The 461,373-nt window shown below is 49.2% G+C and carries 412 protein-coding genes, 17 tRNA genes, 12 rRNA genes, 15 pseudogenes and 2 riboswitches (2 of these 458 running past the window's edge); of the genes and pseudogenes, 201 read left to right on the forward strand and 255 right to left on the reverse strand.

Annotation, left to right across the window (positions count from 1 at the left end; all coding sequences use genetic code 11):
• Nucleotides 1-411: the 5' end (the start) of a uroporphyrinogen decarboxylase gene (gene hemE / locus DSM2777_RS01695; protein WP_046460064.1), read on the reverse strand. 654 nt of this gene lie to the left of the window's left edge; the window shows 411 of its 1,065 coding nt (coding positions 1-411); it begins with the start codon at nucleotides 409-411; its stop codon lies off the left edge, out of view.
• A 41-nt stretch (nucleotides 412-452) separates the two neighbouring features.
• Nucleotides 453-1,232: an NAD(+) diphosphatase gene (gene nudC, locus DSM2777_RS01700; protein ID WP_025802805.1), complete on the reverse strand. Its 780-nt coding sequence runs from the start codon at nucleotides 1,230-1,232 to the stop codon at nucleotides 453-455.
• 78 nt (nucleotides 1,233-1,310) lie between these two features.
• Between nudC and rsd the strand changes: the two are divergent.
• The 7 genes and pseudogenes from rsd to thiH all read left to right on the forward strand — a co-directional run bounded on the left by rsd (nucleotide 1,311) and on the right by thiH (nucleotide 7,593).
• Nucleotides 1,311-1,825: pseudogene (rsd, locus tag DSM2777_RS01705) on the forward strand (sigma D regulator).
• Between the two features lie 71 nt (nucleotides 1,826-1,896).
• A riboswitch (TPP riboswitch) is annotated at nucleotides 1,897-2,018 on the forward strand.
• Between the two features lie 202 nt (nucleotides 2,019-2,220).
• Nucleotides 2,221-4,092, forward strand: coding sequence for a phosphomethylpyrimidine synthase ThiC (thiC, locus tag DSM2777_RS01710; RefSeq protein WP_061553017.1), 1,872 nt, complete (start codon nucleotides 2,221-2,223; stop codon nucleotides 4,090-4,092).
• Nucleotides 4,092-4,736, forward strand: a complete 645-nt coding sequence (gene thiE / locus DSM2777_RS01715) for a thiamine phosphate synthase (protein WP_061553018.1) — start codon at nucleotides 4,092-4,094, stop codon at nucleotides 4,734-4,736. The genes thiC and thiE overlap by 1 nt, the downstream gene beginning before the upstream one ends.
• Nucleotides 4,729-5,481, forward strand: coding sequence for a HesA/MoeB/ThiF family protein (locus DSM2777_RS01720; RefSeq protein ID WP_061553019.1), 753 nt, complete (start codon nucleotides 4,729-4,731; stop codon nucleotides 5,479-5,481). Before thiE ends, DSM2777_RS01720 begins: the two co-directional genes overlap by 8 nt.
• Nucleotides 5,478-5,678 carry a sulfur carrier protein ThiS gene (gene thiS, locus DSM2777_RS01725; RefSeq protein WP_061553020.1) on the forward strand — a complete coding sequence of 67 codons (201 nt, stop codon included), beginning with the start codon at nucleotides 5,478-5,480 and terminating at the stop codon, nucleotides 5,676-5,678. Before DSM2777_RS01720 ends, thiS begins: the two co-directional genes overlap by 4 nt.
• Before the next feature lies 1 nt (nucleotide 5,679).
• Nucleotides 5,680-6,459, forward strand: coding sequence for a thiazole synthase (locus DSM2777_RS01730; protein WP_061553021.1), 780 nt, complete (start codon nucleotides 5,680-5,682; stop codon nucleotides 6,457-6,459).
• Between the two features lie 3 nt (nucleotides 6,460-6,462).
• On the forward strand, nucleotides 6,463-7,593 hold the full coding sequence (thiH, locus tag DSM2777_RS01735) for a 2-iminoacetate synthase ThiH (RefSeq protein WP_061553022.1): 1,131 nt from the start codon (nucleotides 6,463-6,465) through the stop codon (nucleotides 7,591-7,593).
• A 273-nt stretch (nucleotides 7,594-7,866) separates the two neighbouring features.
• Here thiH and rpoC read toward each other — a convergent pair whose 3' ends face one another.
• The 13 genes from rpoC to DSM2777_RS01800 all read right to left on the reverse strand — a co-directional run bounded on the left by rpoC (nucleotide 7,867) and on the right by DSM2777_RS01800 (nucleotide 22,126).
• Complete coding sequence (gene rpoC, locus DSM2777_RS01740) at nucleotides 7,867-12,087, reverse strand: DNA-directed RNA polymerase subunit beta' (RefSeq protein WP_061553023.1); 4,221 nt, start codon at nucleotides 12,085-12,087, stop codon at nucleotides 7,867-7,869.
• A gap of 142 nt (nucleotides 12,088-12,229) precedes the next feature.
• Nucleotides 12,230-16,258, reverse strand: coding sequence for a DNA-directed RNA polymerase subunit beta (gene rpoB, locus DSM2777_RS01745; protein ID WP_061553024.1), 4,029 nt, complete (start codon nucleotides 16,256-16,258; stop codon nucleotides 12,230-12,232).
• Nucleotides 16,259-16,586: 328 nt separating this feature from the next.
• Nucleotides 16,587-16,952 carry a 50S ribosomal protein L7/L12 gene (rplL, locus tag DSM2777_RS01750; protein WP_046360936.1) on the reverse strand — a complete coding sequence of 122 codons (366 nt, stop codon included), beginning with the start codon at nucleotides 16,950-16,952 and terminating at the stop codon, nucleotides 16,587-16,589.
• Nucleotides 16,953-17,018: 66 nt separating this feature from the next.
• A complete protein-coding gene (rplJ, locus tag DSM2777_RS01755; RefSeq protein WP_025802783.1) occupies nucleotides 17,019-17,516 on the reverse strand; it encodes a 50S ribosomal protein L10 in 498 nt (165 codons plus the stop codon).
• A gap of 316 nt (nucleotides 17,517-17,832) precedes the next feature.
• Nucleotides 17,833-18,537, reverse strand: a complete 705-nt coding sequence (gene rplA / locus DSM2777_RS01760; protein ID WP_025802781.1) for a 50S ribosomal protein L1 — start codon at nucleotides 18,535-18,537, stop codon at nucleotides 17,833-17,835.
• A gap of 3 nt (nucleotides 18,538-18,540) precedes the next feature.
• A complete protein-coding gene (gene rplK / locus DSM2777_RS01765; RefSeq protein ID WP_004089458.1) occupies nucleotides 18,541-18,969 on the reverse strand; it encodes a 50S ribosomal protein L11 in 429 nt (142 codons plus the stop codon).
• A 173-nt stretch (nucleotides 18,970-19,142) separates the two neighbouring features.
• A complete protein-coding gene (nusG, locus tag DSM2777_RS01770) occupies nucleotides 19,143-19,688 on the reverse strand; it encodes a transcription termination/antitermination protein NusG (protein WP_025802777.1) in 546 nt (181 codons plus the stop codon).
• A gap of 1 nt (nucleotide 19,689) precedes the next feature.
• Complete coding sequence (gene secE, locus DSM2777_RS01775; protein WP_025802775.1) at nucleotides 19,690-20,073, reverse strand: preprotein translocase subunit SecE; 384 nt, start codon at nucleotides 20,071-20,073, stop codon at nucleotides 19,690-19,692.
• 287 nt (nucleotides 20,074-20,360) lie between these two features.
• A complete protein-coding gene (gene tuf / locus DSM2777_RS01780; RefSeq protein ID WP_038501901.1) occupies nucleotides 20,361-21,545 on the reverse strand; it encodes an elongation factor Tu in 1,185 nt (394 codons plus the stop codon).
• A 116-nt stretch (nucleotides 21,546-21,661) separates the two neighbouring features.
• Nucleotides 21,662-21,737 (reverse strand) — tRNA-Thr (locus tag DSM2777_RS01785).
• Between the two features lie 6 nt (nucleotides 21,738-21,743).
• Nucleotides 21,744-21,818: transfer RNA gene (locus tag DSM2777_RS01790), tRNA-Gly, on the reverse strand.
• A gap of 124 nt (nucleotides 21,819-21,942) precedes the next feature.
• Nucleotides 21,943-22,027: transfer RNA gene (locus DSM2777_RS01795), tRNA-Tyr, on the reverse strand.
• Nucleotides 22,028-22,050: 23 nt separating this feature from the next.
• A tRNA-Thr gene (locus tag DSM2777_RS01800) sits at nucleotides 22,051-22,126 on the reverse strand.
• A 374-nt stretch (nucleotides 22,127-22,500) separates the two neighbouring features.
• Here DSM2777_RS01800 and DSM2777_RS01805 point away from each other — a divergent pair.
• Together DSM2777_RS01805 and coaA are read left to right on the forward strand one after the other, a co-directional pair.
• A complete protein-coding gene (locus tag DSM2777_RS01805) occupies nucleotides 22,501-23,043 on the forward strand; it encodes a GNAT family N-acetyltransferase (RefSeq protein WP_061553025.1) in 543 nt (180 codons plus the stop codon).
• A gap of 223 nt (nucleotides 23,044-23,266) precedes the next feature.
• Entirely contained in the window at nucleotides 23,267-24,214 is a 948-nt protein-coding gene (gene coaA, locus DSM2777_RS01810) for a type I pantothenate kinase (RefSeq protein ID WP_061553026.1), read from the forward strand.
• 48 nt (nucleotides 24,215-24,262) lie between these two features.
• Here coaA and birA read toward each other — a convergent pair whose 3' ends face one another.
• The 11 genes from birA to pepQ all read right to left on the reverse strand — a co-directional run bounded on the left by birA (nucleotide 24,263) and on the right by pepQ (nucleotide 37,321).
• Nucleotides 24,263-25,222, reverse strand: a complete 960-nt coding sequence (gene birA, locus DSM2777_RS01815; RefSeq protein WP_040047218.1) for a bifunctional biotin--[acetyl-CoA-carboxylase] ligase/biotin operon repressor BirA — start codon at nucleotides 25,220-25,222, stop codon at nucleotides 24,263-24,265.
• Nucleotides 25,219-26,256: a UDP-N-acetylmuramate dehydrogenase gene (gene murB / locus DSM2777_RS01820; protein WP_061553027.1), complete on the reverse strand. Its 1,038-nt coding sequence runs from the start codon at nucleotides 26,254-26,256 to the stop codon at nucleotides 25,219-25,221. The genes birA and murB overlap by 4 nt, the downstream gene beginning before the upstream one ends.
• Before the next feature lie 139 nt (nucleotides 26,257-26,395).
• Nucleotides 26,396-27,346, reverse strand: a complete 951-nt coding sequence (locus DSM2777_RS01825) for a siderophore ABC transporter substrate-binding protein (protein ID WP_061553028.1) — start codon at nucleotides 27,344-27,346, stop codon at nucleotides 26,396-26,398.
• Between the two features lie 334 nt (nucleotides 27,347-27,680).
• Nucleotides 27,681-27,796, reverse strand: a 5S ribosomal RNA gene (gene rrf, locus DSM2777_RS01830).
• 120 nt (nucleotides 27,797-27,916) lie between these two features.
• Nucleotides 27,917-30,825, reverse strand: a 23S ribosomal RNA gene (locus DSM2777_RS01835).
• Nucleotides 30,826-31,087: 262 nt separating this feature from the next.
• Nucleotides 31,088-31,163 (reverse strand) — tRNA-Glu (locus DSM2777_RS01840).
• 138 nt (nucleotides 31,164-31,301) lie between these two features.
• Nucleotides 31,302-32,844 (reverse strand): 16S ribosomal RNA (locus DSM2777_RS01845).
• Between the two features lie 428 nt (nucleotides 32,845-33,272).
• A complete protein-coding gene (gene hemG, locus DSM2777_RS01850) occupies nucleotides 33,273-33,815 on the reverse strand; it encodes a menaquinone-dependent protoporphyrinogen IX dehydrogenase (RefSeq protein ID WP_061553029.1) in 543 nt (180 codons plus the stop codon).
• A 43-nt stretch (nucleotides 33,816-33,858) separates the two neighbouring features.
• Complete coding sequence (gene trkH, locus DSM2777_RS01855; protein WP_025802255.1) at nucleotides 33,859-35,310, reverse strand: Trk system potassium transporter TrkH; 1,452 nt, start codon at nucleotides 35,308-35,310, stop codon at nucleotides 33,859-33,861.
• A 65-nt stretch (nucleotides 35,311-35,375) separates the two neighbouring features.
• Entirely contained in the window at nucleotides 35,376-35,990 is a 615-nt protein-coding gene (locus DSM2777_RS01860; RefSeq protein WP_046459659.1) for an IMPACT family protein, read from the reverse strand.
• A complete protein-coding gene (pepQ, locus tag DSM2777_RS01865; protein WP_061553030.1) occupies nucleotides 35,990-37,321 on the reverse strand; it encodes a Xaa-Pro dipeptidase in 1,332 nt (443 codons plus the stop codon). Before pepQ ends, DSM2777_RS01860 begins: the two co-directional genes overlap by 1 nt.
• A gap of 202 nt (nucleotides 37,322-37,523) precedes the next feature.
• Between pepQ and fadB the strand changes: the two genes are divergently transcribed.
• Together fadB and fadA are read left to right on the forward strand one after the other, a co-directional pair.
• Nucleotides 37,524-39,728, forward strand: a complete 2,205-nt coding sequence (gene fadB / locus DSM2777_RS01870) for a fatty acid oxidation complex subunit alpha FadB (RefSeq protein WP_061553031.1) — start codon at nucleotides 37,524-37,526, stop codon at nucleotides 39,726-39,728.
• 25 nt (nucleotides 39,729-39,753) lie between these two features.
• On the forward strand, nucleotides 39,754-40,917 hold the full coding sequence (gene fadA, locus DSM2777_RS01875; protein WP_043490348.1) for an acetyl-CoA C-acyltransferase FadA: 1,164 nt from the start codon (nucleotides 39,754-39,756) through the stop codon (nucleotides 40,915-40,917).
• A 143-nt stretch (nucleotides 40,918-41,060) separates the two neighbouring features.
• Here fadA and fre read toward each other — a convergent pair whose 3' ends face one another.
• From fre to pepE, 3 genes are all read right to left on the reverse strand, one after another.
• Nucleotides 41,061-41,762: an NAD(P)H-flavin reductase gene (fre, locus tag DSM2777_RS01880; RefSeq protein WP_046459662.1), complete on the reverse strand. Its 702-nt coding sequence runs from the start codon at nucleotides 41,760-41,762 to the stop codon at nucleotides 41,061-41,063.
• 48 nt (nucleotides 41,763-41,810) lie between these two features.
• Nucleotides 41,811-43,319 carry a 4-hydroxy-3-polyprenylbenzoate decarboxylase gene (gene ubiD, locus DSM2777_RS01885; protein WP_043490327.1) on the reverse strand — a complete coding sequence of 503 codons (1,509 nt, stop codon included), beginning with the start codon at nucleotides 43,317-43,319 and terminating at the stop codon, nucleotides 41,811-41,813.
• A gap of 152 nt (nucleotides 43,320-43,471) precedes the next feature.
• The gene (pepE, locus tag DSM2777_RS01890; protein ID WP_061553032.1) at nucleotides 43,472-44,197 is read right to left on the reverse strand and encodes a dipeptidase PepE; all 726 of its coding nucleotides are present in this window, start codon (nucleotides 44,195-44,197) and stop codon (nucleotides 43,472-43,474) included.
• Between the two features lie 253 nt (nucleotides 44,198-44,450).
• Here pepE and rfaH point away from each other — a divergent pair, with 253 nt between their 5' ends.
• Nucleotides 44,451-44,939, forward strand: a complete 489-nt coding sequence (gene rfaH, locus DSM2777_RS01895; protein WP_046459664.1) for a transcription/translation regulatory transformer protein RfaH — start codon at nucleotides 44,451-44,453, stop codon at nucleotides 44,937-44,939.
• Between the two features lie 55 nt (nucleotides 44,940-44,994).
• Here the strand turns inward: rfaH and hemB are convergent, their stop codons facing one another.
• The 13 genes from hemB to DSM2777_RS01960 form a co-directional block, all read right to left on the reverse strand.
• Nucleotides 44,995-46,017: a porphobilinogen synthase gene (hemB, locus tag DSM2777_RS01900; protein ID WP_061553033.1), complete on the reverse strand. Its 1,023-nt coding sequence runs from the start codon at nucleotides 46,015-46,017 to the stop codon at nucleotides 44,995-44,997.
• Between the two features lie 14 nt (nucleotides 46,018-46,031).
• Nucleotides 46,032-46,814 carry a 3'-5' ssDNA/RNA exonuclease TatD gene (gene tatD / locus DSM2777_RS01905; RefSeq protein ID WP_061553034.1) on the reverse strand — a complete coding sequence of 261 codons (783 nt, stop codon included), beginning with the start codon at nucleotides 46,812-46,814 and terminating at the stop codon, nucleotides 46,032-46,034.
• A gap of 62 nt (nucleotides 46,815-46,876) precedes the next feature.
• Nucleotides 46,877-47,662 (reverse strand): Sec-independent protein translocase subunit TatC, encoded by a 786-nt coding sequence (tatC, locus tag DSM2777_RS01910; protein ID WP_025802235.1) that lies wholly within the window; start codon nucleotides 47,660-47,662, stop codon nucleotides 46,877-46,879.
• Nucleotides 47,663-47,665: 3 nt separating this feature from the next.
• Nucleotides 47,666-48,220 carry a Sec-independent protein translocase protein TatB gene (tatB, locus tag DSM2777_RS01915; RefSeq protein WP_046459666.1) on the reverse strand — a complete coding sequence of 185 codons (555 nt, stop codon included), beginning with the start codon at nucleotides 48,218-48,220 and terminating at the stop codon, nucleotides 47,666-47,668.
• Nucleotides 48,221-48,223: 3 nt separating this feature from the next.
• Nucleotides 48,224-48,493, reverse strand: coding sequence for a Sec-independent protein translocase subunit TatA (tatA, locus tag DSM2777_RS01920; RefSeq protein WP_025802230.1), 270 nt, complete (start codon nucleotides 48,491-48,493; stop codon nucleotides 48,224-48,226).
• 134 nt (nucleotides 48,494-48,627) lie between these two features.
• Nucleotides 48,628-50,262 carry a ubiquinone biosynthesis regulatory protein kinase UbiB gene (gene ubiB, locus DSM2777_RS01925; RefSeq protein ID WP_061553035.1) on the reverse strand — a complete coding sequence of 545 codons (1,635 nt, stop codon included), beginning with the start codon at nucleotides 50,260-50,262 and terminating at the stop codon, nucleotides 48,628-48,630.
• Nucleotides 50,259-50,876 carry a ubiquinone biosynthesis protein UbiJ gene (gene ubiJ / locus DSM2777_RS01930; RefSeq protein WP_046459668.1) on the reverse strand — a complete coding sequence of 206 codons (618 nt, stop codon included), beginning with the start codon at nucleotides 50,874-50,876 and terminating at the stop codon, nucleotides 50,259-50,261. The genes ubiB and ubiJ overlap by 4 nt, the downstream gene beginning before the upstream one ends.
• Nucleotides 50,877-50,889: 13 nt before the next feature.
• Nucleotides 50,890-51,645: a bifunctional demethylmenaquinone methyltransferase/2-methoxy-6-polyprenyl-1,4-benzoquinol methylase UbiE gene (gene ubiE / locus DSM2777_RS01935; RefSeq protein WP_040047270.1), complete on the reverse strand. Its 756-nt coding sequence runs from the start codon at nucleotides 51,643-51,645 to the stop codon at nucleotides 50,890-50,892.
• A 103-nt stretch (nucleotides 51,646-51,748) separates the two neighbouring features.
• The gene (gene rmuC, locus DSM2777_RS01940; RefSeq protein WP_046459669.1) at nucleotides 51,749-53,281 is read right to left on the reverse strand and encodes a DNA recombination protein RmuC; all 1,533 of its coding nucleotides are present in this window, start codon (nucleotides 53,279-53,281) and stop codon (nucleotides 51,749-51,751) included.
• 121 nt (nucleotides 53,282-53,402) lie between these two features.
• Nucleotides 53,403-53,933 (reverse strand): DedA family protein, encoded by a 531-nt coding sequence (locus DSM2777_RS01945; protein WP_043490314.1) that lies wholly within the window; start codon nucleotides 53,931-53,933, stop codon nucleotides 53,403-53,405.
• Nucleotides 53,934-54,053: 120 nt separating this feature from the next.
• Complete coding sequence (locus tag DSM2777_RS01950) at nucleotides 54,054-55,862, reverse strand: carbon starvation CstA family protein (protein ID WP_061553036.1); 1,809 nt, start codon at nucleotides 55,860-55,862, stop codon at nucleotides 54,054-54,056.
• A gap of 157 nt (nucleotides 55,863-56,019) precedes the next feature.
• Complete coding sequence (locus tag DSM2777_RS01955; RefSeq protein WP_040047274.1) at nucleotides 56,020-56,805, reverse strand: tyrosine-protein phosphatase; 786 nt, start codon at nucleotides 56,803-56,805, stop codon at nucleotides 56,020-56,022.
• A 96-nt stretch (nucleotides 56,806-56,901) separates the two neighbouring features.
• Nucleotides 56,902-57,741, reverse strand: coding sequence for a dienelactone hydrolase family protein (locus DSM2777_RS01960; RefSeq protein WP_061553037.1), 840 nt, complete (start codon nucleotides 57,739-57,741; stop codon nucleotides 56,902-56,904).
• A 418-nt stretch (nucleotides 57,742-58,159) separates the two neighbouring features.
• Here DSM2777_RS01960 and udp point away from each other — a divergent pair, with 418 nt between their 5' ends.
• From udp to nadS, 3 genes are all read left to right on the forward strand, one after another.
• Nucleotides 58,160-58,921, forward strand: coding sequence for a uridine phosphorylase (gene udp, locus DSM2777_RS01965; protein WP_025802213.1), 762 nt, complete (start codon nucleotides 58,160-58,162; stop codon nucleotides 58,919-58,921).
• Between the two features lie 308 nt (nucleotides 58,922-59,229).
• Nucleotides 59,230-59,562 (forward strand): type II toxin-antitoxin system RelE/ParE family toxin, encoded by a 333-nt coding sequence (locus DSM2777_RS01970; protein ID WP_061553038.1) that lies wholly within the window; start codon nucleotides 59,230-59,232, stop codon nucleotides 59,560-59,562.
• Nucleotide 59,563: 1 nt separating this feature from the next.
• Nucleotides 59,564-59,848: a NadS family protein gene (nadS, locus tag DSM2777_RS01975; RefSeq protein WP_061553039.1), complete on the forward strand. Its 285-nt coding sequence runs from the start codon at nucleotides 59,564-59,566 to the stop codon at nucleotides 59,846-59,848.
• A gap of 96 nt (nucleotides 59,849-59,944) precedes the next feature.
• Here the strand turns inward: nadS and fsa are convergent, their stop codons facing one another.
• Together fsa and ptsP are read right to left on the reverse strand one after the other, a co-directional pair.
• The gene (fsa, locus tag DSM2777_RS01980) at nucleotides 59,945-60,607 is read right to left on the reverse strand and encodes a fructose-6-phosphate aldolase (protein WP_061553040.1); all 663 of its coding nucleotides are present in this window, start codon (nucleotides 60,605-60,607) and stop codon (nucleotides 59,945-59,947) included.
• A 16-nt stretch (nucleotides 60,608-60,623) separates the two neighbouring features.
• Nucleotides 60,624-63,125, reverse strand: a complete 2,502-nt coding sequence (gene ptsP / locus DSM2777_RS01985) for a phosphoenolpyruvate--protein phosphotransferase (RefSeq protein WP_061553041.1) — start codon at nucleotides 63,123-63,125, stop codon at nucleotides 60,624-60,626.
• 337 nt (nucleotides 63,126-63,462) lie between these two features.
• Between ptsP and DSM2777_RS01995 the strand changes: the two genes are divergently transcribed.
• The 5 genes from DSM2777_RS01995 (at nucleotide 63,463) to DSM2777_RS02015 (ending at nucleotide 68,478) form a co-directional block, all read left to right on the forward strand.
• Nucleotides 63,463-64,545, forward strand: a complete 1,083-nt coding sequence (locus DSM2777_RS01995) for a PTS fructose transporter subunit EIIC (RefSeq protein ID WP_061553043.1) — start codon at nucleotides 63,463-63,465, stop codon at nucleotides 64,543-64,545.
• Between the two features lie 21 nt (nucleotides 64,546-64,566).
• On the forward strand, nucleotides 64,567-64,887 hold the full coding sequence (locus tag DSM2777_RS02000) for a PTS fructose-like transporter subunit IIB (RefSeq protein WP_025802206.1): 321 nt from the start codon (nucleotides 64,567-64,569) through the stop codon (nucleotides 64,885-64,887).
• A gap of 71 nt (nucleotides 64,888-64,958) precedes the next feature.
• Nucleotides 64,959-67,256 (forward strand): formate C-acetyltransferase, encoded by a 2,298-nt coding sequence (locus DSM2777_RS02005; protein WP_061553044.1) that lies wholly within the window; start codon nucleotides 64,959-64,961, stop codon nucleotides 67,254-67,256.
• Complete coding sequence (locus tag DSM2777_RS02010) at nucleotides 67,222-68,109, forward strand: [formate-C-acetyltransferase]-activating enzyme (protein ID WP_071889852.1); 888 nt, start codon at nucleotides 67,222-67,224, stop codon at nucleotides 68,107-68,109. Before DSM2777_RS02005 ends, DSM2777_RS02010 begins: the two co-directional genes overlap by 35 nt.
• Nucleotides 68,110-68,133: 24 nt before the next feature.
• On the forward strand, nucleotides 68,134-68,478 hold the full coding sequence (locus tag DSM2777_RS02015; protein ID WP_061553045.1) for a PTS fructose-like transporter subunit IIB: 345 nt from the start codon (nucleotides 68,134-68,136) through the stop codon (nucleotides 68,476-68,478).
• A 25-nt stretch (nucleotides 68,479-68,503) separates the two neighbouring features.
• On the opposite strand, the gene DSM2777_RS02020 is transcribed toward DSM2777_RS02015, so the two are convergent.
• Nucleotides 68,504-69,364, reverse strand: coding sequence for a helix-turn-helix transcriptional regulator (locus DSM2777_RS02020; protein WP_418009371.1), 861 nt, complete (start codon nucleotides 69,362-69,364; stop codon nucleotides 68,504-68,506).
• A gap of 309 nt (nucleotides 69,365-69,673) precedes the next feature.
• Here DSM2777_RS02020 and DSM2777_RS02025 point away from each other — a divergent pair, with 309 nt between their 5' ends.
• Entirely contained in the window at nucleotides 69,674-70,162 is a 489-nt protein-coding gene (locus DSM2777_RS02025; RefSeq protein WP_061553046.1) for a hypothetical protein, read from the forward strand.
• 194 nt (nucleotides 70,163-70,356) lie between these two features.
• Here DSM2777_RS02025 and metE read toward each other — a convergent pair whose 3' ends face one another.
• The gene (metE, locus tag DSM2777_RS02030) at nucleotides 70,357-72,633 is read right to left on the reverse strand and encodes a 5-methyltetrahydropteroyltriglutamate--homocysteine S-methyltransferase (protein WP_061553047.1); all 2,277 of its coding nucleotides are present in this window, start codon (nucleotides 72,631-72,633) and stop codon (nucleotides 70,357-70,359) included.
• 279 nt (nucleotides 72,634-72,912) lie between these two features.
• Between metE and metR the strand changes: the two genes are divergently transcribed.
• Complete coding sequence (metR, locus tag DSM2777_RS02035; RefSeq protein ID WP_025802192.1) at nucleotides 72,913-73,920, forward strand: HTH-type transcriptional regulator MetR; 1,008 nt, start codon at nucleotides 72,913-72,915, stop codon at nucleotides 73,918-73,920.
• Here metR and DSM2777_RS02040 read toward each other — a convergent pair.
• The gene (locus DSM2777_RS02040) at nucleotides 73,829-74,698 is read right to left on the reverse strand and encodes a carboxylate/amino acid/amine transporter (RefSeq protein ID WP_061553048.1); all 870 of its coding nucleotides are present in this window, start codon (nucleotides 74,696-74,698) and stop codon (nucleotides 73,829-73,831) included. The two genes, metR and DSM2777_RS02040, sit on opposite strands and share 92 nt — an antisense overlap.
• A gap of 103 nt (nucleotides 74,699-74,801) precedes the next feature.
• Nucleotides 74,802-75,686, reverse strand: a complete 885-nt coding sequence (locus tag DSM2777_RS02045) for a LysR family transcriptional regulator (RefSeq protein ID WP_046458525.1) — start codon at nucleotides 75,684-75,686, stop codon at nucleotides 74,802-74,804.
• Between the two features lie 101 nt (nucleotides 75,687-75,787).
• Here DSM2777_RS02045 and DSM2777_RS02050 point away from each other — a divergent pair, with 101 nt between their 5' ends.
• Nucleotides 75,788-76,384 (forward strand): NAD(P)H oxidoreductase, encoded by a 597-nt coding sequence (locus DSM2777_RS02050; protein WP_061553049.1) that lies wholly within the window; start codon nucleotides 75,788-75,790, stop codon nucleotides 76,382-76,384.
• 59 nt (nucleotides 76,385-76,443) lie between these two features.
• Here the strand turns inward: DSM2777_RS02050 and DSM2777_RS02055 are convergent, their stop codons facing one another.
• The 3 genes and pseudogenes from DSM2777_RS02055 to DSM2777_RS02065 form a co-directional block, all read right to left on the reverse strand.
• A complete protein-coding gene (locus tag DSM2777_RS02055) occupies nucleotides 76,444-77,577 on the reverse strand; it encodes a DUF4056 domain-containing protein (RefSeq protein WP_061555306.1) in 1,134 nt (377 codons plus the stop codon).
• 2 nt (nucleotides 77,578-77,579) lie between these two features.
• Nucleotides 77,580-78,721, reverse strand: a pseudogene (locus DSM2777_RS02060) (BamA/TamA family outer membrane protein).
• A pseudogene (locus DSM2777_RS02065) lies at nucleotides 78,721-79,578 on the reverse strand (hypothetical protein); the annotation flags it as partial. The pseudogenes DSM2777_RS02065 and DSM2777_RS02060, both read right to left, overlap by 1 nt.
• On the opposite strand from DSM2777_RS02065, the pseudogene DSM2777_RS02070 reads away from it, so the two are divergent.
• The 4 genes and pseudogenes from DSM2777_RS02070 to gntU all read left to right on the forward strand — a co-directional run.
• A pseudogene (locus DSM2777_RS02070) lies at nucleotides 79,571-80,353 on the forward strand (glycoside hydrolase family 1 protein); the annotation flags it as partial. The pseudogenes DSM2777_RS02065 and DSM2777_RS02070 sit on opposite strands and share 8 nt — an antisense overlap.
• Nucleotides 80,354-80,497: 144 nt before the next feature.
• Nucleotides 80,498-81,493 (forward strand): gluconate operon transcriptional repressor GntR, encoded by a 996-nt coding sequence (gene gntR, locus DSM2777_RS02075; RefSeq protein ID WP_061553050.1) that lies wholly within the window; start codon nucleotides 80,498-80,500, stop codon nucleotides 81,491-81,493.
• Between the two features lie 187 nt (nucleotides 81,494-81,680).
• Nucleotides 81,681-82,220: a gluconokinase gene (gntK, locus tag DSM2777_RS02080; RefSeq protein ID WP_061553051.1), complete on the forward strand. Its 540-nt coding sequence runs from the start codon at nucleotides 81,681-81,683 to the stop codon at nucleotides 82,218-82,220.
• Nucleotides 82,220-83,557 carry a gluconate transporter gene (gene gntU / locus DSM2777_RS02085; protein WP_046458532.1) on the forward strand — a complete coding sequence of 446 codons (1,338 nt, stop codon included), beginning with the start codon at nucleotides 82,220-82,222 and terminating at the stop codon, nucleotides 83,555-83,557. Before gntK ends, gntU begins: the two co-directional genes overlap by 1 nt.
• Before the next feature lie 69 nt (nucleotides 83,558-83,626).
• Here gntU and rhtC read toward each other — a convergent pair whose 3' ends face one another.
• From rhtC to DSM2777_RS02100, 3 genes and pseudogenes are all read right to left on the reverse strand, one after another.
• The gene (gene rhtC / locus DSM2777_RS02090) at nucleotides 83,627-84,250 is read right to left on the reverse strand and encodes a threonine export protein RhtC (RefSeq protein WP_040046673.1); all 624 of its coding nucleotides are present in this window, start codon (nucleotides 84,248-84,250) and stop codon (nucleotides 83,627-83,629) included.
• Between the two features lie 70 nt (nucleotides 84,251-84,320).
• Entirely contained in the window at nucleotides 84,321-85,790 is a 1,470-nt protein-coding gene (locus DSM2777_RS02095; protein ID WP_061553052.1) for a sensor histidine kinase, read from the reverse strand.
• Nucleotides 85,791-86,506, reverse strand: a pseudogene (locus tag DSM2777_RS02100) (response regulator transcription factor).
• Nucleotides 86,507-86,654: 148 nt separating this feature from the next.
• Between DSM2777_RS02100 and DSM2777_RS02105 the strand changes: the two are divergent.
• Nucleotides 86,655-86,933: a hypothetical protein gene (locus DSM2777_RS02105; protein ID WP_061553053.1), complete on the forward strand. Its 279-nt coding sequence runs from the start codon at nucleotides 86,655-86,657 to the stop codon at nucleotides 86,931-86,933.
• Nucleotides 86,934-87,057: 124 nt separating this feature from the next.
• Nucleotides 87,058-87,321, forward strand: coding sequence for a hypothetical protein (locus DSM2777_RS02110; RefSeq protein WP_061553054.1), 264 nt, complete (start codon nucleotides 87,058-87,060; stop codon nucleotides 87,319-87,321).
• Between the two features lie 72 nt (nucleotides 87,322-87,393).
• On the opposite strand, the gene rsmJ is transcribed toward DSM2777_RS02110, so the two are convergent.
• The 3 genes from rsmJ to DSM2777_RS02125 all read right to left on the reverse strand — a co-directional run bounded on the left by rsmJ (nucleotide 87,394) and on the right by DSM2777_RS02125 (nucleotide 90,771).
• Entirely contained in the window at nucleotides 87,394-88,143 is a 750-nt protein-coding gene (gene rsmJ, locus DSM2777_RS02115; RefSeq protein WP_025802162.1) for a 16S rRNA (guanine(1516)-N(2))-methyltransferase RsmJ, read from the reverse strand.
• 4 nt (nucleotides 88,144-88,147) lie between these two features.
• The gene (gene prlC / locus DSM2777_RS02120; protein ID WP_061553055.1) at nucleotides 88,148-90,190 is read right to left on the reverse strand and encodes an oligopeptidase A; all 2,043 of its coding nucleotides are present in this window, start codon (nucleotides 90,188-90,190) and stop codon (nucleotides 88,148-88,150) included.
• A 215-nt stretch (nucleotides 90,191-90,405) separates the two neighbouring features.
• Nucleotides 90,406-90,771, reverse strand: coding sequence for a hypothetical protein (locus DSM2777_RS02125; RefSeq protein WP_061553056.1), 366 nt, complete (start codon nucleotides 90,769-90,771; stop codon nucleotides 90,406-90,408).
• A 266-nt stretch (nucleotides 90,772-91,037) separates the two neighbouring features.
• Here DSM2777_RS02125 and DSM2777_RS02130 point away from each other — a divergent pair, with 266 nt between their 5' ends.
• Nucleotides 91,038-91,880 (forward strand): 23S rRNA (adenine(2030)-N(6))-methyltransferase RlmJ, encoded by an 843-nt coding sequence (locus tag DSM2777_RS02130; RefSeq protein ID WP_046458538.1) that lies wholly within the window; start codon nucleotides 91,038-91,040, stop codon nucleotides 91,878-91,880.
• 63 nt (nucleotides 91,881-91,943) lie between these two features.
• Here DSM2777_RS02130 and recQ read toward each other — a convergent pair whose 3' ends face one another.
• Both recQ and pldA read right to left on the reverse strand, forming a co-directional pair.
• The gene (gene recQ, locus DSM2777_RS02135; RefSeq protein WP_061553057.1) at nucleotides 91,944-93,782 is read right to left on the reverse strand and encodes an ATP-dependent DNA helicase RecQ; all 1,839 of its coding nucleotides are present in this window, start codon (nucleotides 93,780-93,782) and stop codon (nucleotides 91,944-91,946) included.
• Between the two features lie 95 nt (nucleotides 93,783-93,877).
• Complete coding sequence (gene pldA, locus DSM2777_RS02140) at nucleotides 93,878-94,756, reverse strand: phospholipase A (RefSeq protein WP_061553058.1); 879 nt, start codon at nucleotides 94,754-94,756, stop codon at nucleotides 93,878-93,880.
• Nucleotides 94,757-94,936: 180 nt separating this feature from the next.
• Here pldA and DSM2777_RS02145 point away from each other — a divergent pair, with 180 nt between their 5' ends.
• Together DSM2777_RS02145 and rarD are read left to right on the forward strand one after the other, a co-directional pair.
• Nucleotides 94,937-95,407: a thioesterase family protein gene (locus DSM2777_RS02145; protein ID WP_025802154.1), complete on the forward strand. Its 471-nt coding sequence runs from the start codon at nucleotides 94,937-94,939 to the stop codon at nucleotides 95,405-95,407.
• Nucleotides 95,408-95,541: 134 nt separating this feature from the next.
• Nucleotides 95,542-96,432, forward strand: coding sequence for an EamA family transporter RarD (gene rarD, locus DSM2777_RS02150; RefSeq protein ID WP_040046682.1), 891 nt, complete (start codon nucleotides 95,542-95,544; stop codon nucleotides 96,430-96,432).
• 45 nt (nucleotides 96,433-96,477) lie between these two features.
• Here rarD and corA read toward each other — a convergent pair whose 3' ends face one another.
• Nucleotides 96,478-97,428 carry a magnesium/cobalt transporter CorA gene (corA, locus tag DSM2777_RS02155; protein WP_025802150.1) on the reverse strand — a complete coding sequence of 317 codons (951 nt, stop codon included), beginning with the start codon at nucleotides 97,426-97,428 and terminating at the stop codon, nucleotides 96,478-96,480.
• Between the two features lie 478 nt (nucleotides 97,429-97,906).
• Between corA and DSM2777_RS02160 the strand changes: the two genes are divergently transcribed.
• Nucleotides 97,907-98,386, forward strand: coding sequence for a WbuC family cupin fold metalloprotein (locus DSM2777_RS02160; protein WP_061553059.1), 480 nt, complete (start codon nucleotides 97,907-97,909; stop codon nucleotides 98,384-98,386).
• Nucleotides 98,387-98,441: 55 nt separating this feature from the next.
• Here DSM2777_RS02160 and uvrD read toward each other — a convergent pair whose 3' ends face one another.
• From uvrD to lptM, 6 genes and pseudogenes are all read right to left on the reverse strand, one after another.
• Nucleotides 98,442-100,604 carry a DNA helicase II gene (gene uvrD / locus DSM2777_RS02165; protein ID WP_061553060.1) on the reverse strand — a complete coding sequence of 721 codons (2,163 nt, stop codon included), beginning with the start codon at nucleotides 100,602-100,604 and terminating at the stop codon, nucleotides 98,442-98,444.
• An 85-nt stretch (nucleotides 100,605-100,689) separates the two neighbouring features.
• Nucleotides 100,690-101,417: pseudogene (yigB, locus tag DSM2777_RS02170) on the reverse strand (5-amino-6-(5-phospho-D-ribitylamino)uracil phosphatase YigB).
• Nucleotides 101,417-102,328, reverse strand: a complete 912-nt coding sequence (gene xerC / locus DSM2777_RS02175; RefSeq protein ID WP_061553061.1) for a tyrosine recombinase XerC — start codon at nucleotides 102,326-102,328, stop codon at nucleotides 101,417-101,419. The pseudogene yigB and the gene xerC overlap by 1 nt, the downstream one beginning before the upstream one ends.
• The gene (locus DSM2777_RS02180) at nucleotides 102,325-103,029 is read right to left on the reverse strand and encodes a DUF484 domain-containing protein (protein ID WP_040046686.1); all 705 of its coding nucleotides are present in this window, start codon (nucleotides 103,027-103,029) and stop codon (nucleotides 102,325-102,327) included. The genes xerC and DSM2777_RS02180 overlap by 4 nt, the downstream gene beginning before the upstream one ends.
• A gap of 32 nt (nucleotides 103,030-103,061) precedes the next feature.
• Nucleotides 103,062-103,886 (reverse strand): diaminopimelate epimerase, encoded by an 825-nt coding sequence (gene dapF, locus DSM2777_RS02185; protein ID WP_046458544.1) that lies wholly within the window; start codon nucleotides 103,884-103,886, stop codon nucleotides 103,062-103,064.
• A gap of 73 nt (nucleotides 103,887-103,959) precedes the next feature.
• Entirely contained in the window at nucleotides 103,960-104,163 is a 204-nt protein-coding gene (lptM, locus tag DSM2777_RS02190) for an LPS translocon maturation chaperone LptM (RefSeq protein WP_038502611.1), read from the reverse strand.
• A 93-nt stretch (nucleotides 104,164-104,256) separates the two neighbouring features.
• Between lptM and cyaY the strand changes: the two genes are divergently transcribed.
• On the forward strand, nucleotides 104,257-104,583 hold the full coding sequence (gene cyaY, locus DSM2777_RS02195) for an iron donor protein CyaY (RefSeq protein WP_061553062.1): 327 nt from the start codon (nucleotides 104,257-104,259) through the stop codon (nucleotides 104,581-104,583).
• 79 nt (nucleotides 104,584-104,662) lie between these two features.
• On the opposite strand, the gene DSM2777_RS02200 is transcribed toward cyaY, so the two are convergent.
• Nucleotides 104,663-107,212, reverse strand: a complete 2,550-nt coding sequence (locus tag DSM2777_RS02200) for a class I adenylate cyclase (protein WP_046458546.1) — start codon at nucleotides 107,210-107,212, stop codon at nucleotides 104,663-104,665.
• 333 nt (nucleotides 107,213-107,545) lie between these two features.
• Here DSM2777_RS02200 and hemC point away from each other — a divergent pair, with 333 nt between their 5' ends.
• The 4 genes from hemC to hemY are packed head-to-tail and all read left to right on the forward strand — an operon-like array spanning nucleotide 107,546 to nucleotide 111,620.
• Nucleotides 107,546-108,475, forward strand: coding sequence for a hydroxymethylbilane synthase (gene hemC / locus DSM2777_RS02205; protein WP_061553063.1), 930 nt, complete (start codon nucleotides 107,546-107,548; stop codon nucleotides 108,473-108,475).
• The gene (gene hemD / locus DSM2777_RS02210; protein WP_061553064.1) at nucleotides 108,472-109,212 is read left to right on the forward strand and encodes a uroporphyrinogen-III synthase; all 741 of its coding nucleotides are present in this window, start codon (nucleotides 108,472-108,474) and stop codon (nucleotides 109,210-109,212) included. Before hemC ends, hemD begins: the two co-directional genes overlap by 4 nt.
• A 21-nt stretch (nucleotides 109,213-109,233) precedes the next feature.
• Nucleotides 109,234-110,412: a uroporphyrinogen-III C-methyltransferase gene (hemX, locus tag DSM2777_RS02215; protein ID WP_046458548.1), complete on the forward strand. Its 1,179-nt coding sequence runs from the start codon at nucleotides 109,234-109,236 to the stop codon at nucleotides 110,410-110,412.
• Between the two features lie 2 nt (nucleotides 110,413-110,414).
• Complete coding sequence (gene hemY / locus DSM2777_RS02220; RefSeq protein WP_061553065.1) at nucleotides 110,415-111,620, forward strand: protoheme IX biogenesis protein HemY; 1,206 nt, start codon at nucleotides 110,415-110,417, stop codon at nucleotides 111,618-111,620.
• 690 nt (nucleotides 111,621-112,310) lie between these two features.
• On the opposite strand, the gene DSM2777_RS02225 is transcribed toward hemY, so the two are convergent.
• From DSM2777_RS02225 to trxA, 19 genes are all read right to left on the reverse strand, one after another.
• A tRNA-Pro gene (locus DSM2777_RS02225) sits at nucleotides 112,311-112,387 on the reverse strand.
• 92 nt (nucleotides 112,388-112,479) lie between these two features.
• Nucleotides 112,480-112,556: transfer RNA gene (locus DSM2777_RS02230), tRNA-Pro, on the reverse strand.
• 87 nt (nucleotides 112,557-112,643) lie between these two features.
• Nucleotides 112,644-112,730 (reverse strand) — tRNA-Leu (locus DSM2777_RS02235).
• A gap of 15 nt (nucleotides 112,731-112,745) precedes the next feature.
• Nucleotides 112,746-112,821: transfer RNA gene (locus tag DSM2777_RS02240), tRNA-His, on the reverse strand.
• Nucleotides 112,822-112,920: 99 nt separating this feature from the next.
• Nucleotides 112,921-112,997 (reverse strand) — tRNA-Arg (locus tag DSM2777_RS02245).
• Nucleotides 112,998-113,253: 256 nt separating this feature from the next.
• The gene (gene wecG, locus DSM2777_RS02250; RefSeq protein WP_418008946.1) at nucleotides 113,254-113,994 is read right to left on the reverse strand and encodes a lipopolysaccharide N-acetylmannosaminouronosyltransferase; all 741 of its coding nucleotides are present in this window, start codon (nucleotides 113,992-113,994) and stop codon (nucleotides 113,254-113,256) included.
• Nucleotides 113,995-113,999: 5 nt separating this feature from the next.
• Nucleotides 114,000-115,376: an ECA oligosaccharide polymerase gene (gene wzyE, locus DSM2777_RS02255; protein ID WP_061553066.1), complete on the reverse strand. Its 1,377-nt coding sequence runs from the start codon at nucleotides 115,374-115,376 to the stop codon at nucleotides 114,000-114,002.
• Entirely contained in the window at nucleotides 115,373-116,458 is a 1,086-nt protein-coding gene (locus DSM2777_RS02260) for a TDP-N-acetylfucosamine:lipid II N-acetylfucosaminyltransferase (protein WP_061553067.1), read from the reverse strand. The genes wzyE and DSM2777_RS02260 overlap by 4 nt, the downstream gene beginning before the upstream one ends.
• Nucleotides 116,455-117,705 carry a lipid III flippase WzxE gene (gene wzxE / locus DSM2777_RS02265; protein ID WP_061553068.1) on the reverse strand — a complete coding sequence of 417 codons (1,251 nt, stop codon included), beginning with the start codon at nucleotides 117,703-117,705 and terminating at the stop codon, nucleotides 116,455-116,457. The genes DSM2777_RS02260 and wzxE overlap by 4 nt, the downstream gene beginning before the upstream one ends.
• Nucleotides 117,705-118,835, reverse strand: coding sequence for a dTDP-4-amino-4,6-dideoxygalactose transaminase (rffA, locus tag DSM2777_RS02270; protein ID WP_061553069.1), 1,131 nt, complete (start codon nucleotides 118,833-118,835; stop codon nucleotides 117,705-117,707). Before rffA ends, wzxE begins: the two co-directional genes overlap by 1 nt.
• A gap of 4 nt (nucleotides 118,836-118,839) precedes the next feature.
• A complete protein-coding gene (gene rffC / locus DSM2777_RS02275; RefSeq protein ID WP_061553070.1) occupies nucleotides 118,840-119,565 on the reverse strand; it encodes a dTDP-4-amino-4,6-dideoxy-D-galactose acyltransferase in 726 nt (241 codons plus the stop codon).
• Nucleotides 119,543-120,424 (reverse strand): glucose-1-phosphate thymidylyltransferase RfbA, encoded by an 882-nt coding sequence (rfbA, locus tag DSM2777_RS02280; protein WP_061553071.1) that lies wholly within the window; start codon nucleotides 120,422-120,424, stop codon nucleotides 119,543-119,545. The genes rffC and rfbA overlap by 23 nt, the downstream gene beginning before the upstream one ends.
• Before the next feature lie 77 nt (nucleotides 120,425-120,501).
• Nucleotides 120,502-121,572 (reverse strand): dTDP-glucose 4,6-dehydratase, encoded by a 1,071-nt coding sequence (rffG, locus tag DSM2777_RS02285; protein ID WP_174521844.1) that lies wholly within the window; start codon nucleotides 121,570-121,572, stop codon nucleotides 120,502-120,504.
• Nucleotides 121,563-122,825, reverse strand: coding sequence for a UDP-N-acetyl-D-mannosamine dehydrogenase (gene wecC, locus DSM2777_RS02290; protein ID WP_061553072.1), 1,263 nt, complete (start codon nucleotides 122,823-122,825; stop codon nucleotides 121,563-121,565). The genes rffG and wecC overlap by 10 nt, the downstream gene beginning before the upstream one ends.
• Nucleotides 122,822-123,952, reverse strand: coding sequence for a non-hydrolyzing UDP-N-acetylglucosamine 2-epimerase (wecB, locus tag DSM2777_RS02295; protein ID WP_061553073.1), 1,131 nt, complete (start codon nucleotides 123,950-123,952; stop codon nucleotides 122,822-122,824). Before wecB ends, wecC begins: the two co-directional genes overlap by 4 nt.
• A gap of 85 nt (nucleotides 123,953-124,037) precedes the next feature.
• On the reverse strand, nucleotides 124,038-125,087 hold the full coding sequence (wzzE, locus tag DSM2777_RS02300) for an ECA polysaccharide chain length modulation protein (protein ID WP_046459002.1): 1,050 nt from the start codon (nucleotides 125,085-125,087) through the stop codon (nucleotides 124,038-124,040).
• Between the two features lie 12 nt (nucleotides 125,088-125,099).
• Nucleotides 125,100-126,194: a UDP-N-acetylglucosamine--undecaprenyl-phosphate N-acetylglucosaminephosphotransferase gene (wecA, locus tag DSM2777_RS02305; protein WP_046459001.1), complete on the reverse strand. Its 1,095-nt coding sequence runs from the start codon at nucleotides 126,192-126,194 to the stop codon at nucleotides 125,100-125,102.
• 278 nt (nucleotides 126,195-126,472) lie between these two features.
• The gene (gene rho / locus DSM2777_RS02310; protein ID WP_008815829.1) at nucleotides 126,473-127,732 is read right to left on the reverse strand and encodes a transcription termination factor Rho; all 1,260 of its coding nucleotides are present in this window, start codon (nucleotides 127,730-127,732) and stop codon (nucleotides 126,473-126,475) included.
• Between the two features lie 446 nt (nucleotides 127,733-128,178).
• Nucleotides 128,179-128,505, reverse strand: coding sequence for a thioredoxin TrxA (gene trxA, locus DSM2777_RS02315; protein ID WP_004089255.1), 327 nt, complete (start codon nucleotides 128,503-128,505; stop codon nucleotides 128,179-128,181).
• A gap of 168 nt (nucleotides 128,506-128,673) precedes the next feature.
• On the opposite strand from trxA, the gene rhlB reads away from it, so the two are divergent.
• Both rhlB and ppx read left to right on the forward strand, forming a co-directional pair.
• Entirely contained in the window at nucleotides 128,674-129,963 is a 1,290-nt protein-coding gene (gene rhlB, locus DSM2777_RS02320; protein ID WP_046459000.1) for an ATP-dependent RNA helicase RhlB, read from the forward strand.
• A 6-nt stretch (nucleotides 129,964-129,969) separates the two neighbouring features.
• The gene (ppx, locus tag DSM2777_RS02325) at nucleotides 129,970-131,463 is read left to right on the forward strand and encodes an exopolyphosphatase (RefSeq protein WP_061553074.1); all 1,494 of its coding nucleotides are present in this window, start codon (nucleotides 129,970-129,972) and stop codon (nucleotides 131,461-131,463) included.
• 91 nt (nucleotides 131,464-131,554) lie between these two features.
• On the opposite strand, the gene DSM2777_RS02330 is transcribed toward ppx, so the two are convergent.
• The 5 genes and pseudogenes from DSM2777_RS02330 to DSM2777_RS02350 form a co-directional block, all read right to left on the reverse strand.
• Nucleotides 131,555-131,986 carry a MarR family winged helix-turn-helix transcriptional regulator gene (locus tag DSM2777_RS02330; protein WP_046458998.1) on the reverse strand — a complete coding sequence of 144 codons (432 nt, stop codon included), beginning with the start codon at nucleotides 131,984-131,986 and terminating at the stop codon, nucleotides 131,555-131,557.
• Between the two features lie 8 nt (nucleotides 131,987-131,994).
• A complete protein-coding gene (locus DSM2777_RS02335; RefSeq protein ID WP_061553075.1) occupies nucleotides 131,995-132,579 on the reverse strand; it encodes a MarC family protein in 585 nt (194 codons plus the stop codon).
• 148 nt (nucleotides 132,580-132,727) lie between these two features.
• Nucleotides 132,728-133,966, reverse strand: a complete 1,239-nt coding sequence (locus DSM2777_RS02340; protein ID WP_064645423.1) for a metal-dependent hydrolase family protein — start codon at nucleotides 133,964-133,966, stop codon at nucleotides 132,728-132,730.
• 174 nt (nucleotides 133,967-134,140) lie between these two features.
• A pseudogene (gene rep / locus DSM2777_RS02345) lies at nucleotides 134,141-136,164 on the reverse strand (DNA helicase Rep).
• 80 nt (nucleotides 136,165-136,244) lie between these two features.
• Entirely contained in the window at nucleotides 136,245-136,922 is a 678-nt protein-coding gene (locus DSM2777_RS02350; protein ID WP_046360330.1) for a helix-turn-helix transcriptional regulator, read from the reverse strand.
• Between the two features lie 80 nt (nucleotides 136,923-137,002).
• Here DSM2777_RS02350 and DSM2777_RS02355 point away from each other — a divergent pair, with 80 nt between their 5' ends.
• Genes DSM2777_RS02355 through ppiC form a run of 3 tightly spaced genes read left to right on the forward strand, consistent with a single transcriptional unit; the run spans nucleotide 137,003 to nucleotide 138,695 of the window.
• Nucleotides 137,003-137,989, forward strand: a complete 987-nt coding sequence (locus tag DSM2777_RS02355) for a threo-3-hydroxy-L-aspartate ammonia-lyase (protein WP_061553076.1) — start codon at nucleotides 137,003-137,005, stop codon at nucleotides 137,987-137,989.
• Complete coding sequence (locus tag DSM2777_RS02360) at nucleotides 137,986-138,366, forward strand: RidA family protein (protein ID WP_061553077.1); 381 nt, start codon at nucleotides 137,986-137,988, stop codon at nucleotides 138,364-138,366. The genes DSM2777_RS02355 and DSM2777_RS02360 overlap by 4 nt, the downstream gene beginning before the upstream one ends.
• A 47-nt stretch (nucleotides 138,367-138,413) precedes the next feature.
• On the forward strand, nucleotides 138,414-138,695 hold the full coding sequence (gene ppiC, locus DSM2777_RS02365) for a peptidylprolyl isomerase PpiC (protein WP_046458991.1): 282 nt from the start codon (nucleotides 138,414-138,416) through the stop codon (nucleotides 138,693-138,695).
• A 68-nt stretch (nucleotides 138,696-138,763) separates the two neighbouring features.
• Here ppiC and ilvC read toward each other — a convergent pair whose 3' ends face one another.
• Nucleotides 138,764-140,245, reverse strand: coding sequence for a ketol-acid reductoisomerase (gene ilvC, locus DSM2777_RS02370; protein ID WP_025802079.1), 1,482 nt, complete (start codon nucleotides 140,243-140,245; stop codon nucleotides 138,764-138,766).
• Nucleotides 140,246-140,455: 210 nt separating this feature from the next.
• Between ilvC and ilvY the strand changes: the two genes are divergently transcribed.
• Nucleotides 140,456-141,337, forward strand: coding sequence for an HTH-type transcriptional activator IlvY (ilvY, locus tag DSM2777_RS02375; protein WP_061553078.1), 882 nt, complete (start codon nucleotides 140,456-140,458; stop codon nucleotides 141,335-141,337).
• Between the two features lie 21 nt (nucleotides 141,338-141,358).
• Here the strand turns inward: ilvY and ilvA are convergent, their stop codons facing one another.
• The 7 genes from ilvA to DSM2777_RS02405 all read right to left on the reverse strand — a co-directional run bounded on the left by ilvA (nucleotide 141,359) and on the right by DSM2777_RS02405 (nucleotide 149,468).
• Nucleotides 141,359-142,900, reverse strand: coding sequence for a threonine ammonia-lyase, biosynthetic (ilvA, locus tag DSM2777_RS02380; RefSeq protein WP_122974936.1), 1,542 nt, complete (start codon nucleotides 142,898-142,900; stop codon nucleotides 141,359-141,361).
• Between the two features lie 20 nt (nucleotides 142,901-142,920).
• Nucleotides 142,921-144,771: a dihydroxy-acid dehydratase gene (gene ilvD, locus DSM2777_RS02385; protein WP_046458988.1), complete on the reverse strand. Its 1,851-nt coding sequence runs from the start codon at nucleotides 144,769-144,771 to the stop codon at nucleotides 142,921-142,923.
• 171 nt (nucleotides 144,772-144,942) lie between these two features.
• Complete coding sequence (locus DSM2777_RS02390) at nucleotides 144,943-145,875, reverse strand: branched-chain amino acid transaminase (protein WP_025802071.1); 933 nt, start codon at nucleotides 145,873-145,875, stop codon at nucleotides 144,943-144,945.
• Nucleotides 145,876-145,908: 33 nt separating this feature from the next.
• Entirely contained in the window at nucleotides 145,909-146,223 is a 315-nt protein-coding gene (gene ilvM, locus DSM2777_RS02395; RefSeq protein WP_082790847.1) for an acetolactate synthase 2 small subunit, read from the reverse strand.
• Nucleotides 146,220-147,866, reverse strand: coding sequence for an acetolactate synthase 2 catalytic subunit (ilvG, locus tag DSM2777_RS02400; protein ID WP_061553079.1), 1,647 nt, complete (start codon nucleotides 147,864-147,866; stop codon nucleotides 146,220-146,222). The genes ilvM and ilvG overlap by 4 nt, the downstream gene beginning before the upstream one ends.
• Before the next feature lie 140 nt (nucleotides 147,867-148,006).
• Complete coding sequence (gene ilvL, locus DSM2777_RS23585; protein ID WP_071778685.1) at nucleotides 148,007-148,105, reverse strand: ilv operon leader peptide; 99 nt, start codon at nucleotides 148,103-148,105, stop codon at nucleotides 148,007-148,009.
• 133 nt (nucleotides 148,106-148,238) lie between these two features.
• A complete protein-coding gene (locus DSM2777_RS02405; RefSeq protein ID WP_046458986.1) occupies nucleotides 148,239-149,468 on the reverse strand; it encodes an MFS transporter in 1,230 nt (409 codons plus the stop codon).
• 338 nt (nucleotides 149,469-149,806) lie between these two features.
• Between DSM2777_RS02405 and DSM2777_RS02415 the strand changes: the two genes are divergently transcribed.
• A complete protein-coding gene (locus tag DSM2777_RS02415) occupies nucleotides 149,807-151,333 on the forward strand; it encodes a YifB family Mg chelatase-like AAA ATPase (protein WP_061553080.1) in 1,527 nt (508 codons plus the stop codon).
• 27 nt (nucleotides 151,334-151,360) lie between these two features.
• Here the strand turns inward: DSM2777_RS02415 and DSM2777_RS02420 are convergent, their stop codons facing one another.
• A complete protein-coding gene (locus DSM2777_RS02420) occupies nucleotides 151,361-151,699 on the reverse strand; it encodes a MaoP family protein (RefSeq protein ID WP_025802063.1) in 339 nt (112 codons plus the stop codon).
• Between the two features lie 122 nt (nucleotides 151,700-151,821).
• On the opposite strand from DSM2777_RS02420, the gene hdfR reads away from it, so the two are divergent.
• Nucleotides 151,822-152,655 (forward strand): HTH-type transcriptional regulator HdfR, encoded by an 834-nt coding sequence (gene hdfR, locus DSM2777_RS02425; protein ID WP_061555310.1) that lies wholly within the window; start codon nucleotides 151,822-151,824, stop codon nucleotides 152,653-152,655.
• 171 nt (nucleotides 152,656-152,826) lie between these two features.
• Here hdfR and DSM2777_RS02430 read toward each other — a convergent pair.
• The 6 genes from DSM2777_RS02430 to DSM2777_RS02455 form a co-directional block, all read right to left on the reverse strand.
• Nucleotides 152,827-152,902, reverse strand: a tRNA-Trp gene (locus tag DSM2777_RS02430).
• A gap of 51 nt (nucleotides 152,903-152,953) precedes the next feature.
• Nucleotides 152,954-153,030: transfer RNA gene (locus DSM2777_RS02435), tRNA-Asp, on the reverse strand.
• Nucleotides 153,031-153,116: 86 nt separating this feature from the next.
• Nucleotides 153,117-153,232: ribosomal RNA gene (rrf, locus tag DSM2777_RS02440) — 5S ribosomal RNA — on the reverse strand.
• 120 nt (nucleotides 153,233-153,352) lie between these two features.
• A 23S ribosomal RNA gene (locus DSM2777_RS02445) occupies nucleotides 153,353-156,261 on the reverse strand.
• Between the two features lie 262 nt (nucleotides 156,262-156,523).
• Nucleotides 156,524-156,599 (reverse strand) — tRNA-Glu (locus DSM2777_RS02450).
• Nucleotides 156,600-156,737: 138 nt separating this feature from the next.
• Nucleotides 156,738-158,280 (reverse strand): 16S ribosomal RNA (locus DSM2777_RS02455).
• A 526-nt stretch (nucleotides 158,281-158,806) separates the two neighbouring features.
• Here DSM2777_RS02455 and DSM2777_RS02460 point away from each other — a divergent pair.
• Nucleotides 158,807-159,499, forward strand: a complete 693-nt coding sequence (locus DSM2777_RS02460; protein ID WP_046459639.1) for a FadR/GntR family transcriptional regulator — start codon at nucleotides 158,807-158,809, stop codon at nucleotides 159,497-159,499.
• Between the two features lie 11 nt (nucleotides 159,500-159,510).
• On the forward strand, nucleotides 159,511-160,950 hold the full coding sequence (gene mdtD / locus DSM2777_RS02465) for a multidrug transporter subunit MdtD (RefSeq protein WP_046459640.1): 1,440 nt from the start codon (nucleotides 159,511-159,513) through the stop codon (nucleotides 160,948-160,950).
• On the opposite strand, the gene rbsR is transcribed toward mdtD, so the two are convergent.
• The 7 genes from rbsR to kup all read right to left on the reverse strand — a co-directional run bounded on the left by rbsR (nucleotide 160,925) and on the right by kup (nucleotide 169,055).
• Complete coding sequence (gene rbsR / locus DSM2777_RS02470) at nucleotides 160,925-161,926, reverse strand: ribose operon transcriptional repressor RbsR (RefSeq protein WP_061553081.1); 1,002 nt, start codon at nucleotides 161,924-161,926, stop codon at nucleotides 160,925-160,927. The genes mdtD and rbsR overlap by 26 nt on opposite strands.
• A 27-nt stretch (nucleotides 161,927-161,953) precedes the next feature.
• The gene (gene rbsK / locus DSM2777_RS02475) at nucleotides 161,954-162,877 is read right to left on the reverse strand and encodes a ribokinase (protein ID WP_046459641.1); all 924 of its coding nucleotides are present in this window, start codon (nucleotides 162,875-162,877) and stop codon (nucleotides 161,954-161,956) included.
• Nucleotides 162,878-162,950: 73 nt separating this feature from the next.
• On the reverse strand, nucleotides 162,951-163,838 hold the full coding sequence (rbsB, locus tag DSM2777_RS02480) for a ribose ABC transporter substrate-binding protein RbsB (RefSeq protein WP_025797424.1): 888 nt from the start codon (nucleotides 163,836-163,838) through the stop codon (nucleotides 162,951-162,953).
• Nucleotides 163,839-163,862: 24 nt separating this feature from the next.
• Entirely contained in the window at nucleotides 163,863-164,843 is a 981-nt protein-coding gene (gene rbsC, locus DSM2777_RS02485) for a ribose ABC transporter permease (RefSeq protein WP_025797422.1), read from the reverse strand.
• 6 nt (nucleotides 164,844-164,849) lie between these two features.
• Nucleotides 164,850-166,355: a ribose ABC transporter ATP-binding protein RbsA gene (rbsA, locus tag DSM2777_RS02490; protein WP_061553082.1), complete on the reverse strand. Its 1,506-nt coding sequence runs from the start codon at nucleotides 166,353-166,355 to the stop codon at nucleotides 164,850-164,852.
• Between the two features lie 7 nt (nucleotides 166,356-166,362).
• A complete protein-coding gene (gene rbsD, locus DSM2777_RS02495) occupies nucleotides 166,363-166,782 on the reverse strand; it encodes a D-ribose pyranase (protein WP_040045296.1) in 420 nt (139 codons plus the stop codon).
• A 404-nt stretch (nucleotides 166,783-167,186) separates the two neighbouring features.
• A complete protein-coding gene (gene kup, locus DSM2777_RS02500; protein WP_061553083.1) occupies nucleotides 167,187-169,055 on the reverse strand; it encodes a low affinity potassium transporter Kup in 1,869 nt (622 codons plus the stop codon).
• Between the two features lie 261 nt (nucleotides 169,056-169,316).
• Between kup and ravA the strand changes: the two genes are divergently transcribed.
• Together ravA and viaA are read left to right on the forward strand one after the other, a co-directional pair.
• Complete coding sequence (gene ravA, locus DSM2777_RS02505; protein WP_061553084.1) at nucleotides 169,317-170,825, forward strand: ATPase RavA; 1,509 nt, start codon at nucleotides 169,317-169,319, stop codon at nucleotides 170,823-170,825.
• Between the two features lies 1 nt (nucleotide 170,826).
• Entirely contained in the window at nucleotides 170,827-172,281 is a 1,455-nt protein-coding gene (viaA, locus tag DSM2777_RS02510) for an ATPase RavA stimulator ViaA (RefSeq protein ID WP_046459645.1), read from the forward strand.
• Between the two features lie 3 nt (nucleotides 172,282-172,284).
• Here viaA and asnA read toward each other — a convergent pair whose 3' ends face one another.
• A complete protein-coding gene (gene asnA / locus DSM2777_RS02515; protein WP_061553085.1) occupies nucleotides 172,285-173,277 on the reverse strand; it encodes an aspartate--ammonia ligase in 993 nt (330 codons plus the stop codon).
• A gap of 154 nt (nucleotides 173,278-173,431) precedes the next feature.
• Between asnA and asnC the strand changes: the two genes are divergently transcribed.
• The 23 genes from asnC (at nucleotide 173,432) to DSM2777_RS02630 (ending at nucleotide 196,768) form a co-directional block, all read left to right on the forward strand.
• A complete protein-coding gene (asnC, locus tag DSM2777_RS02520; RefSeq protein ID WP_004093884.1) occupies nucleotides 173,432-173,893 on the forward strand; it encodes a transcriptional regulator AsnC in 462 nt (153 codons plus the stop codon).
• A gap of 90 nt (nucleotides 173,894-173,983) precedes the next feature.
• Entirely contained in the window at nucleotides 173,984-174,427 is a 444-nt protein-coding gene (gene mioC, locus DSM2777_RS02525) for an FMN-binding protein MioC (RefSeq protein ID WP_046459646.1), read from the forward strand.
• Nucleotides 174,428-174,813: 386 nt separating this feature from the next.
• A complete protein-coding gene (mnmG, locus tag DSM2777_RS02530) occupies nucleotides 174,814-176,703 on the forward strand; it encodes a tRNA uridine-5-carboxymethylaminomethyl(34) synthesis enzyme MnmG (RefSeq protein WP_043489948.1) in 1,890 nt (629 codons plus the stop codon).
• 128 nt (nucleotides 176,704-176,831) lie between these two features.
• A complete protein-coding gene (gene rsmG, locus DSM2777_RS02535; protein WP_061553086.1) occupies nucleotides 176,832-177,452 on the forward strand; it encodes a 16S rRNA (guanine(527)-N(7))-methyltransferase RsmG in 621 nt (206 codons plus the stop codon).
• A gap of 640 nt (nucleotides 177,453-178,092) precedes the next feature.
• On the forward strand, nucleotides 178,093-178,473 hold the full coding sequence (gene atpI / locus DSM2777_RS02540) for a F0F1 ATP synthase subunit I (RefSeq protein WP_025797404.1): 381 nt from the start codon (nucleotides 178,093-178,095) through the stop codon (nucleotides 178,471-178,473).
• Between the two features lie 67 nt (nucleotides 178,474-178,540).
• A complete protein-coding gene (gene atpB, locus DSM2777_RS02545) occupies nucleotides 178,541-179,320 on the forward strand; it encodes a F0F1 ATP synthase subunit A (RefSeq protein WP_046459649.1) in 780 nt (259 codons plus the stop codon).
• Between the two features lie 50 nt (nucleotides 179,321-179,370).
• Nucleotides 179,371-179,610 (forward strand): F0F1 ATP synthase subunit C, encoded by a 240-nt coding sequence (gene atpE, locus DSM2777_RS02550; protein WP_004093904.1) that lies wholly within the window; start codon nucleotides 179,371-179,373, stop codon nucleotides 179,608-179,610.
• A 65-nt stretch (nucleotides 179,611-179,675) separates the two neighbouring features.
• The gene (atpF, locus tag DSM2777_RS02555) at nucleotides 179,676-180,146 is read left to right on the forward strand and encodes a F0F1 ATP synthase subunit B (RefSeq protein ID WP_004093905.1); all 471 of its coding nucleotides are present in this window, start codon (nucleotides 179,676-179,678) and stop codon (nucleotides 180,144-180,146) included.
• A 14-nt stretch (nucleotides 180,147-180,160) separates the two neighbouring features.
• Nucleotides 180,161-180,694: a F0F1 ATP synthase subunit delta gene (atpH, locus tag DSM2777_RS02560; protein ID WP_025797389.1), complete on the forward strand. Its 534-nt coding sequence runs from the start codon at nucleotides 180,161-180,163 to the stop codon at nucleotides 180,692-180,694.
• Between the two features lie 12 nt (nucleotides 180,695-180,706).
• Complete coding sequence (gene atpA / locus DSM2777_RS02565; RefSeq protein ID WP_025797387.1) at nucleotides 180,707-182,248, forward strand: F0F1 ATP synthase subunit alpha; 1,542 nt, start codon at nucleotides 180,707-180,709, stop codon at nucleotides 182,246-182,248.
• 69 nt (nucleotides 182,249-182,317) lie between these two features.
• A complete protein-coding gene (gene atpG / locus DSM2777_RS02570) occupies nucleotides 182,318-183,181 on the forward strand; it encodes a F0F1 ATP synthase subunit gamma (RefSeq protein WP_025797385.1) in 864 nt (287 codons plus the stop codon).
• 33 nt (nucleotides 183,182-183,214) lie between these two features.
• Complete coding sequence (gene atpD / locus DSM2777_RS02575; RefSeq protein WP_025797384.1) at nucleotides 183,215-184,597, forward strand: F0F1 ATP synthase subunit beta; 1,383 nt, start codon at nucleotides 183,215-183,217, stop codon at nucleotides 184,595-184,597.
• 20 nt (nucleotides 184,598-184,617) lie between these two features.
• Complete coding sequence (locus tag DSM2777_RS02580) at nucleotides 184,618-185,037, forward strand: F0F1 ATP synthase subunit epsilon (RefSeq protein ID WP_004093913.1); 420 nt, start codon at nucleotides 184,618-184,620, stop codon at nucleotides 185,035-185,037.
• Between the two features lie 271 nt (nucleotides 185,038-185,308).
• Complete coding sequence (gene glmU, locus DSM2777_RS02585) at nucleotides 185,309-186,676, forward strand: bifunctional UDP-N-acetylglucosamine diphosphorylase/glucosamine-1-phosphate N-acetyltransferase GlmU (protein WP_061553087.1); 1,368 nt, start codon at nucleotides 185,309-185,311, stop codon at nucleotides 186,674-186,676.
• Nucleotides 186,677-186,906: 230 nt separating this feature from the next.
• Nucleotides 186,907-188,739, forward strand: coding sequence for a glutamine--fructose-6-phosphate transaminase (isomerizing) (gene glmS, locus DSM2777_RS02590; protein ID WP_046459651.1), 1,833 nt, complete (start codon nucleotides 186,907-186,909; stop codon nucleotides 188,737-188,739).
• Nucleotides 188,740-188,963: 224 nt separating this feature from the next.
• Nucleotides 188,964-190,001 (forward strand): phosphate ABC transporter substrate-binding protein PstS, encoded by a 1,038-nt coding sequence (gene pstS / locus DSM2777_RS02595; protein WP_174521867.1) that lies wholly within the window; start codon nucleotides 188,964-188,966, stop codon nucleotides 189,999-190,001.
• A 63-nt stretch (nucleotides 190,002-190,064) separates the two neighbouring features.
• Nucleotides 190,065-191,051 (forward strand): phosphate ABC transporter permease PstC, encoded by a 987-nt coding sequence (pstC, locus tag DSM2777_RS02600; RefSeq protein WP_038501797.1) that lies wholly within the window; start codon nucleotides 190,065-190,067, stop codon nucleotides 191,049-191,051.
• A gap of 1 nt (nucleotide 191,052) precedes the next feature.
• Nucleotides 191,053-191,940, forward strand: a complete 888-nt coding sequence (gene pstA / locus DSM2777_RS02605) for a phosphate ABC transporter permease PstA (RefSeq protein WP_061553088.1) — start codon at nucleotides 191,053-191,055, stop codon at nucleotides 191,938-191,940.
• A 72-nt stretch (nucleotides 191,941-192,012) separates the two neighbouring features.
• A complete protein-coding gene (gene pstB / locus DSM2777_RS02610; RefSeq protein WP_025797376.1) occupies nucleotides 192,013-192,789 on the forward strand; it encodes a phosphate ABC transporter ATP-binding protein PstB in 777 nt (258 codons plus the stop codon).
• A 14-nt stretch (nucleotides 192,790-192,803) separates the two neighbouring features.
• Nucleotides 192,804-193,532 (forward strand): phosphate signaling complex protein PhoU, encoded by a 729-nt coding sequence (gene phoU, locus DSM2777_RS02615; protein WP_025797374.1) that lies wholly within the window; start codon nucleotides 192,804-192,806, stop codon nucleotides 193,530-193,532.
• Nucleotides 193,533-194,331: 799 nt separating this feature from the next.
• Nucleotides 194,332-195,165 (forward strand): ABC transporter substrate-binding protein, encoded by an 834-nt coding sequence (locus DSM2777_RS02620; protein WP_025797372.1) that lies wholly within the window; start codon nucleotides 194,332-194,334, stop codon nucleotides 195,163-195,165.
• Between the two features lie 126 nt (nucleotides 195,166-195,291).
• On the forward strand, nucleotides 195,292-196,032 hold the full coding sequence (locus DSM2777_RS02625) for an amino acid ABC transporter permease (protein WP_061555311.1): 741 nt from the start codon (nucleotides 195,292-195,294) through the stop codon (nucleotides 196,030-196,032).
• Between the two features lies 1 nt (nucleotide 196,033).
• Nucleotides 196,034-196,768, forward strand: a complete 735-nt coding sequence (locus DSM2777_RS02630; RefSeq protein ID WP_061553089.1) for an amino acid ABC transporter permease — start codon at nucleotides 196,034-196,036, stop codon at nucleotides 196,766-196,768.
• A gap of 2 nt (nucleotides 196,769-196,770) precedes the next feature.
• On the opposite strand, the gene yieH is transcribed toward DSM2777_RS02630, so the two are convergent.
• Together yieH and adeD are read right to left on the reverse strand one after the other, a co-directional pair.
• Nucleotides 196,771-197,436: a 6-phosphogluconate phosphatase gene (gene yieH, locus DSM2777_RS02635; protein WP_043489964.1), complete on the reverse strand. Its 666-nt coding sequence runs from the start codon at nucleotides 197,434-197,436 to the stop codon at nucleotides 196,771-196,773.
• Nucleotides 197,437-197,507: 71 nt separating this feature from the next.
• Nucleotides 197,508-199,283, reverse strand: coding sequence for an adenine deaminase (adeD, locus tag DSM2777_RS02640; protein ID WP_061553090.1), 1,776 nt, complete (start codon nucleotides 199,281-199,283; stop codon nucleotides 197,508-197,510).
• 219 nt (nucleotides 199,284-199,502) lie between these two features.
• Between adeD and DSM2777_RS02645 the strand changes: the two genes are divergently transcribed.
• Entirely contained in the window at nucleotides 199,503-200,840 is a 1,338-nt protein-coding gene (locus DSM2777_RS02645) for an NCS2 family permease (RefSeq protein ID WP_061553091.1), read from the forward strand.
• Nucleotides 200,841-200,977: 137 nt separating this feature from the next.
• Here the strand turns inward: DSM2777_RS02645 and DSM2777_RS02650 are convergent, their stop codons facing one another.
• A complete protein-coding gene (locus DSM2777_RS02650) occupies nucleotides 200,978-201,544 on the reverse strand; it encodes an NADPH-dependent FMN reductase (protein WP_040045280.1) in 567 nt (188 codons plus the stop codon).
• A 99-nt stretch (nucleotides 201,545-201,643) separates the two neighbouring features.
• A complete protein-coding gene (locus DSM2777_RS02655; protein ID WP_061553092.1) occupies nucleotides 201,644-202,378 on the reverse strand; it encodes a 4'-phosphopantetheinyl transferase family protein in 735 nt (244 codons plus the stop codon).
• Between the two features lie 390 nt (nucleotides 202,379-202,768).
• Between DSM2777_RS02655 and DSM2777_RS02660 the strand changes: the two genes are divergently transcribed.
• Nucleotides 202,769-203,350: a TVP38/TMEM64 family protein gene (locus tag DSM2777_RS02660; RefSeq protein WP_082790915.1), complete on the forward strand. Its 582-nt coding sequence runs from the start codon at nucleotides 202,769-202,771 to the stop codon at nucleotides 203,348-203,350.
• 34 nt (nucleotides 203,351-203,384) lie between these two features.
• Here the strand turns inward: DSM2777_RS02660 and mnmE are convergent, their stop codons facing one another.
• From mnmE to rpmH, 5 genes are all read right to left on the reverse strand, one after another.
• A complete protein-coding gene (gene mnmE / locus DSM2777_RS02665) occupies nucleotides 203,385-204,749 on the reverse strand; it encodes a tRNA uridine-5-carboxymethylaminomethyl(34) synthesis GTPase MnmE (RefSeq protein ID WP_025797354.1) in 1,365 nt (454 codons plus the stop codon).
• Between the two features lie 146 nt (nucleotides 204,750-204,895).
• Nucleotides 204,896-206,530, reverse strand: a complete 1,635-nt coding sequence (yidC, locus tag DSM2777_RS02670) for a membrane protein insertase YidC (RefSeq protein ID WP_046457328.1) — start codon at nucleotides 206,528-206,530, stop codon at nucleotides 204,896-204,898.
• Between the two features lies 1 nt (nucleotide 206,531).
• Complete coding sequence (gene yidD, locus DSM2777_RS23590; RefSeq protein WP_008815724.1) at nucleotides 206,532-206,789, reverse strand: membrane protein insertion efficiency factor YidD; 258 nt, start codon at nucleotides 206,787-206,789, stop codon at nucleotides 206,532-206,534.
• Entirely contained in the window at nucleotides 206,753-207,112 is a 360-nt protein-coding gene (gene rnpA, locus DSM2777_RS02675) for a ribonuclease P protein component (protein WP_004093963.1), read from the reverse strand. The genes yidD and rnpA overlap by 37 nt, the downstream gene beginning before the upstream one ends.
• Nucleotides 207,113-207,127: 15 nt before the next feature.
• Nucleotides 207,128-207,268, reverse strand: coding sequence for a 50S ribosomal protein L34 (gene rpmH, locus DSM2777_RS02680; protein ID WP_025797346.1), 141 nt, complete (start codon nucleotides 207,266-207,268; stop codon nucleotides 207,128-207,130).
• A gap of 774 nt (nucleotides 207,269-208,042) precedes the next feature.
• Here rpmH and dnaA point away from each other — a divergent pair.
• From dnaA to yidA, 5 genes are all read left to right on the forward strand, one after another.
• Nucleotides 208,043-209,440 carry a chromosomal replication initiator protein DnaA gene (gene dnaA / locus DSM2777_RS02685; RefSeq protein ID WP_071842595.1) on the forward strand — a complete coding sequence of 466 codons (1,398 nt, stop codon included), beginning with the start codon at nucleotides 208,043-208,045 and terminating at the stop codon, nucleotides 209,438-209,440.
• 24 nt (nucleotides 209,441-209,464) lie between these two features.
• Complete coding sequence (gene dnaN, locus DSM2777_RS02690) at nucleotides 209,465-210,565, forward strand: DNA polymerase III subunit beta (RefSeq protein ID WP_025797343.1); 1,101 nt, start codon at nucleotides 209,465-209,467, stop codon at nucleotides 210,563-210,565.
• Nucleotides 210,566-210,724: 159 nt separating this feature from the next.
• A complete protein-coding gene (gene recF, locus DSM2777_RS02695; protein WP_061553093.1) occupies nucleotides 210,725-211,801 on the forward strand; it encodes a DNA replication/repair protein RecF in 1,077 nt (358 codons plus the stop codon).
• Between the two features lie 30 nt (nucleotides 211,802-211,831).
• Nucleotides 211,832-214,246 (forward strand): DNA topoisomerase (ATP-hydrolyzing) subunit B, encoded by a 2,415-nt coding sequence (gyrB, locus tag DSM2777_RS02700; protein ID WP_046457327.1) that lies wholly within the window; start codon nucleotides 211,832-211,834, stop codon nucleotides 214,244-214,246.
• A 141-nt stretch (nucleotides 214,247-214,387) separates the two neighbouring features.
• Nucleotides 214,388-215,203 carry a sugar-phosphatase gene (gene yidA, locus DSM2777_RS02705; protein WP_061553094.1) on the forward strand — a complete coding sequence of 272 codons (816 nt, stop codon included), beginning with the start codon at nucleotides 214,388-214,390 and terminating at the stop codon, nucleotides 215,201-215,203.
• 323 nt (nucleotides 215,204-215,526) lie between these two features.
• Here yidA and DSM2777_RS24845 read toward each other — a convergent pair.
• Nucleotides 215,527-215,733 (reverse strand): annotated as a pseudogene (locus tag DSM2777_RS24845) (pyridoxal-phosphate dependent enzyme); the annotation flags it as partial.
• 213 nt (nucleotides 215,734-215,946) lie between these two features.
• On the opposite strand from DSM2777_RS24845, the gene DSM2777_RS02710 reads away from it, so the two are divergent.
• The 7 genes from DSM2777_RS02710 (at nucleotide 215,947) to DSM2777_RS02740 (ending at nucleotide 223,069) form a co-directional block, all read left to right on the forward strand.
• Nucleotides 215,947-216,645 (forward strand): FadR/GntR family transcriptional regulator, encoded by a 699-nt coding sequence (locus tag DSM2777_RS02710; protein ID WP_038501805.1) that lies wholly within the window; start codon nucleotides 215,947-215,949, stop codon nucleotides 216,643-216,645.
• Nucleotides 216,642-217,544 carry a 2-dehydro-3-deoxygalactonokinase gene (locus DSM2777_RS02715; RefSeq protein WP_061553095.1) on the forward strand — a complete coding sequence of 301 codons (903 nt, stop codon included), beginning with the start codon at nucleotides 216,642-216,644 and terminating at the stop codon, nucleotides 217,542-217,544. Before DSM2777_RS02710 ends, DSM2777_RS02715 begins: the two co-directional genes overlap by 4 nt.
• Nucleotides 217,528-218,145: a 2-dehydro-3-deoxy-6-phosphogalactonate aldolase gene (locus DSM2777_RS02720; protein ID WP_046457323.1), complete on the forward strand. Its 618-nt coding sequence runs from the start codon at nucleotides 217,528-217,530 to the stop codon at nucleotides 218,143-218,145. Before DSM2777_RS02715 ends, DSM2777_RS02720 begins: the two co-directional genes overlap by 17 nt.
• Nucleotides 218,142-219,290 (forward strand): galactonate dehydratase, encoded by a 1,149-nt coding sequence (gene dgoD / locus DSM2777_RS02725; RefSeq protein ID WP_061553096.1) that lies wholly within the window; start codon nucleotides 218,142-218,144, stop codon nucleotides 219,288-219,290. Before DSM2777_RS02720 ends, dgoD begins: the two co-directional genes overlap by 4 nt.
• A gap of 264 nt (nucleotides 219,291-219,554) precedes the next feature.
• Complete coding sequence (locus DSM2777_RS02730) at nucleotides 219,555-220,847, forward strand: MFS transporter (RefSeq protein ID WP_061553097.1); 1,293 nt, start codon at nucleotides 219,555-219,557, stop codon at nucleotides 220,845-220,847.
• 109 nt (nucleotides 220,848-220,956) lie between these two features.
• Nucleotides 220,957-221,718: an EAL domain-containing protein gene (locus DSM2777_RS02735; protein ID WP_046457320.1), complete on the forward strand. Its 762-nt coding sequence runs from the start codon at nucleotides 220,957-220,959 to the stop codon at nucleotides 221,716-221,718.
• Between the two features lie 61 nt (nucleotides 221,719-221,779).
• Complete coding sequence (locus DSM2777_RS02740) at nucleotides 221,780-223,069, forward strand: YidR family protein (protein WP_061553098.1); 1,290 nt, start codon at nucleotides 221,780-221,782, stop codon at nucleotides 223,067-223,069.
• 37 nt (nucleotides 223,070-223,106) lie between these two features.
• Here DSM2777_RS02740 and DSM2777_RS02745 read toward each other — a convergent pair whose 3' ends face one another.
• Nucleotides 223,107-223,445: a YceK/YidQ family lipoprotein gene (locus DSM2777_RS02745; protein ID WP_071889853.1), complete on the reverse strand. Its 339-nt coding sequence runs from the start codon at nucleotides 223,443-223,445 to the stop codon at nucleotides 223,107-223,109.
• Nucleotides 223,446-223,793: 348 nt separating this feature from the next.
• On the opposite strand from DSM2777_RS02745, the gene ibpA reads away from it, so the two are divergent.
• The 3 genes from ibpA to DSM2777_RS02760 all read left to right on the forward strand — a co-directional run bounded on the left by ibpA (nucleotide 223,794) and on the right by DSM2777_RS02760 (nucleotide 226,282).
• Nucleotides 223,794-224,207 (forward strand): small heat shock chaperone IbpA, encoded by a 414-nt coding sequence (gene ibpA, locus DSM2777_RS02750; RefSeq protein WP_025797316.1) that lies wholly within the window; start codon nucleotides 223,794-223,796, stop codon nucleotides 224,205-224,207.
• 128 nt (nucleotides 224,208-224,335) lie between these two features.
• Entirely contained in the window at nucleotides 224,336-224,809 is a 474-nt protein-coding gene (ibpB, locus tag DSM2777_RS02755; protein ID WP_046457318.1) for a small heat shock chaperone IbpB, read from the forward strand.
• Between the two features lie 189 nt (nucleotides 224,810-224,998).
• Nucleotides 224,999-226,282: a valine--pyruvate transaminase gene (locus tag DSM2777_RS02760; RefSeq protein WP_046457317.1), complete on the forward strand. Its 1,284-nt coding sequence runs from the start codon at nucleotides 224,999-225,001 to the stop codon at nucleotides 226,280-226,282.
• A gap of 63 nt (nucleotides 226,283-226,345) precedes the next feature.
• On the opposite strand, the gene DSM2777_RS02765 is transcribed toward DSM2777_RS02760, so the two are convergent.
• From DSM2777_RS02765 to DSM2777_RS02805, 9 genes are all read right to left on the reverse strand, one after another.
• Nucleotides 226,346-226,714 carry a YibL family ribosome-associated protein gene (locus tag DSM2777_RS02765; protein ID WP_040045267.1) on the reverse strand — a complete coding sequence of 123 codons (369 nt, stop codon included), beginning with the start codon at nucleotides 226,712-226,714 and terminating at the stop codon, nucleotides 226,346-226,348.
• 115 nt (nucleotides 226,715-226,829) lie between these two features.
• Complete coding sequence (locus DSM2777_RS02770; protein ID WP_227658341.1) at nucleotides 226,830-227,384, reverse strand: MltR family transcriptional regulator; 555 nt, start codon at nucleotides 227,382-227,384, stop codon at nucleotides 226,830-226,832.
• A 165-nt stretch (nucleotides 227,385-227,549) separates the two neighbouring features.
• Nucleotides 227,550-228,707 (reverse strand): mannitol-1-phosphate 5-dehydrogenase, encoded by a 1,158-nt coding sequence (locus DSM2777_RS02775; RefSeq protein ID WP_061553100.1) that lies wholly within the window; start codon nucleotides 228,705-228,707, stop codon nucleotides 227,550-227,552.
• Between the two features lie 120 nt (nucleotides 228,708-228,827).
• The gene (locus DSM2777_RS02780; RefSeq protein ID WP_061553101.1) at nucleotides 228,828-230,810 is read right to left on the reverse strand and encodes a PTS mannitol transporter subunit IICBA; all 1,983 of its coding nucleotides are present in this window, start codon (nucleotides 230,808-230,810) and stop codon (nucleotides 228,828-228,830) included.
• A 500-nt stretch (nucleotides 230,811-231,310) separates the two neighbouring features.
• Nucleotides 231,311-232,135 carry a DNA damage-inducible protein D gene (dinD, locus tag DSM2777_RS02785; protein ID WP_061553102.1) on the reverse strand — a complete coding sequence of 275 codons (825 nt, stop codon included), beginning with the start codon at nucleotides 232,133-232,135 and terminating at the stop codon, nucleotides 231,311-231,313.
• Between the two features lie 212 nt (nucleotides 232,136-232,347).
• A complete protein-coding gene (locus DSM2777_RS02790; protein ID WP_061553103.1) occupies nucleotides 232,348-233,067 on the reverse strand; it encodes a DUF3053 domain-containing protein in 720 nt (239 codons plus the stop codon).
• 150 nt (nucleotides 233,068-233,217) lie between these two features.
• Nucleotides 233,218-235,287, reverse strand: a complete 2,070-nt coding sequence (gene glyS, locus DSM2777_RS02795; RefSeq protein WP_061553104.1) for a glycine--tRNA ligase subunit beta — start codon at nucleotides 235,285-235,287, stop codon at nucleotides 233,218-233,220.
• A gap of 7 nt (nucleotides 235,288-235,294) precedes the next feature.
• Nucleotides 235,295-236,227 (reverse strand): glycine--tRNA ligase subunit alpha, encoded by a 933-nt coding sequence (gene glyQ / locus DSM2777_RS02800; protein ID WP_061553105.1) that lies wholly within the window; start codon nucleotides 236,225-236,227, stop codon nucleotides 235,295-235,297.
• Nucleotides 236,228-236,390: 163 nt separating this feature from the next.
• Entirely contained in the window at nucleotides 236,391-236,912 is a 522-nt protein-coding gene (locus tag DSM2777_RS02805) for an autotransporter domain-containing protein (RefSeq protein ID WP_061553106.1), read from the reverse strand.
• A gap of 220 nt (nucleotides 236,913-237,132) precedes the next feature.
• Between DSM2777_RS02805 and DSM2777_RS02810 the strand changes: the two genes are divergently transcribed.
• From DSM2777_RS02810 to DSM2777_RS02825, 4 genes are all read left to right on the forward strand, one after another.
• Nucleotides 237,133-237,711 carry a DNA-3-methyladenine glycosylase I gene (locus DSM2777_RS02810; RefSeq protein ID WP_061553107.1) on the forward strand — a complete coding sequence of 193 codons (579 nt, stop codon included), beginning with the start codon at nucleotides 237,133-237,135 and terminating at the stop codon, nucleotides 237,709-237,711.
• Between the two features lie 3 nt (nucleotides 237,712-237,714).
• Nucleotides 237,715-238,167, forward strand: a complete 453-nt coding sequence (locus DSM2777_RS02815) for an N-acetyltransferase (protein WP_025797293.1) — start codon at nucleotides 237,715-237,717, stop codon at nucleotides 238,165-238,167.
• Between the two features lie 207 nt (nucleotides 238,168-238,374).
• Entirely contained in the window at nucleotides 238,375-239,034 is a 660-nt protein-coding gene (locus DSM2777_RS02820; RefSeq protein ID WP_025797291.1) for an OmpA family lipoprotein, read from the forward strand.
• 120 nt (nucleotides 239,035-239,154) lie between these two features.
• On the forward strand, nucleotides 239,155-240,174 hold the full coding sequence (locus DSM2777_RS02825; RefSeq protein ID WP_061553108.1) for a LacI family DNA-binding transcriptional regulator: 1,020 nt from the start codon (nucleotides 239,155-239,157) through the stop codon (nucleotides 240,172-240,174).
• Here the strand turns inward: DSM2777_RS02825 and tusA are convergent, their stop codons facing one another.
• Entirely contained in the window at nucleotides 240,175-240,426 is a 252-nt protein-coding gene (tusA, locus tag DSM2777_RS02830) for a sulfurtransferase TusA (RefSeq protein WP_040045256.1), read from the reverse strand.
• A 231-nt stretch (nucleotides 240,427-240,657) separates the two neighbouring features.
• Here tusA and DSM2777_RS02835 point away from each other — a divergent pair, with 231 nt between their 5' ends.
• The 3 genes from DSM2777_RS02835 (at nucleotide 240,658) to DSM2777_RS02845 (ending at nucleotide 242,528) form a co-directional block, all read left to right on the forward strand.
• Nucleotides 240,658-241,323, forward strand: coding sequence for a 7-cyano-7-deazaguanine/7-aminomethyl-7-deazaguanine transporter (locus tag DSM2777_RS02835; RefSeq protein WP_025797284.1), 666 nt, complete (start codon nucleotides 240,658-240,660; stop codon nucleotides 241,321-241,323).
• A 76-nt stretch (nucleotides 241,324-241,399) separates the two neighbouring features.
• The gene (locus tag DSM2777_RS02840) at nucleotides 241,400-241,858 is read left to right on the forward strand and encodes a GNAT family N-acetyltransferase (protein WP_061553109.1); all 459 of its coding nucleotides are present in this window, start codon (nucleotides 241,400-241,402) and stop codon (nucleotides 241,856-241,858) included.
• Between the two features lie 94 nt (nucleotides 241,859-241,952).
• Nucleotides 241,953-242,528: a DcrB family lipoprotein gene (locus tag DSM2777_RS02845; protein ID WP_046457308.1), complete on the forward strand. Its 576-nt coding sequence runs from the start codon at nucleotides 241,953-241,955 to the stop codon at nucleotides 242,526-242,528.
• A gap of 42 nt (nucleotides 242,529-242,570) precedes the next feature.
• On the opposite strand, the gene DSM2777_RS02850 is transcribed toward DSM2777_RS02845, so the two are convergent.
• A complete protein-coding gene (locus DSM2777_RS02850; protein ID WP_061553110.1) occupies nucleotides 242,571-244,247 on the reverse strand; it encodes an AsmA family protein in 1,677 nt (558 codons plus the stop codon).
• Nucleotides 244,248-244,382: 135 nt separating this feature from the next.
• Nucleotides 244,383-245,792, reverse strand: coding sequence for a nucleobase:cation symporter-2 family protein (locus DSM2777_RS02855; RefSeq protein WP_061553111.1), 1,410 nt, complete (start codon nucleotides 245,790-245,792; stop codon nucleotides 244,383-244,385).
• Between the two features lie 233 nt (nucleotides 245,793-246,025).
• Here DSM2777_RS02855 and gltS point away from each other — a divergent pair, with 233 nt between their 5' ends.
• Nucleotides 246,026-247,240, forward strand: coding sequence for a sodium/glutamate symporter (gene gltS / locus DSM2777_RS02860; RefSeq protein ID WP_040045251.1), 1,215 nt, complete (start codon nucleotides 246,026-246,028; stop codon nucleotides 247,238-247,240).
• Between the two features lie 111 nt (nucleotides 247,241-247,351).
• On the opposite strand, the gene recG is transcribed toward gltS, so the two are convergent.
• From recG to gmk, 5 genes are read right to left on the reverse strand one after another with little or no spacing between them, the layout of a single operon-like run.
• Nucleotides 247,352-249,433, reverse strand: coding sequence for an ATP-dependent DNA helicase RecG (recG, locus tag DSM2777_RS02865; RefSeq protein ID WP_061553112.1), 2,082 nt, complete (start codon nucleotides 249,431-249,433; stop codon nucleotides 247,352-247,354).
• 2 nt (nucleotides 249,434-249,435) lie between these two features.
• Entirely contained in the window at nucleotides 249,436-250,128 is a 693-nt protein-coding gene (gene trmH / locus DSM2777_RS02870) for a tRNA (guanosine(18)-2'-O)-methyltransferase TrmH (protein WP_071889855.1), read from the reverse strand.
• Between the two features lie 4 nt (nucleotides 250,129-250,132).
• On the reverse strand, nucleotides 250,133-252,232 hold the full coding sequence (spoT, locus tag DSM2777_RS02875) for a bifunctional GTP diphosphokinase/guanosine-3',5'-bis pyrophosphate 3'-pyrophosphohydrolase (protein WP_061553113.1): 2,100 nt from the start codon (nucleotides 252,230-252,232) through the stop codon (nucleotides 250,133-250,135).
• A 19-nt stretch (nucleotides 252,233-252,251) separates the two neighbouring features.
• Nucleotides 252,252-252,527, reverse strand: a complete 276-nt coding sequence (gene rpoZ, locus DSM2777_RS02880; protein WP_004094076.1) for a DNA-directed RNA polymerase subunit omega — start codon at nucleotides 252,525-252,527, stop codon at nucleotides 252,252-252,254.
• Nucleotides 252,528-252,581: 54 nt separating this feature from the next.
• On the reverse strand, nucleotides 252,582-253,205 hold the full coding sequence (gmk, locus tag DSM2777_RS02885; protein ID WP_025797264.1) for a guanylate kinase: 624 nt from the start codon (nucleotides 253,203-253,205) through the stop codon (nucleotides 252,582-252,584).
• A 273-nt stretch (nucleotides 253,206-253,478) separates the two neighbouring features.
• Here gmk and ligB point away from each other — a divergent pair, with 273 nt between their 5' ends.
• Nucleotides 253,479-255,209, forward strand: coding sequence for an NAD-dependent DNA ligase LigB (gene ligB / locus DSM2777_RS02890; protein WP_061553114.1), 1,731 nt, complete (start codon nucleotides 253,479-253,481; stop codon nucleotides 255,207-255,209).
• Here the strand turns inward: ligB and DSM2777_RS02895 are convergent.
• The 3 genes from DSM2777_RS02895 to DSM2777_RS02905 all read right to left on the reverse strand — a co-directional run bounded on the left by DSM2777_RS02895 (nucleotide 255,136) and on the right by DSM2777_RS02905 (nucleotide 257,898).
• Nucleotides 255,136-255,753 (reverse strand): trimeric intracellular cation channel family protein, encoded by a 618-nt coding sequence (locus tag DSM2777_RS02895; protein ID WP_025797260.1) that lies wholly within the window; start codon nucleotides 255,751-255,753, stop codon nucleotides 255,136-255,138. The genes ligB and DSM2777_RS02895 overlap by 74 nt on opposite strands.
• Before the next feature lie 200 nt (nucleotides 255,754-255,953).
• Complete coding sequence (locus tag DSM2777_RS02900) at nucleotides 255,954-256,886, reverse strand: LysR family transcriptional regulator (protein ID WP_061553115.1); 933 nt, start codon at nucleotides 256,884-256,886, stop codon at nucleotides 255,954-255,956.
• Nucleotides 256,887-257,022: 136 nt separating this feature from the next.
• Nucleotides 257,023-257,898 carry an NAD(P)-dependent oxidoreductase gene (locus tag DSM2777_RS02905; protein ID WP_061553116.1) on the reverse strand — a complete coding sequence of 292 codons (876 nt, stop codon included), beginning with the start codon at nucleotides 257,896-257,898 and terminating at the stop codon, nucleotides 257,023-257,025.
• 271 nt (nucleotides 257,899-258,169) lie between these two features.
• On the opposite strand from DSM2777_RS02905, the gene DSM2777_RS02910 reads away from it, so the two are divergent.
• The gene (locus DSM2777_RS02910) at nucleotides 258,170-258,610 is read left to right on the forward strand and encodes a DMT family transporter (protein WP_156088323.1); all 441 of its coding nucleotides are present in this window, start codon (nucleotides 258,170-258,172) and stop codon (nucleotides 258,608-258,610) included.
• Nucleotides 258,611-258,612: 2 nt separating this feature from the next.
• On the forward strand, nucleotides 258,613-259,080 hold the full coding sequence (locus DSM2777_RS02915) for a DMT family transporter (protein ID WP_061553118.1): 468 nt from the start codon (nucleotides 258,613-258,615) through the stop codon (nucleotides 259,078-259,080).
• Between the two features lie 73 nt (nucleotides 259,081-259,153).
• Here the strand turns inward: DSM2777_RS02915 and DSM2777_RS02920 are convergent, their stop codons facing one another.
• A complete protein-coding gene (locus tag DSM2777_RS02920; RefSeq protein ID WP_046457299.1) occupies nucleotides 259,154-260,017 on the reverse strand; it encodes a YicC/YloC family endoribonuclease in 864 nt (287 codons plus the stop codon).
• A gap of 226 nt (nucleotides 260,018-260,243) precedes the next feature.
• On the opposite strand from DSM2777_RS02920, the gene rph reads away from it, so the two are divergent.
• The gene (gene rph / locus DSM2777_RS02925) at nucleotides 260,244-260,960 is read left to right on the forward strand and encodes a ribonuclease PH (RefSeq protein WP_043490059.1); all 717 of its coding nucleotides are present in this window, start codon (nucleotides 260,244-260,246) and stop codon (nucleotides 260,958-260,960) included.
• A gap of 129 nt (nucleotides 260,961-261,089) precedes the next feature.
• On the opposite strand, the gene DSM2777_RS23600 is transcribed toward rph, so the two are convergent.
• The 25 genes and pseudogenes from DSM2777_RS23600 to DSM2777_RS03030 all read right to left on the reverse strand — a co-directional run bounded on the left by DSM2777_RS23600 (nucleotide 261,090) and on the right by DSM2777_RS03030 (nucleotide 278,559).
• Nucleotides 261,090-261,308 carry a DNA-binding transcriptional regulator gene (locus DSM2777_RS23600; RefSeq protein WP_071842597.1) on the reverse strand — a complete coding sequence of 73 codons (219 nt, stop codon included), beginning with the start codon at nucleotides 261,306-261,308 and terminating at the stop codon, nucleotides 261,090-261,092.
• Between the two features lie 77 nt (nucleotides 261,309-261,385).
• A complete protein-coding gene (locus DSM2777_RS02930; RefSeq protein WP_061553119.1) occupies nucleotides 261,386-262,558 on the reverse strand; it encodes a phage late control D family protein in 1,173 nt (390 codons plus the stop codon).
• Entirely contained in the window at nucleotides 262,555-263,040 is a 486-nt protein-coding gene (locus DSM2777_RS02935; protein ID WP_061553120.1) for a phage tail protein, read from the reverse strand. Before DSM2777_RS02935 ends, DSM2777_RS02930 begins: the two co-directional genes overlap by 4 nt.
• Before the next feature lie 12 nt (nucleotides 263,041-263,052).
• Nucleotides 263,053-265,497 (reverse strand): phage tail tape measure protein, encoded by a 2,445-nt coding sequence (locus tag DSM2777_RS02940; RefSeq protein ID WP_061553121.1) that lies wholly within the window; start codon nucleotides 265,495-265,497, stop codon nucleotides 263,053-263,055.
• A complete protein-coding gene (locus DSM2777_RS23605) occupies nucleotides 265,487-265,609 on the reverse strand; it encodes a GpE family phage tail protein (protein WP_071842598.1) in 123 nt (40 codons plus the stop codon). Before DSM2777_RS23605 ends, DSM2777_RS02940 begins: the two co-directional genes overlap by 11 nt.
• Nucleotides 265,610-265,641: 32 nt before the next feature.
• On the reverse strand, nucleotides 265,642-265,935 hold the full coding sequence (locus DSM2777_RS02945; RefSeq protein WP_061553122.1) for a phage tail assembly protein: 294 nt from the start codon (nucleotides 265,933-265,935) through the stop codon (nucleotides 265,642-265,644).
• Nucleotides 265,936-265,994: 59 nt separating this feature from the next.
• Nucleotides 265,995-266,513, reverse strand: coding sequence for a phage major tail tube protein (locus DSM2777_RS02950; protein WP_061553123.1), 519 nt, complete (start codon nucleotides 266,511-266,513; stop codon nucleotides 265,995-265,997).
• 12 nt (nucleotides 266,514-266,525) lie between these two features.
• Nucleotides 266,526-267,713, reverse strand: a complete 1,188-nt coding sequence (locus DSM2777_RS02955; RefSeq protein ID WP_061553124.1) for a phage tail sheath protein — start codon at nucleotides 267,711-267,713, stop codon at nucleotides 266,526-266,528.
• A 137-nt stretch (nucleotides 267,714-267,850) separates the two neighbouring features.
• Entirely contained in the window at nucleotides 267,851-268,282 is a 432-nt protein-coding gene (locus DSM2777_RS02960) for a tail fiber assembly protein (RefSeq protein ID WP_061553125.1), read from the reverse strand.
• Complete coding sequence (locus DSM2777_RS02965; protein WP_061553126.1) at nucleotides 268,282-270,231, reverse strand: phage tail-collar fiber domain-containing protein; 1,950 nt, start codon at nucleotides 270,229-270,231, stop codon at nucleotides 268,282-268,284. The genes DSM2777_RS02960 and DSM2777_RS02965 overlap by 1 nt, the downstream gene beginning before the upstream one ends.
• Nucleotides 270,232-270,235: 4 nt before the next feature.
• The gene (locus DSM2777_RS02970) at nucleotides 270,236-270,775 is read right to left on the reverse strand and encodes a phage tail protein I (RefSeq protein WP_061553127.1); all 540 of its coding nucleotides are present in this window, start codon (nucleotides 270,773-270,775) and stop codon (nucleotides 270,236-270,238) included.
• Entirely contained in the window at nucleotides 270,768-271,676 is a 909-nt protein-coding gene (locus tag DSM2777_RS02975) for a baseplate assembly protein (RefSeq protein ID WP_025801634.1), read from the reverse strand. The genes DSM2777_RS02970 and DSM2777_RS02975 overlap by 8 nt, the downstream gene beginning before the upstream one ends.
• A gap of 3 nt (nucleotides 271,677-271,679) precedes the next feature.
• Nucleotides 271,680-272,027 (reverse strand): GPW/gp25 family protein, encoded by a 348-nt coding sequence (locus DSM2777_RS02980; RefSeq protein ID WP_061553128.1) that lies wholly within the window; start codon nucleotides 272,025-272,027, stop codon nucleotides 271,680-271,682.
• A complete protein-coding gene (locus DSM2777_RS02985) occupies nucleotides 272,024-272,662 on the reverse strand; it encodes a phage baseplate assembly protein V (protein WP_061553129.1) in 639 nt (212 codons plus the stop codon). The genes DSM2777_RS02980 and DSM2777_RS02985 overlap by 4 nt, the downstream gene beginning before the upstream one ends.
• A gap of 69 nt (nucleotides 272,663-272,731) precedes the next feature.
• Nucleotides 272,732-273,181: a phage virion morphogenesis protein gene (locus tag DSM2777_RS02990; protein ID WP_061553130.1), complete on the reverse strand. Its 450-nt coding sequence runs from the start codon at nucleotides 273,179-273,181 to the stop codon at nucleotides 272,732-272,734.
• Nucleotides 273,174-273,641: a phage tail protein gene (locus DSM2777_RS02995; RefSeq protein ID WP_061553131.1), complete on the reverse strand. Its 468-nt coding sequence runs from the start codon at nucleotides 273,639-273,641 to the stop codon at nucleotides 273,174-273,176. Before DSM2777_RS02995 ends, DSM2777_RS02990 begins: the two co-directional genes overlap by 8 nt.
• Complete coding sequence (lysC, locus tag DSM2777_RS24780) at nucleotides 273,628-273,894, reverse strand: Rz1-like lysis system protein LysC (RefSeq protein ID WP_218917631.1); 267 nt, start codon at nucleotides 273,892-273,894, stop codon at nucleotides 273,628-273,630. The genes DSM2777_RS02995 and lysC overlap by 14 nt, the downstream gene beginning before the upstream one ends.
• Nucleotides 273,815-274,162: pseudogene (gene lysB / locus DSM2777_RS24850) on the reverse strand (Rz-like lysis system protein LysB); the annotation flags it as partial. The gene lysC and the pseudogene lysB, both read right to left, overlap by 80 nt.
• A complete protein-coding gene (locus DSM2777_RS03005; protein ID WP_061553133.1) occupies nucleotides 274,159-274,659 on the reverse strand; it encodes a glycoside hydrolase family 24 protein in 501 nt (166 codons plus the stop codon). The gene DSM2777_RS03005 and the pseudogene lysB, both read right to left, overlap by 4 nt.
• Nucleotides 274,659-274,955, reverse strand: coding sequence for a phage holin family protein (locus DSM2777_RS03010; protein ID WP_061553134.1), 297 nt, complete (start codon nucleotides 274,953-274,955; stop codon nucleotides 274,659-274,661). The genes DSM2777_RS03005 and DSM2777_RS03010 overlap by 1 nt, the downstream gene beginning before the upstream one ends.
• A gap of 3 nt (nucleotides 274,956-274,958) precedes the next feature.
• Nucleotides 274,959-275,123: a tail protein X gene (locus DSM2777_RS23615; RefSeq protein ID WP_071889856.1), complete on the reverse strand. Its 165-nt coding sequence runs from the start codon at nucleotides 275,121-275,123 to the stop codon at nucleotides 274,959-274,961.
• A gap of 37 nt (nucleotides 275,124-275,160) precedes the next feature.
• Complete coding sequence (locus DSM2777_RS03015; protein WP_061553135.1) at nucleotides 275,161-275,667, reverse strand: head completion/stabilization protein; 507 nt, start codon at nucleotides 275,665-275,667, stop codon at nucleotides 275,161-275,163.
• Nucleotides 275,668-275,760: 93 nt separating this feature from the next.
• A complete protein-coding gene (gene gpM, locus DSM2777_RS03020; protein ID WP_061553136.1) occupies nucleotides 275,761-276,540 on the reverse strand; it encodes a phage terminase small subunit in 780 nt (259 codons plus the stop codon).
• Nucleotides 276,541-276,542: 2 nt separating this feature from the next.
• Nucleotides 276,543-277,649, reverse strand: a complete 1,107-nt coding sequence (locus DSM2777_RS03025; RefSeq protein ID WP_061553137.1) for a phage major capsid protein, P2 family — start codon at nucleotides 277,647-277,649, stop codon at nucleotides 276,543-276,545.
• Between the two features lie 64 nt (nucleotides 277,650-277,713).
• Nucleotides 277,714-278,559 carry a GPO family capsid scaffolding protein gene (locus tag DSM2777_RS03030; RefSeq protein ID WP_061553138.1) on the reverse strand — a complete coding sequence of 282 codons (846 nt, stop codon included), beginning with the start codon at nucleotides 278,557-278,559 and terminating at the stop codon, nucleotides 277,714-277,716.
• Nucleotides 278,560-278,726: 167 nt separating this feature from the next.
• Here DSM2777_RS03030 and DSM2777_RS03035 point away from each other — a divergent pair, with 167 nt between their 5' ends.
• Together DSM2777_RS03035 and DSM2777_RS03040 are read left to right on the forward strand one after the other, a co-directional pair.
• Nucleotides 278,727-280,499, forward strand: coding sequence for a terminase ATPase subunit family protein (locus DSM2777_RS03035; RefSeq protein ID WP_061553139.1), 1,773 nt, complete (start codon nucleotides 278,727-278,729; stop codon nucleotides 280,497-280,499).
• Nucleotides 280,499-281,521 carry a phage portal protein gene (locus tag DSM2777_RS03040; protein ID WP_061553140.1) on the forward strand — a complete coding sequence of 341 codons (1,023 nt, stop codon included), beginning with the start codon at nucleotides 280,499-280,501 and terminating at the stop codon, nucleotides 281,519-281,521. Before DSM2777_RS03035 ends, DSM2777_RS03040 begins: the two co-directional genes overlap by 1 nt.
• 322 nt (nucleotides 281,522-281,843) lie before the next feature.
• On the opposite strand, the gene DSM2777_RS03045 is transcribed toward DSM2777_RS03040, so the two are convergent.
• From DSM2777_RS03045 to DSM2777_RS24645, 13 genes are all read right to left on the reverse strand, one after another.
• A complete protein-coding gene (locus DSM2777_RS03045) occupies nucleotides 281,844-282,086 on the reverse strand; it encodes a hypothetical protein (protein ID WP_061553141.1) in 243 nt (80 codons plus the stop codon).
• A gap of 162 nt (nucleotides 282,087-282,248) precedes the next feature.
• Complete coding sequence (locus tag DSM2777_RS03050) at nucleotides 282,249-282,458, reverse strand: hypothetical protein (RefSeq protein WP_061553142.1); 210 nt, start codon at nucleotides 282,456-282,458, stop codon at nucleotides 282,249-282,251.
• Nucleotides 282,445-282,783 (reverse strand): ASCH domain-containing protein, encoded by a 339-nt coding sequence (locus tag DSM2777_RS03055; protein WP_156088320.1) that lies wholly within the window; start codon nucleotides 282,781-282,783, stop codon nucleotides 282,445-282,447. The genes DSM2777_RS03050 and DSM2777_RS03055 overlap by 14 nt, the downstream gene beginning before the upstream one ends.
• Nucleotides 282,770-283,120 (reverse strand): hypothetical protein, encoded by a 351-nt coding sequence (locus DSM2777_RS24380; RefSeq protein ID WP_156088321.1) that lies wholly within the window; start codon nucleotides 283,118-283,120, stop codon nucleotides 282,770-282,772. Before DSM2777_RS24380 ends, DSM2777_RS03055 begins: the two co-directional genes overlap by 14 nt.
• On the reverse strand, nucleotides 283,117-283,488 hold the full coding sequence (locus DSM2777_RS03060) for a DUF7415 domain-containing protein (RefSeq protein WP_061553144.1): 372 nt from the start codon (nucleotides 283,486-283,488) through the stop codon (nucleotides 283,117-283,119). Before DSM2777_RS03060 ends, DSM2777_RS24380 begins: the two co-directional genes overlap by 4 nt.
• Before the next feature lie 11 nt (nucleotides 283,489-283,499).
• A complete protein-coding gene (locus DSM2777_RS03065) occupies nucleotides 283,500-285,797 on the reverse strand; it encodes a replication endonuclease (protein WP_061553145.1) in 2,298 nt (765 codons plus the stop codon).
• Nucleotides 285,794-285,997 carry a hypothetical protein gene (locus tag DSM2777_RS03070; protein WP_061553146.1) on the reverse strand — a complete coding sequence of 68 codons (204 nt, stop codon included), beginning with the start codon at nucleotides 285,995-285,997 and terminating at the stop codon, nucleotides 285,794-285,796. Before DSM2777_RS03070 ends, DSM2777_RS03065 begins: the two co-directional genes overlap by 4 nt.
• Nucleotides 285,994-286,278 carry a DUF5405 family protein gene (locus tag DSM2777_RS03075; RefSeq protein WP_061553147.1) on the reverse strand — a complete coding sequence of 95 codons (285 nt, stop codon included), beginning with the start codon at nucleotides 286,276-286,278 and terminating at the stop codon, nucleotides 285,994-285,996. The genes DSM2777_RS03070 and DSM2777_RS03075 overlap by 4 nt, the downstream gene beginning before the upstream one ends.
• Nucleotides 286,275-286,862 (reverse strand): 3'-5' exonuclease, encoded by a 588-nt coding sequence (locus tag DSM2777_RS03080; RefSeq protein WP_335340655.1) that lies wholly within the window; start codon nucleotides 286,860-286,862, stop codon nucleotides 286,275-286,277. Before DSM2777_RS03080 ends, DSM2777_RS03075 begins: the two co-directional genes overlap by 4 nt.
• 10 nt (nucleotides 286,863-286,872) lie before the next feature.
• A complete protein-coding gene (locus tag DSM2777_RS03085; RefSeq protein WP_061553149.1) occupies nucleotides 286,873-287,166 on the reverse strand; it encodes a DUF5405 family protein in 294 nt (97 codons plus the stop codon).
• Nucleotides 287,166-287,414 carry a DUF2732 family protein gene (locus DSM2777_RS03090; RefSeq protein ID WP_061553150.1) on the reverse strand — a complete coding sequence of 83 codons (249 nt, stop codon included), beginning with the start codon at nucleotides 287,412-287,414 and terminating at the stop codon, nucleotides 287,166-287,168. Before DSM2777_RS03090 ends, DSM2777_RS03085 begins: the two co-directional genes overlap by 1 nt.
• 64 nt (nucleotides 287,415-287,478) lie before the next feature.
• Nucleotides 287,479-287,979 carry a hypothetical protein gene (locus tag DSM2777_RS03095; protein ID WP_061553151.1) on the reverse strand — a complete coding sequence of 167 codons (501 nt, stop codon included), beginning with the start codon at nucleotides 287,977-287,979 and terminating at the stop codon, nucleotides 287,479-287,481.
• Complete coding sequence (locus DSM2777_RS24645) at nucleotides 287,976-288,143, reverse strand: hypothetical protein (protein WP_167669501.1); 168 nt, start codon at nucleotides 288,141-288,143, stop codon at nucleotides 287,976-287,978. Before DSM2777_RS24645 ends, DSM2777_RS03095 begins: the two co-directional genes overlap by 4 nt.
• Before the next feature lie 148 nt (nucleotides 288,144-288,291).
• On the opposite strand from DSM2777_RS24645, the gene DSM2777_RS03100 reads away from it, so the two are divergent.
• Nucleotides 288,292-288,483, forward strand: a complete 192-nt coding sequence (locus DSM2777_RS03100; protein WP_061553152.1) for a hypothetical protein — start codon at nucleotides 288,292-288,294, stop codon at nucleotides 288,481-288,483.
• 28 nt (nucleotides 288,484-288,511) lie between these two features.
• On the opposite strand, the gene DSM2777_RS03105 is transcribed toward DSM2777_RS03100, so the two are convergent.
• Both DSM2777_RS03105 and DSM2777_RS03110 read right to left on the reverse strand, forming a co-directional pair.
• A complete protein-coding gene (locus DSM2777_RS03105) occupies nucleotides 288,512-289,486 on the reverse strand; it encodes a hypothetical protein (protein ID WP_061553153.1) in 975 nt (324 codons plus the stop codon).
• 14 nt (nucleotides 289,487-289,500) lie between these two features.
• The gene (locus tag DSM2777_RS03110) at nucleotides 289,501-289,914 is read right to left on the reverse strand and encodes a Cox family DNA-binding protein (protein WP_061553154.1); all 414 of its coding nucleotides are present in this window, start codon (nucleotides 289,912-289,914) and stop codon (nucleotides 289,501-289,503) included.
• Nucleotides 289,915-290,020: 106 nt separating this feature from the next.
• On the opposite strand from DSM2777_RS03110, the gene DSM2777_RS03115 reads away from it, so the two are divergent.
• From DSM2777_RS03115 to pyrE, 3 genes are all read left to right on the forward strand, one after another.
• Nucleotides 290,021-290,320 carry a helix-turn-helix transcriptional regulator gene (locus tag DSM2777_RS03115; RefSeq protein ID WP_061553155.1) on the forward strand — a complete coding sequence of 100 codons (300 nt, stop codon included), beginning with the start codon at nucleotides 290,021-290,023 and terminating at the stop codon, nucleotides 290,318-290,320.
• 66 nt (nucleotides 290,321-290,386) lie between these two features.
• The gene (locus DSM2777_RS03120; protein WP_061555313.1) at nucleotides 290,387-291,397 is read left to right on the forward strand and encodes a phage integrase; all 1,011 of its coding nucleotides are present in this window, start codon (nucleotides 290,387-290,389) and stop codon (nucleotides 291,395-291,397) included.
• 178 nt (nucleotides 291,398-291,575) lie between these two features.
• Nucleotides 291,576-292,217, forward strand: a complete 642-nt coding sequence (gene pyrE / locus DSM2777_RS03125; RefSeq protein WP_040045244.1) for an orotate phosphoribosyltransferase — start codon at nucleotides 291,576-291,578, stop codon at nucleotides 292,215-292,217.
• A 60-nt stretch (nucleotides 292,218-292,277) separates the two neighbouring features.
• On the opposite strand, the gene slmA is transcribed toward pyrE, so the two are convergent.
• The 3 genes from slmA to coaBC all read right to left on the reverse strand — a co-directional run bounded on the left by slmA (nucleotide 292,278) and on the right by coaBC (nucleotide 294,622).
• Nucleotides 292,278-292,874, reverse strand: a complete 597-nt coding sequence (slmA, locus tag DSM2777_RS03130; protein ID WP_043490061.1) for a nucleoid occlusion factor SlmA — start codon at nucleotides 292,872-292,874, stop codon at nucleotides 292,278-292,280.
• Between the two features lie 97 nt (nucleotides 292,875-292,971).
• On the reverse strand, nucleotides 292,972-293,430 hold the full coding sequence (dut, locus tag DSM2777_RS03135; protein WP_025801517.1) for a dUTP diphosphatase: 459 nt from the start codon (nucleotides 293,428-293,430) through the stop codon (nucleotides 292,972-292,974).
• Complete coding sequence (gene coaBC, locus DSM2777_RS03140; protein ID WP_061553156.1) at nucleotides 293,408-294,622, reverse strand: bifunctional phosphopantothenoylcysteine decarboxylase/phosphopantothenate--cysteine ligase CoaBC; 1,215 nt, start codon at nucleotides 294,620-294,622, stop codon at nucleotides 293,408-293,410. Before coaBC ends, dut begins: the two co-directional genes overlap by 23 nt.
• Before the next feature lie 178 nt (nucleotides 294,623-294,800).
• Here coaBC and radC point away from each other — a divergent pair, with 178 nt between their 5' ends.
• The 4 genes from radC (at nucleotide 294,801) to mutM (ending at nucleotide 297,065) form a co-directional block, all read left to right on the forward strand.
• On the forward strand, nucleotides 294,801-295,487 hold the full coding sequence (gene radC, locus DSM2777_RS03145; RefSeq protein ID WP_046457296.1) for a RadC family protein: 687 nt from the start codon (nucleotides 294,801-294,803) through the stop codon (nucleotides 295,485-295,487).
• A 236-nt stretch (nucleotides 295,488-295,723) separates the two neighbouring features.
• Nucleotides 295,724-295,960 carry a 50S ribosomal protein L28 gene (gene rpmB, locus DSM2777_RS03150; protein WP_008815765.1) on the forward strand — a complete coding sequence of 79 codons (237 nt, stop codon included), beginning with the start codon at nucleotides 295,724-295,726 and terminating at the stop codon, nucleotides 295,958-295,960.
• Between the two features lie 11 nt (nucleotides 295,961-295,971).
• Complete coding sequence (gene rpmG, locus DSM2777_RS03155) at nucleotides 295,972-296,139, forward strand: 50S ribosomal protein L33 (RefSeq protein ID WP_001051798.1); 168 nt, start codon at nucleotides 295,972-295,974, stop codon at nucleotides 296,137-296,139.
• Between the two features lie 116 nt (nucleotides 296,140-296,255).
• On the forward strand, nucleotides 296,256-297,065 hold the full coding sequence (gene mutM, locus DSM2777_RS03160; RefSeq protein WP_061553157.1) for a bifunctional DNA-formamidopyrimidine glycosylase/DNA-(apurinic or apyrimidinic site) lyase: 810 nt from the start codon (nucleotides 296,256-296,258) through the stop codon (nucleotides 297,063-297,065).
• A 3-nt stretch (nucleotides 297,066-297,068) separates the two neighbouring features.
• Here mutM and coaD read toward each other — a convergent pair whose 3' ends face one another.
• Together coaD and waaA are read right to left on the reverse strand one after the other, a co-directional pair.
• A complete protein-coding gene (coaD, locus tag DSM2777_RS03165; RefSeq protein WP_025801513.1) occupies nucleotides 297,069-297,548 on the reverse strand; it encodes a pantetheine-phosphate adenylyltransferase in 480 nt (159 codons plus the stop codon).
• 11 nt (nucleotides 297,549-297,559) lie between these two features.
• Nucleotides 297,560-298,837 (reverse strand): lipid IV(A) 3-deoxy-D-manno-octulosonic acid transferase, encoded by a 1,278-nt coding sequence (waaA, locus tag DSM2777_RS03170; protein ID WP_046457293.1) that lies wholly within the window; start codon nucleotides 298,835-298,837, stop codon nucleotides 297,560-297,562.
• A gap of 438 nt (nucleotides 298,838-299,275) precedes the next feature.
• On the opposite strand from waaA, the gene rfaQ reads away from it, so the two are divergent.
• The 9 genes and pseudogenes from rfaQ to DSM2777_RS03215 all read left to right on the forward strand — a co-directional run bounded on the left by rfaQ (nucleotide 299,276) and on the right by DSM2777_RS03215 (nucleotide 308,267).
• Nucleotides 299,276-300,349, forward strand: a complete 1,074-nt coding sequence (gene rfaQ, locus DSM2777_RS03175; protein WP_071889858.1) for a lipopolysaccharide core heptosyltransferase RfaQ — start codon at nucleotides 299,276-299,278, stop codon at nucleotides 300,347-300,349.
• Nucleotides 300,349-301,473 (forward strand): glycosyltransferase family 4 protein, encoded by a 1,125-nt coding sequence (locus DSM2777_RS03180; RefSeq protein WP_061555314.1) that lies wholly within the window; start codon nucleotides 300,349-300,351, stop codon nucleotides 301,471-301,473. Before rfaQ ends, DSM2777_RS03180 begins: the two co-directional genes overlap by 1 nt.
• Complete coding sequence (rfaP, locus tag DSM2777_RS03185) at nucleotides 301,466-302,263, forward strand: lipopolysaccharide core heptose(I) kinase RfaP (RefSeq protein ID WP_061553159.1); 798 nt, start codon at nucleotides 301,466-301,468, stop codon at nucleotides 302,261-302,263. Before DSM2777_RS03180 ends, rfaP begins: the two co-directional genes overlap by 8 nt.
• Nucleotides 302,264-302,301: 38 nt before the next feature.
• Nucleotides 302,302-303,309 carry a lipopolysaccharide 3-alpha-galactosyltransferase gene (gene waaO, locus DSM2777_RS03190; protein ID WP_061553160.1) on the forward strand — a complete coding sequence of 336 codons (1,008 nt, stop codon included), beginning with the start codon at nucleotides 302,302-302,304 and terminating at the stop codon, nucleotides 303,307-303,309.
• Nucleotides 303,310-303,315: 6 nt separating this feature from the next.
• Nucleotides 303,316-304,322, forward strand: a pseudogene (locus DSM2777_RS03195) (glycosyltransferase).
• A 4-nt stretch (nucleotides 304,323-304,326) separates the two neighbouring features.
• Nucleotides 304,327-305,025 (forward strand): lipopolysaccharide core heptose(II) kinase RfaY, encoded by a 699-nt coding sequence (rfaY, locus tag DSM2777_RS03200; RefSeq protein WP_061553161.1) that lies wholly within the window; start codon nucleotides 304,327-304,329, stop codon nucleotides 305,023-305,025.
• A gap of 37 nt (nucleotides 305,026-305,062) precedes the next feature.
• A complete protein-coding gene (locus DSM2777_RS03205; RefSeq protein ID WP_061553162.1) occupies nucleotides 305,063-306,097 on the forward strand; it encodes a glycosyltransferase family 8 protein in 1,035 nt (344 codons plus the stop codon).
• Nucleotides 306,098-306,149: 52 nt separating this feature from the next.
• The gene (locus DSM2777_RS03210; RefSeq protein ID WP_061553163.1) at nucleotides 306,150-306,923 is read left to right on the forward strand and encodes a glycosyltransferase family 25 protein; all 774 of its coding nucleotides are present in this window, start codon (nucleotides 306,150-306,152) and stop codon (nucleotides 306,921-306,923) included.
• Nucleotides 306,924-306,986: 63 nt separating this feature from the next.
• Nucleotides 306,987-308,267 (forward strand): O-antigen ligase family protein, encoded by a 1,281-nt coding sequence (locus tag DSM2777_RS03215; protein WP_082790848.1) that lies wholly within the window; start codon nucleotides 306,987-306,989, stop codon nucleotides 308,265-308,267.
• 32 nt (nucleotides 308,268-308,299) lie between these two features.
• On the opposite strand, the gene waaC is transcribed toward DSM2777_RS03215, so the two are convergent.
• Genes waaC through rfaD form a run of 4 tightly spaced genes read right to left on the reverse strand, consistent with a single transcriptional unit; the run spans nucleotide 308,300 to nucleotide 311,281 of the window.
• A complete protein-coding gene (gene waaC / locus DSM2777_RS25145; RefSeq protein WP_418009005.1) occupies nucleotides 308,300-308,857 on the reverse strand; it encodes a lipopolysaccharide heptosyltransferase I in 558 nt (185 codons plus the stop codon).
• The gene (locus tag DSM2777_RS25150) at nucleotides 308,818-309,267 is read right to left on the reverse strand and encodes a glycosyltransferase family 9 protein (RefSeq protein WP_418009007.1); all 450 of its coding nucleotides are present in this window, start codon (nucleotides 309,265-309,267) and stop codon (nucleotides 308,818-308,820) included. The genes waaC and DSM2777_RS25150 overlap by 40 nt, the downstream gene beginning before the upstream one ends.
• Nucleotides 309,267-310,316, reverse strand: coding sequence for an ADP-heptose--LPS heptosyltransferase RfaF (gene rfaF, locus DSM2777_RS03225; protein WP_025801502.1), 1,050 nt, complete (start codon nucleotides 310,314-310,316; stop codon nucleotides 309,267-309,269). Before rfaF ends, DSM2777_RS25150 begins: the two co-directional genes overlap by 1 nt.
• Nucleotides 310,317-310,351: 35 nt before the next feature.
• Nucleotides 310,352-311,281 carry an ADP-glyceromanno-heptose 6-epimerase gene (rfaD, locus tag DSM2777_RS03230; RefSeq protein WP_046457284.1) on the reverse strand — a complete coding sequence of 310 codons (930 nt, stop codon included), beginning with the start codon at nucleotides 311,279-311,281 and terminating at the stop codon, nucleotides 310,352-310,354.
• A 309-nt stretch (nucleotides 311,282-311,590) separates the two neighbouring features.
• Here rfaD and kbl point away from each other — a divergent pair, with 309 nt between their 5' ends.
• Both kbl and tdh read left to right on the forward strand, forming a co-directional pair.
• Complete coding sequence (gene kbl, locus DSM2777_RS03235) at nucleotides 311,591-312,787, forward strand: glycine C-acetyltransferase (protein ID WP_061553164.1); 1,197 nt, start codon at nucleotides 311,591-311,593, stop codon at nucleotides 312,785-312,787.
• 13 nt (nucleotides 312,788-312,800) lie between these two features.
• Complete coding sequence (gene tdh / locus DSM2777_RS03240; protein WP_061553165.1) at nucleotides 312,801-313,826, forward strand: L-threonine 3-dehydrogenase; 1,026 nt, start codon at nucleotides 312,801-312,803, stop codon at nucleotides 313,824-313,826.
• Between the two features lie 59 nt (nucleotides 313,827-313,885).
• Here the strand turns inward: tdh and DSM2777_RS03245 are convergent, their stop codons facing one another.
• The 3 genes from DSM2777_RS03245 to gpmM are packed head-to-tail and all read right to left on the reverse strand — an operon-like array spanning nucleotide 313,886 to nucleotide 317,777.
• Nucleotides 313,886-314,803 carry a divergent polysaccharide deacetylase family protein gene (locus DSM2777_RS03245; protein ID WP_156088322.1) on the reverse strand — a complete coding sequence of 306 codons (918 nt, stop codon included), beginning with the start codon at nucleotides 314,801-314,803 and terminating at the stop codon, nucleotides 313,886-313,888.
• 58 nt (nucleotides 314,804-314,861) lie between these two features.
• Entirely contained in the window at nucleotides 314,862-316,223 is a 1,362-nt protein-coding gene (gene envC / locus DSM2777_RS03250; protein ID WP_046457281.1) for a murein hydrolase activator EnvC, read from the reverse strand.
• Nucleotides 316,224-316,232: 9 nt separating this feature from the next.
• Nucleotides 316,233-317,777 carry a 2,3-bisphosphoglycerate-independent phosphoglycerate mutase gene (gpmM, locus tag DSM2777_RS03255; protein WP_061553166.1) on the reverse strand — a complete coding sequence of 515 codons (1,545 nt, stop codon included), beginning with the start codon at nucleotides 317,775-317,777 and terminating at the stop codon, nucleotides 316,233-316,235.
• Between the two features lie 386 nt (nucleotides 317,778-318,163).
• On the opposite strand from gpmM, the gene DSM2777_RS03260 reads away from it, so the two are divergent.
• From DSM2777_RS03260 to cysE, 5 genes are all read left to right on the forward strand, one after another.
• On the forward strand, nucleotides 318,164-318,595 hold the full coding sequence (locus DSM2777_RS03260; protein WP_040045304.1) for a rhodanese-like domain-containing protein: 432 nt from the start codon (nucleotides 318,164-318,166) through the stop codon (nucleotides 318,593-318,595).
• Nucleotides 318,596-318,612: 17 nt separating this feature from the next.
• Nucleotides 318,613-318,861, forward strand: a complete 249-nt coding sequence (grxC, locus tag DSM2777_RS03265; RefSeq protein WP_025801494.1) for a glutaredoxin 3 — start codon at nucleotides 318,613-318,615, stop codon at nucleotides 318,859-318,861.
• A gap of 62 nt (nucleotides 318,862-318,923) precedes the next feature.
• Nucleotides 318,924-319,397, forward strand: coding sequence for a protein-export chaperone SecB (gene secB / locus DSM2777_RS03270; RefSeq protein ID WP_025801493.1), 474 nt, complete (start codon nucleotides 318,924-318,926; stop codon nucleotides 319,395-319,397).
• Nucleotides 319,397-320,416, forward strand: a complete 1,020-nt coding sequence (gpsA, locus tag DSM2777_RS03275) for an NAD(P)H-dependent glycerol-3-phosphate dehydrogenase (protein ID WP_061553167.1) — start codon at nucleotides 319,397-319,399, stop codon at nucleotides 320,414-320,416. Before secB ends, gpsA begins: the two co-directional genes overlap by 1 nt.
• 122 nt (nucleotides 320,417-320,538) lie before the next feature.
• Nucleotides 320,539-321,360: a serine O-acetyltransferase gene (gene cysE / locus DSM2777_RS03280; RefSeq protein WP_061553168.1), complete on the forward strand. Its 822-nt coding sequence runs from the start codon at nucleotides 320,539-320,541 to the stop codon at nucleotides 321,358-321,360.
• 61 nt (nucleotides 321,361-321,421) lie between these two features.
• Here cysE and trmL read toward each other — a convergent pair whose 3' ends face one another.
• The 3 genes from trmL to cpxR are packed head-to-tail and all read right to left on the reverse strand — an operon-like array spanning nucleotide 321,422 to nucleotide 324,003.
• A complete protein-coding gene (trmL, locus tag DSM2777_RS03285) occupies nucleotides 321,422-321,895 on the reverse strand; it encodes a tRNA (uridine(34)/cytosine(34)/5-carboxymethylaminomethyluridine(34)-2'-O)-methyltransferase TrmL (protein WP_061555317.1) in 474 nt (157 codons plus the stop codon).
• A 42-nt stretch (nucleotides 321,896-321,937) separates the two neighbouring features.
• Nucleotides 321,938-323,308, reverse strand: a complete 1,371-nt coding sequence (gene cpxA / locus DSM2777_RS03290) for an envelope stress sensor histidine kinase CpxA (protein WP_025801489.1) — start codon at nucleotides 323,306-323,308, stop codon at nucleotides 321,938-321,940.
• Complete coding sequence (gene cpxR / locus DSM2777_RS03295) at nucleotides 323,305-324,003, reverse strand: envelope stress response regulator transcription factor CpxR (protein ID WP_025801488.1); 699 nt, start codon at nucleotides 324,001-324,003, stop codon at nucleotides 323,305-323,307. Before cpxR ends, cpxA begins: the two co-directional genes overlap by 4 nt.
• A 151-nt stretch (nucleotides 324,004-324,154) precedes the next feature.
• Between cpxR and cpxP the strand changes: the two genes are divergently transcribed.
• The 4 genes from cpxP (at nucleotide 324,155) to DSM2777_RS03315 (ending at nucleotide 328,107) form a co-directional block, all read left to right on the forward strand.
• Nucleotides 324,155-324,628, forward strand: a complete 474-nt coding sequence (cpxP, locus tag DSM2777_RS03300; protein WP_025801487.1) for a cell-envelope stress modulator CpxP — start codon at nucleotides 324,155-324,157, stop codon at nucleotides 324,626-324,628.
• A 164-nt stretch (nucleotides 324,629-324,792) separates the two neighbouring features.
• Nucleotides 324,793-325,695 carry a CDF family cation-efflux transporter FieF gene (gene fieF, locus DSM2777_RS03305; RefSeq protein ID WP_061553169.1) on the forward strand — a complete coding sequence of 301 codons (903 nt, stop codon included), beginning with the start codon at nucleotides 324,793-324,795 and terminating at the stop codon, nucleotides 325,693-325,695.
• A 255-nt stretch (nucleotides 325,696-325,950) separates the two neighbouring features.
• Complete coding sequence (gene pfkA, locus DSM2777_RS03310) at nucleotides 325,951-326,913, forward strand: 6-phosphofructokinase (RefSeq protein WP_061553170.1); 963 nt, start codon at nucleotides 325,951-325,953, stop codon at nucleotides 326,911-326,913.
• A 204-nt stretch (nucleotides 326,914-327,117) separates the two neighbouring features.
• Nucleotides 327,118-328,107: a sulfate ABC transporter substrate-binding protein gene (locus DSM2777_RS03315; protein ID WP_061553171.1), complete on the forward strand. Its 990-nt coding sequence runs from the start codon at nucleotides 327,118-327,120 to the stop codon at nucleotides 328,105-328,107.
• Between the two features lie 63 nt (nucleotides 328,108-328,170).
• Here DSM2777_RS03315 and tpiA read toward each other — a convergent pair whose 3' ends face one another.
• Both tpiA and DSM2777_RS03325 read right to left on the reverse strand, forming a co-directional pair.
• Entirely contained in the window at nucleotides 328,171-328,938 is a 768-nt protein-coding gene (gene tpiA, locus DSM2777_RS03320; RefSeq protein WP_025801482.1) for a triose-phosphate isomerase, read from the reverse strand.
• A 126-nt stretch (nucleotides 328,939-329,064) separates the two neighbouring features.
• Nucleotides 329,065-329,757: a DUF1454 family protein gene (locus DSM2777_RS03325; RefSeq protein ID WP_061553172.1), complete on the reverse strand. Its 693-nt coding sequence runs from the start codon at nucleotides 329,755-329,757 to the stop codon at nucleotides 329,065-329,067.
• 177 nt (nucleotides 329,758-329,934) lie between these two features.
• Here DSM2777_RS03325 and DSM2777_RS03330 point away from each other — a divergent pair, with 177 nt between their 5' ends.
• Nucleotides 329,935-330,366 carry a DUF805 domain-containing protein gene (locus DSM2777_RS03330; RefSeq protein ID WP_046457278.1) on the forward strand — a complete coding sequence of 144 codons (432 nt, stop codon included), beginning with the start codon at nucleotides 329,935-329,937 and terminating at the stop codon, nucleotides 330,364-330,366.
• 48 nt (nucleotides 330,367-330,414) lie between these two features.
• Here DSM2777_RS03330 and fpr read toward each other — a convergent pair whose 3' ends face one another.
• Entirely contained in the window at nucleotides 330,415-331,161 is a 747-nt protein-coding gene (gene fpr, locus DSM2777_RS03335) for a ferredoxin--NADP(+) reductase (RefSeq protein WP_061553173.1), read from the reverse strand.
• Nucleotides 331,162-331,163: 2 nt separating this feature from the next.
• A complete protein-coding gene (locus DSM2777_RS03340; RefSeq protein WP_025801478.1) occupies nucleotides 331,164-331,787 on the reverse strand; it encodes a helix-turn-helix transcriptional regulator in 624 nt (207 codons plus the stop codon).
• Nucleotides 331,788-332,079: 292 nt separating this feature from the next.
• Here DSM2777_RS03340 and emrD point away from each other — a divergent pair, with 292 nt between their 5' ends.
• On the forward strand, nucleotides 332,080-333,264 hold the full coding sequence (gene emrD / locus DSM2777_RS03345) for a multidrug efflux MFS transporter EmrD (protein WP_061553174.1): 1,185 nt from the start codon (nucleotides 332,080-332,082) through the stop codon (nucleotides 333,262-333,264).
• Nucleotides 333,265-333,319: 55 nt separating this feature from the next.
• On the opposite strand, the gene glpX is transcribed toward emrD, so the two are convergent.
• The 3 genes from glpX to DSM2777_RS03360 form a co-directional block, all read right to left on the reverse strand.
• Nucleotides 333,320-334,330 (reverse strand): class II fructose-bisphosphatase, encoded by a 1,011-nt coding sequence (gene glpX / locus DSM2777_RS03350; RefSeq protein ID WP_046457276.1) that lies wholly within the window; start codon nucleotides 334,328-334,330, stop codon nucleotides 333,320-333,322.
• Between the two features lie 623 nt (nucleotides 334,331-334,953).
• Nucleotides 334,954-336,462 (reverse strand): glycerol kinase GlpK, encoded by a 1,509-nt coding sequence (gene glpK, locus DSM2777_RS03355; protein WP_046458886.1) that lies wholly within the window; start codon nucleotides 336,460-336,462, stop codon nucleotides 334,954-334,956.
• Between the two features lie 89 nt (nucleotides 336,463-336,551).
• A complete protein-coding gene (locus tag DSM2777_RS03360) occupies nucleotides 336,552-337,397 on the reverse strand; it encodes an MIP/aquaporin family protein (protein ID WP_046458887.1) in 846 nt (281 codons plus the stop codon).
• A gap of 520 nt (nucleotides 337,398-337,917) precedes the next feature.
• On the opposite strand from DSM2777_RS03360, the gene zapB reads away from it, so the two are divergent.
• Nucleotides 337,918-338,160 (forward strand): cell division protein ZapB, encoded by a 243-nt coding sequence (zapB, locus tag DSM2777_RS03365; protein WP_025801471.1) that lies wholly within the window; start codon nucleotides 337,918-337,920, stop codon nucleotides 338,158-338,160.
• 73 nt (nucleotides 338,161-338,233) lie between these two features.
• Here zapB and rraA read toward each other — a convergent pair.
• The 7 genes and pseudogenes from rraA to priA form a co-directional block, all read right to left on the reverse strand.
• Nucleotides 338,234-338,720: pseudogene (gene rraA / locus DSM2777_RS03370) on the reverse strand (ribonuclease E activity regulator RraA).
• A 133-nt stretch (nucleotides 338,721-338,853) separates the two neighbouring features.
• A complete protein-coding gene (locus DSM2777_RS03375; RefSeq protein WP_046458888.1) occupies nucleotides 338,854-339,771 on the reverse strand; it encodes a 1,4-dihydroxy-2-naphthoate polyprenyltransferase in 918 nt (305 codons plus the stop codon).
• Nucleotides 339,772-340,003: 232 nt separating this feature from the next.
• Entirely contained in the window at nucleotides 340,004-341,335 is a 1,332-nt protein-coding gene (hslU, locus tag DSM2777_RS03380; protein ID WP_061553175.1) for an HslU--HslV peptidase ATPase subunit, read from the reverse strand.
• Between the two features lie 11 nt (nucleotides 341,336-341,346).
• Complete coding sequence (gene hslV, locus DSM2777_RS03385) at nucleotides 341,347-341,877, reverse strand: ATP-dependent protease subunit HslV (RefSeq protein WP_025801467.1); 531 nt, start codon at nucleotides 341,875-341,877, stop codon at nucleotides 341,347-341,349.
• Nucleotides 341,878-341,963: 86 nt separating this feature from the next.
• Entirely contained in the window at nucleotides 341,964-342,932 is a 969-nt protein-coding gene (gene ftsN / locus DSM2777_RS03390; protein WP_071889860.1) for a cell division protein FtsN, read from the reverse strand.
• Between the two features lie 65 nt (nucleotides 342,933-342,997).
• The gene (cytR, locus tag DSM2777_RS03395) at nucleotides 342,998-344,008 is read right to left on the reverse strand and encodes a DNA-binding transcriptional regulator CytR (protein ID WP_418009377.1); all 1,011 of its coding nucleotides are present in this window, start codon (nucleotides 344,006-344,008) and stop codon (nucleotides 342,998-343,000) included.
• 296 nt (nucleotides 344,009-344,304) lie between these two features.
• Nucleotides 344,305-346,500 (reverse strand): primosomal protein N', encoded by a 2,196-nt coding sequence (gene priA / locus DSM2777_RS03400; RefSeq protein WP_061553177.1) that lies wholly within the window; start codon nucleotides 346,498-346,500, stop codon nucleotides 344,305-344,307.
• 258 nt (nucleotides 346,501-346,758) lie between these two features.
• Between priA and rpmE the strand changes: the two genes are divergently transcribed.
• Complete coding sequence (gene rpmE, locus DSM2777_RS03405; RefSeq protein WP_025801463.1) at nucleotides 346,759-346,974, forward strand: 50S ribosomal protein L31; 216 nt, start codon at nucleotides 346,759-346,761, stop codon at nucleotides 346,972-346,974.
• A 123-nt stretch (nucleotides 346,975-347,097) separates the two neighbouring features.
• Here rpmE and DSM2777_RS03410 read toward each other — a convergent pair whose 3' ends face one another.
• The 3 genes from DSM2777_RS03410 to argE form a co-directional block, all read right to left on the reverse strand.
• Complete coding sequence (locus DSM2777_RS03410) at nucleotides 347,098-348,825, reverse strand: phosphoethanolamine transferase CptA (RefSeq protein ID WP_061553178.1); 1,728 nt, start codon at nucleotides 348,823-348,825, stop codon at nucleotides 347,098-347,100.
• Between the two features lie 343 nt (nucleotides 348,826-349,168).
• Entirely contained in the window at nucleotides 349,169-351,805 is a 2,637-nt protein-coding gene (gene ppc / locus DSM2777_RS03415) for a phosphoenolpyruvate carboxylase (protein ID WP_046458892.1), read from the reverse strand.
• Nucleotides 351,806-352,074: 269 nt separating this feature from the next.
• On the reverse strand, nucleotides 352,075-353,223 hold the full coding sequence (gene argE, locus DSM2777_RS03420) for an acetylornithine deacetylase (protein WP_156088324.1): 1,149 nt from the start codon (nucleotides 353,221-353,223) through the stop codon (nucleotides 352,075-352,077).
• A 167-nt stretch (nucleotides 353,224-353,390) separates the two neighbouring features.
• On the opposite strand from argE, the gene argC reads away from it, so the two are divergent.
• The 4 genes from argC to argH all read left to right on the forward strand — a co-directional run bounded on the left by argC (nucleotide 353,391) and on the right by argH (nucleotide 358,022).
• A complete protein-coding gene (argC, locus tag DSM2777_RS03425) occupies nucleotides 353,391-354,401 on the forward strand; it encodes an N-acetyl-gamma-glutamyl-phosphate reductase (RefSeq protein ID WP_061553180.1) in 1,011 nt (336 codons plus the stop codon).
• Between the two features lie 32 nt (nucleotides 354,402-354,433).
• Nucleotides 354,434-355,213 (forward strand): acetylglutamate kinase, encoded by a 780-nt coding sequence (gene argB, locus DSM2777_RS03430; RefSeq protein ID WP_025801458.1) that lies wholly within the window; start codon nucleotides 354,434-354,436, stop codon nucleotides 355,211-355,213.
• A 75-nt stretch (nucleotides 355,214-355,288) separates the two neighbouring features.
• Nucleotides 355,289-356,503 carry an argininosuccinate synthase gene (locus DSM2777_RS03435; protein WP_043490141.1) on the forward strand — a complete coding sequence of 405 codons (1,215 nt, stop codon included), beginning with the start codon at nucleotides 355,289-355,291 and terminating at the stop codon, nucleotides 356,501-356,503.
• A gap of 145 nt (nucleotides 356,504-356,648) precedes the next feature.
• Complete coding sequence (argH, locus tag DSM2777_RS03440) at nucleotides 356,649-358,022, forward strand: argininosuccinate lyase (RefSeq protein ID WP_061553181.1); 1,374 nt, start codon at nucleotides 356,649-356,651, stop codon at nucleotides 358,020-358,022.
• 44 nt (nucleotides 358,023-358,066) lie between these two features.
• Here the strand turns inward: argH and DSM2777_RS03445 are convergent, their stop codons facing one another.
• The 4 genes from DSM2777_RS03445 to DSM2777_RS03460 form a co-directional block, all read right to left on the reverse strand.
• A complete protein-coding gene (locus DSM2777_RS03445) occupies nucleotides 358,067-358,405 on the reverse strand; it encodes a type II toxin-antitoxin system HicB family antitoxin (protein WP_061553182.1) in 339 nt (112 codons plus the stop codon).
• The gene (locus DSM2777_RS03450) at nucleotides 358,392-358,655 is read right to left on the reverse strand and encodes a toxin HicA (protein ID WP_040045205.1); all 264 of its coding nucleotides are present in this window, start codon (nucleotides 358,653-358,655) and stop codon (nucleotides 358,392-358,394) included. The genes DSM2777_RS03445 and DSM2777_RS03450 overlap by 14 nt, the downstream gene beginning before the upstream one ends.
• Before the next feature lie 177 nt (nucleotides 358,656-358,832).
• A complete protein-coding gene (locus DSM2777_RS03455; RefSeq protein WP_061553183.1) occupies nucleotides 358,833-360,281 on the reverse strand; it encodes a dihydrolipoyl dehydrogenase in 1,449 nt (482 codons plus the stop codon).
• A gap of 90 nt (nucleotides 360,282-360,371) precedes the next feature.
• Nucleotides 360,372-361,106, reverse strand: coding sequence for a glutathione peroxidase (locus DSM2777_RS03460; protein ID WP_025801454.1), 735 nt, complete (start codon nucleotides 361,104-361,106; stop codon nucleotides 360,372-360,374).
• A gap of 151 nt (nucleotides 361,107-361,257) precedes the next feature.
• On the opposite strand from DSM2777_RS03460, the gene oxyR reads away from it, so the two are divergent.
• Nucleotides 361,258-362,184 carry a DNA-binding transcriptional regulator OxyR gene (gene oxyR / locus DSM2777_RS03465; protein WP_061553184.1) on the forward strand — a complete coding sequence of 309 codons (927 nt, stop codon included), beginning with the start codon at nucleotides 361,258-361,260 and terminating at the stop codon, nucleotides 362,182-362,184.
• Here oxyR and sthA read toward each other — a convergent pair.
• Nucleotides 362,167-363,567, reverse strand: coding sequence for a Si-specific NAD(P)(+) transhydrogenase (sthA, locus tag DSM2777_RS03470; protein WP_061553185.1), 1,401 nt, complete (start codon nucleotides 363,565-363,567; stop codon nucleotides 362,167-362,169). The two genes, oxyR and sthA, sit on opposite strands and share 18 nt — an antisense overlap.
• Before the next feature lie 243 nt (nucleotides 363,568-363,810).
• Here sthA and fabR point away from each other — a divergent pair, with 243 nt between their 5' ends.
• Entirely contained in the window at nucleotides 363,811-364,473 is a 663-nt protein-coding gene (fabR, locus tag DSM2777_RS03475) for an HTH-type transcriptional repressor FabR (protein ID WP_025801451.1), read from the forward strand.
• A gap of 21 nt (nucleotides 364,474-364,494) precedes the next feature.
• A complete protein-coding gene (locus DSM2777_RS03480; RefSeq protein ID WP_046458899.1) occupies nucleotides 364,495-364,884 on the forward strand; it encodes a YijD family membrane protein in 390 nt (129 codons plus the stop codon).
• A 77-nt stretch (nucleotides 364,885-364,961) separates the two neighbouring features.
• On the opposite strand, the gene trmA is transcribed toward DSM2777_RS03480, so the two are convergent.
• Complete coding sequence (trmA, locus tag DSM2777_RS03485; protein ID WP_061553186.1) at nucleotides 364,962-366,065, reverse strand: tRNA (uridine(54)-C5)-methyltransferase TrmA; 1,104 nt, start codon at nucleotides 366,063-366,065, stop codon at nucleotides 364,962-364,964.
• A 118-nt stretch (nucleotides 366,066-366,183) separates the two neighbouring features.
• A riboswitch (cobalamin riboswitch) is annotated at nucleotides 366,184-366,390 on the forward strand.
• 54 nt (nucleotides 366,391-366,444) lie between these two features.
• Here trmA and btuB point away from each other — a divergent pair.
• The 12 genes from btuB (at nucleotide 366,445) to rrf (DSM2777_RS03545) (ending at nucleotide 380,917) form a co-directional block, all read left to right on the forward strand.
• Nucleotides 366,445-368,358, forward strand: coding sequence for a TonB-dependent vitamin B12 receptor BtuB (gene btuB, locus DSM2777_RS03490; protein WP_061553187.1), 1,914 nt, complete (start codon nucleotides 366,445-366,447; stop codon nucleotides 368,356-368,358).
• Nucleotides 368,303-369,163: a glutamate racemase gene (murI, locus tag DSM2777_RS03495; RefSeq protein ID WP_061553188.1), complete on the forward strand. Its 861-nt coding sequence runs from the start codon at nucleotides 368,303-368,305 to the stop codon at nucleotides 369,161-369,163. The genes btuB and murI overlap by 56 nt, the downstream gene beginning before the upstream one ends.
• Nucleotides 369,164-369,590: 427 nt before the next feature.
• Nucleotides 369,591-371,133 (forward strand): 16S ribosomal RNA (locus tag DSM2777_RS03500).
• Between the two features lie 73 nt (nucleotides 371,134-371,206).
• Nucleotides 371,207-371,283: transfer RNA gene (locus DSM2777_RS03505), tRNA-Ile, on the forward strand.
• A 54-nt stretch (nucleotides 371,284-371,337) separates the two neighbouring features.
• Nucleotides 371,338-371,413 (forward strand) — tRNA-Ala (locus tag DSM2777_RS03510).
• Nucleotides 371,414-371,679: 266 nt separating this feature from the next.
• Nucleotides 371,680-374,588 (forward strand): 23S ribosomal RNA (locus tag DSM2777_RS03515).
• Between the two features lie 120 nt (nucleotides 374,589-374,708).
• Nucleotides 374,709-374,824, forward strand: a 5S ribosomal RNA gene (gene rrf, locus DSM2777_RS03520).
• A gap of 860 nt (nucleotides 374,825-375,684) precedes the next feature.
• A 16S ribosomal RNA gene (locus tag DSM2777_RS03525) occupies nucleotides 375,685-377,227 on the forward strand.
• A gap of 73 nt (nucleotides 377,228-377,300) precedes the next feature.
• Nucleotides 377,301-377,377, forward strand: a tRNA-Ile gene (locus DSM2777_RS03530).
• 54 nt (nucleotides 377,378-377,431) lie between these two features.
• Nucleotides 377,432-377,507 (forward strand) — tRNA-Ala (locus tag DSM2777_RS03535).
• Nucleotides 377,508-377,773: 266 nt separating this feature from the next.
• Nucleotides 377,774-380,682, forward strand: a 23S ribosomal RNA gene (locus tag DSM2777_RS03540).
• Nucleotides 380,683-380,801: 119 nt separating this feature from the next.
• Nucleotides 380,802-380,917 (forward strand): 5S ribosomal RNA (gene rrf / locus DSM2777_RS03545).
• A gap of 120 nt (nucleotides 380,918-381,037) precedes the next feature.
• Here the strand turns inward: rrf (DSM2777_RS03545) and mobB are convergent.
• Both mobB and mobA read right to left on the reverse strand, forming a co-directional pair.
• Nucleotides 381,038-381,550 carry a molybdopterin-guanine dinucleotide biosynthesis protein MobB gene (gene mobB, locus DSM2777_RS03550; RefSeq protein ID WP_061553189.1) on the reverse strand — a complete coding sequence of 171 codons (513 nt, stop codon included), beginning with the start codon at nucleotides 381,548-381,550 and terminating at the stop codon, nucleotides 381,038-381,040.
• On the reverse strand, nucleotides 381,547-382,131 hold the full coding sequence (gene mobA / locus DSM2777_RS03555; RefSeq protein WP_061553190.1) for a molybdenum cofactor guanylyltransferase MobA: 585 nt from the start codon (nucleotides 382,129-382,131) through the stop codon (nucleotides 381,547-381,549). Before mobA ends, mobB begins: the two co-directional genes overlap by 4 nt.
• Nucleotides 382,132-382,297: 166 nt before the next feature.
• Here mobA and DSM2777_RS03560 point away from each other — a divergent pair, with 166 nt between their 5' ends.
• The 3 genes and pseudogenes from DSM2777_RS03560 to dsbA all read left to right on the forward strand — a co-directional run bounded on the left by DSM2777_RS03560 (nucleotide 382,298) and on the right by dsbA (nucleotide 384,296).
• Entirely contained in the window at nucleotides 382,298-382,567 is a 270-nt protein-coding gene (locus tag DSM2777_RS03560) for a YihD family protein (RefSeq protein WP_061553191.1), read from the forward strand.
• Nucleotides 382,568-382,654: 87 nt separating this feature from the next.
• A pseudogene (locus DSM2777_RS03565) lies at nucleotides 382,655-383,640 on the forward strand (serine/threonine protein kinase).
• Nucleotides 383,641-383,672: 32 nt separating this feature from the next.
• Nucleotides 383,673-384,296: a thiol:disulfide interchange protein DsbA gene (dsbA, locus tag DSM2777_RS03570; protein WP_046360837.1), complete on the forward strand. Its 624-nt coding sequence runs from the start codon at nucleotides 383,673-383,675 to the stop codon at nucleotides 384,294-384,296.
• Between the two features lie 47 nt (nucleotides 384,297-384,343).
• On the opposite strand, the gene DSM2777_RS03575 is transcribed toward dsbA, so the two are convergent.
• Nucleotides 384,344-385,264 (reverse strand): acyltransferase, encoded by a 921-nt coding sequence (locus tag DSM2777_RS03575; RefSeq protein WP_061553192.1) that lies wholly within the window; start codon nucleotides 385,262-385,264, stop codon nucleotides 384,344-384,346.
• Between the two features lie 458 nt (nucleotides 385,265-385,722).
• On the opposite strand from DSM2777_RS03575, the gene polA reads away from it, so the two are divergent.
• Nucleotides 385,723-388,527: a DNA polymerase I gene (gene polA, locus DSM2777_RS03580; protein ID WP_061553193.1), complete on the forward strand. Its 2,805-nt coding sequence runs from the start codon at nucleotides 385,723-385,725 to the stop codon at nucleotides 388,525-388,527.
• Between the two features lie 163 nt (nucleotides 388,528-388,690).
• On the forward strand, nucleotides 388,691-388,738 hold the full coding sequence (spfP, locus tag DSM2777_RS25220) for a small protein SpfP (protein WP_071892919.1): 48 nt from the start codon (nucleotides 388,691-388,693) through the stop codon (nucleotides 388,736-388,738).
• Nucleotides 388,739-388,848: 110 nt separating this feature from the next.
• Here spfP and yihA read toward each other — a convergent pair whose 3' ends face one another.
• Entirely contained in the window at nucleotides 388,849-389,502 is a 654-nt protein-coding gene (gene yihA / locus DSM2777_RS03585; protein ID WP_025799755.1) for a ribosome biogenesis GTP-binding protein YihA/YsxC, read from the reverse strand.
• Between the two features lie 749 nt (nucleotides 389,503-390,251).
• Here yihA and yihI point away from each other — a divergent pair.
• Nucleotides 390,252-390,791 carry a Der GTPase-activating protein YihI gene (yihI, locus tag DSM2777_RS03590; RefSeq protein WP_046459998.1) on the forward strand — a complete coding sequence of 180 codons (540 nt, stop codon included), beginning with the start codon at nucleotides 390,252-390,254 and terminating at the stop codon, nucleotides 390,789-390,791.
• 182 nt (nucleotides 390,792-390,973) lie between these two features.
• Complete coding sequence (gene hemN, locus DSM2777_RS03595; protein WP_061553194.1) at nucleotides 390,974-392,347, forward strand: oxygen-independent coproporphyrinogen III oxidase; 1,374 nt, start codon at nucleotides 390,974-390,976, stop codon at nucleotides 392,345-392,347.
• A gap of 71 nt (nucleotides 392,348-392,418) precedes the next feature.
• Here hemN and ghrB (DSM2777_RS03600) read toward each other — a convergent pair whose 3' ends face one another.
• From ghrB (DSM2777_RS03600) to DSM2777_RS03620, 5 genes are all read right to left on the reverse strand, one after another.
• Complete coding sequence (gene ghrB / locus DSM2777_RS03600; RefSeq protein ID WP_061553195.1) at nucleotides 392,419-393,393, reverse strand: glyoxylate/hydroxypyruvate reductase GhrB; 975 nt, start codon at nucleotides 393,391-393,393, stop codon at nucleotides 392,419-392,421.
• 4 nt (nucleotides 393,394-393,397) lie between these two features.
• The gene (locus tag DSM2777_RS03605; RefSeq protein ID WP_025799748.1) at nucleotides 393,398-394,693 is read right to left on the reverse strand and encodes an MFS transporter; all 1,296 of its coding nucleotides are present in this window, start codon (nucleotides 394,691-394,693) and stop codon (nucleotides 393,398-393,400) included.
• Nucleotides 394,694-394,763: 70 nt separating this feature from the next.
• Nucleotides 394,764-395,705, reverse strand: a complete 942-nt coding sequence (locus tag DSM2777_RS03610) for a sugar kinase (RefSeq protein WP_061553196.1) — start codon at nucleotides 395,703-395,705, stop codon at nucleotides 394,764-394,766.
• 1 nt (nucleotide 395,706) lies between these two features.
• A complete protein-coding gene (locus DSM2777_RS03615; protein WP_061553197.1) occupies nucleotides 395,707-396,459 on the reverse strand; it encodes a sugar phosphate isomerase/epimerase family protein in 753 nt (250 codons plus the stop codon).
• 789 nt (nucleotides 396,460-397,248) lie between these two features.
• Nucleotides 397,249-398,907 carry a putative transporter gene (locus DSM2777_RS03620; protein ID WP_043489901.1) on the reverse strand — a complete coding sequence of 553 codons (1,659 nt, stop codon included), beginning with the start codon at nucleotides 398,905-398,907 and terminating at the stop codon, nucleotides 397,249-397,251.
• A gap of 396 nt (nucleotides 398,908-399,303) precedes the next feature.
• On the opposite strand from DSM2777_RS03620, the gene inaA reads away from it, so the two are divergent.
• Entirely contained in the window at nucleotides 399,304-399,954 is a 651-nt protein-coding gene (gene inaA / locus DSM2777_RS03625) for a lipopolysaccharide kinase InaA (protein WP_061553198.1), read from the forward strand.
• A 74-nt stretch (nucleotides 399,955-400,028) separates the two neighbouring features.
• On the opposite strand, the gene ghrB (DSM2777_RS03630) is transcribed toward inaA, so the two are convergent.
• The 5 genes from ghrB (DSM2777_RS03630) to glnA form a co-directional block, all read right to left on the reverse strand.
• Nucleotides 400,029-401,009, reverse strand: coding sequence for a glyoxylate/hydroxypyruvate reductase GhrB (gene ghrB, locus DSM2777_RS03630; RefSeq protein ID WP_061553199.1), 981 nt, complete (start codon nucleotides 401,007-401,009; stop codon nucleotides 400,029-400,031).
• 188 nt (nucleotides 401,010-401,197) lie between these two features.
• Entirely contained in the window at nucleotides 401,198-401,323 is a 126-nt protein-coding gene (locus tag DSM2777_RS24385; RefSeq protein ID WP_418009023.1) for a YshB family small membrane protein, read from the reverse strand.
• 141 nt (nucleotides 401,324-401,464) lie between these two features.
• Nucleotides 401,465-402,886: a nitrogen regulation protein NR(I) gene (glnG, locus tag DSM2777_RS03635; RefSeq protein WP_061553200.1), complete on the reverse strand. Its 1,422-nt coding sequence runs from the start codon at nucleotides 402,884-402,886 to the stop codon at nucleotides 401,465-401,467.
• Between the two features lie 43 nt (nucleotides 402,887-402,929).
• On the reverse strand, nucleotides 402,930-403,991 hold the full coding sequence (glnL, locus tag DSM2777_RS03640; RefSeq protein ID WP_025799737.1) for a nitrogen regulation protein NR(II): 1,062 nt from the start codon (nucleotides 403,989-403,991) through the stop codon (nucleotides 402,930-402,932).
• Nucleotides 403,992-404,265: 274 nt separating this feature from the next.
• On the reverse strand, nucleotides 404,266-405,675 hold the full coding sequence (glnA, locus tag DSM2777_RS03645; RefSeq protein ID WP_025799736.1) for a glutamate--ammonia ligase: 1,410 nt from the start codon (nucleotides 405,673-405,675) through the stop codon (nucleotides 404,266-404,268).
• 366 nt (nucleotides 405,676-406,041) lie between these two features.
• Here glnA and typA point away from each other — a divergent pair, with 366 nt between their 5' ends.
• Nucleotides 406,042-407,865 (forward strand): ribosome-dependent GTPase TypA, encoded by a 1,824-nt coding sequence (gene typA / locus DSM2777_RS03650; RefSeq protein WP_025799735.1) that lies wholly within the window; start codon nucleotides 406,042-406,044, stop codon nucleotides 407,863-407,865.
• A gap of 68 nt (nucleotides 407,866-407,933) precedes the next feature.
• Here the strand turns inward: typA and DSM2777_RS03655 are convergent, their stop codons facing one another.
• Entirely contained in the window at nucleotides 407,934-409,571 is a 1,638-nt protein-coding gene (locus DSM2777_RS03655) for a methyl-accepting chemotaxis protein (RefSeq protein ID WP_061553201.1), read from the reverse strand.
• Nucleotides 409,572-409,883: 312 nt separating this feature from the next.
• Here DSM2777_RS03655 and yihX point away from each other — a divergent pair, with 312 nt between their 5' ends.
• The 4 genes from yihX (at nucleotide 409,884) to fabY (ending at nucleotide 413,070) form a co-directional block, all read left to right on the forward strand.
• Complete coding sequence (gene yihX, locus DSM2777_RS03660) at nucleotides 409,884-410,471, forward strand: glucose-1-phosphatase (protein ID WP_061553202.1); 588 nt, start codon at nucleotides 409,884-409,886, stop codon at nucleotides 410,469-410,471.
• Nucleotides 410,472-410,629: 158 nt separating this feature from the next.
• A complete protein-coding gene (locus tag DSM2777_RS03665; RefSeq protein ID WP_061553203.1) occupies nucleotides 410,630-411,535 on the forward strand; it encodes a virulence factor BrkB family protein in 906 nt (301 codons plus the stop codon).
• A complete protein-coding gene (gene dtd, locus DSM2777_RS03670; RefSeq protein ID WP_046458851.1) occupies nucleotides 411,536-411,973 on the forward strand; it encodes a D-aminoacyl-tRNA deacylase in 438 nt (145 codons plus the stop codon).
• Nucleotides 411,974-412,140: 167 nt separating this feature from the next.
• Entirely contained in the window at nucleotides 412,141-413,070 is a 930-nt protein-coding gene (gene fabY, locus DSM2777_RS03675; RefSeq protein ID WP_040044547.1) for a fatty acid biosynthesis protein FabY, read from the forward strand.
• Between the two features lie 111 nt (nucleotides 413,071-413,181).
• On the opposite strand, the gene DSM2777_RS03680 is transcribed toward fabY, so the two are convergent.
• Nucleotides 413,182-414,414, reverse strand: coding sequence for an MFS transporter (locus DSM2777_RS03680; protein WP_061553204.1), 1,233 nt, complete (start codon nucleotides 414,412-414,414; stop codon nucleotides 413,182-413,184).
• 273 nt (nucleotides 414,415-414,687) lie between these two features.
• Between DSM2777_RS03680 and DSM2777_RS03685 the strand changes: the two genes are divergently transcribed.
• The gene (locus DSM2777_RS03685; RefSeq protein ID WP_061553205.1) at nucleotides 414,688-415,683 is read left to right on the forward strand and encodes an acyltransferase; all 996 of its coding nucleotides are present in this window, start codon (nucleotides 414,688-414,690) and stop codon (nucleotides 415,681-415,683) included.
• Between the two features lie 48 nt (nucleotides 415,684-415,731).
• Here DSM2777_RS03685 and DSM2777_RS03690 read toward each other — a convergent pair whose 3' ends face one another.
• The 3 genes and pseudogenes from DSM2777_RS03690 to xylE all read right to left on the reverse strand — a co-directional run bounded on the left by DSM2777_RS03690 (nucleotide 415,732) and on the right by xylE (nucleotide 420,059).
• Entirely contained in the window at nucleotides 415,732-416,733 is a 1,002-nt protein-coding gene (locus DSM2777_RS03690; protein WP_046458854.1) for a lysozyme inhibitor LprI family protein, read from the reverse strand.
• A 548-nt stretch (nucleotides 416,734-417,281) separates the two neighbouring features.
• Nucleotides 417,282-418,462, reverse strand: a pseudogene (gene xylR, locus DSM2777_RS03695) (D-xylose utilization transcriptional activator XylR).
• Between the two features lie 121 nt (nucleotides 418,463-418,583).
• Nucleotides 418,584-420,059 carry a D-xylose transporter XylE gene (gene xylE / locus DSM2777_RS03700; RefSeq protein ID WP_061553206.1) on the reverse strand — a complete coding sequence of 492 codons (1,476 nt, stop codon included), beginning with the start codon at nucleotides 420,057-420,059 and terminating at the stop codon, nucleotides 418,584-418,586.
• A gap of 383 nt (nucleotides 420,060-420,442) precedes the next feature.
• Between xylE and xylA the strand changes: the two genes are divergently transcribed.
• Nucleotides 420,443-421,762: a xylose isomerase gene (gene xylA, locus DSM2777_RS03705; RefSeq protein WP_025799713.1), complete on the forward strand. Its 1,320-nt coding sequence runs from the start codon at nucleotides 420,443-420,445 to the stop codon at nucleotides 421,760-421,762.
• Nucleotides 421,763-421,825: 63 nt separating this feature from the next.
• Nucleotides 421,826-423,289 (forward strand): xylulokinase, encoded by a 1,464-nt coding sequence (gene xylB / locus DSM2777_RS03710; protein WP_061553207.1) that lies wholly within the window; start codon nucleotides 421,826-421,828, stop codon nucleotides 423,287-423,289.
• A 470-nt stretch (nucleotides 423,290-423,759) separates the two neighbouring features.
• On the opposite strand, the gene flhA is transcribed toward xylB, so the two are convergent.
• From flhA to DSM2777_RS03745, 7 genes are read right to left on the reverse strand one after another with little or no spacing between them, the layout of a single operon-like run.
• Nucleotides 423,760-425,856: a flagellar biosynthesis protein FlhA gene (gene flhA, locus DSM2777_RS03715; protein ID WP_046458859.1), complete on the reverse strand. Its 2,097-nt coding sequence runs from the start codon at nucleotides 425,854-425,856 to the stop codon at nucleotides 423,760-423,762.
• Nucleotides 425,843-426,979 carry a flagellar biosynthesis protein FlhB gene (flhB, locus tag DSM2777_RS03720; protein ID WP_061553208.1) on the reverse strand — a complete coding sequence of 379 codons (1,137 nt, stop codon included), beginning with the start codon at nucleotides 426,977-426,979 and terminating at the stop codon, nucleotides 425,843-425,845. Before flhB ends, flhA begins: the two co-directional genes overlap by 14 nt.
• The gene (gene fliR, locus DSM2777_RS03725; protein WP_040044539.1) at nucleotides 426,979-427,752 is read right to left on the reverse strand and encodes a flagellar biosynthetic protein FliR; all 774 of its coding nucleotides are present in this window, start codon (nucleotides 427,750-427,752) and stop codon (nucleotides 426,979-426,981) included. Before fliR ends, flhB begins: the two co-directional genes overlap by 1 nt.
• A 6-nt stretch (nucleotides 427,753-427,758) precedes the next feature.
• Entirely contained in the window at nucleotides 427,759-428,031 is a 273-nt protein-coding gene (fliQ, locus tag DSM2777_RS03730) for a flagellar biosynthesis protein FliQ (protein ID WP_061553209.1), read from the reverse strand.
• A gap of 2 nt (nucleotides 428,032-428,033) precedes the next feature.
• Nucleotides 428,034-428,789 carry a flagellar type III secretion system pore protein FliP gene (gene fliP / locus DSM2777_RS03735; protein ID WP_025799701.1) on the reverse strand — a complete coding sequence of 252 codons (756 nt, stop codon included), beginning with the start codon at nucleotides 428,787-428,789 and terminating at the stop codon, nucleotides 428,034-428,036.
• Nucleotides 428,786-429,202 carry a flagellar motor switch protein FliN gene (fliN, locus tag DSM2777_RS03740; RefSeq protein WP_046458862.1) on the reverse strand — a complete coding sequence of 139 codons (417 nt, stop codon included), beginning with the start codon at nucleotides 429,200-429,202 and terminating at the stop codon, nucleotides 428,786-428,788. Before fliN ends, fliP begins: the two co-directional genes overlap by 4 nt.
• The gene (locus DSM2777_RS03745) at nucleotides 429,195-430,070 is read right to left on the reverse strand and encodes a FliM/FliN family flagellar motor switch protein (protein WP_046458863.1); all 876 of its coding nucleotides are present in this window, start codon (nucleotides 430,068-430,070) and stop codon (nucleotides 429,195-429,197) included. Before DSM2777_RS03745 ends, fliN begins: the two co-directional genes overlap by 8 nt.
• A gap of 674 nt (nucleotides 430,071-430,744) precedes the next feature.
• Here DSM2777_RS03745 and DSM2777_RS03750 point away from each other — a divergent pair.
• The 13 genes and pseudogenes from DSM2777_RS03750 to DSM2777_RS03810 all read left to right on the forward strand — a co-directional run bounded on the left by DSM2777_RS03750 (nucleotide 430,745) and on the right by DSM2777_RS03810 (nucleotide 443,144).
• Nucleotides 430,745-431,788: a sigma-54 interaction domain-containing protein gene (locus DSM2777_RS03750; RefSeq protein ID WP_061553210.1), complete on the forward strand. Its 1,044-nt coding sequence runs from the start codon at nucleotides 430,745-430,747 to the stop codon at nucleotides 431,786-431,788.
• A gap of 176 nt (nucleotides 431,789-431,964) precedes the next feature.
• Nucleotides 431,965-432,336, forward strand: coding sequence for a flagellar hook-basal body complex protein FliE (fliE, locus tag DSM2777_RS03755; protein WP_061553211.1), 372 nt, complete (start codon nucleotides 431,965-431,967; stop codon nucleotides 432,334-432,336).
• A 10-nt stretch (nucleotides 432,337-432,346) separates the two neighbouring features.
• Nucleotides 432,347-434,002, forward strand: coding sequence for a flagellar basal-body MS-ring/collar protein FliF (gene fliF, locus DSM2777_RS03760; RefSeq protein ID WP_046458866.1), 1,656 nt, complete (start codon nucleotides 432,347-432,349; stop codon nucleotides 434,000-434,002).
• A pseudogene (locus DSM2777_RS03765) lies at nucleotides 433,977-435,018 on the forward strand (flagellar motor switch protein FliG). Before fliF ends, DSM2777_RS03765 begins: the two are co-directional and overlap by 26 nt.
• A 5-nt stretch (nucleotides 435,019-435,023) precedes the next feature.
• Nucleotides 435,024-435,803 carry a flagellar assembly protein FliH gene (gene fliH / locus DSM2777_RS03770; protein ID WP_082790849.1) on the forward strand — a complete coding sequence of 260 codons (780 nt, stop codon included), beginning with the start codon at nucleotides 435,024-435,026 and terminating at the stop codon, nucleotides 435,801-435,803.
• On the forward strand, nucleotides 435,800-437,116 hold the full coding sequence (gene fliI / locus DSM2777_RS03775; protein WP_046458869.1) for a flagellar protein export ATPase FliI: 1,317 nt from the start codon (nucleotides 435,800-435,802) through the stop codon (nucleotides 437,114-437,116). Before fliH ends, fliI begins: the two co-directional genes overlap by 4 nt.
• Nucleotides 437,117-437,132: 16 nt before the next feature.
• Nucleotides 437,133-437,570, forward strand: a complete 438-nt coding sequence (gene fliJ, locus DSM2777_RS03780) for a flagellar export protein FliJ (protein WP_061553212.1) — start codon at nucleotides 437,133-437,135, stop codon at nucleotides 437,568-437,570.
• Between the two features lie 19 nt (nucleotides 437,571-437,589).
• A complete protein-coding gene (locus DSM2777_RS03785; RefSeq protein ID WP_237087814.1) occupies nucleotides 437,590-439,044 on the forward strand; it encodes a glycosyltransferase family 2 protein in 1,455 nt (484 codons plus the stop codon).
• Between the two features lie 39 nt (nucleotides 439,045-439,083).
• The gene (gene fliB, locus DSM2777_RS03790; protein ID WP_061553214.1) at nucleotides 439,084-440,031 is read left to right on the forward strand and encodes a flagellin lysine-N-methylase; all 948 of its coding nucleotides are present in this window, start codon (nucleotides 439,084-439,086) and stop codon (nucleotides 440,029-440,031) included.
• 15 nt (nucleotides 440,032-440,046) lie between these two features.
• Nucleotides 440,047-441,168 carry a CDP-glycerol glycerophosphotransferase family protein gene (locus DSM2777_RS03795; RefSeq protein ID WP_061553215.1) on the forward strand — a complete coding sequence of 374 codons (1,122 nt, stop codon included), beginning with the start codon at nucleotides 440,047-440,049 and terminating at the stop codon, nucleotides 441,166-441,168.
• On the forward strand, nucleotides 441,135-441,587 hold the full coding sequence (locus DSM2777_RS03800; protein WP_061553216.1) for a class I SAM-dependent methyltransferase: 453 nt from the start codon (nucleotides 441,135-441,137) through the stop codon (nucleotides 441,585-441,587). The genes DSM2777_RS03795 and DSM2777_RS03800 overlap by 34 nt, the downstream gene beginning before the upstream one ends.
• Nucleotides 441,588-441,897: 310 nt before the next feature.
• On the forward strand, nucleotides 441,898-442,503 hold the full coding sequence (locus tag DSM2777_RS03805) for an HAD-IB family phosphatase (protein ID WP_061553217.1): 606 nt from the start codon (nucleotides 441,898-441,900) through the stop codon (nucleotides 442,501-442,503).
• Entirely contained in the window at nucleotides 442,479-443,144 is a 666-nt protein-coding gene (locus tag DSM2777_RS03810; RefSeq protein WP_061553218.1) for an NTP transferase domain-containing protein, read from the forward strand. Before DSM2777_RS03805 ends, DSM2777_RS03810 begins: the two co-directional genes overlap by 25 nt.
• 73 nt (nucleotides 443,145-443,217) lie before the next feature.
• On the opposite strand, the gene DSM2777_RS03815 is transcribed toward DSM2777_RS03810, so the two are convergent.
• The 3 genes from DSM2777_RS03815 to flgA form a co-directional block, all read right to left on the reverse strand.
• Nucleotides 443,218-443,655 (reverse strand): flagellar protein FlgN, encoded by a 438-nt coding sequence (locus DSM2777_RS03815; RefSeq protein WP_061553219.1) that lies wholly within the window; start codon nucleotides 443,653-443,655, stop codon nucleotides 443,218-443,220.
• Between the two features lie 9 nt (nucleotides 443,656-443,664).
• On the reverse strand, nucleotides 443,665-443,937 hold the full coding sequence (locus tag DSM2777_RS03820) for a flagellar biosynthesis anti-sigma factor FlgM (RefSeq protein WP_061553220.1): 273 nt from the start codon (nucleotides 443,935-443,937) through the stop codon (nucleotides 443,665-443,667).
• 165 nt (nucleotides 443,938-444,102) lie between these two features.
• Complete coding sequence (gene flgA / locus DSM2777_RS03825) at nucleotides 444,103-444,924, reverse strand: flagellar basal body P-ring formation chaperone FlgA (protein WP_082790851.1); 822 nt, start codon at nucleotides 444,922-444,924, stop codon at nucleotides 444,103-444,105.
• A 100-nt stretch (nucleotides 444,925-445,024) separates the two neighbouring features.
• Between flgA and DSM2777_RS03830 the strand changes: the two genes are divergently transcribed.
• The 12 genes and pseudogenes from DSM2777_RS03830 (at nucleotide 445,025) to DSM2777_RS03885 (ending at nucleotide 454,889) form a co-directional block, all read left to right on the forward strand.
• Nucleotides 445,025-445,375 (forward strand): flagellar basal body protein, encoded by a 351-nt coding sequence (locus tag DSM2777_RS03830; protein WP_025799662.1) that lies wholly within the window; start codon nucleotides 445,025-445,027, stop codon nucleotides 445,373-445,375.
• A gap of 22 nt (nucleotides 445,376-445,397) precedes the next feature.
• Nucleotides 445,398-445,823, forward strand: a complete 426-nt coding sequence (flgC, locus tag DSM2777_RS03835) for a flagellar basal body rod protein FlgC (RefSeq protein ID WP_046458875.1) — start codon at nucleotides 445,398-445,400, stop codon at nucleotides 445,821-445,823.
• A 2-nt stretch (nucleotides 445,824-445,825) separates the two neighbouring features.
• Nucleotides 445,826-446,521 (forward strand): flagellar hook assembly protein FlgD, encoded by a 696-nt coding sequence (gene flgD / locus DSM2777_RS03840; RefSeq protein ID WP_061553221.1) that lies wholly within the window; start codon nucleotides 445,826-445,828, stop codon nucleotides 446,519-446,521.
• Nucleotides 446,522-446,576: 55 nt separating this feature from the next.
• Nucleotides 446,577-447,788, forward strand: coding sequence for a flagellar hook protein FlgE (gene flgE, locus DSM2777_RS03845; RefSeq protein ID WP_061553222.1), 1,212 nt, complete (start codon nucleotides 446,577-446,579; stop codon nucleotides 447,786-447,788).
• A complete protein-coding gene (gene flgF / locus DSM2777_RS03850; RefSeq protein WP_046458878.1) occupies nucleotides 447,788-448,519 on the forward strand; it encodes a flagellar basal-body rod protein FlgF in 732 nt (243 codons plus the stop codon). Before flgE ends, flgF begins: the two co-directional genes overlap by 1 nt.
• A gap of 15 nt (nucleotides 448,520-448,534) precedes the next feature.
• Complete coding sequence (flgG, locus tag DSM2777_RS03855; protein ID WP_043489825.1) at nucleotides 448,535-449,320, forward strand: flagellar basal-body rod protein FlgG; 786 nt, start codon at nucleotides 448,535-448,537, stop codon at nucleotides 449,318-449,320.
• Nucleotides 449,321-449,355: 35 nt separating this feature from the next.
• Nucleotides 449,356-450,021 (forward strand): flagellar basal body L-ring protein FlgH, encoded by a 666-nt coding sequence (gene flgH / locus DSM2777_RS03860; RefSeq protein WP_043489823.1) that lies wholly within the window; start codon nucleotides 449,356-449,358, stop codon nucleotides 450,019-450,021.
• A gap of 17 nt (nucleotides 450,022-450,038) precedes the next feature.
• Nucleotides 450,039-451,133: a flagellar basal body P-ring protein FlgI gene (locus DSM2777_RS03865; RefSeq protein WP_046458879.1), complete on the forward strand. Its 1,095-nt coding sequence runs from the start codon at nucleotides 450,039-450,041 to the stop codon at nucleotides 451,131-451,133.
• An 11-nt stretch (nucleotides 451,134-451,144) separates the two neighbouring features.
• Nucleotides 451,145-451,411 (forward strand): annotated as a pseudogene (locus DSM2777_RS03870) (rod-binding protein); the annotation flags it as partial.
• Between the two features lie 137 nt (nucleotides 451,412-451,548).
• Nucleotides 451,549-452,919, forward strand: coding sequence for a flagellar hook-associated protein FlgK (gene flgK / locus DSM2777_RS03875; protein WP_046458881.1), 1,371 nt, complete (start codon nucleotides 451,549-451,551; stop codon nucleotides 452,917-452,919).
• An 18-nt stretch (nucleotides 452,920-452,937) separates the two neighbouring features.
• Nucleotides 452,938-453,855, forward strand: a complete 918-nt coding sequence (flgL, locus tag DSM2777_RS03880; RefSeq protein WP_071889862.1) for a flagellar hook-associated protein FlgL — start codon at nucleotides 452,938-452,940, stop codon at nucleotides 453,853-453,855.
• A gap of 5 nt (nucleotides 453,856-453,860) precedes the next feature.
• Nucleotides 453,861-454,889: a hypothetical protein gene (locus DSM2777_RS03885; RefSeq protein WP_052958404.1), complete on the forward strand. Its 1,029-nt coding sequence runs from the start codon at nucleotides 453,861-453,863 to the stop codon at nucleotides 454,887-454,889.
• Between the two features lie 214 nt (nucleotides 454,890-455,103).
• Here the strand turns inward: DSM2777_RS03885 and DSM2777_RS03890 are convergent, their stop codons facing one another.
• Both DSM2777_RS03890 and DSM2777_RS03895 read right to left on the reverse strand, forming a co-directional pair.
• Complete coding sequence (locus tag DSM2777_RS03890; RefSeq protein WP_061553224.1) at nucleotides 455,104-455,571, reverse strand: hypothetical protein; 468 nt, start codon at nucleotides 455,569-455,571, stop codon at nucleotides 455,104-455,106.
• A complete protein-coding gene (locus DSM2777_RS03895; protein ID WP_061553225.1) occupies nucleotides 455,543-456,508 on the reverse strand; it encodes a winged helix-turn-helix domain-containing protein in 966 nt (321 codons plus the stop codon). The genes DSM2777_RS03890 and DSM2777_RS03895 overlap by 29 nt, the downstream gene beginning before the upstream one ends.
• An 806-nt stretch (nucleotides 456,509-457,314) precedes the next feature.
• Here DSM2777_RS03895 and DSM2777_RS03900 point away from each other — a divergent pair.
• From DSM2777_RS03900 to DSM2777_RS03920, 5 genes are all read left to right on the forward strand, one after another.
• On the forward strand, nucleotides 457,315-458,169 hold the full coding sequence (locus DSM2777_RS03900) for a flagellin N-terminal helical domain-containing protein (RefSeq protein ID WP_061553226.1): 855 nt from the start codon (nucleotides 457,315-457,317) through the stop codon (nucleotides 458,167-458,169).
• 195 nt (nucleotides 458,170-458,364) lie between these two features.
• Nucleotides 458,365-459,234 (forward strand): flagellin N-terminal helical domain-containing protein, encoded by an 870-nt coding sequence (locus DSM2777_RS03905; RefSeq protein WP_061553227.1) that lies wholly within the window; start codon nucleotides 458,365-458,367, stop codon nucleotides 459,232-459,234.
• A 230-nt stretch (nucleotides 459,235-459,464) separates the two neighbouring features.
• Complete coding sequence (gene fliD, locus DSM2777_RS03910; protein WP_061553228.1) at nucleotides 459,465-460,787, forward strand: flagellar filament capping protein FliD; 1,323 nt, start codon at nucleotides 459,465-459,467, stop codon at nucleotides 460,785-460,787.
• Between the two features lie 15 nt (nucleotides 460,788-460,802).
• Nucleotides 460,803-461,198, forward strand: a complete 396-nt coding sequence (gene fliS, locus DSM2777_RS03915; protein ID WP_046459839.1) for a flagellar export chaperone FliS — start codon at nucleotides 460,803-460,805, stop codon at nucleotides 461,196-461,198.
• A protein-coding gene (locus tag DSM2777_RS03920; RefSeq protein ID WP_061553229.1) for a hypothetical protein crosses the window boundary here: on the forward strand, nucleotides 461,191-461,373 show its 5' portion. Its footprint extends 123 nt past the window's final position; 183 of the gene's 306 nt are visible here — the first part of the coding sequence; its start codon is at nucleotides 461,191-461,193; its stop codon lies off the right edge, out of view. The genes fliS and DSM2777_RS03920 overlap by 8 nt, the downstream gene beginning before the upstream one ends.

Genomic DNA, 461,373 nt, shown 5'->3' on the forward strand with positions numbered 1-461,373 from the left:
TCCATCCAGATTTTTACGGATGGTGCGTACCGCATTCATCACATACCCCAGTTCATCTTCAGGGTCGGGAACGGGCAGCTTTTCCACATCGGCTTTACAGGTAATTGGTGATGAGAAACGAGGGCCTTCACCCGTTTCAAAATAGAGCCCAAGCCCCATCGCATCAGGAATAGTCAAAATGTCTGAAAACAGAATTGCCGCATCTAGCGCATAACGGCGCAGCGGTTGAAGTGTGACTTCACAGGCTAACTCAGCATTTTTGCACAAAGACATAAAATCACCGGCCTGAGCACGGGTGGCTTTATATTCTGGCAAATAACGTCCGGCCTGACGCATCATCCATACCGGTGTTATGTCTACAGGCTGGCGCAATAGTGCGCGCAGGTAGCGGTCGTTCTTCAGTTCAGTCATCCTTTGGCTCCCTAAATAATCTCATCGCATTGTAGCATGCGTTATTCGCCTTCTGTGTCTTCTCGACAAAGTGCCACGGTATCTTCGATTAAACGCCGCGCTACAGTGCCTGCTGGCGGCAGCTGAGGTAGATTGTCATAGCGATACCAGCCCGCATTCAATAACTCTTTTGGATCGTGCTGAAGTTCGCCGCCTGCATAATCAGCCATGAAGGCTACCATCAGTGAGTGCGGGAACGGCCATGGCTGGGAGGCAACGTAGCGCAGGTTTTTAATTTGAACGCGGCTCTCTTCCATAATTTCACGCGCAGCGGCCTGCTCAAGCGTTTCGCCCACCTCAACGAATCCTGCCAATACGGTATGTATACCGTTCCGATGACGTTTATGCTGCGCCAAAAGGATTTCATCGCCACGACGGATAGCCACGATAATGCACGGCGCAATTTGCGGATAATAACGCTGGCGGCAGTTCGGGCACATACTTGCCCACTCTGAACGGCTGGAGTACATCTCATGTCCGCAATAACCGCAAAACGTATGCGAACGGAAAAACTCGGCCAGTTGTACACCACGGCCAACGAGCTGGAAAAGGCCGCGATCAACGTCAATCAGTTGGCGAACAGACACCATATCTTGCCGACGTGCTTCCTCTATCAACCACATGGGATGCCCTTCCCACTCGCCAATTTGGTGCGCCGATTTAGTGCTGAGTTGCCATTGCAGGGCAGAACCAAAAGGCAGATCGCCACGGGGTAGCCAGACCTTACCTTCATGGCTAATCACCCACCAGCCGGTGTCATCATCTTTTAACTGTTGTTCCATATCTTTGACATTAAACCTCTGCTAATCTGGCATTCGATTGTTGCTAATTTGTAACATTTACCTCATGGAGTTGAATATATGCTCAACCGTCTCGAACATCTGACTCAACGCGTAGGTGGTAGTAATGAATTAATCGACCAATGGTTGCAAGCCCGCAAGCAACTACTCGTGGCCTATTGTGCACTGGTTGGTATTAAACCAAATAAAGAAAAGCATACCCCGCTCAATGAAAAAGCGCTGGAGAACTTCTGCCACAATCTGGTTGATTATCTCTCCGCCGGTCATTTCCATGTTTACGATCGTATCGTAGAGCTGGTTGGCGGCGATGACAGTCCACACATGGCAGTAACAAAAAAATCTATCCTGCGTTACACGATAATACCAAGCTAATTATGGCGTTCCACGATCGCTTTACCGATGACGAACTGAGCGAAGAAGAGTGTTTAGCTCTCCATGACGCACTTTCGCACATTGGGGAAACGCTAGCTGCCCGCTTTGCCTTAGAAGACAACCTGATTCAAATCGCCTATGACATCTGGCAGGCCAATGCGCCCGCTGCGGATAATGATGATTCATTGGCGCGCCCTGCATAACATCTGAAAGTAGCATAGACATTACAGCTTAGTTAACAGCTTGCAGTTTTGTGCTCCCGCTCCTACACTGGGCACTCTTGTCGGAGTGCCTAGTGAGCGGGATCCTTTCCCACTTCAGGCTGAGACCGTTAATTCGGGATCCGCGGAACCTGATCGGGTTAATACCCGCGAAGGGAACAAGAGTAATCCTTTGCACCCACCAGCATTTATCTATCGCTGATGGGGTGCCTGCTATCTATTACTCCCTCCGAGCTCCAGACAAGCAATTCTCCAACTTGATTTTTAATCATTGTTAAACCAGAACACTGGTAGGAATTTGCTATGTCTATGAATAAAAAGAGACCACCCAAGCCCCACTTTCTCGTCGTGAACAACGCGCACAGGCTCAGGCCTTTATCGATCATCTACGCGGTGAAGCCTATCCTAACTCTCAGCGCATCTACCTCACCAGTTCGCGTGAGGACATTCGCGTGCCGATGCGCGAGATCCAGCTTAGTCCAACGCTGCTTGGCGGCAGCAAAGATAACCCACAGTATGAACCCAACGAGCCAATTCCGGTTTACGATACCGCAGGCCCCTATGGCGATCCCGATGCCGATTTAGACGTGCGCAATGGCCTGAAGCCGCTGCGCCATCCATGGATTGCCGAGCGAGGTGATACCGAGTTGCTGGATCAACTGAGCTCCGCCTATACCCAACAGCGCTTAGCCGATGACGGGCTCGATCATTTACGCTTCGACAACCTGCCACAGCCACGTCGCGCCAAAACCGGCAAGTGTGTAACGCAGCTTCATTACGCACGTCAGGGGATCATCACGCCAGAAATGGAATTCATCGCTATCCGTGAAAACATGGGCCGCGAGCGTATTCGCGGCGATGTACTGCGTCAGCAACATCCTGGGCAGAATTTTGGCGCGCTGCTGCCAAAAGATATCACGGCCGAATTTGTCCGCAGTGAAGTGGCCGCTGGACGCGCCATTATCCCTTCCAATATCAATCACCCCGAATCAGAGCCGATGATTATTGGGCGTAATTTCTTGGTGAAGGTTAATGCGAATATCGGTAACTCCGCCGTGACCTCTTCGATTGAAGAAGAAGTGGAAAAGCTGGTTTGGTCGACTCGTTGGGGCGCTGATACCGTTATGGATTTGTCCACTGGCCGCTATATTCACGAAACGCGAGAGTGGATTTTACGCAACAGCCCAGTGCCAATCGGCACCGTTCCGATCTATCAAGCATTGGAAAAAGTGAACGGAATTGCAGAAAACCTCAACTGGGAAATCTTCCGCGATACGCTGCTAGAGCAGGCAGAGCAAGGCGTTGACTATTTTACTATTCACGCCGGTGTGCTGTTACGCTACGTTCCAATGACGGCCAAACGCCTCACCGGGATCGTCTCCCGTGGCGGTTCGATTATGGCCAAATGGTGCCTTTCACATCATAAAGAAAACTTCCTTTTTGAGCGCTTCCGTGACATTTGCCAAATCTGTGCGGCCTATGATGTCGCGCTCTCATTGGGTGATGGGCTGCGTCCGGGCTCGATCCAAGATGCTAACGATGAAGCTCAGTTTGCAGAACTCCATACGCTCGGCGAACTCACCAAAATTGCGTGGGAATATGATGTTCAGGTCATGATCGAAGGCCCAGGACATGTGCCAATGCAGATGATCCACCGCAACATGACCGAAGAGCTAGAGCACTGCCACGAAGCACCGTTTTATACATTGGGGCCACTGACAACGGATATTGCTCCGGGTTATGACCATTTCACTTCTGGGATCGGCGCCGCCATGATTGGCTGGTTCGGTTGTGCCATGCTCTGCTATGTCACTCCCAAAGAGCACTTGGGATTACCCAACAAAGAAGACGTCAAACAAGGCCTTATCACTTACAAGATCGCAGCCCATGCCGCCGATCTTGCTAAAGGGCATCCGGGCGCTCAGATCCGCGATAACGCCATGTCAAAAGCCCGCTTTGAATTCCGTTGGGAAGATCAGTTCAATCTGGCGCTCGATCCCCATACGGCAAGAACCTATCACGACGAAACGCTGCCGCAAGAATCGGGCAAAGTGGCACATTTTTGCTCCATGTGTGGGCCAAAATTCTGCTCAATGAAGATCTCTCAGGAAGTGCGTGACTATGCCGCAAAACAGGAAGAGTTAGCTCAACCGGTTGAAGTGGGTATGGCACAGATGTCTGAAGCTTTTCGAGCAAAAGGTGGCGAGATCTATCACACCACCAGCAACCTACAAACGGAGAAAAGCTAATGGCTCAATTAACCTTCCCAGCGACCGAACAGCGCCTTGGGCTTTATCCCGTCGTCGATAGCGTTAAATGGATTGAGCGCCTGCTCAAAGCAGGCGTTAGGACGATTCAACTGCGAATCAAAGATCAACCTGAACAGGTGGTAGAATCTGATGTCGCTCACGCCATTGCCTTAGGCCGACACTACCAGGCACGTTTATTTATTAATGATTATTGGCAGCTCGCCATTAAACATCGTGCTTACGGCGTCCACCTAGGCCAAGAAGATCTGGATATCGCCGATCTTCAAGCGATCAGCAACGCGCAGCTTCGTCTAGGACTTTCCACACATGACGATGCGGAAATGGATCGTGCTCTGTCTTATCGCCCCTCATATATCGCATTAGGCCATATATTCCCCACCCAAACCAAGGTGATGCCGTCTGCGCCACAGGGACTTATCGATCTCAAGCGGCAGGTTGCTCGTATTCCCGATTACTCCACCGTCGCCATCGGCGGGATCAGTATCGATCGCGTTCCCGCCGTGCTGGAATGTGGCGTCGGCAGCATTGCCGTAGTAAGCGCCATTACGCAGGCACCGGACTGGCTGGCCGCTACCGACACTTTGCTACAGCTCATAGAGAATCGGAGAGCCAACGATGCTTAGCGATCACGATTTTATGCGCTATAGCCGCCAGCTGCTGCTCGAAGAAATTGGCTCTCAGGGGCAGGAAAATCTCAGCGCTGCTAGCGTTTTAATTGTTGGATTGGGTGGATTAGGCGCTCCAGCAGCGATGTATTTGGCGGCCGCGGGCGTTGGTAAGATCCTACTTGCCGACGACGATCGTCTGCATATCAGCAATCTCCAGCGTCAGATCCTATATACCACCCGCGATCTTGATCAATCCAAAGCAGAAACGGCGAAGCAACGCCTACAGGATCTGAATCCTCAGGTGGAGTTCATCACCCTATCTGAACGCTTAGCCGGTAATGCTCTTAGAGAAGCGGTGGCACAGGTCGATTTAATTCTCGACTGTAGCGACAACATGCCCACACGTCAGGCGATAAATTCCGCCTGTGTGTCCCAAAACAAACCGTTGATCAGCGGCAGTGCCGTGGGATTTGGCGGGCAACTGATGGTCATTGAACCGCCGTTTGCACAGGGCTGTTATCGATGCCTATGGCCAGATGACCTAGAGCCTCAGCGTAATTGCCGTAATGCTGGCGTACTTGGTCCGGTGGTTGGTGTGATCGGCACGCTACAAGCGCTAGAGGCTATCAAGATGCTCGCCGGTATGCCTTCTGCTTTGGCCGGAAAACTGCGGCTATTCGATGGACGCCAGCAAAGCTGGCGTACTTTTAGCCTGAAACGCGCTCCTGCCTGCCCAGTATGCGGAGCACATAGCGTATGAAGATCACCGTCAACGATGAAAAAATAACGCTCGATACTCCTACCAGCGTCGAGGATTTACTGACACAACTAGGCCGACACCAGCAAGGCACCGCGCTGGCGCTTAATCAAACGATTCTCCCTCGCGAGCTCTGGGCAACACAACAGCTTGCCGACGGAGATGACGTTGTGGTGTTCCAAGCTATTGCTGGAGGTTGAGATGTTACAGATTGCAGATAAAACGTTTTCTTCACGCCTTTTCACCGGAACCGGAAAGTTTTCTTCGGCGGCAAAAATGCTCGCGGCCCTGAATGAGTCTGGCTCTCAGCTCATTACCATGGCAATGAAACGCGTTGATCTTAAAAGTGGCAACGATGCCATTCTTGCTCCACTGCGTCAGCTTAATGCCAACCTGCTACCCAATACTTCTGGAGCAAAAACTGCCGAAGAGGCCGTATTTGCAGCTAAACTGGCTCGCGAGGCACTGGGAACTCACTGGGTGAAGCTTGAAATTCATCCCGACGTTCGCTACCTGCTGCCAGATCCGATAGAAACCCTCAAAGCGGCAGAAATATTAGTGAAAGCAGGTTTTGTCGTTCTACCGTATTGCGGCGCCGATCCTGTTTTATGCAAACGTTTAGAAGAAGTAGGCTGTTCCGCCGTCATGCCGCTTGGCGCACCAATTGGCTCTAATCAGGGAATTATTACCCGAGAGTTTTTACAAATCATTATTGAGCAAGCGAAGGTGCCAGTGGTGGTCGATGCTGGGATCGGCGCCCCTAGCCATGCCAGCGCGGCGATGGAACTGGGCGCGGACGCTGTTTTGGTTAACACTGCTATCGCTGTTGCTCGTGACCCCGTGGCGATGGCAAAAGCTTTTAGGCTCGCCGTTGAGGCTGGCAGGATTGCCTATCAAAGCGGTTTAGGTTCTCCAAGCCAGCAAGCCAATGCCACCAGCCCACTGACGGGATTTTTGCACTCTTCGAAACAGGAGGTTTAGATTGTGGAAACCTTCACACAACGCTGGCAGCAGCTGAATTGGGATGATATTGGGCTAAGAATCAACGGCAAAACTAGTGCCGATGTTGAACGTGCATTAATAGCTGCACGCCCCGATCGTGAAGATATGTTGGCTCTGCTTTCACCGGCGGCGGCTGGCTATCTCGAACCCATGGCGCACAAAGCACAGCAGCTTACGCGCCAGCGCTTCGGCAACACGGTAGGCTTTTACGTTCCACTTTATCTTTCAAATCTATGCGCTAACGATTGCACCTATTGTGGTTTCTCCATGAGCAACCGCCTTAAGCGCAAAACGCTGGATGAGATTGAGATAGAACGTGAATGTGAAGCCATTCGTGCAATGGGGTTTGACAGTCTTTTGTTAGTCACCGGTGAGCATCAGGCAAAAGTCGGGATGGATTATTTCCGCCAACATTTACCTAAAATCCGGCGTCATTTCAGTTCGTTAATGATGGAAGTTCAGCCGTTAGCACAGGAAGAATACGCGGAGCTCAAAACGCTAGGGTTAGACGGAGTGATGGTTTATCAAGAAACCTATCATCCCTCGGTCTATGCCCAACATCACTTAAAAGGAAATAAGCAGGATTTCTTTTGGCGACTTGAAACTCCCGATCGTTTAGGCAAAGCGGGGATCGACAAGATCGGCATAGGCGCACTGATTGGGTTATCAGACAATTGGCGAACCGACTGTTTTATGGTTGCAGAGCATTTAACGTGGCTTCAGCAAACTTATTGGCAGAGCCGATACTCCATTTCGTTCCCACGCTTACGCCCCTGCACCGGTGGTATCGAACCGGCATCAATTATGGATGAAGCACAGCTGGTGCAAACCATTTGTGCATTTCGTATTTTTGCCCCCGAGATTGAGCTCTCCCTCTCCACGCGCGAATCACCTGAATTCAGGGATAACGTCGTGCCATTGGCCATCAACAACGTCAGCGCATTCTCAAAAACCCAACCCGGGGGCTATGCCGATAATCATCCAGAACTTGAGCAGTTCACCCCACACGATGGACGAACGCCCGCGCAGGTAGCAGCATCACTCGTTTCATCAGGGCTACAGCCGGTATGGAAAGATTGGGACGGATATTTGGGAAGAACGCCGCAGGTTTAAAGGCAAGACTGTAACAAAAGGCGTTTATCAATAGCGTGTATTCCAGTTTAAAAAACATCGGGTAGCAATAGAAAATAGACGGCATAAAGTGCATCTACTGATGCAACCTAAGCATTAGTCAGAGCTCATTCATCCCTCTAAGCTCTGCTGACCAAAACAGGCAAGCCGAGTCTCCGAAGCTCGGTTTGCCTGCCTCTTCTAAAGATATTTTCTAAATTTCAGGCATAAAAAAACCGCTCCGAAGAGCGGTTTTTATTAGGCACGAATCAACGATTACTCGTCGTCGCCACGCATGCTTGCGTTCAGCAGCTCTGCCAAGTTAGCAGTTGCTTCTTCCGCACTCACCTGTGGAGCAACAGGAGCTTCGCCCTGAGCTTTACGGCGAGCACGATCCTGATGATAAGCGTAACCAGTACCGGCTGGGATCAGACGACCCACGATTACGTTTTCTTTCAGGCCGCGCAGTTCATCACGCTTACCAGCAACGGCAGCTTCAGTCAGAACGCGAGTTGTTTCCTGGAACGAAGCCGCAGAGATGAAGGACTCAGTCGCCAGAGAAGCTTTGGTGATACCCAGCAGGTCACGGCTGTATGTTGCCGCAATCTTGCCGTTCGCTTCCAACTCACGGTTCGCGATTTTAACGCGAGAGAACTCAACCTGTTCGCCTTCCAGGAACTCAGAGCTACCAGCGCTATCGATGGTTGCTTTACGCAGCATCTGACGCACGATGACTTCGATGTGTTTATCGTTAATCTTAACGCCTTGCAGACGGTAAACGTCCTGCACTTCGTTGGTGATGTAACGAGTCACAGCATGAACGCCACGCAGACGCAGAATGTCATGCGGAGATTCTGGACCATCGGAAACCACGTCACCACGTTCTACACGTTCGCCTTCGAACACGTTCAGCCGACGCCATTTCGGAATCATCTCTTCGTACGGTTCGCTACCATCCAGCGGAGTAATTACCAGACGACGTTTACCTTTGGTTTCTTTACCGAAGGAAATGACACCCGTAATTTCTGCCAAGATCGCAGGTTCTTTCGGACGACGTGCTTCGAACAGGTCAGCAACGCGTGGCAGACCACCGGTAATATCCTTGGTACCGCCGGATTCCTGAGGAATACGTGCCAAGGTGTCACCCGCATGGATCTGAGTACCATCTTCCAACTGAACGATCGCTTTACCTGGCAGGAAGTATTGAGCAGCCATATCGGTGCCTGGGATCAATACATCGTCGCCTTTAGCGTCAACGATTTTCAGTGCTGGACGCAGATCTTTACCGCTACCGGTACGCTCTGCAGAATCCAGAACAACCAGAGAAGACAAACCGGTCAGTTCGTCGGTCTGGCGGGTAATGGTCTGAGTATCGATGATGTCAGTGAAACGGATGAAACCGCTAACTTCTGAAACAACCGGCATGGTATGCGGGTCCCAGTTAGCTACAGTTTCGCCGCCGTTGACTTCAGCGCCATCGCCTTTAGCCATAACAGAGCCGTAAGGCACTTTATAGCTTTCTTTAGTACGACCGAATTCGTCGATCAGTTTCAGCTCGGTATTACGAGAGGTAATAACCAGCTTCTTATCGCTATTCAGAACGAACTTAGCGTTGTTCAGTTTCAGATGACCTTTGTTTTTCACCTGAATGCTGGACTCTGCTGCCGCACGAGATGCCGCACCACCGATGTGGAACGTACGCATCGTCAGCTGTGTACCAGGTTCACCGATGGACTGTGCCGCGATAACCCCGATTGCCTCACCCTTGTTGATGATGTGGCCACGAGCCAAGTCACGACCGTAGCAGTGTGCACACACACCGAAGTCGGTTTCACAGCTAACAACGGAACGAACCTTGATGATGTCAACGGAGTGTTCTTCTAACAGATCACACCATTTTTCATTCAGCAGGGTGTTACGTGGAACCAGAATATCTGCGGTGCCTGGCTTCAGAACTTCTTCAGCCGTTACACGACCCAATACGCGATCGCGCAGTGGCTCTTTAACGTCACCACCTTCGATAACCGAAGTCATCACGATGCCGTTGTGGGTACCACAGTCATCTTCGATAACGACCAAGTCTTGCGCTACGTCTACCAGACGACGAGTCAGGTAACCGGAGTTCGCAGTTTTCAGTGCGGTATCCGCCAAGCCTTTACGAGCACCGTGAGTAGAGATGAAGTACTGGAGTACGTTCAGACCTTCACGGAAGTTCGCGGTGATTGGCGTTTCGATGATGGAGCCATCTGGCTTAGCCATCAGACCACGCATACCGGCCAGCTGACGAATCTGCGCAGCAGAACCACGAGCACCGGAGTCGGCCATCATAAAGATACTGTTGAAGGAAACCTGACGCTCTTCTTCACCCTTACTGTTAATAACCAGCTCGGTAGACAGGTTTTCCATCATCGCTTTAGCAACACGTTCGTTGGCCGCAGCCCAAATATCGATGACTTTGTTGTAACGTTCGCCCGCTGTAACCAGACCAGACTGGAACTGTTCCTGAATCTCAGCAACTTCTGCTTCGGCTTCAGAAATGATTTCCACTTTTTTCTCTGGAATAACCATATCATCGATACCAACGGAAGCACCTGAACGCGCAGCGTAGGCAAAACCGGTGTGCATGATTTGGTCAGCAAAGATAACGGTCGGTTTCAAGCCCAGGATGCGGTAACAGGTGTTCAGCATCTTGGAGATCGCTTTTTTACCCAGCGGCTGGTTAACAATGCTGTATGGCAGGCCCTGAGGCACAATCATCCACAGAATCGCACGACCAACGGTGGTGTCGATCAAACCGGTACTTGTTACCCACTCGCCTTCTGCATTTTTCTCGGTTTGCGTAATACGCACTTTAACGCGAGCGTGCAGAGAAGCCAGACCAGCGCGATAAATACGCTCTGCTTCTTTAGGGCCACTCAGAACCATGCCTTCGCCTTTAGCGTTAACACAGTCACGAGTCATGTAATACAGACCCAATACAACGTCCTGAGAAGGAACGATGATTGGCTCGCCGTTCGCAGGTGACAGGATGTTGTTGGTAGACATCATCAACGCACGCGCTTCCAGCTGGGCTTCCAGCGTCAACGGTACGTGAACAGCCATCTGGTCACCATCGAAGTCGGCGTTATATGCCGCACAAACCAGCGGGTGAAGCTGAATAGCTTTACCTTCGATCAGTAACGGTTCAAATGCCTGGATACCCAAACGGTGCAGTGTTGGTGCACGGTTCAGCATCACTGGGTGTTCGCGGATAACTTCGTCCAGGATATCCCAAACGACAGCTTCTTCACGCTCAACCATTTTCTTCGCAGCTTTAATGGTGGTAGCAAGACCACGCAATTCCAGCTTGCCGTAGATGAACGGCTTGAACAGCTCTAACGCCATTTTTTTAGGCAGACCGCACTGATGCAGACGCAGGTATGGACCTACGGTGATTACAGAACGACCGGAGTAGTCAACACGTTTACCCAACAGGTTCTGACGGAAACGACCCTGCTTACCTTTGATCATATCGGCCAAAGATTTCAGAGGACGTTTGTTTGAACCGGTGATCGCACGGCCGCGACGACCGTTATCCAACAGGGCGTCAACCGCTTCCTGAAGCATACGTTTTTCGTTGCGTACGATAATGTCCGGCGCAGCCAGATCCAGCAGACGTTTCAGACGGTTGTTACGGTTAATGACGCGACGATACAGATCGTTCAGGTCAGAAGTCGCAAAACGACCGCCGTCCAGCGGTACCAATGGGCGCAGATCTGGCGGCAGAACCGGCAGAACGGTCAGGATCATCCACTCTGGTTTGTTACCAGACTGAACGAACGCTTCCAGCAGCTTGATACGCTTGGTCAGCTTTTTACGTTTGGTTTCGGAGTTGGTTTCGTTCAACTCTTCGCGCAGCTGTTCGCATTCCGCTTCCAGATCCATGTTTTTCAACAGACCTTGGATAGCTTCAGCACCCATCTTCGCGTCGAATTCGTCACCGAACTCTTCCAGAGCGTCCAGATACTGCTCTTCAGTCAGGATCTGACGACGTTCCAGATTGGTCATGCCGCCTTCAACAACGACATAAGACTCAAAATACAGAACGCGTTCGATATCACGCAGCGGCATGTCTAACAGCAAGCCGATACGGGATGGCAGTGATTTTAGGAACCAGATATGTGCAGTCGGAGAAGCCAGTTCGATATGGCCCATACGCTCACGACGTACTTTAGTCTGAGTAACTTCAACACCACATTTTTCGCAGATAACACCGCGGTGTTTCAAACGCTTGTACTTGCCGCACAGGCATTCGTAATCTTTTACCGGCCCAAAGATACGGGCGCAGAAAAGGCCGTCACGTTCTGGTTTGAACGTACGGTAGTTAATGGTTTCCGGCTTCTTAACTTCGCCGAAAGACCAAGAACGGATCATGTCTGGCGAGGCCAGAGCAATTTTGATCGCGTCAAACTCTTCGGTCTTAGTTTGAGCTTTCAGAAACTTCAGTAAGTCTTTCACGGATTGGCTCCTGTCGGAGTTAGACCTGTTGGGCATTCGGATACCACCCAAATGCCCCTGTGACCAGTGCAACCACTGACTAAGCGCCCCGCTTTCACAGGGCGCTTAGCGGCTGGTGTTACTTGCAATTCGAATGAACGAATTACTCGTCTTCCAGCTCAATGTTAATACCGAGCGAGCGGATTTCTTTCAACAATACGTTGAAGGATTCCGGCATGCCTGGTTCCATACGGTGGTCGCCATCCACGATGTTTTTGTACATCTTGGTACGGCCGTTTACATCGTCGGACTTGACGGTCAGCATTTCCTGCAGCGTGTAGGCAGCGCCATACGCTTCCAGTGCCCATACTTCCATCTCACCGAAGCGCTGACCACCGAACTGAGCTTTACCACCCAGCGGCTGCTGAGTAACCAAGCTGTAAGAACCGGTAGAACGCGCATGCATTTTGTCATCAACCAAGTGGTTCAGTTTCAGCATATACATGTAGCCGACAGTAACCTGACGCTCGAACTGCTCGCCGGTACGGCCATCAAACAGCGTGATCTGACCAGAGGTAGGAATGCCACCTAATGTCAGAAGCTCTTTGATTTCTTTCTCTTTCGCACCATCGAAGACTGGTGTTGCGATTGGCAGACCTTTTTTCAGGTTCTCAGCCAGACGCATAACTTCGTCATCGGTGAAGGTGTTCAGATCAACGGTCTGACGCGTGTTATCGCCCAGATCGTAGGCTTTCTGAATGAACTCACGCAGCTTGGCCACTTCCTGCTGCTGCTTCAGCATGGCGTTAATTTTCTCACCAATACCTTTTGCAGCCATACCCAAGTGGGTTTCCAGGATCTGACCGATGTTCATACGTGATGGTACGCCCAGCGGGTTCAGTACGATGTCTACAGGAGTACCGTTTTCATCGTAAGGCATATCTTCGATCGGGTTGATCTTAGAGATAACACCTTTGTTACCGTGGCGGCCTGCCATCTTGTCACCAGGCTGGATCTGACGTTTAACAGCCAGATAAACCTTAACAATTTTCAGTACGCCTGGAGCCAGATCGTCGCCCTGAGTGATCTTACGACGCTTAGCATCCAGTTTCTTCTCGAAATCAGATTTCAGTTCGTCGTACTGCTCAGCCAACTGCTCGAGCTGGTTCTGTTTAGCTTCATCAGCCAGACCCAGTTCTAACCAGCGGTCGCGTGGCAGCTTAGCCAATTTCTCAGCTTCAACACCACCAGATACCAGCACATCATGGATACGGGCAAACAAGCCAGCTTCCAAGATCTGCAGTTCTTCAGTCAGGTCTTTCTTAGCCTGCTTCAGCTGCATCTCTTCGATTTCAAGCGCACGTTTGTCTTTTTCTACGCCGTCGCGAGTAAAGACCTGTACGTCGATAACGGTACCAGAAACGCTGTTTGGAACGCGCAGAGAAGAATCTTTAACATCAGATGCTTTCTCACCGAAGATAGCGCGCAGTAGTTTCTCTTCTGGAGTCAGCTGAGTTTCGCCTTTAGGCGTTACTTTACCAACCAGAATGTCACCACCTTTCACTTCTGCACCAATATAAACGATACCGGATTCATCCAGTTTAGAGAGCGCAGCTTCACCCACGTTAGGGATGTCAGCGGTGATCTCTTCAGGCCCCAGTTTGGTGTCACGAGACACACAAGCCAGTTCCTGGATGTGGATAGAAGTGAAGCGGTCTTCCTGTACAACACGCTCAGACACCAAGATGGAGTCTTCGAAGTTGTAACCGTTCCATGGCATGAATGCCACGCGCATGTTCTGGCCCAGAGCCAATTCACCCAGATCGGTAGACGGGCCGTCAGCCAGCACGTCGCCACGTTCAATTGGTTCGCCCAGATTGACACACGGCATCTGGCTGATGCAGGTGTTCTGGTTAGAACGGGTGTATTTGGTCAGGTTGTAAATATCAATGCCTGCTTCGCCTGGGTACATCTCATCTTCGTTAACTTTGATAACGATACGAGAAGCATCCACGTACTGGATCACACCACCACGTTTAGCAACAGCGGTAACACCGGAGTCAACGGCTACAGCACGTTCCATACCGGTACCAACCAGCGGCTTATCAGCACGCAGAGTTGGAACGGCCTGACGTTGCATGTTCGCACCCATCAATGCACGGTTGGCGTCATCGTGTTCCAAGAACGGGATCAGGGAAGCACCGACAGAAACCACCTGCTGGGTGGAAACGTCCATGTAGTCAACCTGATCGCGACTGAACAAGCTTGATTCGCCTTTGCTACGGCAAGTAACCAGATCTTCTACAAAGCGGCCTTCGTCGTCCAAGTTGGAGTTCGCCTGAGCGATGACGTAGTTGCCTTCTTCGATAGCAGACAGGTAATGAATCTCATCAGTTACAATTCCATCACGAACGCGGCGGTATGGAGTTTCCAAGAAGCCGTATTCGTTAGTCTGTGCATAAACAGACAGGGAGTTGATCAGACCGATGTTTGGACCTTCAGGCGTTTCGATTGGACATACACGACCGTAGTGAGTCGGATGAACGTCTCGAACTTCAAAGCCTGCGCGCTCACGAGTCAAACCACCTGGGCCCAACGCGGAGATACGACGCTTATGCGTAATTTCTGACAGCGGGTTGTTTTGGTCCATGAACTGAGACAGCTGGCTGGAACCAAAGAACTCTTTAACGGCCGCAGAAATTGGCTTGGCGTTGATCATGTCCCGAGGCATCAGCATATCGAGGTCGCCCAAAGACAGACGCTCTTTAACTGCACGCTCAACACGTACCAGACCTACACGGAACTGGTTCTCAGCCATTTCGCCCACGGAACGGATACGGCGGTTACCCAAGTGGTCGATATCGTCCACTTCGCCTTTACCGTTACGGATATCGATGAGTTTACGCATCACTTCAATGATGTCGTCTTTGCTCAGGATACCGGAGCCTTCAATCTCTTCACGCAGCAGAGAACGGTTGAACTTCATACGACCAACCGCAGATAGATCATAGCGGTCTTCGGAGAAGAACAGGTTCTCGAACAGATTTTCAGCTGCTTCGCGTGTTGGTGGCTCACCAGGACGCATCATGCGATAGATTTCAACCAGCGCGCTTAAGCGGTCGCTAGTTGGATCGACGCGAATGGTCTCAGAAATATAAGCACCGTGATCCAAGTCGTTGGTGAACAGCGTTTCGATACGCTTGTAACCCGCTTGGCTCAGCTTAGCCAGCAGATCCAGTGACAGCTCCATGTTGGCTGCACAGATCAGCTCACCGGTATTTTCGTCGATGAAATCTTTAGCGACGACTTTACCAGCAATGTACTCAACTGGAACTTCGATCAGCGTAATGCCGTCTTTTTCCAATTGGCGAATGTGGCGTGCGGTAATACGGCGGCCTTTTTCAACATAGACCTTGCCGTCAGCTTCGATATCGAAGGACGCAGTTTCGCCACGCAGACGTTCTGGAACCAGCTCCATCTGCAGTTTATTGTCACGAATCTCGAAGACAACTTTGTCGAAGAACAGGTCAAGGATCTGTTCAGTCGTAAAGTTCAATGCACGCAGAATAATGGTCGCAGGCAATTTACGGCGACGGTCAATACGCACAAAGAGGTTGTCTTTCGGATCGAATTCGAAATCTAACCATGAACCACGGTAAGGGATGATACGTGCGTTATACAGCACTTTACCCGATGAATGGGTTTTACCCTTATCGCTGTCAAAGAACACGCCTGGGCTACGGTGTAACTGAGATACGATTACGCGCTCAGTACCGTTGATAACGAAAGTACCGTTATCAGTCATGAGTGGAATTTCACCCATGTAGACTTCTTGTTCTTTGATGTCTTTAACGGTGCCTTCCGGCGCCTCACGCTCGTAAATTACCAGACGCAGTTTAACGCGCAGCGGAGCGGAGTAAGTTACGCCACGGATCTGGCATTCTTTAACATCGAATACCGGCTCACCGAGACGATAGCTGACATACTGCAGCTCGGAATTACCACTGTAACTCTGGATTGGGAATACGGAACGGAATGCTGCTTCCAGGCCGTGTTGCCCTTCCGGATCTTGCTCGATAAATTTCTGGAACGAGTCAAGCTGGATAGAAAGGAGATAAGGTATGTCCAAAACTTGTGGACGCTTACCAAAATCCTTACGAATACGTTTTTTCTCGGTATAGGAGTAAACCATAGGGTTCCTCAGCTCGCTGATCAGTGACCCACTCTGTCCGTCCTAGTAGGACAGTTCATGCAACACCATTTTGTGACCGAAAGGCAGAAACACCTTTCGCAATACTTGTTTCTATCACTCTTAAACCATTTCGTTACGCTTTACTTCGGAACTCCCAAAGTGGAAAGTCGCAATATATTAAGTCGAAGATAGAAACAAGTATTGAGGGAATACTAGTGGCCAAACAGTGTGAAATACCACGAGTATCCTTTACAGCGCAAAAAGGCTGGTGACCAAAAAGTCACCAGCCATCAGCCTAATTGCTTAGGCTGCTACCAAAAGAATTGGCTTATTTAACTTCAACTTCAGCGCCAGCTTCTTCCAGAGATTTTTTCAGAGCTTCAGCGTCGTCTTTGCTAACGCCTTCTTTCAGTGCAGCTGGTGCAGATTCAACCAGGTCTTTAGCTTCTTTCAAGCCCAGACCAGTTGCGCCACGTACAGCTTTGATTACTGCAACTTTGTTAGCGCCAACAGCTTTCAGAATAACGTCAAATTCAGTTTTTTCTTCAGCAGCTTCAGCTGGACCCGCAGCAACAGCTACAGCTGCAGCAGCAGAAACACCGAACTTCTCTTCCATCATGGAGATCAGTTCAACAACGTCCATTACAGACATTTCGGAAACTGCATTCAAGATATCGTCTTTAGAGATAGACATAAAAATTGTTCCTAAAATTCAGAAATAGATTATACGTAAGCAAACGCGTTAGAAAAGAAAGGCTGATTAAGCAGCTTCTTTCTGATCGCGCAGAGCAGCGAGAGTGCGAACCAATTTGCCTGCAGAGGCTTCTTTCATGGCTGCCATCAGGCGTGCGATTGCTTCTTCGTAAGTTGGCAGAGTTGCCAGGCGGTCGATCTGAGCCGCTGGAATCAACTCACCTTCAAAGGCTGCAGCTTTAACCTCAAATTTTGCATTCGCTTTCGCGAAATCTTTGAACAGACGAGCAGCTGCGCCCGGGTGTTCCATAGAAAATGCAACTAAGGTTGGACCAACAAACGTGTCTTTCAGGCATTCGAAAGGAGTGCCTTCAACGATGCGACGCATCAAGGTGTTGCGAACAACACGCATGTAAACGCCAGCTTCACGACCTGCTTTACGCAGTTCAGTCATCTTATCTACTGTTACGCCACGAGAGTCAGCAATAACAGCAGAGTGCGCGCCTTTGGCTACTTCGATGACTTCAGCAACAATCGCTTGTTTGTCTTGAAGATTTAATGCCATTAGCTTTAGCTCCTGGATTTTGGCCGGGGAGGATTCCCCGGAACTCACATCACCTAAAACCGAAAACGGTCTAGGCGTTAAATACGGTGAGCAGAATCCAGTAATCAAAAGATTTTTTAGGTTCTGTCACCGTCTACGCAGGACGATTAAGCATCTTTCGATGCACCTGCGGTCTTGGACGGAGGTCTGGATAAGGCCAGACTCCAACCGAAAATTCGTTCGCTTTATATTCATTAAAGAATGCGCGGGCGTCAGATTTTATACAAATCTCGCGCCCGCGTAAAGCGAAAACGCAATTAGCTATTCTCTGAGAGAATTAGTTAGCTACTGCGGTCAGGCTACCCTGTTCGATTGCTACGCCAGCACCCATGGTGGTGGACAGGCTGATTTTCTTGATGAAAACGCCTTTAGCAGTCGCAGGCTTAGCTTTCTTCAGAGCAACCAGCAGAGCTTCCAAGTTTTCTTTCAACTGGTTAGAGTCGAAATCAACTTTGCCGATGGTGCTGTGAATGATGCCGTTTTTGTCGTTACGATAACGAACCTGACCTGCTTTAGCATTCTTAACTGCTTCAGCAACGTTAGGAGTTACAGTACCAACTTTAGGGTTTGGCATCAGGCCACGTGGACCCAGAACCTGGCCTAACTGGCCAACAACGCGCATTGCATCTGGAGATGCGATAACAACGTCGAAGTTCATTTCGCCTTTTTTGATCTGGTCAGCCAGATCTTCCATACCTACCAGTTCTGCGCCTGCAGCTTTAGCAGCTTCAGCGTTCGCACCCTGAGCAAATACAGCAACGCGTACTGAACGACCGGTGCCGTGTGGCAGAACGGTAGCACCACGTACGTTTTGGTCAGATTTACGAGCATCGATGCCAAGGTTGACAGCAACGTCAACGCTTTCAACGAATTTAGCAGTGGCCAGCTCTTTTAACAGAGCAACGGCTTCGGTGATGTCATATTGTTTAGTAACATCAACTTTGTCACGGATCACGCGCATGCGCTTGGTCAGCTTAGCCATTTCTTAGTCCTCCACTACCAGGCCCATGGAACGAGCAGTACCTTCGATGGAGCGAATCATCGCTTCAACGTCAGAACCAGTCATGTCCGCAGCTTTGGTTTCTGCGATTTCACGAACCTGAGCACTCGTTACTTTACCTACTTTGTCTTTGTTCGGCTTGCCAGAACCAGACTTGATACCAGCTGCTTTCTTCAGCAGTACTGCTGCTGGAGGAGTTTTGGTAACGAAGGTGAAAGAACGGTCAGAATAAACGGTAATAACAACAGGGATCGGCAGACCTTTTTCAATGCTGTCAGTCTTAGCATTGAACGCCTTACAGAATTCCATGATGTTAACGCCTTGCTGACCCAGAGCTGGACCAACTGGCGGACTTGGGTTTGCCATACCGGCTGCAACTTGCAGCTTAACGTAGGCTTGTACTTTCTTGGCCATGGTAAATATCCTCGATTGGGTGATAACGCCTCAAAAAGGCTCCCCGTTATTTGCAAAACGTTTACACGCGATACATCCAAAAATGTGGTGCGCATAAAAACAAAAGGCGCGAAATTGTAGTTCAATTTCGCGCCTCTGGCAATCAGCAATCATAGCGATCGCTTAATTTTTTATCAGCCTTTTTCTACCTGGCTAAAGTCTAGCTCTACTGGGGTCGCACGACCAAAGATAGAAACAGAAACTTTCAGGCGGCTTTTTTCGTAGTCAACTTCTTCAACCACGCCGTTAAAGTCGGCAAATGGACCATCGCTGACGCGGACCATTTCGCCTGGCTCGAACAGAGTTTTCGGACGAGGCTTATCACCAACCTGCTGCAGACGGTTCATGATAGCATCAACTTCTTTGTCACTGATTGGAGCTGGACGATCAGAAGTTCCGCCGATGAAGCCCATCACACGCGGCACGCTACGCACTAAGTGCCAGCTGGCATCTTCCATCACCATCTGAACTAACACGTAACCAGGGAAAAATTTACGTTCGCTTTTGCGACGTTGCCCGCCACGGATTTCGACAACTTCTTCTGTCGGAACCATGACTTCACCGAACAACTCTTCCATGTTGTGCAGTTTAATGTGCTCGCGCAGCGATTGAGCTACACGGCCTTCAAAACCGGAAAACGCCTGAACGACGTACCAACGCTTTTTAGGGGCTTCAGACATCTTAGAACCTCAGGCCAGTAATAAACGAAACTAAACGGACCAGAATACCATCCAGCCCCCACAGAATCAGTGACATGACGGCGGTGACCGCAGCCACGATCAATGTTGTGTGCAACGTTTCCTGACGCGTTGGCCAGATGACCTTGCGCATTTCGGTACGCGCTTCACGGGCAAATGCCACGGTAGCCTTACCTTGAGTTGTCAATAATGCTACGGCACCAGCAATTGCGATAATAACGACTACAGCCATCGCGCGCAGTGGCAGACTCACATCACGGTAAAGGAAGTTACCTACGATGGCCACGATCAGCAGCACGGCGACAACCAGCCATTTCAGCGCTTGTAGGCCGCGCCCGCTCCCTTGAGCATCGGTATTCGCACTCATAAACCAACCTGTCACTAGATTGTGAAAAACAACTTCGCCCCGCAACGCGAGGCAAACCAAACCGAATGGGTATCTTACAAGAAACAAACGCGATTAGCGCGGTTACCTCTTCAAAGAAAGAGCAAGATCAGATAAATGATCCGCTATTCGGCACGATACGCCGTACTATCAGAGCCCATCTCACCTGTAATTATGACGCTAAAACTACTGATGAGATAGGTTCTAGTATCACTAGCGTAGAAAAAGGGCATCAAATGATGCCCTTTTATCGCGTGTCGCGTCAAATCTTATTCGATGACTTTAGCAACAACACCTGCACCAACGGTACGGCCACCTTCGCGGATTGCGAAACGCAGACCATCATCCATTGCGATTGGGTGGATCAGGTTAACAGTCATTTGAATGTTATCACCTGGCATTACCATTTCCACGCCTTCTGGCAGTTCGATGGTACCGGTCACGTCAGTTGTACGGAAGTAGAACTGTGGACGGTAGCCTTTGAAGAACGGAGTATGACGGCCGCCTTCATCTTTGCTCAGAATATAAACTTCTGATTCGAACTTGGTGTGTGGCTTGATGGTGCCTGGCTTAGCCAGAACCTGACCACGTTCGATATCTTCACGCTTGATACCACGCAGCAGAACACCAACGTTCTCGCCTGCACGACCTTCGTCCAGCAGTTTACGGAACATTTCAACGCCGGTACAAGTTGATTTAACGGTATCTTTGATACCAACGATCTCAACTTCTTCACCAACTTTAACGATACCGCGCTCTACACGACCGGTAACAACAGTACCACGGCCAGAGATTGAGAATACGTCTTCGATTGGCAGCAGGAATGGCTTGTCGATAGCACGTTCTGGCTGTGGAATGTAAGAATCCAGAGTTTCAGCCAGTTCTACGATCTTAGCTTCCCACTCTGGTGCACCTTCCAGCGCTTTCAGAGCAGAACCACGGATGATTGGAGTATCATCGCCTGGGAAGTCGTACTGAGACAGAAGTTCACGAACTTCCATTTCTACCAGTTCCAGCAGCTCTTCATCATCAACCATGTCGCATTTGTTCAGGAATACGATGATGTAAGGAACGCCAACCTGACGACCCAGCAGGATGTGCTCACGAGTCTGAGGCATAGGGCCGTCAGTCGCAGCAACAACCAGGATCGCGCCGTCCATCTGCGCAGCACCGGTGATCATGTTTTTAACATAGTCGGCGTGGCCTGGGCAGTCTACGTGTGCGTAGTGGCGAGTCGGGGTGTCGTATTCAACGTGAGAAGTGTTGATGGTGATACCACGAGCTTTTTCTTCTGGCGCGTTATCGATCTGGTCGAATGCACGTGCAGAACCACCGTAGGTTTTAGCCAGAACGGTAGTGATTGCAGCGGTCAGCGTTGTTTTACCATGGTCAACGTGGCCGATAGTACCGACGTTAACGTGCGGTTTTGTACGTTCAAACTTTTCTTTAGACATCGATTGTCCCTCTAAGACACGGATAAATCGGTGATATCACCACATCAACCAAGCAAATGATTTGTATGCACTAGCTGAATATTTTACAGAATGAAATCAGAGGAGGAGAAAAGAAGTGGTGCTGATACCCAGAGTCGAACTGGGGACCTCACCCTTACCAAGGGTGCGCTCTACCAACTGAGCCATATCAGCAATACTTGGAGCGGGCAGCGGGAATCGAACCCGCATCATCAGCTTGGAAGGCTGAGGTAATAGCCATTATACGATGCCCGCATCCTAGAACTCGGCTACCTGATTGTTCTGTAGAGTTTTGTATCAATGAAGTGAGATCCTCACTGGTACATTTTGAGATGTAGGATTAAACCACACCTCAGGCCCTATCTCTAAGGCGAATAAATGGTGGTGGGGGAAGGATTCGAACCTTCGAAGTCTGAGACGGCAGATTTACAGTCTGCTCCCTTTGGCCGCTCGGGAACCCCACCACTTTGGTGTTGCTTTTACTTGATGGTGCCGGCTACCGGAATCGAACTGGTGACCTACTGATTACAAGTCAGTTGCTCTACCAACTGAGCTAAGCCGGCATCAAGTGGGTCGCATTCTAGGTAGTGATCGTGCTCTATGCAACAAAAAAATTCAATTTTGCGCACCTTCGGTCAGAAAACAGTCAAAAACGTCTTTTAGACCGTTTAATTGCTCATAAAATAGCAAGTTTGTACGCCTCACAGGTTGCCTCACATCAGTCAGAATCACGTGTTTCACAGCCACTGTGGCGTAATCAAAAATAAATATTTATGACCACAATCACACTTTCTGATGCACTCATTTTATGGCTTCTGCACCAATACAAAGCAAAAGCTACACTTATTAGTGTTGACTCCCCTGCGTAATAAGCAGTTCTGCATCTTGGCCTGCTCTTTGCTTATACCAAGTCATGACCCGACTGGAGGAATCACCGATGAAGATTGTGCTGCTTAACGATGCCACCTTGCCAGTATACCGCAGCGAGCTTGCTCTGCTTTTGACGGATGCTGTCGCTACCGGAGCCTCTTTGGGATATGACACACAGATTGATCATTACGATGCCGAATGCTACTTCCATAGCCTGCGGCCCCTGATTGCCAAGGGAGAGTTGTTATTATGGATAGCCCGCGATGAGCACCGTGTAATTGGGACAGTCCAGCTTTCTCTTTGCCAAAAGCCCAATGGCCGCAATCGGGCGGAAATTCAAAAACTCATGGTTCACAGCAGCGCACGTCGCTTAGGGGTTGCGCACCAGCTGATAGTCACGCTTGAGAAATCAGCTATGCAGGCGCATCGAGGCTTACTCTATTTGGATACTCAGGCAGGATCGGCGGCAGAAGCTTTCTATCGAACGGAAGGTTATCGATGCATGGGTGAAATCCCAGACTACGCCTGCACGCCTGACGGCCAATATCACCCTACCGCGATCTACTACAAACGCCTCTTCGCCGTTGCCCAACCAGCAAAAGCCAGCTGAGTTCTCCTAGCGGTGGCACATTTATTTTTAGCCACCGCATTTTTCCTTTCTTACATTCCCCTCATCTCTTGATTGCATTACAACCATTACGTAGATTGAGTCAAAGTTTTAAAAAAAAACACTACGACAATAACGAAGCTGATTATAATGTGCAGCTCGTTATCCATCTGGAGTTGGCGTCTGTCGCCGTTCCCGACCCGCGCTAACAGGCAGAATTGGGCATATGAAGAAAGATCAATCTTTGGCGACACCGTATCTACAGTTTAGTCGCCAACAATGGGCTGCACTGCGTAACTCCGTTCCATTAACGTTAACGGAAGAACAAATTGCTAATCTAAAGGGTATTAACGAAGATCTTTCGTTAGAAGAAGTTGCTCAAATCTATCTGCCGCTTTCTCGCCTACTTAATTTCTATTTCAGCTCAAACGTTCGTCGCCAAGCTGTCCTCGAACAGTTTTTAGGCACTAACGGCCCTCGCATTCCTTACATCATTGGAATTGCAGGTAGCGTAGCTGTTGGGAAAAGCACCACGGCTCGTGTATTACAGGCTCTATTGAGCCGCTGGCCAGAACATCGTAAAGTTGAGCTACTGACAACCGATGGCTTCCTGCACCCAAATAAAGTGCTACAAGAACGCGGTTTGATGAAGAAAAAAGGATTTCCGCAATCTTACGATATTCAAAATCTCGTGCGCTTTGTTTCTGAGATTAAATCCGGCGCTCCGCGAGTGACAGCTCCGCAATATTCTCACCTGATCTACGACATTATTCCTGACAGCTGCAAAGTCATTGAGCAGCCAGATATTCTTATTCTGGAAGGATTGAATGTTCTGCAAAGCGGCATGGATTACCCACACGATCCACATCGTGTTTTCGTGTCTGACTTTGTAGATTTCTCAATTTATGTCGATGCGCCGGAGGATTTACTCCAAGGCTGGTATATCAATCGATTCTTGAAATTCCGCCAAGGTGCATTTTCTAACCCGGACTCATACTTCCACCACTACTCTCAGCTACCAGAATCAGAAGCTGTTGAAATAGCGACAAATTTATGGAAAGAGATCAACGGGTTGAACTTAACACAAAACATCCTTCCTACGCGTGAACGCGCAAGTCTGATCATGACTAAGGATGGAAACCACGCCGTTGAAAGCGTGCGTTTGCGTAAATAACCCGCTGAGACTTGCTGGAATAGGGCATCATTTTTGATGCCCTTTTTGTTATGCGCCGCGCAGTGAAATTTCACCGCCGATGAACGGCGTCACTTCACCTTCTCGGTCTAGCAGCAGCGCCCCTTGAGCATCGATACCGCGAGCGATCCCGTAAATTTTTTGCTCACCAATCAGTAAATTAACCGGACGGTCGATAAAATTATCAAGCTCACGCCAGCGTTCAACAAAAGGAGCCAAACCACGTGTTTCAAAATCAATCAACGTATCTCGCAGTCGCTTCAATAACCGAGCAACTAACTCATTACGATTGATTTTAACGCCAGCTTCCTGAAGATTAATCCACTGTTGATTAACGATCGAAGTATCTGGAGAGCGCATAGATAAATTGATTCCAGCACCAATAACAATATTGGCAGCATCACCGGTTTTTCCCGTCAATTCGACGAGAATACCCGCTAATTTCTTATCGTTGAGGTAAAGATCGTTGGGCCACTTCACTTTCACATCTGGAGCACCAAGCTCGCGCAACACTTCGGCCATCACAATCCCAATCACCAAACTTAGGCCCATCGCCGCCGCTGGCCCTTGCTCTAAACGCCAGAACATAGAGAGGTATAGATTGGCACCAAAAGGTGAAAACCAGTGCCGGCCACGACGACCACGACCCGCTTGCTGATATTCAGCTACACATGCATCACCAGAGCGCAGTTCGTGTATACGATCGAGTAGATACTGGTTAGTGGAGTCAACTACAGGGAGCACCGTTACGCCACCTTCGGGTAGCTGTTTTGTAATCTCTTGCTCATCAAGCAGCTGCATCGGTGATGGCAGGCTATAGCCTTTCCCTGGAACCGTAAAAACATCGATGCCCCAATCACGGATTGTCTGGATATGCTTATTGACGCCCGCTCGGCTCATTCCCATCAGCTCACCCAAGTATTCACCTGAATGAAACTCACCATCGGAGAGAATGTTGATTAAACGTAGGGGCACGCTGATATCTTTCATGACAAAACCTCAACCGCGTTAACTTCACCAGTAGCAGATATAAAACGAACCTCAGGTTCTAGCCACACACCAAATTTCTCTGCAACCCTGTTGCGTACAGCTTGCGCCAACATAGCAACGTCAGCACTCGTAGCATGATCTTTATTAATTAAAACCAATGCCTGTTTCTGATGCACTGCGGCTCCGCCAACCTGAAACCCCTTAAGGTCACAGCGGTCGATAAGCCAACCCGCAGCGAGCTTCATATCACCCGATGCTTGTGGGTACATAGGGGCATCAGGGAATAGCGTTTTAATCTGCGCCGCAACGGCTGCCGTCACTACTGGGTTTTTAAAGAAACTACCGGCGTTGCCCGTTTCATGGGGATCTGGCAGTTTGGTCTTACGCATATGACAAACTGAATCAAAGACCTGCTTCGGTGTTACCGTTTCACGGGGCAGCTGTGTTAAGTCACCATAGTTCAATACCGGCTGCCATAGCTTCTCTAAACGTAAACCAACAGCGGTAATCGCATAACCATCACGGTAGTTATGCTTGAAAATACTTTCCCGGTAGCCAAAATGGCATTCATCGGCAGTTAAGCGGAAGAGTTCATTGGTGCGTAAATTCAATACATCGACATAGTCACAAACTCTTTGGAATTCGATCCCATAAGCACCAATATTTTGAATAGGCGCAGAGCCCGCACATCCAGGAATCAACGCAAGGTTTTCAAGCCCAGACATGCCATGCTCAAGTGAATACTTCACCAGTTCATGCCAATTCTCTCCCGCCCCCACATGCAGTCGCCAGCTATCACTATCTTCAGTAATAGAGATACCTTTAATACGATTAAGTAGTATGGTTCCAGAAAAGTCTTCTAAAAATAATACGTTACTACCTTCGCCTAAGATCAATACAGGATCATGTCGATCAACTGCTAGGCGCCAGAATTCCGCTAAAGAATCCGGTGATGTCGCAACAATAATATCTTTGGCTTTGGCGTTGATTCCAAATGTAGTGAATTTGGTAAGCGATGTAGGGCTATTAGACATGAAACAAGGATCTCATCCTGACTAAACTATGCTTAGTCTAACCGATCCTTTCTTCAAATTTTTGGATAAATAGATGTGTAACCAGAAGAGAATAAAAATGGCGGTAATATCTCCTACCGCCGTTCGTAGCAACTTATTGCTAAAGCGCGTTTGCTACCTCGGTGAGTTGTGCAGCGCTGCTCTCTAAGCCTGCTCCCGATAAATACCAAAGATCGGGCGTCAGATAGACGATCTTTCCATTTTTAAAGGCTGGGGTCGAACGCAGGTTGTCATCTTCAAATTTTGCTTTATCCAAAGGCGTCGCTCCGATAGCCGCACTGCGGTCAACAATGAAAATGATATCCGGTTCTGCCTGAGCGATATCATGCGTTGTTAAAGGTACACGCTTCTTATTGCTATCCTCTGACTTTGCTAGAGCAACCTTCGCCTGTTTCATCCCTAATACATCAAAAACAATAGGCTGATGAGTCACACCAAAATTGCCATTGTTATGTATCAACGTTAGAGCCGTAAGATTCTCCGGCGCTTTATCAGACTTTATGGACGCGATTTGTTGAGATAAAGCCTCGATATAACGAGCAACGTCATCTTTTTTATTAAAGATCTGGCCTAATAATTCAGCATTTTTCTTCACAGATGCGAAATATGTATTCTGATCGGTAGCTAAACTGATCGTTGGTGCGACGGCGGAAAGCGCAGCATATGCATTGCCCTGACGGCCTGTGATAATAATTAAATCAGGCTGCAGCAATGTAATCGCATTTAAATCAGGATCTTTCATTCCCCCGACGTCAGCAATTGAAGGGGATACCTTGCCTTTTATATAGCTAGGTATTGATTTTGGCAGACCAACAACGTGGCTTGCGAGCCCTAGTTTTTCCAGTGAATCATAGGTACCAAAATCAAACAGAATGACTCGTTGTGGGTTTTTATGGATCTGAGTAACGCCGGCAGCGTGTGTAATGCTCAATGTATCTGCTGTCGATGCAGTTACATGAGCGATTACGGCCTTTGTAGGCTCTTTTGCTGCTGAACAATAGCTAGTAAAAGACAAAATAGAGGAAAGAATAACCAGAGAAATGTTTTTCATAATGCGCATCCAAGCGGAAATAAGAGATTCGCATTCTAGATAGAGCAGGAAATATGTCAATGCAATTGATAATTAATATCAATAATGACTAGACATTTATTCTTTTCAAATTCCCCATAACAAAAAACCCCAGCCTTTCGACTGAGGTTCTTTACTTTAATTAAAGCCTGGCAGTTTACGCTGGGCTTCCTGCCCAGCGCCCTTCGGGCCAACGCTACGCGTTGTTCAACATCGTTCCCGACGATGTTGTCCTACTCTATCGAGACGCTTACCGACAAAATTTACACAAAACAAAAAGGCCATCCTTTCGGATGGCCTATTCGTTTTAATTAAAGCCTGGCAGTTCCCTACTCTCGCATGGGGAGACCCCACACTACCATCGGCGCTACGGCGTTTCACTTCTGAGTTCGGCATGGGGTCAGGTGGGACCACCGCGCTATCGCCGCCAGGCATATTCTGTTAATTAACCCGTGCTCCGTATCTCTACAGCTCACCAGTCAATCCAATCTGTTCAACAAGCCTACTCTTTGAGTTTCGCGTCTCTGCGTCTTAAAACACCTTGGGTGTTGTAAGGTTAAGCCTCACGGATCATTAGTACTGGTTAGCTCAACGTATCGCTACGCTTACACACCCAGCCTATCAACGTCTTAGTCTTAAACGTTCCTTTAGGAGACTCAAGGTCTCAGGGAAGACTCATCTCGAGGCAAGTTTCGCGCTTAGATGCTTTCAGCGCTTATCTTTTCCGCATTTAGCTACCGGGCAATGCCATTGGCATGACAACCCGAACACCAGTGATGCGTCCACTCCGGTCCTCTCGTACTAGGAGCAGCCCCTCTCAATCTTCCAACGCCCACGGCAGATAGGGACCGAACTGTCTCACGACGTTCTAAACCCAGCTCGCGTACCACTTTAAATGGCGAACAGCCATACCCTTGGGACCTACTTCAGCCCCAGGATGTGATGAGCCGACATCGAGGTGCCAAACACCGCCGTCGATATGAACTCTTGGGCGGTATCAGCCTGTTATCCCCGGAGTACCTTTTATCCGTTGAGCGATGGCCCTTCCATTCAGAACCACCGGATCACTATGACCTACTTTCGTACCTGCTCGAGCCGTCACTCTCGCAGTCAAGCTAGCTTATGCCATTGCACTAACCTCACGATGTCCGACCGTGATTAGCTAACCTTCGTGCTCCTCCGTTACTCTTTAGGAGGAGACCGCCCCAGTCAAACTACCCACCAGACACTGTCCTCAATCCCGATTAGGGACCGGAGTTAGAACATCAAACATTAAAGGGTGGTATTTCAAGGTTGGCTCCATGCAGACTGGCGTCCACACTTCAAAGCCTCCCACCTATCCTACACATCAAGGCTCAATGTTCAGTGTCAAGCTATAGTAAAGGTTCACGGGGTCTTTCCGTCTTGCCGCGGGTACACTGCATCTTCACAGCGAGTTCAATTTCACTGAGTCTCGGGTGGAGACAGCCTGGCCATCATTACGCCATTCGTGCAGGTCGGAACTTACCCGACAAGGAATTTCGCTACCTTAGGACCGTTATAGTTACGGCCGCCGTTTACTGGGGCTTCGATCAAGAGCTTCGCCTTGCGGCTGACCCCATCAATTAACCTTCCAGCACCGGGCAGGCGTCACACCGTATACGTCCACTTTCGTGTTTGCACAGTGCTGTGTTTTTATTAAACAGTTGCAGCCAGCTGGTATCTTCGACTGGCTTCAGCTCCATCCGCAAGGGACTTCACCTACGCGCCAGCGTGCCTTCTCCCGAAGTTACGGCACCATTTTGCCTAGTTCCTTCACCCGAGTTCTCTCAAGCGCCTTGGTATTCTCTACCTGACCACCTGTGTCGGTTTGGGGTACGATTCAATGTTACCTAGAGCTTAGAGGCTTTTCCTGGAAGCTTGGCATCAACTACTTCATCACCGTAGTGACTCGTCATCACGCCTCAGGGTTAATAAAAGCGCGGATTTACCAACGCTTTCCCCCTACACGCTTAAACCGGGACAACCGTCGCCCGGATAGCCTAGCCTTCTCCGTCCCCCCTTCGCAGTAACACCGAGTACAGGAATATTAACCTGTTTCCCATCGACTACGCCTTTCGGCCTCGCCTTAGGGGTCGACTCACCCTGCCCCGATTAACGTTGGACAGGAACCCTTGGTCTTCCGGCGAGCGGGTTTTTCACCCGCTTTATCGTTACTTATGTCAGCATTCGCACTTCTGATACCTCCAGCAACCCTCACAGGCCACCTTCAACGGCTTACAGAACGCTCCCCTACCCAACAACACCTAAGTGTCGCTGCCGCAGCTTCGGTGCATAGTTTAGCCCCGTTACATCTTCCGCGCAGGCCGACTCGACCAGTGAGCTATTACGCTTTCTTTAAATGATGGCTGCTTCTAAGCCAACATCCTGGCTGTCTATGCCTTCCCACATCGTTTCCCACTTAACTATGACTTTGGGACCTTAGCTGGCGGTCTGGGTTGTTTCCCTCTTCACGACGGACGTTAGCACCCGCCGTGTGTCTCCCGTGATAACATTCTTCGGTATTCGTAGTTTGCATCGAGTTGGTAAGTCAGGATGACCCCCTAGTCGAAACAGTGCTCTACCCCCGAAGATGAGTTCACGAGGCGCTACCTAAATAGCTTTCGGGGAGAACCAGCTATCTCCCGGTTTGATTGGCCTTTCACCCCCAGCCACAAGTCATCCGCTAATTTTTCAACATTAGTCGGTTCGGTCCTCCAGTTAGTGTTACCCAACCTTCAACCTGCCCATGGCTAGATCACCGGGTTTCGGGTCTATACCTTGCAACTTGACGCCCAGTTAAGACTCGGTTTCCCTACGGCTCCCCTATTCGGTTAACCTTGCTACAAAATATAAGTCGCTGACCCATTATACAAAAGGTACGCAGTCACCCCATAAAAGAGGCTCCCACTGCTTGTACGTACACGGTTTCAGGTTCTATTTCACTCCCCTCGCCGGGGTTCTTTTCGCCTTTCCCTCACGGTACTGGTTCACTATCGGTCAGTCAGGAGTATTTAGCCTTGGAGGATGGTCCCCCCATATTCAGACAGGATGTCACGTGTCCCGCCCTACTCATCGAACTCACAACATATGCATTTTCAAGTACGGGGCTATCACCCTGTATCGCCGGACTTTCCAGACCGTTCCTCTGACACATACGCTGATTAAGGTTCTGGGCTGTTCCCCGTTCGCTCGCCGCTACTAGGGGAATCTCGGTTGATTTCTTTTCCTCAGGGTACTTAGATGTTTCAGTTCCCCTGGTTCACTTCGTTAAGCTATGTATTCACTTAACGATAGTGCAACGAATTGCACTGGGTTTCCCCATTCGGAAATCGTCGGCTATAACGCTTCATATCAGCTTACCGACGCTTATCGCAGATTAGCACGTCCTTCATCGCCTCTGACTGCCTAGGCATCCACCGTGTACGCTTAGTCACTTAACCTCACAACCCGAAGGTGTCTCTTAATGAACACGGTTACGAACCGGTTCAAGACAGCATTCAAGATTGCAAAAAATTGAGAGACTGCTTAATGCTAACTGTGTCAGTGTTTGACCGAAGTCATTCTCACAGTTGCTTAAGCTTTCAAATTTCAGCTTGTTCCAGATTGTTAAAGAGCAATATCTTAAACACGACTCGTTAGAATCATCTTTAAGATTTTTCGTTCATCAGAACGGGTGATAATGTCTTTCACTCATTATCGGAATGGCGTCCCCAAGGGGATTCGAACCCCTGTTACAGCCGTGAAAGGGCAGTGTCCTAGGCCTCTAGACGATGGGGACACGAAAATACCGACAAAGCTTTCACTTTCTCGTTTCGTATCAGCATGAGTCTTAAAACTCACAACATCAACAGGTGCTCTTGCTCATTAATTTCATCAGACAATCTGTGTGGACACTGCACTTAACGCTATCTTTAGGTAAGGAGGTGATCCAACCGCAGGTTCCCCTACGGTTACCTTGTTACGACTTCACCCCAGTCATGAATCACAAAGTGGTAAGCGCCCTCCCGAAGGTTAAGCTACCTACTTCTTTTGCAACCCACTCCCATGGTGTGACGGGCGGTGTGTACAAGGCCCGGGAACGTATTCACCGTAGCATTCTGATCTACGATTACTAGCGATTCCGACTTCATGGAGTCGAGTTGCAGACTCCAATCCGGACTACGACATACTTTATGAGGTCCGCTTGCTCTCGCGAGTTCGCTTCTCTTTGTATATGCCATTGTAGCACGTGTGTAGCCCTACTCGTAAGGGCCATGATGACTTGACGTCATCCCCACCTTCCTCCGGTTTATCACCGGCAGTCTCCTTTGAGTTCCCACCATTACGTGCTGGCAACAAAGGATAAGGGTTGCGCTCGTTGCGGGACTTAACCCAACATTTCACAACACGAGCTGACGACAGCCATGCAGCACCTGTCTCAGAGTTCCCGAAGGCACTAAAGCATCTCTGCTAAATTCTCTGGATGTCAAGAGTAGGTAAGGTTCTTCGCGTTGCATCGAATTAAACCACATGCTCCACCGCTTGTGCGGGCCCCCGTCAATTCATTTGAGTTTTAACCTTGCGGCCGTACTCCCCAGGCGGTCGACTTAACGCGTTAGCTCCGGAAGCCACGCCTCAAGGGCACAACCTCCAAGTCGACATCGTTTACAGCGTGGACTACCAGGGTATCTAATCCTGTTTGCTCCCCACGCTTTCGCACCTGAGCGTCAGTCTTTGTCCAGGGGGCCGCCTTCGCCACCGGTATTCCTCCAGATCTCTACGCATTTCACCGCTACACCTGGAATTCTACCCCCCTCTACAAGACTCTAGCTGACCAGTTTCAAATGCAGTTCCCAAGTTAAGCTCGGGGATTTCACATCTGACTTAATCAACCGCCTGCGTGCGCTTTACGCCCAGTAATTCCGATTAACGCTTGCACCCTCCGTATTACCGCGGCTGCTGGCACGGAGTTAGCCGGTGCTTCTTCTGCGAGTAACGTCAATCACTGCGGTTATTAACCACAATGCCTTCCTCCTCGCTGAAAGTACTTTACAACCCGAAGGCCTTCTTCATACACGCGGCATGGCTGCATCAGGCTTGCGCCCATTGTGCAATATTCCCCACTGCTGCCTCCCGTAGGAGTCTGGACCGTGTCTCAGTTCCAGTGTGGCTGGTCATCCTCTCAGACCAGCTAGAGATCGTCGCCTAGGTGAGCCATTACCCCACCTACTAGCTAATCCCATCTGGGCACATCTGATGGCGTGAGGCCCGAAGGTCCCCCACTTTGGTCCGAAGACGTCATGCGGTATTAGCTACCGTTTCCAGTAGTTATCCCCCTCCATCAGGCAGTTTCCCAGACATTACTCACCCGTCCGCCGCTCGTCACCCAGAGAGCAAGCTCTCTTGTGCTACCGCTCGACTTGCATGTGTTAGGCCTGCCGCCAGCGTTCAATCTGAGCCATGATCAAACTCTTCAATTAAAAGCTTGATTTGCTTAAACAAGTTAAGCGATGCTCGAAAATTAACTTTCGTAATAATTCAACTAAATGAATTACTGCTTGGTCACTCTTCAAGACTTTAATATTTTATCGTCCGAGGACGTTAGATATTGTCTTGTGAGTGCCCACACAGATTGTCTGATAAATTGTTAAAGAGCAGCGAATTGCGAACATTCGTTCCAGCAACTCGGGAGGTGCATATTACGCTTTCCTCCTGAAGAGTCAAGCTTTTTTCTTTTCAGAAATTCGCATTACTGCGATGCTTTTCTCTTCCTCACCGAGCGACGTTTGCGTCGTTGTTCCCGGTCAGTGGTGGCGCATTATAGGGACTTCTGAACGGCTGACAAGTGTTTATTTGAAAATAATTACTGACCGCGTAATTTATCAACAAAAGTTGTGTTTTGTGATGATTATCGCACCGTACTGCTGGTTAAACGGACAAATTCCTGTGCAAAGCGCCCTACATCCTGCCAATCCGTATATTCAACTTCTTTAGTCGTATCTGTTTCCCCACCGGTCATTTTCATAATAAGTTTGATCATGACCTTATCTAACCAACCATATCGTGGGTAACGCAGCGCGCCTGCAAACACCGAACACTGTTTTGGCTGCCAAGGAGTAGCCAGTAAGAACTTACGCGTATACGCATTAGTCTGTGGTGTTCTCTTCTCAAGTTTACGAGCAGTGAGGTTTACAGCAAAGAATGCGCTCGGCATTGCATTTAACTGTACAGCATTCATTTTGGTGAACTGATATAGCGCACGTTGAAAATGCCCGTAGCGAACCGAGGCACCAATCACGACCGCCTGATAGTTCGCAAGATCGATATCCATCGAGATTGCCAAATCTTGCACATCACACATCATCGTTTCAGATAAGGTTGAGGCTATATAAGAGGCGATAGCTTTTGTCTGTCCATCTCGGCTTGAATAAAGCACTAATGTTTTCTTCATGGCTTACGGCCTCTGGCATTATCCATAATTAATCGTGAATACTTTAGTTACGCCAAAACGTAGGCGTAAACAGCACTAATAAGGTGAAGACTTCTAATCGACCAAACAGCATGGTGACGACAAGTACCCATTTAGCCGCATCATTCATCGAGGTGAAGTTATCTGCAACCACCCCTAACCCTGGGCCGAGGTTGTTCAAAGTAGCGACCACTGCAGCAAACGCAGAAAAATCATCAACCCCTGTCGCGATAATCGCAAGCATGCTAATGATGAAGACTAATGCGTAGGCAGAGAAGAACCCCCACACCGCTTCAAGGATACGCTCCGGCAAGGCTCGGCTACCTAGCTTGATGGTGTAGACCGCATTAGGATGCACCAGTCGCTTAAGTTCACGCGACCCCTGCAAGAACAGCAGCAGAATACGGATGACTTTCAGCCCCCCGCCTGTTGAACCCGCACAGCCCCCGATGAATGCGGAGCATAATAGAAGCACAGGCAGGAATAACGGCCAGTGCGCAATGCTATCAGTGGTAAAACCAGCGGTTGTCGCCATCGATACCACTTGGAAAAACGCCTGATTCACCGTTTGTAGCCCCGTTTGATAAACGTTATGCCACCATAGAACAAGGGTACATACCGCCACCAGCGTCAACTGAACAAAAATGAACATACGGAATTCAGGATCGCGCCAATACACTTTCAGGCTTCGCCCGCTAAGGAGCGCAAAGTGCAAACTGAAGTTACAGCCGGAAATCAGTAGGAATACCGCAATGATGGTATTGATAGTAGGACTGTTGAAATAGCCTATGCTGGCATCGTGCGTTGAGAATCCGCCAATCGCGATAGTTGAGAAGCTATGAGAAATCGCGTCGAAAACATCCATCCCCGCGCCCCATAGCGCCACGGCACACGCAACGGTGAGCAGAACATAGATGAACCATAATGTTTTGGCCGTTTCAGCAATACGTGGGCGCATCTTATTATCTTTTAGCGGCCCCGGCATTTCAGCGCGATAGAGCTGTAATCCACCTACGCCCAAAATAGGCAAAATGGCTACGGCCAAGACGATGATCCCCATACCACCAAGCCATTGCAGCATCTGTCGATAGAATAAAATAGCTTTAGGGAGGTTATCTAAACCAACAAGTGTCGTTGCCCCTGTGGTCGTTAAGCCTGAGAAAGATTCAAAGAAGGCATCTGTCACGCTGAGGTTCGGACGTTCTGAAAACAGGAAAGGCAATGCCCCAACGCTGCCCAACACCGTCCAGAACAGCACGACAATCAAAAAACCTTCGCGCGGTTTTAACTCATGTTTTTGTTTACGCTGTGGCCACCACAGTAAAGTACCAATCGTTAGCGCAACAAAGAAAGTTTGAGTAAACGCCCGGCCTGCACCGTCACGATAAATCAGGGCAACAAGCCCCGGGATAATCATAGTTCCGGAGAACAATATGACGAGTAAACCGACGATGCGGATAATGGCACGAAAATGCATTCGGGCACGTTCCTTGCTCAATTAAAGAGTAATAAGTACAACAAAAAAGATAATGCGGGGGATTATTACGAAGTCTGATGTAATTGCAATGAGCCACGGCTCATGTTGCGTAACTTTTCAGCGACGTCTTCGACAACCAGCACTGGCAAACTCACCGTCAGCAGCACATCAACAGCATAATCACTCTGCAAGATCTCGCCCCCAGCCTGCGCTATGACGGCTTCAACTTGGGTCAATAATCCATAGTCACACTGCAAAGTATACTCAGCCTGTGGCACTTTACGCGCTACCGGCAAAAGTTTTAATGCTTGCTGAACACCACCCCCGTAGGCCCTAACCAAACCACCGGTTCCCAATCGGATGCCGCCATAATAACGCACGACGACCGCCGTAATTTCACCAATATGACTGCCCATCAGTTGAGCAAGCATGGGTTTTCCCGCCGTTCCCGACGGTTCACCATCATCTGAGAAACCTAACTGTTGGGAATCATCCGGCGCACCAGCAACAAACGCCCAGCAATGATGACGCGCATCAGGATGCTCGGATTTCACCTGAGTGACAAAAGCTTTTGCCGCTTCGCTACCCGTCGTATGTGCCAACAAGGTAATGAAGCGGCTTTTTTTGATTTCCTCGCTGAAGCTCAGCGCCTCAGCGGGAATAAGATAAGGCTGACTCATTAATCCAAATGCAGATCGCGCGTCATATTTTCCACTGATTTCTCGTGGAAAATAACGTTATCTTCAATACGGATCCCGCCGTAAGGGCGGAAAGCGTCAATGCGAGCCCAATCAAAGTGCTGACTGAACTTCCCTTCTTTCCACGGCGCGAGCAGTGAATCAATGAAGTACAGACCAGGTTCGATGGTCATCACCATACCCGGTTCCATGATGCGCGTGCAGCGTAGGAATGGATACATTTCTGGCGCGGCCAGATGAGTGCCATTTTCATCCTGCATAAAACCTGCAACATCATGAACCTGTAGCCCAAGCGGATGCCCCAAGCCATGCGGTAGGAATGGACATGTCAGCCCTTGCTCCACGGCAGCTTCTTCACTGATGTCTTTCAGGATATGGTGTTTCTTGAGCAATTTTGCCAAACGCTGATGCATTTGCAGATGGTAATCCGTGTAGCGAACACCACATTTCAGTGTCGCGATCAGCGCCTGCTGCTCTTTGTTCATATCGCTGACCAAGGCTGCAAAATCACTATCGCTTTTAGCCGCGTAGGTACGCGTTAAATCAGCCGCATAGCCGTTATACTCCGCGCCCGCATCAAGCAAGAAGCTACGGACTTCAGAAGGCAACTTATGCTGTAACGTGGTGTAGTGGAGAACCGCAGCATGCTCATTCAGCGCCACGATATTGTCGTAAGGAACATCCGTATCACGATGCCCTGTTGCCGTCAGATATGCCTGATTGATATCAAACTCACTCATACCCGACTGGAATGCTTCTAACGCCGCTTGATGCCCAACTACCGCCGTCTTTTGCGCTTCGCGCATACACGTTTGTTCATAGCCGGTTTTATATGCGCGATGGTAGTGCAGATAATCCAGCACGGCCTGCGGATTGATATTTTCGGCTTTAATGCCCAGAGACTGCGCACGCTGCGGCACATAGCCGATATAGGCAATACGATCGCGCGCACTTGGCAACAGCTGTGCGATGTCATCCGCTTTACGCAAAGCGGTCATTTCTACATGAGAAGTCCAAAACGCTTCTGGCAGTGGTTCAACGCTATACCAGTAATCAACGGGAGAGTAGAACCACAGTTTCGGCTTATTCACCCCGTCTACCCACAGCCAGCAATTAGGCACTTGAGTCACCGGCACCCAGGCTTTGAACTGAGGATTCACCTTAAACGGATAATCGCGATCGTCTAAGAACAACGATAGCAACTCACCAGAATGAATAAGTAATCCATCCAATTGACTACGCGCTAAAACCTCACGGGTGCGCTGCTGCAGCGTTTCCATGTGTTCAGAATACAACGAAGCTAATGTTTCCATGTAAATGACCCTTTGCCCACAACGAATTTTTCCATCTTATCACAGCCCTCCTTAAAAACAGGAAGTTGGCAAAAATCCCGTTCAGCTCTCTGTGATCAAGTTTGCAAATGCGCAATGTTTTGTTTGCATTTTTTTAACATTAAACCCACACTTCAAAGCATCTGGTCATACCAGATCAACTGCGCTGATTCAGGAGATCACGATGCTCTACCAAGGCGAAAACCTACATGTAAACTGGCTCGAAGACGGCATTGCCGAGCTGGTATTTGACGCCCCAGCCGCCATTAACAAGCTGGATACCAAAACTGTTGCCAGCTTAGGCGCAGCCTTAGACGTGCTTGAAAAACAGCCGCAGCTGCGTGGTCTACTGGTGCGTTCGACCAAAGCCGCTTTTATCGTTGGCGCAGATATCACCGAGTTCTTATCTCTCTTTGCTGCCCCAGCAGAAAAACTCACGGAATGGCTTAACTTCGCTAATAGCGTATTTAACCGCTTAGAAGATTTACCTGTACCCACCATTACCGCCGTAAATGGCTATGCGTTGGGCGGTGGTTGTGAATGTGTATTAGCCACCGATTTCCGCATCGCTACGCCGGACGTTCGCATTGGTCTGCCTGAAACTAAGCTAGGAATTATGCCTGGCTTCGGCGGCTCGGTTCGTTTGCCGCGCCTACTCGGTGCGGATAGCGCACTGGAGATCATTGCCGCCGGTAAAGATATTGGCGCTGAACAAGCCCTCAAAGTCGGTTTAGTCGACGCGGTGGTATCGCAAGATAAACTGGTTAGCGGCGCACTTAAAATGCTGCACCAAGCCATCGATGGCCAACTAGATTGGAAAGCACAGCGCCAGCCAAAACTGGAACCGTTAAAACTCAGCCCAATTGAGTCGCTGATGAGCTTCACCACGGCCAAAGGCATGGTGATGCAAACTGCAGGGAAACACTATCCTGCGCCAATCACCGCGGTGAAAACCATTGAAGCCGCTGCTGGTTTAAAACGTGCCGAAGCGCTTAAGCTTGAAACCGCCAGCTTTGTGCCATTAACCCGCACCACCCAAGCTCGCGCTCTGGTTGGCATTTTCCTTAACGATCAGTTCGTAAAAGGCAAAGCAAAGAAACTTGCCCAGTCTGGACAAGTCCCTTCGCAGGCTGTGGTGCTCGGTGCGGGTATTATGGGCGGCGGTATCGCCTATCAATCTGCGCTGAAAGGCACGCCGGTGTTAATGAAAGACATCAGTGAAAAATCGCTGGTGCTTGGTATGAATGAAGCAGGCAAACTCCTCAACAAACAGCTCGAACGTGGGAAGATCAATGGCCTGAAAATGGCGCAGATCCTCTCTACAATCCAACCAACGCTGAACTACGCAGGTGTTGAACATGCGCAAATCGTGGTTGAGGCCGTTGTTGAAAATCCAAAAATTAAAGCTGCCGTCTTAGCGGAAGCAGAATCATTGATCAAACCAGACGCGGTTCTGGCTTCGAATACCTCCACCATCCCTATCGATCAGTTGGCAGCCTCGCTGCAACGCCCAGAAAACTTCTGCGGCATGCACTTCTTTAACCCAGTACATCGCATGCCATTGGTAGAGATCATTCGCGGTGCTAAAACCTCCGATCAAACGATTGGTACCGTTGTCGCTTATGCCACCAAAATGGGCAAAACACCGATCGTGGTGAATGATTGCCCTGGTTTCTTCGTCAACCGCGTGCTGTTCCCTTACTTCGCCGGTTTTAGCCTGCTGTTGCGCGACGGGGCTGATTTCCGCCAAGTTGATAAAGTGATGGAGAAGCAGTTTGGCTGGCCTATGGGCCCTGCTTATCTGCTCGACGTCGTCGGCATCGACACAGCACATCATGCTCAAGCGGTGATGGCTCAAGGTTTCCCGCAGCGTATGGGGAAAAACTATCGCGATGCGGTGGATGTGATGTTTGATGCACAGCGCTTTGGTCAGAAAAACGGCGTGGGCTTCTATCGCTACGAGCAAGACAGCAAAGGCAAACCACGTAAAGTACAGGACGAACAAACTGCGGCTCTTCTAGCAGAGGTTGCACCATCTAATGAACAGTTCAGTGATGAAGAGATCATCGCTCGAATGATGATCCCGATGATCAACGAAGTCGTGCGCTGTTTCGAAGAAAAAATCGTGGCAAGCCCCGCTGAAGCAGACATGGCGCTGGTCTATGGCATTGGTTTCCCTCCGTTCCACGGCGGTGCATTCCGCTACCTAGACACCATCGGCACCACGCAATATGTCGAAATGGCTCAGCGCTATCAGCATTTAGGTGAGCTGTATCAGGTACCGGCCGGCCTGCGCGCCAAAGCAGAAACCAATGCGACCTATTATCCGGCGGCGGCGCCGATTGAGACAGACGCAACGATGGCCTCCAGCGCCACTCAACAGGCTTAAGGAAGGAATCATGGAAAACCGTTCAATTGAAAACGTGGTAGTTATTGATGCCGTCCGCACGCCAATGGGCCGCTCAAAAGGCGGCGCATATCGTCAGGTTCGAGCCGAAGACCTCTCGGCGCATCTGATGCGTTCACTGCTCAGTCGCAATCCAAACGTCGATGCAAAAGAGATCGATGATATTTACTGGGGCTGTGTACAACAAACGTTGGAGCAAGGCTTTAATATTGCACGTAACGCCGCTTTGTTGGCTGAACTGCCGCATAGCGTACCGGCAACGACGGTTAACCGCCTGTGCGGTTCATCGATGCAGGCGATTCACGATGCTGCTCGCGCCATTATGATCGGTGACGCACAGATTAGCCTGATTGGCGGCGTTGAACATATGGGTCACGTACCGATGAGCCACGGCGTTGATTTCCACCCAGGCCTAAGCCGCACCGTTGCCAAAGCGGCTGGCATGATGGGGCTGACCGCCGAAATGCTGGCGAAAATGCACAAAATCAGCCGTGAAATGCAGGATGAATTTGCCGCTCGCTCGCATCAGCGCGCCTATGCCGCCACAACTTCTGGCGCATTTAAAAACGAGATCGTCCCTACCGCAGGCCACGATGCCGATGGCGTGTTGAAAATGCTGTTCAATGATGAAGTTATTCGCCCTGAAACCACCGTCGCCAGCTTGGCAGCGTTAAGGCCCGCCTTCGATCCGGTGAATGGCACCGTAACGGCGGGCACCTCCTCGGCACTTTCCGATGGTGCATCGGCCATGCTGTTGATGAGCGAATCACGCGCCAAGTCATTGGGCTTGAAACCACGCGCACGTATCCGTTCGATGGCCGTGGTCGGCTGCGATCCTTCCATTATGGGATATGGTCCCGTGCCCGCGACACAGCTCGCTTTAAAGCGCGCCGGACTGAGTATTTCAGATATTGGGCAGTTTGAATTAAACGAGGCGTTTGCGGCTCAGACCCTACCATGTCTAAAAGATCTAGGTCTGCTGGATGTGTTGGATGAGAAGGTGAATCTTAACGGCGGTGCAATCGCCTTAGGCCATCCACTCGGCTGTTCCGGCTCACGTATCTCAACTACGCTGCTGAATCTGATGGAACGCCGTGACGTACAGTTTGGTCTGGCAACCATGTGTATTGGATTAGGTCAGGGTATTGCGACCGTGTTCGAGCGGGTTTAACCAACTCTGTTGCTTACCGCTTGAAGCATAACGGGTACAAAAGTTTAGTTGCCGTACTTCCCGCCTGTCAGGGGCGGGTTTTTTATTTCTGGCAGAACATCATCTGCTAGCAGCCGATACACCCTACTAGCAGATGCGTTATATCAGATGAACGCAAACGCATCGCCAAACATATGCTCTGCTTTGGCTTCACGCTCGGCACAGAAACGCTCACGCGCAATCTTCGCCATTTCAAAACGCCCAGCGATATAGATGTCGTATGCCGCCAGCGAGCCGTAATCTTGTAGAACAGCGCTCAAAACGGTGCCAGTTCGGCCATTCCAGCCCTCTTCTGGCTGTTCAACCACAGGGATAACTTTCAGCTGTGGATGCTTTTCTTGCAGCGCTTCTAACTCGGCCAGATCGTACAAATACTTGGATTCACGTCCACCCCAATAAATCGCGATTTCACGATTAGGCTGCTCTGCCAGCGCCATCATTAAAATAGAGCGAGTGTAGGAGAATCCGGTACCACCGGCGATCAACACTAATGGACGATCTCCCTCTTCGCGCAGCCAAGCGTCGCCATGAGGAATATCAACATTCACCACACGATCTTTCAGGATGCGATCCATTACCGCCATCGCATAGAGATTGATCTCTGAAGCGCCGATATGCAGTTCGATAAAATCCTTTTCCAATGGCGTTGAAGCCATAGAGAACGGACGCTTGTCACGCTCATCCATTTCAACCATCAAATACTGGCCCGCGCGAAACGAAACCGGTGCTTCCGGCACTAAGCGAACGCGATAAACCGTATCGGTGATAGCCTCAACGGAAGTGACTTTACAGCTCAACGTTGTCATGTAGTTACTCTATCGGATAATGGGTTTTGCATAACCAGACAGCCACCGTTAATTAGGCTTGCGGCTATTCTTAGCGTCAGTATGGTTATCTTCCAGAATTGCCAGTTCATCCCAGATGGCATCAATCCGCGTGCGGACTTTTTCATCCATAACAATGGGGCGTCCCCATTCGCGTTGTGTTTCGCCCGGCCATTTGTTGGTGGCATCCAGTCCCATTTTGGAACCCAGCCCCGACACAGGTGAAGCGAAATCAAGATAATCTATCGGTGTATTTTCAATCATCACCGTATCACGCGCGGGATCCATTCGAGTAGTGATTGCCCAAATAACGTCGTTCCAATCTCGAGCATTGATATCATCATCACAAACAATGACGAATTTGGTGTACATGAATTGGCGTAAGAACGACCAGACGCCCATCATCACGCGTTTGGCATGACCGGCGTACTGTTTCTTCATGGTGACGACCGCCATGCGATATGAACACCCTTCCGGCGGCAGATAAAAATCCACGATTTCCGGGAACTGCTTTTGCAGAATCGGCACGAAAACTTCGTTTAATGCCAGCCCCATCACCGCAGGTTCATCCGGTGGACGTCCCGTATAGGTCGAATGGTAAATAGGATCACGACGCTGGGTAATATGCGTCACGGTAAAAACGGGGAAATTATCGATTTCATTGTAATAACCCGTGTGGTCGCCATAAGGTCCTTCTGGCGCCATTTCACCCGGCTCGATATAACCTTCCAGCACGATTTCAGCGCTGGCGGGCACTTCCAGATCGTTAGAAATACATTTAACGACTTCGCTCTTATTGCCGCGCAATAGTCCGGCAAAAGCATATTCAGAAAGCGTATCCGGCACCGGTGTCACCGCACCGAGTATTGTTGCCGGATCGGCACCTAACGCGACAGACACCGGGAAGCGTTCACCGGGATGTGCTTGGCACCACTCTTGGAAATCAAGCGCACCGCCGCGATGAGACAGCCAGCGCATAATCACTTTATTCTTGCCCAAAACCTGCTGGCGATAGATGCCAAGATTCTGCCGCTCTTTATGTGGGCCTCGGGTCACCGTCAGCCCCCACGAAATCAGCGGTGCAGCGTCTTCCGGCCAGCAATGCATCACCGGAATACGGCCTAAATCCACATCATCGCCCTGCCAAATCAACTCTTGGCACGGCGCGGTGCTCAGCCGTTTCGTCGGCATATTCAGAACCTGTTTAAACTGAGGCAGTTTATCAAACAGATCGCGAAACCCCTTTGGCGGCTCCGGTTCTTTTAAAAATGCCAACAGCTTACCGACTTCACGCAATGCGCTAACATCTTCCTGTCCCATACCTAAGGCGACACGCTTCGCGGTGCCAAACAGGTTACACAGAACAGGAATGTCATACCCCTTTGGGTTTTCAAACAACAACGCTGGGCCACCGGCACGCAAAGTGCGGTCAGCTATTTCTGTCATTTCCAGATAAGGATCGATTGGCTGGCTGATGCGTTTTAGCTCACCTCTCTGTTCCAGCAAAGAGAGGAATTCGCGCAAGTCACGGTATTTCATAGCTTTCTTATTGGGCTGGTGAAGAACCCATTATAAGCGTTCTTCACTTTGGTTGCTGCACTTTTGTTACAAGCAGGTAACTAATTGCTTTAATAAGCATTATCATTCGATAGGCTGCCAGCAACAAACGGTATCTCTTCACTCACTAGCGATTAACGACAGCGGAAAGGCACCACCTCGGCCAATGCTTGCGTATCAAAATACTCATGGGTTTCTTGGTTGTGACGGAACACTTTATAGCCCTGAGCTTTCACGCTGTAGTATTCCAACTCATCGCCAGAGACATGCAGCAAGCTGCCTTCACGCAACGCGATCACATATTCACTTGGATTCACCGCACAGAACTCAGCAATACGCTCGTCGCGCGTTTCGCCCATATGACCACTCAGGTGGGCATCAATATAGTGTGGGTTGATCTGAACAGGGAACAGACCTAGCGCAGGCAATACCACGCTGTTGCGCACTGGCATATCGTTGGTGGTACGAATGCTTGGCGTTGCCACGTTACAACCGGCACTCCAGCCGATATAAGGGATCTCACGTTCACGTACCGCACGCTGAATCGGCACAATCAAGCCATTCTCATGCAGCATTTGGTTCAGCAACCAGGTATTACCGCCGCTCACCAGAATACATTCCGCCTCTTCAATCGCTTTAACCGGATCGTCAAAATGATGCAGACTTGTCACTTGAATGCCTAAAGAGTTTTCTAACTCTGCGGCACGCGCGTCGTAGTTACCGCGGATCACAGCATAGGGTACCAGTACGGCAGAACGTATCTTCTTGCTTAGCAGCATGGACTGAATAGGCCCTTTTGCATAACCCAGCAATTCAGATTCACCGGAAACCTTACCGTTACTCAGTAAAAACAACTCCATGGAAATTTCTCCTGACATTGAGAATGATTTTATTGCGTTTTATCACGCCGAAACCACACCTAACCCGAGTGGTTATATAGGCCGACATTTATAACTAATAATTATGTTCAACGCTGTGATCTTCTGCCTGAAGTGGCAAAAAATGTAAAACCGCGGGGTAAACAATGGGCAATACTCGCTATAAATACCTGAAACTGTCTATCAATCCGACCTTTTGCTATGCTCTGGGTAAGTCATTAAATAGTAGGTTGTTATGGAATCGTGGTATCTGCTGTATTGCAAAAGAGGTCAACTAGAGCGTGCGAAAGAACATCTGACGCGTCAGGAAATTCCTTGCTTTACGCCAATGATTACGTTGGAAAAAATCGTACGCGGCAAACGTACACAGGTGAAGGAACCTATGTTCCCTAACTACATGTTTATCGAGCTTGATCCCGAAAGAATTCACACCACCACGGTACAGTCTACGCGCGGGGTCAGCCATTTCGTTCGATTTGGATCTCTTCCGGCCACTATTCCTTTTAAGGTCATCAAGCAATTGATGATGGCTCCCCTTACTGAACGCATTGATCCGGATACACCAGCGCCTGGCGATACCGTTGTGATCACCAGCGGTGCATTTGAAGGTTTTGAAGCCATTTACAGCGAAGCCGATGGCGAAAAACGCGCCATTCTATTGCTTAACCTGCTCAATAAACCCGTTCAGCAAAGCGTTGAGAATACGGATTTCGAAAAGCGTTAAACAAAAAAACCGCCGTGAGATATCAACGGCGGTTCTTGTTTTCTTCAAACAGCGATTAACGATTCATTTCTGCATCATGCAGCCACTGGGCAACACGTTTGGCGAAATAAGTCAGCACGCCGTCAGCGCCCGCACGTTTGAAGCAAATCAGAGACTCCATAATCGCTGGTTTTTCTTGCAGCCAGCCATTTTGGATTGCGGCCATATGCATCGCATACTCGCCGGAAACCTGATAGGCAAAGGTCGGCACACCAAAGGTGTCTTTCACACGACGTACCATATCCAGATACGGCATACCCGGTTTTACCATCACCATATCAGCGCCTTCTTGCAGGTCCTGAGCAACTTCCTGCAAGGCTTCATCGCTGTTGGCTGGATCCATCTGATAGGTTTTCTTGTTGCCCCCTTTCAGATTGCCAGAAGAGCCCAATGCATCACGGAATGGGCCGTAGTAGCAAGAAGCATACTTCGCGGAATACGCCATGATCTGGGTATTGACCATCTGCTGGGCTTCAAGCTGATCGCGAATGGCACCGATACGACCATCCATCATATCGCTCGGAGCGATAATTTCAGCACCGGCTTCGGCATGAGAGAGCGCCTGACGCACCAAAATCTCTTTGGTGATATCGTTAATGACGTAGCCATCAGCGTCGATAATCCCATCCTGCCCATGAGTGGTATAAGGGTCTAACGCCACATCGGTCAGTAAGCCCAACTCAGGAACCGCATCTTTCAGCGCACGAACGGCGCGCTGCACTAATCCATCAGGATTATAAGCTTCTTCAGCGTGCAGTGATTTTTTGTCTGTGCCAATAACAGGGAACAACGACAATACCGGTACGCCCAGTTTGGTAATCGCTTCTGCTTCTTTGACCAGCAGATCGATTGTCATACGGTGCACACCCGGCATTGAGGAAACTTCTTCCTGATGATTCTTGCCTTCCATGACAAACACGGGATAAATCAGGTCGTCTACGGTCAGGACATTTTCAGCAACTAAACGACGGCTGAAATCATGGCGACGAACACGACGCAGACGACGGCCTGGGAAGGCCCCTGGAAATGCATAGCTCACGTTATTCTCCTTACTCATACCAGCCGAAAAAGTTGGCGGGCATTATTTTCAGTAACCTGCTTTAACCACTCCACATCCTGCTGACGCCAGCCAGCGACCTGTGAAACGATGTGCGGTAAGAAACAGGGTTCATTACGTCGCGATTTAGGTTTGTTTTCTAAGTCACGCGGCAGTAAATAGGGGGCGTCCGTTTCAAGCAATAGACGCTCAGTTGGGATCTCGGGCAGCATGGCACGCAGCTCAAGGCCACGTCGCTCATCACAAACCCATCCAGTGATGCCGATGTAAAGCCCCAGATCCAAACATTCATGTAGCTCTTCACGGCTACCGGTAAAACAATGTACTACCGCGCCGGGTATTTTGGCTAACCACGGACGCAATAGAGAGATAAATTTTTCATGTGCCGAACGGCAATGCAAAAACAGCGGTTTGTTGAGCTCTGATGCCAACGCCAACTGGGCGGTAAAAGCTCGCTCTTGTTCGTCTGGGGTCGAAAAGTTGCGGTCAAAATCAAGGCCGCATTCGCCAACGGCAACGACTTCTGGCAAAGCAGCCAACGCGGCGATCTCCTCGGCGCATTGCTGATCCCATGAGCTGGCATTGTGTGGATGAACACCGGCCGTTGCCCAGCAGTAGTCTGGATACTCCTGCGCCATGGCGATAGCGCGTTTGCTCTCGTGGACGTCGGAACCGGTGACCAACATAGCACTCACCCCAGCCATACGTGCTCTCTCGACCACCTGAGGAACATCTTTGGCAAACTGACTGCTTGTTAAGTTAACACCAATATCCAGCATGAAAGCACTCCAAAAACCATGTAAAGAGGCCGCCCTTTCGGCGGCCTCTGGCACTTATTGTGTCAGCCCTGTTTTGGCTGCTCGTCGGTATCTTCTTCGCTTCCCTCATCCTCTTCATCACGAGAACGACGTTTACCCACGTAGAACCGAGCGAAGAATACGCCGATTTCAAACAGGATACACATTGGGATCGCCAGCAGTGTTTGTGAGAACACGTCAGGCGGCGTGAGCAACATGCCCACAACGAAGGCACCCACGATCACATATGGGCGTTTCTGTTTTAACTCTGCTGGCGTAGTCACCCCACTCCAGCACAGCAAAATAATGGCTACCGGAACCTCAAACGACACGCCAAACGCCATAAAGAGCGCCATAACGAAATCGAGATAGTTATTGATATCCGTAGCGATTGTCACACCAATCGGTGCGGTTTTCGCAAAGAAACCAAACGCCAGTGGGAACACGATAAAGTAGGCAAACGCCATACCTAAATAGAACAGGAACGAGCTTGAAACCAGCAATGGCATCAGCAAACGACGTTCATGCTTATAAAGGGCTGGAGCCACAAAAGCCCAAATCTGGTACAAAATCATCGGCGCAGAAACAAACACCGACACCATCATCGTTAGCTTAATCGGCGTAAAGAACGGCGATGCGACATCGGTGGCGATCATGCTAGCGCCCTGTGGCAACTGCTTAATCAGCGGCGATGCAATCAGGTGGTAAATGTCGTTGGAAAAATAGACCAGCGCCAGGAACACCACCAGAATACAAATAATCGAATTTAAGAGTCGCTTACGTAGCTCGATTAAATGGCTAATCAGAGGCTGGGTATCATCAACGGCCATGCTTTAACGATCGCTTGTTGTAGAGTGAGAGGGAACAGGCTGCTCTGGCATTTTCGCTGCTGGTTTTTCAGCATCGACCAAAGCGTCCTCTGTGGCTACCGGCTCAGCCGATGTTGCATTGGTTGCTTCCACCTTAACGGCTTCGGCACGCTTGCGCTCATCTTCTCTTAAGCCTGCATCGACTTCGTCGTGAAACGCTTCAGGGTCTGTCACATCCGGTTTATGGATGGTTTCAGCAGCCTGTGCAACAGGCTCAGCAACCTGAGTCTGATAACTGCGCTTCATTGACTCTGCGGCTTCTTTTAGCTCATCCATTGAGGCTTTTAGTTCAGGGGTCAGATTCTGAAGACCAGCGCTTTCGGCTTTCTTCAAACTATCCTGTAGCTCCTGAAGCTTTAACTCCTGCGACAGCTCGTTCTGAACAGAGGCCGCAAGAGATCGCAGCGCCCTAATCCATCCGGCAACCGTTCGCACTGCAACAGGTAAACGTTCAGGGCCTAGTACAACTAGACCTATCACCATTACCAGCAGCAGCTCACCAAACCCGATGTCAAACACGGCTTACACCTGCTCTTTGTTCTGGCTCTTAGATTCTTCTTTCTTCACTTCAGGCTGCTGCTCGGACAGAGACTTAAAGTCTGCATCCTGCGGAGCCGCAGTGTTGTTTGTGTTAGCCGACGGTGGAGTTTTATCTTCATCACCAATCGCCTTTTTGAAACCCTTGATTGACGCACCAAGATCGGAACCCAGAGTACGCAGCTTGTTAGTACCAAACAGCAGTACTACGATCACTGCAATAATCAACAACTGCCAAATACTGATACCACCCATTTTAATCACCTCTATTGATAGGGGTTATTCGTGCGCCGCATTATACGGTAGTCACGCAGAAATATTGAACTACTAACCAATAACAATTAACCAAAAGTATGCGCTAGGAACGATGAATTACTCGTTTTGGGTATCTACTGGCGGGTATAACGCCATCCAGCAATCCAAGCGACACATCCGCCAGCAATAACCCAAACTGGCCAGACTGCAATTTTCGCGGCAACCAAAATCGTACCACTCAGTAATAGTGTAGCGCCAATCCCAAACAAATATCGTGAACGGCCATGGCGATTGCGTTGTTTATCGAGCTGTGTGAATAGGCGATCGACGCTCTGCTGCAAGGCTTTATGCTGTTGCAGACTGTCATAAAAGAGCTCTGGCAGTTCCGGCAGCTTTTCAGCCCAGAACGGGGCTTTCTCTTTCAAAGAACGAATAATCGCAGGTATACCCACCTGATCGCGCAGCCATGTTTCCAAGAAAGGCTTAGCCGTCGTCCACAGATCTAGCTGCGGATAAAGCTGACGCCCCAATCCTTCCACATACAGCAGCGTTTTTTGCAAGAGAACCAGCTGTGGCTGCACTTCCATGTTGAAGCGTCGCGCAGTATTGAACAGATTTAACAGCACATGACCAAACGAGATTTCGGCCAGTGGCTTTTCGAAAATAGGCTCACACACCGTGCGAATAGCAAACTCAAAATCTTCAATGTTGGTATCACGCGGAACCCAGCCAGAATCAACGTGTAGTTCTGCTACCTTACGATAATCACGATTGAAGAACGCAATAAAGTTCTCTGCCAGATAGCGTTTATCGTCTTTGTTTAAGCTGCCCACGATGCCACAGTCGATACCGATATACTGCGGATTTTCTGGGTGTTCGTAGCTGACAAAAATGTTGCCGGGGTGCATGTCCGCATGGAAGAAACTATCGCGGAATACCTGAGTAAAGAAGACCTGCACGCCGCGCTCTGCCAACAGTTTCATATTGATATTTTGCGCATGTAAAGCAGGCAAGTCAGACACCGGAATACCGTAGATTCGTTCCATTACCAACACGCTTTCACGGCAGTAATCAGAGTAAATCTCGGGAACATACAGCATTGGGCTGTCTTCGAAATTACGACGAAGCTGAATGGCGTTCGCAGCTTCTCGCAGCAAATTGAGCTCATCCAATAGCGTTTTTTCGTATTCACGCACCACTTCACGCGGGCGTAAGCGACGTCCATCAGGCATCAACTTCGGCACCCAACCCGCAAAACGGTACATCAGGCGCACGTCAGCTTTGATAATGGGCAGAATATCGGGGCGAATCACTTTCAGAACGATCTCTCGGCCGTTCTCTTTTAATTTAGCCGTATGAACCTGAGCGATAGAAGCCGAAGCCAGTGCATTTTGGTCGAAATCATCAAACCATTGCTCAAGTGGGCCGCCCATTGAATCTTCAATTTGCTTACGAGCCAGAGCACCATCAAAAGGCGCTACGCGATCCTGAAGCAGAGCCAGCTGATCGGCGATCATCGGCGGGAACAGATCGCGTCGGGTTGACATCATCTGGCCAAACTTAATCCAAACCGGCCCTAACTCCTGTAATGCTAAACGCAGGCGTTCACCGAGAGGTTTGTCTTTGTGCTTGTTACGCATCCAGAACAACAAATGCCTGCCCATGCGCAGCGGCAAGGTAATGCGCATTTTCGGGATCAGTTCATCAAGACCGTATGTGAGAAACACACGAACAATCAAATAAAAGCGGCACAGTTCCGTTGGCGTCATACCTTGTCCTCAAGCTGAGAAAGTCGCTTATCCAGACTTTCCATCTGACGATTGACGGCATCAACCTCTTCGTTAAACCACGCCGCTTCCAATGCGCCCGGAGCCACACGCCACTCTTCGGTCATCGCTTGGCCAATATACTGCTGCTGGCGTTTACAGCCCGTGGCAATAAACCCAGCGCTTTTACGCAAAAATTGGCTCATCCCCTCAGCAACAATATCGCCCGTATACGGCGCTAGCAGCTCAGCAGGATCCCATTCAGCTAAATCCAACAGACCAATGAACTGTTGCACAACCTGAATATCGCCTTCTACATTTAAATCACCGGAACGAATAAGCGCAGTCAGTTGCTGACGATCGCGCAGTTCAGGCAACACGGATAGCCTCGTCGTGACGCTACAATCCGTGTTGTCTTCCCATGCGCCTAAAACATCCAAGCGACTCTCACTAAAAACCAAATAGAGCGGTGAGTTTATTTCCTTAACGAAAACACCCAGCACTTTACCTGTCAGGCGCTGACGAGCGCTGTTTAGCGCCCGATCGCGGTACAAGATTCGGTTGAGCGCCGTTTCAATCGCACCAGTCAATAATGGGTTTAGCAATGGGGTCAGCATAGCGATCCTTCAGTTAAAACTTGTAACCACGATGTAGAGCAACAATCCCACCGGTTAAGTTGAAATACGTGGTGTTTTCAAAACCTGCGTCATCCATCATGGATTTCAGCGTTTCTTGATCGGGGTGCATACGGATAGATTCTGCCAAATAACGATAGCTTTCAGAATCATGCGCAACCAGCTCGCCAATTTTTGGCAAGATGTGGAATGAATAAGCATCATAAGCTTTATTCAGCGGCTCAAGTAACGGCTTAGAGAATTCCAGCACCAGCAAGCGTCCACCCGGCTTCAACACACGATACATAGAACGCAGCGCTTTATCTTTATCGGTTACGTTACGCAGGCCAAAGGCAATGGTAATGCAGTCAAAATGGTTATCAGGGAACGGCAGCGCTTCAGCGTTCGCTTGAACGTAGTTGATATTGCCAATTACGCCCAGATTGCGCAGTTTTTCGCGACCAATCTTCAACATGGAATCGTTGATATCCGCTAGAACAACTTCGCCCTGCTCGCCCACAATGCGTGAAAATTTCGCAGCCAAATCGCCCGTACCACCGGCAAGATCAAGCACCTTTTGCCCACGACGAACGCCGCTGCAATCAATGGTAAAACGCTTCCAAACCCGATGGATGCCAAATGACATGAGATCATTCATCAAGTCGTACTTTGCCGCAACGGAGTGGAATACCTGAGCAACTTTGCTCGCTTTTTCAGTGGTGGCGACGGTTTTGAAACCGAAATGAGTGGTTTCCGGCGTTTGATCTACCATTTTTTCTTAGCCTGCTTTTAATCTGATTGATTGTGAATCTACGCGATTAAGCACTGCTCGGTGGTGCGAACAGTGCTCGGCCTAGTCGAAGCAAGGAGCAGTGTTAATCATCGAGTCCGTTTGCGACTCTTATGGCAGGTTGCTGGGCAGCGTAATCCGCAGGTTCAGCAAACTCCTCATCTTCGGGTTCATTTTCCAGTCGGGCTTCTTCAGCAAGTGAAGGGCTAATTGGCCGTTTCACTTCCACTCCCAGAGTACGGAAACTCTCGACTTGTCCTATCAGATTACCACGGCCTTGCGCCAGTTTGTTCATTGCCTGACGATAACTTGCCTGTGATTTATCCAGACTCTGTCCCAGAGATTCCATATCATCGACGAATAAGCGCATTTTATCGTATAGCTTCGATGCACGATCGGCGATCTTCTGCGCATTTTGGCTTTGATGTTCATAGCGCCATAAATTGCTGATAGTGCGCAATGCAACTAATAAGGTCGTCGGACTAACCAGCATGATGTTATGCCTTAATGCTTCGCTAATCAGCTCAGGTTCGCGATCAATCGCTGCCAAAAATGCAGGCTCAACGGGGATAAACATCAAAACATAATCCAGCGAGCGCAATCCGGGCAGCTGCTGATAATCTTTACGACCTAGCTGGCGAATATGTCCTTTAACCGAAGCGACATGTTCTTGCAGCGCTAACTCCCGCACCGCATCATCTTCAGCATTAAAGTAGCGTTCATAAGCCACCAGCGACATCTTGGCATCAACCACCACGTCTTTACCCTGTGGAAGACGCACAATCACATCTGGCTGCATGCGGTTATTTGCACCAACCTGCACACTCACCTGCGTTTGATATTCATATCCTTCACGCAGACCCGAGGCCTCTAAAACGCGGCTGAGTACCACCTCTCCCCAGTTACCCTGCGTTTTGTTATCTCCTTTCAAGGCCTTAGTCAGGTTGACGGCCTCACGCGCCATTTGCGCATTCAACTGCTGGAGATTACGAATTTCATGAGCTAGCGTATGTCGCTCTCGCGATTCTTGTCCAAAGCTCTCTTGCACCTGACGACGAAAGCCATCGAGCTGTTCGCGCAACGGGCTTAGCAAGCCATTCAGGCTTTGGCGATTCTGTTCTTCAACGCGCTTTCCACTCTGCTCAAAAATGCGGTTAGCGAGATTTTCGAACTGGGCACTCAGGCGCTGCTCGCTATTAATCAGCAAGCGCTGCTTTTCTTCAGCCCCCAGTCGAGTTTCTTCTAGGCGAATCGTCACCTCGCGCAGTTCGGCTTCCTGCGCGCTATTAACTTCACGCAGAGCGCGAAGTTCTTGATTCAGTTGTTCATATTCATCACGCCAGATCGACTGTTGGTTTAGCTTCTCCTGCGTCGCTGCATATTGGCTATATAACGTGCGTAGTTCTTGTTCTTTCTCTCGCACCTGTTGCTCTTGTTGCTGGCGTTGCTGAATCAGCGTCTGCTGTTCTTGCTGATACTGCGAAATTTCCTGCTGATGCAGGCGCAAGTCGCCTTCCAGCGTCAATCGATGCTGTTGCATACGCAAACTTGCCAGTAACCAACCCAGTAGCAGACCAACAACGCCGCCCGCTAAACCATAAAATATGCTGGAATCCACCCTGCCTCCGCCTTGATGACTTTTTCTGAACGTCACGGTAATAATATACTGTATGGATGTCCAGAGCGAGTAAGCAAAGTCTGCGAGACAGCGCGCAAAGTGCTATGAAACGTAGCGAAACTCAGTCAAGCCAGCCGTTTAACCATTGAATGCCAAAAGCGCCGGGAGCCAGCATGGCAAATCCCCACAGGATGGCCGAGAGTAAATTTGCCAGTTGGAAATACCGCTTCGGCATCCCACAAATCCCCGCCACCAGCGGAACAACAGCACGCAGTGGGCCAAAAAATCGGCCAATAAATACGCCCCATGTTCCCCAGCGTTCAAAGAATGCATGCCCGCGTACCATCAAATGCGGATGACGAGAAAGCGGCCACATGTGCTCAACCTGATGCTGATAGCGATCGCCAAACCAGTATGAGACCCAATCGCCCATAAAAGCGCCGACGCTCGCGGCAATCCACAGCGGCCAGAATGCGATCCCGCTTTCTCCGACGAGCGCACCTAGCCCAAGCAAAATCACCGTTGCAGGTAATAACAGTGACAAAAATGCCAGCGACTCGCCGAAAGCTAAAAAGAAAACAATCGGAATAGCCCAATGTTCATGGTTACGCACAAATTCAACCACGACCTGAATAATGCTATCTAACGTCACGGCGTCGTTCTCTTGAATAGGGTTGTCTTGGCAGGATACGGCATCAAAGCGGCGTTGTGGATTAACCAAAAATAAACGGCCGATAAATCGGCCGTTTAGATAGTAGTCAAACTTAATGATTTATGCTGTTGCGGTCGTCTGTTCAGCACGCAGCTCTTTGCCACGTACAGACCACAGTTCACGCCATTTACGCAGAGCAGAGATCAGGATAATCACACCCAACACCATCATGATGATTGAGATGGTGCCGTTGAAGATGTTGTAACCTTTCGCCGCAGAGTTGAAATAGACGTTTTTAATCATCCAGTAACCGGCATAGTTTACGGTTACGAACAGGTACGCTAACGGGATAACGCAGGTCAGCATATACACGCGTTTGGTCGCCAAGCGCAGGATAATCGTTGCACCGATAATCAGACCCACAGAAGCCATCAACTGGTTGGATACACCAAACAACGCCCACACCGAGTTAATATCACCGGAGTTCAGCAGGTAGCCCCACAACGCACAGGCGATGATAGAGCAGAAGATTGAGCCTGGCAGCCAGTCAGTACGTTTCAGCGGAGCCCACGGGTCACCCAAGAAATCTTGCAGCAGGTAACGTGCTACGCGAGTACCGGAGTCAACCGCGGTCAGAATAAATACCGCTTCAAACATGATGACGAACTGGAAGAAGTAAGAAGCCAAATTGCTAAACCATGGCACACGGATAAAGATATCCGTCATACCCACCGCCAGCGTAACGGCACCGCCGGTACGGCCATAGAGATCCAAACCAATCTCTTCGCTCAGTTTAGGCAAGTGAACCACTTCCATGCCTAACCCAGCCCACGCTTCTGCGCTGGAGTTAATCGCAAAGTAGTCAGCAGGATGCAGAGAAGTTGCTGCAATCAGCGCCATCACGCCAACCACACACTCTGCCAGCATCGCACCAAAACCAACCGGCAGGATATCGCTCCATTTGTCGATCTGTTTTGGCGTAGTACCAGAACCGATAAACGCATGGAAACCAGAGATTGCGCCACAGGCGATGGTGATAGAGATGAACGGCCACACTGGACCAGCCAGAACCGGGCCACCGCCGTGGATGAACTGAGTCACCGCAGGGAACTGGATTTCTGGGTTAATGAAGATAACGCCGATAACCAACGCGCCAAACACGCCGATTTTCATAAAGCTAGAAAGGTAACCGCGTGGCGTCAACAGCATCCATACCGGTAACGCCGTTGCAAAGAATGCATAGGCAGGCAGCAACAGGCTTACGGTCGTGGCTTTAAACGTCAACCACTCGCCAAAAGTCGTATTTTGAATATGCGGGCCGAAGAATACGCAGGCCATAATAGCTGCGATACCCACGTAAGTTGCGCCCTTCATGCTGCCGGTCACACGTTCCCATAGACCTACGCCAATCGCGATAGGAATGGTCATGAATACGGCGAAAGTCCCCCAAGGGTTACGTTCCAGCGCATGCACCACCACCATCGACAAACCTGCCATGGTAATCGTGATGATGAACAGCATGGCTAAACCGGTACACCAGCCAGCAATCGGCCCCAGTTCAGATTTAGCCACTTCAGATAGGGATTTACCCTGGTGTTTCATGGAAGCGAACAGCACCACGGTATCATGCACCGCACCGCCGACCACACAGCCGATCAGCAGCCAGAGGAAGCTCGGCAGATAGCCGAACTGCGCCGCCAGAACCGGACCAACCAAAGGTCCCGCCGCGGCGATAGCCGCAAAGTGACTACCAAAGTTAACCCATTTTTTGGTAGGTACGTAATCTTTCCCGTCTTCAAAGGTATGTGATGGAGTCACTTCGTTATCATCTGCACGCAGTACCTTTTTTACGAAAAAGATACCGTATAAACGGTAGCAGATCGTAAGGATACACAGCGTAGCAATAACGAATGTAATTGCGTGTTGCATAGTTATTATCTCCTGAGGATTTCTCAGGCGCTAACATACTGGAGGGCTATTTGTGGAGAGGGTTGAATTTGGTTAAGCGGCGTTTTGGTTACGTAAGCGGTATGAAAAATGGATTGAGTGGAGCCGAAAGGCTCCACTTGCTTTAAAAATCGAAGATTTACGGCTCAAGGAACTGTTGCTGAAGTTGTGATCTCACCTGCATATTTAGCCCATATTCTTGTTCCAGCCAGCGATCAACCGTGCTGTATTTCTCTTTGATCGCATCCAATGCCGTCACCAAAAATTCCTCACGAGCAGACAAGACGTGAGAAAATTGCCCCAGCGCTTTTTCGTTCAATTTGATAGACAGGTAATCCAGCATTTGGCTGCGGAACGGCGCTAGCGTAGTTTCAGTTAACAGATAATCTTCCATCACCGTTGCTTCATCGGCGCCTAAGGCAAACAGCACCAACGCGGAGCCCACGCCCGTTCTATCTTTACCTACCGCACAGTGCTGCACAATCGCGCCTTCCTCACCGCTTTGCAGCAAGGTGCTTAACAGCTGATAAGCATGGTTGCTGAAAGGTAAACGGCGATAGAGCTCCAGCATAAACGCGTTTGCATCAAAAGATTCCAACGCCTCACTGGTCAGTTTCTCCAGATTGGCATTCACCTCGGTACTCAGCGGATTGGCGGGCAAATTGATATAGCGCACCGCATCCCACAGCACATCAGGCTTGTTAGACACTTCATCGGCATCGCGATAGTCGAGGATATTTTTAATTGGTACATCTTGCAGGTAGCTCAAATCTTTGTCCGTAAGGCGATCTAACGCGCCCGAACGGAACAACTTACCACGTTTAACCCGACGTCCATCGGCAGCCAGATAGCCGCCCATGTCACGGAAATTAACGCCGCCTTCCAATGGGGCCAAGGAGGGATGCAAAAAAATAGTGGCTGTCATCATGACCTCTTATTATTTTAGATTATCACTCCCACCTTATCAGATTCAGTGAAAAACGGTAAAACCCCGCCGCACTGAATCCCAAAAGCCAACAGATTACTCAGGCTTATTCACACCACCATAGGCTGCAAACCATGCCAACATACGCTCCCACCCGTCTTTTGCCGCCTCAGCGTTGTAGCTTGGGCGATAGTCGGCATAAAAGGCGTGACCCGCCTGTGGGTAAACAATAATCTCCGCCGTTGCATTAGCTGCACGTAGCGATTGGCGCATAGTTTCCACCGTTTCTTGCGGAATACTGTCATCCAAACCACCGTATAGCCCTAACATCGGCGCGCTGAGCTCTGCGGCAACGTCTACAGGATGCTTAGGCGACGTTAGCGTTTTGTCTCCCACAAAGCGTCCGTACCACGCAACCCCCGCTTTAAGCTGTGGATTATGCGCGCCATATAGCCACGTAATACGCCCACCCCAGCAGAATCCAGTGATATACAGACGACTAGCATCACCACCGTGACGAGCCGCCCAATGTGCCGCGTGGTCTAAATCACCCAACACCTGTTTGTCTGGCACTTTGCTGACGAGATTTTGAAATAGCGTTGGAATATCAGTGTAATCACTGGCTTCTCCCTGACGAAAATACAGCTCGGGCGCGATAGCCAAATAGCCCTGTTTGGCTAAACGGCGGCAGACATCTTGAATATGCTCATGCACACCGAATATCTCCTGCACGACCAGCACAATCGGCAGCGGGCCATCAGCATGCAGGGGTTTAGCTAAATAAGCAGGAAGATCGTCTCCCTGAGAAGGGATCGTGGTAAAGCCAGCATGCAAACCTTCATTATCGGTATGAACGGTAGTCTGGGCAATCGTGCCCGCAGCGGGGGAGAACGTAGATGGCGAGTTTACCAATGTGATGAGATCTTCAGTCTTCATGTAAAGCTCCCTGTCTGAATATATTGCAAGAATGTTAAGTATAAATAGCAATAATTTGTTTGCTTGAGAAGCAAACCCTAAATATTTGGCGTTACATCGCGACGATAAGCGCTCGCAGCGAACGTCGATGCAGCTTCGTGCCTGACGGGTATAAACAATCTGCTGGAAAGCCAAGACAACACATTATCACCCACCAAATGGCCGCTTAGCTGGCGAACACAAAATAGGCATGCCACACTGTTGGCGGTGAAAAAAACGGCTAACTCGCCACCTTATGTGATTTCAATCACAATTATTTGTCGTTCTTGTTATTGTTTCTTCATACGTAGTGATTTGAGTCACGCATTTAGCCGATGAATTTCAGTAGAGTGCGTTTTTGTTCCTCCTTACAACTTATAGCAATGACAGAGGAGTCCGTATGTCTAAGTCTGATGTTTTCCACCTTGGCCTCGTAAAAAGCGATCTGAAAGGCGCAACCTTGGCTATCGTTCCTGGTGATCCTGAGCGCGTAGAAAAAATTGCCAATTTGATGGATAACCCAGTTAAGCTGGCCTCGCATCGTGAATTCACGTCTTGGCGAGCAGAGCTAGACGGCAAATCTGTCATCGTTTGCTCAACCGGTATTGGCGGCCCATCCACCTCTATCGCCGTTGAAGAACTGGCACAGCTGGGTATTCGTACCTTCCTGCGCGTAGGTACCACTGGCGCAATTCAGCCACACATCAACGTGGGCGATGTCTTGGTCACCACCGGTTCCGTGCGTTTAGATGGTGCGAGCCTGCACTTTGCCCCAATGGAATTCCCAGCCGTTGCTGACTTTACCTGTACAACCGCTCTGGTAGACGCCGCTAAGGCCGTTGGCGCAACCACCCACATCGGCGTAACCGCCTCTTCTGACACCTTCTATCCGGGTCAAGAGCGCTACGACACCTTCTCTGGCCGCGTAGTGAGCCGTTTCAAAGGCTCAATGAAAGAGTGGCAGGAAATGGGCGTGATGAACTTCGAGATGGAATCAGCGACTTTGCTGACCATGTGTGCAAGCCAAGGCCTGCGTGCAGGTATGGTTGCGGGCGTTATCGTCAACCGCACCCAGCAAGAAATTCCAAATGCAGAAACGATGAAGAAAACAGAATCTCACGCGGTGAAAATCGTCGTTGAGGCCGCTCGTCGCCTGCTGTAGTCGGTAGATTTCCAATTTGAAAGGGAGGCGAAAGCCTCCCTTTTTTGATCCAAAAATAGCCCTTTCAAAATGTCGCTGGAATGCTGCTCGCATATCCTTACCAAAGTGGAAAAAATCATTTTTCATTGTTGGCCTACGCGCCTAATCTTCGTCACCAAGTCACTTTTCCAAGCTATCTCTACTCACTTATTTTTAGTGCCATGAACGATACGCTTATTGTTCGCCACCCTATGGCTGAATCACTTTGGTCAAAGTGTACATAGTACATTCATGGGTGTACTATGTACTCCTATAAAGGAACAGACTCCGTGAGCCACGCGCTAGAGTTTATTGAAACATCGATGTTTACGCGGCAAATCAAGCAGATTGCCACGGATGATGAATTAACAGAGCTCCAAAAAGAACTGATTAGCTCTCCAAGCAAAGGCGACCTGATACAGAAAACAGGCGGCCTACGAAAGATCAGAATGGCGGCTGGCTCACAGGGAAAAAGCGGTAGTGCTCGTGTGATTTACTTTCTAGCGACTGAAGATATTATTTATCTGGTCATGGCCTATCCCAAAAGCACCAAAGACAGCCTGACCGATACAGAAAAATCAGAGTTGAAGAAACTAACGAAATTGCTAAAAGATGAGGTGTGATATGAGTTTTTTTGACGACCTGAAAACCTCTCTTGAGGAGGCTGTCGATATTAAAAATGGCCTTAAAGCCCCTGCTCGGGTTACCCACTATGCTATCGCTGATGTAAAGGCGATAAGAGAACAACTTAACGTTTCGCAAAGCGAAATGGCAAAAGCACTGGGAACCAGCGTCGATACCATCAAAAGTTGGGAAACGAAAAGGCGTAACCCAACCGGTCTGGCTGCAAAAGTGTTGGCAACTATTCAGGCTAATCCCGAATTCTTCCGAGAACTTGCATCCCATTAGTCAGCGATATTTTTAGCCATACCCTTTACTCGAAGCCCGCGATGGATTGGCGGAATGAGTCCAAAATTTAAGACTCACCCCGCCATTATGTCGTTATCAAAGCGACAAACAACCAAACGCCCCTTGCCAGTCCTGTTCAAATTTATCCACCGCCGCATCCACGGCTGGGGAAGCCAAGAATTGCTGCGCCACATCCAGCGGCAGCGTTATCGCTTCACAACCCACTAATAAGCAATCTAAGGCCTGACGCGGTGTTTTAAAACTGGCCGCTAGCACTTTGGCGTGCGGAGCATGCATCTCTAACAGCGACTGAAGTTCCTGCACCGTTTTAATTCCGTCACCGCCCTGTGCATCAATGCGATTCACATAAGGTGCGACGTAATCAGCGCCCGCTAGCGCAGCCAATAATCCTTGTGCGGCGCTATAAACCGCGGTGCCCAGCGTTGGGATACCTAATGCCTTCAGTTGCTTAATGGCCGCCAGACCTTCCTGCGTTACAGGGATCTTCACCACCAGCCCAGAATTTCGCTCCGTAAACTGTGTCGCTTCTAAAACCATCTGCTCAGCATTCCGCCCCATCACCTGCGCAAATAAAATGCCATCGCCACCGAGAGCCTCTCTGAGCTGCGGCAAAACCTCCCAAACCGGTTGGCCTCCTTTCGCGACAATGCTTGGGTTAGTTGTCACCCCGTGCAATGGGAAAATACGCGCCAAACGTTTTACTTCTGCAATATCTGCGGTATCTAGATACAGTTCCATAGCCTATTTCCTTAGATTAAATATCTAGCTCACGAGCCAGTAAATTAGCCACATCGGTTGCCTCTTTGGCTTCGACCAATGCCGAGCGAAACTCTTCATGCATAATGCGGCGCGCCAATCGAGAAAAGATGCGCATATGCTGATCGCCAGCGGCATGTTTATTTAGCGTTAACATGATGATGTATTGAGCTTCCTCATCTCCCCAAACCACAGGCTGTGGAAGCCGCGCAACGCTGATGGTGGACTGCTCAATGTGCTCAGATTTGGTGTGTGGAATAGCGAAACCAAAACCCAGACCGGTAGAAAACACCGCCTCTCTCGCCCACAGATCTGCTTCCAGCTTGCGTGGATAGCGACACCGTCCCGCCAACAGCAGGTTATCGGTCATACCTTTGATGACTTCTTCTTTGCTGCGCCAATCATTGCTAAGCGAAATACAGTCTGCGCTAATCAACGGTGCGTCTTGCTGCGTCATCCTGAATTGCGCCAACAGATGCTCTACCTCTAAAGACGTTCGGCAGGCCATTGCTTGGTTGAGTAACAAACGACACTCTCGGCTATCTAACTGTGCCAGGCGCGCTTTGGTGGCAGGAATGGAAGGGGCGCTCATGCTAATTTCATCCAGCCCTAGTCCCAGCAGAAGCGGTAGGACAGAACCTTTCGCGCCGAGCTCACCGCATAGCCCAATCCATTTACCCTGCCGATGCACTTCACGCACGGCATGATCCAGCGCACGTAAGAAGGCAGGGTTTAGGCTGTTATAGTGTTTCGTCACTTTGGCATTATCGCGATCGACGGCAAGCAGATACTGGGTCAGGTCGTTACTGCCGATACTAAAGAAATCAATTTCCTCGCAGCATTGATCGATAATAAACATCACCGACGGCACTTCTAGCATGATGCCAAGCTGGATCTTTTCATCGAAAGGGATCTGTTCAGCGCGTAAGTTTTGCTTCACTTCAGCCAGTTGATCTTTCACCCATAAAATCTCCTCCATAGAAGAAATCATTGGGATCATTATCTTGAGTGAGCCATGCGCAGAGGCGCGCAGGATCGAGCGCAGTTGGGTATGGAATAGAGAAATAAATTCCTGATAGATACGCACGGCGCGATAGCCAAGGAACGGGTTATTTTCTGCCGGGATCTTAAGATACTCTACCGGCTTATCGCCCCCGATATCCATCGTTCGCACAATTATGCTACGCCCATTCGCTCCCTCTAACGCTTGGCAATAAATATTGTAAAGCTCATTTTCTGAAGGCGCATGGGCACGATCCATATACAGCATTTCGGTTCGGAACAACCCTACCGACTCGGCACCGTTACCAAACGCCGGTGCGGCCTCAATGGAATGGGCAATATTTGCGGCCACTTCCAAACGCACGCCGTCTGCGCTGCGCCCCTGTGCTGAAAGATAGGCCTGCTGCTGTTCACGAATGCATGCCTGTACCTGCGCTTCTTGCTGATAATAGCGTTGTACTTCAGGCGACATCTCCAGCGCGATCAGCCCTAAATCACCGTCAATCTGCACGTTTTGCTGCACATAATCTGCAAGGGCATTGGCGCCAACGCCAACCAACGTGGGAATATTGAATGAACGCGCCAAAATAACCGTGTGCGATGTGCTACCACCGCTGTTCAACAGCAGTCCTTTCAATAGCGATTTGTCCAACTCTAAAAACTGACTTGGCGTCAGTTCGTCAGCCATGCAAATGCTGTTTTGCTGTAGGGCGATTTGGGAAGGAAACCGTTGAGTCCCATAAATTTGCTGCAACAGCTGGAAGCACACATCGCGTACATCTAACGCGCGTTCTTGCAGATATTCACTGGCCGATGCGGCAAACTGCTGACAGAAATACTCACCGGCAGCCACGATAGCTTGGGCACAGCTAGCACCTTCAACAACCTGTTCTAATAGCTTATTACGTAAGGAATTATCACTTAATAATGAACGGTGCGCCTCGAGAACCGCGCTGGCCGTTCCGCTGTCATCCATCAATTGAAGATCCAAAGACTTCAATAGGCGACTTAGCCCAGCATCCAGCTCCCTTTGCTCTTCCTCCACTCCGCGTGACGCTGGCAGCTCACCCAGACGATTAAAATCGATGCCAGACAAATGCACTAAAATGCCATTCGCAATCCCGCCGCAAACTGAACGCGCACGCACAATTTTAGGATTTAGATTGGTCAAGGACTGCGGTAAAACTTCCTCCTGCGTTTGCGCTATCTGTGGCAAAGGCGCATCGCAGTGGGGAAATTCATCCTTGATGAAGGAAGACAGACGCTCTAATGCCTGCTCGGCATCAGCACCTTCAATCATGAGATGGCATGCATCACCGTGCAAAGTATCAGTACCAATCAGCGCCAAGGCACTTTTGGCATCCCCTTTTCGTCCAGTGCGTAAATTAAGCCACTCAATACTCGCGGTGAACTGATTGCACAGCGTTTCGATATGGCTCGCCGGACGGGCGTGAACACCGTTCGGCAATTCACAGGTAAATTTCAGCACTTGCGACATGGCACACTCTCCTGAGCTAACGCTTGATAATGCTAGACAGAATAGAAGTAGTGCAGCCTATGCGGATATGGGACAAAAATGCCAAACACTGGACAAATGTAATCACCCACAAAAAGTGAGATGTCGCTCACATCGCAAATTGACGCTAAGTTCTTCGATTCATTCACCATAAATTTGCGCTCGATCTCATTTTCACCCACACCGTACAAATATCCAGTAAATGGCATTTTTTTCCACTGTCTGCCGAACTTTAGATTGCCTATTGTGGAGTCCAGTTTCGAGTCAGATCGGCCTTGATGGCCCATCCATGCATTCACTCTCTGTACTGGAGAACGCGATGAAAGAGTTGGTTCAGATACTTAAAAATACCCGCCAGCACTTAATGACTGGCGTCTCGCATATGATTCCTTTTGTCGTCGCCGGCGGCATTCTGCTTGCTGTCTCCGTCATGCTATACGGCAGAGGTGCCGTGCCCGATGCAGCGACCGATCCTAACTTAAAAAAGCTGTTTGATATCGGCGTTGCCGGTCTGACACTGATGGTGCCTTTTCTGGCTGCTTATATTGGTTATTCCATCGCAGACCGCTCTGCGCTAGCTCCCTGTGCCATCGGTGCATGGGTAGGAAACTCATTTGGTGCGGGCTTTTTCGGGGCCATCATCGCCGGGATTATCGGCGGCATCATCGTGTTCTATCTCAAGAAGATCCCCGTTCCCAAGATCCTACGTTCGGTCATGCCTATCTTCGTTATTCCAATTATCGGCACTCTCCTGACTGCGGGGATCATGATGTGGGGATTAGGCGAGCCCGTTGGTGCGCTCACCTCAGGCCTGACCCATTGGTTACAAGGTATGCAGCAGGGAAGCATCGTCGTTCTTGCGGTCATCATGGGACTCATGCTGGCTTTTGATATGGGTGGCCCCGTCAACAAAGTCGCCTACGCCTTCATGCTTATCTGCGTTGCTCAAGGCGTTTATAGCGTTGTGGCCATTGCCGCCGTCGCGATTGCCATTCCGCCTCTTGGGTTGGGTTTTGCCACCCTGATTGGCCGCAAATATTACAACACGGAAGAAAAGGAAGCGGGTAAAGCCGCGCTGCTCATGGGCTGCGTGGGCGTCACCGAAGGCGCCATACCTTTTGCCGCCGCCGATCCATTACGGGTAATCCCATCCATCATGATCGGCTCCGCCTGCGGTGCTGTGACCGCGGCATTGTTTGGTGCTCAGTGCTACGCCGGCTGGGGAGGACTTATCGTTCTGCCCGTCGTTGAAGGAAAACTGGGTTATATCGCCGCGTTGGCCGTTGGCATGGTGGTCACCGCGCTGTGCGTCAATCTATTAAAAAGTTTGGCAGCCAAAAAACAGGCCGAGCACACAGAGAATCAAGAAGACGATTTAGATCTGGATTTTGAAATCAATTAATTCTGCTTTGAGGACATCATTATGACAAAGATTATCGCTGTAACCGCTTGCCCATCCGGTGTCGCCCATACTTATATGGCGGCTGAAGCCTTAGAACGCGCAGCAAAAACCAAAGGCTGGGAATGCAAGGTTGAAACCCAAGGTTCCATCGGATTAGAAAACGAATTAACGGCCGAAGACGTTGCATCTGCAGATATGGTGATCTTAACCAAAGACATTGGCATCAAGTTCGAGGAAAGATTCCAAGGTAAAACCATCGTGCGCGTCAACATCAGCGACGCGGTTAAACGTGCAGATGCCATCATGGGCAAAATAGAGTCCCACATTTCACAAACGGCCTAATCGCTGGAACGGGTATGGTTTTTTTGAATCCATCACCCCTTCCCCGCTGAATTCTCGGATCGGAGTCCACTATGACCGCTCGTATCGAACGCTTAAAAGCAGCGATGTTTGCTAACCCTAGAGAAATTTCACTGGAGCGAGCCTTGCTCTATACCGCAAGCCACCAGCAGACTGAGGGCGAGCCAACGATTTTGCGCCGAGCACAAGCCACCGCATACATACTCGATCATGTTGAGATCTCTATCCGAGCCGATGAGTTAATCGCGGGCAACCGCACCGTTAAACCACGCGCAGGGATCATGTCTCCTGAAATGGATCCCTACTGGCTTCTCAAAGAGCTAAACCAATTCCCAACTCGCCCACAAGATCGTTTCGAGATCTCAGAGGCGGATAAGGCTATTTATCGTGAACAGCTATTCCCTTATTGGGAAAAGCGTTCAATGAAAGACTTCATCAACGGACAGATGGACGATGAAGTCAAAGCCGCAGTAAAAACACAAATTTTCAGCATTAATCAAACCGATAAAGGGCAAGGGCACATCATCATTGATTACCCTCGCCTGCTGAAAAATGGGCTAGGCGCGCTGGTCAACGAAATGCGTTTACTGCTCGCCGAGCAACCTGATAACGCTTTTTATCAAGCCGCTTTTTTACTGTTAGAAGCCTCGCAGCGCCACATACTGCGTTATAGCGCGCTAGCGCAAGAAATGGCGTTGGCTTGCCCAGATGAGATCCGTCGTCAAGAACTCGTCAAAATAGCAGACGTATCCGGCATCATTTCCACTGAGCCTCCGCAGAATTTCTATCAGGCCTGTCAGCTGTTTTGGTATATGAGCATCATTTTGCAATATGAGTCGAACGCCAGCTCACTCTCGCTGGGGCGTTTTGACCAATATATGCTGCCCTTTTATCAATCGTCATTGAATCAAGGTGAAGATCCGCTTTTCCTGCGTGAGCTATTGGAATCGCTGTGGATCAAATGCAACGATATCGTGCTCCTACGCTCTACCTCGAGCGCACGCTATTTTGCCGGTTTCCCAACGGGTTATACCATCTTGCTGGGCGGTCTGACGGAAGCAGGCCGCAGTGCGGTCAACATCTTGTCGTTTTTATGCCTAGACGCATACCAAAGCACTCAGCTTCCACAGCCCAACCTCGGTGTGCGCGTGAATGAATTAATCGACCGCCCTTTCCTGTTGAAAACCGCCGAAACGATTCGCATTGGCACAGGAATTCCCCAGATCTTCAACGATGAAGTCGTTGTTCCGGCATTTTTGAATCGAGGCGTTTCGCTAGAAGATGCACGAGATTATTCGGTGGTCGGCTGCGTAGAGCTCTCTATTCCGGGCAAAACCTACGGCTTACATGACATCGCCATGTTTAATCTGCTCAAAGTCATGGAGATCGTACTGCTCGAAAATGAAGGCAACACCAATCTGCATTATGAAGACTTGCTGGAACAGATCCGCTGCAAAATTTGCCACTACGTAAAACTGATGGCTCAAGGCAGTAATATCTGTGATATCGGCCACCGCGATTGGGCGCCAGTGCCACTGCTTTCATCCTTCATTAGTGATTGTCTCAGCAACGGTAAAGACATTACCGAAGGCGGAGCACGCTACAACTTCTCAGGTGTACAAGGCATCGGCATCGCAAACCTCAGTGATTCTCTGCATGCGTTGAAAGGTATCGTTTTCGATCAACAGCGACTTAGTTTTGATGAGCTCATTGCAACACTGAAGGCTAACTTTGCAACGCCAGAAGGCGAGAAAATTCGTGCCCGCCTCATCAATCGTTTTGAGAAGTACGGCAACGATATCGACGTGGTTGATAACATCAGCGCCGATCTACTGCGTTTTTACTGCAAAGAAGTTGAAACCTACCGCAACCCGCGAGGTGGGCAGTTCACACCGGGTTCCTATACTGTTTCGGCCCATGTCCCGCTCGGTTCAGTCGTTGGCGCAACGCCAGATGGACGTTACGCAGGTGAACAGCTTGCCGATGGTGGTTTATCGCCGATGCTGGGCCAAGATTCACAGGGGCCAACCGCCGTGCTTAAATCGGTCAGTAAATTGGATAACTACCTGCTTTCAAACGGTACATTGCTGAACGTTAAATTCACTCCGTCTACACTGGAAGGGCAAGCTGGGCTGAATAAACTTGCCGATTTTCTGGGTGCGTTCACTAAGCTCAAGCTACAACATATTCAATTTAACGTGGTGAACGCCGAAACACTACGTGCTGCTCAAGCAAAACCACAAGACTACGCGGGCCTCGTGGTGCGTGTGGCGGGTTACAGCGCCTTCTTTGTTGAGCTGTCGAAAGAGATCCAAGATGACATCATTCACCGTACAGCACATCAGCTCTAACCAACCTATATCCGCTGGGCGTTTGCCCAGCAATGTGGCGCGGATCTTTAATATCCAACGTTATTCGCTTAACGACGGCGGCGGGATCCGCACCGTCGTATTTTTCAAAGGTTGCCCACATATCTGCCCGTGGTGTGCAAACCCTGAATCTATTTCCAATCAAATACACATCATACGCAGAGAAGCCAAGTGCCTGCATTGCCAGCCGTGTCTGAATAATGCCGATGAATGTCCAGCCACGGCGATGGAACGCATTGGCCGCGATATTTCACTCAACGATCTACTGAAAGAAGTGCTGAAAGACGACGTATTTTTCCGTTCGTCTGGAGGCGGCGTCACCCTCTCTGGCGGCGAAGTATTGATGCAAGCGCCCTTTGCCCTCCAACTTCTCACCCAGCTTAAACATTTAGGTATTAATACCGCCATAGAAACGGCAGGCGATGCTAGCATCACAACGCTTCTAGAACTGGCCAAGCAGTGTGATTCCATCCTGTTTGATCTAAAAATTATGGATGAGGAACGAGCGAAACACCTGCTCAATATGCACCAATCCCGTGTTTTACGTAATTTCACTCGGCTAATTGAAGAAGGAATAACGCTCATCCCACGAGTGCCGCTTATTCCCGGCTATACGCTGGACGTGGACAATTTTCGGGCCATATTAGCGTTCTTGGCCCCGTTCAAACTGCCCGAAATCCATTTACTCCCGTTTCATCAGTTTGGCGAAGCCAAATATCGTCTGCTGAATCGTCCTTATAAAATGAGCGACGTAGTAGCACCTAGCGAGGCAGAGATCGCACCAATACGGCAACTAGCCATCAACGCTGGATATCGTGTTATAACGGGTGGGTAATGCATGTGCTAACGAGGAGATAAAATGACAATCAAACTGGTTGCTGTCACCGGCTGCATTAGCGGCGTAGCTCATACCTATATGGCCGCAGAGCGATTGGATAAAATCTGCCAACAAGAAAAATGGCAGGTGAAAATTGAAACTCAAGGAGCACTTGGTATCGAAAATCTGCTATCAGAGCACGACGTGGCCTCTGCGGATGTCGTGTTGTTAATTGCCGATATAGAACTGGAAGGTGCCGAGCGCTTTACCCATTGTCGCTGCGTCCACAGCAGTATCAACACCTTTCTCCGCTTCCCTGAGCGCACGTTAACAGCAGTGAAAAAAATCATCACATCACCGCAGGAAACCCACATCAACATTCGTTAGATAAAACATTCGCTAGACAATTTTACTACGCCTTATCCAATAATTGACTCCGATACTGGCGACGATACTCCGAAGGAGAGCGTTCAGTCGTTTTCCGAAACAATCGACAAAAGTAGTTACTATCTACAAAACCACACGCATGCGCGACTTCCTTCACTTTCATATCGTAGCGTTTCAGTAAATGCTTGGCCTGTTCAAGGCGCGTGTAGTTGAGATATTCATTAAAACCTACGCCCCCTGCTTTTTGGAATAGATGTGAAAGGTAGTTAGGAGAAATATAAAATGCCTGCGCAACAGACTCACGGGTTAATGGATCACGATAAAATTCATCAACATGCTGACGCACCGCATCAAACAGTGCCTGACTACGCGATGCGGTCTGAACCTGACTGCCGAGTAAATCTAAACAATGGCTGATCAATCCCTTCACGATGAAACGCGCCGTGTTTTGATCGCGCTGATTCCACGTCAGTTCGTTTAGCGCCTGCAATAAAAATGAGCCCACGCGCGGGCCACGACGCGCCACGTTTTGCTTGCCCAAATCCTGATACTGCTCGCCGTCCCAGCTCAATAGACTAAAACCAAGCTGCTGTTTGCCAAACAACACGCTCAGCGTTGTCACCGGAGTGCTCCATTCAGGGCTATTCCAACCTCCGGCCGGAACAAACAGGGCGTCGCCTGCTTGCAAAATATGTTCAGCCGAACCGCCTTGCACGTCCTCCCACCGCATTTTTTGCTGGCCTTCTAACACCAGTTCTAAGCGCGGAAAATTAACCTGATATGCCAGTTCCGGTGCCGGTTGCTGATTACCGGTAAAATACACTTGTCCTTGTCGCTCAGGCTGCTGTAACCACAACGTCAGCGCATGGGTGAGTTCTCTCATCAGCATTGCATCCTTGATATCAGTGGGCTTGATTCGGTTTTTGAGAATAACACAGACCTATTAGCGCCAAGAGGTTCTTTGGTTTGACCTTTTCATCGCATGGCACATTATGTTAATGCTTTGTTGCAATTTGTTTGGTTTTATATTGTTAAGGAATGGATAGCTGCAAATTCATTCCGTACAAACCATCTTCCTTTGCTCATAACTACAACACCCTATTCGGCAGGACATCACCTCGCGTGGTGGCCTCGTTATACGCAACAGCTCCATGACGGTTTGATTCATATGTTTAGCTAGGTACGGAGGAAAATTATGAGAAGAATCAGGTACCATCACACCTTATTGGCTTCAGCGTTGCTGGTGTTTTCTGCATCCAGTTTGGCGGAACAGCTGCCTAACTGCGAAAGCGTGGTGCGTCAGGCCAACGAACAGCTCATGCACCAATCTTCAGCCACCATCAATGATACTCAGGGGTTGAGCTCTTTAATCCGCCAAATCAATCAGCACCAAGAGCTACCCACTAGCTATGTCACCACCGATAAAGCAAAGCGATTTGGCTGGAGTGGAAACACACAAGAATCTATTTGGGCGAGTAATTTACTGTTAGAAAACAAAAGTATCGGTGGGGATGCCTATGATAAAAGCCCAAACAATGCCAACGAGCGCTGGTACAGTGCTGATGTCGATAGTCTGCGCGGATATCGCAGCGGTAAGCATTTAATTTATCAGCCAGCAAACGCAACTTACTATCTCACTACCAACGACGGCAGCTCTTTTGTCGCGATTCCTCAATGTCTGTAAATGATGAGTCGGATGCTGCATTGCGCAGCATCCGAAACCAAAGATATTTTATCGATCGTTTATTAAACCGAGATACACGGGGCTATCGCAGGGCGGGGCGCTCCGGCAGCTAAAGCTGCTACGACCCCATCCCTACGATTCCCCTAAAATCAAACTTGAGTAAACATAATTAAACTCAAGTAACTAGCGTCCTATTAAGCCTCAAGCTCACGCAGACGCTGCGCCGCTTTAACCATGTTCGCCAATGACTGGCGCGTTTCTGGCCATGCACGAGTTTTCAAGCCACAGTCTGGGTTTACCCACAGACGCTCGGCCGGAATGTTTTGCGCGGCTTTACGTAGTAGATCTTCAATCCACTCAACGCTCGGAACATTTGGCGAATGGATGTCATACACGCCAGGGCCGATCTCGTTTGGATATTCGAACTCTTTAAACGCCTCCAGCAGGTCCATATCAGAGCGAGAAGTCTCGATGGTAATCACATCGGCATCCAGCGCCGCGATAGAATCCATGATGTCATTGAACTCGCAGTAACACATATGCGTGTGGATCTGGGTGTCGTCTTGCGCAACGGCCGCATTCAGTCGGAAAGCGTCAACCGCCCACTCCAGATAAGCCTGCCAATCAGAGCGACGCAGCGGTAAACCTTCACGCAGTGCAGGTTCATCAATCTGAATAATACCAATGCCCGCTTTTTCTAAATCTTCGACTTCGTCACGCAATGCCAACGCGATTTGTTTCGCAATGGTTTCCCGCGTCACATCTTCACGCGGGAATGACCAGCAGAGGATCGTCACCGGCCCTGTCAGCATGCCTTTCACCGGTTTGTCCGTCAGAGACTGAGCGTATTTCGCCCATTCAACGGTAATCGCTTCAGGACGGCTAATATCACCAATAATGACCGGAGGTTTAACGCAGCGAGAACCGTAGCTCTGCACCCAACCGTTTTGGGTAAATACAAAGCCATCAAGGTGCTCACCGAAATATTCCACCATGTCATTACGTTCGGCTTCACCATGCACCAACACGTCCAGACCTAAACGTTCCTGCTCGGCAATTGCCTGTTTGATATGCTCGCTGATGCCCGTGCGATAGTTGTTGCCATCAACGCGGCCTTGTTTGAAGTCTAAACGCAGGCCACGAATTTCCGTGGTTTGCGGGAATGAACCGATGGTTGTTGTCGGCCATGCCGGTAAATTGAAACGCTTACGCTGGGCTTCGGCACGCTGTTCATAAGGCTGGTTACGGGCGCTATCACGCGCCGTAATCGCCGCCAGACGTTGCTCCACCTGCGCGTTATGCACTCGACGAGAACTGCGACGCGCACGGATCGGTGCGCTGTAATCCGCCAGCGCTTGCAGATTATCGGCAACGGGTTCGTTAATTGCCTGAGTTAACAGCGCCAGCTCAGCACATTTTTGCAGAGCAAACGCAAACCAGCTTTTCACTTCTTCGTCCAAACGTGTTTCCACGCTCAAATCAATCGGGCTATGCAGCAGCGAACACGAAGAACCCACCCAAATTTGACGCTGAGCCACCAGCGGCTGAATACGCTCAAACCACTGGCTGACGTCAGCACGCCATACGTTACGGCCATTAATCGCACCGACCGATAATACCCACTCCTGCGGCAGCGCATTATGCAAGGCGTTCAGGTCATCTTTGCCGTGTACCGCATCGACGTGCAGGCCTTGAACCGGCAACGAACGGATGGTTTCAAGGTTATGGCTGATCCCTTCAAAATAAGTGGTCAGCAACAGTTTTACCTGCCCCGCCAACGCTTGATAGGCTGGCTGATAAGCAGCGAGCCATTCCTGCGGTAGTTCGAGCACCAGCGCAGGTTCATCAATTTGCACCCATTCAATACCGCGATCTGCCAGCGCTTTCAGAACCTGCTGGTAAACCGGCAAAATATCTTGCAGAAGGTCTAAGCGATCAAACTGTGCGCCTTTGACCTTACCGAGCCACAGATAGGTGATTGGCCCGAGCAGTACTGGCTTGACGTTATGACCCAACGCCAACGCTTCATCCACTTCTTCTAACAGCTGCGTCCATCCCAGAGAAAATTTCTGCCCCTGCGTGAATTCCGGCACCATGTAGTGATAGTTCGTGTTGAACCATTTGGTCATTTCAGCCGCCGCCGCAGGCTCGCCGCTTGGCGCACGTCCTCGACCGATACGGAAAAGCGTATCCAGATCGATTGAGCCGTCAGCATTTTGATGGCGAGCCGGTACGTTACCCAGCAACAGACTGGTAGTTAATACATGGTCATACCATGCAAAATCACCGACCGGCAGTAAATCAACGCCCGCCTGCTGCTGCTGTTGCCAATGGCGAGCACGCAGTTCTTTACCCACGGACAGCAGCTCGTCTTGAGAAATAGTGCCCGCCCAGTAACTTTCCTGTGCTTTTTTCAGTTCGCGACGCAGGCCGACACGCGGAAAACCTAAAGTGTGATTGATTACGCTCATTATTCTTACCCCATTATGTAGAGAGATATCACCGATATAGCCGCGTTCGGCGTCGGAATTATTGTGGCTATACTCTGAATAATTCGGTTTGAAGAACGGTGGAAAAATGTCAGCCCTAGGAGATAGATCGCGATGTCACTAGGGTGAACAAGCCTAACCAACGCATCAGCAACTTGAATTATGCCGTGTATAGCCATCTAGATGTTTACACATCCATAATCCACAGGTACTGTATATCGAACAAGCGCAAATTATTCACACTCAAGGTGAAAGACTCTCATGATCGAACTGAAACACTTAAGGACGCTACAGGCCCTGAGAAATACGGGCTCTTTAGCCGCTGCGGCAGCGCAGCTGCATCAAACGCAGTCCGCCCTTTCACATCAGTTCAGTGATTTAGAGGAACGCTTGGGCTATCGCTTATTTGTACGCAAAAGTCAGCCACTGCGTTTTACCGTGCAGGGTGAGATTATGTTGAGGTTGGCGGAGCAGGTGTTACCGCAGATCCAACAGGCGCTGAAAGCCTGCAACGAGCCACACCAAAGTGCGCTGCGCATCGCCATTGAATGTCATAGCTGTATCCAATGGCTTACCCCAGCGCTGGATAAATTCCGTGAGCATTGGCCGGATGTTTCCGTCGATTTTCACTCAGGTGTTACCTTCGATCCTCAGCCTGCGCTGCAACAGGGTGAACTGGATCTGGTCATGACGTCAGACATCTTGCCGCGCAGCCATTTGCATTACACGCCGATGTTTGACTATGAGGTTAGGTTGGTGCTTTCGCCCGATCATCCTTTGGCAGGCAAAGCCGAAATAACTCCGCAGGATTTAGCCGATGAAACGTTGCTGATTTATCCGGTGCAACGCCAACGCCTAGACGTATGGCGCCACTTCCTACAGCCAGCGGGCGTCACGCCTGCGCTGAAAAGTGTGGATAACACGCTGTTGCTGATTCAAATGGTTGCGGCGCGGATGGGTATCGCTGCGCTGCCGCATTGGGTGGTAGAGAATGTCGAACGCCAAGGCTTAGTTGTCACCAAGCCTCTCGGTGATGGTTTGTGGAGTCGTCTGTACTCCGCGGTTCGCGACGGCGAGCAAAATCAGCCTGTGACCGAAGCATTTATTCATTCCGCCCGCCGTCATGCCTGTGAGCATCTGCCGTTCGTGCGTGATGCACAGGTCTATCACGGCAAGATTACCCGTGATGCTTTATCTCACGACGAACAATCCATCGACGATGCACCCATAGAGAAAGCGCAATCACCGCGCCACCGGCAATCAGTCTGATCCAGTCCGGGTGCTGCTGCCAGATCGCCAGATTAACCAGCAGCCCCGCTGGGATCAGCACGTTATTCATGATGGCTAACGTACCGGCGTCCACCTGCGTCGCCCCATAGTTCCACATGAAGTAGCCCATACCAGAAGCCCCCACGCCAAGCCAAATCAAAATCCCCCACTGTAATCCCGTGGTGGGCATCATCTGGTGATGACCAAATAGCAGCCACGCCGGTAAAGCGACACAAAGTGCGCCTAAATAGAACCATGAAAACGCGTTGCGCTGCGGCATTGGGCTGATTTCCATCACCCGCTTATAACCCACCTGCCCTATCGCAAAGCAGATATTAGCGCCCTGAATGAGAGCAAAGCCGAGCAAAAACTGCGGACTTAACGGGTTATAGCGAATAATCAGCGCCCCTAAAACTGCCAGCAGCGCGCTGAATAAATATCCCCAGCGCAGCCGGTTTCCCTGCATCAGATCGTAGATCAACGTGACGTAAATTGGCGTCATGATGGTGAACAGCAGAACTTCTGGCACTGAAAGGTACAAGAAGGACTGGTAGTAAAACAGATACATCACCCCGAGCTGGCAGGCACCGAGCGCCATATACAGCAAAGCCTGTTTGGCCTGTACCCCGCGCCAGCGCAAGAAGGGTAAAAAGACCAGCGCAGCAAGCGCGACTCGCACTAATACCGCAAACCAACCATCAACCTGACCAGCCAAATAAACGCCAATCAAGCTGAATGAAAATGCCCACAACACGGTGGTGAGAAGTAATAAAATCACGAAGTCTTTTGCCCATTGCAGATTTAGGCAACAATTCTACTCAAGGACGCGCATGAATGTTGGGCGAAGTAGGTTTACAGCTGAGTAATTTTCAGCCATCCGTTCAAGAAGATTTAATATAATCGACAAAGGCACGCAAGCCGCAGGTCATATATTGCCGACTCGGGTAGTACAGCTGAAATCCTGGCTGCTCCGGTAACCATTCGTCGAGCACGGAAACCAACTGGCCGCTTTCAAGATGAGATTTCACTTGGTCATAATACAAAAAGGCAATACCCGCCCCGAGCAAAGTGGCATCTAACATCGCATCTACGTCGTCCAGAATAATATTGCCGTTAGGGGCAACCTCTAGCTTTCCTTCCGGCCCAACAAATTCCCAGTGATAAGGCCGCCCGCTGGGGAAACGAAAGATAACGCTCTGATGATCCACCAGTTCACGCGGATGAGTAGGCTTTCCATGCTGGGTGAAATAATCCGGCGTGGCGACCACAACAAACTTAACCGGTGGGCCGATAGGAATAGCGATCATATCTTTTTCCACAATCGCACTTGGGCGAACCCCCGCGTCAAAGGCTTCACCCACGATATCGGCCAGCTTATCATCGGTGGTGATTTCTACTTTGATATCAGGATACTGACGTGAAAACCCCACCACCAGCGGGATCAGAAACAGCTTGGCTGCCACACGAGCCGCATTAATTTTTAACGTCCCCATGGGCAAATCACGAAAGCAGTTCACTTCATCAATCATGGTATTGATTTCATCAAACGCGGGGCGCATTCGATCATACAAACTCTTGCCAGCTTCGGTCAGCGCAACGCTGCGTGTGGTGCGGTTGAATAGCCGGATTTTGAGCCGCTGCTCAAGTTGCTTAATCGCATGACTTATCGCCGAAGGTGACAAGCCAAGCTCATCTCCCGCCGCTCGAAAGCTTTTATGCCGCGCCACAACGATGAACGGCGCAAAATCGGAAAAGTTCAGCCGCATTAGTGAAAATCCTTCATCAACCTATCTCAAATACTCACTTTTACAGAATTATCTTTCCCTCGTAAAGTGTCAGCCACACCTTAAGAGATTGAGATAACTCCATGAAATCAGAGAAAATGTATATTGTATGGGCGCATCCTCGCGCTGATTCATTGACCGCACATATTGTTGAGGCCATGCAAGGCCAAGCTGCCCACCATGCGATCGACGTTACCACGCTCGACCTTTACCGCCGAGGGTTTAATCCCGTGCTAGACGTTGAGGATGAGCCGGACTGGGAAAATCCAAATAAGCAATACTCACCCGACGTGCATCAGCTGTATAGCGAACTGGAAGGCCACGATACGCTCGTAGTCGTCTTCCCTCTGTGGTGGTACAGCTATCCGGCCATGATTAAAGGGTATATGGATCGCGTTTGGAACCATGGGCTCGCCTACGGTGGGAAAGGGTTTTCGGCGAAAAAAATTCGTTGGGTGGCGTTGGTTGGCGGCTCACAATCAGGCTTTGTGAAATACGGTTGGGAAAAAAACATCACCGACTTCCTCACCAGCTGTGGCAGCTACTTAGGCGTTGAGGACACTAAAATTACCTTCCTCTACAACACCATCGGCGTTGAAGAAGACATCACCGATCGCGATAACCATTACCAATCGCTGTTTGCTATCGCCCGCGACGTGATTGACGAAACAGCAAACTAATCGGCTAAACATTGCAAAAAAGGGACACACGCTTACGTCCCTTTCGCTTCAACTTGCTGCTATTTTTGCGCACTCAAATCCACGGCATCCCCCACTCTGGCATGCAGCGCCAAGGCAGGGAAATCACGGAAAGTATAGTATTTCGCAGGAGCAGGCAGTTGTTTCATGGAACGACCGGGCCAAAGCTGAAGTTCTCCCAGCGCTTGCATCTGCAAACCAGCCCATTCGCTGGGAAGCTGAAGGCGCAGAGGCTGCGCCTGCTCACCCGGAACCGGCGTAGGCACGCGATCGTCTTCCGTTAGGTAGTTACGTTTCAACACCAGAAACTTCTCCGGCGCGGCGCGGTGACTATTCCACCAATTACCATCCAGCATATCGAATTGGAAACGCGTGTCGCTGGCGTCAACCGCACCTAGGCTATGCAACGCATCCGGCAAAATTGTCTGCATAGCCACATTAAACTGCGCTACCGAAGCCGTGTGTCCTTGCAAAATAAGCGACGTTGCCAAACGAGCACCGACTAAGTTCGAATAGAGATCTTCCGGTGAAAAAGCAGAAATTCCCTCTGAAAATCCGGGAACCGACTCAAACCCATACCATTGGGCAATTTCATGCCACGCGGCCACTTGGAATGCTAAATAGCTCGAGAGATAGGCAGCCAACGTAAAGCGCTCGGCTTCATCCTGCGGAGGCGTGAATGCAAACAGCGTGATTTTGCGTTTCGCGAGTTCTTGGCTGAGTTCGATCGTTTGCGCTTGGCCCAACTGAGGCCAAATATGGCTAAACAGATAGAGCGTCATATCCGCTGTATCACGCACATGCGCAATATCGATGAATCCACCCCGCGTGGTATACAGCAAACCATCTTGTTCGCTGCTGATACCCATCAGATTGGCAACCGCACCAAACAGACTGTCGTTATAGTGATGCTCCCCCAGCGAATCAGCTTCTACCACGTTATTAAGCTGATAAAAGGGAACCGGAATCCCTAGGGCCTGTGCTTTTAAGTTATAGCCAAAAGCACAGCACGGACGTAATCCATCAGGGGCAGAAAGCCGCTCAACCGTTGGCCACACACGCGTAGCGCTCTGCTGAGGTACCGTTGATAAATCAGGCGTAATCGGCAATTTGACACTCGCTGAACAGGCAGATGTCAGCAAGATCAGACTCGATAATCCATATTTGAGCACAATGTTCAAAATGCTTCCCCTACCTGAAAATAGAATCCCGTACTGCCTTTACCGACACCAAGATCGAGACGAACGTTCATACGCGGCTTAAATTCAAAACGATAGCCCACACCGACCGAAGGCAGCCATGCGCTTTGGCCTAAATCTCGCGTATTTGGGCCCATCGTTCCCGTTCCCAACCAGCCAACAATGCCATGACGCCAATCTAACTTCCGTCGATATTCGATTTGCGTGCTCACCACGTTTCGATCGCGATAACGTCCTTCATAATAACCACGCATCCGATTATTACTGCCCAGCAACGGCAGCATATTCCACGGAACATCGCCCTGCGTGAAGCGGCCATCAATCTCCCATGCCAGCACATTTTTTCATCTAATGCGTGGTAAAGCGCATAGCGGCTGTCCAAAGAATCAAAGCGGGTATCACTGCCAAGCCCTGGAGCATAATAGGTATAGGTTAAATTCACCAACTGACCATGCTGGGGATTGGAAACAAAATCACGGGTATCGTAGGTAAACGTTGCGCTAGCGCCCGAGCTCAGCACCGAAGTACCCGCTTTTTCGCGCTCTAGCGTTCCGCGATCTTTGTCTTGAATCGACGCGGCATGAACAGAAGAAAATGACCAGCCAAGACCTAAATAGGTGTTCGGAGCAATTCGGTAGAGCAGATCGGGCTTAGCGCTAAATTCCTGCGAGGTGTATTTCTGCTTATCGTCATTGTTGCGGCCAGCACTGAACCCCGTTCCCCAGTAATAGGTCGGCATATCGTTGAGTGCACCACTGAGATAAAAGCGCCATGCATCGTCGGCAAAGAAGCTGTAGTTCTCTAAACCTAAACCGAAAGCGCCGGTAGAACTGGCAAATCCGCTCAGCGAAAGCGTTGAGTTCTGGCTAACGTGATCGCTTTTGTCCGGGCGATACATGCCAACCACGGCCATACCTACGCCCAACCCTAACTCTGGCGTATAAAAGGGGCCCGGCATCACGCCCCAATCAATACCTTTATCAGGGTTAAACTGGTTGTCCGAACCAAGCCCTTTTAACCAGCCATCCACCTGCTGACGCGATGGCAGGAGATCTCCTGCCTGTGCGAAAGAAGAAATACTAAGGCAAACCACGAGCCAAAGCCCGCCAATGCCGCGCATTAGAAGCGGTACTCACCGGAGACAAAGAAGCTGTTACGTTCGGCGAAACCAATTTCAGTCAGAACATTGAAGTTGCGGGTAATTTCATACTGCGCGCCGACTAAGACGTTCCAAGGCGACTGTAGATGCTGTTTGACGTCAAAACGGCCTTTACCGTCAGGATCGGCGATGTTCATTAAACCAGCCAAATTACTCGGCATATTAAGGTCTGACAGGCTGCCTTTAAACTCCTGTTGAACGTCCTGATACATGCTTCCGACCCAAACATTCAGTTTGCTTGGTGCCATGTGCAAAGCATCAATCGCAGGAATAGTAAAACGATAGCCAACGCGTGGAGACAGCGTGAAAGCGTCAATGCTACCGTCTAAAATATCAAAACGAGTTTGCGTATAGTTCATATCAACCATAGCGAACCAGTCTTCATAGCCACCGACAAAAGTCGTACCTGCGCCGTAGGTTGTGCCTTTGAATTCCAATTTGAAATCGAGGTCTTGCAGTTGGCCGCTGTCATGCATGCCTTTTACCACTTGGGCGATAATCCAGTCCATGCTGCCCATAGGGTATTTCGAAGGATCGGAATTAACCGACACTTTGGATAAAGAACTACCTTTGGTATGACCCACAATCCCGTACACGTTCATGAATGGCAACAGCCACATATCCAATTTCAACGTATCGGTTTTACTTTTCTGACGAGTCTTATCCACTTTTATATCGAATAAACTCGATGGAAGTTGGTAACTATCCCATCCCAAACCATTGAAATTAATGCTATCCACATTAATGTTCTGGCGGATGTTCATATGGCTAACGCTAACACCAAACGGCAGCGGTAAGTCATAGCCGCGTGCGCACGCTCAGGCGGTGCAACGTTATCGCCAGCTGAATCAGGGCGGTGACATCGGCATAATTCTCAATCTCACTCCGTCATATCCTCGCTCTGAAAATCCTGCTGACGTCAAAGCGGCTAACATTGCCGATCTGATGTTTAATCGCAGCTTCCTAGACCCAGCGCTTTTAGGAAAATATCCCGATGAGTTAGTGGATTTGCTGACATCTCATCATCAGCTACCGGAGTGCCGCAGCGGTGACCGCGAGCTATTGGCTCAAGGCGTAGTCTCACTTTTGGGTATCAATTACTATCAGCCACGCCGCATTAAATGCCGCGATAGCCTAGTTAATCCCGATAGTCCATTTATGCCTGAATGGTTCTTTGAAAACTATGAAATGCCAGGCCGTAAAATGAACCCTCATCGTGGATGGGAAATTTATGAGAAAGGCATTTACGACATTCTGACCAATCTACGTACTGAATACGGCAATCCGCGCTGCTTTATTTCTGAAAATGGCATGGGCGTGGAGAATGAGCAGCGTTTTATCGAAAATGGGCAAGTGCAAGACGACTATCGTATTGAATTCGTGCGTGAACATCTGCAATGGGTGCATAAAGCGATTCAGGAAGGCAGCCAATGTTTGGGTTATCACATGTGGACATTTATTGATAACTGGTCTTGGTGTAATGCTTACAAAAACCGCTACGGCTTTATTCAACTCGATCTCGCAACCCAAACACGAAGCGTGAAAAAGAGCGGTGAATGGTTTGCGCAGGTTTCGCACGCGAATGGTTTTTAATGTGATTCCTCGGTAATTCGCTGACATTGTTTATTGAAATCGCAGCTAAACGGCTGCGATTTCAGTCTACATTTGTTTTATACGTCACATTGTTTTTTTGCTAAACTGTGTGCATTCGTCCGAACATTAGTTATTTCATTGAAAATGAAGAAAAAACGCCCTGTACTTCAAGACGTCGCAGATAAAGTTGGTGTGACAAAAATGACGGTAAGCCGTTATTTGCGCAACCCATCACAAGTATCTGCTGCACTTCAAACGAAAATTGCAGTGGCGCTGGACGAACTGGGCTACATCCCTAACCGCGCACCAGATATTCTTTCCAACTCAACCAGCCGTGCCATCGGCGTACTGCTTCCTTCTCTGACCAACCAAGTTTTCGCCGATGTGATTCGCGGAATCGAAAGCGTCACCGACGCACATGGTTATCAAACCATGCTGGCGCACTACGGTTATCGGCCAGAAAAAGAAGAAGAGCGTTTGCTTTCCCTGCTCCCGTATAACGTTGATGGGCTGATCCTGTCTGAGAGAAACCACACCGCGCGCACGCGTAAAATGATCGAAGTATCCGGTGTTCCGGTCGTCGAAATGATGGACTGCATTACGCCGTGCATTGATATCGCCGTTGGGTTCGACAACTTTGAAGCCGCTCGACAAATGACTCAGGCCATTATCGATCGCGGGCACCGCAAAGTTGTTTACTTTGGCGCTCGTCAGGATGAACGTACCGTTATCAAGCAACAGGGCTATGAAGCGGCGATGAATCATGCCGGTTTGCAGCCACGTAGCGTCATGATACCGCGCGGCTCTTCTTATTCGGTAGGCAGTGAACTGTTGCGCGAAGCGCTAGACCGTTATCCTGATATGGACAGTATTTTCTGCACCAACGATGACTTAGCGGCCGGTGCGGCTTTCGAGTGCCAACGTTTAGGTCTGCGTATTCCTCAAGATATGGCGATTGCTGGATTCCACGGCCACGATATTGGTCAGGTAATGACGCCTAAATTAGCCAGCGTACTGACGCCACGTCAGCGCATGGGGCAAATCGCGGCCGAGCGGATGTTATCTCGTCTGCGCGGTGAAACTATTTCAACCCAGATGGTCGATGTCGGCTTCACGCTACTTTATGGTGGCAGCATCTAATTACCCTGCAATCCTCCCCCGTAATAGTTAATTCCCGTTAGTAACTGAGAGTAACCTCACAGTTATTGAAGCTACTTTGTCACAAATCTTGCTAATTATTATCGCTGCTCAGACAATGTTACCCATAACAAGTTACCAGTAACATTGCATTTAGTGGATGGAAAACCGTCCCCTCTCTGGAGTAGAAATGAGCGATAAAAAACCACAACACCACGTTTTTATTCTGATGGGCGTATCTGGCAGCGGTAAATCTGCTGTAGCAACCTCTGTAGCCCAACAGCTCAGCGCAGGTTTTCTGGATGGCGACTTCCTGCATCCGCGCGCCAATATCCAAAAAATGTCTGAAGGCCACGCCCTGAATGACGAAGACCGCACGCCATGGCTGAAAGCGGTTAATGACGCCATTTTCGCAATGCAACGGACGAACGACGTTTCTCTGATCGTTTGCTCCGCGCTTAAAAAACGCTACCGCGATATGCTGCGCGACGGTAACAAAAACGTTTCCTTTATCTACCTGAAAGGCGATTTCGATCTTATTGAAAGCCGTCTGCTGGCACGTAAAGGCCACTTCTTTAAACCTCAGATGCTTGTTTCTCAATTTGAAGCGTTAGAAGAACCTACCAGCGTTGAGCAGGACGTTCACGCTGTCGACATCAGCCTCCCTCTGGAAGGCGTTGTTGAAAACACAATTAAAACCATTAAATCTGTGATTTCTCAGGGGTCATAATGAGTACTTTTACTCTCGTATTTACCGCAGTAGGTTCGGTCCTATTGCTGCTGTTTTTGGTGATGAAAGCCCGTATGCATGCCTTCGTTGCTCTGATGCTGGTTTCTATCGGCGCGGGCATTTTTTCTGGCATGCCGCTGGATGATATTGCCAAAACCATGGAAAAAGGCATGGGAGGCACATTAGGCTTCCTCGCTATCGTGGTTGCGTTGGGTGCCATGTTCGGCAAAATCCTGCATGAAACCGGCGCGTTAGATCAGATTGCCGCTAAGTTGCTCGACAGCTTTGGTGAAAAACGTGCCCACTATGCGTTGGGTATCGCCGGTCTAGTCTGTGCGCTGCCGCTGTTCTTCGACGTTGCTATCGTATTGTTGATTGGCGTGGTGTTCGCCGTTGCCCGTCGTACCAATGGCAACGTCGTTAAACTGGCTATCCCATTGTTTGCCGGTGTTGCTGGCGCAGCGGCATTCTTGCTGCCAGGGCCAACACCAATGTTGCTGGCTTCCCAGATGGGCGCTGACTATGGCTGGATGATCCTGATTGGTCTGTGCGCAGCGATTCCGGGCATGATTTTAGCGGGTCCTCTGTTTGGTAACTTCATCAGCAAACACGTGACGCTGGATCTGCCTGAAGATATCCAAGAGCCAAGCTTGGATAAGAGCAAACTGCCTTCATTCGGTTTTAGTCTGGCGCTGGTTCTGTTCCCGCTGGTTCTGGTTGGTATGAAAACCATCGGTGCACGCTTTGTTGAAGCCGGCACTGAACTGCACAAATGGCTGGAATTTATCGGTCACCCATTCACGGCTATCCTGATTGCCTGTCTGGTTGCGATTTATGGTCTGGCGATCCGTCGCGGCATGAGCAAAGAGAAAGTGATGGAAGTGTGTTCTGCGGCAATCCAGCCAGCAGGTATCATTCTTCTGGTTACCGGTGCCGGTGGCGTATTCAAACAGATTCTGGTGGATTCTGGCGTTGGTCCAGCGTTAGGTAACTCTCTGATTGGCGCAGGCCTGCCAATTGCGGTTGCCTGTTTCGTGCTGGCCGCTGCGGTGCGTGTGATTCAAGGTTCTGCTACCGTTGCGTGTTTAACCACCGTAGGTTTGGTTCTGCCGGTTATTGGCGAGCTGGGCTACAACGGCGCACAGATGGCAGCACTTTCCATCTGTATCGCAGGGGGTTCTATCGTACTGAGCCACGTTAACGACTCCGGCTTCTGGCTGTTCGGTAAATTTACCGGCGCAACTGAAGCACAAACCCTGAAAACCTGGTCCGTGATGGAAACCATCCTAGGCACCACGGGCGCAGTGGTTGGTATGATCTTCTTCGCCATGATGTAATTTTTGCGAATACAAAAAAGGCGGGCTAATTGACATTAGCTCGCCTTTTTTTATGTTCGCTGAAGATGATTACGAACGAGAGAAAATCAGGTGCAAACCGAAGCCGATAAACAAGACGCCTGCAACGCCATCAATCCACTTGGCTAAACGCTGATAGCCACGGCGCATCACTGGCAGCGCAAATACCGATGCCACAATGCTAAACCAAACAAAGGTTTCCGCCACAATCATCACAAATAGGCCAACACGTTCTGGCGTACTCACATTGTCACCGACAAACAGTGAGAACACAGAACCGAAATAAATGACCGCTTTTGGATTCGACAGGTTAGTCAGAAAACCGCGCAGGAACGTTTTTCCACGAGCAGGAAGCGTGATGCTAACTTCTTCACCGCTGTCTAACTGGCCTTTCGCTCGCGCAGACTTAAGGAGCTGGTAGCCCATCCACGTCAGATATAAACCACCGCCCACGGTGATAATGCTATGCAGCCATGCCATCTTCATCAGCAGCAGATGAAGTCCCATCAGCGCAACTGCCGCCCAAATGACGATACCCAGTGTAATTCCCACTACGCCCTGCATTGCTTCAGAACGAGAACGGCTGACCGCCGTTTGGGAAACAAAAAAGAAATCAGGTCCGGGAGCCATTAAAGCCACCAGATGAACCAATGCCACCGTCAAAAACAACATCATCGGAGTTAACTCTTATAATTAGGGGGGAAATTCATGCTACCACTAAGTCTGTGAATATTTAAAGGAGCGATCACACGGGTAGCATTAAACGGAAACAAGCACCTTGCTCATTCTCATTAACCAGCATGATATCGCCACCGTGCAGCTGTAGCATCCGTTTCACAATCATCAATCCCAATCCCCCCGCAGACTGGCGCCGCGCACCTGAAAGCAATGACGGCCGCTCAAACAGCCCCGATTTCAGCTCCTCAGGAATACCTACGCCGCTGTCGGTCAGTTGAACCCAAATTTGCCCTGCCTGATACCAAAGTTTCACCGCAATATTTCCCCCCTGCGGCGTATGGCGGATCGCGTTATCCAACAGATTGGTTAGCACACGCTCCATCATATAAATATCGGCGTTGACCAGCGGCAAGCCTTTAGCGATATCCGCAGTAAGCTTAATTTGGCGAGTTTCAGCCGCCAGCTCAAACTTCTGAAAAACATCCTGCAAAAGCTCGCTGAACGACATGCGTTCTTTCTGCGGTTTAACCGCGCCATATTCCAAGCGAGCGAGCTCAAATAACTCCTGCGCTAGTCGCCCAACTTTAAGGCTTTGCGCCAAGGCAATATCCAGATAACGCTTGCGATCCACCTCGCTTAAACTTGCCGACTTCACGGATAGCGTTTCGAGGTAGCCATGCAAAGAGGTCAACGGCGTGCGCAGATCATGTGAAATATTGGCAATAAATTCACGCCGTTGCTGATCCTGTTCCGCCAAGGTTTTCCACTGTTCGGCAATGCGCCTAGCCATCAAAACAAATGCGCGTCGAAGCTGAGTCACTTCATCACTTTTTACATCAGCCTCAGGCACGCTCAGCGCCATGACTCGAGCGTAATCCAGCCCTTCCTGCTCAAGCTTACTCACCTGACGAGTAAGCTGACGCACCGGTTTCGTCACCCAGCGGAACGCCAACCAACCGGCTAGCGAACCAAACAGCACAATCAATCCCATCGACCCTACGACGGTCCAAACCGTCGAACCAATACGCGCATCATCCGTTAACCGAGCGTAATCCTCGCCCAGCAAAACAACGTATAAATAGCCTTCGGTTTTTCCCTCAACCTGTAGCGGAGCGACGCTAAATACCTTTCGCCCATCAACACTACGTGGATCATCGCCGTAAACCGGCATGCTTTGCCCCTGCATGAGCGCATTGATGGGTTGAAGGCTCACATCACGACGCTTGATTCGCCCTTCTGGCGCCGCATCACCAATGATGTGCCCCTGCTTATCAAGCAGATAAACTTCCACGCTCGGATTTACCGACATCAACTGATCGAACAGCTTTTTTACCGAGGCAGGATTGAGCCCTTGCTCGCCGAGCAATCGGTTATTCTCCGTAATATGCTGAGCAAGATTAACCGATAAACGCTGGATAACCTGCTGACTATATTGCGTATTGCTACGCACTTGAAGCCAACCTGATACCGCACAGCAAGCAACCAACAACAGCGTAAACACCAGCGTTAAGCGCTGGGATAAACTCAATGGGTTCATTTAATTCTCCGCGCCTGACGCCGTAAATTTATAGCCCGAGCCCCAAACGGTCAGAATATGCTGCGGCTCGGAGGGATCGGCTTCAATTTTTATACGTAGTCGATTGATATGGGTGTTAACCGTATGCTCGTAGCCATCGTGCTGATAGCCCCACACCTGGTCGAGAAGCTGCAAACGGGAAAAAACTTTGTCGGGGTTTTTAGCAAAGAAATACAGCAAATCAAACTCACGCGGCGTGAGATCAACAGGCTGTTGATCCTTCCAAACCGCTCGTGCAATAGGGTCGATAACCAGATCCGCAATTTCCAAACGCCCTGCATCCATCTGTAAATTACGACTCATCGCTTCCTGGCGGCGAAACAGCGCTTTAACGCGAGCGGCCAGCTCAATCATCGAAAACGGTTTGGCTAAATAATCATCGGCGCCTAGTTCTAATCCCAGAACCCGATGCACTTCGCTGGAGCGGGCGCTAATCATAATAATCGGCGTATAGCGCGTCATACTGCGAGCGCGACGGCAGATATCAAGCCCATCAATACCCGGCAACATCAGATCGAGAATGAGCGCATCCCAACCCCCTGCTCCAACATCGCCATACCGGCAATGCCATCAGCCGCGTGCTCTATGTGATAGCCCTCATCGCGCAGATGCAACGCCAGTAAATCGGCAATATGCGAGTCATCTTCTACAATTAGAATTCGCTTCATTCCTTCCATCGCGTTCTGGCTCCAAGTGCATTTTTATAATTAGTCTACACAGGGTTTGTGCCCTGAGTTATCACAAATAATTTATAACTCTGTGAGGCTTTGCTGAACAAGTGAACGCAATACTGGCCCTGACCCCATTCTCAATAAGGATCTGACCATGAGAAAAATTATTACGGTTGTTATGTCTAGTGCTTTACTGATGGGCTGCGGATTCGCCTTCGCCGCTGATACAGCAAGTTCATCCGGCGACGGTATGCAACAAGAGCCGCATAAAATGGATCACATGAGTAAAAAGCCGCAGGAAATGAAAAAACAGCACTTGGACGCGATGCAAAAAGGCGAAGCGCCCAAACAAGATGAAATGAGCCAAGATCAGATGGATAAAAAACCCATGAAGCAAGGCGACACACTGAAGAAAACGAGTTCAGGGTACTAGTTTGTGAGCCACTCACTTTCACTGCGATAGGCTAAATTGCGTACATCACTAAAAACCGCCATGTTATGTTAGCTTGGCGGTTTTTTATGGTTATAACCTCATTCAGGATGATCGGGAGTTCGCAATGAAGTATCTACTATTACTCGTATTAGCTTCAGCTGGCCACGCATTTGCTGCTGATAAACCAAATGATTTTAACCCTTCAGACCCTTCAATTTGGCAAGAAAAACCCCTGCCAGAGGTTGTAAGGGAAAAAGAGCAGCTACAAGATCTGTGCCGAACATTTCCAGACGCCGAATGCCCAGCCAATACGGATAGACAGCCCGATATTCAGCGAGAAGAGCAACGTCGTAAAGATAAAAGTCGCTATAAATCTTTTGAAAAATAGAGATCGCGGTTTACTAAACCGTTCCCTCTCCTGCGAAGGAGAGGGTTAGGCTGAGGTTATTTACATGCAGAATTATTTTAGCGGCGTGTAAATATCAAAGCGGTGATTTTTGGTGGTAGTGGCTGCATGTGCAGGCACATCCGCCAATGGCGGAGCATAATCAGGGCGTTTTACCACGATACGTTTGGTCGCCAGCGCGCGAGCGGGAGCTAACAATGCATCGGCATCCAAATCAGCGCCCACCAGCGACTGGAACACTCGCATCTCTTTCTTCACTAACGCACTTTTCTGTTTGTGCGGATACATCGGATCGAGATACACCACTTCTGGCGCAGGGCTAAGATCTTTCAGCGCATCAATGCTGGACGCATGCAGCAAGGTCAGGCGTTCTTGCAGCCAGCCGCCGATTTCAGGATCTGCATAACCACGCTGCAAACCATCATCAAGCAGTGCCGCCACCACGGGATGACGCTCCAGCATACGCACGTGACACCCTACCGACGCCAACACGTAAGCATCGCGGCCTAATCCTGCGGTCGCATCCACAACGCTCGGCACATAGCTGCCTTTAATACCCACGGCTTTTGCCACCGCCTCACCACGGCCTCCGCCAAACTTGCGGCGATGCGCCATTGCGCCAGCGACAAAATCGACAAAAATCGCGCCCAGCTTGGGTTCATCCAACTTGCGAAGTTCTAAATGCTCAGGCGTTAATACCAACGCCATTATCGCATCAGGATCGTGAACCAATCCCCAGCGCTCGGCTAAATGAGATAAGGCGCCGCTATCGGCGCCCTCTTCTAACAATAACTGAATACTCAACGCATTAACCCTTGATACCGTAGTGACGCAGCATGGCATCAATTTTCGGCTCACGGCCACGGAAGTTTTTGAACAGGTTCATTGGCTCATCGGAACCACCCTGCGACAGGATGTTATCCAAGAACGCACGACCAGTGTCTACGTTGAAAATGCCCTCTTCCTCGAAGCGAGAGAACGCATCCGCAGACAGCAGCTCTGCCCACAGATAGCTGTAGTAGCCCGCCGCATAGCCGCCAGCAAAAATATGGCTGAACGCATGAGGAAAACGACCCCAGCTTGGCGACGGCATCACCGCCACTAACGCTTTAACCTCTTTCAGAGTATCGAGAATACGAGCGCCTTGAGCGGGATCGAACTCAGTATGCAGACGGAAATCGAACATCCCAAACTCTAGCTGACGCAGGATAAACAGCGCGGCCTGATAGTTTTTCGCCGCCAACATTTTATCCAGCATTTCCTGCGGAAGTGGCTCATTGGTCTGGTAATGACCCGAGATAAAGGCCAACGCTTCCGGCTCCCAGCACCAGTTTTCCATAAACTGGCTTGGCAACTCGACGGCATCCCATGGCACACCGTTGATCCCTGAAACACCTGCGGTTTCGATCGTGGTGAGCATATGATGCAAGCCGTGACCAAACTCATGGAACAGCGTGGTCACTTCATTATGTGTAAACAATGCAGGCTTATCACCGATTGGACGGTTAAAGTTACAGGTCAGATAAGCCACTGGCTTCTGTAGGCTACCATCGGCACGGCGTAGACGGCCTACACAGTCGTCCATCCACGCACCACCGCGTTTATGCTCGCGGGCGTAAAGATCGAGATAGAAACTACCACGCAGCTCGCCGGTCGCATCATAAAGCTCGAAGAAACGAACCTCTGGATTCCACACGTCAATATCATGACGCTCTTTAGCCGTGATACCGTAAATACGTTTCACCACTTCAAACAAACCGCTCAATACGCGCTGCTCAGGGAAATAAGGGCGCAGCTGTTCATCGCTGATAGAGTACAGATGTTGTTTCTGTTTTTCGCTGTAGTAGGTGATATCCCACGCTTCCAGCTCGGTAACGTCGAAGTGCTGGCGCGTAAACTCACGCAGCTCAGCCAGCTCTTGCGCGCCTTGCGGACGAGCTCGTTCGGCTAAGTCATTCAGGAATGCCAGAACCTGCTGTGGATTTTCTGCCATTTTGGTTGCCAATGATTTATCGGCATAGGATTTAAAGCCAAGCAGCTGAGCTAATTCGTGACGCAGTTGCAGAGTTTCAGCCATGATTTCGCTGTTATCCCACTGACCTGCGTTTGGCCCCTGATCGGACGCACGAGTGGTAAATGCCTGATACATCTCATGGCGCAGCTCGCGGTTGTCCGCATAGGTCATCACCGGCAGATAGCTTGGGATATCCAGCGTTAACAGCCAGCCTTCTTTTTCTTTGGATTCAGCCAGCGCCTTCGCGGCCGCGAGCGCACTTTCAGGCAGACCAGAAAGCTCTTTTTCATCCGTAATCAGCTTGCTCCAGCCCATGGTCGCATCCAATACGTTGTTGCTGAATGCAGAGCCCAGTTCGGACAGACGCGCCATAATTCCGCCATAGCGCTGCTGTTTTTCTTTCGGCAAACCAATACCAGACAGCTCGAAATCACGCAGTGAGTTTTTCACCGCTTTCTTCTGCGGTTTGGTTAACGCTGCAAAACCCGCGCCGTCTTTCAGGCTACGGTAGGCCTGATACAGCCCTTCATGCTGACCTACCCAAGTGCCGTATTCAGACAACAATGGCAAGCACTGTTCGTAAGCTTCACGCAGCTCAGGGCTATTTTGCACGGAGTTTAAATGGCTGACTGGGGAGAAAATACGGCTCAGACGATCGTCAACTTCAGCCAGTGGCTGACACAGATTATCCCACGTAAATGGCGCATCTTGCGCGACCACGCGCTCCACTTCGGCACGACAATCTGCCAATGCGCTTTTCACCGCAGGAACGATGTCCTCAGGTTTGATTTTAGAGAATGGTGGCAGGTCGAACGGCGTCAGTAACGGATTGGTCATAAGAAAGCGTCCTATATAGTTTTGCCATTAACAACAAAGGCTAACGGTCTTGGCCGCATCAGTGCGGCGTATAAATCGACTTAACCAGCCCCCCAATGCGTCGGGCAACCGGTATAAAAGCGCTGTTTAGATCTAAGATGAGGTTAAGTGTAGCGAAAATCAATGGCTGGCGGGTTCAATCGCTTTGATAGGAGGCACCACAGGCAAAAATACATCTAGCGGCAAGAAATCTGTTCCATAACATTATTATCGTAAGTAATGGCAAAACCCGCAGGATAAGGGCTTGGTTGCTGCATTTTAAATGCTAATTGCTGATGGGAGGATAATTGCCAAGACAGGTATTTTTCACTGATGAAATACCCGTCACTATTACCCAACAAATCAACTAACTGTGAGGCATTTTTTGTGCATAAGTCGCTCTCAACAGCCAATCGCCACACCATTTCAAGTCGGTGCTCAGACAGCTTCCAGCGTTGCTGATCAAATGGGCTTGAGCCGTAGTGTTTAAGCTGTTCTACGCTATTAGCGTCTTTACAACCACACAACGTGAGTACGAGAGCTATGATACTAAAAATGTACAAGTCTCCCTCCTTGTGCATAACATTCCTTGTCACACAATTATCTGCTTTCAGGATTCGCTCATCCCTTATCTGTATCACAAAACCAATATGCGATAATCCATAAAGTCTTTCATCGCCATACCGTTTATACTTAACCGTCACCTGCTGACATGCCGCGATGCCCGCAGCCCAAAAGAGCAGACTCGCTGTGCCTTGTCACGGTCTTAATTTACCTATCCTAATGATTTTATTTTAGTTATTAGAATATACGAAAGTTTAAATTCACTATGCTTAGTTATCGCCACAGTTTTCACGCCGGCAATCACGCCGATGTCCTCAAACACACCGTTCAGAGTTTGATTATTGAATCGCTGAAAGAAAAGGATAAGCCTTTCCTTTATCTGGATACGCATTCCGGCGCGGGGCGTTATCAGCTCAGTGGTGAGCATGCAGAAAAAACCGGCGAATACCTTGAAGGTATCGCACGTATTTGGCAGCGCGACGATGTTCCCGCCGAGCTTGAAGCCTACCTGAGCGCGGTAAAACACTTTAACCGTGGCGAACAACTGCGTTATTACCCTGGTTCGCCACTGATTGCGCGCCAGCTGCTACGCGACTTCGACAAAATCCATCTAACCGAACTGCACCCAACGGATTTCCCGCTGCTGCGCAATGAGTTCTCTAAAGACGAACGCGCAAAAGTGATGAAAGCCGATGGCTATCAGCAGCTGAAATCGCAGCTTCCTCCGTTGTCACGCCGTGGCTTCGTGTTGATCGATCCGCCGTATGAAATGAAAACCGATTATCAAGACGTGGTGAAAGGTATTCAGGAAGGCTATAAGCGTTTTGCCACCGGCGTCTATGCGCTGTGGTATCCCGTGGTGCTGCGTCAGCAAATCAAACGCATGACTCGCGATCTGCAAGACACCGGCATTCGTCGTATTTTGCAAATCGAACTAGCGGTTCGCCCAGACAGCGATCAGCGCGGTATGACAGCTTCCGGTATGATTGTGATCAACCCACCGTGGAAGCTAGAACAACAGATGCGCGACGTTCTGCCTTGGCTGCATAAAGTGCTCGTGCCGGAAGGTACAGGTCATGCCAAAGTTGAATGGATTGTGCCGGAATAATTGAAGTCATTGCTGTCTGTCTCCCTTAGCAACATTGAGGGAGACAGAAGTTAACGCGTAAAACTACTCATCATCGCCATCAACGTGTTCTCGGATCAGCGTCATAAACGGCGCACCAAAGCGATCCAGTTTACGCTGTCCTACACCGTTAATGCTCAGCAATTCGCTGGCGCGAATCGGCATCTGCTCTGACATTTCTAGCAACGTAGCATCGTTAAATACCACGTATGGCGGGATATTCTCTTCGTCAGCAATCGCTTTGCGTAGCTTACGCAGCTTGGCAAACAGCTTGCGGTCATAGTTTCCGCCGTAGTTTTTGCTGGCGTGGCTACTGCTGCTGCGCGACTTGAGGTTTATGACGCGTGGCACGGCCAGCTGAAGAGGAACTTCGCCGCGTAAAACCGGACGCGCCGATTCAGTCAGCTGCAACGCTGAATGCATCGCAATATTTTGCGTCACTAAGCCCAGATGAATAAGCTGGCGCAATACGCTGACCCAGTGTTCGGTCGTATGGTCGCGACCCAATCCATAGACTTTGAGCTTGTCGTGGCCAAACTCACGGATACGGGTGTTATTCGCCCCGCGCAGGATCTCAACAACATAGCCAATACCAAACCGCTGACCCACGCGAGCAATCGCTGACAGCGCCTTTTGCGCGTCCTCTAGCCCATCGTAACGTTTTGGCGGATCGAGACAGATATCACAGTTGCCGCAGGATTCTTGCCGCCCTTCACCAAAGTAATTCAGCAGCACTAAACGACGGCAGGTTTGCGCCTCAGCGAAAGCATTCATTGCGTTTAGCTTATGGCGTTCAATCTCTTTCTGCTGCCCTTCAGGTTTCTCTTCTAAACAACGGCGCAGCCAAGCCATATCGGCTGGGTCATAAAGCAGAACGGCTTCAGCGGGTAAACCATCGCGCCCAGCGCGACCGGTTTCCTGATAGTAAGCTTCGATATTACGTGGAATATCAAAGTGCACCACAAAACGCACGTTGGGCTTGTTAATACCCATGCCGAACGCAACCGTTGCCACCACAATCTGCAGATCGTCGCGTTGAAATGCTTCCTGTACCGAAGAACGATGTTCGTGATCGAGCCCTGCGTGATACGCCCCGACGCTAAAGCCTCGGCTTTGCAAACGCGCCGTGGTGTCTTCGACTTTGGCTCGGCCGTTACAGTAAATAATGCCCGATTTGCCGCGTTGTTCCTGCACGAAACGGATCAGTTGATCCAGCGGTTTGAATTTTTCGATGAGCGTGTAACGAATGTTTGGGCGGTCAAAACTGCTAACCTGAACCAGCGGGTCGTTTAGCGATAGCAAACGCTCGATGTCATTACGCGTGGCATCATCGGCGGTGGCCGTGAGCGCAATAACCGGAATCTCAGGGAAACGCTGCTTAATCAGACCTAGCGCGCTGTATTCAGGACGGAAATCATGGCCCCACTGTGAAATACAGTGAGCTTCATCTACCGCCAATAATGCAGGTCGCCAGTGCGGAAGCTGATCGAGGAAGTTATCCATCATCAGTCGTTCTGGCGCAATATAGAGAAGTTTTATCGCCCCACTGCGACAGCCAGCGTATACCTCTTGCTGCTGTTCACGGTTCTGCGTGGAGTTAAGACAGGCCGCGCTAACACCGTTCGCCTGTAGCTGATCGACCTGATCTTTCATCAGGGAAATCAACGGAGAAACCACCAGCGTTAAGCCATCCATCACCAACGCAGGGATTTGATAACACAGAGACTTGCCGCCTCCGGTTGGCATCACAACCAGACAATCCCGTCCCGCGATCGCAGCATTGATGATAGTTTGCTGTCCAGGACGGAACTGCTGATACCCAAAAGTATCGCGCAAAACCTGTTCTGCCAGCATTTCTGCATTGATTACGGCTGCCGTTGCCACGCTGCTCCTCAACCAAAGGGGTGATAAATTAAGACCGGCGCTATTTTAGGCGTATGCACCGGTTTTGTCGTTAGCGGATATGCGTTGCGCGCAAATTACATGAAATCGTTGAGCATGATGCCCACGCCAAAACGGGTTTGATTGAAGTTGTAATCAATCATTGATTCACCGTAGCCGCTATACAACTGCGTGTAGAAGCGCAACGTTTTCGTCATCGGATAGCTCCATCCTAGCTCACCACCGCCGTAACCGGTGTTCCAGTTATAGTGCCCTTTTGCCGTAAAGACGCTTTCTCCCCACTCATAGCCCACCTGGGCTTCGTAGTAACCCATGTATTTGGTGATATCAGGGTTATCATCTTTGCTGCTGCTTTCGGGAATGCGATACCACGGTTTAATCTGCGCTTGGAAGTTACCGTTTTGCGCCATCAAACGCGCATAAACGCGGTTCCAGCTACGCGACGTTGGATCAGAGCGTCCGTTAGACTGATGATTAAAGCCGGTTTCTATGTCGCGAAGTGTCCAATCGCCCAACTGATAATCCGTTGCCCAGCCGACAAAAAGCTGTGGCTCATAGTTGGTTTCACGGAATGGAGAAGATGCGCTACGGTTGAAAGCCTGCCACCACGAGCGCTGCGTATAAGACATTCCTAACACCGAATTATCGCCTGCAATTCCACGGATGATAGGGAACGCTAGGCTGAGCTGGAATTTCACTTCGTCTTTGCGTGCGTCATCAGCCCAAGAATAAGATTGAATGGCTTCTTTGTTTACATCGCTGGTTTCAGTGTAAAGCAGGTAGTTGGTGTCGTAAGGATAGAGCGTAAATGGGTTATCGTGTTCAACCAACATGTTCGCGATGATGCTGCCTTTCACCTGCGGCTTATCATGAACCTGCTTTATCGTTGCTTCTTCAGCCTGAACCGCAGCAGGAACCGCCAGCAGTCCCGCTAACATCATCCATCCCTTACGCATCGTTATTACCCCTAATATTTACGCCATCAATGATTCAAAGGCGACATTCTACACGTTAGGGACTCTGCAGGAACGTTCATCATTCTTATTGGTGCTGGAACCAAACAATAATTAAGCATAATATCAACATAAAATTAACAATAATATTTATTATCCACCTGCAAGAAGAAGGACAGAACCATGTCAGCCACGCTCCTCACGCGCGAATCTGCTAGCGCTCTTATTAGCGAAATCTTCGTTTACCACATGCCATTTAATCGAGCCTTAGGGCTAGAGCTTCAACGTTTTGAGGCTGACTATGCCGAACTGGTTTTTGATTCCAAAGAAATGCTGGTCGGCAATGCTCATCAGAAAATTTTGCACGGCGGTGTTATCGCATCGGTATTGGATGTTTGCGCAGGCTTGGTGTGTGTGGGTTCAGCCCTATTGCGCCATGACGAAATCACACAGGAAGAGTTGCTAGCACGACTGTCTAAAATGGGCACAATCGATATGCGAGTGGACTATCTACGCCCTGGGCGCGGTGAGCGCTTCGTGGCCAGTGGTAGCCTGCTAAGAGCAGGGAATAAAGTCGCGGTTGCACGCGTTGAACTTCATAACGAATCAAACCTACACATTGCTTCGGCCACCGCCACGTATATGGTCGGCTAGGTAGCATTTTTTACCAGATTTCTGTGAAATCTTGGGATAAGTTAGGCTTAATTGAATCATCTCTGTTACTACTATGAAACATTCCAGAAAAATACAGTAGACTCAGCGCCTATTCATTTTTTCGGAAGTGTTTCATGGATTCGCAACAAACTCGCCAAGGCATCTTGTTTGCTCTGGCCGCCTATTTTATCTGGGGTATCGCCCCTGCCTACTTTAAGCTGATCCAGCAGGTTCCACCCACCGAGATCCTGACCCATCGCGTGATCTGGTCATTCTTCTTCATGCTGATTTTGCTTTCGCTGACTAAAAATTGGTCCAAAGTACGAGCGCTGGGCAAAACTCCCGGCAAGATTGGTCTTCTCGCGTTAAGCGCTTGTTTGATTGGCGGAAACTGGCTGTTGTTTATCTGGGCTGTGAATAATCACCATATGCTGGAAGCCAGCCTCGGATACTTCATCAATCCATTGGTTAACGTGTTGCTCGGCGTAGTTTTCCTCGGTGAACGCTTCCGACGGATGCAGTGGATTGCGCTGGCGCTGGCGGTCTGCGGAGTACTGATTCAGCTATGGAAGTTTGGTTCTGTGCCGGTGATCTCGCTTGGACTGGCGTTTAGCTTTGCATTTTACGGGCTAATTCGTAAGAAAATCGCGGTAGATGCCCAAACCGGCATGCTGATTGAAACTCTGTGGTTACTGCCGATTGCGGCTATTTACCTGTTTGGCATTGCCGACAGCGCAACCAGCCATTTGAGTGCGAATCCAATGTCGCTCAACCTGCTGCTAGTCGCCGCAGGGATTGTCACCACCATTCCATTATTGTTCTTTACGGCAGCGGCAACGCGCCTACGCCTTTCCACGCTGGGGTTCTTCCAATACCTTGGCCCAACGTTGATGTTTATTCTGGCGATTACTTTCTACAACGAGCAAATGACGCAGGATAAACTGGTGGCGTTCGGCTTTATTTGGGCGGCACTGCTGTTGTTTATTATGGATGCGCTGTATACGCAGAGAAAATTGCGCAGCTGATGCAGACTTTCCTCCCCAGCGATGGGGAGGAAAAGAAGAGACAGGTTAAAGCCAGTTTTTGCGCTTGAAGTATAAATACGGCGCAAGTCCCGCCAGAATCATCAAACCAATCGCCCCCGGATAACCGAACGACCATTTCAGCTCAGGCATAAACTCAAAGTTCATCCCGTAGCTAGATGCAACCAGCGTTGGCGGCAGGAACACCACGGATACCACCGAGAAGATCTTGATGATGCGGTTCTGCTCAATGTTGATAAAGCCCATTGCCGCCTGCATCAGGAAGTTTACTTTCTGGAACAGTGATTCATTGTGTGGCAGCAGGGATTCGATATCTCGTAAGACTTCACGCGCCTGCTCCAACTGACTGGCCGGTAAACGCGCCTTACGCACCAAGAAATTCAGCGCTCGCTGGGTATCCATCAGACACAGGCGAACCTTCCAACCGATATCTTCCAGTTCGGCCAGCGTCGAAAGGGCTTCATCGTATTCGTCGCCCTGATGACCTTCCATAATCACGCGGCTAAGCTTTTCCAGATCGCTGTAGATGTTTTCGATTTCATCTGCCAGCTGTTCGATTTTGGTTTCGAACAGATCGAGTAACAGCTCATAGGCATTTCCATCAGCCAGCATCTGGTTGCGGGCGCGCATACGATACAGCCGGAACGCCGGGAGTTCGCGCTCGCGCAGCGTATACAGGCGACCATCGCGGATGGTAAATGCCACGGTGGAGTTGCCAGCATGATCTTCCGCATCTTCATAATAGAAGAAGGAGTGAATATGCAGGCCGTCTTCATCTTCGAAGAAACGTGCTGATGCTTCGATATCGTCCAGTTCTGGGCGAGTTGCCAGACTTTGACCTAGCTCATCTTGAACTCGTTGACGTTCATCTTCTTCAGGTTCGACTAAATCGACCCACAAAGATGAAGTCAGATCTTCCGTGTCATCCAGCTCCAGACGGGATAAGCGGCTGTTGTCTAATCTAAATGCACTTAGCATGCTTTTAAACTCCGTTGCGGTGACATTAAGGATCACGCATGGAGCACAGGAAACAAACGAGGGGTAGCGTCACCTAGCTGTTTCAGACCATATCAGATCTGACTCATAGCGACGTATAGAGGTCGCTGACAACCACGAAGGCTATCAGCATAAGTGGATAGCCTTAGAAGTTGTACCCGCTAACGGGTTCATTGAGCCAGTATCTACTGGGTGTGTCCAAGGCGTATGTCCTCACAGATAATAGTGCGCGCATGTTACGCCGATACGAAAAAGCCTGTCAACTGGCGTTGTGACTAATTCCAGAACATTATTCACTCAGGATGTTTTATACCAAAACATTTATGGGTTTTGCTTTCAGCAACCATGCTGCAATCGGAAATGTAAGGTAAAAATCATATCGCTAGCTTGACCCATCTATTACCTTATAGCAATGCATTCACCTATTAGACTCCACTATTCCTAAAATCAGGCACCCCCTATGAAACAAATCACGTTTGATGATCTGAAACAGCAGAGCGCCGCTGCGGCCAGCGCACCTCGTTTACGCGCTCACCGCAATTTTCATCCAGAATTGAGCGATCCGGTGCAGCGTCTTGCCATCGCGATGGAGCCTGGAACCTACATTCGCCCGCATCGTCACCCACATACTTTCGAGCTTTTGCTACCATTGAGCGGCCGCTTTTTGATACTGAATTTTGACGAACAAGGCGTGGTTACTCGTCGCGTGGTGTTGGGCAAAGAGTGTGTGGCTCTAGAGATGGATGCCGGAACATGGCATTCGGTACTGTCACTGGATAACGGCGGCGTGATTTTTGAAGTTAAACACGGTGGCTACCAGCCCGTAACCGAGCAGGATTCAGCGCCTTGGGCACCCGCAGAGGGCGAAGCTGGCACTCAGGAACTGATGGCGTGGTATTCGCAGGCGCAGGTTGGGGATAAATATTCGTTTGCCGAATAAGCCCTAAACTCTCCCCCTGCTAAGGGGGAGATTGGAAAGGGATATTAAACCGGAATTACATCGCCTCTAACTTGGCATAAGCCGCAACCAGCCACTTAATGCCTTCGCCCTGAAACGCAATCTGTAAGCGACTATGCTCACCGCTACCTTCCAGATTGATCACCGTACCTTCACCAAACGTAGCGTGTTTGACCCGCTGACCGAGTTTAAAACCGCTGTCATTGGCGCTGATTGGCGTTCCCATGCTGGCGTGCTTAACGGGGCGAGTAACGCTTGCCCGCAGGCGCACCTCTTCCACGCACTCTTCTGGCAACTCACCAATAAAACGAGATGGACGGTGATAAACTTCTTTGCCATACAGGCGGCGAGTCTCCGCATAGGTGATCGTCAGTTTTCGCATCGCTCGCGTCACCCCAACGTAGGCCAAGCGACGTTCTTCTTCCAAACGCCCGCCTTCATCCAGCGACATTTGGCTTGGGAACATCCCCTCTTCCATCCCCACGATAAACACCTGCGGGAACTCCAGACCTTTCGCCGAGTGCAGCGTCATGAGCTGAACCGCGTCTTGGTAGGCGTCTGCCTGCCCTTCACCGGCTTCAAGCGCCGCATGCGACAGGAATGCCTGCAACGGCAGCAAGTCCTCGTCTTCATCCTCATAGCTGTACTGGCGCGTAGCGGTCACCAGTTCCTCTAAGTTCTCAATACGCGTTTGGCCTTTTTCACCCTTTTCTTGCTCATACATCTGGCGCAGACCCGAATCGCGCACTACGCGGTCTGTCTGTACATGCAGCGGCATATCGGCCGTATCATTGGCTAAGGCATCAATCAGTTCGATAAAGCGCTGTAGTGCACCTGAGGCTCGCCCAGCAAATACTTTTTCTTGGATCAGCTCGTGCGTGGCCTGCCATAGCGTCAGCTGACGATCGCGTGCAGCTTGGCGAATAACGTCCAGCGTGCGATCACCAATGCCGCGCGTTGGTGTGTTGACCACACGCTCATATGCCGCATCATCATTACGGTTGGAAATCAGGCGTAAATAAGCCAACGCATCTTTGATTTCCTGACGTTCGAAGAATCGTTGTCCACCGTAAATACGGTATGGCATTGCCACCTGTAACAGCGCCTCTTCCAATACACGCGATTGGGCGTTGCTACGATAAAGAATGGCGCAGTCGTTAAGAGAGCCGCCGTTGTCCTGCCACGCTTTAATGCGATTCACCACAAAACGTGATTCATCCAATTCATTAAACGCGCAGTAGAGCGAAATTTTTTCGCCGTCGCCGTCTTCGGTCCACAGCTTTTTACCCAAGCGCCCATCGTTGTTTTCAATTAAGGCGTTCGCGGCTTTCAGTATATTGCTGGTTGAGCGGTAGTTTTGTTCTAAGCGGATAGTCTCAGCACCGGGAAAATCATCCAGAAAACGTTGGATATTCTCAACCTGAGCGCCACGCCAGCCGTAGATCGACTGATCGTCATCGCCAACAATCATCACTTTGCCGCTATTGCCTGCCAGCATCTGGATCCATGCGTACTGAATCCGGTTGGTATCTTGGAATTCGTCCACCAGAATATTGGTGAAACGCTCGCGATAGTGGTTGAGGATTTGAGGTTTATTGAGCCATAGCTCGTGGGCGCGCAATAGCAGTTCGGCGAAATCCACCAGCCCCGCACGATCGCAGGCTTCTTGATAGGCCTGATAGACGCGCAGCCACGTCTGTTCTACGGGATTCCCGTAGCTTTCAATGTGCTGAGGACGCAGTCCATCATCTTTTTTATTGTTGATGTACCACATGCCTTGACGCGGCGGCCACTGTTTCTCATCCAGATTCAATGCCTTAACGATACGTTTGAGCAAACGAAGCTGGTCATCGCTATCAAGGATTTGGAAATCCTGCGGCAGATTGGCATCCAGATGATGCGCGCGCAGCAGGCGGTGCGCCAAACCGTGGAAAGTACCGATCCACATGCCGCCTTGGCTAGTGCCAATCAGATGTTCGATACGGTGGCGCATTTCCGCGGCGGCTTTGTTGGTAAAGGTGACGGCCATAATCGAAAACGGCGAACAGTTTTCTACCGACAGCAGCCACGCGATGCGATGCACCAAGACGCGCGTCTTGCCGCTTCCGGCTCCAGCCAGCACCAGAAGGTTACTGCGTGGCGCAGCAACGGCTTCGCGTTGTTTATCGTTAAGGCTGTTGAGCAGATCGGAAACGTCCATAGGCACCGTTTTAAAATGGGGAAACAGACGCGTCGCTAAACGCAATACGTCTTTTTCACTGGGAATTTATACAGATTATTGGAGATTATATCAGCGCGGTGAGCGAATCCAACCGTGAAATCTCAACGTGAGGTAACAAACGGCTATCTGAAGCGGTTGTTAGGCTGCGCTCACGGTCGTTGATCCAGCAGGCCTGCATGCCGCAGCGCACGGCTCCCGCCACGTCAGTGGTGAGGTCATCACCCACATGCAGAATATTTCCCATGGGAACGTTTAAGCGCTGCTGAGCGGCACAATACATGTCGTTGTAAGGCTTGGCGCGTCCGTCAGGGCCTGAGCGCAATATAAACGCAAAATAGTCCGCTAAACCAAACAGGTTCGGATCCGCATTACCGTTGGTAATTGCCGCCAAGGGCGCTTTTTCCGCTAACGCTTGCAGCGTCTTATGCGTAGACTCCGGCACCGTGATTTGGCTACGCCAGTAGGCGAAGTTTTCCATCGCAGAATCTGCACCGGCGCTAGCTTGGGCGTGGTTAAAACCGTTTCGCGTTAACGCCAGATGCACAGCCTGCCAGCGCCAGGCGGTGACGTCGTGGTAAATTTCAGGATTTTCAGACCGTAATTCGGCTCGCAGGCGTTGCCAGTCGGGGCTTTGCCAATCACGCAATGGTTCAAAGTTTTGCTGTAAAATGCCAGAGACTCCCGCTCGGTACGCATAATCACGGGGTGATTATCATAAAGCGTATCGTCCAGATCGAAGGTAAAAGCCCCGATCGCGTTGAGCGGGCGATAGAAATGAAGCGTCGAGCACATCAGGATTTTCCTCGTTTCGCGCGTGGATGCGCTGCATCATACACCTTCGCCAAATGTTGGAAATCGAGGTGGGTATAGATTTGGGTGGTAGTCAGATTCGCATGACCCAGCAGTTCTTGCACTGCGCGCAGATCGCCACTGGATTCAAGCATATGCGTTGCAAAAGAGTGACGGAGCTTATGCGGGTTAATATGGCTGGTTACGCCTTGTTTAACGCCCCATTCAGCAAAGCGCTTTTGCACGCTTCGCACCGAAATTCGCTTACCCAGCTTAGACACAAAAACGGCGTCATCCACCGGATCGTAAATCTCGCGCAGTGGCAGCCACTGTTCCAGCCAATGAATGGCAGTACGTCCAATCGGCAGCTTTCGCTCTTTGCTCCCTTTCCCCATCACCCACACTTCGCCCGAAGCCATATTCATGTGGCGGCAGTCTAATCCCACCAGCTCAGAAAGACGCAGACCCGCGCCATACATCACTTCCAGCATGGTACGGTCGCGCACGGCAAGGGGATCGCTAGCATCTATGTCGAGCAGACGGTTTACGTCATCAACGTCGAGATTTTTGGGTAAGTGACGAGCCTGCTTAGGTGCACTAATGCCTTTCGCCGGATTAACCGACATCACACCTTGGCTCACCTGCCAATCGATAAAGCTACGTAACGCCGACAAACGCAGGGCAAGGCTTGCCGCCTCAAGGCCTTTTCGCTTGCTACGCGCGGTAATCATACGCACTTGGGTTGCATCGAGTTGCCGCCAATCGCGTAAACCTGCGGGGGCAACAATCTCAATAATGGCAGTCAGCTGATGATGATAGCTTTCGATGGTGTGCGGGCTGAACTGACGCTCAACGCGCAAAAAGCGCAGGAATGCCTCAACCGGCAGTTCCAGCGCCTGAGTATCACTGCTCATTGGCGTTCAATCCAACGGCTGATTAGCCCCGGCATCAGCAATGCGAGCTGATCCAGCAACACGGTGCCTTGGCCTTGCTGATAGTGATGGCTATCGCGGCTGCTGAAGATAATCAGACCTAAGTCGCCAAACTCGCCCATCAAGGAAAGCGCGACCGAGCCAACCATTTTCGCCTGAGGCAAAACCAACAATAGCTCGGGGCCATTCAGGGTGCCGAGATAGTGGTTTTGGTTCCCCAACCGCTGAATTCGCATCATTTCGAATTCATTGCGCGACAAAGCCAAATGCGCAAAGTCAGAAGGCGCATTCAGATACCATTTGTCGCTAAACAAACGAATATTGGCACCGGCTAACCCAAGAGAACGTGCCCAGCGGTTAAACCGTTGGAGAAAATCAGCGAGGCTTTCTGCGCCCGCAAGATGCCCTTGCAGCTCAAGCAGGCGATTAAACAGAACTTCATTGGCGCTGGCCTGCTCCATCAGCAGCGTGATCTCTTCTTCCAAATTGAAAATGTGCTGACGTTGTCGGTTCAGTTGCCATTCAACTAATGAAACAGCACCACGCACCGGATGAGGGATCTGCATCTGCTCAACATTGCGTGCATTACGAATGAAGAAATCAGGATTCTGTTGCAGATACTCCATCACCTGCGCGTCACTTAGCGCCAGATTATCCAATACCCGATCTTCGATGTCGCTCATAGTTGTCTATCGCTCACTCATAAACGTATGAATTACAGGTGTATAAATCCATCATAAACGTGGGTTGCGGGGCCCGTCATGAACAGTGGGTTATCAGGCCCTTTCCAGCGAATTTGCAAACGCCCGCCGGGAAGATCAACCTGAACGTTTTCATCCAGCAAGCCTTGCTGGATCCCCACGGCAACCGCCGCACAGGCACCGCTGCCGCAGGCCTGAGTTTCACCCGCACCGCGTTCATACACCCGTAGCTTGATCTGATTACGGTTAATGACCTGCATGAAACCCACGTTAACGCGTTCAGGGAAGCGTTCATGGCTTTCAAGTACCGGGCCGATGGTTTCCACCAGCGCCGTTTCAACATCATCAACCTGAAGCACGCAGTGGGGATTCCCCATCGATACCGCGCCACACAGGATAGTATGTTCAGACGCACGCATGATATAGGTCTTTTCCGCTTTCACGGCTTTGAATGGAATTTTGGACGGCTCAAAAATCGGTTCGCCCATATTCACCGTGACCAGTTCGTCATCGCTGACCTTGAGCACCATCCGACCATTCTGCGTGCTTACGCGAATTTCACGTTTATTGGTTAGCCCTTTCAAACGCACGAAACGAGCAAAACAGCGCGCACCGTTACCACACTGCGCAACTTCGCTCCCATCAGCGTTGAAAATACGATAGTGAAAATCTAAATCAGGATCGTAGGGTGGTTCAACGATCAGCATCTGATCAAAACCTACGCCATTATGTCGATCGGATAGACGGCGGATAAGCTCCGGCGAGAAGTATACGTTTTGTGTAACAGCATCAACGACCATGAAATCGTTGCCTAAACCGTGCATTTTAGAGAACTGCATAACTACCTCTCACCCTACGCCTTAACTTCCGTGGTCACCGAACTAACATCCTGACAGTTCTCGCTATCGTGGATTATTGGCCTTGTTCTACACCGGCAATATTAGACGGTGTATTCGCGCCCTGATTTGCTGCTGGCGCGTTAGTTTGTGTATCTGGCTGGCTCTTCGACGCCGCTGGGGCATCAGCCGGAGGAAAGTATAAAGGCCCTTTCAAACCGCAACCAGCAAGGCCGAATAGGGAAACAGCCACCAAGGCCCAACGAAATTGTTTTTTCATGGTCATTACCATTTATTGTATTAATGCGTGTGAATCCTACCTATAAGCTCTCTATAATCGCAGTTGGACCCTGAAAAGCAATAGGAAATGATTATGAACGATACCGAGTTTCACCAGTTAGCAGATAAGCTGATGTTAAACATCGAAGAGGCCATTGACGCTTATGAAGGTGATGCCGACATCGACTATGAAACCAATGGCGGAGTGATGACGCTGACCTTCGAAAATGGCAGCAAAATCGTGATCAACCGTCAGGAGCCCTTGCATCAGGTATGGCTCGCCACGAAAGCTGGCGGTTACCACTTCAGCCTGCGTGATGATAGCTGGATTTGCGATCGCAGCGGAGAAGAGTTTTATGCTTTGCTGTCAACCGCATGCAGAGCGCAGTCTGGCGAAGAAGATGTGGTAATTTCGGCATAAGCCGAAACGCGAACGGCATCAGCGCCCACTCCAACTCTCCGCTGAATAGGGAAGAATTGGAGTGGTGCTGTACTTACGATTAATGCAGCTGGAATTGCTGTTTAAGCGGCGTTCCGTCGTTGTCGTCATTAACGTTGCACTGTGGCAATACGTTGGTACGGAACGGCATCACCTGAGAACGACCATCGGCGTTTACGATCTGATAGAACTGCGGCAGGTTAAAGTTGATAAAGCTTGAACCATAGGTAAAGCGGTCATGCGATGACGAATAGAAACGGCTAACGTCGCGCACCAGCTCTTCTTTGCTGCCTTCGCAGTGGTGATAAACTTCCACACGGTTGGTTTCATCCAGAATGTAGATGTTAAACCCGTCGTTATCCCCATCTTCAAAGAAGAATTGGATTATCCCTTCGCTGGCATAGCCATCAACCACGGCAGGCAGATGCACCTGCTCGGTTTCCACCTGAATAGAAAGACCATGCAGCTTGTTATTAGAAATAGCGCCATAGAACTCAACCGCATTTTCCAATTTCTGCACCGATACGCTCAGACGTTCAAAGAACAATCCCCACGTTTGCCCCGCGACGCGTACAGCTTTAAAGCGCCCCGGTTCTAATCGCGTGCTAGACAAGCGAAGGTCAATACATTCAGAAACCAGCTGCTGTAACCGCGTGCGAATTAACCCGCGTAAATGCTGGCTGTAGCACAAGACCTCAACGGACTCCGGCGGAGCGGCATCCTGATGCATTTTGCCTAAGATCGTTTTCAGCGCTTCTAATACCGCCTGCTCACCGCTGAAATGCAAGGTACGCACCTCATTCCACGAGTTGCGATACAGCAGGTCGATACTGCCAACTAAGCATTGCTGTTGCTGACCAAAGCTAAAGACATCCAGTTTGCGGAAATCAAAATGCACCACCTGATTGCGGAAAGCGGCCGTTGGATCATTTTCCAAGTTGACGATAATCGCCAAATGGCGGATCTCACACGGGCTGTATAACGCTTTCGGCGATGGCGCAGGCAAGCGAATAGGGAAATGCTGCGACACATCATGCACCAGCCCCTGAAGCTTATTGATATCGCACAGGTTGTTGTTGCTCTTGATGTGTAACTTAGTCTCCGCCGTCAGCAATCCGTTGAAGTAGGCCCACGCCACTAATTTGTTTAAGTAGCGGTTATATTCCAACGGCTGATGGCTGATGATGGTATCGATAGTCGGTGCTTGGTTATACAAGTACCAGCCGGTGCGGTTCGCGCGGCCAATCGGCACATGAATAAACGTTAAGTTTTTTTCTGACAAATCCGGCGATATTTGCGGGTTTACCAGCGTCACTTTACCCGGCAACGCTTCAAACGCAGCGTAAAGCTTACGGGTCAATACCCCGATATCTTGTGGGCTAGCGCTCACGCTTAGGTTATTACGACGTGCGAAGCGAATGAGGTTGCGATAGCTCTGCATCATCGCATCTAACAGCTCATTATGCGCTTCACGCACGCGTTCAATTTTCCAGTTGGCGCGGTCATCAAGCACTTCGATACGCTCTTGACTCCAGCCCCAAGACTCAACCAGTTGGCTTAAAATTTCACGCCGCCAGCCAACGCAGGCGCGGCTGCGCGATAATTTTTCACACACTTTGAGATAGAAGCAGCGACGAGCCAGATCGAGACGCGCGGTATCATTGATTTGCTCAAGATAGTGCGTCACACGCTCTAGCATCATGCAGTAAGGATCGAGTCCGAACGAGACAATTTCGCCTTTATGTAAACGTTGTTTGATGGTGATAGCTAGCAGCTCAGCGTTGGGATATTCCCATGAGTAAGCTTCCAGCAACAACGTTTTCAATACGGCTTTGTACGGCGAATCGATGCTTTTATACAGCTGCCACAGGCTAGCGCCAAAGTATTCTTCGGCAGACAGCGAGCTTAGACCGCCAAGATCGAGCCATTCGTTTGGCGTAAGCGCGCCCTGCGAGTACAGCGACATGACATACTCGTCGTAATGCGCTTCCTCTTCGCTTGGCACCATATTCCACAGAATACGTTTGCCCGCTAGGCGTACTGCGGTGCGGTAGAACTCATCAAGCAACAGGATATGCTGGGTAGACCCACAGTCTTCCCCACCCAAACTGCCGCTTTCGTTATGACGAAAACGGTTTTCATCGATAAGGAAGAAGCTGACTTCAACGCCCAGCGATGCAGCCCATTTTTCCAGCTGTGTACATTTTTGCTGTAACCGATTGCGCTCTTCGCCATCTAACCAAGATTGATGACAAACCCAAATATCCAGATCCGAACTACAGCTTTGCCCAATAGAAGAAGTACTTCCCATTGAGTAAACGCCAGTGATCGGCAATTGGCCAGGGTGATCTTCTGCGATGGAGCCCGGAGAGCGAAGATCGATTTCATGTAAGTAGGTTTGCTGATTTTCATCAGGCGTGTAGAAACAAATGCCGTGGGGAACGTTACCATCAAGGTAACCCGGCATCAGCGGGTGGTGGTAATGCAATAGGGTTGGCAGCAGACTGTAAACCTGTTGAAAGGCCGGCCCCATGGCCGCTAAAGCGCGATCAACTCGAAGTTGATTTATCGCATCCAGTCTCTGTTTCAGTGTCTCGATGTAGAGGTACAAGACGTTTCGCCTGATTATTCCAGTGTCTGAGAGAAGCCTGTTTCCGTACCTTACCGTTTTTCTGGTAAGAAATGTTTTAATAAGAAATTGCTGGAAACGTGATCAATCTAACACCTTGCTGGTTGACCGTAAAGTATGTAAAGCCACACACTTATTGTAGCACCTTTCTTGTCTTTGATCTTACCGACTATTTCATCCATTCTCCTTCCTGATTATTTTCCCGCCAAACAGCCATTAGGTTCCAGCGCTGCACGTTTGCGAACAAAATGATAGGATGAAGCATAGGATAAAAATGGATATTCACATGCTAGATATAACCCTCAGCCACATCAGATCCTCCGTATCGCCACCCGACAAAGCCCGCTGGCGTTATGGCAAGCCTATTATGTGCGCGATCATCTACAGGCCCATTGGCCAGATTTGACCGTGGAACTGGTGCCGATGGTGACGCGTGGTGACGTTTTATTAGACACACCGCTAGCAAAAGTTGGCGGTAAAGGATTGTTCGTCAAGGAGTTGGAACTTGCTTTGCTCGATGGGCGCGCCGATATCGCCGTTCACTCAATGAAAGATGTTCCGGTCGCTTTTCCTGAAGGTTTGGGGCTGGTGACTATCTGCGAACGCGAAGATCCACGTGATGCTTTTGTATCACCGAAATATGCTCGACTTGAAGACCTACCTGAAGGCAGCATCGTGGGCACATCAAGCCTACGCCGCCAGTGCCAGCTTAGAGAAATTCGCCCAGACCTTATCGTTCGCGATCTTCGTGGCAACGTAGGGACTCGCTTAGCTAAGCTGGACAACGGCGACTACGATGCCATTATTCTGGCCGCTGCCGGTTTAAAACGCTTAGAGCTTGAAGAGCGTATCCGTTATGCATTACCACCAGAACAATCCTTACCTGCCGTAGGCCAAGGCGCCGTCGGCATCGAATGTCGATTGGACGATGCAAAAACCCAAGCCTTGCTCGCACCGTTGAATGATAGCGATACCGCGACTCGAGTTATCGCCGAGCGCGCCATGAACACGCGTTTAGAAGGTGGCTGTCAGGTTCCTATCGGCAGTTATTCAGAGCTTAATGGCGATGAAATATGGCTACGAGCGTTAGTGGGCAAGCCTGACGGTACTCTGATTATTCGTGGTGAACGCCGTGGGCCACGCGCTCAGGCGGCCGAACTGGGAGTTTCGCTAGCAGAAGAACTGCTAGAGCGCGGCGCGCGTGAAATTCTAGACGACGTGTATCAAGGACAAGCGCCACGATGAGCATCTTGGTAACTCGCCCATCACCTGCGGGTGAGGAATTAGTCAGTAGACTACGAACCCTAGGGCGAGCAGCCTATCATGCTCCATTAATCGACTTCACGCCGGGAACTGGCCTCGCTGCGCTACCAGATCTTTTAGCGCAGCTCCGACAAGGCGATTTAGTTTTTGTTCTATCGCAGCACGCAGTACGCTATGCGCACTCGTATCTACAACGCTCCGCGATAGCATGGCCACGCGAACTCAACTATTTTGCCATTGGCCGCCCAACTGCGCTGCGTTTACATACGGCGACAGGCTTGCCGGTTGCTTACCCCCAGCCACCTGAAACCTCTGAATCTTTGCTATTGCTCCCAGAACTGAGAAATATCGCTGGCAAGCAGGCATTAATTCTGCGCGGCAACGGTGGACGAGAGCTGTTGGCAGAAACATTGACCCAACGTGGCGTGAGCGTAACACTGTCAGAATGCTACCAACGTTGTGCTATCCACTATAATGGTGCAGAGCAAAGCGCACATTGGCGACGACAGGGCATTTCAACACTGGTCGTGACAAGTGGCGAAATGCTGCAACAACTGTATGATTTAGTTCCTGATTACGATCGGCAAATGTGGTTACTACATTGCCGCTTGATTGTGGTTAGCGAACGGTTGGCTACCCTCGCCCAGGAATTGGGCTGGAAAGACATTCAGGTAGCTGAAAGTGCTGATAATGACGCGCTGATCCGCGCGCTACAATAACTGACTATGGGAAGTGCCAAGATGACGGAACCGACAACCCCGCCTGAAAAGGTTGAGGAAACGAACACCGCGACTGAACACGAGATCCAGCCAGCATCTAATCTCAATAACAATACTTCTGGTGAGCAGGTCGCTAAAACTGTGAAAAAAGAATCCGCAAAAGGGCCGGTGCTCGGCGCTATCGCTATCGTTATAGCAATCGCTCTCGGCGCAGGTCTGTATTATCACGGCCATCAGCAAGCTCTGGCTCAACAAGCTGAAAACAATGAGCTCAGCGACCAACTGACCGCATTGCATACTGAACAGGCACAAGAAAAACTGCGCATTAATGCGTTGATCAATCAGCAAAACAAAGCGCTTAGCGTGACCGATCAGCTGCAAACTTCACAGTCGCAGCAGCTAAAAGAGCTTGAAGCGAAAGTGGCCGCGATTTCCGGCAGTGATGCGAAAAACTGGCTGCTGGCTCAGGCGGACTTTCTCGTCAAACTTGCGGGCCGCAAACTGTGGAGCGATCAGGATGTCACGACCGCAGGCGCATTGTTGAAAAGCGCAGATGAAAGTTTGGCTGAAATGAATGACCCAAGCCTGATTGATGTTCGCCGTGCGATTACCGAAGACATTGCCTCGCTGGCCAGCGTTAGCCAAATTGACTTCGACGGCATTATTCTCAAGCTGAATCAGCTCTCCAACCAAGTTGACGACCTGCGCTTAGCGGATAATAACTCCGACGAAGCGCCGATGGATGAAGACGATGGTGAAGTGTCGAGTTCACTGACCGAATGGCGACAAAATCTGGTGAAAAGCTGGCATAACTTTATGTCGGAATTCATTACCGTGCGCCGTCGTGACAGCAGTGCCGAGCCTTTGCTAGCACCAAATCAAGACGTCTATCTGCGCGAAAATATTCGTTCTCGCCTTCTGGTTGCCGCGCAGGCTGTTCCTCGTCATCAAAACGAGGTTTATCAACAGTCGCTTGAAACTGTCTCAACGTGGGTACGTGCATATTTCGATATGAACGACCCAACAACTAAAGCCTTCCTGAGCCAGCTCGATGAACTCAGCCAGCAGTCCATCAATATGGATGTTCCTACGGATCTGAAAAGCCAGCCGTTGTTGGAAAAGCTGATGCAAACCCGCGTGCGTAATTTGATGGCAACACCTTCTGTGCCAGCCGCTGCACCCGCAACGCAGGGGGAATAGACATGCTTAAAGTTTTATTGCTGTTTGTTATCCTGATCGCAGGGATCGTTCTGGGGCCGATGTTTGCCGGTCATCAAGGCTATGTCCTCATCCAAACGGATACCTACAACATCGAAACCAGCGTGACATCGCTGGTGATCATGCTGATCCTGCTGATCGTGGTTCTCTTCGCGATTGAATGGGTGCTGCGCCGCGTGTTCCGCACAGGTGCCCGCACTCGTGGTTGGTTTGTTGGACGCAAGCGTACTCGCGCTCGTAAGCAAACGCGTGAAGGCTTAATGAAGTTAGCCGAGGGTGATTACACTCAGGTTGAAAAACTGCTTTCACGCAATGCGGATCACGCAGAGCAGCCTGTCGTTAACTATTTGCTGGCCGCAGAAGCCGCCCAGCAACGCGGTGACGACCTACGCGTAAACCAGTATTTGGAACGTGCGTCAGAAGTTGCTGATAGCAACCAGCTGCCTGTTGATATTACTCGAGTACGTATCCAATTGGCGCGTGGTGAAAATCATGCGGCCCGCCACGGCGTAGATGCACTGCTTAACGTGGCTCCGCGCCACCCCGAAGTGCTTCGTTTAGCCGAACAGGCATATGTTAAAACGCAGGCATATCAGTCATTGCTTGAGATCCTGCCGAGCTTGGCGAAAGCCAACGTGTATAACGATGAAGAGATCCAGAAGCTACAGCTGCAAGCTTACATTGGCCTGATGAACGAGCGTATGGCCAACGGCGGTAGCCTCGCGCTGAAGGGTTGGTGGAATGACCAGAGTCGTAAAACCCGCCATGAAACAGCGCTGCAAGTGGCCATGATTGAGCATCTCATTGAATGCAACGATCACGATACGGCTCAGCAGATTCTCGTCGATGGTCTGAAGCGTAAGTTTGACGAACGCTTAGTGTTGCTGATGCCGAAACTGAAATCAGGTAATCCTGAACAGTTGGAAAAGCTGTTGAACCAGCAAATTAAGCAGCATGGCGCAAGCGCGCTGCTTAACAGCACCTTGGGTCAGCTCTTGATGCGCCATGGTGAATGGCAGCAGGCAAGCGATGCGTTTCGTGCCGCGCTGAAACAGCGTCCTGACGCCTACGACTACGCATGGCTGGCTGACGTACTTGATAAGCTGCATCGTCCAGAAGAAGCGGCGCAGATGCGACGTGACGGATTGCTACTGACGCTCAAACAAGAGCAGCCAGTGAATCCCTCCTAAGAATTGCTTCACCTCTAAAAGCCCGCATAGCGGGCTTTTTTTATCGCTATTTTTAGGCAAAAAAAACACCTGCCAAATGGCAAGTGTCTAAAAGGACAATCAGATCTTAGGACAACTGATTGGTGTCTCACTCAACGTTACGCCCGTAGCTTGATGAAGGGTCAAGACCACTATCATCAGAATCGGACAATAGACACCGTAAATTGGCTCTGCATCATTCGGAGGTTTATGAAGCTTTCGCAAACATAAGGAGGTGAATGAGCATCTACAGAATAGATATTGCACATAGCGTGCCAAGTTTTATCTATCCGGAGTTTAAACCGTATTTTTCCACTATTCGTTAAGCCTGATGCTTTATTCACACGCTGGCGTTTTAGCCGATTGCGCGCTCAGTTCGCCTCTCTGAACTATCTAGCCATATTGAATCTATAAACTGTCGCTTAAAAACGACAGCGTTACCTTCACTATTATTTGTTCAATTAAATTAATAACTTATAAGTCTCAATTCAGAGACATCACATGTGGCTTTTGTCGTGAATAGCCAACGAGTTAACAATAGTCTTTTAAAATCAATAATATAATTAAAAACAAAGCGCTAGGGCTAGCACGGAATAGTTTATGGGAAATGAAACGAAAGAAGAGGAATTTTAGACGAAAAAAGACCCCGCATTGCGGGGTCTTTCTCAAGAGTGGTCGGCGAGAGAGGATTCGAACCTCCGACCCACTGGTCCCAAACCAGTTGCGCTACCAAGCTGCGCTACTCGCCGATACAATTCTTTTCACCGATAATGCCAATTTCACATTATGGTTTTCTAGCTGTCTGAAAAAGATTTCTTTGCAGAAAATCACTTTCATAAATTGGTCGGCGAGAGAGGATTCGAACCTCCGACCCACTGGTCCCAAACCAGTTGCGCTACCAAGCTGCGCTACTCGCCGATAACTCTTTAAACCACCAAGAGTTCGTACTGCTAAATGACCTCAGTCATTTTACTACTCACAGATTTACCAATTCTAGATTGGTTGTGGTGCGAAGAGAGGGACTTGAACCCTCACGTCCGTAAGAACACTAACACCTGAAGCTAGCGCGTCTACCAATTCCGCCACCTTCGCAATGCCACTTAAATCTGGGGTGGCTAATGGGACTCGAACCCACGACAACTGGAATCACAATCCAGGGCTCTACCAACTGAGCTATAGCCACCATCAATTCTTCTAACGCGGTATCGTATTGTACTACATACTACCTCAATACCACCGCAGCTCTTGCACACAAAGCTCAATAAAAAGCTTTTTATAAAACTGGTGCGCCCGACAGGATTCGAACCTGAGACCTCTGCCTCCGGAGGGCAGCGCTCTATCCAGCTGAGCTACGGGCGCTTAGCGCCGTTGCGGGAACGGATATTACGGACTTGGTGCCATGCTGTCTAGTGCTTTTTGTCATAAATATTGTGTTTGATTAGACTTTGCGCATTCTGACGCAAAAGTCGACGCTTTACTCTACGACTTCTATCAAATCATCAGTGTTTATCAGCTATCGTTGGATTTTCATCCACCAAGCCCCTAACGAATGAACATACCGATGACAGAGAAAAGTGACAACAATAAGGGGCTAAAAGCCCCTTTGGTTTACTGGCTATAGACGACCGCCGTAGTAATACCCTAAAAACTTAAGCAGTTTCAGCTGACGACGCCAGCGTGTAGGCTGCGACAGCAAGCGATACAGCCACTCCAATCCAAGATCACGCCAAACTTTAGGCGCTCGCTTCACGTGTCCAGTAAATACGTCGTAGGTTCCGCCTACACCCATATACAGGGCATCAGGATGAACATTACGACAGTCGCGCATTAGGATTTCCTGTTTAGGCGATCCCATCGCAACTGTCACAATCTTTGCACCGCTCAAACGGATGCGCTCAAACAGCGCGGTACGGTCTTCAGGTTTAAAGTAGCCATCTTGGCTACCCACGATATTCACGTTCCACTGTTGGCGCAGCTTAGCTTCGGTTTCAGCCAGAACGTCTGGTTTGCCACCAATCAAGAATACCGGTGTTCCGCGCTCTCCGGCACGCTGCATCATGGCTTCCCATAAGTCAGCACCCGCTACGCGACTTAAATTCGCGTTTGGATATTTGCGGCGTATCGCACGAACCATGCTGATGCCATCACAATATTTGTATTCCGCCGCATCAATCAGCTCGCGCAAAGGCTTATCCACCTCCGCGGTCATAACCTTTTCAGCATTGATGGCAACCAAGGTGCCGGTCTTGAGTTCCCCGTCATCAAATAGGTGCTCAAGAAAGTGTGACATATCACGGAAGCCCCAAAGTTCAATACCCCTGATGTCATATTTAGGAATGGGGTTTGTCGTCTGCATGTTCATTATCCTTGTAATACCTTTACAGCCGGAGCCGTAGCTCGTGATTTGCGATTCCGGTATACGTGCTGTCGAATCAACCCGGCACTATCAAACAGCCAATAAAGTAATTTTGCGAGTAGTAGGCAAAGTCCAAAAACCAAGCAGAAGAACACCACGCGTGAAACAAAGGAGTCCACACCCTCACGCGCCAGCACGATAATGTTAAATACCGCACCGAAACAAAATGCCTGCATCACGGCGGCTTTGTAACGGTTCGGCTCGCGCTTGCCCTTTTCATAGAGCCAATCAAACCACTTAATAATCATGCCCACCGCAACGGCGCCTAGCGGGATAAATGCAACACCACCCATGACGACCAAAGAACCAATCAGCGTTGGCGAAATAGCGAGGCCAGAATGGTTGTTCAATACTTCCCACGTAAAGTAGTTGGCGGTATTGAATACTTGATCGGGACGCCCAGGCCACATCCAACTTGGGATGAAAACATAGAAGTCGCGGATGATCGGCGCCAATCCTTGGAATTCAATTTTGTCGTAGTTCTGCAGCAGTAAGCCTAAGTTTTCCCACGGTGAGAATGTATCTCGCGTGAGGTATAAGAACGTATAAAACGCCTCATCGCCGCTCACGTTCATCCCGTAGCGTTTAAGCGCAAGCCAGAACATGCCGACGATACCTAAAACACCGGCAGCCACTAACATCCACAGCGTGATCCAGCCGCGAACAATGCCGATAAATAAGAACAGCGCAAAGGCGATGATAATATTGGCGCGGGTTCCCCCCACAATCACATAGGTCAAAATACCAAATGCTACCGTGCTCACCAAAAAGAACAGCCACGCACGCTGATCCTGCTTGAGAAAGTACACCACCAGCATGGCGGGGATGAAGAAGTAGAAGAAGCGTTTAAGCGCCACGCCCGATACATCGCTGGAGAAGATCTGGCTATACGAATGCAGCTTAAACAGCAAGAAACCGTTGTTCATAAAGAACACGCCAACGGTGCCAATCGCAATCAATGCCAGCAGGATCCATGTCAAATGCGCTTCGACACGGTTAACACTAAACATCGAACGTTCAACGTTAGCCTTCTGTACCGGTCTTAGGCGGGTTTTATAAGTGACATAATAGATGGCATAAAATGCCGTTGCTGAAAGCTGGGCATACAGCAGATATTCAACGGGAACAACCGTCACATCAAACCGGAATACCAGCATGCAGGTCAGCGGAAACCCAAAGTAGAACGTCAGTAAAAACAGCAATGAAAAGAAAACATTGAAGTTAAAGCGTACTCGGCGAAACTCTTTGTAGGTCAAAAATAGAACGAAAACGACCGAGAAAAAGTAGACCAGCGAAAGCCCGCCTAATTGCGCTAGAGTCATACCTGCTCCCCTGCAGCAATGGCTAATGCTTGCTGCCAACCATCAATATAGTTTGGATTAAAGAACGCAATTTGGCTCTTATCGACCCCGCTCATCTGCCGCTGCGCTTCACGAACTACGCTTGGGTCTAGCGAATCACCATAAAACAATACGGGCAAATGCTGCTCAGCCAAATCCTGCCAGAATGGATTCTGACGACTCAACACAAACGGCACCCCAAACTGGATCAGCAGGCACAAAGTCCCAATCCCCTGTTGGCGATTGAAAATGAAATAGCCCAAATCACAGCGGCGCAAAATATCGAGATAATCGTCGAAAGCCACCTGCTCCGTAAGAAGCTGTACATTCTCAACGGGGAATAACCGCTCAGCGGCTTCTCTCACTTGAGCAATATAGGCATCATTATTTGCCGGATAGCCCAGCGGGATGATTATGCGATTATCGCAGCCGAACTGCTCTTTGATAGCTTCCAACGCTTCAATATGACGATTCGTCCGATCGCCCGAATTCCCCACTAAAATAGTCAGCGGGCCATCCGGTAATTTTGTTGGATTTTCCAGCGTCAACGCCGGATCCATTCGCGTAGGAAAATAGAGCAAAGAAGCGGGTACGCGAGGATGACGCTGCTGGTAATGGATTAAATCACCGCGCGTAGCAAATACGTGTCCAACTCGCCCTTGAGCCACTCGGCGTAGCAGATAGAAAAGACGGAATTTCCAGCTGGTTGCATCCTCGTACAGATCGGCGCCCCAAACATGCCAAGCCACCTGTGAGGATTTGATTTTCCCCGTCAGTATCGCAATCCACAGCGTGGGATTAAATTGGCCATGCATAAAGAAACGCACCGAACGATCGGCTTGAGCTCGCTTGATGACCGCTTCAGCTAAGCTTTTTTTATCGGGCCAAACGGCAACATCGAGGTTATCAAATGCACTAAAAGCCGATGCGTCGCGTGCGGCAACCATAAAGTGCCGAGCCTGTCCTTCAGGCATGCGTTCACTCAGCACATCATTAAAGAAGCGCAGCACGGTAAGGTTATGGTGTGGGATATCCGATCCCAGAACGTGAATCAGTGTCGTCATGCCCGTCTACGATAAATCAAGAATACAGATGTGCAGAGCAGGAAATAGACGATGTAAGTCGCCATATATGCCTGAGCTGCCCCAAGAGCGCCATGCTGCGGGATCAACCAATGCGAGAACCCGGTTAGCAAGATGAACTGACTAACTTCGGTCATGACATAAAAACGCAGCGATGCTTTAGCAATCACCAGATAGCCAAAAACATAAGAACCGACTTTCAATACATCACCAACCAATTGCCAAGCAAAGAGATCGCGCATCGCCGTAAATTTATTGGAGAACAGCAACCAGATGGCAAAATCTCGCAGCAACCATACGGTAAAACTCGCTACGGCTACTGCTGGCAACACAAACATGAGCGAACGCGTAATTTCACGGCTAATCTCATGCTTACTCACCAACCGAGACAACGTCGGCAACAGATAAACGCTAAATGAGGCGGTGATAAACTGTAGGTAGGCATCTGAAATACTGCTTACACCCTGCCAAATCCCCACTTCATCCCAGCTATAGTACTGAGCAAGCAGATTTCGCATCATCACATAGGCCACCGGCAGCGTCACCGACGTGATGAGCGCCATGATGGTGAATTTGCCCAGATGACTCGCAATGGCTTTATCCCAGCCGAGACGAAAATAATTTAGCGGTATATGTTGGCGTTTAAATAGCATGAACGCCGCGGGGATCACCACAATGGCCGGAACCAGCGCCAGCCCAGCCAATGCGCCAGGGTAGCCACCAAACGCATAGCAGAGATAGTACGCCACAACGCCCAGCAAACTACCGCCGATAATTGATAGCGCGTTGCCACGTGCGTCACGGAAGCCTTTTAGCACCGCCATAAAGAAGTTGGCGTAGGCAATCCCCATCTGGATAAACGCCACGGCGCGGACTATTGGTTGATAGTCTGCGTGCCCGAATAAACCGACGCTTATCGGTTCAGCGGCGATCAGGAATACCACCGCCAGCAGGGTCGAAAACCCTAAAATCATGCTGGACGAGGTACCAACGACCGCTTTTAAACGATCTGGCTGCTGATGGTATTCCGCGACGTATTTGGTGATACCGTTAAAAATGCCGGCACCTGATAGCACGCCCAAAACAGTAACCATCTGGCGAAAGTTCCCCGCCTGACCCACACCGCTAGGGCCAAAAGAGACTGCCAACAGTTTTACGACCAAAAGCCCTACCCCGATTTTTATCAGAGTAGAGCCTGCCGTCCAAAGAGATGCTTTTGCTAATGACATCAGCCGAAGAAACTCAGGATCGTGTTGATTACCGTTCGTTGATTTACGTCAGGCATATTATAGAACAGCGGTAGGCGCGCTAAACGCTCGCTCTCTTTGGTCGTGAAGATGTCCTCACCAACAAAGCGACCAAAGCGTTCGCCAGCTGGGCATTCATGCAGCGGAATATAGTGGAATACCGACATAATTTCGGCTTCTTTCAGATAGCTGATAAATGCTGAGCGCTGCTCAATATCATTCAGTTTAAGGTAGAACATATGCGCATTTTGCTGGCAATCATCAGGTACGGATGGGAGCTCAACCTTGCCCTTTTGGGCTAACGGTAAAAACGCATCATAATAATTCTGCCAAAGCTGCAAACGACGCTGATTGATCTTCTCTGCGGCTTCCAACTGAGCCCATAAATAAGCGGCCTGTAGATCAGACATCAGATAGCTAGAGCCAATATCACGCCAGGTATATTTATCGACCAAGCCACGGAAGAACTGGCTACGATTGGTACCTTTCTCGCGGATAATCTCAGCACGCTCAATCAGTGCCGGATCGTTAATCAGCGTTGCGCCGCCTTCACCACCAGCGGTGTAGTTTTTGGTTTCATGGAAGCTAAAGCAACCAATATGACCAATGGAGCCCAGCGCTTTGCCCTTGTAAGTCGACATCACGCCCTGAGCGGCATCCTCCACCACAAACAGATTATATTTTTTTGCCAGCGCCATAATGGTGTCCATTTCACAGGCCACGCCTGCGTAGTGAACTGGCACAATCGCGCGGGTTTTATCCGTGATAGCGGCTTCAATTTTGGTTTCATCGATATTCATCGTATCTGGACGCAGATCGACAAAGACTACCGTCGCACCACGCAACACAAACGCATTGGCCGTGGAAACAAAGGTAAAACTCGGCATGATAACTTCGTCACCAGGCTGAATATCCAGCAGCAGCGCGGCCATTTCCAAAGAGGCGGTGCACGAAGGCGTCAGCAATACTTTAGCGCTGCCAAAGCGTTGTTCCATCCATTGCTGGCAACGGCGAGTAAAACCACCATCACCGCACAGCTTGCCGCTGCTCATCGCAGCCTGCATATACTCAAGTTCGGTCCCTACCACTGGAGGAGCATTAAATGGAATCATGTGTTCACCTGTATAGCCAGTAGGCCGTGCTTTCAATCACGGCACCGCTGCGAATATAAAGCCGTAAAGCCGGAATATTGCCGATTTGCGTTGCAACATGCAGACGCGATAGGCTTTTATCCCGACACCAATTTTGTGCCAATAGCATTAACTGCTTGCCGACGCCCAGACCGCTAGATTCTGGCGCAACCGCCAGCAAACCAATTCTGGCCTCGCCGTTATCAAGAGCTCGCAAAGTGACAAAACCCGCGGGTTTCATCTGTGCATTCAGAACTAACAGACATTGATGGTCAAAGGTGCCCACCACGGCTTTTTCCACCCACTCGGCGTAAAATCGCGCACTATCGCCTGTTTGGTACCAAGGTGCACGAAAGCGGCTGAGCGCGAAAGCCTGAGCGGCCTGAGCCCGCAACCAAGGAATATCCTCAGTCGAAGCAATGCGGCTAGAGGTAGCCATCGTCTGTGAGTTAGCAGGTTCTGTGCCAAGTTGGTCTTTTTCTATGGAAAGAGAAAGATCTATTTCCCCCTCGACTAAACGAAAACCTAGATTGGCTAAATCATCCGCCAGCGCGACTCGGTCGGCGGGAATTTTGGCCTGCACAATATCAAACGGCTGAAAATCAGCCGTTGTTAATATTGGGGCCGCCGTTGAAAAAGCTAACTTGGCGGTGCGGAGATGAAAATATTCACTCTCCCATGCCAGGGGTTCAATACTGGCGTGGACGCACATGCAATAGATCCATTAGGTATTTGCCATAGCCCGTTTTAACCAATTTTTGTGCCGCACGTTTCACACCATCATCGTCAAGCCAGCCATTGCGCCATGCAATCTCTTCAAGACACGCTATTTTAAAGCCCTGACGCTTTTCAACCGTTTGCACAAACGTACTTGCTTCAATCAAACTGTCGTGAGTCCCAGTATCTAGCCAAGCAAAACCACGGCCGAGTAATTCAACGCTCAGCTCACCACGCTCTAAGTACACCTGATTGATGCTGGTAATTTCCAACTCACCACGTTCAGAAGGCTTGATCTGTTTCGCTATATCAACCACTTGATTATCGTAGAAATAAAGCCCAGTGACCGCCCAGTTTGATTTAGGATGTTCTGGCTTCTCTTCAATGGAAAGAGCACGGAATTCGTCGTCAAATTCAACAACACCGAAACGCTCAGGATCCATCACCTGATAACCGAATACCGTGGCACCATGCTGACGTTTCGCTACGTTACGTAACTTAGGGCTAAAACCTTGTCCAAAATAGATATTATCCCCCAGCACTAAACAGGAGGACTCTCCATTAATAAAGGCCTCCCCTATCAGAAAGGCCTGTGCTAAACCATCAGGGCTAGGCTGTTCCGCATAGCTCAGGTTAATACCGAACTCTTCACCACTGCCAAGCAGACGCTGAAATGAGGGCAAATCCTCAGGAGTAGAAATAACCAGAATATCCCTAATCCCCGCCAGCATTAAGACTGATATCGGGTAGTAAATCATCGGCTTATCATAAATTGGCAGCAATTGTTTAGACACACCACGAGTGATTGGGTGTAAACGCGTGCCAGAACCGCCCGCTAGAACTATACCTTTCATAAATCATGCCCTTCATGAAGCAGCCACAGTAATATAATTAACCCAAAAACGGCGAATCTTATTCCCATGGTGACAAATTATTGCAGACCCAAGCGCTCACCGGCGTAAGAGCCATCCTGCACACGCTTCCACCACGATTCGTTGGCCAGATACCATTGAACCGTTTTACGAATGCCGCTTTCAAAGGTTTCTTGAGGTCGCCAACCAAGCTCACGCTCAATTTTGGCTGCATCAATGGCGTAACGCATATCGTGCCCAGGGCGATCGGTCACATAAGTAATTAAATCAGCATAGTGCTCAACACCTTCTGGTTTGTTAGGAACAAGTTCCTCCAGAAGAGCACAAACGGTTTTCACAACGTCGATATTTTTACGTTCGTTGTGGCCACCAATGTTATAAGTTTCGCCAATCGCACCTTCAGTAACCACCAGATACAACGCACGCGCATGATCTTCAACATAAAGCCAATCACGGATCTGGGCTCCACTGCCATAAACCGGCAGCGGCTTGCCCGCTAATGCGTTGAGGATAATCAACGGGATTAGCTTCTCAGGGAAATGATACGGGCCATAGTTGTTCGAACAGTTGGTCACTATGGTCGGGAAACCATAGGTCCGTAGCCAAGCGCGTACCAAGTGATCGCTAGATGCTTTGGAAGCCGAATATGGGCTACTTGGTGCATATGGCGTTGTTTCAGTAAAGAAATCATCAGTGCCATGCAGATCGCCATAAACTTCGTCGGTGGAAATATGATGGAAACGGAATGCTTCTTTACGCGATGCATCGAGCCCATTCCAGTACTGACGAGCAGCCTCTAACATCGTATAAGTACCGACGATGTTGGTTTCAATAAAATCAGCAGGGCCATCGATAGAACGATCAACATGGCTTTCAGCGGCCAGGTGCATCACATAGTCAGGCTGGTACTGAGCAAAAACGCGATCCAATTCACTGCGGTTACAAATATCAACCTGTTCAAACGCATAGCGCTCGTTATCGGCTACGGGAGTGAGCGATTCCAAGTTGCCAGCGTAGGTCAGCTTATCAACCACCACGACGCTGTTATTGGTATCTGCAATGATATGACGTACAACGGCGGAACCAATAAATCCAGCACCGCCGGTTACAAGAATGCGTTTCACTTCCATACACCTTTAGTATCAATGATGTAAGTCTGAACAACTTGCTCCGCAGGAATGGCTTTAAACTGTTTATGATCAACCAGCATTACGATTACATCCGCATCACGTAACGCATCATCAATATTAGCCAGCTCGGCATGGCCAACCAGCTTCTTCGGTAGCTGCTCAATATTTGGTTCAACGACCAGCGTTTTACCTACATGCCACTCGGAAATCATGTGTGCAATTTCCATTGCAGGGCTTTCGCGTAAATCGTCAATATCAGGCTTAAAGGCCAATCCGAAGCAGGCAATTTTAACTTCAGCAGCGCGTTTGCCCGATTGAGCTAAGCAATCAGCCACGGTAGCCTTAACGCGATCAACCACCCATAGAGGTTTACCGTCATTCACCAGACGTGCCGTATGGATTAAACGTGCCTGTTGCGGATTTTGAGAAACGATAAACCAAGGGTCAACCGCAATGCAGTGTCCGCCAACGCCTGGACCGGGCTGCAAAATATTGACGCGCGGATGACGGTTGGCAAGGGAAATTAAATCCCAAACGTTGATCCCCTGAGTATCACAAATCAACGACAGCTCATTAGCGAAGGCAATATTCACATCGCGGAAGCTGTTTTCCGTTAATTTGCACATTTCAGCGGTGCGTGAGTTCGTGACTACGCATTCACCTTCGAGGAATATGTTATACAGCTCGCTGGCTCGCGCAGAACATTTTGGCGTCATTCCGCCAATGACACGGTCATTTTGGATCAGCTCGACCATCACTTTGCCCGGCAATACGCGCTCAGGGCAGTAGGCGATGTTTACATCAGCCGCTTCTCCGACTTGATGTGGGAAGGTTAAATCAGGGCGGGAATCAGCCAGCCAAGCGACCATTTGCTCAGTGGCACCGACAGGGGAAGTGGACTCGAGAATAACCAAGTCGCCTTTTTTCAGCACTGGCGCTATCGATTTTGCCGCAGACTCAACAAAGACCATATCGGGCTCATGATCGCCTTTAAATGGCGTAGGGACCGCGATCAGAAAAGCGTCTGCTGCTTCGGGTTTGGTTACCGCACGTAGGAAGCCTCCCTCAACGGCCTGTTTAACGACCTTGTCCAAGTCCGGCTCAACGATGTGGATAGCACCGCGATTAATCGTATCGACGGCGTGCTGGTTCACATCTACGCCAATCACTTTTTTCTGGCGTGAGGAAAATGCTGCGGCCGTTGGTAAACCAATGTACCCCAGACCAATAACAGAGATAGTTTCAAAACTCATAACGTCACCTGATGATTTTTTAGGGCTTCAAGGATGCGCTGACAGGCATGTCCATCGCCATACGGGTTATGTGCACGGCTCATCGCATGATATTCCTCTTCATTCGTGAGAAGCCGACTGACTTGTTCTAATATATCCTGAGTATCCGTCCCTACGAGGCGCACTGTTCCTGCATCCACCGCTTCTGGACGTTCGGTCGTATCTCGCATTACCAACACCGGTTTACCCAGCGATGGAGCCTCTTCCTGAATACCACCAGAGTCTGTCAGGATCATATAGGCGTGGTTCATGAGATAGACGAAAGGCAAATAGTCTTGGGGATCGATAAGAATCACGTTATCAATCCCACGTAAAATGCGGTTAACCGGCTCGCTCACGTTCGGGTTTAAGTGCACGGGATAAACGACTTGCACATCGGGATGCATGCGAGCGATCTCAGCTAATGCACTGCAAATACGTTCAAATCCGCCACCAAAGCTTTCTCGACGATGCCCGGTAACAAGAATCATCTTCTTGTTTTTATCCAAGAAAGGATAACGTTGATCGAGGCTTTCTCTCAGCTCATCATTGCTAAATACACGATCACGTACCCAAATCAATGCATCTATAACGGTATTCCCCGTCACAAAGATATTTTTGTCAGAGATCGCTTCTCTAATCAGGTTCTGTTTGGAGGTTTCCGTTGGCGCAAAGTGGAACATGGCCATATGACCTGTCAGAGTACGGTTTGCCTCTTCCGGCCACGGAGAATACAGATTGCCCGTGCGCAGACCTGCTTCAACATGGCCAACGGGAATACGCTGGTAAAAAGCGGCAAGGCTTGCGGCCATGGTGGTGGTGGTATCACCGTGAACCAATACGATGTCAGGTTTAAACTCTTCTAATACCGGCTTCAACCCCTCAAGAATACGACAGGTTATTTCACTTAGCCCCTGACCCGGTTTCATAATATTAAGGTCATAGTCAGGTACGATATTAAATAGATGTAATACTTGATCCAGCATCTCGCGATGCTGAGCGGTTACGCAAACTCTCGCTTCAAAGGCACTGTCCTTGGCCAAAGCATGAACCAGTGGTGCCATTTTAATGGCTTCAGGACGAGTTCCAAATACAGTCAATACTTTCACTGTAGATCTCTTTTTATCAGTAAATTACGACCATTAGCCGTAGTTTGGGCACCTTTCGGTGCCCAATAGGATGAATTCAGATAACTTACGGACGGGTTCGCCTTGCTAAGGCAACACCAGCACCCACTAAAGCACCAATCGCTCCCCACATCACCAACATAAATCCACGGCGAGGACTATCGCGCTTAACCGGTTCTTCTGGAGTACGCAGATAGCGATAGGTTTGGAATTTGCTATCCAGTGTCGGTCCGACATTCAGAGTGTTTAGCATGGCACGATTTTGATCATAGTCGAGATCGTAGCTTGGCCCTGAGGCCTGTAATGCTTCTAACCGCGCCTGCAACATTGGACGACCCAGCATGAACAAGTCAGCTGCAGGAAGCTGCTCTGCGGGGGTATCGGTGCGTGAACTGCTGATCCCTTGCTGTTGGGCAATTTTCAAGCCTTGCTCTAGCCCTTTCACTTCGCGTTGGTAAATGGCAGAAGCCACTTCTTCCTGACGTTTAACCTGAGCTTTGAGTGAAATAGTACGAGCAGCCCACGCCCCTTGAATCTCTTCATTCAAGTGAGTAGCCGCTTGTTGGCTGGCAAAAGCAACGTACTGACGCAACAGTTGATTCGCATCAGCCGCCGTTTCAGCAATCAACTTAACGCTGTCATTCGTTTTCTTCGCGTCATCACGAGGCAGGAAAATGATGTTATTGATCATTTCATCCAATAGCGCGGCATCAGCTTTAGCGTCACCCTCTTTACGCTCTTGGTAATACTTAGTCTGTAGCCAGAAATCACGACGTGTATCGTATGCTGCAAGCTGCATGATGAATTCATTGTAGGCCTCATCTGCAATTGTCGTCTCTTGCGTAGCATTAGCACCAATTCGCTGATCAAGATTACGCAAAAACTGCTGCTGCGAGTAGTAGCCACCCAGCATGTTTACCGTTGGTCTATCGGTAATTGCGGTCGCGCTCCACTCTTGCTTCATCAGGAACGAAACCAGTATTGCTACGATAGCAAAGGCAGCGGCCATACCAATAATCCACGTTTTGCCTTGCCACAGGGTGCGGCATAACCCGCGAATATCTAACTCGTTTTCAACGAGCATTTCGTTCTGATTCGACATTGTCTCAATATCCATCACTACATCAGGTTAAGCTTTTTTGCGCTGTGCCGCGTTACGGAGTCGTCGCTTCATACGCTTTATATAACGAGCAACACGCCATGCGCGTTTAATACAGTACCCGTACATGAAAAATGCAAGCAAGAATAATGCCAACATTCCCCATTCAGGCATAAACGGTAGCCTTTCTCCCCAGACGCCGATAGCCGCTAAAAGTGCAGCAGCAACGGTAATAAGAACGAAAGCCTGACGAGAGGTAAAACCAGCACGCATAATTAAGTGATGGATGTGCTGGCGGTCTGGAGAGAAGGGGCTCATGCCCTTGCGAAGACGGCGATACATGATGGCAATCATGTCCATCAAAGGGATTGCAATCATCCACAGTGCGGTCACTGGGTTCATCGGATGCGATTTGCCTTGGGTGCTTTGCAGCAGGATCCAAATCACCGTGAAGCCAATCAAGGTACTGCCTGCATCACCCATGAAAACTTTATACCGACGCCCTAAGATACCGAGGTTTAACACGATATAAGGCAGAATCGCCGCAATAATAGCAAAGCACCACAGAGCCAAATCGCCTTGATGATCCTGATAAAGCAAAATCCCCATCGCGCCAAAGGTCACGCAGGATAAACCGCCCAGCAAACCGTCAATCCCATCAACCATGTTGAATGCGTTGATCGCAGCCCACACAGCAAACAGCGTCACGACATAGCCAAACGGCCCGAGGTTTAACTCCCAAGGGCCCAGCACATGGCCAAGCGTCATCAGATACAGCCCGCCATACACCATCATAGCCACAGCAATCAGCGCTTGAACCGTGGCTCTGAATTTCACGCTGATATCGAAGCGGTCATCCAAAGCCCCAACAAACACCAAAATACCTGCGCAAATGAGATAGAGCTTAGCGTGAGGTATGTAAGGCTGGAAAAAGAGGAAAGTAAAACAGATGCCCGCATAAACAGAAATACCACCAACCAAAGGAATTAACCCCTGATGGCGTTTGCGATAGTTAGGCTTATCAACTAATCCTACTTTTTTTGCGACTTTTCGAGCAAAAAACAAGAACGCAAATGAGAATAGGAAAATAAGAAAAAGGCTCATACTCATATCGAGTAAATTCACGGTTAACTGCTCTCTGTGTTTATTGCTAACAAAATTAGTTTGCTAAACAATGCCATAAAATTTGGTATCGATGGATAGTACACCGTCACACATGCAATTCCCATGCGATAACGCCTGAATTGCAGGGCTGACACGGTACAATCAAGCAATAAGAAGAATAGACACCATCATCGCGGCACTCAGTGTACTAACACCTATTTTAGTGAACAAGCGTATCCGTTAAATGAGAAAAACGCCATGTTATCTCTAACATGGCGTTTCCCCGAGTTTTCTGAAAATTAAGAACGCTTCATCATATCGAAGAAATCGTCGTTCGTTTTCGTCATCGCAAGCTTATTGATCAGGAACTCCATCGCATCGATTTCGCCCATTGGGTGAATAATCTTACGGAGGATCCACATTTTCTGTAGCTCTTCTGACGTAGTCAGAAGCTCTTCTTTACGGGTACCAGAGCGGTTGTAGTCGATCGCTGGGAAGACACGTTTTTCTGCAATTTTGCGAGAAAGATGCAGTTCCATGTTGCCGGTACCTTTAAATTCTTCATAGATAACTTCATCCATTTTAGAACCGGTATCAACCAACGCGGTGGCGATAATGGTCAGGCTACCGCCCTCTTCCACGTTACGCGCAGCGCCGAAGAAGCGTTTTGGACGGTGCAAGGCGTTCGCATCCACACCACCGGTCAGTACTTTACCTGACGCTGGAACCACGGTGTTATAAGCACGAGCCAGACGAGTAATGGAGTCAAGCAGGATGATAACGTCTTTTTTATGCTCAACCAGACGTTTCGCCTTCTCGATAACCATCTCAGCAACCTGAACGTGGCGAGAAGCTGGTTCGTCGAAGGTCGAAGCAATAACTTCACCTTTAACCAAACGCTGCATCTCGGTTACTTCTTCTGGGCGCTCATCAATCAGCAGAACCATCAACGTACAATCTGGATGGTTGTAAGCGATGCTTTGTGCGATGTTTTGCAGCAGCATAGTTTTACCCGCTTTCGGCGGCGCTACGATAAGACCACGCTGACCACGCCCAATAGGCGATGCCAGATCCAGCACGCGAGCAGTCAAATCCTCGGTAGAACCGTTGCCGCGTTCCATACGAAGACGAGAGTTTGCATGTAGAGGTGTAAGGTTTTCGAACAGGATTTTACTGCGGGCATTTTCAGGTTTGTCGTAGTTAACTTCGTTAACTTTCAACAGGGCAAAATAGCGTTCACCTTCTTTCGGTGGGCGGATTTTACCGGAAATAGTATCGCCAGTGCGAAGGTTGAAGCGACGAATTTGACTTGGAGAAACGTAGATATCATCAGGACCAGCAAGGTAGGAACTATCACCAGAACGGAGGAAACCAAATCCGTCCTGCAATATTTCTAGCACCCCGTCACCGAAGATGTCTTCGCCGCTTTTTGCATGTTGTTTCAGGATTGCAAAAATGATGTCCTGTTTACGCATACGGGCCAGATTCTCTAGGCCCATGTTTTCGCCAAGAGTAATTAGCTCTGAAACCGGCGTGTTCTTTAATTCGGTAAGATTCATAATGGTGGGTTCTTTAAACTCGGGGTATATCTCGAACGTATTGTGAATGGTATGACAGGGGTCATCCATGCCTGTTTGTGGACTTTCATAACACCCGATGTGGATTACAGCGCGGATAAATCGCACACATGAGAAAAGATTGCAGATCCAATTCGCGTGTACTCATTGATGATATGAAGGTGCCTTACGGTTTAAAACCTATGTTTTAGCTTGCTGCTCCCCGGCAGTGATAGCCGCAATACTTTGAAAAGGCCGCACTATGAGGTTAAAACACAGAGGTCTCAAAACAGAATAAAACTTAGATTCTAACTTTATGATTCAAACTACAGGTATGTACTGTATTGCAGTGCGATTAAACTTAACACGCTTATTCGCGGACGTCTAGCGGTCAGTCGCAAGAAAACGACTAACCGCTAAACAACATCATAAAGAACGCATTATGATGATTACAGATTCGCGTCCAAGAACTCTTTCAATTGAGTCTTAGACAAAGCGCCGACCTTAGTCGCAGCCACTGCGCCGTTTTTAAACAGCAACAGGGTTGGAATACCGCGGATGCCAAACTTCGGCGCCGTAGCCGGGTTTTCATCGATATTCAGTTTAGCAATGGTCAACTTGCCTTCGTATTCAGTCGCGATTTCATCCAAAATCGGAGCAATCATCTTGCATGGACCGCACCATTCTGCCCAGAAATCAACCAGAATCGGGCCTTCAGCTTTCAATACATCGGTATCAAAGCTATTGTCACTCAGGTGAACAATTTTATCGCTCATGTTCTACTCCACAGGATTAAGTCTGCCTTTATTGGTATAATCTTAACCTACTAGACCGATCACCTTCCAATAAAGGGTTGACTTTATTTCAACGGATACGCGTTCGTAAAGCAATACTTTCGTGAACGTCTTTCGTGAACATAGCGTTAACTGTTATTCTACGACACTATGAGCAAAACACACTTAACTGAACAGAAGTTCGCCGACTTCGCCCTGCACCCTACGGTGGTCAAAGCCCTTGAATCTAAAGGCTTTCATAACTGCACGCCTATTCAGGCACTCGCATTACCCCTGACAGTGAACGGGCGTGATGTTGCAGGTCAGGCGCAAACAGGCACCGGTAAGACGCTGGCATTTTTAGCGTCAACTTTCCATTATTTACTTACTCACCCTGCCGCAGAGAACCGTAAAACCAATCAGCCAAGAGCGCTGATTATGGCTCCGACACGTGAGTTAGCCGTTCAAATCCACTCCGATGCTGAAGCTTTAGCGCATGAAACTGGCCTGAAATTAGGCTTGGCCTACGGCGGTGACGGTTATGACAAACAGCTTAAAGTTCTCGAAAGCGGCGTTGATATCCTGATCGGCACCACCGGTCGCCTTATCGATTATGCAAAACAGGGCCATATCGACCTAGCCTGTATTCAGGTAGTGGTGCTTGATGAAGCCGACCGCATGTTCGATCTTGGCTTTATCAAAGACATCCGCTGGCTATTCCGTCGCATGCCTGCGACCAATCAACGCCTCAATATGATGTTCTCTGCCACGCTGTCATACCGCGTGCGTGAACTGGCTTTCGAGCACATGAACAACGCCGAATATATTGAAGTCGAGCCAGAACAAAAAACGGGTCACCGTATTAAAGAAGAGCTGTTCTATCCTTCTAATGAAGAAAAAATGCGTTTGCTGCAAACGTTAATAGAAGAAGAGTGGCCAGATCGCTGCATTATTTTCGCCAATACCAAGCACCGCTGTGAAGATATCTGGGGCCACTTAGCCGCAGACGGACATCGCGTTGGTTTGCTGACCGGTGATGTAGCGCAGAAAAAACGCCTGCGTATTCTGGACGATTTCACCAAAGGCAATCTCGATATTCTGGTTGCGACTGACGTTGCGGCACGTGGATTACATATTCCACTGGTGACACACGTCTTTAACTACGACTTGCCTGATGACTGCGAAGACTACGTTCACCGCATTGGCCGTACAGGCCGCGCTGGCGAAAGCGGTTATTCCATCACGCTAGCGTGTGAAGAATACGTATTAAATTTACCGGCAATTGAAACTTATATTGAGCATTCAATTCCAGTAAGTAAGTACAACAGTGACGCATTGCTGACTGATTTACCTGCACCGAAGCGCTTAACTCGCCCTCGGAGTAACAGCGGCCAACGCCGTAGCTCAGGCCCGCGCCGTAATAACGGTTCGATGCGTCAAAGCCGTAAACGTTCGAGTTAATAATTTATGCGCAGCTCCGCCTCATTGTATGCCGCTATTGATCTTGGTTCTAACAGCTTCCATATGCTGGTTGTGCGTGAGGTGGCGGGGAGTATTCAGGTACTCGCCCGAATTAAGCGCAAGGTACGTTTAGCTGCTGGTTTAGACAGCGAGAATATGCTCTCTGACGAAGCGATGCAGCGTGGTTGGCAATGCCTACGTTTGTTCTCTGAGCGTTTGCAGGATATTCCACGTGAACAAATCAGGGTGGTAGCCACTGCAACGTTGCGTATTGCAAAAAATGCGCAGCAGTTCATCGCCCAGGCAGAAGAAATCCTTGGTCGCCCAGTACAGGTGATCAGCGGGGAAGAAGAAGCTCGCCTAATTTATCAAGGCGTGGCGCATACCACCGGTGGTTCTGCACAACGTTTAGTTGTCGATATCGGCGGTGGCAGTACCGAACTAGCCGCAGGAAAAGGCGCAACGGCCGATGTTCTTCACAGTTTACCGATGGGCTGTGTGACATGGCTTGAGCGCTATTTTAGCGATCGTAATCTTTCACAAGAAAATTTCGATCGTGCGGGCTCTGCTGCACGTGAAATGATCTTACCAATAGCGGATAGCTTGAAACAGCACGGCTGGCAGATTTGTGTAGGTGCCTCAGGCACCGTTCAAGCGCTGCAAGAGATCATGGTTGCTCAGGGAATGGATGAGCGTATTACCCTGAAAAAGCTGCTGCAAATGCGTCAACGCGCTATTCAATGCGGAAAGCTCGAAGAGCTTGAAATCGATGGGCTGACTCTAGAACGCGCACTGGTTTTCCCGAGCGGGCTATCTATTTTGATCGCGATTTTTGAAACGCTGGGTATCGAAAGTATGACGTTATCCGGCGGCGCGCTCCGCGAGGGATTAGTGTATGGCATGCTGGATTTGCCGGTAGAGCAAGATATCCGAGCTCGCACCATCCGTAATATTCAACGACGCTACCAGCTTGATATTGAACAGGCAGAACGCGTTAGCCTATTAGCGGAAAGTTTTGTTCTGCAATTGTCTAAAACCTGGCCTATCGATAGCCGAAGCGCAGAATTACTACATTGGGCATGTCTACTGCATGAGGTTGGTTTAAGCGTTGATTTTAAACAGTCAACACAGCACGCCGCCTACCTGATCCGCAATCTCGATTTGCCGGGTTTCACGCCCGCACAAAAGAAACTTCTGGCTGCCCTGCTGCAAAACCAAACCGGCACGCTAGATATGCAGGTACTCAACCAGCAAAATGCTGTTCCCCAGGATATTGCCCACCGGCTATGCCGCATTCTACGTCTGGCGATCATCTTTGCCAGTCGTCGCCGCGACGACACAATGCCGCTTTTGAATCTCAAGGCCGAAGGCGACACATTGCACCTCGTCCTGCCTGCTGGTTGGTTACATGCTCATCCTTTGAGAGCCGAAAACCTGCATCAGGAAAGCCTGTGGCAAAGCTATGTGCATTGGACTTTGCTCGTGGAAGAGATTGAGTAACATAGAACGCGCACGATACTGAGGCTCTTTAAGCTATCACGCTTTAAGAGCCTTTATTTTAGGTATGTTCCAAATTCACTAACGTACAAACTTACCCAATCTCAGCGAGCTTATTTTTAATAAGATCCAACATTGAGGTTAGCTGCTCAATATTTTCGTTGGAAACATCGCTGAAAATTGTATTCCAGCACTCATTAATTTTGGTATTAATGATGTTGTTTATGTTTTCACCCTTGGGCGTAATATCAAGATAAACTTGCCGCATATCAGACGCTGACTTTTGGCTCACTAACAGTCCTTGCTGTTCTAATCGTCCAATAGAACGAGTGAGGTTTTGGTGCATTGTTCCTAATAACCTCGCCAGCTCATTTTTTGAAATACTGCCACTCTTTGCTAGCTGATCAAGAATAATGCGATCCACAAAAGTCACGCCGAGCTCATTTAAGATCGGTTCAAGCAGCTGTTGCCACTGCGTATGGTTCTCACGCAGCAGATCAGTCAATTTGCCGTAGTCTTTCCTCACATTATCTCCTATGCTCTCAGAAAGTAGAAAACAAAACCTGTCATCATCAATTTGGCACCGATACAGGCAAGAACCAAGTATGAAACTTTCTTTATGATATTCATAGTTGTTTCCCCAAGCCATTGGCAGATAGGCTCAGCGAAATGAAACATAATACCTAAGATTAATGCAATAGTTAACGATGCGAAACTTACTGCTGTCCTACTCCCTGTTTCGGTCGTCATACTGATAACGATAGAAATAGCCGCAGGCCCGGCAATAATAGGAAAACAGAGTGGTACGATAGCTATATTTTTTAATGTATTACAAGATTCAGCACTACTATTTAATCCATTTAAAGAGCCTATCAGTAGAGATAGACCACCCGCTAACTGTAGCGCTGCCATGTTAATACCAAAAATACTAAAAATATGAATTCCAAACCAAACGAAAATTAATAAAGTAATCGCGACCGCCAATGCTGTTTTTTTACCAATGGCTAAAATATCACCATTCGTCATATGGCTTGTATAAGAAATAAAAAGAGCAAACATAGTCAATGGATTAATAATAACCAGTAACGAAGATAAACTATGAAAGTAAGGCGAAAACATTATTCTTACCTTTTATTAAAACATGACAGATAGTATGTTATATGCATATTAAAAATAAAAACACATCAAAAGCCAGCATATAACATACTGAGCGTTATTTATGGATATGATGATTTAGAATAAAATAGGAGAGTATTTTATTTTAAACTTAACTAATGAGATTTTTAACAATATCACCATTTTTAATCACCATAAGGACCTGATCTCTCTTGTCAGAGAATACGGAAATATCTTCTAGTGGGTTATTTTCTAGGATAATAAGGTCGGCAAAAGCGTGAACATCAACAATACCCAGCTTTCCTTGCATGTTAAGGATCTCAGCATTAACATAGGTTGCAGAATGCAGCGTATCAAACGCGCTTTCAACTTGGCTACGCAGCTTAAATTCATCGTATTGGAAATTATGATACTCCCCGAGCAAATCGGTACCAAGCCCAATTTTGACATTATATTTTCTTGCTAAATTAATAGACTTAATTGCCTGACTCTGCACTTCTTCTAATTTTTCAACAACAGATTCTGGTATTCCTGAATCACTATCGTCTTTATTCATCATAAAGGCATTATAAATAGATAGAGTTGGTACCAGATAAGCTTTGTTATTAAACATCGCCTGTGCTGATTCAGCATCTAATAAATTACCATGCTCAATCGTTTTCACACCAAGGTTAACACAACGAATAATGGCCTGCGGCGTGTAAGCGTGAGCCATAACGTAGCTGTGGAAGCGCGTCGCTTCGTCAACAATAGCGATAATTTCATCATCAGAATATTGTAAATTATCTATCTTATCCGTGGGTGATGAAATCCCTCCACCGGCCATTATTTTAATCTGTGATGCACCAATCCTAAACTGCTCTCGGGCCGCTTGACGCACGGCAGGAACACCATCACATATCACCGAAATGGAGGAGCCAGTACAAAGGCTACATGCGCAGGTCACCATTTCACTTGAATTGTGTCGATAGTCGCCGTGCCCTCCTGTTTGTGACAGGGCCCGACCGCTAATAAATAAGCGAGGAGATAATACCACGCCCTCTTCTACGGCTGTTTTAATACCAACATCAGCGCCGCCTGCATCGCGCACTGAAGTAAAACCGCGATTAATCATATCCTTGAGAAAATGAAAACTACGCGCATACATATAACCTGGATATTCATAATCTTGGTTTAAGTCAATGCGACTAGCCGTAATATGAACGTGAGCATCAATAAGCCCAGGCATAACGTACTTACCTTGCAAATCAATTACCTGAGTATTTTTGTCTATCGTTTCGATATTTTTGGTTATGCTCTGTATAAAACCGCCATCAATAATGATATCTCCTGATTTTATTTCATTATTTTTTCCGTCAAAAATATTGGCATTCTTCAATAGAATTTTCATATTCATCTCGTAGGATTTTATTCATAAAATGATTAAGTTTACGTGCGTGTTTTACCACGTAAAAAATCCTACTCTCGCGACAATTAGAAAGCAATGCTTTGTATTTTATTTTTTGATTTTTGATTGCAGTCCGCACAATAGCTCGTGCGGTCTACTGATGATTCAAAGCTGCGCTCAACCGCCGTTTTTAGCTTTCTCCATCATCGCCCGGATATTCGCGATGCTGGCCTGCCCTTTTTGCATCCTTTCCTGTGGGCTAACCACTTTGCGCTCGGTTTCCCAATTCAGATCGTCTTGCGGCAGTTCAAGCAAGAAGCGGCTCGGTTCTGGACGCACTAACTCGCCATATTGGCGACGTTCGCGGCACAGCGTGAACACCAGCTCTTTTTGTGCACGAGTAATGCCTACATAGGCTAAGCGGCGCTCCTCATCGACATTGTCCTCATCGATGCTGCTTTGGTGTGGCAATAATCCCTCTTCCATCCCCACCAAATACACATAGGGAAATTCAAGTCCTTTAGAGGCATGCAGCGTCATAAGCTGGACCTGATCGGCTTCATCTTCGCTTTCGCCACGCTCCATCATATCGCGCAGGGTAAAACGAGTGACGACCTGAGTGAGCGTCATGGGCTCATCAATATCGCTACCATCCAGCATTTCCGTCATCCAGCTAAACAGCTGATTAACGTTTTTCATCCGCATTTCAGCCGCTTTCGGGCTGGGTGATGTTTCAAACAGCCAGCTTTCATAGTCAACGCCGTGAATAAGATCGCGCACCGCAGCGATCGGCTCACGTTCAGACAGCGTGGAAATTTCCTGCATCCAGTGGGTAAACCGCTGTAGTGATTCTAAGCCGCGCCCAGTCAGCGTTTGGCTCAGGCCAAAATCAAAGCTAGCGCGGAACAAACTGATACCACGGTGGTTAGCCCATTCACCCAGTTTTTGCAGCGTCGCAGGGCCAATCTCACGCCTTGGGGTATTTACGATGCGTAAAAATGCGCTGTCGTCGTCTGGGTTGGTCAACACACGGAGATAAGCCAGCAAATCTTTAATTTCTGGACGCGAGAAGAACGACGTACCGCCAGAGATACGATATGGAATACGGTTTTGCATCAGCATCTTTTCAAACACGCGTGACTGATGGTTACCGCGATACAAAATCGCATAGTCGCTATAGGAGGTTTTATTAATAAAGTGATGAGCGATTAGCTCACCGACCACGCGTTCAGCCTCGTGATCTTCATTATTTGCCGTAATAATTTTCAGCTCTTCGCCGTAGCCAAGCTCAGAAAAAAGCCGTTTCTCAAAACGTGCGGGTTATTGGCGATCAAAATATTGGCAGACTTCAAGATACGCTGAGATGAACGATAGTTCTGCTCCAGCTTTATCACCTGCAAAGCCGGAAAGTCTTCTTTAAGCAACACCAAGTTTTGCGGTCGAGCGCCACGCCACGAGTAAATCGACTGATCGTCATCGCCCACCACGGTAAAACGCGCACGATTTCCCACCAGCAGTTTTACCAGCTCATACTGGCTGGTATTGGTATCTTGATACTCATCCACCAGCAGATAACGAATACGCTGCTGCCAGCGTTCACGCACCTCTTCGTTGCTACGCAACAGAAGCGTTGGCAACAGGATGAGGTCATCAAAATCCAGCACGTTGCAGGCTTTTAGCTGCGCGTCATACAGCTGATAGCAGTGCACAAACAGCTTATCGCGCTCAGAAAATGCATGAACCGCAGCCTGTTTGGGATCGATCAGATCGTTTTTCCAATTTGAGATCGTCGAAATTAGCTGTTTGAGCAGACCTTTGTCTTTCTCGAGCCATTGTTCAGTCAAATCCGTCAGCAAAGCCAACTGATCCTGATCGTCGAATAATGAAAAATTAGCCTTCATTCCCAAGGCTTTGTATTCACGTTTGATAATCTCCAATCCCAATGTATGGAAAGTAGAAATCATCAGACCGCGTGCTTCTTTACGCCCGAGCGTTTGCGCCACGCGCTCTTTCATCTCGCGAGCGGCTTTATTGGTAAACGTCACGGCGGCGATATGGCGTGCTTGATAGCCACATTCTCGGATCAGATGCGCAATTTTGTTGGTAATAACACGGGTCTTACCCGAACCGGCACCAGCCAGAACTAAACAAGGACCTGTAACAAATTCGACAGCCTGCTGCTGACCGGGATTTAAACGCATGGATGACTTAACCTGAAATATGATGGCGACAAGATAACAACGAGTACGGGGCGAATTGTAGCAGAAACCCAGCGGTGAAATTACACTCCGCGCGTTGGTTCCACCTTCAATGCGTTATATACCGAGGCACGAGAAATCCCCAGCTCATCGGCCACGATTTTCGCAGCGCCTCGCAGTTGTAAAAGACCAGATGTCGCTAAGTGACGAATCAATACCTTACGCTGTGGAGCTGAAAGCGCCCGCGGTTGACTCGACATCGCCGCCGCATAATCTTCGATGGCACGCTTCACGTCCTTCGAGCCGAAACTACTGCGCAAACTTTCCTGCGTCGGTGCCTGTTCGCTGTCTACTGACGTCAATTGCGACAACACACGCTGAACTGAATCAAGCAGAGAAACATCCATATTCAGGCATAACGCCGCCACGTATTCGCCCTGACTGTTACGCAGACCAATCGACGTACTTTTTGCTGGTCGACCATCGGGGAATCGGTTGCCGTAGTTTTGCACCACGTCTGGATACTGAGGATCGCGTATACGCGCCAGCCCCATTTCCGTTGATGGATCGCCGATTTTGCGCCCAGAAAGGGGCTGCTCTATCGCCACAATGGAATGTAGAGGGTTACAGAGATCGTGCAAAACGACCTCGCAGGTTGGGGCAAACATTTCACCCAATGCCTTAGCAATTTTGGCCCCTTCACGCAGCAATAGCTGGTTCTCGCTTAAGGTTTCTATCGGGATCTCTTCATTATTTTTCATATAGCGCTTTCCTTTTTATTTTACTGATCGTATAAAATTATACAAAATGACAAAGCAAATTGCACCCCGAGGAGAAAATCATGCCCCTGTTACCCATGGCAGTCAGCGCAGATGATGTGCGTGAAGCTGCAAATATCATTAAAGCAGCAGCGCACCGCACGCCGGTTCTGACCTCTACTCAAGCCGACGCTTTAACCGGCGCAAGTCTGTTTTTTAAGTGTGAAAACTACCAGCGTATTGGCGCATTTAAATTCCGCGGCGCTTATAACGCGATAAGCCATTTGACGCCGGAGCAAAAGAAAAGCGGTGTTGTCGCATTCTCCTCTGGGAACCATGCTCAGGCGATGGCGTTAGCGGCTCGTGAGCTCAACGTTCCTGTCACTATCGTAATGCCACACGATGCACCCGCGGCTAAACTCGCCGCCACACGTGGATACGGGGCCGAAGTTATTATTTACAATCGCCAAACCGAAGATCGTGAAGCGATCGCCGCCGATCTGGCAGCCAAACGTGGTTTAAGTATTATTCCTCCTTACAACCATCCCCACGTAATTGCAGGCCAAGGCACCTCCGCGCTGGAATTATTCGAAGAGGTTGGTGAACTCGATTTCTTGTTCGTCTGTACCGGCGGCGGCGGACTGCTTTCTGGATGCGCAATCGCCGCGAAGCATATGGCACCAAACTGCCGTATCTTTGGCGTTGAACCTGAAGCGGGCAATGACGTTCAGCAATCGCTGCGTTCGGGTGAACGTGTAAGCATTGCGGTTCCCAATACCATTGCCGATGGCGCGCAAACCCAATGCGTCGGTGAGCTCACCTTCCCAATCATTCGTAATTTCGTTGAAGATATTCTTACCGTGAGTGATCAGCAGCTATGCGATCAAATGCGGTTCTTCATGGAAAGAATGAAAATTGTCGTTGAGCCGACAGGGTGTTTAGCCGCTGCCGCCGCAATGAGTGGCGCCATCGATATTCGCGGAGCACGCGTGGGGATTATCGTCAGCGGAGGCAACGTGGATGCTGAGTCCTATGCTGATTTCCTCAAGCGCGGGAACAACATACTATGAAAATCATCCATTCAGATCGGTTACCCACACCCGGTGGGCATTATTCACCCGCGATCATTTCCGGTAACAGCCTGTATATCTCAGGGCAATTACCCATTTCGCTTACAAGCCCACGGCCGCAGGGTGAATTAGCTGAACAGGCGCAGACCGTTTTTAACAATATCGACATCCTGTTAGATACGGCTGGAATTAATAAACGACATCTGGTGAATGTGCAGGTCTATCTCAGTGATGTCGCATTATGGCCAGAATTTAATCGACTTTATGCACAGTGGATAGGCGATCACCGCCCCGCTCGTACCGTCGTGCCATGTTCTGCACTGCATTATGGAGCACTGCTGGAAATGAGCGCCATTGCGGAAATAGCCCTAGGCTGAGTACACTAGGGAAAATTTCTCTAATGCCTTCATCTGGAGTATCCCCGATGGCTAAAAACGCGGCAGCATTGCATATCCTTGTAAAGGAAGAAAAACAGGCTCTGGATCTTCTTGAGCAGCTCAAAAACGGCGGCGATTTCGAGAAGCTGGCTAAGAAGCATTCAATCTGCCCGTCAGGCAAAAAAGGCGGTCATTTGGGTGAATTCCGTCAGGGTCAGATGGTTCCTGCGTTCGATAAAGTGGTGTTCTCCTGCCCGCTGATAGAGCCTTATGGCCCGCTGCATACCCAGTTTGGCTATCACATCATCAAAGTGCTTTATCGTAACTAGTTTAGATGTAAGCAATAAAAAAGGCGCCTAGGCGCCTTTTTTGCTATTTTTTTTGCGATATCGCGAAATTAACCCGCAACGGCAATACGCTTCATATCTTTCATATAGCCACGCAATTTATGGCCGACGGCTTCAATTGGATGGTTGCGAATCGCTTCGTTCACATCGCGCAGTTGGGCATTATCCACCGCCGTAGTGGTACCTGCTGCTTTGCCTAAGTCGCCGGTTTGCAGAGAAGCCATGAATTTCTCTTTCAGCAAAGGCACTGCCGCATTAGCAAACAGATAGTTACCGTACTCCGCAGTATCAGAGATAACCACGTTCATTTCATACAGACGTTTACGCGCAATGGTATTCGCGATCAGCGGCAGCTCGTGCAGCGATTCGTAATAAGCAGACTCTTCAATGATGCCGGAAGCCACCATGGTTTCAAACGCCAGCTCAACGCCTGCTTTTACCATCGCAATCATCAGAACGCCTTGGTCGAAGTAATCCTGCTCGGCGATTTTGCCTTCAAACTGTGGTGCAGTTTCAAACGCGGTTTTGCCGGTTTCTTCGCGCCATGTCAGCAGTTTGATATCGTCTTCAGCCCAGTCCGCCATCATGCCACCCGAGAACGCGCCAGAAATGATGTCATCCATATGTTTTTGGAACAGCGGAGCCATAATTTCTTTCAGTTGCTCTGACAGTGCGTATGCGCGCAGCTTAGCAGGGTTGGATAAACGATCCATCATCAGCGTGATGCCGCCCTGTTTCAGTGCTTCGGTAATGGTTTCCCAACCGAACTGAACCAGCTTTTCGGCATAAGCAGGTTCAGTCCCCTCAGACACCAGTTTATCGAAACACAGCAGTGAACCCGCTTGTAACATGCCACACAGAATAGTTTGCTCGCCCATCAGGTCAGATTTTACTTCTGCAACGAAAGAGGACTCCAGAACACCGGCACGATGACCGCCGGTTGCCGCCGCCCACGCTTTGGCTATCGCCATGCCTTCGCCTTTAGGATCGTTTTCTGGGTGAACCGCAATCAGAGTCGGTACACCAAAGCCACGCTTATATTCTTCACGTACTTCAGTTCCCGGGCATTTCGGTGCCACCATCACAACGGTGATGTCCTTACGAATTTGCTCGCCAACTTCAACAATGTTGAAACCATGCGAATAGCCCAACGCCGCACCGTCTTTCATCAAAGGCTGAACCGCTTTCACAACCGCAGAATGCTGTTTGTCAGGTGTCAGGTTAACCACCAGATCGGCCTGTGGGATCAATTCTTCGTAGGTGCCAACTTTAAAGCCATTTTCAGTTGCTTTGCGCCATGATGCGCGCTTCTCAGCAATCGCCTCAGCACGCAATGCGTAGGCCACATCCAGACCCGAGTCACGCATGTTCAAACCTTGGTTCAAACCCTGCGCACCACAGCCAACGATCACCACTTTTTTACCTTTCAGGTATCCCGCTTCATCGGCAAATTCTTCGCGTCCCATAAAGCGACACTTACCCAGTTGCGCCAGCTGCTGACGCAGGTTCAATGTGTTGAAATAATTAGCCATGGTTTGCTCCATTGTTTGGTTGTTTGACGTTGTGTTTTCGCTCAAAGGCGACGTCTGCAAGTTCATTATTTTTTACTTCCCCACCTGTCTATTGGGGAGGTTCTCATCGAGGAGAATGAATCCATCATATGATAGGATTTGTATTGCTTAAATTGATATATTACGAAGATGTCATTGCATTTTTTGCAACGTAATGAGCGGAAATCACCCATGGATCTTCGAGACTTAAAATTATTTCTTCATCTGGCTGACTCGCGCCATTTTAGCCGCACCGCACAGGCGGTACATGTGAGTCCCTCAACGCTTTCTCGCCAGATACAACGGCTGGAAGATGAACTCGGGCAACCGCTCTTTCTACGCGATAATCGCGATGTACGCCTTACCAGCGCAGGCGAACAGCTCAAAACATTTGCTCAGCAAACGCTGTTGCAATATCAGCAGCTGCGTAACGCTCTCGGTCAAACGGGCCCTGCATTAACCGGCGAACTGCGTCTGTTCTGCTCGGTAACCGCGGCCTATAGCCATTTGCCTTCTGTGCTCGATCGCTTCCGAGCGTTGCATCCACTGGTTGAAATCAAGCTCACGACCGGCGACGCCGCCGACGCCGTCAGCAAAATACAGTCAGACGAAGCCGATCTCGGCATCGCAGGCCGACCAGAAACGCTGCCCACCAGCATTGAGTTCACCAAAATTGGTGAAATACCGCTGCGCTTGATTGCACCAGCGCTCCCGTGCCATGTCCGCACGCTAGCGCTAGTCGAGCACCCGGACTGGTCACAAATTCCATTTATCCTGCCGGAACATGGTCCGTCGCGTCAGCGAATAGACCTGTGGTTTCGTAGACAAAAAATCAGCAATCCGCAGATTTACGCTACCGTTTCGGGTCATGAAGCGATTGTCTCCATGGTCGCTCTTGGCTGTGGCATCGCCCTGCTGCCCGACGTAGTTTTAGATAACAGCCCTGAATCTATTCGCGCACGTATTACCGAACTCGACCACGTGGCGATGGTGGCACCTTTTGAACTCGGCGTTTGTGTACAGAAAAAACGCCTAGAAGAACCGCTCATTCATGCATTCTGGCAACTGTTATAGCCACTAGAACGCAATCGCCAATTAGCCTTTCAAGAAGAAACGAAAAGCCGGATTATCGGTTTCATCGTGGCATTCATAGCCAAGTTCATGCAGACGCGATTCGAAATTCGGATCGCTGTCTGCACGTTCAAACGCAGCAAGAACACGCCCAAAATCCGTACCATGGCTGCGATAGTGGAAAAGAGAAATATTCCAATGGGTGCCCAAAGTGCTTAAAAACTTCAGCAATGCGCCCGGTGACTCAGGAAATTCAAAGCTATAAAGACGCTCTTGTAGCGGCTTAGACGGACGGCCTCCGACCATATAGCGCACGTGCAGCTTCGCCATTTCGTCGTCGGAAAGGTCTACAACCTGATATCCACCGTCTTGCAACAGCGCCAAAATTTCCTGACGCTCTACCAAACCACGCGTTAAGCGTACACCTACAAAAATGCAGGCATTATCTGCATCGGCGTAGCGGTAGTTAAACTCCGTTACCGCTCGCCCGCCTAGCAACTGGCAGAATTTAAGGAAACTCCCCTGCTGCTCTGGAATGGTAACGGCCAACAGCGCTTCCCGTTGTTCACCCAGTTCACAGCGCTCAGAAACATAACGCAGGCCGTGGAAATTAAGATTCGCCCCAGACAGCACATGGGCCAAGCGTTCGCCCTGAATCTGATGCTGTTGAACATACTTTTTCAGCCCTGCCAGCGCCAAAGCACCAGAGGGTTCTGCAACCGCACGCACATCTTCGAAAAGATCTTTTACCGCAGCGCAGATCGCATCACTATCCACGGTGATCACATCATCCAGATATTCACGACACAGACGGAAAGTTTCGTCACCGATGCGCTTAACGGCTACGCCTTCGGCAAATAACCCAACGCGGGCTAAATCCACCGGATGACCGGCATCCAGCGCGGCACGCAGACAAGCAGAATCTTCCGCTTCAACGCCGATCACTTTGATTTGTGGCATCAGCTGCTTGATCAGCACGGCCACGCCTGCGGCTAAACCGCCGCCGCCGACGGGGACAAATACACGATCCAGATGAGCATCTTGCTGCAATAACTCCATGGCCAAAGTACCTTGGCCAGCGATAACCGCAGGATGGTCAAAAGGAGGCACAAAAGTAAGATTTCTAGTTTTAGCTAATTCAATGGCATAGGCTTTGGCTTCGTCAAAGTTCGCACCGTACAGCACGGCCTCACCACCAAAACCTCGTACCGCGTCCACTTTAATGTCAGCGGTTGAAACCGGCATGACGATGGTGGATTTAATGCCTAAGCGTGAAGCAGAAAGCGCCACACCTTGTGCATGATTTCCTGCGGATGCCGTTACAACGCCGTGAGATTTTTGCTCTTCATTAAGACCTGCAATCATCGCGTAGGCACCGCGCAGTTTGAAACTGTGTACGGGCTGGCGATCTTCGCGTTTCACTAAAATGGTATTGCCGACGCGTTCAGACAGTTTCGTCATGGTCTGCAATGGCGTGACCTGTGCGACCTCATAGACCGGCGCTCGAAGGACCGCGCGTAGGTATTCAGCCCCGCAGGGCTGGCTGGGCAGCACTTCTTTTTGCATATTTGTCGAGGAAGTCATGATTAGCCTCCCAGCTTAGATTTATCACGCACAGCGCCACGGTCAGCGCTGGTCGCCAACATCGCATAGGCTCGTAGCGCAAAAGATACCTGACGCTCACGCGCTTTTGGTGTCCATGCCGCATCGCCACGCGCCAGCTCTTGCTCACGACGATTCGCCAGTTCGCTTTCGGCAACGTCTAATTTAATGCAGCGCTGTGGGATGTTGATATCAATCATGTCACCGTCTTGTACCAATGCGATGATGCCACCGCTCGCCGCCTCCGGCGAAACGTGCCCGATCGACAAACCAGATGTACCGCCAGAGAAACGACCATCGGTGATCAGAGCGCAGCTTTTACCCAACCCCATCGATTTGAGATAAGTGGTTGGATAGAGCATTTCTTGCATGCCAGGGCCGCCTTTTGGGCCTTCGTAGCGAATAACTACCACGTCACCCGCCACCACTTTACCGCCCAGAATAGCGTCTACTGCCGCATCTTGGCTTTCATACACTTTCGCTGGACCACGGAAAATCAGGCTCTCTTTTTCCACACCGGCGGTTTTCACGATGCAGCCATCCTCGGCGATATTGCCATACAGCACGGCTAAGCCACCGTCTTGGCTATAGGCAAATTCACGAGTTCGGATACAGCCCTCTTGGCGGTCAGTATCCAGAGAATCCCAGCGGCATTCTTGCGAGAATGCTTTAGTGGTGCGGATACCCGCAGGACCTGCGGTATACATCTTTTTGACGCTTTCATCTTCTGTAACCATCACGTCATAGGCAGCCAGCGTTTCAGGCAGTGTCATCCCCAGAACGTTGTTCACTTCGCGATTTAACAGCCCCGCACGATCCAACTCACCCAAAATACCGATCACACCGCCTGCGCGATGCACATCTTCCATATGGTATTTCTGCGTACTTGGTGCCACTTTGCACAGATGAGGGACTTTGCGCGACAGACGATCAATATCCGTCATAGTGAAATCAACTTCGCCTTCCTGAGCCGAAGCCAACAGGTGTAGAACGGTATTGGTGGAGCCGCCCATAGCAATATCTAACGTCATGGCATTCTCGAATGCCGCTTTGTTGGCGATATTGCGCGGCAGCACACGGTCGTCATCTTGTTCGTAGTAGCGCTTGGTCAGGTCAACGATGCGCTTCCCTGCATTCAGGAACAGATCTTTGCGGTCTGCGTGGGTCGCCAGCAGAGAACCATTGCCCGGTTGGGATAAGCCCAGTGCTTCGGTTAAGCAGTTCATGGAGTTAGCGGTAAACATCCCAGAGCATGAGCCGCAGGTCGGGCACGCAGAGCGCTCAATTTGCTCGCTGTCTGCATCCGACACGTTCGGATTTGCACCCTGAATCATGGCATCCACCAGATCCAGTTTAATGATCTGGTCAGATAATTTGGTTTTACCCGCTTCCATCGGGCCACCGGAAACAAAGATCACCGGAATATTCAAACGCAAAGATGCCATCAGCATCCCGGGGGTGATTTTGTCGCAGTTGGAAATACACACCATGGCATCAGCACAGTGCGCATTGACCATATATTCAACGGAGTCGGCAATAAGCTCGCGGGAAGGCAGGGAATACAACATCCCGCCGTGTCCCATGGCAATACCGTCATCCACCGCAATGGTATTGAATTCTTTGGCTACGCCGCCAGAAGCTTCGATCTGCTCTGCAACCAGTTTGCCCAGATCGCGCAGATGGACATGGCCCGGCACGAACTGGGTAAACGAGTTAACCACGGCAATAATCGGCTTACCGAAATCCGCGTCTGTCATTCCCGTTGCTCGCCATAATGCGCGAGCGCCCGCCATATTACGGCCATGTGTGGTTGTTGCGGAACGATACTTTGGCATGCTTAATTCACTCCAGCGTGAGCCTGTGTTCAGGCTTTTATCTATTTATGCGGGCGGGAACGAACCGCCCGACTTGTCCTCGTCCTACTTCGAGCTACATGTGCGTTGATTGCCTGCAACTCGACGTATTTCGAGGTTATATTTTGGTTAATACCCTGTCTGTCACTTCAATTACTTCGCGTTGACTAAATCCAGCCAGCCCCATTGATCTTCAGTTTTGCCAGTGAACAGGCCAAAGAACGCTTCTTGAATCTGTTTGGTGATTGGGCCACAGCGACCAATACCCACCTGAATGCCGTCAACGCTACGTACCGGCGTAATTTCTGCTGCGGTACCAGACATAAAGACTTCATCTGCCAGATACAGAGATTCACGTGACATAACCTGCTCGCGAATTTCAAAACCGGCATTTTTCGCCAGCTTGATGATCGCATCACGCGTAATGCCCGGCAGTGCCGCTGACGTGAATGGCGGAGTGAAAATCACACCGTCTTTCACCATAAATAAATTTTCGCCTGCACCTTCAGACACATAGCCATGAACATCCAGAGCAATACCTTCCTGATAGCCATGACGACGTGCTTCAGAACCCACCAGCAGAGAAGAAAGATAGTTACCACCGGCTTTTGCCGCCGTTGGGATCGTATTCGGCGCGGCGCGATTCCATGAAGAAACCTGTGCGTCGATGCCCTGATCCAGCGCATCAGCACCCAGATAGGCACCCCATGGGAATGCGGCGATAATCACATCGGTGTTGTAACCTTCCGGTGGGTTTACGCCCATACCTACGTCACCCACAAAGACCAATGGGCGAATATAGGCACTGGTCAGATTGTTCTTGCGCAGGGTTTCGCGGCAGGCTTCCATCAGTTCATCAACGCTGTAGGAAACAGGCATACGGTAAATTTTGGCGGAGTCGCGCAGACGCTGCATATGCTCGCGGTGGCGGAAAACAGCAGGGCCATTGTTGGTGTCATAGCAGCGCACGCCTTCGAATACGGAAGTTCCGTAATGCAGCGCATGAGACATAACATGCACTTTAGCTTCTGCCCATGGAACCATCTCGCCATTGAACCAAATGTAATCCGCTTTCTTAGTGGTCATTCTTTTTTCCTTGTTGCGTCTGATGCGCGATATTTAATTAATATTATTCGTTTCTAGTGCCAGCGTAGGCCGATAACTGGCCGCTTGTTGGTGAGCCGCGTGCGACTGCACTTCAACGCAAGCAACATCCATCAATTTACTCAACTGCGATGAAAGCAGGTTGATTGGACGCTGGCTAGACACCGTTAGTTCAATGTTCACACTGTCTGAATCCAACATCTGAGCCATATTCATAGCACAAACTTGGAAGCCACGGTGACGGATAACGCGGAGTACCCGCTCTAAAACCTCTGGGCGGAAACGTGCCTGAATCGCCAATTGATGTTGCAAGGATGTTAACTGCATCATGATATTTTCTCCATCATAGATTCATTGCCTGCGCCCGGCGGAACTAAAGGCCAGACATTCTCTAATTCGTCGATGGAGACATGGAGCAGGTACGGACCTTCGCTGTTTAACAGCGCATCCAGTGCGGCGTCGACTTGATCTTTACGGGTAATACGCTGGCCTGCAATGCTAAAAGCGCTGGCCAGCATTAAGAAATCAGGATTATCGGATAAGTTGGTTTCGCTGTAGCGCCCATCAAAAAACAGCTGCTGCCATTGGCGCACCATGCCTAACCGCTGGTTATCCAGCAAAACTATTTTTACCGGCAGTTTTTTACGTTTGATGGTGCCTAATTCCTGCACGTTCATCATGAAAGAACCATCGCCTGAAACACAGATAACCATATCGTCTGGGCGTGCCATTTGCGCACCGACAGCCGCAGGGACGCCAAACCCCATGGTGCCTAAACCGCTCGAGGTGATGAAATTTTCTGGACGAGTAAACTGCATATGCTGTGCAGTCCACATTTGGTGCTGGCCTACATCAGTAGTTACAACCGCGCTGGCGGGTTTACGGTCAGATAACTGCTTCAGGAACAACGGGGCATAAATAGCTTGGCCGGGATGATCGTAACGCCACGGATGCTCGGCCTTCAGGCCTATAACATCATACTGCCATTCCCCGATGCTTAACGGCTGACTCAGCGCTGGCAGCATGATATTTAAATCACCGCACAGCTCAACATGAGCCTGACGCAGCTTGCTCATCTCGGCAGGGTCGATATCCATATGAATAACTTTGGCATGAGGAGCAAAAGCGTTCAGCTTGCCGGTGACGCGATCGTCAAAACGCGCGCCCACCGCAATCAACAAGTCGCATTGCTGCACGGCCAGATTAGCAGCCTTGGTGCCGTGCATGCCTAACATCCCTAAATAGCATGGATGGTTGGCATCCGGTGCTCCCAAGCCTTTTAACGTGACTACCGCAGGGATGCCAGTCGCATTAACGAATTCGCGCAATGCAGGAACAGCCTGCGCCATCCCAACGCCACCACCGGCATACAACATCGGTTTTTTTGCCTGAGCTAACAACTCACACGCCTGCATTAAGCCGGTTTCACAGGCAGGCATGACTTCGGTAACGGCAGACAAATGCGCAGCCAGCTCACCTTCGGCCAGCTGAATATCTTTCGGGATATCGATTAAGACCGGGCCCGGACGCCCGCCCATCGCAACCGCAAAAGCTTCAGCCATGATCCCGGGCAAAGCATCCAACGACTCAACTAAAAAGCTGTGCTTGGTACATGCCAATGACAGTCCCAGAACATCAATCTCTTGAAAAGCATCAGTACCAATCAAAGCTGAACCGACTTGGCCTGTGATGGCAACAACGGGAACAGAATCCAGCATGGCGTCCGCTAAACCCGTAATCAGGTTAGTTGCGCCTGGGCCTGAAGTTGCAATGCACACGCCTGGTTTTCCGGTGGCACGGGCATAGCCAATGGCAGCGATCACGGCGCCTTGCTCGTGGCGGCACAGTAGGTGTTCAACACCACCGTCATACAACGCATCGTATACCGGCATGATTGCGCCACCTGGGTAGCCGAAAACTTTATCAACACCCTGTGCACGCAACGCTTGTACTACCCACTGTGCTCCATTCATAGCTTAATTCCCCGCCCTTTTACTGGGACAACAGGATTTTATTCTGTTAGCCATTTGCTGTTCCCCATCACTTTCTCATTGCGAAAAAAAACCCCCGGACCTTTCGGTGCGGGGGTTCTCGTTTGATTCAGACCTGATTTTTAAGCCTTTCTTCGTCCAAGTGCTGCCCCGCACGGTGGGATAATAATCACCACCACACTAATCACGACGAGGCTGAGTACTTGGACGAGAGTTTTCATAAATAGTTTTTTCTGTTGCCTTCTGAGCTAATGCTTAAAGAGTTATCACAGTTCTTTGCCGTCTGACAATAATTTTTTTGCGTAACCAATAAACAGAAACGGTTCAAATCACGTTCAATGATATGATTTAACATCATTTTATTGTGGTTTCTTCGGTCGAAATTTTTCTCCCTAAAGAAGCGCCTTGAGTATCTCGACCAAAAGAAATCAGCACAATGATTGCCACCGCAACACTGCCCGCAATAATCGCCATCGCCAAACCATAGTTCTGCCCATGGCTTTCAGCAATCGTCGCCTGAAGCGTCGCATTCACAGAAGCAATCAGGTTACCCAGTTGATATACAAACCCCGGTAACACCGCGCGCGTGTTGGCGGGAACCAGTTCATTAAGATAGGTAGGAATAACCCCCCAAGCCCCTTGCACCATGAACTGCATTAAAAATGCGCCAATGCCTAGCATGAGTGATCCCCCAGAGAACGCCCACAGAGGGATAACGGGTAAGGCCAGCGCCGCCGCAATAATAATCGCCTTCTTACGGCCAATTTTTTCAGACAATACACCAAAGAACACGCCACCGATAATTGATGCGATATTGTAGCTAATAGCGATGATACTGACGGTTTTAGGATCGAAACCATGCTGAATTTTCAAAAATGCTGGATACATATCTTGAGTGCCGTGGCTGAAGAAATTGAACGCAGCCATCAACAAGACAAGGTAGATACAAAGCTTCCAATGGCTCTTCAAAACGGGAAGAAGCGCTGTACTTTCTTTACGCTCACGAGCCGCCAGCCAAACCGGTGATTCAGGCACTTTAAAGTAAATAAATGGCAATAAAATAATTGGAATAGCACCAATCACAAACATGCCACGCCAGCCGACAATTTCAAATAATGAGCCATATACCACCGCAGCCAGTAGATAGCCGAAGGGGTAACCGGCCTGAAATATCCCTGACATTAATCCACGCGAGCGGTCTGGAATGGTTTCCATCGCCAAAGATGATGCAACTCCCCAGATCCCTCCCATCGCTACGCCATACAGTACTCTGAGCGCTAAGAACATGGTCAGGGATGGCGCTGCTGCGGAGAGTAGTTCGAAGATCGAAAAGAAGAGAATATTGACCATCAAGATCGGCCGACGACCGTACTTTTCGGCCGCTCGCCCAAACAGCAATGCGCCAATAGGTCGCACGGCCAACGTCAGCAATATCGCCAACGTGACTTCTTCCATGCCAACGTTAAAAGCCTTGGCGATATCGCTGAGTAAAAATACGAGGACGAAAAAATCGAAAGCATCGAGCGTCCAACTTAGGAAGCTCGCAATAGCAACGTTACGCTGCTGGCTTGACCAACCAAACATAATGAATTCCCTACCGTAGAGTATGAGGCGTTTTTATTAGCATTTTTATTAGAGACAGCGGCACAACCTGATACTTGTTATGCAGAATGTCGTTTTGTATTACTAATGTTAAATATAACCCTCTTAGCGACAAGGCCAAAATAATTAGCATGCTATCTTTGTTAAATATTGTATGTGAAATGTTAAGTTTTGTTGCCAGCATCAAATCCAGCTCGCAGTTTTAAGTCCACTACTCCTTTCAAGACAGCGAAATGCTGGAATCAATAACACAAAGCACATACCTCGTTCTGACACCACTCACTATTCGCCACATGATGGTCTTCAACATGGAGGTAACTATGTCAGTGGCGATGATTAATACCCGTGCAGCAATCGGCGTGCAGGCACCCGCGGTGAGCGTTGAAGCACACATCAGCACCGGGCTCCCCGGTTTTACATTAGTAGGTTTACCTGAGGCGACAGTGAAAGAGGCTAAAGACCGCGTAAGAAGCGCCATCATAAATTGCGGTTTTACGTTTCCAGCAAAACGTATCACGGTGAATCTGGCTCCCGCAGATCTGCCCAAAGAAGGTGGACGCTATGATCTTCCCATTGCAATCGCCATTTTGATTGCCTCTGAGCAGCTTAGCGCGACTTCTGTAGAAGGATTAGAGCTGCTAGGTGAGTTAGGTCTTTCAGGCGCACTACGGCGCATTCAGGGAGCAATCCCCGCCGCTATGGCCGCTCAGCAACATCAGCGCAAGCTAATCGCTCCAGAGGAAAATGAGGAAGAGCTTGGCCTGCTTGGAGAACAACAGCCTCATCTCATTGCCAATCATCTTCTGCAAGTTTGTGATTTCCTCAGTGGTAACTCACAGCTTCTACCACCGAAGGTATCCCGACTATCATCCATAGCCTCAAACACAAAAGACATGCGGGATATCATTGGCCAAGAACAGGCGCGCCGAGCATTAGAAATCGCAGCCACAGGCGGGCATAACTTACTGTTGTTAGGGCCACCCGGAACAGGGAAAACGATGTTAGCTAGCCGCCTCAATAGCATATTGCCACCGTTAACCACCGAAGAGGCTTTAGAGAGCGCCGCGGTTGCCAGTTTGGTACATCAATCAACCACGGGGCAATCTTGCTATCAGCGGCCATTTAGGACCCCACATCACAGCGCTTCAATGGCAGCACTCATCGGCGGGGGATCTTTACCAAGACCCGGAGAGATTTCTCTCGCACATAACGGCGTACTATTTTTAGATGAACTGCCTGAGTTTGAACGACGAGTGTTGGATGCTCTGCGCGAGCCGCTTGAGTCAGGCGAAGCATGCATCTCTAGGGCACTGGCAAAAGTCACTTTTCCTGCAAGAGTACAATTAGTTGCCGCTATGAATCCAAGCCCGACGGGGCATTACAAAGGCATTCATGCACGCACACCGCCACAGCAGATACTCAAATATCTATCTCGCTTATCAGGTCCCTTTTTAGATCGTTTTGACCTTTCTATTGAGGTGCCTCTGTTACCCGCTGGGGTTCTTAGCATTCAAAAACGCATTGGAGAAAGCAGCGAGGTTATTCGCCAAAGAGTATGTTTAGCACGAGAAAAGCAGTATCAACGATCGGGAAAACTCAACGCACATTTGGCAGGTAAGGAGATGGACAGGGTATGCTCACTGTCTCAAGAAGATGCAGCATTTCTGGAACAAGCACTCGAGAAGATGGGATTGTCGGTAAGAGCCTGGCACCGAATACTAAAAGTTGCTCGTTCTATTGCCGATCTTGCACAAAGTGACAACATCAGCCGAGCTCACATTGCAGAAGCGCTTAGCTATCGCTCAATGGATCGTTTGATCCAACACCTCCATCAGGCGCTGCAATAAAAAACGGGGCCCAAAGGCCCCGAGTTTTTAGTCATCACTATCAGTGTATTCTTCCACCGTATCCATCTGCGGTTTACCGCCGGATAAGGTGTGGAAACGCTTAGGACGACGAATGCGTGCAATGTACTTCGACCAAATTTTCTCTGCTTCTGTCGCGGGCTGACGTTCACCACGGCACACAGCAACAAAGAGTTGTTCTTCTTCGGTTTGTGGCTCACGAGTCCCTAAATCGAGCTCGTTAAACGCATAACCAAAACGCTCAAGAACCTGAGCTTCTTTAATTGTGAAATCGCCGTGGCGTGAAAAACCACGAGGATAATGTTTATTGTCAAAAAAACGATGATTGGTGCTGAAGCTTTCCGCCATCTGACACACTCCTAAATTTTCTTATTGCTGTACCACTTATGGCGCGGAGTATTAGTTAGGCTTGACAACGTGTAAAACAAAACATTTAAATCATCATGATTAATATTTTTATTGGAGAGGCAGTGGATAGCGAATTATTAAAAACCTTCTTAGAAGTGAGCCGAACAAGACACTTTGGCAAAGCCGCTGAAACCCTTTATCTAACACAATCAGCGGTTAGCTTCCGTATTCGTCAGCTTGAAACACAAGTTGGTGCAGATCTTTTCACTCGCCACCGCAATAATATTCAGTTAACCGAGGCTGGTGAACGGCTCGTTCCCTACGCAGAAAAACTGATGGAAACGTGGCTATTGGCTAAAAAAGAAGTTCTCAAGAGCCGACAGCACAAAGAATTATCTATTGGTGCTCCGGCAATGATGTGGGAATCACTGCTTATTTCATGGCTATCAGGCGTCTATAAACATAAGCCCGAACTCTTGCTTGAAGCCCGTATTGGACAACGGCATACCCATGTTCGGCAGCTGCATGAGCGTCATCTGGACTTACTAATAACAACAGAGATCCCAAAGATGGAGGAGCTATCAACAGAAAAAATCGGCGAGTTTACACTGCAACTGCTTACAACCGCAGGAGAAGAAACAACCGACGACCTTCCCTATATTCGCTTAGAGTGGGGGGCAGATTTTGCTCGTTTTGATGAACAGCTCACTAGCAACAATAATCCTCCGATTTTAACGACCAGCTCAATAGCGCTTGCCGAACAGGTCATGAGCCAAGTAGGAGGAAGAGCATTTTTCCCAGCACATTGGCATCCGCATCACTTTAAGGTTGATAACTCGCAGGAAGCTCTGACGCGGCCAATTTACGCCGTGTGGCTCCACAACAGTGACAGGAAAGAAGAGATTAAGTATTTAACTCAGTCATTGATAAATTATCATCTAGCGCAGCCAAAGTAATTTTTGGCATTGCAGAACACTAATGTTGGGGGGCGATAGTATGAAATTGCCCCAACAACTTAGTACATTTAGGTAGGAATTTGGGAAAAATGCTGAAGGGTAAGTCTTAATTTTAAGTTTTTTCTGCGCTAAAACGCAAAAAAGCCCTCCGCAAGCGGAAGGCTATTTGTATGGCAGGGGCGGAGAGACTCGAACTCGCGACACCCGGTTTTGGAGACCGGTGCTCTACCAACTGAGCTACGCCCCTAAAGAACGCTTACTATTATCCCCGCGTTCAAGCAGGCATAACATAAATAAGTGGCGGAACGGACGGGGCTCGAACCCGCGACCCCCTGCGTGACAGGCAGGTATTCTAACCAACTGAACTACCGCTCCACCGATTCTTTCTCTCACATCAGCATTCGTCTGATGTCAGTTTGTTCCCGCTATTTTCCGTGTCAGGGAAAAGGAACGAATTTAAAGCCTGGCAGTTCCCTACTCTCGCATGGGGAGACCCCACACTACCATCGGCGCTACGGCGTTTCACTTCTGAGTTCGGCATGGGGTCAGGTGGGACCACCGCGCTATCGCCGCCAGGCATATTCTGTTATTTGTACCGCTTTCTGTATTTCTACAGCTAGCCATACAAACCAATCTGTTCACAAGCCTACTCTTTGTGTTTTCGCGTCTCTGCGTCTTAAAACACCTTGGGTGTTGTAAGGTTAAGCCTCACGGATCATTAGTACTGGTTAGCTCAACGTATCGCTACGCTTACACACCCAGCCTATCAACGTCTTAGTCTTAAACGTTCCTTTAGGAGACTCAAGGTCTCAGGGAAGACTCATCTCGAGGCAAGTTTCGCGCTTAGATGCTTTCAGCGCTTATCTTTTCCGCATTTAGCTACCGGGCAATGCCATTGGCATGACAACCCGAACACCAGTGATGCGTCCACTCCGGTCCTCTCGTACTAGGAGCAGCCCCTCTCAATCTTCCAACGCCCACGGCAGATAGGGACCGAACTGTCTCACGACGTTCTAAACCCAGCTCGCGTACCACTTTAAATGGCGAACAGCCATACCCTTGGGACCTACTTCAGCCCCAGGATGTGATGAGCCGACATCGAGGTGCCAAACACCGCCGTCGATATGAACTCTTGGGCGGTATCAGCCTGTTATCCCCGGAGTACCTTTTATCCGTTGAGCGATGGCCCTTCCATTCAGAACCACCGGATCACTATGACCTACTTTCGTACCTGCTCGAGCCGTCACTCTCGCAGTCAAGCTAGCTTATGCCATTGCACTAACCTCACGATGTCCGACCGTGATTAGCTAACCTTCGTGCTCCTCCGTTACTCTTTAGGAGGAGACCGCCCCAGTCAAACTACCCACCAGACACTGTCCTCAATCCCGATTAGGGACCGGAGTTAGAACATCAAACATTAAAGGGTGGTATTTCAAGGTTGGCTCCATGCAGACTGGCGTCCACACTTCAAAGCCTCCCACCTATCCTACACATCAAGGCTCAATGTTCAGTGTCAAGCTATAGTAAAGGTTCACGGGGTCTTTCCGTCTTGCCGCGGGTACACTGCATCTTCACAGCGAGTTCAATTTCACTGAGTCTCGGGTGGAGACAGCCTGGCCATCATTACGCCATTCGTGCAGGTCGGAACTTACCCGACAAGGAATTTCGCTACCTTAGGACCGTTATAGTTACGGCCGCCGTTTACTGGGGCTTCGATCAAGAGCTTCGCCTTGCGGCTGACCCCATCAATTAACCTTCCAGCACCGGGCAGGCGTCACACCGTATACGTCCACTTTCGTGTTTGCACAGTGCTGTGTTTTTATTAAACAGTTGCAGCCAGCTGGTATCTTCGACTGGCTTCAGCTCCATCCGCAAGGGACTTCACCTACGCGCCAGCGTGCCTTCTCCCGAAGTTACGGCACCATTTTGCCTAGTTCCTTCACCCGAGTTCTCTCAAGCGCCTTGGTATTCTCTACCTGACCACCTGTGTCGGTTTGGGGTACGATTCAATGTTACCTAGAGCTTAGAGGCTTTTCCTGGAAGCTTGGCATCAACTACTTCATCACCGTAGTGACTCGTCATCACGCCTCAGGGTTAATAAAAGCGCGGATTTACCAACGCTTTCCCCCTACACGCTTAAACCGGGACAACCGTCGCCCGGATAGCCTAGCCTTCTCCGTCCCCCCTTCGCAGTAACACCGAGTACAGGAATATTAACCTGTTTCCCATCGACTACGCCTTTCGGCCTCGCCTTAGGGGTCGACTCACCCTGCCCCGATTAACGTTGGACAGGAACCCTTGGTCTTCCGGCGAGCGGGTTTTTCACCCGCTTTATCGTTACTTATGTCAGCATTCGCACTTCTGATACCTCCAGCAACCCTCACAGGCCACCTTCAACGGCTTACAGAACGCTCCCCTACCCAACAACACCTAAGTGTCGCTGCCGCAGCTTCGGTGCATAGTTTAGCCCCGTTACATCTTCCGCGCAGGCCGACTCGACCAGTGAGCTATTACGCTTTCTTTAAATGATGGCTGCTTCTAAGCCAACATCCTGGCTGTCTATGCCTTCCCACATCGTTTCCCACTTAACTATGACTTTGGGACCTTAGCTGGCGGTCTGGGTTGTTTCCCTCTTCACGACGGACGTTAGCACCCGCCGTGTGTCTCCCGTGATAACATTCTTCGGTATTCGTAGTTTGCATCGAGTTGGTAAGTCGGGATGACCCCCTAGTCGAAACAGTGCTCTACCCCCGAAGATGAGTTCACGAGGCGCTACCTAAATAGCTTTCGGGGAGAACCAGCTATCTCCCGGTTTGATTGGCCTTTCACCCCCAGCCACAAGTCATCCGCTAATTTTTCAACATTAGTCGGTTCGGTCCTCCAGTTAGTGTTACCCAACCTTCAACCTGCCCATGGCTAGATCACCGGGTTTCGGGTCTATACCTTGCAACTTGACGCCCAGTTAAGACTCGGTTTCCCTACGGCTCCCCTATTCGGTTAACCTTGCTACAAAATATAAGTCGCTGACCCATTATACAAAAGGTACGCAGTCACCCCATAAAAGAGGCTCCCACTGCTTGTACGTACACGGTTTCAGGCTCTATTTCACTCCCCTCGCCGGGGTTCTTTTCGCCTTTCCCTCACGGTACTGGTTCACTATCGGTCAGTCAGGAGTATTTAGCCTTGGAGGATGGTCCCCCCATATTCAGACAGGATGTCACGTGTCCCGCCCTACTCATCGAACTCACAACATATGCATTTTCAAGTACGGGGCTATCACCCTGTATCGCCGGACTTTCCAGACCGTTCCTCTGACACATACGCTGATTAAGGTTCTGGGCTGTTCCCCGTTCGCTCGCCGCTACTAGGGGAATCTCGGTTGATTTCTTTTCCTCAGGGTACTTAGATGTTTCAGTTCCCCTGGTTCACTTCGTTAAGCTATGTATTCACTTAACGATAGTGCAACGAATTGCACTGGGTTTCCCCATTCGGAAATCGTCGGCTATAACGCTTCATATCAGCTTACCGACGCTTATCGCAGATTAGCACGTCCTTCATCGCCTCTGACTGCCTAGGCATCCACCGTGTACGCTTAGTCACTTAACCTCACAACCCGAAGGTGTCTCTTAATGAACACGGTTACGAACCGGTTCAAGACAGCATTCAAGATTGCAAAAAATTGAGAGACTGCTTAATGCTAACTGTGTCAGTGTTTGACCGAAGTCATTCTCACAGTTGCTTAAGCTTTCAAATTTCAGCTTGTTCCAGATTGTTAAAGAGCAATATCTTAAACACGACTCGTTAGAATCATCTTTAAGATTTTTCGTTCATCAGAACGGGTGATAATGTCTTTCACTCATTATCGGAATGGCGTCCCCAAGGGGATTCGAACCCCTGTTACAGCCGTGAAAGGGCAGTGTCCTAGGCCTCTAGACGATGGGGACACGAAAATACCGACAAAGCTTTCACTTTCTCGTTTCGTATCAGCATGAGTCTTAAAACTCACAACATCAACAGGTGCTCTTGCTCATTAATTTCATCAGACAATCTGTGTGGACACTACACTTAACGCTATCTTTAGGTAAGGAGGTGATCCAACCGCAGGTTCCCCTACGGTTACCTTGTTACGACTTCACCCCAGTCATGAATCACAAAGTGGTAAGCGCCCTCCCGAAGGTTAAGCTACCTACTTCTTTTGCAACCCACTCCCATGGTGTGACGGGCGGTGTGTACAAGGCCCGGGAACGTATTCACCGTAGCATTCTGATCTACGATTACTAGCGATTCCGACTTCATGGAGTCGAGTTGCAGACTCCAATCCGGACTACGACATACTTTATGAGGTCCGCTTGCTCTCGCGAGTTCGCTTCTCTTTGTATATGCCATTGTAGCACGTGTGTAGCCCTACTCGTAAGGGCCATGATGACTTGACGTCATCCCCACCTTCCTCCGGTTTATCACCGGCAGTCTCCTTTGAGTTCCCACCATTACGTGCTGGCAACAAAGGATAAGGGTTGCGCTCGTTGCGGGACTTAACCCAACATTTCACAACACGAGCTGACGACAGCCATGCAGCACCTGTCTCAGAGTTCCCGAAGGCACTAAGCTATCTCTAGCAAATTCTCTGGATGTCAAGAGTAGGTAAGGTTCTTCGCGTTGCATCGAATTAAACCACATGCTCCACCGCTTGTGCGGGCCCCCGTCAATTCATTTGAGTTTTAACCTTGCGGCCGTACTCCCCAGGCGGTCGACTTAACGCGTTAGCTCCGGAAGCCACGCCTCAAGGGCACAACCTCCAAGTCGACATCGTTTACAGCGTGGACTACCAGGGTATCTAATCCTGTTTGCTCCCCACGCTTTCGCACCTGAGCGTCAGTCTTTGTCCAGGGGGCCGCCTTCGCCACCGGTATTCCTCCAGATCTCTACGCATTTCACCGCTACACCTGGAATTCTACCCCCCTCTACAAGACTCTAGCTGACCAGTTTCAAATGCAGTTCCCAAGTTAAGCTCGGGGATTTCACATCTGACTTAATCAACCGCCTGCGTGCGCTTTACGCCCAGTAATTCCGATTAACGCTTGCACCCTCCGTATTACCGCGGCTGCTGGCACGGAGTTAGCCGGTGCTTCTTCTGCGAGTAACGTCAATCACTGTGGTTATTAACCACAATGCCTTCCTCCTCGCTGAAAGTACTTTACAACCCGAAGGCCTTCTTCATACACGCGGCATGGCTGCATCAGGCTTGCGCCCATTGTGCAATATTCCCCACTGCTGCCTCCCGTAGGAGTCTGGACCGTGTCTCAGTTCCAGTGTGGCTGGTCATCCTCTCAGACCAGCTAGAGATCGTCGCCTAGGTGAGCCGTTACCCCACCTACTAGCTAATCCCATCTGGGCACATCTGATGGCGTGAGGCCCGAAGGTCCCCCACTTTGGTCCGAAGACATCATGCGGTATTAGCTACCGTTTCCAGTAGTTATCCCCCTCCATCAGGCAGTTTCCCAGACATTACTCACCCGTCCGCCGCTCGTCACCCAGAGAGCAAGCTCTCTTGTGCTACCGCTCGACTTGCATGTGTTAGGCCTGCCGCCAGCGTTCAATCTGAGCCATGATCAAACTCTTCAATTAAAAGCTTGATTTGCTTAAACAAGTTAAGCGATGCTCGAAAATTAACTTTCGTAATAATTCAACTAAATGAATTACTGCTTGGTCACTCTTCAAGACTTTAATATTTTATCGTCCGAGGACGTTAGATATTGTCTTGTGAGTGCCCACACAGATTGTCTGATAAATTGTTAAAGAGCGACGCCAATCAAACGTTAGTTATCATTGACGTGGGCTGCGCATACTACGCTTTTAGCCCGAAGAGTCAAGCATTTATTTTTCAACAAACTGCATAACTCATTAAATCTTCTTACTGCCCAAGCGATGTTTGCATCGTTATTCCCGGTCAGTGGTGGCGCATTATAGGGACTTCTCAGCAGGTGACAAGTGTTTATTTCATAAAACTTTCTGAATGCATAATATTTCAACATTAAGCTTAAAAAACGTAAAATACGCGCCACTTTTAACCGAATAAAGACATTGCGGTTTGCTTTTGTAGGATAAAATAAGAGTGAAACAAAGGTAATTATGCCAGATAGGACCTAAAGCCATGCAACTCAACGCACAACAACAAGCTGCACAACGCAACCTTTCTTATCTCTTAGCAGAAAAGATCGGTCAGCGTATTCTCTCTGGAGAATATAAGGCAGGCAGCATCCTGCCGGGGGAGCTCGAGCTTGGAGATATTTATGGTGTCAGCCGTACTGCCGTTCGTGAAGCAGTAAAAATGCTGGCAGCTAAAGGGATGGTATTGCCTCGCCCAAGAATTGGTACTCGTGTTATGCCAAGCAGTAACTGGAACTTCTTAGATCAGGAGTTATTAACTTGGTGGTTAACCCGTGAGAATTTCGAGCATGTAAAAGAACACTTTTTAGTTCTGCGCCACGCACTGGAACCACAGGCCTGCCTATTAGCGGCACTCCATGCCTCAGAAGAGCAGAAAACTGAACTCAATACATTAATGGAAGAGATGCGCGAATTGAATAACCGCTTTGACCGCGAGCGCTGGATCAAAGTTGACGTTCAATTCCACCAGCTTATCTATAAGGCCAGTGCGAATCCTTTCCTGACTTCATTCGCCAACCTGTTCAGTTCAGTTTACCAAAGCTATTTCCGCGCAATTACCGGTGATGAGGTCATAAAGCTCAGTCTTCATCAGGCTATTGTTGATGCAATTTTGACAGGAAACAGTATGGATGCATTTATTTCCTGTCAGGCTCTGCTAGGACAAAAACACGACTAAACGGTATACCTATGACAAAAACTGCCCGTAGTATGGCTGGCTTACCTTGGATTGCCGCCATGGCTTTTTTCATGCAAGCCTTAGACGCAACCATTCTGAATACAGCTATTCCCTCTATTGCGCGTAGTTTGGATCGCTCCCCGCTGGCCATGCAATCTGCCATTATCAGCTATACGCTGACAGTTGCGATGTTAATCCCCGTCAGCGGGTGGGTTGCAGATAGATTTGGTACCCGCAAAGTTTTTATCTTCGCGGTTTCTCTGTTCTCACTGGGTTCTCTATCCTGTGCATTGTCAGGCTCCCTGACGATGCTAGTCTGCTCACGCGTGCTTCAAGGCATTGGCGGCGCAATGATGATGCCGGTTGCGCGATTAGCACTACTACGAGCCTACCCTCGTAGTGAATTATTACCGGTTTTAAACTTTGTCACGATGCCAGGGCTGATCGGGCCGGTAGTCGGGCCGATGCTCGGCGGTTGGCTAGTCACGGTGGCAACCTGGCATTGGATTTTCCTAATCAATATTCCTATCGGTGTTGCAGGTATTTTTTACGCCCGTCGCTATATGCCTGATTTCAAGACCCCAACCCGACGCTTCGACTATATTGGCTTCTTAATTTTTGGGCTCAGTTTGGTTTGTCTCTCAACCGGTATGGAGCTTTTTGGCGAGAACGTGCTGCCGGTCATCTATGCATGGCTGATTCTGTTCGCTGGTATTGCTCTACTATTTACCTATGTTCTGCATGCTCGTCGCCATCCGCAGCCGCTGATTGATTTACCGCTCTTTAAAACGCGGACATTCTCCATCGGCATCGTAGGCAACGTAGCTTCCCGATTGGGTACGGGATGTATCCCGTTCTTAATGCCATTAATGTTACAGGTCGGTTTTGGATACTCAGCCATTATTGCTGGCTGCATGATGGCACCAACGGCGATAGGTTCGATCATTGCTAAATCAACGGTTACCGGTGTATTACGTCGATTTGGCTATCGTAAAACGTTGGTCTGCGTAACGATGATTATTGGGGTGATGATTGCGCAGTTTTCACTGCAAGATCCTGACATGCCGTTATGGATGCTGGTTTTGCCGTTATTCTTGCTAGGGATGGTGATGTCGACGCAGTTCACATCGATGAACACCATTTCGTTGGGTGATTTAACGGATAAAAACGCCAGCGCGGGGAATAGTGTTCTCGCGGTAACCCAGCAACTATCTATTAGCTTTGGGGTTGCAGTCAGCGCTGCCGTGTTGAGATTCTATGACTCCCTGTCATTTGGCTCGTTAGTCGATCACTTCCACTACACCTTTATTACTATGGGCGTAGTCACTATTTTCTCTGCGTTGATCTTCTTAATGCTGCGCCCTACCGATGGCGATTCCCTTATCAAGGGCCGTAAAGCGCAGCTGCGTAGAAAAAGCCGTGATGCTAAATCTGCCCAACAGAATCCCTAACCATTAACTCTGGCGTTAAAACCAGAGTTTGCGGTTCGAGATCAAGATGCATAAGACGATGTAAAAGCGTATCGACGGCCAATTCACCCAGCTCATCTTTGGGCTGGTGAATGGTGGTTAACGGCGGAGAAAGGTATTGCGACATCTCGATATCGTCGTAGCCAACCACGGCCACATCGCAACCAACTTTAAGCCCTGCTCGGTACAACGCCTGATAGACCCCAACCGCCATAGCATCATTACCCGTGAAAACAGCATGCGGCGGCTCTGGCAAAGCCAACAGTTGATTCATGGCATCAACACCACCAGAAAATTCAAAATCACCAAATATTACGTATTCATCAGGGATCGCAATGCCTGCCTGCTGCATTTCATAACGGTAACCTTCCAAGCGCTCCCAAGCCGGCGTTTTATCTTTTGGCCCCGCAATACAGGCAATCTTGGTATATCCGCGCTCTAATAGATGGCGTGTCGCAATTTTCCCACCGAGAAACGAGTTGTCTTGAATAACATCATTCGGACCATCAAAGACGGCCCAGTCCATCATCACGGTGGGCAACGATGGATATCGGCTCAGCATTTCGCGCGCAGGACGATAACTTTCGGTGCACATCATCAATAGCCCATCAACTCGCTTTTGTAGCAGAGTTTCAAGGCTCTGATTCATACGAGCCAAATCGCCTTCGGTATTACATAAAATCAAACTATAGCCGCGCTCGTAACAGCTGCGCTCAACGCCGCGTACCACTTCAGCAAAGAAGGGGTTGTTACTGGTTGTCACCAGCATGCCGATGGTTCGAGTTTGATTCAGCTTTAAACTGCGTGCTAAAGCAGAAGGGGCGTAGTTAAGCTCTTGTACCGCAGACAACACTTTGTCGCGCACGCTGTCGCTGACAAAGCGGTTGTTGTTAATGACATGAGAAACTGTTGATGTTGATACGCCCGCTAAGCGGGCGACGTCTTTCATGGTGGTCACTCAGAGCTACTCCTAATACTGCGACTCTTAGTGTGACTGGAGAAAAGAATCAATCTCTTTGCGCCAAGGAACGGAAGGTTGAGCGCCTTCACGCGTCACGGCGATAGCGGCCGCCGCATGAGCGAAACGCACCGCGGCATTAATTTCAGTGCCTTCCAGCAACGCTGTCACTAAAGCACCGTTAAATGTATCGCCCGCAGCGATAGTATCAACGGCTTTTACTTTAAACCCAGGAATCGTTTTACCTTGTTGATTTTGGCTCAACCATACACCTCGACTTCCTAAGGTAATCAGCACGGTTTTAATGCCTTTCTGATGCAGAACTTCAGCGGCTTGCTGAGCACTCGCATCGTCTTTAATCGCGATACCTGTTAGCTTTTCAGCTTCTGTTTCATTAGGCGTGATGACGTCAATATTAGAGAGTAAGTCATCAGGCAGCTCGCGAGCAGGCGCCGGATTCAAAATAACCTGCGTATTATGCTTACGCGCTAATTGTGCCGCAGCCATAACCGTTTCCAGCGGCGACTCTAGCTGCATAAGCAATGCATCGGCATTTTCGATCAGCTTTTGATGCTTAGATAAATAATCAGGCGTTACCGCGGCGTTAGCGCCCGCGCTAATCCCAATCACGTTCTCACCTTCCTGATTAACAAAAATCAGCGCGACACCGGTGGTTTCACCGTCGACAGCTTCAATAGCTTGAGTATTGATACTATCGCTAGAGAGTTGCTGGCGAATACGTTCACCAATGTCATCCTGACCGACGCAGGCAATAAAGGAAATATCGGCACCGCTACGACCGGCTGCTACCGCTTGGTTAGCACCTTTACCACCAAAAGCCACTTTATACTGCTGACCTAAAACGGTTTCTCCCGGACGCGGGAAATGCTCGATATTTAGGATATGATCAGCATTAATACTGCCCAATACCACCAGTTTGCCTTTTTGCATCTTGCTCAATCCCTTAAATGTACGCCACCACAGGGGACCTGCAGCGGCGCTATTGTATTACTTGGTCACTGGATTACTCGGTAACCAGTTTCAGCTCAACAGGAATATTGGCTGGCACTTTTTCGCCTTTCAATACTTTATCTGCTGTTTCTACGCCAATCACGCCAATTTGCTCAGGCTGTTGAGCTACAGTTGCACCCAGTTTGCCACGCTGAACCGCTTTCACGCCGTCGGCGGTGCCGTCAAAACCAACCACCAGCACATCAGCTTTACCTGCGGTTTGCAGCGCACGCAGTGCGCCTAAAGCCATTTCATCGTTCTGTGCAAACACGGCTTGTACCTGTGGGTGTGCCGTTAGCAGGTTCTGCATAACGTTCAGACCTTTGGTACGGTCAAAGTCAGCAGGCTGGCTGGCCAGCATATTGAATTTGTGTTCTTCCTGCGCTTGCTTGAAACCTTCACCACGTTCACGCGCGGCAGACGTTCCCGCAATACCTTCTAACTGAATAACTTTGGCATTATCGCCTAATTTCTTGGCGATAAACTCACCCGCGGCCTTACCACCCGCAGCGTTATCAGAAGCGATATGGCTTACTACAACGCCTTTATTCGCCGCACGGTCCAAAGTAATAACCGGAATTTTGGCCTGATTAGCCATCAGAATCGCATTACCAACCGCATCAGAGTCGGTTGGGTTAATCAGCATCAGTTTGGTGCCACGTACAGTTAAGTCCTGCACGTTAGCCAGCTCTTTCGCCGGGTTATTCTGAGAATCCAAAATTACCAGCTTGTAGCCTAATTTATCGGCTTCTTTCTGCGCACCGTCTTTCATGGAAACAAAGAACGGGTTATTAAGCGTGGAGACCACCAGCGCGATAGTGTCTTGCGCCATCGCATTTGCGCTCAGAGTGGCACTTAAAGCCGCAGCGGAGATCAGTGTTGCCAGTTTTTTCATATTCATTATCGTCGTTTCCTGTAGGGGAGATTATTTGTTGCTTTTGTTGTCTACCAGAACCGCCAGCAAAATAACCACTGCTTTAACGATCATTTGGTAGTAAGACGAAACACCCAGTAAGTTCAGACCATTATTCAGGAAACCTAAGATCAATGCGCCGATCAATGTCCCCATAATGCGGCCTTTACCACCCGCCAAACTGGTTCCTCCCAGTACAACGGCGGCAATAGCATCCAACTCATAGCCTGTACCCGCCGTTGGCTGTGCTGAGGAAAGACGAGCAACCTCGATAACACCGGCCAAAGCAGAGAGCAAACCACACAGCGAATAAACAATAATTTTTACACGGTCAACGCTAATACCTGACAGGCGGGTTGCCGACTCATTGCCACCCAACGCATAGATATAGCGGCCAAGGCGCGTGTGATGCAGCATGTACCATGCCAGAGCAAACACAATCACCATCAGCCAGATTGGGGTTGGGATCCCTAGAGGGCGACCAATACCGAACCAACCGAACAGATCTGCCGCATCCGAGAAGCCCGTATTTATCGGGCTACCGTTGGTATAGACCATGGTCACACCGCGTAGCAGCAACATCATGACTAACGTTGCAATAAAGGCCTGCACTTTGCCTTTGGCGACAATAACCCCCGTGCATCCACCTATAGCGGCGCCAAGAGCTAGGGCAGCAAATACGGCAACAAAAGCGTTAACTTCAAGCCCAACAATAGAAGCGGCAACGGCACCGGTGATCGCTAGCAACGATCCGACGGATAAATCAATGCCCGACGTTAGGATCACCAGCGTCATCCCCACCGCCATAATGGCGTTGACCGATGTTTGCTGCAAAATGTTGAAGAGGTTATTGAGCGTAAAGAAATTTGGGCTCATTGAGGATACAACCGCAATCAGCACCAGCAGGGCGATCAGCGACTTTTGCTCCAGCAATAATGTTTTTAACTGATCTTTACTAAACCCACCTTGCTTCTGGGTTGTCTGGGTGTTCATCTGCGATTACTCCTGCTTCACGCCGTATTGCTTGCCAACGGCGGCTGCCATCAGCACTTCTTGGGTTGCCTGTTCAATTGGGAATTCCCCACTGAGATGGCCATCATGCATCACCAAAATCCGATCACTCATACCAAGTACTTCTGGCATTTCAGAGGACACTAAAATGATGCTTAGCCCTTCTTGTTTGAACTGGTTAATGAGTTGGTAAATCTCTTTTTTAGCACCGACATCGACGCCACGCGTTGGCTCATCAAGAATCAGTACTTTTGGACGCGTCATCAGCCCTCGAGCAATCGCCACTTTTTGCTGATTACCACCGGAGAGCAAACCAATGGGCTGATCCATCGACGGCGTTTTCACATTAAACAGACGCATAAAATCGCTAACGGCTTCCTGCTCTTCAGCATGCTTTAGAGAACCATTCGCTCGGCTGAAATAGCGTAATGCGGTAAGAGACATGTTCTCTTTCACCGACATTCCCAGCACTAAGCCATCACGTTTACGGTCTTCAGAAATATAAACAATGCCGTTTGCCAAACCATCCTGCGGTGAGTGTGTGACCACCTCACGCCCATCAAGCGTGACAAAACCCTGTTTGCGCGGTAATGCACCGTACAGGATTTTCATTAATTCGGTACGCCCTGCACCCATCAAGCCAGAAACACCAAGGATCTCGCCGCGATACAGATCGAAACTGACGTTTTCAACGCCAGGCCCATACAGGCCTTTTACCTGCAAGCGTAATTCACCACGTGGCTGATTCAAACGCGGATACTGTTCTTCCAATTTGCGACCAACCATCATCTCAATCAGTGAATCTTCTTGCAGCTCACTAACCGGGCGTTCAGCAATGAACTGACCGTCACGAAAAATCGTAACGTCATCGCAAATTTCAAAGATTTCTTTTAGACGATGGGAGATATAAACGATGCCACGGCCTTCTGCCTTCAGCTCCCGAATCACTTTAAACAGAGACTCGGTTTCGGTGTCTGTCAGCGCATCGGTAGGTTCATCCATGATGATGACCTTAGATTCAAAGCTCAGCACCTTGGCAATTTCGACCATTTGCTGATCGCCAATCGATAAATCACCCACCAGCCGATGGCTGCTGTAGCTGATATTGAGGCGAGCCAGCAGCTTGTCCGCTTCGGCATACATTTTCTTCCAATCAATACAGCCCAAGCGATTCACAAACTCACGCCCCAAGAAAATATTCTCGGCAATAGTGAGCTGTGGGATCAGGTTCAGTTCTTGATGGATGATGCCGATACCCGCTTCCTGAGAGGATTTAGGGCCGTTAAACGTGACTTCTTTCCCGAGGAAGTTTTGGGTGCCCGCATCTTTTTCATAGATACCGGTGAGAACCTTCATCATGGTGGACTTACCCGCGCCATTTTCCCCCACTAACGCCATGACACGTCCGGGATAAACATTTAGCGCAGCACCAGATAGGGCTTTAACGCCGGGAAAGCTTTTATCAATGCCTTTTAAGGCTAATAACGGTTGCATAGCGGCCTCAGAAGGTTACGCCAGAATAAAGCAGCACATTCGCATACGGAGAACACTCTCCGCTGCGGATCACCGCCTTACTGGTGGAGCTCAGCACTTTAAATTGCTCATGGCTGACATACTCCACGGTGATGGTATTTCCCTGGTGTTGTTCTAGTTGTTTCAAATTAGCTAATAACTGCTGATGGATTTCGGCATTTTTGCCCGGCATCTCTTGCGCAATAACCGCTTTTTCAACCTGCATTTCTTGTGTAATCACCCCCACAACCTGAAGAAAACTAGGAACACCGTGGGTTAACGCCAAATCGATGCGTTGAGTTGAATCAGGGATCGGAAGCCCTGCATCACCCACCACAATGGCGTCGGTATGACCTAAACGAGAGATGAGATAAGAAATCTCGGAATTGAGTAAGGTGCCTTTTTTCATTTTCTGCTCCATCAGCGAAACGTTTCGCTTGCAAGAATTCTAGGTGCTAATGAATGGCTGGCAACTAATAAAGTTGAGATTTGTGATCGCTATCGAAACGTTTCGATAGCAGAAGCGTTTCAGCGGATTTTGATAATTTGTATAAGAAAGGACAAAGAATAAATATGCTGAGATTCGTAGATATTTCGAACGCCTACAATCTTAGCATCTCTATGAAGCTTCTAAAGTAGGCGTCCGATAAGGGGGAACCAGAGCGTTCCCCCTTAACCCGCGCTCTTTATCCGAGATGGCATTTTCGCGCCGGGTCGGCATGCGCCATTCCTTGGCGCCTCCTCCCCTAGCGGCAACGTCCTGTTGCCGCTGCTCTGTCTACGATTTTATTCAAAGACATTTCACCAATCGACCTAAATTTCCACCTGTGTTCCAAGCTCAATCACGCGGTTTGGCGGGATCTCAAATTGGTCAGCAGCCTGTAGCGCATTTCGACTTAATGCCATAAACAGTTTGCCACGCGCTTTCAGATACCAAGGACGTTTGCCTAGAATCAGCGATTCGTGTGACATGAAGAACGATGTTTCCATCATCCGGCAAGGCAGGCCTTCTAATCCGCAACGGTGGAAAATTTCTTCCACGTTTGGCGTTTCTTTAAAGCCATAGCTCGCGACAACGCGCCAGAAAGTCGGGGACAGTTGCTCAATGGTGACACGACGAACGTTGTGAACATAAGGCGCATCTTCCGTGCGAAGCGTCAGTAAGATCACTCGCTCATGCAGCACCTTGTTATGCTTCAGGTTATGCAGCAACGCGAAAGGAATAACGTTCATCGCACGCGACATATACACAGCCGTTCCCTGCACGCGTACCGGTGGAGATTTCTCTAACGATGCAATCATCGCTTCCAGAGAATTACCGTGTTCATGCAAACGACGTAGCAGACGGAAACGCTCGCTTTTCCATGTTGTCATGATGATAAACATCACCAAACCAAGAGCAAGCGGCAGCCAACCACCGGAGAAGAACTTCAGGGCATTGGCGGTAAATAGCGGGATGTCCATGCATAGCAACCCAGCAATCAGGATCATCACCACGAAGCGGTTCCAGTGCCAGTTTTTCACCGCCACGGTACAGCTGAGAATACTGGTTAATACCATGGTGCCTGTTACTGCGATACCGTAGGCCGCGGCCAGATTACTGGAGTGCTCAAAGCTGGCAATCACAATCACCACGGAGATATACAACGCCCAGTTAATAGCAGGGATGTATATCTGCCCTGCTTCCATATCTGACGTATGAATAATTCGCATAGGCGGCAGATAACCCAAGCGAACAGCTTGGCGGGTTAAGGAGAATACGCCTGAGATAACGGCCTGCGAGGCAATAACGGTCGCAAAGGTCGCCAAAACAAGAAGCGGGATTAGTGCCCAATCAGGTGCTAATAAGAAGAACGGGTTTTTGATCGCTTCAGGGTTTTTCAGCAGTAATGCGCCTTGCCCAAAATAGTTCAGGATTAGCGATGGGATGACAAAGAAGAACCATGCCAAACGAATCGGTTTCTTACCGAAGTGCCCCATGTCGGCATACAGCGCTTCAACGCCGGTAATAGACAATACGACCGCCCCCAGCGCAAAGAACGCCATGGAACGATGTTCAACGAAGAACCCAATCGCCCATTTGGGATTTAATGCCGTCAGCACCGCAGGATTGTCCATGATGCTGCGCGCACCAAGAATGGCCAGCGTCAGGAACCACAACACCATCACCGGCGCAAACAGTTTACCAATACTTCCCGTACCATGCTTTTGAATGAAAAACAGAATGGTAAGAACCAGCATAGAGAGAGGGACAATGTACGGATCAAGCGACGGCGCCGCTATCTCAAGGCCTTCTATCGCTGACATCACTGAAATTGCAGGCGTAATCACCACTTCCCCATAGAAGAAGCTGCCGCCTATTAACCCCAAGATCACTAAAACCGCCGTCACCTTAGGTGCAGTATTACGCCCAGCTAATGACATCAGGGTTAATATCCCACCTTCACCCGCGTTATCTGCACGCATGACGAAAGTCAGGTATTTAAGGGATACAATAAGGATCTGCATCCAGAAAATCAGTGAGAGAAAACCAAATACAATTTCTGGTTCAACATTAAAACCGTAGTGACCAGAAAAACACTCGCGTAAGGTATATAAAGGACTTGTACCTATATCGCCATACACTACGCCGATGGCGGCCAGTGTAACTGTCGTTAATGAACGTTTATGCTCTGAACTCATAACTTGTTTCTTTTGCTGGAACATCTATAAGCGATGCGCGTACTGACAGACCGAGCGCTCATAAAAAACGCACAGTATGCATAAATCAGCACAATTTCCTACTATTTAGATTAAAGGAAATATGACTGAGCCTGTGAAAACCGGCGTATAACAAGCTTAGAAAGCATTAAAAAAATCAACAAGCTAAGCTATGAAATAAAGCTGGTCAACGCTCCAAGAAGTCGATAAAACAAAACAATCCTTGTTATGAATGGGACTATTATGACGCAATCTAGCCAATTGGCCGAACGTATTTCGCGACTAAGCCATGCTTTGGAAAACGGACTTTACGAACGACAAGAAGCCATTCGGCTCTGTTTACTGGCCGCCCTATGCGGTGAAAGCGTATTTTTACTCGGCCCCCCAGGGATTGCAAAAAGCCTTATTGCTCGCCGTTTAAAATTTGCATTTCGTCATGCGCGCGCCTTTGAATATCTTATGACCCGCTTCTCCACCCCAGAAGAGGTCTTCGGCCCTTTATCCATTCAGGCGCTGAAAGACGAAGGGCGTTACCTGCGCTTAACTCATGGTTATTTGCCCGAAGCTGAAATTGTTTTCTTGGATGAAATTTGGAAAGCGGGCCCCGCTATCCTGAATACGCTTCTGACTGCCATTAACGAGCGCCGTTTTAGAAATGGGGACAGCGAAGAAGCCATTCCAATGCGCCTGTTAGTCACTGCATCGAATGAGTTACCAGAGTCAGACAGCAGCTTAGAAGCGCTCTATGACCGTATGCTCATTCGTTTATGGCTAGATAAGGTGCAAGAGAAGCAGAACTTCCGTGCCTTAATCACCAGCAACCAAGATGAGAACGCAAACCCAGTCCCTGAGGCATTGAGCATTTCAGACGAAGAGTTTCATGCCTGGCAGCCACAGATCGGCAAAGTAGCGCTCTCGACCCACTGCTTTGAGCTCATCTATCAGCTGCGCCAACGAATCAATATCTTAGACGATGCCCCCTACATTTCTGACCGTCGTTGGAAAAAGGCGCTGCGTCTTCTGCAAGCCTGTGCTTTCTTTAGCGGCCGCACCGAACTGGCCCCGCTTGACCTGATTTTGCTGAAAGACTGTCTATGGCATGATTTCGCCTCTCGCCAGATGCTTAATCAGCAGATTCAACAAATGTTGACCGATCAGGCTTATCAACAACAAAGCCTGCTGCTACAGCTACAGCAAACGGAAGCGAGCTGGCTTCAGTCTCAACAAGAACAAAGCCAGCAACAGGCCATGACGCTACCGGTGAAAACGGGTCTGTTTAACCGTAAACAGGCGCACTCTCTGCCGGATGATTTCCCCGTCGGTAAAGTCACCTTAATGCTGTTCAAGCCGTTAAAAATTCATGATATGCAGGTGACCCATATCGTCACCGACTCTGGCGATCTCTCGCGCTGGTTGCAAAAAGGCGGAGAATTCCGCGCCAAGCTTAACGGCATCGGTTTTGCTTTGCCGATTGATATCACCCTCGACGATAAGCACCAACTACAAATACGAGATGTTAGCTATCAAACCACCATGCTTTCGTTGCCGGGTAAAAAGAATGGGGATATTCCTGCCGATATTCAGGAGAAAATCCAACAGATCGAAAATACGCTGAGCGAACAGCGACGCCTTTTTGCCTCTCACCAGCCTTGCCTATTCGTAAGCAGCGATTGGCTTGCCCAGATTGAAGCGAGTCTGGCAGGCATTGATGAAAAGCTACGCACGCTGAAAGCGACACTGAAAGGCGGGTAAAATGCCAACTCTTGAAGCAGTTGAAGCCTTTTTGGTCGTGAATGAAAACGAACTGATGCAGGATTTTCTCATTGGTTTGATGGCTGCCCCACAGCTGGCGGTTTTCTTTGAGAAATTCCCACGCTTACGTTCGATCCTTGAAGGCGAGATCCCAAGCTGGCGCAATCGGCTGGAAAGGAGGATCAAAGAAACCTCCGTACCGGAGGATCTCGCACATGAGTTCACGCTTTATCAGCATCAGTTAGGGCTTCAGAGCACTGATTTCTTTCAGCAACTCTCTGAAACACTGGCCATATTACGTCAGCATGAATCGCCTTTTATCTATGAGGCTGAATCACTTTGCCCCGATGGTGCCACGCCGCGCAGCATTAGCTTTCAAACGCTATTCTTGCAACGTTGGCGATTAAGCCTGATCGCCCGAACCCTAACGCTTCATCATCAGGTCTTAGATGAAGAGCGAGAACTGTTACAAGCTGAGTTGCAACAGCGTATGCAAATCAGCGGGGCGCTGGAACCGGTGTTAGTCGATAACGAAAACGCGGCCGGCAAGCTTTGGGACTTAAGCAAGGGAGAGTTACACCACGGCGATTATCAGCTTATGGTGCAATACGGCGATTTCTTAGCTCAGCAGCCTGAATTGAAAAAACTGGCAGAGCAGCTCGGTCGCAGCCGCGCATCAACCGCTGAAGATAAGCAAAGCACCGAGCAAGAAGTGGCTCGCGTTATGGTACGTGAGCCCGCCATCATGCCCGAAGAAGTCAGCGGAATTCACCAAAGCGACGATATTTTGCGTCTTCTACCGACAGAACTCTCGATGTTAGGAATGGAAGAGCTGGAATTTGAGTTCTATCGTCGATTGCTGGAGAAACGCCTACTCAGCTATCGCCTGCAAGGCGACGTTTGGCGTGAACAAGAATTTCAGCGCCCGATCACCTATCAAAAAACCCATCAACAACCGCGCGGTCCTTTTATCGTCTGCGTGGATACATCGGGTTCAATGGGTGGGTTTAACGAACAGTGTGCCAAAGCCTTCTGTTTGGCGCTGCTGCGGGTGGCGCTTGCCGACAATCGTCGTTGCTACATCATGCTGTTTTCCAGCAGCGTGGTGCAGTATGAACTTACCGCAGACTCAGGCATCGATCAGGCCATTCGATTTTTATCACAGCGCTTTCGTGGCGGCACTGATTTAGCCCAATGTTTATCGTACACCGTGGCGATGATGAAACAATCGGCGTGGAAGCAGGCTGATGCCGTAGTGATCTCTGATTTTATCGCGCAACGACTGCCAGAGGATATGGTGAAACAGGTTCGCCAGCTGCAACAAAACAATAGCCACTGTTTTCACGCAGTGGCTATGTCTGAGCACGGAAAACCCGGCATTATGAAGATCTTTGATCATATCTGGCGCTTTAACACCGGGATCAAAGGGCGCCTATTAAGGCGCTGGAAACGTTAATGCTTAGAGAAGTGAGTCAATTTGGTCGCGAACTTCTGGCGACCAAACACCGCACTGTACCTGACCGATGTGCTGCTGTTTAAGCATCAGCATCACCAAGCGAGACTGGCCAATACCGCCGCCGATAGTCTGTGGCATTTCACCGCGAACCAGCGACTGATGCCATTCTAGCTTCATACGCTCTTCGTCGTCGGTCAGTGCCAGCTGGCGCTTCAGCGTCTCCGCGTCAACACGGATGCCCATAGAAGAAAGCTCGAACGCATCTTCTAACACAGGGTTCCACACCACGATATCACCGTTCAAACCCGCAAATCCTTCTTCACCAATCGACGTCCAGTCATCATAGTCTGGAGCGCGAACATCGTGCGCTTTACCGTGCGAAAGCTTTCCGCCGATACCAATCAAGAATACCGCTCCTAATTCTTTCGCAATGGCACGTTCACGGCCTTTTGCATCCAGATCAGGGAAACGGCGCAGCAGCGTTTCACTGTGGATAAAGTGGATCTCTTCTGGCAAAGAAGGTTCGATACCAAATTCAGCGGCAACTTCCGCTTCAGTCGCCTTCATTGCGGCGTAAATCTTACGGACGGTTTCTTTTAAGAACTCAGGAGTACGCTGGCCATCGCCCATAACGCGTTCCCAATCCCACTGGTCAACGAAAACCGAGTGAATTGGCGTCAGACGGTCTTCATCTGGGCGCAGCGCTTTCATGTGAGTGTATAAGCCTTCACCTGGGCCAAAGTCATGCATACCCAAGGTTTTGCGTTTCCACTTAGCCAAAGAGTGCACAACCTCAAAAGTATCTTGCGGCAACGTCTTCACTTTTACCTGTACCGCTTTTTCGCTGCCAGACAGGTTATCCTGAGTGCCATCACCTAAGCGGCTCAGAATAGGCGCTTGAACTTCAATTAAACCAAGCTGTTTTTCCAGCTGGCGAGAGAAGGAAGATTTCACGAAGCTGATTTGTTGTTGTTTTTGTATAAATTGTTTTTTCATTGCCGTTCTCACATTAACCTGTCTTTGTTAAAACAGATTAAGCAACAGAATGGCACCAAGATTCAATATCCAACAATAAATATTGCCTTTTAGGTTTTATTCCATCATTTTTAACCCGTTAAAAATAACTAATCGCTAAAAAAGAGGTGATAAATTGGCAGAAATTTACCAGATCGATAATCTCGATCGCGGCATTCTTAACGCTTTAATGGAAAATGCACGCACGCCATACGCTGAATTAGCCAAAGTATTCAACGTGAGTCCGGGCACCATTCATGTTCGCGTAGAGAAAATGAAGCAGGCGGGAATTATTACCGGAGCCTGTATACAGGTGAGTCCAAAGAAGCTGGGTTATGATGTTTGCTGCTTTATAGGCATCATTTTGAAAAGTGCCAAAGACTATCCATCGGCATTAGCACGGCTGGAGAGTTTAGAAGAAGTGGTTGAAGCTTATTACACCACGGGGCACTACAGCATCTTTATTAAAGTCATGACACGATCAATTGATGCGCTCCAGCACGTACTTATCAACAAGATCCAGACCATTGACGAGATCCAATCTACCGAAACGCTGATCTCCTTGCAGAATCCCATCATGCGCGATATTACGCCCTAAGTTATTTTCTTTCATACCCACATTATCCACAGGTAGATCCCAGCCCTTTCCCGGCGTACAATAGCCGCCTTTATAAAGGTTGGGATCATTATGGCTGATATTACTCTCATCAGTGGCAGTACCTTAGGTAGCGCCGAATATGTTGCTGAGCATCTGGCTGAAAAGCTGGAAGAGCAGGGCTATTCCACAGAGATACTGCATGGCCCAGAACTCGATGAAGTTCCCTTGCAAGGTATTTGGCTGGTGGTGACATCAACGCATGGTGCCGGTGAGCTTCCCGATAACCTCCAACCTTTATTCGAACAGATTGAAACTCAGCAGCCGGATCTTACTCAGGTTCGTTTTGGCGCGATTGGTCTAGGTAGCAGTGAATACGATACCTTCTGTGGAGGGATCAAAACTGTCGATCGTATTTTGATCGCGTTTGGTGCCCAACGGATCGGCGATATGCTGGAGATCGACATTACCAAACACGACATTCCAGAGGATCCCGCTGAGATTTGGCTCACGAAATGGGTCAAAGTTATCAATTAAGCGTACAAATTGTGCGATCGGTATGTGGATAAGTAGGCTTAAAAGGGTCTGATAACCGGTAGTTATCCCAAGAACAACCGGAGTACGTTTTTCAGCCTGTGTATAAAGTGCCATTTAGATCCCAGCTTATACGGAATGGGATCACCGATCATCCACAACCAATGATCCTTGATAGGATATTGATCTTAATATCGAAATTAGGCTTATCCACAGAGGATCGCGATCCTAGTAGTAAGATCTAATAAAGAGATCCTTAAATAAAAAGATCTTTTTAATACTTAGTGATTCTCCTACCCGTTTGACCTTCCTCTAAACTTGAGTAGAATCCCCACCCCAAGGCAAAAACGATCGTTCATAGCCTTCCGGTCTTCGCGAGGTGCAGTACCATGTTCTATCCAGATATCTTTGACGTCATCATTATCGGTGGTGGCCATGCAGGCACAGAAGCTGCAATGGCGTCCGCTAGAATGGGGCGACAAACTTTATTATTAACGCATAACATTGATACGCTTGGACAAATGTCTTGTAACCCGGCGATCGGTGGTATCGGAAAGGGACATCTGGTTAAAGAAGTCGATGCGTTAGGCGGCTTAATGGCAACCGCAATTGACCACGGCGGCATTCAGTTTAGGATACTAAACAGCAGCAAAGGCCCAGCCGTTAGAGCCACTCGCGCTCAGGCTGACCGTGTTCTGTATCGCCAAGCAGTACGCACCGCGTTGGAAAACCAACCCAATCTGATGATCTTCCAGCAAGCGGTTGAAGATCTGATTGTCGAGAACGATCGTGTTGTTGGTGCTGTAACCCAAATGGGTCTGAAATTCCGCGCCAAAGCCGTTGTATTGACCGTTGGAACTTTCCTCGATGGCAAGATCCATATTGGTCTGGAAAATTACAGCGGTGGTCGTGCTGGCGATCCTCCTGCGATCGCGCTGTCTCGTCGTCTGCGCGAATTGCCACTGCGCGTTAACCGTTTAAAAACGGGTACACCACCGCGTATTGATGCCAGAACTATCGATTTCAGCGTATTAGCTCCACAGTATGGTGATAATCCATCTCCGGTATTCTCGTTTATGGGTAATGCTTCTCAGCACCCAGAACAAATGCCGTGCTACATCACGCATACCAACGAACGAACTCATGACGTGATCCGTAATAATTTGGATCGTAGCCCGATGTATGCGGGGATCATCGAAGGGATCGGACCACGGTATTGCCCATCGATCGAAGACAAAGTGATGCGCTTTGCCGATCGTAATGCTCATCAGATCTTCCTTGAGCCTGAAGGGCTAACCAGCAACGAAATTTATCCAAACGGCATCTCAACCAGTTTGCCATTTGACGTTCAGATGCAAATCGTTCGTTCAATGGAAGGCATGGAAAACGCGCGAATTGTTCGTCCTGGCTATGCCATTGAGTATGATTTCTTCGATCCACGTGATTTGAAACCAACGCTGGAAAGCAAACATATCCAAGGTTTGTTCTTCGCTGGGCAGATCAACGGTACAACCGGTTATGAAGAGGCTGCCGCTCAGGGGCTATTGGCGGGTCTGAATGCGGGACGCTTTGCTAACGAAGATGAAGGCTGGTCACCGCGTCGCGATCAGGCCTATCTTGGTGTGCTGGTGGACGACCTGTGTACTTTGGGTACCAAAGAACCGTATCGCATGTTTACTTCTCGTGCGGAATATCGCTTGATGCTGCGTGAAGACAACGCCGATTTACGTTTAACCGCTATCGGTCGCGAACTTGGCTTAGTTGATGATGTGCGTTGGGCGCACTTCAACCAGAAGCTTGAAAATATTGAGCGCGAACGTCAGCGCCTGCGTGACATTTGGGTTCATCCAAACTCTGAGCATGTTGCTCCGTTGAATGAAATCCTAAAAGCGCCTCTTTCCCGTGAAGCGAATGGTGAAGATCTGCTGCGTCGCCCTGAGATCGATTATGCCAAACTGACAAAGCTTGCTCAGTTTGCGCCAGGCTTGGAAGACGAAAAAGCGTCTGAGCAGGTCGAGATCCAAGTGAAATACGAAGGCTATATTGCTCGTCAGCAGGAAGAGATTGAAAAACACCTGCGAAACGAAAATACGCTGCTACCCGCTGATTTGGATTATTCGCTGGTTTCTGGGCTGTCGAATGAAGTCATTGCGAAGCTTAACGATCACAAGCCAAGCTCAATTGGTCAGGCATCACGTATTTCTGGAATAACGCCTGCTGCCATCTCAATTTTGCTGATTTGGCTGAAAAAGCAGGGCCTACTGCGACGTAGCGCTTAAATCTGTCTAAAACCGCACCAAACAGTGCGGTTTTTTTATTGCTATGCTTCACTCTGTTCCGATTTAACTGCATCATACTGGGCTGGGCCTTTTAAGGCTGATGCCCATGTTTGACCGAGGATTCTTCAGTGCAAAAACAACTCGATACTCTGCTAGCTAAAGCTGGAATTTCGCTAACCGATCAGCAAAAACAACAGCTATTAGGGTATGTTGGTTTGTTGGATAAGTGGAATAAGGCTTATAACCTGACTTCTGTCCGCGATCCTAAAGAGATGTTAGTACGCCATATTCTCGACAGCATCGTGGTTAACCCTTTCCTGAAAGGCGACCGCTTTATTGATGTTGGGACTGGTCCTGGGCTTCCAGGGATCCCGCTGGCTATCGTCCGTCCTGAGTCTCATTTCACACTTCTTGATAGCTTGGGTAAACGCGTGCGTTTTCTACGTCAGGTGCAGCATGAGCTGAAGCTGACTAATATCGAGCCGGTACAAAGCCGAGTTGAAGAATTCCCCGCAGAGCCACCGTTTGATGGCGTCATTAGCCGTGCATTTGCCTCACTTCAGGATATGATTTCTTGGTGTCACCATTTGCCAAAGGCAGAAACTGGCCGCTTTTATGCGTTGAAAGGGGTTCGTCCTGATGACGAACTGGCGCAGTTACCTTCGGGGATTGAGCTGGTATCTGTTGAACGGTTACATGTGCCTACTCTTGATGGTGAAAGGCATTTGGTTATTCTTAAGGCAAACTAATTTTGTCTTTTGTCAAAAAAAGTTAAAAAAGTTACGGTTGAGAACTAATCATTGAATAGCTAAACCATTAGCTTGATAGGTTTCTTTTTTTTACTTTTATTTCACAAATAGCGCTATTAAACGACGATGCTCTTATCGTTTGCACGGTCTGTTTAGCAAACGAATTAATTAAATGCGCTATTTCTAGTTGGATTAAAGGTAGAAATAAACAATTAAAGATGTCTGGTTTGTCAATAATATGTTTATTTCTGGTTTGTGAAATGAAGCCTAAAGTTTTAATTTTTAACTTTATGATTTTAAATAAATTAAAGCGCTCATTTAGTTAAAACAGAGCAAAGACCACATGGTATATAAGACTTCTCTGTTTTTACTTTTGTGATCTGTGATCGCTCATATATTGTAACGGTGGAATTGTCGGACAAAGCAATGAGATATGGTATTCTGACAATTCTTAGTGATTGTCGTGAAAAGGTGAAAGTATTTAATTTATTATTCACTTTTTCGCTACTTATCCATTGAATTTGTTGGTATGCACCGTATAATTTGCTCGTTTTTCTAGCTTGACTCGGCTTCGTAAAGGAAGTTTTATTACGTCACTCAATCAGCATACCCCTAGAGGGGTACGGAGAGAGCAAACGTCATGTCTGTAACGCTTTATAGCGGCAAGGCAGCGCGAAAATTACTGGCTCTGCAGTTACTGACTTTTGTTCTGTTCGGCATCGGCTTTTCAGCTAAAGAGATAAGCTGGGGTTTTTCAGCCGTTCTCGGTGGCTTGTCAGCGTGGTTGCCTAGCGTCGTTTTCATGCTGTTTGCTTTGCGTCATCAAGCTCATACTCCAGCAGGAGGCCGAGTTGCATGGTCTTTTGCTATTGGTGAGGCGTTAAAGGTCGTCAGCACGATTGTTCTTATGATCGTGTCACTGGGGTGGTTTAAGGCGGCGTTATTCCCGCTTGGCCTGACTTATATCGCTGTGTTGGTTGTTCAGATCGTGGCACCAGCAATAATAGGTCGTAATAGCTGACCTGTTGTAAAACGGCCTTAAATTAAAACAGTTACCGTACTTAACTACTTAAAGGGTAAGAGGCATCATGTCTGCAGGAGAAATCTCTACGCCACAAGAGTATATCGGTCACCATCTGACACAGCTTCAGATCGGGACGGGATTCTGGTCGATCAACATTGACTCAATGTTTTTCTCCGTTGTCCTCGGCCTACTCTTCTTGGTTATCTTCCGCAAAGTGGCTAAAAACGCGACTAGCGGTGTTCCGGGTAAATTACAGTGTGCGGTTGAACTGGTTGTCGGCTTCGTCGATAGCAGCGTGCGCGACATGTATCACGGTAAAAGCAAGGTTATTGCCCCTCTGGCTCTGACCGTGTTTGTTTGGGTTTTCCTGATGAACCTGATGGACTTGCTGCCAATCGATTTCTTGCCTTACATTGGCGAGCATATCCTTGGTTTACCAGCGCTACGTGTTGTTCCAACGGCTGACGTAAACATTACGTTGTCGATGGCGCTGGGCGTATTTATCCTGATTCTGTTCTACAGCATTAAGATGAAAGGCGTCGGTGGGTTCGTTAAAGAACTGACCATGCAGCCGTTCAATCATCCTGTATTTATTCCAATCAACCTTATTCTGGAAGGCGTCAGCCTGTTGTCTAAGCCAGTTTCACTGGGTTTGCGACTGTTCGGTAACATGTATGCCGGCGAGCTGATTTTCATCCTGATTGCCGGTCTGTTGCCGTGGTGGTCACAGTGGGTGCTCAATGTTCCATGGGCTATTTTCCACATCCTGATTATTACGCTGCAAGCCTTTATCTTCATGGTTCTGACGATCGTCTATCTCTCGATGGCGTCTGAAGAGCACTGATATTTTTAATAACACTACTGCGTTTAAACTGAAAGAAACTGGAGACTGTCATGGAAAACCTGAGTATGGATCTGCTGTACATGGCTGCCGCTGTGATGATGGGTTTAGCGGCAATCGGTGCTGCGATCGGTATCGGCATCCTGGGTGGTAAATTCCTGGAAGGCGCTGCACGCCAACCTGACCTGATTCCTCTGCTGCGTACACAGTTCTTTATCGTTATGGGTCTGGTGGATGCTATCCCGATGATCGCTGTTGGTCTGGGTCTGTACGTCATGTTTGCTGTCGCGTAAAAGAGCCTTGGCTCTTCTACCGTAAAGAAACACATACCAATTAACTATTTAAGAGGCATTGTGCTGTGAATCTTAACGCAACAATCCTCGGCCAGGCCATCGCGTTCATTTTGTTCGTATGGTTCTGCATGAAGTATGTATGGCCTCCAATTATGGATGCCATCGAGAAGCGTCAAAAAGAAATTGCTGACGGCCTCTCAAGTGCAGAACGTGCGAAGAAAGATTTGGACTTAGCTCAAGCCAATGCGACCGACCAGCTGAAAAAAGCTAAAGCCGACGCTCAGGTGATTATTGAACAAGCGAACAAACGCAAAGCTCAAATCATCGACGAAGCTAAAGTAGAAGCTGAGCAGGAACGTAACAAAATCGTGGCGCAGGCGCAGGCTGAAATCGACGCAGAACGTAAACGCGCTCGTGAAGAGCTGCGTAAGCAAGTTGCTACGTTGGCTATTGCTGGTGCCGAGAAAATTATCGAACGTTCCGTGGATGAAGCTGCTAACAGCGACATCGTTGATAAACTGGTCGCTGAACTGTAAGGAGGGAGGGGCTGATGTCTGAATTTATCACGGTAGCTCGCCCCTACGCCAAAGCAGCTTTTGACTTTGCCGTTGAGCACCAGAACGTAGATCGTTGGCAGCAAATGCTAGCGTTCTGCGCTGAGGTGACCCGCAACGAGAACGTGGCTGAAATGCTTTCTGGTGCATTAGCACCGGAAACATTATCAAACCTGTTCATTGAATTGTGTGGTGATCAGCTCGATGAATCCGGCCAGAACTTTATTAAAGTGATGGCTGAGAACGGACGTTTATTAGTTCTTCCTGAGGTGTTGCAGCAATTTAATACGCTGCGCGATGCGCTGGAGGCCACGGTTGACGTGGAAGTTACTTCAGCAGCAACTTTAAGCGATGAGCAGCTGAATAAAATCAGTGCCGCGATGGAAAAACGTCTGTCACGTAAAGTGAAGCTGAATTGCAAAATTGATAAGTCTGTCATGGCTGGCGTGGTTATTCGCGCTGGCGACCTAGTGATCGACGGCAGTATTCGCAGTCGTCTGGAACGCTTGGCAGACGTCTTGCAGTCTTAAGGGGACTGGAGCATGCAACTGAATTCCACCGAAATCAGCGAACTGATCAAGCAGCGCATTGCTCAGTTCAATGTGGTGAGCGAAGCTCACAACGAAGGTACTATTGTGTCCGTGAGCGACGGTATTATCCGTGTTCATGGTCTGGCGGATGTTATGCAGGGCGAGATGATCGCGCTGCCAGGCAACCGCTACGCTATCGCACTGAACCTAGAGCGCGACTCTGTTGGTGCGGTAGTTATGGGTCCATACGCTGACTTAGCCGAAGGCATGAAAGTTAAGTGTACTGGCCGTATTCTGGAAGTACCGGTTGGTCGTGGCCTGTTGGGTCGCGTGGTTAACACCTTGGGTGAACCTATCGATGGTAAAGGTCCTGTAGACAACGACGGCTTCTCTGCCGTTGAAGCTATCGCACCGGGCGTTATCGAACGTCAATCCGTTGATCAGCCTGTACAGACTGGTTATAAGTCCGTTGATGCCATGATCCCAATCGGTCGTGGTCAGCGTGAACTGGTGATCGGTGACCGTCAGACCGGTAAAACCGCTCTGGCCGTTGACGCCATCATTAACCAGCGTGATTCCGGCATCAAATGTATTTATGTCGCTATCGGTCAGAAAGCTTCGACTATCGCAAACGTGGTTCGCAAACTGGAAGAGCACGGCGCATTGGCTAACACCATTGTTGTTGTTGCATCTGCTTCTGAGTCTGCTGCGCTGCAATACCTGGCTCCGTATGCCGGTTGTGCGATGGGCGAATACTTCCGTGACCGTGGTGAAGACTCGCTTATCATTTATGATGACCTGTCTAAACAAGCGGTTGCTTACCGTCAGATTTCCCTGCTGCTTCGTCGTCCACCAGGTCGTGAAGCATTCCCAGGCGACGTCTTCTATCTCCACTCCCGTTTGCTGGAACGTGCTGCGCGTGTTAACGCCGATTACGTTGAAGCTTTCACTAAGGGTGAAGTAAAAGGCGCTACCGGTTCACTGACGGCTCTGCCGATCATTGAAACTCAAGCGGGTGACGTTTCTGCGTTCGTTCCGACCAACGTAATTTCGATTACCGATGGTCAGATCTTCTTAGAATCTAACCTGTTTAACGCCGGTATTCGTCCTGCGGTAAACCCGGGTATCTCTGTATCCCGTGTTGGTGGTGCTGCTCAGACCAAGATCATGAAAAAACTGTCCGGTGGTATTCGTACCGCGCTGGCACAGTATCGTGAACTGGCTGCGTTCTCTCAGTTCGCATCCGATCTGGATGATGCAACCCGTAAACAGCTGAACCACGGTCAGAAAGTGACCGAGTTACTGAAACAGAAACAGTATGCACCGATGTCGGTTGCAGAACAGTCTCTGGTTCTGTTTGCAGCTGAACGTGGCTATCTGGAAGACGTTGAACTGGCTAAGATCGGCAGCTTTGAAGCTGCTCTGATGGCTTACGTTGAACGTGAGCACGCTGACCTGATGCAACAAATCAACCAAACTGGTGCTTACAATGACGAGATCGAGGGCAAGCTGAAAGGCATCCTCGATACCTTCAAGGCAACCCAGTCCTGGTAATACCGTTACGGCCTGATGGTTTTCGTTAAAGAATGCTGTCGGGCCGTAAGGTCTTGAGGAGAAGCAGAGATGGCCGGCGCAAAAGAGATACGTAGTAAGATCGCAAGCGTCCAAAACACGCAAAAGATCACTAAAGCGATGGAAATGGTCGCCGCCTCCAAAATGCGTAAAACGCAGGATCGCATGGCGGCCAGCCGTCCTTATGCAGAAACCATGCGCAAAGTGATTGGTCACCTTGCCCTTGGTAATCTGGAATATAAACACCCGTACCTGGAAGAGCGCGACGTTAAGCGCGTTGGGTATCTGGTGGTTTCTACCGACCGTGGTCTGTGTGGTGGCTTGAACATTAACCTGTTCAAAAAACTGCTGACGGATATGAAAAGCTGGAACGAAAAAAGCGTTGAAGTTGATCTCGCGCTGATTGGTTCCAAAGCAGCATCTTTCTTTGGTTCTGTGGGCGGTAATATCGTTGCACAGGTAACCGGTATGGGTGATCACCCTTCCCTATCTGAATTGATTGGGCCGGTAAAAGTGATGTTGCAGGCTTATGATGAAGGGCGTCTGGACAAACTGTATGTGGTGAGCAATAAGTTCATCAATACCATGTCTCAAGAACCTCAGATCCTTCAGCTGTTGCCGCTGCCACCGTCTGATGATAGCGAGTTGAAGAAGAAATCATGGGATTACCTGTACGAACCCGATCCTAAGGCGCTGCTGGATACCTTGCTGCGTCGTTATGTGGAGTCTCAGGTTTATCAGGGCGTCGTGGAAAACCTGGCCAGTGAGCAGGCCGCTCGAATGGTTGCGATGAAAGCCGCAACTGATAACGGCGGTAGCCTGATCAAAGAGCTGCAGTTGGTATACAACAAAGCTCGTCAGGCCAGCATTACCCAAGAGCTCACCGAGATCGTCGGTGGAGCCTCCGCGGTTTAAGCTAGGTTTTACGAATTACGTAGAGGATTCAAGATGGCTACTGGAAAGATTATCCAGGTTATCGGCGCTGTGGTGGACGTCGAGTTCCCGCAAGATGCCGTGCCTAAAGTGTATAACGCACTTGAGGTGAAAGGCGGTGCCACTAAACTGGTACTGGAAGTTCAGCAGCAGCTAGGCGGCGGCGTTGTACGCTGTATCGCTATGGGTACTTCTGACGGTCTGCGTCGCGGACTGGACGTTGTTGACCTGGAGCACCCGATTGAAGTCCCAGTAGGTAAAGCGACCTTAGGCCGCATTATGAACGTACTGGGTGAGCCAATTGATATGAAGGGTGATATCGGCGAAGAAGATCGCTGGGCTATTCACCGTGAAGCTCCAAGCTACGAAGAACTGTCTAACTCGCAAGAACTGCTGGAAACCGGTATCAAGGTAATGGACTTGATTTGTCCGTTCGCTAAGGGCGGTAAAGTCGGTCTGTTCGGTGGTGCGGGTGTTGGTAAAACAGTAAACATGATGGAGCTGATCCGTAACATCGCGATCGAGCACTCAGGTTACTCTGTATTTGCCGGCGTGGGTGAACGTACTCGTGAGGGTAACGACTTCTACCACGAAATGACCGACTCCAACGTATTGGACAAAGTATCACTGGTTTATGGCCAGATGAACGAGCCACCAGGAAACCGTCTGCGCGTTGCGCTGACCGGTCTGACTATGGCTGAGAAGTTCCGTGACGAAGGTCGTGACGTACTGCTGTTCATCGATAACATCTACCGTTATACCTTGGCCGGTACCGAAGTATCTGCACTGCTGGGTCGTATGCCTTCTGCGGTAGGTTATCAGCCAACGCTGGCGGAAGAGATGGGTGTTCTGCAAGAACGTATCACCTCTACCAAAACGGGTTCAATCACCTCTGTTCAGGCCGTTTACGTACCTGCGGATGACTTGACTGACCCATCACCAGCAACCACCTTTGCTCACTTGGACGCAACCGTGGTACTGAGCCGTCAGATCGCTTCTCTGGGTATCTACCCAGCCGTTGACCCGCTGGATTCCACCAGCCGTCAGCTGGATCCACTGGTTGTGGGTCAGGAACACTACGACGTGGCACGTGGCGTGCAGTCTATTCTGCAACGTTATCAGGAACTGAAAGATATCATCGCGATTCTGGGTATGGACGAACTGTCCGAAGACGACAAACTGGTCGTTGCTCGTGCGCGTAAAATCCAACGTTTCCTGTCACAGCCATTCTTCGTTGCTGAAGTCTTTACCGGTTCTCCGGGCAAGTTCGTCTCGCTGAAAGATACCATTCGTGGTTTCAAAGGCATTCTGGATGGTGATTACGATCATCTGCCAGAGCAGGCGTTCTACATGGTTGGCACCATTGAAGAAGCAGTGGAAAAAGCCAAGAAACTGTAACGCCTTGAGAGGAGGTTGATATGGCTATGACTTACCATCTGGACGTTGTCAGCGCAGAACAGAAAATGTTTTCTGGGCTGGTACAGAAAATCCAGGTGACAGGTAGTGAAGGTGAGCTAGGGGTTTTCCCTGGTCACGCCCCGCTGCTTACTGCCATTAAGCCTGGCATGGTGCGTATTGTTAAACAGCATGGTGAAGAAGAGTTCATCTACCTGTCCGGCGGTATCCTTGAGGTACAGCCGAGCTCGGTAACCGTGTTGGCAGATACCGCCATTCGTGGTCAAGACCTCGACGAGGCGCGAGCGATGGAATCTAAGCGTAAAGCGGAAGAACACATCAATAACTCGCACGGCGATGTTGACTATGCTCAGGCATCAGCGGAATTGTCCAAAGCGATCGCGAAACTTCGCGTTATCGAATTGACCAAGAAAGCGATGTAAGCAGACTCCAAATAAAAAGCGGCTGAAAGGCCGCTTTTTTTATTCTGAAAATAAGACTTTCCCCAGAGCAAATCTCGCCTAAACGTTGTGCAATTAACCTATTATTTGTCTCTGTTCGCAGACATATTTTCCCATTCTGCCCGCTGTTATTTATTATGTGTCTATTCCGCAGCCAGCGCGGCTTGCGAAAGTTTTGTGCTGAGAAATATGTAGTAATTCTGTTACCAAACAGGTTTACTTTGCCCATCAATTTGAATGAATCAGGTTGCTTATGTCTAACAGTTCTTTAAGCGTTGTTATTCTTGCCGCAGGCAAGGGTACTCGTATGTATTCCGATCTTCCTAAAGTGCTTCATCCTCTGGCTGGAAAGCCAATGGTTCAGCATGTCATCGATACGGCTTTAAAGTTAGGCGCACAGAACGTGCATCTGGTTTATGGCCATGGTGGGGATCTGTTAAAAGAAAAACTGTCAGACCAGCCGCTGAACTGGGTATTACAGGCCGAACAGCTGGGTACCGGGCATGCGATGCAACAAGCGGCGCCACATTTTTCTGATGATGAAGATGTGTTGATGCTGTATGGCGATGTGCCTCTTATTTCCGGTGAAACGCTGCAACGCTTGTTAGCCGCTAAGCCGCAAGGCGGTATTGGTTTGCTGACCGTTAAGCTTGCGGATCCTACTGGCTATGGCCGAATCGTGCGTGAAAACGACAACGTTGTGGGCATTGTTGAACACAAAGATGCTACGGCAGAGCAGCATAAAATCAATGAAATCAACACCGGCATTCTGGTTGCCAGCGGTCGCGATCTAAAACGTTGGTTAGGCAAACTTAACAACAATAATGCGCAGGGTGAATATTACATCACTGACATTATTGCCTTGGCGCATCAGGAAGGACACCGTATTGAAGCTGTTCATCCTGACCGTTTGAGTGAGGTTGAGGGCGTTAATAACCGTCTGCAACTGTCAGCGTTAGAGCGTGAATATCAATCTGAACAGGCGCAGAAATTGTTGTTAGCTGGCGTGATGCTGCTTGATCCTGCTCGTTTCGATCTGCGCGGTGAACTGATCCATGGCCGTGATATCTCCATTGATACTAACGTGATTATCGAAGGTACCGTTAAGCTAGGCGATCGCGTGCGCATCGGTACTGGCTGTGTGCTGAAAGACTGCGTTATCGGTGATGATTGCGAAATTAGCCCTTATACCGTGATTGAGAACTCTACTTTAGCGACGGAATGCACCGTTGGGCCATTCGCTCGTTTGCGTCCAGGCGCTGATTTAGCTGAGAAAGCACATGTCGGCAACTTCGTTGAAATTAAGAAAGCACGCTTGGGTAAAGGCTCTAAAGCTGGGCACCTTTCCTATTTAGGCGATGCGGAGATTGGCGACAACGTGAACATTGGTGCGGGTACGATCACCTGTAACTACGATGGCGCCAATAAATTCAAGACGATTATCGGCGACGATGTGTTTGTGGGTTCTGATACTCAGCTGGTGGCCCCAGTCACCATTGGCAACGGTGTCACGATTGCGGCGGGCACAACCGTAACGAAAAACGTGGCGGAAAAAGAGCTAGTCTTAAGTCGCGTTAAGCAAACACATATCCAAGGCTGGAAACGTCCGGTAAAGAAATAGTTGCTAAATAAGATAGGTTATCCCCGTTAAACACGGTTGATGATTACAACGGTAATCTATTTTGCACTGTGCCTTGTTTACCAAGGCGCAGAACAAAATAAGCAGTAAAAAATAATATCCCCACAGGGGAATCGCCCCAATCTCTACAGGCTCGGGGCACCAAATCAGATCGTAAGGACATCGACAGAGCAGTAAACAAAATGCTGTTCTTGTTATAGGAATCAAACACTATGTGTGGAATTGTTGGCGCAGTTGCGCAGCGTGATATTGCAGAAATCCTGTTAGAAGGTCTGCGTCGTTTAGAATACCGTGGTTATGATTCTGCGGGTCTGGCGGTCGTTGATCATCAGGGGCATATGCAGCGTATCCGCCGCGTCGGAAAGGTACAGGCTCTCAGTGATGCCGTAGCGGAAAGCCCAATGACCGGTGGAACCGGTATTGCGCATACTCGCTGGGCAACACACGGTGAACCCACCGAACATAATGCGCACCCGCATGTTTCTGAACATATTGCCGTGGTACACAACGGTATTATCGAAAACTACGAATCCCTGCGTGCGTTGCTGATTGAGCGTGGCTATCACTTTACGTCTGAAACTGATACCGAAGTGATCGCGCATCTCACCCATTGGGAGCAGCAACAGGCTGGCGGTTCGCTATTAGAAGTTGTTCAACGCGTTATCCCACAGCTGCGCGGTGCTTACGGTACCGTCGTGATGGATGCTCGTCATCCAGATGTACTGGTCACCGCCCGCTCAGGCAGCCCGCTGGTGATTGGTTGCGGAATGGGCGAAAACTTTATTGCCTCCGATCAGCTGGCACTGCTGCCTGTGACCCGCCGCTTTATCTTCTTGGAAGAGGGCGATATTGCTGAAGTGACTCGCCGCACGGTGAAGATCTTTGATAAAGAAGGCAATGCCGTTGAACGCGCAGAAATTGAATCCAACGTGCAATATGACGCGGGTGACAAAGGCGCATATCGCCACTACATGCAAAAAGAGATCTACGAGCAGCCGCTAGCCATCAAAAATACCCTTGAAGGGCGTTTTAGCCACGGTAAAGTGGATCTGAGCGAACTCGGTGAGAAAGCCGATACGCTGCTGGCGAAGGTTGAGCACATCCAGATTATCGCCTGTGGGACTTCATACCACTCGGGTATGGTGGCGCGCTATTGGTTTGAATCTCTGGCCGGTGTGCCTTGTGACGTGGAGATTGCTTCTGAATTCCGCTATCGCAAGTCTGCGGTACGTAAAAACAGCCTGATCATTACGTTATCTCAGTCGGGTGAAACGGCGGATACGCTAGCGGCTTTACGTTTGTCCAAAGAGATTGGCTATTTAGGCTCGTTGGCTATCTGTAACGTAGCCAGCTCGTCGCTGGTGCGTGAATCTGATTTGGCTCTGATGACCAAAGCAGGAACGGAAATCGGTGTCGCATCTACCAAAGCGTTTACCACTCAGTTAACCGTGTTGCTGATGCTGGTGGCGCGTATTGGCCGCCTGCATGCGATGCCTGAGCAGATTGAGCACGATATCGTTCACGCCTTGCAAGCACTGCCTGCGCGTATTGAGCAGATGTTATCGATGGATCAAGGTATTGAAGAACTGGCCGAAGATTTCATGGATAAACAGCATGCCCTGTTCCTTGGACGTGGCGATCAGTATCCCATCGCAATGGAAGGTGCTCTGAAGCTTAAAGAGATCTCCTATATCCATGCAGAAGCCTATGCGGCTGGTGAACTCAAACACGGGCCACTGGCGCTGATTGATGCCGATATGCCGGTGGTTGTGATTGCGCCAAACAACGAACTGTTGGAAAAATTGAAATCCAATATTGAAGAAGTTCGCGCGCGCGGCGGTTTGCTGTATGTCTTTGCCGATAAGGACGCTGGTTTCACCGATAGCGAAGGTATGCGCATTATTTCTCTGCCGCACGTAGAAGAGGTGATTGCACCGATCTTCTATACCGTTCCGCTTCAGCTGCTTTCGTATCATGTGGCGCTCATCAAAGGTACTGATGTCGATCAGCCACGAAATCTGGCTAAATCGGTAACCGTTGAATAAACCCGTCTCGAAGCCCCGTTCGCGGGGCTTTTTCATTTTTCCCCGCCAACAAACATTTCATCTGTAATAAAACTGTCATATTCCATACATTTTACTGTAATCAAACTGCCTTATTTTCCCTCCTGCACCATACTTAAACTTGATTGTTCACACAGATGCTGATGAATAACACTCCCTGTGGAGGGAATATGAAGCCGATGCGTTCCTTGGTTGTCACTAAAAAAATGGTTACCCATAAGACTGTTGCTGCCATTGTTGCTGCAGCTTGCTCTCTGACTACAATGTCTGCATTCGCTGCGACCAGCCTGACCGGTGCCGGTGCGACTTTCCCCGCGCCTGTTTATGCTAAGTGGGCAGATACCTATCAGAAAGAAACCGGTAACAAAGTTAACTATCAAGGTATTGGTTCTTCCGGCGGCGTTAAGCAAATCATTGCTAACACCGTTGATTTCGGTGCATCTGATGCGCCTCTGACCGATGAAAAACTGGCCGCAGATGGCCTGTTCCAGTTCCCAACCGTTATCGGTGGTGTGGTGCTGGCGGTTAACATTCCGGGATTGAAATCTGGCGAACTGACGCTGGATGGCAAAACTCTGGGTGATATCTATCTGGGCAACATCAAAAAATGGAATGACCCAGCGATCACCAAATTAAACCCAGGTCTAAAACTACCAGATACCAATATTGCCGTGGTTCGCCGCGCTGATGGCTCTGGCACTTCTTATGTCTTCACCAACTATCTGGCGAAAGTAAACGCAGATTGGAAATCTAAAGTTGGTGCAGGTTCTACCGTTAACTGGCCAACCGGTTTGGGCGGCAAAGGTAACGACGGCGTTGCTGCGTTCATCCAGCGTCTGCCAGGCTCCATTGGCTACGTTGAGTATGCTTACGTTAAGCAAAGCAAACTGGCTTATACCAAGCTGATCTCCGCAGATGGTGATGCTGTTCTACCAACGGAAGAGAGCTTTAGCAACGCGGCTAAAGGTGCTGACTGGAGTAAATCCTTCGCGCAAGACCTGACCAACCAGAAAGGCGCTAATGCATGGCCTATCAGCTCCACTACCTTCATTCTGGTGCACAAAGATCAGCAGAAACCAGAGCAGGGTGCAGCGGTACTGAAATTCTTCGACTGGGCCTATAAAAATGGCGGCAAAGAAGCCAGCGCCTTGGACTATGCACCGTTGCCTAGCGCTGTCGTTGAGCAAATTCGTGCAGCATGGAAGACCAACGTAAAAGACAGTTCAGGTAAAGCGCTGTACTAATGTTTCATCCGCTTCCAGAGCCGATGCTTTGGAAGCGGAACTCTAGTTTAAGAAGAGAATCACATGGCTGATCATCCGTTATCTAAGCCTTCATTGCCCAAGAAAGAATCAAAAATAAAACCACCGAGCAAAAACGGTGACGTTATCTTTGGTGCTCTAGTCAAACTAGCAGCGCTGATTACCCTATTGTTGCTGGGCGGCATCATTGTTTCGCTGTTTATCGCGTCGCTGCCGAGCATTCAGAAGTTTGGCTTCGCCTTCCTGTGGTCCAAAGAGTGGGACGCACCAGCGGAGCAGTTTGGTGCGTTGGTGCCGATTTACGGCACGATCGTCACCTCTATTATCGCCTTAGTCATTGCCGTTCCTGTGAGCTTCGGGATCGCGTTGTTCCTGACTGAACTCGCGCCAAACTGGCTGCGCCGCCCGCTGGGTGTTGCGATTGAGCTGTTGGCCGCTATTCCGAGCATTGTTTATGGCATGTGGGGCCTGTTTGTTTTTGCTCCGCTGTTTGCCGAATATTTCCAAACGCCGGTGGGTGATGTGCTTTCCGGTATTCCAATTGTGGGGGATCTCTTTGCTGGCCCTGCGTTTGGTATCGGTATTTTGGCTGCCGGTGTGATTCTTGCCATCATGATCATTCCTTATATTGCCGCCGTAATGCGTGATGTTTTTGAGCAAACGCCGGTGATGATGAAGGAATCAGCCTACGGTATTGGCTGTACGACGTGGGAAGTGATGAGCCGCATCGTTCTTCCGTTCACCAAAAATGGGGTGATCGGCGGCATTATGCTGGGTTTAGGGCGCGCGCTGGGTGAAACCATGGCGGTGACTTTCGTCATTGGTAATACCTACCAGCTCGACAGCGCTTCGCTGTTTATGCCGGGGAACAGTATTACTTCTGCCTTGGCGAATGAGTTTGCCGAAGCTGAGTCAGGTCTGCATACGGCGGCGCTGATGGAGTTAGGCCTGATCCTGTTTGTTATCACGTTCATTGTGTTGGCATTGTCCAAGCTGATGATTTTACGTCTTGATAAGAATGAGGGACGTTAAGATGGCGATGATTGATATGAATGACGCACAGGCTTTAGCCAGTTCTCGCCGAAAAATGCAGGCATGGCGTCGTCAGAAAAACCGCATTGCGCTGTTTTTGTCGATGGTCACGATGGCCTTTGGTCTGTTCTGGCTGGTGTGGATTTTGTTTTCGACAATCACGAAAGGCATTGATGGCATGTCCATCGCGCTGTTCACCGAAATGACACCTCCGCCAAACAGTGAAGGCGGTGGTTTGGCTAACGCCATTGCCGGTTCTGGTTTGCTCATCCTGTGGGCTACGGTGATTGGTACACCGCTAGGAATTATGGCCGGCATCTATTTAGCCGAGTATGGCCGCAAAGGATGGTTGGCGAATTTTATCCGCTTTATTAATGACATCTTGCTCTCTGCGCCATCTATTGTGGTTGGGCTGTTTGTGTACACCATCGTGGTTGCCAAGATGCAGCACTTCTCTGGCTGGGCGGGTGTGATTGCGCTGGCGCTGTTGCAGATCCCTATCGTTATTCGTACCACTGAAAATATGCTGAAACTGGTGCCCGATAGCCTGCGTGAAGCGGCCTATGCGCTGGGAACACCAAAATGGAAGATGATTTCTGCCATCACGTTAAAAGCATCTGTGTCCGGCATCATTACCGGCGTGCTGTTAGCGATTGCGCGTATTGCCGGTGAAACCGCGCCGCTGCTGTTTACATCGCTCTCCAACCAGTTTTGGAGCACCGATATGTCGCAGCCGATTGCTAACCTCCCGGTCACCATATTTAAGTTTGCAATGAGCCCGTTCGCCGAGTGGCAAGAGCTGGCTTGGGCTGGGGTATTACTGATTACCCTATGTGTTCTGCTGCTGAACATTCTGGCGCGCGTCGTTTTTGCTCAGAAGAAGCGCTAAGAAAAAGCATTAATTATTGCAGGCGTTGCTTATCCCTAAGAAAAGCAGCGTCGTGAAAAAGAGAGATTAGAGATGAGTATTGTTACAGACACGACCAACAGCAAAATCCAGGTTCGCGATCTTAACTTCTACTACGGCAAGTTCCATGCGCTGAAGAATATTTCGCTGGATATCGAAAAGAACAAGGTGACGGCGTTTATCGGCCCGTCAGGCTGTGGTAAGTCCACATTGCTGCGTACCTTCAACAAAATGTTCCAGCTTTATCCTGAGCAGCGCGCAGAGGGGGAAATCCTGCTTGATGGGCACAATATCCTGACTGATAACTCAGATATCGCCCTGCTGCGTGCCAAAGTAGGCATGGTATTCCAAAAGCCAACGCCTTTCCCGATGTCGATTTACGATAACATCGCCTTTGGTGTGCGTTTGTTTGAAAAGCTGTCGCGTGCTGAGATGGATGAGCGCGTCCAGTGGGCATTAACCAAAGCGGCACTATGGAATGAATCAAAAGATAAGCTCCATCAGAGCGGCTACAGCCTGTCTGGTGGACAGCAGCAGCGTTTGTGTATTGCGCGTGGAATTGCTATTCGCCCTGAAGTGTTATTGCTCGATGAGCCTTGCTCCGCACTGGACCCGATTTCCACCAGCAAGATTGAAGAGCTGATCACCGAACTGAAAGAAGACTACACGGTGGTGATCGTAACGCATAACATGCAGCAGGCTGCGCGTTGTTCAGACCATACCGCGTTTATGTATCTGGGCGAACTGATTGAATTTAGCGATACTGACACCCTGTTTACCTCTCCGGCGCAGAAGCAAACGGAAGATTACATCACAGGCCGTTACGGCTGATTACGGGACTTATCATGGATAATTTAAACCTAAACAAACATATTTCCGGTCAGTTTAACGCCGAGCTGGAGCACATCCGCACTCAGGTGATGACCATGGGCGGGATGGTTGAGCAACAGCTTTCAGATGCGATTACCGCTATGCACAACCAAGACGGTGAGCTGGCTAAGCGCGTTATTGAAGGCGATAAAAAAGTTAACATGATGGAAGTGGCGATCGATGAGGCCTGTGTGAAGATCATCGCTAAGCGTCAGCCCACCGCCAGTGATTTACGTTTGGTTATGGCGATCATCAAAACGATCTCCGAGTTGGAGCGTATTGGTGACGTAGCCGATAAAATTTGCCGTACGGCGTTAGAGAAGTTCTCGCATCAGCATCAACCGCTGTTGGTTAGCCTAGAATCTCTGGGTCGCCATACCGTACAGATGCTGCATGACGTGCTGGATGCGTTCGCCCGTATGGATCTGGACGAAGCGGTGCGTATTTATCGTGAAGATAAAAAGGTCGATCAGGAATATGAAGGCATTGTGCGCCAGCTGATGACCTACATGATGGAAGACACGCGCACCATTCCAAGCGTTCTCACTGCGCTGTTCTGTGCGCGCTCCATTGAGCGTATTGGCGACCGCTGCCAGAATATCTGTGAGTTTATTTTCTACTTCGTTAAAGGGCAGGATTTCCGTCACCTTGGCGGTGATGAGTTGGATCAGCTGTTGGCGAAGGATGGGAATAAGCCGACGTGATGTAATGGAGTGTGCAGATCGTACATATAAATGCGGTATATGGTTTCGTTCGCCTGTCTATGCCGAATTGTTATGTCGGGTTACGTCCGCGTTGAAGCGTTGCATTGATATGTAATGTCAGCGTTCGCGTCCGTGTCGGAGGGCTCAATCGCCGCCCTCCGACGCCTCGGCTTGGCACCACCTCGACAGCCCGCTGCGCGGGTGCCCTCATTTCATCATTTCGGTTTTAACGGAACGAACGGCAATCGCCATCCTGGCTCCTCCGTTCTTTCGGCGACATCCCTGTCGCCGAATCCTAACCTACATGATTCACTCGGCTGCTCGGTAACGTGCCGGAAAAGGTCAATGTCAAAACCAAGTCTTCACTAATTGAAAAAACAAAAAGACAAAAACTTCTTTTGTCTTTTACGTGTTAGATGAAATGCATTTTAGAGCCGCCAGCAGGGATGCTGGTGGCAGGCCGAGGGCGTACAGGATGTACGCTCTGAGACCGGTCGGCTAAACGACGCGGTAAAAAGCGCGCGAGTTGAGAGTCCCCGCGCAACGGGACTCTCACCGGACGCCGACGTCAGTGGCTTCATGGAAGTACTCATGCTGGCTGGCGGACGAAACCTTTCACTGTTCTAACATAGACGGTTTCTTAACCAGACTAAAACCTCACCGCTTACAACAAATTCATCTATTCATATCCTCTAATAGTATTTCCAGTTCTATGTGGGTTAAGCGTAATTTAATCCTGTCGCTAAAAATAAAGCCGCAAAAACATACTTCTGGGCACAATACCTTTAGGAGCTTTTCCATGAAGCAACGCGTTCTCGTTCTGTCCTTGTTAGCCAGCCTTTCCGCTGTTTCTGGTTTGGCTCATGCCGATAAACTCGATGATATTCAAAAAGCTGGCGTTGTACGTATCGCCGTTTTTGATAGCAATCCACCGTTTGGTTATGTCGATCCACAAACTAAAAAGCTGGTGGGTTATGACGTAGACGTTGCCGATGCCATTGGTAAAGCGTTGGGCGTGAAAGTTGAACTGCGTGCTACCAACCCTGCTAACCGAATCCCACTGTTAGCGTCTAAAAAAGTCGATTTGATCGCTGCGAACTTCACCATTACGCCAGAGCGCGCCAAAGAGGTGAATTTCAGCGTGCCGTATTTCCGTACAGGACAAAAATTCATTGCCCACAAAGGCGTGTTGAAACAGCCTGACGATATCGCCAAGCTGCGTATCGGCGCTGATAAAGGCACCGTGCAGGAAATTACGCTACGCGATAAATACCCAACCGCTAAAGTGATTTCCTACGATGACACGCCTCTGGCGTTTGCCGCGCTGAGAAACGGCAACGTTCAGGCGATTACCCAAGACGATGCCAAATTGGTTGGGCTGCTAGCCAACGTACCAGAAGCAGCAAAAGCTGATTTTGAAATCTCACCTTTCAGCATCACCAAAGAGTATCAAGGCATTGGCTTGCCAAAAGGCGAAGATCGTCTGACGACTAAAGTGAATACCGTGTTGGAAGGTCTGGAGAAAGATGGTCAGGCCGAGAAGATTTACGATCGCTGGTTTGGCCCAGAAACAAAATCTGCCCAGCCACGTGGTGATTTTAAAATTGGCCCTGTTGATATCAGCAAGTCCTAATCAATTCTGAATAAGTGCGGCCGCGCTGCTGTGTCTAGGCGTGGTCGCATTCCCGTATGACTTGGAATAGCCGTTACCGAGGCGGTTATTCCAAGTGGTTTAGGAATATCGCGATCGGTGAGCATGATGAACGGACAATCTTTTTACGATGTAATTCTGGCACCGCAGTATCTGCATTGGCTGTGGTCTGGGTTTCTGATTACGCTGGTTATATCTGCGTGTACGGTCGTTCTTGCTACCTTGCTTGGCCTGATATTAGCGGCGTTGCGTGATAGTCCACAGCGTTGGCTGAGTTTGCCGGTTGTGGCCTACAGCTCGGTTTTTCGCAACACGCCGCTGCTGGTTCAGCTCTTTTTCTGGTACTTCGGCGCAGGACAACTTCTACCTTCCGTTGTGATGCAGTGGCTAAATACGCCGCATGAATGGGTGATAGGTGGATGGACTCTTGCATGGCCGTCGTTTGAGTTTTTGGCCGGTTTAGTTGGCCTAACGCTGTATTCCGCAGCGTTTATTTCTGAAGAGATCCGCGCAGGAATTCGCGGTGTGGCAAGTGGGCAAAAACAGGCCTCGCAGGCGCTAGGGCTAAGCCTTTGGCAGAGCATGCGTTATGTCGTACTGCCGCAGGCGGTGAAGATTGCTATGCCGCCGCTATTAGGGCAGTACATGAATATCATCAAGAACTCTTCGTTAACCATGGCCATCGGTGTGGCGGAGCTTTCGTATGCTTCACGGCAGGTAGAGACAGAAACGCTAAAAACATTCCAAGCGTTTGGCGTTGCGACCCTACTGTACGTATTAATTATTGCGCTGATGGAAGGTTGGGGCATGTGGTACCAGCAGCGTCGCCGGATGCAGGAGCGCTATTAGAATGGATTTCACCGTTATTCACGATAACCTCAGCTATCTGCTGTGGGGACAATTTCCCGATGGTCCCTTAGGGGGCGCTGCGTTAACGCTGGTGATGAGCCTGATTGCCGGGCTGATTTCTGCCGTGTTGGGCACGCTGTTGGGAATTTGCTTGGCGATGTCGCGGGGCTGGCTGGGCGCGGTCTTGGCGACGGTGCTGGGATTTTTCCGCGCCATTCCGGTAATCATGCTGATCTTCTGGACTTACTTCCTTCTTCCGATCGTCTTTGGCGTTGATATACCCGAGATCACCACGGTAGTTTGCGCGCTAGCATTGATCGCATCAGCCTATTTGGCTCATGCCGTTGCGGCTGGGATACACGCTGTAGGGCGCGGACAATGGCAGGCTGGGCTTTCTCTGGGGTTAAATCGCTGGCAGGTTTTGGGCAATGTGGTGTTGCCTCAGGCGCTGCGAATGATGGTTCCATCGTTTATTAATCAATGGATTTCATTAATTAAGGATACTTCGCTGGCGTATATCGTGGGCGTGAGTGAACTAACGTTCCTCGCTACACAGGTTAACAATCGCAGCATGGTGTATCCGATGGAAGTGTTTATGTTTGTAGCGGGTGTCTATTTCGTGATGTGTCTTGCGCTGGATGTGGCTGCCAACCAGCTGAGTCGGCGTTTTACGTCGCAAAATATCGTAGTAAAACGCCGCTGGTGGCAGTTGAAACCTGCGTTACCGGCAAGCTAAAACTATTTGGTCAGTGACCAACCACGCTCACGCCATAACTCTGGCAGCAGGCTGAGATCGTCAAAAGAAGTCACCAGTGGATGCTCAATCACTGGGTTATGGGCGTCGCCGCAGTAGTAGAACACCGGAATACCGGCGGCAATACCCGATTGCACGCCTGATGGTGAATCATCCACTAAAATACACTCTTTAATATCGACGCCCATCTCTTTGGCTGCGTGGAACATCAGGTCAGGGTCGGGCTTCCAGCTCTGAATATCGTAGCCGCTGTAGAGTCGGTCACCAAAATAGTCCAACATTCCGGTTGAGCCCAATGAATTTTGCATTTTACTGACCGGTCCATTGGACGTGGTGCACATTGGCACCGTTATCTGTGACAGCAACGATTCTGCATGGGGAATCGGCTTCAATTCTGTGGTGAATAGGCGAGCGACTTCATCGCGGTAAATTTGCTCCATTTCATCACGATCGGACTCGAAAGCATGTTCTTGTTTGATGCGCTCGATGATCTCGTAGAGCTTAACGCCTTTGAATTCCTTGAAAACGCGATCCAATGACAGATGTACACCGTAATGGGCGAACATATGAACGTAAGCTTTGCTGCACAGATATTCGCTGTCAACCAGCGTGCCGTCACAGTCGAAGAAAATACAATTGATAGATGTCATTGGGCTTCCTTGTTTTTCATGGCAAACGGCAGCCTAGCGCTGCCGTCGTCAGAGATAAACCAGTGCCCAGTTTAATCGCTTAAGGCAGAAAAGCGAGTCTCAGTAAATGCGAAGCGATCGACGTCAAACAACCCTAAGCTGGTTAATTTCAGTGAAGGGATCACCGGCAAAGATAAAAACGCCATTTGAATAAACGGCTCATTTAGCGTTACGCCACAGCGGCGACAGGCATTTTTCAGATGGGTGATATCATCGGCGATCTCTGCCGCGGATTTGTCACTCATCAAGCCTGCAATCGGCAGCGAAAGATGGCTTTTTACCTCGCCTTCATCGGCAACGCACAAACCACCACCCTGTGAAATCAACTGGTTAACGGCGACAGCCATATCGCGCGCATGATGACCGATCACCACGATATTATGACTATCATGGCTTACGGTTGCCGCCATGGCGCCGCGTTTAAGGCCAAAGTTTTGCAGTAAACCTAAGGCGGGCGGTTTTTGATGACCGTAGCGTTCCATGACCGCAATTTTGCAGACATCATCGTGATCGAAACGCTCGCCCTGCCAAATAACGGGAAGCTCGCAGGTAATCAGTTCATTTGGGATCACCTGTATTGCCCGATAGCGTTCACCGATGTCCAATGGAAGCGTTAGCGCGGATTCATCAACCGGCGTGCGTTGAATTGTATTTTGCGTCGGTGGCTGGGTTTGCTGATAACGCAGTTCGCTCGTTGCGGTGAGTTGTTGGCTATCAACCTGCTTTCCTCCGGCAATGACCTGCTGAATTTCAACCTTCTGCACATCATTGAGTAAAACGATATCCGCTCTTTTACCCGGAGCAATAAGCCCCAGACGTTTTAAGCCGAAATGCCGCGCCGCAGACCAGCTTGCGACGCGATAGGCAACGTGAACCGGTATGCCATGCTGATTAATTAGGCGATGAATGAGGGCGTTGATATGGCCTTCATGCGCAATTTCCCACGGGTTGCGGTCGTCGGTACAGAGCATGCACTGTGGGCTACTAAATTCAGTAATCAGCGGCGCTAGCGTATCCAGATTGCGTGCAGCGGAGCCCTCTCGCATCATGAGCGCCATACCCAGAGACAGTTTTTCTCGCCCTTCTTGTAGCATGAGTGTTTCGTGGCAGTTTTCTACGCCAGCCGCCAGATATCCGTTAAGGTCTTTGCCGCTTAACATGGGGCTGTGGCCATCAAGGGTTAAATGGCGAAAGGCATCCAGCTTGTCCATGATGTCGCTGTCCCCAGCAATAACACCGGGAAAGTTCATCATTTCCGCCAACCCAAGGACGTGCGAGTGATCGCGGTATTTCAGCATTTCATCTAAAGGAAACTCGGCTCCGTTGATGTCGCTACCGGCTAGCGCGGGCACGCACGAGCTAATTTGCACGAACTGATTTTGTTGCGCCTGTTCCGCGCAGCGTAAAAACCATTCCAACCCTTGCTTACCCATCACGTTCACAATCTCGTGGGGGTCGCAGACAATGCTGGTTACGCCCAAAGGTAACGTTGCGCTTTCAAACGTTATTGGCGTCATCATGCTAGATTCAATATGCAGGTGAGAATCAATAAATCCCGGTACTGCAATAGCGTTATTGGCGTCAATCCTGCGATGGGCTACGGCACCGGCATAGGCGGGACCAACGCCAGCAATATTTGCACCACAAATGACAATAGGGCCTAGCAGTTCGCCACCGTTTATCAGATCGAGAATGCGAACATTGTCAATAATGCAGTCAGCGGCCTCATCGCCGCGTGAAACGGCCAGAAGGCGGATCATTTCTTCACGCGAAAGCGATTGCGTATGCTTATTATTTATCCCTTCCATGTTAATTCACGCTCCTTAAAATTGTTTTTATCATATTGATATTAATCTGTTTTTATTTATATAGACGCATTATATGAGAGCCTAAATGGCTCTACGTGATACCGCTCACTAAAATGACGAGTAAAAAAACATCTAGAAATCTGTGTGACGGGGATCATTATTTAGCGCTTTTGGTATAGGATACTCTCCCAAAGCCAATATCCATCCGGATTTAATAGAATGAATAATTCAACTTCAAACTCTGCTCAAGGGCAGGGGCTGTTTGAGCGTGTCTTCAAATTGCAGGAGCATGGCACCACCGCAAGGACTGAGGTGATCGCCGGTATCACCACGTTTTTGACCATGGTGTATATCGTTTTCGTCAACCCGCAAATCCTCGGTGCCGCAGGTATGGATACACAGGCTGTATTCGTTACCACCTGTCTGATCGCTGCTTTCGGTAGTATTTTCATGGGCCTGCTGGCTAACTTACCGGTCGCGCTGGCTCCTGCTATGGGGCTGAATGCCTTCTTTGCCTTTGTCGTCGTTGGCGCTATGGGGCTGACATGGCAGGTTGGTATGGGCGCTATTTTCTGGGGCGCCGTTGGCCTGTTGTTGCTGACCATTTCCCGCATCCGTTACTGGATGATTGCGAATATCCCGATGAGCCTGCGTGTAGGTATCACCAGTGGTATTGGTTTGTTTATCGCAATGATGGGGCTGAAAAATGCCGGGATCATTGTGCCGAACAAAGATACGCTGGTTGCCGTTGGAGATCTGACCTCTCACAGCGTTTTGCTGGGGGCTTTAGGTTTCTTTATCATCGCGATTTTGTCATCCCGTAGCTTCCATGCCGCCGTATTGGTTTCCATCGTAGTGACCACACTTATCGGCTGGGCGCTGGGTGATGTGCAGTATTCCGGTTTGTTCTCCATGCCACCGAACGTGACCAGCGTTGTGGGTCAGGTAGATTTGTCTGGCGCGTTAAACATTGGTCTGGCGGGCGTGATTTTCTCCTTCATGCTGGTAAACCTGTTTGACTCATCTGGCACATTGATTGGTGTAACGGATAAAGCTGGGCTGGCGGATAAGAGCGGTAAATTCCCGCGCATGAAGCAGGCGCTGTATGTCGATAGTATCAGCTCCGTCGTGGGCTCTTTCATTGGTACGTCATCGGTAACTGCTTATATCGAAAGCACCTCTGGTGTTTCCGTGGGTGGCCGTACAGGATTAACCGCAGTGGTGGTCGGCATTCTGTTCCTGCTGGTGATTTTCCTTTCTCCGTTGGCCGGAATGGTTCCTGCTTATGCTGCGGCAGGCGCGCTGATTTATGTGGGCGTATTGATGACGTCTAGCCTGTCTCGCGTGAAGTGGGACGATTTGACTGAAGCCGTACCGGCGTTTATCACTGCGGTCATGATGCCGTTTAGCTTCTCGATCACGGAAGGTATCGCGCTTGGCTTTATCTCTTATTGCATCATGAAGTTAGGTACCGGCCGCTGGCGTGAAATCAGCCCATGCGTGGTAATTGTAGCGCTGCTGTTTGTGCTGAAAATTGTATTTGTTGATGCGCATTAATCGCGCTTGAAGTAAGCCCCTCAGAATATCCCATTTGCTGGGATTAGCCTCTCCCTGAGAAGAGAGAGGCTGGGAAGGGGCTTTTTAGTTCTGCTTACCCATTCCCTTCTCTATCAACCACTTCTCTCACTTCTCTATCAACCGACGCGGCGCACATAATCTGCAAATGCAGACAGCTGTTTGCCCAAGAACTCAATGGTTGAAGTATCCGTTAACGTGCCCTTCTGCTCATCGACTTTGCTCTGGATCACGCCACCCATAAACTCAGGTTTGTTCATTACCTGACAGTCTAAGAACACCAAAATCTGGCGCAGATGATACTGGCAGCGCGCACCGCCAACCGGTCCCATTGAGCTGGTTTGGATTGCCACAGGCTTTCCAGCTAACGGCTGATTTGGCAGACGAGAGATCCAATCGATAGCGTTTTTCAGGCCGCCCGGAACGGAGTAGTTATATTCAGGGGTGACGATGATAACGCCATCCGCCTGACGAATTTGCTCGGCAATCGCCTCAATTTGAGCAGGGAAGCCTTCATCCTGTTGGCGATCTGCGTCATAGAGAGGGATATCGCGAATAGATGGCAAAGCTTCAATGGTTACGCCCTCAGGCGCTAAGCCTGGTAGCGCATTAGCGACGATCCCATTGTAGGAACCTTTACGTAGGCTACCGAGTAAAGTAACAATTTTCAGTGGTTTATCTGACATAAGTTCTCCATTTCTTGATGTAATATAACCGGATATGTAGAACTCATCTTAGATCAATAATCAATCATAGAGTAGATAAGTTGTTATCAGACTTATCATTTAAGCGGTTTGTATTGGTGTGTTGCTGGTAAAGCGCAAATAGGATGCCGACTCTTTCAGCTCAGCCTGCTTCTCTGCGGTGATATTGACCAGTTGGTTTTCTTCTTGATCCATCAACCAATAATTAAGCTGCCCCAACGTGGGTGATTTACTGCACGCCCACGCGATTTCGCCCTGTATTGCGCTAATGGTTTTGACCTGTGGCGTTACCGTTGAACGCAGCTTTCCTGCCCCCGGCAAAAGGCGTAGCGTTTGCAAACCGCTGGTACCCAGCCCTGAGATCTTAAGAACCGATTCACGGATAGCCCAAAGTTGAGTTGTCGCTTCCAAACGATCGGCTTGACCATCGATCCAAATTTTTTCGCCGCTGGTAATATACTGTTGCTGAAGGTGAATAAAACCGCCCTGACGCGCTCGGATAATTTCGACGTCCATGCCGACTTTTCCGTTGGTGCCAAGCATCAATGCGATGACGCTACCCGCGTACCCCAAGCTAAAGTCGGGAAGCGTTGGATCAACAAAGCACGGTCTCCCGCTGGGCGCAACGGCCAAACGCGGTAATTTTTCATAGCCATAAAGTTGAAACATGAGCTCTGCGAGCAATGCTCGGCCATGTAAAAAACGTTCACGGCGCTTAGGTGAGTAGTGAAGCGAGGTGGTTATCAGATCGTCGGTGAGACGATGCACGTTTAAAGGCTGGTTGGATAGATACCACCAAGCAAAATGATTATCCATAGTCGCTCCCTGATTTACGGATGGATTGGTGGATATACCTGTGATATTTCAAGCTGCATTTTACTGGCTGCGTGGCTTGTCGCCTCAATGCGACTCGAATTATTTTGGGTATATGCGTAACGTACTAACTATAGCGTAAGCGTTTTTGTTTACGGGATTATTTATCTTAGTCGAATATTTAGTAACTCGATTTTGTGTGAACTGTGCAACAGCGCACTGATTTCGCTAATAAATCTAACGCTGCCTATGGCCGTGAACGGTTATATTTTAGTAAATATCAAGTAGAACAAGGATTTGGAATGGTGATGCAAAAGAAGTCTTAAACGAGGGGTAGGCCTACTGGTTTTGGTTGCTCTGATTATCCTTTTACATAACAGCCCGCTAGCCGAAATGTTATTGCAGGTTGAGACGTTACAGCAATGGGTGAGTTCGCATGGCTGGTGGGGTGTTTGGGCTTACATACTCTTATTTGTTATCGCTTCGCTATTTCTGTTCCCTGGAAGCGTGTTAGTCATCGCTGGAGGTGTGGTTTTCGGGGTGTTTTACGGAACGATCATCTCATTATTTGCCGCTACGCTGGCTTCTTCACTCTCTTTTTTAGTCGCCAGATATTTAGGCCGCGCTTGGCTATTACGCCGTTTTGGTGGAAATCAAAAATTTGAGCAGATTGAGCGAGGCATTCAGCGCTATGGCGTAGATTTTTTGATTTTTACCCGCTTGATCCCGTTTTTTCCCTACAACATTCAAAACTATGCTTATGGTTTAACGGCGATATCTTTTTGGCGCTACAGCGTGGTTTCCTGTTTAACCATTCTGCCGGGAACGTTCATATTCACGTTCATGGCCAGTGAACTGGCTGAAAATGGGATTACGCTAAATGTAACGCTAAAACTCGTCTTGTGCGGCCTGCTGTTGTTTGTTTTGACACAGATAACCCGTAGGGTTTTCAGGAAGCGGTTTGCGAAAAAATAAAACCCGCCACTGGCGGGTTTTTAAACAGAAGTGATCACTTACCAATGCAGAAACTAGAGAAGATGCGGCCCAGCAAATCATCTGAGGTGAACTCGCCGGTAATCTCGCTGAGCGCCTGCTGAGCAAGACGCAGCTCTTCAGCCAGTAATTCACCTGCATAAGCACTTACAAGTTGTTCCTTGCCTTGCTCAAGGTGTTCTGCGGCGGTTTCAAGCGCCTGAAGGTGACGGCGACGAGCTAAGAAGCCACCTTCCATGTTGCTGGTAAAGCCCATGCTCTGTTTAAGATGGTCGCGCAGGACGTCGATGCCCTCACCGGTTCGCGCCGAGAGTCGAATAAGTGAGTAACCATTTACTTCGCTGAGTCCTAGCGCTTCGCCGGTCATGTCAGCTTTGTTACGGACTACGGTGATTGGCAAGGTTTTTGGCAAACGAGCCATAAACTCAGGCCAGATGCTTGCAGGTTCAATCGCGTCTGTTGTGGTGCCATCAACCATGAACAGTACGCGGTCGGCCTGTTCAATCTCATTCCATGCACGTTCGATACCGATGCGTTCAACTTCGTCGCTGGCTTCGCGCAAACCTGCGGTATCAATGATGTGTAGCGGCATGCCGTCAATATGAATGTGTTCACGTAGGACGTCACGCGTGGTACCCGCGATGTCGGTTACGATAGCGGCTTCGCGCCCCGCCAGTGCGTTTAGCAGGCTGGATTTGCCGGCGTTCGGACGGCCAGCGATCACCACCTTCATCCCTTCACGCAGCAAACTTCCCTGACGCGCTTCGGCACGCACGGCCTGCAGCTCTCCCATAACGCCGTTTAGCTGTGCTTCAATTTTACCGTCTGAGAGAAAATCGATCTCTTCGTCAGGGAAGTCGATCGCGGCTTCAACAAAAATACGCAGATGAGTCAGCGCTTCCACCAGCTGATTAACGCGATTGGAAAATGCGCCTTGAAGTGAGTTTACCGCCGAGCGCGCAGCTTGTTCGGAACTGGCATCGATGAGGTCGGCGATCGCTTCGGCCTGCGCTAGATCGAGTTTGTCATTGAGAAATGCGCGCTCAGAGAACTCTCCCGGGCGGGCAATGCGAACTTCTGGCATCTGTAGAATGCGTTTTAGTAGCAGATCGAGGATAACGGGGCCACCATGGCCTTGCAGTTCAAGAACGTCTTCACCGGTGAAAGAATTTGGGCCGGGGAAGTACAACGCGATCCCCTGATCCAGCACGCTGCCGTCTGTATCTTTAAACGGTAGATAATCTGCATAGCGCGGCTTAGGTAATTTACCCAGCAATGCCATAGCGACTTCTTTAGCCTGACGTCCTGATACGCGCAGAATGCCTACGCCGCCGCGTCCCGGTGGGGTTGCTTGGGCAACGATGGTGTCGGATTGGCTCATAGTCATACTCTCTCGTTACTAAATTGAAATACGTACCTACCATCGACCTTCATGCTGATACGGCGATAGGTCAATGAGGTCATAAAACAGGGCATAAAAAAAGGCGGTCAATTGACCGCCTTACTCAACTCATATCATCACGTGGATTATGATTTTTTCTTGTCGCGGCTGTGTAGGCCACGTTTCTCAAGACCACGGTAGATCAGCTGTTGCTGGAGGATGGTCACCAGGTTGCTGACGATATAGTACAGCACCAGACCTGATGGGAACCACAAGAAGAACACCGTGAAGATGACCGGCATAAAGGTCATGATCTTCTGCTGCATCGGGTCAGTTACTGTGGTTGGCGACATCTTCTGAATGAAGAACATCGTGATACCCATCAGAATTGGCAAGATGTAGTACGGGTCTTGTGCGGCTAAGTCATGGATCCACAGTGCGAACGGCGCTTGACGCAGTTCCACAGAGCCCATCAGCATGTAATACAGTGCCAAGAAGATAGGCATCTGAATCACCAGCGGGAGACAACCACCCAGCGGGTTAACTTTCTCGGATTTGTACAGCGCCATCATTTCTTGGCTCATGCGCTGTTTGTCGTCACCAATACGCTCACGCATTGCGGCCAGTTTCGGCTGCAGCATACGCATTTTCGCCATGGAGGTGTACTGCGCTTTAGTCAGCGGGTACATGATGCCACGAACGATGAAGGTGATAACGATAATCGAGAAGCCCCAGTTACCGATAAAGCTGTGGATGAACTGCAGCAGCTTAAACAGTGGCTGAGAAATGAACCACAACCATCCGTAGTCTACGGTCAAGTCCAAGTGTGGTGCCACGGCAGCCATATCACTCTGGATTTCAGGACCAACCCACAGGGTTGCGTTCAAGTTTTTCTCGGTACCCGGAGCAACAACGACAGGTTCAGCTTTAAAGCCAATCGCTGAAAGTCCGTTACCCAGATTAGCGGTATAGAACTGGTTAGTACCGTTTGTTGCAGGGATCCATGCGGTTGCAAAGTACTGCTGCAACATGGCAACCCAGCCGCCTTTAGTGGTGATATTCAGCGGGTCTTTATCAAACGCGTATTTCTGATATTTATCATCGCTTGAAGAGTATGCCGCACCACGGAAGGTATGCAGAGCAAAGTTGCTGCTGCCGGTATCTTTATGTTTTGGCAGGTCAATAGACTGCTTCAACTGACCGAACAGAGTCAGATCCAACGGCTGTGCGCTGGAGTTCTTAACTTTGTAGTCCACGCCAATTGCGTAGTCACCGCGTTTAAGAACGAAGGTCTTGGTATAGACCACGCCGTCTTTCGCCGTGTACGTCAAAGGAATGCGCAGCTCGTCCTGACCATTGACCAGTTCGAAGCTGGTTTGATCGGCGGTGTACAGAGGACGGTCACCGTTAGCTGGATTGTCTGGACCATTTTTACCTGTCAGACCGCTTTGAGCCTGATAGATGAAGTTTGGTGTGGTTTCTAACAGCTGGAAAGGCTGGTCAGAACCTAAAGTAGCTGGATACGCCAACAGGTTAGCCTGTTCGATATCACCACCACGGGTGTTAATGGTCAAAGACAGTACATCGGTCTTAACCGTAATCAGTTTACCCTGGCCACTTTCTGGCACAGCCTGGCTGGATGCATCGGCTGTCGTGGTGTTCGCGGTCTGTCCTGCGGTCTGAGCGGTTGGCTGCGGATTGTTATCCGTTTGCCATGCTTGCCAGATCATGAAAGACACGAACAGCAGAGCGATGAGGAGTAGATTGCGTTGCGAATCCATCTTAATGTTCTCTGTTATCGTCAGTTTTCGGCGGCACGGGATCATCACCACCTGGGTTCAAGGGGTGGCATTTTAATACGCGTTTCAGTGTCAACCAACTGCCTTTTATCATCCCAAACCTGCTCAAGGCCTCAATTCCGTACTGTGAGCAGGTTGGTCTGAAACGACAATGCGGTCCGAGCAGCGGACTAATGAAAAGCTGATACCCGCGTATCAGCTTTATTAGGATACGCGAGCTTGCCGACAATGACGACGCCATAACTTTTCCAAAATCTCTGTCAGCGCCCGATTATCGAGCTCCTGAACCCCTTTTTTAGCAATTACCACAAAATCCATGGCAGGCAGCGAATGTTGGCTTAAACGGAAGCTCTCACGCGTTAGGCGTTTGATCCGGTTACGCTCATGCGCACGCTTGACATATTTTTTAGCGACTGTAAGACCGATGCGGGGATGCCCCAGCGTGTTCATACGGCCGAGTATGGTAATTTGAGGAGTGCCGGCTCGTTGCGGTTGCTGGAAGACGAAATTGAAATGATTGGGAGTTAACAAACGTAACTCCCTAGGAAATGCTAGCTTAACCACAGAGGGTTAGCTTTATTACTTAGAAACGGTCAGACGAGTACGGCCTTTCGCACGACGGCGGGCCAGAACCAGACGACCATTTTTGGTTGCCATACGAGCACGGAAACCGTGTGAACGGTTACGTTTCAATACGGACGGTTGGAAAGTGCGTTTCATAGCGATTTCTACCTAAACTTAAATAATTACTGATCAGTAAACGCGTTTGGCTACTCGGCGTGAGAACGACCGACGCCTCAATCGCATATATAAAGAGGCGGGATTGTAATAATTGTACAGTCCTGAGTCAATTCTCATCGCAAGATAGCTCAACCGAATTTCACTAACGTGAGCCTCAATCACCGTCGCATCCCTAAATAGTCCCTAAGAGATACATAGGTTTGAGGCCTGCAAAAGTGACGAAAAAAAATCACTAAACAGAACCCAGGCGCAACGCGTGGGTGGGAAATTATACGGACTCCCTATCAAAGCGCAAGGATCTAACCAAGATCCTTCTGGATAAAGTGCAGATCTGTGATGATTTTATCACCCGCAAAATCTGAAAATAGTGGATCTGTGGGCTGTTTAGCGCTGGACAAATTGCTTAAAAGCTTAAACTCCCTTTCTGAATGTTGCCTGTGGATAAAAACGATCTAATCTGTGCAGAAGGGGAGGATCTTCTGTGCGATTTAGGCTATGATCCGCCATTCCGATTGCGATCCAGATCTCTGGTGCGTTGGAGATAACGAAATTTAATACATCGCATTTAAAAGCGATTCGTATGTGATGGTTTGCTTGTGGGTAACCTGTTTATGATCTTTTCATTTATTAAGATCCCAGCATCTTTTGTGCTAAACAGTGCCTTGACGAGGTTCAAACGATCACGTGCGTCAAAAAAAGTCAGTCTAAGTATCCTATTCATTTCTTTTTGATCTTGTTCGAGTGGAGTCCGCCGTGTCACTTTCGCTTTGGCAGCAGTGTCTTGCCCGATTGCAGGATGAGTTACCTGCCACAGAATTTAGTATGTGGATCCGTCCTTTACAGGCGGAACTGAGTGACAACACCCTGGCGCTGTATGCTCCTAACCGTTTTGTATTGGATTGGGTTCGTGACAAATATCTCAACAACATCAACGGATTGTTGAATGATTTTTGTGGCAGCGATGCGCCGGTTTTACGTTTTGAAGTTGGCACCAAACCTGCAATGGCAATTCCGGCACAAAGCCCGGTTACGGCCAGCGTTTCTGCGCCTGTCATTCAGACCGCGGCTCGCAGTATTGCACCTATGCGTCCGAGCTGGGATAACTCACCGGCGCAGCCTGAATTGTCTTATCGCTCGAATGTAAATCCTAAGCATACGTTTGATAACTTTGTTGAGGGTAAGTCTAACCAACTGGCCCGCGCGGCGGCGCGTCAGGTGGCTGATAACCCTGGCGGCGCTTATAACCCGCTGTTTTTATATGGCGGCACCGGTTTAGGTAAAACTCACCTTTTGCACGCGGTGGGAAATGGCATTATGGCGCGTAAAGCCAATGCCAAAGTGGTGTATATGCACTCTGAGCGTTTCGTTCAGGATATGGTTAAGGCCCTGCAAAATAACGCGATCGAAGAGTTTAAACGCTACTATCGTTCTGTTGATGCTCTGCTTATCGATGATATCCAATTCTTTGCGAATAAAGAGCGCTCGCAGGAAGAGTTCTTCCATACCTTTAACGCACTGCTTGAAGGCAACCAGCAAATCATTTTGACGTCAGACCGCTATCCAAAAGAGATTAACGGCGTAGAAGATCGCCTGAAATCGCGCTTTGGTTGGGGATTGACCGTCGCTATTGAGCCGCCTGAATTAGAAACGCGTGTCGCTATTCTGATGAAAAAAGCCGATGAAAATGATATTCGCCTGCCGGGTGAAGTCGCCTTTTTCATCGCCAAGCGTCTACGCTCTAATGTGCGTGAGCTCGAAGGCGCACTGAATCGCGTGATTGCGAATGCCAACTTTACTGGCCGTGCGATCACCATCGATTTCGTGCGTGAAGCACTGCGTGATTTGCTCGCTTTGCAGGAAAAATTAGTCACTATTGATAATATTCAGAAGACAGTCGCTGAGTATTATAAAATCAAGGTGGCAGATTTACTGTCTAAACGGCGTTCCCGCTCGGTTGCTCGCCCACGCCAGATGGCGATGGCGCTGGCAAAAGAGCTGACCAACCATAGCTTGCCGGAAATCGGTGATGCGTTTGGTGGTCGTGACCATACAACCGTCTTGCATGCCTGTCGTAAGATTGAACAGCTGCGTGAAGAAAGCCACGACATCAAAGAAGATTTTTCTAATTTAATCAGAACGTTGTCATCCTAATCAAATAACAGTCATCGTAGCGATATGAAATTTATTGTTGAACGTGAACATCTGCTAAAGCCGTTGCAACAGGTAAGCAGCCCGCTGGGTGGCCGACCAACGTTGCCTATTCTTGGTAATCTGCTGCTGCAGGTTGAAGACGGCCATCTATTGCTGACAGGCACCGACCTTGAAATGGAAATGATCGCCCGTGTTCCTCTTGCTCAAGAGCATGAGACGGGTGCGACAACGGTTCCTGCGCGTAAGTTTTTTGATATTTGCCGTGGCCTACCAGACGGTGCGGAAATCACCGTGATATTGGACGGCGATCGCATGTTGGTTCGCTCTGGACGTAGCCGCTTCTCGCTGTCTACGCTGCCAGCCGCTGACTTCCCTAATCTGGATGATTGGCAGAGCGAGGTGGAGTTTACTCTTCCTCAGGCAACGCTGAAAAAGCTGATTGAAGCAACTCAGTTCTCAATGGCCCATCAGGACGTGCGTTATTACCTGAACGGTATGTTGTTTGAGACTGAAGGCGAAGAGCTGCGTACCGTCGCGACCGATGGACATCGACTTGCTGTTTGCTCTATGCCTATTGGCCAGAGTTTGCCAAGCCATTCGGTGATCGTGCCGCGTAAAGGTGTGATGGAACTGTCTCGTTTGTTAGACGGTGGTGAAACACCGCTGCGCCTGCAAATTGGCAGCAATAACATTCGTGCTCACGTGGGTGACTTCATCTTTACCTCCAAGCTGGTTGATGGCCGTTTCCCTGACTATCGCCGCGTATTGCCGAAGAACCCGGACAAAACGCTGAAAGCAGGTTGTGACGAACTTAAACAAGCATTTGCGCGTGCGGCGATTTTGTCGAATGAAAAATTCCGCGGTGTTCGCCTTTATGTCAGCCATAACCAGCTGAAAATTACTGCGAATAACCCAGAGCAGGAAGAAGCAGAAGAAATTCTGGATGTGAATTACGAAGGCACCGATTTAGAAATCGGTTTCAACGTAAGTTACGTTCTGGATGTCCTCAATGCACTCAAGTGTGAAGATGTGCATATGTTACTGACTGACTCCGTATCTAGCGTTCAGATTGAAGACGCGGCGAGCCAGTCGGCAGCCTACGTAGTCATGCCAATGCGCTTATAACCATACCCGTCATACTTCGCGCTGCACGTGCGTTGGCTGCCTTCGCTCACCCCAGTCACTTACTTGTGTAAGCTCCTGGGGATTTGCTCAGTTGCCGCCTTCTTGCAACTCGAATTATTTAGGGTATACGAATGCTGGCTTTGCACGGAATAGCTTTTGATGGCTTTAACGCGTCTGACGATCCGCGATTTTCGTAATATTGAATCTGCGGATCTCTCTCCTGCTGAGGGATTCAACTTTCTGGTCGGTGCCAACGGTAGCGGAAAAACCAGCGTGCTCGAGGCTATTTATACGCTGGGGCACGGGCGGGCTTTTCGTAGTTTGCAGGCGGGAAGAGTGATTCGCCATGATCAGAATGAGTTTGTTCTACATGGTCGTATTGATACCGGTGCAGAACGCGAGCTGTCTGTCGGGCTTAGTAAAAGCCGTGCCGGTGATAGCAAAGTGCGCATTGATGGCAGCGATGGTCATAAAGTGGCTGAGCTGGCGCAGATGTTACCGATGCAGCTTATCACGCCAGAAGGTTTTACCTTATTGAACGGCGGGCCAAAATTTCGGCGCGCTTTTCTCGACTGGGGCTGCTTTCATAGCGATCCCGGTTTCTTTGTTGCCTGGAGCAACCTCAAGCGACTGCTAAAGCAGCGCAATGCGGCGTTAAGACAGGTAACCCGCTATGGACAACTACGTCCATGGGATCAGGAACTGATCCCGCTGGCAGAACGTATCAGCCAATTGCGAGCGCAATATAGCGCAGCGATTGCCGAAGATATCAGCGCAACATGCGCGCAGTTCTTGCCTGAATTTGCACTAACGTTTTCTTTCCAGCGTGGCTGGGATAAAGAGAGCGATTACGGAGAGTTGCTAGAGCGTCAATTTGAACGCGATAGAGCTCTGACCTATACCGCGGTTGGTCCACACAAGGCAGATTTCCGCATCCGGGCAGAAGGTACACCGGTTGAGGATTTGCTGTCGCGTGGGCAACTGAAGTTACTGATGTGCGCGCTGCGTTTGGCACAGGGTGAATATCTTACCCGCCACAGTGGTCGCCGTTGCCTTTACCTTATCGATGATTTTGCTTCTGAGCTGGATACGGGTCGCAGACGTTTATTAGCCGACCGATTGAAAGCCACTGGCGCACAGGTTTTTGTGAGTGCGGTGAGTGCAGAACAGGTCTCCGATATGGTTGATGAAAAGGGCAAGATGTTCCGCGTGGAACGGGGTAAAATAGCGGTTTAATCACAGTTTTTTAATGAGCGAGAAAGGCTGATGTCAAATACTTATGACTCCTCAAGTATCAAGGTATTAAAAGGGCTGGACGCCGTGCGTAAACGCCCGGGCATGTACATCGGTGATACCGATGACGGCACCGGTCTGCACCATATGGTATTCGAGGTGGTGGACAACGCGATTGACGAGGCGCTCGCTGGCTACTGTAAAGACATTATCGTTACTATCCATAGCGACAACTCTGTGTCGGTACAGGATGATGGCCGTGGTATTCCAACTGGCCTGCACGAAGAAGAAGGTGTGTCTGCTGCCGAAGTTATCATGACCGTGCTGCACGCCGGCGGTAAGTTCGATGACAACTCTTATAAAGTTTCCGGTGGTCTGCACGGCGTTGGTGTTTCCGTGGTTAACGCCCTGTCTGAAAAATTGGAATTGATTATCCGCCGTGAAGGTAAAGTTCACGAGCAGACTTACGCCCACGGCGTTCCTCAGTTCCCGCTGAAAGTGGTTGGCGATACTGAAATTACCGGTACCACCGTGCGTTTCTGGCCGAGCATGGAGACGTTCAGCAACCATACTGAATTCCAATACGATATTCTGGCTAAGCGCCTGCGTGAGCTCTCCTTCTTGAACTCCGGCGTCTCTATTCGCCTGCGCGACAAGCGTGATAACCGTGAAGATCATTTCCACTATGAAGGCGGTATTAAAGCGTTCGTAGAGTATCTGAACAAAAACAAAACCCCGATCCATCCAAACGTGTTCTATTTCTCAACCGTTAAGGATGATATCGGCGTTGAAGTTGCGCTTCAGTGGAATGATGGTTTCCAAGAAAACATCTACTGCTTTACCAACAACATTCCACAGCGTGATGGTGGTACCCATCTGGCCGGTTTCCGTGCTGCAATGACTCGTACCCTGAACAGCTATATGGAAAAAGAAGGCTACAGCAAGAAAGCCAAAGTAAGCGCCACCGGTGACGATGCGCGTGAAGGTTTGATTGCGGTGGTTTCTGTTAAGGTTCCAGATCCTAAGTTCTCATCTCAGACCAAAGACAAACTGGTTTCCTCTGAGGTTAAAACTGCCGTTGAAACGCAGATGAATGAACTGCTGGCTGAATACCTGCAAGAAAATCCAGGCGATGCAAAAATCGTTGTGGGCAAAATCATTGATGCTGCGCGCGCGCGTGAAGCGGCTCGTAAAGCACGTGAAATGACGCGTCGTAAAGGTGCGTTGGATTTAGCCGGACTGCCGGGCAAACTGGCCGACTGTCAGGAACGCGATCCTGCCCACTCTGAACTGTACTTAGTGGAAGGGGACTCTGCGGGCGGCTCTGCAAAACAGGGGCGTAACCGTAAGAATCAGGCGATTCTGCCGCTGAAAGGTAAAATCCTGAACGTTGAGAAAGCGCGTTTCGATAAAATGCTTTCTTCTCAGGAAGTTGCCACGCTGATTACCGCACTGGGTTGTGGTATCGGTCGCGACGAATATAACCCTGACAAGCTGCGTTATCACAGCATCATCATCATGACCGATGCCGACGTCGATGGCTCGCACATTCGTACCCTGCTATTGACCTTCTTCTATCGTCAGATGCCAGAAATCATCGAGCGTGGTCATGTATTTATTGCTCAGCCTCCACTGTATAAAGTGAAGAAAGGCAAGCAAGAACAATACATTAAAGATGATGACGCGATGGATCAGTATCAGCTTTCTATCGCTTTGGATGGCGCTGAATTGCACATCAACGCCGATGCGCCAGCGATGTCTAACGAGCATTTAGAGAAGTTGGTGACCGAGCACTATCAGGTTCAAAAACTGATTGGCCGCATGGAGCGCCGTTATCCTAAGGCGTTGCTGAACCAGCTGATTTATCATCCAACGCTGGTGGAAGCCGATCTGGGCGATCAGGCTAAAGTGCAGCAGTGGATTGAATCACTGGTAAATACGCTGAATGAAAAAGAAGTTCACGGCAGCACCTACTCTGCGATTGTGACTGAAAACCGTGAGCGTCAGATGTTTGAGCCGTCGCTGCGTATTCGTACTCACGGGGTCGATACTGATTACCCTCTGGACTTCGAATTCATTCACGGTGCGGAATACCGCCGCATTTGCAACTTGGGTGGTACGCTGCGTGGTCTGATCGAAGAAGATGCGTTTGTTATGCGTGGCGAACGTCGCCAGCCGATTACCAGCTTCGAACAGGCGCTGGAATGGTTGGTGAAAGAGTCCCGCCGCGGCCTTGCTATCCAGCGTTACAAAGGTCTGGGGGAAATGAACCCAGAGCAGCTGTGGGAAACCACCATGGATCCGCAGAGCCGTCGTATGCTGCGTGTTACCGTAAAAGATGCGGTAGCGGCTGACCAACTATTCACTACGTTGATGGGCGATGCGGTTGAACCTCGTCGTGCATTTATCGAAGAGAATGCGCTGCGCGCTGCAAACCTCGACTTCTAATCTTAGAAGAACGACAAAAGGGACGATTTATCGTCCCTTTTTTTATGCTTTTGTTCCTCGTTTTTGCCTCGCATAAGCAATGACAACCTGACCAAGATTGATTACCGTTACACTATTATTCTGACCCGAAGGGAAAATGTGATGTCGATTAAATTGATTGCCATAGATTTGGATGGAACCCTGCTTAATAACGATCGGATGGTTGCTCCTGCGGTGAAACAGGCTATTTTGGCGGCCAAAGCGCAGGGCGTACATGTGGTGTTAGCAACTGGACGTCCATTTATCGGCGCACAGCAATATCTGCGTGAGTTGGAGTTAGATACAGCGGGATGCTACTGCCTCTGTAACAATGGCGGCTTGGTTGTTCATGCAGAAAACGGGGAACCCCTATTTGAAACTCTGCTGGATAATGCCGACTATTTATACCTCGAATCGCTATCGCGTCAGGTGGGTTCGCATTTTCACGCGCTCGATCATCACAAGCTGTATACCGCTAACCGTGACGTCAGCAAATATACCGTGCATGAATCGTTTATTACCGGCATTCCTCTGCATTTCTGCCCTGCGGATGAAATGGATAAAAGCATTCGTTTCCCTAAAGTGATGATGATCGACGATCCTGAAGTGCTTGATGCAGCAATTGCTCGCATTCCACCGGAAGCGTATGAACGCTATACCATGATGAAAAGCAGCCCTTATTTCCTCGAAGTATTGAACAAAGATGCAGACAAAGGAAAAGGCATTGCTCGTTTGGCGCAATATCTGGATATCCCACGGGAAAACGTGATGTGTATTGGCGATCACGGTAATGACTTAGCCATGGTGGAATACGCCGGTGTGGGTGTTGCCATGGGTAACGCCGAACCAGCAATTAAAGACGCAGCCCAGTTTGTTACCACGACGAATCAGGAAGATGGCGTGGCTGTTGCCATTAACAAATTTGTCTTCGGTAAATAAAATACTTATTTAGCCTTCCATGACAATTAAGCCGCAGAATGTTGGTTTTGAGCTTCTCGGCACGTTACCTGACAGCCGAATGAATCATGAAGGTTAGGATTCGCCGACAGGGATGTCGGCGAAAGAACGGAGGAGCCAGGATGGCGATTGCCGTTCGTTCCGTTAAAACCGTAATGATGAAATGAGGGAACCCGCGGAGCGGGCTGGAAGGTGGTGCCAAGCCGAGGTGTTGGAGGGCGGCGATTGGCCCTCCAACTCGGACGCCTGCACGGAGGTGATGTAATACTTGGTGCTATAGGCGTTCGAAACCTTTCACGGAAGCTTTATGCTACGGCCTTCAAATACTTACCCAACACGATGTTTTTACCGCATAAAACAACCGCAATTTTTTTACCCTGATATTTAGCCGCTCATTTCAGCATTGCTGCTAAGGCAATGCCTGCGGCCCCTTCAATCATACAGCGATCGGTAACGGCAATAAGCCTCATGGTCCGTTTGATCTCTTCTTCACTGACCAACACCCGATGATTTCCATTTGCGGTGAGAGTGTCTTAGCCACGACGTAAAACGAATTCCAATTGTCTATTTTGTGATCCAAATTGTAGTACCAAATTATAATTTGATACTACAATTGAGACGTGGTTATGAGATGGTGTTTTGGTTTTGTACTGCATTAGTGCAGTTATTTTATTCACTTGACGGTAAAGTAGGAGGAACGTTACGAGCCTCCAAGTGGAAAAATGATGAACAAGACTGAATTGAGTAAGACCGATCGCATTATTGCTGAAATTGGTCAGCAGATTATCAGTGGGAAGTATGTGCCTGGATCATCTCTGCCGTCAGAGGCTGAGATGTGTGAGGAGTTCCAAACCTCGCGCAACATTATTCGCGAAGTGCTGCGAGCGCTTACGGCGAAACGGTTGGTTGAGGTGAAGCGCTATCGCGGTGCGTTCGTGGCTGCACGTAATCAATGGAACTACTTGGATACAGACGTGCTGCAGTGGGTGCTTGCCAATGATTATGACCCTCGTCTGATTAGCGCATTGAGTGAGGTACGTAATTTGGTTGAACCTGCTATTGCCCGCTGGGCTGCTGAAAGGGCGACCTCCAGCGAACTGGCGACAATAGAGGCCGCGCTGAATGATATGAACCAGCATCATCAAGATTTTAATGCGTTTAACGAGGCTGATATTCGCTTCCACGAAGCCGTGTTGTCCTCAGTACATAACCCTGTTTTACAACAGTTAAACGTGGCCATTAGCTCGCTACAACGCGCGGTTTTCGAGCGCACGTATATGCCCGATGAGGGCAATATGCCAAGAACACTGCGCGAACATCAGGCTCTTTACGATGCGATTCGTCACCAGAATGCAGATGCAGCAGAGCAGGCGGCGCTTGCAATGATTGCTAGCTCGACGAGGAGATTAAAGGATGAGACATGAATGAAAGTTTTATAGCGATTGATTGGGGGTCAACCAATCTCCGTGCGTGGCTTTATAAACAAGGGGCATGCATGGATTCTCTTAATTCAGAATCTGGCGTGACCCGTTTGCAAGGGCAAACTCCGCAGCAGGTTTTTGCTCACCTTATGCAGCCATGGTTTCAGGATTATGGCGAGTTACCCACGCTGATGGCTGGAATGGTGGGAAGCAATGCAGGATGGCAAGCGGTTTCTTATCTACCTTGCCCCGTTGCACTGGGTGAAATTGCGCATCATCTTACCGCCGTCAATTCACCGAATATGCCCGACATCCGCATTATTCCGGGACTATGCATCGATCGCTCTGACAATTCTAATGTGATGCGTGGTGAGGAAACCCAGCTTATCGGCGCGCATCAAATGCATGCATCCTCTCGCTATGTAATGCCTGGCACCCACAGTAAATGGGTACATCTGGCGGGTGACCGCGTTGATGATTTCCGCACGGTGATTACCGGCGAGCTGCATTATTTGCTGCTACAGCATGGCCTTATCGGCGTGGGTATTGGTGAACAATTGGCTTCTCCAGAGACGTTCCGTGAGGGAATGGAGACAGGATTCAACGATGCCAATATTTTACGTTGTTTATTTGAAACCCGTGCTGCGCATCTGTTGGGAAGAAGAGACAAAAGTACGGTAAGCGATTGGTTATCTGGGGTATTAATTGGCAATGAAGTGGCCCACATGCAGCAGGATTATTCGTTGGGTTCTCGCGATGATATTACGCTTATCGGTAGCCAAAAATTGACCGAGCGCTATGCACAGGCGCTGACGTTCGCCGGTATTAATTACCAAACGGTCGAAGGGGATGTGGCGTTTCAGGCTGGGATAAGGAGTGTTGCAAATGTCTTGGGTTACTAAGCTGCCGTTGATTGCCATTTTGCGCGGTATTAAGCCGCAGGAAGTTGAAGCCCATATCACCGCATTGTTAGACGCTGGATTTGATGCCATTGAGATCCCGCTAAATTCACCGGAATGGGAAAAAAGTATCGCACTGGCGGTGACGCTTTTTGGTCATCAAGCGCTGATTGGTGCTGGCACCGTATTAAAACCAGAACACGTTGAACGGCTATATGCGCTGAACAGCAAGCTGGTTGTGACGCCAAACACTGAGCCTGATGTTATCCGCCGTGCAGTTGAGTGCCAGATGTTGGTCTGTTGCGGATGCGCCACGGCAACAGAAGCGTTTCATGCAATAGATGCAGGCGCTCAGGCGTTGAAGATTTTCCCTTCGGCGGCATTTGGTCCTGATTATGTGAAAGCGCTCAAAGCGGTTCTTCCAGCCGAAATTCCCGTGTTTGCCGTTGGTGGCGTTACGCCGGAAAACTTGCATGAATATCTTAACGCGGGCTGCATTGGCGCGGGCTTAGGCGGTGATTTGTATCGTGCAGGTCAGAGCGTAGAGCGAACGGCTCAGCAAGCGAAGGCTTTCGTGAAAGCATATAAGGATGCAGTGCAATGAAAATAACCAAATTAACCACCTACCGTTTACCGCCGAGATGGATGTTTTTAAAAATAGAAACTGATGAAGGCATCGTTGGTTGGGGCGAACCTGTCATTGAGGGCAAAGCGAAAAGCGTTGAAGCCGCAGTGCACGAGCTAGGTGAATTTATCATCGGGCAAGATCCAGCGCGAATTAATGATATTTGGCAAATGCTCTACCGTGGCAGTTTTTATCGCGGCGGTCCTATTTTAATGAGCGCTATTTCAGGTATTGATCAGGCGCTGTGGGACATTAAAGGCAAAGCATTGGGTGCGCCGGTGTACCAACTGCTCGGCGGATTGGTTCGCGACAAAATTAAAGCTTATAGCTGGGTTGGCGGCGATCGGCCATCTGATGTCATTGATGGTATTAAAAAGCTCACGGCGGTTGGTTTTGATACTTTTAAGCTTAATGGCTGTGAAGAAATGGGCATTCTTGATAACGCCCGTAAAGTGGATGCGGCGGTTGAAGTTGTAGCAGAAATCCGAGCTGAATTTGGCAATCGCATTGAGTTTGGTTTGGATTTTCATGGACGCGTCGATGCGCCGATGGCAAAAATCCTGATTAAAGAGTTAGAGCCTTACCGCCCTCTATTTATCGAAGAGCCCGTATTGGCTGAGCAAGCTGAATATTATTCTCGTCTTGCGGCTCAAACACATATCCCCATTGCTGCGGGGGAGCGCATGTATTCACGTTTTGATTTTAAACGTGTATTGGCTGATGGTGGTTTGGCGATTGTACAGCCCGATCTTTCTCACGCAGGTGGTATTACCGAGTGCTTTAAAATTGCCGCCATGGCGGAGTCCTATGATGTTGCACTTGCACCACACTGTCCTTTAGGACCGATTGCGCTGGCTTCCTGCTTACATTTAGATTTCGTGGCTCGTAATGCCGTATTACAAGAACAAAGCATGGGCATTCACTACAACCAAGGCGCAGAGCTGCTTGATTATGTGGTGAATAAAGAAGATTTCAATATGGTTGATGGCCATTTTTATCCATTAAATAAGCCCGGCCTTGGCGTTGAAATCAATGAAGAAATGGTGATAGAGCGCAGTAAAAACGCACCTGACTGGCATAATCCGGTTTGGCGGTATCCCGATGGTGCCATCGCTGAATGGTGATCAGCCTTCGTAATTGAACCTGTATCTGTGTTGGCTGCGTTCGCTTACCCGAATCACTTACTTGAGTAAGCTCATCGGGATGCTCTCACTTGCCGCCTTGATACAACTCCAATTTCATTGGCTGCTCGTAGGCGTTAAATATATAAACAAATAATAAATATTAAATAGCGTATCTTTCTCGCAGGGGATCGTGACGCCTAAAATCGGCGTTAAATAATTACGCTATTCAAATATATATAATCCGATATTATAAGTGAGAGGAATATGAGTGATATAGCACTGTCTTCTGTCCCTACAAAAAGGCGTTATTTAACGCTATTAATGATTTTTATTACCGTTGTAATTTGTTATGTCGATCGGGCTAATTTGGCCGTTGCTTCAGCGCATATTCAAGCGGAGTTTGGCATTAGTAAATCAGAGATGGGATATATTTTCTCGGCGTTTGCTTGGACATACACTTTATGCCAAATACCGGGTGGGCGCTTTCTCGATCGTATGGGGGCCAAGACAACCTATTTTATCGCTATTATGGGATGGTCTATTGGAACCTTATTCCAAGGTTTTGCTAACGGGCTGGTATCGCTAATCACTCTACGTGCGGTAACCGGTATGTTTGAAGCGCCGGCTTTTCCAACCAATAACCGTATTGTAACGAGCTGGTTTCCTGAGCAAGAACGTGCGTCTGCGGTAGGGTTTTATACGTCTGGGCAATTTGTAGGTTTAGCGTTTTTAACGCCTTTGCTGATTTGGTTACAAGAGAAAACCAGCTGGCACTGGGTGTTCATCGTGACAGGTGCTGTCGGTATTCTTTGGGCTGTGATATGGCGCTTCGCCTATCAGGCTCCACGCAAAAGTAAGTTCGCCAATCAGGCCGAGATTGACCATATTGCTAACGGTGGTGGCATGGTTGATGGCGACGTTGCGACAGGGAAAAAAGAGACTGCGCCTTTAACAACGGCAGACTGGAAGCTGGTGTTTCACCGCAAATTAGTGGGGGTTTATATTGGACAGTTCGCCATTGCCTCAACGCTATGGTTTTTCCTCACGTGGTTCCCTAATTATCTCACCCAAGAAAAGCATATTACCGCGCTGACCGCTGGTTTTATGACCACGGTGCCGTTTATGGCCGCTTTTTTTGGGGTGATCCTCTCAGGTATTGTGGCGGATAAATTACTGAAAAGCGGAAAATCGATTGGTTTTGCTCGAAAAACTCCGATTATCTGTGGCCTGTTGTTGTCCACCTGCATTATCGGTGCGAATTATACCAATGATCCTATGTGGATTATGATCCTGATGGCATTAGCATTCTTCGGCAACGGATTTGCGTCTATCACATGGTCGCTAATTTCATCTTTGGCGCCGATGCGTTTGATTGGGCTTACCGGAGGTGTGTTTAATTTTATTGGCGGCTTAGGTGGCATTACCGTTCCACTGGTGGTGGGATATTTGGCTCAATATTATGGTTTTGCACCTTCATTAACCTACATTGCCTCTGTGGCATTGATTGGTGCTCTCTCATACATATTCTTAGTCGGTGATGTGAAACGAATAGGTTGATATTCAAACTGCACCATTAATAAGACTTTTCTAAAAAACGCTATTTCATTAAGTTTTCTGGCCGACGTGTCGCCTCTAACCTAGATTGGACACTCGGCTGGAACTCGCAATGGAAAAAAGTGCAAATTTTGTTATAAAAAAAGTCATGGAAAATAGCCTTAACCTGACGGTGGATATTTTCTTACAGCCAGTCTTTGATCTCTCTAGCTTTAAATGTGTTGGCGCAGAGGTTTTAGTTCGAGGTTTTTATCGTCGCAATATTGTCGCGCCGAATTTATTTATTCATCAGCTAGAAGAGAACGGCGGAATAATTTATTTAGGTAGCTATGTTATTGATCAGACCTTTAAATATATGTCTGAAGTACTGATACCTAATAATTTCCTTTATATCCTAAGCGTCAATATTTCGCTTGTGCAACTTAATGAACAGGGATTTGCACAAACCGTTATTCAATTGGCTGAAAAATATAAAATTCCTGCTGATAGAGTGATGCTTGAACTGACTGAAACGCAGGGGCATCCCGATATCAATGGGCAACATAATGCTGCTCAGCTCCAAGAATATGGTTTTCTGCTGGCTTGGGATGACGTTACCAGCGCTGAAGAAGCCGAGCAAAAAATGAAGCTGGTGAAAACGGACTTCATAAAGCTAGATCGCTCTTGTTTCAAGAAAGGCGCGATGGATGAAACGCTTAAATTGATTGATAAGGCACAGTCGCTTGATACTGACGTAGTTGCCGAAGGTATCGAAACTTTTGCACAAACATCACTGATGTTAAAACATGGCGTTAGGCTGGCTCAGGGATTTTTGTTCTCACGTCCGTTGAACAAAGATGATTTCAACGAGGAATACATCCGCAAGCTTCAGTGATCGAAAACCCCGCTTAGTTTATGCTAATGAGATATGCGTTACCTTGTTAAAGGAATCTATCATGTCTCGCTATGCTGAAAAGCAGCTCACTTTCGATCCGCGTGGGCACCAGCTCACCAATATTAACGTTTGGACACCAGACAGTGAGTGGCTGGCATACGATGTACGGCCCAGCGGAGCCTCTTTTACCGGGCTGTGCATTGAGCGTGTGAATGTTCATGATGGACGTGTGGAAGTCGTTTACCGCGCGCAGCATGGCGCACATGTTGGCGTGGTAACGGTAAGCCCTCAACAACCGACACGCTACGTTTTTATTCATGGCCCAGAGCATCCAGATGCCCACTGGCATTATGATTTCCACCATCGGCGCGGCGTGATTGTCAGTGAACCAGACAGAGAATTGGCTGAAACGCTTGATGCGATGGATATTACCGAGCCCTATACCGCGGGAGCCTTACGCGGTGGAACACATGTCCATGTTTTTAGCCCAGATGCCACTCGCCTGAGTTTTACCTACAACGACCACGTTATGCATGAAAAAGATGCGGCACTCGATCAGCGTAATGTGGGTATCGCCATACCTTTGCATGCGGTTAATGTACCGAAACAACATCCACGCGAATATGACGGCAGCCACTTTTGTGTTCTGGTGAGCCAAACCACGCTTAATCCTCAGGCCGGAAGCGATCAAATTTCACGCGCCTACGAAGAGGGATGGATTGGCAATGAGGGTTATCTAAAGCCGGATGGGACTCGCCAGCGCTGGGCTTTAGCTTTTATCGGCGATACCGTTGGCAATAATGGCGCTAAAGTTCCTGAGATCTTTATTGTCGACCTGCCAGAGCAAAATGCAGCCTATTCGCAGGCGGGTGAATACCCGTTGCAAGGCACCGCAGATAGGCTGCCAGCGCCGCCCGCAAACGTAGATCAGCGTCGAATTACGTTCACTCATCAACGCGTTTTCCCTGGTCTTGCAACGACACCGCGTCATTGGCTGCGTTCTTCACCAAACGGTGCTGAAATTGCTTTCCTCATGCAAGATGATACGGGCGTGGTTCAGCTTTGGACTATTTCACCAAACGGTGGAGAGCCACGGCAGATAACGCACGGCAAGCATTCAGTGCAGTCGGCATTGAGTTGGCATCCTGATGGGAATTCGCTGTTTTTCGTGATGGATAATAGTGTCGTGCGATGCTGTTTAGATTCAGGCGAAATCATTCGTCTAACAACGCGTTCAGAGCAACCTCCTTGCGCGGAGGCCGTTGTGGTCTCCCCTGATGGAAACCACGTTGCATTTATGCGAGAGATTGCAGGTTGGCCACAGCTTTTTGTGGTGAGCTTGAACGGATAACGATACCCCGATTTGCTGTCTGGGTATGATTCAGATTCTATTCATAATGCGGAGCAACATTGTTGACTCCGCTGATTTGCTCGTCGCGTAAAACGCGCGCACGCGGAGAATCGTCTTCTGGATTTGAACTTGAGCGGTAGTAGTCGTAAGGCAGTAGCAGCGTATCAACTACGGCAGAAAACGGCAGATCCAAAGCAAGAAGCGGTGTCATTGCCCAGCCGGTATCATCGTCTTTGATCATTTTGACGTCATTTTTGGCGCCAGAATAATAACCCTGATTCGGTCCAACACGGGTCATGACGCTGGAACAGCCTCCCGCAAGCAGCGTAGAGCTGGCAAGCAAGGTTATCGTCAAGCATCTAATCCGTTGTCTCATAAATCCATCCCAATAATGGCTGTACTGTGCTTAAGCCAGAGTTGTTGAGTTATAGCATCTGTGCCGAGAAACTAACAAAACCATCCGTTGGCTCTGTGGCGGCTATCTCATTTCACAAAAAATAGTGTACCTGATCGTATCTTGCCTGTTTATGACAGTGATTTGAACAATTCGTGCGCTCTTATAAAAATTAAATTTTTACGCTTGAAAAATTTCGCACCGACTCCATCTTATTAGCAGGCCAATGAGAAATATGCCGTAAGGGTGTTTCTGGCTTAATGATTATATAGTCTGTCCATGATGGAAGATTATTTTTTCCTCGCTGATTTTATTAGGAGGCATATTTTTATGCGCAACTACGATTTATCTCCACTTTATCGCTCTGCTATTGGCTTCGACCGTTTATTTAACCTGATCGAGTCAGGTCAAAATCAGTCTAACGGGGGATACCCTCCTTACAACGTTGAGCTGGTAGATGACAATCACTATCGCATTTCTATTGCGGTTGCTGGTTTTGCTGAGCATGAGTTGGATATCACTGCGCAAGCTAATACGCTGATTGTTAAAGGTTCTCATGAACAGTCAGACAAAGAACGCACCTATTTATATCAAGGTATCGCCGAGCGTAACTTTGAGCGTAAATTCCAATTGGCTGAACATATTCAAATTAAAGGTGCCAACTTGGAAAACGGGCTGTTATATATCGATTTAGAGCGCATTGTTCCTGAAACATTGCAGCCACGTAAGATTGAAATTAAGTAATTAACTGTAGCTAATAGCTGTTAAAGATCAAATTAAATAGCCTGCCTACGGGGGGCTAATGGTCGGCTGTTATACATTGATAAAGCAGCCGTAAATAATATCTCGCTTCTCAGAAGGAGTTTATATCTATGCGTAATCACGATCTTTCTCCGTTACTTCGTCAGTGGATTGGCTTCGATAAATTGGCCAATGCGATGCAAAGCGGCTTAGAACCTCAAGGGTTCCCGCCATACAACATCGAGAAAAGTGACGACAACCACTATCGCATCTCTCTGGCATTGGCTGGATTTAAGCAGAGCGAACTGGATATTGAAGTTGAAGGCCCGCGCTTAACCGTCCGTGGTAATCCAACCCAGCCGGAAAAACCGGTGGAGTATTTACATCAGGGGCTGGTTTATAAGGCGTTCGACTTAACCTTTACCTTGGCTGAACATCTGACCGTAGATGGCGCTAAGTTTGAAAATGGGCTGTTGAATATCGATCTGGTACGGAATGTACCGGAAGCGCTACAGCCTCAGCGTATTGCTATCGGTGGGCAAACAACGACTCCAGCACTGGAGCAGACTGAAACCCCAGCGAGTGACGCTGAAACCAGTAACTAATAAGCATCTCTGATCTACCCCTCTCTAATCATTCTTTGGCGCAGGCAACTGCGCCTTTTTTTTATTCTGCATCTTACGGTTTATGTAGAATTATATAAAAAACCGGTGATTTTACGTGGGTTGTTCGTACCGGACGTAGCAGGTATGGTGTCGGTTGTCTTTTCCTAATAATTACCTGTGATTGCTATCATGACTTTTTCTGTATTTGGCGATAAATTTACCCGCTACGCGGGGATCACCCGTCTGATGGACGATCTGAATGATGGCCTGCGCACGCCTGGTGCCATAATGCTTGGTGGCGGTAATCCGGCTAAAATTCCTCAGATGACGGATTATTTCACTCAACTTTGTGCGGATATGTTGAATGAGGGCAAACTCACCGACGCACTGTGTAACTATGATGGCCCACAGGGTAAAGATGCGCTGTTGCAGGCGTTGGCCAAAATGCTGCGTGATGAGTTTGGGTGGCAAATAGAAGCACAAAATATTGCACTAACAAACGGCAGCCAGAGCGCGTTTTTCTACTTATTCAATTTGTATGCCGGACGCCTTGCCGATGGCTCTCGTCGTCGTGTTTTGTTCCCATTGGCACCTGAATATATTGGTTATGCCGATGCTGGGTTAGACGAAGATCTGTTTGTTTCAGCTAAACCCACGATTGAGCTATTGCCTGAAGGTCAGTTCAAATACCACGTTGATTTTGACCATCTCAATATTGGCGATGATGTTGGGTTGATTTGCGTTTCTCGCCCGACAAACCCAACGGGGAATGTTTTAACCGACGAAGAGCTTATTCGCCTTGATGCTCTGGCTCAGCAGCGCAACATTCCTCTATTGATCGATAACGCCTACGGTTTACCGTTCCCGGGAATTATCTTCTCTGAGGTAAATCCGCTGTGGAATCCGAACATCATTCTGTGCATGAGTCTGTCGAAGTTGGGGCTACCGGGTTCTCGCTGCGGCATCGTGATTGCTGACGAAAAAGTGATCAGCGCAATCAGTAACATGAATGGAATTATCAGCCTTTCACCGGGCAGTCTTGGCCCCGCTATTGCGCTCGAGATGATTGAGCGTGGTGATTTACTGCGTCTATCCAACGAGGTGATCAAACCGTTTTATCGCCAGCGTGTAGAGCAGACGATCGAAGTGATTCGTCGCTATTTACCGGAAGAGCGCTGTTTGATTCATAAACCAGAGGGCGCAATTTTTCTGTGGCTATGGTTTATCGATCTGCCGATCAGCACGGAAATTTTATATCAGCGGCTGAAACAGCGCGGCGTATTGATGGTGCCGGGGCACTATTTCTTCCCTGGTCTGGAGCACGAGTGGCCGCATACGCATCAATGCATGCGCATGAATTATGTTCCTGAACCGGAGCAAATCGAGAAGGGCGTACAGATTCTTGCGGAAGAGATTGAACGCGCACATCAAGAGGATGCGGGTAAGAAGAAACGCTACGTCGGCAAACGGTAGTTAACCACGTGATAAAATAAAAAACCCCGCAACAGCGGGGTTTTTTTAGCGAAGAGAAAAAGACTAGAACTCTTTTTTCGCGTAGCCAGTAACCACTTTCAGGCCCATCTCGCGGCCCAACGCCGTCATCGGATGAACCACTTCGATACCACGTACGGCCTTTTTCAACGACCCCATATCAGCCTGTTCTTTTTTGGTAATTTCACGGCTGAATGGCATCTTTAAAAGCTGCTGTGCTTTGGCGCTGAAATGGCTCGCTTGAACGGCACGCAGACGCTCGATCTCTGCGTTCAATTTTTCCTGCTCGGCGCGATTCTCATCTAGCGCGTGCGTCGTTACAGAATCAATCTCTTGTAACAGCAGGCCAGCTTCTTTACGACGCAGCGCGTCCAGCTTGTCGCTCAGGCGTTTAATTTCTGCTTTTTCTTTCATGACATATCTTCCGGTCATCAATACTTTTAGGGATTAGAAGATAGTTTAACAGCTGTCGGCGTCAATGTGGGGATTGGCTGAAAAGAAGACTCCCCAGTCTTGAAAACTGGGGGGATCAGAAGGCTTTCTTATGGCACAAGCGAGTGACTAAATCGGTGATGCTGAGCACCAGCGTTGAACGAACCATTTGTTGATAACGCTGTTCTTGCATATTCACCAAAAGATCATCAACGACGTCTTCGGGCAGATGAAGCGTGGGCTGTGGGGGGAGTGCGGTCATGCTATGTAGCATGTTGATTGGCCCGAGTATTTCATCATCGGTGAAGCTGTAGATCTTGTTCTCATGCTTTAATTCATTGTTGAGGGCGAGTAACAGCTCAACGTCTTCATATTCGTCACGGCTAATCACGCCTAGCGCGTAGATAAGCTTTAGCCGCACGGGCAAATCAGCCAGTGGACCGGACCCTTCCAGCAGGGGCTCCACCGCATATTTCACCGCATAGTCATCTTTACGAAAGGCTTGAAGAACCAAAAGATCTACCGCTTCGGCGAGTAGCCCAACGGTGGCCTGAATAAAGCCCGCTACCGTTTGCCGAGCGTTCAAGCGCTCCAGTATTCGGTTTTCAAAAGCTTGGCTTTTATAAAGGTCAGATTCTTCCATTGTTGCCATAGTCGTTGTTTCACTTACCGAATAGCGCTGCTTTTCTGGGGCGGCGACACTCGGAAGTTCCCTTTCTCTTTCTGGTTGTGCACTGTTACGCACGCGATTTAATTTCATTTTACCCTTCTCATTTGGAGCTGCCGCTTTGCCGCAACTCCAATCATATGGGTTACATCATGCTTTGCGCTGCATGGCGTTATACACATTAGCGATCTGCGCGACAAGTTCTGGCTGATCTTCCAGCTCACAAACCTGCATAACGGTGCGGCTCACGCCTTTGTTGTTAAGGAGGGTTGCCATTTCTAACGCCTGAGGATCTTGATGACTGCGGTAGCTCAAGGCTGCGGCAATACCCATGATCAAATTGTGGTTTGTAATGCCGTATTCAAGCGTTCCTCGTAACGGCTTGATAAGGCGATCGCCAGCGCTAAGTTTACGCAGTGGCTGGCGCCCAACACGTTCGACATCATCATGTAGGTAAGGGTTTTCAAAGCGCCCAAGAATTTTTTCGATATAGGCCGCATGTTGCTGGGGATCAAAACTGTAGCGCTTGATGAGCACCGCTCCGCTTTCTTCCATTGCGCCTTTAACCACAGTACGAATGGCGGGATCGAGAATAGCTTCACGAATAGTTTGATAACCCGCAAGCTGACCCAGATAAGCGGTGATCGCATGCCCCGTGTTAAGAGTGAAGAGTTTACGCTCAACGTAGGCCATTAAATTAGCGGTAGACTCCATTCCGGTAATTTGTGGCAACTGGCCTTTGAACTGTGTGCTATCAACGATCCACTCGCTAAAGGTTTCAACAGTGACCTCCAACGGGTCGTCGTTCGCTGCGGCGCTTGGCGGCACGATACGGTCTACCGCTGAATCGACAAAGCCGATGTGTTCTTCTACCCAAGCATGAAGCTCGGTGGGCATCGCCTCGAGGACATGCTGCTTGAGTTGGCTAGTGCCACGCACCATGTTTTCGCACGCAATGATATTCATGGGCTGTTGGTTACCATTGCTGTGACGAGCCATTAATCCCTGCGCCAGCGTATGGGCAATTTTACTAAGAACCTGCGGGCCAACGGCGGTGGTGATGATATCTGCTTGCGCAATTTGTTGAATAGCATCAGCGCTGTTGCTATGAATGGCGCTTACGCGGTTAACCTGTTCGACACGTGCATTTTCACCCACGACGTTGACCTGATAGCTTTGCTGGTGAGCAAGCTGATCGACCAACGGCTGGTTTACGTCTGCAAAAGTGAGTTCTGCATGCGCGTCTGCCAATAATTTACCAATAAAGCCACGACCGATATTACCTGCACCAAAATGAATCGCTTTCATGTTTTTGACCTCAAACCTATCCGTAAAAAGGGGGGCGGGGGAGCCCCCAAGAACGGCGTCGACAGCAACGGCGCTTTTTTAGGACCGACTAGCTGCGGTGAACGACGCCGTGTAATTGCCTTATGCCGCTTGTTCGCCAGACAGAAGATCTAAAATCTCCTGAACACTGGTGGTTTGCGCCAGACGTTCAATTACGCCTTCGTCATCCAGTGCGTTGGTTAAGCGGGCAATGACCTGAATGTGCTCGTTATTACGTGCGGCGATGCCGATAACCAGTCGAGCGACGTCGTCTGGTTCGTCACCGAATCGAACGCCGTGAGGGTATTGGCAAATGACGATACCGGTGCGTAATACGCGGTCTTTGGCTTCTACGGTGCCGTGTGGAACGGCGATAGATTCTCCTAGATAGGTTGAGGTGAGTGCTTCACGAGCGAGCATGGCGTCGATGTAATCCGGTTCTACATAGCCGCCAGATACCAGCATTTCACCGGCAAAGCGAATAGCTTGCTCTTTGGTGTCAGCGGTTAAGTTCAGGAAGATGTTGGCTGCGCTGAGCTTAAATAGATTCTCTTCGCGGTCAGTTGATTCAAATGAATCATCGTTAGCGGCGATGATAGTTTGGTTGATCAAGCGGTTGTCGTTTGCCGCCTGTGGCAGTTTAGCCGCCAGTAAACGGGTTGTAAGATCGGTATACAGTCCGCTATCAAGGAAATTGCTTAATGATATATGCATCGCCTGTGGGGCGTGGCGCATTGCGCGTTCGGTTAAGTCTTGATGAGTGATCACCAGATCAACGTCTTCGGGCAGACTGTTAATCGCGCAGTTCACCACGGAAATATGGTTCAGCCCTGCGTCTTTTACCTTTTTACGCAGAACTCCCGCGCCCATCGCGCTTGAGCCCATTCCCGCGTCACAGGCGACGATAATTTTACGCACATGGTGTAAATCTTTAGATAAATCAAGCGTGGCACGCATGGCTGGCTGAGGTTCTACGCCAGTCACTTTTCCACCGGATTTAGACTGTTGTTTCATGCCTTGCATACGGCGAGTGGCTTCCGCTAAGCCGTTACTTTCTTCATCACCGACGCGAGCGCGTTTAAGCAACATGGCAGACGTTAAGAATGAAACCAGCGTTGAAGCCATAATCGACAGCACGACACCGATGAGCGAGGCTTTTGGTGTCATTAGCAAGACTGCAAAAATAGAACCCGGAGACGCTGGGGAGACTAAGCCCGCGTTAAAGAGCGTCAGCGTGAATACGCCGGTCATGCCGCCCAGAATCACGGCCAGAATCAGACGTGGATTCATTAACACATACGGGAAATAGATTTCGTGGATACCGCCGAAGAAATGGATGATTGCGGCACCGCCAGCAGACTGTTTTGCACTGCCTTTACCGAAGAACATGTAAGCCAGCAGAACACCTAGCCCTGGACCTGGGTTTGCTTCAATCAGGAAGAAAATGGATTTGCCGGTTTCTGTTGCCTGCTGAATGCCTAACGGCGAGAAGATGCCGTGGTTGATGGCGTTATTTAGGAACAGGATCTTGGCGGGCTCGACGAAGATAGACGTTAATGGCAGCAGGTTGTTCTGCACCATAATGTTGACGCCAGCCGCTAATATTTTTGACAGCGACTCCACCAACGGCCCAATCGCCATGAATGCCAACATCGCCAGCAGCATACCGATAATGCCCGCGGAGAAGTTGTTCACCAGCATTTCAAAGCCGCTTTTGATTTTGCCGTCAACCCAGCGATCAAAGCGTTTGATTGCCCAGCCACCTAATGGGCCTGCAATCATTGCGCCCATGAACATGGGCATATCTGCGCCAACAATCACGCCCATGGTGGTAATCGCACCCACGACGCCACCGCGCTCGCCGCCGATTAAACGACCACCGGTGTAACCAATCAATAATGGCAGCAGATAGCTGATCATTGGGCCGACCAGCTTGGCTAATGTCTCATTTGGTAGCCAGCCAGTAGGAATAAATAAAGCGGTAATCAAACCCCATGCGATGAATGCGCCGATATTGGGCATCACCATATTGCTGAGGAAGCGGCCAAAATTCTGTACCTTGACCTTGATATCTGGTGATAACATAAAACACCCCTCGTGGTGCGCTAAGATGTTGCGCGTCGTAATAGTTGTGGTGGTTTCGCCAAAAACCGTCCTGTCGTTCTGTATGCAAAATCGACTCTATCACGCCGTTTTCATCTCGCGTACCCCGTGGGGGATTTGTGATCTTGATCTCGTAACGCCCCCCTCTATCGGGGTGTTTTTGGTGATGCAGGTCACATAAGTAGACTGAAAGTCTGCTACAAAGTTAAAATATCGCCCGTCATAGGTGATTTTATGTGACGCAAATCACTTAAGTTGTTAGTGGTTTTGTTTTTAAATTGTGATTCTCTTCACAAGTTATTTTTCATCCCATCAGCACGCCATCGACACACCTCAGGTTTTCACCCAACGCGTTGTAAAATTACATGTAGTGTTTTTTGGGTATAAAAAAACCACACAATCTGGTTAAGTAGCCAGCATTACGCAATCTAGTGGCTTACGAAGCTAGGTGCATGCAAGTTTGCAGCGCTAGCTTTGCTAAGCTATTTTTTACTCAGTTTTTTAGTGGTGGATTCTATGTGTTGGATGCTGTGCTTAGGAACAGGAAGATTTTCTGGCATGGTGCCGCCTAGCTCTTCAATGGTTTTCCGAACCTTTTGGCCCACATCAAAATGTGTCTGATTGGCTTGTTGCCTTGATTTTATCTGGTCACGACGTAGCTTTTCTTCTGTTTGTGTTGCTCTAAACAGGTTGGCTGCTAATTCAGTAGATCCCATGAAATCGAGAATTTTTTGACTCTTTTTAAGCTCTTTACGTTGGTGGATGGCATTTTGGTCTAGCCCGCCATAGAGGCCTTTATATCCATGGTTCTGAAAAATGGCAAAATCCATCGTGGTTGCAACACCGGCTTGTTGAGCCGCTTCAACGAGTTGTTTGTTATGTTCTTTTAATTCATTACGCAGAAACAAACGTTTTCCATCTTCGCGTAAACGCTTAAATGTTTCGTCGTCAGCTAATTCTTGGCGTCGGGTTTGAAGTGCAAAGTATGTTTGACCTGCCGCTATGACAGGTTTGCTAGGATCGCCGTTTTGAACCACGAGGTAGCAGGCATAACGGGAGAGGGTGATATCTTTTAGCTTTCGTTGAGCTCCAGAGCCAATTTTGACCATATCGAGGACATCCTCGAAATGGTCACCAGCGTTGTGCCCACTGTTTAAACACGCATCTTTCGCCCGCTCTAATACAGGAACAAAATGCCGGTACTCTGAGTAATCCAGCAGCTTTGCCAGCGCTCTTGCAGACCAATATTCAGACCCAGATTCATCTACCTGTTTAATTTCTTCGAAAGGCTGGTGATGCTTGTTCATGGTTCGCTCCATGTCATTGCATGATGTTTGGAGATGATATCGATTGGTGGTGACGTTGCTGGAAGCAATATCTCATATCTAGATTTTTGCTGGATGTGCAACGAAGGAATAGCGTTGCCTTCGTTAAAGAAAAACACCCTGTGAGCACTAAGGCTGACAGGGTGTTTCGGCTATTTAATAAGGCTACGAGATGGAAATGCGTTGCCTAAAGATTAATTCTGGAAAATAGCCGCGCTGCGGTTTTTCGCATTTAACAATTCTTGATGCTTGGCAGCAATTGAGGTCATTAACTGATTGTATTGATCGACCTGCTGCTGGGTTTGTAGCTGGATGCTTTGGTTATCAAAGCGTGCCTGAGTCCCAATGCTTTGCAGGAAATCACCGACCTGAATCAGGTCCTGTGACAGGCTAGCCGCCATAGGAATGATTGGCATCACGGCATTTGCCGGATCGGTAACGACTTTCGCAAAGGCTTGGTCATAAACTGCCTTCACATCATCAGGCTGTTTAAGTGCAGCACGCGCCGTGTCTGCGGTCGATTTAGCACTTTGAATCTGTTGGCCGAGCAGGTTTAGTGCACCGGATTCCTGACGCAGGTCGTCACGTTTTAGCAGGTAATCCTGAGGAACACGGATCTGATCGATAGTGGTAAACAGCGGATTTAAGCTGCTATCCATAGAACGGCTGAAATTCTGTGAAAACGTCACTAAAATCGCGTAATCGCTGACATAGTTGCCGAGTTTCTGCTTTTGGTCTTCGCTCAGGGTTGGCACGGTGATGCTGCCACGCATGACGGTATTTTGCAGATAGTCGATGAAAGCTTTACGTTGTTCTTTATCGTTGTCGCCACAGCCAGCTAGTTGAAACGCCATAATGAGGGCGAAAATTGGCATCAACCAACGCTGTGCCTGTTTAGTTACTGCAAATGACATGTAATTACTCCTGTAACCACGCGAAAAAAATTCGGTCGATATCATTCTGTTGAAATTCTACTCATCAAGTTAGTTTAACCTGATAATTTTGGGATAACAGCCAGAAAGTAAAAAACCCGCCGAAAGGCGGGCTTTATTTTACTCTCGGGATTACTGCAGAACAGAAATATCCGCAACCTGTAGGAACAAATCGCGTAGCTTGCTCAGCAGGGTTAGGCGGTTGATGCGCACTTGCTCATCGTCAGCCATCACCATCACTTGTTCGAAGAAGTTATCTACTGGCTCACGCAGCGCGGCCAGTTCGGATAAAGCTTCTTGGTAGCGACCTTCAGCAAACAGTGGTTCCAGCTTATCGCGCAGAACAACCAGATGGGTTGCCAGTTTGATTTCTGCCGCTTCTTTCAATACGGAAGCATGAACGTGATCGCCCAGCACTTCAGTTGATTTAGCCAGAATATTGGAAACACGCTTGTTGGCAGCAGCCAGCGCAGCGGCTTCAGGCAGCGTGCGGAAGTGTGAAACCGCCTTCACGCGCGCATCAAAGTCTGCTGGTTTGGTTGGACGACGAGCCAGTACAGCCTGAATAGTGTCAACGCTGTGGCCTTCTTCCTGATACCAAGCGCGGAAACGGCCCAGCATGAATTCCACCACGTCATCAACGACGTTCGCGTTAGTCAGCTTTTGTCCGTATAAGCGCGCAGCTTCTTCAGTTAGCGTAACCAAATCCAGCGGCAGCTTTTTCTCAACGATAATACGCAATACACCCAGCGCAGCACGGCGCAGAGCAAATGGGTCTTTATCACCTTTAGGATGCTGACCAATGCCGAAGATACCGGCAAGGGTATCCATTTTGTCGGCAATCGCGACAGAACATGCCACCAGAGAATCTGGCAGTGCGTCACCGGCGAAGCGTGGTTGATACTGTTCGTTCAGGGCAACAGCAACTTCTTCGTTCTCACCGTCGTGGCGTGCGTAGTGCATGCCCATAACGCCCTGTGTATCGGTGAATTCGAAGACCATGTTGGTCATCAAATCACACTTGGACAGCAGGCCAGCGCGGGTCGCCAGATTGACGTCAGCGCCGATTTGCTCTGCAACCCAACCGGACAATGCTTCAATGCGGTTGGTTTTGTCGCGCAGCGTTCCCAGCTGTTGCTGGAATAAAACGGTTTCCAAGCGAGGCAGGTTGTCTTCCAAGCGCTGTTTGCGGTCGGTCTTGAAGAAGAACTCCGCATCGGCTAAACGTGGACGAACAACTTTCTCGTTACCAGAGATAATCTGCTGTGGGTCTTTAGATTCGATGTTGGTAACGAAGATAAAGTTTGGCAGCAGTTTGCCGGCAGCGTCATACACAGGGAAGTATTTCTGGTCACCCTTCATGGTGTAAACCAGCGCTTCAGCAGGTACGGCGAGGAATTTTTCTTCAAACTTGGCAGTCAACACCACTGGCCATTCAACCAGAGAAGTTACTTCTTCCAGCAGGCTTTCGCTCATATCAGCGATGCCGCCGATTTTCTGCGCAGCCAGCTCGGCGTCACGTTTGATGATGGCTTTACGGGTGGCGTAATCAGCGATGACTTTGCCACGTTCCAGCAAGATCTGCGGATATTGCTCGGCGTTATCGATGGTGAACTGCTGTTCGCCCATGAAACGATGGCCGCGGATCACGCGATCGGACTGCACGCCAAGAATGGTAGCAGGGATCACTTCGCTACCCAGCAGCAGCGTGACGGTATGAACCGGACGCACGAACTGAGTGTCGTTGTCGCCCCAGCGCATCAGTTTTGGAATTGGCAGCTTGCCGAGTGCATTGGTCACCAGCGTTGGCAGCAGTTGCTGTGCGCTCTGGCCTTTTTGATGCGCGCGGAACAGCAGCCATTCACCTTTGTCGGAGGTCAGACGTTCAGCCTGATCGACGGTGATGCCACAACCACGAGCCCAGCCTTCGGCAGCCTTGGTTGGCTTGCCTTCAGCATCGAATGCCTGAGCAATGGCTGGACCACGTTTTTCAATTTCGCGATCGGGCTGAGATTCATGCAGCGCAGCGACTTTCAATGCTAAGCGGCGCGGTGCGGCGAACCAAGTCACTTCGCCATGGGCGAGGTCTGCGTTATCTAGTTCAGCGGTAAAATTAGCTGCAAAAGATTCTGCCAGAGAGCGTAGCGCTTTCGGTGGCAGCTCTTCGGTGCCGATTTCCACCAGAAAAGTTTGTTGGGTCATGGCTGCCTCAAATATTCTCTAATTTAGAATCGTCGCTTTTTTTACACATTGGGAAGCCCAGCGCCTCACGGGAGGCATAGTAAGCTTCAGCGACCGCTTTGGTCAGGGTACGAATACGCAGAATGTAGCGTTGGCGTTCGGTCACCGAGATCGCCTTGCGCGTGTCCAGCAGGTTAAAGCTGTGTGCGGCTTTCAGAATGCGTTCATACGCTGGCAGAGGCAGAGGTTTTTCCAACTCCAACAACATTTTGGCTTCTTTCTCATACTGCTCGAAGCAGGAGAACAGGAAATCGACGTCTGCGTATTCAAAGTTATACGTGGACTGTTCCACTTCGTTTTGATGGAACACGTCGCCGTAGGTTGTTTTACCCAGCGGGCCGTCGCTCCATACCAGATCGTAGACGCTGTCTACGCCCTGAATATACATCGCCAAACGTTCCAGACCGTAGGTGATCTCACCGGTTACCGGCTTACATTCCAAGCCGCCAACCTGCTGGAAGTAAGTGAACTGAGTCACTTCCATGCCGTTAAGCCACACTTCCCAGCCTAAGCCCCATGCGCCCAGCGTTGGGTTTTCCCAGTTGTCTTCGACGAAGCGAATGTCGTTCACCAGCGGATCTAAACCTAGCTCTTTCAATGAGCCCAGATACAGTTCCTGAATATTTTCTGGTGATGGCTTAATGACTACCTGAAACTGGTAGTAGTGCTGCAAGCGGTTAGGGTTTTCGCCATAGCGGCCATCGGTTGGACGGCGGGATGGTTGCACGTAGGCCGTTGCCATCGGCTCTGGGCCGAGTGCACGCAGGCAGGTCATTGGGTGTGAGGTGCCAGCGCCAACTTCCATGTCCAGTGGTTGAACAATGGTGCAGCCTTGGCGCGCCCAATAGTCCTGCAGAGTCAGGATCAGCCCCTGAAAGGTCTTGGTATCAAACTTTTGCATATTGGATGAGTTCGCGCGATACAAGTGGATTTATATAGAATGTTGCAGTATACCGCCTGAACGTAAGATATACAGCCCGAATCCCGTCTCAAAGGGTGGGATTTTGCGTGTATTTTGCCATAAAACGTGGCAAAGGCTGGGAACATTCTCCGTGAAGGTCGAGTTAAAAGTTGGCGCTCACGCCAATATTGTATATAAATTGCTCGCTGTTATTGAGGCGATTGGTCTGCGATAGCTCGGCAAAGGCGGCCATATAATCGGTTAGTGGAATATTGGCACCCACGGTGACATCAACCCAGTGAGCTTCTTGATTGGGGATCTCACGGCTAAATAAGTTTTGCGGCGAGCTAAATTCTCCCACCTGTTTATAAGACTCGTTGCTCGATAAACGCTGATAGCTAATTTCAGCATAGGGCGTAAACAATTCTAGATTGGAATCTAACCGCCAGCCCAAAGAGCCAACTTGTTGTTGGGTAGTTGGATTCAATGCCGCAGAGGCCAGCGAGTTGCTGCCCACCCAATGCGTTGAAAACCCCGGTTCAATGGACGTTGAAGCGCGATCGAGCGGCACGATATCGTTCGTGTCACTGCTATTAAAAAAAACATCTTTTAAATCATACGACAAAACGGGTAATGAGAGCAGGGCGCAACTCACTAAACAAACCGATGCCAGAGGTCTAATCATTGATGCCACTCCATTAAAAGGGAGGCGTTATTCGTTATTATTTTTGGTGCTGCACTCTTAACTATTTGACGAGGTTGCGACTGCGTCAAGGTCGGTTGAAATAAATAGTTAACGCTTCGCGAAGCGTTATAGTTGTCTCTCACGTTGTCGGCATTGTTGCCCTGTAAACAGCACTAAAATCCCCATGATTCGCCGCGGGGTTCTCACAAGGAATAGGATTATGAGCCAGACGTTTGAAGATAAAAAAATTCGCTGTGGTTGGGTCTCATCCGATCCCCTGTATATCAGCTATCACGATAATGAATGGGGGCAGCCCGTCTACGATGATGCTCATCTATTCGAACTGCTGTGCCTTGAGGGACAACAGGCGGGGCTTTCGTGGATAACCGTGCTGAAGAAACGTGAAAACTATCGTAATGCTTTCCATCAATTCGATCCGCGCAAGGTGGCGGCGATGACGGATGAGGATATCGATGTGCTGATGCAGGACGCCGGTCTTATTCGCCATCGTTTGAAATTAGATGCCATCGTGGTTAACGCCCGTGCCTATATGAAAATGCAGCAAGAGGGTGAGGATTTTTCTCAGTTCTTATGGTCATTTACCGAAGGCAAACCGCAGCTAAACTGTCCTGAAACTCTCGCCAACGTGCCTGCAAAAACCGAGATTTCTGATGTGATGTCCAAGGCGTTGAAGAAGAAAGGCTTTAAGTTTATTGGTTCAACGATCTGTTATGCCTTTATGCAAGCCAGCGGCATGGTGAACGATCACGTCAAAACCTGCTTTTGTGGGAAGCACTAAGCCATGATTCGCCCAGCAGTAAAGCAAGATATGCCGGCCATTATGGCGTTGTGGCTGGTTAGCACTACCGAGGCGCACCCGTTTATTTCTGCGCAGTATTGGCATGAAAGCGAAGCCGTAGTGCGAGATACCTATTTACCGAATGCGCTGACGTGGGTGGCGGAAGATAAGGGTGAAATTATCGGGTTTATTAGCGTGCTGGAGCAGCAGTTTATTGGTGCTTTATTCGTGGACAAGCGCTACCACGGAAAAGGCGTTGGGCAATTGCTGATGATGCATGTGAAGATGATTTTTCCACAGCTGATGCTCGAGGTGTATTTGGAGAATCACCGCGCGCTGCGTTTTTATCAGCGTGAGGGATTTCATATTCAAGATACCCAGTTCAATGAGGATACTCAGCATAAAACGGCCATTATGTTATGGGAGAAAACCCCAGGCGCTTGGCTTGAGGATTAAACAAATCCTGCTATTTGGCGTGTATTTGTCTAATTTATTGGAATTTTAGGAATTGTGACCATTATTTTTTAATGGGAATTTGCTGAAATGCCACCGCCGTAGATCCCGATTCACGGTTTGGGCACTATTTTTTTGGGTCAGTGGATTACTGGCCTGTTACAGCAAATATCTTGAGCGATTACGCTCTGTGCAAGATGAGGTTCCATAATGAGTAAAAGCCGTTTCTGTATTGCTGGCGCAGTATGCGCTGCGTTGCTGCTGTCTGGTTGTACAACTAACCCGTATACCGGTGAATCCGAAGCGGGTAAATCGGGTGTGGGCGCAGGTTTAGGTGCGTTGGTTGGTGCGGGCGTGGGTGTTCTGTCCTCTTCTAAGCACGATCGCGGCAAAGGCGCTTTGATTGGTGCGGCAGCTGGCGCGGCATTAGGCGGTGGTGCGGGTTACTATATGGACGTTCAAGAGTCGAAACTGCGTGACAAAATGCGTGGTACCGGTGTGAGCGTAACGCGTCAAGGCGACAACATTGTGCTGAATATGCCAAATAATGTGACCTTCGACTCCAGCAGCAGCACCTTGAAACCGGCCGGTGCCAATACCCTGACCGGCGTGGCGATGGTTTTAAAAGAGTATCCTAAGACTGCAGTTAACGTGGTGGGTTACACCGATAGTACCGGTAGCCAAGATCTGAATATGCGTCTTTCTCAGCAGCGTGCCGACAGCGTCGCAAGTTCTCTGATTGTTCAGGGCGTTGAAGCAAGCCGCGTTCGTACTCAGGGCATGGGCCCAGCGAACCCAATCGCGTCAAATAGCACGACAGAAGGCAAAGCTCAGAACCGTCGTGTTGAAATTACATTAAGCCCGATGTAATTCATGCCCTCTTTTAGCCTCCTGTTTTGCCTGAGGAGGCTATTTCCTCAACCTTATCTCATCAGTTCCCCTGTGGTTATGCTAAATTTGCCTATCCGTTGAATTTCAGAGGAACACGTCGTGAGCAGTCAGGGAACCCGCGCCACCATCAGTGATGTCGCCAAGGCCGCTAAAACCGGCAAAACGAGCGTTTCGCGCTATTTAAATGGCGAACAACACCTGCTGTCCGACGATCTCAAACAGCGCATCGAACAAGCCATACAACGCCTTAATTACCGCCCAAGCCAGATGGCTCGCAGCTTAAAAGGCGGGCAAACTCGCCTTATCGGGATGATCATTGCTGATATCACCAATCCCTACTCTGTGGACGTCTTGCGCGGCGTTGAAGAAGCCTGTCGTGTGCAAGGCTTCACTTTGCTGGTGTGTAACACTAACAACGAAATCAATCAGGAACAGCATTACCTTGAGCTGCTAAGCAGCTATCGCGTTGAGGGTTTAGTGGTTAATGCGGTGGGTATGCGTGAAGAAGCGTTATCTAAGCTACAACAGTCGTTGCTGCCCATGGTGCTGATTGACCGAAAAATACCCGACTTCTCCTGCGATATGGTGGGATTAGACAATCAACGCGCCGCCACTGAAGCGACTCGGCATCTAATCGAGCAGGGCTTTGAAGCGGTGATGTTTTTAAGTGAGCCGCTGGGGTTGGTCAATACTCGGCTTGAGCGTTTGCATGCTTTTCAAAGCACTATGGCGGAATGCCCTGAGCTGATCGCCTGCCATGCCGAAGTTGTGCTCAACAAAGGTGAACTTCTCGATCAGGCATTGAGCCAGTTTTGTCATCAGCATCGGGGTATGCGTAAAGCCGTGATGTCTGCCAACGGTGCATTAACCCTTCAGGTTGCTCGCTCCCTGCGTCGTTTAGGCCTTAATTGGGGCAGTGATATTGGCTTACTTGGCTTTGATGAACTGGAATGGGCAGAGCTGGCGGGGGCGGGGATAACCACGCTTAAGCAGCCGACCTATCAGATCGGCTACGCTGCGCTAGAGCTGTTAGTGAACCGCATCCAAGGCGACGCACAGCCTACCGTTGAGCAAAAATATCCGGGCGAGCTTATCGTTCGAGGCTCAACGTTGCGTTAGTTAGGCGGGAGTCCCTTTGCGTAACAAATAGCGATAGGGCGCTTGCTCGGTTTCTTGTGCAATCAGTTGATGATCCATAAAACGACAGAAACCCGGAATATCACGGGTGGTCGCCGGATCATCCGCGATGATCAGCAGCGTTTGTCCATCATCCATATGACGCACGGTTTTACGCACCATCATCACAGGCTCAGGGCAGCGAAGCCCAAGTGCATCCAGCGTTTTATCAGGATTAGCGAAAAGATCGGTCATGGTTTTTCTCTGAAGGCCGGTTTGCGCAATCGTACTGGCGAAGGGCTACGGCTGAGTGAAGTTTAAAACGCCTCTAGTTTACCTGCTGAAAAATAGTCTGCAAGGGACGTGAACGTTTGCGTTAAAATTAACCATTGCATGTGCAAATTATCGCGGTATCATCCGTGCCGCATCTCAGATGCACACATTTTCATTGGGTTCCCTCACCCCAATCTCCAAAAAGGCCAAAATATGTTTGATTTTACTCCGCAACAGCGGATGAAAGCCCTTTGCTGGCTTTCTGTTTTTCACGTTCTGATTATTACGTCCAGTAACTACTTGGTGCAGTTGCCGATCTCGATTTTCGGTTTTCACACCACGTGGGGCGCATTTACCTTCCCGTTTATTTTCCTGGCAACAGACCTCACCGTTCGTGTGTTTGGCGCGCCTTTGGCTCGTCGAATTATTCTGGCGGTTATGGCGCCTGCGCTGCTGATTTCATATTGTATTTCAGCGCTGTTCTTTCAGGGGGAATGGCAAGGTTTTGCCGCGTTGGGCGAGTTTAATGTGATGGTGGCGCGTATCGCGACCGCAAGCTTCATGGCCTATGTTCTGGGGCAAATCCTAGACGTACATGTCTTTAACCGCCTGCGTCAGCGCAGTGCGTGGTGGGTGGCACCAACGGCTTCAACGTTGTTTGGTAATATCAGCGATACCTTGGCATTCTTCTTTATCGCGTTTTACCACAGCACAGACCCCTTCATGGCCGCGAACTGGGTTGAGATTGCGCTGGTGGACTACACGTTTAAACTGCTGATCAGCCTGATTTTCTTCCTGCCAATGTACGGCGTTATGCTCAACGTGGTTCTGAAGTATCTCTCAGCTAACCGCCAAGACCCGCATCCACAGCTGAATTAAAAAACGTATCGCGATACCGAGAAGCGCTTTTTCTCGGTATCGTATATGCTGATGTCCCTGAACCTCGGAGGATGTCATGCCCGCGATTAACGTCAAACACGCCACCGTTGAAGATGTTCACCACCTTTATACATCACTGCCCGAATTCTCCGCGTTACATAGCCTGCAAGATTTAATTAACCGACTGAATAATAAAGAAACTTGTATATTAGTCGCCTATAAAAATGAAAAACCTGTCGGTTTTAAGTTGGGTTATGCGCTTAGCGACACCACTTTCTATAGTTGGTTAGGTGGTGTACTTCCTCACTCCCGCCGCGACGGAATAGCCCAAGTCCTATTGCATACACAGGAAGATTGGGCTTTAAATCATGGGTATCAGCGTATCGAAGTGAAAACCAGAAACTGTTTTCCAGCTATGCTGATAATGCTCATAAAAAACGGCTACCAGTTATCTGAGCTAGAAGTGGCTGACAACATAGCCGATAACCGAGTCCGACTGGTGAAGTGTCTAACGCACGGAACCAATGATAAGTAGCGAAGCTACAATATGTTACTTGCATTTAGTGCACCGATAAGGTGCGATACGTTTATTGGTCAATCGAGACGTTAGGACAATAGAAGGAATTACCATGCGTAATTTAGTGAAGTTTATGGGAGTGGGTTTGCTCGTGGCAGGACTTGCCGCGTGTGATGGCCAGTCGACTGATAACACCACCTCTGCTGCCAAAGGATCTACACCGGTAGAAGCTAGCGTACCTGCCGGAGAGAACATAAGCCTGCTTAACGGGAAAGTGACCTTTACACTACCGGCGGGCCTAACTGACCAAAGTGGCAAGCTAGGTTCTCAATCAAACAGCATGCACGTTTACGCCAATAAGAGCGGTCAGCAGGCGATCATTGTGATTATGGCTCCGCTGCCAGCAGACAGCCTGAGCACGCTGAGCGGGCGCTTGGTTGAACAACAGAAATCTCGTGATCCAAGCCTGAATGTGCTTTCTGATAAGAGCATTGAAGTAAGTGGGCAGCCAGCTCAGGAAGTGAATAGCCTGCAAACGGCCAAAGGCCAAGTTTCCTATTCCAGCATCGTACTGGCTAAAGCTGGCGATCAGTTGATGACCATGCAGGTATCTCTGCCGGGTGAAAATCAACAGGAAGCGGCTAATATTGCTAACGGTGTGATTAATACGCTGAAGATTACCGAGTAATTTTTTGCAAAAGCCCTCCCTGCTGTAGGGAGGGCTAGAATGTTAGTTTACTACGCCGTTAACCATCTTCTGTGTAACCTGTTGCCCACTCGCATTTTGCGCGCTCAGCGTGGCGTTTACGCTAGGCTTAAGCGGTGCATCACCAGTTAGCACGCCTTTTAATCCTAGCTGCATATTGACGTCACCTTTGATCGGTAATGCTGGCCATCCCCACTCAACCAGTTGATCGGCGGGTACTGCTTTCCCTTTGAGATCCAAGCTGAGCTGGCGCCCAGACTGCGTGAGCGATGCGGTTGCTTCCAAAATTCCCTTTTGCGATAACGCGCTGAGTTCAGTGACGCTAATTTGCTGGTCGTTCGCGTTCAAGCTAATAGAAAGCTTTTGCAGATCGACCTTATTAAACGTTGCGCCACTGGCGTTGAAGGTTGCTTGGCCGTCCCACAAACCTAACAGGCGGTTATGAACTAAGCGAACGTTGCTGCCAAAGCCGTCCAGCGCGGTAATTTGGAAAGGGAATTCAGGGTTGATATCGACAATCAGATTTCGGCTGCTGGAGAACTTGGTGACTATTACATCGTTTAGCCAAGTCGGCAGCGGCGTTTGCCAGATTTCACGCCAGTTTTGCGGTAGCGTATATTCCAAGCCAATGAGCGTAATTTCATCGAGGGTAAGTTGTTGGTTACTGCTTAACCAGTTGCCGCTTGCTCGCAGCAAACCGCCTTCCCAGCGAGTACTTAGCTGTTTTATCGCCACTCCCGCATTGGAAAGATCGGCGCTAAAGATAGGCTCAACAAAGTGCACGTTGCCCACGATGATATCGTTAGCATTAAAGGCGATAGTCCCTTTATCACTTTGCCAATTGCCGTTATTCCACGTTACGCCGTTCAATTCACCGTCTAAATCACTGAGCGCCCAGCCTGCACCTTCCAGTTTGGCATCGGTAATACTTATTTTTCCTAGCGTGATTGCCGGAAGCTGCTTCAGCGGCGCAAAGAAAGCGTCTAGAGATTGGCTCGTCTGCCAGTGGAGATTGCTTAGGCGTAAGTTATTGATGACCCAACTTCCATCGGCTTTACGTATTCCATCACCCGTGGCTTGGCCTTGGGCAAATTCAGCCCCAGCGTTGGTTATTGTGAGTAGCCCCTGCTTATCATTGCCTTGGATCAGTACGTTCTGTGCAGGAATATCATTTAGCGTTAGTTTGCCTGCGCTGAACTGAAATTGGTTGTTTTTGCCAAAAATTTGCCCTGAAATGGGCTGCCACGGTGAAACATAGCCGTTGACCTGTGACGCGTTAAGTTTTTGCTGAGGCTCATTTTGTTGCACCTGCATATTGAGCATGCGCAGGCTTTGGGCCTGAATTGGCAGTGCGGTTTGAGCCGTGGCTGACAGCGTTAGCGATCCATTTTCGAGCGTGATGCTATCGAAGTCTTTGGGTTCGGTTAGCTGGCGCACGCTGAGCGATAAACTGATTTTTTCAGCGCGTAGAAAAGGAGGCTGGCCGGCGTTAGCGAGCGTGACATCATGTAATGTCATTTCAGCAGGGTCGCGAATGTCGTGGTGTATTTTTCCAAGCGACAATCGATATGGGGTATTTTCATTCACCCAAGTGCTGATGTGGCGCGCGCCCCACGTGGTCTGTGCAATCACATAAGCCACAATAACCAGTGCGATGATAATCGCGAGCAGGATTAAGAGTAGTTTTCCAATAAATTTCACGGCATTAGTCCTTCAGGCCAAAGGTGCTTTAGTTTATGCCGTATTAAGTAGGCTGGCTCAAGGGATGAAATGTAAACACCAATAAAAAAGGCCGAATGCAGAAACATCCGACCTTTTTTAGCCATTTATGCGGTATTAATCTTCGTGTGGGAAAACCAGATTTAAGACTATGGCAGTAATACCGCCAGCCGCAATGCCTGAGGACAGCAGGGTTTTCATCCAATCCGGCGCGAATTGTAAAATCAACGGCTGCTGAGAAACCCCTAAACCAACGGCTAAGGAGAGCGCCATAATCATAATGGCGCGGCGGTTTAATGGCTCACGCGAGACAATACGAACGCCAGATGCCGCGATAGTGCCGAACATCACGATGGTGGCGCCGCCTAGAACGGGCTCAGGGATGTGCTGTACAAAACCCGCCACCGCAGGGAACAGGCCTAACACAATCAGCATGAGGGCGACCACAAAGCCCACATAGCGGCTTGCAACACCGGTTAACTGGATAACGCCGTTATTCTGGCCAAAGCAGGAGTTAGGGAAGGTATTAAACACCGCCGACAGCATCGAGTTAAGTCCGTTGGCGAGAACGCCGCCTTTCAGTCGCTTCATGTAGAGCGGGCCAGAAACGGGCTGCTCGGATACGTCTGAGGTCGCCGTAATATCGCCGATAGTCTCTAAAGACGTCACCATAAAGACCAGCATCAGCGGGATCAGCAGGTTCCAGTCAATGCCCAAACCATAATAGAGCGGCGTTGGCACCATTAGCAGCGAGGTGGTTTTCTCCATATTGCTGGTGTCTGGCAGCATACCCATCGCCCATGCCAGCGCGTAACCAACGGCCATGGCGATCACCAACGAAGAAACGCGCAAATACGGATTACGCTGACGGTTAAGCAAAATGATGACTACCAGAACGGAACCGGCCAGCATTAAATTACCCGGTGCGCCAAAGGTATGATCGTTCATGGCGCTGTAGCCACCGCCGATAGAAACCAAGCCGACTTGAATCAGCGATAGACCGATGATCATGACCACCACGCCAGAGACCAATGGCGTAATAATTCGGCGTGCTAGGTGCAAGAAACGCGACAGGATAATCTCGGTGCAGGAAGCCAGCATTAGCGTTCCAAACAGCGTCGCCATCATCGTTGGAATATCGGCACCGCCGTTTTTCAACGCCATTCCGCCCATAATCAGAGGGCTAACAAAGTTAAAGCTCGTTCCCTGAATCGACAGCAAACCCGAGCCAACAGGGCCCCAGGTTTTAATCTGCAAGATAGACGCTAGCCCTGAGGCAAATAGCGACATGCTGATAATGTGTTGCGTGTCCTGTGCCGGAAGACCTAACGCCTTGCAAATCAGTAGCGCGGGCGTAATCACCGCCACGAACATGGCGAGCAAATGTTGGCAGGCAGCGAAAAGGGTTTGCGGGAGAGGTGGACGGTCTTCGAGACGATATATCAGCTCACTTTTGGTCGGCGCGGTCGCACTAGGCTTCGCGGTTGAAGAGTGAACTTGGTCGAACTCAGTGGATGGCGTGGTCATAATCCATATTCCAGAAGCAACAATGCACGCATTTTAATGATAGTCGTCACAAAAGCAATCGGTTGCGCATAAATTTACCTAAAAAGGATGAGACTTTGGGATCGCATTTTTTGCTAAAGAAACTTGCCCAAGAGTTAGGTTTTGCTTTCTAATTAAGCGTTTATCATTTTTAGATAACAGAGAGAAAATTATAATTATTTGAAATAAATACAATTATTACATGGAGTAATAAGATGATTCATCTGGACGTATACGGTACGCTAGTCGCGGCGACCTTGGTGCTTCTGCTCGGGCGCCAAATGGTACAAAAAATCCCTTTCCTCACGAAATACACTATTCCTGAACCCGTTGCTGGCGGTTTGCTGGTGGCGCTCGGTTTCCTGTTGCTTAAGCAAACCACTGGCTTTGAGGTCAGTTTTGATATGTCCCTCAAAGATCCGCTGATGCTCGCCTTTTTTGCCACCATCGGCCTTAACGCAAACTTAGCGAGTTTAAAAAAAGGCGGTAAAGCGTTAAGCATTTTTGTTTTTGTGGTTGTGGGATTACTGCTGGTACAAAACGCCATTGGTATTGGGATGGCGAAAATGCTGGGGCTTGATCCTCTGATGGGGCTATTAGCGGGCTCCATTACGTTGTCTGGTGGACACGGTACGGGCGCGGCGTGGAGTAAAGTTTTCAGCGAACGCTACGGATTTGAAAATGCCACCGAAGTGGCCATGGCATGTGCCACTTTTGGCTTGGTGCTCGGTGGGTTGATTGGCGGGCCAGTGGCTCGTTACTTGGTGAAGCATTCGTCTACGCCCAACGGAACGCCGGACGACACTGAAGTCCCCACCGCGTTTGAAAAACCCTATAGCGGCCGAATGATCACGTCGCTGGTGTTAATTGAAACGCTGGCTTTGATTGCGATCTGTTTAACCGTAGGTCATGTCATCGCTGATTTCCTACGCGGGACAACATTCGAGCTGCCAACGTTTGTCTGCGTGTTGTTCGTGGGGGTTGTACTGAGCAATACGATGCATGCGGTCGGTTTCTATCGGGTGTTTGAGCGTGCGGTATCGGTTCTCGGGAACGTGAGTTTGTCGCTGTTCTTGGCGATGGCGTTGATGAGCCTGAAACTGTGGGAGCTTGCTTCTCTGGCGTTGCCTATGTTGGCCATTTTGCTGGTTCAAACCTTGGTGATGGCGCTGTACGCTATTTTTGTTACCTACCGAATTATGGGCAAAAACTACGATGCAGCGGTGCTCGCCGCAGGCCATTGTGGTTTTGGCTTAGGCGCAACGCCAACGGCGATTGCTAACATGCAGGCCATTACCGATCGTTTTGGTCCGTCGCATTTGGCTTTCCTCGTAGTACCTATGGTCGGTGCGTTCTTTATCGATATCGTTAATGCGATTGTGATCAAGCTATACCTGATGCTGCCGGTATTTCCTGCGGTGATGGGGTAGTTTTCGGTTATCGCGATCTGATCCCAACCCAACCCTCCCCTTCGCAGGGGAGGGAACCGTTTGGTGACTCTCCGTGAGAATGGGGAGGCTGGGAGGGGGCTTTACTCGAGATTATGCGTTGGTATATCGGCTGCGCTCAGGCAACCAGCGCTCGATAAGTGCCTGCGCATGTTCTGGGTAGTTTTGATGAATATGGCGTGCGATGCGCTGAACTTCAGGGATAAGCGCCTGATCGCGTAGTAGGTCGGCCACCTTGAATTCTGCGCTGCCGGTCTGCTTTGTCCCTAATAACTCACCGGGGCCTCGGATTTCTAAGTCTCGTTGAGCAATCACGAAGCCATCATTGCTATCACGTAATACCTGTAGCCGTTTTTGTGCGGTTTGGCTCAGCGGTGTTTTATAGAGCAGAACACAGTGCGACGCTACGGCACCGCGCCCGACGCGGCCACGCAGCTGATGTAACTGTGCCAAACCCAATCGCTCAGGGTTTTCAATGATCATCAGGCTGGCGTTAGGCACGTCAACGCCAACTTCGATTACGGTAGTGGCGACCAGCAACTGAGTTTCACCTGCCTTAAATGCCCGCATCACTTCCTGTTTTTCCGCCGCTTTCATACGCCCATGTACTAACGCGACCTTAATTTCAGGTAGAAGTAGCTTGAGCTCTTCTGCGGTAGCCTCGGCGGCCTGAGCCTCCAGCATCTCTGATTCTTCAATCAGCGTGCAGACCCAATAAGCCTGTCGGCCCTCTTTTAAACAGGCATTTTTAACGCGCTCAATGACATCGGCGCGGCGTGAGTCTGGAATGGCAACGGTAGTCACCGGCGTTCTTCCAGGCGGAAGCTCATCAATAACCGACGTATCGAGATCGGCATAGGCGGTCATCGCCAGCGTGCGCGGAATAGGGGTCGCAGTCATAATTAACTGATGAGGATGAAAACCTTGTTCTTCGCCTTTTTCCCATAGGGCAAGACGTTGATGCACACCAAATCGATGTTGTTCATCAATGATAACCAGCGCCAAACCAGAGAATTGCACCTGATCTTGGAAAATAGCGTGTGTGCCCACGATCATATCGACTTCGCCACTGGCAATAGCTTCCATCTGTGTCTGACGCGCTTTGCCCTTCTGTTTGCCAGCCAGCCAGCCCACTTTCAATCCTAGCGGTTCAAACCACTGGCGAAAGTTATTGGCATGCTGCTCGGCAAGCAGTTCGGTGGGGGCCATTAAGGCGACCTGTTTGCCATGCGCAATCGTTCGCAGCGCGGCAAGTGCGGCAACTAAGGTTTTACCCGATCCCACATCGCCTTGAACCAAACGCATCATAGGGACGGGCTTCGCCATATCGGCTTCAATATCAGCGACTACGCGCTCTTGTGCGCCCGTTGGTTTAAAGGGCAAAGAGGCCAACATCTGGTTTTTGAGACGATCATCAGCAGAGAGCGGCAGCGCTTTATGGCTTTGCGCTCCGGCTCGTACTGCAAGCATGCTGAGGTTATGAGCCAGCAGTTCTTCTAAAATTAAACGACGCTGAGCGGGATGTTTACCATGCTCTAGATCGGCAAGCTGCATATTTGGCGGTGGGCGATGCAGCATACGCAATGCATCTGGCAGGCTCATTAACCCTTGGCGCAGTTCATCGGGCAATAGTTCTGCTATGGGCACCGTGTCGAGCAAGGCTAATGCTTGGTCGGTCAGCTTACGCAACGTTGCCTGACGAATGCCTTCGGTAGTGGGATAAACCGGCGTAAGAGCTTCTTGCAGCTCAACGTTCTCGGTTTCACCCTGAATTTTATATTCAGGATGGATAATCTCTGCGCCTAAGTTACCGCGTTTGATTTCGCCGTAGGCTAAAACATGCTTACCGGCAGACAGGCTATTCTTCATCGCAGCGTTAAAGTTGAAGAAGCGCATCGTCAGCATACCGGTGCCATCGCTAATCTGGCTGGTCATCATACGGCGCCGACCAAAGCTGATATCGGTGCGCAGCACTTCGCCTTCTACGGTCGCAAAAATACCGGGTAGAAGATCGTTAATAGCGTACAGACGTGTGCGGTCTTCATAGCGCAAAGGCAGATGCAGCAGCAGATCTTGGATATTCTCCAGACCAATTTTGGCGAGTTTACCTGCTTGGCTGGCGCCAACGCCGGCTAAAGAAGTTAATGCGATAGCATCCAGCAAGCGGCCTTTCATCGTTAGCCTTTCGTTGACTGCATGGCATCCCACCATGCTTGAGGGGCATCGATTTGCCCTTCGTTATCGATACGTGGGCGCGGCAGCTTCTTGCGTTTGGCAACGTTGGCCAACACGGGATATCCACCTTCCCACAGTAAACGCTGTTGGTCTTCTTCGCTCAGCGGGCTCTGTTCGCGTTGATACATGCCAGCATTTTGGCGCTGGCGCTGTGCTTCATACAAAATAAGCGCCGAAGCCACTGAAACATTGAGTGACTGAACCATGCCGATCATGGGAATGATAATGTCTTGATCGGCCAAAGCGAGAGCTTCAGCCGTGATCCCGTGTTTCTCTTGCCCCATCAAAATGCAGGTCGGGCGCGTGTAGTCTATTTCACGGAAATCAACGGCGGTGCTGGAGAGATTCGTTGCCAGAATTTGCATGCCTTCAGACTTTAACGTCGAAACCGCTGAAGAGATATCTGGATGCGTTTTTACGGATACCCAGCTGTTGCTGCCTGCTGCGGTAGAGACCATGGTGCGCATGCTTTTTCCTGGCCATACGGCATGGACTTGATGCACACCCACGGCGTCAGCCGTGCGGATAACGGCTGAAACGTTATGCGGTTTGTGTACTTGCTCCATACAGACGGTAAGATCCGGCTGTCGGGTGGCAAGCATCTGACAAATCCGCGCATAGCGTTGAGGAGTCATAGAATTAGTTTCGGTTGCGGTTAACTTTAATCACATCCGGCATGATACGAATTTTACGCATGATATTCGCCAGATGGACGCGATCGCGGGTGGTCAGGCGGATGAAGGCGCTGTATACCCGGCCATCTTTCTCTTCGGTATTCATGCTTTGAATATTTGATGCGGTGGCATTGATTGCAGCCGTCAGATTCGCCAGTGCGCCCTGATGGTTAAACATATCCACTTTGATTTCAGCAATGAATTCCTGCTCGATGTCTTTATCCCATTCCACGGCCATAAACTTCTCTGGCTCTTTTTGATAGCCACGAATATTGCGGCAAGACTCGTGATGAATGACCAGGCCTTTACCCGGGCTCACGTGCGCAATAATCGGGTCACCGGGAATTGGACGGCAACATTTGGCAAAGGTGAGCAGCACGCCGTCGGCACCTTTGATCGGCAGCTTACGGCCTGAGCTTGAGCTGCTCTGCTGCGGCTCGCCGAGCAGATTTTTCGCTACCACTACGCTCATGGCATTGCCTAGGCCGACTTCGGCCAACAGGTCATCCATCGAATGGAGTTTCATGCGATCTAATTCGCGCTGAATATTCTCTGGAGGCAGGTCAGACAGCTTACGTCCGTTGCCGAGCGCGTGATTTAACAGACGACGTCCAAGGCTTACGGAATCATCGCGCTTGAGGTTTTTCAACATCTGGCGGATTTTGGCGCGAGCTTTGGAGCTGACGACGAAGTTCAGCCATGCAGCATTTGGGCGAGCGCCCGGTGCAGTAATGATTTCAACGTTTTGCCCGCTGTGCAGCGCTTGAGACAGTGGATATGGCTGTCTATCGACGCGTGCGCCTACGCAGGCGTGGCCGATGTCGGTGTGTACCGCGTAAGCAAAATCGACCGGCGTTGCTCCCGCTGGCAGTTCGACAATGCGACCTTCCGGCGTGAACACATAAATTTCGTCTGGGAACAGATCGGACTTAACGCTCTCGATGAACTCGAAGGAACTACCTGCGCTTTGTTGCAGTTCGAGCAGGCTTTGCATCCAGCGTTGTGCACGGATTTGCGCCGTGGTGCTGGATTCGCCTTCTTTATAAGCCCAGTGAGCAGCAACACCCATCTCTGCCATTTGGTCCATGTCTTCAGTGCGAATTTGCACTTCGACAGGAACACCGTGCGGACCAATCAGCGAGGTATGCAGCGATTGATATCCGTTGGCTTTAGGAATGGCAATATAGTCTTTAACGCGGCCCGGACGCGGCTTATACAAGCTGTGCGCCTGACCTAAAACGCGGTAGCAGGTATCCACATCCTTGACGATCACGCGGAAAGCGTAGATGTCCATAATGGAGTGAAACCGCTGCTCTTTGAGATGCATCTTGCGATAAATCGAGTACAGATGTTTTTCTCGACCGTTAACATGGCACTCAATCCCCGCTTCGGTAAGACGACCTTCAATCTCAGAAAGAATCTTCTGAATCATCTCTTTACGATTACCACGAGCGGCTTTCACCACTTCTTTGATAACGCGATAGCGGTTTGGATAAAGGGCTTCAAAACCCAGCTCTTCAAGCTCCGTTTTTAGGTGATGGATACCTAAACGATGTGCCAGAGGGCTATAGATTTCCAGCGTTTCACGCGCAATGCGGCGACGTTTATCTGGGCGCAAAGAACCCAGCGTACGCATGTTGTGCGTGCGGTCGGCGAGTTTAATCAAGATCACGCGGATGTCCTGCACCATCGCCATGATCATTTTACGGAAGTTTTCTGCCTGAGCTTCTTTCTTGTCACGGAATTTCAGCTTATCCAGCTTTGACACACCCTCAACCAGTTCGGCAACGCTTTTGCCAAACAGTTGTTCCATATCTTGATAGGTAGCGGGCGTGTCCTCAATGACGTCGTGTAATAACGCCGCCATCAAGGTTTCATAGTCGAGGCGCATTTCTGCAAGAATGCAGGCTACCGCGACCGGGTGAGTTATGTAGGGCTCACCGCTGGAGCGTGTCTGTCCCTCGTGCGCATCGCGCGCGACGAGGTATGCCTGTTTAAGGAGCTTAATCTGCTCTTCTGGCAGGTATTTTTGAATCAGCAGATTCAGGCTTTCAAACAGATACAAAGGCAGCTCTTCGTGTTAATTAACGACGGCCTTCAGCAATCGCAGTCACCGCTTGAATTTCTGCGGCTTCTTGCTCTTGCTGTTCCTGGCGCTCACGTACGTCGAGGATCTGGTTGTTGATCAGACCTTCTTCGATTTCGCGCAGGGCGATAACGGTGTACTTATCGTTTTCTTCTGGTACTAACGGATCTTTGCCGCCAGATTGCATTTGGCGTGCCCGACGAGCAGCGACCAACACCAGGTCAAAACGGTTACCAATTTTCTCTACAGCGTCTTGAACAGTTACGCGTGCCATAAATGTGCTACTCCACAGGTGAAGAAATGACTGGGCATGATACTGAAAGAGTCTTCAGTCTGCCAACAATTTGGTTATTAACGCGTCATGTCGCATTTTCTGGCGACCTAAACGCAGGCGTTCAGCGCGGATAATGGTTTTGAGATCGGACAGTGCCAAATCAAAATCATCATTCACGATGAGGTAATCATATTCGGCATAGTGCGTCATCTCGGCAACGGCTTGCGCCATGCGTTTGGCGATGACTTCTTCGCTATCCTGGCCACGACCGCGTAAGCGGCGACCTAACTCATCTTTCGATGGTGGCAGAATAAAAATGCTGCGTGCCTGCGGCATCTTCTTACGAATTTGTTGTGCGCCCTGCCAGTCGATATCAAGGAAGACATCCACGCCGGTCGACAAAATCTGCTCAATCGCTTTACGCGATGTGCCGTAATAGTTGCCAAATACTTCCGCATGTTCAAGGAAGGCATCTTCCCCAATCATCTGGCGGAATTCGTCATGAGAGACGAAAAAGTAATGCTCGCCGTGATTTTCGCCAGGACGTTTGGCACGAGTGGTGTGCGAAATCGAAACCTGCGTATCGTACAACGGCTGAGTTTTCAGCAATGCCTGAATCAGGCTGGATTTTCCTGCCCCGCTTGGCGCGGAAACAATATATAGCGTGCCTTGAACCATAGTGGGTCTTATTGATGTCGTTCGTGTTAAAAGAACAAAAGAAAGATACAACTCCCCGTAGTATACACGGCTACTCGCCGTGATGCAGCGCCCACTTTCAGTCTACGGCGTGAATTTATTTGTCATCTCTGTTCATTGCGAGCCTGTTTGCAAAAAAAAGTGCAACCTTGTGTCGGCTATTAAATCTGTGATGAATCCGTTTCGCAAAGGCCAGCAAGACCGCTGGAATACTGTCCTGCTTGCGTTTTAATGGCTGTAAACAGGAGGTGTCATATGGCATGGAAAATATGGATTGCGCTACTCGTGTGGTTTGTTTCCGGTTTTAACCGAGGTTGGGCTTATCCTCTGTGTCCACAATGGACAAACGAACGCGGGGTTCGTGAGATCGGCGCATTGCAAAAGCAGATCGCCAAGTGGGATGAAGACTATTTTCTACAGGGCTCATCGTCGGTACCTGACGAGATATATGACCAAATGGCCCAGCGGTTGAAAACGTGGAAGCACTGCTTTTCCCAAGTAAATTCAAACCCAGCGGCGCTTGAACCACGTAGTTTAGGTAATACACTTCGTCATCCCGTGGCCCACACTGGGCTGAATAAGTTAGAAAATGCGGCTGCGGTGCAGGGATGGTTACAAGGCAAAAAAGGCGTTTGGGTGCAGCCGAAAATTGATGGCGTGGCAATTACGCTGCATTACCAGCGTGGGCGCTTAGTCAATATGATCAGCCGTGGCGATGGTCTGAAGGGACAAGATTGGACCAAGGCCGCGATGGCGATTGCGGCCATCCCTAAAAAGATTACCGATGAAAGCGCCGATGTTGTGTTGCAAGGGGAGCTATTCCTGAAGGTGACCGATCATCAACAAAAAAGAGACGGCGGGATCAATGCTCGAGCAAAAGTAGCAGGGGCGATGAGGCTAAAAATTTTACCTCCTGACACCGCCGCGCAGCTTAATGTTTTCATCTGGGGATACCCCGACGGCGCGGATAATATGCGGCAAAGGTTAAACACATTGACGCAGTTGGGGTTTCCACTGGCAGAGCAATATACCAATGCGGTGGCAGATATCGGTGCCGTTGAGCACTGGCGCGACTATTGGTATCAACACGCTTTGCCTTTTGTTACCGATGGCGTGGTGTTGCATATGGATCAACAGCCCGCAGCATCGTTGTGGCAGCCGTCGCCGCCCGGATGGGCCGTAGCCTGGAAATATCCCCTGAAATCCCAAGTTGCAGAAGTCAAAGACGTGCAGTTCAGTATTGGGCGCAGTGGGAGAATCAATGCCATCCTGCTGATCGATCCTGTGATGGTTGATGATAAGCGTGTTAGCCGTCTGAGCTTAGGTTCTGTGATGCGTTGGCGGCAGTGGGATGTTCAACCCCATGATCAAATTTCGGTCGTGTTGGCAGGGCAAGGCGTTCCTCATTTAGAAAAGGTGATTTGGCGTAGCCCTGACAGAGTCATCATCAATGCGCCTGACCAAAATAAATACCATTCATTAAGCTGTTGGCACTACACGCCAGACTGTGAGCAGCAGTTTGTTGCACGCGTAGTGTGGATGGTTCAAACCTTGGGCGTTTCAGGTGTTGGGGAGGCTTTCTGGCGAGAATTGGCGCAGCACGGATTGTTATCTGACATGGATGCTATTTTTCGGCTGACGGAGGCTGATTTAATCAAGACGGGCGTCGGTGTAAATCGAGCACGCACGTTTAGCGGCGATCTCGAAAAAGCTAAAGCGGCGCCAACAATAACGTGGCTGAAAGCGTTGGGGATGCCAAATACGGTAGCCAACTGTGGCTTAGCAATCATCGCTTGCCACTTTTCACCGGTTCAAGAAAAACAATATCAGCGGATCTGGCATAACGCTGAGTGGCTTGAACTTGTAGAGCGATTAAGGCAGCAGGGCGTTGCTGCCTTTAATCAATTATCTATTAGTGATCGGGCTGCTGGTAGTCAAAAACGGGCAGACCCAAGCGAAAGCGCAGCGCCAGTAAGCGTGCCGTGAAGCCAGCAAATAGCGTAATCATCACCGTGAGATCTTGTGGGATAGAGAAATAAAGCAATCCCATATAAAGCCATGCGGCGGCAAAAGAGATCCCCGCATACAGCTCTTTTTGAAACACTAACGGGATGCGATTACAGAAGAGGTCACGTAGGACGCCACCAAAGACGCCGGTTACAACGGCAGCAATAGACGCGATGATCGGTCCATGTCCCATCTCTAATGCGACCTGAGCACCGATAATCGAAAATACGACGAGCCCAACGGCATCTAAAACTAAAAAGAGTTTACGTAGATGCGTCATTAACGGTGCAGCCCACGTTGTGACAATGGCGGCAACGGCAACAATAACGATGTTTTCAGGATGTTTAACCCAGCTCAAAGGATAGTGGCCTAGCAGCATGTCACGTACAGAGCCGCCGCCAATGGCTGTGGCAGAAGCAATGATAATAACGCCAAACATATCCATTTGACGGCGGCCAGCGGCGAGTGCGCCGGTCATGGCTTCAGCAGTGATCCCAACAATATAAAGAATACTCAGTAACATGACCCAACAACCTTTTAGAGCTGAAATGAGATAACAGAGCATGCAGAGTAGTGACTTGCGGTGACTATCTCGACTGAGTTTTTCTAAAGGGTTGGGTTTCGAATTAATACCGCTATGTCAAAAAGTGATCTTAATGCTGAATATATAGGCTTTATTTTATTTTAAATATTAATAATGGATAAGAATTTATAATTCGAAAATCAAACATTATCCCAATAAGCCGGTGTTCCAAATTTCTGGACAAAGAAATCGATGACAACGCGCACCTTAAGCGGAAGTCGTCGGCTCTGCGGATAGAGAGCCGCTAGCTGCTGGGGCTCTAGCCTCGTGGATACAGGATATTTCTCCATCAAACTCACCAGACGACCATCTTGTAATGCATCTCCTAATAGCCATGTTGGGAATACTACGATCCCTAAACCTTGGATCGCTGCATCTAACAGTGAATCGGCATTGTTTCCGGTGAGGGAACCCTGCAGACTATAGGGAACCCATTGATTATTCATGTGGAAAAACCATCTCTGCGCGCCAGCAAAACCTTTAAATACGATGCAGTTATGATGCGCTAACTCTTCCGGCGTGGTCGGGATCCCAAAGCGATGTAAGTATTCCGGACTCGCGGCGATGCGATAGTTTTGCTGGGCTAGCACTCTGCCTTGCAGATTGGAGTCTGACAAAATACCGATACGAAACAGGAGGTCAGATGCATCTTGCATTGGATCGACAAAATTATCTGTTTGCACCAGTTCAACGCAAAGCTTGGGATATTTTCGGCAGAGTTCAGGAATATAGGGCGCGATATGTAATCGGCCAAACACCACTGGGGCGTTGATGCGCACAAGCCCTGCGGGCTCAAGCTTCTTTTCCTGCAACGCTTGCTCGGCTTCCTCGAGTTGTTCAAGGACTCGCCGTGCGTATGTTGCCAAAAGCCGACCGCTTTCCGTTGCGGTCACCGCGCGGGTGTGGCGGTACAAGAGCTGTTGATTAAGCGCTTGTTCCATTAGCTGCATTTGGCGTGAAATAGACGATGGCGCAACGCCTTCTCTGCGGGCAACCTCTGAAAAACTGCCGTGATCGAGGACGGCAACAAACAATCGTAGTGCTTTTATGTTGAGTTCATTGAACGCTTGCATGCTGTGCATATTCCGCAAAGAGGTTTTATCTATGGTGCGTTTTTGTGAAAGGTTTTGCTAGTGGGCGATTCAGACAGTTTCCCTCTCCTTAGCGGAGAGGGTCGGTACGACGACGCTATCAAGGTTTTACGTTGAACTACTTTAAACCACTGCGGCGGGCGGAGACATTGGCCAACGCTGACCAGTCAAGATTGCCGTCGCCTTGAGCGATAGCATCAATGAAGTTATCTCTTAATACGCTAGCGAACGGCATGGGAACGTTTTTCTCTTCGGCTGCCTGTTGTGCCAAGCGAACATCTTTCAAACCGAGCGTTAGCTTGAAGCCTGCGGGGGTATAGCGTTCTTCAGCGATCATGCCACCATAGTTTTTGTATACCGGAGCTGAAAACAGCGTGCTGGTCAGCATATTGATAAAGTCTTTAGGCTCAATGCCGTGCGCTTTAACTAAGGCTGCGGATTCCCCAACGGATTCAATGACGGTAGCCAGCATGAAGTTTGCTGCGAGTTTCACCGTGCTGGCCTGCTCAGGATTGTCACCGAAGTGCCAGGTTTTTTGGCCTAATACATCGAATACAGGCTGTACGCGACGGAGTTGATCGGGTTCTCCGGCTGTCAGAATATTTAAATTTCCTGCGGCCGCAACGTCGACTCGCCCTAATACCGGCGCCGCAATGTAATGAATACCTTTTTCTGAGCAGTAGCTTGCCATCTTACGCGTGAGGTCATTAGAAACCGTTGCCATATTGATATAGACAGCCCCTGCTGCTAACGAATCTAATGCGCCCTGAACGATCATTACATCATGGGTAATCGCATCGTCGGCTAGCATTGAAATAACAACCTCACTTCCTGCGATATCAGCAGGGCGTTGGCAAAGCCTTGCGCCATCGTTAACAAGTGGGGTTGCTGCGGCTGGGCTACGGTTCCATACAGCGATTTCATAGCCTGCTTTTAGCAGGTTATGCGCCATAGGCTGGCCCATAGAGCCCAATCCAAGAAAAGCGATTTTCATGCGTTACTCCTCGTTATTGTCTGCGGTGTGATTGCAGGTCCCGGCTATCTCTGTATCTCCACCGTAGAGTCTCAGGAAAGATGAGTCAAAGCACTTCATGCTGTGCGTAATCCGCAAAACTGTTTAGCGACTCATGCTGTTTTTCGAAAGATGAAGGTGATTGATAATGCTCGCCATCGGATTTAGCGGCTTTTCGCGAATCGCTTGAATGATGCGGAGTGAGTAATAGATGACACAGCCAGAGCGACGTAAAACAGCTCATTCAGGCTCAATGAACGGCGCCTATATTCCATTGGTCATTATGGCGGGTATGGGGCTTTCGGTTGAAGCCGGATTGCTTGGGCCACTCGGCGAGGAGGTGGGGCATTTATGGGCGACGTTGAGCATATTTGGCGTTGGCGCAGCCTTACTGTTTCTTATCTCGTTATTAACCGGAAAGCCGGCTGAGCACCGCTCTTTCAGTTCGCTTCCTCGTTGGCAACTTACGGGCGGTCTTCTGGGGCCTCTATACGTCATTATGTTGACGCTGGCGACGCCGGTGATTGGTGTTGCCATGACGATGATTGCCATTCTGTCGGGTCAGGTCGCAAAAAGTTTATTAATCGACCATTTTGGTTGGTTTGGGATCTCGCGTAAGCGCGTGGGTGTGCAGCGCCTGTTTGCATTAGCGCTGATTGTCGCGGCTTTAATTCTTATCGCTGAGGGGGCGTAACGATGATGGGACATATCATAATGTTGGCGCTGGTCGTTTTGGTTGGTGCAGTTCTAAGCATGCAGGCCGCTATCAATGGCCGCCTCGGTGAAAGCGTGGGTGTGATACGCAGCAGCCAACTGACGTTTGTCGTCGGCGCAGTTTTTAGTGGATTGCTGATTCTCTTCTTCGAGCCCACACATTCTCAGACCTTGCTTACCGTACCTAAATGGCAACTGGCCGGAGCATTGTTTGGCATGTTTTATATGTTAGTGATGGTGGCATCGGTACCGAAAATTGGCGTTGCGACGGCTACGGTGGCGGTGATTTGCGGGCAACTGTCGATGGGAATGATGATTGATACTTTTGGATGGTTTGGCAATCAGGCAATAGGCTTTTCCAGCAGCCGTATGGCCGCTTTAGTTTGCTTAGCCTTAGCGCTGGTATTGATTTATCGTAGTAACCAAGCAGAAGAACAATCCACAAAGTGATGGTTTGAGCGATAAAAAGCCCGGCTCTACGATGGTAGAACCGGGCTTTTGTTTGTTGAAGCTGAGTAGAAAATTACTCGATGTTCTGAATCTGTTCGCGCATCTGTTCGATCAATACTTTCAGTTCGATAGCGGATGCGGTGACGTCGGCGTTGATAGACTTAGATGCCAAAGTATTCGATTCACGATTGAATTCTTGCATCATGAAGTCGAGACGGCGGCCTACGGCTTCTTTCTTTTTAAGAATCACATAGGTTTCTTTGACGTGGGCTTCGAGGCGATCCAACTCTTCTGCAACGTCAACGCGCTGCGCCATCAGAACCAGCTCTTGTTCAAGGCGGTTATTTTCCAATTGAACCTGAGCTTCTTCTAGCTTGCTAACCAAACGTTCGCGCTGCCACTGTAGGATCTCAGGCATTTGCTGACGAACTTTAGCTACTTCAGTTGATACGCCTTCCAAACGCTGCTCGATCATCGCTTTAAGAGCATTACCTTCGCGTTCGCGGGCATCGATAAAGTCATCAATCGCAGATTCCAGTGCGGCCATCAGCTCGGTGCTGATAACGTCCAGATCTTGTTCGGCGGCAGACATCACGCCCGGCCAGCGCAGAACTTCCAGTGGATTAATTTCACCTTCGTCGCTTTGCATTTTGACCCAGTTGGCGGCTTCAACCAGCTGCTTTGCCAGTTTTTCGTTCAGGATCATGGAGCTTTGTGCGCTTGGGTCGAGCTCAAAACGCAGGTTACATTCGATTTTCCCGCGAGTTAAACGCGTACGCAGTCTTTCACGCACCACAGGCTCTAGGCTGCGGAACTGTTCCGGCAGGCGAATATAGGTCTCAAGATAGCGCTGGTTAACGGAGCGTAGCTCCCAAGCTGCGCTGCCCCAGTTGCCTTTAATTTCACGGCGGGCGTAGGCTGTCATGCTGCGGATCATTTTGCGTACCTGTAAAAATGAATGATGTCAGGATTATAGCCCCGCACCGCCTGCCATGATAGGCATAAGCTCACGAACATGGCATATCGCTTTTGGTTGATGAGAAGAGGTGGCTGATGTCTTTATCAATAGCCTTTCGTTGGCGGGCTTGCTGCAACTGAAATTAATTTGGGTATAATGCGCAGCCACATTGAAATAAATATGAATGCTAGCCGGAGACAAGCTTATGCGTCCAGAAGGCCGAACTGCCGAACAAATCCGCCCGTTAAAACTGACCCGTAATTACACTAAACACGCTGAAGGGTCTGTGCTGGTGGAGTTTGGTGAAACTAAAGTGTTGTGCAACGCCACCGTTGAGGAAGGAGTTCCGCGCTTTCTAAAAGGTCAGGGACAGGGCTGGGTCACGGCTGAGTATGGCATGTTGCCACGTTCCACCCATAGCCGTATGGCGCGTGAAGCGGCCAAAGGTAAGCAGGGCGGTCGTACCATGGAAATTCAGCGTCTGATTGCGCGCTCTCTACGTGCTGCGGTTGACCTGAAAAAGTTGGGTGAGTTTACCATTACGCTCGACTGCGACGTCATTCAAGCCGACGGTGGTACTCGTACAGCATCGATTACCGGTGCCTGCGTGGCATTAGCTGATGCGCTGAATGCCTTAGTTGCTGCCGGTAAACTGAAAGCTAACCCGATGAAGGGGATGGTTGCCGCGGTGTCTGTGGGTATCGTCGATGGTCAGGCAGTATGCGATCTGGAATATGTTGAAGATTCTGCTGCAGAAACCGATATGAACGTTGTGATGTTGGAAGATGGTCGCATGATTGAGGTGCAGGGCACCGCAGAAGGCGAACCTTTCAGCCATGAAGAACTGCTCCAGCTACTGGCACTCGCCAGAGGCGGGATAGAGGAAATTATCCAAGCGCAGAAAGCGGCGTTGGAAAATTAATTGTTTTAGGCGACTTGTTAGTCGCCTTTGTATGCAGCTAACATTATGAAATAAAAGGATTTATTTCTTTCAATGTCCACACATTGACCACATCGACAAAAAGCCCCGATATTCGGGGCTTTTCTGTTTTTACATCCAGAGGGTTTGTTGTCCGTTTCGTTCCGGGTGTGGCATCGCGGGGATAACCGTTCCCGGCAGCATGATCGAGCTTTCGAATGTTTCCATTGTCTTAAACGTATGACCGCAATTTATGTTCTGGCACTGGTGATAACGCTCTTTTGTATTGTCGGTTATATAGCGACTAGAACGGGCATGAGCGGCATTTTTACAGAGTGGACAATGAAACATTTTAATCACCTCAATGGCTAGATTCGATACAGCAATTTTAGTGTTTTTATCCTTTTAAAACAATGAATTGTGTATATTTATTCATCTTGTTTTCCTTCCTCATACTCAACGTTAGACAGCTTAACCTCAAGCTCTAGCGCCGTCGTGTAGCCACCATCGCCGAGGGTGTGGGTCACTTTAGTGATCGTCCATGCCTGCTGGTCTATGACGGCCTTAAACCCTTTCACCGTCACCGGTGTTTCTGGATATAAATCGGCACGCCCCATGGCGAGATTAATAGAAAACTCCGCTACGCCGCGTTGCAGTTTGTCCCACTTGGATTGTGCGGCTCGCATCGCCTGTGCTTTGGTCGAGTAGATTGTCGTTATCGCCAGCACGTTATCGGACTCACCGGCCAGATACTCGCCCTGTTTTTCTTCCTGTGGCTTGGCAGCCTTGGCGGTTGTCTTTTTCGCGGGCTTCGCTTTAGGGTGCTGTAAAGCGCGCATATGTTTAGGCTTAGTTTTGCGCTGTAGCTTCACCTTTGTTTTTTTCGGCTTCGGGTCTTTGGTATGTAACCAGCTCGCCGTCACGCCGGTGTAAGCGTTGCGGTCAGCAATCGCAAACTGATGACGGTCGCCATCGCTGCGTTCGATAGTCATCATCGGGATAGGTTTGCCGCTGGCCGTCACACCGTTCCCCGCCTTGAGAAATAACAGTTTGCCCGCTTTGACTGACACCTCAGCACCGTTGCGCTCGGCCAGACGGGTGAGAAATTTAATATCGCTCTCCTGAGACTGGTCGATGTGAGGGATCGCAATTTCAGCAAAGCCTTTCGCCAGCACCGCATCGAGCTGGTTGCGCTCGGCTATTTGTTTCACCACCGCGCCGAGGGTGCTGTCGTGATAAGACAACTCACGGCGGGAATTAAGAGACCCGCGAAAATCAGCGCTACGGGCGCGAATGGTCAGCGTGTCCGGCGCGCCTCGATGCTCGATTTCATCAACGGTAAACTGACCTTTACCAATTAGCGCCGACCCTTTCCAGCCGAGAAACAGTGACAGCACCGCGCCGCGAGCAGGCATAGCGAGTTGCCCGTCGCCGTCATCGAGCTCGATATCAAGCTGGTCAGCCTCAAATCCGCGATTGTCGGTCATCGTCAGTGATAACAGGCGATTACTGAGGTTGTCGGTAATATCATCCCCGCCGAGGGTGAGCATAAACGCGGGCGTAATATCAGCACCGGCGGCGATAGGCATACTGGTGATCATGAAAATAACCCTCCGGCCATATCCTGCGCTTTCTGCGCCATCTCACCCGCCTGACTGGCTAAGTCATTAGCCTGTTGCTGCAGGTCGCCAAACATCGCCCCGAGCGATTCATCGACACGGGTTAGGGTCATGCTAAATTCAATCCTGCGAGCACTGCCATCGGCAAAAAAGACGCTTTGTGTCTGCGTCATGCTGGCAACAACGTACATGCCATAGATTGCCCCATCGCCACCAATCAGCGGCCATGCTTTACCCTGCTCGGCCATCGTTTTAAGCGTGAGCATAGACAGCGCGCCGCCGGTGATTTCAGGCAGTAACACGCCCGACAAAGTAACCTTATCCTCGCCAGCACCTAAAAACTGATAAGTGGGGCGCTGCCCTACACGGCTGTTTGACGGCCAGCGATAATCGAGACTTTGCTGTAATGATTGGTAGGGCAATGTCTGGAGCTGAAAGACAAACAGCCCGAGCGTTAACATCATAGTGAGGGCTCCTTAATCAGTATTCATGCGAGAACGACCAGCTGCTCGACGGCTGCGATCACGTTCTTCGAGGGTTTCGCGGATAGCTCGTTTAACATCTTCCACGTTTTGGCCAGGAGGAATATTTATATCGAGCTGGTAGGCGTGTTGGCTTTGGTCGGTATAACTTGCGCCACCCGTTTTTACCGGGGCATAGCCGCCGGTGAGAATCCCGCCCGAGGGTGAGTAGCCTCGACCGGTCGCGCCGGTGGCGTACTGATTAACCTTGCTAGCATTGGCATCGATATCGGCAGACTCTTTTTTCATTAAGCCCATTTTTTCTAACAACCAATCGACCTTGCTGCCTATCGCGTTAAATAGATTGAGCGGAGCCGTCAGTACTCTCGCCAGAGCCTGACCAAATTCAACACCGGCGTTTTTGCAGCTATCGAGGCTTTCTTTCGTCGATGTCACCGGCGCAATCAAATCCCCGAACCATTTCCAAGCGGCTTGGAGTTTTTGCCCCAACAAATCAAACAGCGGCATTAACGGCGCAAACATCTCAGACACCGGCGCAAACGCAGCCTTGAGCCCTTCCACCACGCCGCCAAAAAAGGCGCTGATAGGCTCCCAATATTTACGGATAAGCAGAGCACCGGCAACGATAGCAACACCAATCGCGACAATCGGCCACGTCAGCGCACCGAGCACCGTTAAAATACCGCTACCGACGGCGGCAAAGACGGTGCCGAGCAAACTGGCTCCGGCAATGATCGCATTAATCCCCATCACCACCGGCCACGCTACCAGACCAATCGCACCAAGAACGCCAATGATAGCGACCGCACCACCGGCAATTTTTAGAATGGTTTGGGATAGCCCTTTATTTTTCTGTATCCACTGGTCGAGCTTAAGCACGTATTTCGTGGCGGTTTGGGTAAGAGAGCGTAGCGAGCTCTCTTGCTGGTCAAAGAGGTCGATCCCCACGGCCTCATAGGCTGACTGAAATTCTTTAAAATCCCCGCCGAGGTTGTCCTGCATCACCTTGACCAGTTCCTCGGTTTTTCCGTCCGAGTTTTGTAGCATTTTGGTCAAGTTATCGAGCTTGCCCGAGGTGGCAGCCGTCATCAGCACCGCCGCCGCTGAACTTGCCTCCTCACCGAAAATCGCTTTCATGTATTCGGCGCGCTGGGTATCCCCTAGCTTGTTTTTAACAAAGCTTTTTTGCATCTCTTTGAGGATGGTAAACAGCGGGCGCATGTTGCCTTTGCGGTCGGCGGTTTTAACGCCGAGCTCGCTGATAGCGTCATGGGCTTTACCGGTTGGCGCTTGTAAGCGCGTGATGACTGCGCGGCTTCCCGTCCCCGCCATCGAGCCGGTGATTTTAGCGTCAGCCAGCGCACCCGCCATGGCGGCGGTTTCCTCGACACTGATACCGGCATTTTTGGCAACCGGCGCGGCGTAGGTGAGCGTATCGCTTAAACCGTCAAAAGTGGCGGCGCTTTTGTTCATGGCTGCGGAGATAACATCCCCAATATGCGACACCTTATCGTTAGCCAGCCCAAACGCCGATTTAACCCCCATCAACAGCGTGGCGTTTTCTTCCATGCTGCGACGGTTCGCCAGTGACATATTGAGCGTGGTCGGCGTGGCGGCGAGAATGCCGTCTTTATCTGCGCCTGACTTAGCGATAATGATTTGCGCGGCAGCTGCGTCATCGGCTGAGGCGGCGGTGGTGTCCCCGAGCTGGCGCGCCTGACCGCGTAGCGCCAACATATCCGCGCTCGATTTATCCAGACCGAGCACGGCCTGTAACTCTGAGTTTTTCTGTGCAAAGTCATAGCCGGGCTTGAGTGCCGCGACACCGGCCACAATACCCGCCGTCGCCACACCCACACCGGCGGCACCGGCTCCGGCCAAGTTACCCGCCAATTGTTTACCGGACTCATAGCGTTTTTTCACCGCGTTGAGCTTGGCCTGTTGTCGGCTGACTTTCGCCAGTGCATCTCGTTGACGATTGAGCTGGGCGGTGGTTTCACTCAGTGAAGCTTTGAGCCGCTGCTCATCGTTGGACAAGCGGCGGGTGTTGATCCCCGATTGTTGGAGCTCATGCTGTTGGCGTTTTACTGACTGCGTCAGGCTGTTGTATTTTAGCTGTAACCCTTCGGCGGCACGCTGCGCTGACTCTAATACTTTGGCCTGTGCGCGCGTCGGTTTCTCGGTGTTTTTAAATTGGATTGCGAGGGCTTCGGCCTCGTTTTTGGCTTTCTGCAGTGACTGGCCAGTGACGGCGAGCTGGCCGCTCGTTTTGCGAAAACCTTCAACACGTCCCGCTTGGGCGTTCAACTCTTTGAGGGTTTTCTGCGTGTCGCGAATGCTGCCAGACAGAGATTTACTCTCCGTCTGGATCGCTTTAAACGGGCGACTGGCTCGGTCGACGGCGTTGAGAAGCACCTGCAATTTTAGATTATTGCTCATCAGTGTTTCCGCTTCGTTGTAGCGCTTTGTCGCGCCAGAGGGCGAGCTCGGTCAGGCTCATGGGGTTAAGTTCTGAGGGCGGCCAGTGAAATATCACTGCGATATCCGCCATCAGGTCATCGACCGATAAATCGGCGGGAAAGTCTATTGAGCCGAATTCGGCGACAAAAAACCGATCACCTTACCGGCGAGCGCAATCATGTCGGGCAGTTCTAACTTGACCACGTCGCTCTCTAATAATGGCGGGTAGGTCATACGCGGCAGCACCTTAATCAGCGCGTCCACGTCAGAATTTGCCACCGCCGCTAGACTCACGCCGCGCAGGGTTCCCGCATTAGGTTTGGTGAGGGTCACTTGCTCGATAAGCAGATCGCCACGCTTAATCGGGTTTTCCAGCGTCACCAGATTGTCATTCTCAGTGGTGTTTTTATCTTTCATAATCGTTCTCTTAAAAAAGGGGGTTAACCGGCCAGTGTTGCACCTGACCGGCCATCAGATTACAGACCGATGTTTTTACGGTGCTGCGCTAAGCGGTCAACGCCGTTGACCTTCTCAATCATGTTGACGACGTCAATCTCGATGAGCTCTTTGCCGTCTACCATCAATTTGTAGTAGGTGCATTGGGTCGAGATTTTGGTCTCGGTGTTCTCGCCTTGCTTGTTATCACCGCCGTCGATTTCTTTGTGACGGCCACGTAACACGATTTCCACACCGCTAATCTCGCCGGTATCGTCACGCTGGAAAGAGCCCGCGAAACGCAGAGGAATATCAGAGGCACCCGGTACGGCGTACTGGCTCCATAAATCATCGTCGGGGAAACCGCCGATAGTCCATTCCAAGGCCAGCGCGTCATCATCGAGACCCAAATCAACCGCCGCCGAGCCATTCATCCCGCCGCCGCGATAGTTATCTAGCTTGCGGGTCAGTTTGGGCAGCGTCACCGAGCTGACGACCCCCATGTAGCTCAACGCGTCGTTAAACATGTTGAGGTATTTCAACTTACGAGGCATTCCCATCGCTTGAGTTCCTTAGCTGTTAGCCGTGGAGCCGACACTCACCAGATATTTATCGGTGATACGTTGGCGTAGGGTGAGGTTTTCCAGCGGTGGCACCGGCGTGTAGTCGTAATCGATATAGAGTTTTCCCGCTTTCAGGCTCTCTTTATCGTTGGCGCTCTCGTCATACCAGCAATCGGCGTCGATGATATAACCGCTGGTTTTCAGCTCGCGAAATTTGGCCTTAATCCCTTCGACAATGTCGCGGATAAGCGCATCATTCATCGGTTTATCGACTGCCCACATGTGCGCCTCGGCCATGGTATCGGCCAACACCTGCGCGGTACGGGTGTAGTTTTCAAACATAAACAGCGGGTCATCAGAGCAACAGCGGTTGCCCCAAAAACGAAAACCATCGGCGCGTACCAGCGTAGTAACACCGGCCTCGTTGAGCAGGTCGGCATCGGTTCCCGGTGCCTGTAAATCCCAAAATACCGAGGCACTGATACCGGTGACGCCGTTCACCCCGACGTTAGACAGGGTTTTATGCCAACCGGTCTCTTGGTCAATCTTGGCGCGTAGACCTAATGCGCGCGCCGTCGCCCATGCCGTATCGCTGGCGTTGGCCGTGGTATCCCATGCCAAGAAGTCCGGCCAAATCAGCATCAGCTCGCGCTGGCTGAAATTGTCGCGGTACTTAATCGCATCTGACAGGGTTTTACAGCCCCACGCGCTGATATAACCAAAGGCGCGCAACTGCTGACAGACTGCCGCCAGTGCGACGGCCACCTCTTTAGTATCGAGACCCGGCACGCCCAAAATGCGAGGCTTAACGCCGGTGACGGCTTTCGCGGTGAGTAACGCTTTTAGGCCGGTGTATTGGCCGTTCTCATCCGCGCCGCCGATGATGTTGGAAATGGTCGCCGCTTGGATCGCTTCTTCGTCATCACCTTCACCCTCGGCCACGCGCACCACGACGGTAACGGGTTTACACTGGTCGCCGATGGCTGCCAGCGCGGCGGCTAAGGTGCCTTTAGTCCCCGCTTTACCGGCAGCGGCCACCACGTCGGTAATCAGCACCGGCACGTTGAGCGGGAACGTTTTTTCATCTGCATCCGACGCGGTGCAGACCATGCCAATAATGGCGGTTGAAACGGTGGAAATGACGCGGGTGCCGTCGTTAATTTCGAGCACCTGCACGCCATGTTTAAAATCGGGCATCGTGTTTGACTCCGTGAGAAAGTAGCAAGGCTATTGTGTTGTGCGTGGACGGGAACAGCGAGCAATGGCCGACGTTCGGGCGGTGAAACAACAGGCAAAAAAAAGCCCTCAAACGAGGGCGAGATAAACGGGGTAAATCAGGCGGGGAGAGGAGGCCATTCAATATCAGGCGCACTTGCTGTATCAATGCGACTGAGTAACACGCGGTAAGTTTTCCATGCTTTGAGCTGCGCGAGTTCCTCATCTGTTGCAATATCCAAATCAACCGCATCTTGTAACGGTGCAATTGCCGCCGTAGCAACATCCAATAGGCGAGTTTTTTCATTATCCGCCATCGTAATAGCCTCTTCAGGCGATATTGGCTGCACGGCCATATCGAGCCAGCATGGCAAACCATCATTACCAACACCGCGATATTTACCCTCTGGCGTAAGTTCAGCCGCATAGGTGATATATAAATCATCATTAACAAGGACAATATCATCAGGCAACGTTCCGGATTTTTTGTAACTCTCAATGGCATCAACCGGATAAAATGCATTCTCTTTTGCGCTGAAATAATAATTCATTAGTATCCTACCGCCTCCCAAAATGCAGGGTATACCTCTGTACCACCATGATAAAGCCGTACCCCCGATAAACCCGGCTCACCGACGTATGAAGCCTCATTACTTCCCACCGTGGTTGCACCGCCGCGAATTAGCGTCACTGTGACGCCGGTGCATGCATTCGGGAATGCAATTGGAAATCTTAACGGATAGCCGTTTCCCGCACCAAAGGCGGTGGTTCTTCCCCATTGTCGGATACGGCCTGTATTATTGTCTTTCTCGTAGCCATTCGCCGATTTAGATATCGTCGCAATCTTTGAATACTTTGCATCAAAATTGGCATAGTCAGACGGCGTTATCTTGCCATTCACGTTTAGTGGTTTGTTAACGCTAGCCTCATTACTTAAGTCGAGCTTTGTCCCATTTTTATAGTTATGAAACGAAACAGTACTATCACCATCACCGGCATTACCCACAAACCATCGCGCCGCGCCGCTTTTATCTCGCGCTTGAAAATATAATGCTTTGTCATCATCACCGATAATGGCTAAAGCGCGCCCAGCGCTATTGATAGCCAATGCGCCATTAAGCGCACCACCATTAACACTTAGCGCTTCAACATCGCTCGCCGTTGGCTTATGCACCGTTGAATACACATCACCGAGAATAAACGTTTGGCCGGTCGCAAATTCAACATGTAAGCGCCCGTCACTGGTTACAAACAGATTGGCCGATACGGGTGTGATGCCGCTTGTGTCATACGGCAAATGAATACCTGCGCCGTACCCGCCAAAGTGATCACCATTCGTGCCGCCACCTTGGCGAAAAAATTGGGCAGCCAAATTTCTTGCCAAAATATCGCCATTAGATAGTGCTGCTGGGGCTTGTGATAATAGCCCGCCAGCCTCAACGAGAAGCACCGCGCCGCTAGTGGTATCGGATGGGGATGTTTGCTTTACTAAATCAAGGCTTGCCCTCGCTTTAGCCTTATCAGGTATGTCAGACAGGTTTTTATTTTTCTCTAGACGAGTATTGGCATTATCGTTGGCTTTCCCAGCATTGGTATTGGCGTCCTTGGCATGTTCATCAGCCTCGAGAGCCTTATCATAGGCAATCTTTACAGCTTTTGGTGTCGCCGCCAAAGTCTCGCTACTGTTATTAACTGCGCTGTTTAATTGAACAATCCCTTTTTGAACCGTGCTCGCATCCTGCGCGGTATATTTACCGTTCGCCAAGTCATACGCAGTTTTAACGGCTTTCGGCGTAGCGGCTAACGTTTCACTGGTGCTATTGATTGCACTGCTAAGCTGAACAATGCCTTTTTGTGCCGTGGTCGCATCCTGCGCGGTATATTTACCGTTCGCCAAATCATAGGCTGCTTTAACGGCTTTCGGCGTCGCGGCCATTGCCTCGCTGGTGCTGTTGGTGGCGCTGCTAAGCTGGGTAAAACCTTTCTCTTTGAGCGTGGCGTCAGGATGGCGGCGCGATTGCTCATGCTCCTGCAATTTCTCATCGACGTATTCCTGTGTAGCAAGCACAGTCGAGCTATCAATCAGCAAATTCACCGTGTCCATATCACTGACAATCACCACCATGCGCAAGGTCTGCGTACGCCCTGAGCCCTCGGATAACAGTGGTTTGTAACTCTCGGCCATGTTGCTGACCGCAATCAGGTCGCCGACCTCGTCAAAGAGCCCCAGCTCACGCATCCAAAAGCCGCCAATCTCCGGCGGGATAACCAGCTCGGCCACTAAATAGTTTTTGTGCTTCGGGTCGACGATCACTTTATTGAGCGCGGCGCGGTGCTTCTCGGCAATCAGCTTGGTTTGTGTCGGGTCTGGCGTGGGCAGCGTGCCGCCACCGTCACCGACGGCCATTTGGGTGAGGTTGATTTTTGTCCCGCCAGCGGTCGCGGCGGCAATCTTGGCCGCGCCGATTTTGGTCAGTACCGCCTTATATTTTTGTGCCATCGGGTTAGCTTTCTAGGTCAGGGTAAACGGTAATAATGTCGCCATCGTAGAGGGCGACTCCGGTGTAGGAATAACCGGCGATATCTTGAATAATGTTGAGTCCGATGAGGTGGCGGCTGGCGGGTTTAGCGTCCGCGATAAGTCGCTCCATCTCGTGATACATTTCCTCGGTGATACCGCTTTCCAGTACGCCAATATCGAGCCGAAAGGTGCCGGGCGGGTCATTGGTCTCCCACCACTCATTGACGTTAATCACGTAGCCCAACGGTTCAACCACGCGGCGCACGGCGCTAATGGTGCCTTTGCGGCTGTGGATGTAATACGCCGCCGCAATCACATCGCGCTTGGTTTCTTCCGGCCACGTCGCATCCCAGCGGTCAACCGAGAACGCCCACGCCAGATACGGCAACAGGTTGACCGGGCAGGTTTTCGGGTTCCAGAGCTGGCGCAGCGGTATCGGGGTTCGCTCTATCTCAGCACAGGCAATCGCGGCGGCCACCTCCAGCGGCGAGGAGCCAACCGGTAACAGACGGTTATCACTCATCCGCGCCCCCAATGGTGATCGCATAATCAGAGCAATAGGACGCCTGAGTCTCATCGAGCACGATATCGGCGACCGGCTGCGCGAGCTCAACACGCTGCACACCTTCCACATGGAGCGCGGCATAGATGGCAGATTTACGGATATCACGCCCGAGGCGGTGCTGAGCGGTGATGTAGGTTTTCAGTTTGGCCTCAGCGGCTTCGCGTACCGGCTCCACTTCCGGCCCCGGATAGAGATAGAGCTCGGCCACAATCTGATACGGCACAATCTCGGCACTTTGCACCGTCACGCGGTCAGCAACGGGGCGCACGTCTTCGGCGTTAAGCGCGAGATTGACTATCTGGATCAACTCCTCGCTCGCCGCGCCGTTCCCCTCACGCGAAAGCACCGAAACCGTCACACACGCCGGTGTTGGACTAATGACCGACACGTCAGCGACTCGACCGTCAGCACTGCGGCCATGGAATTGATACGCGCCCACTGAACCGGCCACGCTTAAGCCCTCAAAGGCTTGCTGAATACGCACCCGAAAATCGTTGTCGGACTCCAGCACGGCGGCCAGAGGGGGAATGGCGGTGGTATCGGCGGGCGTAATAACCAGACGCTCAACGTTATAGTTTGCGCCGAGGTTATCCAGATCGCCGCCGGTGGCATAAGCCAGCATGTTCGCGCGGGCAGCTTCATTCACCCGCTGACGCCACATCACCTCGCGATAAGCGCTTTCTTCGAGCAACTTTGTCAAGGGTTCGGATTCAAGCTGCAAGGTACGCGCCACCGCCTCGCGCTGGCTTTCATCACACAGCGACAACAGCGTCGCTTTGCGCTCGGCTAAAATACTTTCGTAGTCCAGCACCTCGACCACATCGGGCGCGGGGAGCTGGCTTAGGTCAATGGTTGCCATGGATTAACTCACAGGTACGTTAAGAGAGAAGGTGCCGCCGGTGTCGGTCAGTTGTCCGGTGATATCGACAAACATTTCGCCGTTAAACCGGTTATCGAACGTAATGGCCGTGAGCCTGACGCGGGGCTCCCATTTCAAAATCGCCATGTAACAGGCGGCCATAATTTGTAGGTTGAGCGCGGCGTTTTGCGGCTGGTCAATCAGCGCTGACAGGAGCGAACCATACTCACGGCGCATCACCCGCGTGCCGACCGGCGTGATAAGAATATCGCGCACGCTTTGGCGAATATGCGCGAGGTCATCGAGCTGCTGGCCGTCCTCTCGGCTCATGCCGGAATAGCGCGCCGTCATTTCGTGCTCTCCGTCCAAGAGTTACCGCGCTCAACCCCACCGTGACCATGGTCGTCAACCTGCACGCCGTTCGAGGTGAATTTGCCGGTGTGTTCGATGGTGCCGCTCATGGTGCCGCCTTTTTGCACCTCGATAGAGCCGGTGGTCAGCTTGTTGGTGCAAACCACTTCGGGGGTATCGAGGGTAATTTTTTCGCTGGCGGTCACGGTGACGGACGGGCAAGTCACCACCACCGACGCCGAGGCGGTCACATCCGCGCTTTTAATGCCGCTCACGGTGAGCTTGCCGGTATCCGGCTCGTACTCGATGACCGCACCGTCTGGATACTCGACGCGCCAACCATCGGCAGACGCCGACGGGGCGGGAAAGTCATCGCAGTAAATGCCGGTCAGGACAAAGGCGGTATCGAGCTCGCCGCCAACAGCCAGCAATAACACCTGCTCCCCCACCGACGGAGCCCACCAGTCACGCGAACGGCCAGCGCGACGCGCCAGCCAGTTAATCCAACCGGTTTGTATTTCGCCGGTTTGGACGCGGCACAGGGCTCCATCGGTATCGACTTCGGACACGACGCCGGTGCGGATAAGATTGCGCAGTAGGCGCGAGATTTCGGATAGTTGGGATTGTGTGCTCATACAAGAAAGGATGCCGCCGAGGGGGTTCGGCGGCAATGTGAGCCCGTAGGATGGGGACTCAGACAACAGTCATTCGCTAAGGAATGCGGTGACAACCTCCTCAACGATGTGCTTATCCCCTGCACTAAATCCCAACAGCGGGCGCGCATCATATTTCACTTCACGGCTAAAGCGGTTCGGCTTGTCGCTTAAGCCCTCTTGATGTATCCGCACCATACGCTGAACACGTCCGACAAACTCCACCACGGCGGCATCACTTGAGCCTTGCGCTTTCATAAAGCGATTGGTGCGCAACTTGGCGAACATCTGGCGCTTTACGCGGCCTCGCATGCCGCTGGCCGGTTGCGGTTTTCGACTGGCGTATAGGGTGCCGTCGGGCGCTTTCTGCTGCTTAATGTGCTGTTGCTGACTGGTGCGCAAGCGCTTAGCCACTTCGACCGCAATTTTACGGCGCTGCACCGGTGTCAGGTTGCCAATCAACCCCGCGAGCCTGTCCTCAAACTGTTTGAGCTCACTCATCCCACTGACTCACTAGCTCGCCGTTGATATAGAGCTCCATAGGGCGCTCAACCGGCTGCGGGATAGGTGGCTCAACGAGGTGCTTCACGTGAAGCGCCCTATCTACCTGCTTGACGATAACGCGCTCGGTGAGGCGCAGGCTAAAACTGATATCGATACTGTCGTGATTATTCAGGTCAGCAAAGTAAGTGAAGCCGTTCCGCTTGCCCTCGTCGGTGGTCATGATATCCGGCTGGTTTTCGCGCAGCCATGCGTTAATCGGCACGATGAGCAAATCCAAATCGCCAGAATAATCGGTCACAATCACATTGAGCGTGTACAGATTTTCATGCGATAGCGTCGCGGCCAGTGTGGTCGCAATCGTCCCGTTATCTACAAACAGGCGCAGCATATCGGGATTTTTACGCAGTACCGGCGCGGCTTTTTCAAGCGCTTCGCGTAGGCTTTTAGGCTTTATCATCGTGTGACTCCTGACAGTGTTTCACGGTTTCCACCTGTAGAGCACAGCTCACCAGTGCGCGCTCTAATTGGCGGTTATCTTCACTCAGATCGCCGTTAGTTTTCGGCAGGCTTCCCGGTATCGGGCAGCTCGTCACCTTCGGACAGCCAACGTAAATAAGCGTCGGGGGTGTCAAAGGCGGGACGGGTGTGCAGCCTTGCAATATCATCAGGCAAAGCAGACTGATACCAATCGCGCAGCGCTTTATTTTCATTGAGTAGCCTCGTTATTTTCTGGTCTTTGCCGGTGGCGAGCTGCTGCGCGTGGCTAAGTTGCTGACGTAATACCACCTGAGCGCGTTCGCTACGTTCGGCGTTATCACGCACCACGCTGAGCTGATTGTTTAAGGTGGCGAGGTTATTTTTTTGCGTGGTGATGGTTTGCGTGGCGTCGCTGAGTGCCTGCCCTAGCTCGCGGTTTTCACGCTTTAACCACCACAGGCCAACCACGGCCACGACTAGCAAGATAATCAGCGTTTTCATTGAGCAAGCTCGCCCCCAGCTGCGCGATAGACCGCGACCAGTTTGTCGAGTCGGTGCTCTCGCTGGTTGTAACCGGCACCCGGCAGGGATGCCCAAATATTGCGGCACTTGCTAATCGCTTGCTCAATATCACCGCGCTCGATATCCGCAAGGCTTCGCTGCTCGTCCATCAATTTTACCGCGAGGCGGTCTTGTGATGACGGGCTAAAGTCAGGCAGTGAAAGCAATGCTTTATAGTGCGGCCAGTAGCGATAAAGCTGCTGATAACGCCCTGAGGCGGTCGAGCGCTCACCGCGTCGGTTGAAGGTTTTCGCGGGACGACCGTGCGCAAACGGGTGATCGCTGTAGTCGGTGAAAATCTCCGGCTTGCCATCAATACCCGTCACCACTACGTCATACCCCTGATTTCGAGTGAGTTGATGGTTCGCCGTTCCCTCAGAAAACGCCAGCATATCGAGAAACGCGGCGACGTTTGGATGGACTTTAATCACGGCCATTATTTATCCCCTTTGTCGGTTTTGTTTTCTTTGCTTAGGCGGCGCTGAATAAAGATTTCCACCACCTGATAACCGGCGATCCCCAGCATGGCCGCGATACCATAGATAGCCACCGGATTAATCTCGGGGAACTGCACCAGTACAACGCCTGATACCATGGAAACAAAGCCGCCGAGCAACATACGGCCAATGAAAAGCCGAGGGGTGATAGGTTCCCCACCGGCGAGCACCTTACCCACGACAATAAGCGCGCCGGTAAGGAACAGCGTCACTACGGTCTTATCGGATTCGATCATGAATTAATCCCATAAATTGACAGTCTCCGACACGGTCGAGGACTCAACGACCGGCAACTCGACAGCGGTGCCATGCGGTAACACCGCGCCCAGCTCAGCCAGTCCCGGATTGACTGCGAGCACCGCCTCGACCACGCCCTCGGTGCGCCCGTAACGGCGATAACACAGGGCGTCGAGGGTGTCCCCTGTGAGGCGATAACGCGCATTAGATTTGCCCTATGATGGATTTAGGCCGACCTTCTAAGCGACTCACCGCCCAGCGTGCATCGCGCCACAGCGTGTCAGCGGTGCTCTCAACGGTGTCGGCTTTCCGGTCGCCTTTGGCGCTGGCGTCATAGCCGCGATAACGTTCGTAGACGCTGGCACTGGCAAAGGCCGACACGGCGCGCAGGTAGTGAAAACATTTTTCACTTTCACCATCGATTTTCTCGGCGGGAACCTCCGCTAAACGGGAGTAGCCTGCGGCGATATTACGCTCACGAAAGAGATGTAACTCGGCGTTGGTTTCGGCAATCCCCATGCGGATCGCTTCACGCAATCGCTCAGGCGTGACCACATACTCAAGGCGCATGAGCTCACGGATACGCACCGGGTCGATATCCGGCCAGAAATAGGTGTTTTTAATCACCGGCTCACGCGGTTCAGGCGCAGGAATGACTATCCCTGATGCGTCGGTGTTCTCATCCGAGGCAGGAATGATGATTGTCGTCATGACAAATCCTTGTAATGGGTGGGCGGTGGACGCAGAAGCCAATCAGAGCAAGTCTGTTTTCTCTGCGTGCCGCCCGGCGCGGGGCGCGTTCTGTTAGCGGCGAGCGGTTGCACTCGTCGGTTTTCGCGTGCGAGCGGCTGATTTCGCCGGTGTTTTCGCACGCTTGGCTGTTTTGGGTTTGGCGCGTTCTTTCGGTTTTGGCGCGGGAGCCGGTTCGGGCTCACTGGCAGCCTTAATGGCTCGCTCCAGTCGCTCGATATCCTTTTTCACACCGGCCAAGCGGTCGAGCTGCATGGCGCGTTTAAGGTGCTCTAGCGCTTGGAGCGCCGCACCCTCATCACGCAGTACCAGCCCGGTGATTTTGTGCAGCTTGGCGCGCACCTTATCCGGCATATCGGCGCTTTCGGTCAGCGCCATGGTGTCGAGTAATAACGACACGGCCACAGGCTCACCGGCGGTATGTAAACGGTCGGCGGCGATAGCCACATCCTCAGCCAAAAAATAACCGGTGGGTCGGTTGAGATGTGACGGCATAGCGAGGCCATATTTTAGGGCGTAGCGGGCAATCTCCAGCGCGCCGGCAATATCATTGGCGTCGAGTTTCCACACCATGACGGTCATTAACACCGCATCTTGAGCACCTCGGCCTTCGGCCAAAACGCCCGCGACCCATGGCGCGTACTCCGGCAACATGCCGCGCTTAATCTCGGCTTTACGCTCGAATGAGTGCACGCCTTTTAACGTGCGCATATCACCGGCTAAACGCATGAGCACCAGCTCGTACCCGCTGGCGTGGCGCAACGCGCTATTTTCGCGCTGCGCCGCCTCTTGTGCCGATACCCGCATCATGTGACGTTGTGCAGGGCTCGCCATGATTATTCCTCAGCGTTATCGGCGGTCGGTTTATCATCAACTGGCGCTGATGCCTGTTCCGGCGCTGCGGGCGCTTTAAAGGTGCCAACCTTGATATTTTCAATCAGGCACGCGCAGCCGTAATCCTCGACTACAAAATCGACTTTCAGCGACTCATAGTTTTCGACGCGGTCACGCTTGGCGTTCTCCTCGATATGGCGGCGGTGCGAGCTGTCCATGATGTAAATCGACAGGTTATCGAGGCGCGTCACCATCATGGCATCGGCGGGGAAGTACGGCACACGTACCGCCGGTAAGTTACCGATGCGTTTCTGGCTGATAATCACATCGGCGGCCATGGCTTCGGTGTTCGGCTGTTCTTGGTTCACCAGCGGGAAATACTTGTCGGCTAACAGCTGACGACCACAGATAACCACAAGGTCAGGGTCTTCTTGGTGCCATGGGTCGATCATGCTGTTGGTCGCATCCATCACCACGGCGTCAAGGTTGGCATAATCGCCTTTTTGACCCACGCGGATGACGTCGGACACGGTGCCATCTTCGGCGGTATAGCTGTCCATGACGCGCTGCGGAGCTTCATTGCGTAACTTCTGCAACCAACCGACGGCTAAGTCCTGCAACATTGGATTTTTACTGCGGTCAGACTTCGGTGCACGGGCAATACCGTTAAAACCGGCCATGATGTAATCGAGCGCCTGACGCTTGGCAATCGCATCGCGTAAACGGATCTGGAAGTCCTGATAACGCGCCCACAGGTCGAGGGTGTTGTAACGGATGTGAAAGTCAAAATTGACCTGTTCACATTTGTATTTACGCGACGTCAATGCGGCAAAGTCGGCGGTTTCACGCTCGCCGCCGTTGTCGGTGTCGGCGGTGCTGGCGATAGAGCCGGTGACGCCGAGGCCGATTTTCTCACCCTCTTGCTCATCCACCGGCACCATGTTGATACGGGTCAGAAAATCCGAGGTTTCTTGCACGGTGGTGATAAGGGTCTGCGTAACCGACGGCTCAACGCTGAATTTTTTATCGATATCGGCAACATCAACATTATTCAGCTTGGCGACTTGGGTCAGGAACGCATTAAATTTAAAACGGGTATTCTGGCGCATAGTTTCTCTCAATCAAATAAGGGGCAGACGGCGCAGTAAGCCGCGCCGGTTCACAGTCAAACGGTTAACAGTTGGTGAGGTGGATTTCTTCGCCGTTGCCACCATTGGCCGCTGGACGGCGTGACTGTCCAAAGTGCTCGGTGTTACCGAGCTGACCTTTCAGCGCTGATAATGCCTGCACGCTGTTTTCTGCGGTTTCCTGCGCGGTTTTCAGGTCATTTTCTAACGTGGTTAAACGCTGCTCGACGTCGTCCTGATAGCTTTGCACCTGCTCAGAAACGACCGAGACCGCCTCATGCACATCGTTAAAACGTGCGTCATCGTTGGCTTGCTTGCGGCTAAAAATGCGAGTGACTTTGTCAGTCAGTGTGGTGAGAAGCGTGTCGGGAACGTCCTGAAATTCCAGCGTGACCAGTGTCGCCACAGAAAACAGATCGTCAGGTTGCTCTTTTTTACCGGCGAACGGGTTCACTTTGGCCTTGGCGCTGAATTCCAGCATCTCAGTTCCGAGGCTGGCGGGGTCATCGGTGACCGCAAGGCCGACCAGATAGGCTTTGCCCGTATTGGCAAAGTTCGGACGAATTTCCATCGAGGTGTAAATCTTTTGCCCGGCCTTGACCATGGAGACCAAATCCTCGAGCGGTGCCATCTTGGCATAGAGTGCCAGCTTGCCGTTTAGGATAGAGTCATCCTCAATGGCTTCGGCCTTAAGCTCGACTACGTCACCAAGGCGCTTAAAATCGCCTGTTGGTAACACGCCTTTGATGTGTTCGAGATTGATACGACAGCCACGAACGCGGGGATCAAAGCTGTCGGCCATTTGCTGAATGTCAGTTGCTTCGATACTACGGCCATCGCAGGTGTCACCCTCGACGCCGATGCGAAACCAGTTAGATACTTTCTTTGCCATTGTTCAGGTGTCCTGAGTGGTGTTTGGGTTCGGGGCTAGTTTCCCCACCCAGCACCGGCTCCGCCATCAATCCCCGTCTGACAATCGCCTACACAACAGCCCTGTAAGGCGCGCCCCGCCTGCCTTGCGTAGCCTTGCCCTCGTTATCTATGCGAGAGGCAATATCGATGATTACCACGGACACATCACTCCTTCATGACCCGAGGCGACAGGCTGCCTTGCTCTATTGGCAAGGTTTTTCACCCCGTCAAATAGCCGAAACGCTCAGTCAGAAAATCCCGACCGTCAACAGTTGGAAACGCCGCGATAAGTGGGACGACATCCACCCGATTTCCCGCGTGGAAACCAGCATCGAATCCCGCTTAATTCAACTGATAGCTAAGCCTAAAAAAGACGGCGGTGACTACAAGGAGATTGACCTGTTAGGTCGCCAGATTGAGCGCCTAGCGCGCGTGAATCGCTATAGCCAAACCGGCAACGAGGCCGATTTAAATCCGAACGTGCGCAACCGCAATAAGGGCGAGCGTAAGGCACCGAAAAAGAACTATTTCAGCGAGGAGGCTATCGAGAAACTCAAGTCGATTTTTTTCGAACAATCTTTCGGCTACCAGCTCGGCTGGCATGAGGCCGGACTTAAATACCGTATTCGCGACATTCTTAAATCACGCCAGATTGGCGCTACGTTTTACTTTTCGCGTGAGTCGCTACTACGGGCGCTCGATACCGGTCACAACCAGATTTTTCTCTCGGCCAGTAAGACTCAGGCTTATGTGTTCCGTGAGTACATCATCCAGTTTGCGCGCATGGTGGATATGGAACTCACCGGCGATCCGATTGTGCTCGGCAATAACGGCGCGAAACTGATTTTTCTTGGCACCAATTCCAACACCGCGCAAAGCCATAACGGCGACCTGTTGGTCGATGAGATTTTCTGGATACCCAATTTCCAGAAGCTGAGAAAGGTGGCGTCAGGTATGGCTTCGCAAAAACATCTGCGTACCACCTATTTCTCGACGCCGTCCACGCTGGCACATGGCGCATATCCGTTCTGGTCAGGGGAGCTATTCAACAAAGGACGCAGCAGCGCCGACGACCGTGTCGATATTGATATCAGCCACGGCGCACTGGCGAAAGGCGCGCTGTGCGCCGATGGGCAATGGCGGCAGATTGTCACCATCGAGGACGCGCTCGCCGGTGGCTGCGACCTGTTCGATCTCGATACGTTAAAACGGGAAAACAGCGCCGAGGACTTCCGCAACCTGTTCATGTGTGAGTTTGTCGATGATAAGGCGTCCGTGTTCCCGTTCGAGGAGCTGCAAGCCTGTATGGTCGATTCGAGGCTGGAGTGGGAAGACTTTATCCAGATAGACCAACACCCTCGACCGTTTGGTTATCGTCCGGTGTGGATTGGTTATGACCCGTCGAATACCGGCGACAGCGCGGGCTGTGTGGTGATGGCACCTCCCGCCGTTCCGGGCGGTAAGTTCCGCATTCTGGAGCGCTACCAGTGGAAAGGCATGGACTTTGCCACACAGGCCGAATCCATCAAGGCACTGACTGAAAAATACGTCGTGGAATATATCGGCATTGACGCCACCGGCATCGGACAAGGTGTTTACCAGCTGGTGCGCAACTTCTTCCCAGCGGTGCGAGAAATTCGCTATAGCGCCGAGGTGAAAACCAACATGGTGCTAAAAGCAAAAGACCTCATCACCACAGGGCGATTGGAGTACGACATCGCCTACACCGATATCACGCTCTCGTTTATGGCCATACGTAAAACCATGACGGCCAGCGGGCGCGGCATGACTTACGTCGCCAGCCGTAGCGAGGAAGTCAGCCACGCCGATATCGCATGGGCGGCCATGCACGCCATGATTAACGAACCGCTCACCGCCGGTAACGGCAACGTCACCCCTTCAATTTTGGAATTTAACTAATGAGCAAACGTAAAGGCCAACGCGCCAAAAAAATGACCGCGCAACCTGATACCTCAGTACAGGCGTTTACCTTCGGTGAGCCCTCGGCAGTGTTAGACCGCCGCGACATTCTCGACTACGCCGAATGCATCAACAACGGTAAATGGATCGAGCCGCCGGTCAGCTTTGCGGGGCTGGCGAAAAGCCTGCGCGCCGCCGTTCACCACAGCTCACCGATTTATGTAAAGCGCAACATACTCGCCAGCACTTTTATCCCCCACCCATTACTGAGCCAGCAGGAATTTAGCCGCTACGTGCTCGACTATCTGGTCTTTGGAAATGCTTTTTTAGAGAAGCGTTTTAATCAGCTTGGGGAGGTTATGCGACTGGAGTGCTCACCGGCGAAATATACCCGCCGAGGCGTTGAGGAGGATGTTTACTGGTTCGTGCAGTCATTCAAAGAGCCGCACCGCTTCGCGCCGCGTTCGGTGTTCCATTTGATTGAGCCAGATATTAATCAGGAGCTGTACGGCTTGCCGGAATATATGAGCTCGCTCAACTCGGCGTGGCTGAATGAATCCGCTACCCTATTCCGCCGCAAGTATTACCAGAACGGCGCACACGCTGGCTACATCATGTATGTAACAGACGCCGCACAGAGTAATACCGACGTTGAGGCACTGCGTGAGGCGATGCGCAGCTCGAAAGGGCTAGGTAATTTTAAAAACCTGTTTTTCTACGCGCCGAACGGTAAACCCGATGGGATCAAGATTGTGCCGCTTAGCGAGGTAGCGACCAAGGATGATTTCTTTAACATCAAGAACGCCACCCGCGATGACTTACTCAGCGCGCACCGCGTACCTCCTCAGATGATGGGCGTCGTGCCCAATAACACCGGCGGCTTTGGTGACGTCGTCAAAGCGGCTCAGGTTTTTGTGCGCAACGAGCTAACGCCCTTACAGGAGCGCATCAAAGAGGTGAATGACTTTCTCGGTCAGGAAGTGGTGCGCTTTAAGCCTTACGAGCTACCGAAAAACAAGTAACGAACAGACAACCACAACAGCCGCCGCCGGGCGGCTTTTTTGTATACCTCACCAGCGCCTACAGGAGCGCCAGCACCGCGATGATGTAGAAAGACGCATCAACATCCAAACAGACACCACGAACAGCACCACGACGCCCTCAGACGATCAGAGATAACCGTATTAACACCCTCAGCGCGCAATGCTATCCCCGCCACGCCTGCCCGCTTTATGAGTCGCTTTTAATGCACTTGCATGAGCCCACCCGAGCCGCGCCAGCGCTGGCGTTAGGGGACAAAAATAATATTTAACGTTACATGCACCCTAATGCACACGCATGCAATCATCGTGAATTGGGATTAAACAGGTAATAGGTGTGTAGCCCGTTGCGATCTTCTTCCAGAATCGCCCACCCAACTTTATTGTGCCGAATAATGCTATTTACCTGAGCCGGTGATATGTCATCGATACCGAGATTTGTGGCCGCGTTGATAATTGAGCGCGTAGTGACAACCTGCCTACCGTCCGACCGGCGCGAAATAACTGAGTTAAAAATGGATAAAATTCTATCTTCAATGCGTGGCATACATTCCCCTGAATCAATAAATATACTGTATATAAAAACAGTATATTTATATCAAACATGAGAGCAGTCAAGGCAACAGCGCGAGCGGATTTTCATCCTCATGAATTAGCGATTAATTTATTTTGCTACGCCCAATAAAAAGCCCGCGAAAGCGGGCGTTTTTTATCGATGTTTTGGCGGTGGTACGGGGTCGAGCGTGGTTAGAATGGAGTCAACCCGCCGGTGATTGTCTCGTACTATTTCAGCATAAACGACGAGCTGGTCGGGGGATAAATCCATGCTGGCCATTATTTGCTGTAGCTTATCGACGGCTTTAAGAACGTTTTGACGCCTTAACTCCACAGGGTATTGGTCTGGTCTAAGCTGGTGCATTCTGATTTTTCCCCATTCCTTCATGATGCACAGGTGAATTTTTGCAATTTACTTTTATTGCGAAAACCTTGACCGGGTCATCACCAAAATGCGGATGGGTAATCATCTTAATTTCATAACCATCATAAGGAATGACTATCCGCCGTTCCTCGTCATCCTTGCGCGGGTAGCCCTTTGTGATAATCAGAGTGTCGTAGTTACGCCCAAAAATTCTATTACCCCAATAGGCGTTGACTAGCCGATATTCTTCTGTCTTTTCGCCACGTTTCATCGCGTCGAAATATTCAGCTTTGACAGCTAGCTGGAGAGTCTTAGTGATCGCCATTGTTTTGGCTCCTCTTTGTAATAGCTGGCTTATCATCAACGCTTCGCCATTTCACTCCCGCCTCATCCATGGCTCGCTCGTAAATTTCAGCGACTTTACTGCAAGAGTAGTGCTTCCATATGCTCGGAATTACGACCGTTTGGCATTGGCTCGCACGTAACTCTGTTACCAATGAATCTACCAGCGCGACGCCATGCTCATCGAGCTGAGATAAAATGGTAACATTTCCGCTTTTATCATCTCTACGAACAACCAAACCGACAGTTTTATCACCCTCAGATTCTGCAAGCGTGTAGCTACAGCAATAGTTACCAGTAGAAATCACAAAATCTCTCATTTAAGCCACCCGCGATTAGCTGCATAACTCAAAATTTCGTCCGAAAAATTCCAGACGCCATCGGATGCCACATGTGCTCCGCTAGATAATCCAGTATTTGCGTCATATGCCATCGCAAGCCCCAGCGGATGCAAAATTTCATAATTAATTCTGAACACCAGACCGCGCTCAGCTAATTTATCCCACCCCATCATCGTCGGTACTGCTGATTGTTCGGTGGCTGACTGTGTCATCTGGAGTTCTTTGATTGACGCAATGACGCCTCGATAAAAATCACAACTAAGCGAGTCTTTGTGTGGAAGCAAGCTCAGTTTATATTCTGCGTGTTCCAGCACCTGCGCTGGCGACCATGTTTTTAAATCTGTCACTTAAACTCTCCTCAGATATCACTAAAGCCCGGCCATTCATCGAGCGCCGGATATGAAAATACTTTGTCGTCAAAGCTCACGGTTGCACCCTGCGCCAGCGCATCAAGCTCCCAGCGCTGCGCGGTAATACCTTCTTTGGCTAAATCGCGGTTTATTTGCCACGTTCTATCCAGCTCAATACGGGTAAGTCGTGCCGATGGCGCTAAGTCGTGCGGTTTATTTTGGTTAGCGCTTCGCTGCTGTAGGTTTATTCTTGGTGACTGCTCCCTTGCTGCGTCTCTCAGGGTCTTGGCGACGTCCCAATCCGTCCAGCTCACATCTCCGCTTTCAACGAGTTTCATTACAGCGGCGGCGTACTCAGACGGCGTAACTTCCGGTTTTATGTCAACACTGTGCTGACCTTCCCCACAGTTATTGACAGGACTCCGAGGCGCGCCAGAGGCGCTTTTTAAAGTCAAAGGATCAAGGTCAACGTCAACGGCCTTGCTGACGATGCGCCATTGAGTCTCGCGAGTCTTGTGGATATGTCGCGCACCGAGGTGAGGGGCAAAGATGCCGACAACTTTCTGAACTTCTTCGTCGTACTCGTTGAGCTCCTCGGCAACCTCACGCGCGACACGCACAGTTTGTAAATCGCGGGGAACATTGGCACCGCCCTGCGCGGCGATATAAGCGGCAAAATCACCACTGTCGGCAGCGGCTCGCACAGCCTCGACACGTTCGTCAAAGCTCTCGGCTAGGCTAATGCTGCGCAGCGTTCCGCTACGGCATTCGCGATAGGCTCCCATGGTTGGGACACCAACGGGATGAAATTGCGGGATACGCCAAATAGACGCCCACGCAGTGACGGCGGCAGCGGCATCAGATAGCGGCTTGCCCGTTTCAAAGTCGAGTTCACCGTCAAGGGCATAACCGTCGATATTTTTGGCGATATATTTTGCGATGTATCCAGCGGCACATCCTTTGTACATGTGCTTGCATTGAAAACGATTTTTCTCGGCTCCGCGCTCGTCACCGTCTTCTTTCAACGCATATCTACGCATCACCGCAATAACATCACTGCGTTGCTTTGGATGGCAAAACAAGAGCATATGCCAGTGCGGCGTGCCGTCGTGATGTGGCTCAACAACGCGCATCCCATACACTTTTAAATCGCGGTCTTTAAATGCGGTGCGCATATTGCTCCAAATGCGGCAAAGATAGCGCTGACCGTCTTTGGGCGAATACGTTTCATCATCCCACTTATGATTAAGGTGGACGCGCTGACTTCCCTTTTTACCGACCTTGCGAGTTGGGTGATATTTTGAAGGGGTGGTGATCGTAATGAATAAGCCGCAATGGTGTTGACTGGCTGCATATTTCTCGATCCCCGCGATAGTGCTCATTAGCTCCATGCGGCGGATTTTTGGATTAGAAATACTCGCCATCACTTTATCGATAAGGTCGAACCGCTCACCGGTTTCGACGTTCTCAAGCTCTTGGGATTTCAGATACTCCAAGTTAGCTAAGCGGCGTGACTGAATATCTCGAATTGCCAGCTTACTCGCATACTCTGAGCGCTGAAAATTCACTTCACCAGCCGCAATCAATAACGCCTCACGCCATTGCATACGCAACGCTTTAAGTTTTCTTATCCACCATTCATCATTAACTAATCGCATGATGCTTCTTAGCGCGCTTTCAACGCCTAACTTACCTTTGAGGTAACGCATCCAGTATTTTGGGGTGATATTCAGTGAGCGAGCTGCTCCAGCGACCAGACCAAAAATAGCACTCTGAACCTCATCACTCAGAAGGTTGGCGTTATCACCATCATGATCGCTAACGTGTTTCTGACAGGCTTTGTCATAAGCGGCGAATAATACCGATGAAATGCGGCCAGCCATTTGTTTAAGCTCTTTGTCATGCATACCCGGCAAACGTGAATAGCATTCAGCTTCGCCGATAAAGAGCTCATAGGCGTAACCCGTTAACTTCATCTCATATTTGGCGTTAACTTTTGTGATGCGCGGCCAGATGCGCGGCATGAAAACATTCAGCAAAAAGCGGTGAGCGGTGAGCAAACCCTGATTTTTCAGCAGGTAGGCATGTCGATTTGAGAAGTAGCCCCCAACAAAGTTTGGCAACGTATCAATTTTGCGCAAGGCATCTTGCCCCTGAATGTATTCTTCACGGGTAAGAGGTCTCTCTTTTCCAATGGCTTCGCGTGGCGCATTCCAGCTATAAGCGCCCACAAAGGGCGCTTTAGGTTCAGCGTTAAAGGCTGGCGGCGGTGTGGGGGCGACTCGCCCCCTATTGGACTGGCTCATCTAACTAAGCTCGCCAGTACTTGCAGGATCACGGCAATAATAAAAACAGCAGAACCCAGTAAAAAGGCTATCGCCGGAATAATCCACAGTGGTGCGGTAACGACCCACCACGTCCAATCAGTCAAAACGCCCGTTAACTTTAGCGTGATAAAAATCAACGTAAGCGTGATTGTAAAAAATTTAAGCAGGGTAAATTTCATGGCTTGACCTTCGGCTGGTAAGTGGCGAACGCCTCCTGACAAAGCTTTCCGATACTCCCAATCTCAGCCGCTAGCCCTGCGATGCTAGTCACGGTCGAGTTGCGAACATGGCGATTAACCAGCTCGGTGACAAGCTGGTTTAGGCTTGGAAAATAGGCGATAGGGTCTAGCCATTCTTCACCTGCTTTAGAGCCTTTTTGTGCAACCTTTTTTTGATTAAGGATGTATTGAAGAGAGTCAGAGGTAATAACAAACTCTTTGCCGATGGGGATACGGATCATTTCGCACCCCCAGCGGCCATAGCCTTAATTACTCCAAGAGTGGTTAAACAATCAGATAGTGCGCGATGTGCTGAGCCTTGGATGATTACCCCTTGCTGCTCGGCTGCATTAGTTAACTTCTGCCATTTATAGCCACCGCGTCTCTCATCTTTCTGACCATAAAACTCGGCATAAGCCAGCATGGCACACTCAGAATACTCGCCCAATAATTGACTAAAGCCCCCACCTCCCAAACCATACAAACATGCAGTCTGGTTCATCATTCGGGTATCAAAATCAGCGTTATAAATAACAAATTCATGAAGTTCATATAGAGCCACCAAAACACCATGCACATCCCGCCACGTCGGTGCATGAGCAACCATTTCGTTAGTGATTCCATGGATCGCGGTCGCTTCCTCAGGGATTGGCTTAGTTGGCTTAATCAAAGTATTCAGCATGATTAAACCTCTGGAATCTATAATACATATTTCCACTATTTCATCATTTTCACTAAGACCAGTTGTCTCCGTATCTAGTAATAAAAAATAGCGACTTCCTACCCAGCTCTGAGCTTTCTGTTGCAGTCTCTGTTGAGGTGTCATATTCATTTCCTTATTTATTTTCAAGTTGAATTAATGCCTGTTGGCTTAGCTCATTAAAGTGATGGCTTTCGCGCATAAGCTCGGATGGTGTTTGGATTGTTTTCAAATAAATACCACGCTTAACGCACAGGTTTGTAATGTCTGCAATTAAAGTTAATTTATTTGAGTACACAGCGCGCACAGGATAATTGTTTTCCTTAGTCTCTTTATCCATTCTGATATCAGAAAGAATAAATGAACTATCGTTACACTTAGCGACGGCAAACCAATTATTAATAAAAACCCAATTAAATGTTTTAGCCATTAGTAAAACCCTCGATGACTTAAACCCTCGTTGTGTAGCTTGATAGATTCTTGTGTCACAAGCTCGACTAGCTCATCTTTCGATAGCCCTTCTTTTTGAACATGTACGAGAATCTCATCGAGTCGAGCGGAGAACATAACAGCCGCGTCAGCCTTAGCCTCATTACGAGCCTTATTTAATAGCCGCTCTTGCATTTCCGCTTCGGCTTTTCGGTGCATCTCTTGGCCGACCGTTTTATACATATGCATAGTGAACCTCAGATAATATAAAACCCGACGTAATAAAACGCCTATTAAATAACTTCGTATTTAATTAGTGGAGGTATTGCTCGGGTCTAACCGCTGTTAATACCGTCGGCGCATATCTAAATAAACTAAATAATTCACGCAATGCACGAAATAACTTTTCACGCCATATACAATCTTCATCGTACATCTTCCAATATGGTTGGCTAAACTCGATATCAGTAAGGCCAGCATGACGGAAAAGCGTTCTCCGCTGGCTGATAGTCAAGCGACGGATAAAGCCCGGCTTACTAATGCCATGTTTGCGATATTCGGCAAATGCGCGACTTAATTCTGCAATAGCACACACCACGCGCTCGCGATCGGCGTCGTTCATTTCTTCTAGTTTAGCCATAGCATGACGCTGTTTTAATCGCGCGTGAAAGCAGACTGTTAGGCGCTCGCGTTCGCTCATGCGGTTGTAAAAATCACAGGTTTCGCTCCAGCGTGGAGCGGCAAGGTGCAGGCTAATTATGGAGCGCAAGCCGGCAGGCAATTCTTTTACTGAATCAAGCGTTACAACGGTCATTTTTGCCCCCACGGAATAAAGCGGTTAATGCTTTTGGTTTTACCTAAACTTCTACCTCGGATAATAATCCCCTTGCGGCCTTTGCCGTGGGTGATGCGCGTATCCAGTGCGCGAGCTGTCTGGTGGTTCCAGAGCAACGGCGCTATTGAGATTGGTTGCTGCATGATTCCCCTCCTGTTTTAGACCTATTGGTAACAGTCCACATGGTAGACGGTTGCAAATAGATGCCGAGTTTTAGCCATGCTCGGCGCATGGTCTTTTTGTGGTAGGATCGAATCGCAAAAAACAACCAATCCACAAAAGGAAGTCAATATGTCCGAAGATAAAATTTTAGATCTCTTGTCCGCATTAGATGCCGCTATAAAAATACTTAATTCAATTGATAAGCCAATTGAGAATGCCGAAGAAGCAACGCTATTCCAAAAAATGGCACAGCAAATCTCAGAAGATTTAGAAACTAAAATCCCACCTAAAAGAAAAGTAATAATCGAATGGTCTAATTAATATCTCCAAGGCTATGTTCTACATGGCCTTATATTTCCTTCCTTGATATATCAAAATATGCATTTAATATTTGTCTCATTTCATCGCCAGTACAGTTAGATACACCATGCTTAAGACCCACTCGACGAATGGCCTCATATACGGCATTTACAACTTCAATCCTCTGCCCTGTGCTAAACGAATTACTCTTGATTTCTTTTTTAATAATTGATTCGGAAAATTGATTGCAACAAAAAACGATCGAGCCAGCATGAGCACCATTTATATAGTATTTACTCTTGAAAAAATTATGCTCTCCATCATTAATAATGTCTTCGCTTGTTGCTGGATATATTTCACCAAAAGAATAAACACCTTCCGCCTTGCATTCCTGATTCTCATAACCTTGCGACATACTATCGATATTAAGTGATTCATGAATACTGCGAATCATATCCTGACGGTCTTCTTTATTTTTTTTCCCAAGCGGGATAGAGCCATCCTTAATTAGGTGTGAAATTACTTCAATAGCAGGGCTGTTTATTGTAGTAGTTCCATTTAGCTCGATGGAGTGCTCAATCGTCATCGGCAAATCTGGAGATTCACATTTTACAGCATTACGCAGAATGTCATTTTCGTTAATCAGGGCTTTCGCCTGATTTTCGATATTTGAAAATAGCTCGCGAGCACGCGTGGCCGTCTTAGGGCTAATTGGTGTGTGTCCGAACTCATTAATTGCTAACAGCAATTCGGCGGCAATGGCTCCCAGAGGAATCAGCGTTTCAGGCTCATGGCCTTGCGGTTGGCTTTGTACATGTTTGTTTAAGCCACCAATAAAGCGATCGGACAGTGAAACACGTTCGCGCAGATCGTCAATTTCTTCCTGTTGCTGGCAAGCTACATCGGCCAAAATTGATAAAGCGGCATTATGCTCGAATGGAAGTGGGATAACTCCAGCAGAGCGCAGAATCTTATTCACTTTTGCGAGGCTTTCGTTTACTGACATTTGTTTTTTATCGGTCATGGCTGAATCTCCGGTTAGTGGTTCATTGACGTTCTTGATTTTGTATCGACGCGGGCGACCATGCGGCGTGGTTTAGATGCGCTAATGCGGTCTTTCCAGCTATGCCATTCTTCTGGTGCCGCCTCGACAAGCTGATCGGCGTATTTGTCCCACTCTTCGCGATTAATCCACAATTCAGCATTACCACCGGGATTAAGTGGATCGGCCATGTAAAAAGCGGGGAGCTTTCCAGCCTTTGCCATTGATGTGACGGCTACAGGGGTCTTTCCGACGTACAAAGCGAATCCTTCCTTTGACAGTAGCTTTGATGGCTTACTCGACAGCTTCACTTCAGCCCGTTTTTTCTCTGCTTTAGCCTCATCTCCAGCGGTTTCAATTTCGCTTTCTGCGCTGAGAACATGCTCGGTTGTGTTAGTCACTTCTTGCATTTGATATTCTCCATTCCGGTGCGCTTCTAACTGGCACCATCTAGGACTACCCAGCTCATATGTTGGGTGTGTTTGCTAACGCATAAACTAAGTGAGTTAACGCACTATGTCAACTACCGTAGCTACAAAGATTCGCATCATGCGCAAGTCTGAGATGCTTACACAGGAAAAAATGGCAGAAATTACAGGGATTACACTTTCGGCTCTCAGGCAGTATGAGCAGGGGAGAAATGAACCCAATTTAGAGTCGACCAAAAAATTACTTAAATCTCCCATATTTAGAAAATATAGGGATTGGTTCTTATTTGATGAGATGGATCCTAAAGCTGGTCAAGTCGTACCGGCCCTCGCACACATTGGGCAAGACGAAACAACCTCGCAGCAATCAGAGAAGAAGATTGGCTAACTATTTATAAGCTATACATTTTCACGATATGTTACCAAGATGACGATAATGTCAGAGGGCTTTCTTATGTCTATTAAGAAACTCGATGATGGTCGTTATGAAGTGGACGTTAGGCCGCAGGGTTCTGAGGGAAAGCGAATCCGGCGCAGATTTAACACTAAAGGCGAGGCGCAAATTTTTGAGCGCCACATCCTAGTTAACTATCACAACAAAGAATGGCTGGATAAACCCGCTGACCGCCGAAAGCTCACAGAGTTGCTAAATCTTTGGTGGGCATATCATGGTAAAAACCATCGACGCGGTGAGAAAGAGCGGGAACGACTGACCAATATTATTGGCAATTTATCAGAGATGGACGTTACGCGAGCAGACCAGTTAACCCGCAAAGCCATCATGAATTATCGCGTAGTTATGTTGGATCGCGGGCTCAAACCGTCAAGCGTAAACCGGCAATGTGCAATCATGAGTGGAATGTTTACCAAACTGATTAACGCCGAAGAATACCAGAACTCAAACCCGTTCCATGAAGTGAAGCCCTTTAAAGAAGCTGAAACTGATATGTCGTTTTTATCTGCTGACGAGGTGGCGCTTTTGCTTTCTCGATTGGATGGGGATGATTTAAAAGCTGCGTTATTGTGCCTTGCTACTGGCGGGCGCTGGGACGAAATCGCCAGCCTCAAAGGAGAGCATGTTATTGGTGGGCGAGTCATTTTCATGAAGACTAAAAATGGCAAGCGTCGAGCAGTCCCTATCAATAACGAGTTAGAGGCAGAGGTAAAAACAAAGGCAACAGGCCGACTGTTTTACCCCAACTACATGAGAGCGCGGAACGTCCTCAAGGAAATAAAGCCAGATTTACCCAGAGGGCAGGCTCTACATGTTTTACGGCATACGTTTGCCACGCATTTTATGATGAATGGAGGTAATATCATTACGTTACAGCGCATCCTAGGGCACGCGACTATTCAGCAAACAATGGTATACGCGCATTTCGCACCTGAGTATTTACAGGACGCGATTCGGTTCAACCCACTTGCGGGAATGTCCATAAACTGTCCACCAAGTGACACTAAATAGCACTATTTGGCACTAACTGGATAATGTAAGTTATTGATAAATATTGGGCATTCCTGCTGTGTCTGGGATGCCCAAGCGACTTGTTAGTCGCCTTTTTTATGCCTGCCATTTGGCATGAGAAAAACGGTTGTATCCACGAGTGAATTATTTAATTACCGACAATGAAGGAGATGCACGCATGAAAGCCTATCAGCGCCAGTTTATTGAGTTCGCGCTAAGCAAGCAGGTATTGAAGTTTGGCGAATTTACGCTGAAATCAGGCCGTACCAGCCCATATTTCTTTAACGCTGGCCTGTTTAATACTGGGCGCGATCTGGCATTGTTGGGGCGTTTCTATGCCGAGGCTTTGGTTGATAGCGGCATTGATTTTGATTTGCTGTTTGGCCCAGCCTATAAAGGCATCCCTATTGCGACTACCACGGCGGTGGCGCTGGCAGAGCATCATGATCGCGATTTACCGTATTGCTTTAACCGCAAAGAAGCTAAATCTCACGGTGAAGGCGGGACGTTGGTAGGTAGCCCATTACAGGGCAAAGTCATGCTGGTGGATGATGTGATTACTGCGGGTACCGCAATTCGTGAATCAATGGAAATTATCCAAGCGCACAATGCTAAATTGGCCGGTGTGCTGATTTCGCTCGATCGCCAAGAGCGCGGCCGCGCAGATATTTCAGCGATTCAAGAAGTTGAACGTGATTATGGCTGTAAGGTGATTTCAATTATTACGCTGAAAGATTTGATCAGCTACTTGGAAGAGAAGCCGGAAATGGCAGAATCCTTGGCGTCAGTAAAAGCGTATCGTGAGCAGTACGGCGTTTAAGTGATAGCGACCAAGAAAAACGGCCACTGATGAGTGGCCGTTTGTTTTTATGCTTTTAGGCTATTGAAGTTGGCTTGCCAACAACGGCCAGCGCAAATCGAATTCCTGCGTTGGGCGGTAGCGGAACTCTGAACGCACAAAGCGAGACAGCATGCCTTCACAGAAGGCTAAAAGCTGTCCTGCAAGCAGCGTTTCATCGTGGACAAACCCCTGCCCCTCACGGATCTTTCTCTCTTTGAGCACCTGTCGGATTTGGGCTTCAATACGCTCAAATAGCTGATTGATGCGCCCTTGAAGGCGATCTTGTTCAAACATCAAGGCATGACCGGTCATAATACGGGTCAGCCCCGGGTTGCGTTCTGCAAATCCTAGAATCAACAGCAGAATAAGACGAAGCCTATTAAAGGTTTCTTTTTCATCCTGCAAGATGAGGTTAATGCGGGTGATCAGACTGTCTTCGATAAACTCGATAAGACTATCAAACATCCGCGTTTTACTAGGAAAATGGCGATAAAGTGCAGCTTCTGAAACACCCACGTTCGCAGCAAGTTTTGCAGTAGTAATGCGTTGGCTACCGTCGCTGGATTCCAGCATTTGCGCCAGCGCCTGCAAGATTTCCTCGCGACGGTTCCTTTTCGTATTTTCTTTTTCTGCCATGCCAGACAAGATCCTTGCTAAGCGGTGATAACGGGCACACCAAACAGTTAGCCACCTCAGGGTGGCTTATTGGTTTTTTTGTAGCGTGGTAAACGACTTATTGGCGACCTGAGTGACCAAAGCCACCTGCACCACGTTCGCTCTCGTCAAAAGATTCGACGAGATTGAAGTCTGCCTGTACCACAGGGACTAGCACCATCTGAGCAATTCGTTCACCCGGCTCAATGGTAAAGGTCGTTTGGCCACGGTTCCAGACGGAAACCATCAACTGACCTTGATAGTCAGAATCGATCAAGCCGACCAGATTACCCAATACGATCCCGTGCTTATGGCCCAAACCAGAACGAGGCAGGATGATTGCCGCTAGGCTAGGATCTTCAATATGAATTGCCAGTCCGGTTGGCAACAGAGTGGTTTCACCCGGTGCCAAAATGACGGCTTCATCCAAACAAGCGCGTAGGTCTAGACCCGCAGAACCTGGAGTGGCATAGGTTGGCAATGGGAATTGTTCACCGATGCGCGGATCTAAAATTTTAACGTCTATTTTTTTCTTCATAATGGCTGACAATCTCGTCAATTAAATAGTGGCCCAACAAGGACTTATTGCTGAGTGGCAGCTGCTTATCGCCCTGCGGCCAAAAAAGGTGTAAGGCATTGGTATCGGTGTTAAACCCTTGCCCTTCTTGGGAAACATCGTTCGCACAAATCATATCCAGATTTTTACGTGCAAGTTTTTGCTTGGCGTATTCTTCCACATTCTGGGTTTCGGCGGCAAATCCTACGACATAGGGGCGATGCTCAGTCAGGGCTGCAACACCTGCCACAATATCAGGGTTTTTCACCAGCTTAAGCGTGATTTCATCGCCCTGTTTTTTTATTTTTTCGTCGCAAATTTGTTCGGCGCGATAGTCTGCCACCGCAGCGCAAGAAATGAAAATTTGATGTGCTGGAACCTGAGCAAGCACCTCTGTTTGCATTTCTAATGCGCTTTCCACGTCGATACGCACCACACCTTCAGGTGTTTTTTGATTAACCGGCCCGCTCACCAGTGTGACTTTAGCGCCGCGTTTTGCGGCAGCCGCTGCGATAGAAAAGCCCATTTTCCCTGAACTATGGTTAGTGATGAAACGTACAGGGTCTAGGGCTTCACGTGTTGGGCCCGCGGTGATAAGAATGCTGTATTGTGCGAGATCCTGCTGCTGAGAAAAATGCGCCTGAATCATGGTGACTAACACCATTGGATCGAGCATGCGCCCAGGCCCTACGTCGCCACAGGCTTGGCTGCCGCTGTCTGGCCCCCAGAGCTGTAAGCCTCGGCGCTCCAGCGTTTTCAGATTCTCTTGCGTTGCCGCAGCGCGATACATCTGTTGGTTCATCGCTGGGGCAATTGCAATAGGTGCAGCGGTTGCCAAACATACGGTGCTGAGAAGATCATTTGCCATTCCGGCGGCAATGCGTGCAATTAAATCAGCGGTTGCTGGTGCGATAACGACCAGATCAGCCCATTTGCCGAGTTCAATATGCCCCATTGACGCCTCTGCTGCAGGATCCAGCAGGTCATCCGATACTGGATAGCCTGAAACAGCTTGTAAGGTTAGCGGGGTGATAAACGCTTCCGCGCCTTTTGTCATTACCACGCGAACCTCTGCGCCACGTTCTCGCAGTCGACGTACTATTTCTGGGCATTTATATGCAGCGATGCCCCCGCTGATGCCTAATACAATGCGTTTGCCTGTCAGTGCAGTCATGGTGCTATTCCATTCGAGACAGAAATTGGCGTGATTTTACCATAAGCGGAGAAGATGACATGTGTTGCAGTCGTTGCGATCGTTTTTTGCGCACTTCTTCGCATTGATGGTGTTTGGTACTCGACGCCATTTTAGAAATTGAGATGATGGCTTAAACCTATCTTGTGAGTTTTATTTCATGGAAGAAAGCGTCGCGACAGCGTACTGGCCATCAATGTTGGCCCCAAGAGAAAAACTATTGTCCCTAGGACGTGAATCATTATCCGATCAGGAACTGCTAGCGATATTTTTACGTACAGGCACGAAAGGGGTTAATGTGATGGCGCTATCGTCGCATTTGATTCGCGAGTTTGGCTCAATTTACAGTCTGATGCAGGCCGATTACGATAGTTTTTGTTCGAAACCTGGCCTTGGTATCTCTCGATATGCACAGCTGCAGGCAGTGATGGAACTGTCAAAACGATTTTTGCATCGGCAGCTTACTGAGCAAAGTGTCATCACTCGACCCGAGTTAACGGCGCTATATTTGCAAAATGTGTTCTCCGGATACGAGCGAGAAGCCTTTTTTGTCTTATTTTTAGACAACCAGCATCGCGTAATTCGCTCTGAGGAGATGTTTTCGGGTACTATAAACTGTGTGGATGTATATCCACGCGAAATTGTGCGGGGTGCGCTTAAGGTTAACGCCGTTGCGTTAATCCTTGCACATAATCATCCGTCCGGAATAGCAGAGCCCAGTGCAGCAGATCGTGTGCTCACAGAAAGAGTGGTGAAAGCTTGCGCATTATTGGATATCCGTGTGCTAGATCATATGGTGATCGGTCACGGCCAGAGCGTGTCTTTTGCTGAAAGAGGGTGGCTTTAAGCTTTTTTTCGCGATCCTTTGGGATCTTTGCTGTTCGGGTCTTGAGCACTTACGCTTCAGAGCGTATACTACGCCACCTTTGAGAATCTTGGTTGTAGCGTTAAGAGCCTATCTCAGCAGGTTTCGACCTGACTCAGAGTCTCCTCGGTGAAGTTTGCTGAGATGGGCTCTAAAGCCTGACGAGGCGGCTACTTCCTATACGAAGCTCGAGCTGATTTGATTTTTGGAGAATAGACATGTCCCGAGTCTGCCAAGTTACTGGCAAGCGTCCGGTGGCCGGTAATAACCGTTCCCACGCGATGAACGCAACCAAACGCCGTTTTCTGCCTAACCTGCATTCACACCGCTTTTGGGTTGAAGGCGAGAAGCGCTTTGTAACTCTGCGTGTATCTGCTAAAGGTATGCGTGTTATTGATAAAAAGGGTATCGAAACGGTCTTGGCCGAAATTCGCGCCCGCGGTGAGAAGTATTAAGGAACTGAATCATGGCTAAAGGTATTCGCGAGAAGATCAAGCTGGTTTCGTCTGCTGGTACTGGTCACTTCTACACCACTACCAAGAACAAACGTACCAAACCAGAAAAACTTGAACTGAAAAAGTTTGATCCGGTTGTACGTCAGCATGTGATCTACAAAGAAGCTAAAATTAAATAATTTTAGTGGATTTAAGAAAACCCAGCTTCGGCTGGGTTTTTTTTATTCTAAAATGCCCCCACATGGTGATTATAGCCGTCATCAGATGGCAAATTGCCTTTGAGTTGGGGAGTAAAATGCCAGAACTACCAGAAGTAGAAACCAGTCGCCGCGGGATCGAACCCTTTTTAGTCGGCCATTCAATCGAACATCTTGTGGTTCGCCAGCCTAAACTCCGATGGCCAGTCTCTGATGAACTGCTTCGATTAAGCGATAAGCCAGTGCTTAGCGTGCAGCGCCGCGCCAAGTATTTGCTGATTGAGTTGGCAGATGGATGGATTATCGTTCATCTTGGTATGTCTGGTAGCGTTCGTATCTTACCCGCCGATGAGCCCCCTCAAAAACATGACCATGTCGATATGATCTTGTCGAGTGGCATGATGCTGCGTTACACCGACCCACGCCGCTTTGGTGCTTGGCTGTGGTGTAAAGATTTAGACTCATCCAATGTGTTAGCCCATCTTGGCCCTGAGCCACTCAGTGACGAGTTTGATGGTGATTATCTCTATCAGAAGTCGCGTAGTAAGAAGACGGCCGTGAAGGCGTGGCTAATGGATAATAAGGTGGTTGTGGGCGTCGGAAATATTTATGCCAGTGAGTCACTGTTTACCGCACGCATTAGCCCCGATCGGCCAGCAGGTTCATTAACGAGAAAAGATGCTGATGTGCTGGTGGCAACCATAAAAGCAGTGCTACTACGTTCGATTGAACAGGGTGGTACGACTTTGAAAGACTTTTTGCAGTCTGATGGTAAGCCGGGATATTTTGCGCAGGAACTACAGGTCTATGGTAGAGCAGGGGAAGCATGCCGAGTGTGCGGCGAGAAAATACTGAGCGGAAAGCACGGGCAGCGCACGACGTTTTTTTGTCCACGCTGCCAGAAGTAGGCGCTAGATAAGTTTCTCACTCAGTGCCTGAGCAATTATCTCAGGCACGAAAGGCGCGATATCTCCACCGTGGCGAGCAACTTCCTTCACCAAAGATGACGAGATAAACGACCATTCTTTGGAGGGCATGAGAAACACGCTTTCCAGCGTCGGCATCAAATGACGGTTCATATTTGCGAGCTGCATTTCATATTCAAAATCAGAAACAGCTCTGAGGCCACGAACCAAAATATTGGCATTTTGATGCTGAGCAAAATGCGCCATGAGTTCGCTAAACCCTAAAACTTCCACATTAGGCAGATGAGCCGTCACCTGCGTTGCTAAGGCGACCCGTTCTTCTAAGCTGAACATCGGTTTTTTACTTGGGCTAGCTGCAATCGCAAGAATAACGTGATCAAACATGTTAGCGGCACGAGTCACTAAATCTAAATGACCGTTAGTCATCGGATCAAAAGTACCGGGATAGATGGCGCGCTTTTCCATGATTACCGCTCTCAATGGTTCTTTACGGGAAGATAAGGTTCAAGCAGGTGTAATAATTTCTGTAATGCACCCTGATTCTGATATAGCACTTCAACGGCGTGGCGGCCATAGTAACTACGGTAATCTTCATCAGTTAACAGTGTTGTGATTTCTTTTACCAAAGACGCTGCATCTGTCACGGTAATTAAACCATCAGCCTGTTCTAGTCTGGCACAGATATCTTTAAAGTTGATGGTATGTGGGCCCATAAGAACAGGGATTGCGTGCGCCGCTGGTTCCAGCGGATTATGCCCCCCTCGTTCAACTAAGCTTCCACCCACAAAGGCAAGGTCGGCGATGCCATATAGCAACATGAGTTCGCCCATCGTATCGCCAATAACGACTTGAGTTTTGGCCGAGGGAATTTCACCGGATGAACGCGTGATGTAGCTTAGACCTGCTTGCTGCGTGAGCTTAATGGCGTCGTTGAAACGTTCAGGGTGGCGTGGGACAAGAATGAGTAACAGCTCAGGGAAATGCTCTAGCAGCTGCTTGTGAGCATCAATCAAAATGTCTTCTTCGCCTTCGTGGGTGCTTGTTGCAATCCAGACTTGACGATGGGGTGCCCATTGGCGTCGGAGTGTCACCGCTTTAGCGGCGAGCTGTGGTGTTACGGAAATATCGAACTTTAAACTGCCAGTGACTGCCAGTTGGGATGGTTTTAGTCCCAAAGAGATAAAACGTTCACCGTCTTCTTGATTCTGTGCGGCTATCAGTGTGATGCGGCGCAAGATATCGCGAATAAAGCCGCCAAGTTTTGCATAACCTTTTGCCGAGCGGGCAGACAAACGTGCGTTGGCAATAACAAGCGGTATCTGGCGTTTATTAAGCGCGGTTATCAAGTTTGGCCAAAGTTCGGTTTCCATAATGAGAACTAACTTTGGATTAACACGGTCTAGAAAGCGGTTAATTGAACCTGGAAGATCATAAGGCAAGTAGACATGCTGAACATCTTTGCCAAACGCTGATTGCACGCGCTCGGAGCCTGTTGGCGTCATCGTGGTTACCGTGATGGGTAACGTTGGATAGCGATGGCGCAGGGCTCTAACTAACGGGATCGCGGCCAGCGTCTCCCCTACGGAAACAGAGTGCAACATGATCCCACCGGAAAGCATTTTGTTTGAGCAAAAGCCATATCGCTCCGCCCAACGCTTTCTGTAGGCAGGAGCTTTACGACCACGCATCCACAATCTGATCCAAATGAGCGGCTGGATTAGGTAAAGCAGTATGGTGTAAAGCGTTTGAAGCATAAGAGGTTTGTATGGTAGGTAAACTTGGTTGGGATTCTAAGTATTTAACTAAGGCAAAGCCATCACTTTTGGTCTTCAACTACCTGAAAAACCGAGAAATCAATTACAACTCATTGTTAATAATGTGGTTTTTTTAGAGTTGTATTATTAATTGATAAAATCAACCCGATAGATAATGTTTTACCGAGTCGTGTTTTCTTTTGTCATAGATAATTCTCTTATTGTTTTGATTTTTAATGGTTTATTAGTTTTCGCTGGAAATAAGGAATTCGGCACCCACAATAACTAGTGATACAATAGGAAAATATAAACAGAGAAGATTTTATCAGTGAATTGGTTGCTGTAGAGCCAAGGGCGGTAGCGTGCCTATTCGCGGAGCACTCCTATACATGGGCTTTCGCATACAGTGTCTTATAACCAGATAGATAAGAGCGGCAAGTGGATAAACAATATAAAAGAATACTCGTTATCAAGCTTCGGTTTCATGGAGACATGCTGCTGACAACTCCGGTCATCAGTACGCTAAAGCTAAACTATCCAGATGCTAAAATCGATGTCTTATTATATGAAGACACTATGCCAATTCTTTCGGAAAATCCTGAGGTTAATGCGCTTTACGGGATAAAAAATAAAAAAACCTCGACGATTGAAAAACTACAAAATGCAGCGAAGACGATTGGTTTGTTGAGAAAGAATAATTACGACTTAGTGATTAACCTGACAGATCAGTGGCCGGTCGCTTTTATAGTTAAGTGTTTGCAGACAAAAAATAAAATTTCGTTGCAGTTTAGCCACCGAAAATCGATCTTTTGGACTCACTGCTTTAGTGAGTCCGTCGAGCCTAACGGTACGCATATTGTAGAGTGGAATTTGTCTGCGCTTGCTCCACTTAGGTTGCAAAAAATAATCACTGAAACAAAGATGAGCTATCAGCCCGAGCATTGGCATACCATCCAGCAGCGGCTCTCTGAGAATGGTGTAGATAGCCAGCATTATGTTGTTATTCAGCCGACAGCTCGCCAGATGTTTAAATGCTGGGATGAAGAAAAATTCGCAGAGGTTATTGATTCATTAGAATCTCGTGGGTTTAGCGTGGTTCTCACTTCTGGGCCAAGCGCTGATGACATTGCCTGTGTAACTAAGATCAAAGAAAACTGCAAAATAAAACCTGTTACGGCGTTAGCCGGCAAAACATCGTTCCCCGAGCTCGCGGCTCTGATCGATCACGCTTCTCTGTTAATTGGCGTTGACTCTGCGCCGATGCACATTGCTGCTGCACTGAAAACGCCGATCATTTGCCTATTTGGCGCCACCGATCACCGCTTCTGGCGTCCGTGGAGTGATAATTTCATTATGTTTTGGGCTGGTGACTATCAACCAATGCCTACGCGAGACAATTTGGATCGCCATCGCAAATACCTATCCTGTATCCCTGCAAGCGACGTCATTGAGGCTACAGAAAAGCTTCTGAAGGATAGCTCAGATGAACTCCTGCCTAAGGATAGCGAATGATGAATATTGCGTTCTGTTTATATAAATATTTTCCGTTTGGCGGATTACAGCGCGATTTTCTACGTATTGCACTGGCATGTCAGGCTCGTGGTCATCATATCCGTGTTTATGCGATGTCATGGGAAGGTGAACGACCAGCGGATTTCGAATATATCCAAGTGCCAACTCGTTCACATTCTAACCACGGCCGAAATAAAGAATACAGTGATTGGGTAACACACGATTTACAGGTAAATCCAGCGGATATCGTGGTCGGTTTTAACAAGATGCCGGGGCTTGATTATTACTATGCTGCAGACGTGTGTTATGCCGAAAAAGTGGCACAGGAAAAAGGATTTGTATACCGACTAACTTCACGTTATAAGCACTATGCCGAGTTTGAGCGCGCGGTATTTTCAAATGAGAGCCACGCTGAGTTGCTAATGCTGACCGGCAAGCAAATTGCGGATTTCAAACGACATTATCAAACGGCGCCTGAGCGTTTTCATATTGTTCCGCCAGGAATATCTTTAGATAGAAAATATGATCACCGTCCAGCTAATATTCGCGAAGATTTTCGTCAGCGCAATGCTATTGCTGATGATGAATTGCTGGTGCTACAGGTGGGTTCTGATTTTAAACGCAAAGGCGTTGATCGAACGCTGCGTGCAATCGCTGCATTGCCAATGGCGACTAAGGCAAAGACAAAGCTCATTGTTGTAGGGCAAGACAAGCCTAAGCGTTATCAGGCGCTCGCCGCGAAGCTGGGTATTTTATCTCAGGTTCAGTTCTACTCTGGTCGAGATGATATCCCTGAGTTAATGGCTGCTGCAGATGTATTAATGCACCCTGCGTATCAAGAGTCCGCGGGTATCGTTTTAATTGAGGCGATTGCGGCTGGGTTGCCAGTTATTACGACAGAAACTTGCGGCTATGCTCATCATGTTGCTAGCGCTGATTGTGGAGTGGTGATTTCTGAACCATTCGAACAAAATCAGCTAAATGAAGTTTTAGCGCGTGGGCTAGATAACAAAAAATTGAGAGAAACATGGTCCGAACACGCCAAAGCGTATGCGGATAAAGAAGATCTGTATAGCTTGCCAGAAAGAGCGGCAGACCTCATTCTAGGTGGTAAAAATGATTGAGTTAAAAGAGCCCTTAACCACATTGTGGAAGGGAAAAGATCCTTTTGTTGAAGTAGAGAAACTTCAAGGGGAGGTTTTTCGTGCTTTGGAGACTCGTAAAACGCTTCGTTTTTCTTTAGCAGAGAAATCATATTTTATTAAAATTCACTATGGCACGACGCTAAAGGAAGTTTTGAAAAATCTGATTTCTTTCCGTATCCCTGTATTAGGTGCCGATCGTGAGTGGAAAGCGATTCATCGTTTGTACCAATTAGACGTTGATACCATGAAAGGCATTGGCTTTGGCCAAATGGGAGCCAACCCGCTGACGCGGAAGTCTTTTATTATTACTGAAGATTTGGCCCCGACAATTAGCCTAGAGGATTATTGTGCTGATTGGGCGCAAACTCCCCCTGATTTTCGTATCAAGCGCATGTTAATTAAACGATTAGCAACGATGGTGAGGAAGATGCACCGTGGTGGTGTAAATCATCGCGATTGTTATATTTGCCATTTCTTGCTTCATTTGCCTTTCGATGGCGATGAAAGCCAGCTCAAACTATCGGTTATCGACTTACACCGATCGCAGATCCGTGACAATGTACCGAAGCGTTGGAGAGATAAAGATCTGATTGGTTTATATTTTTCATCATCCAATATTGGTTTAAGTAAAAAAGATATTTTTTATTTTCTTAAAATTTATTTTGATGCCCCGTTACGCCAAACATTAATGCAAGAGCGGGAATTGCTAGAAAAAGCGATTACTAAGTCTGAAAAAATCAAAGAACGTACTATACGCAAATCGCTATGACCGATCTTTCAGTGTATTGAGAGGATAAGTGAGAAACTATGTTTTTCCATGAAGAGCAGTACATCAAGGACGTCATAACATATATTGGTAATAAACCTGACGATAGCAGCCAATATCAGAATATTGCTTACGGTACGGATAAAAATTTTTTGTTTGGCTGTGCAGTATCAATCACGTCATTTCTTATCAATAATTCAGAGCTAAAGTTTAATTTCCATGTGTTTACCGACTCTTTTTCTGAGAGCGATAGAGAAAAATTTAAAGCATTAGCCGAGCAATATAAAACGAATATCTCTATTTACCTCGTTAATGCAGATAGTTTAAAATCTCTGCCGGAAAATAAGCTTTGGACATATGCTATTTACTTTAGATTCATTATTGCTGATTATTTTAGCGGGAAGTTAGAGCGCATTGCATATATTGATTCTGATGTTGTATGCAATGGTTCAATACAAGAACTTGTTCATCTCCCTCTGAATGGCGCTGTGGTTGCTGCAGTTACCGAGCGTGATGAGAAGTGGTGGCTTCAACGTGCTGAGGTGTTAGGGAATAATCTGATCGCCAAAGGGTATTTTAATACGGGTGTCTTGGTGATTGACCTAGCTGAATGGCAAGCACTTGATGTTAGCATGCAGGCTATGAAGTCATTAAACGATAGTGATATAAGAAGCAAACTGACTTATTACGATCAAGATGTGCTCAATATAATCCTGGCTGGGCGGGTACTGTTCCTAGATAAGAAATACAATACACAATTTAGTTTAAATTATGAACTAAAAAAGAATTGTAAAAGCCCTGTTGACGAAAATACGGTACTCATTCACTACATCGGTCCAACGAAACCTTGGCACGAATGGGCTCAGTATGAAACCACTGCGTTGTTTATAAAAGCAAAGAAGATGTCTCCTTGGTGTGACGATAAATTAATGTTACCGACTAATACAAGTCAGAATCGATACGGTGCAAAACATAGCTTTCACCAAGGACTTTATTTGAAAGGCATTAGATTTTATATAAAATATTTTTTATTGAAGATAAAGGGTTAACCCAAAATGAATGTTTTTTTTAAAGAGAAAATCACGTTTGATTCTGGGAACATTATCGATGATGCTCCTACACTAAATGTATCCTATGGTGTTGATAAGAACTTTATGTTTGGTTCTGGAGTATCAATCACATCCGTACTGATGAATAATCAGGATATAAATTTCTCATTTCATCTTTTTACCGACTATATTGATGATGAGTATTTAAAAAATTTGAGATTTTATCTAACCAATTCAATACCTGTATAAACATCTATTTAATCGATCCTGAGTATTTTTTAGATTTACCTACGTCAAATTTCTGGTCGTATGCAACATATTTTAGAGTGCTATCATTTGAGTATTTAAGTGAGTTTATTGACTCACTACTATACTTGGATGCAGATGTTATGTGCAAAGGTAGTCTAAGAAAGTTTACCGAAATATCATTCCAAAACCAGTACGCCGCAGTTGTTCTAGATAATGAAGAAATGCAGGTTAAAAGTGCGGAAAGGTTAAATTACCCTGAATTAGAGGGTAAATATTTCAATGCTGGTGTTTTGTATGTAAACCTAAAGAAATGGAATGAAAAAAAAGTAACAGAATATCTTCTTAGGTTATTACGTGGTGAAACTAAATATGGTCGACTAAAGTATCTTGACCAAGATGGATTAAATATTGTATTTGAATTAAATAATATATATCTACCAAATGATTTTGATTGCATTTATTCGCTTAAAAATGAGCTAAAAGATCCTTCACACCAAACATATAAAAATACTATTGGTGATAGTACTGTTCTTGTTCATTATACTGGGATTACCAAACCATGGCATCATTGGGCGAGCTATCCAGCATCAAAATATTTTAGTCTGGCAAGAGATATATCCCCTTGGAAAAGTTACCCTCTGAAAAAAGCGGGGACTTTAGCTGAAATGCAAAAGTATTATAAGCATGTATTCAAGCAAAAAAAATATTTCTTAGGAGTATTATTTCTCATTCAATATAAAATTAAGAAATTAAAGAGTAAGTGATAAAATGATAAATAGTACACGCCGTAAAGGATTTTCATTATATTTTAAGGGTTCAGGAAATAAATACATTGAAATTTTTGATGATGTTATTTCTTATAATTTTAAAACAATAAAAGTCCTTAGGAATATCGATGATACAAAAGTCTCTTTAATAGAAACGAAGTATGGACGATATGTTCTAAAGATTTTTTCTCCTAAAAATAAAAAATATGAGCGATTTTTCAAATCTTTTATTAAAGGTGATTATTATAAAAATCTCATTCTGCAAACAGATCGAGTTAGAGCTGCAGGCATAACATTTCCCAACGATTTTTATTTATTAGCTGAGCGCAAGATATTTAACTATGCAAGTTTATTTATCATGCTGATAGAATATGTTGAAGGGACTGAGTTAAATGATCTTCCATTAGTTACTGATGCAATAAAAACAGAAATAAAAACTTCTATGGAACAATTACATGCTGCGGGTATGTTATCTGGTGATCCGCATAAAGGTAATTTTATTGTTAGTCCAAATGGTGTAAGGATTATTGATCTTTCGGGGAAGCATTGTAATGCTCAGCGAATGGCTCAAGACCGCATGGCGATGGCTAGGCATCTAGGTATTGAAAATGAGATAAAAGATATTGGTTATTATACTGTAGTATATAAAAATAAGTTGCGTAACTTTATCAAAAAACTGAAAGGTAAAAAAACAAAATAATATTTTATCTTTTAACTATAAATAATTGGTTTTATTTATGACTACAATATCTTCTGGTATTACTAAAGTTATTCAAGCTGGCAATATTAGCCAAAGCGCATACTCTGAAACATTAGAAATCGCTTATGGAGTTGATAAGATATTTTTATTTGGCGCTGCAATTTCGATGCAATCTATCGCTCTATATAATTCTAATGTTGCACTAAATTTTCATGTATTTACAGATTATGTAGATGATGATTATATTAAAAGAGTTGATGAGTTTACTAAGAAAAACGTAAATATTACAGTCTCAATCTATCTAGTCTCTGAAGAATTAGCTAAAACTTTCCCAAGTGCAAAGCAGTGGTCTTATGCAACATTTTTCCGCTTTGTTGCTTTCCAATATCTCAGCGAAACTTGTGGAAAATTGTTGTATATAGATGCTGATGTAATATGTAAAGGAAAACTCACGGGGCTTCTAGATATAGATTTAACTGCAGATAAATTTGCTGCCGTTATCAAAGATGTTCCCTTCATGCAGGATAAACCAGCCAAAAGATTAAATCTGCCGGGACTGCCGGGAAATTATTTCAATGCTGGAGTTATGTTTCTCAAACTTGCAGAGTGGAAGAAACGTGACTTGATGAGTATTGCAATTAAAATGCTTGCAGATGACCCATTACACCTAAAATATAAATGCTTAGATCAAGACATTCTCAATATATTACTGTTTGAACACTGTCTTTTTATAAGTAATGATTATGACTGTTTTTATGGTGTTGATTACGAATTAGAGAATAAAAATAATTATGATTATGAAAAAGTAATTACAGAGGATACAAAATTAATCCATTATGTTGGTGTGACTAAACCATGGCATGATTGGGTTGATTATCCTTGCCAAAAATATTTCTTTGATGCTTATCGTTCATCGTGTTGGAGTGATATTCCGTTACTCACTGCTGCTGGTGAAAAACAGTTCATGATGAAGAGTCGACACCATTGGAGAAATAGACATTACTTTTCTTCAATTATGTCTTTTGCTAAGTATAGAGTTATGAAATATATTAGGAAGTTTAATGGTAATTAGAATTACCTTAGTCCTGTCATAACAAATTTAAAGCGCAATAGGTGTTTGATAAATGGGCATTCCCGTCTATATAGTTTCATTACGTAGAGATATTGATAGAAGAGCTAAGATAGCTGCTGATTTGACTCGTATCGGTGTTGAGTTCATTTTTTTTGACGCTGTTGATGCAAAGGATGAATGTAACCTCCAAACTCTCGGTGCCATGAAGAGTTCAGGTGATGGCGGTTCTATGACGAATGGCGAGCTAGCATGTACTTTAAGTCATCAACACATTTATCAGAAAATGGTGACTCAAGAAATTGAGTGGGCAATTATCCTTGAGGATGATGTTGTCGTTGATAATAGATTCAAATCCCTCTGGATGTCTCTTAATCAGGGAGAGTATAAAAAACTATCTCATGATAAACTTTACCTTCTTGGCGGGCAAAAAGGGTTGCACGAATATCCTGTGCTGGCCACAAGCATTATAAGTAAATTGAAGGTTGGAGAAATAGACTTTAGGCGTATAAATTATAATATTAATAAAATAAGAAGAACATGTTGTTATTTACTTAGTAATTCTATGGCTAAGGATCTATTGGCACTAACGGAAAGTTATGGAACATACCGTGCCGATAGTTGGAAGATTATGTATAACCGAGGGGTTATCAAAGATTTTTATCTCTCTGAAATTATAAGCCACCCTATCGTCAATGATTTTAACAGTCACCTTGAGAGCGAGAGGTCTTTGATTTCGGTAAAGAAAGTAAAAAGAACTAAATTTCAGAAAACGATGAAACTGCTTCGCTCTTGGATAAAAGTTGGTTTCTTTTCATTGCTTAGATAGTTTTTATAAAAATCGCCATTTTAATTACCGATATTATTGGCTAATAAAATATTAAGAGAATATATGAACTTTAATATATCAAGGCTAGGTGCAGTACGGTTTTGTGAGTATTTAATTGTCTTCCTATATCTTATTGGATTAATATTTATACCTATAACCCCCCATGTCACAAATAAAATAATCAATCTCGCTGGAGTGTTATCAATAGTGTTGGTAATTTTCAACTTGAAGCGATATTTTAGAAAGGATAACTCAATCTTATTTTTTGCTATTATAATTTTAGGCATTCTAAATCTGGCATGGTATAATTTTTATAAAACACCTGTTGTTATATATAAAAATGCTTATAGAGGATATCTTGAAGTCGGTAAAATGACTTTATTTAGTTCCTTTTCTTTTTTAATAATGAGCTCATGTTTTATCGGTAATAAATTTAAAATTCAGTTATTATTATCTAGCCTTGCACAGGTACTTATCCTTTCTAGGGCTTTTTATCAAGGTATTTATCTTGATGTTTCGAGAATTCCTTTATCAGCCATGGATGGAAATGCAGGGCAGATGGGAGCTGCAACAGTTGCAGCTTACATGATAACGTTTTCTGCGATATATTTTTCTTTAGTTATTCTTCGGTCAGAATTAAAATATAAAATGCCAGTTTTTTATTTTAATTTCATTCTTACTTTTTGCGCATTAATAATGACGGGTACTCGGGCGGCTATCTTTACGTACCCTATTGTTACTTTTGTATTGTTAGTCATTGAGTATCGGAGGCATAAGGTATATTTAGTAAAAGCTATGTGCTTTATTTTGATTTTACTATTGGTATCTAGTCTTGTTTTTAAAAATGAAATAAAAAAACGTATTGATGCTATAGGTAGTGATATTGTCCTTTTCAAGAAAGATAATAGTATGTCATCTATTGGGGCAAGATTCTCAATGATTCAAGCTGGCTTTAAATCATCACCAATGGATTTATCTTGGCAATCGTTAGAGGAACGTGGACAGAAAATACTTACTCTAAGTAAGGACGATGAAAAATATAAAGGCGCAACACTTTATTCAGATGTTCATATGCATAATGAGGTTATTGAGGCTCTATCGACAAAAGGAATTTTTGGGGTAATAACTTTATTCTTTTTTTACTGTTCTCTTGTTTGGTATTGTATTAAGACGAAAAAATATTTGCTTCTAGCTTTCCCAATGACAATGGTCTTGTTTGGTCTAAGCGATGTAATTATCCATGCGAAACCGATTCCAGCCTCATGGATAATTACGCTCTACTTATCTATATTACTTTTAAATGATGTGCCGAAAAAAAACGAAAGGAAAATACTTAACGTTTAGTTTATTCAAATAAACTAAACGTTAGTCTGGATTTAAGCCCCTAATACAGTCGTCAATGCTTTTAACACTATATTGGGGCTTAACTCTCTAATGTCTTTGCTCGGCGAACAACACGCCACCTGATTTTCTCCATATCCTCCAATCAGCCCCGGATCGGTTGGGCCATAGAGCGTAATATTTGGTCGATCGAGCGCGGCTGCAAGATGACTGAGTCCAGTATCAACAGATACGACGGCTTTCGCCCCTGCTAATACTTCTGCCACCTGTTCTAACGATAAGCGTGGTAACACCTCTACATGATTGAAGCCTTCAGCCAAGCGCTGTGCACGTTGGTGCTCATGCTCTGCTCCCCAAGGTAATTTAATTTTCATACCCGTCGGTTCAACCAGAGTAATAAGCTCCCGCCAATGTTCTTCTGGCCAGTGCTTATCGTCGCGTGTTGTTGCATGTAAGAACACGAAATACTGACCGTGATCAGCGGGGAGATGATTGAGAAAACGCTGAGAGATAGCGTAGTCACCTCGGCTTTCCGGTTTTGTGTAGCCTAAGCTCAGCGCAAATAATTCACGTGTTCTCTCGACCGCATGCATTTTTTTATTAATGCTATAGCGGTGATTGAAAACCAGCTGGCGAAGGGCTCACGAGCACTTTGGCAGTCTTGCCCGTGGCGCGGGCCTTTTGCGATACGGGTGATTAGCGCTGCGCTTTTTATCAGCCCCTGAGCATCAATGACGGCGTCATAGGTGCGGCGCTGTACTTCTCGTTTGAAATCACAGCGCTCTTGACGTGTATTAACACCAAACCAGTTCTTCCTCCAGCGGCGGATCGCCACTGGGATCACGCGATCGACCGCAGGATGCCAGCTCGGTATCTGCGCAAACCCTTCTTCTACCACCCAATCAAATTTTATATCTGGAATGGCATGCATAGCATCTGTCAGTGCTGGTAGCGTGTGCAGCACATCGCCCATCGATGAGGTTTTGACAATCAAGACATGCATTACTGCTGGGTATCCTTTGGTAATAACTCGTTCAATGCTTGCATAACAACATCAGGCTGAATATCGATCAGGCTCTGGTGATAGCCTTGATTTGCATCACCTTTGCGTATTTTGAGATAACCAGTAATCAAGCGGATAACTTTAGCTTTGTTTGACAGCGGCGGTGTGAAATCTGGGCTGCTCGGGCCATAAAGCGCGACTAATGGTTTATCAAGCGCTGCGGCTACGTGCATTAGGCCGGAGTCATTGGTCACAATCGCCTGACATGCTGCAATTAATATCACTGCCTGATCTAAGTTTGTTTGCCCTGCGACATTCAAACAATATTCGCGGGCGTCTTCAGTTAGCGCTTGGCAAATCTCTTCACCGGCTTCGTGATCTTTGGCTGAGCCAAATAGAGCCACCTGATAGCCTTGCTCAATCAGTTTTTGTGCCAATGCGGCATAGTGATAGTGCGGCCATCTCTTCGCTGGGCCAAACTCAGCGCCAGGGCAGAAACCAATAATTGGGCGATGGTCTGTCAGATTAAACGCCGCAGCTGTTTCAGCAATTTCTTCATCTGAAACGCTGAGTGCTGGCCAAAGCAGTGGTTGAGGCAAATCTTTGGCAGATTTTATCTGCTGCGCCGGATAGGCCAACGCGACATACCGTTCAACCATTAGCGGGAATGCGGCTTTGTCGAGCTGGCGAACATCAGTCAGCAAGCCGTAGCGCATTTCACCTTTCCAGCCAGTTCTAGCAGGAATGCGTGCAAAGAAAGGGATTAACGCAGATTTAAACGAATTTGGCAGCACGTAGGCACGATCATAGCCCTTATCGCGCAGGCTTTTACCTAAATGATAGCGTTCGCCCAGCGCGAAAGAACCATGCCCTAAGGGCATGGCGATCGCTTCGTTAACTTCTGGCATTCGCGCTAACAAAGGACGGCACCAGTTCGGTGCCATCACGTCAATTTTAGCGTCAGGATGTTCGGCCTTCAGGGTTCGATACAAGCTTTGCGACATCATCATGTCGCCTACCCATGAAGGGCCGATAACCAGTATTTTCATACCGTGTTTCATTCCTTACTGTTGTGGGGCCGTGTTTAGGCTTTGTTATTCAGCCACGCAAGATATTCGCTCACGCCTTCAGCAACGGTTTTAAACGGCTTGTCATAGCCAGCTGCACGCAATTTGGTGGTATCGGCTTTGGTGAAACCCTGATAGCGGCCTTTCAATTTGTCTGGGAAAGGAATGTAGCTGATGCTGCCTTTTTGGTGATAGGCAACAACCGCGTCTGCGACGGCTTGGAATGATTCCGCACGGCCAGTACCGCAGTTAAAGATGCCAGAGATGCCTTTCTGCCAGAACCACAGGTTCACATCAGCAACGTCGCCCACATAGATGAAGTCACGTTTAAAACCATCGCTGCCTTCAAACAATTTTGGATCTTCACCGTTGTTGATTTGGTTATTCAGATGGAATGCAACGCTTGCCATGCTGCCTTTATGACCTTCACGTGGGCCATAAACGTTGAAGTAGCGGAAGCCACAAATCTGAGATTCTGCTTCTGGCAGGATCTGGCGAACATACTGATCGAACAGGAATTTGGAGTAACCGTAAACGTTTAATGGTCCTTCGAATTCGCGTTCTTCGGTAAATTGCTCAGTTAAACCGTAGGTGGCGGCAGACGATGCGTACAAGAATGGGATTTGGCGTTCCAAGCAGAAATGCAGCAGTTCCTTAGAGTACTGATAGTTGTTATCCATCATATACTTGCCATCCCACTCGGTGGTGGATGAGCACGCACCTTCATGGAAAACGGCTTCGATATCGCCGAAATCATCCCCAGCAACAACGCTGGCAATAAAATCTTCTTTATCCATGTAGTCGGTAATTTCTAAATCGACCAAATTAACAAATTTAGTGCCGTCTTTAAGGTTATCGACCACGAGAATGTCGCTATAGCCGTTATTATTCAGTGCCTTAACGATGTTGCTGCCGATCATGCCAGCGCCGCCGGTTACAATAATCATGAGATTTACCTTTAAATAAACGAAACAGTGGCGCACAACGCCCCACGTTATATGACCTCATAATAGCATTTCATGCTTAAGCATTCAGCGTATAGGGCATGAATCTGAATCAAAAGCCCTTGAATTAGGCCTCATACTGTCATGAGTGGCACATGGCGACTAACTCATAACCGAAAGTAATTATTTCCCCTGATCCTACAACAGCGTGATATCTGCTGCATTTCTCACATTCTGTGAGTTACAAACTCGTTTCATTTGCAACAAGACAGTAATATGTTTCACAAACTTGCCCATCCAGGAGATAACACCATGTCTGCGGATTTTTACCAGCAGCTGACCCAGCAATTAGAAACGACCTGTGCCGAAGGTCTGTATAAAAACGAACGTATTATTACCTCAGCGCAGCAGGCTGATATTGCGGTTGCAGATGGCCGCCATGTTATTAACTTTTGCGCAAACAACTATTTAGGTTTGGCAAATCACCCTGCGCTGATCAAAGCAGCGAAAGAAGGCATGGATTCCCATGGCTTTGGTATGGCATCGGTGCGCTTTATCTGCGGCACTCAAGATAGCCACAAACAGCTAGAACAACGACTGGCTGATTTTTTAGGTATGGAAGACTCCATTTTATATTCTTCCTGCTTCGATGCTAACGGTGGGCTGTTCGAAACGCTGTTAGGTCCTGAAGATGCCATTATTTCTGATGCGCTGAACCATGCTTCGATTATTGATGGCGTGCGTTTGTGTAAGGCTAAGCGCTATCGCTATGCCAATAACGATATGGCTGAACTGCGTGCCCAGTTAGAAATGGCGAAGGCCGATGGCGCTCGCCATATTATGATTGCGACCGACGGCGTGTTCTCAATGGATGGCGTTATTGCCGATCTGAAATCGGTGTGCGATTTAGCCGATGAATATGGCGCGTTGGTGATGGTTGATGATTCCCATGCGGTTGGCTTCGTTGGCGAAAATGGCCGTGGCACCCATGAATACTGCGAAGTGATGGGGCGTGTAGACATCATCACCGGTACTTTAGGGAAAGCATTAGGCGGCGCATCCGGCGGCTATACCGCGGGCCGTAAAGAAGTGATCGAATGGCTGCGCCAGCGTTCGCGTCCTTATCTGTTCTCCAACTCTTTAGCGCCAGCCATCGTTGCTGCATCAATCAAAGTGCTTGAGCTACTGGCTGATGGCGATGAACTGCGCAACCGTCTGTGGAGCAACGCTCGTTTGTTCCGTGAAAAAATGAGCGCGGCGGGTTTCACTCTAGCGGGTGCCGATCATGCCATCATTCCTGTGATGTTGGGTGATGCCAAATTGGCACAAGAATTTGCCAATGAATTGCTGAAAGAAGGCATCTATGTAACAGGGTTCTTCTTCCCTGTTGTTCCTAAAGGTCAGGCACGTATTCGTACTCAAATGTCTGCTGACCATACTCCAGAACAAATTGAACGCGCAGTCGCGGCCTTTATTCGTATCGGCAAGCAGCTGGGTGTGATTGCCTAAGGAACTCATCGTTATGAAAGCATTGTCAAAACTGAAGGCGGAAGAAGGGATTTGGATGACCGATGTGCCGAAGCCAGAGCTTGGGCATAACGATATCATGATTAAAATCCGTAAAACGGCGATTTGTGGTACTGACGTCCATATTTACAACTGGGATGAATGGTCGCAAAAAACTATTCCAGTACCGATGGTCGTTGGTCATGAATACGTGGGTGAGATTGTTGCGATCGGGCAAGAGGTTACCGGCTACAAGATTGGCGAACGTGTTTCTGGTGAGGGGCATATTACCTGCGGACACTGCCGTAACTGCCGCGGCGGGCGCACGCATCTATGCCGAAATACCACCGGCGTGGGTGTTAACCGCACTGGCGCATTTGCTGAGTATCTAGTTATTCCGGCATTTAACGCGTTTAAAATTCCAGACAATATTCCCGATGAGTTAGCGGCCATTTTTGACCCGTTTGGCAATGCTGTTCATACCGCGCTTTCATTCGATTTAGTGGGTGAAGACGTCTTAGTTTCCGGCGCAGGGCCGATTGGCATTATGGCGGCGGCGGTGTGTAAACACGTTGGCGCACGTAATGTCGTGATTACCGACGTTAACGAATATCGTCTGGATCTGGCTCGTAAAATGGGCGTGACCCGCGCAGTGAATGTGAGTAAAGAAAATCTCACAGATGTGATGAATGAGCTTGGTATGACCGAAGGTTTTGACGTCGGTTTGGAAATGTCTGGAGCACCGCCAGCGTTCCGTGCGATGCTGAGCACCATGAATCACGGTGGCAAAATTGCGATGCTGGGGATCCCGCCATCAGATATGGCAATTGACTGGAATCAGGTGATTTTCAAAGGGCTATTCATCAAGGGTATTTATGGCCGCGAGATGTTTGAAACGTGGTACAAGATGGCCGCATTGCTGCAATCAGGCTTGGATTTGAGCCCAATCATCACTCACCAGTTTGGTATCGATGATTTCCAAAAAGGCTTTGATGCTATGCGTTCAGGCCACTCAGGAAAGGTTGTTCTGAGCTGGGATTAAGATCCTCATATGAGCAAAAAGCCCCAATAGGGGCTTTTTTTCAACTTTTTTGCGATTAATTACAGCCAGTAATGCCAGCGGGCCTGTATGAATTTCACCGGAGCTGTATTTGCTATGCTGGTGCCAATGGCATCAAACATGGCGGTGGCATACACCTTCTCTGGTGCTTTTTTGCTGATGCATTGTTTAACACCACGGAATGGGTTACGTGGTTTTTGCTGTGTTGGCAGCGGGTTTTTATCTGGTACGGAAGCGCCATTAAGCAGTGAGCTAGGGCGAACCAACACAATATCTGCCGGTAACGACGGCAGCATTTGTTGTAATACGCGTACCGTTGATGGGTGCGGATGGCCGATGGCTATTGCTGACCCACTTTTCCGTGCAATTTGAATGGCGCGGTTAAACTGCTGGCGGATAGCAGCTTCGTTTTGAGAATCATCCAGAAAGACTTTGCGTTTAATGACTTTAATCCCGGTACCGGCAGAGGCGTTTGTTACCTGACTATTGCCGATCGTCATGCTGTCGAGGAAATAAAGAAAATGATACTGCTCCAGTGTGCGCATGACTTTCTGCATGCCTTGCAGGTTTGACGTCATCAGGCTGCCCATATGGTTGTTCATCCCAACGGCATAAGGCACAGCGTTTACGGATTGGCGGATGATGCGCTGGATTTCAGCTTCGCTCATTGAGGGCTGTAATGTGTCTTTCTCTAGCGGCTGTTTGCTAATGGGCGCCATTGGCAGGTGGATCAGAATTTCGCGCCCCTGAGCATGTGCTTTGTTTGCCATTTCACGCGCATGAGGTGCGGTGGGCAAAACGGCAACGGAGATAGCCAAGGGCATTTGCAGGATTTTATTTTCTTCTTGTGGGCGATAGCCAAAATCGTCAATGACGATAGCTAACTTCCCTGCATAGGCAGATACCGTGCTACAGGTGAAAATCAGAAGTGCGGAGGTGACAGCATTGAAAAAGCGCAATGTGTTTTCCCTTGTTGTTGCAGGAGCGGTAACTGCGGGTGAATGAGGGCTCTTGGGGCTAACGTCCAAGCCACGGTAGTGGGTTGACGGCTTGGCCTTGGCGGCGGATTTCAAAGTAAAGAGCAGGTTGGCCTTGGCCACCGCTATTACCGACCAGTGCGATAGGCTGTCCTGCACGAACCTGTGCGCCGACGTTAACCAAAGCGCTTTGGTTATAGCCGTACAGACTCATATCGCCTTTGCCGTGTTCAACTACAACGACCAGACCATAACCTTGCAGCCAATCGGCTAGCAGTACGCGACCATCTGCGATGGCTTTCACTTCACTGCCTTCGGATGCGGCAATAACCATCCCTTTCCAGCGCAGTTCGCCCTGTAGCGTTTCGCCGAAACTGTGAATAGTTCGGCCACGAACGGGCCACATTGCCTGACCATTGCCACGTCCTAAACCACCGGTACGCGCTATCAATGAACGCTCGCTTTCCGTTGGTTTGTATTTATACGTCGTGCCTTTTTTCTTCGCCTGCTCTTCTTTAGCCTTCATTTGGGCTTGAAGCTTGGCGGCTTCTCGCGCCTCACGTTCGGCGCGTGCTTTCGCTTCACGCTCGGCCTTGGCGATCTGATCGCGCAAGCGTGATTCGTTCGCTTTCATTTCGGAGAGCTGTTGCTGATCTTTAGCCAGTGAGCTTTCCAATGATGAGAGGGTTTTTTGGCGCTGAATGCGGGCAGACTCTAGCTGTTGCTGCGCTTGCTGCTGGGTAACCAGAATCGCTTTTTGCTGATTTTGTGCGGCTTCCAGCTCTTTCTTTTCGCTGGCTAAGTCGGTGCGCGTCTGGTTTAGCTTATCGATATTTTTTTGGCGCGCTTCATTGAGATAACCAAAGTAAGCCAAAATACGCTCACTGCGCTGGCTTTCTTCACCGCTCAGTAAAACCTGAATACCGGTATGTTTGCCTAAACGAAAAGCCATATCGAGCTGATGCTCGAGCAGCTTCAGGTGTTTGTTTTCTTGCGACTGAAGTTTTTTAATCGATGCGGTCAGCTTGGTAACGTTGGCACTTAGCGTTGCTAGTTCAGACTGCGTTTCTCGAAGAGAGCGGCTTGCCTGAGCAATGATTTTTTCCTGCGCTTTAAGCTGATCTTGCAGTGAACTACGCTGTTGTTGCTGCTGTTTGACGGCTTTTTCTTTTTCAGCAATGTTTTGCTGAATAGATTTTAGCTGCTGTTTGTTGTCATCAGCGGCCTGAGTGGGGAACGAGGAAAACCATGCGCCAGCATAGATTACGCTGGCACACAGTATCGGTAACATGCGAAACGCTGCGGGAGTGGGCGACAAACGAGTGAGTTTATCGCCAATGTTTTTATCCGCTTTGAGCGCTAAGGCTACCTTTGATTCGTGAAATTGATCTTTTCCCCTCATGGGGATCGATTATTCCACGATGAACAGCGGCTTACCAGTCATCTCTTTAGGCACTTCCATGTCCATCATGGTCAGCATGGTCGCTGCGATGTCAGACAATTTACCGCCTTCAACGGCTTTAGCCGGTTTGCCAACGTAGATTAATGGCACTGGCAGGTTGGTGTGAGCGGTATACGCAGCACCTGTCACCTGATCGCGCATCAGCTCGGCGTTGCCGTGGTCCGCAGTGATCAGCAACTGACCACCTACGTTTTGAACGGCTTCGACGACCTGACCGACACAGTGATCCAGCGTTTCAACGGCTTTTACTGCGGCATCGTAAATACCGGTGTGGCCAACCATGTCGCCGTTAGGGTAGTTACAGATAATCGCATCGTATTTACCGCTGTTGATAGCGCCAACCAGTTTTTCGGTCAGCTCAGCAGAGCTCATTTCTGGCTGCAGATCGTAAGTCGCCACTTTTGGCGAGTTGATCAGAATGCGGTCTTCGCCTTTGAACGGCTCTTCCACGCCACCGTTGTAGAAGAAGGTCACGTGAGCATATTTTTCAGTTTCAGAAATACGCAGCTGAGCTTTGTCATGCTTCATCAGCCATTCACCGAAGGTGTTTGCCAGTGAAGATGGTGGATAAGCGCAAGCCGCTTTAATGTCAGCCGCATATTCAGTCAACATTACGAAGTTGCTGAAGTTAACCACTTTGTTGCGTTTGAAACCGTCAAAGTCAGCGTTAACAAAGGTGCGAGTGATTTGGCGAGCACGGTCAGCACGGAAGTTCATGAAGATCAGCGCATCGCCGTCGTTCATGGATGCATCGGCTTCACCTGCCGCTTTGATTACGGTTGGTTTAACAAATTCGTCGTTTTCGTCGCGTGCGTAAGCCGCTTCAAGGCCGGCAACCGCATTTTCTGCGGTGTATTCGCCTTTCGCTTCGGTCAGCAGATCATAAGCTAACTGAACGCGATCCCAACGGTTATCACGGTCCATTGCATAGTAGCGACCAATGATGGACGCGATGCGGCCTTTGCCCAATTCGGCAAATTTCTCGGTGAATCGTTTCAGTGTATTTTCAGCACTACGCGGCGGGGTGTCACGTCCATCCAAGAATGCGTGCAGATAGATAGCTTCTGCGCCACGCTTGGCAGCCAACTCAACCATAGCAAGAATGTGTTCTTCGTGGCTATGTACGCCACCCGGAGACATCAAACCCATGATGTGAACGGCTTTGCCCAGAGATACGGCTTTATCAACCGCACCAACCAGAACTTCATTGGCAAAGAAGTCGCCGTCTTTGATTTCTTTGTCCAGACGGGTCAGATCTTGATAAACGATGCGGCCTGCGCCAAGGTTTACGTGACCAACTTCAGAGTTACCCATCTGGCCGTCAGGCAGACCTACGTCCAAACCGGAAGCAGAAATCAGGGTATGTGGGTATTCTTTCCACAGACGATCCATGACAGGACGTTTAGCGTTAAGAATCGCGTTATCTTGGGTTTCTTCGCGGTAACCATAACCGTCCAGAATTACCAGTACCATTGGTTTTTTGGCGCTCGACATTGCAACAACCTCGTTTCTTTATAAGTTCAAAGTTTGAGTTCAAAATACGTTCAAGTGTGAATAGCCGTTTAGGTTAAAACGGAATCACTCACACGCCCGCTGAGCGGTGCCTAAGCAAAGGCCGAATAACATACACGGCTATTTGCACTCAAAGTAGTGTAATTTTACTACAGTCTGTGGTGAATTGAGCGCAGAAAGATCAAATGATCGTTTCTGTACCTTGTTTCAAGCCGGTAAATCCTGTCTGAAACATAAAAAATTTCGGGTTATGCCGCAGATTCGTTTTTAGTAACAGGTCTTCTGGCTGTAATTGACGCACTGCGCAGGTATACTCTGACTCTTTGATTTTATCCCTTAACTGACGGGAGTAGTTACACCCCATGCAAATGCAAGAGATTATGCAATTTGTGAGTGCCCATCCCATACTTAGCGTAGCGTGGATTGTTCTGTTTGTAGCAGTGCTGGTCACCACCTTTAAAAGCCGTTTCTCCAAAGTAAAAGAAATTACTCGTGGTGAAGCCACTCTTCTGATTAACAAAGAAGATGCCGTTGTTGTTGATACCCGTACTCGCGAAGATTTCCGCAAGGGTCATCTGGCAAACTCTCTGAATCTGACGCCTAGCGACCTGAAAAATGGCAGCTTTGGTGAGTTAGAGAAACATAAAACTCAGCCAGTTATCGTGGTTTGCGCCAATGGCATGAGCTCTCGTGAATCGGGTGAGCATTTAGTGAAAGCGGGCTTTGAGCGCGTTTATACGCTGAAAGACGGTATCGCAGGCTGGAGCGGTGAGAATCTGCCTTTAGCTCGCGGCAAATAATCTGCAAGGAATTCATCATGGCAAACATTGAGATCTATACCAAAGCGACCTGTCCTTTCTGTCATCGCGCGAAAGCGCTGTTGCAGTCAAAAGGCGCTCAGTTTAATGAAATTGCTATTGATAACGATCCGAAAAAGCGCGAAGAAATGATTGAGCGCAGCGGTCGTACAACCGTGCCACAGATTTTTATTGATGGGCAGCACATTGGTGGCTGTGACGATTTACACGCGCTGGATGCAAAAGGCGGCCTCGACCCGTTGCTGTAATCCGTGCGGTATTCGCCCCATAATTCCCATTTATGGATATTAACTTAAAAGGTATTAACGCTATGTCAGAACAAAACAACTCAGAGATGTCTTTCCAGATCCAACGTGTTTACACCAAAGATATCTCCTTTGAAGCTCCAAATGCGCCAGCTGTATTCCAGAAAGATTGGCAGCCAGAAGTTAAACTGGATCTGGATACTGCATCCACTCAGCTGGCTGACGGCGTGTTTGAAGTGGTACTGCGCGTGACGGTAACGGCAACTCTGGGCGAAGAAACTGCATTCCTGTGTGAAGTTCAGCAGGCAGGTATCTTCACTATTTCTGGCATCGAAGGAACTCAGATGGCTCATTGTCTGGGTGCTTACTGCCCGAACATCCTGTTCCCATATGCACGCGAATGCATCACCAGCCTGGTTTCTCGTGGTACTTTCCCACAGTTGAACCTGGCTCCAGTGAACTTCGACGCACTGTTCATGAATTATCTGCAGCAGGCTGAAGGCGCAGAAGGTGCTGAACAGCAGCCTCAGGATGCCTAATGAATAACCCTACGGCTTCAATGACCGTCATCGGTGCCGGTTCTTACGGCACCGCTTTGGCAATTACGCTGGCGCGTAATGGGCACCAAGTGGTGTTATGGGGTCACGACCCTAAACATATCGAAGCACTTGATGCCGCGCGCTGTAATCAGGCATTCCTGCCTGATGTTCCTTTCCCCGATACGCTAACGCTGGAAACCGATCTTGCGAAGGCAATGGCTGCAAGCCGTGATGTGCTGGTCGTTGTACCGAGCTATGTGTTTGGTGAAGTGCTGCGTCAACTGAAGCCATACCTGCGTACTGATTCACGAATCGTTTGGGCAACCAAGGGATTAGAAGCAGAAACAGGTCGTTTGCTACAAGATGTTGCTCGTGAAGCGCTTGGCCCTGACATTCCTTTAGCTACGCTGTCAGGCCCAACGTTTGCCAAAGAACTGGCTGCGGGTTTACCTACTGCAATTGCGCTGTCATCCACCGATGCACAGTTCACCGACGATTTACAGCAGCTACTGCGCTGCGGCAAAAGCTTCCGTGTTTATAGCAACCCTGATTTCATCGGTGTACAGCTAGGTGGTGCGGTAAAAAACGTGATTGCGATTGGCGCAGGTATGTCTGACGGCATCGGCTTTGGTGCGAACGCCAGAACTGCGTTGATCACGCGTGGGTTGACCGAAATGAGTCGTCTTGGGGTTGCGCTGGGTGCCGATCCAACTACCTTTATGGGTATGTCTGGATTAGGCGACTTGGTGCTGACCTGTACTGACAACCAGTCTCGTAATCGCCGTTTTGGGATTATGCTGGGGCAGGGCGTAGGCGTGCAGGAAGCGCAAGATAAGATTGGCCAAGTGGTTGAAGGCTATAGAAATACCAAAGAAGTGATGGCCTTGGCCCAACGCTTTGGTGTGGAAATGCCTATCACTGAGCAAATCTATCAGGTGCTTTATTGCCATAAAGATGCTCGTGAAGCGGCGTTGACGCTGCTAGGTCGAGCACGCAAAGACGAAAAAACCAGCCGTTAGAGATCAAGTTTTTAACATCAAGGCTTGACCATGCTACGGCAGGTCTGATTAATTGTTGTCTGAATTATAACTATAGCTGATATAGTCACGGCAGCAATTAAATTGATTGAAGGGAGTGTTGTATGTCGATAGAAGAACTAGAACAAATCTGGCAATGCATCAAAACCGAGGCGCGTGGTTTAGCCGAGTGTGAGCCGATGCTGGCTAGTTTCTATCACGCAACACTCCTTAAGCATGAAAATTTGGGCAGTGCGTTGAGCTATATTCTGGCGAATAAGCTGGCCAATGCCATTATGCCTGCGATTGCTATTCGCGAAGTGGTGGAAGAGGCTTATCGCGCCGACACCAATATGACCGACTACGCGGCACGCGATATTCTCGCGGTTCGCCAGCGAGATCCAGCAGTAGATAAATACTCCACGCCATTGCTTTACCTGAAAGGTTTTCATGCCTTGCAGGCCTACCGCATTGGTCATTGGCTGTGGTCGCAAGATCGTAAAGCGCTGGCTATTTACCTGCAAAATCAAATCTCAGTTGTTTTTGGCGTTGATATTCATCCTGCGGCGCGAATTGGCTGTGGGATCATGCTCGATCATGCGACGGGTATTGTGATCGGCGAAACGGCCGCGGTTGAAAACGACGTGTCTATTCTGCAATCCGTAACACTGGGTGGTACGGGTAAAGAAGGGGGCGATCGTCATCCGAAGATCCGTGAAGGCGTTATGATCGGCGCAGGTGCTAAAATTCTGGGCAATATCGAAGTGGGTCGCGGAGCTAAGATTGGTGCAGGGTCAGTGGTTCTACATCCTATTCCTGCTCACACTACGGCGGCTGGTGTGCCTGCGCGCATTGTAGGGCGTCCTGAAAGTGAAAAACCGTCCATGGATATGGATCAGTTGTTTAACGGTTCACACGATGGTTTTGAGTTCGGCGACGGAATTTAACGGCAGGTTCTTTTCATTCTACGGGGCAGACACTCGCCTGCCTCGCATATCACAGTAAAACTCACTCTTTGAGCAAAGCCCCTTCGTAGACTAATTGACGCCATGCTTCGTAAACCACCACTGAAACTGCGTTAGACAGGTTCATGCTGCGGCTGCTGGCGAGCATCGGGATACGGATCTTCTGTTGTGCTGGAAGTGCATCCAAAATGTAGGCGGGTAGGCCACGTGTTTCTGGGCCAAACACCAGATAATCTCCGGCCTGATAGCTCACGGCGCTATGCGCTGGAGTACCTTTAGTAGTTAATGCAAACAGGCGTTCTGGCTTTTCGCTATCGAGAAACGCTTGATAGTCATGGTGTTTCTTCAGCGTAGCAAATTCGTGATAGTCCAAACCTGCGCGACGTAAGCGTTTGTCATCCCATGTGAAGCCTAAGGGTTCAATGAGGTGCAAGCTAAAGCCAGTATTGGCGCAAAGACGGATGATATTGCCGGTATTCGGTGGGATTTCAGGTTCAAATAAAACGATATTAAGCATGTGATGCGCCCCCAAGGTCAGGGGGCGCATTATACTCCAAACTTATCGCGTATAAAGCGGAAGCCAAAGTGTCAGGCGTAAACCGCCCAGCGGGCTGTCTTCGGCTTTCACCCAGCCGTTATGCTGTTCAACCACGGTTTCTACGATAGCGAGGCCCAAACCGGTTCCTCCCGACTCGCGATCGCGCGCTTCATCGGTGCGGTAGAACGGCCGGAAAATTTGCTCGCGATCTTCTGGTGCAACGCCCGGGCCATCATCATCAACGTGGATAGTGATGCCCTGATTATCGCAGCTAAACGTCACCGCAATCTGATGATGAGAGTAACGCAGCGCGTTACGCACGATATTTTCAACGGCACTATCCAGAGCGGCATGGCTGCCAAATAGTGGCCAAGGCCCTGGAGGGCTGATGATCTCTAGCGTTTTCCCAACCTGCTCGGCCTCAAACTTCGCATTGTCTAGCACGTCATCCCAAAGCTCATCGGCTTTCAAATGCTCGCGTTCTAGCTCGGTTTTATGCTGATTACGGGATAGCGCCAGCAGATCGTTAATCATGCTGTCGAGGCGATGCGCCTCCATCTCAATGCGTGACAGTTCGTTGTATTCACCATGGCGGCGGCGCATCAGCGCGGTGGCGAGCTGCAAGCGCGTGAGCGGCGTTCTTAGCTCATGCGAAATATCAGAGATCAAACGCTGCTGTGCGTTGACCATACGTTCAAGCGCGCTGACCATTTGGTTAAAGCTAGCGCCTGTGGCTAAGAACTCCTGCGGGCCAGCCTCCAGTTCCGGATGCTGTTTAAGGTTACCGCTGGCAACATCATCGGCGGCGTTTTTAAGCTTACGAGCGGGGCTTGCGAGGCTCCATGCGAGCCAAAGCAGCAGCGGCGAGCTGATAAGCATGGTGACAAGCAACAGCAGCAGCGGTCGGTCAAACATCAGGTTGATGAAATCAGACTGAGGGCTGCTTGCAGGGCGAACCAGATAGAGCTGGTAGTTATCTTCGCCATCACGAATAGGGAATGGCCCCAACATTTCGAGTCGGCCATATTTTTTCTTTTTCGGCTGGTCTGCGTTATCAGACTGGCCGATAAAGTTACGTACAATCTGCATTTCATTGCGTTGAGCGCCGATAACGCGCCCTTCGCTTGTCACCAGCAGAAGGCGTTGACCCGGAGGTGACCATTTATCAATGGCGCGGAACAAACGGCGCCACCACATCAAGTCATTCGCCGGATCAACAGCTAGCTCTGCTTCTACGTGCTGCTCCAGCATAATGCCTTGACGGCGTTCACTGTCCAGTAATGAGGTTAGCTGGCGTGAATCGAGCTTGGGCAGCATGAGCACCACCATCAGCACCAACGCCAGCGTTAACCAGAAAATGGCAAAGATACGTGCCGTAAGGCTATTAATCATGAAACAGACACCATCAGATAACCGCGACCACGCAGCGTTTTGAACCAAGGCTGGCCATCTTTACGTTCTGGCAGCTTACGGCGCAGGTTGGAAATATGCATATCAATCGCGCGGTCAAAAGGTGTTAGGCGTTTGCCTAGCACTTCTTGGCTTAAATGTTCACGTGACACCACCTGACCCAAATGCTGTGCTAGCAAATAGAGCAAGGTAAATTCAGTGCCGGTGAGCTCTAAGGTTTCCCCATCAAAGCTGGCTTCCTGACGCCCTGGATTGAGCAGCAGGTGATCCACTTCCAGCGTTGGCGCATTGCTTTCGTTGCTTTGCTGCTGTTCGTTCCAGTTGGAGCGACGCAGAATGGCACGAATACGTGCAACCAGTTCACGATCGTTAAATGGTTTTGGCAGATAGTCATCTGCACCAAGCTCAAGACCCAATACGCGGTCCAGTTCGCTACCGCGAGCCGTGAGCATAATTACCGGCGTTTGATGATGTTGGCGCACTTCTTTCAAAGTATCGATGCCGTTTTTCTTTGGCATCATTACGTCGAGCAATAATAAATCAATGCTGGAATCTAAAAGCTCCAGAGCCTGTTCGCCATCGTGCGCTACCACGACGCTAAAACCTTCTAAATCAAGCAGTTCTTGCAGCAGTGACGTCAGTTCGCGATCGTCATCAACCAGTAAAATTTTATTCATAGGTGTTTACCTCCTGACGCAAAATACGACAACAAGTGCCGCTATTCCATGACTTTACTTAGTTTTACATGCACTGACGCTAGTTTTCAGGCCCCGAGTTACACTGATTCTCGTTGATTCACATAAGCGAGCCAAAGCAAAGGAGTAGATGATGCGTAAAGTAACCTCGTTAGCCATGACTTTGATGCTTGCGATGGCCTCTACCGCAGCATTTGCCGATGGCACTCAACAAAACGGTATGTTGTATCAAAGTATGGATCATAACCGCATGTTTGACGGTGTGAATCTTACCGAACATCAGCGTCAACAAATGCGCGATTTGATGCAACTAGCGCGACATGATTTACCCCGCGTTGATATAGCGGAGGCTGAAGCCATGCATAATCTGGTAACGGCAGAAAAGTTCGATGAAGCCGCAGTGCGGCAGTTAGCCGAAAAAATGGCTCAGGAGAGTATAAACCGTCAGGTTGAAATGGCGAAAATTCGCAACCAGATGTACAACCTGCTGACTCCCGAGCAAAAGGCCCAGTTAAATGAGCGTTACCAGCAACGCATTGCCAGTTGGCAGCAGCAGGTAGCGACCATGCAGAATACTTCAGCCCTGAAGTTAGGTACGAAAGAGTAGCACCCTGTTTTTCCTTGCCATAGACACCATCCCTGTCTTCCCCACCTTGCGGTGGGGTTTTTTTGTCTGCGATTTAACGATCGGTATCGTGTCATTTCCCGAGTGGCTTTTTTTTGTCATTAATTCGCTATACTGAACAGCCCTAATCGTTAAAGGAAATTTTCATGGACCAGCAGTATGCACGGTTAGTCAAAACCGCTGCGCTGGGAGCCACGGTAACTGCCACCGCTCTCCTTATTATTAAAACGCTTGCCTGGTGGCATACTGGCTCAGTGAGCCTATTGGCGTCGCTGGTGGATTCTGTGGTTGATATCGCGGCCTCGCTGACAAACCTGTTTGTGGTTCGCTATTCCCTGCAGCCAGCTGATGAAGAACACACTTTTGGCCACGGTAAAGCTGAATCGCTGGCCGCGCTGGCTCAAGGTATGTTTATTTCTGGTTCCGCGCTGTTTCTGTTCCTTACCGGATTCCAGCACCTTATCAATCCAGAGCCGATGACCGATCCCGGCCTAGGGATTGGGGTAACCATTATCGCTTTAGCCTGCACGATGGTGTTGGTCACTTTCCAGCGTTGGGTCGTGCGTAAAACGCGTAGTCAGGCGGTGCGTGCCGATATGCTGCATTATCAGTCCGACGTGATGATGAACGGCGCGATTCTTATTTCTCTGGGGCTGAGCTGGTATGGCTTTACTCGTGCAGACTCCCTGTTTGCATTGGGGATTGGGGTTTACATCCTGTATAGCGCGCTGCGTATGGGATATGAAGCCGTGCAGTCTTTGCTGGATCGGGCTTTGGACGACGATGAAAGGCAAGCGATCATTGATATTGTGCACGCATGGCCGGGCGTTAGCGGCGTGCATGATCTAAGAACCCGTCAGTCTGGGCCGACTCGTTTTATTCAGTTACATATTGAGATGGACGATAACCTGCCTTTAATTCAGGCTCATGGCATTGCTGAACAAGTTGAGCAGGCGATTTTGCGACGTTTTCCTGGTTCGGACGTGATTATCCATCAAGACCCCTGTTCGGTGGTACCTGATGGGCAAAAAGGGCATTGGGAGCTCTAATCACGGCTAAACTATAAGAAATAATGTTATTAGTGTGGTGGGTTTCTAAATTTATTCTTTAAGTGCTTGGGAATTTTTTTACCACAAACTAGACTGACCTGAATCAATTCAGCTGGATAACTTTGATATAATATTCAGCAGTAGCAGCGATAAACGTTCATTTTTTATACCTGTGTCCTGTACCACATATAATAACGTTTAGCGCGATGGCGAAAACAATTCTTAAGAATAGCATCTACAAGCTCAGAGGTAGTCATGATCAAGAAAATCGGTGTATTGACGAGTGGCGGTGACGCTCCAGGTATGAACGCTGCGATCCGTGGTGTTGTACGTGCAGCGTTAGCGAAAGGGTTAGAAGTCTACGGTATTGAGGACGGCTACCTTGGCTTGTACGAAGGTCGAATGAAGCAGCTGGATCGCTCTAGCGTTTCTGACATGATTAACCGCGGTGGTACTTTCTTGGGTTCTGCGCGTTTCCCAGAATTCCGTGACGATAAAGTCCGTGAGAAAGCCGTTGATAACATGCGTAAAGTGGGTTTAGACGCATTGGTTGTTATCGGTGGTGATGGTTCATACATGGGTGCGAAGCGCATCACTGAAATGGGCTTCCCTTGCATTGGTTTGCCGGGCACCATTGATAACGACGTAGCCGGTACCGACTACACCATTGGTTACTTCACCGCGTTAGAAACCGTGGTTGAAGCGATTGACCGTCTGCGTGATACCTCTTCTTCTCACCAGCGTATTTCTATCGTTGAAGTGATGGGCTGCTACTGTGGCGATTTGACTCTGGCGGCGGCGATTGCCGGTGGCTGTGAGTTCATCGTTCTGCCAGAAGTTGAGTTCAAACGCGAAGATCTGGTTAACGAAATCAAAGCGGGCATCATCAAGGGTAAAAAACACGCGATTGTGGCTATCACCGAGCATATCTGTGATATCGATGAGTTGGCGAAACACATCGAGCAAGAAACCGGCCGTGAAACTCGCGCAACTGTACTGGGCCACATCCAGCGTGGTGGCGCGCCAGTCGCTTATGACCGCATTCTGGCTTCCCGCATGGGCGCATACTCCATTGAGCTGCTGCTGCAGGGCTATGGCGGCCGTTGCGTTGGTATTCAGAACGAAAAGCTGGTTCACCATGACATCATTGACGCTGTTGAAAACATGAAGCGTCCGTTCAAAGGTGACTGGTTAGAAACCGCGAAAGTGCTGTACTAATCGTTTCACAAATTAAAAGTGAATCTGATTCTAAAAGCCCCTTCTTGGGGCTTTTTGCTTTTCTCTACGAATAAATCCGCTGAGTAAAATGCTTTCTATTATTCCTCGACGGTATAACTGTATCTTTTTTATTCTTTAATGATTTCTCGGGTTTCTGGCAGGCTCTACCTTAACTTCTTGGGGACAAAGTTTTGGAGAGCGGTGATGCATAAATTCGGGATTGGGCTGTCGTTACTGCTGGTGGCTACCGGTGCACTGGCAAAAGATATTCAGTTGCTAAACGTTTCTTACGATCCAACGCGAGAGCTTTATCAACAATACAACGAGGCTTTCAGCAAACACTATAAGCAAGAAACGGGCGATAACGTGACGATCAGGCAGTCTCATGGCGGATCGGGTAAGCAGGCGACTTCGGTCATCAACGGTATCGAAGCCGATGTCGTCACGCTCGCGCTGGCTTGTGACGTTGACGCCATCGCTGAACGCGGCCGTATTGATAAAAACTGGATCAAACGCCTACCGGATAACTCCGCGCCTTACACCTCGACCATTGTATTTTTGGTACGTAAAGGCAATCCCAAGCAGATCCACGACTGGAATGATTTAATCAAGCCGGGCGTTGCCATTATCACGCCTAACCCAAAAACCTCAGGTGGCGCTCGCTGGAACTATTTAGGCGCATGGGGTTATGCATTGCAGAACAACAACAACGATCAGGCGAAAGCGAAAGAGTTCGTGAAGGCGCTGTATAAGAACGTTGAGGTGCTGGATTCTGGCGCGCGTGGCGCAACCAATACCTTTGTTGAGCGAGGTATCGGTGATGTGCTGATCGCATGGGAAAATGAAGCGTTGCTGGCACAGCATGAGCTGGGCAAAGATCAGTTTGAAATCGTGACGCCAAGCGTTTCTATTCTGGCTGAACCAACGGTATCTGTTGTTGATAAAGTAGTTGATAAGCGCGGCACGCGTCAGGTGGCCGATGAATATTTGAAGTATCTGTATTCACCGGAAGGGCAAACTATCGCGGCGAAGAACTACTACCGCCCGCGTGACGAGGCCATTGCCAAACAATACAGCCAGCAGTTCCCACAGCTGAAGCTCTTTACCGTTGACCAAGTCTTTGGCGGCTGGCAGAAAGCGCAGAAAGAGCACTTTTCAACCGGCGGCGAGTTTGATCAAATCTCGCAGCGATAAAATGTCAGATATAAAAAAACCCCGGAGAACCGGGGTTTTTGCGTTTAAAGCATAAAAAAGCGATTAGGCTTTTTTAGCTTCAGCTGCTGCTTTAACAATAACTGCGAAAGCGTCAGCTTTCAGAGATGCACCGCCAACCAGCGCGCCATCGATGTCTGGCTGGGTGAACAGCTCAGCAGCGTTAGCGGCATTCACAGAACCACCGTACTGAATGATCACTTCTTCAGCGGCTTCAGCGTTGTGCTTAGCGATATGGTCACGGATGAATTTGTGAACGGCCTGAGCCTGTGCTGGAGTTGCAGATTTGCCAGTACCGATTGCCCATACTGGTTCGTAAGCGATGACTGCACCTTTGAACACCTGAGCGCCCATGGTTTTCAGCACGGCGTCTAACTGACGCGCACAAACTTCCTGAGTTTTGCCTGCTTCGTTTTCTGCGTCGGTTTCACCGATGCACAGAACTGGGATTAAACCTGCTTCTTTAACCGCTGCGAATTTCTCAGCAATGAACTCGTCGCTTTCTTTGTGGTAAGTACGGCGCTCTGAATGGCCGATAATGATGTATTTAGCACCAACATCTTTCAGCATCTGAGCAGAAGTTTCACCAGTGAATGCGCCAGATGCGTTGATACCAACGTCTTGCGCGCCCAGAGCGATACGAGAACCTGCCAGAGTATGTGCAGCCTGATCCAGATAGATAGTTGGTGGCGCGATAGCAACGTCACAGTTGGCCACTTCGCTCAGTTCGTTACGCAGCGCAAGGATCAGTTCGTTGACCATGTGGTGGCTGCCGTTGAGTTTCCAGTTGCCCATGACTAATGGTTGACGCATTTTCATTTCTCCAATTCGGGAACACATAATCGTAAAAGTCTGCCTTACGGCATTGTCTGTAAATCAGTATAGAAAGCTCGCGACTAAGAAGTTTTGTTTTCCATCATGAAATACGAAAGGATGCGATTAAGTTGCATTATCTGATAGCGACAGCTTAATCGGTTCAACAGCGAAAGTAATACCTTTTTCTGCGCTATCTGACACCACATAGCGCAATGCCCCATCGTTTTGGGCGAAATAGAGCTGGCCTTTCCCTTTATTCAACAGTGAGGAGACTTTCGCGGTGCACTGATCAAAGGACAGTGTAGGCGAAAAATGCCGCATGATGGCGGCCATATAATTTACCGCCAGCGCACGTGATGCTTTGTCTTTGTCATCCGGCTTCACTGCTTTTTTATCCTCAGCTTTCCCGCTCTCTTTTTCATCTTTTACGGGAACGGGCGGGATATAGGTCATCTGTAAGCTTTTAATCTTGCCGGTGCCTTTTTCTAGCACCACGGAAGAGTAGAGATCGTCGTTGATTTTACTCGCAGCGCGGGTAATGGCGGTTTCTTCATTTTTAACGCTGATAGCACGGTATTCATTGATGATGAGCGTTGGGTTTTCAATGTTGTATTTAGACCGGAACTCAACCAGCGTTAAATCGAATGTAGGTGCATTGGGGAGCAGATAAGGTGCCGCGGGAAGTTCGTCACTCAGGGAATGCTTTTCATCTGCTGCTGCATGAGCTGAGAAACTGATGGTGGTGGCCGTGGCCCACAGAAGCAGTATCGGTAAGAGAAAAACTTTGTTGGATGTGTAGCAACTCATTTTTTTCATTGTTGGTCTGATTTTCCAATCCGCTATTCTGAATGCTGGTAATACACACGCCTGATACCTGATTAAAGCGTTTTCGGAGGGTGATTGTCAAAATTGTGTGCAAAATTCCCCGATGGCTAATCGAGATAAGGTAGACTTTGCCGCCATTAGGTTTAATTACGTAGGTAACGTCGGAAAATGACCATTCAAAAATGGTGTTTCTCTTTTAACGGACGGATCGGGCGGCGCGATTTCTGGATTTGGATGGGATTGTGGGCGCTACTTTTAGTGATTATTTTTTCCATTGCGGGAAGCGGCTGGGTTTCGCTGCAAACGGCGGCATTTGGCTTGGTATTCTCTCTCTGGCCAACGGCTGCGGTGCTGGTGAAGCGTTTGCACGATCGTAATAAGTCAGGCTGGTGGGCGCTGTTGGTGGTACTAGCATGGATGTTAGCTGCGGGGAATTGGAGCATGTTGGCCGAGATCTGGCAGTGGGGCGTTGGGCGTTTTATCCCTACGCTGATTGGCGTGATGATGCTGATTGACTGCGGTTCATTCGTGGGAACAGAAGGGGATAACCGATTTGGCCCAGAGCCTACGCCTGTCGATTTTAAGAACGCAGGGCGTTAAACCCAGAAAAGTGCCGGACAAATTATCCGGCACCCGATCGTGATGCTATTACCAGTAATGCTCGCTGGTGATATGGCCTGGTTTACGGCGCAGATGCTTACGCATGCCACGCGTTTCCTTCAATACCTGCTGAGTATCGCGCACCATCTGCGGATTACCACACAGCATAATATGGCTGTTGTCGGCATCAATTTTCAGCCCAACCGCGGCTTCCAGTGAACCATCTTCAATTAATGCGGGAACTCGGCCCTGCAGTGAACCCGCAGCGTTCTCACGGCTAACCACGGTTTGAATCCGCAGTTTACCGTTATAACGCTGCTCAAGTTGTTGCATCAGCGGCAAATAGCTTAGGTCTTGCGCCAAGCGAGCAGCATGAACTAAAACGATATTTTCAAAGCGTTCTAGGTCTTTGCCTTCCTGCAGAATCGACAAATAAGGCCCAAGCGCGGTCCCTGTCGCGAGCATCCATAGCGTATTGCAGTCAGGCACCTCTTCCAGAACAAAGAAGCCTGCGGCTTCTTCAGTCACCTGTAAAGTATCTCCGGCCTGCAAGCTGTGCAAGCGAGGGCTGAGCTTGCCAGCAGGCACGGTCACCAGATAAAACTCTAAGTTACTATCGCTCGGCGCGTTGACGTAAGAGTAAGCGCGCTGCACGCGCTCACCGTCGATGTCTAAGCCGAGTTTGGCAAACTGGCCAGCCGTAAAGGCTTTGACCGGTGCTTGCACCTGTATGCTGAACAGATTATCTGTCCAGTGTTGAACTTGAGTAATGGTTCCCGTTACCCATTCTGCCATGGTTACAACTCCCGAGGTGTAATGCGATATGCACAGCGGCGTGAGTTGGAAATAATATGCTCGACTCGGTCGATTTCATAGTTCGGCCCTAAAAGACGATGCAATAAACTCAGCTCTGAGTTGCATAAGTTACCGCAGTTATGGGCTGCAACGCCAATCGGACAGTGATTTTCGATCAGGACAACGGCATCGTCTTCGACTTCCAACTCGGCCATATAGCCGTCGTTTTGGCGCAGGCGAGCTAAGGCCTGGAAGCGTTCCTCACCTTCGGGATGCTTTTCAAGCTCGGTTGTGTAACGCTGGAAGAGGGAGTCTTCGCGCACGTTAATGAGTTTGTCGACGCCTTCGTCGCCAAATAATTGCTGTGCAGCGCCAAGTAGCACGCGTGACAGATCTTGGTGACGATCTGGGAATTGGCCGTGGCCCTTGGTGGTCAATGACCAATAACGCGTTGGGCGACCCACCTTGGTTCTGGCCTCTTCATAACAGACAAGCTCACGTTGCTCGAGCTGCTGTAAATGCTGGCGAATGCCCATAGTCGTGATAGAAATTCTATCTGCGAGCATTTTGGCTGATTGAGGGCCTAGGCTCTTCAACTGCAGCATAATCAGTTCTGGTGTCTTCATGACTCAAATCCTTTTGGAAAGTGGGTATATAGTTTAATAACTTATAAATCGCTATTAAATGATTAATATTCTCTATTTTTAATCTCGTCGCAGAAAGAACATATGGCTGTAACTTTTTCTTTACGAGTCGGGTACTTTTATATGCCAAATCACACCAGAATAAAGCACCTTACTCTCTCGTTTATTTAAACCAATCTGTTAGATTATGCGCCGATCTATGGGTTTAACTTCCTGACTTTCACCAAGTGAATGGTCGATTATACTAATTTAATGCGTCGGCAAGCGTAAGATAATGAGAAAGCTCGAAAATTTTCATCTGTTAGTGATGTTGATTCTATTAGTCGCCGTTGGTCAGATGGCGCAAACCATTTATGTGCCTTCTATTGCCGATATGGCGCGCGATTTAGGCGTGCGTAGCGGTGCGGTGCAGGGCGTGATGGCGGCGTATTTACTAACCTATGGCGGCTCGCAGCTGATCTACGGTCCGATATCCGATCGGGTGGGCCGTCGTCCTGTTATTCTGCTCGGTATGGGGATTTTCATCGCCGGGGCGCTGTGGGCATTGCTGTCTACCAATTTAGACATGCTGATCATGGCGAGTGCCTTGCAAGGCATGGGGACGGGTGTTGCTGGCGTGATGGCGCGAACGATGCCACGCGATCTTTACGAAGGGCCTTCTCTACGTTATGCCAATAGCCTATTAAACATGGGCATTTTGGTCAGCCCACTGCTGGCACCGGTCATCGGCGGCATGTTGGATTCGGTATTAGGCTGGCGTGCTTGCTACGGCTTCCTGCTGTTGCTTTGCGTTTGCGTTATGTTTTCGATGTATCGCTTTCTGCCAGAAACCCGCCCTGCCAATGCGCCGCGTAAGAATATGCTTGCCAGCTACAAGATGTTGCTGACCAACGGCTCGTTTGGTTGCTATCTGATTATGCTGGTTGGTGGACTGGCCGGAGTGGCTGTTTTTGAAGCTTGTTCCGGCGTCTTAATGGGCGGCGTATTAGGGCTTAGCGGTATTGTCGTCAGTATTCTGTTTATTCTGCCTATTCCTGCGGCCTTCTTCGGCGCTTGGTACGCAGGACGTCAGGGTAAAAGCTTCTCCACGCTAATGTGGCATTCGGTGATCAGCTGTTTGGTTGCCGGATTAATGATGTGGATACCAGGCTGGTTCGGCATTATGAATATCTGGACTCTGGTTGTGCCCGCTGCCTTGTTCTTCTTTGGCGCTGGCATGTTGTTCCCACTGGCGACCACCGGTGCCATGGAGCCATTCCCATTTTTGGCGGGTGCGGCGGGTGCTTTAGTGGGTGGATTGCAAAACGTAGGTTCTGGTGCGATGGCGTGGTTTTCAGCGCTGTTGCCTCAGACGGGGCAATTCAGCTTAGGCATGTTAATGACAGCAATGGGCGTGATGATTCTGCTTTGCTGGCTGCCGCTGGCGCATAAAATGCAGCAGCAAGGGCATATGGCGTAGTCGTTGAATTAACATCGTTCAGCCTCCTCGAGAATGAGAGGCTGAACGAGTAAAACTAGATAATCAATTCGCAGATCTTCGGATCTTTACGGTCCAGATAATGCGTTGAGCGAATACGGCGAATAGTGCGCGACTTACCGCGAACCAGCAGCGTTTCCGTTGTCGCCATATTGCCTTTACGATAAATCCCTTCCAGTAAATCGCCCTTAGTGATCCCCGTTGCGGAGAACACCACGTTATCATTACGCGCCATTTCATCCAGACGCAGCACTTTACCGGCTTCAATACCCATTTCAGCGCAGCGCTTCAGCTCTTGTTCGCCTAAAGCACGGTTTTCTGGCGTGTCGCCTTTTACGTCGTGGCGTGCCAGCAGGCGGCCATGCATATCGCCATCCAGAGCTCGAATAACGGCGGCTGATACCACGCCTTCCGGTGCACCGCCGATGCCATACATCACATCGACTTCGCTTTCAGGCATGCAGGTCAGAATGGAGGCGGCAACGTCGCCGTCAGGAATGGCAAAAACTTTAACGCCCATCGCCTGCATTTCCGCAATGATGCCATCATGGCGAGGTTTTGCTAGCGTGATGACGGTTAGTTCATGCAGTGGTTTTTCCAGTTTTTCAGCCACTAAACGCAGGTTTTCAGCCAATGGACGATTTAAATCGATAACGCCCTTAGCTTGGGGCCCAACGACTAACTTTTCCATATACATATCCGGCGCGCGTAAAAACGTACCTTTATCACCGACGGCCATCACGGCAAGCGCATTTGACTGCCCCATGGCCGTCATGCGAGTGCCTTCAATAGGATCTACCGCGATATCAACCTGATCGCCGTTGCCGGTACCGACACGCTCGCCGATATATAACATTGGCGCTTCATCGATCTCGCCTTCGCCGATGACGATTTCCCCGTCGATATCGACCTGATTAAGCATAATGCGCATAGCATTTACGGCTGCGCCGTCGGCGGCATTTTTGTCACCACGACCTAACCATTTATAACCTGCCAGTGCTGCGGCTTCTGTGACGCGGGAGAACTCGATGGCTAATTCACGTTTCATTGTAGATCCGTATTGGTTACTGAAAGTTTGAAGGATAAAGACGGGAGGGGATTTTAGCACAAGGTGAGTGGGGGGATTGGAAAACGATTGCAGGGGCTTCATTGCTTCTGCCTTCTATTCTATGTTGGAGCGATGAAGGGTTTCGTCCGCTAGTCAGCAAATTTGTTTCCATGAAACCGATGGCGTAGGCGTCCGAGAAGAGGTTGCCAGCGCGCAACCTCTTCACTCTCGCGCTTTTACCGAGTCGTTTGGCCGACCGGTCTCGGAGCGCACGTCCTGTGCGCCCTCAACCTGCCACCAGCATCCCTGCTGGCGGCTCTAAAATGCATTCTTTCAACAGGACAAGACAAAAGGCAAAAGACATTTTTGTCTTTTTAACTATTTAAGTTTTGGTAGAGAGAGCCGCCGGTACAGGGATGTACCGGCGGAGTTTGGGGCGCCCGGGATGGGCGATACCAAACCGGAGCGGAGATGGCATCTCGGATAAAAGCGCGAGGATTGAAGGGGCGCGCGCTGGCGCCCCTCATCGGTCGCCTTCAACTCAGCTAATAGGCAAATGCCGTTGCTGATAGGCGAACGAAACCTTACATCTTAGTTTTTATACATAACTGGTGAGCTCAATATCAATCGTGCTCTTCCCACGCCTGAGCGCGTGATACCGCTTTTTTCCAGCCGCTGTAGCGGTAGTTACGTTCCACGGTCTCAATGCTTGGGCGGAATTCACGCTCGATAGTTGCCTTGCTGCGCAGCTCTTCCAGATCGCTCCAGAAACCAACGGCGAGGCCAGCCAGATAAGCTGCACCCAACGCGGTGACTTCTAGCACCTCAGGGCGCTCAACACGCGTACCGAGGATGTCAGACTGGAACTGCATCAGGAAGTTGTTGGCAACGGCACCACCGTCGACACGCAGCGCTTTCAGGCGAGTACCTGAGTCTGCCTGCATGGCGTCCAGCACATCACGAGTTTGATAAGCGATAGATTCCAACGTTGCACGAATGATGTGGTTGCTGTTGACGCCGCGGGTTAGACCGAAGATAGCGCCACGCGCATACGGGTCCCAATACGGTGCGCCCAAACCGGTGAAGGCAGGAACAACGTACACGCCGTTGCTGTCTTTGACTTTCGTAGCGAAGTACTCAGAGTCGGCTGCATCGTTGATAAGCTTCATCTCATCGCGCAGCCACTGAATGGATGCACCGCCGATAAATACCGCACCTTCCAGTGCATAGTTAACTTCACCGCGTGGGCCACAGGCGATGGTCGTCAACAGGCCGTGCTTAGAAGGAACCGCTTCTTTACCCGTATTCATCAGGAGGAAGCAGCCGGTACCATAGGTATTTTTCGCCATGCCTTCCTGAACACACAGCTGGCCATAAAGCGCTGCCTGCTGGTCACCCGCGATACCCGCGATAGGAATACGTGTCCCGCCTTTACCACCGATGTTGGTTTGGCCATAAATTTCTGACGATGGGTGTACGGTTGGCAGCATTTCGCGAGGGATATCCAGCGCTTCCAGCATGCGCTCGTCCCACTCAAGAGTGTGGATGTTGAACATCATGGTACGGGAGGCGTTGGTGTAATCAGTGACGTGAACACGCCCCTGCGTCATTTTCCATACCAACCACGTATCAACGGTGCCGAACAACAGCTCGCCACGTTTTGCACGTTCACGTGAACCTTCAACGTGATCCAGAATCCATTTTACTTTGGTGCCGGAGAAATACGGGTCAACCACTAAGCCTGTATTGTGGCGAATGTACTCTTCCATACCTGCTTTTTTCAGCTTTTCGCAAATATCAGCGGTACGGCGGCATTGCCAGACGATAGCGTTATAAATTGGCTTACCGGTTTCTTTTTCCCATACGATGGTGGTTTCACGCTGGTTGGTGATACCGATACCGGCGATTTGATCTGAACTAATATCTGCCTTCGCAAGAACTTCGACCAGAGTAGAACTTTGCGTCGCCCAAATCTCCATAGGGTCATGTTCAACCCATCCTGCTTTTGGATAGATTTGCTCAAATTCACGCTGAGAGACGCTGATGATATTAGCGTCATGATCCAGTACCACGGCACGAGAGCTGGTGGTTCCTTGGTCGAGCGCGACGATGTATTTTTTTTCGGTCGTCATAACATTAATCCTGCGTTGATGAACTGAAAACGACATGGTGTCTCAAAGAGATGAAAACCGGCGCAGACATCGCCTACGCCGGTGAATGACTAAGCTTTACGCTGCTCTGGTTTCGCTGCTGGCTCATCTTCTAACTTGCACACATCACATGGCAAGTGGCGGCCAATCAATGAGCGGTAACCGAAGGCACCAATACATGCACCGACGATTGGGCCAAAGATAGGTACTAAGAAGTATGGAATATCACGGGCGCCCGTAAAGGCGACTTCACCCCAGCCCGCCAGATAGGCAAAGATTTTAGGACCAAAATCACGGGCTGGATTTAGGGCAAATCCGGTTAGTGGCCCCATGGATGCACCGATAACCGCGATCAGAATACCGATCAACAGCGGTGCTAATGGCCCACGCTGAATGCCGTTGCCGTCATCGGTAAGGGCTAAGATTAAGCACATCAGAATGGCGGTAATCACGGTTTCAACCAAGAATGCTTGTCCAACCGAGATATGTGGATTTGGGTAGGTTGAGAACACGCCCGCCTGATCCAAGCTGGCTACGCTGCCGCGAACGACGTGGTTGGCTTGTTCAAAATCGACAAACAGGTTGTGGTATAAGCCATACACTAGCGCTGCCGCGCAAAATGCACCTGCGATTTGCGCGATGATGTAAGGCACAACTTTGCGTTTATCAAAGCAGGCAAACAGCCATAACGCGATGGTGACGGCAGGGTTGAGGTGTGCACCAGAGATAGCGGCGGTGAGGTAAATTGCCATGGCAACACCCAAGCCCCAAATGACGCTTATTTCCCACTGACCAAAACTTGCGCCTGCCAGCTTGAGTGCAGCTACGCAGCCACATCCAAAAAATATCAGCAACGCGGTGCCAAGAAACTCAGCGATGCATTGCCCTTTTAACGTTGAACTAGCTGTTTGGCTCATGACTTGATGTCCTAACGACGAATTATTGTAGGGAGTAAGGATCAGCCCTTATCTATTTTTTCTGGGCTTGTTGTAAATTTATCGTTAACGAGCAAAAACGAGAAATAGCGAAATCAAAATGTGTGTGCTTCGTCATAAAAATGAGTGAAGCCGCGCATTTAGTGCTCTTTTAGCGAAAATTTTTTGTGATCTGACCACTGACACAGATCATGGTGACACGATTTTGTAAAATAATTGTGAAAACAACATCGTAGAGAAAAATGCGTTTTTTAAGGATTTGCTGATAGGCAGAAGGTGCGAATTTGTTACAGACTGCACTTTGCCTCAGTATCGCGCTAGACAGTAGAGAATGGGGTACATACAATCGGAGTTGAAACGAATTTATTGCGCAGTGGCTTGCGCGCCTTGAGGTGACAGCAGCCGTTGTGTTTATGGGCGCAACTATATTTTCGCAGTGGGTGCTAAAGAAACGCACTCACTACAGCAGATGTACGCCTGGCTATGATAAGGGGACAGAAGAATGTCATTTGAAGTATTTGAAAAATTGGAAGCAAAAGTTCAGCAGGCGATTGATACCATTACGCTGTTGCAGATGGAAATCGAAGAGCTGAAAGAACAGAACACTCAACTGAATCAAGAAGTTCAGCAAGCCGCTGGCTCTCGTGAGTCTTTGGTGCGTGAAAACGAACAGCTTAAAGAAGAACAAACTGCATGGCAGGAGCGCCTGCGCTCTTTGTTAGGCCGCATGGATGAAGTTAACTAAGTTATCTTTGTTCATGGTTAAAATATAAAAAAGGCGCTCAATGAGCGCCTTTTCTCACAAAGAAAGCGATGGATTATTCAAGATCCAACGGTTCTTCGGAAAGAATAATACCGGTGTTATCTGCATACAGATGATCGCCGGAGAAGAAGGTCACGCCGCCGAAGTTGACGCGGATGTCGCTTTCGCCGATGCCTTCTCCGTCTGCGCCAGCAGGAATTGCTGCCATTGCTTGAATACCGATATCCAGTTCCTCGAGGTCATCGACCTGGACGAACGGCACCGTAAACCACAATGCCTTCCCACTCATTCTGAGCTGCAAGACGAGCCAGTTCCGCGTTGATTAAAGCACGACGCACAGAGCCGCCGCCGTCGATGACCATTACGCGTCCACGTCCGTTTTCTTCCAGCAATTCATAGAGCAGGCCGTTATCCTCAAAGCATTTCACCGTAGTGATCTGCCCGCCAAACGAAGTACGCCCACCAAAGTTGGAGAACAACGGTTCTACTACATTCACATCTTCATGATAAATGTCGCATAGTTCGGAAGTATCGTATTTCATAGGATTAACGTCTGTTTGCCGCAGGGAGGTCTAGTATATCCCCTTATTCATGTTGTTTGCAAAAGCACCAATTGTTAAATATGACTAAACGCGGCGCTGGCGCACGTTTTGCGCGCCAGCGAAAAGAAGGGAATTAGCTGAGTACGGTGCCAATGGCGAATAAGACGTTGGCTAGTAAGGCACTTTTCACCATGTTTTCTAGCATCGGTCGCATAGCTTCTGGCGTGCGGTGGGTGAAAACGTAGCGGCCGTGCTTGTACAGCATGGGGATAGCGAGAACAAACAGCCAGCCAAACGCGCTCTTGAGATTCACCAAGGCGAACAGTGCTAAGCACACTACGGCGCCAATCAGTAAAACGACGTGATAAACGCGTGCTTTGATGGGGCCGAGACGTACTGCCAGCGTGTTTTTGCCATTCACGGCATCGTTTTCGATATCGCGCAGGTTATTGATATTCAAAACTGCCGTGGCTAAGAAACCACAGGCCGTGGCTGGCAGCATGACGACGCTGTCAAAAGTCCCCGCTTGTAGATAATACGTACCGGCTACGCTGAGCCAGCCAAAGAACACCAACACAGAAATATCGCCCAAGCCCATATAGCCATAAGGACGAGTGCCTACGGTGTAGGTAATAGCGGCGACGATGGCCATCAAACCTAAAACCAAAAACCCGATGATATCTTGTGGCTTCTGGCAGGCGACGGCAATGAGTGCAATGCCGGACAAAATGGTGATCACCACGGTAATGCCGAGCGCTCGCTTCATCTGCGCTTGGGTGATCACGCCTTTTTGCATACCACGTAGTGGCCCAATGCGCTCTTCGGTATCGCTGCCTTTCACGGCATCGCCATAGTCGTTGGCGAGGTTGGAGAGGATTTGCAGCATCGCCGCCGTCAGCAGTGCAAGCAGGGCAATTTCAACCTTAAAGGTATGTTGCCAAGCTGCAATGGCGGAGCCGGTGACAATAGATGCCAAAGCCAGCGGCAAGGTACGCAGGCGCAAACTTTCCAACCAGGCGCGTGGCCTGCTAATTGTTGTTGATGAACTCATTATTCGCTTCAGTCGCTCAGGGGATCCCATCGTGAAATATTCGGGTGAGGGTTCCAGTTAAGGTCGGTAATCTACCATATTTTATCAATTGGATATTGTATACCCGTTATACGTGATGCTACCTCGGTGTTAGCCGCGGCGTGCAACGCCAATAGTTTAGGGTATAGACGTAAAAAAGGGAGGCCAAAGCCTCCCTTTTACGACAACCGATAGGGACGGTTCTTAAAACGAATTATAGGATAAACCGGCTCAGATCTTCATCTGCAACGAGCTCATCAAGATGATTACGCACATATTCCGCATCAATCGTCACTGTTTGGCCACTCATGTCGCTGGCTTCGAAGGAAATTTCTTCGACCAGACGTTCCAGAATGGTATGTAAGCGACGCGCACCGATATTTTCTGCGCTTTCGTTAACTCGCCATGCCGCTTCCGCAATATGACGCACGCCGTCAGCGGTAAAGTTAATGGTCAGGCCTTCGGTGGCCATTAACGCCTGATACTGTTCTGTCAGGGACGCACTTGGTTCGGTCAGGATGCGTTCAAAGTCTTCTGTCGTCAGCGCCTGTAGCTCAACGCGAATTGGCAGACGGCCCTGAAGTTCTGGGATCAGATCCGATGGGCTGGATACCTGGAATGCGCCAGAAGCAATAAACAGAATGTGATCGGTTTTCACCATGCCATGCTTGGTGGAAACGGTGCAGCCTTCGATCAGAGGCAACAGGTCACGCTGAACGCCTTCACGGGAAACGTCTGGGCCTGAGGATTCACCGCGCTTACAGATTTTGTCGATTTCATCGATAAATACGATACCGTTTTGCTCAACGGCGTGAATCGCCTGCTCTTTCAGCTCTTCTGGATTAACCAGTTTTGCGGCTTCTTCTTCAATCAGTAGCTTGAACGTTTCTTTGATTTTGATTTTGCGCGCTTTCTGCTTTTGTCCGCCCAGATTTTGGAACATGGACTGCAGCTGGTTGGTCATTTCTTCCATGCCAGGAGGTGCCATGATTTCAACGCCAACCGGTGAAGCGGCTAATTCTAATTCGATTTCTTTATCATCGAGCTGACCTTCACGCAGTTTCTTGCGGAAGCTCTGGCGCGCAGCGGATGGCTCGGCGCTTTGCTCTGCCTGACCCCAGTTATTTTTTGCTGGTGGGATCAAGACGTCCAGAATGCGCTCTTCGGCCATTTCTTCGGCGCGATAGCGATTCTTTTCAATGGACTGCATGCGTACCATTTTCATGGCAGAGTCAGTCAAATCACGGATGATAGAGTCAACTTCTTTGCCCACATAGCCCACTTCGGTGAACTTGGTGGCTTCAACCTTGATGAACGGCGCGTTGGCTAATTTAGCCAGACGACGGGCGATTTCGGTTTTACCGACGCCGGTTGGACCAATCATCAGAATATTTTTTGGTGTCACTTCATGACGCAGCTCATCGTTAAGCTGCATACGACGCCAGCGGTTACGCAGAGCAATTGCCACGGCGCGTTTTGCTGAGTGTTGGCCAATGATGTAGCTGTCGAGTTCGCTGACAATTTCGCGTGGGGTCATCTCAGACATGTTTGGAGTCCTTACGCTTTGGAGTCTAATTCTTCAATGGTGTGGAACTGATTGGTGTAGATGCAGATATCACCAGCTATACCCAGCGCTTTATCAACGATTTCGCGGGCACTCAGTTCTGTGTTTTCTAGCAATGCGCGAGAGGCTGCCTGAGCATACGGGCCGCCGGAACCTATCGCGATTAAATCATTTTCAGGCTGAATAACGTCACCGTTACCGGTGATGATGAGGGAGGCGTTTTCATCCGCGACGGCCAGCAGCGCTTCAAGCTTGCGCAGCATGCGGTCGGTGCGCCAGTCTTTGGCAAGCTCAACGGCGGCTTTAACCAAATGTCCCTGATGCAGTTCCAGTTTACGTTCAAAGAGTTCGAACAGGGTGAAGGCATCTGCGGTGCCGCCAGCAAATCCGGCAATAACGCGGTCGTTATAGAGACGACGCACTTTACGAACATTACCTTTCATCACGGTATTGCCCATGGTCGCCTGACCATCACCACCGATCACCACTTTACCGTTGCGGCGTACGCTTACTATTGTTGTCACGAGCAGACCCCCGTAGCTGACGAAATAAGAACCCCACACTTTTGTGTGGGGGCATTGTCAGATAGATGGGGGGGATATTTTGCTTTTCAACCCCCGACGGAGAGGGCAATACAGCCAGACATTCCATCACCCTTCAATCGTTGCAGCATTTTGTCTGCTGAAGCGCGGCTGGTGTATGGGCCTAACAGAACGCGATTCCAGCCACCGCCAGCGGTAATACGGCTTTCAACGCCGCCAAAGGCAAGCTGAGCTCTGACTGATTCAGCCTGATCGGTGCTACGGAATGAACCACATTGCACCATCCATTTTTGCGTGCTTTCTTTCTCTAGCGCTTTTTCTGTTTTGGCTTCTTTTGCTGGTGCTGGCTGTTCCGCCACGCTCGTTACCGGCGCTGGTTTTTCTTTATGCGGCTGCTGAACCGGTGGCTGAGTCGCTTGCACTGGCGGTGCTGTGCGCGCAGGACGTGCCGGTTCAGTGGTAGTTTGGCGAGGCTGAGCAGGCGCCGTATTTTGCTGAGAGAACGGATTGCGTGGCTGCGAATTAGTGACCGGCTGTTGCTGGGTATAGGTTTGATCCGGCATCCGGCTATTTTGCGGCGCACGACGTGCAATCTGCGTTTGATCGTTATACGGCACTTCAGACAGCTGAGTTGGCTGCTGACGCATATCAGACTGCATTTGGTCGAGAAGCTGGCGCTGTTCTGCGGTCAGCTGTGGCTGCTGCGTAGGTGCAGTGGCCGCGTTACTGGTGGGATCTGTAGGCGTAGCAACGCCAACCTGACGATTCTCAAGTTCTTTGATGTAACGCCAGCGCTCTTCCGGTTTTGGAGGAAGACCATTACCCGCATGTTTTGCTTGCGTCGGTAACAGTTCATCACTGTCTGGCTTATGGTGAGTCAGGAAATAAAGGCCGGCAGCGAAAGTCACTAAAACCCCCAAGGCGACAACCACCATGGTTTTAGATATACCCGGAGATGATTTTTTCTTTTTCCGGGTATTGGTTTTGCGCTTCGCTCCTGATGAGCGGCCCCGGCTCACATAGTCTCTTTGTGCCACTGTCTTTTCGCTACATCGTGATTTTGAATTAAGAGCGCCATGTTACTGAACTCATCCCAATTTAACTAGCGTTTCGGCGCAGATGTACTTCCTCTGACGATAAATTCGCTGTCTAACAGTCTGGATCCGCTCACCACAGAGTGGCTATGTAGCTGCTCTAACAACAATAACATCGCTTCGCGACCAATTTCATAGCGCGGTTGAGAAACGGTTGTCAGCGGAGGATCGCAGTACTGCGCCTGCTTGATATCGTCAAAACCGACCAGAGAAACGTCATCGGGTACGCGTAATCCCATACGTTTGGCTTGAGAAAGCGCGCCAATCGCCATCACATCACTATGGCAGAAAATCGCCGTTGGTGGCTGTGGCAGCGACATAAGAGCATACATAGCCTGAGCGCCAGCCTCATAGGTAAAGTCGCCGCGCTCAACAAAACTTTTCTCTTCAGCGATACCGCAGCGGCGCAACGCCTGAATATAGCCACGTAGGCGATATTTACTCAGAGGCATACTTTCTGGGCCAGCAATACAGGCAATACGATGATGACCAAGCTCATGCAGATAGAGCACGGCCTCAAACGCGGCGGTGAGGTTGTCGATATGGACAGTTGGAAGTTCAAGTTCGGGAGCGAACTCGTTGGCCATCACCATCGGTGGCAAATTTTTCTGTTCTTCTTTGCTAGCATCAAAAGGAACGTTCGAGCCGAGCAGCAACATGCCATCGATTTGTTTAGTGATAATAAGGTTAACGAAGGTTTTTTCTTGCTGCTGTTGCTGAGCACAGTCGCCTAGCAAAACTAAATACCCATGTTCAGCGGCGGTGCGTTCTATACCTTGGATCACTTCGGCAAAAAAGGGATCGCAGATATCAGGCACAATCACCAGGATCGTGCGCGATTCATTTCGCTTGGAGCTGCGGGCCAGCGCATGCGGAGAATAACCAACGGCTAATACGGCCTGTTCAACTTTTTGGCGGGTAGATGCAGAGACTTTCTCGGGGTTCATCAATGCTCGTGAAACGGTGGCCGTTGAGACACCGGCGTGTTCAGCCACATCTTTCATGGTGGCAGCAGACATGCTTTGCTTCTCTTCCAACGCTGTTCTCCTTGCGTCTGGCGAAACGCCGACGCGGCGAGTGTTGCTCGTCCTGTTTTACTGAATGAAAACCAGCTTCCTTGCGTCATCCCAAATTTATTGTTTGGAATGCTCATACCAGTTCATGAATTACCATATGGATCACATTTTAAACAGAATGCACCCTGCTGTTGTTACCTAATTTGCATGAGAAATGTGACCTAGATAGATTTTTTAGATCGGGATCGCAAATCATCATTTTTATCTCTCTGTCTGATGGTCTTTCTCATCAAGGCAGATCAGTTATCGGTAGGGTCAACGTCCACTGTCCATTTTACTTTTTTCACCGTTGGCAACGTGCCAATCAGTGGCAGTGTGCCTTTAACAATTTTCTGTAAACGAGCACGAGACGGATGTTGAAGCAGCAACTGCCAGCGGAATCGCCCTCCGCGTTTGGGTTGCAGTGCGGGCACCGGCCCTAGAATCCAGAATGACTCATCACGCAGCGGGCTGGCTTCTAATAGATTTCTTAATTGCTGCAAAAACTGAGGTGCATTTTGGTTATCGTGATCGTCGGCGCGTACCATGATGTGGCTGGTATACGGGGGAAGAAATACGCTTTTGCGCTCTTTTAAGGTCTGTTCGGCAAACGCGTCATAACCTTGATTCAGCAGCGTCAGCAGTAAAGGATGTTCTGGGTGATGGGTCTGTAATATGACTTCGCCCTGTTTCCCCGCACGGCCTGCGCGCCCTGATACCTGCGTATAGAGCTGAGCAAAGCGTTCTGCGGAGTGAAAATCAGCGGAAAACAGCGCGCCGTCTACGTCAAGCAAGGCAACCAGCGTGACGTTAGGAAAGTGATGACCTTTCGCCAGCATTTGGGTGCCGATCAAGATACGAGCGCCGCCGCGGTGTACTTCAGCCAATTGTTGTTCTAACGCGCCCTTGCGGCTGGTGGTATCGCGGTCGATGCGGGTGATCGGCGTATCAGGGAAAAGCGCTGCGAGCTCGGTTTCTAATTGTTCCGTTCCCAACCCAACAGGCACTAAATTGGTGGTGCCACACTGTGGGCACTGGCGTGGGATTGGCTTTTGGCTGTCGCAATGATGGCAGCGTAAATGATGTTGCTGCTGATGCAGCGTGTAGTAATGATCGCACCGCTGGCATTCCGCAATCCAGCCACATTCATGGCACAGTAGCGCTGGAGCAAAGCCTCGGCGGTTTAAAAATAAAATCACCTGATTGCCTGCATCAACGTGCTGTTTCATGCGTTGCAGCAACGGCTGTGCAAGACCCGCTTTTAGCGGCAGACCTTTTAAATCGAGCAAGTGTTGGGTGGCTGGTTTTGCGTTTCCCGCTCGCTGCGTGAGCCGCAAACGACGGTATTTGCCTAACTCAACGTTATGCAATGTCTCTAATGCGGGGGTAGCCGAGCCAAGCACGATAGGAATATCTTCCTGATGTGCGCGGAATACGGCTAAATCACGCGCGTGGTAGCGCCAGCCTTCCTGCTGCTTATAAGAACCATCGTGTTCTTCATCAATGATGATAACGCCTAAGCGAGCAAAGGGCGTAAACAGCGCTGAGCGTGTTCCGATTACGATGGCGCTTTCACCGTTGCGCGCACGCAGCCAAGCGGCGAGGCGTTCGCTGTCGTTTAAACCAGAATGAAGCACATCTACCGGTGCGTTGAAACGCTCTCTGAAGCGGGCTATGGTTTGCGGGGTGAGCCCTATCTCAGGCACTAAAACCAGCGCTTGGCGACCCTGTGCCAGAATATTTTCGATGACGCTTAAATAGACCTCGGTTTTACCGGAGCCGGTGACGCCTGCTAGCAGCCATGCGCTGAACTGGTTGTCTTCGCTACGAATCGCGCCCACGGCGGTGGCTTGTTCGGTGTTGAGTTTTAAACGCTCACCGTTTACCGCATAGCTTTTGCGCCAGTCTTGAAGCTCTGGCGACTCTGCGCGTAACTCGGCCAGCTTTTTTGCCTTGATGCTTTGCAGTGCGGCGTCGGTGAGATCGCATTCAACGACCTGATGGCGATACAGAGGCCGCTGCAACAACATGGCGAGCGCCTGTTGCTGTTTAGGTGCACGTTTGAGCGTTTCAGGCAGGGTCGCTTTACCCTGTTCCGTGATCACCCACTGCCAAAGTTGTCCGTGCTGGGCGGGTTTTCCCTGACGTAGCATCACCGGCAGCGCATGAAATAAAACCTCGCCAATCGGGTAGTGATAATAGTCTGCTGCCCAGCGCAGCATGTGCCACATCCGCGAGGAAAATAGCGATTCATCGTCAATGAGATGGTGAATCGACTTCAAATTTTCGAGCGGTAGTTCGCTGTGCTCGCTGACCCCGGTGATAATGCCGATCATTTTACGCTGTCCAAAAGGCACACTGACCCGTACACCCACGGCAGGTTTCACACCTGCGGGCAGAAGGTAATCAAAGGTGCGTGGCAATGGAACGGGTAAGGCTACGTGAGCGACCGACATGTTTTATCCTGCTTCTAAATGTATGCGTAGTTTACATGCAGCGCGGGGGGAGTGAATCAGTTTAATTGATATCGCTGCTTTTACGTGTCGTAATAGAAGATGAATAAAGCTACTTGCAATTCGATTGCGGTGGATGTTTTATCTCTGTATAATTCGCCGCCTTTGATAGTCTTTTTTATCAAACCAAATTTATCAACCACGCGTGGTGTCTGGCGGAATAGGGCTGGATAGCGACGCGGCCTTAACTGAGGTTATCCCATGAAACAAGGTATCCACCCGAACTACGTTGCAATCACTGCAACTTGCTCTTGCGGCAACGTGATTAAAACTCATTCTACCGCAGGTCACGACCTGAACCTGGACGTATGTGGTAACTGCCACCCGTTCTATACTGGCAAGCAGCGTGATGTTGCTACCGGTGGTCGTGTTGACCGCTTCAACAAGCGTTTCAGCGTACCAGGCACTAAGAAGTAATTCTTTTTGCTCAAGAAGAAGGCACCTAAGGGTACCTTTTTTGTTGCCTAAAATTCAGTGAAATAGGCGTACAAATAAAAAAGCCTCTTCGAGAAGAGGCTTTTTACGTTTACTGATGACCTACTACTGATTACCTACCTGATCGCCATACGGCAATTTGTCGTAATCGTGCAGACCTTTCTTCGCATACGGGTTGCCGATCCAACGTGTTGTTTCCACAAAGTTTGGACTCACCAAACTTCTCTCTGGATTAAACAGGTCGTATTTCAAACCAGCCATGTCAGACCACGTATGAATCAGCTCAGAGCTGCTGTATTTACGATTGGTCATGGAAGTAAAGTCACGCGGGTGCGCTTGCTGCCAGCTTGGTGATGTCCACAGAATGAACGGGATGCTGTACATGTGGCGCGTTGGTGCCGCTTCGTTACGTCCCTGAATATTGTGCGGAGGCGTGTCATACACTTCTTCACCGTGGTCAGAGAAATACAGCAGGAAACCGTTCGGATTCGTTGCCGAGTAATCTTTGATCAGGCTAGAAACCACGAAATCGTTGTACAGGTTAGCGTTGTCATACTCGTTATAAGAGTCAATCTGATCTTGGCTTAAACCTGGAGGCGTGCCTTCCGTTCCTTTGAACTTATCAAATCCTTCTGGGTAGCGGAATTTGTAGTTAATGTGCGTACCTAACAGATGTACCACGATAAATTTCTTCGGTGCAGGATCGGCCATCACTTCTTTAAACGGTTTCAGAACACCTTCATCATACTGACGAGCGCTCTGTGTACGCTGTTGGTTCAGGTAATACTGCTTATCTGTCTGCTGGGAGAACAGGGTCAGCATAGTATTACGCTTGGTCATGGTTTGCTGGTTAGTGATCCAGAAGGTTTTGTAACCCGCCTGCTTCATCATATTCATCAATGAAGGCTGGGTGAGATACAGGTCTGGATTCTTTTCGTTAGCGAACGTCAGAGCCTGCTGCAAGATCTCGATGGTGTAAGGACGGGAAGTTACCACGTCGTTGAACACGGTCAGGTTCTTGTCAGTTTTATGAATTTCATCCAACTGCGGCGTGGTCTCACGCGGATAGCCGTACAGGCTCATGTGGCCGCGCTGAGTTGATTCGCCAATTACCAGAACCAGAGTACGCGGTGCGTTACCGCTGGTATCGGTGAGATTTGCAAGCGGAGGCAACGCGCTGTTTTCTTTCATCAGCGCCTGCAGGCTTGCAAGCTGGCTGCGATATTCAAAATAGCCGGTGATCATTTGCCATGGAGCCGCAGGTTCCATACGCGAAGTTAAACGCGGTAGAGAATCTTCAAATGAACGCTTCTGTATCACCATGTTATAGGCCAGCGGATTAACGATCAGACCATAGAAGATCGCGGCTGGAATAACATAACGCCAGAATGATGGAATATACACTGGGCGTACGCGAGTCCAAAGGAACGCGCAGACAACGGTATAAGCCAGCAATAGAAGAGCGAGGTGAAGGCTGAAATATTGACTGAAGTACTCTCCGGCTTCGCTGGTATTCGATTCAAACATCACAAACAGGACGCTTTGGGAGAACTCTTGTCCGTAGATGATGTAATAACCCAAAGAGCACAGCGATGCGGCCCATAAAATAATGCCAATAACCGCAGCAATAATGCGGGTTTTATTTGGGAATAAAAATACGGGAATTAGCCAAAGAGAACTGTATAGCAATGAATCACGAATGCCGTTGGAGCCGCTGTATCCCGTTACGAGGATAACAGCCTGAAGAACTGTAGAGAAAAACCAAAAGAACAGGAGAAGCCAGAATAACGCTTTCCAGCTGAATGCCTTATCTGCGTTTGGAGATGAAATCATATTATTTCAGCCTATCAGAGAATATCACCGCGGGGATGTTAGTCATCTAACCTTAAAGGAACCTTAGTTTTTATTAACGGATTAAGTAAACCGCAATAAACATGTGTCTCGGGATTAATGAACAGCGAGTAAGCGCTGCAATAAAGCCGGACGATACTAGCAATATTATTTTTTCGTAACAATAGATGCTAATTTTTAATAAGAGTTCGTGATGCATTGTGGTTTTTCATTGAAGGAAAGTATTACGTACAGTGGTATGGCGAGGGCATGAAAGCGTCGAGGTGATTGACTAAACGAAAAACGCGCTACCTAAAGAGATAGCGCGTTTGTTGTAAGGAAAGTATTAGCCTGTATTGCGCATACCGGCTGCAACGCCTGCGATGGTGACCATCAGCGCTTGTTCAACGTTGGCATCCGGCTCCGGTAGCGAGCGTGAACGGTGCAACAATTCAGCCTGCAGTACGTTTAATGGATCGGTATACACGTTGCGTAGCGCGATAGACTCGGCGATCCACGGCAGATCTTCCATCAGGTGATCGTCATTGGCGATGGTGAGCACCACTTTGATATCTTTCGATAGCTGATCGCGTAGCTGTTTGCCTAGCGGCCACAGTTTTTCGTCAACCAAGCGCTGATCGTAGTATTCAGCCAGCCATAAATCTGACTTCGCAAACACCATTTCTAGCATCCCAATGCGGGTTGAGAAGAAAGGCCAGTCGCGACACATGGTTTCCAGCGTTGACTGTTTTCCTTCATCAACGGCGGCCTGTAGCGCAGCACCTGCGCCCAACCACGCTGGCAGCATTAAGCGGTTTTGCGTCCAAGCGAAGATCCATGGAATGGCGCGCAGACTTTCTACGCCGCCGTTTGGTTTACGTTTGGCAGGGCGAGAACCCAAAGGCAGTTTGCCAAGCTCAAGCTCAGGCGTCGCAGAACGGAAGTAAGGCACGAAGTCCTTATTTTCCCGAACATAGCCACGATACATATCGCAGGAAACGTCTGACAACTCATCCATCAAATCGCGCCATTCCTGCTTTGGTGCCGGTGGTGGTAGCAGGTTAGCTTCCAAAATCGCGTTGGTGTACAGCGATAGACTGCTGATAGTGACCTGTGGTAAACCAAGTTTGAAGCGGATCATCTCGCCTTGCTCGGTGACACGCAGACCGCCTTTCAAGCTGCCCGGCGGTTGTGAAAGCAGAGCCGCATGAGCCGGTGCACCACCGCGACCGATCGAACCGCCGCGTCCGTGGAACAGGGTTAATGCCACGCCCGCTTTTTCACACACGTTAACCAAGGCTTCTTGAGCACGATATTGCGCCCATGATGCGGCCATCACGCCCGCATCTTTTGCTGAGTCAGAGTAGCCGATCATCACCATCTGCTTGCCCTGAATAAAGCCGCGATACCAATCGATGCTCAATAGCTGAGTCATCACATCTTCGGCATTGTTCAAGTCATCAAGGGTTTCAAACAGCGGAGCAACAGGCAATGCGTAAGGGCAACCCGCTTCTTTCAATAGCAGATGAACAGCGAGCACGTCGGAAGGAGTGCGCGCCATCGAAATTACATAGGCGGCGATAGAACCCTGAGGTGCCTCCGCGATCACGCGGCAGGTATCAAAGACTTCTTTAGTTTCAGCGCTTGGCTCCCATTGGCGTGGAACCAGTGGGCGTTTGGAGTTGAGTTCACGCACCAAGAAGGCCTGCTTGTCAGCTTCTGACCAGCTTTCATAATCGCCGAGGCCCAAATAACGGGTGAGCTCAGCTAAGGCTTCAGAGTGACGCGTGCTTTCTTGACGAACATCCATGCGTACGAGCGGTACGCCGAAGCAGTGAACGCGGCGCAGCGTGTCCAGCAGTTGGCCATTGGCGATAATGCTCATGCCGCAGGCTTTGAGCGATTGGTAGCAGGCGTACAACGGCTCCCAAAGCTGCTCGTTTTTCACCAGCAGATTGTCTGGGCGCGTCGCGCGTTCGCCTTTGATTTTCGCTGCCAGATAAACCTGAGTTTCAGTTAGCTGCGTGCGCAGCTTTTTCATCAGCTCACGGTAGGGCTCTTGAACGTCGTCACCACCGGCTAGAGCGCGCAGTTCTGGCGTGCATTCTGTCATCGACAGTTCAGAAACCAGCACGGCGATATCACGCAGGAACAGGTCGGTAGCTTTCCAGCGGCTTAACAGTAAAGCGTGGCGCGTGATGTCTGCCGTCACGTTCGGGTTGCCGTCGCGGTCGCCGCCCATCCATGCGGTGAAACGCACGGGCACAGCTTCAACCGGTAGTTGGTAACCCAATGAGTTTTCTAGCTGTTCATTAAACTCGCGTAAGAATGCCGGAACCCCTTCCCACAGGCTATTTTCCACTACGGCATATCCCCATTTAGCTTCATCAATTGGGGATGGGCGGTTCTTGCGAATTTCATCGGTATGCCATGATTGAGCAACCAGCTGGCGCAGGCGACGCATGATTTGATTGCGTTCGTAGTCGGCCAAATCGCTGTGATCGAGCTGGCTAAGGCAGTTGTTAACCTCAACCAGTTTATGAATCAGGGTACGACGGGTGATTTCAGTAGGATGAGCGGTGAGGACTAGCTCAATGGAGAGATCGTCTACGGCTTTTTTGATCTGCTCATCGCTGAGATTGTTGTTTTTCAAACGGGTGAAAAGTTGAGCCATCACTTCAGGGTTGCTTGCCGCTTCGCCATGAGGGGAAATGCTGTGATATTGCTCGGCGGTATTTGTCAGACTCAGGAATTGGCTAAAAGCACGGGCAACCGGCAATAGCTCATCATTCGACAAGTTCTGTAGCGTCGTTAACAGTTCCTGACGGCTTGCATCGTTACCCGCACGTGAGGATTTTGATAATTTACGGATAGTCTCGACGCGGTCTAGGATATTCTCGCCCAGCGCTTCTTTGATGGTGTCGCCGAGCAGCTTCCCTAGCATACTGACGTTACTTCGCATTGCCGAATATTGTTCGTTCATAAGACCCCTGACCCCTCCAATATGTAAATTTCTTTCACCCGAAAGGCGTAGACCGCCTCTTTTATAAAGCCACGTTCCATTGTCTACGTCAATTGTCACAATTTATTGCTAAACGACATGAATTTGGTGATTTAACTGAAATTTAATTACACGGTGACGGGAATTAACGTTTCTAATAACAGTTACGTTGCAAACGGCGGCGATAGGGTGATATCACCGCCGTTTTCACTGCGAATAATTCATTAAAGCGCGGATCGGTAATTCATCGATTATCTACAAAAATGTCTAACCACTTGGCCGATCAAATCACGCGTAGGCTGGATGAACGACGTTGCTAAGTACTCATCGGGCTGGTGGGCCTGATCGATTGAGCCGGGCCCTAAGACCAGTGTAGGACAAACTTCCTGAATAAATGGCGCTTCGGTGCAATAGTTCACCACTTCCGCACGCTCGCCTAATAATCCCTCAATGACCTGCACCAGCGGGGCATGAACCGGGCATTCATATCCTGGGATCGGCACATGCAGGTGTTCAATGGTTAAACGGCCTGGCCATTTTTCACTCACCGGTGCTAGAGCTTGATTGAGTAACTCGTCGATATCGTTAAGCGTCATGCCCGGTAACGGACGGATATCCATATGCAATTCGCAGCAGGCGCAGATTCGGTTCGGTGCGTCGCCGCCGTGAATATGCCCAAGGTTCATGGTTGGGTATGGAATGGTAAAAGCATCGTGGTGGAAGCGATCTTTTAGCGTGTTCCGCAGCGTCAGCAGATGGCCGATGGAATCATGCATCAGTTCGATCGCGTTTACGCCGCGAGAGGGATCGCTGGAGTGGCCGGATTGTCCCGTGATGCGGATTGCTTCTGATAAGTGTCCTTTGTGTGCACGCACGGGTTTGAGTGACGTTGGCTCACCGATGATGGCGCAGTCGGGGCGCAGATGAGTCGTCGCGGCGAAATAACGTGCGCCAGCCATGGTGGTTTCTTCATCGGCGGTAGCCAAAATATAAAGCGGCTTGCTGAGCTGGCTCAAATCCACATCGCGTAGCGCATCCAGAATAAAAGCGAAGAAGCCTTTCATGTCTGCGGTGCCGAGTCCGTAAAGCTTATTGTCGTGCTCGGTAAGCGTGAAGGGATCGCGCGTCCAGCGTCCATCATCAAACGGCACGGTATCCGTATGACCCGCCAGCATCAGCCCGCCACTTCCCTCACCATAGCTGGCGAGGAGATTAAATTTGTTACGCGTATGTGGCACGGACTGCACTTCAACCCGAAAACCAAGATCGCTAAACCAGCCTGCGAGTAAGTTGATTAATGTTTCATTGCTTTGATCGAGCGCGCTGTCCGTTGCACTAATGGATGGAGTGGCGATCAGGGCACGGTACGGCTCAATAAATGGCGGTAATTTCATATTCACTGTTGACAGCCTTTCGTTAGGATAGTATCAATATTCATGCATTATTTATGAATAAAAATACAATAAGCGCTCGCCGAATGAAACCGTAAAAGTTATGATGAGCAGCGCCAAATGTAATTTTTCCGATCAACAATCTTTCATAAAAACTAAGAAGGTGGAATCGATACATGTCTACGTTAAACGGGTTAATTGTAGGAGCCAGCGGTTATACCGGCGCGGAACTCGCCGCTTATCTGCATCGCCATCCTCATATGAACATAACCGGTTTAACGGTTTCAGCGCAAAGTGCAGATGCAGGAAAGTTGCTTTCTGATTTGCATCCTCAGCTGAAAGGCATTGTTGATTTACCGTTGTTGCCGATGAGCGATGTGGCGGCAATGGCAAAAGATGTTGATGTGGTTTTTCTTGCTACGGCGCATGAAGTTAGCCATGACCTCGCCCCGCAGTTTTTACAGATGGGCTGTGTGGTGTTTGATCTTTCCGGTGCTTATCGGGTCAATCAAGCTAGTTTTTACCAAGATTATTATGGATTTACTCACCAGCATGCCGACTGGCTCGACAAAGCAGTTTATGGATTGGCGGAGTGGCGTGCTGAAGATATTAAACAGGCTCAACTGGTGGCCGTTCCCGGCTGCTATCCCACGGCGTCACAGCTGGCATTAAAGCCGCTGATTGATGCGGGTCTGCTCGATTTAAACCAGTGGCCGGTCATCAACGCCGTGAGCGGTGTGAGTGGTGCAGGGCGTAAAGCCAGTATGACGACCAGCTTTTGCGAAGTCAGTTTGCAGCCTTATGGCATTTTTACTCATCGCCATCAGCCTGAAATAGCGACCCATTTAGGAACGCCGGTGATTTTCACCCCGCACTTAGGCAATTTCCCTCGCGGAATTTTGGCCACGATAACCTGCAAATTAACCGCGGGTGTAAAGGCTGAGCAGATCGATGCTGCTTATCAGCAGGCTTATGCCGGAAAACCGTTGGTTCGCATCTATGACAAAGGCGTTCCGGCGATCAAAAACGTTGCGGGAACGCCGTTCTGCGATATCGGTTTTGCACTTCAGGGTGAGCACCTGATTATTGTGTCTGCCGAAGATAACTTACTGAAAGGCGCGGCGGCTCAAGCGGTGCAATGCATGAATATTCGCTTTGGATTTAATGAAACCCAATCATTGCTGTAACGACCAAACGTTAACTTTAAAAAGAGACTGCTATGAATAATCCATTAATCATCAAGTTAGGTGGCGTACTGCTCGATAGTGAAGAGGCGATGCAACGTTTGTTTCAGGCTTTAGTTGCTTACCGCCAAAGCCATCAGCGACCACTGGTGATTGTTCATGGCGGTGGCTGTTTGGTGGATGATCTGATGAAGCAGCTCAATTTACCGGTAGTGAAGAAGAACGGGCTGCGCGTCACGCCAGCCGATCAGATCGGCATTATTACCGGTGCGCTCGCCGGTACGGCAAACAAAACGCTGCTGGCCTGTGCCAAGAAACACAAAATTGCAGCGGTAGGTTTGTCATTGGGCGATGGCGATATGGTTGAAGTGAGCCAGTTGTCAGAAGAACTCGGCCATGTGGGCAAAGCGAAAGCGGGCTCACCGGCGCTGGTCACGACGCTGTTGGCAACAGGCTATCTGCCGATTATCAGCTCGGTTGGGATCACCGCGGAAGGCGAATTGATGAATGTGAATGCCGATCAGGCTGCCACCGCATTGGCGGCAACCTTAGGCGCGGATTTGATTTTGCTGTCAGACGTTAGCGGTATTCTGGATGGCAAAGGGCAGCGTATAGAAGAAATGACGGCTGCCAAAGCAGAGCAACTGATCGTTCAAGGCATTATTACCGATGGAATGATTGTAAAAGTAAACGCTGCGCTTGATGCCGCTCGGTCTTTGGGAAGGCCGGTTGATATTGCAAGCTGGCGCCATGCCGAGAAACTTCCGGCATTGTTTAATGGCGTGCCGGTAGGCACCAGAATTCTCGCGAATTAATTACCCGTCAATGTAGGGTAATGACGACCTAATCTAACTAAATAATTTTAAGTTATTGAGATAAAGGAAAAGACTATGGCAACGCAAGGCATCAGCAAAATCGTTCTGGCTTACTCTGGCGGCTTGGATACGTCAGCAATCATTCCTTGGCTGAAAGAAAACTACGGCGACTGTGAAGTTATCGCATTCGTGGCAGATATCGGCCAAGAGCGTGAAGACTTGGTTGGCGTGGAAGAAAAAGCGCTGCGCTCTGGTGCTTCTGCCTGTTATATCGCCGATCTGCGTGAAGAATTCATCAAAGATTATGTTTACCCTGTGCTGAAAACCGGTGCGCTGTACGAAGGAACCTATTTGCTGGGAACCTCAATGGCGCGCCCGCTGATTGCCAAAGCGCAGGTTGAACTTGCCCTGAAACTCGGCGCGGATGCGCTGTGCCACGGCGCAACGGGTAAAGGTAACGATCAGGTTCGTTTCGAAACCACCTATACCGCGCTGGCTCCACAGCTGAAAGTGGTTGCCCCTTGGCGTGAGTGGGATTTACGTTCGCGTGAAGCGCTGCTGGACTACCTGAAAGTACGCGATATTCCAACCACTGCATCGCTGGAAAAAATTTACAGCCGTGATGCGAACGCTTGGCATATTTCCACCGAGGGTGGCGTGCTTGAAAGCCCATGGAATGCCTCTAACCAAGATTGCTGGGTCTGGACGAATTCCCCTGAAGATGCACCAAATGAGTCTGAATTAGTGACCGTTGGTGTTGAAAACGGCGAAGTGGTTGCGGTTAACGGCAAAAAAATGAGCCCGTTTGCCTGCTTAGAAGCGCTGAATGTGTTGGGTGCAAAACACGGTGTGGGCCGTATTGATATCGTGGAAAACCGTCTGGTAGGGATCAAATCCCGTGGCTGCTACGAAACCCCAGGGGGCACCATTATGATGGCAGCTCTGCGCGGGGTAGAGCAGTTAGTGCTGGATCGTGATTGCTTTAAATGGCGTGAACAGCTTGGTCAGGAAATGTCCTATGTTGTATACGATGGCCGTTGGTTTGCGCCGTTGCGTGAGTCCATTCAGGCTGCAGCTGACTCCATCGCCAAAGATGTTAATGGCGAAGTCGTGATTAAGTTGTATAAAGGACAGGCAACGGCTATCCAGAAAAAATCTGGCAACAGCCTGTATAACGAAGAGTTTGCTACCTTCGGCGAAGATGACGTTTACGATCACAGCCATGCGGGCGGCTTTATTCGCTTGTTCTCGTTGTCATCACGTATTCGTGCGCTGAACGAGAAGAAATAATAGCAGGCCTTCCCCCTCCCAACCTCCCCCTTCGCAGGGGGAGGAGCCGATCGAGCAACGATTGCTGACAGCTCCCTCCCCTGTGAAGGGGAGGGTTGGGGTGGGGTAATAATGAGTAGAACACTAAAATTCAACGGAGCATCACATGGCACTATGGGGCGGGCGGTTCAGTCAGGCGGCAGACCAGCGGTTTAAGCAATTTAACGACTCACTGCGGTTTGATTACCGATTGGCTGAGCAGGATATTACCGGCTCGGTGGCATGGTCGAAGGCGCTGGTGACCGTGAATGTTTTAACGATTGAAGAACAACAAAAGTTGGAAGATGCGTTGGGTGTGTTGCTGGAAGAAGTTCAGGCGAATCCCAATGCAATTTTGGCCAGCGATGCAGAAGATATTCACAGCTGGGTTGAGACGCAGCTGATTAATAAAGTCGGTGATTTAGGTAAAAAACTCCACACGGGGCGTAGCCGTAACGATCAGGTTGCCACGGATCTGAAACTCTGGTGCAAGAATGAGATCGGTGAGTTGTTATTGGCTGTTCAGCAGTTGCAGCAGGCGCTGGTGGTAACCGCTGAAGCCAATCAGGACGCAGTGATGCCGGGTTATACCCATCTTCAACGCGCACAGCCCGTGACTTTTGCTCACTGGTGTTTGGCGTATGCCGAGATGCTGGCGCGTGATGAAAGCCGTTTGCACGATACGTTGAAACGTTTGGATGTGAGCCCGCTTGGGTGTGGGGCTTTGGCGGGCACGGCTTATCCCATCGATCGTGAACAGTTGGCGGAATGGCTAGGTTTTGCTAGCGCAACGCGCAACAGTTTGGATAGCGTTTCTGACCGCGACCACGTGCTGGAACTGCTTTCTAATGCGTCCATCGGTATGGTGCATTTGTCGCGTTTTGCGGAAGACCTGATCTTCTTCAACAGCGGTGAAGCGAACTTTGTTGAGCTGTCCGATCGCGTGACGTCTGGTTCATCGTTGATGCCACAGAAGAAAAATCCCGATGCATTAGAACTGATTCGCGGCAAATGTGGCCGCGTGCAGGGCGCGTTGACCGGCATGATGATGACGTTGAAAGGCCTACCTTTGGCCTACAACAAAGATATGCAGGAAGATAAAGAGGGTCTATTCGACGCACTGGATACGTGGATGGACTGCCTACATATGGCCGCGCTGGTGTTGGATGGTATTCAGGTGAAGCGTCCTCGTTGCCAAGAAGCTGCGGAACAAGGATATGCGAACGCAACAGAGTTGGCCGATTACCTCGTCGCGAAAGGCGTTCCGTTCCGTGAAGCCCACCATATTGTAGGTGAAGCGGTGGTGGGAGCGATTAAGCAGGGTAAAGCCTTGGAAGCGTTGAGCCTCAGCGAATTGCAAAAATTCAGCAGCGTGATTGGCGATGACGTTTATCCTATTTTGTCACTGCAATCTTGTTTGGATAAACGTAGTGCCAAAGGTGGCGTTTCTCCGCATCAGGTCGCTCAGGCGATTGCCGAGGCAAAACAGCGCCTGCTTTAGTTCAGCCGTTGTACCAATGAAAAACCGGGCAATGCCCGGTTTTTTTATCCTAAAAGCTTAGCACATAGATATCGATTGAGACTTACGCCTTCTTCACTGGCGAGAATAGCCAAGCGTCGATGTTGTTCAGGAGCCAGACGTAATACCAGCTTGCCGCTATATTTTTTCTCTGCCAGCGCCGCGGGCGGAATTTCTCCGTTGCTTAACATGTCAGATACCGCGCTGGAAACCAGATCCATAATCCCATCTAGAGCCTCCTGTCGCGTAGCGGCTAACCATGATAGTGACGGGAATTCACTGCACAACCCGACGAATTCGTTATCTTCTTCAGACCACGTAATGCGATAAGTGTAGTGTTCAGTAAAGCGATCATGAGTTGTCACGATAGGCCTGCTCCAATTTTTCTATTGCCGCAATAACTTGTTTAATTTGATAACTCTTGGCTTTGCCATTTTTGCCGGCCTGAATATTTATTCTGGGATCGCCGTGCCACGGCATATGAAAGACTTTGTGGCTCCCACTATTCTGCCTCGGTGGGCCAAACAGCAGAATGCAGACTTTGACCAGCTCATTAAAAGACAGGTTGGTTGAATGTGTACGTAACTCTTCAGCAAGATCGCCAAGCTCCTTCACACTGCCCCCATGATAGTATCGTTATTGATACTAAATCAATCTCATTGTTGTAGTGAAAGTGAGTGTGTCTGAGTTAAGAAATGGGGCAAGCGGGAGTGATTAAGTTAGGAATGCACTATACAAAAAAACCGGGCAATGCCCGGTTTTGTAGAGAAATTTGCGAAGCTATTCGCGACGTTATTCACCCGGGCAGCGCATACAGCGCTCGGTTTCACTGCCGCCGATGCGCAGCTTACTTTGCAAATCACGCAATGCTGTACGCAAGCCTTCTTCTATTACAGGGTGATAGAACGGCATATCCAGCATTTGATCGACGGTCATACCTTGCTGATGCGCCCATGCCAGCAGATGTGCAATGTGCTCAACTTCCGGCCCCATCATTTCAGCACCAAGGAATTTGCCCGTTCCTTGTTCGCCATAAACATGCAGTAAGCCTTTGTTTCGCAGCATAACGCGAGAACGTCCTTGGTTTTCGAAAGAGACTTCGCCAACCTCGAAGCAGCCGCAGGCGCCATATTTTTGGCTGAGTTCACGATAGGTTGAACCGACCATGGCGATTTGCGGATCGGAGAACACCACCGAAATCGAACTACGGCGCAGTCCCGGCTTCACTTCTGGGAAGCTACCCGCGTTATCACCGGCAATACGAGCCTGATCGCTGGCTTCGTGTAACAGCGGTAGCTGATTACTTGCATCACCGGCGATAAAGATATGCGGTACGCTGGTTTGCATGGTCAGTCGATCGGCGACCGGAACGCCACGCGCATCAAGCTCAAGCGACGTATTTTCGATGGCGAGATTATCAACATTTGGACGACGGCCGGTGGCGGCCAGCACGTAGTCCACCATGATTTCCTGTGGCTTACCGTCTAAATCCTGATAGCGAATAAATACGCGATCGCCTTCGCGTTGCATGATCTCGACTTTCACATCGGGGTCGAGATAAAACTCTTCGCCTAAAGCGCGGCGAGCATAATCGCGTACATCGCTGTCCGTGAGAGGGCCTACGGCACCACCGACGCCAAAGACTTTCACTTTCACACCAAGGCGATGAAGTGCTTGGCCGATCTCTAAACCGATAACGCCGGGGCCAAATACCGCAACGGATTCAGGCAGATCGTCCCAGTTGAATACATCATCATTGATAATTAAGCGATCGCCGAGGTCGTTCCACGGCGCTGGCCATGTTGGGCGAGAACCGGTGGCGATAACGATGCGTTTTGCCACGATGCGAGTGTGATCGTCAACTTGTAGGGTATTGTCATCGATAAAACGGGCGTAACCGAGAATTTTGTCGTTGTCAGGAATACTGATGACGCCTTCCATCACAAAACCCACGAAGCGGTCGCGTTCGCGTTTAACGCGAGCCATGACTTCGCGGCCATCAATTTTTATTTCACCCTGAGGATGAATGCCAAAACCGGGAGCGCGCTCGATTTGATGCACGGCTTCTGCCGCGGCAATGAGTAATTTGGAAGGCATACAGCCAACGCGGGCACAGGTTGTGCCAAATGGACCGCCTTCGATCATAACAACGCTTGGCGTAGAGAGTTTTGCTGCGCGATAGGCACCTAAACCTGCTGTACCGCCGCCGATAACGGCCACGTCAACATTGAGTTCTTTCATGAAGCTATCTCCTGAAATCGGAAAAAAAGGCGGGACGAACCCGCCAAAATGTTGGCTTACTTTTTTATAATAACGACTACTTGCAGGTGATTATGCCTGTTGCAGGTAAACTTCTAAGTCATCGCTGCCACCGATATGTTGTCCACCGATGTAAACCTGTGGAACCGTCGCTCGGCCAGTTACAGCGCGCAGGCTCACGGTGGTTGCGTCTTTACCCAGCACGATTTCTTCATATTGGATACCGCGGTCTTGCAGCATTTGTTTAGCTTTCGCGCAGTATGGGCAACCCGGTTTAGTAAACAGGGAAACCGAAGCCTGCACTTTGAAATCAGGTGCTAAATATTTCAGCATGGTATCTGCATCAGATACTTCAAACGGGTCGCCTGGCTTGTTAGGTTCAACAAACATTTTTTCAACCACGCCGTTACGAACCAGCATGGAATAGCGCCATGAGCGTGGGCCAAAGCCAAGATCGGCTTTTTCGACCAGCATGTTCATGCCTTTGGTAAATTCACCGTTGCCGTCTGGAACGAAAGTGATGTGCTCTGCTTTCTGGTCCGCTTTCCACGCATTCATTACGAAGGTGTCGTTCACGGAAACGCACAGAATGCTGTCGACGCCTTTTTCATGGAACACGGGAGCTAGCTCGTTATAACGTGGCAGATGGCTTGATGAACAGGTTGGGGTGAATGCGCCCGGCAGAGAAAACACGATAACGGTTTTGTCTTTGAACAGGTCATCGGTAGTCACGTCAATCCACTGGTCGCCCTGACGGGTGTGGAAAGTTACCTGTGGAATTTTCTTACCTTCTTGGCTAGTAAACATGGATTAACCCTTTAATTATTAGATTAAAAATCACTGGTGTTGGCGTGTCGCCGTTCGTTGATGGACATTATTCACACTTAGGCTTGATAGTTCTAATCGTTCATTGCTATCTTATTTATCGCCATGAGCTATCATGGCTCGGAGGATAAATATGAATATTCGAGATTTAGAATACCTAGTGGCGCTGTCTGAACATCGCCATTTTCGTCGCGCCGCCGACTCATGCCACGTCAGCCAACCTACGCTGAGTGGGCAAATCCGTAAGCTGGAAGATGAGTTGGGTGTGATGCTTCTGGAGCGTACCAGCCGTAAGGTGCTGTTTACCCAAGCCGGACTACTACTTGTCGATCAGGCACGGACAGTTCTGCGTGAGGTTAAGGTACTTAAAGAGATGGCCAGCCAGCAGGGTGAGGCGATGTCCGGCCCACTGCACATCGGCTTGATCCCAACGGTTGCGCCTTATTTACTGCCACAGATTATTCCAACGCTGCACAAAACTTTCCCTAAGCTGGAAATGTATTTGCATGAAGCACAGACCCACCAATTGCTTGCACAGCTTGATAGCGGCAAATTGGATTGCGCGATTCTGGCATTGGTCAAAGAAACCGAAGCATTTATTGAAGTGCCATTGTTTGATGAGCCTATGAAGCTGGCGGTGTATAGCGGCCATCCTCTGGCAGACAAAGATAAAATCGCGATGTCTGAGCTGGCCGGTGAGAATTTGTTAATGCTGGAAGACGGGCATTGTCTGCGCGATCAGGCGATGGGATTCTGTTTCCAAGCAGGGGCAGATGAAGATACGCATTTCCGCGCAACCAGCTTAGAAACGCTGCGCAACATGGTCGCTGCGGGAAGCGGTATTACTTTGTTGCCAGCATTAGCGGTTCCACCGGAGCGTGAACGCGATGGCATTTGCTATCTGCAATGCTATAAGCCTGAACCAAAGCGAACTATCGCCTTAGTTTATCGTCCAGGTTCTCCGCTGCGTGCGCGCTATGAACAGCTCGCGGAAGCAATCCGCGAGCATATGCAGGGCGTCATGGCGCAACAGTGTGACACTTTAAAACAGGCGGTTTAGCCCGTTTAACGCAGCCACACGATAGGCCTCGGCCATGGTTGGATAGTTGAAGGTGGTATTAACGAAATACTCGATGGTATTACCTTCTCCTTTCTGTTCCATGATCGCTTGGCCGATATGAATGATCTCCGCCGCACGTTCGCCAAAGCAGTGGATCCCTAGGATCTGCTTGGTTTCTCGATGGAATAAGATCTTCAAACTTCCCACGCTCATGCCTGCGATTTGTGCGCGTGCCAGATGTTTAAACTGTGCACGGCCCACCTCATACGGCACTTTCATTGCTGTCAGTTCCTGCTCTGTTTTACCTACGGAGCTGATTTCAGGAATGGTGTAAATGCCGGTAGGAATATCTTCGACCAGATGTACGTTAGCTTCGCCTTGCATAATGGCCTGAGCAGCAATACGTCCTTGATCGTAAGCCGCAGAGGCTAAGCTTGGATAGCCAATGACGTCACCCACGGCGTAGATATGTGAAATGGCCGTTTGGTACATGCTGTTGACCTTCAAAAGGCCACGGCCATCGGCTTCAAGCCCGACATTTTCCAGTTTCAGCGCATCGGTATTTCCTGTACGGCCATTGGCATACAGCAGGCAATCGGCTTTCACTTTTTTGCCGGATTTAAGATGCATGATGACGCCATCTTCAACGCCTTCAATCTGCTCGAACTCTTCGTTGTGGCGGATAACAACGCCGTTATTCCAGAAGTGGTAAGAGAGCGCATCTGACATTTCTTGATCGAGAAATGCGAGCAGGCGATCGCGGGTATTCACTAAGTCCACTTTCACGCTTAATCCACGGAAGATCGACGCATATTCGCAGCCGATAACGCCAGCACCATAAATGATGATGTGCTGCGGTTCGTGGTTAAGTTGCAGAATGGAGTCGCTGTCGTAAATGCGTGGATGCTTGAAATCGACGCCAGACGGATGATACGGACGTGAACCACAGGCGATAATGATGTTATCGGCGGTTAAGGTATCGCGCGTGCCGTCTGGGTAGCTAACGCTGAGGGTGTTAGCATCAATAAACTCGGCGTCACCGGAAAATAATTGGCAATGGTTACGCTCGTAGAATCCCTGACGCATGCGAGTTTGCTGATTAATAACGTTATCGGCATGGCGCAAAATATCAGGGAATGTCGATTTAAGAATTCGGGAGTTGTCGCTGTAGAGAGGATTTTGGTTAAATTCGATTATGCGGCTAACGGCGTGGCGAAGTGCTTTCGAAGGGATGGTGCCCCAATGGGTACATCCGCCACCAACGCTAAAATGCCGTTCTATAACGGCAACCCGCGCGCCCTGTTTTACCAGACCCATGGCGGCGCCTTCACCACCGGGACCTGAGCCAATCACTATGGCATCAAAAGAATAGTGCTGTTGCATGTAGGGTAGGCCTTTCTTATACAAAAATACAACGTTACCTTAACATAATAACCGTGCATCCCCAATCATCCCTACGCTTTTCGTGGCAATTCGCACCTTGTTTTTGTCATCCTAGCTATACATGTCACAGGTCATAGAAGCGTGGTTGGGGTAAAGTTTGATATAGTGGCGCTGAACTACCGCGCCAGAATCAAAAAAAGCCGACGGTGGAATAAAGAAACTTACATTTAACCGGATATTAATATGGGCGTCAGAGCGCAACAAAAAGAACGAACTCGTCGTTCACTGATCGAGGCAGCGTTCAATCAGCTAAGCGCTGAACGGAGCTTTGCGAGTTTGAGCCTGCGTGAAGTATCCCGTGAAGCTGGTATTGCCCCAACCTCCTTCTATCGCCATTTTCGTGACGTGGATGAGTTAGGGTTAACGATGGTGGATGAAAGTGGGCTGATGCTGCGTCAGTTAATGCGTCAGGCTCGTCAACGTATTGCCAAAGGTGGCAGCGTCATCCGCACATCTGTAGCAACTTTTATGGAATTTATCGGCAATAATCCGAATGCTTTTCGCCTGCTTTTACGGGAACGTTCCGGTACTTCTGCTGCGTTCCGTGCCGCAGTGCAGCGTGAGGTTCAGCACTTTATTGCGGAACTTGCCGATTATCTTGAAATCGAAAATCACATGCCGCGCAGTTTTACCGAAGCGCAGGCCGAGGCAATGGTCACTATCGTATTTAGCGCGGGCGCCGAAGCGTTAGATATTGATATGGAACACCGTCGTTTGTTGGAAGAACGTCTGGTTTTGCAGTTGCGGATGATTTCCAAGGGCGCTTATTATTGGTACCGTCGTGAGCAGGAGAAGGCACACATTGCGCATATGCATGAAAATGCAGAGCAGCAGGCTCAGGAATAAATTTAAAGCATAGGGTTGGTCATGATTAAAAGTCGTTTGGATGTGGGAACATTGGTTCTGTCATTGGTTGCGGGGCTTTCTATCAGCGGATCTTTTGCCGCACTGTTTAGCTCAGCCGTATCATTTTCGGTATTTCCCCTGCTGGCACTGATTTTATCAGTGTATTGCCTGCATCAGCGTTATCTGAACTGCTCTATGCCTGAAGGTATGCCGGTGCTTTCCTCTTCGTGTTTTCTGCTTGGTTTGCTGATGTATAGCGCCATTGTTCGCGTGGAGTACCCAGAAATCGGTTCGAACTTTATGCCAACTCTTCTGTGTATTGTGTTGGTTTTCTGGATTGCCTACCGCATCAAGGCGTTTAAGAAGAACGCCGAGGCTGATAGCGGAAAAGACTTCCACGATCCTGAGTGATTGAGCCGAACTGATATTCGATGCAAATAGAAAAGGCAGCCAATGGCTGCCTTTTTGCGTTTCAATCTGAATCGTTTTTAATCACGTTTTTCCAGCAACACGCCGCATTCCATATGATGGGTATACGGGAACTGGTCGAACAGCGCCAAACGTGTGACCCGATGAGTTTCGTTCAGCGTTTCTAGGTTTGCGCTGAGCGTTTCAGGGTTACATGAGATATAGAGGATCCGCGGATACGCTTGCACCATGCGCAATGTGTCGTCATCTAAGCCGCTACGCGGTGGATCGACGAAAATAGTTTCGCACTGATAGCCTTTGAGATCGATACCTTCCAAACGTTTGAACTCGCGCACGCCGTTCATCGCCTGAGTAAAATCTTCTGCCGCCATGCGAATGATTTGCACATTCTCGATGTGGTTGGCTGCAATATTAAACTGCGCAGCAGCAACGGAAGGTTTAGCAATTTCTGTCGCGAGTACGCGGTTAAAGTTACGCGCAAGCGCCAAGGAGAAGTTACCGTTGCCACAGTACAACTCTAGCAGATCGCCTTTGGAATCCTGTGTAACGTCAAGCGCCCACTCAAGCATCTTAATGTTTACGGCCGCGTTAGGCTGGGTAAAGCTGTTTTCAACCTGGCGATAGATCATGTCACGCCCAGCAACAGGTAGGCATTCATCAACATAGTCTTGATCGAAACAGATTTTGGTTTTGGTTGCTCGGCCAATAAGCTGCAGGTCAAAACCTTGCGCACGTAGGCGATCGCGAAGTGCTTCAGCCTCAACTTTCCATTCATCATCCAGCTTGCGGTGATAAAGAAGGGAAACCACCACTTTATTGTTCATGGTCGACAGATAGTCAATTTGGAACAGTTTAAAGCGCAGAACGTGGTTGGGCTTTAGCTCATCCATCATCACGCTCATCAAACGGTTAATCAGCTCGCTCGCCGCAGGAAATTGATCGACGCGGATGCGTTTTTTGGTCTGCTGATCAAACATGATGTGGTAGAGATCGCCTTCATCATGCCAAACGCGGAATTCTGCGCGCATGCGATAGTGGCTGGCCGGCGAACGAAATGCCTCAATCTCCGGGGCCGCAAACGGGGTCATCATGTTGGCCAGTCGGGTAATTTTTTCCGTGAGTTGGGCATCATATTGATCGGTTGGCAGCGTGTTCGGCGTCATGGCATTTCTCGTTAGCATAATAATAGAGGGGCGATTGTAGGCGATGGAATGATGATGTCCAGCTCTGTGACTTATTCTACATCCAAATCATAGAAGTCTAGACTTCTGAACATGTTTTCACTTAGCATGGCGGCCCGGTCTCCAGTGGAGAGTGAAAAGGGAATCCGGTGTGAATCCGGAGCTGACGCGCAGCGGTATGGGGAAGTCACGGCGATATTTTGACACTGTCATTACAGATGGGAAGTCATCGCCCGGTGTGTATTCAACAATGAATGTTGATACACAAATCCTAAGCCCGAAGACCTGCCGGTACACGTCGCTTTACGTGGTTTTCGCGAATTAACGCCACGGCTCGCGGCATCCTGCCAATTAAGTTTGGATGCTCTTATATGACTATAAAAAAAATGCGCTGATGGCAGCTTTGTCTGTCACGGCTTTCTCTGGCTGGGCGCAAGATTCTAACGAAACACCTTCATCATCATCCGCAAATACTAACGATGATGTCATTGTCACCGCCTCTCGTTTTCCTCAGCCGGTTTCTACCGTGCTAGCACCTACTGATGTTGTTACCCGAGATGATATCGATCGTTGGCAGGCCAAAACGCTTAATGACGTCATGCGACGTTTACCCGGTGTCGATATCGCTCAAAATGGCGGCATGGGTCAGAGTGCATCGATGTATATCCGTGGGACCAGCGCAAGTCAAGTTCTCGTGCTGGTGGATGGCATTCCTATTGCTCGTCCTGGAATTTCGAATACGGCTGATTTCAATCAAATCCCAATTTCACTGGTTCAACGCGTTGAATATATTCGTGGCCCACGTTCTGCCGTGTATGGCTCGGGTGCGATGGGTGGGGTTATCAACGTGATCACGCAAACCGATAAGGAAGGCGCGCAGATAAATGCAGGCGTCGGCTCTAAAGGGTTCCAGCAGTACGATGGTAGCGTGCGTCAGAAAATCAGTGATAACACCAAAGTCACGTTGGCGGGTTCATATGAGAGCACAAAAGGATTTAACGTGCAGCCGGGCTCAACGTATGAACCGGATCATGATGATGATGGCTATCGCAACAAGACTTTCTGGGGTGGTATAGATCACCAGTTTAACAACGAGTTTTCTGGCTTTGCTCGTGGTTATGGGTATACCAACAACAGTGATTATGACCTCGGGAGTCCGCCGTCGAAACCTGCTTACAGCGCAAATGAAAGCGAAACCTATAATCATACATACGACATGGGCCTGCGCTATTTGTCTGGTGCTTATTCATCCCAATTAACGGGTAGCTATCAAAAAGTAAAAGCTTATAACTACAGCAGCGAGTATGGGCGTTATCACGATGGCACCACGCTGGATGATATGGATCAGCGCAATATTCAATGGGGTAATACCTATAGCCTAGAACATGGGCAGATTAGTGCTGGCGTGGATTGGCAACAGCAGCGCCTGACATCTTCTGATACCAGTCTGTCAGATACCTATAAACGTGATAACACCGGCTTATATTTAAGTGGCCAGCAAAAACTGGGTGATGTCACGTTAGAAGCCTCTGGCCGTGAAGATAAAGACGAACAGTTCGGTTGGCACGGTACTTGGCAAACGGCAGCGGGTTGGGAGTTTACGCCGGGCTATCGAGCCACGTTATCGTATGGCACCGGATTCTTGGCTCCTTCGCTAGGGCAGCAGTTTGGTTCAACGCGTTTCGGCATTGATTCCAATCCTAATTTAAAACCTGAAGAGTCGAAGCAGTGGGAAGCGGGTTTAGAAGGGCTGACTGGGCCACTTGATTGGCGTTTGTCTGCCTATCATTACAAAATTGAAAACCTGATTACCTATTATTCCGATCCTGTCACCTATGCGGGTAGCTATGACAACATCGATTCTGCCACGATTAAAGGCGTCGAGTGGACGGGCAGCGTTGATACGGGGATCTTCACGCATCAGGTCACCTTGCAGTATTTAGATCCGCGCAATGATAAAAATGATGAAGTACTAGCGCGTCGAGCCAAACGGCAGGCTAAATATCAGCTCGACTGGACTATGTTTAATGTCGATATGGATGTCTCGTATCAATATTATGGCCGTCGTTACGATAACAACACGTCTAAATACAATAATACGCAACAGGTATTGCCAAGCTACAGCACCGTCGATATTTCAGCCTCTTATCCCGTTACGTCTCATCTAACAGTTCGTGGTAGAATCGCCAACCTGTTAGATAAAGATTATGAAACGGCTTATGGCTACCAAACCGCAGGTAGAGAATATTATCTCTCCGGTAGCTACACCTTCTAATGATGTAGCGACTTCTAAACCCACTGCGCTGGTTTTTGACTCCGGCGTGGGTGGGTTATCTGTATATCAAGAGATCCGTGATTTGCTTCCGGATCTCCACTATATATATGCATTCGACAATCAGGGATTCCCTTATGGGGAAAAAGACGAAGCGTTTATTATCGACCGCGTTGTTAAAACCGTTGCCGAAGTGCAAAAGCGTCATCCTCTCTCTATTGTTATCATCGCTTGCAACACTGCAAGTACCATCACGCTCCCAGCATTACGCGAACGCTTCAATTGCCCTATCGTTGGGGTTGTACCCGCGATAAAACCAGCGGCAAAACTGACGCGCAACGGTATTGTTGGCTTGCTAGCGACGAGAGCAACGGTGCAACGTTCATATACTCACGACCTGATTGCCCGTTTTGCGAAAGACTGTAGCATCAAAATGCTGGGCTCGGCTGAGCTGGTGGAGCTGGCTGAGGCCAAGTTGCATGGCGAAGAGATTGATCATGCGGTGCTAAAGAAGATACTACGCCCGTGGCTATCAATGGCTGAACCGCCAGACACGGTGGTTCTGGGATGTACGCATTTCCCTTTACTGCGCGAAGAACTGGCGGCGGTATTACCCGCAGGGACTCGTTTAGTTGATTCGGGTGCCGCAATAGCCCGTCGCGTCGCTTGGTTGATTGCTAATCAGGAAAACGTGCTGAGCACGGAAAGTGATTTGGCCTATGCAACAGAAACAAATAGCGATACCGATGCGCTTTTACCTGTATTGCATCGCTTAGGCTTCTCAGAACTACGTGAATTGAGCATTTAATCCTCAAATATGTGGTTTTTGGTGAAAACTTGCGCGGTTGAAAAGTTTTTTTAAATTAGGGGTTGTCAGCCGTTCAGAAGTCCCTATAATGCGCCACCACTGACCGGGAACAACGACGCAAACGTCGCTCGGTGAGGAAGAGAAAAGCATCGCAGTAATGCGAATTTCTGAAAAGAAAAAAGCTTGACTCTTCAGGAGGAAGGCGTAATATGCACCTCCCGAGTTGCTGGAACGAATGTTCGCAATTCGCTGCTCTTTAACAATTTATCAGACAATCTGTGTGGGCACTCACAAGACAATATCTAACGTCCTCGGACGATAAAATATTAAAGTCTTGAAGAGTGACCAAGCAGTAATTCATTTAGTTGAATTATTACGAAAGTTAATTTTCGAGCATCGCTTAACTTGTTTAAGCAAATCAAGCTTTTAATTGAAGAGTTTGATCATGGCTCAGATTGAACGCTGGCGGCAGGCCTAACACATGCAAGTCGAGCGGTAGCACAAGAGAGCTTGCTCTCTGGGTGACGAGCGGCGGACGGGTGAGTAATGTCTGGGAAACTGCCTGATGGAGGGGGATAACTACTGGAAACGGTAGCTAATACCGCATGACGTCTTCGGACCAAAGTGGGGGACCTTCGGGCCTCACGCCATCAGATGTGCCCAGATGGGATTAGCTAGTAGGTGGGGTAACGGCTCACCTAGGCGACGATCTCTAGCTGGTCTGAGAGGATGACCAGCCACACTGGAACTGAGACACGGTCCAGACTCCTACGGGAGGCAGCAGTGGGGAATATTGCACAATGGGCGCAAGCCTGATGCAGCCATGCCGCGTGTATGAAGAAGGCCTTCGGGTTGTAAAGTACTTTCAGCGAGGAGGAAGGCATTGTGGTTAATAACCGCAGTGATTGACGTTACTCGCAGAAGAAGCACCGGCTAACTCCGTGCCAGCAGCCGCGGTAATACGGAGGGTGCAAGCGTTAATCGGAATTACTGGGCGTAAAGCGCACGCAGGCGGTTGATTAAGTCAGATGTGAAATCCCCGAGCTTAACTTGGGAACTGCATTTGAAACTGGTCAGCTAGAGTCTTGTAGAGGGGGGTAGAATTCCAGGTGTAGCGGTGAAATGCGTAGAGATCTGGAGGAATACCGGTGGCGAAGGCGGCCCCCTGGACAAAGACTGACGCTCAGGTGCGAAAGCGTGGGGAGCAAACAGGATTAGATACCCTGGTAGTTCACGCTGTAAACGATGTCGACTTGGAGGTTGTGCCCTTGAGGCGTGGCTTCCGGAGCTAACGCGTTAAGTCGACCGCCTGGGGAGTACGGCCGCAAGGTTAAAACTCAAATGAATTGACGGGGGCCCGCACAAGCGGTGGAGCATGTGGTTTAATTCGATGCAACGCGAAGAACCTTACCTACCCTTGACATCCAGAGAATTTAGCAGAGATGCTTTAGTGCCTTCGGGAACTCTGAGACAGGTGCTGCATGGCTGTCGTCAGCTCGTGTTGTGAAATGTTGGGTTAAGTCCCGCAACGAGCGCAACCCTTATCCTTTGTTGCCAGCACGTAATGGTGGGAACTCAAAGGAGACTGCCGGTGATAAACCGGAGGAAGGTGGGGATGACGTCAAGTCATCATGGCCCTTACGAGTAGGGCTACACACGTGCTACAATGGCATATACAAAGAGAAGCGAACTCGCGAGAGCAAGCGGACCTCATAAAGTATGTCGTAGTCCGGATTGGAGTCTGCAACTCGACTCCATGAAGTCGGAATCGCTAGTAATCGTAGATCAGAATGCTACGGTGAATACGTTCCCGGGCCTTGTACACACCGCCCGTCACACCATGGGAGTGGGTTGCAAAAGAAGTAGGTAGCTTAACCTTCGGGAGGGCGCTTACCACTTTGTGATTCATGACTGGGGTGAAGTCGTAACAAGGTAACCGTAGGGGAACCTGCGGTTGGATCACCTCCTTACCTAAAGATAGCGTTAAGTGCAGTGTCCACACAGATTGTCTGATGAAGAATAACGAGCAGAATACCTTTATATAGGCTTGTAGCTCAGGTGGTTAGAGCGCACCCCTGATAAGGGTGAGGTCGGTGGTTCAAGTCCACTCAGGCCTACCAATTCTTACGCCTGTGTGTCAGGAGTTGGTATCAAAGGTAAACTGTTGACTGTATGGGGTTATAGCTCAGCTGGGAGAGCGCCTGCCTTGCACGCAGGAGGTCTGCGGTTCGATCCCGCATAGCTCCACCATTACTTTTATTTTTAATAAGTATTCAGTCTCAAAAACATACTTCAGAGTGTATTGGAAACAGTATGCTGCGAAGTATTTTGCTCTTTAACAATCTGGAACAAGCTGAAATTTGAAAGCTTAAGCAACTGTGAGAATGACGTCTGTTTATTCAGACTCAAACACTGACACAGTTAGCATTAAGCAGTCTCTCAATTTTTTGCAATCTTGAATGCTGTCTTGAACCGGTTCGTAACCGTGTTCACCAAGAGACACCTTCGGGTTGTGAGGTTAAGTGACTAAGCGTACACGGTGGATGCCTAGGCAGTCAGAGGCGATGAAGGACGTGCTAATCTGCGATAAGCGTCGGTAAGCTGATATGAAGCGTTATAGCCGACGATTTCCGAATGGGGAAACCCAGTGCAATTCGTTGCACTATCGTTAAGTGAATACATAGCTTAACGAAGCGAACCAGGGGAACTGAAACATCTAAGTACCCTGAGGAAAAGAAATCAACCGAGATTCCCCTAGTAGCGGCGAGCGAACGGGGAACAGCCCAGAACCTTAATCAGCGTATGTGTCAGAGGAACGGTCTGGAAAGTCCGGCGATACAGGGTGATAGCCCCGTACTTGAAAATGCATATGTTGTGAGTTCGATGAGTAGGGCGGGACACGTGACATCCTGTCTGAATATGGGGGGACCATCCTCCAAGGCTAAATACTCCTGACTGACCGATAGTGAACCAGTACCGTGAGGGAAAGGCGAAAAGAACCCCGGCGAGGGGAGTGAAATAGAACCTGAAACCGTGTACGTACAAGCAGTGGGAGCCTCTTTTATGGGGTGACTGCGTACCTTTTGTATAATGGGTCAGCGACTTATATTTTGTAGCAAGGTTAACCGAATAGGGGAGCCGTAGGGAAACCGAGTCTTAACTGGGCGTCAAGTTGCAAGGTATAGACCCGAAACCCGGTGATCTAGCCATGGGCAGGTTGAAGGTTGGGTAACACTAACTGGAGGACCGAACCGACTAATGTTGAAAAATTAGCGGATGACTTGTGGCTGGGGGTGAAAGGCCAATCAAACCGGGAGATAGCTGGTTCTCCCCGAAAGCTATTTAGGTAGCGCCTCGTGAACTCATCTTCGGGGGTAGAGCACTGTTTCGACTAGGGGGTCATCCCGACTTACCAACTCGATGCAAACTACGAATACCGAAGAATGTTATCACGGGAGACACACGGCGGGTGCTAACGTCCGTCGTGAAGAGGGAAACAACCCAGACCGCCAGCTAAGGTCCCAAAGTCATAGTTAAGTGGGAAACGATGTGGGAAGGCATAGACAGCCAGGATGTTGGCTTAGAAGCAGCCATCATTTAAAGAAAGCGTAATAGCTCACTGGTCGAGTCGGCCTGCGCGGAAGATGTAACGGGGCTAAACTATGCACCGAAGCTGCGGCAGCGACACTTAGGTGTTGTTGGGTAGGGGAGCGTTCTGTAAGCCGTTGAAGGTGGCCTGTGAGGGTTGCTGGAGGTATCAGAAGTGCGAATGCTGACATAAGTAACGATAAAGCGGGTGAAAAACCCGCTCGCCGGAAGACCAAGGGTTCCTGTCCAACGTTAATCGGGGCAGGGTGAGTCGACCCCTAAGGCGAGGCCGAAAGGCGTAGTCGATGGGAAACAGGTTAATATTCCTGTACTCGGTGTTACTGCGAAGGGGGGACGGAGAAGGCTAGGCTATCCGGGCGACGGTTGTCCCGGTTTAAGCGTGTAGGGGGAAAGCATTGGTAAATCCGTGCTTTTATCAACCCTGAGGCGTGATGACGAGTCACTACGGTGATGAAGTAGTTGATGCCAAGCTTCCAGGAAAAGCCTCTAAGCTCTAGGTAACATTGAATCGTACCCCAAACCGACACAGGTGGTCAGGTAGAGAATACCAAGGCGCTTGAGAGAACTCGGGTGAAGGAACTAGGCAAAATGGTGCCGTAACTTCGGGAGAAGGCACGCTGGCGCGTAGGTGAAGTCCCTTGCGGATGGAGCTGAAGCCAGTCGAAGATACCAGCTGGCTGCAACTGTTTAATAAAAACACAGCACTGTGCAAACACGAAAGTGGACGTATACGGTGTGACGCCTGCCCGGTGCTGGAAGGTTAATTGATGGGGTCAGCCGCAAGGCGAAGCTCTTGATCGAAGCCCCAGTAAACGGCGGCCGTAACTATAACGGTCCTAAGGTAGCGAAATTCCTTGTCGGGTAAGTTCCGACCTGCACGAATGGCGTAATGATGGCCAGGCTGTCTCCACCCGAGACTCAGTGAAATTGAACTCGCTGTGAAGATGCAGTGTACCCGCGGCAAGACGGAAAGACCCCGTGAACCTTTACTATAGCTTGACACTGAACATTGAGCCTTGATGTGTAGGATAGGTGGGAGGCTTTGAAGTGTGGACGCCAGTCTGCATGGAGCCAACCTTGAAATACCACCCTTTAATGTTTGATGTTCTAACTCCGGTCCCTAATCGGGATTGAGGACAGTGTCTGGTGGGTAGTTTGACTGGGGCGGTCTCCTCCTAAAGAGTAACGGAGGAGCACGAAGGTTAGCTAATCACGGTCGGACATCGTGAGGTTAGTGCAATGGCATAAGCTAGCTTGACTGCGAGAGTGACGGCTCGAGCAGGTACGAAAGTAGGTCATAGTGATCCGGTGGTTCTGAATGGAAGGGCCATCGCTCAACGGATAAAAGGTACTCCGGGGATAACAGGCTGATACCGCCCAAGAGTTCATATCGACGGCGGTGTTTGGCACCTCGATGTCGGCTCATCACATCCTGGGGCTGAAGTAGGTCCCAAGGGTATGGCTGTTCGCCATTTAAAGTGGTACGCGAGCTGGGTTTAGAACGTCGTGAGACAGTTCGGTCCCTATCTGCCGTGGGCGTTGGAAGATTGAGAGGGGCTGCTCCTAGTACGAGAGGACCGGAGTGGACGCATCACTGGTGTTCGGGTTGTCATGCCAATGGCATTGCCCGGTAGCTAAATGCGGAAAAGATAAGCGCTGAAAGCATCTAAGCGCGAAACTTGCCTCGAGATGAGTCTTCCCTGAGACCTTGAGTCTCCTAAAGGAACGTTTAAGACTAAGACGTTGATAGGCTGGGTGTGTAAGCGTAGCGATACGTTGAGCTAACCAGTACTAATGATCCGTGAGGCTTAACCTTACAACACCCAAGGTGTTTTAAGACGCAGAGACGCGAAAACACAAAGAGTAGGCTTGTGAACAGATTGGTTTGTATGGCTAGCTGTAGAAATACAGAAAGCGGTACAAATAACAGAATATGCCTGGCGGCGATAGCGCGGTGGTCCCACCTGACCCCATGCCGAACTCAGAAGTGAAACGCCGTAGCGCCGATGGTAGTGTGGGGTCTCCCCATGCGAGAGTAGGGAACTGCCAGGCTTTAATTAAAGTAAAGAACCTCAGTCGAAAGACTGGGGTTTTTTGCTATGGGGAATTTGAGTAAATCATTCTCTATTAACCATGAATTATGTTTTTACAGAGTAGCTGCCAAGCAGAGGATATTATCTGCATGGTGACATATCGCTCAAATAGTTCATATTAAGCACCACACTTCTACTTATTTTATTTCTCTTCGTTATCCTTTTCTTATTTCTCTCCCTAATTATTCTAAGATCGAGCGTGAGTTCTACTATAAATCGAATAACACTGGATCCTGAGTCACTTGTTTTATAGGTGATAAACGATTTAAAAAATCGATCTAGCCAGTAATAAAATCAAAACTTGAATATGTTTTTCTACCTCTTTGTTTATATCTGAGAATACAACGATAGCTGTAGCACAAGCCATTTCTGCGCAATATTCATTCAGAAAGTACCGTTTCTTAAGCTTAATGATGAAATATTATGCATTCGGATTTTTTTATGAAATAAACACTTGTCACCTGCTGAGAAGTCCCTATAATACGCCACCACTGACCGGGAACAACGACGCAAACGTCGCTCGGTGAGGAAGAGAAAAGCATCGCAGTAATGCGAATTTCTGAAAAGAAAAAAGCTTGACTCTTCAGGAGGAAAGCGTAATATGCACCTCCCGAGTTGCTGGAACGAATGTTCGCAATTCGCTGCTCTTTAACAATTTATCAGACAATCTGTGTGGGCACTCACAAGACAATATCTAACGTCCTCGGACGATAAAATATTAAAGTCTTGAAGAGTGACCAAGCAGTAATTCATTTAGTTGAATTATTACGAAAGTTAATTTTCGAGCATCGCTTAACTTGTTTAAGCAAATCAAGCTTTTAATTGAAGAGTTTGATCATGGCTCAGATTGAACGCTGGCGGCAGGCCTAACACATGCAAGTCGAGCGGTAGCACAAGAGAGCTTGCTCTCTGGGTGACGAGCGGCGGACGGGTGAGTAATGTCTGGGAAACTGCCTGATGGAGGGGGATAACTACTGGAAACGGTAGCTAATACCGCATGATGTCTTCGGACCAAAGTGGGGGACCTTCGGGCCTCACGCCATCAGATGTGCCCAGATGGGATTAGCTAGTAGGTGGGGTAATGGCTCACCTAGGCGACGATCTCTAGCTGGTCTGAGAGGATGACCAGCCACACTGGAACTGAGACACGGTCCAGACTCCTACGGGAGGCAGCAGTGGGGAATATTGCACAATGGGCGCAAGCCTGATGCAGCCATGCCGCGTGTATGAAGAAGGCCTTCGGGTTGTAAAGTACTTTCAGCGAGGAGGAAGGCATTGTGGTTAATAACCGCAGTGATTGACGTTACTCGCAGAAGAAGCACCGGCTAACTCCGTGCCAGCAGCCGCGGTAATACGGAGGGTGCAAGCGTTAATCGGAATTACTGGGCGTAAAGCGCACGCAGGCGGTTGATTAAGTCAGATGTGAAATCCCCGAGCTTAACTTGGGAACTGCATTTGAAACTGGTCAGCTAGAGTCTTGTAGAGGGGGGTAGAATTCCAGGTGTAGCGGTGAAATGCGTAGAGATCTGGAGGAATACCGGTGGCGAAGGCGGCCCCCTGGACAAAGACTGACGCTCAGGTGCGAAAGCGTGGGGAGCAAACAGGATTAGATACCCTGGTAGTCCACGCTGTAAACGATGTCGACTTGGAGGTTGTGCCCTTGAGGCGTGGCTTCCGGAGCTAACGCGTTAAGTCGACCGCCTGGGGAGTACGGCCGCAAGGTTAAAACTCAAATGAATTGACGGGGGCCCGCACAAGCGGTGGAGCATGTGGTTTAATTCGATGCAACGCGAAGAACCTTACCTACTCTTGACATCCAGAGAATTTGCTAGAGATAGCTTAGTGCCTTCGGGAACTCTGAGACAGGTGCTGCATGGCTGTCGTCAGCTCGTGTTGTGAAATGTTGGGTTAAGTCCCGCAACGAGCGCAACCCTTATCCTTTGTTGCCAGCACGTAATGGTGGGAACTCAAAGGAGACTGTCGGTGATAAACCGGAGGAAGGTGGGGATGACGTCAAGTCATCATGGCCCTTACGAGTAGGGCTACACACGTGCTACAATGGCATATACAAAGAGAAGCGAACTCGCGAGAGCAAGCGGACCTCATAAAGTATGTCGTAGTCCGGATTGGAGTCTGCAACTCGACTCCATGAAGTCGGAATCGCTAGTAATCGTAGATCAGAATGCTACGGTGAATACGTTCCCGGGCCTTGTACACACCGCCCGTCACACCATGGGAGTGGGTTGCAAAAGAAGTAGGTAGCTTAACCTTCGGGAGGGCGCTTACCACTTTGTGATTCATGACTGGGGTGAAGTCGTAACAAGGTAACCGTAGGGGAACCTGCGGTTGGATCACCTCCTTACCTAAAGATAGCGTTAAGTGCAGTGTCCACACAGATTGTCTGATGAAGAATAACGAGCAGAATACCTTTATATAGGCTTGTAGCTCAGGTGGTTAGAGCGCACCCCTGATAAGGGTGAGGTCGGTGGTTCAAGTCCACTCAGGCCTACCAATTCTTACGCCTGTGTGTCAGGAGTTGGTATCAAAGGTAAACTGTTGACTGTATGGGGTTATAGCTCAGCTGGGAGAGCGCCTGCCTTGCACGCAGGAGGTCTGCGGTTCGATCCCGCATAGCTCCACCATTACTTTTATTTTTAATAAGTATTCAGTCTCAAAAACATACTTCAGAGTGTATTGGAAACAGTATGCTGCGAAGTATTTTGCTCTTTAACAATCTGGAACAAGCTGAAATTTGAAAGCTTAAGCAACTGTGAGAATGACGTCTGTTTATTCAGACTCAAACACTGACACAGTTAGCATTAAGCAGTCTCTCAATTTTTTGCAATCTTGAATGCTGTCTTGAACCGGTTCGTAACCGTGTTCACCAAGAGACACCTTCGGGTTGTGAGGTTAAGTGACTAAGCGTACACGGTGGATGCCTAGGCAGTCAGAGGCGATGAAGGACGTGCTAATCTGCGATAAGCGTCGGTAAGCTGATATGAAGCGTTATAGCCGACGATTTCCGAATGGGGAAACCCAGTGCAATTCGTTGCACTATCGTTAAGTGAATACATAGCTTAACGAAGCGAACCAGGGGAACTGAAACATCTAAGTACCCTGAGGAAAAGAAATCAACCGAGATTCCCCTAGTAGCGGCGAGCGAACGGGGAACAGCCCAGAACCTTAATCAGCGTATGTGTCAGAGGAACGGTCTGGAAAGTCCGGCGATACAGGGTGATAGCCCCGTACTTGAAAATGCATATGTTGTGAGTTCGATGAGTAGGGCGGGACACGTGACATCCTGTCTGAATATGGGGGGACCATCCTCCAAGGCTAAATACTCCTGACTGACCGATAGTGAACCAGTACCGTGAGGGAAAGGCGAAAAGAACCCCGGCGAGGGGAGTGAAATAGAACCTGAAACCGTGTACGTACAAGCAGTGGGAGCCTCTTTTATGGGGTGACTGCGTACCTTTTGTATAATGGGTCAGCGACTTATATTTTGTAGCAAGGTTAACCGAATAGGGGAGCCGTAGGGAAACCGAGTCTTAACTGGGCGTCAAGTTGCAAGGTATAGACCCGAAACCCGGTGATCTAGCCATGGGCAGGTTGAAGGTTGGGTAACACTAACTGGAGGACCGAACCGACTAATGTTGAAAAATTAGCGGATGACTTGTGGCTGGGGGTGAAAGGCCAATCAAACCGGGAGATAGCTGGTTCTCCCCGAAAGCTATTTAGGTAGCGCCTCGTGAACTCATCTTCGGGGGTAGAGCACTGTTTCGACTAGGGGGTCATCCCGACTTACCAACTCGATGCAAACTACGAATACCGAAGAATGTTATCACGGGAGACACACGGCGGGTGCTAACGTCCGTCGTGAAGAGGGAAACAACCCAGACCGCCAGCTAAGGTCCCAAAGTCATAGTTAAGTGGGAAACGATGTGGGAAGGCATAGACAGCCAGGATGTTGGCTTAGAAGCAGCCATCATTTAAAGAAAGCGTAATAGCTCACTGGTCGAGTCGGCCTGCGCGGAAGATGTAACGGGGCTAAACTATGCACCGAAGCTGCGGCAGCGACACTTAGGTGTTGTTGGGTAGGGGAGCGTTCTGTAAGCCGTTGAAGGTGGCCTGTGAGGGTTGCTGGAGGTATCAGAAGTGCGAATGCTGACATAAGTAACGATAAAGCGGGTGAAAAACCCGCTCGCCGGAAGACCAAGGGTTCCTGTCCAACGTTAATCGGGGCAGGGTGAGTCGACCCCTAAGGCGAGGCCGAAAGGCGTAGTCGATGGGAAACAGGTTAATATTCCTGTACTCGGTGTTACTGCGAAGGGGGGACGGAGAAGGCTAGGCTATCCGGGCGACGGTTGTCCCGGTTTAAGCGTGTAGGGGGAAAGCGTTGGTAAATCCGCGCTTTTATTAACCCTGAGGCGTGATGACGAGTCACTACGGTGATGAAGTAGTTGATGCCAAGCTTCCAGGAAAAGCCTCTAAGCTCTAGGTAACATTGAATCGTACCCCAAACCGACACAGGTGGTCAGGTAGAGAATACCAAGGCGCTTGAGAGAACTCGGGTGAAGGAACTAGGCAAAATGGTGCCGTAACTTCGGGAGAAGGCACGCTGGCGCGTAGGTGAAGTCCCTTGCGGATGGAGCTGAAGCCAGTCGAAGATACCAGCTGGCTGCAACTGTTTAATAAAAACACAGCACTGTGCAAACACGAAAGTGGACGTATACGGTGTGACGCCTGCCCGGTGCTGGAAGGTTAATTGATGGGGTCAGCCGCAAGGCGAAGCTCTTGATCGAAGCCCCAGTAAACGGCGGCCGTAACTATAACGGTCCTAAGGTAGCGAAATTCCTTGTCGGGTAAGTTCCGACCTGCACGAATGGCGTAATGATGGCCAGGCTGTCTCCACCCGAGACTCAGTGAAATTGAACTCGCTGTGAAGATGCAGTGTACCCGCGGCAAGACGGAAAGACCCCGTGAACCTTTACTATAGCTTGACACTGAACATTGAGCCTTGATGTGTAGGATAGGTGGGAGGCTTTGAAGTGTGGACGCCAGTCTGCATGGAGCCAACCTTGAAATACCACCCTTTAATGTTTGATGTTCTAACTCCGGTCCCTAATCGGGATTGAGGACAGTGTCTGGTGGGTAGTTTGACTGGGGCGGTCTCCTCCTAAAGAGTAACGGAGGAGCACGAAGGTTAGCTAATCACGGTCGGACATCGTGAGGTTAGTGCAATGGCATAAGCTAGCTTGACTGCGAGAGTGACGGCTCGAGCAGGTACGAAAGTAGGTCATAGTGATCCGGTGGTTCTGAATGGAAGGGCCATCGCTCAACGGATAAAAGGTACTCCGGGGATAACAGGCTGATACCGCCCAAGAGTTCATATCGACGGCGGTGTTTGGCACCTCGATGTCGGCTCATCACATCCTGGGGCTGAAGTAGGTCCCAAGGGTATGGCTGTTCGCCATTTAAAGTGGTACGCGAGCTGGGTTTAGAACGTCGTGAGACAGTTCGGTCCCTATCTGCCGTGGGCGTTGGAAGATTGAGAGGGGCTGCTCCTAGTACGAGAGGACCGGAGTGGACGCATCACTGGTGTTCGGGTTGTCATGCCAATGGCATTGCCCGGTAGCTAAATGCGGAAAAGATAAGCGCTGAAAGCATCTAAGCGCGAAACTTGCCTCGAGATGAGTCTTCCCTGAGACCTTGAGTCTCCTAAAGGAACGTTTAAGACTAAGACGTTGATAGGCTGGGTGTGTAAGCGTAGCGATACGTTGAGCTAACCAGTACTAATGATCCGTGAGGCTTAACCTTACAACACCTAAGGTGTTTTAAGACGCAGAGACGCGAAACACAAAGAGTAGGCTTGTGAACAGATTGGATTGACTGGTGAGCTGTAGGAATACGGAGCACGGGTTAATTAACAGAATATGCCTGGCGGCGATAGCGCGGTGGTCCCACCTGACCCCATGCCGAACTCAGAAGTGAAACGCCGTAGCGCCGATGGTAGTGTGGGGTCTCCCCATGCGAGAGTAGGGAACTGCCAGGCTTTAATTAAAGTAAAGAACCTCAGTCGAAAGACTGGGGTTTTTTGCTATGGGGAATTTGAACATTTCATTCAATAAATAACCGCTAACGCGGCTATTTATTATTGTTATGTAGGTAGATCTTACTGCTGCTTTAACCACTCTTCGACGAAATCTGCTATATATCCGATGTTATTTATATCTAACATAGGGAGATTGCAGTTGATGTTTCCATCGCTCGCCAGCATCACAACGTGATCGTCAATTATTCCAGCAAAAGGCTTCGCAACTGATTCACGATATAACGCGATCTTAGGAATAGGTTCATGCTTAAAGCCTTCAACCAAAATAAGGTCACAGCGCGAGGGATCGATCTTCGAAGCAAGAAATTGTAAATCCAGCGGTTCCTCTTCTGGCGTTTCCGTCATCAGCGCCCACCGTTTGTCACTTGCTACCAAGGTTTGTTCTGCGCCTGCTTTACGGAGCTCGTAGCTATCTTTTCCTGGGGTATCAATATCCATATCGTGGTGTGTGTGCTTAATCAGCGCGATTCTTATCCCTTTAGCATTCAGCAGTGGGATAAGCTTCTTTAATAACGTTGTTTTTCCTGTCCCGCTATAAGCCGCTATACCAAGCAAAGGTATGCTGTTCTTCATTTTTGCTCCTTTAGCCTCTGCTCGCAACGCAAACACTCTTCGTATGTATTGAAATTAATGAAGCACTCTTCTTTAGGATACGTAATCCTTTGAGCCTCACATTGTTCTAAAAATATCATTAATTTGCGCTCGCCTCGTTCAAGATAATTCATCAGCGGTGAAATGAGAGAGCGATGCAATAACGCAATTGTTGGATGTGCTCTGCTTCCATCAAATATGTATGCGGCTTTTTTATCTGCTTTATATGTCCACAGGTGATGCACGATATCTGTTGGAATAAATGGAACATCACATGGAGCAAACACAACCCACTCATGGTGGCTTTGCTGCAAACCACTGAGCATTCCTGCTAATGGTCCGGGGTAATCGTTAAGAACGTCAGGGAATACGCTTAGCCCTGAACGTTGGTAAATTGATATATTGCGATTAGCATTGATGGATAGCCTTGTTACCTGAGGTGCCAGCGCGTCCTGCACATATTGATAAAGAGGCTGGCCATTGAGTAGAACGAGGCCTTTATCATTACCCCCCATTCTAGAGGCTCTTCCTCCAGCTAGAATTACGCCTTCGATGTCATACATACAAGGTCTCTCTCTGTCGCTAATGGCATATTGTAACGCGCCTGCTGGATACTTTCCTGTGCGTGTAATAGTTTGTAAAAAGTGAATGTTATACGTGCAAGGGCTATCTTTGGTAAATTAAGACTGATAATTTGTCTGCCCATTAAGCATCAGGGAGAAATACATAATGAAATGCCATCGCGTTAATGAACTTATTGAACTGATCCATCCAGCTTGGCAACAAGAACCTGATTTAAATCTGGTTCAATTTTTGCAAAAACTTGCCGACGAAGCCGGGTTTAAAGGCGATTTAGCTGACCTGACCGACGATATTCTCATTTATCACCTTAAGATGCGTAACAGCGCCAGCACTGAAGCCATCCCAGGTCTAAAGAAAGACTACGAGGAAGACTTTAAGACCGCTATTCTGCGCGCCAGAGGCGTAATCAAAGACTAATTTCAGATAAGATAGCGCATAAACAGCGCGGTAGGTCGATTTGATAATGTTATCATCTTGGTTTATTGCGCGAGCTCTGGCCTAACTATGACTAATCCAACTTTCAGTTTTCAAACACTTACGCCAGATCTTATTCTCGATGCCATTGAGAGTACGGGAATTCGTATTGATTCCGGCTTAACCGAGCTCAATAGTTATGAGAACCGTGTCTTTCAATTGATGGATGAAGATCGCCAGCGCTATGTTGCTAAGTTCTATCGTCCTGAAAGATGGTCAGATAGCCAAATCGGCGAGGAACATAGCTTTGCTCGCGAGCTGTCTGATAGCGAGATCCCTGTTGTCGCACCATTGTCGTTAAATGGGCAAACGCTTCATCATTTTGCTGGTTACGCCTTTACTCTGTTTCCAAGCGTGGGTGGCCGCGCATAGAAATTGACAACGACGATCAGCTTGAATGGGTTGGGCGTTATATGGCGCGTATCCATCAAGTGGGTCAGCAGAAGCTCTTCAGCGAGCGGCCAACGATGGGGTTGGATGAGTATCTCTACCAGCCAAGGGCTGTTTTAGAGCGTACTTCATTAATACCTGCAAAGCTAAAACCCGCGTTTCTTACTGCCCTAGATTCATTAATTTCAGAGGTTGAGCAGTATTGGACGACCGACTGGGCGCCGGTACGGCTACATGGCGATTGCCACCCCGGCAATATTCTGTGGCGCGATGGCCCGCTGTTTGTTGACTTAGATGACGCGCGCAATGGCCCTGCGATCCAAGATTTATGGATGCTATTGCACGGTGAGCGCCAAGAGCAGCTTATCCAACTAGATATTTTGCTTGAAGCCTACGGTGAATTTGCTGATTTTGATTCTCAGCAGCTAAAACTAATAGAGCCGCTGCGTGCTATGCGCATGGTGCACTATTTGGCATGGGTTACCCGCCGTTGGCAAGACCCTGCCTTTCCAAAGAGTTTTCCGTGGATGACCGATGAGAGTTTCTGGTTGAGACAAACATCTGCCTTCATGGAGCAGGTTAAGCTGTTACAAGCACCACCGTTGCAGCTAATGCCGATGTATTAAATCAAAAAACTTAAGACGATGGAGAAGTTCGCATGAAAAAGATTTGGTTGGCGTTAGTTGGGATCGCAATGGCATTTGGTGCCTCTGCGGCTCAATTTTCTGAAGGCGATCAGTATGTGAAGCTAGATAAAAGTGTCACTAATGAGCCACAGGTTTTAGAGTTTTTCTCATTCTACTGCCCGCACTGCTATGAGTTCGAAGAGGTTTACCACGTTTCCGACGCAGTGCGTAAAGGCCTGCCAGAAGGCGTGAAAATGACCAAATATCACGTCGAATTCTTAGGTCCATTGGGTAAGCAGTTAACTCAAGCGTGGGCTGTTGCAATGGCTTTGGGTGTTGAAGATAAAATCACTCAGCCAATGTTTGAAGCCGTGCAGAAAACCCAGAGCGTTCAGAGCCCTGATGATATCCGTAACGTCTTCATTAAAGCGGGCGTTAGCGCTGCAGACTACGATGGCGCGTTGAACAGCTTTGTGGTGAAATCTTTAGTCGTACAGCAAGAGAAAGCGGCTGAAGATCTGCAACTGCGTGGCGTCCCTGCTATCTTCGTTAATGGCAAATATATGGTCAAAAACGATGGTCTGGATACCAGCTCAATGGATTCCTACGTTCAGCAGTTCTCTCACGTTGTAAACTTCCTGCTGAAACAGAAATAATCCTGCGTCTGTCTTAGCAATAAAAAACCGGGCTTTTGCCCGGTTTTTTATTTATGTGGTGCTGCGTACACCTTTTTAAGGTGATCGATAAGCCGATCTTTTTGCTGCCAGAGATTATTCAACCAGAGCTGGAAGTGTCGTTTAAAGACCTTATCGTTGAAATAATCGCCGTGCATTTCCGCTGTGATGGGCAATGTTTCTACTCGCACGACAATTTTCTTCATTCTGCCGCAGAGTAGATCTAAAAATGGGCTGTGATTATTGTCTGGATAAACCAGTGTAATATTCAATACACGATCAAACTGATTGCCCAATGCGCTTAGTGTGAATGCGATGCCCGCTGCTTTTGGTGGGAGCAAATTTCGATAAGGAGAGTGCGTTCTTACTCGCTTCTCTTCAGTGCTGCGCGATCCTTCGACAAAATTAACAATGGTGGTTGGACGAAGACGAAACTTTTCGCAGGAACGGCGTGTGGTTTCAATATCTTTGCCACGTAATTCGGGATGCTTTAGTAAATAGCTGCGTGAATAGCGTTTCATAAACGGCATATCCAGAGCCCAGCAGGCAAAGCCAACGAAAGGAACCCAAGCAAGCTGTTGCTTCAAAAAGTACTTATTCATTGGAATATAATTGCGCAACAGTACGCAGAGTACGACGATATCGGTCCAGCTTTTATGATTACTGATGACCAAATACCAATTGTCTTTGCTCAGATCTTCTAAGCCGTCTACCTCCCACTTTAAACCAACGTTAAGCCTCATCAGCATCGATAAGCCTTGGCACCAGCACCACATCATGAAATCAGCGAAGCTTGAGATATATCGCCAAATAAAAGGGATGGGGAGTAGGAGTTTTATGATGCCTGCGATCGTAATCGGTATAGAACATAAAACTGTCACGAGGATGGTCAACGCCGTGGTTAACACAAATAGGATGGGTGATAGAACCAAGGCAATCAACGTAGGCATTAGCTTATTCGTGTAATAGCATTTGAGGAATCAAAGCGCGATTTTACCAGAAGGCTTATTGAACAACAGCATTTCGCCAGATATATGAAAGATAAATTCAAAAGCATTAGCATAGTTGATTATTTAGACTACTCTGTATGAGGCGTTATCAGTAATATGAAAATAACGGTGACTAACTGAAATATTATCCACATCACAAGATGGCTGGCTATTTTATATGCTGGCAGGTATATTTGCATGTAAGTCATTTAAAATATTAATAAAATTGCAAATCAAAGATAGGCAATAACACTTATTATTAAAATCATGATCTTTTGTTCACAAACTTATCCACAATTTGATCGTTCAGATCTGAATACTTGATCGCATTACTCATCAAATCTCCCGCTAAAATTCGTCTCTTGTCCCGAGGTATGGCATCCTTACCTCTAAGTTCACCATCACGATAAAGACATACTATGGCCGAAATCCCTGAAAACCCCCTGATCCTAGTTGATGGATCCTCATACCTGTACCGTGCATACCATGCTTTTCCTCCGTTAACGAACCGTGCGGGAGAGCCTACAGGGGCAATGTATGGCGTGTTGAATATGCTGCGCAGCCTGATGCTGCAATATCAGCCGAGTCACGTCGCTGTGGTATTCGACGCCAAAGGAAAGACTTTCCGTGATGAGTTGTTTGCTGAATACAAATCACATCGTCCACCCATGCCAGATGACTTACGTGAGCAAATAGAGCCGCTGCATAAAATGGTTCAGGCCGTTGGTTTGCCTCTTCTAGCTGTTTCTGGCGTCGAGGCTGATGATGTTATTGGTACGTTGGCGCAGGCTGCTGAAAAAGCCGGACGCCATGTATTGATCAGCACCGGTGATAAAGATATGGCGCAGCTTGTGACGCCAAATATCACGCTGATCAACACGATGAATAACACCATTTTGGGGCCACAGGAAGTTTGCGAAAAATATGGTGTGCCACCTGAGTTAATCATCGATTTCCTTGCCCTGATGGGGGATTCCTCGGATAACATTCCAGGCGTACCCGGCGTTGGCGAAAAAACAGCTCAGGCGCTGTTACAAGGTATTGGTAGCCTAAAACAGATCTATAGCGATTTGGATAAAGTGGCGACTCTGAGTTTCCGCGGTGCCAAAACGATGGGCGCTAAGCTGGAGCTGAATAAAGATAAGGCCGATCTTTCATACCTGCTGGCGACGATTAAAACCGACGTTGAGTTGGATGTTACCTGCGACGATCTCCAGCTCAAGCCGATGGACACTGAACAACTGCACGAATTATTTAGCCGCTATGAGTTTAAACGCTGGCTAGAAGACGCAGAAGCCGGTTCTTGGCTCAGCGGTGAAAAGAAAGCACCAGCGGCGCGTAAACCTGCCAAAGCTGACAGTGAGCCGCTAGCGGCGGCTGTGGTGGAAGAGGCCACGTCGGTTTTATCACAGGAAAATTACCAAACTATTCTGGATGAGTCGGCGCTGGATAATTTGATCGCCAGCTTGAAAGCCGCGAAGGTTTTCGCCTTCGATACGGAAACTGATTCTCTGGATGTCTTAACGACCAATCTGGTCGGCCTGTCATTTGCGACAGCGCCGGGCGTCGCGGCTTATATTCCAGTCGGCCATGACTATCTCGATGCGCCAGATCAGCTGAGCCGTGATGCCGTTTTGGCGAAGTTAAAACCCCTGTTGGAAGATGACAATCTTCAGAAAGTTGGGCAGAACCTAAAATACGATCAAGGCGTCATGGCGCGTTATAGCATTGAGCTAAAAGGCATTGCGTTCGACACTATGCTGGAATCGTATGATCTCGACAGCGTTGCCGGTCGCCATGATATGGATAGCTTGGCTGAACGTCACTTGAATCATAAAACCATTACTTTTGAAGAAATTGCGGGTAAAGGTAAATCTCAGCTGACCTTTAACCAGATTGCACTTGAACAGGCTGCGCCTTACGCAGCTGAAGATGCCGATGTGACTTTACAGCTGCATCTCAAACTTTGGCCACAGCTAGAAAAAGAAGCGGGTTTGAAGAAAGTCTTCACTGATATTGATATGCCTTTGGTTCCAGTGCTTTCGCGCATGGAGCGAACCGGCGTACTGATCGATAGCAATATTCTTGGCAAACATTCTCAGGAGCTGGCTATCCGCTTGGATGAGCTGGAGAAGAAGGCACATGAGGCTGCGGGAGAACCCTTCAACCTCTCCTCACCAAAACAGCTACAGGCGATTTTATTCGAAAAGCAGAAGCTGCCTGTTGTGAAAAAAACGCCGGGCGGAGCGCCTTCAACAAATGAAGAGGTGTTGGCTGAATTAGCTGAGCAAGGCTTTGAACTGCCAACCATTATTTTGGAACATCGTGGTTTAGCGAAGTTAAAAAGTACGTATACGGATAAGCTCCCGCAGATGATCAATGGCGCGACGGGTCGAGTCCATACCTCTTATCACCAAGCGGTTACCGCAACCGGACGACTTTCTTCCAGCGATCCTAACCTACAGAATATCCCAGTGCGTAATGATGAAGGACGCCGGATCCGTCAGGCTTTCATTGCGCCACAGGGCTACAAAATTGTTGCGGCCGACTACTCTCAGATTGAATTACGCATCATGGCGCACTTGTCGGGTGACAAGGGTCTACTGACTGCGTTTGCCGCCGGTAAGGATATTCACCGTGCTACGGCGGCAGAAGTCTTTGGCTTAGCGCTTGAAGATGTCACCAGTGAACAGCGACGCAGTGCTAAAGCGATTAACTTTGGACTGATTTATGGCATGAGCGCGTTTGGTTTGGCTCATCAGCTGAATATTGCCCGTGGTGAAGCGCAGCGTTATATGGACCTCTATTTTGAGCGTTACCCTGGCGTGCTTGAATATATGGAGCGTACACGGCAGCAGGCAGCTGAGCAGGGATATGTAGAGACGTTGGATGGTCGTCGCCTCTATCTGCCTGAAATTCATTCCCGTAACGGTATGCGCCGTAAGGCGGCAGAACGCGCTGCGATCAACGCGCCGATGCAAGGAACCGCGGCTGATATTATCAAGCGTGCGATGATCGCCGTTGATGCATGGTTATTGGAACAGCAAGAACCTTTAGTTCGCATGATTATGCAGGTGCACGATGAATTGGTCTTTGAAGTTCATGAGTCCATCATCGATCAAACGGTCGAGAAAGTTCGTGAACTGATGGAGAAAAGCCTTGAGTTGGCGGTTCCGTTAAAAGTTGATGTGGGTACTGGTGAAAACTGGGATCAAGCTCACTAAATGATGGTTAATTAATCTATTTATGTAATTTAACTACATAAAATCGCGTTCATTACGCCGTTTATGCTGCTTAATTGAACGCATTTTTGTAAGTTAGCTACAAAAAGGGTTTTCCCTCGTCTGAAAATGTTGTAGAGTTACAGACGTAGGGTACAGAGGTAAGATGTTCTATCTTTCAGACCTTTTACTTCACGTAATCGGATTTGGCTGAATATTAGCCGCCCCAGTCTTTTATGACTGGGGCGTTTTTTTTTGCCCAAACCAAAAAAAGGCCGCCTAAGCGACCTTGTTCAATAACTTGTTCAATAAGATGTTAGGCAGTTATTCCCCGCCTTCTTCCTCATCTTCTTCAGACAGTGTTTCAGGCTCAATCTCGCTGAACCACGTATTCAGTTTTTCACTCAGCTTATCGACGCCAAACTTCTTCAGTGAAGAAAACGCTTCAACCTGAATATCGCCCATAAACGGCAAAATAGCCTCACGCACCATATTTAGCTGAGCTTTGCGCGCACCGGATGCCAATTTGTCGGCTTTGGTTAGCAGCAGCATAACCGGCAGGTTAACGTCTACGGCCCATTGGATCATTTGCTGATCGAGATCTTTCAGCGGGTGACGGATATCCATCAACACCACTAAACCCTTCAGACAGTTACGTTTTTGCAGGTATTCACCTAACGCTTTCTGCCATTTGCGTTTCATCTCTTCCGGCACTTCTGCATAGCCATAACCTGGTAAGTCAACGAGGCGAATACCGTCGGTAACTTCAAACAGGTTAATCAGCTGAGTACGTCCAGGTGTTTTACTGGTACGTGCTAAGCCTTTTTGGTTGGTCAGCGTATTGAGGGCGCTGGATTTACCGGCGTTAGAGCGACCGGCAAAGGCAACTTCAATTCCGGTATCGGCCGGCAGTGCGCGAATATCAGGGGCGCTGGTGACGAAGTGTGTCACATGATAGTTATAAGTTTTACGGTTCAAAACGTTCGTCTCCATTAAAGCATGGGGGTATCTGGTGGGGATTATAACTGCATCAGCCGCAAAGAGCGCATAAAACCGCTGTTTATCTGCTGTAAGCTCACGGCTTACAGCCGTGTAAGACATTGACCATTCGTTTTTCGGGCAATCACGTTTTCCGCTATAAGCCTGAATTTATTAAAGTAATAGATTCATATAATTACAAAACAACGTGATAGAGATCACATGATGTCGGGTGTGATAACCCATTGAGAAAGTAAGCCAATACTTTAAAGTATCTTTCAACGCCAAGGATAACGGCACGGAAACTTCGTCAGGAAGACGAATCTCAGGGAACGCAAGAATGCGTAACGAGAGAAAGGATTCACGCTAAAGGATTAGCGAAGATATACAGGATGTATATCGTAAAGGAAGACACGAACTCAGGATGAGTTTAGCGCTGGAATTGGCGCAACAAGGACAAGAGCCTCAGGAAGAGGATGCTAGGAGCAAAACGGCAAAGGGAAAAACCGGGACGTTGACTGCATTCAAGGATTGAATTGCGTGAATATCCTTCATTTGAAGGCTAGAATTAAGGCGACAGTTTAGGCTGTCGCCTTTTTTCTTTGTGTGCTTTCTGGTAGGGTGTGCGCATTGTCCGCCCCCTCAGCCTAAACGCCTGTTTTACGGGTGTCGGAGACTGGCGTATCAGGAATTAACCTGAGCTCGCTAATATTTCTCTACTCGATTTATCTCTCTGTGAGTACACGCTAATGAGTCCTGCCAATAAAACGCCGAAAGCTAAAACTTCAGCGCCAAAACAAAAACGAAAAACCCGTGTTGAGCTCGATCTGGAAGCTCGTGCCCGTAAGCGCCAGAAAAAGCACCGCGGTAACAAATCGGGTGGCCGTGCCAACCCAGAAGCCGCCAACAAAAAAACCGGTGATTCAGCCAAAGTTGTAGATCCGCGCATTGGCAGCAAAGTGCCTGTATCGCTGGTGGCAACAGAAGTGAAGAAGCCAAAAGCAAAAGCGCCTAAACCGGAAGCGAAAAAACGACTGACGCCAGAAGAAGAGCTGACTCAGTTGGAAAACGATCCGCGTCTGGATGAGCTGCTGATCCGCCTTGACGATGGTGAAGATCTCAACCAAGAAGAGCAAAGCTACGTCGACAACATGTTGGATCGTATTGATGCGCTGATGGAAGAGTTAGGCATCGAGTTGGGCGACGAAGATGACGAAGTCGACGAAGAAGAGCCAAAAGAAGACATCGTTAAATTGCTCAAACGCGGTAACCCGAAAGACGTATTTTAATCGTCAATGGGGCTAATCCTAACAATAGCCTTACTGCTTACGTGTTATCTGCTGTGGTTATTAGGTAAACTATGGTGGCTGTCGCGGCGTAAACAACGCTGGCGGCAAGCTGCCATGACCCGCCAGTTTTCACGGCTTCCTCGTCACCGGTCTGGCAGACGAAATCATCGGAAGGAGTAAGCATGTCGGAACAGGCAATTGTCTGGGATCTGGCCCTGATTCAAAAATATAACTATTCTGGGCCGCGTTACACCTCATATCCTACTGCATTAGAATTCAGCGAAAGCTTCACCGAGACTGAGTTTGCGAATGCAGTAGCTCGTTACCCTGAACGTGCGCTGTCGCTTTACGTTCATATCCCGTTTTGCCACAAGCTGTGTTACTTCTGCGGCTGCAATAAGATCGTTACCCGTCAAACACATAAAGCGGATGAATATCTTGATAAGCTGGCATTCGAAATTCGCCAACGTGCACCGATGTTTGTGGGGCGAAAAGTCTCCCAATTACATTGGGGCGGTGGTACGCCAACGTATCTAGATAAAAACCAGATTTCCGGCTTAATGCATATGCTGCGCGATGCTTTTGATTTTCTGCCGGATGCAGAAATTTCAATTGAGGTCGATCCGCGTGAAATTGAGCTGGATGTGCTCGACCACCTGCGCCAAGAAGGCTTCAACCGCCTCAGTATGGGCGTGCAGGACTTCAACAAAGAAGTTCAGAAGCTGGTGAATCGTGAGCAAGACGAACAGTTTATCTTCGATTTGATTAACCGAGCTAAAGCGATCGGTTTTACCTCAACGAATATCGATCTTATCTACGGTTTACCAAAGCAAACGCCAGAGAGCTTTAGCTATACGCTGCAAAAAGTGGCTGAGCTAAATCCCGATCGTCTGAGCGTATTTAACTACGCGCATATGCCGAAGCTATTTGCCGCGCAGCGTAAAATTAAAGACGAAGACCTGCCATCGGCAGACAGCAAGCTGTCTATCCTGCAAGAAACTATCGCGATGCTAACGGGTTCTGGCTATCAGTTTATCGGTATGGACCACTTCGCTCACGCTAATGATGAATTGGCGGTGGCTCAGCGTGAGGGCAAATTGCATCGCAATTTCCAAGGCTATACCACGCAGGGCGATAGCGATCTGCTCGGGCTGGGCGTTTCCGCGATAAGCATGATCGGGGATAGCTATGCGCAGAATCGCAAAGTGCTGAAAGAGTATTACGCCGACGTGCAAGACCACGGCCATGCGCTTTGGCGTGGGCTTTCCATGACTGAAGATGACTGTTTGCGCCGTGATGTGATTAAAAATCTCATCTGCAACTTCCGTCTAGACTATTCCCAAGTTGAGAGCCAATACGCGATTGTTTTTGCCGATTATTTCGCGGATGACTTAAAACTGCTGGCACCTTTGGTCGACGATGGGCTGGTGGAAATAACGCCAACCAGCATTGAAGTGACGCCACGCGGTCGTCTGCTGATCCGTAATATTTGCATGTGCTTTGATATTTATCTGCGTAAGCAGGCGAGAATGCAGCAGTTTTCGCGGGTGATCTAAAAGATGTATGTCTTGGTAGGAAGAGCCGATGTGGCTGGACCTACCAAGACCTGAAGTGAAGCACGACGCAATTACTTCAACAAATGTGCATTCACACTGTTTTCCGTTACTTCCCCCGTTAATGCCGTGATCAGATTATCTACCGCGCAGGCCGCCATGTTATAGCGGGTTTCTTCCGTTGCTGAGCCGATGTGAGGCAGTGCAACAACGTTAGGTAACTGCAGCAATTCTGAATCAGCAGGCAGTGGCTCCACTTCGAACACATCCAATCCTGCAGCGCGAATCGTACCGTTTTTTAACGCCTCAATTAATGCAGCCTGATCGACGATTTTGCCGCGTGCGCCGTTGATCAAAATAGCGCTGGATTTCATTTTAGCTAAACGTTCAGTGTTGATGAGTTTATGCGTTTGCTCACTGTAAGGCAGCGTAATACAGACGAAGTCAGACTGGGCGAGCAATTCATCCAGTTCGCAACGGCGAGCGTTAAATTCCTTTTCCACCTGCGTATTGGGGCGATCGTTCCAGTACAAAACATTCATGCCAAAACCTGCGTGGGCTCGACGTGCCAGCGCCGCGCCGATACGCCCCATGCCCAAAATACCAATCGTTTTATGATGAACGTCGACGCCATAGCTATCGCTGCCGATGCTGCGCGTCCATTTTCCGGCTTTCACCATTTCTGCCATTTCCAAAGCGCGGCGAGCGGTCATCAGAATCAGCGTAAACACGGTATCAGCCGTGGTTTCGGTGAGCACCGTTGGCGTGTGCATCAACACAATTTTACGCTGTGTCAGATCGCCGACGTCGAACTGATCGTAGCCAACTGAAATGGTTGAGATCGCTTTTAGCTTGAGAGCATGGTCAAGTAACTCTGCTCGTACCGGAACACTTGCGCCAATCATGCCATCGGCATTTTTTAGCGCGGCGAGAACTTCTGCACGGTTAGTCTCATTGATTCCATCAAAGAATCGGACATCAAAATTGTCTTCTAATCGTTGTAGCAAATCAGAGGGTATTTTCTTATACAGAACAATGGATTGCTTCATAAAACTATTTCCCCTGAGCAACGGCTGAGGCCGGTTTAACGGTGGCTTTTTTTTGCGTATCTGAGGGTTTAACGATAAGCGTTAACCAAACAGCGACCAGTAGCGCACCGGCCATAAATACGTAGGACGCAGCTGGAGAGCCGGTAGAACCATTCAGATAACCCACAAACCACGAGCCAAAGAAAGAGCCTAGTGCGCCCATGCTGTTAATTAAGGCCATTGCGCCACCGGAAACGTTACGTGGCAGCATTTCAGGGATAATGGCGAAGAATGGGCCATAAGGTGCATACATCGCTGCGCCTGCGATAACCAACAGCGCGTAAGACCACCAGAAGTGATTAGCGCCGACGAGATAAGAACCGATAAAGGCCAGTGCGCCGATCAACAGCAGCGGCCATACGAACAGTTTACGGTTTTGCATTTTGTCGGATGCCCAAGACACCACGATCATCGCAATGGTTGCAGCCAAATATGGCACCGCCGATAACCAGCCAGCTTCCACCATTCCCATATCAGAACCGTGGCGCAGAATCGAAGGCAGCCACAGCACAAAGCCGTACACGCCGATACTCCACGCGAAATACTGAGCGCACAGGATAATGACGTTACGTGAGCGGAAAGCCTCGCTGTAGTTACGTACAGCCTTAATGCCTTGCTGTTCTTCAAGCAGTTTGGCTTGCAGCGCGGCTTTTTCAGATTCACTTAACCAGCCAACCTGCTCAGGTTTATCTTTAACCAGCACCCACCAACAGAAGGCCCAAATAACCGCAGGGAAGCCTTCGATGATGAACATTTCGCGCCAGCCATAGGCATGAATCAAATAGCCAGACACCACAGACATCCACAGAACGGTGACCGGATTACCTAAAATCAAAAAGGTATTGGCTCTGGAGCGTTCTGCCTTGGTAAACCAGTTACTGATGTAGATAAGCATGGCGGGCATAACCGCCGCTTCAACGACCCCAAGAGCGAATCGAATCGCCGCCAGTGCAGGAATATTACTGACCAAGCCGGTTAGCGTGGCACACATGCCCCACAGGATCAGGCACCAAAATACCAGCTTACGCACGCTACGGCGTTCGGCGTAAATGGCTCCAGGGATCTGGAAGAAAAAATAGCCGAGGAAGAATAGGGCTCCCAGCAGAGAGGCCATTCCTTTGGTGATGCCAAGATCTTCATTAATCCCAGCGGCAGAGGCAAAGCTGAAGTTCGCGCGATCAAGATAAGCCATGCTGTAGGTGATAAAAATCACCGGCATGATGTACCACCAGCGCTTCGGGGCAATCGTTGATTTGCTCATGGTTATAATCCTTCAGTATGGTTCAGATACATCCTTGGGATGTAGGGCCCAGAGGTGGATGTGTTATTTATTATTCGCCGAGTTCAGCACGGGTTGGTAAACCCTCGCTGTCCCCGATCGCCTGCACAGCCAGCGCACCAATTTTGTTACCGCGCATAACGGCATCCGGTAGCGCTTTGCCTTCAAGTAATGCACTGATAACACCGACGGCAAAGCCATCACCCGCGCCAACGGTATCAATCACGTTTTCAACACGCACGGCAGCAACATGTTGCTGGTGGCCGTCTGCGGTTTTAAACCAAGCGCCATCTGGCCCGAGTTTGATGATGACGGCTTTTACGCCGCGGCTAAGATAGAAATCAGCAATCTCTTCCGGTGTTTGTTTGCCTGTGAGGATCTGACCCTCTTTCAGACCCGGTAAAACCCAATCGGCCTGGAACGCTAAAGCATTCAGCTTTTCACACATCACTTGCTGGCTTGGCCATAGCACTGGACGCAAATTAGGATCGAAAGAGATGGTTTTACCCATCGCACGCATTTCCTGAGCCGCGTGGTTGGCGAGAGCCAAAGAATCGGTAGAAAGCGCTGCGGCAACGCCGCTCAGGTGAAGATGGCGAGCCTGCGAGAAATAGGCCCGATCGAAATCGTGAACAGAAAGGTGGCTGGCAGCCGATCCTTTGCGGAAATATTCCACTTTGGGATCGGTTCCATTTTCTGCTTTAGATTTCAGCTGAAAACCGGTTGGGAAGCGCTCATCAACGGTAACGCACTGATGATTTATTCCCTCTTGCTGTAGCGTAGCGAGCGTAAAACGGCCAAAAGAGTCGTTTCCTACGCGGCTAACCCAGCCCACGTTCATTCCGAGGCGAGACAAACCAATAGATACGTTCAGCTCAGCGCCCGCGATACGTTTGGTGAACTGCATGGCTTGATCCAGTTCACCGGTTTCATTGGCGACGAACATGGTCATTGCTTCGCCATAGGTGATTACGTCTAACGGTGAAGTTTTCATATTAGTCTGCTCTCAATAAATTAACGTAGTGGCGGGTTACTGAGGTTAAGTCATCGCCTTCTAATGGGAATTCAATACCGCGCATTGCCTGATGGGGAAGCTTAGCCAGCAAGGGTTTCCAGCGACCGTCGCTATTATCGAGTTCCACCGCGCACCAGCCTTGAGGCCGTTTTTCTGCGGCTTTCACATGTACGTAATGCACCATGTGCGCCAGCTTTTGCGCTGCAATATGCGCGTCTTCGTCAACCCAGTCCCAGTTCGCCATATCGAAGGTCATACGTATTGGGGAATGACAATCTTGTACCGCGGCAAAAAACGCGTTTAACGGTGACAAAATACCGCAGTCCGGTGTTTGATCGTTTTCAACCACGAGTTGCACTTGGTGCTTGCTGAGCAAGGCGTTTAGTTCGGTGATGTCATAGCCTGGCTGATAATGCCCTAGTGAGAATTTCACCGTGCGAGCGTTGAGCTCGGCGGCTTCTCGTAAACGATTTTCGAGCTGTGGATTCAGTGAACCATCGCGGGAAAATAATCCTTCCGGTACGGAATAGACGGCGAAAAGCTGGTGGTCAGCAATTTGACCGGCTAAATGGCTTAAGGTGCTTAGTTCTGAGTCAGATAATAACTCGCGACGAATTTCAACGCCGTTGGCACCTGATTCGGCGATAATTGGCAGTAAATTAGCCTGTCCGCCTAACTTTTTAATGTTGTCCCACCCATAAGCGGCGGTCACAACGACGATATCTCTTTTCATATTCACTCCAATGATGGTCACTTCATCATCAATTCAATAACGCCAAGATATTTGGAACCGGTTCCATAAAAAAGCGAAATAATGAGGATGTATGACAGTTGTCACAGATTGGTTTGGGATGAATTCAGAAGTGTGATCGAGGTGGGATTGTCATTGCAAAATGTAAGCTTAATTCAGTGCATAAATGCCTGATTATGGAGTATGCGCTTGCGGTGTAAGGTTTCGACCGCCTATCAGCACCGGTATTCACATACAACTTCAGTCGAAGGCGTTCGAGTCGGGTGCGCCAGCGCGCGCACCCAACACCCGCGCGCTTTTATCCGAGACGCCATCTCCGCTCCGGTTTGGTATCGCCCATCCCGGGCGCCCCAAACTCCGTCGGTACATCCCTGTACCGACGGCTCTCCCCACCAAGACTTAAACAATGAAAAGAAAAACAGAGAAAAAAATAAAAAGATAAGAAGACAAAAAAGTCTTTTGTCTTTTCCGTGTTAGATGGAATGCATTTTAGAGCCGCCAGCAGGGATGCTGGTGGCAGGTTGAGGGCGCACAGGATGTGCGCTCCGAGACCGGTCGGTCAAACGGCTCGGTCAAAAGCGCGCGAGTTGAGAGTCCCCGCGCAACGGGACTCTCATCGGACGCCTACGCCGGTAGCTTCATAGAAATGCAAATGCTCACAGGCGTTCGAAACCTTACGTATATCTGTAATATTGAGATTGTCTTGTATGAACTTCAGTACAGACATACTCGGTGTTCGAAACCTTACACTACTCCATAAAATCCCCGCCCCTACATTGCCCAAAAAATCACCGCCAACAACTGTGGCGACATAATCCTTAAGAACATTGCGAGTGGATAAACCGTCGCATACGAGAGCGCCGCAGCGCCGCTAGTCGGATGTAGTCCGTTAGCGAAAGCCAGCGCTGGAGGATCTGTCATTGAGCCAGCTAGCATGCCGCAGATGGTTAGATAGTTCATCTTCGCCATCGCGCGCGCGAGGATCCCAGCAGTAAGCAGTGGAATCGCGGTAATTAAGATGCCATAGCCAATCCACGATAAACCATCGCCATTAAGCAATGTATCAACGAAGTTACCGCCAGATTTCAGGCCAACGACGGATAAAAATAGGACGATACCGAGTTCGCGCAGGGCAAGGTTGGCGCTAGGTGGCATAAACCAATACAGCTTACCAATACTGCCGATGCGGCCTAAAATCAGCGCGACCACCAACGGACCACCCGCCAAACCTAACTTCAATGCGGCAGGGAATCCGGGGATGAAAAGGGGGATGGAACCGAGTAAAACGCCGAGTCCAATGCCAATAAACACCGGCAGCATTTGAACCTGTTGCAGTTTCTGCTGGGCGTTGCCGACGATATCTGCCACGCGATCGATAGATTCCGGTCTTCCCACCAGATTCAATATATCGCCAAACTGGAGGCTTGCATTGCTACTCGCAACCAACTCAACACCAGAGCGGTTCAGGCGAGAGATCACCACGTCGTATTTCTGTTTTAAATTCAGATCGCGGATTTTTTTACCTAACACTTTCTCGTTCGTCACCACCACGCGGCTCACTTGAAGCGCCGTACCGCGTGTAGACAGTGATGTATCGACCTGATCGCCGATGACTAACCGTGCGTTTTCTAAATCCTGTTTTTGTCCAACCAGATGGATAAGGTCGCCTAATTCCAGCACCGTATCGGGCAGTGGCACCATCAGATGTTCGCCGCGTTTTAAACGTGAACAGACGATTTCATCGCTGTTGATAATAGGGATGCTATGAATCGGCATTCCTGCCAGATTGGGGTTTCGCACCGAAATGTTCATGGTTTGCAGCAGCTCATGCTTCAAGCCATTTTTGGCGTCAAAATCTCTGGCCTCGGCATCCACGCTGATACGAAATATCAAGCGTAGCAGCCACATCACCAGCAAAATGCCGCATATCCCAAACGGGTAGGCCATGGCATAGCCCATCCCCATCTTATCAACCAGCGCGGGATCGGAGCCTAAATCGGTCAGGATTTGCTGTCCGGCTCCAAGCGCAGGGGTATTGGTCACTGCGCCTGAAAACACGCCCAGTATCACGGGAAGAGGAACACCAAACAGTTTGTGGATCAGCGCCGTCACGACGCCGCTCAACACCACCATCAGAACGGCAAAGCCGTTAAGCCTGAGCCCTGAAACCCGTAGCGAGGAGAAGAAGCCGGGCCCGACCTGAATCCCGATGGTATACACAAATAAAATCAGGCCGAATTCTTGGATGAAATGCAGCATATCGCCGTTGAGGTCGAGTGCGTAAGTCTGAGCAAAATGGCCGACGATAATTCCGCCAAAAAGCACGCCTCCGATGCCTAAGCCAACACCATAAATGCGCCAATTGCCGATCCACAAACCCAGCACGGCAACGAGCGCCAGCAGACTAACCGTAAGGGCGATATCGCTCATCGTACACATCCTTGATTCTACTGCTAATAAAAGGCGGCATCGAACTCGCTCGCCGTTGATCACTGGTTAATGTCTAACTGCTTACAATTACTGTGGATTCTCGCAAAAGCCGCATCGCACATCTGTGGGGTAAACCACATAACCGCAGTCATTATGAAACGATTCACCTATTACGTTTGTGCATTGAATGTTTTATCGCCGACTTAAGCCTTCGTGATGATGAATGTACGTTTTCTGGCGATATACGGAAGTACGTCCTGCGGTCGGTGAGCTCTTTAAGATAATCCCACTACTAGTTTTAGTGGTTATTATTGCGCTGTATGTGTATTTTTTTCGTTCGATTTTAAATTTAGAAATAACAGTCTGCGTGAATGGATTTTCACACGAGGGGTTGATATGGCATCACGAGCAGAATTAGAAGAGTTTCAACGTTGGTGGGATACAGAAGGCGATTGGGTTGAAGAGCCTAATGAGCGCCGCAAAGGCATGAGCGGCGTTCAGCGCATAGAACGTGATGGCAAAACGCTTTATGTAAAACGTCAGGTGATGCACCTATTCCACTCTCTGCGTTATCCATTTGGACGTCCCACCATTGTGCGCGAAATTCAGGTGATCAACGAGCTCTCGGCGGCTGGTGTGATCGTCCCTAAAATCGTATACGGTAAAGCGCTGCAAATTAATGGCGAATGGCGTGCACTGCTCGTGACGGAAGATATGAAGGATTTTGTGTGTATCGGTGATTGGTATACACAAAAACAGAATCAGGCCTGCGAACCTGAAGTGATGAATGAACTGCTCAAGCAGATTGCCGTTGCCTTTAAAAAAATGCATAGCGTAAATCGTCAGCACGGTTGCTGTTATGTGCGGCATATCTATGTGAAAAGTCATGGGGACGTTCAGGCTGGATTTTTAGATCTTGAAAAGAGTCGCCGCCGTTGGGTGAGAGAAAAAGCGGTGCGGCACGATTTTAAACAGTTAGAGAAATACTTAGAGCCGATCCCTCCTGAAGATTGGCAGCGTGTAAAAGAGCACTACTATTCTTTATAACGTGTGCTTAATAACGCCTCCTATTCTCCGCTGAAGTATGGGCAGATTGTCCTGCCCATCACTGCTTTATGTTTCTAGTTTTTGGCTGCAATCTGAGGATTGACGCAGTTTTCCTTCACCGTACCGTTTAATGCAGCAATCAGATTATCGACGGCGCACGCCGCCATACCGTAGCGGGTTTCATGTGTTGCCGAGCCAATATGCGGTGCTAAAACCACATTTTTAAGCTTCATCAGCTCTGAATCATGAGGTAATGGTTCGCGCTCAAACACATCTAAGCCCGCCGCGAGGATGGTGCCGTCTTTCAGCGCTTCAATTAAGGCGTTTTCATCAATGACAGGTCCGCGACCCGCATTGATTAAAATGGCGCTTTTTTTCATTTTTTCTAACTGTGCACGCCCAATCATATGGTGGGTTTGTGACGTCAGCGGCAGTGTTATGCAAACAAAATCAGATTGGGCGAGTAGCGTATCTAAATCGCAATGTTGTGCCTGATATTTTTGATTCGCCTCTGGGTTTGGGGTGCGGGTGTTATAAAGCACTTTCATGCCAAAACCAAAGTGAGCGCGCTGTGCCAGCGCCATACCGATGCGCCCCATGCCAAGAATACCGACGGTTTTGTGGTGAACGTCCGTTCCGTAATGATCGGCTCCAAGGCTATCATTCCAATGCCCGTCACGGATCCATGCATCTAATTCTGGAATGCGGCGCGCAGTGGCCAGCATCAGCCCCATTAACGTATCCGCGACGGTTTCCGTTAACACGGTGGGGGTATGCATCAGCAAGATATTACGTCGGGTCATCTCGTCGACGTCAAAATTATCGTAGCCGACTGAAATGGTTGAAGCCGCCCGAAGTTTAGGCGCTTGTGCCAGTAGGTCAGCATCAATACGCCCGCCAGAACCGATTAATCCTTCTGCGTTTTTTAATGCCTGTAAAAATGCAGGGTAGGTTTGATGAGAAAGCTCGTCAAAGGCGGTCACGCTGAAGTGTTCGTCGAGCTTTTGGCGCAGGTCAGCGGGTAGCTTTTTATAGAGAACGATGGCAGGTTTCATGTTTGCTCCTAGGAGATAGGCGTCAGGATTGGCTGATAATTCAGGCTCTTTCATTTCAGCATAACAGCGAAAGATGCAAACAGGGTTCTGAATTGGGTCTTAATCACGATGAGTTTTAAGGATTCTGCCAACAAAAAAGGGCGTTGCTAGAACAACGCCCTTTCTCATGAGAGGGGGGAGTGAATAGGTTAGCCTAAAAAACTCAGCAGAGCGGCGCATAGCACGGCGGCAAATGCCGTCTGCGATGAGTGTCCGGCGGCGGTGGCGAGCTCAGTACCTTGCGAGATCAAGCTCAGTAACGAATCGATCATCATAACCTCCAAAAACTGTGCCGATGATCATACCGATCCGCGGTGTGCAGTGAAAGATCGGCATAGCCGTTTTTTTGTGCGCCGGATTGTATTTTTATTAACCAGACACAGCCCGCTAACAAATCTCTAATGATTGGCTAACGATTACTCCATTCCCAACTCTTTTAGCTTACGTGTCAGGGTATTGCGTCCCCAGCCGAGAAGGCGTGCGGCTTCTTGTTTATGACCATGGGTATGACGCAGCGCGGTCGTCAGCAGAATGCGTTCCATCTCTGGCTGCGCCTCAGACAACAGGTCCTGATGGCCAGATCGCAAGGCATGTTCTGCCCACTGAGCCAAAAGTGCAGACCAATGATCGGGAGAGGCGGTTCCGCTGGTGGATTCCGGCACGCTGGTTTCAAACAGCTCGCTTGGCAAGTCTTGAACCAGCAACTCCTGTCCGGCGGCCATAACGGTAAGCCAACGGCAGGTGTTTTCTAGCTGGCGCACGTTACCCGGCCATGGAAGACGTGTGAGCGCCAACTCGGTATCAGGATGAAGAATTTTTGCTTCAACGCCTAATTCGGTGGCAGCCACTTTTAAAAAGTAACGCGCTAGGCGAGGAATATCTTCACGGCGCTCGCGCAACGGAGGCAGATGTACGCGAATGACGTTAAGGCGATGGAATAAATCCTCACGGAATTTTCCTTCCTGCACCCGTTGCTCAAGGTTTTGATGCGTTGCGGCAATGATACGCACATCGACTTTGACGGGGGCATATCCGCCAACGCGATAAAACTGACCGTCGGCTAGCACGCGCAGCAGACGCGTTTGCACATCGAGCGGCATATCACCGATTTCATCCAGAAACAGCGTGCCGCTGTCTGCCTGTTCAAAACGGCCCTGACGAATTTGATTCGCGCCGGTAAAGGCCCCTTTTTCGTGACCAAACAGCTCTGATTCAATCAGGTCTTTGGGGATGGCGGCCATATTCAGCGCAATAAACGGCGCTTTGCCGCGTGGGCTGTGGCGATGTAGCGCGTGCGCCACCAGCTCTTTACCCGTACCCGATTCACCGTTAATCAATACGCTGATTGAAGAGCGCGAAAGTCGGCCAATAATGCGAAAGACATCCTGCATCGCCGGTGCTTCACCGATGATATCGGCAGCCGGATCGTTAATGGGTTCGCTGCGTGCGGGATGCTGCTGTTCCTGATAGTGGCTGATCGCCCGTTCTACAAGAGCGACCGCTTCATCAATATCAAAAGGCTTAGGCAAGTAATCAAAGGCACCTTGCTGATAGGCGCTGACCGCGGCATCCAAGTCTGAATGCGCTGTCATTATGATGACCGGAAGCATTGGATGACGCTGTTTTATCTGCTTGAGTAACGCTAAACCATCCATGCCGGGCATGCGAATATCGGATAACAAAACGTCCGGCGTTTGGCTGGCTAAGGCATCCAGTACCTCATTTCCGTTCTCAAACGTGACGCAGCGCAGACCCGCGCCGGTCAGTGCGCGTTCCAGCACCCAGCGGATGGAACTGTCATCATCAACGATCCAGACGATTCCCTGTTGCGTTGTCATAATCACCTCTGTTTACGGAAGGCCGCTTAGTGAATGTTGTGAATTACTTGCGAATAGGCAGATAAACCGAAAATTCGGTATGCCCCGGCCAGCTATTAAATTCAATTTTACCCTGATGCTGGTCGATGAGATTTCGGGCAATCGACAGGCCGAGTCCGGTACCGCCTTCGCGGCCACTGACCATCGGATAAAACAGGGTATCGTGCAGATGGGCGGGGATCCCAGGACCATCATCTTCAATATCAATACGTGCCGCTAAGCGATAGCGCTCGCCATGCAGGGTGAGCTGGAATGCGGTTCGCGTGCGCAACGTAATTGTGCCTCCCGCGTTTCCTAGCGCTTGGAGCGCATTGCGGGTGATATTAAGTAGCACTTGCTCAATTTGTTCAGGATCGTGCTCAAGCTCCGGCAGGCTCGGATCGTAATCTCGAACCAGCGTGACGTTGTCGGGGCATTCGAGCGAAACCAGCTGGCAAACACGTTCTGCCACCTGATGAATGCTTTGTGTGACGTGTTGACCCGGACGCTGAGGGCCTAACAGCCGATCGACCAGATTTCTAAGACGGTCTGCCTGCTCAATGATGACCTTGGTGTATTCGGTCAGCGAGGGATCGGGTAAGGCTTTAGCTAACAGCTGCGCCGCGCCGCGTAATCCACCGAGCGGGTTTTTAATCTCATGAGCTAATCCACGCACCAAATCGCGAGCGGCGACCTGCTGGGCATGCTGTAGCTGTTCTTGGCTGAGGCGGCGCTGGCTATCCATCGGTGAGAGTTCCAACAGGATAAAATCATCACTCATGGGTTGTGCCGTGAGCGCCATAATATGTGCATGGCCATCAATAACCAGCGTGACTTCATTATCGGTAAAGCCCTGCCCAGCATGCAGGCTATCGTGCATCAGCCGAATATTCAGCGAGAAGTAGCCTAATAAGTCTGGGAGTGGGGTGCCGAATAATTTGCGAGAACTTTGAGCCAACAGCTGTTGGGCGGCTGGATTGGCGTAATGAACCGCCAGATTGCGATCGAGCAACAATACGCAGGTAATCAGAGAATTGAGAATTTGCCCGGAGTCGGGCTGTTTACGTGCGGTTTGCGCATCGGTCATGGATTGGTCGGCCATATTGCGGGCTCCTGCACTGTTTTGGTGCAAATAAGATAAATGCACTTTAGCATGCTTTCAAAACCGTGGGATTTGGCGAGTAAAAAAATTTCTCCGCGGGTGCCCATCAGTTAGATGCTCAAAAAAAGTGGAGAAAAAAACCCATCCGAAGATGGGTATAAAGTTTCCACGGCAACAAAAAATCGACGAACCAATTTGAATCTTTTAGCGGCACGCCATAAGACGTGCCAAGCGCATGAGCGTGTTTTAAACGCCGGTTTTAGACGCTGTAATACAGTTCAAACTCAACAGGATGCGGAGTCATGCGAACACGTTCCATCTCTTCCTGACGCAGTTTGATGTAAGCGTCGATCGCGTCGTTGGTGAACACGCCACCGCGGGTCAAGAATTCACGGTCAGCATCCAGACAGGCTAGCGCCTCGTCCAGAGAGCCCGCAACGGTTGGGATCTCTTTCGCTTCTTCTGGTGGCAGATCGTACAGGTTTTTATCCATCGCATCGCCAGGATGGATTTTGTTCACAATACCGTCCAAGCCTGCCATCAGCAGTGCCGCGAAGCACAGGTATGGGTTAGCCGCTGGATCTGGGAAGCGAACTTCAATACGGCGACCTTTCGGGCTGGCGATAACTGGAATACGGATAGAAGCAGAACGGTTACGGGCAGAGTAAGCCAGCATAACAGGTGCTTCGTAGCCTGGGACCAAACGCTTGTAGGAGTTGGTGGTTGGGTTTGCCAGCGCGTTGATCGCTTTAGCATGTTTGATTACGCCGCCAATGTAGTACAGCGCCATTTCAGACAGGCCCGCGTATTTGTCGCCTGCGAACAGGTTAGTTCCGTTCTTAGACAGGGACATATGGCAGTGCATACCAGAACCGTTATCGCCAAACATTGGTTTTGGCATGAAGGTCGCAGTTTTGCCGAATGCGTGAGCCACGTTGTGAACCACGTATTTGTAAATCTGAATTTCGTCAGCTTTTTTGGTCATGGTATTGAAGCGGGTTGCCACTTCGTTCTGACCGGCGGTTGCAACTTCATGGTGATGAGCTTCAACCACCAAACCCATGTCTTCCATGGTCAGACACATGGTAGAGCGGATGTCCTGTGAAGAATCGACAGGAGGTACAGGGAAATAGCCGCCTTTCACCGCTGGACGATGGCCTTTGTTGCCGCCTTCGTATTTGGTGCTGGAGTTCCATGCGCCTTCGATATCGTCAATAGCTACGTGGGAGCCACGAATGCTGCTGCCGAAACGAATGTCATCGAACAGGAAGAATTCTGGTTCAGGCCCAAACAGAACGGTGTCTGCGATGCCCGAAGAGCGCAGGTAATCTTCTGCACGCTTAGAGATGGAGCGTGGGTCGCGGTCATAGCCCTGCATGGTGCCTGGCTCAAGAATGTCGCAACGGATAATCAGAGTTGGTTCTTCAAAGAATGGATCAAGAACCGCAGTGCTTGCATCTGGCATCAGCACCATGTCGGATTCGTTGATACCTTTCCAGCCGCCGATAGAGGAGCCGTCAAACATTTTACCTTCTTCAAAGAAGTCGGCATTGACTTGATGAGCAGGGATCGTAACGTGCTGTTCTTTACCTTTAGTATCAGTAAAACGCAGGTCTACGAATTTGACTTCATGCTCATTCAGCATTGTTAATACGTGTTCAGCGGACATACTCTACTCCCGGTTGCCTAAGGTCGTCGTGGAACGAATCTGTATATATAAATGGTTTTTTCACCATAAATTTATACAAGCTAAAACCATGCCAACTTTACAAATCGCTCGGAAAGCGCATAATTGGCGTATCTGGTGATAGGAGACTATGCACCAGAATCGAATTCCGCACCAGAATGGTGCAGTGTAAGATTTCATATGCACCATTCCAGTGCAAATTGTTCATTCCCGCGCCGTTTGGCATCGTGAATAGGATCACAAACTCACCTTTTTACGGTTGTTTATAAGAGATGCTTGTGATCTTGTTTAGTCCCTCGCTTATTACGTGTACAATAGCGCGCTATTTCTAATGCCTGAGGCAAAGCTGTGATCGAAAATCTGCGTAACATCGCCATTATTGCGCACGTTGACCATGGGAAAACTACCCTGGTTGACAAGTTGCTACAACAATCCGGCACGTTCGGTGAACGTGAAGAAGCAACTGAACGCGTAATGGACTCCAACGATTTGGAGAAAGAGCGTGGGATTACCATCCTCGCGAAAAACACCGCCATTAATTGGAAAGACTACCGTATCAACATCGTGGATACCCCGGGGCATGCTGACTTCGGTGGCGAAGTTGAACGTGTAATGTCTATGGTTGACTCGGTACTGCTGGTTGTTGACGCAATGGATGGCCCTATGCCGCAGACCCGTTTCGTGACCAAAAAAGCATTTGCTAACGGTCTGAAACCAATTGTGGTTATCAACAAAGTTGACCGTCCGGGCGCACGTCCTGACTGGGTTGTCGATCAGGTCTTCGACCTGTTCGTTAACTTGGACGCAACCGACGAGCAGCTGGACTTCCCAATCGTTTACGCATCTGCGTTGAACGGTATTGCGGGTCTGGACCATAACGATATGGCCGACGACATGACTCCGCTGTATCAAGCGATTGTTGACCATGTATCTCCGCCACAAGTTGAAGCTGATGCACCTTTCCAGATGCAAATTTCTCAGCTGGACTACAACAACTACGTTGGCGTTATCGGTATCGGCCGTATCAAACGCGGTAAAATCAAACCTAACCAACAGGTTACTTTGATCGATAGCGAAGGCAAAACTCGTAACGGTAAAGTCGGTAAAGTTCTGACCCACATGGGTCTGGAGCGTATCGAAGCTGACGTTGCTGAAGCTGGTGACATCATCGCAATCACCGGTCTGGGTGAACTGAACATTTCCGACACCATTTGTGAAGTCGGTAATGTTGAAGCTCTGCCTGCGCTGAGCGTTGATGAACCAACTGTAACCATGTACTTCTGCGTAAACACCTCTCCGTTCTGCGGTAAAGAAGGTAAATACGTGACCTCCCGTCAGATCCTGGAGCGTCTGCAGAAAGAACTGGTACACAACGTTGCTCTGCGCGTTGAAGAAACTGAAGATGCTGACGCATTCCGCGTTTCAGGCCGTGGTGAACTTCACCTGTCGGTTCTGATCGAAAACATGCGTCGTGAAGGTTTCGAGCTGGCAGTATCTCGTCCTAAGGTTATCAACCGTAAGATTGATGGCCGTATGCAAGAACCGTTTGAAAACGTAACTCTGGATATCGAAGAGCAGCACCAGGGTTCAGTCATGCAAGCCATGGGTGAACGTAAGGGCGACGTTAAAAACATGGTTCCAGATGGCAAGGGTCGTATCCGTTTGGATTACATCATCCCTGCGCGTGGCCTGATCGGCTTCCGTACTGAATTCATGACTATGACTTCTGGTACTGGTCTGCTGTACTCCACCTTCAGCCATTACGACGATGTACGTCCAGGCGAAATCGGCCAGCGTCAGAACGGCGTGCTGATCTCTAACGGTCAGGGTAAAGCGGTTGCGTTTGCTCTGTTCGGTCTGCAGGATCGCGGTAAGCTGTTCTTGGGTCACGGTGCAGAAGTTTATGAAGGCCAGATCATCGGTATTCATACTCGTTCTAACGACCTGACCGTTAACTGCTTGACCGGTAAAAAACTGACCAACATGCGTGCGTCTGGTACTGATGAAGCAACGACTCTGGTTCCTGCGATTAAAATGTCTCTGGAACAGGCTCTGGAATTCATCGATGACGACGAATTGGTAGAAGTGACTCCGGTTTCTGTACGTATCCGTAAACGTCACCTGACTGAAAACGACCGTCGCCGCGCAGCTCGTGGCCCTAAAGAAGACTAATCTTCTTTAACGATTGTTTAAGTCTGATATGAGGGCACCTTTGGGTGCCCTTTTTTTATACCTAAAAATCAGATCCAGTTTTCATCATCTAGCGTTTCAGCTGTTTTTACTGTCGCTGAGTTTTTTACCGGCGTTGTGGTTTGACCTTTAATTTGAAAGACGGCGACGGCCTGCGTTAGGGTTCCTGACAGATCCTCAACGTTTGCCGCTGTGGTGGCAACCTGCTCAACCAAGGCCGCATTTTGTTGAGTGACCTGATCCATCTGGGTGATGGCTACGCGAATTTGCTCTACACCACGGCTTTGTTCTTCAGAGGCGTAAGAGATGCTGTCCATCATCGTGCTGGCCTTCGAGATAGCGCTGGTCATTTCCGCGATTGTTGAACCCGTTTTATCTGCCAGTTCCGCACCTTCTTGAATTTGGTAAGCAGATTCAGAAATGAGGCTGTTAATTTCTTTGGCTGACTGCGCAGAGCGTTGGGCAAGGTTACGCACCTCGCTGGCGACAACGGCAAACCCACGACCGGCTTCGCCTGCGCGAGCAGCCTCAACGGCGGCATTCAGCGCTAATATATTGGTTTGGAATGCAATGCTGTCGATGACGCTAATGATATCGCCCATCTTTTGCGCATTGGTTTTAATGGCATGCATTTTAGTGGTCATGTTCTTCATCTGCTGCTCGCCTTCATGAGCGATAGAAGCTGATGTTTGAATCATGGAGGAGGCTTGCACGGCGTTATCCGCGTTGAGCTTAACCGTAGACGATATCTGCTCCATGCTGGCGGCTGTTTCTGCTAGCGCGGATGCCTGCTCTTCCGTTCGGCTAGATAGATCGGTGTTGCCTGCTGCAATTTCTTGAGTGCCAATATTAATGGACTCCACCCCATCGCGAATAGACGTCACGGTTTCAATCAGTTCATATTGCATTTCTTGCAGTGCGGCACATAACTTACCGATTTCATTATTGTTTTCAACGTCAATCGAGTGACGAAGATCGCCTTTACCAATTTGGGAAAAATAGCCTGAAACCTTGTTCAACGGCTTCACCAAGATGCGATCCAACCAGAAGTAAGCAATGATAAATAGCACCACTACGGCAGCTAAAATGGCGCACATGATTTGAATAGAGAACTCGTAAGAAGCGGTGCTATCGGCGCTAGCTTTGACCAGATTCTCCTGACGCAGTTTTATATAGTTTGTGTATTGCGCATCATATTCGTTACGCACTTTTAGGCGGGATTCTTGATGGCTTGCCATGGACTGCTGGAGCTGGTCTGGTGTGGTGAAATTTTCCAATAAGCCAATATTCGTCAACGCGCTGGCAACCTGATCCGCCTGTGTTTTTTCCATGATCCTACCGATTTCTGGCCGGCTCATCGTCAGTCCAGGGATCTTCATGAACAAGTCAAAGTTATCCTGTGAGATTTGTAATTCTTGGCGTAATGATTTGACGACCTGAGGCACGTTAACCGGCATGTTATTGGTAAGCTGGATAACGGTGCTGTCAATAATCGAACGCAGGCGTAAGACGGCATCGCGTGAATCGGAGAGTGCTTTTTGTTCGCTTGCGGTGACTTCCAAAAAGTTAACGTCTTCATCGTTTTGATGAAGAAAATACATCCCAATTCCGCTGGACGTAAATTGGAGTAGGGCAAATACGGCTAATAAAACGAGCAGCCCTGTTCTGATTGTTAGATTTTTAAACATAGTTTCCGGCCTTGTTTTGGGTAATAAATATGCGATGCTTGATTTGCTATCGGCGGAAGTTAGAAAATTCTTATACCCACAGGGAAATAAAGGTTTTGCTGCTATTGAAATAGTCATCCGCAGTGAGGAATTGTGACCTATGTCCAATTTTTGCGAGTTTAAGTAGGGCGTTCTGCTATCAAGGTGTTGTGCAAAGCTTCAGAACAGCGGATTTTGGGTGTTCTGTGTTCGCTGCGGCGTTTAGAGACGGTGCCTATTTCAGCGCACGATTTCAGGTTAGAGTAAAAATTCACAAAAAATCAGGAGCGGCACATGTTGTACATCTTTGATTTAGGGAATGTGATTGTTGATATTGATTTTAAGCGCGTGCTCGGTGTTTGGAGCAAATATAGCGGTGTGCCGCTGGCAACGCTGTCCGAACGCTTCAAAATGGGCGAAGTTTTCCAACAGCACGAGCGTGGCACTATTACCGATGAAGAGTTTGCGCACAAACTCTGTGCTGAAATGGGGATAGCACTCAGCTTCGAACAGTTTGAGTTAGGTTGGCAGTCGGTGTTTGTTGGCCTGCGTCCGGAAGTGATTGAGCTCATGAAAAAGTTGCGTAGCTACGGTAACCGCGTGGTTGTGCTCTCCAACACTAACCGCCTGCACAGTAACTATTGGCCGAAGCATTATCCTGAAGTAGAAGCCGCCAGCGATCACATGTACCTCTCTCAAGATCTCGGCATGCGTAAACCCGACGCGGAGATTTATCAGCACGTGTTGGCTCAGGAACATTGCCCAGCCAGCGATGCGGTATTCTTTGATGATAACGCTGAAAACGTAGCGGCCGCGTCGGCGTTGGGAATTAAGTCTATTCTCGTCACGGATAATAAAGTCGTGCCTGCGTATTTTGCCTAACCTATATATGGGGTAGGTAATCAGGGAGCAGGCAATTAGGATAATTCGATTTATCCTGTGCATTTTTTTGCGCAACCCCAAGAAAACGTTAACATTAAAAGATGTTTAACCGCTCAGGCCGTAATGTCATGGCCTGAGCGTTGTTTTCAGGAGGGGGCATGACCCTTTTTTCTTGGCAGTCAGCAAAGTCCTGCGTCTCTTTTGGGCGCCTTTTATGGGCCAGAGTCAATCACGACCGAGTAAGCATGATGGCGGGTAGTCTGGCCTATGTTTCTTTGTTATCTCTGGTTCCTCTCGTCACAGTGGTCTTCTCGCTGTTTGCCGCTTTCCCCATGTTTGGCGAAGTTTCTGAACAGCTTAAGCACTTTATTTTTACCAATTTCGTCCCCGCTGCTGGTGATGTCGTGCAGTCTTATATCGAACAGTTTGTCGCCAATTCGAGCAAGATGACCGCCGTGGGTGCCGTTGGGCTGATCGTCACGGCTCTGCTGGTAATCTCCTCCGTTGACGGTGTGCTAAACCATATTTGGCGTAGCCGTACTCAGCGCCCAATCGTCTATTCATTTGCGATCTATTGGATGGTATTAACCCTTGGGCCCATTTTAGTGGGGGCCAGCATGGCGATTAGCACCTATCTGCTTTCCATCCGCTGGCTGGCGATGACCGGCGTGTATTCGCTGGTGGATCAGATACTACGGGTTTTCCCCCTATTGTTGTCCTGCGCTAGTTTCTGGTTAATTTATTGCGTCGTGCCCACGCAGCGAGTCCCTGCCAGAGATGCGTTAATCGGCGCGGTGGTGGCGGGGCTATTATTCGAACTGGGTAAAAAAGGCTTTGGGCTATACGTCACGATGTTTCCATCGTATCAATTGATTTATGGCGTACTGGCCGTGATACCGATACTGTTTGTCTGGGTCTACTGGAGCTGGTGTATTGTGTTATTGGGCGCAGAGATTACCGTCTCGCTAAGTGAATACCGCGCCATGCATCAGCGCGCAAAACGAGAAGAAAACCAGAAAATTCAAGCGACACCGCCAGAAAACGATAAGGAAGAGAAGAACTAAATGATAGCGTTAATTCAGAGAGTAACTCATGCCAGCGTTGTTGTTGAAGGCTCCACCGTGGGTGAGATTGGCCCAGGGCTGCTGGTATTACTGGGCGTTGAAAAAGAAGATAACGAACAAAAAGCCCAAAGGCTGCGTGACAAAGTATTGGGCTATCGCATTTTCAGCGATGAAAACGACAAAATGAATCTTAACGTTCAGCAAGCCGGTGGCAGCGTATTGGTGGTTTCCCAATTTACCCTAGCCGCAGACACTCAAAAAGGGATGCGTCCAAGTTTCTCCGGTGGTGCCGCTCCCGATGAAGCAGAGCGCCTATATGAATACTTCGTTGGCCAGTGCCGTGAAACCGGCATCAACACCCAAACCGGGCAGTTTGCAGCCGATATGAAGGTTTCACTACTCAATGATGGGCCGGTCACCTTCTGGCTCCAGGTTTAGGCTATCTTGCTTGCCATTTTGAGGTTGGGCAGTGCTCAGAATCCTCACGTACTATTGTACGCTCCGGTTCTTGCGCGCTGTCCGCTCTCAAAATGACTGCGCCGATAACGCCTAAACCACGATGACTATCTGTACCTTTGCGATTGTACGATGAGAGAGAGCAAGTTATGTACCACCTGCGAGTTCCGGTTACAGAGCAAGAGCTAAAAGATTATTACCAGTTTCGCTGGGAGATGCTGCGTAAGCCGCTGCATCAGCCGGTGGGATCGGAGCGTGATGCCTATGATGCGATGGCGCACCATCAAATGGTGGTTGATGAGTCGGGCAAACCCGTTGCTATCGGGCGCTTATATATCAATGCCGATAATGAAGCCTCTATCCGCTTTCTGGCGGTTGATCCAACCGTACAGGCCAAAGGGTTAGGAACGCTGGTGGCGATGACGCTGGAGTCTGTAGCGCGTCAGGAAGGGGTTAAACGGGTGGTGTGTAGCGCACGTGAAGATGCGGTGGAGTTTTTTGCCAAATTGGGTTTTGAAAATCAGGGCGAAATTACCGCACCGCAAACCACGCCGGTACGTCATTTCCTGATGATTAAGCCAGTCGCAACGCTCGATGATATTTTACATCGCCCCGATTGGTGCGCTCAGTTGCAAAAAGCATGGTACGAAAACATCCCGCTGAGTGAAAAAATGGGTGTGCGTATCAGCCAATATACCGGCCAGCGCTTTGTCACCACCATGCCTGAGTCAGGCAATCAAAATCCACATCAAACGCTGTTTGCGGGTAGCTTGTTTTCATTGGCGACGCTCACAGGCTGGGGGCTGATTTGGCTGCTGCTGCGTGAGCGCCATTTGGGCGGAACCATTATTCTTGCCGATGCGCATATCCGTTATAGCGCACCGATTACCGGTCGACCGCGAGCGGTTGCGGATCTCAGTTCCGTCAGCGGCGATCTGGATAGGCTTGCCCGTGGGCGCAAAGCGCGCGTTCAGCTTTCAGTGAATTTATATGGTGATGAGCATCCCGGCGCGGTGTTTGAAGGGACTTATATGGTACTACCGGCGACCGAAGATGATGATGAGGGCAGTATTCAGTAAGGCTTGGTGAATTGCAGCCCCAGCTTAACCCTCCCCTTCGCAGGGGAGGGAACCGCTTGGTGAAGCGTGGAATTTCTCTGAGCGGCTTCGACCAATGTGAAGTGCGGCCAATTATGCCGCCTGCGGCATTCCGACTTGTTTGTTACGTAAGAACATCACCACAAGCGTTAGCCAAATAATACCGCTCATCAGGTTAAACAGGCTGAACCAGCTATTACCGCCCAGCAGATAAGCGTGTTTGGTTAACTCAATGCCGACGGTAAAAATCAGCATACTAAGCATACCCATTGCTGCCGACACGGTGCCTTTACTCATATCGCTGGAAAACAGCGTTAAACGGTATAACCCTGCGTTAGCGATTCCGATCCCGAAGGCGTAGATACTCAGCCCCGCCGTCATCCACAGATAGGCATGAGAAGCGTGTACCGTGGCAATCGCCGCGATTGCCAGCCCCAGCATCATTGGCCATGCGCCAAGTTTAATCAGGGAGCGAACGCTGCGCGTGCTGGTTAGTTTCGCCAGCGTAAAGTTGCCCAGAATCAACGCGCCAAACACCGGAACCTGTAGAAGTCCGTAATCATAGCTGCTTAAACCTTCGCCGCTAATTATGATGACCGGAGACTGTGCGATCCAAGCTAACAGCGGCAAACTGGCAAAACCGGTCGCGAGCGCACCACACAAAAAATGGCGGTTCGATAGCACCTGTTTATAGTCCTGCCCCAGCGCTTTCAGCGACAGTTTTTCACCACGACGCGTCGCGGTTTCAGGCATCGCACGCCACAATCCATAGAAAGAAAACGCGGCGAGTGCGGCAAACATCACAAACATCATTTGCCATGGCAAAACATGCACCCAAGCAGCACCGGCTAAAGGCCCTAGCAAGGGAGCAATCAGGGCCACGTTCGCCATCAGCGCGGTGATTTTTATGCACACCGATTCTTCAAAAGATTCTTGAATTGCGGCATAGCCCACGGCACCAATAAAGCACAGGCTCACGCCCTGCAAGAAGCGCAGCAGCGTAAATTGCTCAATCGTCTGTGCTAGCAAAATGGCTAAACACATCACGACAAAATAGGCCACGCCCGCCAACATCACCGGACGACGCCCGATGCGGTCCGACAATGGCCCAAGCAGCCATTGCAGGAACATGCCGCCGGCCAGATAAGCGGTCATTGACGTTGGTACCCATTCTTGGCCAACGTTAAATTCTTGCACCACGGTCAACATGCCGGGCTGAATCATGTCATTGCCGATATAGGTGGTGAATTCATACAGAACCAGACAAAGCGGAAACAGCAGCGCCTGTCGGCCCAATCGCCCTGCGGCGGTGAGAGACTTTTGCATATTTATTAGTTATTTGTTTATTCAGAAAAGAGAAAAAAAACCGGCGATGTGTCGGTGAACAGATTATGTTTTACGAACAACGTGAGGCTGAGTGGCTATTTTGCCGTCAATTATCACGCTTGGCAATCAGTGATGTGTAACTCAAATATATAAATCACGATAAAGCTTAGGCATTGTTCTGATTGCTGATAGAGGGGTTGGAAGGTTAACCTGTTTTTAACAAAAACGCCGTCGGTGTTATGCGGAATTCAGGTAAGGGCTTGGCGCAAAAACATGAGTCAGAAAATCATTTGGATCGATAACTTACGCGCCACGGCTTGCCTCATGGTAGTGATGATCCATTCAACAACTTACTATGTCACCAGTGGGTTTAGTATTGGCCAAATAAATTGGGACGTAGCTAACCTCCTGAATTCGGCATCTCGGGTATGTGTGCCCTTATTTTTCATGATTTCGGGCTATCTGTTTTTTGGCGAGAAGTCTGCTCAAGGGCGGCATGTACTGCATGTTTTGCGCTGTTTGCTTTTTTATAGCGCGCTAGGGCTGCTGTACATCAGTATGCTGACACATATTAACCCGTGGCTTTCTATTCGGTATTTCCTCGTCAAGCCGGTGTTTTATCACCTATGGTTTTTCTATGCGATCTTGGCACTGTATATCATTTCCCCATTGATTAGTGTGCGTGCGGTGAGTGCACGATATTTGGCGATAGTGGTTGCCGTGCTGGCGGTTATTGCTAACCCTAATTTGCCGCAATACAGTTATCAAGGGATCAAGCTGTTCCCCATTAATCTGCATATCTCTGGTGACATGTTTTACTACCTGCTTTATGCGTTGATGGGCCGATCTCTAGGGACGTTACATACCGAGCAGCGGCGCGTATCTTGGAGCGCGGCGCTAACCTTTATCGGCTGCGTGGCCGCGATTGCATTTTCTACCTACCGCCAAACACTGCATAACGGTGGATTTGCTGATACTTACTACATGTACTGCGGGCCGCTGGTGTTTATTGCGAGCTGCGCCATTTTTCTATTCTTTAAGAATAACTTTAACCATTCCCAATCTCGGTGGATGGCGTTTATTTCGCGCCATTCGTTGGCGATTTATGGATTCCATGCCTTTTTTATTCACTTCATTCGCACTCATCATCTAGATGCACGCAGCTGGCCGCTGGTGGACATTTTCATGGTGTTTTTCTTCGCGCTGGCGGGAAGTTTGCTGTGCAGCTGGGCTCTGGGGAAAATCGATAGAAAGGGCTGGGTTTCATAATTATCCCCCATTCTCGCGATGGCAAGAATGGGGGTAGGAATACTTTGGCTACTTCTCTAAAAAATGAAGCTTCCACGATGCCAAAGTTCTTGGCATCATTTTTTCATCCTTATTTTTTGAGCTGTAATAGCGCATGGTCAGTTGGCCATTTTTGTCTGGCACAATCAGGCCTGCCCACATATCGCCTTCTGGCGTATACATGATGATAGCGGCTTTGTTATTTGACGCGCCACGCACCCACATCGAAACCACTCTAGCGCCAATGTTGTCGAGATCTTCGCTATAGATATAGACGTTTGCGGTATCGACAAAGCGCTGATAGTCATCGCCCACGAGTTCACGGAATTGCTGGTCGCGAGCGGCTTCCGTAATAATGCCAATGGACAGCAACGAAGGCTTTGGACGAGGATCTTTCGTCGCTTTCGTATATTTTCCGTCAATGAATACGCCATCAGGCATGGACATCCTGCATCCCCAGTCGGCGTTACTGTGAATTTGTAGCGAGCCATCCTTTTTAGGAATGAGCAGCAGTTTACAGCTGCTGGTATCCGTGACGCGATCGACGATACCGATGCCATAAAGCTTACGGGCTTCGGCGGTATATTCATCACCGTTCATTCCCGTCCAAGCATGGATATCAATGTTAAAGCCCCATTCATTGCTGCGGCTGAATTGGACGGTGCCTCCGCTCATATTACCCGCGCTAAGATTCCACCACTGGCCATCCCATTGGAAGTTAGTATCGGCATCAGAAAGGGTGCTGATCCCTTCATAATAAGCGCGCTCGATACAATTATCGCTGGTGCATTTTTCGAGCGATTTTTCCCAGTTTTCGTACTGGCTATGCACTTTCAGCGAGTCTTCTTTAACCAGCATGGCCCGATAAATAATGGTCATCGTGGTGTCTAGCCAGTGCAGGCCATCGTTACTACAAATGGTATTTTCTAACGGCGTGGTGGCACGCTGGCAGTTAACCGCCATCGCTTGGCTACTGGTCAGGCCCACGAGCAGAACCAAGAAAAACTTAATTAATGTGTTTCTAACACACATATTAAAACCTAATAAGAGTAAATCGGATTAATCATTGCCAGTATATTTGGCAAAACATTAACCAACAAATTATTTATCGTATTTGTGTTTATTTTTCGCGCTTAAGATTTTTCTAACTCATGCCGCTTTTCATAGATGTTCTTTCTTTTATTGCTTGAGGATGTCATGAGAATAGAAAGTAATAATTTTGCTTACTTATCAACTGAACTTATATCTCAGAATCAAAACGAAATGACAAGGAAGCCGCTCGGGATCCAGCGAGCAAGCGGACATGAATGTCCACAAACTGGGGTATGGCGGATGATGAACTCATCTTCAAATCCTGTTCTCAATATCCGCAAAGGCACAATTATGCCTTACTACCAAGGCTCTCCCGTTAATTGGCAGTTAGCTGATTATATCTTGAGTGACGAGATCGACCGATAGCGTGTTCCCGCCGCTTTGATATTAACCCCAATTTATTTGAGTTGAGGTAAAAGGCGGCGGTTTTAGTCAGGGGTAACTAAGACTTTTCTTATCAGCTTACTGTTTCATTCGCTAATTTTTCGTTATCCAATATTGTCCCCAAAACGATCGCGATAATCCTTTGGCGTCATGCAGTATCCCTTCTTAAATACTGAATAGAAATATTGCAGCGATGGATAGCCACACATCTGAGAGATTTCATTGATCGATAGCGATGTGGCGACTAAGAGATTACGTGCACGATCTAACTTCTCTTCATGGATCACGGCATGAATGGTTTGCCCGGTTTCATCTTTAAAACGCTTCTCCAGATTTGAACGCGACATTCCCACGGCATCCAAAACCTGTTCAACCTTGATCCCTTCGCAGGCGTGGTGACGAATAAAATGCATGGCTCGAATCACGGACGGATCGCTTAGCGAACGAAAATCGGTCGATCTTCGCTCAACCACTTTTATCGGCGGGACTAAAACACGTTGAGGAACCGACGGTTTTCCGCTTGATAGCAGCTGATGCAGCATTTTTGCTGCACGATATCCCATCTGACGCGTGCCCTGTGCGACTGACGAAAGCGCCACGCGTGACAGATATCGCGTGAGTTCTTCGTTATCGATACCGATGACGCTGATTTTTTCAGGTACGGCAATATCAAGATGCTCGCATACCTGTAGCAGATGGCGCGCACGCGCATCGGTAACGGCAATAATCCCGGTCTGCGGCGGCAGCGTTTGCACCCAGTCAGCCAGCCGGTTCTGCGCGTATTGCCAGTTATCTGGCGTGGTTTCCATGCCTTGATACACCACGCCTTGGTATTGCTCTTTAGCAACCAACTGGCGGAAAGAATACTCTCGCTCCTGCGCCCACCGTTTATCGCTGCTGGTTGGCAGGCCATAAAAAGCGAAACGGTTGATGCCTTTTTCTTTGAGATGCAAAATGCGCTTTCGACCAGCGCATGGTTATCGGTGGCGATGTAAGAAACCGGTGGGTAGTCTTCTTCGCGATGATAAGAGCCACCGACGCCGACAATCGGCACTTCGAGATGACTTAACAGTGCTTCGATTTCGCGGTCGTCAAAATCGGCAATCACGCCATCGCCCAGCCAATCTTTGATATTGTCGATACGGCAACGAAAGTCTTCTTCGATGAAAATATCCCAATCACACTGAGAAGCCTGTAAATACTCACCCACACCTTCCACAACCTGACGGTCATACGCCTTGTTGGCATTGAATAACAATGTAATGCGATAGCGTTTGGCAAACATGCTGACTCCATTAAACGATGATGAGTAAGGCGCAAACAGGGAAGCAAAATCGGGCATGAAGGGGATAAAGCATTATTTCACAGCACTCATCCGACTTTACGCCGGATGAGTATGAAGGATTTTAGATTTTAATGTCTTGATCCTGTGAGCGAGGATGATGAGTCCAGAGTGATTCGAGTTCCTCGAGTGATTTTCCTTTGGTTTCTGGAACATATTTCCACATAAACAATGCGGCGAGAATGCCCATGACGCCATAAATCCAGTAGGAAAATCCGTTATGGAAATGCGCTACCAAATAGGAGTTTTTATCCATCACTGGGAACGTCCACGAGACAAAATAGTTGGCTATCCACTGAGCAGCCACGGCGACTGCTAAGGCCTTGCTGCGGATTGCATTAGGGAATATTTCTGCCAGCAGTACCCAACAAACCGGCCCCCACGACATCGCAAAAGCCGCCACGTAAAACAGCATTGACGCGAGTGCCACCACGCCAGAAAGCTGGGCATAGAAAGCGGTGCCTAAGCCAAACATCCCAAGTGACATACCCAACGCGCCGATGATCTGCAAAGGCTTACGGCCAAATTTATCGACCGTCATAATGGCGACTACGGTAAAGGTTAAATTAATCACCCCTACGATGATGGTTTGTAGCAGGGCGATATCCGTGCTGGCGCCCAAGGTTTTAAACACTTCCGGCGCGTAATACAGCACCACGTTGATCCCAACAAACTGCTGGAATACCGAAAGCATGACGCCGATAACGATGACACCCACACCAAACATCAGCAATCGTGCGTTGGCATGCTGTGGGTTATTGAGTGAACGGGTAATTTCTTTTAGCGCGGGTTCAGCCTGCAATTTGCCCATGATACGAGTTAAAATATCGCTTGCCCGTTTGGTTTCACCACGCGCGATAAGCCAACGAGGGCTCTCTGGCACGGAGAACAGCAAACCAAAGAATAAAATTGCCGGAATCGCCTCTGACGCAAACATATAGCGCCAACCGATGCTATTTAGCCATAACGCATCGCCAGAGCGCGCGATAAAATAGTTAACACAATAAACCATCAGCTGACCAAAAATAATGGCAAACTGGTTGAAGGAAACTAATTTACCTCTTATTTCTGCCGGTGCGATTTCTGCAATATACATAGGGGATAGCATTGACGCTAATCCTACGCCGACGCCACCAATGATTCTATAAATAACAAATTCAGGAATATACCCTGATAAGTAAACGGGTATACCTCCATCTGGATTAATAGCGCTTAACCCTAATTCTGGCCACCCAGAACCGATAGCGGAAATAAGGAAAAGCAGTGCTGAGATCATTAATGAATTTCGACGGCCAAAGCGATTGCTAAGGTAGCCGCCCATTGCCCCACCGATGATGCATCCAATCAGTGCACTGGCTACGCAGAAGCCCAGTAGTGAGTTGGCAGCGGCTTCGCTGAGGCCCTGCGGTTGTACAAATACTTGATTTATTGAATCAACCGTACCTGAGATGACCGCCGTATCATAGCCAAAAAGGAGTCCTCCCAGTGTGGCAACTAGCGTGATTCTAAAGATATAAGATGAGTTATAGTGCTGTTTCATAGTAATTGCCCTGCCTTACTTTTTAGACATGCAACATCTGATTTCTAATAAAAAAGCTCTTTTTTATTTCTATCCGTAGAGTAATACTGAACTTCTAATAAAAATCAGATAAGAGGTTTAACCTGAAGATAAAACGGAGTTAATCCTCTAGTGGCAATCGTTTTAAAACAATTGCCATATTTTACTTCCGAGTTATGAATTGTGTTTTTTATGACAAGCATCATACTTCGCTCCTTTGAATGTTATTTTTTAAGAGTTTGAGATATAGAACACAATTAATAATTCTCTTAATGACGGTGTGAAATTTCGTAATTGATATGGTGAGGTGAGACTTCCAAGATGGTGACGTCAACGCACATTGAACCTACTTAGAGGGTATCGCCATGCAATCGTATTTTGATCAACTAGAACGTGTTCGTTTTGAAGGAACTCATAGCACTAATCCTTTAGCTTTCCGCCATTACAATCCAGACGAAATTGTTCTTGGTAAACGCATGGAAGAGCACCTGCGCTTTGCGGCGTGCTACTGGCATACCTTCTGCTGGAATGGTGCGGATATGTTTGGTATCGGCTCATTTGATCGCCCTTGGCAGCAGCCGGGCGAAGCGCTGGAACAGGCGAAGCGCAAAGCCGATGTCGCCTTTGAATTCTTCCACAAGCTGAATGTGCCATATTATTGCTTCCATGATATCGACGTGTCGCCTGAAGGCGCTTCGCTGAAAGAATACGTTAATAACTTTGCCGTGATGACCGATGTGCTGGCCGAGAAGCAAGAAAGCAGCGGTGTGAAGTTGCTGTGGGGCACGGCGAATTGCTTTACGAATCCGCGCTACGGCGCAGGTGCGGCTACTAATCCAAATCCAGACGTTTTTGCTTGGGCTGCCACTCAGGTTTGCCAAGCGATGCAGGCGACCAAAAAATTGGGCGGCGAAAACTACGTGCTGTGGGGCGGGCGTGAAGGCTATGAAACCCTGCTGAACACCGATTTACGCCAAGAACGCGAGCAGTTAGGGCGTTTCATGCAGATGGTGGTCGATCACAAACACAAAATTGGTTTCCAAGGCACGTTGCTGATTGAACCTAAGCCGCAAGAGCCAACCAAGCATCAATATGACTATGATGTTGCGACGGTTTATGGATTCTTAAAACAGTTCGGTTTAGAAAAAGAGATTAAGGTAAATATCGAGGCCAACCACGCCACGCTGGCGGGCCATACCTTCCACCACGAGATCGCCAGCGCAATTGCACTGGGTATTTTTGGATCGGTGGATGCCAACCGAGGTGATGCGCAGCTCGGCTGGGATACCGATCAGTTCCCGAATAGCGTAGAGGAAAATGCGCTTATCATGTTTGAAATCCTCAAAGCAGGCGGTTTCACCACCGGTGGTCTGAACTACGACGCTAAGGTTCGCCGCCAAAGTACGGATAAATATGATCTGTTCTATGGCCATATTGGTGCCATGGATACGATGGCGCTATCGCTGAAAATTGCGGCCAAAATGATTGAGGATGGTGAACTCGATCGTCGCGTTGCGAAACGTTATTCCGGCTGGAACGGCGAATTTGGTCAGCAAATCTTGCAGGGCAAACTCTCTCTGGATGGTATTGCGCAATACGCTCAGCAAAACCAGCTCGCGCCGCAGCACCAGAGCGGACATCAAGAGCTGCTGGAAAACGTAGTTAATCGTTATATTTTTGGTTAATACTTCCCCTGCTAACCTCCCCCTTTATTGGGGGAGGAATCGTTTGAGAACAGGAGCTGAGCCATGTATCTGGGTATTGATTTAGGGACTTCCGGCGTAAAAGCCATTTTGCTCAGCGAAGAGGGCAAAGTGATAGCCAGCCATGGCGAACCGTTACAGGTCAATCGTCCGCATCCATTATGGTCTGAGCAAGATCCCGCGTCATGGTGGTCTGCTACGGACGCGGCGGTGCTGGCGCTGGGTCAAAAGCATTCACTGAGCAACGTGCGAGCCGTGGGGCTGACAGGCCAGATGCACGGGGCAACGCTGCTCGACAAACAGCAAAATATTCTGCGACCGGCAATTCTCTGGAACGATGGACGCAGCGCGCAGGAGTGTCGAGAATTAGAGGCGAGCGTACCCAATTCTCGCCAGATTACCGGCAATTTGATGATGCCGGGCTTTACCGCGCCGAAGCTAAAATGGGTGGCAAAGCATGAGCCAGACGTGTTTGCTCAGATAGATAAGGTGTTGTTACCCAAGGATTACCTCCGCTGGAAGATGAGCGGCGTTTTTGCCAGTGATATGTCCGACGCGGCAGGCACGATGTGGCTAGATGTAGGCCAGCGTGATTGGAGTGATGAGCTGCTGGCGGCAACGGGGCTTAATCGCAGCCAAATGCCAGCGCTGTTTGAAGGCTCGCAGATCACAGGTGAATTACTGGCATCCATTGCGCAGCGTTGGCATATGCCGGTTGTGCCCGTGGTGGCGGGCGGTGGCGATAACGCAGCGGGTGCCGTGGGCGTGGGTTTATATCGTTCAGGTCAGGCGATGCTTTCGCTTGGTACATCCGGCGTCTATTTTGCCGTCAGTGATGGTTTCTTAAGTAATCCAGAAAGTGCGGTACACAGTTTCTGTCACGCATTGCCGAATACGTGGCACCTGATGTCAGTGATGCTCAGCGCGGCATCGTGCTTGGACTGGGTCGCGAAACTCACGGGGCTTAGCAGCGTATCTGAACTGCTAAAAGAGGTAGAAAACAGCGCTCCGGCTGAAGCTCCGCTGTGGTTTTTACCTTATCTCTCCGGCGAGCGCACGCCGCATAATAATCCAGAAGCCAAGGGCGCATTTTGGGGACTGACTCATGAGCACCAGCGCGCCGATTTATGCCGAGCCGTATTAGAAGGCGTGGGCTTTGCGCTGGCGGATGGGATGGATGTTTTGCATGCCACGGGCTTAAAACCGCAGCGTATTACCCTGATCGGCGGCGGTGCCCGCAGTGCATATTGGCGGCAGATGCTGGCTGATATCAGCGGCCAAACGCTTGAATACCGAACCGGCGGAGATGTTGGCCCTGCGTTAGGCGCTGCACGTCTCGCCCAAATCGCACTGCATCCGAGCACGCCGCTCGCCGAATTGCTCCCCGAACTTCCGCTGGAGCAGGTGCATCAACCCGATGCGGCACGGCATGAGAGTTATCAAGAAAGAAGACGTGTTTTCAGAGAGTTGTATCGGGCGTTGGAGGTGTTTACGTTACCTAAAATCTAGGGCGAATATTTGCAGAGCGCGAAGCGTGATTTCGTCCGCCGGTCAGGTTTGGTATTTATATGCAAATATCATTGTCGGCGTCCGACGAAAGGTCGCTAGCGCGCGACCTCTCGACTCTCGCGCTTTTGTCCTGTGTTGTTAGGCCGACCGGTCTCGGAGCGTGCATCCCTGCACGCCCTCAACCTGCCGCCATCTTCCTGATGGCGGCTCTATACTGAATTAAACTTGAAGTTTTGGTAGGTCGAGCCACGCAGACAGGACGTCTGCGTGGAGTTTGGGGCGGCCTGGATGGCCGATACCAAACCGGAGCGAAGATGGCGTCGCGGATAAAAGCGCGCGGGTGTTGGGTGCGCGCGCTGGCGCACCCGACTCGAACGCCTTCGCGTGAGGTTAAATGTGAATACCGCAATAGAGAGGCGGTCGAAACCTGACATTATCCGCTTAGAAGATATAAGCTTATCAAACAAAACCTAAGCCAACGTCCCCACAATACTCAAATCACTATCATCCGGCACTTCGTTATACGAAAGCACCTGCAACCCTGCGGCGAATAGGCGTGCGTAGCGTGAAAGGATAGGGCGAAGCTGCGGAGCAACCAGCAAAATAGGGGCGTACCCTTTCGCCTTCATCTGCTCGTGGATCATCGGCATGGTATTTTGTAACTGCGACAAAATATTGGGATCGACAGGGAAGCTATCTAGCGCCACTTTGCCTGCCTGCTGAGACTGATTCAGGGCGCTAAGCAGTAGGTTTTCCAACTCATTATCAATGGTATATACCGCCAGAGTGCCTTTATCACCATTGACGTTATTAATAATGGCGCGGCGTAGTGCGTAGCGCACATCGGCGGTTAGCAATATAGGATCTTTGGTTACCGCGGCGCTTTCTAACAGCGTCGAGGCGATGGTCACAATATCTTTTAACGAAACGTGTTCCGTCAGTAGCTGACGATAAATGCGTAGCAGTTGGCTGAAGTTAAGCGCGCCAGCCAGATCTTCCGCCAGTTTGGGTGCTTGTAAGCCCAAACGTGCGTGAAGATGGGTGATATCGTCATAGTTGAACAGATCCGGTAAGTAGTGACGCGCCACTTTATTGACGTGCGTCGCGACCACGCTGGCGCAATCCACAACCTGATAGCCCAGATTTAATGCTTTGGACTTTTGTTCTGGCATGATCCAGATGATCGCCATGCCGTAGGCCGGATCGGTATCTAATACGCCGTCAATTTCGCCATACAGTTCAGCGCCCGGAATAGCCATTAACTTGTCGGAGTGAACCTCGCCGGTTGCCACTTTTATCCCATTGATATGAATAGCGTACTGGGCTGGCTTCAGGCGGAAGTTTTCACGAATCCGAATTTCGGGCAGCAATACGCCGCAGGTTTCAGATATCACCTGTCGAACACCGCGAATACGCTGGGAAAGCGGGCTGCCTTTGGCGGAATCAACCAGCGTGACCAGCTTGTATCCCAGATTCAAACCGATAGGCTCGATGAGCGGGATACTATCCCAGCTCACGACTGGCGTGTTGTCTTTGGAGATAGCTTCGCTGATAGCCGCCATATCCGTGACCGGCTCGGCTTTTTGCACCTTTTTGCTCTGCTTCCATCCGGCGAACAAGAGTAAACCGGTGAAGCTGAGGAAGGCGATATGCGGCATGCCTGGCACCACGGCCAGAATGAACATCACAAACGCCGCGGTGTAGAGAACGGTTGGTTTTGCTAGCAGCTGAGTTTTGATTTCATCGCTAACGTCTTCACCATCGCTCACGCGGGTCACGATAATCGCAGCGGCGGTCGCCAACAGCAGGGATGGGATCTGACCGACCAGACCATCACCAATCGTCAGCAGAACATATTGCTGGAACGCATGGCTGGCATCCAAATCGTATTTAAAGATACCAATACAGATACCGCCGATTACGTTGATAATCAGGATCATGATCCCGGCAACGGCGTCACCACGAACAAACTTCGACGCACCGTCCATCGCACCGTAGAAATCGGCCTCGTTGGCCACGTCTTTACGGCGTGCCCTAGCCTGTTCCTGATTGATCAAACCGGCGTTCAGATCGGCGTCGATAGCCATCTGTTTACCCGGAAGGGCGTCTAGCGTAAAGCGAGCCGAAACCTCGGAAATACGCTCAGCACCTTTGGTAACAACCACGAAGTTGATGATCATCAAAATTACGAAGACCACAAAACCGACGACGAAGTTACCGCCAATCACGACCTGACCAAAGGCTTCGATAACCTTACCGGCAGCGCCTACGCCTTCGTGACCGTGAAGTAAAACTACGCGAGTGGATGCCACGTTCAGCGTCAATCGCATCAGCGTGGTGATCAGCAAAATCGTTGGGAAAACGGCGAAGTCGAGTGGGCGCTTACTGTTGACCGCAACCAATAGCACCAACACCGCTAACACGATGTTGAAGGTGAAGAGAATATCCAGCACCAGCGGTGACAAAGGTAAAATAACCATTGCCAGTACGCACAGCAACAGGATCGGGACGCCGACGTTTCCCTGCCTTAATGTTGTAAAAGCCAGCTTTAACTTACTGTTTGCCATGCGTCTTTAGCACCTCTTTCGGGATCTCGATTTGCGTATTCAAACGGGGTTTAAATTCGGTTTGGCCTGAGCGCCAAGATTTAATCTGCATCACATAGGTCAATACGTGTGCGATAGCGCGGAACAGCTGCGCGGGTATCTGTTGATTCACGCGGGTGGTGTGATAAACCGCACGCGCCAGTGGCGGAAACTCCACCACCTCAATGTTATTGGTCATCGCGACTTCACGAATATAAAGCGCAATATCACCCACGCCTTTGGCGACAATAAAGGGCGCTTGGGCTTTATCAGGGTCATACTTCAACGCCACCGCATAGTGCGTTGGGTTAGTCAGGATCACGTCGGCGGTGGGCACGGTTTGGTTAATCTGTCCCATGGCCATCTGCCGTTGTAGCTGACGAATACGCCCTTTAATTTGCGGATTACCGTCGTTATTTTTGTACTCTTCTTTCACTTCCTGCTTGGTCATGCGCATCTTTTTGGTGAACATGAATTTGCTCAGCGGCACGTCAATAAAGGCAAATATGACGATAATGGCCACGAAATAGCTGAGAACGTGATGCAAAATATCGAAGCCAGCCATAATGGCCTGGCGCAGATACATGTTTTGCAGCTGTAACAGCGGTGTGAGGGAGTCATTGACCATCATGTAGAGCGTGACGAGCAATACCCCACACTTCGCCAGCATCTTGCCCACGTCCACGTAGTGGCTGGCGGAGAACATGCGCTTGACGCCGCTGATCGGATTAATTTTTTTAAAATCAGGAATTAATTTATTTGGCGTAAAAATCCAGCCGCCCGGCACCAGACTGGCGACAATACACGCCACCGGGATCGGGATCAGCGTGGCGATAAATTTCAATAAAATAAAAACGTTACGCAATAAAAACTGCTCAATCACGCCATCATCATTCAGCTTGTTTCCCATGATGCTCACCGACATAAATGATTCGCTGATCAGGTGCTTATAAAAAGGGAAAAAAACTGTCATGGTGATAAACGAGGCCAGTAAACCGGTCGCCATCGTCATATCTTTAGAGCGAGGAATATCACCTTTGCCGCGGGCTTTTCGTAATTTGCCCGAGGTGGGTTTTTCGCTCTTTTCACCTGAACTGGCAGACATCAGTTCACCCTCATATTGTCGAGGCGTGCCAAGATCTCGTTGGTTAAGTTGAGATAGTGGTCGGGGACGTTAGCGATAATCAGCGTCATACACAGCAGGCCAAACAGCATGCTGATGGGGAAGCCGAGAGAAAACAGGTTCAACGTAGGCGATACGCGGTTAAGCAGGCCAAATCCGCCCTGCACAATCAGCATCACGAAGGTGGTCGGTAAGGCAATTAGCGTGGCTGACGACATAATCCAGCCCAAGCTCAGCGCCAGCGTGCGCAGTGAAAACTCATTAATGGCTTGCCCGATAGGCCAATAGACAAAGCCTTTGTACAGGATGGTCATAAACAACAGGTGTCCATCCATAGTGAAAAATAGCAGGGCACAAAATACAAAAATAATCTGTGAAATCACGGTGGTAGACGAGCCGCTGCTGGGATCGTTCATCATCGCCATACCGAGTCCCATATTCATCGAAAGAATATGCCCCGCGGTTTGCAGCGCAACAAACACCAGCTGTAGCGTTGCACCAAACAGGAAACCCCACAGAATTTGTTCGCCCATCAAAATCACGCTGCGCATCGACATCAGCTCGGTGAGCACCACGTTATTGTGCAGCATGGGGGTGATCAGAATGGAAAGCCCCAGCGCGGTGCCAATTTTGATGCGGCGTGAAAACGACTTCTGATCGAAAATCGGGCTGAAATGCAGAAAAGATAAAATACGCACGAAAGGCAGCCAAAGCGCCAACAGCGGCGTAATTAACGTCTGAATATCAATGCCCATAGCGATTTATCCAACCAGTACCGCAGCTTGGTGGAAGATATCAATAGTGAAATCGGACAGCTGAGTCAGCATCCATTTTCCACCAAAGATCAGCGCCAGTAGCGTCATGACTAGACGAGGCAAAAAACTCAGCGTTTGTTCGTTAATCTGCGTGGTGGCCTGAAAAATACTGACGCATAGGCCAATCAACAGGCTAGGGATAATCGCCACCACAGAGATCATCAGCACGAGGCGAATACCGCTGGCCATGATGTCGCCAGCAACGTCCATCGTCATCATGGCTATAACCCCTGCACGCTAGAAGTAAGGGTACCGACGATAAGCGTCCACCCGTCACACAACACAAATAGCATCAGTTTGAACGGCAGCGAGACGATCAGCGGTGATAGCATCATCATACCCATCGCCATAAGAATGCTGGCGACGATCAGGTCAATGACCAAAAATGGAATGTAGATCATAAAGCCAATCTGAAACGCGGTCTTAAGCTCGCTCAGAATATAGGCGGGCGTAACCACGGTCAGGTCCTGCTCTTCGGCCGCTCCGGTCACCTGAGCGATACCCATCATCTGCGCCATCGCTTTTTGGCTGGTTTGTGCCAGCATGTATTTTTTCAGCGGTGCTTCAGCCTTCACTAGCGCTTCTTTCATGGTGATCTGATCGCTTTGATAGGGTACGACGGCATCGTTATAGACCGTGGTCCAAACCGGACGCATCACCAATAACGTTAAGGCCAGCGCGATGCCGGTCAGGATTTTATTGGGTGGACTTTGCTGTAGACCTAACGCCTGACGCAAAATGGCCAGTACGATAATAAAGCGGGTAAAGCAGGTCATCATCAGCACCATGATTGGCAGCAGGCCAAGCAAGGTCATCAGGATCAGGATTTCAATTTTGACATTGTAATCCTGCCCGCCGCCGTTATCTGCGGTGCTAAATAGCGTCACGTCTCCGTTGGCAGCAAGCAGCAGCGGAGAGAAAAGCAATCCGATGGTGAGCAGTAGCGTTAAGCCACCGGAGCGGATCAGGCGATTCATCGTGCCAGCTCGCCTAAGTCTTTGCTGTTGAACTCGATAATGCGTAGGCCGTATTTATCATTAAGCACCACGACTTCTGCCTTACCGAACAAAATGCCGTTCACTTTGATATCCAGCGGTTCGCCTGCGAGCTTGTCGAGTTCGATCACGGAATCGTTGTTGACCGTCATCAGCTCAGCCAAAGAAATCTCCACGGAGGCAACTTCTAAGGTCAACGTGACAGGAATACGGCTAAAGAGCGACATTTTGCGCATCTTATCTAGCGGGCTTTCAGCGTTGCTGTCCTGCTGCAAATCGTAGCGAGGGGCGCTGTCGCGATTCTGGCTTTCTGCTGTATCAGGCTGAGGAGCTTCAGACAGATTGAAGTCGTCGAAGTTAAGATCCTGCGCCAGGTCGGTTTGTTGATCACTCATAGTTCATCTCGGTGGTTTTATCGTTGAATTCAGACAAGAACAATTTGCCGCGGTCTTCTGCTACCACGGCGCTAAACATCTGCTCTTTACCGATAAAGATAGGAAGCTGTTCATTCAACGAAATAGGAATGACATCGCCAGCTTCAATATTTAATAATTGGGAAACCGTTAAATTTAAACTTGCCAGTCGGCCATTTAATTTCAGCGGTAAACTATAAAACATACGTTCAATTTGAGCTGGGGTAATATTCTCACGTGGCTGAGTTTCTTCGACTGGTCCACGCATATTGGATAGCATTTTATCCACGTGATGGTTATCTAATAGAATAGAGAAACCACCTTTCTCGTAACCCTCTAACCAGAACGTTACACAATAAGACCACTGGCTAATTACCGTTGAGTAGTCGTTTTTAATTTCTAATGGCTCACCAAAAGTTTCCTGATTGATAATTAATTGCGTTAACTCTTGAGCCAGTTTTGTTTTTAATCTTTCTTCTGTTTTTGTTGTTGGTTGTTCTAAGTCAGGAGATAGGCGTGTGTTGTCTTTGCTTAGACCGTAATAATCATGAAGAATATCGAGCAATAAAATACGGTCGATATCAAATGCAATATTCCCATAAGGCGTAGAGAAGATTTGCGCATTCTTGTAATTACAGTCCATTTTAAATGTCATTTCGTTTAACGCGACATTAACACGATATTTCTTCAAGAAATAAATACTCAGCTTGGCATCTAGGATGTCAAAGCAGTCATTCATAATCTTTGGCAGTTTATGATATGGACGTCCAAGCTTATTCACTTCCAGCTTAACCAAGTCAGGATGCTGGTTCTTGTTGTGTATTCTGATTCTGTTTGCTGAAGGCTGCATTTTTATTCCAAGTGTGACTTTATTCTGGCAGCTTAAGTTTCTTCAGTCATACCCTGCATCGCGAAATATCTTGGGTACATCAATGTTCGAATAGTGCTTGCCAAAAAATGTGTAAAAAAATTCATTTGTTACTTAAGTTATGATTTCAGTGAGTCGTACTATTTATTTGAGAGCCACAACTCTAAACCGATAACGCTCGACAATCTTCACAACACATCCTTTTTCACGGGAATAGGATTAAACCTGCATTCCACTTTCTATACAAGGGGTGTTGGCTTATTAATCTATTATTTTTATTAGATTAATATCCATTAATAACTTTGTATCACATTGATTTTATTGTCTTTATTTTTTAATACTCATTAAAAACAAGACAATGATTAAGGTATCTATATACTCCATTTTATTGAATCGTCACCGAAGTAAACTAATAACTGTGTTTATTATCATTAAGGCGATACGACTAGATTATAAATATGTTTTCTAATTGTTAACTAGAATGGATTACCGGTAACAAAGAGAGTTTAAGATGTTTTCTCTCTTTTAATGTGTCATTGCTTATATAGAGATAAATACTCTATCGTTATCACCTTTGCAGCACACATTAATACGGTATGAAGATACCTGCATATTATATGTAGGCCACTCTCGGTTTATAGAGGCTGCAATACACCATGAATATTATCGTCGATCACAAATCTCACAATGAGAACGGATTTATTGCTAATGCGCCATCCAGTGTTAGCGTGTTTTCATTAGCCCGTCGTGTGGCCAACTTTAATGTTTCTGTACTCATTACGGGTGAGACTGGCACGGGTAAAGAGTGTGTGGCTAAATACATTCATCATCATGCGCTTGGTGAGAACGCACCTTATATCGGCGTAAATTGCGCAGCGATTCCAGAAAGTATGCTGGAAGCTATTTTATTCGGTTATGAGAAAGGTGCTTTTACTGGTGCAGTAACCAGCGTTCCGGGTAAATTCGAACAAGCTAACGGCGGGACTTTATTGCTTGATGAAATTGGAGATATGCCACTTTCATTACAGGCTAAATTATTACGTGTATTACAAGAGCAAGAAGTTGAGCGTTTAGGTAGTCATAAACGTATTCCTCTCGATATTCGTTTAATTGCATCAACCAATAAAGATTTGCAAGTTGAAATCGCGGAAGGGCGTTTTCGTCAGGATCTGTTCTATCGTTTATCCGTGGTGCCTATTCATATTTCACCACTGCGTGAACGCACCCAAGATATTATTCCTTTGGCGCTGCGCTTTATTCAAAAATATCAGGCTTTCCATGCGGGGAAAACTCAGCTGACTGATGAAGCGCGTCAGGCATTATTGCAATACAACTGGCCTGGCAACGTGCGTGAGTTAGAAAACGTTATTCAGTGTGGACTGATTTTGAGTAATAACGGCGTGATTAAAGGCAGCGATTTTGGCCTTGCCGCCACGCCAATTCCAGCCGCGCCGGGAATGCCGATGTTACCTGCTTATGATGAAAATGCGCCCGTCTCGGCAAGCGGTGCGGTTCCCGCTATGCGTAACGTGAAGCTGCATGGCCGTATGGCGGAATTCCAGTACATCGTCGATCTGCTGAAACGCCATAAAGGCAACAAATCTAAAACGGCTGAGTTTTTAGGTATTACGCCGCGTGCGCTGCGTTACCGACTCGCGTCAATGCGCGATGAAGGCATTGATGTGGAATGTTATTCGTAATTGCGAAGCTGGGATGAGCTGGCCTTGTCATTCATCCCCACCCTAACCCTCCCCTTCGCAGGGGAGGGAACCGTTCAGCGTAGGTTGCGAAAACCCTGATCGGCGCCTCCCCCTGAAAAGGGGGAGGCTAGGAGGGAGTTGGCAAGGTGTCGCTCACGCCATAAAGGAAATAAGTGATGGATAAGATTGAAGGTTTAGGTATGCCAGCGTCGCAGATGCAAATGATGCAGCGCATGCAGCACGCCGCGGCGACAGCGTCGGCGGGCATTGCACCAAACATGACTATTGCGCCAGCGAACACCTCGTTGTTCCCTTCTGCGCCGCAGTCCGTTTCGTTTGGTCAGGTGATGAATAACGCCATCAACCATGTCGATCAAATGCAGCATGTTGCCAGCGCCAAACAAACGGCGATTGATACCGGCCAAAGTGATGATTTAACCGGCGCAATGCTGGAAAGCCAGAAAGCCAGCGTGGCCTTTTCTGCCATGGTGCAGGTGCGCAATAAGCTCACCACGGCGCTGGACGAAGTTATGAATATCGCCCTCTAAAGGTTAGTCAGTGTTAAACAAAATCAAAGCAAAAATCCCCGCGTTACCGCAGGGTATCAATAAAAATATGGTGATGATTGGCGCCGCAGCCGTTGTGCTGACCGGCGCTATTGTCATTTCTTTATGGCGCAGCAATCAGGGCTATGTCGCGCTATTTGGCTCTCAGGAAAACATACCGGTTTCACAGGTGGTTGAAGTTCTGGGAGCAGAGAATATTGCTTACCGTATCAATCCTGATAACGGCCAACTCCTGATTGATGAAAGCAGTCTGCCAAAAGCCCGTATGGCGTTGGCTGCCAAAGGTATTTCAGCGGTAATGCCAAGCGGCTACGAGCTGATGGATAAAGAGGAGATGCTGGGCAGCAGCCAGTTTATCCAGAACGTGCGCTACAAACGCAGCCTCGAAGGTGAGTTGGCGCAAAGCATCATGGGCTTGGATCCGGTTGAACATGCGCGTGTGCATCTAGGCCTGATGGAATCCAGCTCGTTTGTGATGAGCAACAAACCCGACAGCAGCGCTTCCGTGGTGGTGCGTTTGCGCTATGGCAAAGAGCTGAACGATCAGCAGGTCGGTGCGATTGTGCAATTGGTTGCCGGTAGCATTCCCGGCATGAAAGTCGCCAACGTGCGCGTTGTCGATCAGAACGGCACTTTACTGTCAGAAGGCTTCCAAGCGGGCAATTCCAACATTGCTGGTATCCGTCAGGGCAACGACGTGATCAACCGTCTAAAAGCCGATACCGAAAAGAACATTGCCAACCTGCTCAGCTCCGTGGTGGGTACCTCGAACTACCGTATCAGCGTAGTGCCACAGGTTGATATGAGCAGCGTTGAAGAAACGCAGGAACGTCTTGGCGGCGATCCACGCGTCAGTAATGAAAGCCTGAACCAGGAAAACACCACCAACGAATTAGCGATGGGCGTTCCGGGTTCCTTGAGTAATCGTCCGGCTCCGCCAGCCCCTGCGGCAGGCGCAGCTCCTGCCGATGCGAACAACAACCAACAGGCACTTTCAACACGCAATCAGGCTCAGCGTAATTACGCCTACGATCGCGATGTGCGCCATATCCGTCATCCGGGATACAAGCTGGAAAAAATGACGGTCGCCATTGTGCTGAATAAAGCGGCTCCGGCGTTAGCCGAATGGACGCCAACTCAGGTTACTGGCCTCACTAAATTAATTGAAGATGCTGCGGGCATCAGCCGCGATCGCGGCGACTCGCTCACGCTCGACATGATGGTATTCACGGCACCGGCCGATATCGACATGCCTGTGATGACGTGGTGGCAAGATCCATCTATTCAGCGCTGGGGTGAGATGGGCGGCATAGGCTTCTTGGCTCTGCTCGCCGTGTTGTTTGGTGTGCGTCCGGTTGCGCGTCGATTCAGTCAGGTACGTGAACCTGTGACCGTTGATGCGATTGCCGATGAAATGCCAGATAACAAGCTAATTGAAAAAGATATGGTGACGACGGATGAGGGACTCACTCAAGGGCTCCCGAATGCTATCGCCTTCCAAGAAGACAACAATCTGCCGCCGCAGAGCTCCGGTCTGGAGACTAAGGTGGAATATATGCAAATGCTGGCTCAACGTGAAACCGAGCGAGTGGCTGAAGTATTGAAACAATGGATTAACAGCAATGAGCGTGATGGCACAAAACAATAGTAGTCGAATCGGTTCGAACGCCAACAGCGAACGTAGCCGCATAGAGCAAGCCGCTATTTTGATGCTGAGCATTGGCGAAGCAGCAGCGGCAACCGTGATGCAGAAACTTAGCCGTGAGGAAGTGATTCGCATCAGCGAAACCATGGCGCGTATGCACGGCGTTAAGGTGGCTCAGGCTCGCCAGGCGATTAATAACTTCTTCCAAGATTATCAGGAGCAGAGCGGCATTAACGGTGCCTCGCGAACTTACCTGCAAGGGATCTTGGAAAAATCACTCGGCGGTGAAATTGCCCGTAGCGTGATCAACGGTATTTATGGCGATGAAATTCGCTATCGCATGGCGCGTTTGCAGTGGGTGGATATTCCCCAGTTGGCCGCGCTGATTGAGCAGGAGCACTTGCAGTTACAGGCCGTGTTCTTGGCTTTCCTGCCGCCGGAAGTGGCGGCAGGCATCCCTGTCTTACCTGCCTGAAGAACGTCAGGACGAAGTGGTTTATCGCATCGCTAAGCTGGATGACGTGAACCGCGACGTGATTGACGAACTGGATCGACTGATTGAACGCGGCGTTGCCGTGCTGTCAGAGCACGGTTCGAAGGTCACCGGTATTAAGCATGCGGCAAACATCGTGAACCGTATTCCTTCTAACCAGCAGATTTTGTTAGACCAGCTGCGTGAGCGTGACGAAGAAGTGGTGGATGAGCTGAAAGATGAAATGTACGAATTCTTCATTCTTAGCCGCCAAAACACCGCTACGTTGCAGCGTCTGATGGATGAAATCCCGATCGAAGATTGGGCTGTGGCGCTGAAAGGCACCGAAACCGTTTTACGTCAGTCCATTTTCAACGTGATGCCAAAGCGTCAGGTTCAACTACTGCAAAGCACCACCGCTCGCTTGGGACCAGTGCCGGTTAGCCGTATTGAACAGGTACGTAAAGAGATCATGAGCTCTGTGCGCTCACTGGCTGAAGATGGCGAAATTCAGGTACAGCTCTTCGCTGAGCAAACGGTGGAATAACGGTCATGCATAAAGAAAACCAAAAATCAGTTTTTGCGCCGCTGAATAGCCGCCGTGCCGCTACGCGCCAAAGCGCTGTTCCACGGCAGCATAAGTTTCCGCCTTTGCGAAAAAGTTGGCAGAAAGCCAATGGCTTAGCGGGTGAAAGCGGCGACTTAATGCAGGCGCTCGATCCGGCAGAATATCAAAAGCAACTGATGGATGGTTTTCAGGACGGATTGAACCGCGGCTTTGCTCAAGGTCTGGAAGAAGGCAAAGAGGAAGGCTATCAGGAAGGTGCGAATACGGGGTTTGAAGAGGGAATGCGTAAAGGTTTTGCCGAAGGCAAGCTGGCGGGCAAACAGCAGTTTATCGATGCGGCTGAGCCGCTTGACTCTCTCACTGCTCAGCTACAGCGCTATCTTGATGGCTATGAACTCCGCCGACGCGAAGAGCTATTACAGCTGGTAGAAAAAGTGACGCGTCAGGTGATTCGCTGCGAGCTGACATTACAGCCAACCCAGCTATTAACGCTGGTGGAAGAAGCGCTCAGCAGCCTGCCGCAGATCCCCGATCAGCTCAAGGTGTATCTCAACCCTGAAGAATTCCGCCGCATTAGCGAAGCGGAGCCTGAGAAAGCGCGTGAGTGGGGACTGTGTGCCGATGCGGATATGGCACCGGGTGAGTGTCGGGTTGTGACAGACACTTCGGAGATGGATGTTGGCTGCCAGCACCGCCTCGATCAGTGCATGGACGTACTGCAAAGCAGCTTGCTGCCTGATACCGCAGACGAGCTGGTTGCATGATAAATACCGACTTTGAGCAGGCGCTAAAATCCATTGAAAACATCAATCTGGCTCGCGTGGCCGGACGTTTGGTGCGAGTAAACGGCATTCTGCTGGAGTGTGTTGGCTGCCGCTTAGCGGTGGGACAACTTTGCCGCGTAGAAAGCACTGAACATGAGTTGATGGATGCGCAGGTGGTCGGTTTTGACCGCGATGTCACTTACCTAATGCCGTTCAAACATCCCGCCGGTTTAATTGCTGGCGCACGTGTCTTTCCCGCCGAAAAAGATGAAGGCGTGCTGATTGGCGATCAGTGGCTAGGCCGCGTCGTGAATGGCTTAGGTGAACCGCTTGATGCCAAGGGCAAACTTGGCGGTGACACTTTATTGCCTCAGCAAATTGCGCAAATTCACCCGCTGACGCGACGTCCGGTTGAAGAGCCATTAGACGTTGGCGTGCGCGCTATCAATGGTTTGCTCACCATCGGCAAAGGGCAACGTGTCGGCCTAATGGCCGGTAGCGGCGTAGGTAAAAGCGTGCTGCTTGGCATGATCACCCGTTATACCCAAGCAGAAGTGGTTGTGGTTGGGTTAATCGGTGAACGTGGCCGTGAAGTCAAAGAGTTTATTGATAATTCGCTGGGCGCTGAAGGTATGGCGAAATCCGTGATCGTTGCGGCACCGGCGGATGAATCGCCGCTGATGCGTATCAAAGCCACCGAACTTTGCCACTCAATTGCCAGCTATTACCGCGACAAAGGCAAAGACGTACTCTTGCTGGTGGATTCTCTTACCCGTTATGCGATGGCGCAGCGTGAAATTGCGCTGTCATTGGGCGAGCCTCCGGCAACCAAAGGCTATCCGCCTTCGGCGTTTGGCATCATTCCTAAACTGGTGGAAACCGCAGGTAACAGCACCGGCGCGGGCACCATGACGGCAATTTATACGGTTCTGGCCGAAGGCGATGACCAGCAGGACCCGATCGTGGACTGCGCACGAGCGGTGCTTGACGGACATATCGTGTTGTCTCGCCATTTAGCGGAAGCGGGGCACTATCCGGCCATTGATATTGGTCAGTCGATCAGCCGCTGTATGAGTCAGGTGACGCAGCGCGATCACCAGCGTGCGGCTCGCACCCTCAAACAGCTGTATGCCGAATACATGAGTATCAAACCGTTGATCCCCCTCGGTGGCTACGTGGCGGGAGCCGATCCCACCGCCGATCGTGCGGTAAAACTCTCTCCGGCGATCCACAGTTTCTTGCAGCAGGAAGTTTCAGACGCCGCGCTGCTTAACGGCACCATCAGCGATCTATGCCTGCTGGCACAGGCTTAACCCGACAGGTATCCCTATGAGCAAGATGATTTCAACGCTGGAACAGCTGCGCCAACTGCGTAACCGTGCGGTACAAGACATCAGTGGAAAGCTCTCCTCGCAGAAGCAGCTTTGCCAGCGCTATGAACGCAATATTGCTGCGCTGACCGAGCTATCGGCCGGAGTTCCACTGCTACAGGGGAGTTCGGCACTGCTGATGAATAATCAGTCTGGCTACAAGAAAAATCTCCAGCGCGTGATCGAATGGCAAAGACAGGAACAGGCACTGGCGGATATTCAGGCTAAGCAGCTACAGGCTGATTTGGTCCATGAAGCGCGTCGTGAGAAAAGCGTGGAACTGGTACTGGAACAGCGCCGTGATTTCGTGGCGCGCGAACGAGAAAGACAGGCGCAAAAAGTGACTGATGCGATCTCGACCCAGTGCTGGCTGCGCCGTCAGGCCGCGACGCGTTAATCAGATACGGTACATAAGTGTGAATAACAAACTGAATAATAAAAAGAATACATCGTCGAATTTGATGAACCATTTGCTCCAACGCCAGAGCAGTCATCGGATTGAAGGCGAAAAACCTTTTGTGAGCGTGGTGTGTCCGAGCTACAACCGCCGCGAGTTTTTACCCTATTTGCTCTATATCTACCAATATCAGGATTACCCCGCCGATCGCCGTGAACTGATCATCGTGGATGATTCGCCACACAGCAGCCAAGATCTGGTTGATATGCTGGTTGATCCTAGCGTGGAGAACGTGCGCTACATTCACAGCGAGCGCCGTCTGATGCTGGGTGAAAAGCGCAATATGCTTAACGACCTAGCTAACGGTGAATATATCGTCTGTTTCGACGACGATGACTACTATTCGCCGCAAAAAATTACTTATCAAGTGGATGAACTTCAGCGCAACAACGCGCTGTTTTCAGGCTCCGATCAGATCTACGTTTGGTACAGCCATCTCAATAAAATCTATCGCACTCATCCCTTTGGGGCAAATCATGCGCTCAACGGTACTTTTGCTTACCACAAAAAGTTTCTGAGAAAGCATCGCTATGAGCATGACGCAATGTTGGCTGAAGAGCAGGGCTTTCTGAATAATTTCACCGCGCCAGTATTACAAATTGACCCTAAGCGCACCATTTTGTGTGTATCGCACAGCGCTAACACCTATGACAAAGATTACATCATGTCGAGCTGTGAGCCGGTTGATCTGACGCTGGAAGACTTTGTTCAAGACACTAATTTGCTGGCGCATTACCGCCGCCTAAGCCAGACGCCTTCGACCCAGCCGGTTTACTGGGAATGTTTTGAGAAAGTGGTGGTGCTGTTTGATCCCGCCTTCGAAGCCGAGTTGCCGGATCGCTGTCAGGCGCTGATGGCGTTTGGTATCCCTTCTGAACGGCTGGTGTGTTTGCCTAAGCAGATTGAATCAACGCGAGAAATTTCAGAACTCACCACGCATTGCCACGTTCTGGAGCAGGCGCAGCAGCAAGGATGGCGCAACGTATTGATTTTGGACGCCGATATTCAGTTCGTGAAAAAAGAAAATACGGTCACCAACGTCAACGGTTTGCTCAAATCGCTAGAAAATATCGAATGGAATGTTGTGCTGTTGGGGGCTAAGCATTTTGAGATGCGCATGATGGAAAGCCTGCCGTCGGTTGGTCGGGTTTATGACGCGCTTTGTGGCTGCGCATACGCCGTCAATCGCAGCTATTTCGATACATTACTGACCCATTACCGTGAATGTTTAACCTCGTTGCAAGCGGGCGCTGAGCCCAAAGCCGCGCGCATGGATATGCGCTGGAAAGAGCTGATGCAACAACATTGCTGGCTGGCATTTCACCCCAGCTTCGCTTACCTGAACCGTGATTGGGATTACCTGCAGGATAAAGAAATTGACTGCACTCATTGGTTCTTTAGAAAACCTAAGTAAAAAGCAGCGCGTGAGCGCGTTGTTTTGGAGAAGATTGAAATGCAACTGATTGAAAGTTATCAGCCTGAATATGTGGCTCGCTTTGTGGCTCTTCAGGAAACGTGCAGCTGCCCTAAGTGTAAAACCGAGCAGAGCGAGTATCCGCGTGTGACTCAACGCTTCCAGAATCAGGAACGTGAAAGCCTGATGTTGGGCTGTGAGAGCGCGGTGCGTGAGACATTGCTCAACCCTGAGGCTTTTGTGTTACATCCGGTTCAAACACAGGCTATGGCGGAAGACGCACTTAGCCCGTGGCTGGAGCAGGTGAACCAGCAGTGCATCAATTTAACCATCCAGCGTGCCATGAACTTAGAGTGCAGCCTGTATGCCATCGGCGTGCTGTTGAGCAAGGCGCAAAACTTGTCTGAACAGGGCGATGAATCCTGCTCTCAGATTGCTTCAATGGGTGAACAACTGATGTTGCTGGCCGATCAAGGCGTGCTACAGCAGCAACTGGGAATGTTGCCGCCGATTGTTGATAGCCGACTGGAAGCGCTGCAAGGAATGGGGGCGCTGCGCCTGAATCTGAATCTGCCGATGCCGCAAAAAATGCCGATGATGCTGAAACTTAGTGAGCTAGGCATCATGCAACCGGCACGTTTAGCTGAACGCTTACAGGAGCTAGATGCTGCTTGGCAGACACAAACTCTCCTTACCGAACAGCCACATATTCTGCGCAATGCGCTGCTGTATAGCCTGTATCACCATGTATTCCCAGGCATTGATGCTAAGAACTACGGCGAGTCATTCTTGGCACTGGTGCGCCATTTCTTCCGCCTGAAAATGCTGTGCGCGATGTGGTTAACCGACAACGAGCAATTAACCGAAGAAAACGTGGTGACGCTGTTTAGTGCCTATTTTGCGTGGCAGGCAACGGAAAACGCTCAGTTCAATGCCAATCATACTGCGGATTACAGTTTGCTGACGGGGTTGGCACTGATTAGCTGAGATATGAATTAACGTATGACCATTAATGTAGATTTTTTATTTCAGTGGGCTCCAGGCTGGACAAACTATGAGTCAGTGATCTCTGTTCTTCAGAGCGATAAGCGATTTTGTTGTCGTTTAATCTTACTACCGTTCCACCATAGTGGAGTGCTAGATCATGAGAACAGAGAAGCTAAAAATTTTTTAGAACAGCGCGATATTGATTATATTTGGCATGAGGATTACGATTTTTCTAAAAAAAGACCAGATCTGGTCTTTATACAAAATCCCTATGATTTCACGCGACCAGAGCGTTTTTCTTGCCTTGAACTAAAGCGAGGAAATATAAAATTTGCCTATATTCCCTATGGCCTTGATGTTGGTGATGGCGATCAAAATCTCACATACCAATACAATATGGATTGCCATAATCTAGCGAGTTGGATATTTGTAAGGTCTTCCAAGCATAAGCATTTATTTAAAAAATATTGCTCGGCGGGTAACAAAAATGTCCATGTCACTGGACATCCAAAGTTTGATGTTTACAAAAATTATCAGAACATGAGTCCAGATAGAAAAGCGCTTCATACTCCGGTTCTACTTTGGACTCCTCATTTTTATGAAGAGGGGCGAAAAGGGTGGTCAACGTTCAAGGTTTATTGTATGACTATGATATTTATGGCCATCAATTATCCGATAAAACTTATTATCAGGCCACATCCTCTATTTATAGGGAGGCTTAAGGTTTTTAATGGTGAGGCGGTTGAAATGTTTAAAACCCTCATTAACTATGCCAAGACGTACGAAAATATCACTTTTGATATGAACCCATCATACCAAGATTCATTTCTTAAAGCTGATGCATTACTTGCTGATGCAGGTTCATTCTTGCTTGAATTCTTGCCGTCAAAAAAACCGATACTCTATCTCACTCATCCTGAGTGTTTTGGATTAAATGAAAGCGCAAAGTTCATTTATGAAAGTCATTATGTTGCTAGTGACGAGCAGGACATTGATGATTTTGTGAAAATGCTGCTAGTTAATGAAGATCCTAAATATTATTTGCGTATGCAGGCTTTGACAGAAAACATATTCATTCCGGAAAAAAGTGTCGGCGATGAAATATGCAAGATTTTATTAAGTCAGGTAAAAAAATGACAACATCAAGAATTTATGGTGATCAGCAGGTTGAGTTAGATAGCCAAAGTATATATCAGTTTTTTGAAGGTAGAGCAGAAGAGAAAGATAAGCTAAAAATGACAATGTATCAGCCTCATGACATATCTTCTGCTCGAGATTTGCATGAGAAAAATGTTATCTTGCCCAAGTTACACCTTTCCAATGATGCGAAGGTTCTTGATGTAGGCTGCGGTAACGGTCGTTGGTATGATTCACTTTCAAATTATGGTGTCAATTATGTTGGAGTAGATTTTTCTCCTTCATTGATTGCGGTAGCCAATGAAACCTATGTAGCGGATGATAACTGTACATTTATCACGCTTAAAGCTGATGATATTTCATCTAACCTGTTGATTGATGGTATTTTTTTAGTCATGTCATCGTTTCTGGTATCATGATCTATTTGAGCGATCTTGAAATAACCAGAATGCTTAAAGGAATTGCGAGTTGTACTACTCATGGTAGCCTAATTTATATTAGAGAGCCTGTGGGTGTTGAACGTCGATTGACGTTAAATAAACATTGGTCGGATGAGCTTAACTCTCATTATAGTGCAATATATCGTACCAAACAGGAGTTAATAGACTGTGTTTGTCATCAAGATGAAAATTCACTATCAATTAAATTGATAGACTCCGGGTTAATGTATGACTCTACATTAAATAATCGTAGTGATACCAAACAGATGTTTTTCATTTTTGAATGTCTATGAATACACTATTTTGTTTTGATCTAGATGGGACACTTACGCGTAGGGAACTGCTTCCACTGATTGCTGCCGAGGTAGGTTTAGAGCACGAATTTGACGTATTAACTAAGTTAACTATTGACGGTGTGATTAGTTTTGAAGAGTCATTGCGTTTACGCTTTGCAATCCTAAAAACAATTTCGATAGATAAAGTACAGAACGTCATCGCTGAAGCGGAGTTATTTAAAAAATTAATCTGTTTCATAAAAGAACGAAAAGACTCATGCTATGTAGTAACTGGGAATCTCGATGTTTGGATTAGCCCTCTGATGCAGTCTATTGGTTGTAATTATTTATGTTCAAAAACAAAATCAGAGGGGGATAAGCTCATATCCCTCGATTACATCATGCATAAAGGCCAAGCTATATCAAAATTACGTCAGTTATTTCCCAATCGAATCGTTGTTGCTATTGGAGATGGAAATAACGACTATGAGATGTTTGAGGCGGCAGACAAGTCTATTTCTGTTGGACTAACACATAACCCTAGCCAGAACCTTATCACTGTTTCTGATTATATTGTTTACCATGAGGATTCACTATGTCGACTATTAAACACGCTGTAATTGCGGCTGCAGGGTTGGGCAGTCGGCTTGGAATGGGGCGTCCAAAATGTTTAATAAAAATCAATGAAATCCCTTTAATTGCATATCTTCTCAAGCTGCTAGAGGATGTTGAAGATGTAAGAATTGTGGTTGGCTATCAAGAGCAAGATGTGATGGAGTGTGTTTTACGCTATCGCAAAGATATAACTTTTGTTAGAAATCCAAATTATCGTACGACATCTACATTAACGAGTTATTTTATGGGCGCTGAAGGAATATCAGAACGTTGCATGTTTATGGATGCTGATATTATCTTCCAACCTGATTCATTTATAGGCTTCAAACAGTTTTGCGTAGAAAATGATAGGCAGGATATTATCGGAGTGACAGCGGCCAAAACGCGTGATGCTGTTTATGTTTCGCTAGATAATGAAAAGGTATCATCGTTTTCAAGAGAAAATATCACAGAGTTTGAGTGGGCAAATCTTTGCTACATTTCCTCCCGTCTTCTCACGAAACAGGGGGATTCCGTTTTCCAACAACTATCTCAATTTTTGCCCTTAATGAGCTATCAGGTAAAATCTTATGAAATTGATACTAAATGCGATTTATTAACGGCGACTGAATCTCAGGTTGCTGAGGATGTGTACTACTGTATGTAGTGTATTCGAAAATAAACCGCCTTATATCAATAACCTTGTATCGATTAAAAGACGGTTTAGTCATGCAACAAGCTCACCCTTCCTGATATAAATAAACTTCCGGCTGGGCGGCATTAATCAGGTTATTCACAATATCTTGCTGCATGTGCAGCATCACACCGTTGCGCTCATTGATCTCTTTACAGCGTTTGGCCTGTTGCTCAAGGTCTGCCCACAGTGCATTGACCTTCGGTTGATGCTGTTCAGGCAGGCGAGCAAAGAGATCGGTGATGCCTTTACGTCCTCCGGCAACGCCCAGAGACTGTAAAATATCCTGCCGTTTTTGTGCGCTTTCAGTCAGGCGCTGGTAGTTTTCAACCAGTTCATGATTGAGCGTGCTGAGATCGTCGGCGTTGCGCGCAATGATATATGCGCGCTGTTTTTCGAGCTGGTCGATAAGCTCAATATAGATCTTTCGGTCGCTGACGATATCTTGAATTAGCGTATTAACCTTTTGCGCAGGCGTAGTCATATTCCCTTTCTATCCTTTGTAATATTTCTCTATGGCGAGCGTGAGTTCGTCCAGATTGATGTCAATTTTTCCGGCGCTGATGGCGTCTTTCATCGCGTTAACGCGATCCATATCGACTTCCGGCATGGCCGCAAGTTGCCCCTGAGCTTCACCCAGCACGGGATCAACCGGTGTGGTGGCCTGAGCACGTAAGGAGGTCGCAGACTCTGCATTGGCACTCTTCGTGTTTGCAGTATTGTTGACGGCCTGAGTCAGGTTGTACTGGGTTGAAGTTACTTTCATTGCATCTCTCCGAAACGGGCATCCCGTTGGTCATTTTCTGTCTGGCTGCGCAAGGTTAACCACTAGTTTATCGATGTAGATTATCGACTAGAGGCGGAAGTCTTCCTTCCATACCCAACTATAGCGACCAGCCAACAGCAAAACTTAATTATCCGTGCAAAAACTTTATTGACCCGGAGCGTAAAGCATTCGCACAACGCCAATATTGTCGACAACGGCGCTGACCACGCGCTGGCTGCTTTCGTTTTTCACTTTGATCATGTCGCCTTTACGACCCTTTTTCATCGCTTCGCCCATGGTGCGTGCCTCGATGCCGTCTTGCTCGGCAATCATCACTACGCGCTGGCCGCGATCGACCATGATGGGCTGATCGAGCTGGGCAGGACTAATGGGCTGTAAATCGCGAATACGACGTTTCACCGTTAATCCCACAACTTCGTCAGGATTAGTGATGACTCCTGCACGGCTGCTGGAGATATTGCGTTTTTTTAACTCGATGTCAGAAGGGGAAATGACCGCACCGCGCTCAAGGGTGTTCTTCGCCACAATGACCGGCAGATAGATATCTGGCTTCACGGTCACGTCAACTTCCCACCCGTTAGCGTCTTCACAGCGAATGTCATAACGCAGACGGCTCAGATCGCGCTTATCTCCGGTAGGCAGCGCGGCCTGCAACGGCTGGGAGCAAACCCGATAGCCGCTGACCTCAGACGGAATAAACACGTTCATTTTCGCGTTGAAATCTTTCCAATTTTTACGTTTGGCTTCGCGATTGATATCCGCCGTAGCCACTTCTACCGCGAGGGCATAAATCTGTTTGCGAGCGCTAGATGTGCTGGGCTTGGAGGTTTCTTTCATCGCCCAGCCGGAGGCGAGCGGAAGGGCACACAGCCCGAAAACCACGAGGGCTCGGCCAAGGACATTCTGCGGAAGGAAAGAAGGTTTCCTAGTATGGCTAACTTTAGACGTAACTTGTTTAAAAATCATATTGTTATAACTCTGGCATGGTAATTGCTATATCAGTAGTGGACAGCAGTAAATGACAGAGAAACAACATTTTACAACGACGTGATGAGAGGAAGTTTCAGTGGGCTTAAGTTTTGACAAGGCATTAGGTGTTCATCCACAGGCGGTACAGCTTCGACTTTCCCGAGCAGAGCTGTTATCGGCGAACTTAGCTAACGTCGACACCCCAAACTTTCAGGCTAAAGATATTGATTTTGCCGCTGAGATGCAACGTTCGAGTTTGAACTTTTCGACGAATAACTCGGCAGAACTGAAATATCGCGTGCCTTATCAGCCTGCTAGCGATGGCAACACGGTTGCTCTGGACGTTGAGCAGGCTGAGTTCTCGAAAAACGCGCTGGATTACCAAACCAGCTTAGCGTTTTTAAACATGAAGTTTGTGGGCCTTAAAAAGGCAATTGACGGTAAGTAATTGATTTAGGTAACAACGGACAATGGCATTTACGGATATTTATCGCGTTTCGGGTTCAGCAATGACGGCTCAAACCGTCCGCCTGAACACCATCGCCAGTAATCTGGCGAACGCGGAGTCGCCAGCGGACAACGAGGGTGCCGTGTACAAAGCTCGCCGCCCCGTGTTTGCCGCGGTGTATCAAAACAGCGAGCTGATGGACAACAAAGCCTTGGCTGGCGCTCGCGTACAAATCATGGACGTGGTTGAAACCGGCAGCGCAGTGCAGCGCTATGAGCCAAATCATCCTATGGCCAACGATCAGGGTTATGTCTTTTATCCCGACATTAACGTCGTGGAAGAGATGGCCGACATGATGTCGGCATCCCGTAGCTTCGAGACAAACGTCGAAGTTCTTAACAGTGTCAAAAGTATGCAGCAGAGCCTGCTGAGACTTGGAGAAGCCTAAGCATGAACGTAGATGACGCGCAGAGCTATGCGGATACATCTAGCTATAACAGCCGTGTAGCTAGCAATGACAACAGCGCCGCGAGCATGAACAACCTGTTTATGACGCTATTGGTTGCGCAGATCCAAAATCAGGATCCGCTGAACCCAACCGATGGCACCGAGTACGTTAGCCAGCTGGCGCAGCTGTCTCAGGTGCAGTCGATGGAATCCATGTCTGCGCTGATGCAAAACAATGCGGTGTTGATGGATAACCTGCAAACCCTGTCTACCGGCAACTTGGTAGGGCAGAAGGTGATGGTTCAGACCGACAAAATCGAAACTGACGGCAGTACGGTTATTGATGGCCGCCTGTCACTGGATCACGCCGCGGGTGTGGTTACGATGTATGTCAAAGACGAAGCCGGTACCGAGCACAAAATTGAGCTGGGCCAGCAGGAAGCCGGACAGATTGATTTCAAAATTGATCCGAAAGAGCTGGGCCTTGCCGAAGGCAAATACACGCTGAGCGTGGTGACGGATACCGGTGAAGAGTCGGTTCCGATTGAAGTGGGTGGCGTGGTTAACAACGTGCGTATTCCATTGGATGGCAGTGCCACCATGCTGAATATCGCTGGGCTGGGTGAGGTTCCTTATAACTACATCAGCCAGTTTGGGATGAATAGCCCATCCAATAACACCGACACTCGCAAAGCGTAATTTCGAAAACGGAATACTTTCGAACACTAACCCAATTTAGATCAGGAAAGATTTTATGAGCTTTAGTATCGCAACTTCAGGCTTGAACGCCATCACTCAGCAGCTTAGCGCTATCAGTAACAACATTGCTAACTCCGGCACTGTAGGCTTCAAGTCTGGTCGTGCGGAGTTCTCTGCGCTGTACGCACAGTCCCAGCCGCTGGGCGTGGGCGTGACGGGTATCACCCAAAGTATTACCCGTGGCGGTAACATCATGGCCTCTTCAAGCGCGCTGGATCTGGCGATTTCAGGTAACGGTTTCTTCGTGGTGCGCGATAGCGCAGGTACTGAAGCCTATACCCGTGCGGGCTATTTCGGCACCGACAGTAGCGGAAACTTAATCAATAACCTGGGTATGAATCTGCAAGGTTATCCGGTTGATGCCAACGGCGTATTGCAGGTGGGTAACGTGGGTAATCTGACCATCAGTAGCGGCGCGATCCCAGCGAAAGCCACCAAAGGGCTAGACTTCACCGCTAATCTGGATGCTAACGCCGAAGTGCCGAAAGTCACGCCGTTAGATCCGAAAAACAGCGATTCATACAACAATACCTATACCACGCAGGTTTATGACTCTTTGGGCCGTGAGCACACGTTGTCGCAGTATTTTGTTAAGAACGCAGATAACACCTGGACCAGCCATTACTACATGGACGGCGAGCCGGTTCCCGATGCGACTGATCCATCCAAAGGGGCTACCGAGACAATTTCATTCAACGCTCAGGGCGTGATGGAATTACCTAATGGCGTGGTCAATATTTCACTGGCAATCCCAGGCGCTCAACAGCTGGAGTTAGAGGTGAACTACGCCGGAACAACTCAGTTTGGTTCTGACTTCTCCGTGACCAAAAACAAAGGTGATGGCTACGCATCTGGCGAAAAAACCGGCCAGCAGATTGATGAAGAAGGCTTTGTTTATGCCACCTTCTCGAACGGCGAGCGCATGCTGCAAGGCCAGCTGATTCTGGCTAACTTTACCAATCCAAATGGCTTGTCTTCTCAGGACGGCACCACATGGTCGCAGACCTCTGCGTCAGGTACGCCGCTGAGCGGTGCACCGGGTTCAGGCCTGTTAGGTTCTATCAAGGCAGGTGCGCTGGAAGAGTCTAACGTTGACTTAACCGCTGAACTGGTAGGGTTGATGACCGCACAGCGTAACTATCAGGCTAACACCAAAGTCATCAGCACCAATGACAGCATGATGTCGGCTCTGTTCCAGGCGGTCTAATGGATCACTTAATTTATACCGCCGTTAGCGGCGCTAACCGCAGCCTGTCACAGCAGCAGATTCACTCCAATAATCTGGCGAACGTGAACACCAGCGGATTTCGTGGTGACTTAGAAAGCGCCTTATCGCAGCAGGTGATGGGGTCGGGCTACGACTCGCGCTATCTGGTGCAGGGACAAAACAGCGGCGTGGATATGACGCCGGGCGCGGTGAGAGATACCGGGCGCGAACTGGATATTGCCATCAAAGGCAATGGCCTGATTGCCGTGGGTAACGGCAACCGCGAGGTTTACACCCGTAACGGTCAGATGGACGTTAGCCCTGATGGTGATTTAACCATTAACGGTCGCCCCGTGATTGGTGAAACCGGACCGGTGGTATTGCCGCCGTTTTCCGATCTCTCCATCGGCGATGACGGCACCATCACGATTGTTCCGCAAGACGGTGACGTTAACGCGGCCATGGACGTCGATCGCATCAAACTGGTGGATATTCCCGCAGATCAGCTTTCAAAAGACGCTGACGGTTTATTGGTGAGCACCACGCGGAATAACCCACGCAGCGACGCCGTTGAGATCGCTGCCGGACATCTGGAAAGCAGCAATATTTCAGCGATTAGCGAAATGGTTTCCAGTATTGCTCTGAACCGCCAATTTGAAGCCCAAATCAAGATGATGAAAGCCGCAGAAGATTTGGCGACAGCCGGTAATCGACTGATCCGTGGCAGCTAAATTAAGGAATAAATCATGAATCCAGCTTTATGGATCAGCAAAACCGGTCTTGCAGCGCAAGACGCCAAAATGAGCGCTATCTCCAATAACTTGGCGAACGTGAATACCACCGGTTTTAAACGCGACCGCGTGATGTTTGACGATCTGTTCTACCAAACTCAGCGAGCTCCAGGCGCGCAGCTTGATCAGAACAACGTGGCTCCAACCGGTATTCAGTACGGTACCGGTGTGAAAATCGTGGGGACTCAAAAAGAGTTCTCCGTGGGCAGCATGCAGATCACCAAGCAGCAGATGGACGTGGCGATTACGGGCCAAGGCTTCTTCCAAGTAGAAACGCCAGACGGCGATATCGCTTACACGCGTGCGGGCAACCTACAGGTTAACGCCGACGGCGTGGTGACCAACGCCGCAGGTTTGCCGTTGGTGCCTGCCATTGAGCTTCCGGCTAACACCAAAGAGCTGTCGATTGCGAAAGATGGCACCGTGTCTGCAACCGTGGGCGGCGAAGCCGATCCGGTAGAGCTTGGGCAAATCACGCTGGTGAATTTTGTTAATCCGGCCGGATTAGAAGCGGTAGGCGGCAATCTTTATCGCGAAACGGCGGCCAGCGGCGAAGCCGTAGAAGGCGTACCGGGTGAAGATGCCCTTGGACAGTTGGAGCAGGGAACATTGGAAGGTTCAAACGTACAGGTTGTTGAAGAGATGGTCGACATGATCACTGTTCAGCGCGCCTACGAAATGAACGCGAAAATGGTTTCGGCTGCAGATGATATGTTGAAGTTTGTCACTCAGTCGCTGTAACGGCGGCTTGGTGAAAGAGTAAAGCGAAGAACGTTATGAAAAAGCAGATGTTGATGTGTGTCCTGTTGATGGCGCTAGCGGGCTGTGAAAGCCCTGCGCTGCTAGTACACAAGGATGATGCGGCCTATGCGCCGCCAGAGGAAATACTGCAGCAGCCGGTTGCAGTGCAGGGTGGCGGGCTATACAACGCCGGTTACAACTGGTCTCTGACCCAGGATCGTCGCGCATACCGCGTGGGCGATATTCTGACGGTACGACTTGATGAGTCTACGCAGTCTAGCAAACAGGCGCGCACCAACTTCGGCAAGAAGAATGATGCGTCTATCGCCGCACCGGAAGCCTTTGGCCACTCAGTGGATAAGCTGAGTGGCTCCATCGGTGCGGATCGCTCCTTTAACGGCAATGCCTCTTCCGCCCAGCAAAATATGCTGCGCGGTTCTATCACCGTGGCGGTACATAAAATCTTGGCTAACGGGGTTTTAGTAGTGCGCGGCGAGAAGTGGCTGACCCTTAATCAGGGCGATGAATATATGCGCGTCACCGGATTGGTTCGAACCGATGATATCGAGCGTGATAACACCATTTCGTCGCAGCGTATTGCGAACGCGCGTATCTCGTATGCAGGCCGTGGTGCGTTAAGTGACTCCAACTCAGCCGGTTGGCTGACGCGGATCTTTAACCATCCGCTGTTCCCTATTTAATTCAGGAGATGTTCAACATGTGCAGATTCCTTACGCTGGTTGTCGCCCTCCTGTGGAGTTCAATGTCACTGGCGCAGCCGTTAGGCTCGCTGGTGGATGTGCAAGGCGTTCGTGGTAACCAACTGATTGGTTACAGTTTGGTGGTGGGTTTAGACGGCACCGGTGACAAAAATCAGGTGAAGTTCACCAGCCAATCGGTCACCAATATGCTGCGTCAGTTTGGCGTCCAGCTACCGGCCAAGATTGACCCTAAAGTGAAAAACGTGGCGGCGGTGGCGATTAGCGCCACGCTGCCGCCGATGTACGCACGCGGGCAGTCTATCGATATCACCGTTTCCTCTATTGGTGACGCAAAAAGTTTGCGCGGTGGTACGTTGCTGCTGACTCAACTGCGCGGTGCCGATGGCGAAGTTTATGCATTGGCACAGGGCAACGTGGTGGTCGGCGGCTTTAAAGCCGAAGGCGATAGCGGTTCCAGCATCACCATGAATACGCCAACCGTTGGGCGCGTGCCGAACGGGGCGTCGATTGAACGCGAAATCCCTAGCGATTTTCAGGTCAGTAATTTGGTTACGCTGAATCTGAAACGCCCAAGCTTTAAAACGGCGAACAACGTTGCCGTAGCGCTGAATCAGGCCTTTGGTGCAAATACCGCCACGGCACAAAGCGCGACCAACGTTGTGGTGCGAGCGCCGCAGGACGCAGGGGCGCGCGTGGCCTTTATGTCGATGCTGGAAGACGTGCAGATTAACGCCGGTAAACAGCCGCCGCGCGTGGTGTTTAACGCTCGAACCGGCACGGTGGTGATTGGCGATGGCGTTGTGGTGCGTGCTGCCGCTGTTTCTCACGGTAATTTAACCGTCAGCATTCGCGAAAGCCGCAACGTAAGCCAGCCTAATGCCTTCAGCAACGGTGAAACGGTCACTACGCCACAAAGCGATATTGATGTGAGCCGAGGGCAAGGCCAGATGGTGACCGTTGCCGCAGGCACCAGCCTGCGTAGCATCGTGAATACCATCAACAGCTTAGGAGCCGCGCCGGATGACACCATGGCTATCTTGCAGGCATTACACGAAGCAGGCGCATTAGACGCTGAACTCGTGGTTATTTAAGGAAAAAAACCATGATTGATGCCATTAATCGCCAAAGCACCGTGCTGCCGGGAGATTTCACCGGCACGCTGAAAGCACAGAATTTAGATCAGGCTGCCGAGCAGTTTGAAGCGATGTTCCTGCGTTCGATGATGCAGCAGATGCGTAAAGCGGCGGATGATGATCCGTTCAACAGCAAGCAGCAGCGCATGATGCGTGATTTTTACGATGACAAACTGGCCTCGCAGCTGGCTTCACAGCGCAGCAGTGGAATTGCCACCATGCTGATTAACCAACTTGATCCTCAGGTTAAGGGAATGGAACGCGCACTTAAGATTGAGGGCGAAAATGTCGCTTCTGATTCTGTAGAAGCGCAAGAGCCCGTAGAGCTTGAAACGCCCGTTATCCCAGTACTTAGCCGCGGACAGGAATCATTATGAGTTTAATCAGTAACGCTTACAGCGGTCTTCAAGCCGCGAAGTTAGGTATGAATACCGTTGGCATGAACGTTCAGAATGCCTTAACGCCGGGCTATAGCCGTCAGGGTATTTTGCAAAGCGCCGTAGGGCCGATGGGCTCCGTGGGGCTGTCTGCGGGTAACGGTGTTCAGGTTGATAGTATTCGCCGTATTTCGGATCAGTATCTGACCAGTCAGGTCTGGGGCACCAACAGTAAAGCTAACTATTATGATTCTGGCCAGAAGTACATTGGTGCGCTGGAATCGGTGATTGGTACGGATACCACTAGTTTAGGCAACGGTATCGACAAGCTTTTTGCTTCGCTTAACGAGCTCACCACTCAGCCCGATTCTCCCGCGCTGCGCCAGCAATTGATCAACGAAGCGCAGTCGATGGCGACGCGTTTTAATAACATTAATAATTTTATTAATAGCCAGAAGACGTCAATCAATAGCCAGCGTAATGCCACGGTAGACAGTGTGAATACGCTGAGCTCGAATATCGCAGGCTATAACCAGAAAATCTCTGAGCTTGAAGCCACCGGCGGTAACACCAACGTGCTGCGCGACCAGCGTGATGAGCTGGTGAAACAGATGAGCACTCTGGTTGACGTAAAAGTCAGTGAAGACGCGAAAGGCAATTACACGGTCGCTTTGCCAAACGGTCAGCCGTTGGTTAACGGGCGGAGTGCTGGTCAGTTGGCCACCACCACCCAGCCGGATGGCAGCCAGTTACTGACGCTGAAATATGCCGGTTCTGAATACACGATTAATCCGGCAACCGGCGGCCAGCTGGGCGCGCTGAATGATTATGAGCAGGGTACGCTCAAAGAAATGCAGGAATCGGTTCAGGGCATGGCGGAATCTATTGCGACCATGTTTAACGATCAGCTCGGACAAGGTTTTGATCTTAACGGGCAGCCGGGTAAGCCGTTGTTTAATTTCGATTTGAGCAATCCAGCAGGCATGTTGACCATCACCGACATCAAACCCGATGAGCTGGCGCTCTCGAGCAAAAATGATGAAACGGGTAACGGCGATAACCTGAATTTACTGATCGAACTGAAAAACAAAAAAGTGAACATCGGCGGAATGGGCAATATGAGCATCAACGAAGGTGCCGCCGCGATTATTAGTTCTATCGGTATTGCCAGCCGTCAAAACCAGACCGAAGCCGAAGCAGCCATATCTGTCTATGTAGAAGCGCAGAATCAGCGTGACAACCTCAGCGCGGTCGATCAGGACGAAGAAGCGATTAATCTTCAGGTTTACATGAACGCCTACCAGTCAAACATGAAAGTGATTGCGGCGGGTAACCAGATCTTCTCCGATTTACTGAATCTGCTCTGATAATAATAAGGAATTAATATGCGAGTCAGCGGCCTCTACAACGCCAATATGATGACCTATCAGATGGGTAAGAACGGCACCCAGATGAATAAACTGATGCAGCAGATGTCGACATTGCAGCGCGTCAATGTTCCTTCTGACGATCCCATCGCCAGTTCGCGCATGGTGCAGCTTAACCGCGAGCAGTCAGCGATCACCCAGTATCAGAGCAATATTTCGCGTTTGTCCGGCAATCTAGCTATGCAGGAATCGCACGTGACGGCGCTGAGTAATCAGCTGATCTCGCTGCACGACAAACTGTTGGCGGCGTCTAACGACACGCATAGCAGCGAAGATATGTCCGGTTTTGGCAAAGAGATCGGCTCTATGCTCGACTCTCTGGTGGCAACGCTGAACTCGAAAAACGAAGACGGCCGCTATCTATTTTCTGGCACCAAAACCGATCAGAAACCGGTCGTGTGGAACGAAACCACCCAGAGCTACGAATACCACGGTAACGACGGCACGCGTGAAACCGCGGTGGCTAACGGCGTGAGCATCACCGAAAACACAAATCTGAGTAGCGCTTTTTCCAGCAGTGGCAACGATCTGGACTTGTTGAATCAGCTGAAATCGATCAGCGAGAAAATGCAGGACCCCAATATTCCGACCGCTGACTATGCAGGTGAGCTCAATGCGCTGATGGGCGCCGTGAAAGGGTCTTCAGACGATGTGGCCGCTATCTTTACCGATCTCGGTGGTCGTCAAAATCGTTTAACGATGCTAGACGATGCGCATACGGACGTGAAAACGGCCAATGATATGGTCGCTAAAGATTTGTCTGGTTTAGATATGGCCACGGCGTCGGTCAATTTTCAGCTGTATTACAACTCAATGCAGGTTTCGAATAAAACCTACAGCATGATTAGTCAGCTCTCACTTTTTAGCATGATGTAATTGATATGCAAGTTGGTCTTAGCACTTCCTCGTTACAAACCTCCACCACTTCTCCGCTAACGCGGGGAGGTGTTGATGCCCCACAGTCGGTGCGCAATCGTGGGATTACGGATACCACGTCAGCCTCACCGGCCAGCTTCCCTGAATCACCGCTGATTTCAGCGCGCCCGCTGCGCTATAACGTTCAGCTCAACCAGCAATTAACGGCGGTTCAGCAGGCAGACAGTTTTCTATCGCAAACGGAAAGCCAGCTTTTGCAGCTACGCCATTCGGCGACACACAGCCAAACACGGCCTGATACCATTCGTCAGCAGGCTAAAGGGCTGCAAAGTTTGTTGGATAACCGCGCTCAGCTTTCGGGTAACACGGTCGATCGCCATTTCAACGTGAAGCTGGAAGGCAAAACGCAGGTGAATTTTGCGCTGCCAAACGGTGAAAAACTGTTGCAGGGTGGAGATGCAGAGACGCTCGTTTTCTCTCTGGGTGGCAACAAACGAGAAATGGCCGCGGTGTCACTCTCGCAAAATGGTTCTGAGCGTCAGGCGGTAATGCGTTTGAATCAAGGGCTGGGGCGTTTTGGCGTCAATGCCCGCCAAGACAGCACTGGTGATGTAACCTTTAGCGTTGATGAATCGCGTTGGGAACGAGTGAGTACTCATTTAAGCGTGCGTGGTGAGGGAAAGCGTTTTAACTCAACGTTTTCATCGCTCACTCCGCAGGCTGAGCCCGCCATTGGCGACGTGCTGAAGCAAATTGCAGCGCAGCCAGAGCGTTTGCGCGAGCGGGGCACGGAAGTATTAACCGCGCTGGAGCAAATCACCCATCAGCGTGGAAAATTACGCTTCCAACAAGAGCGAGTGCGTACACGCATTGAAGGAATGGCTACGCCATATGAGCCACAACAGGCGCTGGCGGTGTCTCAGGCATTAGGTGAACATCTGCAAAACAGCAGTAGCCAGTTTTCCAGCCTAAATCAGGCATTGAGTGCACAGGCCAATGTGCGCTTGGGCACCGTGAAGAATTTGTTGGGGTAATGACCCCGATGACCCCACCCTAACCCTTCCCTTAGCAGGGGAGGGAACCGTTCGGTGATGTTGGATTGATCTTCGCTCGGCTCCTCCCCTTGGCAGGGGAAGGAACTGTTCAGCGATGTTGGGTTGATCCTCGATCGGCTCCTCCCCCTGAGAAGGGGGAGGTTGGGAGGGGGTTTTAGCCCTAGCATTTTCTTGGCTGGGATGAGGTTATGAACTAATGCCCCAAAGGATATAAAAATATCATCCCGGTTTGCCCAATCACCAGCGGCTGACTGTCTAGCTTCAGCGGGATCATCCACACTTCATTATTCTGCAAGAAATCAATCAGCCCATCGATCATCAGGCGTCGCTGAGGCTTACTGTAATAAATCTGCGAATAGAGATAGTACACCTTGCCGAGTTCACGGTGAGTTTCAGTAAATTTCCCTTTCACCACAAAGCGCGTGTCGTTTGGGTTAGTGATGGTGTTAAGAATGGTGCCGTTCACTGAGGTTAAATGAGAGTCATAGAGCTCTTTTTGCTGAGACATCAGATCATAAAACCCCATTTGCACCGTGCCCTGCCGTGGTTTAAGGCTTGGTGTCGCGACCGATAATGCGGTGTAGCCTAGTATTCCGATTAACAAAATAAGCAGGCTGAGCATCCATATCAGCTTATTGGCTCTGACAGGCTGGGATTTCATTTATTTTTCTCACAGTTTCACGAAAAATCAGGTTGTTAAGCTGACGTGTATCGGTTCGCCAATGGTAGATCGTCATCGCGAGCTGCTGGTTGGCGCAGGTGGTTTCCACTGAAAACGTGTAGTTCAGCACCTGATCAGAAACCTTGTAGTAAACATCCATGTAGGTGTTTTTGGTCTTCAAGCGCTGATTGAGTTGGTAGAACGTGCCTTTTAGCTTGGTATAAAGTGAATCTTTGGATGTCGATGTGTCGCCGTCTTGCACGATCTGATACAAGCGAATGTTGCTGTAGACGTTGTTTTCCTGCTGAGTGGCAGCGAGTGTTTTGTTATTGAGTGATAGGTACTTATAGCCTATCGCGCCGCTGACCAGCACGGCGACCAGCATGAGAACCGCATACGCTAACCATGAACGCTTTTTGGCTGGCCGAAACTCGTTTGGTTGGGCCGCTTCCTGATAATACCCAGATTCAGGATTGATACTCGCAGAAGAAGGTTCCACGCTGATGGCACCCGATGGAGACTCTTCTTCATTGTAGATATTTGAATCCGTAGAAATACCTTCATGAGATATTTCAGCAATATTCTCATTCTCATTTAATGATTCTGTTTCAATGCAACGGCAATAGGACGATTCTAGCAAATAACCTTTTTTAGGTATGGTTTTGATTATTTTTTGCTGTTTCCCATCATCTTCTAGAGCAACACGCAAAGCATGAATAGCGTTAGGAAGACTATTATTCCCTATGACGCGTCGTTCCCACACCATATTGGTGAGCTCTTCGCGTGAGAGGATTTCTCCCGCGTGTTGAGTCAGGATGTCTAATAGCTTTAATTGGTATTCACCTAGTCTTTTTCTTTCTCCGGTATTTAAATGCAATATTGAACCGGAAGAAATTTCCAGGAGCCAATCATTAACAGAACAGTAGCGTTTATTCATTTAATTACAGAGGTATTAACCATTAATGTGTAAAATAATTGTATTTTAGAGAGATCAAATGAACTTCTCTTAACGCAAATTGGGTTAAAAAGTCCGTTTATAATTCGTCAATGAATTGCCGCTCGCTGCGGTGAAGGACTGAAGAACGTCGTGTTCTTATGCCCGAAAGCGTTCCAAATAGCATCTCTTTGAGGGAAGTTATCTGGTCAATATCGATCTCATTTAGGAAGATTCTCTTCCGAGAACACTGTTTTACGCGAACAAATACCAACACGCAAGGGCTGTTGCTCTATTTCTACGCTGGAGTTATGACCAAATATGTCTATAGGTAAATACATAGTACCTTTGGGATACCTTTGTATTTAGTTTGTGAACTGCGTGATCTTTTTGTATACGTCAGACGTGATTAATTGTGGGTTAATTTAACTAATAAAGTAAAGCCGATGCATTATAAATAAAGTGAAAATAATGTGAAAATAATAAGAATTTTCTCTTAAGATTTTTCTGATTTGTGTCGCTATGAATTATATTTTAATTCATTAATTCCATTTTTTCAATGTGGGTATATAGAGAGTGGTATTCATATAATGGTCATGTTTATTTATTCTTGATAGCGATTAGGTTGAGGTGAACTGATTAGTGCGTCTTTTAAAATAAGCTTCTCTATATAAGAAAGAAGTTTCTAGCTAATTACTGAACTAAAGATTTTTTATTTTCTATTTAACTCTAACCTCCAACGTGTCGTTCTCTCTTAGTACAAGAATTGCGGAATCTAAATAGGTGGATTCCCTGAAGGAGACGACACAATGGCTTTATCTATCTTTACCAATGCCTCTTCCATGGCTTCTACGAACGCGCTGAACAAATCTAACAGCCTGCTGTCCACGTCGATGGAACGTCTGGGTACCGGCAAGCGTATCAACTCTGCGGCAGATGACGCTGCGGGTTTACAGATCGCTTCTCGTCTGCAAGGTCAGACTAACGGTATGACCGTTGCAAAACGCAACATCGCCGATGCTACCTCTATGCTGCAGACCGCTGAAGGCGCATTCGACGAAGTGAGCAACATCATGTACCGCATGAAAGACCTGGCAACTCAGGCAGCGAACGACACTAACTCAACTGAAGACCGTGCATCCCTGCAGTCTGAGTTCGATCAGCTGAACTCTGAGCTAGGCAACATCATGGATAACACCAGCTTCGGTGGCACCAAACTGCTGAGCGGTGGTACTGGTTTAGCTAGCGCAAGCGGCCTGAACTTCCAGATCGGTTCTAGCAATGCAGAAACGCTGAACGTGAACGTTTCAAGTGACATCTCTGGTTTAACTTCGACGCTGACCGGTGCTAGCGGCCTGACCAGCCTGAAGCTGGACTCTGCGGCGACTGCTTCTGGCGCAATTGCAAGTCTGGAAGGTGCACTGAAAGAAGTTGGTTCCCTGCGTTCATCTCTGGGTGCGAACATCAACCGTTTGGGTCACACCTCTGCGAACCTGGCAAACATGCAGGACAACACCGAGTTGGCGCTGGGCAACATCCGTGATGCGGACTTCGCTTCAGAGGCGTCAACGATGACGCGTCAGCAGATGTTGGCTCAGACCAGCATGTCAATGCTGAAGCAGTCAAACAGCATGTCAGGCATGGTAATGTCTCTGCTGGGCTAATATCCCGCATGACTCTCGTGAAAACACCGCCCTCGGGCGGTGTTTTTGTTTGTATTAGATGATCATTATTAGCCAATGAAAATTTTGTTTAATTTTTTTAGCTTTCGATTTAATTAGCAGAGTCAGTGTGTCGTTTTCTATAAGTACGAGAGATGCGGAATCTAAATAGGTGGATTCCCTGAAGGAGACGACACAATGGCTTTATCTATCTTTACCAATGCCTCTTCCATGGCTTCTACGAACGCGCTGAACAAATCTAATAGCCTGCTGTCCACGTCGATGGAACGTCTGGGTACCGGCAAGCGTATCAACTCTGCGGCAGATGACGCAGCAGGCATGCAGATCGCTTCCCGCCTGCAGGGCCAAACGAACGGCATGACCGTCGCAAAACGTAACATCGCCGATGCCACCTCTATGCTGCAAACTGCGGAAGGCGCATTCGACGAAGTGAGCAACATCATGTACCGCATGAAAGACTTGGCAACTCAGGCTGCGAACGACACTAACTCAACCGAAGACCGTGCATCCCTGCAGTCTGAATTCGATCAGCTGAACTCTGAGCTGGGCAACATCATGAGCAACACCAGCTACGGCGGTACTAAACTGCTGAGCGGTACTACAGGTTTGGCAAACACAAGCGGCCTGAACTTCCAGATCGGTTCTAGCAATGCAGAAACGCTGAACGTGAACGTTTCCACCCAACTGTCTGGTTTGTCTGTCGCAATCGGTAGTAACGCAAGTGGTTCACAAAGTGGTTTAGGTGCATTGAAGCTGGATTCCGCAACCAGCGCATCAGGCGCGATTGCAAACTTGGAAAAAACACTGAAAGACGTTGGTTCCCTGCGTTCATCTCTGGGTGCGAACATCAACCGTCTGGGCCACACCTCTGCAAACTTGGCAAACATGCAAGACAACACCGAGCTGGCGCTGGGCAACATCCGCGATGCGGACTTCGCTTCAGAAGCATCAACCATGACGCGTCAGCAGATGTTGGCACAAACCAGCATGTCTATGTTGAAGCAGTCTAACAGCATGTCAGGCATGGTGATGTCTCTGCTGGGCTAATCAGCAATGACACCATAATGCAAAAAACACCGCTCTTGGGCGGTGTTTTTATTTCTGCCGGAATACTTCCTATTTCCGTCAATATCAGGAAAAACACCTTCCGGTAGTCTCCCATCTCATTGATTTAATTTAACTAAAAAGTTGGCACGTACTTTGCTTTATCTATAGGGAATTTATCGGTAACCCTGTAGGTAACCATTTCTACTCGCCAGCGCGTCCGGAGGATCAGCATGTCAGATTTTACAAGTATTGACCCACAGACCATGGCAACGCAGTTGGCTAGCTACGATGTTATGGCATTGCAGGCAGCACTGAAGAAACAGCAAACGTCGTTAACCGGTCAGCAAGATGCGTTAAAAGCACTGAAAACTGCCATGACGGATTTCCGTACCGCATTAACGGCGCTGAATAAAACCAACAGCGGTTTGCTAACCAATAAAGTCACTACCAGCGTCGACAATATTGCCAATGTCACCGCCAACTCCAACGCCACAAAAGGCACATATAACCTTTATGTAGAGCAGCTTGCGGGTTCGCATCAGGTGGCGTTCGACGAGATGACCGACGATGCAGTCAAAGGCGCGACGGGTACCTTTACGCTTGAGGTCAATGGCAAGTCTATTGATATCGAGATGGATGGTCTGGAAACCATGTCAGACCTGGCTCGCGCGATCAATAAAACCAACGATGGCTCAGAGAACAGCCCGGCGATTACTGCATCGCTGATCCGTACCGACGGTGAAGTTAAGTTAATGCTTAGCAGTGACAAAACCGGTGCGGAAAATGAGATCAAGTTAAGCGGAAATATTCCCGCAGAGATGGATACGGGTAAGACCACGACGATCTCTGAAGCGCAAGACGCCATCGTCCATTTAGGTGGCAAAGGTAGCGGCTTAAGAATTACCAACAGCACCAATAAGTTAGATGGTGTTATTGAAGGTGTGACCGTTGAGCTGAATCAGGCACAAAAAGATGGTGATGCGCCACTGCGTATCAACGTGAACACCGACACCAGTGAAACTGAAACGCAGGTGAAAGCATTTATTGATGCCTATAACACGATGCGTGATTCGCTCGGCAAATTAACCGCCAGCGGCAGCGGTGGAACCGATCGCGGCGCGTTTGCCGGTGATGCGGGAATTGCGTCGTTAGAACGTGAGCTGAACAACATGATCCGTACCAATGTCGATGGTTTGGACATGACGAAATTCGGTATCACCGCCGATAAAGACGGCAAGTTAGAACTCGATAGCGAAAAGCTCGAGAAAATGCTGACAGACAACCCAACACAGCTTACCGCGTTGTTCAACGGCAATGACGGCCTTATCAAGAAGATGGATAAGTCGCTGGATAAGTATCTGAACAGCACCAACGGCGTGATCAAAGGCCGTCAAGAATCACTGGATCGTCAGGAAACTCAGCTGACCGACCGCAGTGACAAAATTAGCACCCGTTATGAGAACTCTTATAACCGTTATCTGAAGCAGTTCACCCAGCTGCAGCAGGTGATGTCTCAGATGAATAATACGATGAGTATGTTTGGCTTAGTCTAAGGAAACGCAGGTTTTATGTACGGAACTCAACAGGAAGGATACGGCCTCTATCAGGATTCAGATCTGGCGATTCAGGCCGCCGCCGCGACCCCTCATCAGCTGGTTCTTATGCTGTTTAGCGGTCTCATGGATGAACTGGTTCGCGCCAAGAGCCACATTGCCGCCAAGCGCTATGAACGTAAAGTTCAGAGCATTAATAAGTGCATCGATATTCTCAATGCGCTGACGAGTGCGCTGGATTACGAAAAGGGCGGCGATTTGGCCTTGAGCTTGGCAAACCTGTATGACTACTGCGTTTACCGTCTTTATGACGCCAGCCATAAGCTGTCGGTTGAATACATTGATGAAGTGGAAGCCATCCTCAACAACCTGCGTGAAGGTTGGGAAGAGATGGGTAAGCAGAATGGATGATATTCAGCTGATTCAGTTCCTTGCCAACGCGTTGAAGAGTGCTACTCAGCAGCGTGATTGGGTACAGGTGCGGAACGTTGATAAGCAGATCGCTTCGTTATTGAGTTCACTCAGCGGGCAGCCGTTGAGTGAGCAAAAGCGACAGGCCTTGATGATGTTGAAAGATACCCATCAT

This window comes from Obesumbacterium proteus (assembly GCF_001586165.1).
Taxonomy (GTDB): Bacteria; Pseudomonadota; Gammaproteobacteria; order Enterobacterales; family Enterobacteriaceae; genus Hafnia; species Hafnia protea.

Coding starts and splice junctions, on each gene's coding strand:
- nudC (WP_025802805.1), bottom strand. CDS start 1,232: ATGGAACAACAGTTAAAAGATGATGACACCGGCTGGTGGGTGATTAGC.
- thiE (WP_061553018.1), top strand. CDS start 4,092: ATGGCTCAATTAACCTTCCCAGCGACCGAACAGCGCCTTGGGCTTTAT.
- DSM2777_RS01720 (WP_061553019.1), top strand. CDS start 4,729: ATGCTTAGCGATCACGATTTTATGCGCTATAGCCGCCAGCTGCTGCTC.
- thiS (WP_061553020.1), top strand. CDS start 5,478: ATGAAGATCACCGTCAACGATGAAAAAATAACGCTCGATACTCCTACC.
- DSM2777_RS01730 (WP_061553021.1), top strand. CDS start 5,680: ATGTTACAGATTGCAGATAAAACGTTTTCTTCACGCCTTTTCACCGGA.
- rpoB (WP_061553024.1), bottom strand. CDS start 16,258: ATGGTTTACTCCTATACCGAGAAAAAACGTATTCGTAAGGATTTTGGT.
- rplL (WP_046360936.1), bottom strand. CDS start 16,952: ATGTCTATCTCTAAAGACGATATCTTGAATGCAGTTTCCGAAATGTCT.
- rplJ (WP_025802783.1), bottom strand. CDS start 17,516: ATGGCATTAAATCTTCAAGACAAACAAGCGATTGTTGCTGAAGTCATC.
- rplA (WP_025802781.1), bottom strand. CDS start 18,537: ATGGCTAAGCTGACCAAGCGCATGCGCGTGATCCGTGACAAAGTTGAT.
- rplK (WP_004089458.1), bottom strand. CDS start 18,969: ATGGCCAAGAAAGTACAAGCCTACGTTAAGCTGCAAGTTGCAGCCGGT.
- nusG (WP_025802777.1), bottom strand. CDS start 19,688: ATGTCTGAAGCCCCTAAAAAGCGTTGGTACGTCGTTCAGGCGTTTTCC.
- secE (WP_025802775.1), bottom strand. CDS start 20,073: ATGAGTGCGAATACCGATGCTCAAGGGAGCGGGCGCGGCCTACAAGCG.
- tuf (WP_038501901.1), bottom strand. CDS start 21,545: ATGTCTAAAGAAAAGTTTGAACGTACAAAACCGCACGTTAACGTCGGT.
- DSM2777_RS01805 (WP_061553025.1), top strand. CDS start 22,501: ATGAAGATTGTGCTGCTTAACGATGCCACCTTGCCAGTATACCGCAGC.
- coaA (WP_061553026.1), top strand. CDS start 23,267: ATGAAGAAAGATCAATCTTTGGCGACACCGTATCTACAGTTTAGTCGC.
- birA (WP_040047218.1), bottom strand. CDS start 25,222: ATGAAAGATATCAGCGTGCCCCTACGTTTAATCAACATTCTCTCCGAT.
- murB (WP_061553027.1), bottom strand. CDS start 26,256: ATGTCTAATAGCCCTACATCGCTTACCAAATTCACTACATTTGGAATC.
- DSM2777_RS01825 (WP_061553028.1), bottom strand. CDS start 27,346: ATGAAAAACATTTCTCTGGTTATTCTTTCCTCTATTTTGTCTTTTACT.
- hemG (WP_061553029.1), bottom strand. CDS start 33,815: ATGAAGAAAACATTAGTGCTTTATTCAAGCCGAGATGGACAGACAAAA.
- trkH (WP_025802255.1), bottom strand. CDS start 35,310: ATGCATTTTCGTGCCATTATCCGCATCGTCGGTTTACTCGTCATATTG.
- DSM2777_RS01860 (WP_046459659.1), bottom strand. CDS start 35,990: ATGAGTCAGCCTTATCTTATTCCCGCTGAGGCGCTGAGCTTCAGCGAG.
- pepQ (WP_061553030.1), bottom strand. CDS start 37,321: ATGGAAACATTAGCTTCGTTGTATTCTGAACACATGGAAACGCTGCAG.
- fadB (WP_061553031.1), top strand. CDS start 37,524: ATGCTCTACCAAGGCGAAAACCTACATGTAAACTGGCTCGAAGACGGC.
- fre (WP_046459662.1), bottom strand. CDS start 41,762: ATGACAACGTTGAGCTGTAAAGTCACTTCCGTTGAGGCTATCACCGAT.
- ubiD (WP_043490327.1), bottom strand. CDS start 43,319: ATGAAATACCGTGACTTGCGCGAATTCCTCTCTTTGCTGGAACAGAGA.
- pepE (WP_061553032.1), bottom strand. CDS start 44,197: ATGGAGTTGTTTTTACTGAGTAACGGTAAGGTTTCCGGTGAATCTGAA.
- rfaH (WP_046459664.1), top strand. CDS start 44,451: ATGGAATCGTGGTATCTGCTGTATTGCAAAAGAGGTCAACTAGAGCGT.
- tatD (WP_061553034.1), bottom strand. CDS start 46,814: ATGCTGGATATTGGTGTTAACTTAACAAGCAGTCAGTTTGCCAAAGAT.
- tatC (WP_025802235.1), bottom strand. CDS start 47,662: ATGGCCGTTGATGATACCCAGCCTCTGATTAGCCATTTAATCGAGCTA.
- tatA (WP_025802230.1), bottom strand. CDS start 48,493: ATGGGTGGTATCAGTATTTGGCAGTTGTTGATTATTGCAGTGATCGTA.
- ubiB (WP_061553035.1), bottom strand. CDS start 50,262: ATGACGCCAACGGAACTGTGCCGCTTTTATTTGATTGTTCGTGTGTTT.
- ubiJ (WP_046459668.1), bottom strand. CDS start 50,876: ATGCTGACCCCATTGCTAAACCCATTATTGACTGGTGCGATTGAAACG.
- ubiE (WP_040047270.1), bottom strand. CDS start 51,645: ATGGTAGATCAAACGCCGGAAACCACTCATTTCGGTTTCAAAACCGTC.
- DSM2777_RS01950 (WP_061553036.1), bottom strand. CDS start 55,862: ATGCAACACGCAATTACATTCGTTATTGCTACGCTGTGTATCCTTACG.
- DSM2777_RS01955 (WP_040047274.1), bottom strand. CDS start 56,805: ATGACAGCCACTATTTTTTTGCATCCCTCCTTGGCCCCATTGGAAGGC.
- DSM2777_RS01960 (WP_061553037.1), bottom strand. CDS start 57,741: ATGAAGACTGAAGATCTCATCACATTGGTAAACTCGCCATCTACGTTC.
- udp (WP_025802213.1), top strand. CDS start 58,160: ATGTCTAAGTCTGATGTTTTCCACCTTGGCCTCGTAAAAAGCGATCTG.
- nadS (WP_061553039.1), top strand. CDS start 59,564: ATGAGTTTTTTTGACGACCTGAAAACCTCTCTTGAGGAGGCTGTCGAT.
- fsa (WP_061553040.1), bottom strand. CDS start 60,607: ATGGAACTGTATCTAGATACCGCAGATATTGCAGAAGTAAAACGTTTG.
- ptsP (WP_061553041.1), bottom strand. CDS start 63,125: ATGTCGCAAGTGCTGAAATTTACCTGTGAATTGCCGAACGGTGTTCAC.
- DSM2777_RS01995 (WP_061553043.1), top strand. CDS start 63,463: ATGAAAGAGTTGGTTCAGATACTTAAAAATACCCGCCAGCACTTAATG.
- DSM2777_RS02000 (WP_025802206.1), top strand. CDS start 64,567: ATGACAAAGATTATCGCTGTAACCGCTTGCCCATCCGGTGTCGCCCAT.
- DSM2777_RS02005 (WP_061553044.1), top strand. CDS start 64,959: ATGACCGCTCGTATCGAACGCTTAAAAGCAGCGATGTTTGCTAACCCT.
- DSM2777_RS02010 (WP_071889852.1), top strand. CDS start 67,222: ATGACATCATTCACCGTACAGCACATCAGCTCTAACCAACCTATATCC.
- DSM2777_RS02015 (WP_061553045.1), top strand. CDS start 68,134: ATGACAATCAAACTGGTTGCTGTCACCGGCTGCATTAGCGGCGTAGCT.
- DSM2777_RS02025 (WP_061553046.1), top strand. CDS start 69,674: ATGAGAAGAATCAGGTACCATCACACCTTATTGGCTTCAGCGTTGCTG.
- metE (WP_061553047.1), bottom strand. CDS start 72,633: ATGAGCGTAATCAATCACACTTTAGGTTTTCCGCGTGTCGGCCTGCGT.
- metR (WP_025802192.1), top strand. CDS start 72,913: ATGATCGAACTGAAACACTTAAGGACGCTACAGGCCCTGAGAAATACG.
- DSM2777_RS02045 (WP_046458525.1), bottom strand. CDS start 75,686: ATGCGGCTGAACTTTTCCGATTTTGCGCCGTTCATCGTTGTGGCGCGG.
- DSM2777_RS02050 (WP_061553049.1), top strand. CDS start 75,788: ATGAAATCAGAGAAAATGTATATTGTATGGGCGCATCCTCGCGCTGAT.
- gntR (WP_061553050.1), top strand. CDS start 80,498: ATGAAGAAAAAACGCCCTGTACTTCAAGACGTCGCAGATAAAGTTGGT.
- gntK (WP_061553051.1), top strand. CDS start 81,681: ATGAGCGATAAAAAACCACAACACCACGTTTTTATTCTGATGGGCGTA.
- gntU (WP_046458532.1), top strand. CDS start 82,220: ATGAGTACTTTTACTCTCGTATTTACCGCAGTAGGTTCGGTCCTATTG.
- rhtC (WP_040046673.1), bottom strand. CDS start 84,250: ATGATGTTGTTTTTGACGGTGGCATTGGTTCATCTGGTGGCTTTAATG.
- DSM2777_RS02095 (WP_061553052.1), bottom strand. CDS start 85,790: ATGAACCCATTGAGTTTATCCCAGCGCTTAACGCTGGTGTTTACGCTG.
- DSM2777_RS02105 (WP_061553053.1), top strand. CDS start 86,655: ATGAGAAAAATTATTACGGTTGTTATGTCTAGTGCTTTACTGATGGGC.
- DSM2777_RS02110 (WP_061553054.1), top strand. CDS start 87,058: ATGAAGTATCTACTATTACTCGTATTAGCTTCAGCTGGCCACGCATTT.
- prlC (WP_061553055.1), bottom strand. CDS start 90,190: ATGACCAATCCGTTACTGACGCCGTTCGACCTGCCACCATTCTCTAAA.
- DSM2777_RS02130 (WP_046458538.1), top strand. CDS start 91,038: ATGCTTAGTTATCGCCACAGTTTTCACGCCGGCAATCACGCCGATGTC.
- pldA (WP_061553058.1), bottom strand. CDS start 94,756: ATGCGTAAGGGATGGATGATGTTAGCGGGACTGCTGGCGGTTCCTGCT.
- DSM2777_RS02145 (WP_025802154.1), top strand. CDS start 94,937: ATGTCAGCCACGCTCCTCACGCGCGAATCTGCTAGCGCTCTTATTAGC.
- rarD (WP_040046682.1), top strand. CDS start 95,542: ATGGATTCGCAACAAACTCGCCAAGGCATCTTGTTTGCTCTGGCCGCC.
- corA (WP_025802150.1), bottom strand. CDS start 97,428: ATGCTAAGTGCATTTAGATTAGACAACAGCCGCTTATCCCGTCTGGAG.
- DSM2777_RS02160 (WP_061553059.1), top strand. CDS start 97,907: ATGAAACAAATCACGTTTGATGATCTGAAACAGCAGAGCGCCGCTGCG.
- uvrD (WP_061553060.1), bottom strand. CDS start 100,604: ATGGACGTTTCCGATCTGCTCAACAGCCTTAACGATAAACAACGCGAA.
- xerC (WP_061553061.1), bottom strand. CDS start 102,328: ATGAGCAGTGATACTCAGGCGCTGGAACTGCCGGTTGAGGCATTCCTG.
- DSM2777_RS02180 (WP_040046686.1), bottom strand. CDS start 103,029: ATGAGCGACATCGAAGATCGGGTATTGGATAATCTGGCGCTAAGTGAC.
- dapF (WP_046458544.1), bottom strand. CDS start 103,886: ATGCAGTTCTCTAAAATGCACGGTTTAGGCAACGATTTCATGGTCGTT.
- lptM (WP_038502611.1), bottom strand. CDS start 104,163: ATGAAAAAACAATTTCGTTGGGCCTTGGTGGCTGTTTCCCTATTCGGC.
- cyaY (WP_061553062.1), top strand. CDS start 104,257: ATGAACGATACCGAGTTTCACCAGTTAGCAGATAAGCTGATGTTAAAC.
- hemD (WP_061553064.1), top strand. CDS start 108,472: ATGAGCATCTTGGTAACTCGCCCATCACCTGCGGGTGAGGAATTAGTC.
- hemX (WP_046458548.1), top strand. CDS start 109,234: ATGACGGAACCGACAACCCCGCCTGAAAAGGTTGAGGAAACGAACACC.
- hemY (WP_061553065.1), top strand. CDS start 110,415: ATGCTTAAAGTTTTATTGCTGTTTGTTATCCTGATCGCAGGGATCGTT.
- wecG (WP_418008946.1), bottom strand. CDS start 113,994: ATGCAGACGACAAACCCCATTCCTAAATATGACATCAGGGGTATTGAA.
- wzyE (WP_061553066.1), bottom strand. CDS start 115,376: ATGACTCTAGCGCAATTAGGCGGGCTTTCGCTGGTCTACTTTTTCTCG.
- DSM2777_RS02260 (WP_061553067.1), bottom strand. CDS start 116,458: ATGACGACACTGATTCACGTTCTGGGATCGGATATCCCACACCATAAC.
- wzxE (WP_061553068.1), bottom strand. CDS start 117,705: ATGTCATTAGCAAAAGCATCTCTTTGGACGGCAGGCTCTACTCTGATA.
- rffA (WP_061553069.1), bottom strand. CDS start 118,835: ATGATTCCATTTAATGCTCCTCCAGTGGTAGGGACCGAACTTGAGTAT.
- rffC (WP_061553070.1), bottom strand. CDS start 119,565: ATGTGCGTCCACGCCAGTATTGAACCCCTGGCATGGGAGAGTGAATAT.
- rfbA (WP_061553071.1), bottom strand. CDS start 120,424: ATGAAAGGTATAGTTCTAGCGGGCGGTTCTGGCACGCGTTTACACCCA.
- rffG (WP_174521844.1), bottom strand. CDS start 121,572: ATGGAAGTGAAACGCATTCTTGTAACCGGCGGTGCTGGATTTATTGGT.
- wecC (WP_061553072.1), bottom strand. CDS start 122,825: ATGAGTTTTGAAACTATCTCTGTTATTGGTCTGGGGTACATTGGTTTA.
- wzzE (WP_046459002.1), bottom strand. CDS start 125,087: ATGGATATTGAGACAATGTCGAATCAGAACGAAATGCTCGTTGAAAAC.
- rho (WP_008815829.1), bottom strand. CDS start 127,732: ATGAATCTTACCGAATTAAAGAACACGCCGGTTTCAGAGCTAATTACT.
- trxA (WP_004089255.1), bottom strand. CDS start 128,505: ATGAGCGATAAAATTGTTCACCTGAGTGACAATAGCTTTGATACCGAT.
- rhlB (WP_046459000.1), top strand. CDS start 128,674: ATGAGCAAAACACACTTAACTGAACAGAAGTTCGCCGACTTCGCCCTG.
- ppx (WP_061553074.1), top strand. CDS start 129,970: ATGCGCAGCTCCGCCTCATTGTATGCCGCTATTGATCTTGGTTCTAAC.
- DSM2777_RS02335 (WP_061553075.1), bottom strand. CDS start 132,579: ATGTTTTCGCCTTACTTTCATAGTTTATCTTCGTTACTGGTTATTATT.
- DSM2777_RS02340 (WP_064645423.1), bottom strand. CDS start 133,966: ATGAAAATTCTATTGAAGAATGCCAATATTTTTGACGGAAAAAATAAT.
- DSM2777_RS02350 (WP_046360330.1), bottom strand. CDS start 136,922: ATGAAAAATAATGAAGAGATCCCGATAGAAACCTTAAGCGAGAACCAG.
- DSM2777_RS02355 (WP_061553076.1), top strand. CDS start 137,003: ATGCCCCTGTTACCCATGGCAGTCAGCGCAGATGATGTGCGTGAAGCT.
- DSM2777_RS02360 (WP_061553077.1), top strand. CDS start 137,986: ATGAAAATCATCCATTCAGATCGGTTACCCACACCCGGTGGGCATTAT.
- ppiC (WP_046458991.1), top strand. CDS start 138,414: ATGGCTAAAAACGCGGCAGCATTGCATATCCTTGTAAAGGAAGAAAAA.
- ilvC (WP_025802079.1), bottom strand. CDS start 140,245: ATGGCTAATTATTTCAACACATTGAACCTGCGTCAGCAGCTGGCGCAA.
- ilvY (WP_061553078.1), top strand. CDS start 140,456: ATGGATCTTCGAGACTTAAAATTATTTCTTCATCTGGCTGACTCGCGC.
- ilvA (WP_122974936.1), bottom strand. CDS start 142,900: ATGCAAAAAGAAGTGCTGCCCAGCCAGCCCTGCGGGGCTGAATACCTA.
- ilvD (WP_046458988.1), bottom strand. CDS start 144,771: ATGCCAAAGTATCGTTCCGCAACAACCACACATGGCCGTAATATGGCG.
- DSM2777_RS02390 (WP_025802071.1), bottom strand. CDS start 145,875: ATGACCACTAAGAAAGCGGATTACATTTGGTTCAATGGCGAGATGGTT.
- ilvM (WP_082790847.1), bottom strand. CDS start 146,223: ATGATGCAGTTAACATCCTTGCAACATCAATTGGCGATTCAGGCACGT.
- ilvG (WP_061553079.1), bottom strand. CDS start 147,866: ATGAATGGAGCACAGTGGGTAGTACAAGCGTTGCGTGCACAGGGTGTT.
- ilvL (WP_071778685.1), bottom strand. CDS start 148,105: ATGAAAACTCTCGTCCAAGTACTCAGCCTCGTCGTGATTAGTGTGGTG.
- DSM2777_RS02405 (WP_046458986.1), bottom strand. CDS start 149,468: ATGTTTGGTTGGTCAAGCCAGCAGCGTAACGTTGCTATTGCGAGCTTC.
- DSM2777_RS02415 (WP_061553080.1), top strand. CDS start 149,807: ATGTCAGTGGCGATGATTAATACCCGTGCAGCAATCGGCGTGCAGGCA.
- DSM2777_RS02420 (WP_025802063.1), bottom strand. CDS start 151,699: ATGGCGGAAAGCTTCAGCACCAATCATCGTTTTTTTGACAATAAACAT.
- DSM2777_RS02460 (WP_046459639.1), top strand. CDS start 158,807: ATGCAACTCAACGCACAACAACAAGCTGCACAACGCAACCTTTCTTAT.
- mdtD (WP_046459640.1), top strand. CDS start 159,511: ATGACAAAAACTGCCCGTAGTATGGCTGGCTTACCTTGGATTGCCGCC.
- rbsK (WP_046459641.1), bottom strand. CDS start 162,877: ATGCAAAAAGGCAAACTGGTGGTATTGGGCAGTATTAATGCTGATCAT.
- rbsB (WP_025797424.1), bottom strand. CDS start 163,838: ATGAATATGAAAAAACTGGCAACACTGATCTCCGCTGCGGCTTTAAGT.
- rbsC (WP_025797422.1), bottom strand. CDS start 164,843: ATGAACACCCAGACAACCCAGAAGCAAGGTGGGTTTAGTAAAGATCAG.
- rbsA (WP_061553082.1), bottom strand. CDS start 166,355: ATGCAACCGTTATTAGCCTTAAAAGGCATTGATAAAAGCTTTCCCGGC.
- rbsD (WP_040045296.1), bottom strand. CDS start 166,782: ATGAAAAAAGGCACCTTACTCAATTCCGAGATTTCTTATCTCATCTCT.
- kup (WP_061553083.1), bottom strand. CDS start 169,055: ATGAGTTCAGAGCATAAACGTTCATTAACGACAGTTACACTGGCCGCC.
- ravA (WP_061553084.1), top strand. CDS start 169,317: ATGACGCAATCTAGCCAATTGGCCGAACGTATTTCGCGACTAAGCCAT.
- viaA (WP_046459645.1), top strand. CDS start 170,827: ATGCCAACTCTTGAAGCAGTTGAAGCCTTTTTGGTCGTGAATGAAAAC.
- asnA (WP_061553085.1), bottom strand. CDS start 173,277: ATGAAAAAACAATTTATACAAAAACAACAACAAATCAGCTTCGTGAAA.
- mioC (WP_046459646.1), top strand. CDS start 173,984: ATGGCTGATATTACTCTCATCAGTGGCAGTACCTTAGGTAGCGCCGAA.
- mnmG (WP_043489948.1), top strand. CDS start 174,814: ATGTTCTATCCAGATATCTTTGACGTCATCATTATCGGTGGTGGCCAT.
- atpI (WP_025797404.1), top strand. CDS start 178,093: ATGTCTGTAACGCTTTATAGCGGCAAGGCAGCGCGAAAATTACTGGCT.
- atpB (WP_046459649.1), top strand. CDS start 178,541: ATGTCTGCAGGAGAAATCTCTACGCCACAAGAGTATATCGGTCACCAT.
- atpE (WP_004093904.1), top strand. CDS start 179,371: ATGGAAAACCTGAGTATGGATCTGCTGTACATGGCTGCCGCTGTGATG.
- atpH (WP_025797389.1), top strand. CDS start 180,161: ATGTCTGAATTTATCACGGTAGCTCGCCCCTACGCCAAAGCAGCTTTT.
- atpA (WP_025797387.1), top strand. CDS start 180,707: ATGCAACTGAATTCCACCGAAATCAGCGAACTGATCAAGCAGCGCATT.
- atpG (WP_025797385.1), top strand. CDS start 182,318: ATGGCCGGCGCAAAAGAGATACGTAGTAAGATCGCAAGCGTCCAAAAC.
- atpD (WP_025797384.1), top strand. CDS start 183,215: ATGGCTACTGGAAAGATTATCCAGGTTATCGGCGCTGTGGTGGACGTC.
- DSM2777_RS02580 (WP_004093913.1), top strand. CDS start 184,618: ATGGCTATGACTTACCATCTGGACGTTGTCAGCGCAGAACAGAAAATG.
- glmU (WP_061553087.1), top strand. CDS start 185,309: ATGTCTAACAGTTCTTTAAGCGTTGTTATTCTTGCCGCAGGCAAGGGT.
- glmS (WP_046459651.1), top strand. CDS start 186,907: ATGTGTGGAATTGTTGGCGCAGTTGCGCAGCGTGATATTGCAGAAATC.
- pstS (WP_174521867.1), top strand. CDS start 188,964: ATGGTTACCCATAAGACTGTTGCTGCCATTGTTGCTGCAGCTTGCTCT.
- pstC (WP_038501797.1), top strand. CDS start 190,065: ATGGCTGATCATCCGTTATCTAAGCCTTCATTGCCCAAGAAAGAATCA.
- pstA (WP_061553088.1), top strand. CDS start 191,053: ATGGCGATGATTGATATGAATGACGCACAGGCTTTAGCCAGTTCTCGC.
- pstB (WP_025797376.1), top strand. CDS start 192,013: ATGAGTATTGTTACAGACACGACCAACAGCAAAATCCAGGTTCGCGAT.
- phoU (WP_025797374.1), top strand. CDS start 192,804: ATGGATAATTTAAACCTAAACAAACATATTTCCGGTCAGTTTAACGCC.
- DSM2777_RS02620 (WP_025797372.1), top strand. CDS start 194,332: ATGAAGCAACGCGTTCTCGTTCTGTCCTTGTTAGCCAGCCTTTCCGCT.
- DSM2777_RS02625 (WP_061555311.1), top strand. CDS start 195,292: ATGAACGGACAATCTTTTTACGATGTAATTCTGGCACCGCAGTATCTG.
- DSM2777_RS02630 (WP_061553089.1), top strand. CDS start 196,034: ATGGATTTCACCGTTATTCACGATAACCTCAGCTATCTGCTGTGGGGA.
- yieH (WP_043489964.1), bottom strand. CDS start 197,436: ATGACATCTATCAATTGTATTTTCTTCGACTGTGACGGCACGCTGGTT.
- adeD (WP_061553090.1), bottom strand. CDS start 199,283: ATGGAAGGGATAAATAATAAGCATACGCAATCGCTTTCGCGTGAAGAA.
- DSM2777_RS02645 (WP_061553091.1), top strand. CDS start 199,503: ATGAATAATTCAACTTCAAACTCTGCTCAAGGGCAGGGGCTGTTTGAG.
- DSM2777_RS02650 (WP_040045280.1), bottom strand. CDS start 201,544: ATGTCAGATAAACCACTGAAAATTGTTACTTTACTCGGTAGCCTACGT.
- DSM2777_RS02655 (WP_061553092.1), bottom strand. CDS start 202,378: ATGGATAATCATTTTGCTTGGTGGTATCTATCCAACCAGCCTTTAAAC.
- DSM2777_RS02660 (WP_082790915.1), top strand. CDS start 202,769: ATGTTATTGCAGGTTGAGACGTTACAGCAATGGGTGAGTTCGCATGGC.
- mnmE (WP_025797354.1), bottom strand. CDS start 204,749: ATGAGCCAATCCGACACCATCGTTGCCCAAGCAACCCCACCGGGACGC.
- yidC (WP_046457328.1), bottom strand. CDS start 206,530: ATGGATTCGCAACGCAATCTACTCCTCATCGCTCTGCTGTTCGTGTCT.
- yidD (WP_008815724.1), bottom strand. CDS start 206,789: ATGGCGTCGTCATTGTCGGCAAGCTCGCGTATCCTAATAAAGCTGATA.
- rpmH (WP_025797346.1), bottom strand. CDS start 207,268: ATGAAACGCACTTTCCAACCGTCCGTATTGAAACGTAACCGTTCACAC.
- dnaN (WP_025797343.1), top strand. CDS start 209,465: ATGAAATTTATTGTTGAACGTGAACATCTGCTAAAGCCGTTGCAACAG.
- recF (WP_061553093.1), top strand. CDS start 210,725: ATGGCTTTAACGCGTCTGACGATCCGCGATTTTCGTAATATTGAATCT.
- gyrB (WP_046457327.1), top strand. CDS start 211,832: ATGTCAAATACTTATGACTCCTCAAGTATCAAGGTATTAAAAGGGCTG.
- yidA (WP_061553094.1), top strand. CDS start 214,388: ATGTCGATTAAATTGATTGCCATAGATTTGGATGGAACCCTGCTTAAT.
- DSM2777_RS02710 (WP_038501805.1), top strand. CDS start 215,947: ATGAACAAGACTGAATTGAGTAAGACCGATCGCATTATTGCTGAAATT.
- DSM2777_RS02715 (WP_061553095.1), top strand. CDS start 216,642: ATGAATGAAAGTTTTATAGCGATTGATTGGGGGTCAACCAATCTCCGT.
- DSM2777_RS02720 (WP_046457323.1), top strand. CDS start 217,528: ATGTCTTGGGTTACTAAGCTGCCGTTGATTGCCATTTTGCGCGGTATT.
- dgoD (WP_061553096.1), top strand. CDS start 218,142: ATGAAAATAACCAAATTAACCACCTACCGTTTACCGCCGAGATGGATG.
- DSM2777_RS02730 (WP_061553097.1), top strand. CDS start 219,555: ATGAGTGATATAGCACTGTCTTCTGTCCCTACAAAAAGGCGTTATTTA.
- DSM2777_RS02735 (WP_046457320.1), top strand. CDS start 220,957: ATGGAAAAAAGTGCAAATTTTGTTATAAAAAAAGTCATGGAAAATAGC.
- DSM2777_RS02740 (WP_061553098.1), top strand. CDS start 221,780: ATGTCTCGCTATGCTGAAAAGCAGCTCACTTTCGATCCGCGTGGGCAC.
- DSM2777_RS02745 (WP_071889853.1), bottom strand. CDS start 223,445: ATGAGACAACGGATTAGATGCTTGACGATAACCTTGCTTGCCAGCTCT.
- ibpA (WP_025797316.1), top strand. CDS start 223,794: ATGCGCAACTACGATTTATCTCCACTTTATCGCTCTGCTATTGGCTTC.
- ibpB (WP_046457318.1), top strand. CDS start 224,336: ATGCGTAATCACGATCTTTCTCCGTTACTTCGTCAGTGGATTGGCTTC.
- DSM2777_RS02760 (WP_046457317.1), top strand. CDS start 224,999: ATGACTTTTTCTGTATTTGGCGATAAATTTACCCGCTACGCGGGGATC.
- DSM2777_RS02765 (WP_040045267.1), bottom strand. CDS start 226,714: ATGAAAGAAAAAGCAGAAATTAAACGCCTGAGCGACAAGCTGGACGCG.
- DSM2777_RS02770 (WP_227658341.1), bottom strand. CDS start 227,384: ATGGCAACAATGGAAGAATCTGACCTTTATAAAAGCCAAGCTTTTGAA.
- DSM2777_RS02775 (WP_061553100.1), bottom strand. CDS start 228,707: ATGAAAGCGATTCATTTTGGTGCAGGTAATATCGGTCGTGGCTTTATT.
- DSM2777_RS02780 (WP_061553101.1), bottom strand. CDS start 230,810: ATGTTATCACCAGATATCAAGGTCAAGGTACAGAATTTTGGCCGCTTC.
- dinD (WP_061553102.1), bottom strand. CDS start 232,135: ATGAACAAGCATCACCAGCCTTTCGAAGAAATTAAACAGGTAGATGAA.
- DSM2777_RS02790 (WP_061553103.1), bottom strand. CDS start 233,067: ATGTCATTTGCAGTAACTAAACAGGCACAGCGTTGGTTGATGCCAATT.
- glyS (WP_061553104.1), bottom strand. CDS start 235,287: ATGACCCAACAAACTTTTCTGGTGGAAATCGGCACCGAAGAGCTGCCA.
- glyQ (WP_061553105.1), bottom strand. CDS start 236,227: ATGCAAAAGTTTGATACCAAGACCTTTCAGGGGCTGATCCTGACTCTG.
- DSM2777_RS02805 (WP_061553106.1), bottom strand. CDS start 236,912: ATGATTAGACCTCTGGCATCGGTTTGTTTAGTGAGTTGCGCCCTGCTC.
- DSM2777_RS02810 (WP_061553107.1), top strand. CDS start 237,133: ATGAGCCAGACGTTTGAAGATAAAAAAATTCGCTGTGGTTGGGTCTCA.
- DSM2777_RS02815 (WP_025797293.1), top strand. CDS start 237,715: ATGATTCGCCCAGCAGTAAAGCAAGATATGCCGGCCATTATGGCGTTG.
- DSM2777_RS02820 (WP_025797291.1), top strand. CDS start 238,375: ATGAGTAAAAGCCGTTTCTGTATTGCTGGCGCAGTATGCGCTGCGTTG.
- tusA (WP_040045256.1), bottom strand. CDS start 240,426: ATGACCGATCTTTTCGCTAATCCTGATAAAACGCTGGATGCACTTGGG.
- DSM2777_RS02835 (WP_025797284.1), top strand. CDS start 240,658: ATGTTTGATTTTACTCCGCAACAGCGGATGAAAGCCCTTTGCTGGCTT.
- DSM2777_RS02840 (WP_061553109.1), top strand. CDS start 241,400: ATGCCCGCGATTAACGTCAAACACGCCACCGTTGAAGATGTTCACCAC.
- DSM2777_RS02845 (WP_046457308.1), top strand. CDS start 241,953: ATGCGTAATTTAGTGAAGTTTATGGGAGTGGGTTTGCTCGTGGCAGGA.
- DSM2777_RS02855 (WP_061553111.1), bottom strand. CDS start 245,792: ATGACCACGCCATCCACTGAGTTCGACCAAGTTCACTCTTCAACCGCG.
- gltS (WP_040045251.1), top strand. CDS start 246,026: ATGATTCATCTGGACGTATACGGTACGCTAGTCGCGGCGACCTTGGTG.
- recG (WP_061553112.1), bottom strand. CDS start 249,433: ATGAAAGGCCGCTTGCTGGATGCTATCGCATTAACTTCTTTAGCCGGC.
- trmH (WP_071889855.1), bottom strand. CDS start 250,128: ATGACTCCTCAACGCTATGCGCGGATTTGTCAGATGCTTGCCACCCGA.
- rpoZ (WP_004094076.1), bottom strand. CDS start 252,527: ATGGCACGCGTAACTGTTCAAGACGCTGTAGAGAAAATTGGTAACCGT.
- gmk (WP_025797264.1), bottom strand. CDS start 253,205: ATGGTTCAAGGCACGCTATATATTGTTTCCGCGCCAAGCGGGGCAGGA.
- ligB (WP_061553114.1), top strand. CDS start 253,479: ATGGCATGGAAAATATGGATTGCGCTACTCGTGTGGTTTGTTTCCGGT.
- DSM2777_RS02895 (WP_025797260.1), bottom strand. CDS start 255,753: ATGTTACTGAGTATTCTTTATATTGTTGGGATCACTGCTGAAGCCATG.
- DSM2777_RS02900 (WP_061553115.1), bottom strand. CDS start 256,886: ATGCAAGCGTTCAATGAACTCAACATAAAAGCACTACGATTGTTTGTT.
- DSM2777_RS02905 (WP_061553116.1), bottom strand. CDS start 257,898: ATGAAAATCGCTTTTCTTGGATTGGGCTCTATGGGCCAGCCTATGGCG.
- DSM2777_RS02910 (WP_156088323.1), top strand. CDS start 258,170: ATGAACGGCGCCTATATTCCATTGGTCATTATGGCGGGTATGGGGCTT.
- DSM2777_RS02915 (WP_061553118.1), top strand. CDS start 258,613: ATGATGGGACATATCATAATGTTGGCGCTGGTCGTTTTGGTTGGTGCA.
- DSM2777_RS02920 (WP_046457299.1), bottom strand. CDS start 260,017: ATGATCCGCAGCATGACAGCCTACGCCCGCCGTGAAATTAAAGGCAAC.
- rph (WP_043490059.1), top strand. CDS start 260,244: ATGCGTCCAGAAGGCCGAACTGCCGAACAAATCCGCCCGTTAAAACTG.
- DSM2777_RS23600 (WP_071842597.1), bottom strand. CDS start 261,308: ATGTTTCATTGTCCACTCTGTAAAAATGCCGCTCATGCCCGTTCTAGT.
- DSM2777_RS02930 (WP_061553119.1), bottom strand. CDS start 262,558: ATGATCACCAGTATGCCTATCGCCGCCGGTGCTGATATTACGCCCGCG.
- DSM2777_RS02935 (WP_061553120.1), bottom strand. CDS start 263,040: ATGATGTTAACGCTCGGGCTGTTTGTCTTTCAGCTCCAGACATTGCCC.
- DSM2777_RS02940 (WP_061553121.1), bottom strand. CDS start 265,497: ATGAGCAATAATCTAAAATTGCAGGTGCTTCTCAACGCCGTCGACCGA.
- DSM2777_RS23605 (WP_071842598.1), bottom strand. CDS start 265,609: ATGGCGGATATCGCAGTGATATTTCACTGGCCGCCCTCAGAACTTAAC.
- DSM2777_RS02945 (WP_061553122.1), bottom strand. CDS start 265,935: ATGAAAGATAAAAACACCACTGAGAATGACAATCTGGTGACGCTGGAA.
- DSM2777_RS02950 (WP_061553123.1), bottom strand. CDS start 266,513: ATGGGAATGCCTCGTAAGTTGAAATACCTCAACATGTTTAACGACGCG.
- DSM2777_RS02955 (WP_061553124.1), bottom strand. CDS start 267,713: ATGCCCGATTTTAAACATGGCGTGCAGGTGCTCGAAATTAACGACGGC.
- DSM2777_RS02960 (WP_061553125.1), bottom strand. CDS start 268,282: ATGAATTATTATTTCAGCGCAAAAGAGAATGCATTTTATCCGGTTGAT.
- DSM2777_RS02965 (WP_061553126.1), bottom strand. CDS start 270,231: ATGGCACAAAAATATAAGGCGGTACTGACCAAAATCGGCGCGGCCAAG.
- DSM2777_RS02970 (WP_061553127.1), bottom strand. CDS start 270,775: ATGAGTGATAACCGTCTGTTACCGGTTGGCTCCTCGCCGCTGGAGGTG.
- DSM2777_RS02975 (WP_025801634.1), bottom strand. CDS start 271,676: ATGGCAACCATTGACCTAAGCCAGCTCCCCGCGCCCGATGTGGTCGAG.
- DSM2777_RS02980 (WP_061553128.1), bottom strand. CDS start 272,027: ATGACGGCGCGCTATTCCGGCATGAGCCGAGAGGACGGCCAGCAGCTC.
- DSM2777_RS02985 (WP_061553129.1), bottom strand. CDS start 272,662: ATGAGCACACAATCCCAACTATCCGAAATCTCGCGCCTACTGCGCAAT.
- DSM2777_RS02990 (WP_061553130.1), bottom strand. CDS start 273,181: ATGAGTGAGCTCAAACAGTTTGAGGACAGGCTCGCGGGGTTGATTGGC.
- DSM2777_RS02995 (WP_061553131.1), bottom strand. CDS start 273,641: ATGATAAAGCCTAAAAGCCTACGCGAAGCGCTTGAAAAAGCCGCGCCG.
- lysC (WP_218917631.1), bottom strand. CDS start 273,894: ATGAAAATAAAGCGCTGCGCGATTGGTATCAGTCTGCTTTGCCTGATG.
- DSM2777_RS03005 (WP_061553133.1), bottom strand. CDS start 274,659: ATGGCCGTGATTAAAGTCCATCCAAACGTCGCCGCGTTTCTCGATATG.
- DSM2777_RS03010 (WP_061553134.1), bottom strand. CDS start 274,955: ATGATCGAATCCGATAAGACCGTAGTGACGCTGTTCCTTACCGGCGCG.
- DSM2777_RS03015 (WP_061553135.1), bottom strand. CDS start 275,667: ATGACGACAATCATCATTCCTGCCTCGGATGAGAACACCGACGCATCA.
- gpM (WP_061553136.1), bottom strand. CDS start 276,540: ATGGCGAGCCCTGCACAACGTCACATGATGCGGGTATCGGCACAAGAG.
- DSM2777_RS03025 (WP_061553137.1), bottom strand. CDS start 277,649: ATGCGCCAGAATACCCGTTTTAAATTTAATGCGTTCCTGACCCAAGTC.
- DSM2777_RS03030 (WP_061553138.1), bottom strand. CDS start 278,559: ATGGCAAAGAAAGTATCTAACTGGTTTCGCATCGGCGTCGAGGGTGAC.
- DSM2777_RS03035 (WP_061553139.1), top strand. CDS start 278,727: ATGATTACCACGGACACATCACTCCTTCATGACCCGAGGCGACAGGCT.
- DSM2777_RS03040 (WP_061553140.1), top strand. CDS start 280,499: ATGAGCAAACGTAAAGGCCAACGCGCCAAAAAAATGACCGCGCAACCT.
- DSM2777_RS03045 (WP_061553141.1), bottom strand. CDS start 282,086: ATGCCACGCATTGAAGATAGAATTTTATCCATTTTTAACTCAGTTATT.
- DSM2777_RS03050 (WP_061553142.1), bottom strand. CDS start 282,458: ATGCACCAGCTTAGACCAGACCAATACCCTGTGGAGTTAAGGCGTCAA.
- DSM2777_RS03055 (WP_156088320.1), bottom strand. CDS start 282,783: ATGGCGATCACTAAGACTCTCCAGCTAGCTGTCAAAGCTGAATATTTC.
- DSM2777_RS24380 (WP_156088321.1), bottom strand. CDS start 283,120: ATGAGAGATTTTGTGATTTCTACTGGTAACTATTGCTGTAGCTACACG.
- DSM2777_RS03065 (WP_061553145.1), bottom strand. CDS start 285,797: ATGAGCCAGTCCAATAGGGGGCGAGTCGCCCCCACACCGCCGCCAGCC.
- DSM2777_RS03070 (WP_061553146.1), bottom strand. CDS start 285,997: ATGAAATTTACCCTGCTTAAATTTTTTACAATCACGCTTACGTTGATT.
- DSM2777_RS03075 (WP_061553147.1), bottom strand. CDS start 286,278: ATGATCCGTATCCCCATCGGCAAAGAGTTTGTTATTACCTCTGACTCT.
- DSM2777_RS03080 (WP_335340655.1), bottom strand. CDS start 286,862: ATGACACCTCAACAGAGACTGCAACAGAAAGCTCAGAGCTGGGTAGGA.
- DSM2777_RS03085 (WP_061553149.1), bottom strand. CDS start 287,166: ATGGCTAAAACATTTAATTGGGTTTTTATTAATAATTGGTTTGCCGTC.
- DSM2777_RS03090 (WP_061553150.1), bottom strand. CDS start 287,414: ATGCATATGTATAAAACGGTCGGCCAAGAGATGCACCGAAAAGCCGAA.
- DSM2777_RS03095 (WP_061553151.1), bottom strand. CDS start 287,979: ATGACCGTTGTAACGCTTGATTCAGTAAAAGAATTGCCTGCCGGCTTG.
- DSM2777_RS24645 (WP_167669501.1), bottom strand. CDS start 288,143: ATGCAGCAACCAATCTCAATAGCGCCGTTGCTCTGGAACCACCAGACA.
- DSM2777_RS03100 (WP_061553152.1), top strand. CDS start 288,292: ATGTCCGAAGATAAAATTTTAGATCTCTTGTCCGCATTAGATGCCGCT.
- DSM2777_RS03105 (WP_061553153.1), bottom strand. CDS start 289,486: ATGACCGATAAAAAACAAATGTCAGTAAACGAAAGCCTCGCAAAAGTG.
- DSM2777_RS03110 (WP_061553154.1), bottom strand. CDS start 289,914: ATGCAAGAAGTGACTAACACAACCGAGCATGTTCTCAGCGCAGAAAGC.
- DSM2777_RS03115 (WP_061553155.1), top strand. CDS start 290,021: ATGTCAACTACCGTAGCTACAAAGATTCGCATCATGCGCAAGTCTGAG.
- DSM2777_RS03120 (WP_061555313.1), top strand. CDS start 290,387: ATGTCTATTAAGAAACTCGATGATGGTCGTTATGAAGTGGACGTTAGG.
- pyrE (WP_040045244.1), top strand. CDS start 291,576: ATGAAAGCCTATCAGCGCCAGTTTATTGAGTTCGCGCTAAGCAAGCAG.
- slmA (WP_043490061.1), bottom strand. CDS start 292,874: ATGGCAGAAAAAGAAAATACGAAAAGGAACCGTCGCGAGGAAATCTTG.
- dut (WP_025801517.1), bottom strand. CDS start 293,430: ATGAAGAAAAAAATAGACGTTAAAATTTTAGATCCGCGCATCGGTGAA.
- coaBC (WP_061553156.1), bottom strand. CDS start 294,622: ATGACTGCACTGACAGGCAAACGCATTGTATTAGGCATCAGCGGGGGC.
- radC (WP_046457296.1), top strand. CDS start 294,801: ATGGAAGAAAGCGTCGCGACAGCGTACTGGCCATCAATGTTGGCCCCA.
- rpmB (WP_008815765.1), top strand. CDS start 295,724: ATGTCCCGAGTCTGCCAAGTTACTGGCAAGCGTCCGGTGGCCGGTAAT.
- rpmG (WP_001051798.1), top strand. CDS start 295,972: ATGGCTAAAGGTATTCGCGAGAAGATCAAGCTGGTTTCGTCTGCTGGT.
- mutM (WP_061553157.1), top strand. CDS start 296,256: ATGCCAGAACTACCAGAAGTAGAAACCAGTCGCCGCGGGATCGAACCC.
- coaD (WP_025801513.1), bottom strand. CDS start 297,548: ATGGAAAAGCGCGCCATCTATCCCGGTACTTTTGATCCGATGACTAAC.
- waaA (WP_046457293.1), bottom strand. CDS start 298,837: ATGCTTCAAACGCTTTACACCATACTGCTTTACCTAATCCAGCCGCTC.
- DSM2777_RS03180 (WP_061555314.1), top strand. CDS start 300,349: ATGAATATTGCGTTCTGTTTATATAAATATTTTCCGTTTGGCGGATTA.
- rfaP (WP_061553159.1), top strand. CDS start 301,466: ATGATTGAGTTAAAAGAGCCCTTAACCACATTGTGGAAGGGAAAAGAT.
- waaO (WP_061553160.1), top strand. CDS start 302,302: ATGTTTTTCCATGAAGAGCAGTACATCAAGGACGTCATAACATATATT.
- rfaY (WP_061553161.1), top strand. CDS start 304,327: ATGATAAATAGTACACGCCGTAAAGGATTTTCATTATATTTTAAGGGT.
- DSM2777_RS03205 (WP_061553162.1), top strand. CDS start 305,063: ATGACTACAATATCTTCTGGTATTACTAAAGTTATTCAAGCTGGCAAT.
- DSM2777_RS03210 (WP_061553163.1), top strand. CDS start 306,150: ATGGGCATTCCCGTCTATATAGTTTCATTACGTAGAGATATTGATAGA.
- DSM2777_RS03215 (WP_082790848.1), top strand. CDS start 306,987: ATGAACTTTAATATATCAAGGCTAGGTGCAGTACGGTTTTGTGAGTAT.
- waaC (WP_418009005.1), bottom strand. CDS start 308,857: ATGCATGCGGTCGAGAGAACACGTGAATTATTTGCGCTGAGCTTAGGC.
- DSM2777_RS25150 (WP_418009007.1), bottom strand. CDS start 309,267: ATGCATGTCTTGATTGTCAAAACCTCATCGATGGGCGATGTGCTGCAC.
- rfaF (WP_025801502.1), bottom strand. CDS start 310,316: ATGAAAATACTGGTTATCGGCCCTTCATGGGTAGGCGACATGATGATG.
- rfaD (WP_046457284.1), bottom strand. CDS start 311,281: ATGATTATTGTAACCGGCGGCGCTGGCATGATCGGCAGCAACATCGTT.
- kbl (WP_061553164.1), top strand. CDS start 311,591: ATGTCTGCGGATTTTTACCAGCAGCTGACCCAGCAATTAGAAACGACC.
- tdh (WP_061553165.1), top strand. CDS start 312,801: ATGAAAGCATTGTCAAAACTGAAGGCGGAAGAAGGGATTTGGATGACC.
- envC (WP_046457281.1), bottom strand. CDS start 316,223: ATGAGGGGAAAAGATCAATTTCACGAATCAAAGGTAGCCTTAGCGCTC.
- gpmM (WP_061553166.1), bottom strand. CDS start 317,777: ATGTCGAGCGCCAAAAAACCAATGGTACTGGTAATTCTGGACGGTTAT.
- DSM2777_RS03260 (WP_040045304.1), top strand. CDS start 318,164: ATGCAAGAGATTATGCAATTTGTGAGTGCCCATCCCATACTTAGCGTA.
- grxC (WP_025801494.1), top strand. CDS start 318,613: ATGGCAAACATTGAGATCTATACCAAAGCGACCTGTCCTTTCTGTCAT.
- secB (WP_025801493.1), top strand. CDS start 318,924: ATGTCAGAACAAAACAACTCAGAGATGTCTTTCCAGATCCAACGTGTT.
- gpsA (WP_061553167.1), top strand. CDS start 319,397: ATGAATAACCCTACGGCTTCAATGACCGTCATCGGTGCCGGTTCTTAC.
- cysE (WP_061553168.1), top strand. CDS start 320,539: ATGTCGATAGAAGAACTAGAACAAATCTGGCAATGCATCAAAACCGAG.
- trmL (WP_061555317.1), bottom strand. CDS start 321,895: ATGCTTAATATCGTTTTATTTGAACCTGAAATCCCACCGAATACCGGC.
- cpxA (WP_025801489.1), bottom strand. CDS start 323,308: ATGATTAATAGCCTTACGGCACGTATCTTTGCCATTTTCTGGTTAACG.
- cpxR (WP_025801488.1), bottom strand. CDS start 324,003: ATGAATAAAATTTTACTGGTTGATGACGATCGCGAACTGACGTCACTG.
- cpxP (WP_025801487.1), top strand. CDS start 324,155: ATGCGTAAAGTAACCTCGTTAGCCATGACTTTGATGCTTGCGATGGCC.
- fieF (WP_061553169.1), top strand. CDS start 324,793: ATGGACCAGCAGTATGCACGGTTAGTCAAAACCGCTGCGCTGGGAGCC.
- pfkA (WP_061553170.1), top strand. CDS start 325,951: ATGATCAAGAAAATCGGTGTATTGACGAGTGGCGGTGACGCTCCAGGT.
- DSM2777_RS03315 (WP_061553171.1), top strand. CDS start 327,118: ATGCATAAATTCGGGATTGGGCTGTCGTTACTGCTGGTGGCTACCGGT.
- tpiA (WP_025801482.1), bottom strand. CDS start 328,938: ATGCGTCAACCATTAGTCATGGGCAACTGGAAACTCAACGGCAGCCAC.
- DSM2777_RS03325 (WP_061553172.1), bottom strand. CDS start 329,757: ATGAAAAAAATGAGTTGCTACACATCCAACAAAGTTTTTCTCTTACCG.
- DSM2777_RS03330 (WP_046457278.1), top strand. CDS start 329,935: ATGACCATTCAAAAATGGTGTTTCTCTTTTAACGGACGGATCGGGCGG.
- fpr (WP_061553173.1), bottom strand. CDS start 331,161: ATGGCAGAATGGGTAACGGGAACCATTACTCAAGTTCAACACTGGACA.
- DSM2777_RS03340 (WP_025801478.1), bottom strand. CDS start 331,787: ATGAAGACACCAGAACTGATTATGCTGCAGTTGAAGAGCCTAGGCCCT.
- emrD (WP_061553174.1), top strand. CDS start 332,080: ATGAGAAAGCTCGAAAATTTTCATCTGTTAGTGATGTTGATTCTATTA.
- glpX (WP_046457276.1), bottom strand. CDS start 334,330: ATGAAACGTGAATTAGCCATCGAGTTCTCCCGCGTCACAGAAGCCGCA.
- glpK (WP_046458886.1), bottom strand. CDS start 336,462: ATGACGACCGAAAAAAAATACATCGTCGCGCTCGACCAAGGAACCACC.
- DSM2777_RS03360 (WP_046458887.1), bottom strand. CDS start 337,397: ATGAGCCAAACAGCTAGTTCAACGTTAAAAGGGCAATGCATCGCTGAG.
- zapB (WP_025801471.1), top strand. CDS start 337,918: ATGTCATTTGAAGTATTTGAAAAATTGGAAGCAAAAGTTCAGCAGGCG.
- DSM2777_RS03375 (WP_046458888.1), bottom strand. CDS start 339,771: ATGAGTTCATCAACAACAATTAGCAGGCCACGCGCCTGGTTGGAAAGT.
- hslU (WP_061553175.1), bottom strand. CDS start 341,335: ATGTCTGAGATGACCCCACGCGAAATTGTCAGCGAACTCGACAGCTAC.
- cytR (WP_418009377.1), bottom strand. CDS start 344,008: ATGTCTGCTGCCACCATGAAAGATGTGGCTGAACACGCCGGTGTCTCA.
- priA (WP_061553177.1), bottom strand. CDS start 346,500: ATGTCGGTCGCTCACGTAGCCTTACCCGTTCCATTGCCACGCACCTTT.
- rpmE (WP_025801463.1), top strand. CDS start 346,759: ATGAAACAAGGTATCCACCCGAACTACGTTGCAATCACTGCAACTTGC.
- DSM2777_RS03410 (WP_061553178.1), bottom strand. CDS start 348,825: ATGATTTCATCTCCAAACGCAGATAAGGCATTCAGCTGGAAAGCGTTA.
- ppc (WP_046458892.1), bottom strand. CDS start 351,805: ATGAACGAACAATATTCGGCAATGCGAAGTAACGTCAGTATGCTAGGG.
- argC (WP_061553180.1), top strand. CDS start 353,391: ATGTCTACGTTAAACGGGTTAATTGTAGGAGCCAGCGGTTATACCGGC.
- argB (WP_025801458.1), top strand. CDS start 354,434: ATGAATAATCCATTAATCATCAAGTTAGGTGGCGTACTGCTCGATAGT.
- DSM2777_RS03435 (WP_043490141.1), top strand. CDS start 355,289: ATGGCAACGCAAGGCATCAGCAAAATCGTTCTGGCTTACTCTGGCGGC.
- argH (WP_061553181.1), top strand. CDS start 356,649: ATGGCACTATGGGGCGGGCGGTTCAGTCAGGCGGCAGACCAGCGGTTT.
- DSM2777_RS03455 (WP_061553183.1), bottom strand. CDS start 360,281: ATGAAAGAACTCAATGTTGACGTGGCCGTTATCGGCGGCGGTACAGCA.
- DSM2777_RS03460 (WP_025801454.1), bottom strand. CDS start 361,106: ATGTTTACTAGCCAAGAAGGTAAGAAAATTCCACAGGTAACTTTCCAC.
- oxyR (WP_061553184.1), top strand. CDS start 361,258: ATGAATATTCGAGATTTAGAATACCTAGTGGCGCTGTCTGAACATCGC.
- sthA (WP_061553185.1), bottom strand. CDS start 363,567: ATGCAACAGCACTATTCTTTTGATGCCATAGTGATTGGCTCAGGTCCC.
- fabR (WP_025801451.1), top strand. CDS start 363,811: ATGGGCGTCAGAGCGCAACAAAAAGAACGAACTCGTCGTTCACTGATC.
- DSM2777_RS03480 (WP_046458899.1), top strand. CDS start 364,495: ATGATTAAAAGTCGTTTGGATGTGGGAACATTGGTTCTGTCATTGGTT.
- trmA (WP_061553186.1), bottom strand. CDS start 366,065: ATGACGCCGAACACGCTGCCAACCGATCAATATGATGCCCAACTCACG.
- btuB (WP_061553187.1), top strand. CDS start 366,445: ATGCTCTTATATGACTATAAAAAAAATGCGCTGATGGCAGCTTTGTCT.
- murI (WP_061553188.1), top strand. CDS start 368,303: ATGGCTACCAAACCGCAGGTAGAGAATATTATCTCTCCGGTAGCTACA.
- mobB (WP_061553189.1), bottom strand. CDS start 381,550: ATGAAGAACAGCATACCTTTGCTTGGTATAGCGGCTTATAGCGGGACA.
- mobA (WP_061553190.1), bottom strand. CDS start 382,131: ATGTATGACATCGAAGGCGTAATTCTAGCTGGAGGAAGAGCCTCTAGA.
- DSM2777_RS03560 (WP_061553191.1), top strand. CDS start 382,298: ATGAAATGCCATCGCGTTAATGAACTTATTGAACTGATCCATCCAGCT.
- dsbA (WP_046360837.1), top strand. CDS start 383,673: ATGAAAAAGATTTGGTTGGCGTTAGTTGGGATCGCAATGGCATTTGGT.
- DSM2777_RS03575 (WP_061553192.1), bottom strand. CDS start 385,264: ATGCCTACGTTGATTGCCTTGGTTCTATCACCCATCCTATTTGTGTTA.
- polA (WP_061553193.1), top strand. CDS start 385,723: ATGGCCGAAATCCCTGAAAACCCCCTGATCCTAGTTGATGGATCCTCA.
- yihI (WP_046459998.1), top strand. CDS start 390,252: ATGAGTCCTGCCAATAAAACGCCGAAAGCTAAAACTTCAGCGCCAAAA.
- hemN (WP_061553194.1), top strand. CDS start 390,974: ATGTCGGAACAGGCAATTGTCTGGGATCTGGCCCTGATTCAAAAATAT.
- ghrB (WP_061553195.1), bottom strand. CDS start 393,393: ATGAAGCAATCCATTGTTCTGTATAAGAAAATACCCTCTGATTTGCTA.
- DSM2777_RS03605 (WP_025799748.1), bottom strand. CDS start 394,693: ATGAGCAAATCAACGATTGCCCCGAAGCGCTGGTGGTACATCATGCCG.
- DSM2777_RS03610 (WP_061553196.1), bottom strand. CDS start 395,705: ATGAAAACTTCACCGTTAGACGTAATCACCTATGGCGAAGCAATGACC.
- DSM2777_RS03615 (WP_061553197.1), bottom strand. CDS start 396,459: ATGAAAAGAGATATCGTCGTTGTGACCGCCGCTTATGGGTGGGACAAC.
- DSM2777_RS03620 (WP_043489901.1), bottom strand. CDS start 398,907: ATGAGCGATATCGCCCTTACGGTTAGTCTGCTGGCGCTCGTTGCCGTG.
- inaA (WP_061553198.1), top strand. CDS start 399,304: ATGGCATCACGAGCAGAATTAGAAGAGTTTCAACGTTGGTGGGATACA.
- ghrB (WP_061553199.1), bottom strand. CDS start 401,009: ATGAAACCTGCCATCGTTCTCTATAAAAAGCTACCCGCTGACCTGCGC.
- DSM2777_RS24385 (WP_418009023.1), bottom strand. CDS start 401,323: ATGATGATCGATTCGTTACTGAGCTTGATCTCGCAAGGTACTGAGCTC.
- glnG (WP_061553200.1), bottom strand. CDS start 402,886: ATGACAACGCAACAGGGAATCGTCTGGATCGTTGATGATGACAGTTCC.
- glnL (WP_025799737.1), bottom strand. CDS start 403,991: ATGACCGATGCGCAAACCGCACGTAAACAGCCCGACTCCGGGCAAATT.
- glnA (WP_025799736.1), bottom strand. CDS start 405,675: ATGTCCGCTGAACACGTATTAACAATGCTGAATGAGCATGAAGTCAAA.
- DSM2777_RS03655 (WP_061553201.1), bottom strand. CDS start 409,571: ATGTTTAAAAATCTAACAATCAGAACAGGGCTGCTCGTTTTATTAGCC.
- yihX (WP_061553202.1), top strand. CDS start 409,884: ATGTTGTACATCTTTGATTTAGGGAATGTGATTGTTGATATTGATTTT.
- DSM2777_RS03665 (WP_061553203.1), top strand. CDS start 410,630: ATGACCCTTTTTTCTTGGCAGTCAGCAAAGTCCTGCGTCTCTTTTGGG.
- dtd (WP_046458851.1), top strand. CDS start 411,536: ATGATAGCGTTAATTCAGAGAGTAACTCATGCCAGCGTTGTTGTTGAA.
- fabY (WP_040044547.1), top strand. CDS start 412,141: ATGTACCACCTGCGAGTTCCGGTTACAGAGCAAGAGCTAAAAGATTAT.
- DSM2777_RS03680 (WP_061553204.1), bottom strand. CDS start 414,414: ATGCAAAAGTCTCTCACCGCCGCAGGGCGATTGGGCCGACAGGCGCTG.
- DSM2777_RS03685 (WP_061553205.1), top strand. CDS start 414,688: ATGAGTCAGAAAATCATTTGGATCGATAACTTACGCGCCACGGCTTGC.
- DSM2777_RS03690 (WP_046458854.1), bottom strand. CDS start 416,733: ATGTGTGTTAGAAACACATTAATTAAGTTTTTCTTGGTTCTGCTCGTG.
- xylE (WP_061553206.1), bottom strand. CDS start 420,059: ATGAAACAGCACTATAACTCATCTTATATCTTTAGAATCACGCTAGTT.
- xylA (WP_025799713.1), top strand. CDS start 420,443: ATGCAATCGTATTTTGATCAACTAGAACGTGTTCGTTTTGAAGGAACT.
- xylB (WP_061553207.1), top strand. CDS start 421,826: ATGTATCTGGGTATTGATTTAGGGACTTCCGGCGTAAAAGCCATTTTG.
- flhA (WP_046458859.1), bottom strand. CDS start 425,856: ATGGCAAACAGTAAGTTAAAGCTGGCTTTTACAACATTAAGGCAGGGA.
- flhB (WP_061553208.1), bottom strand. CDS start 426,979: ATGTCTGCCAGTTCAGGTGAAAAGAGCGAAAAACCCACCTCGGGCAAA.
- fliR (WP_040044539.1), bottom strand. CDS start 427,752: ATGGGCATTGATATTCAGACGTTAATTACGCCGCTGTTGGCGCTTTGG.
- fliQ (WP_061553209.1), bottom strand. CDS start 428,031: ATGATGACGATGGACGTTGCTGGCGACATCATGGCCAGCGGTATTCGC.
- fliP (WP_025799701.1), bottom strand. CDS start 428,789: ATGAATCGCCTGATCCGCTCCGGTGGCTTAACGCTACTGCTCACCATC.
- fliN (WP_046458862.1), bottom strand. CDS start 429,202: ATGAGTGATCAACAAACCGACCTGGCGCAGGATCTTAACTTCGACGAC.
- DSM2777_RS03745 (WP_046458863.1), bottom strand. CDS start 430,070: ATGCAGCCTTCAGCAAACAGAATCAGAATACACAACAAGAACCAGCAT.
- DSM2777_RS03750 (WP_061553210.1), top strand. CDS start 430,745: ATGAATATTATCGTCGATCACAAATCTCACAATGAGAACGGATTTATT.
- fliE (WP_061553211.1), top strand. CDS start 431,965: ATGGATAAGATTGAAGGTTTAGGTATGCCAGCGTCGCAGATGCAAATG.
- fliH (WP_082790849.1), top strand. CDS start 435,024: ATGCATAAAGAAAACCAAAAATCAGTTTTTGCGCCGCTGAATAGCCGC.
- fliI (WP_046458869.1), top strand. CDS start 435,800: ATGATAAATACCGACTTTGAGCAGGCGCTAAAATCCATTGAAAACATC.
- fliJ (WP_061553212.1), top strand. CDS start 437,133: ATGAGCAAGATGATTTCAACGCTGGAACAGCTGCGCCAACTGCGTAAC.
- fliB (WP_061553214.1), top strand. CDS start 439,084: ATGCAACTGATTGAAAGTTATCAGCCTGAATATGTGGCTCGCTTTGTG.
- DSM2777_RS03795 (WP_061553215.1), top strand. CDS start 440,047: ATGACCATTAATGTAGATTTTTTATTTCAGTGGGCTCCAGGCTGGACA.
- DSM2777_RS03800 (WP_061553216.1), top strand. CDS start 441,135: ATGCAAGATTTTATTAAGTCAGGTAAAAAAATGACAACATCAAGAATT.
- DSM2777_RS03805 (WP_061553217.1), top strand. CDS start 441,898: ATGAATACACTATTTTGTTTTGATCTAGATGGGACACTTACGCGTAGG.
- DSM2777_RS03810 (WP_061553218.1), top strand. CDS start 442,479: ATGTCGACTATTAAACACGCTGTAATTGCGGCTGCAGGGTTGGGCAGT.
- DSM2777_RS03815 (WP_061553219.1), bottom strand. CDS start 443,655: ATGACTACGCCTGCGCAAAAGGTTAATACGCTAATTCAAGATATCGTC.
- DSM2777_RS03820 (WP_061553220.1), bottom strand. CDS start 443,937: ATGAAAGTAACTTCAACCCAGTACAACCTGACTCAGGCCGTCAACAAT.
- flgA (WP_082790851.1), bottom strand. CDS start 444,924: ATGATTTTTAAACAAGTTACGTCTAAAGTTAGCCATACTAGGAAACCT.
- flgC (WP_046458875.1), top strand. CDS start 445,398: ATGGCATTTACGGATATTTATCGCGTTTCGGGTTCAGCAATGACGGCT.
- flgD (WP_061553221.1), top strand. CDS start 445,826: ATGAACGTAGATGACGCGCAGAGCTATGCGGATACATCTAGCTATAAC.
- flgE (WP_061553222.1), top strand. CDS start 446,577: ATGAGCTTTAGTATCGCAACTTCAGGCTTGAACGCCATCACTCAGCAG.
- flgF (WP_046458878.1), top strand. CDS start 447,788: ATGGATCACTTAATTTATACCGCCGTTAGCGGCGCTAACCGCAGCCTG.
- flgG (WP_043489825.1), top strand. CDS start 448,535: ATGAATCCAGCTTTATGGATCAGCAAAACCGGTCTTGCAGCGCAAGAC.
- flgH (WP_043489823.1), top strand. CDS start 449,356: ATGAAAAAGCAGATGTTGATGTGTGTCCTGTTGATGGCGCTAGCGGGC.
- DSM2777_RS03865 (WP_046458879.1), top strand. CDS start 450,039: ATGTGCAGATTCCTTACGCTGGTTGTCGCCCTCCTGTGGAGTTCAATG.
- flgK (WP_046458881.1), top strand. CDS start 451,549: ATGAGTTTAATCAGTAACGCTTACAGCGGTCTTCAAGCCGCGAAGTTA.
- flgL (WP_071889862.1), top strand. CDS start 452,938: ATGCGAGTCAGCGGCCTCTACAACGCCAATATGATGACCTATCAGATG.
- DSM2777_RS03885 (WP_052958404.1), top strand. CDS start 453,861: ATGCAAGTTGGTCTTAGCACTTCCTCGTTACAAACCTCCACCACTTCT.
- DSM2777_RS03890 (WP_061553224.1), bottom strand. CDS start 455,571: ATGAAATCCCAGCCTGTCAGAGCCAATAAGCTGATATGGATGCTCAGC.
- DSM2777_RS03895 (WP_061553225.1), bottom strand. CDS start 456,508: ATGAATAAACGCTACTGTTCTGTTAATGATTGGCTCCTGGAAATTTCT.
- DSM2777_RS03900 (WP_061553226.1), top strand. CDS start 457,315: ATGGCTTTATCTATCTTTACCAATGCCTCTTCCATGGCTTCTACGAAC.
- DSM2777_RS03905 (WP_061553227.1), top strand. CDS start 458,365: ATGGCTTTATCTATCTTTACCAATGCCTCTTCCATGGCTTCTACGAAC.
- fliD (WP_061553228.1), top strand. CDS start 459,465: ATGTCAGATTTTACAAGTATTGACCCACAGACCATGGCAACGCAGTTG.
- fliS (WP_046459839.1), top strand. CDS start 460,803: ATGTACGGAACTCAACAGGAAGGATACGGCCTCTATCAGGATTCAGAT.